The organism is Anaeromyxobacter oryzae (genome assembly GCF_023169945.1).
Taxonomy (GTDB): domain Bacteria; phylum Myxococcota; class Myxococcia; order Myxococcales; family Anaeromyxobacteraceae; genus Anaeromyxobacter; species Anaeromyxobacter oryzae.
In genome coordinates this window covers 3,566,537-4,020,595 of record NZ_AP025591.1, presented here as the reverse complement: position 1 = coordinate 4,020,595, position 454,059 = coordinate 3,566,537, and the positions used below count along the sequence as shown (strand labels likewise).

At 73.7% G+C, this 454,059-nt stretch carries 399 protein-coding genes, 4 tRNA genes and 2 pseudogenes (2 of these 405 only partly in view); 203 read left to right on the top strand and 202 right to left on the bottom strand.

What is annotated here, in order from left to right; genetic code table 11:
• The 3 genes in view from nrfD (AMOR_RS17545) to AMOR_RS17535 are tightly spaced (at most 29 nt apart) and all read left to right on the top strand, a layout consistent with a single transcriptional unit that may run on beyond the window.
• A protein-coding gene (gene nrfD, locus AMOR_RS17545) for an NrfD/PsrC family molybdoenzyme membrane anchor subunit (protein WP_248352886.1) crosses the window boundary here: on the top strand, positions 1 to 539 show its 3' portion. 640 nt of this gene lie to the left of the window's left edge; 539 of the gene's 1,179 nt are visible here — the last part of the coding sequence; the start codon falls outside the window, past its left edge; it ends in the stop codon at positions 537 to 539.
• Complete coding sequence (gene moaA, locus AMOR_RS17540; protein WP_248352885.1) at positions 523 to 1,542, top strand: GTP 3',8-cyclase MoaA; 1,020 nt, start codon at positions 523 to 525, stop codon at positions 1,540 to 1,542. Before nrfD (AMOR_RS17545) ends, moaA begins: the two co-directional genes overlap by 17 nt.
• A 29-nt stretch (positions 1,543 to 1,571) precedes the next feature.
• The gene (locus AMOR_RS17535) at positions 1,572 to 2,963 is read left to right on the top strand and encodes an OFA family MFS transporter (RefSeq protein ID WP_248352884.1); all 1,392 of its coding nucleotides are present in this window, start codon (positions 1,572 to 1,574) and stop codon (positions 2,961 to 2,963) included.
• Between the two features lie 77 nt (positions 2,964 to 3,040).
• Here the strand turns inward: AMOR_RS17535 and AMOR_RS17530 are convergent, their stop codons facing one another.
• Positions 3,041 to 4,528 carry a glutamate synthase subunit beta gene (locus AMOR_RS17530; protein WP_248352882.1) on the bottom strand — a complete coding sequence of 496 codons (1,488 nt, stop codon included), beginning with the start codon at positions 4,526 to 4,528 and terminating at the stop codon, positions 3,041 to 3,043.
• A gap of 82 nt (positions 4,529 to 4,610) precedes the next feature.
• The gene (gltB, locus tag AMOR_RS17525) at positions 4,611 to 9,221 is read right to left on the bottom strand and encodes a glutamate synthase large subunit (RefSeq protein ID WP_248352880.1); all 4,611 of its coding nucleotides are present in this window, start codon (positions 9,219 to 9,221) and stop codon (positions 4,611 to 4,613) included.
• 328 nt (positions 9,222 to 9,549) lie between these two features.
• On the opposite strand from gltB, the gene AMOR_RS17520 reads away from it, so the two are divergent.
• The gene (locus tag AMOR_RS17520) at positions 9,550 to 10,611 is read left to right on the top strand and encodes an ATP-dependent DNA ligase (protein ID WP_248352878.1); all 1,062 of its coding nucleotides are present in this window, start codon (positions 9,550 to 9,552) and stop codon (positions 10,609 to 10,611) included.
• A gap of 8 nt (positions 10,612 to 10,619) precedes the next feature.
• Here the strand turns inward: AMOR_RS17520 and AMOR_RS17515 are convergent, their stop codons facing one another.
• Positions 10,620 to 11,288 (bottom strand): hypothetical protein, encoded by a 669-nt coding sequence (locus AMOR_RS17515; RefSeq protein ID WP_248352876.1) that lies wholly within the window; start codon positions 11,286 to 11,288, stop codon positions 10,620 to 10,622.
• A gap of 322 nt (positions 11,289 to 11,610) precedes the next feature.
• Here AMOR_RS17515 and AMOR_RS17510 point away from each other — a divergent pair, with 322 nt between their 5' ends.
• Complete coding sequence (locus tag AMOR_RS17510) at positions 11,611 to 12,999, top strand: cytochrome c biogenesis protein ResB (protein ID WP_248352874.1); 1,389 nt, start codon at positions 11,611 to 11,613, stop codon at positions 12,997 to 12,999.
• Positions 13,000 to 13,013: 14 nt separating this feature from the next.
• Positions 13,014 to 13,871 (top strand): c-type cytochrome biogenesis protein CcsB, encoded by an 858-nt coding sequence (gene ccsB / locus AMOR_RS17505; protein ID WP_248352872.1) that lies wholly within the window; start codon positions 13,014 to 13,016, stop codon positions 13,869 to 13,871.
• A 125-nt stretch (positions 13,872 to 13,996) separates the two neighbouring features.
• Here ccsB and AMOR_RS17500 read toward each other — a convergent pair whose 3' ends face one another.
• Entirely contained in the window at positions 13,997 to 15,400 is a 1,404-nt protein-coding gene (locus AMOR_RS17500; protein WP_248352871.1) for a sigma-54-dependent transcriptional regulator, read from the bottom strand.
• Between the two features lie 269 nt (positions 15,401 to 15,669).
• On the opposite strand from AMOR_RS17500, the gene AMOR_RS17495 reads away from it, so the two are divergent.
• The gene (locus AMOR_RS17495) at positions 15,670 to 16,206 is read left to right on the top strand and encodes an O-acetyl-ADP-ribose deacetylase (RefSeq protein ID WP_248362546.1); all 537 of its coding nucleotides are present in this window, start codon (positions 15,670 to 15,672) and stop codon (positions 16,204 to 16,206) included.
• A gap of 4 nt (positions 16,207 to 16,210) precedes the next feature.
• On the opposite strand, the gene AMOR_RS17490 is transcribed toward AMOR_RS17495, so the two are convergent.
• The 16 genes from AMOR_RS17490 to AMOR_RS17415 form a co-directional block, all read right to left on the bottom strand.
• On the bottom strand, positions 16,211 to 19,348 hold the full coding sequence (locus AMOR_RS17490) for an FAD-binding and (Fe-S)-binding domain-containing protein (protein ID WP_248352870.1): 3,138 nt from the start codon (positions 19,346 to 19,348) through the stop codon (positions 16,211 to 16,213).
• 106 nt (positions 19,349 to 19,454) lie between these two features.
• A complete protein-coding gene (locus AMOR_RS17485; RefSeq protein WP_248352869.1) occupies positions 19,455 to 20,552 on the bottom strand; it encodes an enolase C-terminal domain-like protein in 1,098 nt (365 codons plus the stop codon).
• 3 nt (positions 20,553 to 20,555) lie between these two features.
• Positions 20,556 to 22,334 (bottom strand): thiamine pyrophosphate-requiring protein, encoded by a 1,779-nt coding sequence (locus tag AMOR_RS17480; protein WP_248352868.1) that lies wholly within the window; start codon positions 22,332 to 22,334, stop codon positions 20,556 to 20,558.
• Positions 22,331 to 22,714, bottom strand: coding sequence for a sensory rhodopsin transducer (locus AMOR_RS17475; protein WP_248352867.1), 384 nt, complete (start codon positions 22,712 to 22,714; stop codon positions 22,331 to 22,333). Before AMOR_RS17475 ends, AMOR_RS17480 begins: the two co-directional genes overlap by 4 nt.
• 703 nt (positions 22,715 to 23,417) lie before the next feature.
• Positions 23,418 to 23,816 carry a cytochrome C oxidase subunit IV family protein gene (locus AMOR_RS17470; RefSeq protein ID WP_248352866.1) on the bottom strand — a complete coding sequence of 133 codons (399 nt, stop codon included), beginning with the start codon at positions 23,814 to 23,816 and terminating at the stop codon, positions 23,418 to 23,420.
• 15 nt (positions 23,817 to 23,831) lie between these two features.
• Positions 23,832 to 24,461 carry a cytochrome c oxidase subunit 3 family protein gene (locus AMOR_RS17465; protein WP_248352865.1) on the bottom strand — a complete coding sequence of 210 codons (630 nt, stop codon included), beginning with the start codon at positions 24,459 to 24,461 and terminating at the stop codon, positions 23,832 to 23,834.
• On the bottom strand, positions 24,451 to 26,121 hold the full coding sequence (locus AMOR_RS17460) for a cbb3-type cytochrome c oxidase subunit I (RefSeq protein ID WP_248352864.1): 1,671 nt from the start codon (positions 26,119 to 26,121) through the stop codon (positions 24,451 to 24,453). The genes AMOR_RS17465 and AMOR_RS17460 overlap by 11 nt, the downstream gene beginning before the upstream one ends.
• On the bottom strand, positions 26,090 to 27,151 hold the full coding sequence (gene coxB, locus AMOR_RS17455) for a cytochrome c oxidase subunit II (protein ID WP_248352863.1): 1,062 nt from the start codon (positions 27,149 to 27,151) through the stop codon (positions 26,090 to 26,092). The genes AMOR_RS17460 and coxB overlap by 32 nt, the downstream gene beginning before the upstream one ends.
• Entirely contained in the window at positions 27,148 to 27,996 is an 849-nt protein-coding gene (locus tag AMOR_RS17450) for an SCO family protein (protein WP_248352862.1), read from the bottom strand. Before AMOR_RS17450 ends, coxB begins: the two co-directional genes overlap by 4 nt.
• On the bottom strand, positions 27,993 to 28,421 hold the full coding sequence (locus AMOR_RS17445; RefSeq protein WP_248352861.1) for a hypothetical protein: 429 nt from the start codon (positions 28,419 to 28,421) through the stop codon (positions 27,993 to 27,995). The genes AMOR_RS17450 and AMOR_RS17445 overlap by 4 nt, the downstream gene beginning before the upstream one ends.
• Entirely contained in the window at positions 28,418 to 29,599 is a 1,182-nt protein-coding gene (locus tag AMOR_RS17440) for a hypothetical protein (RefSeq protein WP_248352860.1), read from the bottom strand. Before AMOR_RS17440 ends, AMOR_RS17445 begins: the two co-directional genes overlap by 4 nt.
• On the bottom strand, positions 29,596 to 30,162 hold the full coding sequence (locus AMOR_RS17435; protein WP_248352859.1) for a c-type cytochrome: 567 nt from the start codon (positions 30,160 to 30,162) through the stop codon (positions 29,596 to 29,598). The genes AMOR_RS17440 and AMOR_RS17435 overlap by 4 nt, the downstream gene beginning before the upstream one ends.
• A complete protein-coding gene (locus AMOR_RS17430; RefSeq protein WP_248352858.1) occupies positions 30,159 to 30,692 on the bottom strand; it encodes a DUF3341 domain-containing protein in 534 nt (177 codons plus the stop codon). Before AMOR_RS17430 ends, AMOR_RS17435 begins: the two co-directional genes overlap by 4 nt.
• On the bottom strand, positions 30,689 to 32,119 hold the full coding sequence (gene nrfD, locus AMOR_RS17425) for an NrfD/PsrC family molybdoenzyme membrane anchor subunit (protein WP_248352857.1): 1,431 nt from the start codon (positions 32,117 to 32,119) through the stop codon (positions 30,689 to 30,691). The genes AMOR_RS17430 and nrfD (AMOR_RS17425) overlap by 4 nt, the downstream gene beginning before the upstream one ends.
• Positions 32,116 to 35,070: a TAT-variant-translocated molybdopterin oxidoreductase gene (locus AMOR_RS17420; RefSeq protein ID WP_248352856.1), complete on the bottom strand. Its 2,955-nt coding sequence runs from the start codon at positions 35,068 to 35,070 to the stop codon at positions 32,116 to 32,118. The genes nrfD (AMOR_RS17425) and AMOR_RS17420 overlap by 4 nt, the downstream gene beginning before the upstream one ends.
• Positions 35,058 to 35,711: a cytochrome c3 family protein gene (locus tag AMOR_RS17415; RefSeq protein WP_248352855.1), complete on the bottom strand. Its 654-nt coding sequence runs from the start codon at positions 35,709 to 35,711 to the stop codon at positions 35,058 to 35,060. The genes AMOR_RS17420 and AMOR_RS17415 overlap by 13 nt, the downstream gene beginning before the upstream one ends.
• A 461-nt stretch (positions 35,712 to 36,172) precedes the next feature.
• Between AMOR_RS17415 and AMOR_RS17410 the strand changes: the two genes are divergently transcribed.
• Positions 36,173 to 36,976, top strand: coding sequence for a hypothetical protein (locus AMOR_RS17410; RefSeq protein WP_248352854.1), 804 nt, complete (start codon positions 36,173 to 36,175; stop codon positions 36,974 to 36,976).
• Between the two features lie 66 nt (positions 36,977 to 37,042).
• Here AMOR_RS17410 and AMOR_RS17405 read toward each other — a convergent pair whose 3' ends face one another.
• On the bottom strand, positions 37,043 to 38,257 hold the full coding sequence (locus AMOR_RS17405; RefSeq protein WP_248352852.1) for a glutathione-independent formaldehyde dehydrogenase: 1,215 nt from the start codon (positions 38,255 to 38,257) through the stop codon (positions 37,043 to 37,045).
• Positions 38,258 to 38,436: 179 nt separating this feature from the next.
• Here AMOR_RS17405 and aat point away from each other — a divergent pair, with 179 nt between their 5' ends.
• Entirely contained in the window at positions 38,437 to 39,135 is a 699-nt protein-coding gene (gene aat, locus AMOR_RS17400) for a leucyl/phenylalanyl-tRNA--protein transferase (RefSeq protein WP_248352850.1), read from the top strand.
• 10 nt (positions 39,136 to 39,145) lie between these two features.
• On the opposite strand, the gene AMOR_RS17395 is transcribed toward aat, so the two are convergent.
• On the bottom strand, positions 39,146 to 41,104 hold the full coding sequence (locus tag AMOR_RS17395) for a S9 family peptidase (protein ID WP_248352848.1): 1,959 nt from the start codon (positions 41,102 to 41,104) through the stop codon (positions 39,146 to 39,148).
• A 139-nt stretch (positions 41,105 to 41,243) separates the two neighbouring features.
• Here AMOR_RS17395 and AMOR_RS17390 point away from each other — a divergent pair, with 139 nt between their 5' ends.
• Both AMOR_RS17390 and clpA read left to right on the top strand, forming a co-directional pair.
• Entirely contained in the window at positions 41,244 to 41,570 is a 327-nt protein-coding gene (locus AMOR_RS17390; protein ID WP_248352846.1) for an ATP-dependent Clp protease adaptor ClpS, read from the top strand.
• A 2-nt stretch (positions 41,571 to 41,572) separates the two neighbouring features.
• Positions 41,573 to 43,879 (top strand): ATP-dependent Clp protease ATP-binding subunit ClpA, encoded by a 2,307-nt coding sequence (gene clpA / locus AMOR_RS17385; RefSeq protein WP_248352844.1) that lies wholly within the window; start codon positions 41,573 to 41,575, stop codon positions 43,877 to 43,879.
• A gap of 81 nt (positions 43,880 to 43,960) precedes the next feature.
• Here the strand turns inward: clpA and AMOR_RS17380 are convergent, their stop codons facing one another.
• Both AMOR_RS17380 and AMOR_RS17375 read right to left on the bottom strand, forming a co-directional pair.
• The gene (locus AMOR_RS17380) at positions 43,961 to 44,845 is read right to left on the bottom strand and encodes a hypothetical protein (RefSeq protein ID WP_248352841.1); all 885 of its coding nucleotides are present in this window, start codon (positions 44,843 to 44,845) and stop codon (positions 43,961 to 43,963) included.
• 174 nt (positions 44,846 to 45,019) lie between these two features.
• Positions 45,020 to 45,457, bottom strand: coding sequence for an Hsp20/alpha crystallin family protein (locus AMOR_RS17375; RefSeq protein ID WP_248352839.1), 438 nt, complete (start codon positions 45,455 to 45,457; stop codon positions 45,020 to 45,022).
• A gap of 303 nt (positions 45,458 to 45,760) precedes the next feature.
• On the opposite strand from AMOR_RS17375, the gene hrpB reads away from it, so the two are divergent.
• The 4 genes from hrpB (at position 45,761) to AMOR_RS17355 (ending at position 51,450) form a co-directional block, all read left to right on the top strand.
• On the top strand, positions 45,761 to 48,370 hold the full coding sequence (gene hrpB / locus AMOR_RS17370; protein WP_248352837.1) for an ATP-dependent helicase HrpB: 2,610 nt from the start codon (positions 45,761 to 45,763) through the stop codon (positions 48,368 to 48,370).
• Positions 48,371 to 48,455: 85 nt separating this feature from the next.
• Positions 48,456 to 49,517, top strand: coding sequence for a non-homologous end-joining DNA ligase (gene ligD / locus AMOR_RS17365; protein ID WP_248352835.1), 1,062 nt, complete (start codon positions 48,456 to 48,458; stop codon positions 49,515 to 49,517).
• Between the two features lie 191 nt (positions 49,518 to 49,708).
• Positions 49,709 to 50,683 carry a non-homologous end-joining DNA ligase gene (gene ligD, locus AMOR_RS17360; RefSeq protein ID WP_248352834.1) on the top strand — a complete coding sequence of 325 codons (975 nt, stop codon included), beginning with the start codon at positions 49,709 to 49,711 and terminating at the stop codon, positions 50,681 to 50,683.
• The gene (locus AMOR_RS17355; protein ID WP_248352833.1) at positions 50,680 to 51,450 is read left to right on the top strand and encodes a DUF72 domain-containing protein; all 771 of its coding nucleotides are present in this window, start codon (positions 50,680 to 50,682) and stop codon (positions 51,448 to 51,450) included. Before ligD (AMOR_RS17360) ends, AMOR_RS17355 begins: the two co-directional genes overlap by 4 nt.
• A 19-nt stretch (positions 51,451 to 51,469) precedes the next feature.
• Here the strand turns inward: AMOR_RS17355 and AMOR_RS17350 are convergent, their stop codons facing one another.
• Genes AMOR_RS17350 through AMOR_RS17340 form a run of 3 tightly spaced genes read right to left on the bottom strand, consistent with a single transcriptional unit; the run spans position 51,470 to position 56,285 of the window.
• The gene (locus tag AMOR_RS17350) at positions 51,470 to 52,102 is read right to left on the bottom strand and encodes a class I SAM-dependent methyltransferase (protein WP_248352832.1); all 633 of its coding nucleotides are present in this window, start codon (positions 52,100 to 52,102) and stop codon (positions 51,470 to 51,472) included.
• Positions 52,099 to 53,442: a 2-oxoglutarate dehydrogenase complex dihydrolipoyllysine-residue succinyltransferase gene (gene odhB, locus AMOR_RS17345; RefSeq protein ID WP_248352831.1), complete on the bottom strand. Its 1,344-nt coding sequence runs from the start codon at positions 53,440 to 53,442 to the stop codon at positions 52,099 to 52,101. Before odhB ends, AMOR_RS17350 begins: the two co-directional genes overlap by 4 nt.
• 8 nt (positions 53,443 to 53,450) lie before the next feature.
• A complete protein-coding gene (locus AMOR_RS17340; protein ID WP_248352830.1) occupies positions 53,451 to 56,285 on the bottom strand; it encodes a 2-oxoglutarate dehydrogenase E1 component in 2,835 nt (944 codons plus the stop codon).
• Between the two features lie 59 nt (positions 56,286 to 56,344).
• Between AMOR_RS17340 and AMOR_RS17335 the strand changes: the two genes are divergently transcribed.
• Both AMOR_RS17335 and AMOR_RS17330 read left to right on the top strand, forming a co-directional pair.
• Positions 56,345 to 57,505: a N5-glutamine methyltransferase family protein gene (locus tag AMOR_RS17335; RefSeq protein WP_248352829.1), complete on the top strand. Its 1,161-nt coding sequence runs from the start codon at positions 56,345 to 56,347 to the stop codon at positions 57,503 to 57,505.
• A 633-nt stretch (positions 57,506 to 58,138) separates the two neighbouring features.
• Complete coding sequence (locus AMOR_RS17330; RefSeq protein WP_248352828.1) at positions 58,139 to 59,206, top strand: HNH endonuclease; 1,068 nt, start codon at positions 58,139 to 58,141, stop codon at positions 59,204 to 59,206.
• A 178-nt stretch (positions 59,207 to 59,384) separates the two neighbouring features.
• Here the strand turns inward: AMOR_RS17330 and AMOR_RS17325 are convergent, their stop codons facing one another.
• Positions 59,385 to 60,569 (bottom strand): Acg family FMN-binding oxidoreductase, encoded by a 1,185-nt coding sequence (locus AMOR_RS17325; protein ID WP_248352826.1) that lies wholly within the window; start codon positions 60,567 to 60,569, stop codon positions 59,385 to 59,387.
• Positions 60,570 to 60,677: 108 nt separating this feature from the next.
• Here AMOR_RS17325 and AMOR_RS17320 point away from each other — a divergent pair, with 108 nt between their 5' ends.
• A complete protein-coding gene (locus AMOR_RS17320) occupies positions 60,678 to 61,979 on the top strand; it encodes a hemolysin family protein (protein ID WP_248352824.1) in 1,302 nt (433 codons plus the stop codon).
• Between the two features lie 5 nt (positions 61,980 to 61,984).
• Positions 61,985 to 62,656 (top strand): phosphatase PAP2 family protein, encoded by a 672-nt coding sequence (locus AMOR_RS17315; protein WP_248352822.1) that lies wholly within the window; start codon positions 61,985 to 61,987, stop codon positions 62,654 to 62,656.
• Positions 62,657 to 62,663: 7 nt separating this feature from the next.
• Here AMOR_RS17315 and AMOR_RS17310 read toward each other — a convergent pair whose 3' ends face one another.
• From AMOR_RS17310 to AMOR_RS17285, 6 genes are all read right to left on the bottom strand, one after another.
• Positions 62,664 to 63,683 (bottom strand): NAD-dependent epimerase/dehydratase family protein, encoded by a 1,020-nt coding sequence (locus AMOR_RS17310; protein WP_248352820.1) that lies wholly within the window; start codon positions 63,681 to 63,683, stop codon positions 62,664 to 62,666.
• A gap of 50 nt (positions 63,684 to 63,733) precedes the next feature.
• Entirely contained in the window at positions 63,734 to 64,114 is a 381-nt protein-coding gene (locus tag AMOR_RS17305; protein WP_248352818.1) for a response regulator, read from the bottom strand.
• A 124-nt stretch (positions 64,115 to 64,238) separates the two neighbouring features.
• Positions 64,239 to 64,883, bottom strand: a complete 645-nt coding sequence (locus tag AMOR_RS17300) for a zinc ribbon domain-containing protein (protein WP_248352816.1) — start codon at positions 64,881 to 64,883, stop codon at positions 64,239 to 64,241.
• A gap of 150 nt (positions 64,884 to 65,033) precedes the next feature.
• On the bottom strand, positions 65,034 to 66,965 hold the full coding sequence (locus AMOR_RS17295; protein ID WP_248352815.1) for a J domain-containing protein: 1,932 nt from the start codon (positions 66,963 to 66,965) through the stop codon (positions 65,034 to 65,036).
• Between the two features lie 13 nt (positions 66,966 to 66,978).
• On the bottom strand, positions 66,979 to 67,794 hold the full coding sequence (locus AMOR_RS17290) for a prolipoprotein diacylglyceryl transferase (RefSeq protein ID WP_248352814.1): 816 nt from the start codon (positions 67,792 to 67,794) through the stop codon (positions 66,979 to 66,981).
• Between the two features lie 63 nt (positions 67,795 to 67,857).
• Positions 67,858 to 68,511 (bottom strand): hypothetical protein, encoded by a 654-nt coding sequence (locus AMOR_RS17285; RefSeq protein WP_248352813.1) that lies wholly within the window; start codon positions 68,509 to 68,511, stop codon positions 67,858 to 67,860.
• A gap of 157 nt (positions 68,512 to 68,668) precedes the next feature.
• Here AMOR_RS17285 and AMOR_RS17280 point away from each other — a divergent pair, with 157 nt between their 5' ends.
• Together AMOR_RS17280 and AMOR_RS17275 are read left to right on the top strand one after the other, a co-directional pair.
• Complete coding sequence (locus AMOR_RS17280) at positions 68,669 to 70,477, top strand: DUF294 nucleotidyltransferase-like domain-containing protein (protein ID WP_248352812.1); 1,809 nt, start codon at positions 68,669 to 68,671, stop codon at positions 70,475 to 70,477.
• A gap of 145 nt (positions 70,478 to 70,622) precedes the next feature.
• Positions 70,623 to 70,904, top strand: coding sequence for a hypothetical protein (locus AMOR_RS17275; protein ID WP_248352811.1), 282 nt, complete (start codon positions 70,623 to 70,625; stop codon positions 70,902 to 70,904).
• Positions 70,905 to 70,912: 8 nt separating this feature from the next.
• Here AMOR_RS17275 and AMOR_RS17270 read toward each other — a convergent pair whose 3' ends face one another.
• The gene (locus tag AMOR_RS17270) at positions 70,913 to 71,716 is read right to left on the bottom strand and encodes an EAL domain-containing protein (RefSeq protein WP_248352810.1); all 804 of its coding nucleotides are present in this window, start codon (positions 71,714 to 71,716) and stop codon (positions 70,913 to 70,915) included.
• A gap of 152 nt (positions 71,717 to 71,868) precedes the next feature.
• Between AMOR_RS17270 and AMOR_RS17265 the strand changes: the two genes are divergently transcribed.
• A complete protein-coding gene (locus AMOR_RS17265; protein ID WP_248352809.1) occupies positions 71,869 to 72,531 on the top strand; it encodes a 3'-5' exonuclease in 663 nt (220 codons plus the stop codon).
• Positions 72,532 to 72,546: 15 nt separating this feature from the next.
• Here the strand turns inward: AMOR_RS17265 and AMOR_RS17260 are convergent, their stop codons facing one another.
• The 6 genes from AMOR_RS17260 to AMOR_RS17235 form a co-directional block, all read right to left on the bottom strand.
• Positions 72,547 to 72,684 carry a hypothetical protein gene (locus AMOR_RS17260; RefSeq protein ID WP_248352807.1) on the bottom strand — a complete coding sequence of 46 codons (138 nt, stop codon included), beginning with the start codon at positions 72,682 to 72,684 and terminating at the stop codon, positions 72,547 to 72,549.
• 94 nt (positions 72,685 to 72,778) lie between these two features.
• The gene (locus AMOR_RS17255) at positions 72,779 to 73,768 is read right to left on the bottom strand and encodes an aldo/keto reductase (RefSeq protein ID WP_248352806.1); all 990 of its coding nucleotides are present in this window, start codon (positions 73,766 to 73,768) and stop codon (positions 72,779 to 72,781) included.
• 116 nt (positions 73,769 to 73,884) lie between these two features.
• Positions 73,885 to 74,424 carry a hypothetical protein gene (locus AMOR_RS17250; RefSeq protein WP_248352805.1) on the bottom strand — a complete coding sequence of 180 codons (540 nt, stop codon included), beginning with the start codon at positions 74,422 to 74,424 and terminating at the stop codon, positions 73,885 to 73,887.
• Between the two features lie 128 nt (positions 74,425 to 74,552).
• Positions 74,553 to 75,116 carry a DUF3501 family protein gene (locus AMOR_RS17245; protein WP_248352804.1) on the bottom strand — a complete coding sequence of 188 codons (564 nt, stop codon included), beginning with the start codon at positions 75,114 to 75,116 and terminating at the stop codon, positions 74,553 to 74,555.
• Entirely contained in the window at positions 75,113 to 76,495 is a 1,383-nt protein-coding gene (locus tag AMOR_RS17240; RefSeq protein ID WP_248352803.1) for a heterodisulfide reductase-related iron-sulfur binding cluster, read from the bottom strand. The genes AMOR_RS17245 and AMOR_RS17240 overlap by 4 nt, the downstream gene beginning before the upstream one ends.
• Before the next feature lie 101 nt (positions 76,496 to 76,596).
• Positions 76,597 to 77,016 carry a rubrerythrin family protein gene (locus AMOR_RS17235; RefSeq protein WP_248352802.1) on the bottom strand — a complete coding sequence of 140 codons (420 nt, stop codon included), beginning with the start codon at positions 77,014 to 77,016 and terminating at the stop codon, positions 76,597 to 76,599.
• A gap of 269 nt (positions 77,017 to 77,285) precedes the next feature.
• On the opposite strand from AMOR_RS17235, the gene AMOR_RS17230 reads away from it, so the two are divergent.
• Positions 77,286 to 77,555, top strand: a complete 270-nt coding sequence (locus AMOR_RS17230) for a hypothetical protein (RefSeq protein ID WP_248352801.1) — start codon at positions 77,286 to 77,288, stop codon at positions 77,553 to 77,555.
• On the opposite strand, the gene AMOR_RS17225 is transcribed toward AMOR_RS17230, so the two are convergent.
• The gene (locus tag AMOR_RS17225; RefSeq protein ID WP_248352800.1) at positions 77,556 to 78,197 is read right to left on the bottom strand and encodes a diacylglycerol kinase; all 642 of its coding nucleotides are present in this window, start codon (positions 78,195 to 78,197) and stop codon (positions 77,556 to 77,558) included. It abuts the gene before it with no gap.
• Positions 78,198 to 78,233: 36 nt separating this feature from the next.
• Positions 78,234 to 79,217: a dihydroorotate dehydrogenase-like protein gene (locus AMOR_RS17220; protein WP_248352799.1), complete on the bottom strand. Its 984-nt coding sequence runs from the start codon at positions 79,215 to 79,217 to the stop codon at positions 78,234 to 78,236.
• Between the two features lie 175 nt (positions 79,218 to 79,392).
• Here AMOR_RS17220 and AMOR_RS17215 point away from each other — a divergent pair, with 175 nt between their 5' ends.
• Positions 79,393 to 79,956: an SRPBCC family protein gene (locus AMOR_RS17215; RefSeq protein ID WP_248352798.1), complete on the top strand. Its 564-nt coding sequence runs from the start codon at positions 79,393 to 79,395 to the stop codon at positions 79,954 to 79,956.
• Here AMOR_RS17215 and AMOR_RS17210 read toward each other — a convergent pair.
• A complete protein-coding gene (locus AMOR_RS17210) occupies positions 79,871 to 80,335 on the bottom strand; it encodes a universal stress protein (RefSeq protein ID WP_248352797.1) in 465 nt (154 codons plus the stop codon). The genes AMOR_RS17215 and AMOR_RS17210 overlap by 86 nt on opposite strands.
• Positions 80,336 to 80,656: 321 nt before the next feature.
• On the opposite strand from AMOR_RS17210, the gene AMOR_RS17205 reads away from it, so the two are divergent.
• Positions 80,657 to 81,754 carry a 4Fe-4S binding protein gene (locus AMOR_RS17205; RefSeq protein ID WP_248352796.1) on the top strand — a complete coding sequence of 366 codons (1,098 nt, stop codon included), beginning with the start codon at positions 80,657 to 80,659 and terminating at the stop codon, positions 81,752 to 81,754.
• A gap of 21 nt (positions 81,755 to 81,775) precedes the next feature.
• Here the strand turns inward: AMOR_RS17205 and AMOR_RS17200 are convergent, their stop codons facing one another.
• Positions 81,776 to 82,624: a S1/P1 nuclease gene (locus AMOR_RS17200; protein WP_248352795.1), complete on the bottom strand. Its 849-nt coding sequence runs from the start codon at positions 82,622 to 82,624 to the stop codon at positions 81,776 to 81,778.
• A 92-nt stretch (positions 82,625 to 82,716) separates the two neighbouring features.
• Here AMOR_RS17200 and AMOR_RS17195 point away from each other — a divergent pair, with 92 nt between their 5' ends.
• Positions 82,717 to 83,664, top strand: coding sequence for an alpha/beta fold hydrolase (locus AMOR_RS17195; RefSeq protein ID WP_248352794.1), 948 nt, complete (start codon positions 82,717 to 82,719; stop codon positions 83,662 to 83,664).
• Here the strand turns inward: AMOR_RS17195 and AMOR_RS17190 are convergent.
• From AMOR_RS17190 to AMOR_RS17160, 7 genes are all read right to left on the bottom strand, one after another.
• The gene (locus AMOR_RS17190) at positions 83,613 to 83,906 is read right to left on the bottom strand and encodes an STAS domain-containing protein (protein ID WP_248352793.1); all 294 of its coding nucleotides are present in this window, start codon (positions 83,904 to 83,906) and stop codon (positions 83,613 to 83,615) included. The two genes, AMOR_RS17195 and AMOR_RS17190, sit on opposite strands and share 52 nt — an antisense overlap.
• A 257-nt stretch (positions 83,907 to 84,163) precedes the next feature.
• Positions 84,164 to 84,442: an STAS domain-containing protein gene (locus AMOR_RS17185; RefSeq protein ID WP_248352791.1), complete on the bottom strand. Its 279-nt coding sequence runs from the start codon at positions 84,440 to 84,442 to the stop codon at positions 84,164 to 84,166.
• A gap of 112 nt (positions 84,443 to 84,554) precedes the next feature.
• Positions 84,555 to 85,487 (bottom strand): thiamine pyrophosphate-dependent enzyme, encoded by a 933-nt coding sequence (locus AMOR_RS17180; protein WP_248352789.1) that lies wholly within the window; start codon positions 85,485 to 85,487, stop codon positions 84,555 to 84,557.
• Positions 85,472 to 86,623 carry a transketolase C-terminal domain-containing protein gene (locus AMOR_RS17175; protein WP_248352788.1) on the bottom strand — a complete coding sequence of 384 codons (1,152 nt, stop codon included), beginning with the start codon at positions 86,621 to 86,623 and terminating at the stop codon, positions 85,472 to 85,474. Before AMOR_RS17175 ends, AMOR_RS17180 begins: the two co-directional genes overlap by 16 nt.
• A complete protein-coding gene (locus AMOR_RS17170; protein ID WP_248352787.1) occupies positions 86,624 to 88,318 on the bottom strand; it encodes an FAD-dependent oxidoreductase in 1,695 nt (564 codons plus the stop codon). It abuts the gene before it with no gap.
• A complete protein-coding gene (locus AMOR_RS17165) occupies positions 88,315 to 88,908 on the bottom strand; it encodes a 2-oxoacid:acceptor oxidoreductase family protein (RefSeq protein WP_248352786.1) in 594 nt (197 codons plus the stop codon). The genes AMOR_RS17170 and AMOR_RS17165 overlap by 4 nt, the downstream gene beginning before the upstream one ends.
• A gap of 101 nt (positions 88,909 to 89,009) precedes the next feature.
• Entirely contained in the window at positions 89,010 to 90,455 is a 1,446-nt protein-coding gene (locus AMOR_RS17160) for an MFS transporter (RefSeq protein ID WP_248352785.1), read from the bottom strand.
• Between the two features lie 272 nt (positions 90,456 to 90,727).
• Here AMOR_RS17160 and AMOR_RS17155 point away from each other — a divergent pair, with 272 nt between their 5' ends.
• From AMOR_RS17155 to AMOR_RS17135, 5 genes are all read left to right on the top strand, one after another.
• The gene (locus tag AMOR_RS17155) at positions 90,728 to 91,216 is read left to right on the top strand and encodes a MarR family winged helix-turn-helix transcriptional regulator (RefSeq protein ID WP_248352784.1); all 489 of its coding nucleotides are present in this window, start codon (positions 90,728 to 90,730) and stop codon (positions 91,214 to 91,216) included.
• A 75-nt stretch (positions 91,217 to 91,291) separates the two neighbouring features.
• Positions 91,292 to 92,056, top strand: coding sequence for a 5'/3'-nucleotidase SurE (surE, locus tag AMOR_RS17150; protein WP_248352783.1), 765 nt, complete (start codon positions 91,292 to 91,294; stop codon positions 92,054 to 92,056).
• Entirely contained in the window at positions 92,053 to 92,889 is an 837-nt protein-coding gene (locus tag AMOR_RS17145; protein ID WP_248352782.1) for a LysM peptidoglycan-binding domain-containing M23 family metallopeptidase, read from the top strand. The genes surE and AMOR_RS17145 overlap by 4 nt, the downstream gene beginning before the upstream one ends.
• 46 nt (positions 92,890 to 92,935) lie before the next feature.
• Positions 92,936 to 93,454: an adenine phosphoribosyltransferase gene (locus AMOR_RS17140; RefSeq protein ID WP_248352781.1), complete on the top strand. Its 519-nt coding sequence runs from the start codon at positions 92,936 to 92,938 to the stop codon at positions 93,452 to 93,454.
• Positions 93,455 to 93,918: 464 nt separating this feature from the next.
• Complete coding sequence (locus tag AMOR_RS17135) at positions 93,919 to 94,779, top strand: HNH endonuclease (RefSeq protein WP_248352780.1); 861 nt, start codon at positions 93,919 to 93,921, stop codon at positions 94,777 to 94,779.
• Positions 94,780 to 95,126: 347 nt separating this feature from the next.
• On the opposite strand, the gene AMOR_RS17130 is transcribed toward AMOR_RS17135, so the two are convergent.
• Positions 95,127 to 98,789, bottom strand: coding sequence for an MYXO-CTERM sorting domain-containing protein (locus AMOR_RS17130; protein ID WP_248352779.1), 3,663 nt, complete (start codon positions 98,787 to 98,789; stop codon positions 95,127 to 95,129).
• Positions 98,790 to 98,931: 142 nt separating this feature from the next.
• Between AMOR_RS17130 and AMOR_RS17125 the strand changes: the two genes are divergently transcribed.
• From AMOR_RS17125 to AMOR_RS17110, 4 genes are read left to right on the top strand one after another with little or no spacing between them, the layout of a single operon-like run.
• Positions 98,932 to 99,774: an MBL fold metallo-hydrolase gene (locus AMOR_RS17125; RefSeq protein WP_248352778.1), complete on the top strand. Its 843-nt coding sequence runs from the start codon at positions 98,932 to 98,934 to the stop codon at positions 99,772 to 99,774.
• A gap of 39 nt (positions 99,775 to 99,813) precedes the next feature.
• On the top strand, positions 99,814 to 101,058 hold the full coding sequence (locus AMOR_RS17120; protein WP_248352777.1) for a glycosyltransferase: 1,245 nt from the start codon (positions 99,814 to 99,816) through the stop codon (positions 101,056 to 101,058).
• Between the two features lie 27 nt (positions 101,059 to 101,085).
• Complete coding sequence (locus AMOR_RS17115) at positions 101,086 to 101,793, top strand: ferredoxin reductase domain-containing protein (protein ID WP_248352776.1); 708 nt, start codon at positions 101,086 to 101,088, stop codon at positions 101,791 to 101,793.
• Between the two features lie 16 nt (positions 101,794 to 101,809).
• Positions 101,810 to 103,027: an AI-2E family transporter gene (locus AMOR_RS17110; RefSeq protein ID WP_248352774.1), complete on the top strand. Its 1,218-nt coding sequence runs from the start codon at positions 101,810 to 101,812 to the stop codon at positions 103,025 to 103,027.
• Here the strand turns inward: AMOR_RS17110 and AMOR_RS17105 are convergent.
• Together AMOR_RS17105 and AMOR_RS17100 are read right to left on the bottom strand one after the other, a co-directional pair.
• Positions 103,024 to 103,437 (bottom strand): acyl-CoA thioesterase, encoded by a 414-nt coding sequence (locus AMOR_RS17105; protein WP_248352772.1) that lies wholly within the window; start codon positions 103,435 to 103,437, stop codon positions 103,024 to 103,026. The two genes, AMOR_RS17110 and AMOR_RS17105, sit on opposite strands and share 4 nt — an antisense overlap.
• A gap of 8 nt (positions 103,438 to 103,445) precedes the next feature.
• On the bottom strand, positions 103,446 to 103,694 hold the full coding sequence (locus AMOR_RS17100; RefSeq protein ID WP_248352770.1) for an Lrp/AsnC ligand binding domain-containing protein: 249 nt from the start codon (positions 103,692 to 103,694) through the stop codon (positions 103,446 to 103,448).
• A gap of 214 nt (positions 103,695 to 103,908) precedes the next feature.
• Between AMOR_RS17100 and AMOR_RS17095 the strand changes: the two genes are divergently transcribed.
• Genes AMOR_RS17095 through AMOR_RS17085 form a run of 3 tightly spaced genes read left to right on the top strand, consistent with a single transcriptional unit; the run spans position 103,909 to position 107,452 of the window.
• Positions 103,909 to 104,463: a CBS domain-containing protein gene (locus AMOR_RS17095; protein WP_248352768.1), complete on the top strand. Its 555-nt coding sequence runs from the start codon at positions 103,909 to 103,911 to the stop codon at positions 104,461 to 104,463.
• A 57-nt stretch (positions 104,464 to 104,520) separates the two neighbouring features.
• Positions 104,521 to 106,179: an outer membrane protein assembly factor BamB family protein gene (locus AMOR_RS17090; protein WP_248352766.1), complete on the top strand. Its 1,659-nt coding sequence runs from the start codon at positions 104,521 to 104,523 to the stop codon at positions 106,177 to 106,179.
• Positions 106,180 to 106,219: 40 nt separating this feature from the next.
• Positions 106,220 to 107,452, top strand: a complete 1,233-nt coding sequence (locus AMOR_RS17085; protein WP_248352765.1) for a BamA/TamA family outer membrane protein — start codon at positions 106,220 to 106,222, stop codon at positions 107,450 to 107,452.
• Positions 107,453 to 107,534: 82 nt separating this feature from the next.
• Here AMOR_RS17085 and AMOR_RS17080 read toward each other — a convergent pair whose 3' ends face one another.
• The gene (locus AMOR_RS17080; RefSeq protein WP_248352764.1) at positions 107,535 to 108,677 is read right to left on the bottom strand and encodes a hypothetical protein; all 1,143 of its coding nucleotides are present in this window, start codon (positions 108,675 to 108,677) and stop codon (positions 107,535 to 107,537) included.
• 379 nt (positions 108,678 to 109,056) lie between these two features.
• Positions 109,057 to 111,903 carry a preprotein translocase subunit SecA gene (secA, locus tag AMOR_RS17075; RefSeq protein WP_248352763.1) on the bottom strand — a complete coding sequence of 949 codons (2,847 nt, stop codon included), beginning with the start codon at positions 111,901 to 111,903 and terminating at the stop codon, positions 109,057 to 109,059.
• Between the two features lie 267 nt (positions 111,904 to 112,170).
• Between secA and AMOR_RS17070 the strand changes: the two genes are divergently transcribed.
• A complete protein-coding gene (locus AMOR_RS17070; RefSeq protein WP_248352762.1) occupies positions 112,171 to 112,851 on the top strand; it encodes a CHAP domain-containing protein in 681 nt (226 codons plus the stop codon).
• 12 nt (positions 112,852 to 112,863) lie between these two features.
• On the opposite strand, the gene AMOR_RS17065 is transcribed toward AMOR_RS17070, so the two are convergent.
• The 5 genes from AMOR_RS17065 to AMOR_RS17045 all read right to left on the bottom strand — a co-directional run bounded on the left by AMOR_RS17065 (position 112,864) and on the right by AMOR_RS17045 (position 119,117).
• Positions 112,864 to 114,069, bottom strand: a complete 1,206-nt coding sequence (locus AMOR_RS17065; protein ID WP_248352761.1) for a CapA family protein — start codon at positions 114,067 to 114,069, stop codon at positions 112,864 to 112,866.
• Positions 114,070 to 114,122: 53 nt separating this feature from the next.
• A complete protein-coding gene (locus AMOR_RS17060) occupies positions 114,123 to 115,040 on the bottom strand; it encodes a M23 family metallopeptidase (RefSeq protein ID WP_248352760.1) in 918 nt (305 codons plus the stop codon).
• A 267-nt stretch (positions 115,041 to 115,307) separates the two neighbouring features.
• A complete protein-coding gene (locus AMOR_RS17055; protein ID WP_248352758.1) occupies positions 115,308 to 116,096 on the bottom strand; it encodes a Stp1/IreP family PP2C-type Ser/Thr phosphatase in 789 nt (262 codons plus the stop codon).
• A gap of 93 nt (positions 116,097 to 116,189) precedes the next feature.
• On the bottom strand, positions 116,190 to 118,010 hold the full coding sequence (gene recN, locus AMOR_RS17050) for a DNA repair protein RecN (protein WP_248352757.1): 1,821 nt from the start codon (positions 118,008 to 118,010) through the stop codon (positions 116,190 to 116,192).
• Positions 118,011 to 118,277: 267 nt separating this feature from the next.
• Positions 118,278 to 119,117: an NAD(+)/NADH kinase gene (locus AMOR_RS17045; protein ID WP_248352756.1), complete on the bottom strand. Its 840-nt coding sequence runs from the start codon at positions 119,115 to 119,117 to the stop codon at positions 118,278 to 118,280.
• Between the two features lie 26 nt (positions 119,118 to 119,143).
• Between AMOR_RS17045 and AMOR_RS17040 the strand changes: the two genes are divergently transcribed.
• Positions 119,144 to 120,454, top strand: coding sequence for a replication-associated recombination protein A (locus AMOR_RS17040; RefSeq protein ID WP_248352755.1), 1,311 nt, complete (start codon positions 119,144 to 119,146; stop codon positions 120,452 to 120,454).
• A gap of 7 nt (positions 120,455 to 120,461) precedes the next feature.
• On the opposite strand, the gene AMOR_RS17035 is transcribed toward AMOR_RS17040, so the two are convergent.
• Positions 120,462 to 120,719 (bottom strand): hypothetical protein, encoded by a 258-nt coding sequence (locus tag AMOR_RS17035; RefSeq protein ID WP_248352754.1) that lies wholly within the window; start codon positions 120,717 to 120,719, stop codon positions 120,462 to 120,464.
• Positions 120,720 to 120,802: 83 nt separating this feature from the next.
• Entirely contained in the window at positions 120,803 to 121,408 is a 606-nt protein-coding gene (locus AMOR_RS17030; RefSeq protein WP_248352753.1) for a YiiX/YebB-like N1pC/P60 family cysteine hydrolase, read from the bottom strand.
• A gap of 180 nt (positions 121,409 to 121,588) precedes the next feature.
• Between AMOR_RS17030 and AMOR_RS17025 the strand changes: the two genes are divergently transcribed.
• The gene (locus AMOR_RS17025; RefSeq protein ID WP_248352752.1) at positions 121,589 to 122,233 is read left to right on the top strand and encodes a YqiA/YcfP family alpha/beta fold hydrolase; all 645 of its coding nucleotides are present in this window, start codon (positions 121,589 to 121,591) and stop codon (positions 122,231 to 122,233) included.
• A 40-nt stretch (positions 122,234 to 122,273) separates the two neighbouring features.
• Here AMOR_RS17025 and AMOR_RS17020 read toward each other — a convergent pair whose 3' ends face one another.
• The gene (locus tag AMOR_RS17020; RefSeq protein WP_248352750.1) at positions 122,274 to 122,972 is read right to left on the bottom strand and encodes a hypothetical protein; all 699 of its coding nucleotides are present in this window, start codon (positions 122,970 to 122,972) and stop codon (positions 122,274 to 122,276) included.
• Positions 122,973 to 123,048: 76 nt separating this feature from the next.
• Between AMOR_RS17020 and priA the strand changes: the two genes are divergently transcribed.
• The 4 genes from priA to def all read left to right on the top strand — a co-directional run bounded on the left by priA (position 123,049) and on the right by def (position 129,676).
• Entirely contained in the window at positions 123,049 to 125,265 is a 2,217-nt protein-coding gene (gene priA, locus AMOR_RS17015; protein ID WP_248352748.1) for a replication restart helicase PriA, read from the top strand.
• Positions 125,266 to 125,349: 84 nt separating this feature from the next.
• Positions 125,350 to 126,084 (top strand): hypothetical protein, encoded by a 735-nt coding sequence (locus AMOR_RS17010; protein WP_248352746.1) that lies wholly within the window; start codon positions 125,350 to 125,352, stop codon positions 126,082 to 126,084.
• 95 nt (positions 126,085 to 126,179) lie between these two features.
• A complete protein-coding gene (locus tag AMOR_RS17005; protein WP_248352744.1) occupies positions 126,180 to 129,053 on the top strand; it encodes a response regulator in 2,874 nt (957 codons plus the stop codon).
• A gap of 74 nt (positions 129,054 to 129,127) precedes the next feature.
• Entirely contained in the window at positions 129,128 to 129,676 is a 549-nt protein-coding gene (gene def, locus AMOR_RS17000; protein ID WP_248352743.1) for a peptide deformylase, read from the top strand.
• A 79-nt stretch (positions 129,677 to 129,755) separates the two neighbouring features.
• Here def and AMOR_RS16995 read toward each other — a convergent pair whose 3' ends face one another.
• Positions 129,756 to 130,403, bottom strand: a complete 648-nt coding sequence (locus AMOR_RS16995) for an acetate uptake transporter (protein WP_248352742.1) — start codon at positions 130,401 to 130,403, stop codon at positions 129,756 to 129,758.
• A 565-nt stretch (positions 130,404 to 130,968) separates the two neighbouring features.
• Between AMOR_RS16995 and AMOR_RS16990 the strand changes: the two genes are divergently transcribed.
• On the top strand, positions 130,969 to 131,727 hold the full coding sequence (locus tag AMOR_RS16990; protein WP_248352741.1) for an acyl-CoA thioesterase: 759 nt from the start codon (positions 130,969 to 130,971) through the stop codon (positions 131,725 to 131,727).
• Between the two features lie 6 nt (positions 131,728 to 131,733).
• On the opposite strand, the gene AMOR_RS16985 is transcribed toward AMOR_RS16990, so the two are convergent.
• From AMOR_RS16985 to hisD, 14 genes and pseudogenes are all read right to left on the bottom strand, one after another.
• Positions 131,734 to 132,495 carry a ribonuclease HI family protein gene (locus tag AMOR_RS16985; protein ID WP_248352740.1) on the bottom strand — a complete coding sequence of 254 codons (762 nt, stop codon included), beginning with the start codon at positions 132,493 to 132,495 and terminating at the stop codon, positions 131,734 to 131,736.
• A gap of 3 nt (positions 132,496 to 132,498) precedes the next feature.
• Positions 132,499 to 133,242, bottom strand: coding sequence for a zinc ribbon domain-containing protein (locus AMOR_RS16980; RefSeq protein ID WP_248352739.1), 744 nt, complete (start codon positions 133,240 to 133,242; stop codon positions 132,499 to 132,501).
• A 21-nt stretch (positions 133,243 to 133,263) separates the two neighbouring features.
• Positions 133,264 to 133,336 (bottom strand) — tRNA-Ile (locus AMOR_RS16975).
• Positions 133,337 to 133,401: 65 nt separating this feature from the next.
• Positions 133,402 to 135,696, bottom strand: coding sequence for an RNA polymerase sigma factor RpoD (rpoD, locus tag AMOR_RS16970; protein ID WP_248352738.1), 2,295 nt, complete (start codon positions 135,694 to 135,696; stop codon positions 133,402 to 133,404).
• A gap of 110 nt (positions 135,697 to 135,806) precedes the next feature.
• Positions 135,807 to 137,621, bottom strand: a complete 1,815-nt coding sequence (dnaG, locus tag AMOR_RS16965; RefSeq protein WP_248352737.1) for a DNA primase — start codon at positions 137,619 to 137,621, stop codon at positions 135,807 to 135,809.
• Positions 137,622 to 137,777: 156 nt separating this feature from the next.
• Complete coding sequence (locus AMOR_RS16960; protein ID WP_248352736.1) at positions 137,778 to 138,227, bottom strand: GatB/YqeY domain-containing protein; 450 nt, start codon at positions 138,225 to 138,227, stop codon at positions 137,778 to 137,780.
• A 32-nt stretch (positions 138,228 to 138,259) separates the two neighbouring features.
• Complete coding sequence (rpsU, locus tag AMOR_RS16955) at positions 138,260 to 138,454, bottom strand: 30S ribosomal protein S21 (protein WP_012524821.1); 195 nt, start codon at positions 138,452 to 138,454, stop codon at positions 138,260 to 138,262.
• A gap of 127 nt (positions 138,455 to 138,581) precedes the next feature.
• The gene (gene hisE / locus AMOR_RS16950) at positions 138,582 to 138,914 is read right to left on the bottom strand and encodes a phosphoribosyl-ATP diphosphatase (protein ID WP_248352735.1); all 333 of its coding nucleotides are present in this window, start codon (positions 138,912 to 138,914) and stop codon (positions 138,582 to 138,584) included.
• 44 nt (positions 138,915 to 138,958) lie between these two features.
• Positions 138,959 to 139,249: pseudogene (gene hisI, locus AMOR_RS16945) on the bottom strand (phosphoribosyl-AMP cyclohydrolase); the annotation flags it as partial.
• Positions 139,246 to 140,010, bottom strand: a complete 765-nt coding sequence (gene hisF / locus AMOR_RS16940; protein ID WP_248352734.1) for an imidazole glycerol phosphate synthase subunit HisF — start codon at positions 140,008 to 140,010, stop codon at positions 139,246 to 139,248. The pseudogene hisI and the gene hisF, both read right to left, overlap by 4 nt.
• A 29-nt stretch (positions 140,011 to 140,039) precedes the next feature.
• Positions 140,040 to 140,756, bottom strand: a complete 717-nt coding sequence (gene hisA / locus AMOR_RS16935) for a 1-(5-phosphoribosyl)-5-[(5-phosphoribosylamino)methylideneamino]imidazole-4-carboxamide isomerase (protein WP_248362544.1) — start codon at positions 140,754 to 140,756, stop codon at positions 140,040 to 140,042.
• Between the two features lie 18 nt (positions 140,757 to 140,774).
• The gene (gene hisH, locus AMOR_RS16930) at positions 140,775 to 141,392 is read right to left on the bottom strand and encodes an imidazole glycerol phosphate synthase subunit HisH (RefSeq protein ID WP_248352733.1); all 618 of its coding nucleotides are present in this window, start codon (positions 141,390 to 141,392) and stop codon (positions 140,775 to 140,777) included.
• Positions 141,392 to 142,015, bottom strand: coding sequence for an imidazoleglycerol-phosphate dehydratase HisB (gene hisB / locus AMOR_RS16925; protein ID WP_248352732.1), 624 nt, complete (start codon positions 142,013 to 142,015; stop codon positions 141,392 to 141,394). The genes hisH and hisB overlap by 1 nt, the downstream gene beginning before the upstream one ends.
• A complete protein-coding gene (gene hisD / locus AMOR_RS16920; protein WP_248352731.1) occupies positions 142,012 to 143,421 on the bottom strand; it encodes a histidinol dehydrogenase in 1,410 nt (469 codons plus the stop codon). The genes hisB and hisD overlap by 4 nt, the downstream gene beginning before the upstream one ends.
• A gap of 357 nt (positions 143,422 to 143,778) precedes the next feature.
• Between hisD and AMOR_RS16915 the strand changes: the two genes are divergently transcribed.
• Together AMOR_RS16915 and AMOR_RS16910 are read left to right on the top strand one after the other, a co-directional pair.
• Positions 143,779 to 144,366 carry a helix-turn-helix transcriptional regulator gene (locus tag AMOR_RS16915; protein ID WP_248352730.1) on the top strand — a complete coding sequence of 196 codons (588 nt, stop codon included), beginning with the start codon at positions 143,779 to 143,781 and terminating at the stop codon, positions 144,364 to 144,366.
• Between the two features lie 196 nt (positions 144,367 to 144,562).
• On the top strand, positions 144,563 to 145,678 hold the full coding sequence (locus AMOR_RS16910) for a VIT1/CCC1 transporter family protein (RefSeq protein ID WP_248352729.1): 1,116 nt from the start codon (positions 144,563 to 144,565) through the stop codon (positions 145,676 to 145,678).
• Here AMOR_RS16910 and AMOR_RS16905 read toward each other — a convergent pair.
• Positions 145,639 to 147,018 carry a cytochrome P450 gene (locus AMOR_RS16905; RefSeq protein ID WP_248352728.1) on the bottom strand — a complete coding sequence of 460 codons (1,380 nt, stop codon included), beginning with the start codon at positions 147,016 to 147,018 and terminating at the stop codon, positions 145,639 to 145,641. The genes AMOR_RS16910 and AMOR_RS16905 overlap by 40 nt on opposite strands.
• Positions 147,019 to 147,066: 48 nt before the next feature.
• The gene (locus AMOR_RS16900) at positions 147,067 to 148,386 is read right to left on the bottom strand and encodes a flavohemoglobin expression-modulating QEGLA motif protein (RefSeq protein WP_248352727.1); all 1,320 of its coding nucleotides are present in this window, start codon (positions 148,384 to 148,386) and stop codon (positions 147,067 to 147,069) included.
• 138 nt (positions 148,387 to 148,524) lie between these two features.
• Between AMOR_RS16900 and AMOR_RS16895 the strand changes: the two genes are divergently transcribed.
• From AMOR_RS16895 to AMOR_RS16845, 11 genes are all read left to right on the top strand, one after another.
• Positions 148,525 to 148,941, top strand: coding sequence for a hypothetical protein (locus tag AMOR_RS16895; RefSeq protein ID WP_248352726.1), 417 nt, complete (start codon positions 148,525 to 148,527; stop codon positions 148,939 to 148,941).
• A gap of 11 nt (positions 148,942 to 148,952) precedes the next feature.
• Positions 148,953 to 149,300 (top strand): hypothetical protein, encoded by a 348-nt coding sequence (locus AMOR_RS16890; protein ID WP_248352725.1) that lies wholly within the window; start codon positions 148,953 to 148,955, stop codon positions 149,298 to 149,300.
• 9 nt (positions 149,301 to 149,309) lie between these two features.
• On the top strand, positions 149,310 to 150,026 hold the full coding sequence (locus AMOR_RS16885; RefSeq protein WP_248352724.1) for a secretion protein: 717 nt from the start codon (positions 149,310 to 149,312) through the stop codon (positions 150,024 to 150,026).
• The gene (locus AMOR_RS16880) at positions 150,023 to 150,340 is read left to right on the top strand and encodes a hypothetical protein (RefSeq protein WP_248352723.1); all 318 of its coding nucleotides are present in this window, start codon (positions 150,023 to 150,025) and stop codon (positions 150,338 to 150,340) included. The genes AMOR_RS16885 and AMOR_RS16880 overlap by 4 nt, the downstream gene beginning before the upstream one ends.
• Positions 150,341 to 150,464: 124 nt before the next feature.
• Positions 150,465 to 151,445 carry a FliM/FliN family flagellar motor switch protein gene (locus AMOR_RS16875; protein WP_248352722.1) on the top strand — a complete coding sequence of 327 codons (981 nt, stop codon included), beginning with the start codon at positions 150,465 to 150,467 and terminating at the stop codon, positions 151,443 to 151,445.
• On the top strand, positions 151,442 to 151,801 hold the full coding sequence (locus AMOR_RS16870) for a flagellar biosynthetic protein FliO (protein ID WP_248352721.1): 360 nt from the start codon (positions 151,442 to 151,444) through the stop codon (positions 151,799 to 151,801). The genes AMOR_RS16875 and AMOR_RS16870 overlap by 4 nt, the downstream gene beginning before the upstream one ends.
• Positions 151,798 to 152,475 (top strand): type III secretion system export apparatus subunit SctR, encoded by a 678-nt coding sequence (gene sctR, locus AMOR_RS16865; protein WP_248352720.1) that lies wholly within the window; start codon positions 151,798 to 151,800, stop codon positions 152,473 to 152,475. Before AMOR_RS16870 ends, sctR begins: the two co-directional genes overlap by 4 nt.
• 3 nt (positions 152,476 to 152,478) lie before the next feature.
• On the top strand, positions 152,479 to 152,745 hold the full coding sequence (gene sctS, locus AMOR_RS16860; RefSeq protein ID WP_248352719.1) for a type III secretion system export apparatus subunit SctS: 267 nt from the start codon (positions 152,479 to 152,481) through the stop codon (positions 152,743 to 152,745).
• Positions 152,742 to 153,503 (top strand): flagellar biosynthetic protein FliR, encoded by a 762-nt coding sequence (locus AMOR_RS16855; RefSeq protein WP_248352718.1) that lies wholly within the window; start codon positions 152,742 to 152,744, stop codon positions 153,501 to 153,503. The genes sctS and AMOR_RS16855 overlap by 4 nt, the downstream gene beginning before the upstream one ends.
• Positions 153,500 to 154,534 carry an EscU/YscU/HrcU family type III secretion system export apparatus switch protein gene (locus AMOR_RS16850; protein ID WP_248352717.1) on the top strand — a complete coding sequence of 345 codons (1,035 nt, stop codon included), beginning with the start codon at positions 153,500 to 153,502 and terminating at the stop codon, positions 154,532 to 154,534. Before AMOR_RS16855 ends, AMOR_RS16850 begins: the two co-directional genes overlap by 4 nt.
• A complete protein-coding gene (locus AMOR_RS16845; RefSeq protein ID WP_248352716.1) occupies positions 154,531 to 156,654 on the top strand; it encodes a flagellar biosynthesis protein FlhA in 2,124 nt (707 codons plus the stop codon). The genes AMOR_RS16850 and AMOR_RS16845 overlap by 4 nt, the downstream gene beginning before the upstream one ends.
• Here the strand turns inward: AMOR_RS16845 and AMOR_RS16840 are convergent.
• From AMOR_RS16840 to AMOR_RS16805, 8 genes are all read right to left on the bottom strand, one after another.
• Positions 156,651 to 157,013 carry an HU family DNA-binding protein gene (locus tag AMOR_RS16840; protein ID WP_248352715.1) on the bottom strand — a complete coding sequence of 121 codons (363 nt, stop codon included), beginning with the start codon at positions 157,011 to 157,013 and terminating at the stop codon, positions 156,651 to 156,653. The two genes, AMOR_RS16845 and AMOR_RS16840, sit on opposite strands and share 4 nt — an antisense overlap.
• A 146-nt stretch (positions 157,014 to 157,159) precedes the next feature.
• Positions 157,160 to 158,479: a YhjD/YihY/BrkB family envelope integrity protein gene (locus AMOR_RS16835; RefSeq protein ID WP_248352714.1), complete on the bottom strand. Its 1,320-nt coding sequence runs from the start codon at positions 158,477 to 158,479 to the stop codon at positions 157,160 to 157,162.
• A gap of 14 nt (positions 158,480 to 158,493) precedes the next feature.
• Entirely contained in the window at positions 158,494 to 160,908 is a 2,415-nt protein-coding gene (locus AMOR_RS16830) for an Rne/Rng family ribonuclease (RefSeq protein WP_248352713.1), read from the bottom strand.
• Between the two features lie 186 nt (positions 160,909 to 161,094).
• Positions 161,095 to 163,779, bottom strand: a complete 2,685-nt coding sequence (locus AMOR_RS16825) for a TIGR03960 family B12-binding radical SAM protein (protein ID WP_248352712.1) — start codon at positions 163,777 to 163,779, stop codon at positions 161,095 to 161,097.
• 168 nt (positions 163,780 to 163,947) lie between these two features.
• Positions 163,948 to 164,226, bottom strand: coding sequence for an acylphosphatase (locus AMOR_RS16820; protein ID WP_248352711.1), 279 nt, complete (start codon positions 164,224 to 164,226; stop codon positions 163,948 to 163,950).
• An 80-nt stretch (positions 164,227 to 164,306) separates the two neighbouring features.
• Positions 164,307 to 166,370, bottom strand: coding sequence for an NAD-dependent DNA ligase LigA (gene ligA, locus AMOR_RS16815; RefSeq protein ID WP_248352710.1), 2,064 nt, complete (start codon positions 166,368 to 166,370; stop codon positions 164,307 to 164,309).
• 48 nt (positions 166,371 to 166,418) lie between these two features.
• Complete coding sequence (locus AMOR_RS29735) at positions 166,419 to 166,961, bottom strand: type IV pilin protein (protein ID WP_318653813.1); 543 nt, start codon at positions 166,959 to 166,961, stop codon at positions 166,419 to 166,421.
• On the bottom strand, positions 166,958 to 168,811 hold the full coding sequence (locus AMOR_RS16805) for a hypothetical protein (protein ID WP_248352709.1): 1,854 nt from the start codon (positions 168,809 to 168,811) through the stop codon (positions 166,958 to 166,960). The genes AMOR_RS29735 and AMOR_RS16805 overlap by 4 nt, the downstream gene beginning before the upstream one ends.
• Before the next feature lie 249 nt (positions 168,812 to 169,060).
• On the opposite strand from AMOR_RS16805, the gene rho reads away from it, so the two are divergent.
• The 16 genes from rho to gspN all read left to right on the top strand — a co-directional run bounded on the left by rho (position 169,061) and on the right by gspN (position 186,759).
• The gene (gene rho, locus AMOR_RS16800) at positions 169,061 to 170,380 is read left to right on the top strand and encodes a transcription termination factor Rho (protein WP_248352708.1); all 1,320 of its coding nucleotides are present in this window, start codon (positions 169,061 to 169,063) and stop codon (positions 170,378 to 170,380) included.
• 178 nt (positions 170,381 to 170,558) lie between these two features.
• Positions 170,559 to 170,933: a 50S ribosomal protein L31 gene (rpmE, locus tag AMOR_RS16795; RefSeq protein WP_248352707.1), complete on the top strand. Its 375-nt coding sequence runs from the start codon at positions 170,559 to 170,561 to the stop codon at positions 170,931 to 170,933.
• Positions 170,934 to 171,034: 101 nt separating this feature from the next.
• Positions 171,035 to 171,226, top strand: coding sequence for a hypothetical protein (locus AMOR_RS16790; protein WP_248352706.1), 192 nt, complete (start codon positions 171,035 to 171,037; stop codon positions 171,224 to 171,226).
• A gap of 54 nt (positions 171,227 to 171,280) precedes the next feature.
• Positions 171,281 to 172,699, top strand: a complete 1,419-nt coding sequence (locus tag AMOR_RS16785; RefSeq protein ID WP_248352705.1) for a sigma-54-dependent transcriptional regulator — start codon at positions 171,281 to 171,283, stop codon at positions 172,697 to 172,699.
• A gap of 196 nt (positions 172,700 to 172,895) precedes the next feature.
• Positions 172,896 to 173,903 carry a type II secretion system protein GspC gene (gspC, locus tag AMOR_RS16780; protein ID WP_248352704.1) on the top strand — a complete coding sequence of 336 codons (1,008 nt, stop codon included), beginning with the start codon at positions 172,896 to 172,898 and terminating at the stop codon, positions 173,901 to 173,903.
• Between the two features lie 22 nt (positions 173,904 to 173,925).
• Entirely contained in the window at positions 173,926 to 176,583 is a 2,658-nt protein-coding gene (gene gspD / locus AMOR_RS16775) for a type II secretion system secretin GspD (protein WP_248352703.1), read from the top strand.
• A 40-nt stretch (positions 176,584 to 176,623) separates the two neighbouring features.
• Positions 176,624 to 178,441 carry a type II secretion system ATPase GspE gene (gene gspE, locus AMOR_RS16770; protein ID WP_248352702.1) on the top strand — a complete coding sequence of 606 codons (1,818 nt, stop codon included), beginning with the start codon at positions 176,624 to 176,626 and terminating at the stop codon, positions 178,439 to 178,441.
• Positions 178,442 to 178,503: 62 nt separating this feature from the next.
• Positions 178,504 to 179,733, top strand: a complete 1,230-nt coding sequence (gene gspF, locus AMOR_RS16765) for a type II secretion system inner membrane protein GspF (protein WP_248352701.1) — start codon at positions 178,504 to 178,506, stop codon at positions 179,731 to 179,733.
• Between the two features lie 2 nt (positions 179,734 to 179,735).
• Entirely contained in the window at positions 179,736 to 180,158 is a 423-nt protein-coding gene (gene gspG / locus AMOR_RS16760; protein ID WP_248352700.1) for a type II secretion system major pseudopilin GspG, read from the top strand.
• Positions 180,159 to 180,167: 9 nt separating this feature from the next.
• Positions 180,168 to 180,788: a pilus assembly FimT family protein gene (locus tag AMOR_RS16755; protein WP_248362542.1), complete on the top strand. Its 621-nt coding sequence runs from the start codon at positions 180,168 to 180,170 to the stop codon at positions 180,786 to 180,788.
• Complete coding sequence (locus AMOR_RS16750; protein WP_248352699.1) at positions 180,785 to 181,393, top strand: type IV pilus modification PilV family protein; 609 nt, start codon at positions 180,785 to 180,787, stop codon at positions 181,391 to 181,393. Before AMOR_RS16755 ends, AMOR_RS16750 begins: the two co-directional genes overlap by 4 nt.
• Entirely contained in the window at positions 181,390 to 182,064 is a 675-nt protein-coding gene (locus tag AMOR_RS16745; RefSeq protein ID WP_248352698.1) for a type II secretion system protein GspJ, read from the top strand. Before AMOR_RS16750 ends, AMOR_RS16745 begins: the two co-directional genes overlap by 4 nt.
• A complete protein-coding gene (locus tag AMOR_RS16740; RefSeq protein WP_248352697.1) occupies positions 182,064 to 183,614 on the top strand; it encodes a type II secretion system protein GspK in 1,551 nt (516 codons plus the stop codon). The genes AMOR_RS16745 and AMOR_RS16740 overlap by 1 nt, the downstream gene beginning before the upstream one ends.
• A gap of 2 nt (positions 183,615 to 183,616) precedes the next feature.
• Positions 183,617 to 185,251: a pilus assembly protein PilM gene (gene pilM, locus AMOR_RS16735; protein WP_248352696.1), complete on the top strand. Its 1,635-nt coding sequence runs from the start codon at positions 183,617 to 183,619 to the stop codon at positions 185,249 to 185,251.
• Positions 185,252 to 185,809, top strand: coding sequence for a type II secretion system protein GspM (gene gspM, locus AMOR_RS16730; protein WP_248352695.1), 558 nt, complete (start codon positions 185,252 to 185,254; stop codon positions 185,807 to 185,809). It abuts the gene before it with no gap.
• A gap of 14 nt (positions 185,810 to 185,823) precedes the next feature.
• On the top strand, positions 185,824 to 186,759 hold the full coding sequence (gspN, locus tag AMOR_RS16725; protein WP_248352694.1) for a type II secretion system protein GspN: 936 nt from the start codon (positions 185,824 to 185,826) through the stop codon (positions 186,757 to 186,759).
• A 3-nt stretch (positions 186,760 to 186,762) separates the two neighbouring features.
• Here the strand turns inward: gspN and AMOR_RS16720 are convergent, their stop codons facing one another.
• Positions 186,763 to 187,782 carry an alpha/beta fold hydrolase gene (locus AMOR_RS16720; protein ID WP_248352693.1) on the bottom strand — a complete coding sequence of 340 codons (1,020 nt, stop codon included), beginning with the start codon at positions 187,780 to 187,782 and terminating at the stop codon, positions 186,763 to 186,765.
• Positions 187,783 to 187,786: 4 nt separating this feature from the next.
• The gene (locus AMOR_RS16715; protein ID WP_248352692.1) at positions 187,787 to 190,264 is read right to left on the bottom strand and encodes a methyl-accepting chemotaxis protein; all 2,478 of its coding nucleotides are present in this window, start codon (positions 190,262 to 190,264) and stop codon (positions 187,787 to 187,789) included.
• Between the two features lie 199 nt (positions 190,265 to 190,463).
• Here AMOR_RS16715 and smc point away from each other — a divergent pair, with 199 nt between their 5' ends.
• The 4 genes from smc to AMOR_RS16695 all read left to right on the top strand — a co-directional run bounded on the left by smc (position 190,464) and on the right by AMOR_RS16695 (position 196,906).
• Positions 190,464 to 194,063 carry a chromosome segregation protein SMC gene (gene smc / locus AMOR_RS16710; RefSeq protein ID WP_248352691.1) on the top strand — a complete coding sequence of 1,200 codons (3,600 nt, stop codon included), beginning with the start codon at positions 190,464 to 190,466 and terminating at the stop codon, positions 194,061 to 194,063.
• A gap of 101 nt (positions 194,064 to 194,164) precedes the next feature.
• The gene (gene ftsY, locus AMOR_RS16705) at positions 194,165 to 195,601 is read left to right on the top strand and encodes a signal recognition particle-docking protein FtsY (RefSeq protein WP_248352690.1); all 1,437 of its coding nucleotides are present in this window, start codon (positions 194,165 to 194,167) and stop codon (positions 195,599 to 195,601) included.
• The gene (locus AMOR_RS16700; RefSeq protein ID WP_248352689.1) at positions 195,598 to 196,311 is read left to right on the top strand and encodes an HAD family hydrolase; all 714 of its coding nucleotides are present in this window, start codon (positions 195,598 to 195,600) and stop codon (positions 196,309 to 196,311) included. Before ftsY ends, AMOR_RS16700 begins: the two co-directional genes overlap by 4 nt.
• Before the next feature lie 61 nt (positions 196,312 to 196,372).
• Complete coding sequence (locus tag AMOR_RS16695) at positions 196,373 to 196,906, top strand: GNAT family N-acetyltransferase (RefSeq protein ID WP_248352688.1); 534 nt, start codon at positions 196,373 to 196,375, stop codon at positions 196,904 to 196,906.
• A gap of 123 nt (positions 196,907 to 197,029) precedes the next feature.
• Here the strand turns inward: AMOR_RS16695 and AMOR_RS16690 are convergent, their stop codons facing one another.
• The 8 genes from AMOR_RS16690 to AMOR_RS16655 all read right to left on the bottom strand — a co-directional run bounded on the left by AMOR_RS16690 (position 197,030) and on the right by AMOR_RS16655 (position 205,260).
• Positions 197,030 to 198,538, bottom strand: coding sequence for a cellulose synthase family protein (locus AMOR_RS16690; protein WP_248352687.1), 1,509 nt, complete (start codon positions 198,536 to 198,538; stop codon positions 197,030 to 197,032).
• A gap of 308 nt (positions 198,539 to 198,846) precedes the next feature.
• Positions 198,847 to 200,154: a S41 family peptidase gene (locus AMOR_RS16685; RefSeq protein ID WP_248352686.1), complete on the bottom strand. Its 1,308-nt coding sequence runs from the start codon at positions 200,152 to 200,154 to the stop codon at positions 198,847 to 198,849.
• Between the two features lie 50 nt (positions 200,155 to 200,204).
• Entirely contained in the window at positions 200,205 to 201,314 is a 1,110-nt protein-coding gene (locus AMOR_RS16680; protein WP_248352685.1) for a murein hydrolase activator EnvC family protein, read from the bottom strand.
• A gap of 9 nt (positions 201,315 to 201,323) precedes the next feature.
• Positions 201,324 to 202,214 (bottom strand): cell division protein FtsX, encoded by an 891-nt coding sequence (locus AMOR_RS16675; RefSeq protein ID WP_248352684.1) that lies wholly within the window; start codon positions 202,212 to 202,214, stop codon positions 201,324 to 201,326.
• A gap of 2 nt (positions 202,215 to 202,216) precedes the next feature.
• Positions 202,217 to 202,903, bottom strand: coding sequence for a cell division ATP-binding protein FtsE (gene ftsE, locus AMOR_RS16670; RefSeq protein WP_248352683.1), 687 nt, complete (start codon positions 202,901 to 202,903; stop codon positions 202,217 to 202,219).
• 35 nt (positions 202,904 to 202,938) lie between these two features.
• A complete protein-coding gene (locus AMOR_RS16665) occupies positions 202,939 to 203,484 on the bottom strand; it encodes a hypothetical protein (protein ID WP_248352682.1) in 546 nt (181 codons plus the stop codon).
• Positions 203,485 to 203,592: 108 nt separating this feature from the next.
• Positions 203,593 to 204,372 (bottom strand): glutamate racemase, encoded by a 780-nt coding sequence (murI, locus tag AMOR_RS16660; protein ID WP_248352681.1) that lies wholly within the window; start codon positions 204,370 to 204,372, stop codon positions 203,593 to 203,595.
• A gap of 114 nt (positions 204,373 to 204,486) precedes the next feature.
• A complete protein-coding gene (locus tag AMOR_RS16655; protein ID WP_248352680.1) occupies positions 204,487 to 205,260 on the bottom strand; it encodes a hypothetical protein in 774 nt (257 codons plus the stop codon).
• Between the two features lie 313 nt (positions 205,261 to 205,573).
• On the opposite strand from AMOR_RS16655, the gene AMOR_RS16650 reads away from it, so the two are divergent.
• From AMOR_RS16650 to AMOR_RS16615, 8 genes are all read left to right on the top strand, one after another.
• Positions 205,574 to 206,326, top strand: a complete 753-nt coding sequence (locus tag AMOR_RS16650) for a MotA/TolQ/ExbB proton channel family protein (protein WP_248352679.1) — start codon at positions 205,574 to 205,576, stop codon at positions 206,324 to 206,326.
• Between the two features lie 15 nt (positions 206,327 to 206,341).
• Entirely contained in the window at positions 206,342 to 206,800 is a 459-nt protein-coding gene (tolR, locus tag AMOR_RS16645) for a protein TolR (protein WP_248362540.1), read from the top strand.
• Positions 206,797 to 207,606, top strand: a complete 810-nt coding sequence (locus tag AMOR_RS16640; RefSeq protein ID WP_248352678.1) for a TonB C-terminal domain-containing protein — start codon at positions 206,797 to 206,799, stop codon at positions 207,604 to 207,606. The genes tolR and AMOR_RS16640 overlap by 4 nt, the downstream gene beginning before the upstream one ends.
• 21 nt (positions 207,607 to 207,627) lie before the next feature.
• Positions 207,628 to 208,929: a protein TolB gene (locus tag AMOR_RS16635; RefSeq protein WP_248352677.1), complete on the top strand. Its 1,302-nt coding sequence runs from the start codon at positions 207,628 to 207,630 to the stop codon at positions 208,927 to 208,929.
• Positions 208,930 to 208,975: 46 nt separating this feature from the next.
• On the top strand, positions 208,976 to 209,899 hold the full coding sequence (locus AMOR_RS16630; RefSeq protein WP_248352676.1) for a Ppx/GppA phosphatase family protein: 924 nt from the start codon (positions 208,976 to 208,978) through the stop codon (positions 209,897 to 209,899).
• Positions 209,900 to 209,996: 97 nt separating this feature from the next.
• Entirely contained in the window at positions 209,997 to 210,539 is a 543-nt protein-coding gene (locus AMOR_RS16625; protein WP_248352675.1) for a class I SAM-dependent methyltransferase, read from the top strand.
• A 16-nt stretch (positions 210,540 to 210,555) separates the two neighbouring features.
• Positions 210,556 to 211,209 carry an HAD-IB family phosphatase gene (locus AMOR_RS16620; protein WP_248352674.1) on the top strand — a complete coding sequence of 218 codons (654 nt, stop codon included), beginning with the start codon at positions 210,556 to 210,558 and terminating at the stop codon, positions 211,207 to 211,209.
• Between the two features lie 301 nt (positions 211,210 to 211,510).
• Positions 211,511 to 212,977 (top strand): FAD-binding oxidoreductase, encoded by a 1,467-nt coding sequence (locus AMOR_RS16615; RefSeq protein ID WP_248352673.1) that lies wholly within the window; start codon positions 211,511 to 211,513, stop codon positions 212,975 to 212,977.
• A gap of 236 nt (positions 212,978 to 213,213) precedes the next feature.
• Here the strand turns inward: AMOR_RS16615 and AMOR_RS16610 are convergent, their stop codons facing one another.
• From AMOR_RS16610 to AMOR_RS16500, 23 genes are all read right to left on the bottom strand, one after another.
• The gene (locus AMOR_RS16610) at positions 213,214 to 216,303 is read right to left on the bottom strand and encodes an outer membrane protein assembly factor (protein ID WP_248352672.1); all 3,090 of its coding nucleotides are present in this window, start codon (positions 216,301 to 216,303) and stop codon (positions 213,214 to 213,216) included.
• On the bottom strand, positions 216,288 to 220,208 hold the full coding sequence (locus tag AMOR_RS16605) for a translocation/assembly module TamB domain-containing protein (RefSeq protein WP_248352671.1): 3,921 nt from the start codon (positions 220,206 to 220,208) through the stop codon (positions 216,288 to 216,290). Before AMOR_RS16605 ends, AMOR_RS16610 begins: the two co-directional genes overlap by 16 nt.
• A 115-nt stretch (positions 220,209 to 220,323) precedes the next feature.
• Positions 220,324 to 221,253 carry an ExeA family protein gene (locus AMOR_RS16600; protein WP_248352670.1) on the bottom strand — a complete coding sequence of 310 codons (930 nt, stop codon included), beginning with the start codon at positions 221,251 to 221,253 and terminating at the stop codon, positions 220,324 to 220,326.
• A gap of 15 nt (positions 221,254 to 221,268) precedes the next feature.
• Entirely contained in the window at positions 221,269 to 223,950 is a 2,682-nt protein-coding gene (locus AMOR_RS16595) for a tetratricopeptide repeat protein (RefSeq protein ID WP_248352669.1), read from the bottom strand.
• A gap of 232 nt (positions 223,951 to 224,182) precedes the next feature.
• Positions 224,183 to 225,565: an acetyl-CoA carboxylase biotin carboxylase subunit gene (gene accC, locus AMOR_RS16590; RefSeq protein ID WP_248352668.1), complete on the bottom strand. Its 1,383-nt coding sequence runs from the start codon at positions 225,563 to 225,565 to the stop codon at positions 224,183 to 224,185.
• A gap of 22 nt (positions 225,566 to 225,587) precedes the next feature.
• Complete coding sequence (gene accB, locus AMOR_RS16585) at positions 225,588 to 226,160, bottom strand: acetyl-CoA carboxylase biotin carboxyl carrier protein (protein ID WP_248352667.1); 573 nt, start codon at positions 226,158 to 226,160, stop codon at positions 225,588 to 225,590.
• Positions 226,161 to 226,217: 57 nt separating this feature from the next.
• The gene (gene efp / locus AMOR_RS16580) at positions 226,218 to 226,790 is read right to left on the bottom strand and encodes an elongation factor P (protein ID WP_248352666.1); all 573 of its coding nucleotides are present in this window, start codon (positions 226,788 to 226,790) and stop codon (positions 226,218 to 226,220) included.
• A gap of 103 nt (positions 226,791 to 226,893) precedes the next feature.
• A complete protein-coding gene (locus AMOR_RS16575) occupies positions 226,894 to 227,253 on the bottom strand; it encodes a roadblock/LC7 domain-containing protein (protein ID WP_248352665.1) in 360 nt (119 codons plus the stop codon).
• Positions 227,254 to 227,382: 129 nt separating this feature from the next.
• The gene (locus AMOR_RS16570; RefSeq protein WP_248352664.1) at positions 227,383 to 228,054 is read right to left on the bottom strand and encodes a hypothetical protein; all 672 of its coding nucleotides are present in this window, start codon (positions 228,052 to 228,054) and stop codon (positions 227,383 to 227,385) included.
• Between the two features lie 9 nt (positions 228,055 to 228,063).
• Positions 228,064 to 230,796, bottom strand: coding sequence for a type IV pilus secretin family protein (gene pilQ / locus AMOR_RS16565; protein ID WP_248352663.1), 2,733 nt, complete (start codon positions 230,794 to 230,796; stop codon positions 228,064 to 228,066).
• Positions 230,797 to 230,801: 5 nt separating this feature from the next.
• Positions 230,802 to 231,326 carry a pilus assembly protein PilP gene (locus AMOR_RS16560; protein ID WP_248352662.1) on the bottom strand — a complete coding sequence of 175 codons (525 nt, stop codon included), beginning with the start codon at positions 231,324 to 231,326 and terminating at the stop codon, positions 230,802 to 230,804.
• 12 nt (positions 231,327 to 231,338) lie between these two features.
• Positions 231,339 to 231,956 (bottom strand): type IV pilus inner membrane component PilO, encoded by a 618-nt coding sequence (pilO, locus tag AMOR_RS16555; RefSeq protein WP_248352661.1) that lies wholly within the window; start codon positions 231,954 to 231,956, stop codon positions 231,339 to 231,341.
• Between the two features lie 2 nt (positions 231,957 to 231,958).
• Positions 231,959 to 232,558 (bottom strand): PilN domain-containing protein, encoded by a 600-nt coding sequence (locus AMOR_RS16550; RefSeq protein WP_248352660.1) that lies wholly within the window; start codon positions 232,556 to 232,558, stop codon positions 231,959 to 231,961.
• A 2-nt stretch (positions 232,559 to 232,560) separates the two neighbouring features.
• Entirely contained in the window at positions 232,561 to 233,619 is a 1,059-nt protein-coding gene (gene pilM, locus AMOR_RS16545) for a type IV pilus assembly protein PilM (RefSeq protein WP_248352659.1), read from the bottom strand.
• A 108-nt stretch (positions 233,620 to 233,727) separates the two neighbouring features.
• Entirely contained in the window at positions 233,728 to 233,991 is a 264-nt protein-coding gene (locus AMOR_RS16540; protein ID WP_248352658.1) for a helix-turn-helix transcriptional regulator, read from the bottom strand.
• A gap of 177 nt (positions 233,992 to 234,168) precedes the next feature.
• Entirely contained in the window at positions 234,169 to 235,500 is a 1,332-nt protein-coding gene (locus AMOR_RS16535; protein WP_248362538.1) for a sigma-54-dependent transcriptional regulator, read from the bottom strand.
• Between the two features lie 52 nt (positions 235,501 to 235,552).
• Positions 235,553 to 236,698, bottom strand: a complete 1,146-nt coding sequence (locus tag AMOR_RS16530) for a sensor histidine kinase (protein ID WP_248352657.1) — start codon at positions 236,696 to 236,698, stop codon at positions 235,553 to 235,555.
• Positions 236,695 to 237,630: a prepilin peptidase gene (locus AMOR_RS16525; RefSeq protein ID WP_248352656.1), complete on the bottom strand. Its 936-nt coding sequence runs from the start codon at positions 237,628 to 237,630 to the stop codon at positions 236,695 to 236,697. The genes AMOR_RS16530 and AMOR_RS16525 overlap by 4 nt, the downstream gene beginning before the upstream one ends.
• Positions 237,631 to 237,739: 109 nt before the next feature.
• Positions 237,740 to 240,097: a YfhO family protein gene (locus tag AMOR_RS16520; protein WP_248352655.1), complete on the bottom strand. Its 2,358-nt coding sequence runs from the start codon at positions 240,095 to 240,097 to the stop codon at positions 237,740 to 237,742.
• On the bottom strand, positions 240,090 to 241,070 hold the full coding sequence (locus AMOR_RS16515) for an ABC transporter ATP-binding protein (protein ID WP_248352654.1): 981 nt from the start codon (positions 241,068 to 241,070) through the stop codon (positions 240,090 to 240,092). The genes AMOR_RS16520 and AMOR_RS16515 overlap by 8 nt, the downstream gene beginning before the upstream one ends.
• 2 nt (positions 241,071 to 241,072) lie before the next feature.
• Positions 241,073 to 241,849, bottom strand: a complete 777-nt coding sequence (locus AMOR_RS16510; protein ID WP_248352653.1) for an ABC transporter permease — start codon at positions 241,847 to 241,849, stop codon at positions 241,073 to 241,075.
• Positions 241,850 to 241,851: 2 nt separating this feature from the next.
• Positions 241,852 to 242,727, bottom strand: coding sequence for a hypothetical protein (locus tag AMOR_RS16505; RefSeq protein ID WP_248352652.1), 876 nt, complete (start codon positions 242,725 to 242,727; stop codon positions 241,852 to 241,854).
• A gap of 87 nt (positions 242,728 to 242,814) precedes the next feature.
• Positions 242,815 to 243,450 (bottom strand): type IV pilin protein, encoded by a 636-nt coding sequence (locus AMOR_RS16500; protein ID WP_248352651.1) that lies wholly within the window; start codon positions 243,448 to 243,450, stop codon positions 242,815 to 242,817.
• A 306-nt stretch (positions 243,451 to 243,756) separates the two neighbouring features.
• Here AMOR_RS16500 and AMOR_RS16495 point away from each other — a divergent pair, with 306 nt between their 5' ends.
• From AMOR_RS16495 to AMOR_RS16445, 11 genes are all read left to right on the top strand, one after another.
• Positions 243,757 to 246,096: a hypothetical protein gene (locus AMOR_RS16495; protein WP_248352650.1), complete on the top strand. Its 2,340-nt coding sequence runs from the start codon at positions 243,757 to 243,759 to the stop codon at positions 246,094 to 246,096.
• Positions 246,093 to 248,552: a YfhO family protein gene (locus tag AMOR_RS16490; protein WP_248352649.1), complete on the top strand. Its 2,460-nt coding sequence runs from the start codon at positions 246,093 to 246,095 to the stop codon at positions 248,550 to 248,552. The genes AMOR_RS16495 and AMOR_RS16490 overlap by 4 nt, the downstream gene beginning before the upstream one ends.
• Entirely contained in the window at positions 248,545 to 250,443 is a 1,899-nt protein-coding gene (locus AMOR_RS16485; RefSeq protein WP_248352648.1) for a glycosyltransferase family 39 protein, read from the top strand. Before AMOR_RS16490 ends, AMOR_RS16485 begins: the two co-directional genes overlap by 8 nt.
• On the top strand, positions 250,440 to 251,042 hold the full coding sequence (locus AMOR_RS16480) for a class I SAM-dependent methyltransferase (protein WP_248352647.1): 603 nt from the start codon (positions 250,440 to 250,442) through the stop codon (positions 251,040 to 251,042). The genes AMOR_RS16485 and AMOR_RS16480 overlap by 4 nt, the downstream gene beginning before the upstream one ends.
• A gap of 8 nt (positions 251,043 to 251,050) precedes the next feature.
• Positions 251,051 to 252,073, top strand: coding sequence for a glycosyltransferase family 2 protein (locus AMOR_RS16475; RefSeq protein WP_248352646.1), 1,023 nt, complete (start codon positions 251,051 to 251,053; stop codon positions 252,071 to 252,073).
• On the top strand, positions 252,070 to 252,843 hold the full coding sequence (locus tag AMOR_RS16470; protein ID WP_248352645.1) for a class I SAM-dependent methyltransferase: 774 nt from the start codon (positions 252,070 to 252,072) through the stop codon (positions 252,841 to 252,843). The genes AMOR_RS16475 and AMOR_RS16470 overlap by 4 nt, the downstream gene beginning before the upstream one ends.
• A gap of 183 nt (positions 252,844 to 253,026) precedes the next feature.
• Positions 253,027 to 253,716, top strand: coding sequence for a pilus assembly FimT family protein (locus AMOR_RS16465; protein WP_248352644.1), 690 nt, complete (start codon positions 253,027 to 253,029; stop codon positions 253,714 to 253,716).
• Between the two features lie 11 nt (positions 253,717 to 253,727).
• Positions 253,728 to 254,177 (top strand): type IV pilus modification PilV family protein, encoded by a 450-nt coding sequence (locus AMOR_RS16460; protein ID WP_248352643.1) that lies wholly within the window; start codon positions 253,728 to 253,730, stop codon positions 254,175 to 254,177.
• Positions 254,174 to 255,337, top strand: a complete 1,164-nt coding sequence (locus AMOR_RS16455; RefSeq protein WP_248352642.1) for a prepilin-type N-terminal cleavage/methylation domain-containing protein — start codon at positions 254,174 to 254,176, stop codon at positions 255,335 to 255,337. The genes AMOR_RS16460 and AMOR_RS16455 overlap by 4 nt, the downstream gene beginning before the upstream one ends.
• A gap of 5 nt (positions 255,338 to 255,342) precedes the next feature.
• Positions 255,343 to 255,849: a hypothetical protein gene (locus AMOR_RS16450; RefSeq protein WP_248352641.1), complete on the top strand. Its 507-nt coding sequence runs from the start codon at positions 255,343 to 255,345 to the stop codon at positions 255,847 to 255,849.
• 15 nt (positions 255,850 to 255,864) lie between these two features.
• Positions 255,865 to 260,865, top strand: coding sequence for a pilus assembly protein (locus AMOR_RS16445; RefSeq protein WP_248352640.1), 5,001 nt, complete (start codon positions 255,865 to 255,867; stop codon positions 260,863 to 260,865).
• Positions 260,866 to 260,916: 51 nt separating this feature from the next.
• Here AMOR_RS16445 and AMOR_RS16440 read toward each other — a convergent pair whose 3' ends face one another.
• The 18 genes from AMOR_RS16440 to AMOR_RS16355 form a co-directional block, all read right to left on the bottom strand.
• Entirely contained in the window at positions 260,917 to 262,287 is a 1,371-nt protein-coding gene (locus AMOR_RS16440; RefSeq protein WP_248352639.1) for a sigma-54-dependent transcriptional regulator, read from the bottom strand.
• Positions 262,288 to 262,296: 9 nt separating this feature from the next.
• Positions 262,297 to 263,943: a two-component system sensor histidine kinase NtrB gene (locus tag AMOR_RS16435; protein ID WP_248352638.1), complete on the bottom strand. Its 1,647-nt coding sequence runs from the start codon at positions 263,941 to 263,943 to the stop codon at positions 262,297 to 262,299.
• Positions 263,944 to 263,948: 5 nt separating this feature from the next.
• The gene (locus AMOR_RS16430; protein ID WP_248352637.1) at positions 263,949 to 265,202 is read right to left on the bottom strand and encodes a type II secretion system F family protein; all 1,254 of its coding nucleotides are present in this window, start codon (positions 265,200 to 265,202) and stop codon (positions 263,949 to 263,951) included.
• 76 nt (positions 265,203 to 265,278) lie between these two features.
• A complete protein-coding gene (locus AMOR_RS16425) occupies positions 265,279 to 266,376 on the bottom strand; it encodes a type IV pilus twitching motility protein PilT (RefSeq protein WP_248352636.1) in 1,098 nt (365 codons plus the stop codon).
• A gap of 27 nt (positions 266,377 to 266,403) precedes the next feature.
• Positions 266,404 to 268,110, bottom strand: a complete 1,707-nt coding sequence (pilB, locus tag AMOR_RS16420; RefSeq protein WP_248352635.1) for a type IV-A pilus assembly ATPase PilB — start codon at positions 268,108 to 268,110, stop codon at positions 266,404 to 266,406.
• 203 nt (positions 268,111 to 268,313) lie between these two features.
• On the bottom strand, positions 268,314 to 269,276 hold the full coding sequence (gene ribF / locus AMOR_RS16415; protein WP_248352634.1) for a riboflavin biosynthesis protein RibF: 963 nt from the start codon (positions 269,274 to 269,276) through the stop codon (positions 268,314 to 268,316).
• Between the two features lie 74 nt (positions 269,277 to 269,350).
• The gene (locus tag AMOR_RS16410) at positions 269,351 to 269,758 is read right to left on the bottom strand and encodes a cytidine deaminase (protein ID WP_248352633.1); all 408 of its coding nucleotides are present in this window, start codon (positions 269,756 to 269,758) and stop codon (positions 269,351 to 269,353) included.
• Positions 269,755 to 270,144: a PilZ domain-containing protein gene (locus AMOR_RS16405; protein ID WP_248352632.1), complete on the bottom strand. Its 390-nt coding sequence runs from the start codon at positions 270,142 to 270,144 to the stop codon at positions 269,755 to 269,757. Before AMOR_RS16405 ends, AMOR_RS16410 begins: the two co-directional genes overlap by 4 nt.
• A gap of 46 nt (positions 270,145 to 270,190) precedes the next feature.
• Positions 270,191 to 271,039, bottom strand: a complete 849-nt coding sequence (locus AMOR_RS16400; RefSeq protein WP_248352631.1) for a purine-nucleoside phosphorylase — start codon at positions 271,037 to 271,039, stop codon at positions 270,191 to 270,193.
• Complete coding sequence (locus AMOR_RS16395; RefSeq protein WP_248352630.1) at positions 271,036 to 272,343, bottom strand: thymidine phosphorylase; 1,308 nt, start codon at positions 272,341 to 272,343, stop codon at positions 271,036 to 271,038. Before AMOR_RS16395 ends, AMOR_RS16400 begins: the two co-directional genes overlap by 4 nt.
• Positions 272,344 to 272,439: 96 nt before the next feature.
• Positions 272,440 to 273,189, bottom strand: coding sequence for a YebC/PmpR family DNA-binding transcriptional regulator (locus AMOR_RS16390; protein ID WP_248352629.1), 750 nt, complete (start codon positions 273,187 to 273,189; stop codon positions 272,440 to 272,442).
• Positions 273,190 to 273,308: 119 nt separating this feature from the next.
• Positions 273,309 to 273,695 carry a response regulator gene (locus AMOR_RS16385; protein ID WP_248352628.1) on the bottom strand — a complete coding sequence of 129 codons (387 nt, stop codon included), beginning with the start codon at positions 273,693 to 273,695 and terminating at the stop codon, positions 273,309 to 273,311.
• A gap of 49 nt (positions 273,696 to 273,744) precedes the next feature.
• A complete protein-coding gene (locus AMOR_RS16380; RefSeq protein ID WP_248352627.1) occupies positions 273,745 to 275,274 on the bottom strand; it encodes a CheR family methyltransferase in 1,530 nt (509 codons plus the stop codon).
• A complete protein-coding gene (gene cheB, locus AMOR_RS16375) occupies positions 275,271 to 276,293 on the bottom strand; it encodes a chemotaxis-specific protein-glutamate methyltransferase CheB (protein ID WP_248352626.1) in 1,023 nt (340 codons plus the stop codon). Before cheB ends, AMOR_RS16380 begins: the two co-directional genes overlap by 4 nt.
• Positions 276,290 to 278,539: a hybrid sensor histidine kinase/response regulator gene (locus AMOR_RS16370; protein WP_248352625.1), complete on the bottom strand. Its 2,250-nt coding sequence runs from the start codon at positions 278,537 to 278,539 to the stop codon at positions 276,290 to 276,292. Before AMOR_RS16370 ends, cheB begins: the two co-directional genes overlap by 4 nt.
• Before the next feature lie 34 nt (positions 278,540 to 278,573).
• Complete coding sequence (locus AMOR_RS16365; RefSeq protein WP_248352624.1) at positions 278,574 to 279,824, bottom strand: methyl-accepting chemotaxis protein; 1,251 nt, start codon at positions 279,822 to 279,824, stop codon at positions 278,574 to 278,576.
• Positions 279,825 to 279,849: 25 nt separating this feature from the next.
• On the bottom strand, positions 279,850 to 280,242 hold the full coding sequence (locus AMOR_RS16360) for a chemotaxis protein CheW (RefSeq protein WP_248352623.1): 393 nt from the start codon (positions 280,240 to 280,242) through the stop codon (positions 279,850 to 279,852).
• Positions 280,239 to 280,748, bottom strand: a complete 510-nt coding sequence (locus tag AMOR_RS16355) for a chemotaxis protein CheW (protein WP_248352622.1) — start codon at positions 280,746 to 280,748, stop codon at positions 280,239 to 280,241. Before AMOR_RS16355 ends, AMOR_RS16360 begins: the two co-directional genes overlap by 4 nt.
• Positions 280,749 to 280,824: 76 nt before the next feature.
• On the opposite strand from AMOR_RS16355, the gene AMOR_RS16350 reads away from it, so the two are divergent.
• The gene (locus AMOR_RS16350) at positions 280,825 to 281,514 is read left to right on the top strand and encodes a response regulator (protein WP_248352621.1); all 690 of its coding nucleotides are present in this window, start codon (positions 280,825 to 280,827) and stop codon (positions 281,512 to 281,514) included.
• A gap of 229 nt (positions 281,515 to 281,743) precedes the next feature.
• Here the strand turns inward: AMOR_RS16350 and AMOR_RS16345 are convergent, their stop codons facing one another.
• The gene (locus tag AMOR_RS16345) at positions 281,744 to 282,694 is read right to left on the bottom strand and encodes a lamin tail domain-containing protein (RefSeq protein WP_248352620.1); all 951 of its coding nucleotides are present in this window, start codon (positions 282,692 to 282,694) and stop codon (positions 281,744 to 281,746) included.
• Positions 282,691 to 283,308, bottom strand: a complete 618-nt coding sequence (locus AMOR_RS16340; protein WP_248352619.1) for a hypothetical protein — start codon at positions 283,306 to 283,308, stop codon at positions 282,691 to 282,693. Before AMOR_RS16340 ends, AMOR_RS16345 begins: the two co-directional genes overlap by 4 nt.
• Positions 283,309 to 283,719: 411 nt before the next feature.
• Here AMOR_RS16340 and AMOR_RS16335 point away from each other — a divergent pair, with 411 nt between their 5' ends.
• The 8 genes from AMOR_RS16335 (at position 283,720) to AMOR_RS16300 (ending at position 291,680) form a co-directional block, all read left to right on the top strand.
• Complete coding sequence (locus tag AMOR_RS16335; RefSeq protein ID WP_248352618.1) at positions 283,720 to 284,091, top strand: response regulator; 372 nt, start codon at positions 283,720 to 283,722, stop codon at positions 284,089 to 284,091.
• Between the two features lie 13 nt (positions 284,092 to 284,104).
• Positions 284,105 to 284,950, top strand: a complete 846-nt coding sequence (locus AMOR_RS16330; RefSeq protein WP_248352617.1) for a GAF domain-containing protein — start codon at positions 284,105 to 284,107, stop codon at positions 284,948 to 284,950.
• 2 nt (positions 284,951 to 284,952) lie between these two features.
• On the top strand, positions 284,953 to 285,471 hold the full coding sequence (locus tag AMOR_RS16325; protein WP_404800901.1) for a chemotaxis protein CheD: 519 nt from the start codon (positions 284,953 to 284,955) through the stop codon (positions 285,469 to 285,471).
• Positions 285,472 to 285,479: 8 nt separating this feature from the next.
• Positions 285,480 to 287,156 (top strand): chemotaxis protein CheA, encoded by a 1,677-nt coding sequence (locus tag AMOR_RS16320; RefSeq protein WP_248352616.1) that lies wholly within the window; start codon positions 285,480 to 285,482, stop codon positions 287,154 to 287,156.
• A gap of 58 nt (positions 287,157 to 287,214) precedes the next feature.
• On the top strand, positions 287,215 to 287,772 hold the full coding sequence (locus AMOR_RS16315) for a chemotaxis protein CheW (RefSeq protein ID WP_248352615.1): 558 nt from the start codon (positions 287,215 to 287,217) through the stop codon (positions 287,770 to 287,772).
• A 21-nt stretch (positions 287,773 to 287,793) separates the two neighbouring features.
• Complete coding sequence (locus tag AMOR_RS16310) at positions 287,794 to 288,678, top strand: CheR family methyltransferase (RefSeq protein ID WP_248352614.1); 885 nt, start codon at positions 287,794 to 287,796, stop codon at positions 288,676 to 288,678.
• A 1-nt stretch (position 288,679) separates the two neighbouring features.
• Positions 288,680 to 289,729 (top strand): protein-glutamate methylesterase/protein-glutamine glutaminase, encoded by a 1,050-nt coding sequence (locus AMOR_RS16305; protein WP_248352613.1) that lies wholly within the window; start codon positions 288,680 to 288,682, stop codon positions 289,727 to 289,729.
• A gap of 259 nt (positions 289,730 to 289,988) precedes the next feature.
• Entirely contained in the window at positions 289,989 to 291,680 is a 1,692-nt protein-coding gene (locus tag AMOR_RS16300; protein ID WP_248352612.1) for a methyl-accepting chemotaxis protein, read from the top strand.
• Positions 291,681 to 291,734: 54 nt separating this feature from the next.
• On the opposite strand, the gene iscX is transcribed toward AMOR_RS16300, so the two are convergent.
• From iscX to AMOR_RS16265, 7 genes are all read right to left on the bottom strand, one after another.
• The gene (iscX, locus tag AMOR_RS16295; RefSeq protein ID WP_449658174.1) at positions 291,735 to 291,932 is read right to left on the bottom strand and encodes a Fe-S cluster assembly protein IscX; all 198 of its coding nucleotides are present in this window, start codon (positions 291,930 to 291,932) and stop codon (positions 291,735 to 291,737) included.
• Between the two features lie 2 nt (positions 291,933 to 291,934).
• A complete protein-coding gene (locus AMOR_RS16290) occupies positions 291,935 to 292,240 on the bottom strand; it encodes a 2Fe-2S iron-sulfur cluster-binding protein (protein WP_248352611.1) in 306 nt (101 codons plus the stop codon).
• A gap of 1 nt (position 292,241) precedes the next feature.
• Entirely contained in the window at positions 292,242 to 294,119 is a 1,878-nt protein-coding gene (hscA, locus tag AMOR_RS16285; RefSeq protein ID WP_248352610.1) for a Fe-S protein assembly chaperone HscA, read from the bottom strand.
• Positions 294,120 to 294,133: 14 nt separating this feature from the next.
• Positions 294,134 to 294,751 carry a Fe-S protein assembly co-chaperone HscB gene (hscB, locus tag AMOR_RS16280; RefSeq protein WP_248352609.1) on the bottom strand — a complete coding sequence of 206 codons (618 nt, stop codon included), beginning with the start codon at positions 294,749 to 294,751 and terminating at the stop codon, positions 294,134 to 294,136.
• Between the two features lie 87 nt (positions 294,752 to 294,838).
• Positions 294,839 to 295,171 carry a HesB/IscA family protein gene (locus tag AMOR_RS16275; protein WP_248352608.1) on the bottom strand — a complete coding sequence of 111 codons (333 nt, stop codon included), beginning with the start codon at positions 295,169 to 295,171 and terminating at the stop codon, positions 294,839 to 294,841.
• A gap of 12 nt (positions 295,172 to 295,183) precedes the next feature.
• Positions 295,184 to 295,645: a Fe-S cluster assembly scaffold IscU gene (gene iscU, locus AMOR_RS16270; RefSeq protein WP_248352607.1), complete on the bottom strand. Its 462-nt coding sequence runs from the start codon at positions 295,643 to 295,645 to the stop codon at positions 295,184 to 295,186.
• A gap of 57 nt (positions 295,646 to 295,702) precedes the next feature.
• Positions 295,703 to 296,917 carry an IscS subfamily cysteine desulfurase gene (locus tag AMOR_RS16265; protein ID WP_248352606.1) on the bottom strand — a complete coding sequence of 405 codons (1,215 nt, stop codon included), beginning with the start codon at positions 296,915 to 296,917 and terminating at the stop codon, positions 295,703 to 295,705.
• A 161-nt stretch (positions 296,918 to 297,078) separates the two neighbouring features.
• Between AMOR_RS16265 and AMOR_RS16260 the strand changes: the two genes are divergently transcribed.
• On the top strand, positions 297,079 to 298,497 hold the full coding sequence (locus tag AMOR_RS16260; protein WP_248352605.1) for a protein-disulfide reductase DsbD family protein: 1,419 nt from the start codon (positions 297,079 to 297,081) through the stop codon (positions 298,495 to 298,497).
• 9 nt (positions 298,498 to 298,506) lie between these two features.
• Here AMOR_RS16260 and AMOR_RS16255 read toward each other — a convergent pair whose 3' ends face one another.
• Positions 298,507 to 299,376, bottom strand: a complete 870-nt coding sequence (locus tag AMOR_RS16255; RefSeq protein WP_248352604.1) for a hypothetical protein — start codon at positions 299,374 to 299,376, stop codon at positions 298,507 to 298,509.
• Between the two features lie 117 nt (positions 299,377 to 299,493).
• Here AMOR_RS16255 and AMOR_RS16250 point away from each other — a divergent pair.
• The 5 genes from AMOR_RS16250 (at position 299,494) to AMOR_RS16230 (ending at position 304,238) form a co-directional block, all read left to right on the top strand.
• Positions 299,494 to 299,577, top strand: a tRNA-Leu gene (locus AMOR_RS16250).
• 120 nt (positions 299,578 to 299,697) lie between these two features.
• Complete coding sequence (gene argC, locus AMOR_RS16245; RefSeq protein ID WP_248352603.1) at positions 299,698 to 300,732, top strand: N-acetyl-gamma-glutamyl-phosphate reductase; 1,035 nt, start codon at positions 299,698 to 299,700, stop codon at positions 300,730 to 300,732.
• A gap of 5 nt (positions 300,733 to 300,737) precedes the next feature.
• Complete coding sequence (argJ, locus tag AMOR_RS16240) at positions 300,738 to 302,837, top strand: bifunctional glutamate N-acetyltransferase/amino-acid acetyltransferase ArgJ (protein ID WP_248352602.1); 2,100 nt, start codon at positions 300,738 to 300,740, stop codon at positions 302,835 to 302,837.
• A gap of 5 nt (positions 302,838 to 302,842) precedes the next feature.
• Positions 302,843 to 303,367 (top strand): arginine repressor, encoded by a 525-nt coding sequence (locus tag AMOR_RS16235; protein WP_248352601.1) that lies wholly within the window; start codon positions 302,843 to 302,845, stop codon positions 303,365 to 303,367.
• Positions 303,368 to 303,650: 283 nt separating this feature from the next.
• A complete protein-coding gene (locus AMOR_RS16230) occupies positions 303,651 to 304,238 on the top strand; it encodes an HNH endonuclease (protein ID WP_248352600.1) in 588 nt (195 codons plus the stop codon).
• A gap of 236 nt (positions 304,239 to 304,474) precedes the next feature.
• On the opposite strand, the gene AMOR_RS16225 is transcribed toward AMOR_RS16230, so the two are convergent.
• Entirely contained in the window at positions 304,475 to 305,689 is a 1,215-nt protein-coding gene (locus AMOR_RS16225) for a protoporphyrinogen/coproporphyrinogen oxidase (RefSeq protein WP_248352599.1), read from the bottom strand.
• Between the two features lie 178 nt (positions 305,690 to 305,867).
• Here AMOR_RS16225 and AMOR_RS16220 point away from each other — a divergent pair, with 178 nt between their 5' ends.
• Positions 305,868 to 306,749, top strand: a complete 882-nt coding sequence (locus AMOR_RS16220; protein WP_248352598.1) for an NAD(P)-dependent oxidoreductase — start codon at positions 305,868 to 305,870, stop codon at positions 306,747 to 306,749.
• Between the two features lie 64 nt (positions 306,750 to 306,813).
• Here the strand turns inward: AMOR_RS16220 and AMOR_RS16215 are convergent, their stop codons facing one another.
• The 3 genes from AMOR_RS16215 to AMOR_RS16205 form a co-directional block, all read right to left on the bottom strand.
• Positions 306,814 to 307,215 (bottom strand): response regulator, encoded by a 402-nt coding sequence (locus tag AMOR_RS16215; RefSeq protein WP_248352597.1) that lies wholly within the window; start codon positions 307,213 to 307,215, stop codon positions 306,814 to 306,816.
• A gap of 154 nt (positions 307,216 to 307,369) precedes the next feature.
• On the bottom strand, positions 307,370 to 308,473 hold the full coding sequence (locus AMOR_RS16210; RefSeq protein ID WP_248352596.1) for a helix-turn-helix transcriptional regulator: 1,104 nt from the start codon (positions 308,471 to 308,473) through the stop codon (positions 307,370 to 307,372).
• Entirely contained in the window at positions 308,470 to 309,477 is a 1,008-nt protein-coding gene (locus AMOR_RS16205) for a helix-turn-helix transcriptional regulator (RefSeq protein WP_248352595.1), read from the bottom strand. The genes AMOR_RS16210 and AMOR_RS16205 overlap by 4 nt, the downstream gene beginning before the upstream one ends.
• An 81-nt stretch (positions 309,478 to 309,558) precedes the next feature.
• Between AMOR_RS16205 and AMOR_RS16200 the strand changes: the two genes are divergently transcribed.
• Complete coding sequence (locus tag AMOR_RS16200; RefSeq protein ID WP_248352594.1) at positions 309,559 to 310,242, top strand: DUF1054 family protein; 684 nt, start codon at positions 309,559 to 309,561, stop codon at positions 310,240 to 310,242.
• 16 nt (positions 310,243 to 310,258) lie between these two features.
• Here the strand turns inward: AMOR_RS16200 and AMOR_RS16195 are convergent, their stop codons facing one another.
• On the bottom strand, positions 310,259 to 311,146 hold the full coding sequence (locus AMOR_RS16195) for a coiled-coil domain-containing protein (protein WP_248352593.1): 888 nt from the start codon (positions 311,144 to 311,146) through the stop codon (positions 310,259 to 310,261).
• A gap of 193 nt (positions 311,147 to 311,339) precedes the next feature.
• Between AMOR_RS16195 and AMOR_RS16190 the strand changes: the two genes are divergently transcribed.
• The 6 genes from AMOR_RS16190 (at position 311,340) to AMOR_RS16165 (ending at position 316,099) form a co-directional block, all read left to right on the top strand.
• A complete protein-coding gene (locus AMOR_RS16190; RefSeq protein ID WP_248352592.1) occupies positions 311,340 to 312,905 on the top strand; it encodes a sensor histidine kinase in 1,566 nt (521 codons plus the stop codon).
• Positions 312,902 to 314,311 (top strand): M16 family metallopeptidase, encoded by a 1,410-nt coding sequence (locus AMOR_RS16185; RefSeq protein ID WP_248352591.1) that lies wholly within the window; start codon positions 312,902 to 312,904, stop codon positions 314,309 to 314,311. Before AMOR_RS16190 ends, AMOR_RS16185 begins: the two co-directional genes overlap by 4 nt.
• A gap of 152 nt (positions 314,312 to 314,463) precedes the next feature.
• Positions 314,464 to 314,883: a bacteriohemerythrin gene (locus AMOR_RS16180; protein ID WP_248352590.1), complete on the top strand. Its 420-nt coding sequence runs from the start codon at positions 314,464 to 314,466 to the stop codon at positions 314,881 to 314,883.
• Positions 314,883 to 315,323, top strand: coding sequence for a bacteriohemerythrin (locus AMOR_RS16175; protein ID WP_248352589.1), 441 nt, complete (start codon positions 314,883 to 314,885; stop codon positions 315,321 to 315,323). Before AMOR_RS16180 ends, AMOR_RS16175 begins: the two co-directional genes overlap by 1 nt.
• Positions 315,324 to 315,368: 45 nt before the next feature.
• Positions 315,369 to 315,680 carry a hypothetical protein gene (locus AMOR_RS16170; protein WP_248352588.1) on the top strand — a complete coding sequence of 104 codons (312 nt, stop codon included), beginning with the start codon at positions 315,369 to 315,371 and terminating at the stop codon, positions 315,678 to 315,680.
• Positions 315,681 to 315,691: 11 nt separating this feature from the next.
• On the top strand, positions 315,692 to 316,099 hold the full coding sequence (locus tag AMOR_RS16165) for a bacteriohemerythrin (protein WP_248352587.1): 408 nt from the start codon (positions 315,692 to 315,694) through the stop codon (positions 316,097 to 316,099).
• A 5-nt stretch (positions 316,100 to 316,104) separates the two neighbouring features.
• Here the strand turns inward: AMOR_RS16165 and AMOR_RS16160 are convergent, their stop codons facing one another.
• From AMOR_RS16160 to dapF, 4 genes are all read right to left on the bottom strand, one after another.
• Positions 316,105 to 316,893 (bottom strand): PhzF family phenazine biosynthesis protein, encoded by a 789-nt coding sequence (locus AMOR_RS16160; protein WP_248352586.1) that lies wholly within the window; start codon positions 316,891 to 316,893, stop codon positions 316,105 to 316,107.
• 152 nt (positions 316,894 to 317,045) lie between these two features.
• Positions 317,046 to 318,503: a DUF4388 domain-containing protein gene (locus AMOR_RS16155; protein WP_248352585.1), complete on the bottom strand. Its 1,458-nt coding sequence runs from the start codon at positions 318,501 to 318,503 to the stop codon at positions 317,046 to 317,048.
• A gap of 13 nt (positions 318,504 to 318,516) precedes the next feature.
• Positions 318,517 to 320,382: a GGDEF domain-containing response regulator gene (locus tag AMOR_RS16150; protein WP_248352584.1), complete on the bottom strand. Its 1,866-nt coding sequence runs from the start codon at positions 320,380 to 320,382 to the stop codon at positions 318,517 to 318,519.
• Positions 320,383 to 321,183, bottom strand: a complete 801-nt coding sequence (gene dapF / locus AMOR_RS16145) for a diaminopimelate epimerase (RefSeq protein WP_248362534.1) — start codon at positions 321,181 to 321,183, stop codon at positions 320,383 to 320,385.
• A 143-nt stretch (positions 321,184 to 321,326) separates the two neighbouring features.
• Between dapF and AMOR_RS16140 the strand changes: the two genes are divergently transcribed.
• Both AMOR_RS16140 and argE read left to right on the top strand, forming a co-directional pair.
• Positions 321,327 to 322,718 carry a formimidoylglutamate deiminase gene (locus tag AMOR_RS16140; protein WP_248352583.1) on the top strand — a complete coding sequence of 464 codons (1,392 nt, stop codon included), beginning with the start codon at positions 321,327 to 321,329 and terminating at the stop codon, positions 322,716 to 322,718.
• Positions 322,719 to 322,760: 42 nt separating this feature from the next.
• Positions 322,761 to 323,873: an acetylornithine deacetylase gene (argE, locus tag AMOR_RS16135; protein ID WP_248352582.1), complete on the top strand. Its 1,113-nt coding sequence runs from the start codon at positions 322,761 to 322,763 to the stop codon at positions 323,871 to 323,873.
• Between the two features lie 173 nt (positions 323,874 to 324,046).
• On the opposite strand, the gene AMOR_RS16130 is transcribed toward argE, so the two are convergent.
• Positions 324,047 to 326,728: a helicase-related protein gene (locus tag AMOR_RS16130; protein ID WP_248352581.1), complete on the bottom strand. Its 2,682-nt coding sequence runs from the start codon at positions 326,726 to 326,728 to the stop codon at positions 324,047 to 324,049.
• A gap of 165 nt (positions 326,729 to 326,893) precedes the next feature.
• On the opposite strand from AMOR_RS16130, the gene AMOR_RS16125 reads away from it, so the two are divergent.
• A tRNA-Val gene (locus tag AMOR_RS16125) sits at positions 326,894 to 326,965 on the top strand.
• Positions 326,966 to 326,978: 13 nt separating this feature from the next.
• Positions 326,979 to 327,055 (top strand) — tRNA-Asp (locus AMOR_RS16120).
• A 389-nt stretch (positions 327,056 to 327,444) separates the two neighbouring features.
• Here the strand turns inward: AMOR_RS16120 and AMOR_RS16115 are convergent.
• A complete protein-coding gene (locus tag AMOR_RS16115) occupies positions 327,445 to 328,110 on the bottom strand; it encodes a dihydrofolate reductase family protein (RefSeq protein ID WP_248352580.1) in 666 nt (221 codons plus the stop codon).
• A 217-nt stretch (positions 328,111 to 328,327) separates the two neighbouring features.
• Entirely contained in the window at positions 328,328 to 328,534 is a 207-nt protein-coding gene (locus AMOR_RS16110; protein WP_248352579.1) for a hypothetical protein, read from the bottom strand.
• A 254-nt stretch (positions 328,535 to 328,788) separates the two neighbouring features.
• On the opposite strand from AMOR_RS16110, the gene AMOR_RS16105 reads away from it, so the two are divergent.
• The gene (locus AMOR_RS16105; RefSeq protein WP_248352578.1) at positions 328,789 to 330,345 is read left to right on the top strand and encodes an RtcB family protein; all 1,557 of its coding nucleotides are present in this window, start codon (positions 328,789 to 328,791) and stop codon (positions 330,343 to 330,345) included.
• 171 nt (positions 330,346 to 330,516) lie between these two features.
• On the opposite strand, the gene AMOR_RS16100 is transcribed toward AMOR_RS16105, so the two are convergent.
• Positions 330,517 to 332,016, bottom strand: a complete 1,500-nt coding sequence (locus AMOR_RS16100) for a type IV pilin protein (protein WP_248352577.1) — start codon at positions 332,014 to 332,016, stop codon at positions 330,517 to 330,519.
• A gap of 346 nt (positions 332,017 to 332,362) precedes the next feature.
• On the opposite strand from AMOR_RS16100, the gene AMOR_RS16095 reads away from it, so the two are divergent.
• Entirely contained in the window at positions 332,363 to 332,659 is a 297-nt protein-coding gene (locus AMOR_RS16095) for a hypothetical protein (protein ID WP_248352576.1), read from the top strand.
• Here the strand turns inward: AMOR_RS16095 and AMOR_RS16090 are convergent.
• A complete protein-coding gene (locus AMOR_RS16090; RefSeq protein WP_248352575.1) occupies positions 332,626 to 332,766 on the bottom strand; it encodes a hypothetical protein in 141 nt (46 codons plus the stop codon). The two genes, AMOR_RS16095 and AMOR_RS16090, sit on opposite strands and share 34 nt — an antisense overlap.
• A gap of 46 nt (positions 332,767 to 332,812) precedes the next feature.
• On the opposite strand from AMOR_RS16090, the gene AMOR_RS16085 reads away from it, so the two are divergent.
• The gene (locus tag AMOR_RS16085) at positions 332,813 to 333,256 is read left to right on the top strand and encodes a thioesterase domain-containing protein (RefSeq protein ID WP_248352574.1); all 444 of its coding nucleotides are present in this window, start codon (positions 332,813 to 332,815) and stop codon (positions 333,254 to 333,256) included.
• A 232-nt stretch (positions 333,257 to 333,488) separates the two neighbouring features.
• Here the strand turns inward: AMOR_RS16085 and AMOR_RS16080 are convergent, their stop codons facing one another.
• Positions 333,489 to 334,478 (bottom strand): alpha/beta hydrolase, encoded by a 990-nt coding sequence (locus tag AMOR_RS16080; protein ID WP_248352573.1) that lies wholly within the window; start codon positions 334,476 to 334,478, stop codon positions 333,489 to 333,491.
• A 401-nt stretch (positions 334,479 to 334,879) separates the two neighbouring features.
• Here AMOR_RS16080 and AMOR_RS16075 point away from each other — a divergent pair, with 401 nt between their 5' ends.
• Together AMOR_RS16075 and AMOR_RS16070 are read left to right on the top strand one after the other, a co-directional pair.
• Positions 334,880 to 335,290 carry a hypothetical protein gene (locus tag AMOR_RS16075; protein ID WP_248352572.1) on the top strand — a complete coding sequence of 137 codons (411 nt, stop codon included), beginning with the start codon at positions 334,880 to 334,882 and terminating at the stop codon, positions 335,288 to 335,290.
• A gap of 187 nt (positions 335,291 to 335,477) precedes the next feature.
• A complete protein-coding gene (locus tag AMOR_RS16070; RefSeq protein ID WP_248352571.1) occupies positions 335,478 to 335,873 on the top strand; it encodes a response regulator transcription factor in 396 nt (131 codons plus the stop codon).
• Here AMOR_RS16070 and AMOR_RS16065 read toward each other — a convergent pair whose 3' ends face one another.
• Both AMOR_RS16065 and AMOR_RS16060 read right to left on the bottom strand, forming a co-directional pair.
• The gene (locus AMOR_RS16065) at positions 335,874 to 337,088 is read right to left on the bottom strand and encodes a sigma-54-dependent transcriptional regulator (RefSeq protein ID WP_248352570.1); all 1,215 of its coding nucleotides are present in this window, start codon (positions 337,086 to 337,088) and stop codon (positions 335,874 to 335,876) included.
• Positions 337,085 to 337,255, bottom strand: a complete 171-nt coding sequence (locus AMOR_RS16060; RefSeq protein WP_248352569.1) for a response regulator — start codon at positions 337,253 to 337,255, stop codon at positions 337,085 to 337,087. Before AMOR_RS16060 ends, AMOR_RS16065 begins: the two co-directional genes overlap by 4 nt.
• A 476-nt stretch (positions 337,256 to 337,731) precedes the next feature.
• On the opposite strand from AMOR_RS16060, the gene copM reads away from it, so the two are divergent.
• The 4 genes from copM to AMOR_RS16040 all read left to right on the top strand — a co-directional run bounded on the left by copM (position 337,732) and on the right by AMOR_RS16040 (position 341,359).
• On the top strand, positions 337,732 to 338,130 hold the full coding sequence (gene copM / locus AMOR_RS16055) for a CopM family metallochaperone (RefSeq protein ID WP_248352568.1): 399 nt from the start codon (positions 337,732 to 337,734) through the stop codon (positions 338,128 to 338,130).
• Between the two features lies 1 nt (position 338,131).
• Positions 338,132 to 339,565 carry a YncE family protein gene (locus tag AMOR_RS16050; RefSeq protein ID WP_248352567.1) on the top strand — a complete coding sequence of 478 codons (1,434 nt, stop codon included), beginning with the start codon at positions 338,132 to 338,134 and terminating at the stop codon, positions 339,563 to 339,565.
• Between the two features lie 96 nt (positions 339,566 to 339,661).
• Positions 339,662 to 340,552: an MASE4 domain-containing protein gene (locus AMOR_RS16045; RefSeq protein ID WP_248352566.1), complete on the top strand. Its 891-nt coding sequence runs from the start codon at positions 339,662 to 339,664 to the stop codon at positions 340,550 to 340,552.
• Positions 340,553 to 340,624: 72 nt separating this feature from the next.
• The gene (locus AMOR_RS16040) at positions 340,625 to 341,359 is read left to right on the top strand and encodes a sensor histidine kinase (protein ID WP_248352565.1); all 735 of its coding nucleotides are present in this window, start codon (positions 340,625 to 340,627) and stop codon (positions 341,357 to 341,359) included.
• A 114-nt stretch (positions 341,360 to 341,473) separates the two neighbouring features.
• Here the strand turns inward: AMOR_RS16040 and AMOR_RS16035 are convergent, their stop codons facing one another.
• Positions 341,474 to 343,333 carry a M48 family metallopeptidase gene (locus AMOR_RS16035; protein ID WP_248352564.1) on the bottom strand — a complete coding sequence of 620 codons (1,860 nt, stop codon included), beginning with the start codon at positions 343,331 to 343,333 and terminating at the stop codon, positions 341,474 to 341,476.
• Between the two features lie 324 nt (positions 343,334 to 343,657).
• Between AMOR_RS16035 and AMOR_RS16030 the strand changes: the two genes are divergently transcribed.
• From AMOR_RS16030 to AMOR_RS16010, 5 genes are all read left to right on the top strand, one after another.
• A complete protein-coding gene (locus tag AMOR_RS16030; RefSeq protein ID WP_248352563.1) occupies positions 343,658 to 344,908 on the top strand; it encodes an HlyD family secretion protein in 1,251 nt (416 codons plus the stop codon).
• Positions 344,905 to 346,479: a DHA2 family efflux MFS transporter permease subunit gene (locus AMOR_RS16025; protein ID WP_248352562.1), complete on the top strand. Its 1,575-nt coding sequence runs from the start codon at positions 344,905 to 344,907 to the stop codon at positions 346,477 to 346,479. Before AMOR_RS16030 ends, AMOR_RS16025 begins: the two co-directional genes overlap by 4 nt.
• 176 nt (positions 346,480 to 346,655) lie before the next feature.
• Entirely contained in the window at positions 346,656 to 347,162 is a 507-nt protein-coding gene (locus AMOR_RS16020; protein WP_248352561.1) for a peroxiredoxin family protein, read from the top strand.
• Between the two features lie 18 nt (positions 347,163 to 347,180).
• On the top strand, positions 347,181 to 347,726 hold the full coding sequence (locus AMOR_RS16015) for an RNA polymerase sigma factor (protein ID WP_248352560.1): 546 nt from the start codon (positions 347,181 to 347,183) through the stop codon (positions 347,724 to 347,726).
• Between the two features lie 57 nt (positions 347,727 to 347,783).
• Complete coding sequence (locus AMOR_RS16010; RefSeq protein ID WP_248352559.1) at positions 347,784 to 348,662, top strand: DMT family transporter; 879 nt, start codon at positions 347,784 to 347,786, stop codon at positions 348,660 to 348,662.
• A gap of 4 nt (positions 348,663 to 348,666) precedes the next feature.
• Here the strand turns inward: AMOR_RS16010 and AMOR_RS16005 are convergent, their stop codons facing one another.
• The 3 genes from AMOR_RS16005 to AMOR_RS15995 form a co-directional block, all read right to left on the bottom strand.
• On the bottom strand, positions 348,667 to 350,364 hold the full coding sequence (locus tag AMOR_RS16005) for a methyl-accepting chemotaxis protein (RefSeq protein WP_248352558.1): 1,698 nt from the start codon (positions 350,362 to 350,364) through the stop codon (positions 348,667 to 348,669).
• Between the two features lie 337 nt (positions 350,365 to 350,701).
• Entirely contained in the window at positions 350,702 to 351,856 is a 1,155-nt protein-coding gene (locus AMOR_RS16000) for an MBL fold metallo-hydrolase (protein ID WP_248362531.1), read from the bottom strand.
• 24 nt (positions 351,857 to 351,880) lie between these two features.
• Complete coding sequence (locus AMOR_RS15995; RefSeq protein WP_248352557.1) at positions 351,881 to 352,708, bottom strand: oxidoreductase; 828 nt, start codon at positions 352,706 to 352,708, stop codon at positions 351,881 to 351,883.
• A 222-nt stretch (positions 352,709 to 352,930) separates the two neighbouring features.
• Between AMOR_RS15995 and AMOR_RS15990 the strand changes: the two genes are divergently transcribed.
• Positions 352,931 to 353,659, top strand: a complete 729-nt coding sequence (locus tag AMOR_RS15990; protein WP_248352556.1) for a TetR/AcrR family transcriptional regulator — start codon at positions 352,931 to 352,933, stop codon at positions 353,657 to 353,659.
• Here AMOR_RS15990 and AMOR_RS15985 read toward each other — a convergent pair.
• The 5 genes from AMOR_RS15985 to AMOR_RS15965 all read right to left on the bottom strand — a co-directional run bounded on the left by AMOR_RS15985 (position 353,656) and on the right by AMOR_RS15965 (position 359,453).
• On the bottom strand, positions 353,656 to 354,966 hold the full coding sequence (locus AMOR_RS15985; protein ID WP_248352555.1) for a porin: 1,311 nt from the start codon (positions 354,964 to 354,966) through the stop codon (positions 353,656 to 353,658). The genes AMOR_RS15990 and AMOR_RS15985 overlap by 4 nt on opposite strands.
• Before the next feature lie 148 nt (positions 354,967 to 355,114).
• Positions 355,115 to 356,617: a tripartite tricarboxylate transporter permease gene (locus AMOR_RS15980; RefSeq protein ID WP_248352554.1), complete on the bottom strand. Its 1,503-nt coding sequence runs from the start codon at positions 356,615 to 356,617 to the stop codon at positions 355,115 to 355,117.
• Between the two features lie 7 nt (positions 356,618 to 356,624).
• Positions 356,625 to 357,182: a tripartite tricarboxylate transporter TctB family protein gene (locus AMOR_RS15975; RefSeq protein WP_248352553.1), complete on the bottom strand. Its 558-nt coding sequence runs from the start codon at positions 357,180 to 357,182 to the stop codon at positions 356,625 to 356,627.
• A gap of 40 nt (positions 357,183 to 357,222) precedes the next feature.
• Positions 357,223 to 358,230 (bottom strand): Bug family tripartite tricarboxylate transporter substrate binding protein, encoded by a 1,008-nt coding sequence (locus AMOR_RS15970; protein WP_248352552.1) that lies wholly within the window; start codon positions 358,228 to 358,230, stop codon positions 357,223 to 357,225.
• Positions 358,231 to 358,349: 119 nt separating this feature from the next.
• Complete coding sequence (locus AMOR_RS15965) at positions 358,350 to 359,453, bottom strand: ABC transporter substrate-binding protein (RefSeq protein ID WP_248352551.1); 1,104 nt, start codon at positions 359,451 to 359,453, stop codon at positions 358,350 to 358,352.
• A 44-nt stretch (positions 359,454 to 359,497) separates the two neighbouring features.
• On the opposite strand from AMOR_RS15965, the gene AMOR_RS15960 reads away from it, so the two are divergent.
• From AMOR_RS15960 to AMOR_RS15945, 4 genes and pseudogenes are all read left to right on the top strand, one after another.
• The gene (locus tag AMOR_RS15960) at positions 359,498 to 360,163 is read left to right on the top strand and encodes a response regulator (RefSeq protein WP_248352550.1); all 666 of its coding nucleotides are present in this window, start codon (positions 359,498 to 359,500) and stop codon (positions 360,161 to 360,163) included.
• Positions 360,160 to 361,548, top strand: a complete 1,389-nt coding sequence (locus tag AMOR_RS15955; protein WP_248352549.1) for a sensor histidine kinase — start codon at positions 360,160 to 360,162, stop codon at positions 361,546 to 361,548. The genes AMOR_RS15960 and AMOR_RS15955 overlap by 4 nt, the downstream gene beginning before the upstream one ends.
• A gap of 99 nt (positions 361,549 to 361,647) precedes the next feature.
• A pseudogene (locus tag AMOR_RS29855) lies at positions 361,648 to 361,887 on the top strand (DUF475 domain-containing protein); the annotation flags it as partial.
• A 67-nt stretch (positions 361,888 to 361,954) separates the two neighbouring features.
• Positions 361,955 to 362,725, top strand: a complete 771-nt coding sequence (locus AMOR_RS15945) for a DUF475 domain-containing protein (RefSeq protein ID WP_256468134.1) — start codon at positions 361,955 to 361,957, stop codon at positions 362,723 to 362,725.
• Positions 362,726 to 363,185: 460 nt separating this feature from the next.
• Here the strand turns inward: AMOR_RS15945 and AMOR_RS29850 are convergent, their stop codons facing one another.
• Positions 363,186 to 363,686 (bottom strand): hypothetical protein, encoded by a 501-nt coding sequence (locus tag AMOR_RS29850; RefSeq protein ID WP_404800900.1) that lies wholly within the window; start codon positions 363,684 to 363,686, stop codon positions 363,186 to 363,188.
• A 51-nt stretch (positions 363,687 to 363,737) separates the two neighbouring features.
• Positions 363,738 to 364,214 carry a hypothetical protein gene (locus AMOR_RS29845; RefSeq protein ID WP_404800899.1) on the bottom strand — a complete coding sequence of 159 codons (477 nt, stop codon included), beginning with the start codon at positions 364,212 to 364,214 and terminating at the stop codon, positions 363,738 to 363,740.
• Positions 364,215 to 364,388: 174 nt separating this feature from the next.
• Between AMOR_RS29845 and AMOR_RS15935 the strand changes: the two genes are divergently transcribed.
• The 9 genes from AMOR_RS15935 (at position 364,389) to AMOR_RS15895 (ending at position 373,651) form a co-directional block, all read left to right on the top strand.
• Positions 364,389 to 364,838, top strand: a complete 450-nt coding sequence (locus AMOR_RS15935) for a hypothetical protein (RefSeq protein WP_248352547.1) — start codon at positions 364,389 to 364,391, stop codon at positions 364,836 to 364,838.
• Between the two features lie 3 nt (positions 364,839 to 364,841).
• Complete coding sequence (locus AMOR_RS15930; protein ID WP_248352546.1) at positions 364,842 to 365,363, top strand: hypothetical protein; 522 nt, start codon at positions 364,842 to 364,844, stop codon at positions 365,361 to 365,363.
• A gap of 172 nt (positions 365,364 to 365,535) precedes the next feature.
• Positions 365,536 to 365,952, top strand: coding sequence for a hypothetical protein (locus tag AMOR_RS15925; RefSeq protein ID WP_248352545.1), 417 nt, complete (start codon positions 365,536 to 365,538; stop codon positions 365,950 to 365,952).
• Positions 365,953 to 366,108: 156 nt separating this feature from the next.
• A complete protein-coding gene (locus tag AMOR_RS15920) occupies positions 366,109 to 366,651 on the top strand; it encodes a YgjV family protein (protein WP_248352544.1) in 543 nt (180 codons plus the stop codon).
• A gap of 121 nt (positions 366,652 to 366,772) precedes the next feature.
• Positions 366,773 to 367,561, top strand: a complete 789-nt coding sequence (locus AMOR_RS15915; RefSeq protein ID WP_248352543.1) for an oxidoreductase — start codon at positions 366,773 to 366,775, stop codon at positions 367,559 to 367,561.
• 19 nt (positions 367,562 to 367,580) lie between these two features.
• Positions 367,581 to 369,101 carry an MFS transporter gene (locus tag AMOR_RS15910; protein WP_248352542.1) on the top strand — a complete coding sequence of 507 codons (1,521 nt, stop codon included), beginning with the start codon at positions 367,581 to 367,583 and terminating at the stop codon, positions 369,099 to 369,101.
• A 125-nt stretch (positions 369,102 to 369,226) separates the two neighbouring features.
• Complete coding sequence (locus AMOR_RS15905; RefSeq protein ID WP_248352541.1) at positions 369,227 to 371,257, top strand: beta-propeller domain-containing protein; 2,031 nt, start codon at positions 369,227 to 369,229, stop codon at positions 371,255 to 371,257.
• Between the two features lie 63 nt (positions 371,258 to 371,320).
• On the top strand, positions 371,321 to 372,931 hold the full coding sequence (locus tag AMOR_RS15900; RefSeq protein ID WP_248352540.1) for a hybrid sensor histidine kinase/response regulator: 1,611 nt from the start codon (positions 371,321 to 371,323) through the stop codon (positions 372,929 to 372,931).
• Between the two features lie 102 nt (positions 372,932 to 373,033).
• On the top strand, positions 373,034 to 373,651 hold the full coding sequence (locus AMOR_RS15895) for a hypothetical protein (RefSeq protein ID WP_248352539.1): 618 nt from the start codon (positions 373,034 to 373,036) through the stop codon (positions 373,649 to 373,651).
• A 169-nt stretch (positions 373,652 to 373,820) separates the two neighbouring features.
• Here the strand turns inward: AMOR_RS15895 and AMOR_RS15890 are convergent, their stop codons facing one another.
• From AMOR_RS15890 to AMOR_RS15880, 3 genes are all read right to left on the bottom strand, one after another.
• Positions 373,821 to 374,312: an Hsp20/alpha crystallin family protein gene (locus AMOR_RS15890; RefSeq protein WP_248352538.1), complete on the bottom strand. Its 492-nt coding sequence runs from the start codon at positions 374,310 to 374,312 to the stop codon at positions 373,821 to 373,823.
• A gap of 268 nt (positions 374,313 to 374,580) precedes the next feature.
• Positions 374,581 to 375,108, bottom strand: coding sequence for a hypothetical protein (locus AMOR_RS15885; RefSeq protein WP_248352537.1), 528 nt, complete (start codon positions 375,106 to 375,108; stop codon positions 374,581 to 374,583).
• A 108-nt stretch (positions 375,109 to 375,216) separates the two neighbouring features.
• Positions 375,217 to 375,624, bottom strand: coding sequence for a substrate-binding domain-containing protein (locus AMOR_RS15880; protein WP_248352536.1), 408 nt, complete (start codon positions 375,622 to 375,624; stop codon positions 375,217 to 375,219).
• 32 nt (positions 375,625 to 375,656) lie between these two features.
• On the opposite strand from AMOR_RS15880, the gene modA reads away from it, so the two are divergent.
• The 4 genes from modA (at position 375,657) to AMOR_RS15860 (ending at position 379,435) form a co-directional block, all read left to right on the top strand.
• Positions 375,657 to 376,442: a molybdate ABC transporter substrate-binding protein gene (modA, locus tag AMOR_RS15875; RefSeq protein WP_248352535.1), complete on the top strand. Its 786-nt coding sequence runs from the start codon at positions 375,657 to 375,659 to the stop codon at positions 376,440 to 376,442.
• Positions 376,443 to 377,120, top strand: coding sequence for a molybdate ABC transporter permease subunit (gene modB / locus AMOR_RS15870; protein ID WP_248352534.1), 678 nt, complete (start codon positions 376,443 to 376,445; stop codon positions 377,118 to 377,120).
• Positions 377,105 to 378,193: an ABC transporter ATP-binding protein gene (locus tag AMOR_RS15865; RefSeq protein WP_248352533.1), complete on the top strand. Its 1,089-nt coding sequence runs from the start codon at positions 377,105 to 377,107 to the stop codon at positions 378,191 to 378,193. The genes modB and AMOR_RS15865 overlap by 16 nt, the downstream gene beginning before the upstream one ends.
• Positions 378,194 to 378,337: 144 nt before the next feature.
• Positions 378,338 to 379,435 (top strand): AI-2E family transporter, encoded by a 1,098-nt coding sequence (locus AMOR_RS15860; RefSeq protein ID WP_248352532.1) that lies wholly within the window; start codon positions 378,338 to 378,340, stop codon positions 379,433 to 379,435.
• Positions 379,436 to 379,462: 27 nt separating this feature from the next.
• On the opposite strand, the gene AMOR_RS15855 is transcribed toward AMOR_RS15860, so the two are convergent.
• Positions 379,463 to 380,341: a hypothetical protein gene (locus tag AMOR_RS15855; RefSeq protein ID WP_248352531.1), complete on the bottom strand. Its 879-nt coding sequence runs from the start codon at positions 380,339 to 380,341 to the stop codon at positions 379,463 to 379,465.
• Positions 380,342 to 380,777: 436 nt separating this feature from the next.
• Between AMOR_RS15855 and AMOR_RS15850 the strand changes: the two genes are divergently transcribed.
• From AMOR_RS15850 to AMOR_RS15820, 8 genes are all read left to right on the top strand, one after another.
• Positions 380,778 to 381,554, top strand: a complete 777-nt coding sequence (locus AMOR_RS15850; RefSeq protein WP_248352530.1) for a phosphatase PAP2 family protein — start codon at positions 380,778 to 380,780, stop codon at positions 381,552 to 381,554.
• Between the two features lie 232 nt (positions 381,555 to 381,786).
• Complete coding sequence (locus AMOR_RS29660; protein WP_256468074.1) at positions 381,787 to 381,921, top strand: hypothetical protein; 135 nt, start codon at positions 381,787 to 381,789, stop codon at positions 381,919 to 381,921.
• 16 nt (positions 381,922 to 381,937) lie between these two features.
• On the top strand, positions 381,938 to 382,027 hold the full coding sequence (gene kdpF, locus AMOR_RS15845; RefSeq protein WP_248352529.1) for a K(+)-transporting ATPase subunit F: 90 nt from the start codon (positions 381,938 to 381,940) through the stop codon (positions 382,025 to 382,027).
• A 9-nt stretch (positions 382,028 to 382,036) separates the two neighbouring features.
• Positions 382,037 to 383,758 carry a potassium-transporting ATPase subunit KdpA gene (kdpA, locus tag AMOR_RS15840; RefSeq protein ID WP_248352528.1) on the top strand — a complete coding sequence of 574 codons (1,722 nt, stop codon included), beginning with the start codon at positions 382,037 to 382,039 and terminating at the stop codon, positions 383,756 to 383,758.
• 2 nt (positions 383,759 to 383,760) lie between these two features.
• Positions 383,761 to 385,809 (top strand): potassium-transporting ATPase subunit KdpB, encoded by a 2,049-nt coding sequence (gene kdpB, locus AMOR_RS15835; protein WP_248352527.1) that lies wholly within the window; start codon positions 383,761 to 383,763, stop codon positions 385,807 to 385,809.
• A gap of 8 nt (positions 385,810 to 385,817) precedes the next feature.
• A complete protein-coding gene (kdpC, locus tag AMOR_RS15830) occupies positions 385,818 to 386,504 on the top strand; it encodes a potassium-transporting ATPase subunit KdpC (RefSeq protein ID WP_248352526.1) in 687 nt (228 codons plus the stop codon).
• 1 nt (position 386,505) lies between these two features.
• Complete coding sequence (locus AMOR_RS15825; protein WP_248352525.1) at positions 386,506 to 387,669, top strand: sensor protein KdpD; 1,164 nt, start codon at positions 386,506 to 386,508, stop codon at positions 387,667 to 387,669.
• A complete protein-coding gene (locus tag AMOR_RS15820) occupies positions 387,666 to 389,522 on the top strand; it encodes a sensor histidine kinase (protein ID WP_248352524.1) in 1,857 nt (618 codons plus the stop codon). Before AMOR_RS15825 ends, AMOR_RS15820 begins: the two co-directional genes overlap by 4 nt.
• Before the next feature lie 52 nt (positions 389,523 to 389,574).
• Here the strand turns inward: AMOR_RS15820 and AMOR_RS15815 are convergent, their stop codons facing one another.
• From AMOR_RS15815 to AMOR_RS15805, 3 genes are all read right to left on the bottom strand, one after another.
• Entirely contained in the window at positions 389,575 to 390,957 is a 1,383-nt protein-coding gene (locus tag AMOR_RS15815) for a sigma-54-dependent transcriptional regulator (protein ID WP_248352523.1), read from the bottom strand.
• An 8-nt stretch (positions 390,958 to 390,965) separates the two neighbouring features.
• On the bottom strand, positions 390,966 to 391,229 hold the full coding sequence (locus tag AMOR_RS15810) for a hypothetical protein (protein WP_248352522.1): 264 nt from the start codon (positions 391,227 to 391,229) through the stop codon (positions 390,966 to 390,968).
• Positions 391,230 to 391,349: 120 nt separating this feature from the next.
• Positions 391,350 to 393,398: an APC family permease gene (locus AMOR_RS15805; protein ID WP_248352521.1), complete on the bottom strand. Its 2,049-nt coding sequence runs from the start codon at positions 393,396 to 393,398 to the stop codon at positions 391,350 to 391,352.
• Between the two features lie 296 nt (positions 393,399 to 393,694).
• On the opposite strand from AMOR_RS15805, the gene AMOR_RS15800 reads away from it, so the two are divergent.
• The 5 genes from AMOR_RS15800 (at position 393,695) to AMOR_RS15780 (ending at position 398,557) form a co-directional block, all read left to right on the top strand.
• The gene (locus AMOR_RS15800; protein ID WP_248352520.1) at positions 393,695 to 396,277 is read left to right on the top strand and encodes a sensor histidine kinase; all 2,583 of its coding nucleotides are present in this window, start codon (positions 393,695 to 393,697) and stop codon (positions 396,275 to 396,277) included.
• Positions 396,274 to 396,975: a response regulator gene (locus tag AMOR_RS15795; RefSeq protein WP_248352519.1), complete on the top strand. Its 702-nt coding sequence runs from the start codon at positions 396,274 to 396,276 to the stop codon at positions 396,973 to 396,975. The genes AMOR_RS15800 and AMOR_RS15795 overlap by 4 nt, the downstream gene beginning before the upstream one ends.
• A gap of 40 nt (positions 396,976 to 397,015) precedes the next feature.
• A complete protein-coding gene (locus AMOR_RS15790; protein ID WP_248352518.1) occupies positions 397,016 to 397,645 on the top strand; it encodes an HAD family hydrolase in 630 nt (209 codons plus the stop codon).
• A gap of 10 nt (positions 397,646 to 397,655) precedes the next feature.
• Positions 397,656 to 397,997, top strand: coding sequence for a hypothetical protein (locus tag AMOR_RS15785; RefSeq protein ID WP_248352517.1), 342 nt, complete (start codon positions 397,656 to 397,658; stop codon positions 397,995 to 397,997).
• Between the two features lie 71 nt (positions 397,998 to 398,068).
• Positions 398,069 to 398,557 carry a DUF4442 domain-containing protein gene (locus AMOR_RS15780; protein WP_248352516.1) on the top strand — a complete coding sequence of 163 codons (489 nt, stop codon included), beginning with the start codon at positions 398,069 to 398,071 and terminating at the stop codon, positions 398,555 to 398,557.
• 9 nt (positions 398,558 to 398,566) lie between these two features.
• Here AMOR_RS15780 and AMOR_RS15775 read toward each other — a convergent pair whose 3' ends face one another.
• Positions 398,567 to 399,631: a glycosyltransferase gene (locus tag AMOR_RS15775; RefSeq protein WP_248352515.1), complete on the bottom strand. Its 1,065-nt coding sequence runs from the start codon at positions 399,629 to 399,631 to the stop codon at positions 398,567 to 398,569.
• Positions 399,628 to 400,398 (bottom strand): PIG-L deacetylase family protein, encoded by a 771-nt coding sequence (locus AMOR_RS15770; RefSeq protein WP_248352514.1) that lies wholly within the window; start codon positions 400,396 to 400,398, stop codon positions 399,628 to 399,630. The genes AMOR_RS15775 and AMOR_RS15770 overlap by 4 nt, the downstream gene beginning before the upstream one ends.
• A 171-nt stretch (positions 400,399 to 400,569) precedes the next feature.
• Between AMOR_RS15770 and AMOR_RS15765 the strand changes: the two genes are divergently transcribed.
• Together AMOR_RS15765 and AMOR_RS15760 are read left to right on the top strand one after the other, a co-directional pair.
• Entirely contained in the window at positions 400,570 to 401,706 is a 1,137-nt protein-coding gene (locus AMOR_RS15765; protein WP_248352513.1) for a PAS domain-containing sensor histidine kinase, read from the top strand.
• Positions 401,707 to 401,795: 89 nt separating this feature from the next.
• Positions 401,796 to 402,875: a vitamin K epoxide reductase family protein gene (locus AMOR_RS15760; protein ID WP_248352512.1), complete on the top strand. Its 1,080-nt coding sequence runs from the start codon at positions 401,796 to 401,798 to the stop codon at positions 402,873 to 402,875.
• A 5-nt stretch (positions 402,876 to 402,880) separates the two neighbouring features.
• Here AMOR_RS15760 and AMOR_RS15755 read toward each other — a convergent pair whose 3' ends face one another.
• The 4 genes from AMOR_RS15755 to AMOR_RS15740 all read right to left on the bottom strand — a co-directional run bounded on the left by AMOR_RS15755 (position 402,881) and on the right by AMOR_RS15740 (position 405,716).
• Positions 402,881 to 403,480, bottom strand: coding sequence for an alpha/beta fold hydrolase (locus AMOR_RS15755; protein ID WP_248352511.1), 600 nt, complete (start codon positions 403,478 to 403,480; stop codon positions 402,881 to 402,883).
• On the bottom strand, positions 403,477 to 404,331 hold the full coding sequence (locus tag AMOR_RS15750) for a PfkB family carbohydrate kinase (protein WP_248352510.1): 855 nt from the start codon (positions 404,329 to 404,331) through the stop codon (positions 403,477 to 403,479). Before AMOR_RS15750 ends, AMOR_RS15755 begins: the two co-directional genes overlap by 4 nt.
• The gene (locus tag AMOR_RS15745; protein ID WP_248352509.1) at positions 404,318 to 404,749 is read right to left on the bottom strand and encodes a bacteriohemerythrin; all 432 of its coding nucleotides are present in this window, start codon (positions 404,747 to 404,749) and stop codon (positions 404,318 to 404,320) included. Before AMOR_RS15745 ends, AMOR_RS15750 begins: the two co-directional genes overlap by 14 nt.
• Before the next feature lie 127 nt (positions 404,750 to 404,876).
• Entirely contained in the window at positions 404,877 to 405,716 is an 840-nt protein-coding gene (locus AMOR_RS15740; protein WP_248352508.1) for an NDR1/HIN1-like protein, read from the bottom strand.
• A gap of 337 nt (positions 405,717 to 406,053) precedes the next feature.
• Here AMOR_RS15740 and AMOR_RS15735 point away from each other — a divergent pair, with 337 nt between their 5' ends.
• Positions 406,054 to 406,728 carry a PrsW family glutamic-type intramembrane protease gene (locus AMOR_RS15735; protein WP_248352507.1) on the top strand — a complete coding sequence of 225 codons (675 nt, stop codon included), beginning with the start codon at positions 406,054 to 406,056 and terminating at the stop codon, positions 406,726 to 406,728.
• A gap of 17 nt (positions 406,729 to 406,745) precedes the next feature.
• Here the strand turns inward: AMOR_RS15735 and AMOR_RS15730 are convergent, their stop codons facing one another.
• Positions 406,746 to 407,558 carry a YwiC-like family protein gene (locus tag AMOR_RS15730; RefSeq protein ID WP_248352506.1) on the bottom strand — a complete coding sequence of 271 codons (813 nt, stop codon included), beginning with the start codon at positions 407,556 to 407,558 and terminating at the stop codon, positions 406,746 to 406,748.
• Positions 407,559 to 407,760: 202 nt separating this feature from the next.
• Between AMOR_RS15730 and AMOR_RS15725 the strand changes: the two genes are divergently transcribed.
• The 7 genes from AMOR_RS15725 to AMOR_RS15695 all read left to right on the top strand — a co-directional run bounded on the left by AMOR_RS15725 (position 407,761) and on the right by AMOR_RS15695 (position 418,337).
• Positions 407,761 to 408,330 (top strand): TMEM165/GDT1 family protein, encoded by a 570-nt coding sequence (locus AMOR_RS15725; protein ID WP_248352505.1) that lies wholly within the window; start codon positions 407,761 to 407,763, stop codon positions 408,328 to 408,330.
• Positions 408,331 to 408,421: 91 nt separating this feature from the next.
• On the top strand, positions 408,422 to 409,114 hold the full coding sequence (locus AMOR_RS15720; protein ID WP_248352504.1) for an MgtC/SapB family protein: 693 nt from the start codon (positions 408,422 to 408,424) through the stop codon (positions 409,112 to 409,114).
• A 72-nt stretch (positions 409,115 to 409,186) separates the two neighbouring features.
• Positions 409,187 to 413,410, top strand: coding sequence for a DUF3857 domain-containing protein (locus tag AMOR_RS15715; RefSeq protein ID WP_248352503.1), 4,224 nt, complete (start codon positions 409,187 to 409,189; stop codon positions 413,408 to 413,410).
• A 75-nt stretch (positions 413,411 to 413,485) separates the two neighbouring features.
• Positions 413,486 to 415,228 (top strand): ABC transporter permease, encoded by a 1,743-nt coding sequence (locus AMOR_RS15710; RefSeq protein WP_248352502.1) that lies wholly within the window; start codon positions 413,486 to 413,488, stop codon positions 415,226 to 415,228.
• 4 nt (positions 415,229 to 415,232) lie between these two features.
• Complete coding sequence (locus tag AMOR_RS15705) at positions 415,233 to 416,561, top strand: ABC transporter ATP-binding protein (protein ID WP_248352501.1); 1,329 nt, start codon at positions 415,233 to 415,235, stop codon at positions 416,559 to 416,561.
• 73 nt (positions 416,562 to 416,634) lie between these two features.
• Complete coding sequence (locus tag AMOR_RS15700) at positions 416,635 to 417,525, top strand: diacylglycerol/lipid kinase family protein (protein ID WP_248352500.1); 891 nt, start codon at positions 416,635 to 416,637, stop codon at positions 417,523 to 417,525.
• The gene (locus tag AMOR_RS15695) at positions 417,522 to 418,337 is read left to right on the top strand and encodes a metallophosphoesterase family protein (protein WP_248352499.1); all 816 of its coding nucleotides are present in this window, start codon (positions 417,522 to 417,524) and stop codon (positions 418,335 to 418,337) included. Before AMOR_RS15700 ends, AMOR_RS15695 begins: the two co-directional genes overlap by 4 nt.
• A 5-nt stretch (positions 418,338 to 418,342) precedes the next feature.
• Here the strand turns inward: AMOR_RS15695 and AMOR_RS15690 are convergent, their stop codons facing one another.
• On the bottom strand, positions 418,343 to 420,031 hold the full coding sequence (locus AMOR_RS15690; protein WP_248352498.1) for a dipeptidyl-peptidase 3 family protein: 1,689 nt from the start codon (positions 420,029 to 420,031) through the stop codon (positions 418,343 to 418,345).
• A 95-nt stretch (positions 420,032 to 420,126) separates the two neighbouring features.
• Between AMOR_RS15690 and AMOR_RS15685 the strand changes: the two genes are divergently transcribed.
• From AMOR_RS15685 to AMOR_RS15600, 18 genes are all read left to right on the top strand, one after another.
• Positions 420,127 to 421,422, top strand: coding sequence for a DNA recombination protein RmuC (locus AMOR_RS15685; protein WP_248352497.1), 1,296 nt, complete (start codon positions 420,127 to 420,129; stop codon positions 421,420 to 421,422).
• A gap of 32 nt (positions 421,423 to 421,454) precedes the next feature.
• On the top strand, positions 421,455 to 421,946 hold the full coding sequence (locus AMOR_RS15680; RefSeq protein WP_248352496.1) for a MarR family winged helix-turn-helix transcriptional regulator: 492 nt from the start codon (positions 421,455 to 421,457) through the stop codon (positions 421,944 to 421,946).
• A 143-nt stretch (positions 421,947 to 422,089) separates the two neighbouring features.
• Positions 422,090 to 423,430 carry an ABC transporter substrate-binding protein gene (locus tag AMOR_RS15675; protein ID WP_248352495.1) on the top strand — a complete coding sequence of 447 codons (1,341 nt, stop codon included), beginning with the start codon at positions 422,090 to 422,092 and terminating at the stop codon, positions 423,428 to 423,430.
• 24 nt (positions 423,431 to 423,454) lie between these two features.
• The gene (locus AMOR_RS15670; RefSeq protein ID WP_248352494.1) at positions 423,455 to 424,495 is read left to right on the top strand and encodes an ABC transporter ATP-binding protein; all 1,041 of its coding nucleotides are present in this window, start codon (positions 423,455 to 423,457) and stop codon (positions 424,493 to 424,495) included.
• Positions 424,492 to 425,418 carry a carbohydrate ABC transporter permease gene (locus AMOR_RS15665; RefSeq protein WP_248352493.1) on the top strand — a complete coding sequence of 309 codons (927 nt, stop codon included), beginning with the start codon at positions 424,492 to 424,494 and terminating at the stop codon, positions 425,416 to 425,418. The genes AMOR_RS15670 and AMOR_RS15665 overlap by 4 nt, the downstream gene beginning before the upstream one ends.
• A 10-nt stretch (positions 425,419 to 425,428) precedes the next feature.
• Positions 425,429 to 426,274, top strand: a complete 846-nt coding sequence (locus AMOR_RS15660) for a carbohydrate ABC transporter permease (RefSeq protein WP_248352492.1) — start codon at positions 425,429 to 425,431, stop codon at positions 426,272 to 426,274.
• A 469-nt stretch (positions 426,275 to 426,743) separates the two neighbouring features.
• On the top strand, positions 426,744 to 427,847 hold the full coding sequence (locus AMOR_RS15655; RefSeq protein ID WP_248352491.1) for a hydrogenase small subunit: 1,104 nt from the start codon (positions 426,744 to 426,746) through the stop codon (positions 427,845 to 427,847).
• 3 nt (positions 427,848 to 427,850) lie between these two features.
• On the top strand, positions 427,851 to 428,804 hold the full coding sequence (gene hybA, locus AMOR_RS15650) for a hydrogenase 2 operon protein HybA (protein ID WP_248352490.1): 954 nt from the start codon (positions 427,851 to 427,853) through the stop codon (positions 428,802 to 428,804).
• Entirely contained in the window at positions 428,805 to 430,052 is a 1,248-nt protein-coding gene (locus AMOR_RS15645; protein ID WP_248352489.1) for a polysulfide reductase NrfD family protein, read from the top strand.
• 18 nt (positions 430,053 to 430,070) lie between these two features.
• The gene (locus AMOR_RS15640; RefSeq protein ID WP_248352488.1) at positions 430,071 to 431,852 is read left to right on the top strand and encodes a nickel-dependent hydrogenase large subunit; all 1,782 of its coding nucleotides are present in this window, start codon (positions 430,071 to 430,073) and stop codon (positions 431,850 to 431,852) included.
• A gap of 86 nt (positions 431,853 to 431,938) precedes the next feature.
• Entirely contained in the window at positions 431,939 to 432,469 is a 531-nt protein-coding gene (locus tag AMOR_RS15635; protein WP_248352487.1) for a hydrogenase maturation protease, read from the top strand.
• Between the two features lie 313 nt (positions 432,470 to 432,782).
• A complete protein-coding gene (hypF, locus tag AMOR_RS15630; RefSeq protein WP_248352486.1) occupies positions 432,783 to 435,101 on the top strand; it encodes a carbamoyltransferase HypF in 2,319 nt (772 codons plus the stop codon).
• A gap of 22 nt (positions 435,102 to 435,123) precedes the next feature.
• Positions 435,124 to 435,414: a HypC/HybG/HupF family hydrogenase formation chaperone gene (locus AMOR_RS15625; protein ID WP_248352485.1), complete on the top strand. Its 291-nt coding sequence runs from the start codon at positions 435,124 to 435,126 to the stop codon at positions 435,412 to 435,414.
• Positions 435,415 to 435,425: 11 nt separating this feature from the next.
• Positions 435,426 to 436,562, top strand: a complete 1,137-nt coding sequence (hypD, locus tag AMOR_RS15620; protein WP_248352484.1) for a hydrogenase formation protein HypD — start codon at positions 435,426 to 435,428, stop codon at positions 436,560 to 436,562.
• Between the two features lie 8 nt (positions 436,563 to 436,570).
• Positions 436,571 to 437,593, top strand: coding sequence for a hydrogenase expression/formation protein HypE (hypE, locus tag AMOR_RS15615; protein WP_248352483.1), 1,023 nt, complete (start codon positions 436,571 to 436,573; stop codon positions 437,591 to 437,593).
• Between the two features lie 23 nt (positions 437,594 to 437,616).
• Positions 437,617 to 437,961: a hydrogenase maturation nickel metallochaperone HypA/HybF gene (locus tag AMOR_RS15610; RefSeq protein WP_248352482.1), complete on the top strand. Its 345-nt coding sequence runs from the start codon at positions 437,617 to 437,619 to the stop codon at positions 437,959 to 437,961.
• Positions 437,962 to 438,825, top strand: coding sequence for a hydrogenase nickel incorporation protein HypB (gene hypB, locus AMOR_RS15605; RefSeq protein WP_248352481.1), 864 nt, complete (start codon positions 437,962 to 437,964; stop codon positions 438,823 to 438,825).
• Positions 438,826 to 439,007: 182 nt separating this feature from the next.
• Positions 439,008 to 439,382 carry a response regulator gene (locus tag AMOR_RS15600; protein WP_248352480.1) on the top strand — a complete coding sequence of 125 codons (375 nt, stop codon included), beginning with the start codon at positions 439,008 to 439,010 and terminating at the stop codon, positions 439,380 to 439,382.
• Between the two features lie 37 nt (positions 439,383 to 439,419).
• On the opposite strand, the gene AMOR_RS15595 is transcribed toward AMOR_RS15600, so the two are convergent.
• The 3 genes from AMOR_RS15595 to AMOR_RS15585 form a co-directional block, all read right to left on the bottom strand.
• Entirely contained in the window at positions 439,420 to 440,331 is a 912-nt protein-coding gene (locus AMOR_RS15595; protein ID WP_248352479.1) for a MerR family transcriptional regulator, read from the bottom strand.
• A 393-nt stretch (positions 440,332 to 440,724) separates the two neighbouring features.
• Positions 440,725 to 442,002: a pyridoxal phosphate-dependent aminotransferase gene (locus tag AMOR_RS15590; protein WP_248352478.1), complete on the bottom strand. Its 1,278-nt coding sequence runs from the start codon at positions 442,000 to 442,002 to the stop codon at positions 440,725 to 440,727.
• A 101-nt stretch (positions 442,003 to 442,103) separates the two neighbouring features.
• Positions 442,104 to 443,312, bottom strand: a complete 1,209-nt coding sequence (locus AMOR_RS15585; protein WP_248352477.1) for a lactate racemase domain-containing protein — start codon at positions 443,310 to 443,312, stop codon at positions 442,104 to 442,106.
• A 144-nt stretch (positions 443,313 to 443,456) separates the two neighbouring features.
• Here AMOR_RS15585 and AMOR_RS15580 point away from each other — a divergent pair, with 144 nt between their 5' ends.
• Positions 443,457 to 444,812 (top strand): NAD(P)/FAD-dependent oxidoreductase, encoded by a 1,356-nt coding sequence (locus tag AMOR_RS15580; protein WP_248362529.1) that lies wholly within the window; start codon positions 443,457 to 443,459, stop codon positions 444,810 to 444,812.
• Between the two features lie 29 nt (positions 444,813 to 444,841).
• On the opposite strand, the gene AMOR_RS15575 is transcribed toward AMOR_RS15580, so the two are convergent.
• The 3 genes from AMOR_RS15575 to AMOR_RS15565 are packed head-to-tail and all read right to left on the bottom strand — an operon-like array spanning position 444,842 to position 447,310.
• Positions 444,842 to 445,573, bottom strand: a complete 732-nt coding sequence (locus tag AMOR_RS15575; protein ID WP_248352476.1) for a lysophospholipid acyltransferase family protein — start codon at positions 445,571 to 445,573, stop codon at positions 444,842 to 444,844.
• A 28-nt stretch (positions 445,574 to 445,601) separates the two neighbouring features.
• Positions 445,602 to 447,038, bottom strand: a complete 1,437-nt coding sequence (locus tag AMOR_RS15570) for an amidase (protein ID WP_248352475.1) — start codon at positions 447,036 to 447,038, stop codon at positions 445,602 to 445,604.
• Positions 447,039 to 447,040: 2 nt separating this feature from the next.
• Complete coding sequence (locus AMOR_RS15565) at positions 447,041 to 447,310, bottom strand: hypothetical protein (RefSeq protein WP_248352474.1); 270 nt, start codon at positions 447,308 to 447,310, stop codon at positions 447,041 to 447,043.
• Positions 447,311 to 447,466: 156 nt separating this feature from the next.
• Here AMOR_RS15565 and AMOR_RS15560 point away from each other — a divergent pair, with 156 nt between their 5' ends.
• The 3 genes from AMOR_RS15560 (at position 447,467) to AMOR_RS15550 (ending at position 449,333) form a co-directional block, all read left to right on the top strand.
• Positions 447,467 to 447,769 carry a putative quinol monooxygenase gene (locus AMOR_RS15560; protein ID WP_248352473.1) on the top strand — a complete coding sequence of 101 codons (303 nt, stop codon included), beginning with the start codon at positions 447,467 to 447,469 and terminating at the stop codon, positions 447,767 to 447,769.
• A 98-nt stretch (positions 447,770 to 447,867) separates the two neighbouring features.
• Positions 447,868 to 448,860, top strand: coding sequence for an Fpg/Nei family DNA glycosylase (locus tag AMOR_RS15555; protein WP_248352472.1), 993 nt, complete (start codon positions 447,868 to 447,870; stop codon positions 448,858 to 448,860).
• Complete coding sequence (locus AMOR_RS15550) at positions 448,857 to 449,333, top strand: C-GCAxxG-C-C family protein (protein ID WP_248352471.1); 477 nt, start codon at positions 448,857 to 448,859, stop codon at positions 449,331 to 449,333. Before AMOR_RS15555 ends, AMOR_RS15550 begins: the two co-directional genes overlap by 4 nt.
• Here AMOR_RS15550 and AMOR_RS15545 read toward each other — a convergent pair.
• Positions 449,308 to 450,966, bottom strand: coding sequence for a N,N-dimethylformamidase beta subunit family domain-containing protein (locus tag AMOR_RS15545; protein ID WP_248352470.1), 1,659 nt, complete (start codon positions 450,964 to 450,966; stop codon positions 449,308 to 449,310). The genes AMOR_RS15550 and AMOR_RS15545 overlap by 26 nt on opposite strands.
• 432 nt (positions 450,967 to 451,398) lie before the next feature.
• On the opposite strand from AMOR_RS15545, the gene AMOR_RS29930 reads away from it, so the two are divergent.
• The gene (locus tag AMOR_RS29930; RefSeq protein WP_248352469.1) at positions 451,399 to 453,714 is read left to right on the top strand and encodes an NADP-dependent malic enzyme; all 2,316 of its coding nucleotides are present in this window, start codon (positions 451,399 to 451,401) and stop codon (positions 453,712 to 453,714) included.
• Between the two features lie 89 nt (positions 453,715 to 453,803).
• On the opposite strand, the gene AMOR_RS15535 is transcribed toward AMOR_RS29930, so the two are convergent.
• On the bottom strand, positions 453,804 to 454,059 hold the 3' portion of the coding sequence (locus AMOR_RS15535) for an SPW repeat domain-containing protein (protein WP_248352468.1). 89 nt of this gene lie beyond the right edge of the window; 256 of the gene's 345 nt are visible here — the last part of the coding sequence; its start codon lies beyond the right edge, outside the window; it ends in the stop codon at positions 453,804 to 453,806.

Here is a 454,059-nt window from a genome sequence, read left to right as displayed (position 1 = left end):
GGCAGCAGACCCGGAACACGCTCCCGGTGCTGTTCGCGTTCTCCGGCGCGGTCAGCGCCGGCGCGTTGATGGACCTCTGGCGGACGCCCGGCGCGGGCGGGGAGATGGCGCACCGGTTCGGGCTCGTCGCGAAGGGCGCCGAGCTGGCGCTCTCGAACGCGCTCCACCACGAGGCGCGGGTCGTGCCGCGCGTCGAGCGCGCCCTCCGCACCGGCCGCGGCGGCGCGCTCCTCACGGCGGCGCGCCTGCTGCTCGCCGGGTCCGCGATCCTCGACCTCCTGCCGGGACGGCGGGGGGGCGGCCTGCGCCGCACCGCGTCGGGCGCCCTCGCGCTCGCCGGCACCATCGCGATCCGCTTCGGGGTCGTCGCCGCGGGGCGTGCCTCCGCGCGGGATCCCCACGCGACGTTCGAGATGCAGCGCGCCGGGCGCGGCGCGGCCGAGCTCGCTACGAAGGAGGAGGCCGCCCCCTCGATGCCCGCCCTCCCCGGCATCGACGCGACCGGGAAGGAGGCCTCCCAGCATGGAGCCGCTCCGTGAGCTCGCGGCGCCGGCCAGCCGCTCGACGCCGGCGGCGACCCTGGCCGACGCCCAGGGTCGCCTCATCCGCTACCTCCGCATCTCCCTCACGGACCGGTGCAACTTCCGGTGCACGTACTGCTCCCCTGCGGAGCACGAGGCCCCCGACGGCCTGCTCTCGCGCGCGGAGCTCGCCCACCTCGTCCGGCTGTTCGCGGGGCTCGGAGTCCGCCGCATCCGGCTCACCGGCGGTGAACCCACCCTCCGCAAGGACGTGGTCGAGATCGTGGCCGACGCCGCCGCCACGCCCGGGATCGAGGACGTCGCGATCACCACGAACGGCCACCGGCTCGACGAGCTCGTCGCCCCGCTGGCGCGCGCCGGCCTCGGCGCGCTCAACGTCTCGCTCGACACGCTCGTGCCGGACCGGCTTCACGGCGTCTCCGGGAAGGCCGCGCGGCTCGAGCGCATCCTCGCCGGGATCGACGCGGCGGCCGGCCGCTTCCGCTCGCTCAAGCTCAACACGGTGGTCATGCGCGGCGTGAACGAGGACGAGCTCGGCGCGCTCGTGCGATACGCCTGGGATCGAGGAGCGCTCCCGCGGTTCATCGAGCAGATGCCGTTCGGCGGGGGGACGCCCGTCCCGCTCGCGGAGGTGCGGCGGCGGCTCGAGGCCGAGGGGTTCGCGCTCTCCCCGGATCCGTGGCGAGGCTGGGGACCGGCGCGGCACATGCGCGCCCGCGACGGCGACGGCCGCGAGGGGCTCGTCGGGTTCATCGGCGCGATGACGGAGAACTTCTGCGAGGACTGCAACCGCGCGCGCGTCGCCGCCGATGGTGGGTTCCAGGCCTGCCTGGGAGGGCAGGACCGCGTGAACCTGCGGGACCTGCTGCGCGCGGGGGCGGACGACGCCGAGATCGCGGCGTCGGTGCGAGGTGCGCTCGCGGCGAAGGCGCCGCGGCATCACATGGACGAGGCGGGGGCGAGGCTGGTACTGCTGCCGATGCGCGGCATCGGAGGGTAGCGGCTCCCTCCGCCCGAGGGGAGGGTGTCATGACGAAGAATCGCTGGGCCATCGCGGCGGCCGGGACCATCGCGATGGCGTGCCTCGGGACGGTCTACTCCTGGAGCCTGTTCACGCAGCCGCTCATCGCGGCGTTCGGCTGGTCCAACTCGACGACCACCTGGGCGTTCGCCCTCGCCATCTTCTTCCTCGGCGTCGGCGCGATCATCGGCGGGCGCTGGCAGGACCGGCGGGGCCCGAGGCCGGTGGCGATCACCGGCGTGGTGCTCTGGGGCATCGGCAACGTCCTCGCCGGCCTCGGCACGGCGAAGCTCGGCGCGCCCTGGATCTACGTGACCTACGGCGTGCTCGGCGGGCTCGGGCTCGGGCTCGGGTACGTGACGCCCGTCGCGGCGGTGACCAAGTGGTTCCCCGACAAGCGCGGCCTCGGGAGCGGCATGGTGGTGATGGGCTTCGGCCTCGGCGCGTTCATCTACAACAACGTCCTCAAGTCCGTGCCGGCGTTCGCGGCGGTGTCGAAGGAGGCCGGGCAGGTGATCGCCGCGCGCGCGGGCGGCGCGACGGGGATGCTCTCCGCGGGCTCGGTCTCGACGCTCATGTCCACCTTCATCTGGTCCGGCGTCATCTACGCCATCATCGGCGGGATCTGCGCCTCGCTGGTGCGGAACCCGGCCGCCGCGGCCGCGCCGCTGCCGGCCTCGGCGCCGGCGGTACCGGCGGCGGCCGCGTCCACGACCACCGCGGCCGGCACCGCGCGCCCGACCGGCACGCCCACCGCGGCCCGCGACTACCCGTCGTCCGAGGCGCTCCGGACGCCGCAGTTCTGGGCGCTCTGGGCCATGCTGTTCCTGAACGTCACCGCGGGCATCCTCTTCATCTCCAACGCCGTGCCGATCATGCGCGAGCTCACCGGCGCAGCGCCGGCGACGGCGCTCGCGGTGTACGGCTTCATCGCGCTGTTCAACGGCCTCGGGCGCTTCTTCTGGGGCGCGGTGTCCGACCGGATCGGCCGGAACCTCGCCTACGTGCTCATCTACGGCACCCAGGTCGTGATCTTCTTCGTGGTCGGAGGCGTGCACGCGCTGCCCGCCGTCGCGACCCTGTTCGCGATCGTGCTCCTCGACTACGGCGGCGGGTTCGGGACGATGCCGTCGTTCACCGCCGACTACTTCGGCACCAAGTACATGGGCGTGAACTACGGGTGGATCCTGCTCGCGTGGGGCGTCGGCGGCATCGTCGGGCCGATCTTCGTCGCCCGGGTGAAGGACGTGACCGGGTCGTTCTCCGGCGCGCTGCCCATCATCGCGATCATGCTGCTCGTCGCGATGATCCTGCCCATCGTGACGCGGCGGCCGGGGACGGCGCGCGACCGCGAGCACCGGTGGCGGCACCTCATGCCGCCGCGCCGGGTGCACGCGTAGCTCGGGGCCGGGCGGGAGAGGGCCGGCGGCGCACCGCGCCCCGCCGGCCCTCGACGCCGGAGCCGGCGGGCCGCGCCCTACGGCGGGAGGACGGTGTCGCCGTACGACAGGTACCGGTCGACCGCCTGGGCCGCCTGCCGGCCCTCGCGGATCGCCCAGACCACGAGCGACTGGCCGCGGGACATGTCGCCGGCGGCGAAGATGCCGGGGACGCTCGTCATCTTGGTCGCGTCGGTCCACACGTTGCCGCGATCGTCGAGCTTCACGCCGAGCTGCTGGACCATGGGCTTCTCGGGGCCGACGAAGCCCAGCGCGAGGAGCACGAGGTCCGCCGGGATGATCCGGTCCGTCCCCGGGATCTCCTTCGGGCCGAAGCGGCCGTCGGGGCCCTTCGCCCACTCGACCTCGACGATGTGCAGCTCCTTCACGCGCCCGCTCGCGTCCCCGAGGAAGCGCTTCGTCAGCGCGCAGAAGCGGCGCGGGTCCTGGCCGAAGAGGGCCTTCGCCTCTTCCTGGCCGTAGTCGGTCTTGAGGACCTTCGGCCACTGCGGCCACGGGTTGTCGGCGGCGCGCACGTCCGGCGGGCGGGCCAGGATCTCGAGCTGCACGACGCTCTTCGCGCCGTGGCGGATCGAGGTGCCCACGCAGTCGGTCCCGGTGTCGCCGCCGCCGATGACGACGACGTGCTTCCCCTTCGCGGAGATGTACGTCCCGTCCGCGTGGTTCGAGTCGAGGAGCGACTTCGTGTTCGCGTGGAGGAACTCCATCGCGAGGTGGATGCCCTGCAGGCTGCGGCCCTCGACCGGCAGGTCGCGCGCCTGCGTGGCCCCGCCGCAGAGGACGACCGCGTCGTAGTCCTTCGGGAGCCGGTCGGCCGGGACGTGCTTGCCGATCTCGGTCTCGGTGACGAACCGGACGCCCTCGTCCGCCATGAGCTTCACGCGGCGCTCGACGACCTTCTTGTCGAGCTTCATGTTCGGGATGCCGTACATGAGCAGCCCGCCGATGCGATCGGACCGCTCGAACACGGTGACCGCATGTCCCGCGCGGTTGAGCTGCTGCGCCGCCGCGAGTCCGGCCGGCCCCGACCCGACGATGGCGACCCGCTTCCCGGTGCGCACCGGGGGCGGCTGCGGCTTCACGAGCCCCTTCTCGAAGGCGCGGTCGATGATCTCCTGCTCGATGAGCTTGATCGTGACCGGCGGCTCGTTGATGCCGAGCGTGCAGCTCCCCTCGCACGGCGCCGGGCACACGCGCCCGGTGAACTCGGGGAAGTTGTTCGTCTTCGCGAGGCGGATGTACGCCTCCTCCCACTGGCCGCGGTAGACGAGGTCGTTCCACTCCGGGATGAGGTTGTTCACCGGGCAGCCCGACGCCATGCCGGCGATGAGCTTCCCCGTGTGGCAGAACGGGATCCCGCAGTCCATGCAGCGGGCGCCCTGCTGGCGGAGGCTCTCCTCCGTGTACGGAGGGTGATCCTCGCCCCAGTCCTTGATGCGCTCCAGCGGAGACCGCTCGTGCTTCGGCTCCCGCGGGTACTCCATGAATCCGGTCGGCTTTCCCATATTTCCCGATTGCCCTGAGCCCTTCGACTTCGGGCCCGCTTCGCGTGCCCTACGCTCAGGGCAGGCGGAGTCGAAGAATGTCCTAGTTGCCGCCCACGCGGGCCTCGTCGTGCGCGTTCTCCTCGAACGCGGCCAGCTCCGCCTCCTCCGGCGAGAGCCCCTTCTCGCGCATCCGCGCCTGGGCCTCCAGCACGCGGCGGTAGTCGTGCGGGACGACGCGCACGAGCTTCGCCGCCGTGCCGCTCCAGTCGGAGAGCAGCTTGCGCGCGTACGTGCTCTCGGTGAGCGTCGCGTGCTGCTCCACGAGGGCGCGGACGTCGGCGAGCTCCGCCGGATCCTCGAGCTTCGAGAGGCCGACCATCTGCTTGTTGCAGCGGGTCGCGAACTGGCCGTCGCCGTCGAGCACGTAGGCGATGCCGCCCGACATGCCCGCCGCGAAGTTCCGGCCCGCCGGGCCGAGCACCACGACCTTGCCGCCGGTCATGTACTCGCACCCGTGATCGCCGACACCCTCCACGACGGCGGTCACGCCGGAGTTCCGGACCGCGAACCGCTCGCCGGCGAGGCCGCGGATGAAGACCTGGCCGCCCGTGGCGCCGTACAGCGCCACGTTGCCGACGATCATGTTGTCCTCGGGGACGTACGTCGCCTCGCGCGGCGGGAAGACCACGATGCGGCCGCCGGAGAGCCCCTTGCCGCAGTAGTCGTTCGAGTCGCCCTCGAGGACGAGGGTCATGCCCCGGGGGACGAACGCGCCGAACGACTGGCCCGCCGAGCCCCTGAAGTGGAACTGGATGGTGTCGTCCGGGAGGCCGGCGGGGCCGTAACGCCGCGTCACCTCCGAGCCGGTCATCGTGCCGACGACGCGGTTCGTGTTCCGGATCGGGAGCGTCGCGCGGACCGGCTTCTTCTGCTCGAGCGCCGGCTTCGCGAGGTCGAGCAGCACCGTGGCGTCCAGCGTCTTGTCGATCCCGTGGTCCTGCGGGATCTGGCAGGTCCGGCCGTAGTGCTTCGGCACCGTGGGCTTGAACAGGATCCGGCTGAAGTCGAGGTTCCGGGCCTTCCAGTGGTCGACGGCCCGGCGCATCTCGATCCGCTCGGACCGGCCCACCATCTCGTCGATGGTCCGGTACCCTAGCTCGGCCATGTACTCGCGGACCTCCTGCGCGATGAAGCGCATGAAGTTCACGACATGGGCGGGGTCGCCCATGAACTTGGCGCGGAGCTTCGGGTCCTGCGTCGCGACGCCCACCGGGCAGGTGTTGAGGTGGCAGGCGCGCATCATGATGCAGCCGAGCACGACGAGCGGCGCGGTGGCGAAGCCGAACTCCTCGGCGCCGAGGAGCGCGCCGATCACGACGTCGCGGCCGGTCTTCAGCTGGCCGTCCACCTCGACGACGATGCGCGAGCGCAGGTCGTTCATCACGAGCACCTGGTGCGTCTCGGCGAGGCCGAGCTCCCAGGGGATGCCCGCGTGCTTGATGGAGGTGAGCGGCGAGGCGCCCGTGCCGCCGTCGTGGCCGGAGATGAGCACCACGTCGGCGTGGGCCTTGGCGACCCCGGCGGCGATGGTGCCGACGCCGACCTCGGCCACGAGCTTCACGCTGATGCGCGCGCGGTGGTTCGCGTTCTTGAGGTCGTGGATGAGCTGCGCGAGGTCCTCGATCGAGTAGATGTCGTGGTGCGGGGGCGGCGAGATGAGGCCCACGCCCGGCGTCGAGTGCCGGACCTTCGCGATCCAGGGATAGACCTTCGAGCCGGGGAGCTGGCCGCCCTCGCCCGGCTTCGCGCCCTGGGCCATCTTGATCTGCAGCTCGCGGGCGTTGACGAGGTACTGGCTCGTCACGCCGAAGCGGCCCGACGCGACCTGCTTGATCGCCGAGTTCTTCGAGTCGCCGTTCGGGAGCGGCTCGTAGCGCGACGGATCCTCGCCGCCCTCGCCGGTGTTCGACTTGCCGCCGATGCGGTTCATCGCGACGGCGAGCGCCTCGTGGGCCTCCTTCGAGATCGAGCCGTAGCTCATCGCGCCGGTCTTGAAGCGGCGCATGATCGAGTCGACCGGCTCCACCTCGTCGACCGGCACCGGCTTCGCGCCAGGGAGCAGATCCATGAGGCCGCGCAGCGTCGCCAGGTCCTTCGACTGGTTGTCGACGAGGGCGGTGTACTCCTTGAACAGCTTGTAGTCGCCGGTCCGGCAGGCGAACTGCAGCTTGTGGATCGTCTCGGGGTTGAAGAGGTGGTGCTCGCCGCCGGCGCGGTACTTGTACTGGCCGCCCGCGGGCAGGCTCGTGTGGTAGATGGGCCGCTTCGGCGGGAAGCCGCGCTCGTTGCGGAGCCGGGCCTCCTTCGCGACCACGTCGATGCCGACGCCGCCGACGCGGGTCGCGGTCCAGGTGAAGTACTCGTCGATGAAGTCCTGGTTCAGGCCGATGGCCTCGAACACCTGGGCGCCGTGGTAGCTCTGGATCGTGCTGATCCCCATCTTGGAGATCACCTTCACGATGCCCTTGTTCACGGCCTTCACGTACTTCTTCTCGGCCTCGTAGGCGGGGCCGGGGATGAGGCCCTGCTTCACCTGATCGTGGATGGTCTCGAAGGCGAGGTAGGGGTTCACCGCCGACGCGCCGTAGCCGACGAGGAGCGCGAAGTGGTGCACCTCGCGCGGCTCGCCGGACTCGAGGACGAGGCCGATGCGCGTGCGCGTCCCCTCGCGGATGAGGTGGTGGTGCACCGCGGAGACGGCGAGGAGCGACGGGATCGGCGCGTCGTCCGCGTCGTGGCCGCGATCGGAGAGGATGATGATGTTCGCGCCCTCGGCGATGGACTCCGAGACCTTCCAGCGCACGTCCTCGAGCGCCTTGCGGAGGGCGGCGCCGCCGCCGCTCGCCTTGAACAGGATCGGGAGGGTGACCGCCCTGAGCCCCTTCGCGGCGAGCCCGCCGTCGAGGGCCCGGATCTTCTCGAGCTCCTCGTTCCGGACGACCGGCGTCGGGAGCGCGAGCTGGCGGGCGGACTCCGGCGTCGGCTCGAGGAGGTTGCCCTCCGGGCCGACGGCGGTCTCCACCGCCATGATGATCTCCTCGCGGATCGCGTCGACCGGCGGGTTCGTCACCTGCGCGAAGAGCTGCTTGAAGTAGCCGAACAGCGGCTGCGGCTTGTCGGAGAGGACCGCGAGCGGCGTGTCGGTGCCCATGGAGCCGATCGGCTCGGTGCCGTCGCTCGCCATGGGCGTGATGAGCATCTTCACGTCCTCGGCGGTGTAGCCGAAGACCTCCTGCCGCCGGAGCACCGTCTCGTGGTCCGGCTCGATGACCCGGGCCGGCTTCGGCAGCTCGTCGAGCCGCACGGTGTACTGCGAGACCCACTCCGCGTACGGCTGCTCCTTCGCGATCCGCTCCTTGAGCTCGTCGTCGGAGACGATCCGCTGCTCCTCCGTGTCGACGAGGAAGATCCGGCCGGGCTGGAGCCGCCCCTTCCTCAGGATCCTCTCGGGCGGGATGTCGAGGACGCCGACCTCCGACGCCATCACGACGAGGTCGTCCTTCGTCACGTAGTAGCGCGACGGGCGGAGCCCGTTCCGGTCGAGGACCGCGCCGACGCGGACGCCGTCGGTGAACGCGATGGACGCGGGGCCGTCCCACGGCTCCATGACGCACGAGTGGAACTCGTAGAACGCGCGCTTCGTCGGGCTCATCGTCTCGTGCCGGTTCCACGGCTCCGGCACCATCATCATCATGGCGTGCGGCAGCTCGCGGCCCGAGAGCGTGAGGATCTCGAGCACGTTGTCGAACATCGCCGAGTCGGAGCCCTCGGTGTCGACGACGGTGAGGATCTTCTGGAGGTCCGCGCCGAACAGCTTGGACTTCATCATCGACTGGCGCGCGTGCATCCAGTTGATGTTGCCCCGCAGCGTGTTGATCTCGCCGTTGTGGGAGATGTAGCGGTACGGGTGGGCGCGCGACCAGGACGGGAAGGTGTTGGTCGAGAAGCGCGAGTGCACCATCGCGAGGCCCGACACGACCGCCGGCTGGGCGAGGTCGAGGTAGAACTCGCGGAGCTGCCCCGCGTTCAGCATGCCCTTGTAGACGATGGTCTTCCAGGAGAGCGACGGGACGTAGAAGTGCGTCCGGCCCGGGATCGCCGAGCGGGACACCTTCTTCTCGACGCCGCGCCGGACGACGTACAGCTTGCGCTCGAAGGCGGCCTCGTCGGCGATGCCCGCGCCGCGCCCCACGAAGATCTGGCGGATGACCGGCTGGCTCGCCTTCGCCGTCGGGCCGAGGGCGCCGTTGTCGGTGGGGACGTCGCGCCACCCGAGGACGTGCTGGCCCTCCGCGCGGACGACCTCCTCGAAAGCGCGCAGGCACGCGTCGCGGCCGGCGGGGTTCGGCGGGAGGAACACCATGCCGGCGGCGTACGCGCCGGGCGCGGGGAGGCTCACGCCGGCCTTCTTCATCTCGGCGGCGAGGAACGCGTGCGGCGTCTGGAAGAGGATGCCCGCGCCGTCGCCCGTGTTCTTCTCGGCGCCGACCGCGCCGCGGTGCTCGAGGTTCACGAGCACCTCGAGCGCCTGCTCCACGATGTCGTGGGTCGCGCGGCCCTTGATGTCGACCACGAAGCCGAACCCGCAGGCGTCCTTCTCGTTCTGGGGATCGTACAGGCCCTGCCGCGGGGGATAGCCGGTCTCGCTCATTTCACCTTCGTCCTTCGGGAGAAGCAGTGCCCGGCCGCGCGCGAGGTCCGCGCCCGACCGATGCCATCGAGGGATGTTCGGGATGATTCACCCAGCGTTCCGCGGTACCGCCTCGGCCGGCACCGCGGGCGCCGCGTCCGGACCGCGGACGCGCGCACCACTCGTCTTCGAACATGGAAGGGTCAGTTTCCCCGACGCGATGCCCCATCGTCAAGCCCCGGTCCCTGCATCGTTTTTGGGCGAGGTGCCCGTTTTTCAGGCACGTCGCCCCGCCTCGCGGTTGCGGCGCCCCGCTCCGGGCGACAACGTCGATCCGGGAGGTTCGTCCGTGGAGTGGCCACCGCTCGAGTTGCCGATCCGGCCGCCGTACCCGCCCATGGAGGCGAAGCTCGCGGATGGGCTGCCCGCCGGCGAGGCATGGCAGTTCGAGCCGAAGTGGGACGGGTTCCGGTGTCTCCTCTTCAGGGACCGCGCGCAGGTCGCGCTCCAGTCGAAGGCCGGGCAGCCGCTCGGCCGGTACTTCCCCGAGCTCGTCGAGGCCGCCCGGGCGCTCCCGTTCGACCGGGTGGTGCTCGACGGCGAGATCCTGATCCCGTCGGAGGGCGGGTCCTCCTTCAACGCGCTCCTGCAGCGGATCCACCCGGCGGAGTCGCGCATCCGCCGCCTGGCGGCCGAGACGCCGGCGCGGCTCGTCCTGTTTGACGTCCTCGTCGATCCCGCGGGGCGCGACCTCACCGGCCGTCCCCTCGAGGAGCGGCGCGCCGCGCTCGAGGCGATCGCGCCCCGGCTGCCGACGTCGCTCGTCCTCTCGCCGGCGAGCCGCGTGCGCGCCGACGCGGAGGCCTGGCTCCGGGGCGCCCTCGGCACGGACGGCGTCGTCGCGAAGCCGCTCGGCCACCCGTACCGCTCCGGCGAGCGGGACATGGTGAAGGTGAAGCGGGAGGAGACGCTCGACGCCGTGGTGGGCGGGTTCCGGCGCGGGAAGGACGGCGGCGCGCCGGCCTCGCTCCTCCTCGGCCTCTTCGACGACGGCGGGCTGCTGCAGTACGTCGGCCACTCGACGCTCGGGCGCCGCGAGCGCGCCGTGTTCGCGCAGCTCCTCGAGCCGCTCGCCGAGCCGGAGGGCGACGCCGCGCGGCGGACCGGGCTCGGCTTCACCGGCGACGCACCGGGCGGCCCGTCGCGGTGGGCGCGCGATCGCTCGACCGAGTGGATCCCGGTGGCGCCCGTCGTGGTCGTCGAGGTGGCGTACCGGCACGCGTCGGAGGGCCGGCTCCGCCACGGCGCGCGGCTCGTCCGGCTCCGGCCCGACAAGGCGCCCGCGCAGTGCACGCTCGACGCCCTCGACCGCCGCGGCGGGGAGGCCGTGGCGGCCCCTCACGCTCCGTGAGCGTCGCGTCAGCGCCGCGCCCGGCCGGCGCCCCGGCGCGCCTTCGCCTGCACCGGCTGCATGAGCATCCCGCGCTCGTTCTCGTCCGCCGGGTAGCGTGCCGCGACGCGCGGCGTGGCGCCATCGAGCGTCTGGGCGCCCGCCCCCCGGAACAGCACCTCGATGCTGTTGGTCCCCGCAGGCAGGTCCTTCCCGAGGACGAACGCGGTCCCCGCCTCGCTCGGGACGACCGTCGCGAGGACCTTCGGGGCCCCGCTCGTCCCGCGCGCGGCGACCACGTATTCCTGCCCGCCGGGAGGCGCGACGAGGCCGTAGAGGTACACCTTCACGGCCTTCTCGCCGGGGTTCGCGATCGCGACCCCGCTCTCCGTCGCTTCGGGCGCGACGCCGTAGAAGACGCCGGTCGCCTGGCCGGCTGACTTGAGGATTCCCTCGTCGGCGCGGGCCTCGACGAGGAGCTTGTCCCGCTCGTCGATCGCCTTCTGAAGCTCCTTGCCCTGGGTGGCCGCCCGCTCGGCCTCCGCGCGGTAGCTGTCGGCCCGGGACACGGCGCTGAACGCCCAGACCGCGCCGCCGATGACGAGCGCGAGGATCGGGATGACGAGGAGCCAGACCTTCCTGTCGGAGGTCTCGCGATCGAGGACGCTGCCGAAGTTCACGGTTCGATCGTCTGCCATGCTCCAAAGGTAAGGACCCGTCGTCGCGGTTGAGGGCGTCCTCCTCGGCCGGGCAGACGCCGGCGCGACGCCCGCGCGCGAGCTGCGCGACCTTGCCGCAGGGCGCCCGGGAAGGGGCCCGCCAGCCGATTCGTTGTCGTGATGCGCCCGGATCGAGCCGACCCCAATCGTCCGAGCGCACTGTTTGCGTCGATCGTGGACCCCTCCGCTTTTCCTGCGGGCTTCCGGGGCGCTGGAGCACCGGATTGTCACAGATCACGCCAGGTTGCACCCCGGCCGCGGGGCACGCGGCTTGCTCGGCGGGGCGGTCACGGAGGTCATCGTGAATTCGAACGTGTCATCCCCCCGGACGGCGAGCGAGGCACCTGCGGCCCGCTCCGTCGCCGCTCACGAGGTGAAGGTCACCGCCGTGCTCGTGACCGGAGCCGTCCTCGTGGGCCTGCTGCTCCAGGTCTTCGTCCCGCCCGGCCCGCTCACGCTCGTCGCGGCGAGCGTGCTGGCGGGCGCCGTCGTGCTCGTCCTCTCGTTCGTGGTGCCGGGCCGGATCCGCGAGACGATCTCGGGGTTCCGCTTCACCTCCACGCTCCTGGTCGTGCTCGCGGTGATGGCGATCGGCGGGACCCTCATCCTCCAGGGGAAGCCCGCGGAGGAGTACGCGGCCCGGTACGGCGGGTTCGGGACGGCCATCGTCGCCCTCCGCCTCGACGACATCTTCCACGGCCTGCCCTTCGCGCTCGTGATGGCGCTCTTCGGCGCGGCGGTGATCTCCTCGGCGACGCTCCGCTGGCCCGTGAAGGCGCGGAACGCCGGCTTCTTCGTCTGCCACGTCGGCCTCATCACCTCGCTCGTCGGCGCGGGCGCGTCGACGCTGCTCGCGCGGCGCGGGATGGTCTGGCTGCCCGAGCGCGGGGAGTCCGCGAACGCGGTCGTCATCGAGAAGGGCCGTGACGCCGGGAAGCCGGCGCCGCTCGGGTTCGACATCCGCCTCGACCAGTTCGACCTCGACCGGTACGGCTCCGAGTACCGGATCGGCTTCTACTCGGCGGAGCCGGACGTCGACCAGCAGGGCCGCGCGGTGATGGCGACCCGCCTCAAGACCAGCTTCGACGCGTGCTCGGACGGGCTCAAGTGCGAGAAGCCGGACACGGCCCGCCACGTGCTGCCCGGCGGGGACACCTTCCGCGTGAAGGCCTGGTATCCGGACTACGCGCGCGTCGCGCGGCCGGAGGGGATCACGCACGGTACGCTCTCGAACCAGTGGCGGAACCCGGCCGCGCTCGTCGAGTGGACCGCCGGCGGCCGGACGCGCGAGGAGCTGGTGTTCGCGTCGCGCCCGCAGTGGCTCGTGGTGCAGCCGGAGCAGTCCGCGCTCATGTTCGAGAAGCGGCAGGAGGAGGCGAAGGCCTTCACCTCGCACGTGACGGTCACGCAGGGTGGCGAGATGCGCTCCGGCATCGTCACCGTGAACGCGCCGCTCACCGTCTTCGGCTGGACCTTCTACCAGAACTCGTACCAGCCGCCCGAGAAGGCCGGCCGCTACTACACCGGCCTCGAGGCGGTGCACGACCCCGGCGTGCCGTGGGTGTTCACCGGCTTCTTCCTCATCTGCGTCGGAGTCGCCTACATGTTCTACGTCGAGCCGCGGCTCAAGGGCCGCAAGTCCGCCCCCACCGCCGCGCCGTCGGACGCCGCCGCCGCCAGGGCCGCCTAGGAGACCCGAGACCCATGCTCCAGTACGTCCTCGCCGAGCACCCGTTCTTCGTCGCCACCGGCGCGCTGTACGCGGCCGCGATGGCCTTCTACGCGGCCGCCTGGAAGTCCACCAAGGAGCTCGTCGCGCGCGCCGGCACGGCGCTCCTCTGCGCGGCCCTCGTCCTGAACCTCGGCCTGATCGTGCAGCGCTGGATCGAGGCGGATCGCGCGCCGTTCAAGTCGTTGTTCGAGTCGCTGGTGTTCTTCGCCTTCAACATCGGCGTCGTCTACCTCGCCTTCGAGAAGCTCTACAAGACGCGGGTCCTCGGCGTCCTGGCGATGCTCCTCTCGTTCGGCGTCATCGCGTACTCGCTGTCGAAGTGGGACGCCGAGATCGTGAAGCTGCCGCCCGCGCTCCAGTCCGCCTGGTTCGTGCCGCACGTGATGGTCTACTTCGTGGGGTACGCCGCGGTGGCGCTCGCGTCGCTCCTCTCCGTCGTGCAGATCGTGAGCGAGCGGAAGGGCTACGGGGGGAAGATCCCGGGCCTCCACGCCGGCACGATCCTCACCGGCCAGGAGCTGGACCTCGAGAAGATGACGTACGAGCTCGTCCGCTTCGGGTTCGTGCTCCTCACCATCGGCCTCCTCGTCGGGTCGGTCTGGGCGAAGAGCGCCTGGGGCGACTTCTGGGTGTGGGATCCGAAGGAGAACTGGTCGCTCGTGACGTGGCTCGTCTACGGTGCGTACCTGCACCTCCGCCGCGTCCGCGGCTGGCGCGGCGAGCGCGCGGCGTGGCTCTGCCTCCTCGGGTTCTCGGTCGTGATGTTCACGTACCTCGGCATGAAGATGCTGCCCACCGCCGAGGCGAGCAACCACGTGTACTCCGGGTAGACGCGTTCCAGGGAGCGCGCGGACCGCAGCCCGCGCCTCCGAGCCGCCTGGCCGACGGGGCCGGGCGGCTTTTTTTCTTTCCTCGGGGCGGGAGCCGCGGCGCGAGACGGGCGCCGCGGCGTCGGCTACTTCGCCTGCAGCTCGCGGAACGCCTCGTCGATCGAGGCGCGGCGGCGGCCGGACACGCCGCTCCGGTACTCCTTCAGCCGGTACTGGATCTTCCGGACCGACACGCCGAGGATCTCCGCCGCGCGCGCCGTCGAGCCGTTGCACTGCTCGAGGGTGCGGAGGATCGCCTCGCGCTCGATCTCGAAGAGGGTGGCACCGGGGATGAGCGCGGACGCACCGCTCTCCTCGGGCCTCCCGCCGTAGAGGACCGGCGACAGGTCCTCGCCGGCGATCTCCTTGCCGTGCGCGGCGGCGACGGCCCGCTCCACCACGTTCGCCAGCTCGCGGACGTTCCCCGGCCAGTCGTAGGCGAACAGGGCGGAGAGAGCGCCCGGCGTGACGCCCACGAGCTCCTTCCCCTGCTCGCGCCCGAACGTCTCGATGAAGTGGTTCACGAGCGCGGGGATGTCGCCCTTCCGCTCGCGCAGCGGCGGGAGCGGGATCGAGACGACGTTCAGGCGGTAGTAGAGGTCGTCGCGGAACCGCCCCGCGCGGACCTCCTCCGCGAGATCGCGCTGGGCGCCGGCGACGACGCGGACGTCGACCTTGATCGTCTCCGCGCCGCCGAGGCGCTCGAGCTCGCCCTGCTGAAGGACGCGGAGGAGCTTGACCTGGAGCGCCAGCGGCAGGCGGCCGACCTCGTCGAGGTAGAGCGTTCCGCCGTCCGCCTGCTCGAGGCGGCCCTCGTGGCGCTCGTCGGCGTCGGCGAACGCGCCGCGCTCGTGGCCGAACAGCTCGGAGTCGAGCAGCACCTCGGACAGCGCGGCGCAGTTCACGCGGACGAAGGGGCGGTCGCGGCGGGGGGAGGACTCGTGCAGCGCCTGCGCGACGTGCTCCTTCCCGGTGCCCGCCTCGCCGATGACGAGGACCGTGGCCTTCGTCGGCGCGACGCGCCGGACGACCTCCATCACCTGCTGCAGCTCGGCGGCGGACCCGACGAGCGCGACGCGCGCGCGGGCCTGCTCGCGGAGCTTCGCCCGATCGCGCCGGAGGCGGCGCTTCTCGAGGGCTTTCTCGAGCACCACGTACGCCTGCGCCGGATCGAGGGGTCGCACGAGGAAGCTCTCGGCGCCGGCGCGGAGCGCGGCGACGGCGGCGTCGATCTCGGCGGGCGGCGTCGAGACGACGACCGCCGCGTCGGAGCCGAGCTCCTTGAGGCGCGCGAGCAGCATGGGACCGCTGCAGTCCGGCAGCGTCGCGTCGGCGAGGACGGCGCCCGGGCCGAAGCTCGGGACGAGGGCGAGGGCGCTCTCGGCACTCACCGCCTCGACCGCGTCGAAGCCGCGCTCGCACAGGGCGGCCCGGAGGGCGGCACCGTCGAGTGGGTTGCCGTCGATGACGAGGATGCGTTCGCGCTTCATTGGACCCCATGCGGGCATAGCAAGCGCCATACCTGGGTTAAGCGCGTGTTTGCGTGCACGAATTGCGCTCGGGTGAGGCGGCGATCCGGGCCGATCGGGGCCGCCCGAGAACAACCCCCGGTTTCGTGACGTATTTCCGGGTCCTCCGGCACCGCGGACGCGGAGGCCGCCGCGGAGGCCTTGCGGGGCCCGCATTCCGTGCGGCTGCGCGCCGGAGCCGCGGCTCGCGCGCGTTGACCGGGAGGCGGGCAGCGAATATGGACGCCGCCATGGAGCGGACCTGGCTCGGCGCCCGGATCGAGCTCGTCGTGGGCGACATCACGCGGCTCGCCGTGGACGCGATCGTGAACGCGGCGAACGCCTCGCTGCTCGGCGGCGGCGGGGTCGACGGCGCCATCCACCGCGCCGCCGGGCCGGAGCTCCTCGCCGAGTGCCGTACGCTCGGCGGCGCGCGGACCGGAGAGGTGAAGGCCACCGGCGGCCACCGCCTGCCGGCGCGCCACGTGTTCCACGCCGTCGGGCCGGTGTGGCGGGGCGGGAGCGGCGGGGAGGACGCCCTCCTCGCGTCGTGCTACCGCGAGGCGATGCGGCTGGCCGCCGAGCGCGGCGTCGTGAGCATCGCGTTCCCCTCGATCTCGACCGGCATCTACGGCTTCCCGATCGAGCGCGCGGCGCCGATCGCCGTGCGCGAGGTGCGGCGCGCGCTGGAGGCGCCGACGACCGTCACGCGCGCGGTGTTCTGCTGCTTCTCCGCGCCGGACCGGGCGGTGTACGAGCGCGCGCTCGACGCCGTCGCCGGCCCGTAGGGTCTCACCACCGCGCGCGGCGCCGGGCGAGCGCGCCGCCGAGGAACGCGAGCGCGGCGAGGCCCGCCGCGGCGCGCGCGACGGTGAGACCGATGGAGCGCGGGCGCCGCCGGCGCGCCCACGCCCCGGGATCCGCGACCGGCGCGGGCTCCTGCGCGAGCCGCAGCGCCTCCGCGAGGTGGAGCGCACGCCGTCCGGTGCCCTGCTCGATCTGCGTCCGGCACGAGAACCCGTCGGCGAGGAGCAGCTCGGTCGGCGGCGCGCGGCGGACGGCCGGGAGCAGCGCGCGCTCGCCGCAGGCGACCGAGACCTCGTGCCGGTCGCCGGCCTCGAAGCCGAACGAGCCCGCCATCCCGCAGCACCCCTCCTCCGGCCGTTCCACCTCGAGGCCGAGCCGGGAGAGCACGCGCTGCTCGGCGTCCTCCCCGAGCACCGCGTGGTGGTGGCAGTGGAGCTGGAGGAGCGCCTTCCGGTCGAGGCGCCCCACCGGGAACCCCGGATCGGAGTCGACGAGCTCGGAGAGGACCTCGACCTGGCGCGACACCGCGATGGCCCGCGGATCGTCGGGGAAGAGCTGCAGGGCCTCGTCGCGGAAGACCGCGGCGCACGACGGCTCGAGGAAGAGGATGGGCCGCCCGGCCATCGCTGCCGGGTAGAGCGCGTCGAGGCTCCGGTCGAGCATGCGCCGCGCACGGTCGAGCATGCCGTAGTCGTAGAGCGGGCGGCCGCAGCAGAGCCGGCGCCGGGGCAGCTCGACCGCCCAGCCGGCGCGCTCGAGGACCTCGACCGCGGCGGTGCCGACCTCCGGGTGGAAGAAGTCGGTGAACGTGTCGGCGAAGAGGACCGCGCGGCGGTCCTCCGGGACCCTCGCGGAGGGCGTGGGGCCGCGCGCCGCGAACCAGCGGCGGAGCGTGATCGGCGCGAACCGGGGGATCCGTCGCGCGGGGGCCATGCCGGCGGCGGCCTTCGCGAGCGCCGAGAGGCCGGGCGTCGCGCCGACCGCGTTCACGAGCCCGGGGACGAGCGCCGCGAGCCGCGCCCACCACATGACGAGGCCGAACGCGTACGCGGACCGCGGCCGGAGCTTCCCCTCGTACCGATGGGCGAGGAACTCCGCCTTGTACGTCGCCATGTCCACGTTCATCGGGCAGTCGCTCTTGCACCCCTTGCACGACAGGCAGAGGTGGAGCGCGTCCTCGACCTCGCGCGCCTGCCACCCGCCCTTCACCGGGTCGCCCACGAGCATCTCGTGGAGCATCCGGGCCCGGCCGCGCGTCGAGTGCGTCTCCTCGTGCGTCGCGCGGTAGCTCGGGCACATCACGCCACCGGACTCGCGGCGGCACTCGCCGACGCCGACGCAGCGGAGCGCCGCGCGCCCGAACGACCCCGAGTCGTCGGGGTAGCGGAACCACGTGCGCGGCCGGACCTCGTGGAAGCCGGGTCCGAGCCGGAGGTTCACGTCGTTCGGGTAGGGGTCGACCACCTTCCCCGGGTTCATCTTCCACGCGGGGTCCCAGATGCGCTTGTAGCTGCGGAACGCCTCGACGAGCTCTGGCCCGAACATCCGGACGAGCAGCTCGCCGCGGGACTGGCCGTCGCCGTGCTCGCCCGAGAGCGAGCCGCCGAAGGAGACGACCAGGTCCGCCGCGTCCATCGTGAAGTGGTGGTACTTCTCGACCCCGGCGCGCGTCGCGAGGTCGAAGGTGATGCGCGTGTGGATGCAGCCCTGGCCGAAGTGGCCGTAGAGCGCGCCCTGGTACCCGTACTTCTCGTAGAGCGCGTGGAGCTTGCGGAGGTAGGGGCCGACCTTGTCCGGCGGCACCGCCGAGTCCTCCCAGCCCTCCCACGTGTCGCGCTCGCCGGGGACGCGCGCGCTCGCGCCGAGGCCGGCCTCGCGGATCTTCCAGACCACCCGCTCCTCGTCGCGATCCTCGTAGAGCTTCATCTGCGGCGCGCCCGAGCCGCGCCCGAGCCCGTCCATCGCCTTCCGCGCGTTCGCGACGGCGTCGTCGCGGTCCGCCCCGCCGAACTCGACGAGGAGCCAGCCCTTCCCGCCGGGGAGCAGGTGCAGCCGCTCCTCGTGGAGGTGCTTCCGCTTCATGTCCTCGACGAGCATCTCGTCCATCGCCTCGAGCCCGATGGGGCCGAACCGGCGGACCTCGGGGACGTGGTCGGCGGCGGCGTAGATGTCCGGGTAGCCGAGGACGACGAGGGCGCGGCCGGGCGGGCTCTCGACGAGCCTCACCTCGGCCTCGAGGATCACGACCAGGGTCCCCTCCGAGCCGACCAGGCCCCGGGCGACCTGGAAGCCGTTCTCCGGCAGCAGGTTGTCGAGGTTGTAGCCCGAGACGCGGCGCGGGATGTGCGGGTAGCGGGCGCGGATCAGGTCTGCATACCGGTCGCGCAGGTCGGCGCAGGCGCGGAGGATCCCGCCGAGGCGGCCGCCCTGCCGCTCCGCCGCGGCGAGCGCGGCGGCGTCGGTGGGGCCGACCCACGCGTCCAGGCCGTCGTAGGTCAGGATCCGGAGCCGCTCCACGTTGTCCGCCGTCCGCCCGGCCATCATCGAGTGCACGCCGCAGCTGTCGTTCCCGAGCATGCCGCCGAGCGTGTTGTGGTTGTGCGTGGCAGGATCGGGGCCGAAGGTGAGGTGGAACCGCTCGGCGGCGTCGCGGAGCGTGTCGAGGACGATGCCGGGCTCGATCCGGGCGACGCGCCGGTGCGGGTCGAGGGCGCGGATCGCGCGGAGGTGCTTCGAGAAGTCGATCACCACCGCGACGTTGCAGCACTCGCCGGCGAGGCTCGTCCCGCCGCCGCGCGAGAGGACCGGGGCGCCGTGGCGCCGGCAGATCGCCACCGCCGCGATCACGTCCTCGACGGATCGCGGAACGACCACGCCGATGGGGACCTGGCGGTAGTTGGACGCGTCGGTGGCGTAGAGCGCGCGTCCCTCGGAGTCGAAGCGGACCTCCGCGTCGGTCTCGCGCGCGAGGTCGGCGGCGAGGGCGCGGGCGGCCTCCGCCGGGAACGGCCGGTCGGAGCCGTACGGGATCTCCTCGGCGCGGACGCGGCGCGAGGGCATCGCGGACGGGCCGATGCCCGGGACGGTGAAGCGATCCTGGCCCTGCGCTCCCGGCACCTGCATCTCGGCCCCCTCCCTCTTCGACGCCCGACCCGAACGCGAACCCGCATCCCGTCCCCGTGGCCCGGAACCCGCGTCCCCTGGCCCCGTCACCCCGAACCGCCCGCCGTCACGCCACCCGGTACCGCTCCGCCTCCGACCGCTTCAGCTCGAGCCCGAAGCCCGGCCGGTCCCGCTGCGGCGCGAGCAGCCCGTCCCGCGGCTCCGGCGCGCCCTCGAGCAGCATCCGCTCGATCCGCACGTGGTCGTGGAACCACTCCGCGTGCAGCGCGGTCTCCGCCGCGGAGAGCGGCGCGGCGTGCAGCGCCGGGGCGCAGTGCGACGAGAGCGGGATCGCGAACGCCGCCGCCACCGCCGCGGCCGCGAGGAACCCGGTGACGCCGCCGCAGCGGGTCATGTCCGCCTGGAGCACGTCCACCGCGCCCGCCTCGAGCATGCGCCGGAAGTACTGCGCGTCGTGGCCGTACTCGCCGGCGGCGACGTCCATCCCGGGCGGCGCCCGATCGCGGATGAGCCGCAGGCCGGCGAGATCGTCCGAGGAGACCGGCTCCTCGAGCCAGGTGACGCCCTCGCCCGCGAAGATCCCGGCGAGCGCGAGCGCCTGCTTCCGCGAGTAGGCGCCGTTCGCGTCGACGAACAGCCCCGCGCTCCCGATCGCCGCGCGCGCCGCGCGGACGCGCGCGGGATCCGCGCGCGCGTCGCGGCCGACCTTCATCTTCACGGCCCGGAGCCCCTGCGAGGCCCACCCGCCGAGCTGCTCCTGCAGCTCCGCCTCCGTGTAGGAGCAGAACCCGCCGCTCCCGTACACGGGCACCGCCGCGTGGGCGCGCCCGAGCAGCACCGCGAGCGGCTGCCGGAGGAGCTTCGCCTTCAGATCCCAGAGCGCCGCGTCGACGGCGGAGAGCGCCATGCCCCCCGCGCCGGGCCCGCCGACGTTCCGGATCGCGCGCCGCATCGCGCGGTGGGCGGCGGGCGGGTCGAGCGCGTCCGCGCCCCGGACCGCCGCGGCGAGGACGCCGGTCGCGATGCCGGTGACGCTCGCGTCGGCGTAGGTGTAGCCGAAGCCGCGCGCCCCCCCGCCCTCGACCTCCACGGCGACGAGCGTCGTCGAGTCCCAGGCGATCGTCCCGTCCGACTCGGGCCGATCCGTCGGGACGCGGTACGCCGCCGCGGACAGCGCCTCCACGCTCGCGACCGCTCGCGCCACCGCTCACCTCCTGTGCGGCAGGTACGACTCGATCGCGTCGCGCCAGGAGTCGACGATCATGGCGCCGCGGTCCGGATCGCCCTTCAGGATCGAGGAGACGTAGCCCTTCGCCTGCTCGACGGTGATGTGCGGCGGCAGCGGCGGCACGTTCGGATCGGTCCGCGCCTGGACCAGGCAGGGCCGGTCCGCCGAGAGCGCCTTGTCCCACGCCGGCCCGATGTCCTCCGGCCGATCGATGCGGGCCGCAGTGAGCCCGAGCGACTCCGCGAACGCCGCGTAGTCCACCGCGGGGAGGTCCTGCGAGGCCTCGAGCTTCGCGTCGCCGGACATGACCCGCTGCTCCCAGGTGACCTGGTTCAGGTCCTTGTTCTCGAGGACGAGGACCACGAGCCGCGGGTTCTTCCACTCCCGCCAGTACTTCGAGATCGTGATGAGCTCCGCCATCCCGTTCATCTGCATCGCGCCGTCGCCGGCGAGGGCGATCACGACGCGATCGGGGAAGGCGAACTTCGCCGAGATGGCGTACGGCACCGCCGGCCCCATCGTCGCGAGGTTGCCCGACAGCGAGGCCATCATGCCCTCGCGCAGCTTCACGTCGCGGGCGTACCAGTTCGCGCTCGATCCGGAGTCCGCCGAGAGGATGCAGCGGTCCGGCAGCCGCGGCGAGAGCTCCCAGAAGACGCGCTGCGGGTTCACGGGGTTCGCCGGGTTCATCGCGCGGGCCTCGAGCACCTTCCACCAGCGGCGCACCTCGCTCTCGAGCTTCTCCCGCCAGCTCGTGTCCTCGCGCGGCCGGAGCAGGGGCAAGAGCGCCCGGAGCGTCTCCGCCGAGTCGCCGACGAGGTTCACCTCCATCGGGTAGCGGATCGACAGCATCTTCCCGTCGAGGTCGATCTGGACGCCGCGGGCCTGCCCCTCCTTCGGCAGGAACTCGGGGTACGGGAACGACGAGCCGACCATGAGGAGCGTGTCGCAGTCCTTCATCAGGGTCCACGACGGCTTCGTGCCGAGGAGGCCGATGGCTCCCGTGACGTACGGCACGTCGTCCGGCAGGACCTGCTTCCCGAGGAGCGCCTTCGCGACGCCCGCGCCGAGCTTCTCGGCGACGGCGCGCACCTCGGGCCCGGCGGCGCGCGCCCCGGCCCCGACGAGCATCGCGACGCGCTTCCCCGCGTTCAGCACGTCCGCGGCGCGGCGAAGGTCCTTCTCCGCCGGGACGACCCGCGGCGCGGCCCAGCCCATCCCGCTGTGCACCGTCGCGTGCGCGTGCTTCGGCGCCTCGTAGTCGCCCTCCTGCAGGTCGTTCGGAACGATCACGCAGGTCACGGTCCGCTCGGCGAGCGCGATCCGGAACGCGCGGTCGACGAGGTGCCGCGCCTGCGACGGGACCATCATCGTCTGGACGTACTCGCGGGCGACGTCCTTGAAGAGCGACTGGAGGTCGACCTCCTGCTGGTAGCTGCCGCCCATGGCGGCGCGCGCGGACTGGCCGACGATCGCCACCACCGGCTGGTGGTCCATGCGCGCGTCGTAGAGGCCGTTCAGGAGGTGGATCGCGCCCGGGCCCGACGTCGCCATGCAGACGCCGGGCTGGCCCGTGAACTTCGCGTGGGCGCAGGCCATGAACGCCGCCATCTCCTCGTGGCGGACCTGCACGAAGTCGAGCTCCTTCACGTGGTGGAAGGCGCCCATGATCCCGTTGATGCCGTCGCCGGGATACCCGTAGACGCGGTTCACGCCCCACGCCAGCAGCCTCCGCAGGATGTACTCGCCGACCGTCATGCGCCCTCCCCCGCCGCCGAGAAGGCCAGCGTCGTCATGAGCGAGATCTCGGCGTCGCGCGCGTCGAGTCGCGTGTGCTGGATCACCACCGGGACGTCGGACCGGATCACGCTCGCGAACTCCACGCCGCGCGGCACGGGCTCCGGGTCCTCGAGGTCGTCGAACCGCAGGTGCAGCGTGCGGCGCGCCGGCACCGTCACGTGGTACGGGCCGGCGGGATCGCGATCCCTGAAGAAGATCTCGAATTCGAGGTGCGCGTCGGCGTCGCCGGCGTTCAGCACGCAGGCGGCCTCGTGGCTCTCGAGCGCGCGGCCGCGCTTGCCAGCGCGCGGCGGGAGCCAGCCCTCCGGGATGGCCCAGGTCCGATGTCCGATGGTCAAGAGGTGCCTCCCCCGCCCGCGGCGGCGCGATGCGCGCGCGGGCTCCAGGGGGATGGTATGGACGCCAAGGACCATCCGCGAGGGGCGCGCGGCTGAGGGCCTCCGTGTCGCGGGGAGCGGCGCGCGCCCGCCGGGCGGGCTGGTCGGTTCATCTCGGGGTCCGAGGTTCCGTACTGGAGGCGACGCGCATGCGAGCACGTCCCGAATGCTTCGTGCCTCCATCCGTCAGCGGCCCGATCGCCCACTGGAGCGGAGACGGCCGGGACGGGCCTTCGCGCCGGAGCGCAGGGACCGGGCGTTTCGTACGGACTGGACCGCAGTACTTCAGCCGGCCTGTCACGGATCGTGACAGCCGCCGAGCGGCGTCGCACACGCCGCCGCCGGAGCTGCCGTCGCGGCTGGCACGAGCGGACGTGCGCCGGCCCCGCGCGCAAGGACCCGTCCGATCATCTGCACCGCCAAAGTCCCGCGTCCCGAGCACCGCCGTGAAGGACCGGCCCGGCCCACGGAGCGGTCCGCCCGCTCACGGGCGACGGTCGCGGGATCAGGCGGATGAGACGCCCGGCGAGAGCATGACTCGAGCCCCCTCACCCCGGCCCTCTCCCCCGGTGGGGGAGAGGGAGGGATGCCGCCCGTACGAGAGAGGACGAGCGGGACCGCGCCGCCCGCGCGGAGCGCCGCCGAGCGCGGCCCGGCGAGACGATCAGCGCAGCTGATCCGGCGCCGGATCCCGGTCCGCGCCGCCCGCGGGCAGCGCGCCCACCGAGCCAGGCGGGTTCGCGAGCGGGAACCGGGTGGCGTTGTCGAGCACGGTGAGCCCGACGAGCAGCGCCACGAACACCAGCGAGGTCACGAACACGAGGCGGTTCGCGCCCTGCTGATCCCAGAGGTGCATGAAGAACAGCACCACCATCGCGCCCTTCGCGGTGGCGATGAGGAGCGCGACGGTGATGTGCCAGCCGCCGGGCAGGTGCACCCTCGACGCCCAGTACGTCACCATCGTCAGGACGAGGAGCGCGATCCAGATGACGGCGTACCGGCCGGCGTGGGTGTGGCTCTCGGCCTCCTGCTCGCGGTGGGCGATCGATCCGTTCTCGGCCATGGCGTCCGGTCGCTCCTAGATGAGGTAGATGAGCGGGAAGACGAAGATCCAGATGAGATCCACGAGGTGCCAGTAGAGCCCCGCCAGCTCCACCGGCGTGTGGTACTCCGCGGTGAACTTCCCCCGCCAGGAGAGCACGCCCACGATGGCGAGGACGGTCATCCCGATGATCACGTGGATGCCGTGCAGGCCGGTGATGAGGAAGTACAGGGAGAAGTAGATCGTGGCGCCGGGGCCCTGGACGCCCTCGAACGTGTAGTACCGGCCCGGGAGCTGGCCCTCCTGGAAGTGGTGCGTGTACTCGAGCGCCTTGAAGCCGAGGAACACGAGCGCGAGCGCGACCGACGCGGCGAAGAAGAGCGCGGTCCGCTTGCCGTTCCCCTTCGTCGCCTCGTTCAGCCCCATCGCCACGGTGAACGAGCTCGTGACGAGGACGAGCGTGTTCACGAGGCCGATCCAGGTCTCGATCGAGCGCGACGCCTGGGCGAAGGTGTCCTGGTACAGGAACCGGTAGACGCCGTACGCGGCGAACAGGGCCGTGAAGAGCAGCACCTCGGTGGCGAGGAACAGCCACATCCCCAGGCGCGCCGCGTGGGTCTGCTTGTCGAGGTTCTCGAAGTGATGCGCGAGCGGGCTAGCTTGCATGTCTCGGCTCGGGGTGGACGTGGCCCGGCGCCTCCTCGGGCTCGTCGTAGTTGTGCGGGCCGTGGCTGAACACCGGCGTGGTCTCCCAGTTCTCGGGCGGCGGCGGCGACGGGACCATCCACTCGAACCCGCGCGAGTGCCACGGGTTCTGGCCGGCGACCGGCCCCCACTTCAGCGACACGAGCATGTAGACGAGGATGAGCAGCAGGCCGAACGCGAGCACGGACGCGCCGGCCGTGGACGCGACGTTCAGCGCCCAGAAGCGCTCCGGGTAGGAGAAGTAGCGCCGCGGCATCCCCTCGTTCCCGAGGAGGAACTGCGGGATGAAGGTGAAGTTGAACCCGAGGATCACGAGCGTCGCGCCGACGAGGCCCCAGCCCTCCGGGTAGGAGCGCCCGGTGATCTTCGGGAACCAGTAGTGGAGCGCGGCGAGGAACGCCATGATCACGCTCCCCACCATGATGAAGTGGAAGTGGGCGACGACGAAGTACGTGTCCTGCCAGTGGACGTCGAGGGACACCGTCGCGAGCGCGACGCCGGTCATCCCGCCGAAGACCAGGAAGAAGAGGAAGCCGACGAAGTAGGCGAAGGGCGTCTTGAACGAGATGGAGCCCTTGTACATCGTGGCCGTCCAGTTGAAGACCTTGATGGCCGTGAAGATCCCCACGAACATCGAGAGGACGCCGAAGATGCCGGCGTCGAAGGCCGACTGGCCCGACGTGAAGAGGTGGTGGCCCCAGGTGAAGAAGCCGACGAAGGCGATCCCGAGGGACGAGTAGGCGACCGCGTTGTAGCCGAAGATGTTCTTCCGGGAGAACGCGCAGACGACCTCGGAGATCACCGCCATCCCCGGGAGCACCATGATGTAGACGGCAGGGTGCGAGTAGAACCAGAAGAAGTGCTGGAAGAGCACCGGGTCGCCGCCGCGCGCCGGATCGAAGATCCCCCAGCCGAACGCGTTCTCCACCGCGACGAGCAGGAGCGTCATCCCGAGCACCGGCGTCGCGAGGACCTGGATGACGGAGGTCGCGTAGATCGACCAGATGAAGAGCGGCATCCGCGTCCAGGTCATGCCCGGGGCGCGGAGCGTGTGCGTCGTGACGATGAAGTTCAGCCCGGTGAGGATCGACGAGAACCCGATGATGAACACGCCGAGGAGGATCGGGACGATCCGCGTCACCGTCTGGGTGGAGTACGGCGTGTAGAAGGTCCAGCCCGTGTCCGCGCCGCCGTGGATCATCCCCCAGAGCGCGAGCACTGCGCCGAGCAGGTAGACGTAGAAGGAGAGCAGGTTCAGCTTCGGGAAGGCGACGTCCTTCGCGCCGAGCATGATCGGCAGGAGGAAGTTCCCGAAGCCGCTCGGGATCGCCGGGATCATGAACAGGAACACCATCACCACCCCGTGCAGGGTGAAGAGGCGGTTATAGGTCATCGCGTCCACGATCGTGGGGCCGGGCGTGAGCAGCTCCAGCCGGATGAGCATGGCGAAGAGGCCGCCGACCGCGAAGAACACGGTCGTGGCGATCATGAACATCACGCCGATCCGCTTGTGGTCCTGCGTGACCAGCCAGGACCTGAGGCCGGTCGCGGGCGAGTTCAGGTAGTTCCGCGGGTTGTACGCGGGCACGTCACTTCGCGTCGGTGCGCTGGACGGATTCATAGACCGGTGGCTCGGACGGGCCGGACGGGCCGGCCGACGTCCTCAGGGACTTGATGTACTCGACGACGGCCGCGGCCTCGGGCGGTGCGAGCTTGCCCTGGAACGTCGGCATCACGTTCTGGTAGCCCGCGACGATGTCGGCCGCGGGATCCATCATCGACTTCGTGAGGTAGCCCTCGTCGGCGACGATGGTGCGGCCGTCCTTCAGCTTCTCCCTGCGCAGGTACAGGTTGAGCCACGTCGGGCCGATGTGCTGCGAGCCGTCGACCGAGTGGCACTTCAGGCACCCCTGCTCGGCCGCGACCTTCTGCCCCTCGTCGACGATGTTCGAGGCGGTCATGACGGGCTCGCCGCGAGCGGGCGCCGCGTCCTGGGCGCGCGCGAGCCCCTTGCGCTGATCGGCGATCCACCCATCGAACTCCTCGGCGGGCATCACGACGAGCTCGCCGAGCATGGCGGAGTGGCCGATCCCGCAGAACTCCGCGCAGAAGATCTCGTAGCGGCCGGGGCGATCGGCGTTGAACCACGTCTGCGTGTACCGCCCCGGCAGCGCGTCCTGCTTCACGCGGAGCGCCGGGACGAAGAACGAGTGGATCACGTCGCGCGAGGTGATGAGGAGGCGGACCGGCCGGCCCGCGGGGACGCGCAGCGTGTCGACCGCGTTCGGTCCGCCCGGGTACGCGAACTTCCACATCCACTTCTTCCCCTGGACGTAGACGTCCATCGCGTCCTTGGGCGGCGTCTGGAGGCTCGCGAACTGCGGGAAGCCGATGGCGAACCAGAGGAGGAAGAAGGAGAGCGGGACGCCGATGAAGAGGACCTCGTGGATCGCCCGCGGCGTCACGTGCGGCGTCACGTCGGTGTCGGAGCGGCGGCGGTAGCGAACGAAGAAGTACAGCGCGGTCCCGAACACGCCGACCGACGCCACCATCGTCGTGAGGATCACGAAGAAGTGCAGGTGGTCGACGTTCCGCGCGTAGCCGCTCGCCTGCTCGGGGAGGAACAGGATCCTGCGCATCAGCTCGTTCATGGCGCGTGCCTCGCCTTCCCGCGCCGCTCCCGCCAGACGAGGCCGCCGATGAGGCCCGACAGGCCGAGCAGCACCGCGAGCGCACCCGCCCGCATGATGCCGATCGCGTACGGCTCGTACTTCCGCGAGGCGGGGTCGTAGCGGTAGCAGGTGAGGAGGAAGCGATCGAAGCTCGTGCCGACCTTGCCGCCGGCGGCCTCGACGACGGACAGCCGGAACTCCTTCGACGGGTACTCGATGCCGTAGAGGTAGCGGGAGACCTTCCCGTCCGGAGTAAGGACGAGGACGGCGGCCATGTGCGCCCACTCGCCCGTGCGGTCGTCCTTCTTGTAGTAGAAGCCGACCGCGTCCGCGACGGCGCGCGATGCCTGCCCGGTGCCCACGAGGAACGGCCACTCCGCGCCGGAGTCCTGCCTGCCGAGGGACTGGAGGTACCCGCGGCGGCGCTCGGCGGCCATCGCCGGCTTCTCGTCCGGGTCGAACGAGATCGTCACGGCATCGTAGTCCTTGCCGAGCACGAGGCCGTTCTCGCGCATGGTCTTCGCGAGGCCGGACAGGATGAGCCCGCAGAGCATCGGGCAGTCGTAGTAGACGAGCGTGAGGATCACGGGCCGGTTCCCGGCGAAGGCCTTCCTGAGCGTGAAGGTGCGGCCGCGCCAGTCGGTGAAGGTCGTGTCGAGCGGCACCGGCGCGGCGAGCTTCTCCTCGATCCGGACCTCCTCGAGGCCCATCGGCTGCGCCTGGATCGGCGGCGCGTTCGCGGACCGGTCGGTCCGGTACTGGGCGCGCGCGGGCGCGGCCGCAGCGAGGGCCGCGAGCGCGAGGGCGGCGGCGGGGCGGATCACGGCTGGCCTCCCGGCGAGGCGCCGGCCGCGGGGGCACCCTGCGGACGGACGCCCTGGGCGACGAGGTCCATCGCCTGCTGGATCGGGACGTGGACCACGCCCGCGCCGCGGTCGACCCAGCCGTAGGAGCCGAGCCGCTCGAGACGGCGGGCCCGGTCGCGCTCGCCCCGGAGCGGGTACCCGTTGAAGAGCTGCTGCTCGACCATGCCGATCTTCGAGTCTCCGATCTCGGGCGGGATCGCGATGGGGCCGCGCTCGACCAGGCGCCCGTGCATGAACGCGGAGGTGGCGACGGACGCGAGGAAGAAGAGGAGGAGCGCGGCGACGCCGACGCCGATGACGGCGGGCGTGGAGATCCGGTCCTCCTCGGACCGGACCCCGTGGTCCTCGTGCCCGGAGGCCGGGCGCTCGGTCTCGGTGGTCATTGCGGCTGGTACCTCAGCGAGTCCTCGAGGTAGGGATCGCGGACCGGGATCGCCAGCGTCCCGCGCATCCGCAGCACGGCCATCGCGACGGTCACGCCGCCCACGCCCACGAACGCGGTCAGATCCCAGAGCGTGAAGCGGGGCCCGCGCTCGTGGACGTGCGGCATGATCAGCCAGTAGAGGTCGACCCAGTGCACCACGAGCAGGCCGGCGGAGACCCACGCCAGCCGGCGCGGGTTCCGGGTCACCGCCCGCTGGAGCAGCGTGAAGAACGGGACCACGAAGTGGAACAGGGCGAGGAACACGCCGACCCAGAGCCACCCCCCGTTGATCCGGAGGATGTACCAGGGCACCTCGTCCGGGATGTTCGCGATCCAGATCAGCATGAACTGCGAGAACGCGACGTAGGCCCAGAACGCGACGAACGCGAGCGTGTACTTCCCGAGGGAGTGGAAGTGGTCGAGGTTCAGGTACGCGCCGAACTGGTTCGGATCTTCACGCGTGGCGAACGCCGCGATGTTCGTCACCGCGAACGCGCCCATGAAGCTGCCCGCCCACCAGTAGACGCCGAAGATCGTCGAGTAGAACCGCGGATCGATCGACATGATCCAGTCGAACGCCGCGAAGGTCATGGTGAGGCCGAGGAGCGGGAGCGCGCCGGCGCCGAGGCGCCGCTGCCACCTCGTGAGGGTGACGCCGCCCGCCGCGTCCTGCCGGAGCGACCACGCACGGAGGAAGTGCGCGACGACGATCCACGAGACGAAGTAGAAGGCCGCGCGGACGAGGAAGAAGGAGACGTTCAGGTACTTCGTCTTGTGCTCGACCGCCTTGCGCAGCTCGCCCTCGAGCGCGCCGGGATCCACCCACGGGAAGAGCTGATGGCGCCCGAGGAGGATCGGGATGAACAGGACGATGAAGAGCGGGATCACCCCCGGCACGTTCTCGAGGAACCGCCGCAGCACCACCGCCCACTTCGCGCTCGACGCGTGGAAGGCCCCGAGCAGGATGAGCGCGCCGAGCGCGAGCCCGAGCCAGTAGACGAACGCGACGAGGTAGGCGTAGAGCGCGCGGCGCGCGTCGAACGCGCCGCCGATCGCGGTGAGGACCAGCCCCGCGACGCCGACGGCGGCGGACGTCGTGAGGAGGCGCCGGCCGCCCTGGTACGGGCTCAGGTTCATCGCCCCTCCTTCTCGAGGCGCTGGCGCGCCTCCTGCGGCACCTGCTCGACGGTGGCGTGCTGGCTGAGCTGCAGGGCGCGCACGTAGGCGACGACGGCCCAGCGGTCCTGGACCGTGAGGTGCGCGTACGACGGCATGAGGCCGAAGCCCTGGGAGATCACCTGGAAGATGTAGCCGTCGGGCCGGTCGCGGTAGAGGTGGAGCGACGGCGGCCGGCGGAGCGACATGTTGAGCGCGACCTGGCTCTCGCCGTCGCCGAGCACGCCGTGGCAGATGGCGCAGTTCGTGTCGAAGCGCAGGCGGCCCCGGGCGAGCAGCGCGGCGTCGATCTTCACGGGCATGACGGCGAGCGGCTTCCCGTCCGGGCCGCGGCCCGTCGCGACCGCCGGCTCGAGCGGCGGGCCGTACGGGACCGTCCCGGGCGGCGGGTGCATCATCGCGAGCCCGTCCGCGGTGAAGCGGCTCTCCTGGTACGCCTTGTACTTCTGCTGCCGCTGCATCGGGTCGAGCCGCGGGCAGGCGGTCAGCGCGAGGAGCGCGACGAGCGCGAGGCGGCGCGTCATGTCTCCGCCTCCTCCGGCACGATGGACACCTGGGTCGCGCCGAGGCGGCGCAGCTCGGTGGCGGTCGCCTCCGCGTCCTTCCACTCCACCTCGGCGGAGAGCCAGAGTCCGTCGATGGTCGCGGAGCGGAACGCCTCGACCTCGAACGCAGGGTGATGGACGCGCGGGAAGCCGAAGTACACCGCGAGGAGCCCGATGAAGATCGAGAGGGCGGCGAACAGCACGCCGAGCTCGAAGGTGACCGGGATGAACGCGGGCGCGCTGTGCGGCGGGCGGTTCCCGACGTTGAGGGGCCAGTCGTAGCCGACCGTGTACCACTGCAGCAGGTACCCCGAGGCGGCGCCCGCCACGCCGAAGACGAGGACCATGAGCGGCACGGTGGACTTGCGGAGCCCGAGCGCCTCCTCGGCCCCGTTCAGCGGGTACGGCGAGTGGAGATCGAGCCGCGCCCCGCCGCGCGCGCGCAGGCTCCGGGCGGCGTCGAGGAGCGCCGCCTGCTCCGCGAACTCTCCGAGGACGAGGGTCTTCATGACGACCGCTCCACGTCGGCGTGCGCCTCGCGCTCCCGGGCGTGATCCGCGTGCTCGAGCTCGTGCTTGAGCTCCTTCACCTCCGAGATCGGGATCGCCGGGATGAAGCGCAGGAAGAGCATGAACAGGACGCCGAAGGTCGACATCGAGCCGAAGAGCAGGCCCCAGTCGACCCAGGTCGGCGTGTAGTTCGCCCACGAGCCCGGGATGAAGTCGCGCGTGAGCGAGACCGCGATGATGACGAACCGCTCCGCCCACATCCCGATGTTCACGAGGATCGAGACGAGGAACAGGACCATGATGTTGCGGCGGAAGCGCGGCACCCAGAACACCTGCGGGGCGACGACGTTGCAGAACATCTGGACGGCGAAGATGAGCTTGTAGTCGCCCACCGCCCGGTTCCAGAAGGCGAACCACTCGTCGGGGTTCCCCGAGTACCAGGCGATGAACCACTCCATCGCGTAGCCGTACGAGACCATCAGCCCCGTCGCGAGGATCACCTTCGCCATGTTGTCGAGGTGACGGATGGTGACGACGTGGTCGAACTTGAAGACCTTCCTCGCCGGGACCATCAGCGTCACCACCATGGCGAAGCCGCTGAAGATCGCGCCGGCGACGAAGTAAGGCGGGAAGATCGTGGTGTGCCAGCCCGGGAGCTGGGAGATCGCGAAGTCGAATGAGACGATGGTGTGGACGGAGACGACGAGCGGGGTGGAGAGGCCCGCCAGGAGCAGGTAGCCGATGCGCCAGTGCTGCCAGTGCCGGGCCGACCCGCGCCAGCCGAAGGACATGATCCCGTAGATGCGCCGCTGGGTCGTGTTCTTCGCGGAGTCACGGAGGCTGGCGAGGTCCGGGATGAGGCCGAGGTACCAGAAGAGGAACGACACCGTGGCGTAGGTCGAGATGGCGAACACGTCCCACGGCAGCGCGCTCTTGAAGTTCGGCCAGATCAGGTTCGTGGACGGATACGGGATGAGCCACCAGAAGAGCCACGGCCGGCCGAGGTGGATGATCGGGTACATGCCCGCCATCGCCACCGCGAAGAGCGTCATCGCCTCGGCGAAGCGGTTGATCGACGTCCGCCACTTCTGCTGGAAGAGGAGGAGGATCGCGCTGATGAGCGTCCCGGCGTGGCCGATGCCGATCCACCAGACGAAGTTGGTGATGTCGAAGGCCCACGCGACGGGGATGTTGTTGCCCCACACGCCGATGCCGACGAACACCGTGAGCGTGAGGGAGAGGAGCCAGAACCCCATCCCCGCGAGGAGGAGCAGGAAGAGGAGCACCCAGCCCTTCTTCACCGGACCGAGCACCGGCTCGAGGAGGCTCTCCGTCAGGGCGCGATCGTCGGGCCGACCGACCAGCACGGGCGTCGGCTCGAGGGGATCGACGGCGCGGGTCTCGATGGTCTCTCTTGCCGTGCTCATGCGAGGTCGGGGTTCGGGTTGCGCAGCTGGACGAGGTAGGCCGTGCGCGGGCGCGTGCCGAGCTCGTGCAGGAGGTCGTAGCGGCGCTCGTCGGCGTGCCGCTTCGAGACGGCGGAGCTCGGATCGTTCAGGTTGCCGAAGACGATGGCCTCGGTCGGGCACGCCTGCTGGCACGCGCTCTGGACCTCGTCGCCGCCGATCTTCCGGCCGGCGGAGCGCGCGGTGATCCGCGCGCGCTCGATCCGCTGCACGCAGTAGGTGCACTTCTCCATGACGCCGCGCGCGCGGACGGTGACGTCCGGGTTCTGCAGCATCCTGAGCGTCGCCGGCATGTCGCCGTGCCAGTCGAGCCAGTTGAACCGGCGGACCTTGTACGGACAGTTGTTGGAGCAGTACCGGGTCCCGACGCACCGGTTGTAGACCATCTCGTTCAGGCCCTCGTCGCCGTGGACCGTCGCGTTCACGGGGCAGACGTACTCGCAGGGCGCCGCCTCGCAGTGCACGCAGGCGAGGGGCTGCGAGACGGTCTGCGGATCCTCGGTCGGGCCCTCGAAGTACCGGTCCACCCGGAGCCAGTGCATCTCGCGGCTCCGGAGCACCTGCGTCTTCCCCACCACCGGGATGTTGTTCTCCGCCTGGCACGCGATCGTGCACGCGCCGCAGCCGATGCAGCGCGAGAGGTCGATGGCCATGCCCCACCGGTAGTCCTGGTGCGTGTAGTCGATCGGCGTCTGGATCGTCGGCTGCGGCCCGCGGTGCTCGTCGAGCTCGGCCTTCTCGTGGGCGAATCGCGGCGCGTCGTACGAGAGGGCGATGGCCCGGCCCATCATCTGGAAGTGCTCCTGCGTGGTCGCGAGCTTGTACGTGTCGCCGGTCCTCCGGACCTCGAGCCCGGTCGCGAACCACGGCGCGTCCACCGTGCGGAGCAGGTACGCGTCGAAGCCGGTGCCGTTCCCCACCGCGCCGGTCACCGTCTGGCCCCACCCGAGCGGCAGCGTCACCGCCTCGTCCGCGTGGCCGGGCATCACGAGCGCCGCCGCGGAGACCTTCCGCCCCCGGAACGAGAGCTCCACCACGTCCCCGGAGGTGATGCCGAGCCGCGTCGCCGTCGCCTGCGAGAAGTGCGCCGCGTTGTCCCAGACCTGCTTCGTGATCGGATCCGGGAACTCCTGCAGCCAGGCGTTCTCGAGGTGGCGCCCGTCGAGCACCTTGTACGAAGGGGTGAACGAGACCTCGAGGCCGCCCGCCGGGACGGCGACCGCGCGCACCGCCTCCGCCACCCGGCCCGCCTCGGGCGCGGGCGCCTCGGCGGCGCTCGCGGTCCCGGAGACGACCCCCGCGGCGAGCCAGCCGTCCCACTTCCCGTCGAACCCCTGCGCCCCCGCCCGCGCCACCCAGCCGTCGCGCACGATCCGCCACGCGCCCCTGTCGCCCTCGTCGAGGAACGCCGCGAGCAGCTCGACCTCGGTGATGCTCGGGAAGAGCGGCTGGATGAGCGGCTGCACGATGGAGACGGTGCCGTCGCGCGCGCGCAGGTCGCCCCAGGATTCGAGGTAGTGGCTCGCCGCGAGCCGCCAGCCGGCCGCACGCACCGTCTCGTCGTCGCGGTAGGCGAGGACGATCGAGTCCTTCACCTTCGGGAAGAGCTCGCGGAGGCGGAGGTCGGCGGGGGCGGTGTGGAGCGGGTTCCAGGCGGTGACGACGACGGTGTCGACCTGCCCGGCCTGGATCTCCTTCGCGAGCGCGGCGAGGCGCGCCGGGCCGGCGTCCGGATCGAGCAGGGCGGTGGGCCGGTAGCCGACGGTCCGGCCGGCGTTGCCGAGCGCCGCGTTCATCACCGCGGCGATGGCGTGCACCGCGGGCGGCTGCCGCGCGCCTGCGGCGACGAGCGACCGCCCCCGCGCCCGCGCGAGGTCCGCCGCGACCGCGGCGGCCGCCTTCGCCGACGGACCCTGCGCCGGCGCGCCGAGCGGCGCGAGCGCGCCGACGCCGTGCTTGCTCGCGAGCTCGGCGCAGACCGCGCGCGCGAACCCGAGCACGTCCGACGAGCGCATCCGGAGCCGGTGATCCGCCATGCCGCCGGTGACCGTGAAGCGCGACTCGGCCACGTAGAGCCGGTTCATCCGCTCGCCGGTGCGGCGATCCGCGAACTCCCGCGCCTGCCGGAGCGGCTCGCCGTCCACCGCGAGGAGGTCCGACTCGAGGGAGAGGATGACGTCGGCCTCCACGAGGGAGAGCGACACGTCGAGGGGGCGGCCGAAGGCGAGCTGCGCGCCCGCCCGCGCGGCGTCGTCGCCGACGGGCGCCCACGCGTCGAACCGGGCGTTCGGAAACCGCTGCAGGATCCGGCGGCGCAGGTCCGCGAGCGTGGGCGAGGTGGTCGGCTCCACGAGGAAGCGGAGCCGCGCGCCGCCGTCCTTCTCGTGGCCCCGGGCGAGCGCCGAGAGCTCCTGCAGGAGCGGGACGAGGCCGAGCGAGCGCGTCCCGCGCCGGAAGCCCTCGAGGCGCGCGGGATCGTACAGGTCGAGGATGCTCGCCTGGGTGATCGCGTCGGTGCCGCCGCGGTTCGCGGGGTGCTCGCGGTTCCCGTCGATCTTGGTGGGGCGACCCTCCCAGCTCGTCACGACGAGCCCCAGCGCGTAACCGCCCCGGCTGATCGCGGTCGCGTACGCGTTCGGCACGCTCGGGACGACCGAGGCGGGCGGCTTCACGTACGAGACGACCTTCTCGCGCGGTGGCTTGCACGCGGCGACGCCGGCGAGGGCCGCGGAGGCCCCGAGGAGCTGGAGGAAGCTCCGCCGCCCGAAGCCCTCCGGCACCTCCGCGGCGCCCTCCGGGAACTCTCCCGGCGCGAGCTCCACGTCGCCGTCCGCCTGCTCGACGCTGCGCCACCGGCGCGCGTCGACGCCCGAGCTCCGCTGTCCGTAGATGGGAAGCCTTAGCGATGGCATGTGTAGCAGCTCGTCCGCGGTTGGACGTCGTACTTCTTCGCCAGCTCCTTGCCGTAGGCGATGGGATCGCCGGGCGGCGGCTTCCACGTCATGTTCGTCACCTCGTCCGGAGGCCGGAGGCGCGGGTACGGGTTGCGGTGACACTCGAGGCACCATCCCATCGTGAGCGGCTGCACCTGCTCGATCGCGGCCATGGTGTCGACGCGCCCGTGGCACTCGACGCAGCCGACGCCCTTGTTCACGTGGATGGAGTGGTTGAAGTAGACGAAGTCCGGGAGCTTGTGGACGCGGACCCAGGGCAGCGGCTTGTTCGCGAACCAGCTCGCCCGGACGAGATCGAGCAGCGGGCTCTTGTTCCACACCTGCGAGTGGCAGTTCAGGCAGAGCTCGGTGGGCGGGATGCCAGCGGACGGCGCGCGGTCCACGGTCGTGTGGCAGTAGCGGCAGTCGATCAGGTCGTCCTGCACGTGGTGACGGTGATCGAACTGGATCGGCTGGGCGACCTGGACCTGCTGCCCGGTGCCGTAGGGCGTCCGCCAGTAGAGCATCGCGCCGCCGACCGACCCGGCGGCGCCGGCGATCAGGAGGACGAGTACGAGGCGGAAGACGGCGTTCGATCTCGGCGAGAAGAGCGCGCTCATCGGTGGCGCGCGCAACCCCGAGGCAGACTTCCCTCCTGCTCCACGGTCCGGGGCCCGCGCTGGGGCGTAAACTGTTGGGCAACGCGGCGCGGCGGAAGGTCTCTGAAGGGTCAGGCTCGCGATTCGCGCCCGGCCCGACCATCCGGCCCGTCCACCTCGAGCGGTCCCGCGCCGTCCGCCGGAGGCGCGGGAGCCGCCCGCGCGCCATTCTACCGACGGTGTAGTCCACCGGATGGTGTGCCGCGATCCGGAAGGCGCGGAGGTCGCGCGGGGCGCCCCTCCTGGCTGCCGCACCTTCCGTGAACCTCGCCTCCCCGCGTTCCGCGGAGTCCGCGCGCTCCGCTCGTCCACCGGCCGCCGGGCGAGGCGCCGAGCGTCCCGGGCGAGAGGCCGACGCCAGACCACCCTTTGGCCCGCGCCCCTCGCGAGCACCACCTTTTGGTCGGAGGGGAACCAACCCAATGAACAAGCACGCGCTCTTCCTCGTTGCCGCCCTCGCGCCGCTCGCTGCGCTCGGCCAGGCACCGCAGGCCTATCCGTATCCCCCGCAGCAGCAGCCACAGGCGCAGCCGCAGCCACCCCAGCAGCAACCCCAGCCGCCACAGCAGCCGCAGCAACCGCAGCAACCGCAACAGCCGCCCCAGCAGCAGCCGGCGCAGCAGCCGCAGTACGAGCCGCAGGGCACCGGCTCGTCGGCCGCGGGGGCCGCCCCGTCCCCGGCGCCCTCCTCGGCGTCCGCACCCTCGTCGGGCACGGCGCCTTCGTCCTCTTCGTCGTCCACCTCCGGCCAGACCGGCGGTGGCGCCGCCTCGCAGCAGGTCGTGGTGAACCCGCCGCAAGGCGCGCCGGGGCAGCCGCCGCCCTCCTCGACGACGGTGGTGAACCCGCCGCCCCCCGCGACCGGGAGCGGCGGCGGCGGCGTGTACGAGCGCGAGCAGCCGCGGCGGAACCCCCTCGCGACCGTGCTCACGGACACGGCCTACGGCGGCGCGGCCGGGCTCCTCGTCGGCGGCGGCGTCGCCCTCGTGAACCAGGGAGGCGACTGGGGGAAGGACCTCATGGTCGGCGCCGGGATCGGCATCATCGTCGGCGCGACCGTCGGCGTCGTGCACGCGGCCGTCGAGACGCGGAGCGCGGAGCGCGCGCCGCAGTACGGCGCCCTCCCCTCGCCGCGGGCCCGCCTCGCCCTCGACGGCGAGGGGAGCACGGCCCGCGACCCGGTGATCCAGCGGGCTCCGCTCGTCGCGTGGGGCGGGAGGTTCTGACCCCGGAGCGCGCGAAGCGCCCGGCCCCGGCGCGAGAACGCTGCGGACCGGGCGCTCCTCCGTTGCTCAGTGCGCCGCCGAGGGCTGCCCCATCGCGGGCTTGATGAGGACCTTCGTGTACCCCGGCTCGCGCCGGTCGAACTTCGCGTACGCGTCGGGCGCCTCCGAGAGCGGGATCCGCCGGGACACGATGAAGCTCGGCTTCGCCCGGCCGGCGATGATGAGGTCGCGCAGCGCGAGGCTGTAGCTCTTCACCGGCGTCTGCCCCATGCCGACCCGGATCCCCTTCTCCCAGAGGGCGCCCCACGGCAGCCGGTACTCGCCCTGCTTCGCGGCCTTGTCCTTGCCGCCGGGATCCTCGGGGAGGAAGACGCCGATGATCCCCAGCGCGCCGGTGGGGTTCACGATCTCCGCGAGCTGCTCGGTCACCGAGGTCGGCTGCTCCTTCGAGGGGTCCTCGAAGTCCTTGGCCTGGTAGCCCACCGCGTCGATGCCGCACATGACCCCGGCCATCTTCTCCTCGCCCTTGCGCATCGCCCCCCGCACGAGCGGGTTCTTGAGGCGCAGGTCCCGGATCTGCTGCGCGGGCGGGCCCTTGCGGAAGTCGACCGCGACCGCGCCGATCTTCTGGGCGCGCTCGAGCCGCTCCGGGACGGCATCCACGACGTACACCTCGGCCGCGCCCCGCAGCATGGAGCTGTAGGCCGCGAGCAGGCCGACCGGGCCGGCGCCGAAGATCGCGACCGTCGAGCCCGGCTGGACGTTCGCCATCTCCGCGGCGTGGTAGCCGGTCGGGAAGATGTCGGAGAGCAGCAGGAAGTCGTCCTCGAGCTCGTCGCCCGGCTTCCCCGGCAGCTTGATGCAGTTGGCCTCGCCCCAGGGTACGCGGAGCAGCTCGGCCTGCCCGCCGCGGTACGGGCCCATGCCGACGTAGCCGTACGCGGCGCCCGCCGCCTCGTCGTTCGTCACGAGGCACGCGTTCGTGTAGCCGCGCGAGCAGTTGAAGCAGGTGCCGCAGCAGACGTTGAAGGGCAACACCACGCGGTCGCCCTTCCGGAGCTGCTGCACGGCGCTGCCCACCTCCTCGATGACGCCCATGTTCTCGTGGCCCAGCACGACGCCGGGCTCGGCCGACGTGCGCCCCTCGTACATGTGCAGGTCGCTCCCGCAGATCCCCGCGGTGCTGATCCGCACGAGGACGTCGGTCGCGCTCTCGATCCTCGGATCCTCGACCTGATCGACGGACACCTTCCCCGGCCCCTTCCACACCACCGCTCTCATGTCGCCTCCGTTCAGGGAAAGCGGAAACGTCGACACCGCGGCGGCGCACGGCAGCGGACGGCGCGCGGGGCGAGCCGGACCGGGGCGGACCGCCGGCCGCCCGCCGCGCGAGGCCGTCCCGCGCCGTCCGGGAGCGGTCCGGGTTGTGCTCCGGCCGTCCGCCGGTATGCTCCCCTCCAGTGCCGATCTACCGCCTGCCCCGCGAGCCCGTGTTCCCCGATCCCGCGCACGCGGAGCCCGATGGGCTCCTCGCCGTGGGCGGGGACCTCTCGCCGGAGCGGCTGCTCACCGCCTACGCCGAGGGGATCTTCCCCTGGTTCAGCGAGGGCACGCCGATCCTGTGGTGGTCTCCGGATCCGCGCCTCGTGCTCGACCCGCCCGCGCTCCACGTCCCGCGCTCGCTCGCGCGCACGATCCGGCGCGGCGCCTACCGGGTGACCGCCGACGCGGCGTTCGGCGACGTGATCCGCCGGTGCGCCGGACAGGAGCGGCCGGGGCAAGACGGCACGTGGATCACCGACGAGATGGTCGCGGCGTACGAGCGCCTCCACGCGCTCGGGTTCGCCCACTCCTTCGAGGCCTGGGAAGGCGAGGCGCTCGCGGGCGGCCTCTACGGAGTGTCGCTCGGCGCGGCGTTCTTCGGCGAGTCCATGTTCGCGGACCGGCCGGACGCCTCGAAGGTCGCGTTCGTCCGCGGCGTCGAGTGGCTCCGGGGGTGGGCCGTCCAGCTGGTCGACTGCCAGGTCCGGACCGAGCACCTCGTCCGCTTCGGCGCACGGGAGATCCCGCGCGCCCAGTTCCTCGCGCGGCTCGAGGCGGCGCTCGCGGCGCCGACGTGGCGCGGGCGGTGGGACCTCGACGCGACGGCGCCCCCGTAGGGCGCCTCGCTCACCGCACCGGAGCCGGCTCCGCGGTCTCGCGGAGCATCCTCTCGAGGAACAGGATCGTGACCGCCGTCGCCACGTCCCGGTTCTCCTTCTTCTGGAACCCGTGACCCTCGTCGAGGGCGAGGAGGTACCAGACCTCCTTCCCGTTCGCCCGGACGGCCTTCACGATCTGCTCGGCCTCGGACTGCGGGACGCGCGGATCGTTCCTGCCCTGGATGACGAGCAGCGGCGCCCGGAGGAGGTCCGCGTGGTTCAGGGGCGAGATGCGCTCCTGCACCGCCCGGACCTCCGGGATCCGCTCGTCGCCGTACTCGGCGCGGCGGAGATCGCGGCGGTACGCCTGGGTCGACTCGAGGAACGTCGGGAGCGAGCTGATGCCGACGACGTCCACGCCGGCGCGGATCCGCGCCGGCTGGAAGACGAGCGAGGCGAGCACCATGTACCCACCGTACGACCCGCCCCAGGACGCGACGCGCCCGGCGTCGAGCCGCGGATCCTTCCCGATGAAGTCCAGGGTCGCGCCGATGTCGGCGAGCGACGCCTCGCGCTTCACGCCGTCGTCGGCGGCGAGGTACGCCTTCCCGTAGCCGTCCGAGCCGCGCACGTTCGGCTGGAGCACGGCGAACCCGAGCTCGGTGACGAGGTACTGCACGGTGGGCTTCAGCACCGGGCGGTTCTGCCCCTCGGGCCCGCCGTGCCAGTCGATGATCACCGGCCGGCGCGCGCCCCCGGGCGGCCGGTACAGGAACGCCGGCACCGTGATCCCGTCCGTCGACGGGTACCGGACCAGCTCGGGCGCGACGAAGGTCGCGGGATCGAGGCCGCCCACCTCGGAGCGCGTCCACCGCTCCGCCTTCCCGGTGCGGAGGCTCACCACGTACGCGTCCTCGGGCGCGGTGGCGGTCATCACCGACAGCGCGAGCAGGTCCTTCCGGCCCCGCGGGAACACGAGGCGCGTCACCTCGCCGGCCGGGATCTCGATGCGGCGCGGCGGGGCGCCGGGCCCGTCCGCCACGTACAGGCGCGAGTACCCGTCCTCGTTCACCGTGAAGGCGAGCCGCCCGTCGGGCGCCAGCTCGAGCGCCTCGACGTCCCACGCGCCCGCCGGGAAGGGCGCACCCCGCGGGCCATCGCGGACGGGGAAGGAGCGCAGCTTCACCCAGTCCCCGCTCCCGAGGTCGGACGCGACGAGCACGCTCGCGCCGTCCGGCGCGAACGCGGCGCCGCGGATCCCGGCGTGCTCGAGGAGGCGCCGCGGCGGGCCCGAGGTGCCGATGGAACCGTCCTCCCCGAGCGTCACCAGGATGAGGTCCGCGTCCGCGATCGACCGGAACTGCAGGACGAGGAGGTGCAGCCCGTCCCGCGAGAACGCGACCGGGGTGAACGTCCCGCTGCCCTCGACGACGCGCGCCTGCCGCCGGGTCGTGGTGGACGCGACGTAGACGTCGGAGTCCTTCCCGTTCCGGTCCGTGCCGGCCCACGCGAGGTGCCGCCCGGTCGGCGAGACGACCAGCGCCTCGTGCCGGCTCTTCCCGTCGGTGAGCAGCGCCGACCGGCCGGTTCGCCGGTCGAGGCGGTAGAGCTGGTAGAACTCGCCGCCGCCCTTGTCCTGCAGGTAGTACACCGTCCGCGGGTCGCCGGCCGCGAACCGCGCCTCGAGCACCGGCTCGTCGCCGAACGTGATCTGCTCGCGCATCCCCAGCGGCCGCGTCACGACGTGCAGCTGGCTCGTGTTGCCGAAGCGGGTCCGGACGAGGAGCGCGCTGCCGTCGTCCGCGACGTCCATGAGGCTCGCCGCGCGGACGTTCTGGTACTGGTTCAGCCGCGCCGCGAGCTCGGGCGGAACGGGCGGGACTCCGAGCTGCAGCAGGTTCGGCCGGCCGGGGACGGGAGCGACGTCGAGGGTCGACGCGGGGGTCTCGGCGGCGAGGGCGAGCGCGAGCAGGAGGGCGGTCGTCATCCACGCATCTTACCGGGGCGCCGCGCGACGGCGCGGTGCGCCGTCTCGTGGGCGGGGTGCGCCCCGCCGGGGACCGCGCCCGTCGACCGGGCCGGCGCTCGCCGCCGCCCGTCCGCGGGTCCGTTACAATGACCGCACCATGGCCGAGCGCGCCCGTCCCGGGGACGGCACCGACGTCGTCGTCCCCAAGACGAAGACCGAGAAGGAGACGAAGCGGCCCCCGCTCTACAGGGTTCTGCTGCACAACGACGACTACACCACCCAGGAGTTCGTCGACTGGGTGCTGATCACGGTCTTCAACCACGACGCGGAGTCCGCGCACCGCATCATGCTGCACGTTCACATGCACGGCGTCGGCGTCGCGGGTATCTATCCCTACGAGATCGCGGAGACGAAGGCGAAGAAGACCACGGAGCTGGCGCGCGAGGCGGAGTACCCGCTCCTCGTGACGATCGAGCCGGAGTAGCGATGGTGACCGTTTCGAAGGAGCTTCAGCAGACCCTGCAGGCGGCCGTGGGCGAGGCCCGCCGGCGGCGACACGAGTACGTCACGCTGGAGCACCTGCTCCACGCGATGACGAAGGACAAGGTCGCCTCCGAGGTCCTCCTCGCGTGCGGCGCCGACCTGAAGCTGCTCGAGAAGGAGCTCGAGGACTACCTGGACCGGACCCTCGAGTCCGTGTCGGGGTCCCAGGATCCGGAGCAGACGGCCGCGTTCCAGCGCGTGCTGCAGCGGGCCGCCTGGCACGTCCAGGGCTCGGGCCGCACCGAGCTGAACGCCGGCGACGTCCTCGTGGCCATCACGCGCGAGCGCGGCTCGCACGCGGTCTACCTCCTCGAGAAGCAGGGTGTCCGGCGGCTCGACATCCTCCAGTACATCTCCCACGGGATCGGCAAGGACGGTGGTGGAGGCGATGGCGCGGACGGCGAGGGCGGCGGCGAGGAGAACGAGGAGGGCGGGCCGAGGCCGGTGAAGGACCCGTTCCGGACGTTCACCGTGAACCTGGTGGAGCGCGCGGCGCAGGGGCTCATCGACCCTCTCATCGGCCGCGAGAACGAGATCGAGCGGACCATCCAGGTGCTCTGCCGTCGCCGGAAGAACAACCCGGTGTTCGTCGGCGAGCCGGGCGTCGGCAAGACCGCGATCGTGGAGGGCCTCGCCCTCCGGATCCACCAGAAGCGCGTGCCGGAGATCCTCGCGAAGGCCGCGATCTACTCGCTCGACATGGGCGCGCTGCTCGCCGGCACCAAGTTCCGCGGCGAGTTCGAGCAGCGGCTCAAGGGCGTCATCGCCGGCGTGAAGAAGACGCCGCACGCGATCCTGTTCATCGACGAGATCCACACCATCGTCGGCGCCGGCGCGACCACCGGCTCCTCGATGGACGCCTCGAACCTCCTGAAGCCCGCGCTCGCCTCGGGCGAGCTGCGCTGCATCGGCTCCACGACGTTCCACGACTACAAGCAGACGTTCGAGCGCGACCACGCGCTCGCCCGCCGGTTCCAGAAGATCGAGGTCGTCGAGCCCTCGGTCGAGGACACGGTCAAGATCCTGAAGGGCCTGAAGAGGGTCTACGAGGAGCACCACGGCGTCGAGTACACGCCCCGCGCCCTGCGCGCCGCGGCGGAGCTCTCCGCGAAGCACATCAACGACCGGCAGCTCCCGGACAAGGCGATCGACGTCCTCGACGAGGCCGGCGCCCGCGACCGGATGCGCGAGGACGTGAAGCGGAAGCACCGCATCACCGCCCGCGACGTGGAGCGGGTCGTGGCGAAGATCGCCAAGATCCCCGAGCGGACCGTCTCCGCGGACGACCAGGCGCAGCTCGCGAACCTCGAGCCCGAGCTCAAGAAGGTGATCTACGGGCAGGAGAAGGCCATCGAGGCGATCTCGTCGGCCATCAAGCTCTCCCGCTCCGGCCTCGGCTCGCCCGAGAAGCCCATCGGCAACTTCCTCTTCTCCGGCCCCACCGGCGTCGGGAAGACCGAGCTCGCGAAGCAGCTCGCGCGCATCCTCGGCGTCGAGTTCCTCCGCTTCGACATGACGGAGTACCAGGAGAAGCACACCGTCTCGCGCCTCATCGGCGCGCCCCCGGGCTACGTGGGCTTCGACCAGGGCGGGCTCCTCACCGACGCGATCCGCAAGACGCCGTACGCGGTCCTCCTCCTCGACGAGATCGAGAAGGCCCACCCGGACATCTACAACCTGCTGCTCCAGGTGATGGACCACGCGACGCTCACCGACAACAACGGCCGCAAGGCGGACTTCCGGCACGTCGTCCTCATCATGACGACCAACGCCGGCGCCCAGGACCTCTCGGCCCGCCGCGTCGGCTTCGGCCAGGACATGTCGGATCCGGGGAACGCGCGGAACGCCATCGAGCGGACCTTCAGCCCCGAGTTCCGCAACCGGCTCGATGCCTGGGTGGCCTTCGACTCGCTGCCGACCGAGGTGATCCTCAAGGTCGTCGACAAGATGGTGAAGGAGCTCGAGGGCCAGCTCGCGGAGAAGAAGGTGAAGATCGAGCTCGCGCCCGAGGGCCGGCAGTGGCTCGCCGAGCACGGGTTCGACCGGAAGATGGGCGCGCGCCCGATGGCGCGGCTCATCCAGAACGAGGTGAAGAAGCCGCTCGCGGAGAAGATCCTCTTCGGCGAGCTGCACTCCGGCGGCACGGTCCGCCTCGAGGTGGATCCCGGCGGCGAGAAGCTGCGCCTCGTGGTGACGGCCGTCGCGCCGCCGCCGCCGCCGCCGGCGAGGAAGGTCCCGGAGCCGGCGTAGGGAGCGGGCGACTTCGACGACGACGCGAAGGAAGAGGCCCCGAGCGTCCCTGGACGCCCGGGGCCTCTCCGTTCACGGCCGTTACCGGCCGACGACCTTCCGCAGCGCCCCCTCGATCGAGTCCGGCGCGCAGCGGATGTTCATGAAGCTGTGGCTGCCCATCATCGAGAGGTCCGGGAAGTTCACGGCGATCCGGAACTTCGCGTGCAGCGCGAGCACCTGCCCCTTCGACACCACGAGCTCGTACGGCAGGTGCCCCGTGGAGCGGAGCGGCTTGAAGTCGATCTCGCGCATCACGCTGCCGTCGCCGCCGCAGCCGTCGGAGAGGGCGACGCCGAAGACGCTCTCGTCCGCGCCGGGCAGGTCGATCCGGTAGACCTTGCGCGTGCCGCCCCTCCCCGCCGCGAGGCCGGCCTCCACCGCCGCGATCGCGTCCGCCTGCGACGCGAACGCGCCGAGCTTCCAGGGCTCGTCGAAGTACGGCATCCCGAGCGTGTAGTGGTACCCGCGGAGGTCCTTCGCGGTGCGGCCGTCGCCCGGCCCGAACTCCTCGAGGCGTCCGAGGGCGGACCCGAGCGCGGCGGCGACGGGCGAGAGATCCGCCTTCATGCGGTAGGCGGCCGCCATGTAGACGGGGTTCGTGTACGCGACCTGCACCTCGTCCGACACCTTCGTCACGGAGACGCGCTGGGCGGCGCCGTACCCGCCGAACCGGTTCTGCGCCGCAGCCGCGCGGAGGTCGGCGCTCGTCACCGCGAGCACCACGGCGCCGTCGTAGGGCGCGTACTCCCCGACCAGCTCGAACCCCGCGGCGGAGAGCTTCGCCTTCACCGCGGCGGCGGCGGCCGGCACCTCGCCGGCGCCGCGCGAGGCGAGCACGAACGGCTTGAGGCGTGGCGCGTCCGCGGCGGTCGCCGCCCCGGCGGCCGCGACGAGCGCGGCCGCACAGATGGATCTCCAGGTCATGGTGCCCTCCGAGCGTGTGTGCTCGGCGGCTTGGAGCCCGTCCGCGGTCACTCGGTTCGGGGAGAGGCCGCGGCGTGACGCCGCAGAGGGCCACGCGCGCTCTCCGTGAACGCGGCGGAGCCCCCGAGCGTCGCTCGACGCCCGGGGGCCCGTTCCCTCCGGTGCACGCTCGCCCTACTTCACCTGCACCGAGATCGTCCGCGGCTTCGCCTCCTCGCGCTTCGGCAGCTCCACCGTGAGCACGCCGCCCTCGTAGCGCGCCTCGACGCGCGAGCCGTCCACGGTCTTCGGCAGCCGGAAGGAGCGGAAGAAGGTCCCGAAGCTCCGCTCGCTCCGGTGCACCGTCTCGCCGCCCGCGAGCACGGGCTGCTTCCGCTCGGCCTGGACGCTGAGCGTGTCGTTCTCGATGTCGATCTTCAGCGCGGCCGGCTCGAGCCCGGGCAGATCCAGCACCACGCGGTACCCCGCCTCGGTCTCGAGGACGTCGGCGGCGGGTGCGAGGCCGTAGCTCCACGCCCCGGCCGCGGGCCGGGCGAGGCCGTTCACGAGCCGGTCCACCTCGGCGGTGAGCGCGGCGAATCCACCGTTCCTGTCGTTCCACAGCGTCGTCATGGTCGTCTCCTGTTCCGCGCGGGCGCGTGCGCCCGGCGGTTGGTCCTGGTGAGTGTTCGAGTCCCCGGGGCGCGGCGGGTCGGGGGTCGGTGCCGCGCCGCGTCCGTGCTCTCCACGTAAGGCTCGGGGCAGGGCTGTCAAGCGGCCCTCGGATGGGCACGGGCACGGGTTGCGGCCCACGGGCCACGGGACGCGGGAGGCGGGCACGGAGAGGCCGGGTACGTTCACGGGCACGGGTTCGGGCACGAGCCCCGGGGGCGGTTGTGTCGCCTCCAGGTCTCCGCCCGGGTTAGAACGCCGTCCGTGCCGCTTCAGCTCCCCATCGACGAGGTGCTCCCGGACATCGTGGCCGCCGCCCGCGCCGGGCCGGCCGTCGTCGTCGAGGCGCCCCCCGGCGCGGGGAAGACGACGCGCGTCCCGGTCGCCCTGCACGCGGCGGGGCTCGCCGGCCGCGGCGAGGTCGTGGTGCTCGAGCCGCGCCGGCTGGCGGCGCGGATGGCGGCGCGGCGCGTCGCGGAGGAGCTCGGGGAGCGCCCCGGCGAGACCGTCGGGTACCAGGTCCGGTTCGACGAGGTGGCGGGGCCGCGGACGAGGATCCGGTACGTGACGGAGGGGCTGCTCACGCGGCGGCTCCTCTCCGAGCCCACCCTGCCCGGCGTCGGCGCGGTGGTCCTCGACGAGTTCCACGAGCGGCACCTCCAGGGCGATCTCGCCCTCGCGTTCCTCCGGCGGCTCCAGCGCACGGCGCGCCCCGATCTGAAGCTCGTCGCGATGTCCGCGACCCTCGACGCCGCGCCGGTGGCGCGCTTCCTCGGGGCGGCCTCCGTCCGCTCGGAGGGGCGACGGTTCGACGTCGCCGTCGAGTACCTGTCGCCGGAGGAGGCCGCCCGTCCGGACGTGCGGCTCGACGGGCTGGTCGCGCGCGCCGTGCGCCGGCTGCACCGCGAGGGGATCGACGGCGACGTCCTGGTGTTCCTGCCCGGCGCCGCGGAGATCCGGTGGGCGCGCGAGGCGCTCGGCGCCTGGGCGGCGGAGGCGGGCGTCGACGTGCTCCCGCTGCACGGCGATCTCCCGGCCGAGGAGCAGGACCGCGCCGTGCGGCCCGGCCCGCGCCGCAAGGTGATCCTCTCGACGAACGTCGCCGAGACCTCCGTCACGATCGAGGGAGTCGTCGCGGTGGTGGACTCGGGCCTCGCGCGCGTGGCGTCGCACTCGCCCTGGTCCGGCCTGCCCACGCTCGAGGTGAAGAAGGTGAGCCGCGCGTCGGCCGCGCAGCGCGCCGGACGCGCGGGCCGGACGCGGCCCGGGCGCGCGCTCCGCCTCTACACGCGCCACGACCACGACGCCCGCCCCGAGTTCGACGTCCCAGAGGTCCTCCGCGAGGACCTCTCGGAGACCCTGCTCGCGCTCGCGGGCCTCGGCGCCGGCGAGGGGTTCGAGTGGTTCGAGCCGCCGCCGCCGCCGGCGCTCGAGGCCGCGCGCACGCTGCTCCTCCGCCTCGGCGCGGTCGGTCCCGGCGGCGCGCTCACCGCGACGGGCCGCCGGATGCTCGGGCTGCCCCTCCACCCGCGCCTCGCGCGCCTCGTCGTCGAGGCTGCGGATCGCGGTGCGCCGGAGGAGGGCGCCCTGCTCGCGGCGCTCCTCGGCGAGCGCGACCTCCGCGACCGCCGCGCGCTCGAGGGCGCGGCGCTGCCGCCCACGGGCCCGTCGGACCTGCTCGAGCTCGCGCACGCCTTCGAGGAGGCCGCGCGCGCCCGCTTCGATCCCGACCGGCTCCGGCGGATGGGCGTGAACCCGGGCGCGGCGCAGGCGGTCGAGCGGAGCCGGCGGCAGCTCGCGCGGCTCGCGCGCGCTCATCCCGTTCGCCCCGAGCGCGGCGCCCGCGCAGCGGGCGCGGAGTCGACCGGCGCGGACCCGGACGACGCCCTCCTCGCCGCGACGCTCGCCGCCTACCCGGACCGCGTCGGCCGGCGCCGCGCGCCCGGATCCGACGAGATCGTCCTCGTGGGCGGGGGCAGCGCCCGGCTCGATCCCGCGAGCGTCGTCCGGGAGGCGCCGCTGCTCGTCGCCGTCGACGCCGAGGAGCGCCGCGGGGATCGCCGCGCGCCGGGCGCCGGGCGCGGCGCCGAGGTGCGGGTCCGGATCGCGAGCGCGGTGACGCAGGAGCTGCTCCTCGACCTCGTCCCCGGCGCGCTCCGGTACGAGGATGCCGTCTCCTGGAACGCCGCCGCGGAGCGGGTCGAGGCGACGGAGCGGCTCCTCTACGAGGACCTCGTCCTCGAGGAGACGCGCGCGCAGCGGCCGGATCCGGAGCGGGTCGCGGCGCGCCTCGCGGAGGAGGCCCTCGCCGCCGGCGCGCGCGCCTTCGCGCCCGAGGGCGCCCTCGACCGGCTCCTCGCACGGATCGCGTTCGCGGCGGAGCACGCGCCCGAGACCGGGCTCGCACCGCCCGGAGAGCCCGAGCTCCAGGCGGCGCTCCGGGACGCGGCCCAGGGGCGCCGGAGCTTCGGGGAGCTCCGCGAGGCCGACCTGCCGGCCGCGCTCCTCGGCCGGCTCGAGCCGCGGGCGCGCGCCGCCCTCGAGCGGCTCGCCCCGGAGCGGCTCGTGCTCCCCGGAGGGCGGAGCGCGCGCGTCCAGTACGAGCCTGGCAAGCCGCCCTGGATCGAGAGCCGGCTGCAGGACTTCTTCGGCATGGCCCAGGGGCCGGCGATCGCCGGCGGTCGTGTGCCGGTCGTGCTGCACCTGCTCGCGCCGAACCAGCGCGCGGTGCAGGTGACGACGGACCTCGCGGGCTTCTGGGACCGGCACTACCCGGCGCTCCGCCGCGAGCTGTCCAGGCGCTACCCCCGGCACGCCTGGCCGGAGGACCCGCGCACCGCGCAGCCGCCGGCGCCGCGCCCGCGCCGCGCCTGAGCGGCCGCACCCGGGAGCGGCTGCCCACCCGGCGGCCCGCCACCCGGGGTTGCGCACACCCCGCGTACGTGCCGACCGTTCGGGCGTGGCCCCCCGCGCGCCCGCCCCGGCCTATCGCGCCCAGCTCGCGACGCTCGTCGCGGAGCCGCCGGCGGGTGATGGCTGGGTCCACGAGGTGAAGTACGACGGGTACCGCATCGGCGCCGCGCTCGAGCGCGGGCGCGCGACGCTGTGGAGCCGCCGGGGAAAGGACTGGACCGCGCAGTTCCCGGAGGTCGCGCGCGCCGTGGAGGCGCTGCCCGCGCGCCGCGCCCTCCTCGACGGCGAGGTCGCGGCGGTGCTGCCCGACGGCCGGACGAGCTTCCAGGCGCTGCAGAACGCGTTCTCGGGCGGCCGGCGCAGCCTCGTCTACTTCGTCTTCGACCTGCTCCACCTCGACGGCGAGGAGCTCTCCGGGCGCCCGCTCCTCGAGCGGAAGGCCGCGCTCGAGCGGCTCCTCGGGGAGGGGCGCGGGCTCGTCCGATACGCGCCGCACGTGACCGCGGACGGCGCGGCGACCCTCCGCGAGGCGTGCCGCCTCGGGCTCGAGGGGATCGTCTCGAAGCGCGCCGACGCGCCGTACCGGCCCGGGCGGAACACGGTCTGGGTGAAGGCCAAGTGCGTCGCGCGGCAGGAGCTCGTCATCGGGGGCTTCACGGATCCGGAGGGCGCGGCGCGCGAGGGGATCGGTGCGCTCCTCGTCGGCGCCTACGAGGGCCGCGCGCTCCGGTTCGCCGGCAAGGTCGGGACCGGCTTCACGAACGAGGGCGCCCGGGCGCTGCGCGCCCGGCTCGAGAAGCTCGAGCAGCCGGACCCGCCGTTCACGCCCGAGCCGCGGGGGTGGCTCGGACGGAACGCGCACTGGGTGAAGCCGGTGCTCGTCGGGGAGGTCTCGTTCACGGAGTGGACGAAGGACGGCAAGATCCGGCACCCGTCGTTCCAGGGGCTCCGCGACGACAAGCGCGCGGAGGAGGTCGTGCGGGAGCGGGCCACGAGCGCCGACGCCCCCCCTCACCCCGGCCCTCTCCCCCCGCTCGCGCGGGGGGAGAGGGAGGACCTCGGTCGACCGCGAACGCCACCTCGGCCCGGAAGGCGAAGACCACCTTGAGTGAACGTCTCCCGGGAGAGGGAGGACCTCGGTCGAGCGCGGCTTCGACCGCGAAGCCGAAGGCCACCTCGAGTGAACGTCTCCCCGAACAGGGAGGACCTCGGTCGACCGCGAGCGCGACCTCGACCCGGAAGGCGAAGACCACCTCGAGTGAACGTCTCCCCTCTCCCCCCCCGGGGGAGAGGGACAGGGTGAGGGGGCCGGCCCGCCCCCGCTCCTCCACCGAGCCGGCGATCGAGATCGGCGGCGTCCGCATCACGCACCCGGACCGCGTGATGTTTCCCGACCCCGGCCTCACGAAGGCCGACGTCGCGCGCTACTACGCCGAGGTCGCGCCGGCGATGCTCCCGCACCTCGCCGGCCGGCCGCTCACGCTCTACCACTGCCCCGAGGGCCTCCTGGGCGAGTGCCGCTTCATGAAGCACTCGAAGCAGTGGGCGCCCGCCGCGGTCCGGCGCGTCGCGATCCGCGAGAAGACCAAGACCGGCGAGTACCTCGTCGTCGACACGGCCGAGGCGCTCCTGTCCCTCGTCCAGATGGACGTGCTCGAGCTGCACACGTGGAACTCGACGACGGATCGCCTGGAGGAGCCGGACCGGATCGTGCTCGACCTCGATCCCGGCCCGGAGGTGCCCTTCTCCGCGGTCGTCACGGCGGCCCGGCTCGTCCGCGAGGCGCTCCGCACGCTCGGGCTCGGCGCGTTCGTGAAGACGACCGGCGGCGCCGGCCTGCACGTCGTCGCCCCGCTCGTCCCCGCGGCGCGCTGGCAGGACTGCCTCGCCTTCGCGCGCGGGCTCGCCGGGCTCCTCGTCCAGCACGATCCGCGGACCTTCACGGCGTCGTTCGCGCGGACCGGGCGCGAGCGGAAGATCCTCGTCGACTACCTCCGGAACAACCGGACCAACACGTCGGTCGCGGCGTTCGCGGTGCGGGCGAGGCCGGGCGCGCCGGTCTCCGTGCCGCTCGCCTGGGACGAGCTCTCCCCGCGCCTCCGCCCCGATCGCTTCACGGTCCGCACCGTCCCGCGCCGCCTCGCGCGGCTCGGCGCCGATCCGTGGGGCGCCTACCGCCACGAGGCGCGGCCGCTCGCGAAGGCGCTCCGCGACGCGGTGGCGTCCGGGGCGCCCGCGCCGGGACGCGCCGCGTCGGACGGGGTCTCGCCGTGACCGCCGCGCGCCTGCGCATCGGCACGAGCGGCTATCTCTACCGCCACTGGCGCGGCGTCCTCTACCCGCCCCGCTTCCCGCAGCGGAACTGGCTGCCGCTCTACGCCCGCTTCTTCGACACCGTCGAGATGAACGCGACCTTCTACCGGCTGCCGTCGCCGGACGCGGTCGCGCGCTGGCACGACATCGTGCCCGCCGGGTTCGTCTTCGCGGTGAAGGGCTCGCGCTACCTCACGCACATGAAGCGGCTCCTCGACGCGGGCGAGGGAATCCGCCGGTTCTACCACCCGGTCGTCCACCTCCGGGAGAAGCTCGGCCCGACGCTCTGGCAGCTCCCGCCGCACATGAAGCCGGATCTGGAGCGGCTCGACCACTTCCTCTCCCGCCTGCCGCCGGGGCGCCACGCCTTCGAGTTCCGCGATCCGGCCTGGTACGCGGACGCGATCTGCGACGTGCTCGACGGGCACGGGGCGGCGTTCTGCGAGCACGACGCCGTGACGCGGTCCCCGCCGCGGCTCACCGGCGGCTGGCGCTACCTCCGGTTCCACGGCACGACCGGCCGGTACTCGGGCCGCTACGGCGCGGAGGGGCTCCGGCCCTACGCCGAGGACCTCCTCGCGTGGGCGCGGCGCCGCCGCGACGCGTACGTCTACTTCAACAACGACCTCGGCGGCCACGCGGTCCACGACGCGCTCACGCTCCTCGCGCTCGTGGGCGAGGAGCGACCGGCGCCGGACGCGGGCGAGCGCGCGGCGCGCGCGCAGTAGTCCCGGCCGGGCCGCGCGCTCACCGCTTCACGGCGACGAGCCGGAGCCCGGCCGCGCGGATCACCCCCGCGCGCACGAGCCGCCGCTCCTCGCAGAGCAGCGCCGCGACCGCGCTCGCCGCGCCCGGACCATCCCGAGGCGTGCCCGAGATCCGCGCCGCGACCCGGCGATACAGCGCGGGCACCTCGCGCGAGTCGATGAGGTCGAAGCGCGCCGCGACGAACCCGCGGATCTCGACGCCAGCGTGCCCGACGGTGCCCGCGCGGCGGGGGTCGAGGTCCTCGACGAGCAGGATCGCGCCGTCGTCGAGGAGCCGCCACGCGGACCGGAGCATCGCGTCGAGCGATGGCGCCATGCGGAGGACCCCGGTGAGCGCCACGACCGCGAACGGCCCGCCGCGGACGTCCTCGATCCCGCCGGTCACGACGTCGAGCCCGCGCGCCCGGGCGACCGCCGCGGCGGCGGGATCCTCCTCCACGCCCGACACCACCACGCCGTTCCAGGCGAGCCGTGCGAGGACCTCGCCGTCGCCGCAGCCGACCTGGAGCAGATGCGAGGTCCGCGCCGCCCAGCGGCGCAGGAACACCCGCGTCGCGCCCGAGGGAACGTCGGCGGCGGAGCGCACGAGGCGCGGCGGCAGGGGGACGCTCACACCTCGAGCAGGATGCGCTCCGGGTCCTCGATGCACTCCTTCACCTTCACGAGGAAGCTCACGGCCTCGCGGCCGTCCACGAGCCGGTGGTCGTAGGAGAGCGCGACGTACATCATGGGCCGGACGGCGATCTGGTCGCCCTCGCCGACCACGGCGCGCTTCTCGATCTTGTGCAGCCCGAGGATGCCGGACTGCGGCGGGTTCAGGATGGGCGTCGAGAGGAGCGACCCATAGATGCCGCCGTTCGAGATGGTGAAGGTCCCGCCGGCGAGGTCGTCCATCGTGATGCGGTTCTCCTTCGCCTTCTTCGCGAGCTCGCCGATGGCCTTCTCGACCTGGGCGAACGAGAGCGCGTCGGCGTCGCGCACCACCGGCACGACGAGCCCCTTGCCGCCGCCGACCGCCACGCCGATGTCGTAGTGGTCCTTGTAGACGACGGCGTCGCCGCGGATCTCCGCGTTCACGCCTGGAAAAGCGCGCAGCCCCTCGACCGCCGCCTTCACGAAGAAGGACATGAACCCGAGCTTCACGCCATGGCGCGCGAGGAAGCTCTCGCCGTGCTTCTCCCGCAGCGCGAGCACGCGCGACATGTCGACCTCGTTGAAGGTCGTGAGGATCGCCGCCGTGTGCTGCGCCTCGACGAGCCGGCGCGCGACGGTCTTCCTGAGCGGCGTCATCGGGACGACGCGCTCCCGCGCCGCCGCGCCGTCCTTCCCGGGGGCCTGCACCGGGGCCGGAGCCGGCGGCGCGGACGGCGCCGGCGCGCGTGCCTCCAGCGCCCGGACGACGTCCTCCTTCCGGATCTGCCCGCCGGGACCGCTCCCGGCCACGACGCCCTCGGCGACGCCGGCCTCCGCCATGAGGCGCCGCGCCGACGGCGGCGCCCGGCGCGGCGCGGGTGCGTTCGCCGCGGCCGCGCCCGGCGCCTCCAGCGGCACCGCGGCGGGACGGCCGCCGGCGCCCGCGCGGACGCCGTTCGCGCCCCCGAGGCCCTGGGTCGCGCGCGGGTCGCGCGCCGCGGTGGCGGCGTCGTCCCGCCCCGCCGGCCGGACGCCGCCCGGGAGCGGCCCGGAGCCGAACGGCGACGCGGCGTCCTGGGACGAGGCGGCGTCGAGCTCGGCGATCACCTCGCCCACCGCGACCGTGTCCCCGCTCGCCTTCAGCACCTTCCGGAGAACGCCGGCCGCGGGCGCCGGGACGGCGACGGTGGCCTTCTCGCTCTCGACCTCCACGAGCGGCTCGTCGAGCTGGACCGGCTCGCCCTCCTTCTTGAGCCACGCGCCGATCGTCGCCTGCGTCACCGACTCGCCGAGGGACGGGACCTTGAGCTGGATGGACATGGGGTTCGCTACCGCTCCTGGGCGGCCGCGCGCGTCTCCGCGCGCTGGGTGCGGGGCATGGGCTCGCCGAGCGCCTGCCGGACGAGCTGCTCCTGCTCGAGCTTGTGGCGCGTCATGGAGCCCACCGCGGGGCTCGCCGAGGGCGGCCGCGAGACGAGCTCGAGGGGCCGGGGCAGCCGCGGCGAGAGGTGCAGGTCGACGTAGTCCCACGCGCCCATGTTCGCGGGCTCCTCCTGGGCCCACACGATCTCCACGCCGGGCCGGAACCTCGCGACGGCGTCGCGGATCGCCTCGTGGTGGACCGGGTACAGCTCCTCGACCCGGACCAGCGCGACGTGGCGCGCCGTCGACGCCTCCCGTGCCGCGACCAGGTCGTAGTAGACCTTGCCCGAGCACAGGACGACCCGCGTGATCTCTCCCGGGTCCTCGACCGGATCCGCGATCACGGGCTGGAAGCCGCCCTGTGCCAGCTCCTCGATGGACGAGACCGCGCGGGGGTGCCGGAGCAGGCTCTTCGGCGACATCACCACGAGCGGCTTTCGCCACGGCGACACGACCTGCCGCCGGAGCGCGTGGAAGTACTGCGCGGGCGTGGTGAGGTTCACGACGCGCCAGTTGTCGTCCACCGACAGCTCGAGGAACCGCTCGAGCCGCGCCGACGAGTGCTCCGGCCCCTGCCCCTCCATCCCGTGCGGCAGGAGCAGGACCAGGCCGGAGAGCCGGTTCCACTTCGCCTCGCCGGACGCGAGGAACTGGTCCAGGATCACCTGCGCCGCGTTCACGAAGTCGCCGAACTGGGCCTCCCAGATCGTGAGCGCCTCCGGCATCTCCAGGCTGTAGCCGTACTCGTACCCGAGCGCGGCCGCCTCGGAGAGGAGGCTGTCGCGGACCTCGACGGTGCCCTGGCCCTCGCGCAGGTGCGCGAGCGGCGTGTAGGGGACGCCCGTCGAGTAGTCGAAGAGCACCGCGTGGCGGTGGCTGAACGTGCCGCGCCGGACGTCCTGGCCGACGAGCCGGATCCGGGTCCCGTCGAGCGCGAGCGTCGCGATCGCGAGCGCCTCGCCCATGCCCCAGTCGAGCGGGCGCGCCCCGCGCCCCATCTCCGCGCGCGCCTCGAGCACCTTCTGGAGCTTGGGATGCACCGCGAAGCCCTGCGGCACCTGGGTGACCGCCTCCGCCGCGTGGCGGACGACGTCGAGCTTCACCGCGGTCCGCGGCTCCTCGCGAGGGTCGAGGAGGCCGCCGCGGTACCGCTTCCAGAACCCGGTCATCGCCTGCGCGCCCGCCTGCACCGCGAGCTTCGCGGACGCCTGGTACGCCGCCTCGAGGCGGCGCCGGTAGCCGGTCGCCATCGCCTCGACCTCGGCCGGGGTCGCCGTGCCCTCCTTCACGAGCTGCTCGGCGTACTCGGCGCGCAGCGTCGGCTTCCGCGCGATCGTCCGGTACATGACCGGCTGCGTGAACGACGGCTCGTCGCCCTCGTTGTGCCCGTGCCGGCGGTAGCCCCAGAGATCGATCACCACGTCGTGGTGGAAGCGCATCCGGAAGTCGACCGCGAGCAGCACGGCCTGCGCCACCGCCTCGATGTCCTCCCCGTTCACGTGGATGAGCGGGATCTGGAGCATCCGCGCCGGCCCGGTGGCGTACGTCGTCGAGCGCGCGTCGCGCGGCGCGGTCGTGAACCCGACCTGGTTGTTCACGATGACGTGGATCGTCCCGCCGACCGCGTAGCCCTCGAGCTGCGACATGTTCAGGATCTCGGCGACGATCCCCTGCCCCGCGAACGCCGCGTCGCCGTGGACCAGCACCGGCAGCGACCGGAGCCTGTCGAAGTCCTGGTAGCGGTCCTGCTTCGCCCGGACGCGGCCCTGCACGACGGGGTCGATCCACTCGAGGTGGCTCGGGTTGAAGGACAGCGAGAGGTGGACGAGGACGCCGTCCGGCGTCTCCCGATCGCTGGAGTAGCCGAGGTGGTACTTCACGTCGCCGCCGGCGGCGTTGATGATCGCGTTGTCGCGGAACTCGGCGAAGATCTGCTCGAGCGGCTTGCCGACGATGTTCGCGAGGACGTTGAGCCGGCCGCGGTGCGCCATCCCGATGACGACGTTCCGCACGCCGTGCCCGGTCGCGCGATCGACGAGGAACTCGAGGAGCGCGAGGAAGCCCTCGGCGCCCTCGACGCTGAAGCGCTTCGCGCCGAGGAACCGCGTCCCGAGGAACTGCTCGAGGCTCTCGGCCTGGAGGATCTTCTCGAGGAGGAGCTTCTTCACGCCCGGCGCGAGCGGGAGCCGGTTCCTGGTCCGCTCCATCCGCGCCTCGAGCCAGCCGCGCAGGTCCTGGTCGTGGATGTGGGCGAGCTCGACGCCGAGCGTCCGGCAGTAAGTCTCCTCGAGGCGCGAGACGAGATCGCGGAGCGTCCGATCTCCGCGCCCCTCCGGATCGGAGGAGGGCCGGTCGAGGTCGGACGGCGAGAGGCCGAACTGCTCGAGCGTGAACGGCTCGGCGGGACGGACCAGGCCGAGCGGGTCGAGCCGCGCCCGGAGGTGACCGTACTCACGGTATGCCTGGACCAGCCGGTCGACCTTCGCCTGGAACGCCGCGTCCGGTCCCGCGCCGGCGGACGGGCCCGCCGCCGTCAGGGCGGCGTGTCCGTTCGCGCGCCGCGGCTCGAACGCCTCGGGCGGCGGAGCGGCGCCGGGCGCCGGCGGGAGGTTCTCGAAGTAGGCGCGCCACGGGGCGTCGACGGCGCTGGGATCGCGCAGCCACGCGTAGTAGAGGTTCTCGACGAAGGACAAGTTGGTCGGGCTCGGTGGCGTCGCGAGCGGGTCCGTCTGCGCAGGCATGGCGGCGTTTACTTAATCGCGGGACCGCCCCGCCGGCCCTCGAACCGCACGGAAAGCCGATGCCGGACCCCACCGACACGCCCCCCGAACCGAGCCCGCCCCGGGTCTCGTGGCGAGACGCCGCGGGCGAGCACGTCGCGCACTGGGTGTCACCGGGCGCGTCGCCGCCGAGGCGGATCGGCGTCGCGGACGACCGCACCCGCGCCGCCGAGGCGTTCGCGCGGGTGCGCCGTGGCGAGGCGCTCGTCTACGCCGGCGACTACCAGAACGCCCGCCAGCTGCTCGCCGCCATGGCGCGGCGGATCGCGCCGCGGGCCCCTCGCGCGGCGGATCCCGCGGGGCTCTTCCGGGCGGAGCGCGAGACGGTGCGCCTCGAGCACGAGATCCTCGGCCGCCTGCTCGTCCCGCTCGGGGAAGGCTGGACGGTCGGGCTGCGCCGCGCGCCGGACGTTCGCGTGGCCTGCGAGGAGGCGCTCGGCGCGCCCCCGGGCGGGGACGCGGTCCTCCCGCTGCGCGACCTCCTCGGAATCGTCGGCGCTCACGAGTGGCGACGCCGCGGCCTCCCGATCCCGGCGCTCGGCGGGGACCGGATCCACCCGCACTACGGCGTGTACGCGCCGATCCGCGGCGAGTACGTGGACCTCGTGGCCGCCGCGGCCCGCGAGTGGCCCGTCGCGGGGAAGCGCGCGCTCGACGTCGGCACCGGCACCGGCGTGCTCGCGATCGTCCTCGCCCGCGCCGGGGCGCGGGTCACCGCGACGGACCTCGAGCCACGCGCCGTCGCGTGCGCGCGCGAGAACGTCGACCGCCTCGGCGTCGCCGACCGCGTCGAGGTCGTCCGGGCGGATCTCTTCCCGCCCGCCGCCGTCGCGGAGCTGGTGGTCTCGAACCCGCCGTGGGTGCCGGCGGCCGCGCACGGACCGCTGGATCGCGCCGTGTACGATCCGGGCGGCGCCTTCCTCGAGCGGCTCGTGCTCGGCATCCCGGAGCGGCTCGCGCCGGGCGGCGAGGCGTGGCTCGTCCTGTCCGATCTGGCCGAGCGGCTCGGGCTCCGGGAGCCGGATCACGTCGAGCGGCTCACGGCGCGGGCCGGGCTCGCGATCGCCGCGATGCGCGAGGCGCGCCCGACGCATCCGCGCGCGCGGGACGCCTCGGATCCGCTGCACGAGGCGCGGTCCCGCGAGGTGACGCGGCTCTTCCGGTTGATGCTGGTGAAGTGAGAGCGAGAGGGGCCCTGCGCAGCAGGGCCTGACGATTCATCACATGTCTCCCACATGTCTCCGCGAGGGTCGGCAATCGTCGTCGTGGGGATGATGCGTGACCGATGGGTGAGCGGGGAAGGGGCTGAGAAGACGGGGACGGCCGGGGCGGGGCCGCGTGGACGGGACGTCGCGGTGGGGATCGGCCCACAAGAAGCCTGTGTTGTGGCGCCAGCGATCCGGAGCTCAGCTGAGCCGAGCCGCGGGGCGCGCGGGAGCGTCCACGCGGGAACGGGCTTCGATGTTCGAACGATGCGACGAGGGTCCGTGTGTGCCGAGCCGTGGGCCGGCGAGCAGCAGTTCGCCAGATGAACCACTCTCAGTGAATTACGATCCGCACGGCCGCCGGCGCAGCGCGGATCAGTTTCGGTCGCACCCAACAGGAACGCCACGCCACGCTTGACGCCCGGGCGGCGAAAGCCGCCGCTCGCGCTCGGGCTCACGCGAGAACGGCGCTGCTGGAGCGCTGGCTCGCCGGCGTGCTGCGCTGGAAGTTGCCGAGGGGTGCGCGTGACGCCCCTCCGCGTTCGCTCGTCAGCGGGTCCTTCCCGGGCGTTCCAGGAGGCCTCGAAAACCCGTGCGAGAGTGCTCTTCATGGACACCGCACGCGCACTCTCCGCGAACCTCGCCTCCCTCCTCCGGCGCGAGCACTCCGCCCTCGGCGCGTTCCTCGTGGCGCTCGCTGACTTCGACCGGCGCAGGGCGTGGATGACGCTCGGGCACGCCTCGCTGTTCGCGTACCTCCACCGCGAGCTTCGGCTCTCCAAGGCGGCGGCCCAGTACCGCAAGGTCGCGGCGGAGCTGATCCAAGAGGTGCCCGCGGTGGGCGACGCGCTCGGCGAGGGTCGGCTCTGCCTGACCTCCATCGTCGAGGCCGCCCGGGTGGTCACCGCGCAGAACTGGGAGACCGTGCTGCCCCGGTTCTTCGGGCTCTCCCGGCGAGAGGCGATGGAGGTCGTCGCGGAGCTCCAGCCGCATCCCGCGCCGCCGACCCGGACCATCGTCTCTCCGGTGCGGACCGCGCCCTCCGAGGTCGCCGCCGGCCCCGCCTTCGCACGCCCGGCCCTTCCGCTCGAGGTCGGGCCGGCGGGGAACTGCACACCTGGTTCGTCAAGCGAACTCACTGATCGTGAAGTCAACACTTCTGCCCGCACGCACAGGCCCGCCGAGGTCGTTCCTCTCACCGCGGACCTGCGCCGGTTCCACCTCACCGTCTCCGATCGCTTCCTCGAGAAGCTCCAGGCGGCGAGGGATGCGCTCGCCCACGCACGCCCGGGAGCGACGGAGGAGGAGCTCCTCGAGGCCGGCCTCGACCTCCTCCTCGAGGAGGCCGCGAAGCGGAAGGGCCTCGTCGCGAAGCCACGGAAGACCCCGCGGCCGGCGAAGGCCGATCACATCCCGGCGCACGTGAAGCGGGCGGTGATGGAGCGGGACGGCGGCCGCTGCCAGTTCCGGCTCCCCTCCGGCGAGATCTGCGGCTCCACGCACCAGCTGGAATTCGATCACATCGAGCCGGTCGCGCTCGGCGGCGCGTCGACCGTCGACAACGTCCGGATCGCCTGCAGGCGGCACAACATCATCTCGGCGCGGAGGGTGTTCGGGGACGGCTGGATGGATCGGTACGCTCCGGGCAAGGCCGCGCTCCCGGCCGAGACCGGCTGAAGTCCTCCGTCGCTCCCGGACGCGGACGTGGCCCTGCGAGAACGGCGCCCCCGCCGCTCCTCCATGCGCGGGGACGTCGCGCGTGCCCGCGAACGCGGGCACGCGACGTCACGGGCCCCGCGCAGCAGGAGTTGGGCCCCCACGGCTCTGCCGGCGGGCCGGGGCGGTACGCCCCCGCTCAATGAACGGTGCTCGGCACCGCCGCCTCGACGCTCGTCGCCGGCCTGGGCTGCGCGACGACCGGCTCGCGGCGCGCGAGCGGCGCCGGCCGCCGCGACCGCACCTCGAGCCGCCGGAGGACCTCCTCGACGGGCCGCCGCGGCGTCGGCCTCACCTGCAGCCCGTAGCCGAGCCGGAGCATGATCTGCGGGACGCCGCTCTCGCCCAGGACGTCGCGGAGCCGGCTCCGCAGCTCGGGCAGCTCGATGGGCTGGTTCAGGTACGACGCGTAGAGGCCCGCCGCGGTCGCGCGCAGCAGGACGCGCTGGAGCGCCTCGCCCGCGGCGATCCACTCCTCCTTGCCGTCGCGCGGCGTCGAGAGCACGAGGAGCGCGCGCGTGCCGAGCGCGCGCTGTCGATCGCGCTCCGCCTCGGCGCGGGCCGGGTTCGCGAAGCGGAGCAGCAGCGGGTGGAGGATCGCCGCCGCGTCGCTCCGGCCGCTGGCGTAGCCGGGCATCCCGTCGAGGCGCGTCGTGTCGTTGGCGCGGCTCCACGCGGCGTACTCGGCGCGGAAGCGGGCGCTGTCCCACTGGCGGTGGTCGCCCTCCGCGACGAGCTCGGCGATCGCGCGGCGCTGGCTCTGCTCCACCGGACGCAGCCACACGCCCTCGCGGCGCGCCTCGCGGAGGAGCTGGGTCACGAGGCCATCCGGCGGCTCGCGGCCGTCGAGCGGGAGCCGGTTCGTGCGGCGGTGCGGGATCGCCTGGAACAGCTCCTCGAGCTCCGGCGTGAACGCGCGGCGCTCCTCGAGCCGGATCCGCGCCAGCAGGCCGTCGCGCCGGTGCTCGCGGAGCACCTCGACGGACGTCGCGTGGCCGAAGTGCGCCGCCGCGAGCTGCAGGTTCACCATCGCCGCGCCGCACGCCATCGTGAGCTCGCGGCCGTCCGGATCCGCGGCGGGGAGCGCGCGCGAGGCGTCGGCGTACACGCGCACCTCGTCGCCCTCGATCTCGAAGGTCCAGGGCTGCGCGTTGTGGCGCGAGGGTGCCAGGATCGCCCACGACAGCAGGAAGCGCAGGCGCTCGGCCGGGCCGCCCCACACCGGGAAGCTGCGCTCGAAGGCCGCCGGTAGACCGGTCGTGTCCACGATCATGTCCCGCCCCCGCGCGTGCGCCGCGAATGGTCCCGGCGTCTGGAGAGGCATTGAGGTAAACCTCCCGGCGGGCGATGACGAGTCCCCGCCCGTGAAGAGCCCCGCGGAGGAGGCGCCCTGACCGAAGCCGCGAAAGAGCTGATCATCGTCCTGGCGCTGGTGCTTGCGAACGGCGTCTTCTCCGGCGCGGAGATCGCCATCATCGCGGTGCGCAAGACGCGCCTCGCCCAGCTCGTGGAGGACGGCCGCGCGTCCGCGCGCGCGGTGAAGCGCCTCAGGGACCAGCCGGAGCGGTTCCTCGCGACGGTGCAGATCGGGATCACGGTGGTCGGGGCGACCGCCGCCGCGTTCGGCGGCGCCGCACTGTCGAACCAGGTCGCGCCGTGGGTCGCGCGCGTCCCGCTGCTGGCCCCGTACGCCGGGCAGATCGCCTTCGCCCTCGTGGTCGCTCTCGTCTCGTACCTCTCGCTCGTGCTGGGGGAGCTCGTCCCGAAGTCCATCGCGCTCCGCGCGCCGGAGCGGTACGCGCTGCTGCTCGGGCGCGCGCTCCTCGGCCTCTCGTTCGTCGCGCGGCCGATCGTGTGGCTGCTCACCGCGTCGTCGAACGTCCTCCTCCGTCCCCTCGGCGACCGGACGACCTTCACCGAGGCGCGCCTCTCCGCCGAGGAGCTCGAGCAGCTCGTCGACGAGGCGGGCAAGGTGGGAGCGCTCGACGCCCCGACGGCGGAGATCACCTCCCGCGCGCTGGCGTTCCGGGAGCTGACCGCCGCGGACGTGATGGTGCCGCGGAGCCGCATCGCCGCGCTCCCGCGCGATGCGGCGCCGGAGGACCTGAAGCGGCTGCTCCTCGAGGAGGGGCGGTCGCGCATGCCGGTGTACGACGGCACGCTCGACAACATCGTCGGCTACGTCATGGCGAAGGACCTCGCCGCGATGGCCTGGGAGAAGGAGCTCATCGTGCTCGCGGACCTGGTCCGCCCGGTGCACTTCGTGCCGGAGAGCGCGAAGGCGGTCCACGTGCTGAAGGATCTGCAGCGGCGCCGCACGCAGATCGCGGTCGTCGTCGACGAGCACGGCGGGGTCGCGGGCCTGCTCACGCTCGAGGATCTCGTCGAGGAGCTGGTCGGGGACATCGTCGGCGAGCAGGAGGAGACGGAGGCGCTGTTCCACCGCGAGCCGGGCGGCGCGGCGCTCGTGCGCGGAGACGCGCCGATCCGCGAGGTGAACCGCGCGCTGGAGCTCTCGCTGCCGGAGGGCGACGGGTACTCGACGGTGGCGGGCCTCTGCATCGCGCTCGCCGGCGCGGTGCCGGAGCGCGGGACGCGGCTCCGGACGGAGGACGCCGAGATCGAGATCGTCGACGCGTCGCCGCGCGTGGTCCGGCTCGTGCGGATCCGCGTGCCGCCGCAGGTGGCGGTCGAGGCGAGCGGAGGCGACGGCGCCACGCGCGAGGCGGACTAGCAGCGATGGTCCGCGGCGTCGTCGACGCGGTACGCGGCCGGCCGGCGTTCTACCTCGCCGCCGCGCTCGGGCTCGCGTGCCTCGCGGTCTTCGTCGCCATCGCGCGAGAGCTCGGACCGCTCTCGCCGCTCGACGCGGCGGTGGTCCGGGCGGTCGCGGCGCACCGGAGCGCGACGCTGACCGCGGCCGCCCTCGACGTGACCGCGCTCGGCTCCGGCATCGTCCTCGCGCTCTTCACGGGACTGCTCGCGCTCGCCCTCCGCCGCCTCGGACACCCGCGGAGCGCGCTCCTGCTCGTCGTCGCCGCGCTCGGGGCGATGGCCTTCACCTCCGCGCTCAAGAGCGCGTTCGAGCGGACGCGGCCGAGCGCCGTGCCGCGCCTCGTGCAGGTGGGCGGCTACTCCTTCCCGAGCGGGCACTCGCTCGCGAGCGCCGCCATCTACGGCACGGCCGCCGTCCTCGTGGCGGTGCTCGCGCGGCGGCGGGCCGACCGCGTCCTGATCGCGCTCCTCGCGGCGGCGCTCCTCGCGGCGATCGGCGCGTCCCGCGTGTACCTCGGCGTCCATTACCCGAGCGACGTCCTCGGCGGCTACTCCGCCGGCCTCGCCTGGGCGTTCGCGCTCCTCGCCGCCGCCGCCTTCACCCGCCGCGCGGCGGGCGCCGGCGACGGCCCCTGATCACCGGTCACCCGCCCCCGGCCACCGCCCGGAGCGCCGCGGTCTCGGCCCGCAGCCGGCCGGTCTCGACGGCCCAGCGGAGCGTGTCCGTCACCATGTCCTCGAACGGGCGGATCCTGTACCCGAGCTCGCGCTCCGCCCGGGCCGACGAGACGAACGTGTACAGCGCGCTCGCCCGGACGAGGTCCCGCGTCATCCCCGTCCTGCGGCGGTACACGCGAGCGGCGGTCTCCTGCAGCCACGCGAACCCGAGCGCGACCGGCACCGGCACGCGCCGCGGCGGCGGCACCCCGGCGACGGCGCAGGCGCGCCGCATCATCTCCGTCATCGTCAGGTTGTGGCCCCCGAGGATGTAGATCTCCCCGGCGCGCCCGCGCTCGAGCGCCGCGACGTGACCCGCCGCGACGTCCCGCACGTCGCAGAACGACACGCCGCCCTCGACGTACGCCGGGATCCGCCGGCGCGCGAGCGCCACGAGGATCGACGCCGACGACGAGTGGACGTCGCCCGGGCCGAGCACGTACGAGGGTCGCACGACGACCACCGGGAGCCCGCGCGCGGCGAGCGCGAGCGCGGTCCGCTCGCCGCGGAGCTTCGAGACGAAGTACGGGAGCCCGAGCGCCTCGGCGTTCCCCGGCGTCGCCTCGTCCGCGACCTTCGGCGCGCGGGTCCCGCCGAGCACCGAGGTGGACGACGTCAGCACGGCCCGCGACACGCCGGCGTCGAGCGCCGCGCCGAGCACCGTCTCGACCGCGCGCACGTTCACCGCCTCGAGGACGTCCTCCATCCCGGGCGCGAACCCCACCACGCCGGCGGTGTGGACGACGCCCTCGCAGCCCCGGAGCGCCGCGCCGATCGCCGCCGGATCGTCGAGCTCGCCGCGGGCGACCTCCGCGCCGGCCGCCTCGAGGCTGGCGGTGTCGCTGGTCGCGCGGGCGTACAGCCGGACGGCGTGGCCGCGGGAGAGGAGCTCGCGAACGACGGCGCCGCCGACGAGGCCGGTACCGCCGGTGACGAGGACGCGCATGCCGATCCTGTACCGCGCCTAGCGGCCGCGGGCCAGCCGCGGCGGGACCCTCAGGCGCCGACGGAGACCGCGTGACGCTCGATCGCGTCGAGCAGATCGTTCAGCTCGAACGGCTTGGAGAGGTACCCGTTCGCCGGAGGGATCGGCATCCCGGTCGACGGCATCGCCGCGGTCATGAGCACCACCGGGACGTCCCGGAGGCCGGGGTCCCCCCGCAGCTCGGCGATGAACTGCGCGCCGTTCATCACCGGCATCACGAGATCGAGCACGATGAGGTTCGGCCGCCGGGGCTCGCTCCGGAGCCACCGGAGCCCCTCGACGCCGTTCGCGGCGGGCTTCACGGCGTAACCCTCGGAGGCGAGGCACTCCGCGACGCTGTCGCGGATCCCGGGGTCGTCCTCGATGAGCAGGATGGTTCGGCTCGTGGTCACGGGGTGCCTTGGCCCCGTGTTCTACAGACCCCGGTGGGAGCGGCGCAATCCCCCTGGTCACTCCGCCGCGCGCCCCGCCGGGAGGGTCCCGGATCGTGACGTCGGCCGGCTCAGGTCGCCCGGCTCAGATCGTCACGACGCTCGGCGCGTCGAACATCGGCGCCAGCGCGCCCCCGATGGGCGGGTGCCCGGGCGGAAGGCGGCCACCGCCCCCGATGGGCGGGTGCCCTGGGGGAAGGCGGTCCTCGCCGCCGATCGGCGGGTGCCCCGGCGGCAACCGCTCCGCGCCGTCGCCGATCGGCGGATGCCCGGGCGGCAGCGACGGAACGGCGCCGGCGTGCGCCTCACCCGTCGCGCCGTCACAGCCGTAGTCGGAGCGCATGCCGCCGACGAGCGCGTCGAGATGGTCGATGGCCCCGGGCTCGCCCGCCTCGAGCGCGCTCCGGTACGCCGCCGCGACCTCCGGGTCCGCGAGCAGCTTCGCCGAGGTCATGTTCTCGCAGACGTACTCCGGCGTGAGGCACGCCTTCTTCATCGCGACGTGCCAGTCGAGCCAGCTCCGCGGCGCGCAGGCGTCGGAGGCGCGCCACCGCGCGACGGCGGGCAGGGCCACGAGCGCCACGGCGGCGAGCGTCGCGGCCGCCGCGACGAGGCGGACCGCTCTCGACGGGCGGCGAGGCCCCGTCTCGCCGGTTCCGGCGACTCCGCAGTGCGGGCAGACGGACGCGCCCTCCTCGATCGGCGTCGCGCACAGGGAACAGGGCTTCATGGGACCTCCGCGGCGGAATGCGTCCGCCTCCGGGATCCAACCTAAACGCGACCATGTATCGGCGCCGCGCCGCACGGCTGCCCGGAAGAGGCCCTGCCGCCCGGACGAGAGCAGGCGGCCCGGACCGCGAAAGCCCCGGCGGGGCGCGACCTACGGCCGGAAGCGTCGCTCGATCCGGGCGCGGAGGAGCTCGAGCAGCTCCTCCGCGGTGCTGCCTGCCCCGGGCTCGAGCGCGAGCGCGAGCCGGCCCTTCCCGGCGAGGCGCGCGCCGTCGGCGAGCGCGCCGCCCGCGGCCGTGACCCGGACCGCCTCCGGCGCGACCGCGACGTCGTAAGGGGCGAGGTACAGGTCGGCGAAGCGCCGGCGCAGGCGCGCCACGGTGAGGCCCTCGGCCTCCGCGGGCAGCATCTGGAACCCGAGCGTGGTGCCGGCGAGCGAAGCCGTCACCTCGGCGACGAGCCCGAGGCGGAGCGCGTGGGGCGCCAGGGCCTCGAGCCCGTCCACCTCGCCGTAGCTCCAGTAGCTCCGCAGGATCGCGCCGCAGCCCGCGCAGGCGAGGCCGTGCAGCGTGTCGAGCCCGCGCGTGCGATGGAGGTGGAGCGCCGGCGCCTCGGCGCCGCACGCGGCGCACCTCTCCTCGGGACCGAGCGCCGCGAGGACCTGCCGCGCGATGGCGGCGACGGGCGCCGCGTCGAGCGCGAGGCGCACGCCGGCCGCCAGCTCCGCGGTGGCGAGCTGCGGTCCGGCGAGCACCGCGTCGCCGTCCGCGCGCGCTCCGAGCGCGAGGTGGCGCGGGAGCCGTGACAGGGCGCGGGCGAGCTCGGGCGCGCCGGGCCACGGCGAGCGGATCCGGTCCCAGCGCGCCGCCCACCCCGCCGCCGTCGCGAGCGCGTCCGGCGGGCGCCCGCCCGCGTCCTCCGCGAGGAACGCGAGGCAGGTGAGGGCCACGTCCCACGGCGCGGCGCGGGCCTGATCCTCGAGCGTCCGCGCGAGGGCGCGGGCGTCCGCGGTCGCGCGGCGCCGGTCGAGCCGAGCCGCGCTCCGCCGCACGAGCTCGCTCTCGGCGAGCGGATCGAAGACCCGCCGCGCGCCCGTCGGTCCCCGACGCTCCATCTGGCCCATCGCCGTCCTCCTCGCGCGCGCGATCGCGCGCGCCGCTGCCGTGACGCGATCCAGCCGCGCGAGCGCGTCGGCGAGCGCCGCGGCGGCCTCCTCCTCGACCTCTGCCCGCGTCTCGGCCGCGAGGTCGCCGCCGTCGGCGGCGCGCCGCTCCGCCTCGACGCGGAGCCGGTGCGTGTCGCTCCGGACGAGCCGCTCGCGCTCGCGCCGGAGCGACGCCGCGATCCGCGCCAGCGTCGCGATCCGCCGCTCGAGGTGGAGGAGCCGCTCCGCGTCGCCGAGCTCGCCCGGCGGCTCGCCCGCGCCGACCCGCTCCGCCATCACCTCGAGGGCGGTCCGGTCGCCGCGTGCGTACGCGGCGTTGACTCGCGCCATCAGCTCCGAGAGCCGCGCCGCCTCTCCCCCGTCCCGGGCGAGGTCCGGGTGCAGCACGCGCGCGAGCCGGCGGTAGAGCCGCTTCAGGACGAGGGCGTCCGCCTCGAGCTCCGGCGGCCCGTCCTCGCCGGCGTCGCCGCTCGCCGTCCCCTCCTCCGCGCCCTCCGCGCCGGGCTCGCCGGCGGCCGGGTCCCACCCGGGCGGCGTCTCCCGCGCCGCGGCGCGGGCCGCCGCCCGCCGCCCTTTCGCGCGCCGCCGTCCCGCGCTCGCGCCCGGCTCCGCGATCGTGCCCGCCCCGATCGCCTCGGCGAGCGCGAGGAGCGCCTCCTCGAGGCGCCGCAGCCTTCCGACGAGCCGCTCGGCCGCGGCGAGCTCGGCGAAGGCCGCGCCCACACCGTGCTCCCAGCTCCGGCCGAAGGCCGCGAGCGCGCCCGAGAGCGCCTCGACGTCGGCGTCGAGCGAGGTCACCTCCGCGACGACGGCGCGGAGGCGCGCCTCCGCGTCGGCGATCGAGGCGGCGGGGCCGGCGGGCTCCCCGCCGCGCGCGAGGGCGGTTGAGCGGGCGAGCGCGCGGTCGTCCGGGGGCATCCCCCGAGTTCTATCACCCCGCCGCGCTGGCGGCAGAGCGCCGGCCGGGCGAGGCGGCGGCCGGCGGCCGGTTGCGCAGGAGCCCGCGGACGCCGCCCGCGACGAGGAGGAAGCAGAACCACTGCGCGAACGTGAGCCCCCACTGGCGCCCGTCGGCGTAGGGCACCTCGCCCGGCCGCGCGCGGAGGAAGTCGAGGAGGAACCGCGTCACGCCGTACAGGAGCGCGAGGAGCGCGAGGAGCCGTCCCCGGAGCACGCCGCGCCGGTGGAGGGTCCAGAGGAGCGCGCCCATGGCGAACAGGAAGATCGCCTCGTAGAAACCGAGGTCGTGGCGCGGCCCGCCGCCGTCGTTCCAGTTCACCGCGAGGAAGAAGCTGGAGTGGATGCCGGGGTGGTCGTGCACCGTGAAGCAGCCCACCCGCGCGATCCCCCAGCCCGGCGCGATGCCGAGCGCGAACGCGTCGGAGTAGTCGGCGAAGCGGACCTTCTTCCGCGTGAACCAGACCACCGCCGCGAGGATGCCGCCGAGGAGGCCGCCCATCGACGACAGCCCTTCCCAGAACTTCAGGATCCGGAGGGGCTCCTGGAGCTCCTCGCGGTGGTAGAAGAGCAGGTGCACGAGGTGTCCGAAGAGGACGCCCGTCAGCACGCCCGCCACCGAGAAGTCGAGGATGACCTGCGGGTCCTTCCCGAGCTCCCGGGCGCCCTTCGCCGCGAGCTGGACCGCGACGAGGATCCCGATCGCGGAGAGGATCCCGAACGACTGCACCGTGAAGGGGCCGAGGCTGAAGCTCGGCAGCTCGAACCAGGGGATGACGGCGAGAGGCATCGGCCGGTCTTTACCGCTCGTCCCCGCTGCCGTCCACGGCTTTCCGGCCGGCGCCCGTGGACCTCAGAGCTCGATGCCCATCCCACCCACGACCCCGTAGGTGGACCCGCCGACGTCGTAGGTGTTCCGCTGCGTGGTCGTCCCCGAGACGTTCACGGTGACCTGCTTCTGGACGAGGTCCCAGCGCGCGAACGGCGCCGCGGAGAGGACGAGGCGCGCCGGGCCGAACGGGACGCGGAAGGCCAGGGTCGGCCGGACGCCGACGTACGGCAGCCACACCGACTTCGCCTGCGACGGGTCGAGGTCCTGCGACAGGCCGATGTTCGAGATGCGGTGGCCGCCGAGCTCGCCGAGGAGGTCGAGCCGGAGCCAGTCCGTGAGGTTCAGCGCGACGCCCACCAGCGGCGTCACCACGGCGCTGTCCGACCGCGACCTCAGGAGCGCGCCCTCGTAGAGGCCGCCGAGGTCGAGCCAGCCGAGCCGCAGGACCGCCGCGCCGCCGTACGCGTCGAAGTCGCCCTGCAGGAGGTCTCGCCCGTCCTGGCTCTGCACGGAGGAGACGCCGTGCGCGAGGCCGAGCACGTCGTAGCGGGACACACCGCCCCACACGGTGAGCGTGAGCGACCAGGGCGAGTTCGGCGAGACGTCCGCCCGGGCGGGCGTCGCCAGGGCGAGCGCGCCGGCGGCGGCGAGGACGGCGACGAGGCGCGTGCGCATTCGGCCACTCCTGTCTTCGTTCGACGACGGCCTGCGGCCTTCTTACCCCGGACGGACGGGCGTACGGAACATCCAGGGCGAATCCTCGCAAGAAGCGGGCCTGCGCGGCGGAGCCGCGGCGCCTCGCCGGCGGTCGTCTGCTATCCTCCCCCGCACCATGGCCGCCCTCGACCCGGTCGCGTTCGTCCGCGCGACGTCGCCGTTCGACGCGCTCACGCCGGCGGCGTTCCAGGAGGCCGCGAAGGCCCTCGAGATCGTCTTCTACGCCGCGGGGACGAGGCTCCTCACCCGCGGAGGGATGCCCTCGGAGCACCTCTACGTGATCCGCAAGGGCGCGGTCCGGCTCGAGCGCGACGCCCAGACGCTGCAGGTGCTCGAGGAGGGCGAGATCTTCGGCTTCACCTCCCTCATCTCCGGGAAGGCGACCATCGACGTCACCGTCGAGGAGGACCTCCTCGCGTACCGCCTCCCGCGGAAGCAGTTCCAGGCGCTCCTCGGCGACGCCGCGTTCGCCGGCCACTTCGCGTCGGGGCTCGCGGAGCGCCTCAAGAACTCCCTCGAGCGATCGCAGGTCGCGAGCTTCCAGCCCGACCTCGCCGTGCCCGTGTCGTCGCTGGTCCGCGGCCCGGCGGTGCGGATCGGCCAGGACGCGACCGTCGGCGACGCGGCGCGCCTCATGTCCGAGAAGGCGGTCGGATCCGTGATCGTCGACTCCGAGCCGGCCGGCATCGTCACCGACCGCGACTTCCGCGAGCGCGTGCTCGCCTCCGGCCGCGGCCCCGACACGCGCGTCGTCGACGTCATGACCGCGCCGCTGCGCACCGTGCCCGCGGAGATGCCCGTCTACGAGGCGTGGCGCATCCTGCTCGACTCCGGGATGCATCACCTGCCCGTCGTGCGCGGGGCGGACATCGTGGGCGTCGTCTCCGCGACCGACCTCCTCAAGTGCACCGCCGCCGGCCCGGTCGCGGTGATGAAGCGCGTCGAGCGGCTCCAGGGGCGCGACGCGCTCCCGGGCTACGGCCGGAAGGTCTCGGAGATGGCGTCGGCGCTGTTCGCCGGCGGGCTCGAGCCGATCGTGATCGGCGGGTTCGTGGCGCGCCTCAACGACACGCTGCTCGGCCGGATCCTGAAGTGGGCGGAGGCCGACCTCGGCCCGCCACCCACGCCCTACGCGTGGATGGTGTTCGGCTCCGAGGGGCGCATGGAGCAGACGCTCCTCACGGATCAGGACAACGCGCTCGTGTGGGGCGACGACACCGAGGAGGCGCGCACCTACTTCGGCGCGCTCGCGGAGAAGGTGAACGCGGACCTCCAGGCGGCCGGGTTCCCCCGCTGCCCGGGCGGGTACATGGCGGTGAACTGGAAGGCGCCGCTCGTCGAGTGGGAGGACCGGTTCCGCGGCTGGCTCGATCGCCCCACGCCGCAGGCGCTCCTCGAGGCGTCGATCCTCTTCGACTTCCGCGCCGCGCACGGCGCGCTCGACCTCGCGCCGCTCGACAAGGTCGTCCAGCGGGCGCGCGGCGCGCGCACCTTCCTCGCCGCGATGGCGAAGAGCGCGCTCACGTTCCAGCCGCCCGGGACGCTGATGCTCCGGCTCCGCGGCGACTCGAACCGCTTCGACCTGAAGCTCAAGGGCATCAGCCCCATCGTCTTCCTGGCGCGCGTCTACGGCATCGAGTCCGGCGCCCGATCGTCGAACACGCTCGAGCGGCTCGCCGCCGCGTTCCAGAGCGGGCTCATCGCGAAGGACACCTGCGAGACCCTGTCCGAGGCGTACCGGTACCTCCTGCGGCTGCGCCTCCGCGAGCAGATCCGGATGATCTCCGAGGGGCGCCCGCCCACGAACGTCGTGTCGCTGTCGGATCTGTCGTCCATCGAGCGGAGCCGCCTGCGCGACACGTTCCGCGCGATCGAGGTCTGGCAGGAGCGGGCCTCGTACCACTACCGCACCGACCTGTTCTGACCGCGCTCCCGTCGGGTGACCTCGGGGGATTTCTGTCTCCGGGTCGTGCGATGGCTGCGCCGCGGGCCGCGCTCTAGATTCCCGGCGACTGCGGGAGTACCTGACCGGCCCCGCCGGGCATGGTTCGCTCCTCCGAGGGACGCGCGTGACGAGCTGCAGCACGATCTGCGAGGCACAGGCGGCGGCGACGATCCAGCTCGCCGCGATCGCGCGCGAGCACGGCGAGGGCTCCGGGCTGCTCGCGCACTGCGAGGAGATGTGGCGGCGGCTCGAGGCGGAGGCGCTCGTGTCGGTGCGCCACGGCGACCTCGAGAACGCGCTCGCGATCCTGCGGCGCGGCGTGCAGGTGCTCGCGGACGCCGGCGAGGCCGCGCGCAACGAGGAGCTGCCGGTGGACGACCTCGCGCTGCTGCTCCGCGCGGTCTGACGCGAGCGCTACCGTCCGGCGAGGCGCATCCGGTCCCGGAAGAGATAGCCCTGCACGAGGTCGAACCCGAGATCGCGCGCGACCACGAACTCCGCCGTGGTCTCGACGCCCTCGAGCACGGTGTGCGCTCCCGTCTCGCGCGCCATGCGCGTCAGCGCCACGACGAGCGCGCGGCAGCGCGGGTGACGGAGCCGCGGGAGCAGCGTCCGGTCGAACTTGATCACCTGCACCTCGGACAGCGCGTCGAACGAGAGCAGGCCGCCGGCCGCGCCCACGTCGTCGAGCGCGACCGGAAGGCGGCGGCGCCGCAGCGCGCCGATCATGTCGAGGGAGCGGTACGCGTCCCCGCAGGCGAGCGCCTCCGTCACCTCGACGACGATCCTCGACCGCGCCGACGCGAACAGGGCGAGGAACGGGTTCCGGTCGGCGTCGCCCGCGCGCGCCCAGCAGTCGGGATCGAGGTTCACGAAGAGCGCCGACCGGGGCGCGTGCTCCACCTGGTGCAGCTTGACCGTGAGCTCCGCGCGGAGCAGCAGCGCCGGATCGGCGTGCAGCAGGGAGAACACGGGCGCCGGAGCGATCGCGCGGCCGTCCCTGCGGCGGAACCGCGCGAGCGCCTCGAACGCCACGGTGCGTCCGTTCCGGGTCTGGACGATGGGCTCGTAGGCCGAGGCGAACCGGCCCTCGTCGAGCACCGACCGCACCTCTCCGAGGTCCACTCGGCGCGGCGCCCGCTCGCCATCCCCTGCGGTGACGTCGAGCGGCGCCGGTCGCGCGCCCTCGCGGGGGGCGATCGACAGGTGCGAGTTCACGCCCCTCACGCTCTCAGGCCGGAACTCAGAAGTCACTCGCATTCTTGCGCGTCACGCGCACCCCCGTCGTGGGGGCACGGGACCCGGGGGCGACCCGGCGGGGCGTACCGGCGGTCCGATATCGCCGCGGGCGATATCGACCCTGCGATCGGATGCGCCGATCGCCCGCCCTGCCGCCGTCCCGCGCCGCGGCGACCGTGCTAGGAAGGGTCGTGCTCTGGCCCTCGCCGCCCTGGGACGAGGTCGTCTACTGGGCGCTCGACCTCGAGACCGGCGGACTCGACCCGCGCACCGACGCGATCCTCGCGGTCGGCATGATCCCGGTGCGCGCCGGCGGGGTCCGGCTCGGGGAGACGTTCGCCTCGCTCGTCCGCCCGGAGGGCGCGGACCACATCGATCCCGGCTCGATCCGCGCGCACCAGCTCGTCCCCGGTGACGTGTCCGGCGCGCCGGGGCTCGCCGAGGTGATCGAGCGCATCCACGCGCGCATCACCGAGGGCGCGCTGCTCGTCCACCAGGCGGCCCTCGACGTCGCGTTCCTGAAGCGCGCGTACAAGCGCGTCGGCCGCCGCTGGCCGGATCCGCCGATCGTCGACACGGTGGCGCTGCTCCTCAAGGTCGCGAAGCGGGCGCGCCTCATCCACCCCGACGCGCCCGACCAGGAGCCGGACCTGAACCTGCTCGCCGCGCGGCGTAAGCTCGGGCTCCCGGACTACGGGCAGCACGACGCGCTCACCGACGCCATCGCCACCGCCGAGCTGTTCCTCGCGCTGCGCCGGCGGCTCGGCGCGAAGACGCTCCGCGACGTCGCGTGATCCTCGCGGGGGCGGCTACCGCCCGAGCAGCGCGAGGAGGAGCACGGCGAGCGCGATCACGACCGGCGTCCAGCCATCCCACGGGCCGAGGATGGGATCGCGACGGGTCATCGCGATCACCTGGGCGCGGGGCAGCCTCGGGGCGTGGCGCATCTGTCGGACCTCCAAGAAGGCGGCACCGGCCGCCCTGATGCTGACCTAACGGCCGGGCGGGCGCACGGCAATCCCCGTCGCCAGGGGACTCGGGTCACGCCGAATCGGGCGGGGCCATGAACTCCGGGCCCACCGGGTCCGTGACGTGCTCGCGCACGATCTGGTCCACGCGCGCCCGGGCCGCGTCGTCGAGGCGCCACCCGAACACGCGCGGAACCGGGTCGAGCTGCGACGGCCGCCGCGCACCCCAGAGCGCCACCGACACGCCGGGCTGGTCCAGCAACCACCGGACGGCGAGCTCGAGCACGGTGCGCCCGAACCGGTCGCGCGCGAGCGCGTCGAGCGCGGCGACCGCGGCGAGGTACTGGGCGAAGCGCGGCGGCCGGAACTTGGGATCGCCGCGCCGCAAGTCGTCGCCCTGGAACGTCGTGCCGGGCGCCATCCGCCCGGAGAGGAGGCCGCGGCAGAGGGCGCCGTAGGCGAGCGTCGCGATCCCCTCCTTCCGGCAGTACGGGAGGAGCTCGGCGTCGATACCGCGCTCGAAGAGGTTGTACGGGGGCTGGACGGTCGCGACCGGCGCCGTGGCCCGGAACCGCTCGACCTGCGCCGCCGTGAAGTTCGACACGCCGATGGCGCGGATCTTCCCCGCACGCGCGAGGCCCTCGAGCGCGCGCCCGGTCTCGTCGAGCGGCACCCCCGCGTCGGGCCAGTGGACCTGGTACAGGTCGATGACGTCCACCCGGAGCCGCCGCAGCGAGTCCTCCACCTCGCGCGCGATCCGCGCCGGCGACGCGTCCCGCCGGAGCGCGCCGCGCGTCCAGTCGAGGCCGCACTTCGTCGCGACGAGCACGCGGTCCCGTCGCCCGGATGCCGCGAGCGCCTCGCCGACGAGCTCCTCTGCGCGCCCGAAGCCGTACACCGGCGCCGTGTCGACGAGGTTCACGCCGAGGTCGAGCGCCGCGTGGATGGTCCGGATCGCGTCCGCGGCGTCGGTGCCGCCCCACAGCCACCCGCCGATCGCCCACGTGCCGAGGGCGACGCGAGAGGCGGGGAACGGCAGGCCGGGCATCGAGACGTACTCCATGGCGCCTCCGGGCGCGGGGTCACGCGGAGCCGGGGACATACGGCCAACGGCGGCGCGCCGTGGCGCCGAGATGGGGCGACCGCGGCGGGCGATACGCCGGGCGGGCGGCCGTGCGATCAGGCGGGAGCGCGGAGCGCGCCCGGGGCGGGGGTCGCGAGCGGCGCGACGGCGCCGGACCGGTCCTCCGCGACCGCGATCACCGAGGCGGCGTTCACGAGCACCGCGCCGAGCGGCTCGGTCCGCCCACCGAGCCCGGGCACCATCCGGCAGCTCCGGAGCGTGATGAAGCCGTCCTGGTGCGCGAGGAAGTCGCTCGTGCGGACGCCCGGGAGCAGCGCGACGCTGCCGTGCAGCGCGACGCGCTCGAGGTAGCACGTCACCTCGCGGAGCTTCGCGTTCGGGAGCTCCGCGAGCAGCAGCGCCTCGACGGGAACCTGCGGGACGACCACCTGGGCGACCGCCGAGCGGAGCGCGAGGAATGGCCTCGGCGGACCGCCGCCGAGGACCACGTCGGTGAGGGCGAGGAACGCGCGCGGGTTGGAGAGGTGATCGTCGAACGCGTGGCGCTGCGGGACGTGGAAGGTCCCCTCGAGCCACCGCGCGCCACACAGGACCGCCGCGCGGACCGCACGTTGCGGCGGATGATACCCGGCCATCGCTCCCCCTCCGGCCTCGGCGCAAGGAGCGCCCCCGACCGTCTTGCGCCCATTGTGGGCGAAGCGCAGTGCAGGTGGGAGTCCTTCGAGCGCGGGATGAACCGCCGGGTGAGACCGCCGAGCGCGCGCTATCCAGGTTCCTGCGCGAGGTCCTGCGCCAGCGCGTCGCGCTGCTCGGCGTCGAGCTCCGTGCGCCCCTCGAGCCCGGGCAGGTCGACGCCGACTGCGACGGGCGGCGTGCCGCGGACGTCGAACTTGAGGTACTGGACCGACGAGAGCCGGTCGTCCCCGACCTGTCGTGGATCGAACCGCGGTCGGATGCGCTCGCCGCCCGGCAGCTCGAGGTAGAGGTGGGACGGCAGCGCGGTCCAGGCGCGCAGCTTGGCGTCCCGCTGCTCCGGCTCCGGGATCTCGATGAGGAGGGACACCCCGAGCTCGCCCTGCCCGCCGAGCAGCTCGTTGTACGTCTCGAGCTCGTGGCGGATGTCCTCCTCCTTCGCCATGTGCTCGGCCCGCATCATCTCCTGGATCTGGTAGCGGATCGTCGCGGTGTTCTCGAACAGGAACGTGAGCACGCCCGCGACGTGCACCCGCCGCCTGCGCTTCGCCTCGAGGATGGCCGTGCGGATCTCGGCGCGCGATCGCTCGTACATCGCGAGCTCGAGGAGCTCCTCCCGCCGCACCGGCCTCATGACTCACCTCCGTCACCGCGCGCACCGGGTGGGCCGCGGCGCGCCTCGAAGCCCTCGCCGCGGTACGCGCGCGCGAGGAGCGTCACCGGGTGGAGCGGCTTCTTCCCCGCGTGCTGCTCGAACTGGAGCGCCGCGAGCGGGCAGTCGGTGACCCAGACCTCCGCCTCGGCGGCCTTCATCCCGGCGAAGGCCTTCGCGCCGACCCGCTGCGACGGCTCGAAGCCCTCCACCGTCATCGCGTAAGTCCCGTCGTGGCCGCAGCACTCCATCACCGTGCCGCTCACGGTGACGCCCGGGAGCTTGCGCGCGAGATCGCGGCCCTTGAAGCCGATCCCCTGCGCCCGGAGGTGGCACGGTGCGTGGTACGCCACCCTCCCGCCGGGCGGCGTGGACTTGAAGTCGGTCTGGAAGCGCGGCTCGTTGCGGATCGACCAGAGGAACTCGGAGACGTCCATCACCGCCGCCGCGAGCTTCTCCGCGCGCGGGCGGTCTGCGGGCTCGACGAGGTGCGGCCACTCGCGGCGCATCATCATCGAGCAGGTCGGGTTCACCACGAGCACCTTCGCCCCGCGCTCCACGTACGGCCCGAGGAGGTCGAGGTCCTTCCGCGCCCAGGCGCGGAGCGACTCGAGGTCGCCCGCCTCCCAGGCCGGCATGCCGCAGCAGGCGAGCCCCTTCACGACGGACACGTCGACCCCGTTCTTCCGGAGCACGAACAGCGCGTCCCTCCCGAGCTCCGGCTCGTTGTGCTGCACGAAGCAGGTCTGGAACAGGACCGCCTCGCCGCCCGGCTCGGCCTTCACGTATCCGTGCTCCTCCGCCCACACGTCGAACGCGCGCGGCGCGAAGGCGGGCAGCAGCTTGTCCCGGTGAATCCCGACCGTCTTCTCCATGAGGACGCGCAGCGGGCGCGTCCGGTTCGCGACGTTCGCGAGCCCCAGGGAGAGGCGGGCCATCTTGCCGGCGCGGTCGGGATCGTTGAGCACGCGCTGCCGGAGGCTCCGCGGCTTCCCCTTCTGGCGGACGCCCCGGTACCGGTGCACGAGCTTGGGGAAGTCGAGCTGGAACTCGTGCCCGTCGCGCGGGGTGTACGGGCACTGCACCTCGCAGAGCTTGCACTGGAAGCACGTGTCGAGGACGTCGTTCACCTCGCCCGGCGAGAGCTTCAGGACGTCGCCGTCGTGCTTCTGGTCGATGAGGGCGAACAGGCTCGGGAACGTGTCGCAGTACTTGAAGCACATCCGGCAGCCGTGACAGATCTCGAACGCGCGCCTCACCTCGCCGTCGAGCGCCGCGGGGTCCCAGTACCTCGCCTCCGAGGGATCGTAGGAGAGGCCGGGGGTCGGCTGGTACGAGATCCGCTTCTCTGGCGTGCTCATGGTGGAAGTCTCCCGCGGCGAGCGCGGATCCGGTGACGAGAAACCCGGCGCACCCCCTGAGAGGGAGCGCGCCGGGTCACGGATGGTCGATCGGCGGGCCGCTAGCTGATCGACTTCAGCATCTTGTCGAAGCGGCCGGCGTGGGACTTCTCGGCCTTGGCCAGCGTCTCGAACCAGTCGGCGACCTCGGCGAACCCCTCCTCGCGCGCGGTCTTCGCCATGCCCGGGTACATGTCGGTGTACTCGTGCGTCTCGCCGGCGATCGCCGCCTTGAGGTTCGTGCTGCTGTCGCCGATGGGGAGGCCGGTGGCGGGGTCGCCGACGGCCTTCAGGAAGTCGAGGTGCCCGTGCGCGTGGCCCGTCTCGCCCTCGGCGGTCTCGCGGAAGTTCGCGGCGACCTCGGGGTAGCCCTCCACGTCGGCGACCTTGGCGAAGTACAGGTACCGGCGGTTCGCCTGCGACTCCCCGGCGAACGCGTCCTTCAGGTTCTTCTCGGTCTTGCTTCCCTTGAGCTGGGCCATCGATCTTCCTCCGTGGTTTCGAGTCTGAGTGAGCCCCTCGGCGCGAGCCTCCGGCGGCGGACGCTCGTTCAGCACGCGCCCGCGCCCTCGTTTCGCCCGGGGTCGTCTGCTCGCGCGGTGCCAGATTCGTAGCCGCGGACGATCGCGTTTCATCGCCCCGCATGGGGCTGCGGCGCGGTGCGTCGAGGATCGTCCCTGCGAGGCGGCGGCGGCCGGGACGCGCGGTGCGGGAGCCCGTGCGTGTGCGCAACCTCCGAGGAGGAGGCGCCATGGATCCCATGGAGCGGCAGCGGCAGCGCGAGCTCGCGATCCGCCGCGAGCAGGAGCTCAAGGACCTCGAGACGGAGAGCGATCACCGCGAGCGGCCGCTGGAGGGGCTCTCGTCCGCGCCCACGAGCTGGACGCAGGAGCAGGACGACCGCGCCGCCGAGACGGTGCACGCCGGCGACGAGGCCGCGTCCGAGGCGCTCTCGCGCGAGCAGGTCCCTCCGCCGCCCGCCGACCGGACGCTGCCGGAGCGCGGAGAGGACGAGCGCTAGCTACCGTCCGCGCCGGCGGGCCGCGTCTGCGCCGAGCGCGAGGAGGAGCGCCGCCGCGAGCACGCCCGCCGGCGCCTCCGCCGCCCGCGCCACCGGCACGAGCCCGGCGACGCCTCCCACCGCGAGCGCGACGTCGATCACGCGGCCCCGCCGTCCCGGCGATGGCAGCGCCCCCGTCGCAGCGGCGACGCCGAGGGCGGCGGCGGCCGGGACCACCAGCGCGCCGCCCCGTGCCCGCAGCGCCGGGAGCGCCGGGAGCCCGATGGCGAGCAGGGCGACCGCCGTGCCCGCCGCGAACGCGAGCACCGCGCCCGCCGCCGCGTCCTTCGCGATCCGCGCCCGCTCGTCGACCCCGGGCGCGGCGAGATCCACCACCGCCTCGAGCGCGGAGTTCGCCGCCTCGGCGGCGATCACCGCGGCGGCACAGAGCAGCAGGAGCGCGCGCTCCACCGGCGCGAGCGGTGCGACCGCGGCGAAGCAGGACACCAGGACGCCCGCGGCGAGCTGGACGCGGAGGTTCCGCTCCCGGAGCGCCGTCTCGGCGAGCCCGGTCCAAGCCCACGCGAAGCTGCGCAGGATCCCGTGCGCGCCCTTCGGCGGTGGTGCCCCGGGTGGGCGGGCGTGGGGCGCGGGCTCGGGCATCGGTGGATCCTGCCACGGCGGCCCGCGGCCGCGGGGTCAGATGTTCTGCGAGAGGATGAGGTGAACGTACTGGGCGCGCTCGAAGGCCCCCGGGTCCTGCAGCTCGCGCTGCGAGAGCGTGCCGCGGATGGCGTCGAGCGTCGTCCCCTTCCGATCGAGCCAGTCCTCGACGCCCGCCAGGATCTTGCCCATGTGCGGGATGCCGTTCTTCACGAGCGTCGAGGCGACCTGGACGACCTGGGCGCCGGCGAGGATCTGCTTCAGCACGCCCGGCGCGTCGTAGACGCCCGTCGAGGCGGCGAGGTGCGCCCTCACGCGCCCGTGCAGGATCCCGATCCAGCGGAGCGACACGAGCATCTCGGCGGGCGTCGAGAGCGTCATCGACGGCACCGCCGCCATCTTCTCGAGCGAGATGTCCGGCTGCAGGAAGCGGTTGAAGAGCACCACCGCGTTCACCCCGAGCGCGTCGAGCCGCGCCGCGAAGTGGGCGAGGGACGTGAAGTAGGGCGAGAGCTTCACCGCGATCGGCACGTGCACGGCGTCGCGGACCGCCTCGACGATGTCGAGGTACCGCTGCTCGATCTCCGCGCTCGACACCCGCGGATCGGCCTCGACGGCGTACAGGTTCACCTCGATGGCGTCCGCCCCGGCCTGCTCGATCTCCCGCGCGTACTCGGTCCAGCTGCCCGGGGCGCAGCAGTTGAGGCTCGCGATCACCGGGACCTCGAGCGCGCGCTTCGCGCGCTCGACGAGCGAGAGGTACTCGTGCGGCCCGACCCGCTGCGGCGGGAAGTAGGTGCGCGCCTCCGGGTTCGACTCCGCCCCGCGAGCGAGCTCCTCCTCGAGCGCGGTCGACGCCGCCTCGATCAGCTCCTCGAACAGCGACCGGAGCACGACCGCGCCGGCCCCGTGGCCCTCCGCCATCTCGAGGTTCTCCACCCGGTTCGAGAACGCCGAGCTCGCGAGGACGAGGGGGCTCGGGAGCGCGAGCCCCATGTACTCGGTGACCAGTTCGGCCATCTCGACGTCCTCCCTTGGGCACGACCGGCGCCTCGGCGTGAATAGCGCCCGGCCCGGAGGGATGCCAAACATTCCTTTGGCGTTCGGTGGACGAGCGGTGCGGCGGCGCCGTGCGGATGCGCGCGCCCCGCGCCGCGGTTACTCGGACCGCGACCGCACGTCGGGAGGAGCCAACATGACCCGTCCTCACGTCCTCGAGCGGACGCAGCTCGTCGCCCGCCCCCGCGCCGAGGTGTTCGCGTTCTTCGCGGACGCGCACAACCTCGAGGCGATCACGCCGCGCTTCCTGCGGTTCCGGATCACGACCCCCGGCGAGATCGCGATGATCCCCGGCGGGCTGATCGACTACCGGCTGTCGCTCTTCGGCGTGCCCTTCCGCTGGCGCACCCGCATCGCCGTCGTGGAGCCGGGCGTCCGGTTCGTGGACGTGCAGCTCCGCGGGCCGTACCGGCGCTGGGAGCACACGCACCGCTTCGAGGACGCGCCCGGCGGCGGGACGCTCGTCCACGATCGCGTCGAGTACGAGCTGCCGCTCGGGCCGCTCGGAGCCGTCGCGCACGCCGTGTTCGTGTCGCGCGCGCTCGGGAGGATCTTCGACTTCCGGCGCGAGCGGATCGCCGCGCTGCTCGCGCCAGCAGGACGCGGTCTCCCGATCAGCGGCGCGCGTGGCCCTCGGGGTGGACGGTCAGCACCGGGCACCCCGCGCGGCGGACGACGCGCTCCGCGATGGAGCCCATGAGCGCGTGCTCGAGGCCGGTCCGGCCGTGCGTCCCCACGACGACGAGCCCCACGCCCTGCTCCTTCGCGAAGGCGACGATCTCCGCCGCAGGCTCGCCGATCGCCTTCGCGGTCGTGACGCGGGAGATCCCGAGCTTCTCGGCGTCGGCGCGCCACTCCTGGAGGTGCCGCTCGGCCTGGTCCGCGAGCTCCTGCATCATCTTCGGGCTCGCGACGATCGAGCCGTCCGGGAAGGTGTACCCGGGGATCGGGTACGCGTGCAGGAGCACGAGCTCGGCGCCGAAGCGGCGCGCGAGGTCGCCCGCGACCTCCATCGCGGCGCGAGAGGCGTCGGAGAAGTCGATGGGGCAGCAGATCTTCTTCCAGTCCGCGGTGAGCATCGTCCTCGCCTCCGCCGGAGCAGGGGCTCCGGGCGAGGGGATCCTAACGCCCCGCGCGACAGCGTGGAGGTCACGCCCGGACGCGGCCTGCGCGCCCGCGCGCAGGCCGCGACCGCGGGGCACGCCGTGGCGCCCGGGACCCGATCGCGCCGCAACCGTCCGGGACCGCTCGCGGCCACGCGATCGCGCGCTCGCCGGCCACCCCGGCCGCCCCGACCCGGGCGGTGGGCGCGGCGGCGGCGCTGTGGGTGTCCAGCCGATTGTGGCGGAAACGCGTCCCGGGTTAAGGTGCGCCGCGCCGAGGGGGAGAGGATCGAGGCCTTGAGCACGCAGCACGACGCGCCCGCACCGCACTCGAAGACGCCTTCCGCCTCGCCCTCGCCGCTCGCGATCCTGCCGGACGCGCCGGCGCGCGCCGAGAAGTGGCGGAACCCGTACCGCGCCCTCCCCCGGGTCCGCTGGGTCGTGCAGCTCGCGTACGTCGCGTTCCTCCTCCTCGTCGCCTGGCAGTTCGTCCGCTTCCACGACGCCGTCCTCGGCGACGGGCCGATCTCCGTCGCTCGCCCGCCGGCGGTGGAGGCGTTCCTGCCCATCGCGGCGCTCGTCGCGGCGAAGCGCTTCTTCCTCACCCGCTACTGGGACGTGGTCCACCCCGCGGGCCTCACGATCTTCCTCGCGGCGATCGCGACCGCGTTCGTCGCGCGGAAGGCGTTCTGCTCCTGGGTCTGCCCGGTCGGCACGATCTCGCGGGCGCTGGAGTGGCTCGGCCGGAAGACGCTCTGGCGCCGCCGCTGGCCGGCGGTGCCGCGGTGGCTCGACCTGCCGCTCTCCGCGGTGAAGTACCTCCTGCTCGCGTTCTTCCTCTGGACGGTCGTCGTCATGATGCCGCTCGAGGCCATCGAGGGCTTCATGCAGGCGCCGTACAACCTCGCGGCGGACGCGAAGATGCTCGAGCTGTTCGCGCACCCGTCCGCGACGATGGCGGCGGTGCTCGGCGGGCTCGTGGCGCTGTCGCTCGTCGTGAAGCACGCCTGGTGCCGCTGGCTCTGCCCCTACGGCGCGCTGCTCGGCCTCGCGAGCTTCCTCTCGCCGGTCTCCGTCCGCCGCGATCCCGACGCCTGCAACGACTGCCGCGCCTGCACCCGCGCCTGCCCGAACGAGATCCAGGTGCACGCGAAGCTCCGCGTGCTCTCGACGGAGTGCACCGGCTGCATGTCGTGCGTCGCCGCGTGCAGCACGCCGGACTGCCTGGGCGTCACGCGGAAGGGCGCGCGGGCCTGGTCGCCCTGGCTCGTGCCCGCCGCGACCCTCGCGGTGATGCTCGGCTTCTGGGCGGTCGCTCGCGCGACCGGCTTCTGGGAGGCGAGCGTGCCGCCGGAGGTGTACCGCGTCGCGTACCGGATCCTCGGGATCGGGTAGGCACGGGGTCGAGCCGGCCGCCTACCGCGCCGCGCGGACGTGGGCCTCGCGCTCCGCAGAGATCCGATCCAGCACCGCCGCGAGCCGCACCCCGGCCGCCTCGAGCCGCGCCTCGACCCGCGCCCGCTGCTCCCGGGCGTAGCCGCGCGGGAGCGTCACGATCGCGCCCGGGCGCGGCTCGATCCCGAGCTCCCCGTACAGCGCGCGCGCGAGCGCCGCCGACTCGTCCGCCCAGGCCGCCGGCGCGAGCGTCGCGGTCCACGCCGCGGCGTCGGCCGGACGGATCCGCGCGCCGAGCGCGAGCGCGATCTCGCGTGGCGTGCGGCTCCCGAGGAGCGGTGCGACGACCTCGGCGTCCCAGACGTGGTGGAACGTGACCGGGTGGCGGCGGTGCGCGAAGCGGACCTCGAGCTCGTTCCCGCCCCGATCGCGTCCGTCGCCGGCGTGGAGCGGCTGGTGGGCGTCGGCGACGAGGTGCACGAGCCACCGGAGCGCGTCCGCCCGGTCGAGGTCGGTCGTGCCGTCCCGGAGCCTCGCGGCGCTCCGCTCGATCGCCGCGACGACGCAGTCGCCCCGCGGGCAGTCGCGCGCCGGCTCGTACCCGGCGGCCGCGAACGGCACGTTGACGTAGTGCCACGGCCGCGTCGCGCGGTCCCCCTGCTCGTCCGCCCAGGCCGCGACGTCGGCGAGGCGGCGGTCGCCGAGGACGTCGCGCACGAGCCGGCGCGCCGCCGGCGAGAGGCGCGCCTCGGCGACGTGCGCGACGATGCGGTGCCCGGGCTCGGACCACGCTCCCGCGCGGCCTGGGGCGGCGAGGGCGAGGGCGACGGCGGCGAGCGGTGCGGCGAGGCGGCGGGCGGAGCGGGGCACGAAAGCGAGCGTAACCCGGAGGGCGGACGCGCGCGCGGGGCTGCGACCCGGAGGTGCTCGCGGACGGGCCGGTCCCGCGTTAACCGCCGTTCATGGACCGCCTCACCCTCGCCGCCAACGGCATCTCCTTCGCCGCGCTCGCGGACGGCCCGCCGGACGGGCCGCTCTTGCTCCTCCTGCATGGCTTCCCGGAGCTCGCTCGCTCCTGGCGGCACCAGCTCCCGGCGCTCGCCTCCGCGGGTTTCCGCGCCGTCGCCCCGGATCTGCGCGGTTACGGTGAGAGCGACCTCTCGGGCCCCTACGATCTCGAGACGCTGAGCGCCGACGTCGCCGGGCTCGTGCGCGCGCTCGGGCGGCGCCGCGCCGTCGTCGTGGGGCACGACTGGGGCGGCGCGATGGCCTGGGCGACGGCGGTGCTCCGGCCCGAGGTCGTGGAGCGGCTGGTCGTCCTGAGCTGCCCGTACCCGGCGGTGTTCGCCGCGGAGGTGGTCCGGAACCCGCGCCAGCTCCTGCGGTCCGCGTACATGCTCTTCTTCCAGCTCCCGGTCCTGCCGGACTGGACGCTCGCGCGGCGCGGCGCCGCCGCGGTCGCCCGGGCCCTCCGCGGTGGCTCCGCGATCCGGTCCGCCTGGCCGCGCGAGGAGCTGGACCGCTACCGCGCGGCGTTCCTGCGGCCCGGCGCGGCGTCCGCGGCGCTCGGCTACTACCGGGCGGCGTTCCGCAGTCCACGCGTGCTCGGGCGAGAGGGCCGCGCGCACCCCATCGCCGTCCCGACCCTCGTCGTGTGGGGCGTCCGGGACCGCTTCCTCGGGGTGGAGATGATCGCGCGCGACCGGATGGCGCCGTTCTTCGCGCCCGGGAACGCGCCCTCGATCGTCCTCGTCGACGAGGCCGGGCACTTCGTGCAGAACGAGGCGCCGGACCGCGTGAACGCGGCGCTGCTCGGGTGGCTCGCGCCGGTGCCGGGCCGCGCCGGGGACGGCGGCGATCAGGCGCGCGCGCGCGCGGGCTCGCCGAGCCCGGGCGTGATCCCGAGATAGCGCAGCAGGCGGACGTGGTGCTCGCGGAGGCCCTGCACGGTGACGCGCGCGCCGCACGCGGCGAGCGCCCGCCCGAGGACCATCACCGCGAAGTCGTCGAAGGCGCGCACGTGTGACAGGTCGACACGGACGTCGCCGTCCGACGCCGGATCCGCGAGGAGCTCCGCGAGCCGGTCGGCGGCGGAGGCGTCCAGCACGCCGTCGAGCCGGATGAGGCGCGGCGTGGTCTTCGTTTCCTGCATGTCTCGAACCCCCCGGTGGCTGGCAAGGCGTCCGCGCGGAAGCGGAGGAGAACGCCAGCGCGCTGCACTCTGCCGCACCGCCGCGCGCGGCAAAAACCCCGTCGGCGGCAATCGGAGTGGAGGCGACCGCCTGCGGGAGACCCCAACCGGCCGACCCGCTCTCGTCGTCCCGATGACGGTTCGCCCCGAGCTCGTCGAACGGCGCTCGGCCGTGGCCGCTCGTGGTTCGACGGGCTCACCAAGAGCGGCTTCGGCGATCAGGCGCGGGCGCCGTCGCCGTCGCCGAGCCCGAGGTAGCGGAGCAGCCGGACGTGGTGCTGGCGGAGTCCCTGGATGGTGACGTGACCACGGGCGGACAGCGTGCGCCCGAGCATCATCACCGCGAAGTCGTCGAAGGCGCGGACGTGCGAGAGATCGATCGCGACGTCCGCGTCGGGCGTGCCGTCCGCGAGCGCGCGCGCGAGCCGATCGGCCGCGGATGCATCGAGCACCCCGTCCACCCGGATGATGCGCCGGGCGCCGCTCGTTGCGTTCATGTCGGTGAATCCCCCGTTCCGGAGCGCCGTCGCGGCGCTCTCGAGAACGGGCGCACCATGCCACGAGGTCGGGGGACGCGATAGACCCCGAAGCGGTGACTGCGGCCGACGACTACCGCGCGCGCTCGGCGCTCGCGCGGAACCGCTGCGCGAGGAGCGCCGCGTCGTCGTCCACGACGCGCTGGATCTCGGCCACCTTCTCGGGTGGAAGCTGGCCGAAGCGGCCCTGGAGACGCAGGTACTCGGCGACCGGACGCCGCGGCGGGCGGACCGTCTCGCGCCACGCCGCGCCGTCCTCGACCTCGTACAGCGGGAAGAGCCCCGTCTCGACGGCGAGGCGCGCGGCGGTGAGGGTGTGGCGCTCCTCCATCTTCCACCCGGGCGGACAGGGGGAGAGCGCGTGCAGCATCCGGAAGCCCCGCGTCCGGACCGCGCGCGTCATCTTGGCCACGAGGTCCTCGTGGAAGCCCGGCGAGACGGTGGCGAAGTACGGGATCCGGTGCGCGGCCATGATGCCGTCGAGATCCTTCTTGCGCCCCTGCTTGCCGGCGGCGGTGTTGGACGTCCACGCGAGCGCCGGCGTCGCGCCGGAGCGCTGGATGCCGGTGTTCATGTACGCCTCGTTGTCGTAGCAGACGTACAGGATGTCCTCGTTCCGCTCGGCGCACGCCGACATCGACTGGAGGCCGATGTCGAAGGTGCCGCCGTCGCCGGCCCACGCCACGACGAGGACGTCGTCGATGCCGCGCGCGCGGAGGCCGGCCTTCACGCCCGCGGCGGTGACGGCCGCCGTCGCGAACGCGCAGTGGACGACGTTCACGCCCGAGGACGAGTAAGGGAACGGCCCGTCGATCACGGCGTAGCAGCAGGCCGGGATGCACAGGACCGTGCGCGGTCCGGCGATCTGCAGGAACGTGCGCATCAGGATGGGCGCCGCGCAGCCGGGGCACGCGAGGTGCCCGGGCTGGACCTGGTCCTCGCCGCGCGCAATCCAGCGCGGCTCGGCGGCGGGCCGGCCGGGCCGGCGGATCAGTCCATCAGCCACGTACCCTCCGCCGCGATCGGGTCCTGCTCCGCTCGCGCGATCGCCTCCTCGATGCGGGCCGGCGTGATGTCGCGCCCCCCCATCCCGGCGATGTACCCGTGGACCGCGGGCGCCCCGGGGACGCCGTGGAGCGCGGCGCGCAGCTCCTGGCAGAAGATCCCCGACGCGCCGTAGGAGCAGTTCCGGTCGAGCACCACGACGCGCCGCGCGCCGGCGACCGCCTCGCGCAGCGCCGCGGCGGGGAACGGCCGGAACGCGCGGAGCTTCACGAGACCGGTCCTCCGCCCCTGCGCCCGGGCCGAGTCCACGGCCGCGCGCGCGGTGCCCGCGACCGTCCCCGTGGCGAGCACGATCTCGTCGGCGCCGGCGCAGCGGTACGTCTCGAGCACGCCGCAGCCGCGCCCGAACCGGCGCTGCCACTCCGCGGCGAGCGCCTCGATCTCGCGGAGCGCCGCGTGGTGGTCGTCGGCGAGCTGCCGGCGCATCCGCTCGTACTCCGCCGGCTGCGCGAGCCCGCCGACCGCCTTCGGGCGTCCGGGGTCGATCTGCCAGGGCGCGGTCCATGGCGGGATGAGGCCGGCGAGCTCGGAGGCATCCGGGATCGAGACGGGCTCGGCCGTGTGGGACAGGAAGAAGGCGTCGGCGACCACCATGACGGGGATCGACACCTTCGGCGCGAGCGCGAAGGCCTGCACGACCGCGTCGAACAGCTCCTGCGCGTGCTCGCAGTAGAGCTGGATCCAGCCGGTGTCGCGCTGCGAGAGGGAGTCGTTCTGGTCGGACCAGATCGACCAGGGCGGCGCCATCGCCCGGTTCACGTCGACGAGCACGATGGGGAGCCGCGCGCCCGCGGACCAGTGGACGAGCTCGTGCATCAGCGCGAGCCCCTGCCCGCTCGTCGCCGTGAAGGCGCGGGCGCCGGCGTGCGCCGCGCCGATGCAGGCGGCGAGGGCGGAGTGCTCGGACTCCACCGGCACGTACTCGGCCTTGCAGATCCCCTTCTGCACGAGGGAAGCGATGTGCTCGATGATCGTCGTCTGCGGCGTGATCGGGTACGCGGCGACGACCTCCGCGCCCGCGCGCGCCACCGCCCACGCCACCGCCTCGTTGCCCGTCGCGAGCCGCGCCTCCGCCATCTACCGGACCTCCACTTCAGCGAGGGTCACCACGCCGCGCGGACACTCCTCCGCGCAGATGCCGCATCCCTTGCAGCGCTCGGCGTCCGCCGCGTAGCCGCCGGGGGCGCCCCGGACGACGGCGCGGTCGGGGCAGACGAGGTAGCACACGTCGCAGCCGGTGCAGCTGCCGCAGGACAGGCAGCGGGCGGCCTCGGCCCGGGCCGCGTCCGGATCGAAGCCGAAGCGCACCTCGCCGCCGCCGAGCCGCATCGGCGCGTTTGCGCGGCCGCGGCGGCGCGGAGGGGCGGGCGTGACGTGGTGCGCGCGGATCCGGTCCGGCCCGACCACCTCCGGCGAGGCCCCGCGCGCCTCGAGCGCCGGAGGCGCGCGGCGGATGCCCGCGAGCGCCTCGAGGAGCGCGTCGGCGGCCCGCAGTCCGGAGGCGAGCGCGTGCGCGACGGTGCCGCCGCCCGGGAGGCAGTCGCCGGCGGCGAAGAGGCGCGGCACGGCGGTCCGGTGCTCCGGCGCGGCGACGGAGCCGCCGCGGACCACCTCCTCCGGCAGCCCTGCGGGATCGAGCTCCTCGCCCGCGGCGACCACCACGAGATCCGCCGGCATCACGAAGTCGCCGCCGGGGATCCGCTCCGGGCGCGGCCGGCCGCTCGCGTCGCGGACGCCCGGCCGGGCGCGCGCGAGGTTCAGCCACCGCGCGCGACCGCTGCGGACGACCACCTCCACCGGGAGCGCCCAGGTCTCGAGGTGGACGCCCTCCTCGAGGGCCTCCTCGATCTCGTCGGGGATCGCCGGCATGTCCTCGCGGCCGCGGCGGTACGCGACCGTCACCTTCCGGCCGAGCCGGAGCAGCGTCCGCGCGCAGTCGAGCGCGGTGTTCCCGCCGCCCACCACGACCACCTCCTGGCCGGGCGGGACGGGCGCGCCGCGGTGGACCGCGTCGAGGAGCGCGAGGCCGTCCACCACGCCCGCGGCGTCGGCGCCGGGGACCCCGAGCGGCCGCGGCAGGTGGCGCCCGATCGCGACGAGCACGGCGTCGTGCGACTCGAGGAGCGCGTCCATCCCGCCCTCGGCGAGGGCGAAGCCGCCCTCGAAGCGGACGCCGGCGGCGAGGATCCGCGCGATCTCCCCCTTCAGCACGCCGCGCGGCAGGCGGTACGGCGGGATGCCGGTGACGAGCAGCCCTCCCGGGCGCGCCTCGCGGGCGAGGAGGCGGACGTCCGCGCCGGCGAGCGCGAGCCGGTGCGCCGCGGCGAGCCCCGCGGGCCCGGCCCCGACCACCGCCACCCGGAGCGCGAGGCGCCCTTCCGGCCGGGGAGCGACGCCCTCGGTCACGAGCGCGTCGCCGAGGGCGCGCTCGACCCCGGACACGTCCACGGCACCGTCGAGCGCCGCGCGGTTGCAGGCGCGCGCGCACGGGTGCGGGCAGACGCGGCCGGTGGTGGCCGGCATCGGGTTCACGGAGAGCAGCAGCTGGGCGGCGTCGCGGAGCCGGCCCTGCGCCGCGAGCCGGAGCTGATCCGGCAGGTCCTGGCCGAGCGGGCACGCCGCGACGCAGGGGGCGGTCCGATCCTGGAACCGCGGCTCGCGCGAGCGCCACGCGCCGGTCCGGTTCCAGGCGGTCGAGGCGAGGCTCATGGCGACCGGCGGGATCCGGCCGCCGAGATCGACGCGGCCGTCCGGCAGGCGCTTCACGCTCATGTCGGCTCCCCGGGCAGGTCGCCCGCGACGCGCTCGAACGCCTCGGCGGCGGCGGCGACGTTCTCGTCCGGCGCGGTCGGGACCGCCTCGCGGATCGCGGCGAGGAGCGCATCGAGCCCGACGAGGCCGGTGGCGCGGGCGAACGCGCCCGCCATCGGGCTGTTCACGATGGGCATCGCGCCCGACCCGAGCCGGCGCGCGCGGGCGATGCGCGTGGCGTCGAGCGAGGCGATGCGCCAGCCGCCCGGGACCGCCACCGCCGACGGCGCGAGCGGCGTGTTCGCGACCAGCACGCCGCCGGAGGGCGGCGGCAGCTCCACACGGTCGAGCAGCGCCGGGTCGAGGACGAGCACGTGGTCGGGGCGCTCCACCCTGCAGCGGAGGTGGATGGGCTCGGAGGCGATCCGCAGGAAGGCGGTGACGGGCGCTCCGCGCCGCTCGACGCCGAACTCCGGGAACGCCTGGACGCTGCGGCCCTCCAGCATCGCCGCGCGCGCGAGCATGAGGGACGCGACCACCGTCCCCTGCCCGCCGCGGCCATGGAGGCGGACCTCCGTGAGGCCGCGCACGCTCGCCCGTCTCTCCGACATCCGACCCGTCTACCCGACCCGTGTCACCGCACCGTCATGAGCGGCCCACCGGGACGCGGTCTCATCCTCGTCGGCGGCGTTTGCGGCGGGCACGCCGGCGCCTAAGCCGCCCGGCGCACGCGCTCCGCGAGCCGCCCGAGCGTCGCGTCCTGCGCGGCGCGGTGCAGGTCGCGGAGCGATCCCGCGCCCTGCTCCGCGATGCGGAGCGCGAGGAACGCGCTCGCGAGCCGGCCCGCCGCGGAGGCGACGAACAGCAGCTCGAGCCCGTGGCCTGCGGGTCGCCCGAGCGTCGCGATCGCGCGCGGGAGCGCCGGCGAGAGGAGGCCGCCGCCGGCCGCGGCGAGCGCGTACGCGAGCCCGCCGACCATCGCGAACGCGGCGAGGTAGAAGGGCCGGTCGCGGCGCGGCCCGACCGAGAGCGGCAGGGCGAAGGACGCGAGGCCGTGCCCGCCCCACGCGATCCCCCCGATCACCGCGTCGATCGCGATGGGCCAGAGGCGGCCGGGGCCGGTCGCGAGCCAGAGGAGCGGCAGCCCCGAGACCGCGAACGAGCACGCGGCGAGCACCGGCCGCGCGCCGAACCGATCGACGGCGCGACCCCACGCGGGCGCCGCGATCATGCGCAGCACCGCCGTGGCCGCGGCGTGCATCGCCGCGACGGTGAAGCCGGCCGCGAGGTTGTGGAGCAGGTGGAACGTGAAGAAGCCGCCCGCGACGCCCACCGACGCGTTCCAGGCGAGCTGGTACTCGAGGAGGCCGCGCGCCGCCGGATCGCGGGCGGGGCGGAGCGCCGCCGCGATGGTCGGGCGATCGCACGGGGCGCCGCCGGGATCGTGCTGGCGCGCCATGAGGACCGTCGTGAGCGCGCCGAAGAGGCAGGCGACGAGCGCGAGCGCGGCGAGCCCGGCGCCGGTCGCGCCCCGGCGGCCGGCGGCGTCGAGGAGCCGGGCGGCGCCGACCCCCGCGAGCGTCCCGCCGAGCGTGCAGATCGCGGTGCGCCGCCCGAAGTAGCGGCCGCGGAGGCCGTGGGGGACGACCTCGCCCATCCACGCGGTCCAGGCGTTGTTCCCCACCACGCCCAGCGCGGCGGAGGTGGCGGCGACGGCGAGGAGGGCGCCCCGCGCCCCCGCCGGCCCGAGCGGCAGGACCGGGAGGACGGCGAGGGGGAGCAGCGCCTGGCGCGAGATCGCGACCGACACGATCGCGACCCGCCGGCGCCCGAGGGTGGAGGTCATCCAGGCCGCCGGCAGCTGCACGAGCTGGGCGAGCTGGGGGAGCGCGCCGACCAGCGCGACCTCGACGGGGCTGGCGCCGAGGTGGAGGGCCCAGCCCGTGAGCGCGGTGGCGCCGGCGCACGCGCCGACGATCTCCGCGCCGACGCCCTCGGCCGTCGAGAGCCGCAGGGTCTCGCGGACGCGGCTGCTCGGGCCCGCCCGGCGGCGCGTGCCGCGCAGCGGCGCGGCGGCGAGGAGCCCGGCGGCGGGCGCCGCGGCGAGGGTGGCGATTCCGGAGAGGAGAGCGGCGAGGAGGCGGGCGAGGAGCGGCACGGGTCGCGGTCGCGCCCCCCTCAGAGCGCTCGCGCAGTCTGGCACGTCGGGGCCCACGCCGTCAGCCGGCGGCCCGGCGGGCGGCCCGCGCACCCTGGGAGCGTCCGACCGACATCGGGCGACACCCGCGGACGATGTGGGCAGGCCGGATGCACCGCGTGGCCACCGCGGCGCGCACGCACGGTGAGTCCGAGTCTCAGCCGCGGAAACTGCGGCAGAATGTCCCTCCCGGAAAGGTAGCAAAACACAAATTTCTGAGGTCCAATGAAGGGATGCCGCGCCCATTGCACGCCGTCGCCGCCGCCCAGACCGCAGCCGAGCCGGACCGGAACCTCGGCCCGGTCCTCGAGTTCATGCGGACGCTCTGGTCCCTCGATCACGCCCTGCAGTCCGCGTCGAAGCGGATGGAGTCGCGCGTCGGGGTCACCGGCCCGCAGCGGCTCGTCATCCGGATCGTGGGGCGGAACCCCGGCATCTCCGCGGGCGCGGTCTCGGACATCCTCCACCTGCACCCGAGCACGCTCACCGGCGTGCTGAAGCGCCTCGAGACGCGCGGCATGGTCGAGCGGCGCGCCGATCCCGCCGACGCGCGGCGGGCGCTGCTGCACCTCACGGCGCGCGGCCGCGAGATCGACGACGTCCGCGCCGGCACGGTGGAGATCGCGGTGCGCCGCGCCCTCGGCCGGCTCCCGCCACGCACCGTCACGGCCGCGCGCACGCTCGCGGAGGCGCTCGTCTCGGAGCTCGAGCGGCTCGACTGAAGCACGGCCGCGGGCGTCGCGGGACGGCCCGCCCGCGCCTGGCGGGCGAGGGCCGCCGTTGGTAGATTCACGCCCGTGCGCGTCCTGCTCTCGAACGACGACGGGGTTCACGCGGCGGGCCTGCGCGCGCTCGCGGCCGCGTTCGAGGGGGACGAGGTCTGGGTCGTCGCGCCGGACCGCGAGCAGTCCGCGTCGTCCCACGCCATCTCGCTGCACCGCCCGCTCCGGATGATCGAGGTCGCGCCGCGCTGGTACGCGGTGGACGGCACGCCGACGGACGCGGTGTACATGGGCCTCAACCTGGTGCTCCGGCAGGCGCAGCCGGACGTCGTGGTGTCCGGCGTGAACCACGGGCCGAACCTCGGCAACGACGTCCTGTACTCCGGCACCGTCGCCGCCGCGATGGAGGCCGCGCTGCTCGGCGTGAACGCCGTCGCCGTGTCGCTGGCGGCCCCGCCGCCGCACGACTTCGCGGAGGCGGCCCGCTTCGCCGCGGCGCTCGCGCGCCAGATGATCGCGTCGGCGCCGCCCGCGCCGATGCTGCTCAACGTGAACGTCCCGCCGGGCCCGGTCCGCGGCTACCGGTTCACGCGCCTCGGCCGGCGGACGTACGGGAACGAGGTCGTCGAGAAGACCGACCCGCGCGGCCGGAAGTACTACTGGATCGGCGGCGAGGGCGGCGCGCGCAACGAGGACATCCCGGGGTCGGACTGCAACACCGCGCAGCTCGAGGGGCTCGTCGCCGTCACGCCGCTGCACCTCGACTCGACGCACGACCCGATGCTGCAGCAGCTCCGGAGCTGGACGGTGCCGGGGTTCACGAAGGAGCCGGCCCCGTGAACCGCCCCGCGGCGGCGATCGCCGCGGCCCTCCTCGTCCTCGCCTGCGCGCCGGTCGCTCCGCTCCGCCCGGCCTCGCGCGTCCTCCCCATCCCGCTCTCCCCGGATCCCGGTCACGACGAGCCCGCCCTGGTCGGCGTCGTGCACGTCGTGCAACGCGGCGAGACCGTCTGGCGCATCGCGCGCGCGTACGGCATCGATCCGCGTGACCTCATGGAGACGAACGGCATCGCCGATCCGCGAGCCGTCGCGGCGGGCGCGGAGCTGTTCGTGCCCGGCGCGGCGGGCGTGGTGACCGTGCCGCCCGCGGACGCCGCCACGGCGACGGCCCGCGCGACCGCCACGCCGCCGCCCTCGATCGCCGCGGCCCTCGACGCCGCCGCCGACCGGGGCGGTCCTCCGGCCGATCCGCCCGCCGATCCGCCTCCGGGGCCGGGGCGGTCCGCCGCCTCGCCGCCGCGCGCGCACGCTCCGCTCGCGTGGCCGCTCCGCGGCGTCCTCTACGGCCGGTTCGGCGTCCGCGCGGGGCAGCGCCACGACGGCATCGACATCGCGGCGCCCGAGGGGACCGCCGTCGGCGCGGCCGCGGACGGCACCGTCATCTACGCGGGCGAGCAGGCCGGCTACGGCGAGATCGTGATCCTCCGCCACGACGACGGGATCGTCACGCTGTACGCGCACGCGTCCGAGGTGCTCGTGAAGGACGGCGCCCGCGTGCGCCGCGGGCAGCCCATCGCCCGGGTCGGGCAGACCGGCCGGACGACCGGCCCCCACCTCCACTTCGAGGTCCGGCAGGGGACGCGGCCCCGCAACCCCCTGCTCTTCCTGCCGTGAGCGCCGCGCCGACCGGCCGCGGATCCCGTGCTAAGGTACGCGGGCCATGATGGATGCCGTCCGCGCCCGGATCCGCGACGTCCCCGACTTCCCGCAGAAGGGGATCGTCTTCAAGGACATCACGCCCGCTCTCTCCGATCCGGCGATCTTCCGCGAGGTCATCGACGCGTTCATCGCGCGCTGGAAGGGCGAGCGGATCCACAAGATCGTCGGGATCGAGTCGCGCGGGTTCCTCTTCGCCGCGCCGCTCGCGTACGCGCTCGGCGCGGGCCTCACCGTGGCCCGCAAGCCCGGCAAGCTCCCCTGGCAGACCATCCGCGAGGTCTACGCGCTCGAGTACGGCGAGAACGCGCTGGAGCTGCACGTCGACGCGGTGGGTCCCGGCGAGCGCGTCCTCGTGGTCGACGACGTGCTCGCGACGGGCGGCACCGCGGACGCGGTGGGCCGGCTCGTCGCGCGCCAGGGGGCGGAGCTCGTGTCCTTCTCGTTCCTCGTCGAGCTCTCGTTCCTCCATGGCGCGCGACGGCTCGGGCCGGAGCGCGTGCACTCCCTCATCACGTATTGAGCGGGTGCTGCGCCCCTCATGATTCATCACGAGCCGAACGAGAACCGGCGCCTTGCGCCCGGCCGGTCTTGATCGGTGAAAGTGAAGGAGGGCTGAGAAGGGGCCGGCCGAGGCGGGTCCGCGGTGGGGAAACGTCGACCGCGTGGATCGGCTACCAAGAAGCCTGCGTCGCAATGACGGCGAGCTCCCGGCGCGAGACGCGGATGCGGGCGCGTTCGAGGGAACCCAACGGATCGCGTCGCGCAATTGACACGTCTCCGGCGCACTCGCGGATCGCGCGTCGCGCCCGCGCGAGAGCGCCGCTCTCGCAGCGCTCCACGCCGCGCGGAGCGACGCGAGCGGCGTCCGAACCCCGGCGCGACGCAGCGCGCTGATTCTCGCGCCAGCGCTCGAGCTTCTCCGAGCTGGTCGAGCCGCTCGAGGACGGCAAGCTGTGCCTCTCCACCGTCGGCGAGCTCGCCCAGGTGCTCACGCCGGAGAACCGGGACCAGGTGATCCCCCGGTTCCTCCACCTCTCGAAGCAGGAGGCGCGGGCGGTCGTCGCGGAGCTGAAGCCGGCGGAGCGTCCTCCGCGCCGGGAGGTCGTGACGACCGTTCGCGTCGCGGCCGCGGCGCGACCAGTGCGCGACCCCGAACCCGCCGCAGCGCTCGAACTCGGCGCGCCGGCGACCGCCTGCGTCATTGCGCCCGGTTCGCCGGCAGAACTCGCCGATGCCAAAGTGGCCACACGGACCGTGAATGGCCCGATTTCCCGGACGACGCCGCCGACCTTCGAGCCGCTCACCGCCGACCTCCGCCGGATGCACCTCACCGTCACGAAGCGGTTCGAGGCGAAGGTTGCCGACGCCAGGGACGCGCTCTCCCACTCGCATCCGGGGGCGAGCACCGAGGAGATCCTCGAGGTCGCGCTCGACCTCCTCCTCGACCGGGCCAAGAAGCGGAAGGGCCTGGTCGAGAAGCCGCGGCGCGAGAAGCGGCCGTCGAGACCGGACCACATCCCGGCGGAGGTGAAGCGGGCGGTGTGGGTGCGGGACGGCGGCTGCTGTCGGTGGGCTCTCGAGAACGGCGGCGTCTGCGGCTCGCGCCACCGTCTCCAGTACGATCACATCCAGCCGAAGGCGCTCGGCGGGAAGTCGACGATCGAGAACGTTCGCCTCCTCTGCGCTCGGCACAACTTGCTCGCCGCACGGAAAATCTTCGGCGATGCATGGATGGACAGGTACGCGCCGGCCCGGAAGGCCACCGCGGCGACGGGACGCCGCGACGCCGGCTCGGCGGGTGCGCGCTCCGAAGTTCCCGCCGCGGCCCTGACCGGGCCGACGTGACCGTCGGGCGCGGCGGAGCGCCTCCCGAAGCCTCCGGCTGGCCGGACCCCATCGCCGCCGTCGCGACGCAGGCTTCTTGGTGGCCGATCCCCGCGGCGACGTCTCGCCCCTGCGGCCACGCCCCGGCCGTCCCCCTTCTTCTAGAGCCCTTCCCCGCTCGCCAACACAGACGCGGCGTCCCTGCGGCGACGGTCGCGGTGGTCCGAGATGTGATGAATCGTCAGGGCTGCGCCCCCACCCCCGCTGCGCGGGCCCTGCGCCGTGCTCGCCGCTTCGCGGCTGCGCGCGGCTGCCCCGCGGAGAGGGGCTGCGCCCCTCCCCCGCTGCGCGGGGCCCCCACCCGCCGTTCACGAATCACGCTCGGCCGCCCAGGCCCTCCGCCGGCGGCGCGGGGCGAGCGCCGCCGCGGCGAGCGCGAGGAGCGCGAGCGCAGTGCCGGCGCCCGCGCCGCCCGTGCGGCACCCGCAGCCGGAGCTGCCGGCGTCGATCTTGAACGCCACCGCGGCGGAGGCCGCCGACGGCGCGCCGTTCACGGTCTGGATCGCGCGGGCGGTGCGATCGCCGCCGGGCAGGTCCGCCGCCGGGACGAGCGCGAACGTGCCGTCTGCGCCGGCTTCCACCGGGCCGAGCGTCGCGCCGTCCACGTCCACCGTGACGCTCGCGCCGGGCGTCGCCAGGCCCGCGAAGGTCGGGCGCGCGTCCTTCAGCACCGCGCCGGCAGCGGGCGCGGTCAGCGTCGGCGGCGGGGGCGGCACGTCCAGGCTCGCCGTCGACGTCGCGATCGGCGCGTCGGCGCAGGAGAGCAGCCACTCCGCCGTGACGGCGTAGCGGCCGATGCCCCCGAACCCGGCGGCCGCCACCGCGAGCGCGTCGTCGGCCGTCTTGCCCGCGGGGACGTCGAGGCCGACCCGCATCCGCGTCGGTCCGACGCCCGCGCCGAAGGCGCCGGAAGGCGCCATCTCCCGGCCGGCGGGATCCCTCACCGTCCAGCGGAGCCGCGTGGCGCGGAGCGTCGCCTGCGTGGCGCGGTTCTCGACCCGGGCCGCGGCGTGGAACGGGTTCCCGCCGACGTACGGGGGCCCGTCCGGCGACACCGTCACGTTGCCGTCGCGCTCGACCTGCAGCGAGAGCGTCTCGACGATGACGGGCGCACCGCCGCGGGTGTCCACGAGCGCGACGGTCCACGCCGTGGCGTCGGCCGCGAGCGGCAGCGTGTCCGTGGCGGAGCCGTCGCCGCCGACCGCCCACGCGTCGACGCTGCGGGACGGGACCGTGCTCGCCGTCGGCGTCACGGTCCCGGCGTACCACCGGAGGGCGTAGCCCGTCGCGCCGGGGACGAGCCCCTCGGCGCGGACGGTGGCCGGCTCGCACGGCGCGAAGCGCGCCGCGGGGACGGTGCACGCCGCGTCGGCGCAGGCGGTGAGCACGCCGACCTGGGCCTCCGCGAGCTTGGTCGCGCTCGCGCCACCGCTCGTCGCGACCGCCTCGGCGTGGATCCGCGCGCCCGTCGCGAGCGGAGTCCCGATGGGCGAGGTGGCGGAGAGCGCCACCACGACGTTCGCCCGCCCGCCGAACGGCGGGATCGCGGCGAGCGACTGCACCACCCGCCCGTCGCGCGGATCGCCGTCGCCGTCCGGATCCGTGTAGACCACCGCGGGCGCGAGGTCGCGCGCGGGCGTCGCGGTGAGCTGCACCGCGAGGGCGACGTCCGCCGGAGCCGAGCCGTTGTTCTGCACCACGCCGCGGAAGAGCGCCCGTCCGCCGCTCGGGACGACGCGCCCGCGTCCCGCGGCGAACGTGTCGTCCGGGCCGAAGGTGATCGCCGGGGAGACCCGCACCACGTCCACCGCGGAGACCAGGCCGGCGCCGGCGCCGGCGGTCACCGTGACGGTGCAGGTCGAGCCGATCGCGGCGTCCGCCGGGACGCGGACGGTGACGAAGAACGGCACGGTCGTCCCATACGTCGCGAGCCCGAGGTCGGGCTTGCCGTCGCCGTCCTCGTCGTGCGCGACGGTCTCGAAGACGCCGTCGCCGGTCGTGTCCACCGCGATCACCTCACCCGGTGCGCCGCCCGCGTCGCGCGCGAGCTCCACGCGCGGCGCGCACCCGGACGCCAAGACGGCGAGCGGGACCACCTCGCCGCCGAGCTTCCAGGTCGAGAGCCCGTGCCCGAACGGCACCGGGACGCCCGCGACCGCGGCGCGCTCGAGGGCGGCGGGCTCGAGCTTCGGGCCGCCACGGCAGGCCTGGCCGGCGGTGTCGCACACCGGCGTCGCGCCGCCGCAGTCCGCGTCGGCGAGGCACCCCACGCACGTGCGCGGCGATCCGGGGGCGCAGCGCGGGGCGGACGCGCTGCAGTCGAGGTCGGTGGCGCAGGCGTCCACCGTGAAGCCCGGCGGGCCCGCGGGCGCGACCGAGATCGCGGTCGCCGCCGCCGCGCCGTGCTCCCCGGCGGCGCGGATCGTGGCGAGGTTCACGATCTGCCCCGCCACCGCCGGGTCCACCCTCACCCGGAACACGACGCGCGCCCACTCCGCGGCGGTCGCCGGCGCGACGACGGCCGCGCCGAGCGCGCCGCCCTGCGTCGCGGACGCGCCCCGGCCGACGCGCGCGGTGACGGTGCGGGAGGCGGCATCGTACTCGGCGACGTCGTCGCCGGCCGCGTCGGTGCTCGGCGCGAGCTCGGGCGCGCCGGTCCAGGCGGTCTGGATCGAGCCGGCGACGAACGTGACGCCGGGCGGGAGCGGGTCGACGATCACCGTCCCGACCGCGGCGTCGTTGCCGGCGTTCGTGGCGGTGAGGCGGTACTCGATGACGTCGCCGGGGAGGACGGCGCCGTCGCCGTCGAGGTCGCGCCAGGTCTTCTCCAGGTGGCCCCCGAAGTCCGGGTGGAGCGTCGTGATGGACGTGATCACGGCGCCGAGCGCGAAGGTGTCGTCGCTCGTGGTGAGCGTCGCCGAGGCGCTCGTGTCACCGCCCCGCACGCTCGCCGTGACGTCCACCACGTCGAGATCGAGGCCCGCCATCGAGTCCGCAGCGCCCGTCAGGCGCGGGAGGTCGCCGGCGTTCGACCACCACGGGGGCAGGGCCGGATCGGCGCTCGACACCGGGAGCCCGAGGTAGGTCCGCGTGCCGTTGAAGAAGTTGATCGCCGGGTTGCTCGCGTCGGAGAGCGCCGCCCCGTTGAAGAGGAGGGAGTCGCCGTCGGTGCGCTGGTCGCCCTCGTACACGACGACGCCGAGCTTCGCGTCGAACGCCGCGTCGGGGACCCGGAACCCGGAGATCGAGACGTCCGCGGTCTGCGCGTACTTCGTCACGAGCTCGAACCCGTCGAAGAGCGTGAGGCTCCGCAGCGGCTCCGAGACGTCCTCGTAGAAGACGACGAGCGCCCATGCGGCGTACGGGTGCTCGCTGTCCAGGTTCGCGATCTCCGGCGCCGTGATGCCCGAGACCTGGTAGTCGCCCTCCGCCCAGGCCGACACGAGCGCGGTCACCTCCGCCGTGCCCTGGTAGTACAGCGCGCCGTTCGCGGCCGTCGCGCTCGACAGCCGGTCCGCCGCGAGCACGGTGGCGGAGCCGGCGACGCCCGGCCGCTCGAGCGTGATCTCGGGTCCGACGGTCCAGGGATTGGGCGCGAGCGCGCCCCAGTAGATGCGGGCGTACTTGATCGTGGCGCCGGGCGGCAGCCGGAGCCGGGCCGAGGAGCGCGCCTGCGCCGGCGTGATGGAGACGTCCGCGAACGCGGCGCCCGGCGCGTCGCCGGACGCGCTGGCGTTCGATCGCCAGTAGACGTCGGACGCGGTGTCCTCCGTGGCCGTGCCGCACGCCCCGACGGCGCCGACGAGCGGCGCGGGGACCGCGGGGTTGCAGTCGTACCCGAGCGTGTTCCCGATGAGGGCGAAGTCTCCGTTCACTTCCAGCTGCACCCGAAGGCGAGGGGCGGCGGCGGCGGGCAGCGCGGCGAGCGCCACGAGCGCGACGACCGCGACGACGGCGCGGCGACAGGACATGGTTGGTTCCCCCGAAGGATCTCCGCGCGACTCTAGCGACCTCTTCGAGCGACGGGACACGCCCCGCTGGGTAGACGGACAGTGACGCCCGAGCCGCCCCCGAGATCGTGCCGCGAGCGGGGGCGGCAGCTATGATCGCCGGGTGACCGCAGACGTCGCCGCTCCCTTGCGCTCCCTCAAGTTCCTCGGCACCGCGGGTGCCCGGTTCGCGGTTTCGACACAGACGCGGCACTCCGGCGGGGTGGTCTGGAGGCTCGGCGGCGCGACGATCTGGATCGATCCCGGTCCCGGCGCGCTCGTCCGCGCCCTCTCGTCACGCCCCAAGATCGACCCGTCCCGCGTCGACGCGCTGGTGCTCACGCACCGCCACCTCGACCACTCGGGCGATGCGACGGCCGTCGTGGAGGCGATGAGCCGCGGGGGCTTCGCGCCGCGCGGCACGCTCGCTGCCCCGCGCGATGCGCTCGAGACGGAGCCGGTGGTGTTCCGCTACGCCCAGGCGTTCGTCGCCCGGAAGTGTCTGCTCACGGAGGGCGGCCGGCACGAGCTCGCTCCGGGCGTGGTGCTCGAGACCCCCCTCGCCCACGACCATGGGGTGGAGACGTACGGGTACCGGCTCGCCGTGGACGGGCTCACGGTGGGGCACGTCATCGACACGTACTGGATGGATGCCCTGCCCGACGCGTACGCCGGGGTCGATCTCCTGCTCGTCAACACCACCCGCGCGCGCGGCCGCGACCGGCGCTACCTTCACCTCGGCGCCGACGACGCCGAGGCGCTCGTCGCGACGATCCGGCCTCGGATCGCCATCCTCACGCACTTCGGGATGCAGCTCCCGCCGCAGAAGGCGCAGGCCGCGGCGCAGGCGATCTCGTCGCGCACCGGCGTGCCGACGGTCGCCGCGCGCGACGGCTGGCTGCTCGACCTCGATCGGCTGCCGGAGCGGCCTCGCCCCGGCGAGGCGGCGGGTCCGGGCGCGCGGTAGGAGCGGGCACGCGCGCGCGGGCCGCGGTAGAACGGGCCGGTGATCGCCGCCGCCTCCCTCGTCGTCGCCGCGCTCGCCTTCGCGGGCTGGGCGCGCCTCGCGCTCGCCGGGCTGCGCACCGAGCGCGCCGTCGCCTTCCTCGACGCCGTCGCGCCGGCGGCGGAGGTCCCGTCTCTCTCCGTCGTCGTCCCGTGCCGCGACGAGGCCCGGGGCGTCGAGCGGGCGATCCGCTCGCTCCTCGCGCAGGACCTGCCCGCGCTCGAGGTCGTCGCGGTCGACGACCGGTCGACCGACGGCACCGGCGCCATCCTCGACGCCATCGCGCGCGACGACCGGCGGCTCTCGGTCGTGCACGTCGCCACCCTCCCCGACGGCTGGCTCGGGAAGAACCACGCGTGCGCGGCGGGGGTGCGCGTCGCCCGCGGCGAGTGGCTCCTCTTCACCGACGGCGACGTCGTGTTCGCGCCGGACGCGCTCCGCCGCGCGCTCGCGTTCGCCGCGCGGCACGGCCTCGGGCACGTCGCGGCGGCTCCGCGCTTCGTCGCGCCGGGCCTCCTCGAGCGGGCCTTCGTCACGGCGTTCGCCGCGTTCGCGGCGGCCGCGTTCCGCGCCTGGGAGCTGCCTCGCGCAGGCACCCGCGCCTTCGCCGGCGTGGGCGCGTTCAACCTCGTCTCCCGGGACGCGTACCTCCGCGCCGGCGGTCACGCGCGCCTCGCGCTCGAGGTGGTCGACGACGTGAAGCTCGGGCTCCTGCTCCGCCGGAGCGGCGTGCCCCAGGGGATCGTGAACGGCGGCGGCCGCGTGCAGGTTAGGTGGCAGCATGGGTTCCGGGCGTCGATGGTGGGCCTCGTGAAGAACGCGTTCGCCGCCGCCGAGTACCGCGTCGGGTTCACGCTCCTCGCCGCCGCCTGGATCGGCTTCCTCGGCGCCGCGCCGGTGGCGCTCGCCGTCGCCGCGCCGCACCCCGCCGCCCGCGCGCTCGCCGTGGGCGCGCTCGTCCTCGCCGCGATCGTCCACGGCGGGACCGCCCGGCGGACCGCCGCCGGGAGCGGCGCGGAGGGGCTCCTCATGCCCGCGTGCGCCGTGCTGCTGGGCGCCGTCCTCCTCGCGAGCGCGGCGGCCGCCGGCGCGCGCGGCGGCGTCGTCTGGCGCGGGACGTTCTACCCGCTCGCCCGGCTCCGGGCGGGATCCCTCCGCGCCCGCGATCTCCTCGCGCGCGACGCCGCGGGCTGGCCCGGCCCCCGCGCGGAGCCGGAGCCGCCGGAGCGACGCGCCGCACCCTGAGACCGGTTCCGTTATAGCCTGCGGACGATGCTCGGACCGACCGTCTACACGCCCGCGCGCGTCCTCGCTGCGTGGGACGAGACCGCCGCCTTCCGCGGCCTCCGCCTCGCGCTCCCGCCCGAGGCCGCGTGCGCCCACGTGCGACCGGGACAGGTGGTGAAGATCCGGACCGGCGAGGGGGAGGGCTTCTTCGCCCTCGCGAGCGCGCCCGAGCCCGACGGCACCGCCGAGCTGCTCGTGAAGCGGGGCGGCCGGATCGCGGACGCGATCATCGCGAGCGCCGCGCCCGGGACGACGCTCGACGTGACGGCGCCGTTCGGCAATGGGTTCCCGTTCGAGGAGGCGATCGGGAAGGACGTCCTCCTGTTCGCGGCCGGCTCCGGGATCGCGCCGCTCCGGGCGCTCGTCCAGCACGTGATCTCGCACCGGGAGGACTTCCGGCGCGTCACGCTCTTCTACGGCCAGCGCCACGGCGCCGAGTTCGCGTACCAGCGCGAGCAGGTGCGCTGGGAGCGCGGCGGCATCCGGGTCGTGCTGTGCCCGTCGCGGGCCGACGACGCCTGGACCGGGGTGCGCGGGCGCGTGCAGGAGGTCGCGCGGTCGCTCGCCTTCGGCGGTGCCGAGCCGGAGGAGACGGTCGCGTTCGCCTCCGGCATGAAGGCGATGGTGGAGGACGTCCGCCGGGTGCTCGGGGGAGCGGGCATCCCTCCAGGGCGCGTGCACGCCAACTTCTGAGGGAGACCGACGCCCCATGGCGACCGACAACCACGCCCGAAGCTTCATCGTCCTCCTGCTCGTCGTCGCCACGGCGCTGACGGGGCTCATCATCACGCCGTTCTGGGCGGCGCTCTTCCTGGCGGCCGTGGTGGCGGCCTCGCTCCGACCGTGGATGGAGTGGCTCGCCCGGCGCCTCGGCGGCCGTCGCCAGCTCGCGGCGACGCTCCTCACCCTCGGCGTCCTCCTCGCCGTGGTGCTCCCGGTCGCGGCGTTCGGCGCGCTCGTGGTGAACCAGGTGCTGAACGGCGTCCAGTGGTTGCGCGACGCGCTCCAGAGCGAGGGGATCGCGGGGCTCATGGCGCGGCTCCCCGGGCCGATCGAGCACCTCGTGCGCCGCGCGCTCGCGGCGCTCCCGGAGTCCCAGGCGCAGATCCAGCAGCTCGCGGGGGCGCAGGGCGGCCAGGCGGCCGCGGCAGTGGGCGGGTTCCTCGCCGCGTCCGCGGGCGCGGTGTTCCAGGCCGCGATGATGCTCATCAGCCTGTTCTTCTTCCTCGTGGACGGCCGCCGCCTCATCGACTGGCTCGACGGGCGCGTCCCGCTCCGCCCCGGCCAGTTCCGCGAGCTCGTCGACGACTTCCGCCGGACCAGCGTCTCGGTCCTCGTCGCGACGATCGCGACGGCGGGGATCCAGACGGTGACGGGCCTCGTCGGCTACCTCATCGCCCGGGCGCCGAACCCCATCTTCCTCACCTTCGCGACGTTCATCGTCGCCCTCGTCCCGGCGGTGGGCGGCGCCGCGATGGTCGTCGTCGTCGGCCTCATCATGCTCGCGACCGGGCACTTGCTCGCGGGCATCTTCCTGCTCGTGTGGGGCCTCGGCGTCGTGTCGGTCGTCGACAACGTCGCCCGCCCGTTCCTGCTCAAGGGCGGGATGGAGCTGAACGGCGGCGTCGTGTTCTTCGCGCTGCTCGGTGGGCTCGCGGTGTTCGGCGGGATCGGCCTCGTGATCGGGCCGCTCGTCGTCACGTTCCTACTCTCGACGTTGAAGATGTACCGCCGCGAGTTCGGCGCGCCCGGGTCGGGCGGCGTGGGAACGACCGCACGCGGCGTGGCGAGGGGCGTCGACCCGGACGCCGCGGCGGCGACGGCGCCCGTGCCCGCGGGGGGCGAGGGGGCCGCGGGGGGGCCGCTCGCGTCGCGCCAGGCGCCGAGCGCGCCCGCGAAGCCGGGTCGAGCCGCCCTCGACCGCTAGGTCCGGTGCCGCTCGAACGCGGCCCGGACGTTCTCCGGGATCTCCGTCTTCTTCCAGCCCGGCACCTCGATGCAGGCGAGCACGATCGTGGAGCGCGCCGCCGGGTCGCGCTCGCCGGGCCGGTACACCTCGTAGATGAGCGTGACCGAGTGGCTGCTCACCTTCGTGACGCCGACCTGGATGGTGACGAGATCCCCGTGCTGCAGGGGCGTCTGGAAGTCGGTCTCGATGTGCACCACCGGGAACGCGACCTTCAGCTGCTCGGGGACGTCCCAGATCTGCATCCCGACCTCGCGCGTGAAGAAGTCCTCGAGCGCGCGGTGGAAGAAGTCGTAGAAGCGGGGGAAGTAGACGATCCCCGTCCGGTCGACGTCGGGGTGGCGGACGGGCTGCTGGATCCGGAACGCCATGGCTCCTCCTACGCGGTCGGCTTGAAGGCGCGAAACGCGAGGAGCGTCTCGGTGTCGCGCACGCCGGGCACCTTCTGGACGAGGTCGGGGATGAGATCGCCGAACGCCTCGTAAGTCGGGGCGTACAGCTTCACGAGCAGGTCCCACGCGCCGGTCACGGAGTGCACCTCGGACACGCCCTCGATCTCCATGAGCGCGTTCGCCACCTCCTCGAGCCGGCCCAGGTGGCACTTCACCAGCACGAACGCCGCCTTCATTCGGTCTCTCCTCCCTGGTCCGTTTCTTACCATCTCGCCGGGGCCGCCGCGCGCCGGCCTGTCGCCCGCCGTGGCTCCGGACGACGAGGACGAGATCAAAGGGCTCGGGAACTTGCGCGCGTCACCCCGGGCGGGGCGTTGCCGCCCTCCGCACCGGACAGGACCATCGACTCGTTTCCCACCGTTCTATCACCGGGCGAACGAGGAGAGAGCCATGGTCGTCGCGAAGGACGCCGAGGAGCTCGAGGCGCTGGAGGGTGACGAGGGCGAGCCGAGGGTGGGCCGCGGACGCGACGTCGGGCGCGAGATCCTCGAGACGGCCATCGCGGAGGTGAAGCGGACGTCGGCGGTCGTGGTCGCGCCGGACGTGCCGGTCGCGAAGGTGATCACGCTCATGCAGAAGAAGAAGGTCTCCGCCGTCGTGGTGGTCGAGAAGAAGCGGACGAAGCGGGTCGTCGGCATCTTCACCGAGCGCGACCTCGTGAACCGCGCGCTCCCGGTGAAGGGCTGGGCGAAGGCGCCGGTCTCGAAGTTCATGACGCCGGACCCCGAGACGCTCCGGCCGAGGGACAGCGTGGCTTACGCGCTCAACAAGATGAGCGTCGGCCGGTTCCGCCACGTGCCGCTCGTCGACGACGCCGGCAAGGCCGCGGGGATGATCTCGATCCGCGACATCGCGGACCTTATCGTGGAGCTCTGCCCGGAGGAGATCCTGAACCTGCCGCCCGAGCCGCAGCTCGCGGTCCACCCGACGCCGGACGGCGACTGAGGCTCGACCGGGTTCGCGGATTTCGGCGATCGGCCCTGGCCGGGGTAACCTCGACCGGTGAAGCGGCCGCTCGTGCTCTCGCTGGTGCTCGCCTGCGCATCCCCGCGACTGCACCCGAGCGCGAACCCGCTCGCCGCGCCCGCGCCCCCGCCCGCCGTTCCCGTGGACCCGGGCCCGACACCCGCGACCGCGATCCCGATCCCGACCCCGATCCCGACCCGCCCCGGCCGCCCCGCGCCGATCACCACCGCCGGCAACGCCGCCTCCCTCGCCTCCATCCGCTCCGAGTTCTTCCTCGGCACGGGCGACCTCCCGCCAGCGCCGGCGCTCCGTCCCCAGGTATTCCCGGAGCGCTACACCGAGGTGGATGGCGTCCTCACCTTCCGCGGCGGCCCGACCCGCAGCGGCGGCGCGACGGGCACCCGGCACCTCGCGGAGCGCCGGCTCGAGGTCGCCTGGCGCTTCAAGACGAGCGCGGGCGGGCCGCACTGGGGCGGCGGCGCCGGCTGGACCGGCGAGCCGGTGGTCGTCCGCTGGCCCGACGTGGTGCGCCATTCGATGCCGGCGCTCGGGACCCGGCGCGCGGACGGCAACCTCGTCGAGGTGATCCAGGGCTCGCTCGATGGCAACGTCTACTTCCTCGACCTCCGCACCGGGAAGCCCACCCGGCCGCCGATCCGGACCGGGAACCCGATCAAGGGGAGCGTCTCGCTCGACGCGCGTGGCTGGCCGCTGCTCTTCGTCGGCCAGGGCATCCCCGCCGCGCGGCCCATCGGGCTGCGCGTGTACTCCCTCGTCTCCGGCGAGGAGGTCTTCTTCCTCGCCGGCCGCGACCCCGCCGCGCGGCGGCACTGGGGCGCGTTCGACAGCTCGGGGCTGCTGAACCGCGAGACGGACACCTACCTCGTCGGTGGCGAGAACGGGATCGTCTACCTGCTCGAGCTGCACACCGACTTCGACCCGATCGCGCTGAGCATCAAGGTCGCGCCGCGCGTCGTCCGCTACAGGTTCCGCGACCCTCGGACCGTCCGGGAGGGGATCGAGAGCTCGCTCGCGGTGTACCGGAACCTCGTCTTCCTCGCCGACAACTCGGGGACGATCCAGGCGCTCGACCTCGCCACGTTCCGGCCGGCGTGGGTCTTCGAGGCGGGCGACGACACCGACGCGAGCCTCGTCCTCGACGAGGAGCCGGGCGGCCCGGTGCTGTACACCGCCTCCGAGGTCGACGAGCAGGGCGAGACCGGGTTCGCGCGGCTGCGGAAGCTCGACGCGCTCACCGGCGCGGTGCGCTGGGAGAAGGACGTCGCGTGCCGGGCCGACCACACGAGCGCGCACCCGACGGACGCTGGCGTGTTCGCGACGCCGGTGGTCGGGCGCGACGACCTCGCGGACCGGGTCGTGTTCACGCTGTCGCGGTGCCCGGAGCGCGGGACGGTGCTCGCGCTCGCGAAGGCGGACGGCCGGGAGCTGTGGCGGCGCGGGCTCCGGACCGACGCGTGGTCCTCCCCGACCGCCGTGCGTGACCGGGAGACCGGCAAGACGTGGCTCCTGCAGGCGGACCGGAGCGGACGGCTCCTCCTCCTCGACGCCGCCGACGGCGCCGTCGCGTTCACGCTGCCGCTCGACGGCACCGTGGAGGCTTCACCCGCCGTCTACGACGACATCGCGGTCGTCGGCACGCGCGCGGGGACCATCTACGGCGTGCGGCTGCGGTGACGCTGCGACCCGACGGCCGCGGTGCTAAGTTCCGGGCCGCGTGACCGCGCTCGCCGTCCTCCTCGCCGCCCTCCTCGCGGCGGATTCCCCCGGCGGCGCCGCCGCGCCGTCCACCGCCGCGCCGCCGGCTGCCCCCGCGACCTCCGCGGACGCGCCCGCGCACGGCGGCGCGCAGACCCCGGCGAGCGGCGACGAACCGGCCGCCCCCGCCGGCCCGGCGCCCACCCCGGAGACGCCCGCCCACCCCGCCGCGGCGGCGGCGGTCGAGGCCACGATGCACCAGCGTACGAGCTGGTTCGCCCTCCCGGTGCTGTTCTGGCTGCCGGAGACCCGCCTCGGCTTCGGCGCGACCGGCGGCCTGCACTTCCACCTTCGGGACACGACGCGGCCGTCGAGCGTGTTCGCGGCCGCGGTCTACACGCTCGAGAAGCAGGGCTCGATCGACGTCGCCGCCGACGTGTACACGCCCGGCGGCGCGCTCGTGTCCGGTCGCGCCCGGGCGGTCCACTTCCCGGACATCTTCTACGGGATCGGCCCAAACACGCAGACCTCGCAGCGCGAGACCTTCACCCGGCGCTACGTCGAGGCGGTCGCCACCGTGGAGCTGCCGATCCCGCGCGTGCCCGGCCTCCGCGCCGGGCCCCGCCTCGATCTCCGCGCCGAGGAGGTCACGGACGCGCAGCCCGGCGGCGTGATCGCGTCCGGCACGCTCCCGGGCTCGAACGGCTACTCCGCCGCGGGCGTCGGCGGGAGCGTCACCTGGGACACGCGCGACAACGCGTTCTGGTCCACGCGCGGCACCTTCGCCGAGGCCTGGTACGTCTACTCGCCGCAGGCGTTCGGGAAGCACGAGCCGTTCGGCCGCGGCGTCCTCGAGTGGCGCCGCTTCTTCCCGCTCGGCGGCGGCCGCGTCCTCGGCCTCCAGGCCTACGGCGAGGGCGCCCACGGCACGCCGCCGTTCACGCTGCTGCCCAAGATCGGGTCGACCCGGTTCCTCCGCGGGATCCGCGAGGGGCGGTACCGCGACCGGCTCGACTGGGCGACGCAGGCGGAGCTCCGCGTCCCGGTGCGCGGTCGCTTCTCGGCGGTCGCGTTCGCCGGGATCGGCGATGTCGCGCCCTCGCTGAGCGCCCTCACGCTCTCCCACCCCAAGGCCGCCGGGGGCGTCGGGCTGCGGTTCCGGCTCACCGACGCCGGCGCGAACATCCGGGTCGACTGCGCGATCGACGGCGCCGGCCCGGAGGTATACGTGCTCGTGCTCGAGGCCTTCTGATCTCGTCGGGGGCTACGCCCCGCCCCCCACCCCGCGAACCTCGCGCGACCCTGCGAACGCCGCGCCTCGACCGCCGCGCTGCTCAGCCCAGCGGCCGGTAGAGCTTGCAGAGGAGCTCCGTCCCGATCGCCGAGACGAAGAGCCGCTCCTTGCGATCCGAGAGCAGCGCCTGCGTCCACGTCGTGACGCCGCCGTCGGCGACGGGCAGCATGCCGGCGGGGCCGTGGAAGCGGATCCGGAGCGCGAGGCCGCGGTAGTAGCCGAGGCCCTCGAGGCGGGAGAGATCGAGGCGGAGGACGACCGCTGGGTACGCGGCCGCGATCACCGGGAAGACGCGCTCGCGGACGCGGTCGAGCCGGAGCGCGACCTCCTCCGGGAGCTGCGCGTGCGCCGCGCCGAGGGCGGCGCGCGGATCGTCCACCACCGACGGCAGCTCGACGCCGCGCTCCGCGAGCACCGCGTCCGCGGCGCCGACGCGGTGGGCCGCCGCCACCGAGCGGATCTCGTCCTCGTCCACGCCCTGGGCCCGGAGGAGCGCGGAGATGGCCTCGAGATCCGAGATCTCCACCTCGATCCGGCGGAACCGGAAGCCCTGGCGCTGGAGGGTCGACGCGAGCCGGAGCCAGACGAGGACGTGATCGGTGAGCGCGTCGGTCTCGAACCGGTGCTCGCCCACGTCACGGCCCGCGGTCACGAGAGAGAAGAGCCGGAAGTGGGGCGTGAAGCCTGGCGCGTCCACCGGCTGCAGCCGGAGCAGCCGCGCGCTCGCGCAGAGCCGGAGCGGCGGTCCGCGCCGGGCCTCGCGGTCGCGCCGGCGGAGCGCCGCCTCGAGCGCGAGCGGGACGGTCGGATCCCCGAGGACCTCGGCGCCCCGCAGCGCGCCGAGCACGTTGTTCGGGTGAACCCCCGCGAGCGCGGCGCACGCGCCCAGGGGCGCCACCGGCGCGAGGTCGCGCGCCTCGAACCCGGCAGCCGCGCCGAACGCGGCGGCGTCGAAGCGGTTCAGGAGGCGCGCGTCCGCCGAGGACGGCTGGTGCACGGCGCGCTCCGCGGCGTGGAGCAGGTCGGCAGGAGAGACGCGCGCGGCGCGCGCGCGGAACACCTCGAGCAGCAGCGACGAGAGCGCGCTCCCCTCGAGCGCGGTGAGGGTGTCGACCAGCTCCGGCGCGCCCGCGGAGCGCGCGACCGAGGCCGCGATCCGGGCAGTCCGATCGGTGCGGGCCATGAAGGGGGTGATAGCGCGATCGGAGCGAGGGAGCCCCTCTGCGCTGCGCCGCGCCCCGGGCGGGAGGGGTGACAGGGGCACGGGGCACGGAGAACGGGATCGGAAACGGTAACGGTAAGGGTAACGGCGTGCGAGAGCGTCGCTCGCGTCCCGCCCGTTGCCGTTACCGTTTCCGTCACCGTTACCGCTCAGTCGTTCCCGCCTCCCGTGTCCCGCTTCCCGTGGCCCCTGGCCCGTGGCCCCTCACCCGTTCCCGACGACCCGACGACCCGACGACCCGACGGCCCGACGACCCGACGACTCCCCCCCCCCGAAAACACGACGGCCCCCGCACCGAAGCACGGAGGCCGCCCTCGACCTGAGCCAGCGGCGAGCGGCCCTACGCGCTCACCTCGTTCGCCCCGTGGCACTTCTTGTACTTCTTGCCGGAGCCGCACGGGCACGGATCGTTCCGGCCGACCTTCGGCTGCGTGCGGACCACCGTCTCCTGCTTGGCCCGCGGCTTCTCCTGCTCGCCGTCGGCGCCCGCGCCGGCGTCGGCGTGGCTCTCGGTGATCCGCTGCATCGCCCGGCGCTGCATCGCGAGCCGCTTCGCCTCGATCTCCTCCGCGGTCTCCTGGCGCACGATCTGGAGCCGGAGCAGGTTGCCGATGACCGCGCTCTTCACGCGCCAGGTCATCTGCACGAACATCTCGTAGCCTTCCTTCTTGTACTCCTGCTTCGGGTCCTTCTGGCCGTAGCCGCGGAGCCCGATGCCCTGGCGCAGGTGGTCCATCGAGAGCAGGTGGTCCTTCCACTGCTGGTCGATGGCCTGCAGGTACAGGTACTGCTCCCAGCGCCGGAGCACCGGGATGCCGTCGGGGTCCTTCCCGAGCTCCTCCTCCTTCGCGCGGTAGGCCTTCTCGACGACGTTGAAGACCTGCTCCTCGATGACCTGGCGCGCCTCGGCGGCCTTGCTCGAGGCGGGCTGCGCGAACTTCATCTCGATGCCGAACTGGTCCTTCACCATGGCGGCGAGGCCGTCGAGGTTCCAGTCCGCCATCCGGTTCGGGCAGCTCGCGCCGACCATGTCGATGACGAGGTCCTCGAGGAGGTCGAGCACGTTCTCGCGCGCGTCGTCCCAGGTGAAGACCTGCTCCTTGCGCGTCTTCTTCTTCGTCTTCGGGTCCTCGTCGTACTCGACGACCGGAACGCCCGCGCCGAAGCCGAGCACCATCCGCCGCAGCCGGTAGATCGACCGGCGCTGCTGGTTCATCACGTCGTCGTACTCGAGGAGGTTCTTCCGGATGTCGAAGTTGTGCGCCTCGACCTTCTTCTGCGCGCCCTCGATCGCCTTCGTGAGCCAGGGGTGCTCGATCTGCTCCCCGTCCTTCATCCCCATCCGGCTCATGAGCCCCTGGATCCGCTCGGATCCGAAGATGCGCATGAGCTCGTCCTCGAGGGACAGGTAGAAGAGCGACGAGCCCGGATCGCCCTGGCGGCCGGCGCGGCCGCGGAGCTGGTTGTCGATGCGCCGCGACTCGTGGCGCTCGGTGCCGACGATGTGGAGGCCGCCGAGCCCGACCACCTGCTCGTGCTCCGCCGCGGTCTGCGCCCTGAGCTCCGCGGTGCGGGCCTCGAGGCGCTGCGCCCACTCCTCCTTCCGCGCGAGGAACGCGGCCTCCTCCTCGCCCTCCATCGGCGCGTCGGGCTCGGGGCCGACCTCGTGCTTCGCCATCATCTCGGGGTTGCCGCCGAGGATGATGTCGGTGCCGCGGCCCGCCATGTTGGTGGAGATCGTCACCGCGCCCTTGCGGCCGGCCTGCGCGACGATCTCCGCCTCGCGCTGGTGGTGCTTCGCGTTGAGGACGTTGTGCGGGATGCCGCGCCGCTTGAGGAGCGAGGAGACCACCTCGCTCTTCGCGACCGACACGGTGCCGACGAGCACCGGCTGGCCCTTCTGGTTCCGGGCCCCGATCTCGTCGCAGATGGCGTTGAACTTCTCGCCCTCGGTCTTGTAGACGACGTCCTCGGAGTCCTGGCGGACGTTCTTCCGGTTCGTCGGCACCACGACGACGTCGATGTTGTAGGTCTTCGCGAACTCCTCCGCCTCGGTGTCCGCGGTGCCGGTCATGCCCGCGAGCTTCGAGTACATCCGGAAGTAGTTCTGGAAGGAGATCGTCGCGAGGGTCTGGTTCTCGTTCTCGATCTTGACGCCTTCCTTCGCCTCGACCGCCTGGTGGAGGCCGTCGGACCAGCGCCGGCCCGGCATGAGCCGGCCGGTGAACTCGTCGACGATGATGACCTCGCCCTCCTTCACCACGTAGTCCACTTCGTTCCGGTAGAGGTGGTGCGCGCGGAGGGCCTGCTCGACGTGGTGGAGGGTCTCGATCTCCTCGGGCGCGTACAGGTTCCCGACCGAGAGCTTCTTCTCCATCTTCTCGACGCCGGAGTCGGTCATCACGATGGTCCGGCTCTTCTCGTCGACGGTGAAGTCGACGTCGCGGATCATCGAGGGGATGACCTGGTTCACCTTGTAGTAGAGGTCCGAGGACTCGTCCGACGGGCCGGAGATGATGAGCGGGGTGCGGGCCTCGTCGATGAGGATCGAGTCCACCTCGTCGACGATGGCGAAGTTCAGCTCGCCCTGGACGTAGTCCTGGAGCCGGAACTTCATGTTGTCGCGGAGGTAGTCGAACCCGAACTCGTTGTTCTGCCCGTAGGTGATGTCCGACCCGTAGGCCTCCTGCCGCTCGCGGTCGGTGAGGCCGTGCACGATGACGCCGGTCGAGAGGCCGCAGTAGCGGTAGAGCCGGCCCATCCACTCGGAGTCGCGCCGGGCGAGGTAGTCGTTCACGGTGACGACGTGGACGCCGCGGCCGGAGAGGGCGTTCAGGACGCAGGGCAGCGTCGCGACGAGCGTCTTGCCCTCGCCGGTCTTCATCTCCGCGATCTTCCCGGAGTGGAGGACCGCGCCGCCGATGAGCTGCACGTCGAAGTGGCGCATCCCGAGGGCGCGCACGCCCGCCTCGCGGACGAGGGCGAACGCCTCGGGCATCAGCTCGTCGAGGCTCCGGCCCTTCTGCACCTGGGCCTTCCACTCCGCCGTGAGGCGCGGGAAGTCCTCGGGCTTGAGCGCCTTCATCCTGGGCTCGAGCTCCGCGACCCGGGCGACGAGCGGACGGATCTTCTTCAGCTCGCGCTCGTTCTTGGTCCCGAGGACCTTCTTCATCACGTAGTTGAACATGTTTTCTGCTCGAATCTCCGGTTCGCGGACCCAGGGGGTGCGGGGCCCGCGCGGCGGCCCCGTCAGACGAGAACAGGCGCCCGGCCGGACGCGTTCCGCCAGCGCAGCGCCTTCGATGTGGGCTGCGGCCCCCGGGACCCTGGGCTCCGGAGGGCCGCCGAGGCTACCTGCTTAGGTAACTCCGCGCCAGACGAAATCAAATGGGAGCACCTTCGCACACTTGGGCTCCGACTGGACAGGCGGGGCCCCTCTTCTAGAGTGACGTCCGTGGCGCGTCTCCTGCCGCTCGGTGTCCTCCTCGTCCTCGCCCTCTCCGGCTGCGCCGGGGCCGCCCGCAGCTTGCGGCCGGGCGACGAGGACCTGCTCTCCGAGCGGCTGGCCGCCCGCGCCGGCACCCTCCTCGGGACGGCCCGCCCGTTCGTCGTGAACGGATCCCGCTTCAACGCGGACTGCATCGGCTACGTCGAGGCGGTGTACGAGGCGGAGGGGATCCCGCTCCGCACCCTGATGCAGCGCACCTCCCCCCGGGAGACGTCCGGGGTCGCCGCCGCATTCAGGGCGATCGAGGCCCACGGCGTCCTGTTCGGCGGCGGCGGCGAGTGGCCGCGCCCGGGCGATCTCGTCTTCTTCCACGACACCTGGGATCGGGACCGGAATGGCCGCGCCGACGACGGGCTCACGCACGTCGGGATCGTCGAGTCCGTCGAGCGCGGCACGGTCACGTTCCTCCACCTCGGCGGCCGCGGCGTCGCGCGCGGCCGCCTCAACCTCGATCACCCGGACGACGCGCACGGCCCCGACGGCGCGGAGCTGAACACGCCGCTCCGCGTGAAGACCCGCGCGACGCGGCCGGAGATCCCGCTGCTCGCGGCGCAGCTGTTCGCGGGGTACGGGCGCATCGAGCTCGCGCGGCTTCCGCCGGAGCTCCTCCGGGACCGGGGCCGCTGACCGGCTGCCGGTTCACGCGCCCGGCGCCGCCGCGGGCGCGGCCGGGGGCGGAGGCGCGAGGGTCCCGTCGTCCGAGATCTCGACGGCCGCGGCGCCGAAGTCCTCGCGCGAGAGCTGGCGGGCGATGGGGATCACGGTCCCGGCCGGATCGAGGCGCGGACCGCCGGGCCTCTCCTGTCGCGCGGGGTGCAGGCGGCCGCCGAGGAAGGTGCCGTCGCGCGCCAGCCGCGCCTCGAGCACGGCCGTGAGGCCGTTGGGGCCGTTCAGGTTCATCCCGCCGTAGGTCGCGAAGTTCCCGAGGGAGTAGACGATGAGCCGCCCGCGGTAGACCTCGAGCCCGCGGACGACGTGCGGCCCGTGGCCGAGCACGAGGGCCGCACCGGCGTCCACGACCGCGTGGGTGAAGGCGCGGAGATCGCCGCGGCTCTCCCCGTAGAACGTCTCGACCCCCGCCGGCACGTGCTGGTAGTCCGCGCCCTCCGCGCCGCCGTGCATGGAGACGACCACGAGGTCCGCCTCCTTCGCGAGCGCCTGGACGAGCGCGACCGCGCCCGGGATGTCGGTGAGGTCGTTGGTGCCCGCCGAGACCGAGAAGGCCACGACCGCGATCCGCGTCCCGCGCACCTCGAGCCGGGCCACCTCGCCGGGCGCGCCGGAGTAGCGGATCCCGACCCGGTCGAGCGCCTCGCGCGTGGAGCGGCGCCCGTCGTCGCCGAAGTCGCCCATGTGGTTGTTGGCGAGGCTCACCACGTCGAACCCCGCCGCCTGCAGGAGCTCGCCGTAGCGGGTCGGGACGCGGAAGGCGTAGCAGCGGCCGCTCTTCGAGCCCTTGCACTTCTCGCTCGTGCCGCCGTCGAGGAGCGGGCCCTCGAGGTTCCCGAAGGTCACGTCCGCCGCGGCGAGGATCGGCGTCACCTCGACGAGGAGCGCGCGGCCGTCGTCGGGCGGCAGCTGTCCGCCCGTCTCGTCCGGGAAGGTCGAGCCGAGCATCACGTCGCCTACCGCGGCGAAGGTGACGGGGAGGGCGGGGACGGGCGTGGGCCTGGGTTCCGGCCGCGCCACGGGCGCGCCCTCCGCCGCGGGCGCGTTCGCGTCCCCGCTCCGGACCGCCCCCGTGCTCCGCGCGCCGTCCGTGCCCTCGCCCGCGCGGCCGCCGGTCGCGTGCGCACACCCGGCCGCGAGCGCGGCGAGGAGGAGGAGCGTCGTCGTCTTCGTCACGGGGATCGAGTCGCGCGCCCGCGCGCCCGCGTCAAGCTCGACGCGGAGCGGCGCTACTCGAGGATGAACTTCCGCGGGTTCTCGGGGATTCCGTTCACGCGCACCTCGTAGTGCAGGTGCGGCCCCGTCGAGCGGCCGGTGTTGCCGACGGCGGCCACCTTGTCGCCGCGCCGGATCCGGTCGCCGAGGTGGACGAAGATCTCCGAGAGGTGGCCGTAACGCGTCTTCACGCCGTAGCCGTGGTCGATGACGAGCACGTTGCCGTACCCGGACTCGACCCCGGCGAAGACGACGGTCCCGTCCGACGGCGAGTACACCGGCTGGCCGTGCGGCGTGGCGATGTCGAGGCCCTGGTGCATCCGGCGCTCGGCGGTGTACGGGTCGATGCGCGTGCCGAAGTCGGAGGTGACCCACCCGCGCGTCGGCCAGATGGACGGCGTCGAGGCGAGGAGCGAGCGCTGGTCGTCGAAGTACTCCTGCAGCTCGCGGAGGCTCTGCTCCTGGCGGGACGCCTCGGTCTCGAGCGAGGTGAGCTTCCCGGGCAGCGCGGAGAGGTTCCCCTCGGCCGCGGGTGCGGGGCCCGGGATCGTCGGCTCGGTCTCGGGGGTGCCCACCGGCCCGATGGCGAGGTTCCGCTCGGGATCCTGGAGCTGGGTGACCGCCGTCCGGAGCTTGGCGTCGAACCGCTCGACGCGATCGAGGGTGGCCGAGATGTGCGCCACCTTCTCCTGCACGAGGAGGATCTGCGAGCGGAGCTGTGCGTTCTCCTCCTTCAGGACGGCGTTCTCGGAGGACGCTCCGAGGAGGGAGAAGTAGTGGCCGGTGGTGATGAGACCGATGAGCAGGACGCCGCCCACCGCGTACGCGGTGTTCTGGAGCCACTTCCGCGGCAGCCGGAACTTCCGGACGGCCTGCGAGTGGTCGCTGACCACGATGACGGTGAAGACCTGGCTCTTGGGCGGTACGGCCATTCCGTCGATCGCTCCGAGCTTCACCGTTCCGTCGCGCGCTCGTGAAGCTAGCGACGCCGGACGCGGGGTGAGAACGCCAGTCCCGGATACACGGGACGCGCTGAGATCCAGACGGGTAGCAGAGGGCCTACTTGGCTGTCAAGAAAGGGATTTACCCACGTATCCCCTCCCAGGAGGGCGCCCGGCGCGTCGCCGCCGACGCCAGCGAGGCGATCGAGCGCGAGAAAAGGCGTCTGGGGGCGCTCACGGCGGGCGCGGCAGGGTGGCTCAGGCTGCGACGGGAGGCCGCGCGCGGATCACGATGACCGTGATGTTGTCGTCGCCGCCGCGCGCGTTCGCGAGGGCGATGAGGCGGGCCGGCGCATCGTCGACGGGGGTCTCCTCGACGACCTGGAGGATCTCGGGGTCTTCCACAAGATTCGAGAGTCCGTCGCAGCAGATCACGAGCGCGTCGTCCTGCTGCAGCTCGATTCCCATGAGGTCGACCTGCACCTGACGCTCGAACCCGACCGAGCGCGTGATGATGTTCTTGAACCGGCTGTGCCTCGCCTCCTCGGCGCTGATCGCCCCCGCCTTGAGCTGCTCGTTGACGAGGGAGTGATCCTCCGAGACCTGGTAGATCCGACCGTCCCGGACGAGGTAGCAGCGGGAGTCCCCGACGTGCGCGACGAACGCGGCGGATCCCTCGAGCAGCGCGGCCGTGACGGTCGTGCCCATGCCGGCGAGCTCGGGCTCCGCCTGCGCGGTCTGGAAGATCCGGGCACAGGCCGCCTCCACGGCCTCGCGAAGGACGTCCGGAAGCGGGCTGTCCTCGACCCCGGCCCCGGCGCCGAACAGCTCCGGCTCACGCTCCCGGGCGTCCCGGACGGTGTCGCGGATGGTCTCGACGGCCAGCCGGGAGGCGGTGCCCCCGCCCGCGTGGCCGCCCATGCCGTCGGCGACGACGAACAGGTTCAGGTCGGCGTCGACGAGGTACGCGTCCTCGTTGTGATCGCGCCGCTGCCCGACGTCCGTCTGGCCGCTCGCTGCGATCGTGAGGGCTTGCGTGGCCGCCACAGGAAAAGCGTAACCTCGCGAACCACCTAGGGTCAACGCAGGGTTTCGGCCCCAGAAGTTGCCCACCGCACGCGCGGGGCGCAGCGGGTGCCGTCAGCCCGCCTTGAGCCGCCGCGCTGCGGCGCGTCCCGGCGCCGCCCGCCGTCCGTTGTCGGCGGAGAGCGGCGGACGCCGTGCGGCCTCGATGAGCGCCGCCGCGTGCTCGAGCGCGGAGGCGGTCACGGTCACGCCCGCCATCATCCGCGCGACCTCCTGGCGCCGGTCCTCCTCGCGATCGAGGAGCGCGACCGACGTGTGCGTCCGGCCGCCGGCGACCTTCTTCTCGACCCGGTGGTGCCGGTCCGCGAACACGGCGACCTGCGGCAGGTGGGTGATGCAGATGACCTGCCGCCCCCGGGACACGTCGGCGAGCACGCGCCCCATCGCCTCCGCCACCGCGCCGCCGATCCCCGCATCCACCTCGTCGAACACGTAAGTCGACACCGGATCGCGGCGCGCGAGGGTCCGCTTCACGGCGAGCAGGATCCGCGACAGCTCACCGCCCGACGCGATCCGCGCGAGCGGCCGCGGCGGCTCGCCCGGGTTCGGCGAGATGAGGATCTCGGCCCGCTCGGCCCCTCCCGGCGCGAGGACCTTCCCTCCGAACTCGATCCCGCTCTCCGGCGGCAGGAGCGCGACCTCCAGCCGGCACCGGCCCATGGCGAGGCCGGCGAGCTCGCGGCGGACGGACTCGGCGAACCCGCGCGCGGCCTCCTCGCGGGCCCGGCTGAGCGCGCCCGCGAGCCGGACGGCGTCCTTCCCCCGCGCCTCGATCTCTCCGGACAGGTCCTTCAGCCGGTCGCCGCCGCCGGCGAGGCGCGCGAGCTCGGCCACCATCTCCGCGCGCCGGGCGATCGCGGCCTCGAGCGAGCCGCCGTGCTTCCGCGCGAGCGCCTTCAGGTGCTCGTGGCGGTCCTCGACCTCGGCCAGCCGCTCGGGATCGCCGCCCACGGCCTCCGCGTACCGCCCGAGCTCGCGGCCGGCCTCCTCGAGCTCGACCGCCGCCGACCGAAGCAGCCCGAGCGGCGCCTCGAGGCGCCGGTCGAGCAGCGTCGCCTCGGCGAGCGCGCGCGCCGCCTGCCCCACCCGCTCGGACGCGCTGCCCTCCTCACCGTACGCGAGGGCCTCGGCGGACCGCGCCGCCTCCCGCAGCTTCTCGGCGGACGCGAGCACGCGGCGCTCCGCCTCGAGCGCCTCGAGCTCGCCGGGGCGCGGGTCCACGGCCGCGAGCTCCTTCAGCTGGAACCCGAGGTAATCCGCCCGCCGCGCCCGCTCGCCCTCGTCCGCGGCGAGCGCGTCTCGCTCACGGACGAGGGCGGCGAGCGCCGCGTGGGCGGCGCGGTACCGGAGGAGCGGTTCCGCGTCGCCCGGTTCGGGATCGTCCGGCCCGCCGTCGCCTCGCGCCTGGCGCAGCGCGAACGCGTCGAGCAGGTCGAGGTGGGTCGCCGGGTCGAGGAGCGAGACGTGCTCGTGCTGGCCGGAGATGTCCACGACGCCGCGGAGCGCGGTCTCGAGCATCGACACCGTGCAGAGCGCGCCGTTCACGAACGCACGGCCCCGGCCGCCGCGCGCGGCGACGCGCCGGACGAGCAGCTCGGCCGTGTCCCCCGCGGGAGGCGCCACGCCGGCGGCCTCGAGCCGGCCGAACACCGGGTGGGCCGCGGGCAGCTCGAAGAGCGCCTCCACCACCGCCTCGTCGGCGCCTTCGCGCAGGACCTCGGCCGTCATGCGACCGCCGAGGACGAGGTGCAGCGCGTTCACCAGGATCGACTTTCCGGCGCCGGTCTCACCGGTGAGGACGTTCAGCCCCTGGCCGAACCGGACCTCGACCGCGTCGACGACCGCCAAGCCGGAGATGCGCAGGGTCGTGAGCATGGAGGGGATGATCCATGGGACCCTGACACTGCGCAAATTTTCAGTAGCGCATCCGTTCAGACATGACGGGTCCTCCGGGCTCCGTCACCCGTTACCGTTACCGTTACCGTTGCCGGCTTCTCCGTTGCCGTGACCCGAGTCCCGTGTCCCCTGGCCCGTTCCCCGTTCCCCGTTTCGGGCCACGGGCCACGGGCCACGGGAGGCGGGTCACGGGAACGGGTTCGGGGACGGTAACGGCAACGGTAACGGGAACGGGGCCTTCGGCGCCTAGCGCTCACCCCACCGCAGCTTCGCGCGGAGGATGCCGAAGAAGTCGATCTGCGGGTTCCGGACGAGCAGGACGCGGTTGTACGACTGCTTCACCTGCACGCGATCGCCGCGCTCGAGCTTCATCCCCTTCTGGCCGTCGAGCGTCAGGTACACCTCGCTGTCGTTCACGAGGAGGATCTCGATGTTCTCGTCGTCCGGCACCACGAGCGGCCGCTGCGTGAGCGTGTGCGGGCAGATGGGCGCGACGATCACGCCGCGCATCGTCGGGAAGACGATGGGGCCGTTCGCGGCGAGGGCGTACGCGGTGGAGCCGGTGGGCGTCGCGACGATGATGCCGTCGGCCTTGAACGTCGTGACGTAGTTGCCGGAGCAGCGCGTGTCGAGCTCGACCATGCGCGAGAGCGCGCCCTTCGCCATCACCACGTCGTTCAGCACCTCCGTGTCGAGGAGACGCTCCGGGCTCCCGCCCCGGTGCAGGTGCACCCGGAGCTTCATCCGCTCGGAGAGCGTCGCGCGGCCGGTGAGGACGCTCTCGAGGGTCTGGTACATGCTGGACTGCGGGACCTCGGTCATGAACCCGAGGCTCCCCATGTTCACCCCGAGGATGGGCACCGGGCGGCCGTCGAGCACGGAGGCGGCGTGGATGAGGGTGCCGTCGCCTCCGAGGACCACCACGAGCTCGGAGGTCTTCGCGATCTCGGCCTCGTCGTGCGTGACCTCGACGCCCTTCGACCGCAGGAACTGGGCGACGTAGAGCGCGGTCTCCGAGGCCTCGGCGCTCGTCACCTTGTGTACGATCCCGACGCGGCGGGGCACGGGGCACGGATGACCGTCCATGGCGTGCCATTATATGACCACATCGCATGGACCTCTTCGACCGCGCCGCGCAGGAGGACCCTTCCGGCAAGCCGCTCGCCGAGCGGATGCGCCCCCGTCGCCTGGAGGACTTCGCCGGGCAGGACCACGTCCTCGGCCCCGGCACCGCGCTCCGCCGCGCCATCGAGGCGGACCAGGTGCCCTCGCTCATCCTCTGGGGACCGCCCGGGACCGGGAAGACCACCCTCGCCCGGATCGTCGCCCAGCGCACCGGGGCCGAGTACGTCCCGTTCAGCGCCGTGCTCGGCGGGGTGAAGGAGATCCGGGAGATCGTCGCCGCGGCGCGCGATCGGCGGAAGCTCCACCGCAAGCGCACCATCCTCTTCGTGGACGAGATCCACCGCTTCACGAAGGCGCAGCAGGACGCGTTCCTGCCCCACGTGGAGGACGGGACGATCGTCCTCATCGGCGCCACGACGGAGAACCCGTCCTTCGAGGTGAACGCCGCGCTCCTCTCGCGCTGCCGCGTCGTGACGCTCCGCGCGCTCACCGAGGACGAGCTCGGCGCGCTCGTGGATCGCGCGGTCGCGTCGAAGGACGGGCTCGCGGGGGAGCTCCAGCTCTCGCCGGAGGCCCGCGAGGCGATCGCACGTCACAGCTTCGGCGACGCGCGGCGCGCGCTGAACGCCCTCGAGGTGTCGGCCGCCGCGGTGAGGCTCGCCGGGCGCGCCACCATCGAGCGCGCCGACGCCGAGGAGGCGCTCCAGGCGAGGACGATCCTCTACGACAAGGCCGGCGAGGAGCACTACAACGTCGTCTCCGCGTTCATCAAGTCGATGCGCGGCTCGGATCCGGACGCGGCCGTCTACTACATGGTCCGGATGCTCGAGGCGGGCGAGGACCCGCGCTTCGTGCTGCGCCGGATGGTGATCTTCGCGTCCGAGGACGTGGGGAACGCCGATCCGCAGGCGCTGCAGATCGCGATCGCGGCGCTGCAGGCGGTGGAGCTCGTCGGGCTGCCGGAGGGCGTGCTGCCGATGAGCCAGGCCGCCATCTACCTCGCGCTCGCGCCCAAGTCGAACACCGCGATCACCGCGTACGGGAACGCCCGCCGTCTCGTGCGCGAGCGCGGGCCGCTGCCCGTGCCGCTCAAGCTCCGCAACGCACCCACCAAGCTCATGGAAGGGCTCGGCTACGGCGGCGGGTACAGGTACCCGCACAACTTCGAGGGCCACTACGTGGCCGAGCAGTACCTGCCGGACGCGATCCGCGCCGAGGAGATCGTGAAGCTCTCCGCGAACGGGCTCGAGGGCACGCTCGCGGAGCGGCTCCGCGCGCTGCGAGAGAAGAAGGACTGAGCCGCGTTCAAGCCCGGGCGAGGTCGCGCGGCGCGTCCTCGCGAAGGATGACGGCGGCGGCGCGCTCGAGCGCCGCGGTGCCGCGGACGAGGCCCCGGATGCCGGCGCGCACGTCGGCCGCGATCGGCGCGTCCTTCGGCTCCGGCAGGAGCTGCCAGGCCTCGAGGTAGCTCTCGAGCGCCATCGCGCGCTCGCCGTCCGCCGCGAGGGCGGCGCCGTCGCGGCAGAGCCGCCGCACCGCGGATTCCAGACGTTGATCCATCATGAGGTCCCCCCAGACCATCCTTGCAGCGTAGCTCCGGTGGCGTGCCCCGCGCGAGCCCCGCGCCGGGTGTCGCGCGCGCGATGTCAGGGAAACGCGTACACCGGCGACAGCGCCGGATCGGCCGCGATGGACGCGGGCGTGACGAGCCGCAGGTCCCACGGCACCCGGCCTCCGTAGCGCGCGGCGATCGCGCGGTCGAGGCCGCCGACGCGCAGGTCGCGGAGGCGCTGCATCCGGCCGAGCGCGCGTCCCGTGCCGCGGAGATACGCCTTCGCGACCAGCTCCGAGCAGTAGAGCCGGTCGTCACCCCACTCGAACCGGACGTCGTACGGCCGCCCCATCAGGCCACGCGCCACCGCCGCGGCGCGAGCGCGTGCCGGGGCGGGGAGCCCGCGCGCCCGGAGCACGAGGACGCGCCCCGCCTCGCCGCGCGCGCGCCACGCCGTCCATGGCGTCCGCGAGACGTGCGCGATCGCCTCGATCACGTGCGGCCCGTCCGGCCCGACGTCGACGATCCCGACGTGCGACCACGGGCTGCCCGTCGCCTCCCGGATCGCACGCGACTGCGACGACCGCGAGGTCTGGAGGACGACGTCCCCGGCCTCGAGCGACGGCTCCGCCCCGCGTGTCCCCGCGGACACGGCGAGGGCGAGGGCGACGGTACACGTCCGGGCGAGCGAGGCGGTCATGGGCGGCTCCGATCGGAGGCGTCGGGGACGAGAGGCGTTCGCGGTGCCCCTGTCGAAGCGCGGCCGGGCGCAGCGCGGTCGGGGCGTCGACAGGCTCGGGGTGAACGGGTGGCGGCGGCGGGCATCGAGCGATCCCGAAGCACGCGGCGTGCCGCCGGCCCGCGGGTTAACCTCCGGGGCGTGCTCCTCTACCTCCACGGCTTCGCCTCCGGACCGTCCTCCAAGAAGGCGCAGGCGCTCGCGGCGCGCTTCGCGGCCATCGGCGTGCACCTCGAGATCCCGGATCTCACCCCGGGCGAGAACGGGTTCGAGGCGTCGTCGCCGTCGTCCATGCTCGCGGTGGCGGAGCGTCTCCTGGCCGCAGCGGCTCCGCCCCACGCCATCATCGGCAGCTCGCTCGGCGGCTACCTCGCCGCGGTGGCCGCCGCGCGCGATCCTTCCATCGAGCGGCTCGTGCTGATGGCGCCGGCGGTGCGGCTCTTCGAGCGGTGGGATCGCCGGCTCACCGACGGAGAGCGCGAGCAGTGGAGGGCGCGCGGGCTCGAGGTCGAGCACTTCGCGTCGGGGCGCCGGCGCCGCCTCGGATGGCAATTCCACGAGGACGCCCGCGGCTGGCCTGCGTTCCCCGAGGTCCGCGTGCCGACCCTCTGCATCGCGGGGCGTCGCGACGACACCGTGCCGTTCGACGACGTCGCCGAGTTCGTCGCGCGCACGCCGACGGCGCGGCTCGTGCCCGTCGACGACGGGCACGAGCTCGTGGCCTCGCTCGACGTGATCTTCGCGGAGGCGCGCGCGTTCCTGGCCCCGTTCACCGGCGTGCGCTAGCCGCTCCGCAGCGCCGGCCGCGAGGCCCGAGGCCCGCTCGTCACCCGCCCTTGTGCGCGTGCGCCTTCGGCAGGAGCGACGGGTCCGCCTTCGCGCCATGGCACCGCTTGCAGAACGCGACGCCCGGCATCACGAGGCCCGCAGCGGCCGCCCTCGCCGGGTCGCGCATCACGCTCGCGTTCCAGTAGTCGGCGCCGTTCCCGTGGCAGCCCTCGCAGTCGAGCCCCTTCGCGGCGTGCGGGGAGGCGGACCACGAATCGACCTCGACGCGGTGGCACATCTTGCACTTCTGCGGGCCGACCTTGGCGTGCGCGGCCTCGGCGGCGGGCGGCGCCGCGGGAGCGGTCTCGGCCGGCCTCGACGGCGCGGGCGCCGGCGGCGTCGTCTCCGCGGGCTTCGGCGCCGCGGTGGTCGCCGGAGCGGCCGCCGGCGCCGCGGGCGCGGGCTTCGCCGGGGCGGGCTTCGCCTCGGAGGGCTTCGCCGGCGTGGCCTGCGCCGGGGCCTGGGCTGGCTTCGTCTCGGCCGGCTTCGCCTCGGCGGGCGTCGGCTGCGCCGGCTTCGGCTCGGCGGGCGGGGCCTCCGGCGGCTTCGGCTCGGGTGCGGGCGTCGGCGCCGCGGCGGGCGCGGGCGGCGGAGGCGCCGCGGGCTGCGGCGTGGCGGAGGGCGGTTGCTTCTCGCCGCACGCGAGCACGGCGGCGACGCCGACCGCGATGACGAGGCGACGGAGATCGAGGGTCACGGTGTCCTCCCGGAGAGTGGCGCGCGAGTGTAGCCGAACGGCGGCCCGCGTGGCCCTCCGCTGCTACACTCCTCGCGTGCTCGTCGAGGTCGCCGTCGCCGCCGCCGTCCGCGGCCGGTTCACCTACCGCGTCCCATCCGCGCTCGCGCCCGGGGTCTCCCTCGGCCAGCGGGTGGCCGTGCCGTTCGGGAAGAGCCGGAGGGCGACCGGCTACGTCGTCGGCTTCCCGGCGTCGGCGCCGGACGGCATCGAGCTCCGCGACGTGGTCGAGGTGCTCGATCCGTTCCCGCCCTTCACGCCGGAGCTCGTCGAGCTGCTCCGCTGGGCGGAGGAGTACTACCTCGTGCCGCCCGGCGAGCTGCTCCGCGCCGCGCTCCCGCCCGGCCTGAACGCGCGCCGCGGCGAGGCCGGGCCCGCGCGGCGCGGCGTCGAGTACGCGGCGCCGGCGGAGGCCGCGGCCGGGGCCGCCGCGGACCCGAAGGCGCTCGCGCGGGCGCCTGCGCAGCGCGCCGTCCTCGAGTACCTCCTCGCGCGCGGCCGCATCCCCGTGGAGGAGCTCCGCGCCGCGTTCCCGAAGGGCCGCCCCGCGGTCGCCGCGCTCGCCCGGCGCGGCCTCGTCCGGCTCGAGACCGAGACGCCCGTCGCGCGGGGCGCCCTCCTCCCCGCGTCCGCCGCGGCGCCCGTCCTCACGCCGGCGCAGGCCGCAGCGCTCGTCGAGCTCGACGCCGCGGCCGGGACGTTCCAGCCCTTCCTCCTCCACGGCGTCACCGGCTCGGGCAAGACCGAGGTCTACCTCCAGGCCATCGCGCGCGCCCGCGGCGCGGGCAAGGGCGCGCTCGTCCTCGTGCCCGAGATCGCCCTCACCCCCCAGCTCGCCGGCCGCTTCCGCGCGCGGTTCGGGGACGACGTCGCGCTCATGCACTCCGGCCTCTCCGACGCCGAGCGGCACGCGGAGTGGCTGCGGCTCCGCCGCGGCGACGCGCGGATCTGCGTCGGCGTCCGGAGCGCGATCTTCGCGCCGGTGCAGGACCTCGCCATCATCGTGGTCGACGAGGAGCACGATCCGTCCTTCAAGCAGGAGGACGGCCCGCCCTACCACGCGCGCGATCTCGCCGTCGTCCGCGCGAAGCGCGAGGACGCGGTGCTCGTGCTGGGCTCCGCGACGCCGTCGCTCGAGACGCTCGAGAACGCGCGCGCCGGGCGGTACCGCAAGCTCGAGCTCCCCGCGCGCGTCGACGACCGCCCCCTCCCGGAGGTCGAGCTCGTCGATCTCGGGCGGCTCCGCCGCGGGGGCGTGGCGAAGCTCCCCGGGCTGCTCGCGCCGCAGCTGTCCGAGGCCATCGCGCGCACGCTCGAGGCGTCGCAGCAGGTCATCCTCTTCCTGAACCGGCGCGGGTACGAGACGCTGGTCGTCTGCGAGGTCTGCGGGGCGGAGGCCCAGTGCACCGAGTGCGCCGTGTCCCTCACGCACCACGCGCGGCGCGGGATCCTGCTCTGCCACTACTGCGGCCGGACGGAGCGGATGGACGCGCGCTGCCCCGCGTGCGGCGGGGTCCGGTACGGCGTCGGGGTCGGGACCGAGCAGGTGGAGGCGGCGGTCCGGGAGCTCTTCCCGGCGGCGCGCGTCGCGCGGCTCGACCGCGACGTCGTGACCTCCGCCGACGACACCGCCGCCGTGCTCGCCCGGTTCGCGCGACGCGAGCTCGACGTGCTCGTCGGGACGCAGATGGTGACGAAGGGGCACGACTTCCCCGGCGTGACCCTCGTCGGCGTGGTGCTCGCCGACACCGCCCTCGCGCTCCCGGACTTCCGCGCCGCGGAGCGGACGTTCCAGCTGCTCACGCAGGTCGCGGGCCGCGCCGGCCGCGGGGCCGAGGGCGGGCGCGTGGTCGTGCAGACCTTCAACCCGCGGACGCCCGCGATCGCCCTCGCGGCGCGGCACGACTACGCCGCCTTCGCGGCGGGCGAGCTCGATCGCCGGCGGACCGTCGGATACCCCCCCTTCACGCGCATGATGGCCGCCCGCGTCGAGGGCTCGGAGGACGGCGCCCGCCGCTCCGCGGAGGCGCTCGCGCACGCCGCGCGCCCGGCGCTCGGGGGCGAGGTGGCCATGCTCGGGCCCGCCCCCGCCGCCATCGAGCGGATCCGCGGCCGCCACCGGTGGCACCTGCTCTTCCGCGCGGACGGGCCGAAGGCGCTCTTCCGCGTGCACGCCGCGCTGGCACGCGTCGCGGTGCGCCCCCCCGGCGGCGCGGCCATCCGGTTCGACATGGATCCGTACTCGATGATGTGACGAACCCCGCGCGGGCGTCCCGGTCGCGTCGCCGCTGGCCGCGCCCGGGCGCGGAGGATCGCGCCGTGCCATGATCGACCCCGCATGCTCGATCGGCTCGGAGACGTCGACTGGCCCCGCCTCCGCCACGCGTTCGGGCCGGCGCGCGACGTCCCCGGGCTGCTGCGCGCGATCGCGGCCGGCGACGCCACCGCCCGGCGGGCCGCGCTCGAAGCGCTCCACGAGACGATCTGGCACCAGGGAACCGTCTACGAGGCGACCGCCGCGGCCGTCCCGTTCCTGCTCGAGCTCGCCGCCCGCCCCGGCGCCCCGGACCGTGATGCCGTGACGGTGCTCCTCGGGCTCGTGGCGCAGGGCCAGTCGTACCACGCGGTGCACGCGCCCTCGCGGCGGGACGAGGTGGCGCGCGAGCTCGGGTGGGTCCGCGCAGCCCGCGCCGCGGTGCGGGAAGGGGTCGCCGCCGCCGTCGCGCTGCTCCGCGATCCCGACGCGGCGGTGCGAAGGGCCGCGGCGTACCTCCTCTCCTGCCTCCCCGAGGACGTCGAGCGGAGCCGGCCCGCGCTGCGGGACGCGCTCGCGAGCGCCGGCGACGCGACGGAGCGCGCGGCGGCCGGCCTCGCGCTCGCGATCCTCGGAGAGCTCGCGACGGACGCGTTCGACCCCGGCGCCCGCGCCGCGCTCCCGGCCGCCCGGCTCCGCGCGCTCGCGGCGGCGACCGCGGGCGGCGCCTTCCCGCCGGAGAGCGCCCGGGAGGTGCTCCTCGAGCTCTCGACGGACGGCCTGGATCCGGAGCTGCTCGACGACCTCGGCGCGCCGTGAGGCGCCGGCCGGAACCGCGGTATCGGGTAGGCGAAGAACCGACGTACGGTCGCCCGCTTGGTCACCCGGCGTGCGGCGATCCATAATCGCGCCGCGTGGCGCGCATCCTCCTCGTCGACGACGACATCGCAGAGATCTCCGCCGTGAAGCGCGTGCTCACGCGGGTCGGGCACGTCCCGGCGCTCGCGACGAACGCGTCCGACGCGCTCGCGTCCATCGAGGCCGCGCGGCCCGAGCTCGTGGTCCTCTCGACCACCTGCGACGGCGGCGGCGCGCTCGAGCTCGCGCGCCAGCTCGACGAGGAGTACGCCGGGCTCCCGATGGTGCTGCTCGGCGAGGCGCCGCGCGCGCCGGCCCGGGCCCGTCGCGTGCCGCGGCCGGTGGATCCGGCGCAGCTCCAGGACGAGGTGGCGGCGCTGCTCTCGACCGCGGCGACGGCGCCCGCTCCGGCGACGGTGCCCGCTCCGGCGAGGGCAGCCGCTCCGGCCAGGACGGCCACCGCGGTGCCGGCCGCCAGGACCGCCCCGCCGCCCGCCACCTCTCCCTCCGCCTCGTCGGTCGCGGCCGGGGCCCGCGCGCCGGCCCGGACCGCGAACGGTGCCCCCTCGCCGTCCCGGACCGCGAACGGCGCCCCCCCGCCGGCCTCCGCGGCGGAGCCGCCCGCCGCCGCTGCACGTCGGGCCGCCGCAGAGGCGCTCCGGGCCCGCGCCGAGGAGCTCCGCCGCCGCCCGGCAACCGCCGCGGACGGCGCCGCCGGGGCCGAGCGCGTCACGGTCGCGACGCCGCCGCCCTCCCGGGCGCCCGCGCAGGATGCGCCGGCGCCGCAGCCGCCGCCCGCCGCGGTGCCCGCGTCCGCGCTCGAGCTCGAGGACGATGGGCTCGAGGCGGTGCTGCGGCGAGCGGAGGAGGCGGAGCGGGCGAAGCTCGCGGAAGACGAGCGCGCCCGGGCCGAGGCGCGTCGCCGCGAGGAGGACGCCCGGCGCGTCGCCGAGGCGGAGGCGGCCCGCGAGCTGGAGGAGATGGCGGCGCGCGAGGCGGAGGCCGAGTCCGCCCGGGAGCGGGAGGCGCAGGCGGCGCAGGAGGCCGCGGCGCGGGTCGCGGACGCGGAGGCGCGCGCGCGGCGCGAAGCGGACGCGCAGGCGGCACGGGCGCGCCGGGACGCGGAGGAGCGGGCGCAGGCCGAGGCCGCCGCGCGCGCCGACGCGGCGGAGCGCCAGCGCCTCGCCGACGAGGCCCGCCGCGCCCGGGACGCGGAGGAGAAGGCCGCCGCCGAGGCCGAGGCGCGCCGCCGCGCGGAGGAGGAGCTGGCGCGCGTCCGCGAGCAGCTCGATGCCGAGCGGCGCAGCGCCGAGGAGCGGATCGCGTCCCTGAAGGAACGCGCCGCCGCGGACGAGGAGGCCGCGGACGAGCTGCGGCGGTTCGAGGAGGAGGAGGCGCGCCGGAAGGCCGCCCTGGAGGCGCGCGCACACGAGGAGGAGGAGGAGAAGCTCCGTCAGGCCATCGAGAGCGCGCGCGCCGAGATGGAGGCGCTCCGGCGTCGCAGCGAGGAGGAGGCCCGGCGCCGCGCCGAGGCCGAGGCCGAGCTGCGCCGCGTGGAGGACGAGGCCCGGCGCCGCGCCGAGGCCGACGCGGAGCTGCGCCGGGTCGGGGAGGAGGCGCGTCGCCGCGCCGAGCTCGCCGCGCTCCGCACGCCGCCCCATGCCGCCTCGCCCCTCGCGACGTTCGCGGACCCGCCGTTCGCGCCGTTCGAGTACGCGGCCCCGGAGCCCCCGTCGGCTGCGGCGCTGCCGCTCGACCCGGCCGAGGAGGTCGCGCGCCGCCGCGTGGCGGCGCTCCGCGGGGCCACGCTCCCGCCCGCGGCGCAGGCCCCGGCGCCGTGGACCGAGCCCGTCCTCGAGCCCGCGCCCGCTCCGGAGCCCGCGCCTGCCGCCGCGCCCCTCCCGGCTCCGCCCCCGGAGCTGCGAGGCGGAACGCTCGCCGACCTGCCCGCGCCGCGCGTCCTCGCGCTCGCCGCGCGCGCGAGGCTCCAGGGCCGCCTCGACTTCCAGGGGGAGTGGGCCCGGTCGCTGTGGTTCGAGGACGGTCGCGTGGTCGGCGCCTCCAGCGCCGACCCCGCCGAGCGGGTCGAGGAGGTCGCGCTCCGGCTCGGCCTCGTGACCCGCGACCAGCACCGGCAGATCGCGCGCGCGGCGGCGTCGCTCGCCACGCGACGCGCCGCCGTGCTCCTCCTCGAGCGCGGGTTCCTGAAGCCGACCGAGCTCTCCGGGCTCGTGCGCCGTCGGACGGAGGAGGTCGTCTTCGGCGTCTTCGCCGACGCGGGCGCGCGCTTCGCCTGGGCGGCGCACGAGGTCCCCGCCGACGAGCGGACGGCGCTCGAGCGCGGCGCGCTCGCCCTCGCGGTCGAGGGCGTCCGGCGGCGGTGGCTGGCGGCGCGGGTGGACGCCCTGCTCGGCGGCCCCGGCACCCTCCTCGCCCCCGTCTCCGGCGGCCCCGCGGCGGCCGAGCTCGGGCTCTCCCCGGAGGAGCGGCGCGCCGTCGCGCTCGCGGACGGCCTCCGCACGGCGGACGAGATCGTCCTCGCGAGCCCGCTCGACGCGCTCACGACCCGGCAGCTCCTCGCGGCGCTCGTGCTCGTCGGCGCGCTCGGCGTGCGCGTCCTCCAGGCGGGGCGCCCCCAGGCGGAGCGCGCGCAGGCCATCGACCTCGCCCGCGTGAGGGAGAAGCTCGACCAGGCGCGGCGCGCCGACTACTTCACCGTGCTGGGGGTCGGCCGGCTCTGCACCCCGCACGAGGTGCGGGAGGCCTCCGATCGCCTGCTCGCCGAGCTCGACCCGCGCCGCTACGACGGTGCGCGCGACGACACCCTGCCCGCGACGCTCGCGGAGATCCACGCGGTGGTGAAGGACGCCCGCGACGTGCTCGCCGACGATCGCCTGCGCGAGGAGTACCTGCGCGGTCTCGGCGACTAGGGCGCCGGCGGGGGCGGCGCCGTGCGCGCCCGGGGCTTCCCCGTTACATTCCGGATCCGGTAGAAGGTGCTCGAATGGTTCGTGAAATCGTCATCTGGCCAGACCCCATCCTGAAGGAGATCGCCAAGCCCGTGGACCGGGTGGACGACTCCATCCGGCGCCTCCTCGACGACATGGCGGAGACCATGTACGCCGCCGACGGCGTCGGGCTCGCCGCCCCGCAGATCGCGGAGCTGAAGCGGGTCGTGGTCATCGACACGTCGCCGCGGCAGGAGGGGCAGAAGCTCGTCCACCTCGTGAACCCGCAGATCGTCCGGCTCGAGGGGAAGACCAGCTACACCGAGGGCTGCCTCTCCATCCCCGGCGAGGCGGAGGACGTGGAGCGCGCCGCGAAGGTGTGGGTGCGGGCGCTCGACTACCACGGCAAGGCGTTCGAGATCGAGGCGGACGGGCTGCTCGCGATCGCGCTGCAGCACGAGACCGACCACCTGGACGGCACGCTCTTCGTGGATCACCTCTCGAGCCTGAAGCGCGAGATCATCCGGAAGCGGATGAAGCGCCTCAAGGCCGACCGCGCCGCCGACCAGATCCGCCACGCGGAGAAGCACGAGAGCGCGCTGTAGCGACCACCGCTCACGCGTCGCCGCAAATGCGAACGGCCCGGCCAGACTGGCCGGGCCGTCGTGCTTCTGCGCGGCGTTCCTAGAACTCGCCGAGCGGGAGCAGCTTCCGCCCGTAGACCTCGTTCAGGATCTGGGCGGCGCCGATGTACATGGCGCCGAGGCCGCAGGCGATGCCCTCGTAGCCCGCGATCTTCGTGATCGCATGGTTGCCGGTCGCGTCGCCGACGCCGAGGAGCATGAAGAGGATCACGAGCGAGAAGAACACCAGCATGATCGCCCGGTTCATCTTGAAGGTCGCGATGAAGAGCACGACCGAGAAGAGCCCCCAGATGAACAGGTAGGCCGCCATCGCGTTCTTGTCCGACGCGTCGACGATGCCGAACCGCGGCATCAGGATGAGCGCGACGAGGGAGATCCAGAAGAAGCCGTAGGACGTGAACGCGACCATCCCGAAGGTGTTCTTCTTCTTCCACTCCATGACGCCGGCGATGATCTGGGCGATGCCGCCGTAGAAGAGGCCCATCGCCAGGATCATGCTGCCGATCCCGATGATGCCGGCGTTGTGGAGGTTGAGGAGCACGGTCGTGAGGCCGAAGCCCATCAGCCCGAGCGGTGCCGGGTTCGCGGTCGTGTCCTTGATGACGGTCTCGGCCAGCGCGGCGGCGCGGTGCAGCTCGACGGGCGCGACCTCGTGGATCGTGGCCTCGGCGGTTCTGGTCTGGTTCACGGGGAAAGCCCTCCGATCGAAGAGTGGAGGCGCTCATGTAGCACGAATTGCGCGCCCATTGAACGCGTACCGTCAATGATTGCGCAATCGGGGTGACCCTCGTCAAACGTCATCGTCGCCATCGGTCGATCATCTCGCCGCGGCGCACCGAGTGCGCGCAGGCCCTGCGGACGGCGGTCCCGGGCGAGAAGGTTTCGCGCATGCGGTGCGCCGCGCGGCCGGGTGCCCGCCGGAGCGCTGCGCGCAGCCGCGCGGCCACCTAGAGTTTTCGCATGCACCCCGCCGAGACCTCCTGCGAGCACCTGCTGCCGCTCTCCCGCGACGAGGCGCTCCGGCGCCGTTTCCTGGTGGTGAAGGACCGGATCCCGGGGAACCTCCGCTTCGGCGTGCTCCTCGAGGTGCTCGACCTCCTCGCCGCGGAGACGGCCGTCGCTCACGCGCTCCGCACGGTCCCGGGCGCGCGCGTCGTCACGGCCGCGTCGACGAGATCCTCGTCCGCCACGTCCTCGACGCCGAGCGCGACCTCCGCTGCCGCGCGCGGCTCAACCACGTCGGGAAGAGCTCGATGGAGGTCGGGATCCGCGTGGACGATCCCGCGACCGACGACCACCTCGCGTCCTGCTACTTCACGATGGTGGCGCGCGACGGCGACGGGCCGGAGGCGCGGAGCGTGCCCGTCGCCCCGCTCGTGCCCGCCGACGACCTCGATCGCGAGCGCGCGGTCCGGGCGGTCGCGCGCCGGGAGGCGTACCGGGCGCACGCGGCGAGCGCGTTCGAGCCGCCGCGGCGGGACGAGTTCGACCTGCTCGCGCGGCTCCACCGTGCGCAGGACGAGCGCGGGTTCCAGGGGCTCCGCGCCCGCGAGCTGATGGCGGAGAGCTGGGAGCGGACCTACCCGGAGCAGGAGAACGCGTCCCGGATCATCTTCGGCGGGTACATCATGCGGCGCGCCTACGAGCTCTCCTCCATCTGCGCCGAGCGGATCGCGACCCACCGCCCGCTCGTCGCCGCGGCGAACCGCATCAACTTCTTCCACCCCGTCTCGATCGGCGACAAGCTCCACTTCACGAGCCGCGTCGTCTACACCGAGGGGGCGGCGATCTGCGTCGAGACCGCCATCGAGCGCGTGAGCCGCGACCGGACGGCGCGCGCGCTCTCGAACTCCTGCCTCTTCACGTTCGTGAACGTGGACGCGGACCTCGCGCATCGCGCGGTCCCCGAGGTGCACCCGTCGGACTGGGCGGAGGACGCCCGCTATCTGGGCGCGCGGCGGAACCTCGCGGCGCTGCGGCGCCGGAGCGGCGCCGCGGGCCTGGTCGGGTGACGGCGCCTACAGCCGCTCGTCGATCGCCCGGTTCGACATCGCGTCCGCCTGCCCGTTCTCCTCCCGCGGGATGTGGCGGACCTGGATCCAGGAGAAGCCCTTGAGCAGCACCTGCACCTCGTCGTGCAGCGGCCGGAGGTGCTCCGCCTTCACCGCGTAGTCGCCGTTCAGCTGCTTCACGAGGAGCTCCGAGTCCGAGAGGACCTCGAGCTCGCGGATGCCCATCGCCTTGGCGCGCTTCAGGCCGAGGATGAGCCCCATGTACTCGGCCACGTTGTTCGTGGACTCCCCGAGGAACTTGCCGACCTTCGCGACGATGTGGCCGTCGGGGTTGATGATCACCGCGCCTGCGCCGGCCGGGCCGGGGTTTCCGCGCGCGGCGCCGTCGGTGTAGAGCCGCGTCCGCTTGGCGACCTCCGCCGCCACGGCGGCCTCCTCCGCGGCCCGCTCGGCGGCCTCCTCGGCGGCGCGCTGCTTCTTCCGGCGGTCGCGCTCGGCCTTGGAGAGGTCCATCGCCTCGTCGAGCTCGGCGGCCGACCGCTGCGCCGCCTTCTCCACGTCGGTCTGCTTGCGAACCTTGATGCCCTTCGAGCCGGCGCCCGGCGCGGGCTCCTTCGCCTTCTCGAGCTCCTCGATCCGATCGGCGGCGGCGTCGATGAGCTTCCCGAGCGTGTCCCGGTCGTACCCCGGGTACCGCGCGCGCGTCCGAGGGAGGTCCTCGTTCGCGGCGATGAAGCGGAGCAGCTCCGCCAGGACGGCCCGGGCCACGGCCTAGGCCGTCGACGCGGCGGGAGGGTTCACCGCCTCGGAGGAGTAGATGATCCGGTGGCAGTTCGGGCAGGTCTCGATCGAGTTCGCCCGCTGCAGGGTGATGGCGAGCTGCGGGGGGATGTTGCGGTGGCACCCGCGGCAGGTCATCCCGACGACCGGCGCCACGGCGATGCCCGCCCGGCGCTTCTTGATGTTCTCGTACTTCGCGAGCAGGGCGGGGTCGACGGCCTTGGCGGCCTCGGCGCGCCGCGCGTCGAGCGCCCGGAGTCGCTCCTCCGCCTTCGCGCGCGCCTCGTCGAGCGCCTTCGCGTCCGTCTGCGCGCCCTCCTCGCGCTCGGCGAGGGCCTCGCCCTTCGCGTCGAGCGCCTTCTGGATGTCGCCCGCCTGGGCGGTGAGGTCGCGCACCTGCTCGGACTGCGTGTCGTTCGCCTTCTTGGCGATGTCGATCTCGCGGGAGAGCGCCGCGTACTCGCGCGGCGTCTTGATCTCGCCGAGGCGGCCCTCCCACTTCTTCACCTTGTCGCGCTCCATCGCGAGGAGGGACTCGAGCTGGCGTCGCTCTCGCTCGTTGCCCTCCATCCGGGCCTTCTCCTCGTCGTACGCGCGGCGCGCGTCGAGGACGCGCCCGTCGATCTCGGCGCGCTTCCCGGGCACCGCCTCGAGCTCCGCCTTGACCTCGTTGGTCTCGAGATCGATCTGCTGCAGCTCCTCCAGCGCCTTCAGCTTCTCACGCAGCGACGACAAGTCTGTCTCTCCTCGTGACGATGGGCCCACCAGGATTCGAACCTGGATCGCATCGGTTATGAGCCGAGCGCTCTGACCGTTGAGCTATGGGCCCGGTCCGGCCCTGGGGGGCTCCCTGTATCATAATCCCCGCCGGCTGGGAGCCCTCCGCTCGTTCCACTAGTTCTCGACGAAGCTCTTCAGGCGCTTCGACCGGGACGGGTGCCGCAGCTTCCGGAGCGCCTTCGCCTCGATCTGGCGGATGCGCTCGCGGGTGACCTCGAAGTCCTGCCCGACCTCCTCGAGCGTGTGATCGCTCTTCTCGCCGATGCCGAAGCGCATCCGGAGGACCTTCTCCTCGCGCGGCGTGAGGGTGGCGAGCACCTTCCGCGTCTGCTCGGCCAGGTTCATGTTGATCACCGCGTCGGACGGGCTGACGAGCGACTTGTCCTCGATGAAGTCCCCGAGGTGGCTGTCCTCCTCCTCGCCGATGGGCGTCTCGAGCGAGATCGGCTCCTTCGCGATCTTGAGGACCTTGCGGACCTTGTCGAGCGGGAGCTCCATCTTCTCGGCGATCTCCTCCGGCGTCGGCTCGCGGCCGAGCTCCTGCACGAGGTAGCGGCTCGTCCGGATGAGCTTGTTGATCGTCTCGATCATGTGGACCGGGATGCGGATGGTCCGCGCCTGATCGGCGATCGCCCGGGTGATCGCCTGCCGGATCCACCAGGTCGCGTACGTCGAGAACTTGTAGCCGCGCTTGTACTCGAACTTGTCCACGGCCTTCATGAGGCCGATGTTGCCCTCCTGGATGAGGTCCAGGAACTGCAGGCCGCGGTTCGTGTACTTCTTCGCGATGGAGACCACGAGGCGCAGGTTCGCCTCGACGAGCTCGGTCTTCGCCCGCTCGGCCTTCCGCTCCCCGTCGCTGATCATCCGGTAGGTGCGGCGCAGCTCGTCGACCGGGACCTCCGCCTCCTCCTGCACCCGCAGGATCTTGCGGCCCGCGGTGCGGACGCTGCGGTCGAGCTCCTCCACGTCCTCGAGCGAGGAGCGCAGCTTCTTCGCGAGCTTGCGGCGCTCGGCCTCGTCCTCGCGCGTCTCGCGGAGGAGGCGGCGGAGCTCCTTCACCGGCACGCCCGTGCGGCGCTCGCAGTCGTACAGCTCGCGCTCCGCCTCCTCGACGCGCTTGATGAAGCTCTTCAGCTTCAGGACGATCCGGTCGATCTGCTTCTTGTTGAGCTGGATCGCCTCGAGGTTCTCCATCATCTCCGCCTCGATGGCGCGGATCTCGTTCTTCAGCTCCTTGCGCTTCACCTCGGAGAGCTTCTTCCCGCCGAGCGTCTCGCGCACCTTCGCGACGTCGCGCTCGAGCTTGCGGATCCGGTCGATGTGCGTGAGCACGTTCTCGACCTTCCGCTCCTCCTCCTTCGGGATCTTCGGCTTCTCCGGCTCGGCGCCCTCGGCGACCGGGACCTCGCCCTCGACCGCGGCCTCGACCTCGGCGCCCGCCTCGACCTCGGCGGTCTCCTCGACCTCCTCCTCGACCTCCTCCTCGTTCTCCGAGGGCTGCTCCTCGCCGGCGTCCTTGATGATCTCGCGGACGCGGATCTTGCCCTTCCGGAGCCGCTCGCCGAGATCGAGGATCTCGCGGATGGCGATCGACGACGAGAGGACGGCGGCGAGGACCTCCTTCTCACCCTCCTCGATCCGCTTCGCGATCTCGACCTCGCCCTCGCGCGTCAGGAGGGAGACCGACCCCATCTTGCGCAGGTACATGCGCACCGGGTCGTTCGACTTGCCGTAGCCGGCGTCGTCCTCCTCCTCCTTCTCCTCGGCCTTCTCGGCCTCCTTCTCCTCCGGCTCCGGCGGCTTGTCCGGGAGCTTCATCTTCTTCTCGGCGCCGTCCACGACCTCGATGTCGTGCTCGCCGAACATCGACATCACGTCGTCGATCTGGTCCGAGCCGATGTCGGACGGGAGCGCGTCGTTCACCTCGTCGTAGGTGACGAAGCCCTTCTCGCGGCCGCGCTCCATGAGCGCCTTCATCCCGGGGCGCTCGGTGATGTCGGACATGTCGTCCTGCGGGAGGTCCTCGTCGACGTCGTCGCCCTCCTCGACCTCGGCCTCCTCGACCTCGGCCTCGGACTCGCCCTCGGCCTCCGTCGCCTCGACGGGCGGCGGCGCGCCGCGGCGCAGCTTCACCGGCTTCGCGCCCTTCTCGGGCACGGGCTCGGCGGCCGCCGCGTGGGCGCCCTTCTTCTTCTCGGGCTTCTCCGCCGCGACCTTCTCGGTGCGCTCCACCTTCTCGGCGCGGGCGTCCTTGCCCTTGCGGACGGCGGGCGCCTTCGCGCGGACCACCTCGGCCGCCTTCTTCGCCTTCGCGCCGCGCTCATCCTTCCGCGGCGCGGGCCTCGCCTTCGCCTTCCCGGCGGGCTTCTTCGTAGGCTTCTTCGCGGCGTGGGCCTTCGTGGTCATCTTCCTCGTCTCCTTCGACGACGGCTCGGCTGCTCGGTGGTGCTCGTTCTTAACGCTTCCCGGCCGGACGAGCCCGGACAACTGATTGAGAATGCTCCGGAGCTTGCCTTTCATCCGGGCCGCTCCAGGGACCGCAAACGCTTCTCCAGGTCCGACCGCCGCCGCGCCGCGACCTGCGCGGCGACCGCGAGGTCCTCGGGCACCGGGGCGCCCCGCTTCGCGATCTCGGCGAGGAGCCGGTCCTGCTCCCCCCGTACGGCCTCGATCGTCGCCTTCACGGCCGCCTTCCGGAGCTCCCGCTCCGCCTCCTCCGGCTTCGGCCGCGCCGGGCCGGTGAGGGCCCGGATCCGGCGGGTCGCGGCCTCGTCCGCCCCCGCCGCCGCGAGGCGCGCGAGCGCCTCGTCGACCGCGACCGGCCCCCGGCACAGCTCGCGTGCAAGCTCCGCGAGCGGCCCCGGCGGGAGCAGCCGCGGGAGGCCCTCCTCGTCGGCGACCGGCCCCAGCTCGGGGTGGGCCGCGAGGATCCCGAGCGCGTCCGCAGCCGGGCCGGGGAGGAGCAGCCTCATCCGCGCATCGCCTCCCCCGACCGGCCGGGCCGGGCGCGGGGCAGGACCCGGCCGGGCGACGGCCGGCTCCGGGCGCGGTGGTGGGTGGGGCTTCTCGCCCGACAGCTCGGCGTGGAGCGCCGCCGGATCGAGATCGAGCCGCTTCGCGATGGCGTCCTCGAAGACGGAACGCGCGAGACCCTCCGGCATCATCCGCACGAATGGCGACAGCTCGCGAACGGCGGCGAGCTTCTGCTCGAGCGCCGCCTCGCGCGGCCGACCGGCGCAGGTCCGGTCGATCGCCCGGTCGATGAGGAAGGCCGACAGGGGCGCCGCCTTCGCGAGGAGCGCCTCGACGCCCGCTCGCCCGTGTGCGCGCGCGTAGTCGTCGGGGTCGGTCTTGCCGGCGTCGGAGGGCAGCACGGCCACCTTGCCCGCGAGGCCGGCGGGGAAGAGCGCCTGTGCGGCCTTGGCGGGCGCGGCGAGACCCGCGGCGTCGCCGTCGAACAGGATCGTCACCTCGCGGCAGTCGCACCGGCCCAGGAGCTCCACGTGCTCCGGCGTGAGCGCGGTGCCGCACACGGCGACCGCGTTCGTGATGCCCGCCTGGTGCAGCCCGATCACGTCGAAGTAGCCCTCGACGAGCAGCGCCTGGCGCGTCTTGCGGATCGTCTCGCGGGCGAGGTCGAGGCCGTACAGGACCCGGGACTTCTTGTAGAGGGGCGTCTCGGGCGTGTTGAGGTACTTCGCGCCCTTCTCGTCGCCGAGCGCGCGCCCGCCGAAGCCGATGACCTGCCCGTCCATGCCGGCGATGGGGAACATGAGGCGGTTGCGGAAGCGGTCGTACGTGCCGCCGTCCTTCTCCCTCTCGATGACGAGGCCGGCCTTCTTCAGGGCCTCGAGCCCGATCCCCTTCTCCGCGAGCCGCCGCGGGAGGTCGTTCCACGCATCCGCCGCCACCCCGAGCCGGAACCTCCGGATCGAGTCCTCCGAGACACCGCGGCCCGCGAGGTAGGCGCGGGCCGGATCACCGAAGCGGCTCCCGAGGCGCGCCGCGAAGTAGCGCGCCCCGGCGTCGTTCGCGGAGTGGATCTCGTTCCGCTCCTTGCGTCGCGCCCGCTGCTCCGCCGAGTCCTCCTCGGCCGCCTCCGGGATCTCGACGCCCACCTCGAGCGCCAGCGCCCTCACCACCTCGGGAAACTCCTTCCCCTCGAGCTTCTGCAGGAACGTGAAGACGTCCCCGTGCTCCCCGCAGCCGTAGCACTTGAAGTGCTTGTCCTCCGGGTACACGTGGAAGCTCGGCGTCTTCTCGCCGTGGAAGACGCAGTTGCCCTTCCACGTCCGGCCCGATCTCTTGAGCTCCATGTGGCGACCGATCACGGCCACCACGTCGACGCGCGCACGGATCTCGTCGATGAGCGCGTCCGGGATCAGGGACTCCCACCGCCTTTCGATCGCAGCGGGGGGAACCGAGACAACGGCTCCCCCCAAGAACCACGTGCTCGCTGCGCGCCGCCTCGTCCGGCGGCTCCTCGCCTACTTGCCGGTCAGCCGCGCCTTCACCATGTCCGCGACGGCCTTCCCCTCCGCCCGGCCCTGCACCTCCGGCAGGAGCGCCTTCATCACCGCGCCCATGTCCTTCGGTCCCTTCGCGTTCGTCTGCGCGATCGCAGCGTCGACCTTCGCCCGGAGCTCGTCCTCGGTGAGCTGCTGCGGCAGCCACGCCTGGAGGATCTTGATCTCCGCCTCCTCCTTGTCGGCGAGGTCCTGCCGGTTCCCGGCCTTGTACTGCTCGACCGAGTCCCGGCGGCGCTTGATCTCGGAGCCGATGACGCCCAGCACGCCCGCGTCGTCGAGCGGCTTCATGAGCTCGATCTCGCGATACTTGACGGCGCTCTTGAGCATGCGGACGACGCTGAGCTTCAGCGCGTCCTTGTCGCGCATGGCGGCCTTGAGGTCCTGATCCAGCTGTTCCTTGAGCGCCATGGTCGGTCCGGGTGAGGGCGGGCGGCGGCGGGCTAGAAGCCCTTCCGCATCTTCTTGAGCGCGCGCTTCTTGGCGGCGAGGGCCTTCTTCTTGCGCTTCACGCTGGGCTTCTCGTAGTGCTCGCGCTTGCGGATCTCCGAGAGGATGCCCGCCTTCTCGCACTGCTTCTTGAAGCGCTTCATGGCGTTCTCGAAGGACTCGCCATCCTTGACGCGCACTCCGGTCATTCGTTTTCCTCGTTCCCTGCAGTTGTGTTGAGGCTCTCGCCTTGGAAAGCGAAGGAGCCGGGCGCGACGGGCGCCCGGCTCTTTCACGCGGCTGAGGGGCGGCTATTACGTGAAAACCCCACCGACGTCAAGGGTTTCCGGGCTTCGGGACGTGGGGCTGCCCGTGGCGGTGCTCGAGGACGGCATAGACCTCGGTGGGCGTCACGTCCGCGGACGCGAGCAGCACGAGCAGGTGGTAGAGGAGATCGGCCGCCTCGTGGGCGAGGTGATCCTTCGTATCCTTGCCGTCCGAGAGGGCCTGGTGGGCCTCGTTCACCTCGTACGCTTCCTCGATGATCTTCCGCCGGATCCGCGGCGGGGCGTCGAGGAGCTTGCGGGTGTAGCTGCCCTGGGCCGCGACGTCCGCCTTGCGGGACTCGATCGTCGCCCAGAGCTTCGCGAGGAATCGCTCGTCTGCCATCGGAACTCCTGCCTTTCGGAGAAACAGCTGCGGGTCCCGGTATGGCACGCGGGACCGGTCTGGCGCACGACGTAGAGCACGGCGTCTCCGTCGCAGTCGAGCGCGATCGCGCGGAGCTCCTGGACGTGCCCGCTCGTGTCCCCCTTCCGCCAGAGGGACTTGCGGCTACGGGACCAGTAGGTCGCCCGTCCGCCCTCCGCGCTCGCGACGAGCGCCTCGCGGTTCGCCCAGGCGAGCATGAGGACGGTGCCGTCCTCCTCCTGGGCCACGACCGGGACGAGGCCACGGTCGTCGAACTGGATGCGGTCGAGGAGCTTCTTCACCGCGGTCTTCATGGCCGGACGTGGATCCCCTTCGCGCGGAGGTAGGCCTTCGCCTCCTGCACGGTGTGCTTGCCGTCGTGGAAGATCGACGCCGCGAGCGCGGCGTCGGCGAAGCGCAGCCCCTCGGCGAGGTGCTCGAGCGTGCCGACGCCCCCCGAGGCGATGACCGGGATCGTCACCGACGCGCAGACCTTCTCCAGGAGCTCGAGATCGTACCCCGCCTGCGTGCCGTCGCGGTCCATCGAGGTGAGCAGGATCTCGCCCGCGCCGCGATCCGCCACCTCGCGGACCCACGCGAGCCCCTCGACGCCGGTCGGCTTCGACCCGCCGGCGACGTGGACCTCCCACTCCTGCGGTCCGCTCCCCCTCGGGCGGCGCTTCACGTCGATCGCCACGACGAGCGCCTGGGCGCCGGCGATCCGCGAGAGGCGGTCGACGAGCGAGGGATCCTTCACCGCCGACGAGTTCACGCTCACCTTGTCGGCGCCCGCGTGGAGCAGGGTCACGAAGTCGTCCTCGCTCCGGACGCCGCCGCCGACGGTGAGCGGCGCGAACACGCGCGCGGCGGTGCGGGTCACGAGGTCCACGAGCGTGCCGCGGTTCTCCTGCGTCGCGGCGATGTCGAGGTAGGTCACCTCGTCGGCGCCCTGGGCGTCGTACCGCGCGGCGGCCTCGACCGGATCGCCGGCGTCCCGCAGGTTCTGGAAGTTGATCCCCTTCACGACGCGGCCGTTCTTCACGTCGAGGCAGGGGATGATGCGCTTCGCCGGCATTCGAGGGCTCGCTCCTGTTCCGGGCCGATCTAGGCCTTCGCCGCCGCGATGGCGTCGCGGAGGGAGATCCGGCCCTCGTACAGCGCCTTTCCGACGATGACGCCGGCGACGCCCGCCACCTTGCACGCCTCGACGTCCGCGAGGCTCGCGACCCCGCCCGACGCCACCACCTCGACGCCCGCCTCGGCCTGGATCCGCGCCGCGCCCGCCGCGTCCACGCCCGAGAACATCCCGTCGCGGCCGACGTCGGTGTACTCGACGAGCGACACGCCGGCCGCCTTCACCCGGCGCGCGACCTCCACCGCCGCGAGGCCGGTGCCCTCGAGCCACCCGGCGATCTTCACCTCGCCGTTCCGCGCGTCGATCCCGCAGCGCACCCGGCCCGGGAACCGCCGGCACGCCTCCTCGACGAGCCCGAGCCGCTCCACCGCAGCCGTGCCGAGGACGACGTACTTCACGCCGAGCGCGAGCACCTTCTCGAGGTCGCCGATCGATCGGAGCCCGCCGCCCAGCTCGACCTCGATCCCGGGCACCTCGCAGATCGCGCGCACCGCGTCGAGGTTCACCGGCCAGCCCGCCTTCGCGCCCTCGAGATCGACGACGTGGAGGAGCGTCGCGCCGGCGCGGGCGAACTCCTCGGCCTTGTGGGCAGGCCGCGACGCGTAGACCTTCTTCGTCGCGTAGTCGCCCTTCTCGAGGCGGACCACCTCGCCGCCGATGAGGTCGATGGCCGGGATGACGAGCATGCTCACGGGGAGACCTCGCTAGATCGAGACGAACCGCTCGAGGAGCGCGAGCCCGACCTTCTGGCTCTTCTCGGGGTGGAACTGGACCGCGAAGAGGTTGTCCTTCGCGAGCGCCGCGCAGTAGTCGCGGCCGTGGGTGGTGAGGAGCGCGGCGCCGGGCGCGTCGGCGGGCGCCGCGTAGGAGTGGGCGAAGTAGACGTACTGCCCGTCCATCGGGGCGAAGAGCGCCGCGTCCCGCTTCACGAGCCGGACGGGCGACCACCCGATGTTCGGGAGCTTCACCCCGGCCGGCAGCCGGGCGATCGTCCCCGGCAGGACGCCGAGCCCGCGCGCCCCGCCGGCCTCCTCGCCGCGCTCGAAGAGGATCTGGAGGCCGACGCAGATGCCGAGCACCGGCGTGCCCTTGCGGATGGCCTCGAGGAGCGCGTCCGCGACGCCGCTCCGCCGCATCGCCTCCGCGCACTCCGGCATGGAGCCCTGCCCCGGCACGACGACGCGGTCGGCGCTCCGGACCTCGGCGGGATCGTGCGTCACGACGACCTTCGCGCCGACCTCGCGGAGCGCGTTCTCCACGGAGCGGAGGTTCCCGGCGCCGTAGTCGACCAGGGCGACCGTCCCGGCGGGCTTCGCGGACACTAGAGCAGCCCCTTCGTGCTGGGGAGGCCCGTTCCCTCGCGAGAGGTCGCGGCGCGGAGCGCGCGGGCCGTCGCCTTGAAGATCGCCTCGACCACGTGGTGGAGGTTCCGGCCGTAGCGGACGTTCACGTGCAGGCAGATCCGGGCGTGGTTCACGAGCGCCTGGAGGAAGTCCTGGGTGAGGTCCACGTCGTAGGCGCCGATGAACCTCTTCCCGGACGGGAGCTTCGCGTTGAAGGTGAGGTGCGGGCGCCCGGAGAGATCGACGACCGCCTCGACGAGCGCCTCGTCGAGCGGGACGACGGCGTGGCCGTACCGGGCGAGGCCCGCCTTGTCGGCGGTGGCCTGCTTCAGCGCCTCCCCGATCCCGATCCCCACGTCCTCGACGGTGTGGTGCGCATCGACCTCGAGGTCGCCCTTCGCCCGCACCGTGAGCGCCATGCCGCCGTGGCGCGAGATCTGGTCGAGCATGTGGTCGAAGAACGGGAGGCCGGTCGAGATGGAGGCCTCGCCCGGCTCGAGGCGGAGCGCCACCTCAACCTGGGTCTCCTTCGTCTTCCGCGCGACCTCGCCGCGCCTCGCGGCCGGCTTCGCCGCGGGCTTCACCAGCGCCGCCTTCCTCATCGCGATCCCTTCCGGCCCGGACGTCCGCGCAGCGGCCGCCGCGGCGGGGGGCGCCGCGCAGCGCGCGCCGGCCGGGCCGCCTTCCGCCGCCGCACGGGCGCCGCCTTCTCGACGCGGACCGCCACGGCGCGCCAGTGCCCCTCGAGCCCCTCGGCCCGCGCGAGCGCCTTCACGGCGGGCGCCACCGCGGCGAGCGCCGCCGGCGTGAACTCGAGCACGCTCATGCGGCGCCGGAACGTCGCCACCGAGAGCGGCGACGCGAACCGCGCGGTCCCCGCCGTCGGCAACACGTGCGACGGGCCCGCGAGGTAGTCGCCGACCGCCTCCGGCGTGCTCGTGCCGACGAACACGGCGCCCGCCCGCGAGAGCTTCGGGACGAGCCGCGCCGCGTTCCTCGCGTGGAGCGCGAGGTGCTCGGGCGCGAACTCGTCCGCGAGCCGGACCGCCTCGGCGAGATCGGCCGCGACGACGACGGCGCCGCGCTCCTGGATCGAGCGCGAGGCGATCTCCCGCCGCGGGAGGTCCGCGAGCTGCCGCTCCACCTCGGCGAGCGCCGCGTCCGCGAGGCGCACCGACGGGGTGACGAGCACGGACACCGCCCGGACGTCGTGCTCGGCCTGGGCGAGGAGGTCGGAGGCGACCTCCGCCGCGTCCGCCGCCACGTCCGCGAGGACGAGGATCTCGCTCGGCCCGGCGATCATGTCGATGTCGACCCGCCCGAACACGAGCCGCTTCGCGGCGGCGACATAGGCGTTCCCCGGGCCGCAGATCTTGTCGACGGCCGGGATGGTGCCGGTCCCGTACGCCAGCGCCGCGACGGCCTGTGCCCCGCCGACCCGGAACAGCTTCCCCACGCCGGCGACGTGGCACGCCGCGAGCGTCCAGGCGTCCATCTCCCCGGTGCCCTTCACGCCGGGGGAGCAGACGAAGATCTCGCGGACGCCGGCGACCTTGGCCGGGATGGCGGTCATGAGGACCGACGACGGGTACCGGGCGGTGCCGCCGGGCACGTACAGCCCGACGCGCGCGAGCGGCCGGACGACCTGCGCCAGCGTCGCGCCCGCGGCATCACGCCGCGGCTTCACCTCGGAGTCGGTCTCCCGGGCGTGGAAGTCCGTGACGCGCTTCGCCGCGAGCGTGAGCGCCCTTCGCCCCTCGGCGGGAAGGCCCCGGAACGCGGCCCGGAAGTCGTCCGGACCGAGCGCGACGCCCGCCGCCGTGCCCGGGTCCCAGCCGTCGAACCGGCGGGTGTACTCGAGGAGCGCGACGTCCCCCCGGGCGCGGACGTCCTCCACGATCCGCTGGGCGGCCTCGCGGACGGGAGCCTCGTCCTCGTCCGAGCCACGGGCGCAGACCCTCTCCCACGCGGCGCGGAAGGAGGGGTCCTTGGTCTGGAGCTTCTGCACGGCGGTTCTCCTCGGAGAACCCTGTCTTATAGACGACTTCGGCCCGCGGGGCGACCTCGACCTGGCCCGCCCGGGAGCGCAGCCCGCCGGGCTTGCCCGCGCGCTGCGCACTTCGTCGCACTCGCGACCTCGCGAGTCACGAAACGATGCGGCGCCGTTCCACGGATTGCGGTCCGACGCGCACGGCGGGCGATACCCGCCGTCCAGAACTCCTGGAGAACGTCCGTGGGCGAGAATGTGACACCGGAGAGCCGTGCCAGGACCGCGGGACGAGCGCTCGAACCCTTTCAGGGTACGGTAGCGCTGGGAGCGGCGCCGCTCGACTTGACCGTGTGTGCGCGCCGCGGGGAGCCAGGGATGAAGCCGAAGACCACGCGTCGATCGCGGGGCCACGGGACCGGGGATCGCGAGGATCCGCCGCCAGAGCTCGTCGATCCGATCGTCGCCGAGCCGCGACCGCTGCCGCCGGAGGTGACGCGGATCGCGCCCGCCGCCCTGCAGGCGGCGCTCGCCGCGATCCCTTCCCCGGCGTTCCTCGTGCGTGTCCCCGCGGCGATCGCGTGCGCGAACGCGCGCGGCGAGGCGCTCCTCGCCACCGAGCGCGACCGGGTCCAAGCGGCGCTGCGCCACCCGCCGAACCCCGGGCAGCGCGGGGTCCGGCGCTTCACCTTGGACGGCGTCAACGAGTGGTACGTGGCCGTCTTCTCCGACCTCGCCGGCGACGCGCGCGCCCGGCTGCCGGGCGTCGCTCGGCGCTGGAGCCTCACGCCCCGGCAGAGCGCGGTCCTGCTCCTCGTCGCGGAGGGCGCGTCGAACCGCGCCGTCGCCGAGCGGCTCGAGTGCTCGGAGAAGACCGTCGAGCTGCACGTCTCCGCGCTGCTCGCGAAGACGCGCTCGACGAGCCGCTCGCAGCTCGTCGCGAGCTTCTGGACCGAGCCGGCGTGACGAAAGCGCAGCCCGTACCAGACAGCCACGTCGTTCCCGTTCCCGTGCCCGTGAACGTACCCGAGCCTCTCCGTGCCCGTGACCCGCGTCCCGTGGCCCGTGGGCCCTGATCCGTCCCCGATCCCGACCCGACCCGACCCCGGGACCCCCACCCTCCCGCGCTGCCGCCGCGACCTCGCCCTGCTACATTCCGCGCATGGATCCGCGGACCGACCTCTGGCTCCAGAACCTCGTGGACGAGCGCGACGGCGCCGCGCTGTACGAGGGGCTCGCCCGCTACGAGCGCGATCCCGAGAAGGCCCGGAGCTTCCGCGAGCTCGGGGAGGCGGAGCGGCGCCACGCGGGGATCTGGGAGCGGAAGCTCGAGAAGGCCGGCGTCTCGCTGCCGCCGGACCGCCCGAGCTCGCGCGTCCGCGCCCTCGTCTGGCTCGCGCGGCGGCTCGGGTCGGCCGCCGTCGTGCCGATGGTCCTCGAGACCGAGGCCGGCGACGCGGACAAGTACGAGGAGCAGGGCGGCGAGGCGGTCGCGATCGCCCAGGAGGAGCGCGCGCACCGGCAGGTCCTGGTCGGCCTGAAGGGGAGCGATCCCGACGGCGCCCGCGCGCTCATCGCCCAGCGCGAGCGCTGGCATCGCGGCGGCGGCCGCGCGGGCTCGATCCGCGCGGCGATCTTCGGGATGAACGACGGCCTCCTCTCCAACCTGTCGCTCATCCTCGGCGTCGCGGGAGCCGGCGTCGCTCCGCAGACGGTGGTCGTGACGGGGTTCGCGGGCCTCCTCGCCGGCGCCTTCTCGATGGCGGCGGGCGAGTACACGTCGGTCGCGAGCCAGCGCGACCTCCTCGCGCGCCAGATCGCGATGGAGAAGCGCGAGATCTCCGAGGCGCCGGAGGAGGAGGCCGCGGAGCTCGCCCTCATCTTCAAGCAGAAGGGGCTCTCCACCGAGCAGGCGAGCCGGACGGCGGCGGAGATCCTGAAGAACCCGGACAGCGCCCTCGACACGCTCGTCCGCGAGGAGCTCGGGCTCGACCCCGAGGACCTCGGCTCGCCCATGGGCGCGGCGGTGTCCTCGTTCCTCATGTTCTCGGTCGGCGCCCTCGTCCCGGTGATCCCGTTCCTGCTCGCGTCGGGCTCGCCGGCCGTCCTCGCGAGCACGCTCCTCGCGTTCTTCGTGCTCGCGACGGTGGGCGGCGTGGTCGGCTTCCTGTCCGGCACGAGCGTGTGGCGCTCGTCGCTGCGGATGGTCGGCCTCGCGGCGCTCGCCGCCGGCGTGACCTACGCCGTGGGCCGGCTGTTCGGGGCCGCCGTCGGCTGAGCGGGGCGCCGGAGCTCGACGCGGACGGGCACGCCGCCCCCCGGCCGGAGGGTGATCCGCGGCAGCGGCACGGGCGGCACCGGCGCGAGCGGGACGAGCCGGACGCGCGACGCGATCGCGGCGAGCGCGAGGACGCCCTCGGTCCAGGCGAAGCCCTCGCCGATGCAGATCCGCGGACCGGCGCCGAACGGGAAGTACGCGAGGCGCGGGAGACCGGCGCGGCGCTCCGGGAGCCAGCGATCCGGGTCGAACCGGTCCGGCTCCGGATAGAGGCCCGGATCGCGGTGGATCACCCATTGCGGAAGCATCGCGGTCGCGCGCGCCGGGAGCACGAACCCGCCGAGCGGCACGTCGGCGATCGCCTGGCGCGCGAGCGTCCACGCGGGCGGGTAGAGCCGCATCCCCTCCGTCAGCACCCGGCGCGCGTACGGGAGCCGGTCCACGTCGGCCGGCGCGGGCGGGCGGCCGCCGAGCACGGCGTCGACCTCCGCCTCGAGCCTGGCGCGCGCGCCGGGGTTCCGCCCGAGGAGGTCGATGGTCCAGGCGAGAGCGTCTCCGGTGGTCTCGTGGCCGGCGAGGAAGATCGTCATCGCCTCGTCGCGCAGCTCGAGGTCCGAGAGCGCGCCGCCCCCCTCGGCGTCCCGCGCGGCGAGGAGGCGGCCGAGCAGGTCGTCGCCGCCGCCGCCCGCCGCGCGGCGCGCCGCGATCATGCGGTACAGGATCGCGTCCAGCGTCCGCCGCGCCCGGTGGACCCGCACCGTGCTCGGCACCGGCAGGCGATCGAGGAGCGGCGCGAACGGGATGCGCGACATCCGGAAGCTCTCGACGGCGTCGTCGAGCGCCCGCGCGATCGCCGGGATCTCCGCCTCGACGTCCGCGCCGAACAGCGCCTCCGCCACGATCTCGAGGGCGAGCGCGGCCATCTCGCGGTGCGCGTCGATGGCGTCGCCGTCTCGCCAGCGCGCGACCCTCGCCGCCGCGCGACGGGCCATGACCGCCGCCGCGCCGGCGATCCGGTCCGGGTGGAAGGCCGGCTGGGCGAGACGGCGGTGACGGCGCCACGTCTCGCCGTGCGCGGTGAGGAGCCCGTCCCCGAGCATGACCCGCGCCATCTCGAGGCCGCGATCCTTCCGGAACCGCTCCGGCGAGACGACCAGCACCTCGCGGACGAGGTCCGGGTCGGAGAGGACGAAGACGTGGCGCGGACCGATCCGGAAGTGCGCGACCGGCCCGTACGTTCGCGCGAGGCGCTCCAGGAACCCGAGCGGATCGCGGCCGAACGCGCGCCAGCTGCCGCCGGGGCGGAGCGTGCGCGGGCCGGGCGGCAGCGCGGGCGTCACGCGGCGGATGTAGCCGGGCGGCGGCCGCCGCGCCTGCGGCGCCGCGCGTCACTCCCCGAGGTCGCCCTCGTCCCCCGCAGGCCGCGGCGCCAGCTCCTCCTCCAGCTCCGCCGACTCGCGCAGGCGCCCCACGAGCGTCCCCGTCGCGCCGCCGCCGCGCCGGCGGGCGTAGTACCGCGAGACCGAAGGCAGGGAGAACCGGTTCATCGTCACGCTGTGGGTGCACATCGCGTTCAGCCGGTCGATGTCGATGAACCACTCCGGGAGGTACACCGGCCCGACGCAGAGCCCCTCGTCCACGAGGTCCCGGACGAGCTCCGCGTCGTCGACGCTCATCTTGCCGGCGAGGAACGCCCGCACGAGCTCCACGTCGCGCTGCTCGAGGGCGGCGCGCAGGAAGTTGAACGTCCGGCAGTAGCCGCGCTGGTAGGCGGCGTCCTTCGTGAACGGCGCCCCGCCCTCGAGGAGGCCGCCCCGGAACACGCGCTCGCTCATGAGCGCCGCCTTCTCCGGCGGGAACCGCGCGAGCAGGTAGCGGTACACCTCGAGGAAGTCCGCGCCGCGCGCCGCCATGTCGATGGCGATCGTGCGCTCCCCGAGCTCGATGTAGCGCTCGTCGGTGATGTAGCCGGTGAGGAACTCGGCGACGATCCCGCCGCCCTCCTGCGACTCGGTGTGGCGGGGGAGCCCGACGCCGAGCACGGTGAGGACCGGCTGCCGGTACCCGTTCAGCGACGTGAGGACGTGCCAGAGCCCCTCGTGGTGGGCCATGGCGGAGACCTGGCGCTCCGAGAAGCGGGCGCCCTTCCTGAGGGTGATGCCGGTCGCGCCGGCGGCAGCGTTGGCGGTGAGGCGGGTCCGGACGAGCACCTGCACGTGGCCGCCGAGGAGCGGCGCACAGATCTCGGCGATCCGGCTCGCCGCGTCCTCCGCCGAGAAGACCTGCTCCTCGTCCCGCGCGCGCGGCCGCGAGGCCCACATCCGGGCGATGCCGAGGTTGTCCACGTTGTGATCGGGGAACCGATCGCGAGGATCGCCGTAGACGCGCCGCGACAGCTCGTAGAAGCGCCGGCTGCCGCGGGCTGCGAGGAGCTGCGCGAGGAGGATGAACTCGTCGCACTTCTGGCGGAGCAGGTCCTCGACGGGGTTCCGGCCGCGGATCCGCCGCCGGAGCTCGCGCAGCTCCTTCACCTTCGCTTCCGTGTCGAAGCCGAGCGCCGGGTACTCGGGGCGCGGCAGCTCGCGCGCCCCGTGCCGGAAGAACCGAGCGTGGACCTCGGGCGCCCAGTTGATCGCCCGGAGGACGCGGATCGGCCGCTGCGCGTGGACGATGGCGTCGGAGAGACGGCGGAGGTACTCGCGCGGCACCGCGGGAAGGTAACACACGGTCCGCCCGGCGGACCGGCGCGGGCGGGCGGCGGCCCGCGCGCACGCCGCGGGCCTCGAGATCGCGCCTTTCGGGACGGGCACGCGCGTTGCTCCTGTCCGTGGCCAAGGAGAAACGCCATGAACCGAATCGAGTCGATCCACGTCGCCCCGACGAGCGAGCGCCACGCCGAGCCCGGTCGTTTCCAGTCCGCCCTCCGCGGTGCCGCCTCCGGGCTCGCCCGCGGCGTCGCCGCCACCGTCGAGCTCGCGGCACCCTACGTTCCGGGCGGGACGGTGCTCTCGGCCGCCGTCCGCGGCGCGGTCGCGGGAGCGGACGGCACTGGCGCGGCCGCCGGCAGCACCCCCGGGTCCAGCGCGCCGGACGACGTCCTCGGCGCGACCCGCCAGCTGCAGGAGGAGGCCCGGACCTACAACCTCCAGTACCTGCAGCTGCAGGAGAACATGCAGCGGGAGAGCCGCGAGTTCACCGCGCTCTCGAACGTGATGAAGGTGAAGCACGACAGCGCGAAGTCCGCGATCCAGAACATCCACTAGGAGCCGCGACGATGCCCATCGCCCCCGCCGCCGCCGTCGCGCGGGCCGCGCCGCCGCCTGCGCTCGCACCCGAGCCCCGCCCGTTCGGCGCCGTCCTCGAGGCGCGCGGTCCGCTCCGGCCGCCCGCCCCGCCACCGCCTCGTCCCGCGGTGCCCCCCGCCCTGGCCGCGGTCGAGCGCGCGCAGGCTCGCCTCGACGCCGTGCTCGCGGCGGCGCGCTCCGGCCGAACGTTCACCGCCCAGGAGCTGCTCGGGCTCCAGGCGGAGGCGTACCGCACGGCCCAGACCGTCGACCTCGCGGCGAAGCTGGTGGAGCAGGGCGCCCAGAGCGTCAAGCAGGCCGTGAACACGCAGCTCTGAGGAGGATCGATGCGTCTCCCGATCTGGCTCGCCCTCGCGGTCGCCCTCGGCGGCTGCGGTCGAGAGGAGCTGTTCCACCGCCTCGACGAGGGCCAGGCCAACGAGGTCCTCGTCGCGCTCGACGAGGGCGGCATCGCGGCGCGCAAGGAGCGAGAGGACGGGGCCGAGGGCGCGTGGACGGTCTCGGTCGCATCGAGCGACGCCGCGCCGGCCCAGCGGCTCCTGGCCGCGCGCGACCTGCCGCGGGCGCGGCCGCCGGGCTTCGGCGAGGTGTTCTCCAAGGCCTCCATGGTCCCGACGCCCGTCGAGGAGCACGCGATGTACCTGCACGCGCTCGCGGGCGAGCTGGCGCGCAGCGTCGAGGCGATCGACGGGGTCGTGGGCGCGCGCGTCCACCTCGGCCTGCCGCAGCCCGATCCGCTCCGGCCCGGCGAGCGGGTCGCCCCTCGCGCGGCGGTGCTCGTCCGCTGCCGGCCCGCGTCGTGTGGCGCGGTCCGTGCGCTCGACGCGGGCATCCGCTCGCTCGTCGCGGGCGCCGCCGACGGGCTCGCGCCGGACGCGGTCGCCGTCGTGGTCTCGGAGGCGGTGGAGGCGCCCGCGCCCCGCGCCGAGGCGCGACGCCGCTCGCCGGCGCTCCTCGCGATCGCGGCGCTCGCCGCGCTCGCGGCGACCGGGCTCGGGGGCGCGGGGCTCTGGATCCGCCTGCGCCGGGGCACCGCGACGTGACCGCGGAGGATCGGCGGCTCGTCGCGCTCGCGGCGGCCCTCCTCCCGGACCGAGCGCGGCGGCTTCTCGCGCGCGCCCCGGCGCCGTCCCTGGCCGACGAGGGCGCCCGCCTCGCGGCCCTCGCCCGCCGGGACCGGCTCGCGGCCCTCGCGGCGTCCCTCTCCGGAACGGCCGGGCCCGCGCGGGCCCCCGCGTCCGCGGCCGCGGAGCGCGGCGCCGTCGCCGAGCTGCTCCGGCGCGTCGCCCGCGGGGAGGTCCCGCCAGGCCCGGCGCCGGCGCTGGTGCGGCTCTGCCGGGAGCGGCTCCTCCAGTGACCGGCGGTCGCGCCGCGCACCCCCGCGGCCGCCGCCGCGCCCCGCCCGCGGCCCGCTCGAACGCCAACCCCGCGGGATCGCTCGGCGCGGCCGGACGGCACGCGGCGTGGAGAGCACGAGCGCCATGCCACTTCCGTTCGAGCTCCCCGCCCTCTCCCGGGGCCACGCCGAGCTGACCGCAGCCGCGCGTGCGACCGGCGCGGAGGTGGCGCGTGCGGCGGCCGCCGAGCTCGCGGCGGTCCTCGGCGCTCCCGTCATGGTGAGCGCACGCACCGTGCCCGGCCCTGCCGCTCCCCGCGCCCTCGTCGCGCGCCTCGCCCTGGACCTGGCCGCGCTCCCCGCGCCCGCGGTGCTGGAGGTCGATTCGGCCCTCGCGGTCGCGGTCGTGAACCGTCTCGCGGGCGGAGACGGCGCGCCGGAGCCCGCGGCGGTGCTCACGCCGGTCGAGGCGAGCGCGGTCGAGCTGCTCGCGCTGGCGGCGCTGGAAGGCGCGTGCGCCGCCCCCGCCGTCGACGCGCTGCTGGCGCCGCGGCTCGCCCGCGGCGTCCGCGAGCCCGCCGGCGCCCTCGCCATCGAGCTCGACGTGGACGCGGGCGGGGCCCGCGGCCACGCCCGCCTCCTCGTCCCGCCGGCCGCCCTGCGCGCCCTGGCGGGGGCCCCCGACCCGGCCGCGTCCCCCGTCTCGCTCCCCGTCTCGTTCCGGCGCGGCACGGCCGCGCTCGGGCCGGGCGACCTCGACGCCCTCGCGCCCGGAGACGTGGTCGTCGTCGACGAAGCCGCGACGGGGACGGCGTCGCTCGTGCTGCCGGGCGGCGCGCGCGCGACGGGCCGGCTCGAGGACGACGGCACCTTTCACGTGGAGGAGACGACGATGACAGGACGGATGGCGGAGCTCCCGGTGACGCTCGAGATCGAGCTCGCGCGCGTGGAGCTGACCCTCGGCGAGCTCGCCCGACTCGAGCCCGGCGCTGCGCTGCCCCTCGCGCTGGACCGGCGCGGGCTCGTGACCCTGCGCGCGGGCGACCGCGCCGTCGCGCGCGGCGAGCTGGTGGACGTGGAGGGCTCGGTCGGCGTGCGGATCCTCTCGGTGGAGGGCGCGCCGTGATCGCCGCCCTCGCCGCCCGCCTCGCCCGCCTCCCCGCCGGCCGGGGAGCCCTGGTGGTCGCCGGGGCCGCCGCGGGTTGCCTCCTCGTGTCGGCACCCGGCTCGCTCGCGTCGGCGGCGGCGCGGGCCGCGCTCGTCGTCGCCGCGCTCGGCGCGGCCGCGGCGCTCTCGAGGCGGCGCCCGCGCCTCGCGCTCGCCCCCGAGCTGGCCGTCGTCGCCCGCGCCGCCCTCGGGAAGGAGACCGGCGTCGCGCTGGTCGACGTCCAGGGGCGGCGCCTCGTCGTCGGCTTCGGGCCGGATGGCGTGTCGGTCCTGGACGCGCCCGCCCCTCCCGTCCGCGCGGAGGACCGACCGTGATCGCCGTCGCCCTCCTGCCGGCCCCCGGCCCCGTCGCCGAGCGCCCGGCCGAGATGCTGGTGCTCCTGGCCGCGCTCGCGCTCGTCCCCGTCGCGCTCGTGATGCTCACGTCGTTCCTCAAGATCGCGGTCGTTCTCTCCATCGCGCGGTCGGCCCTCGGCGCGCCCCAGGTCCCGCCGAACACCGTGGTGACGGGGCTCGCGCTCGTCCTCACGCTCCTCGTGATGGCGCCGGTCGCGGAGCGCGCGGCGGAGCGGATCCGGGCCGCGCCGCCGGAGCAGGGCGTCGCCGGCAGCCTCGCCGCCGCGTCGCGCGGCCTCGGGCCCCTGAAGGAATTCCTGGCGCGGTTCGCGCGGTCGGACGACCGCGCCGCGTTCCTCGACGTCGCCGCTCGCCTCCGCGCGGGGGCCGGGCCCGCGCCGGCCGACGACGATCTCGCCGTCCTCGCCCCGGCGTTCGTGGTCTCCGAGCTCCGCCGGGCGTTCACCATCGGCTTCCTCGTGTTCGTGCCGTTCCTCGTCGTGGACCTGGTGGTCTCGAACGTGCTGCTCGCGCTCGGGCTCACGCAGCTGTCTCCGACCTCGGTCGCCCTCCCCTTCAAGCTCCTCCTCTTCGTCGCGGTGGACGGGTGGAAGCTCCTCGCCCGCGCCCTCGCGCTCTCGTACGCGGGCTAGCCCATGGACCCCGTCCTCCTGCACCTCGGCCGCGAGGCCCTGCTCCTCGTGCTCCTGGTCTCCGCGCCGCCGCTCGGCGCCGCGCTGGCGGTCGGCCTCGTCACGGGCGTGCTCCAGGCGGCGACGCAGATCCAGGAGCAGAGCGTCGGCGTGGTCCCGCGCCTCGTCGCGGTGATCGGCGCGCTCGCGATCGCCGCGCCCTGGATCGGCGCGCGCGTCGTCCGGTTCGCCGCCGCGTGCCTCGAGCTCGTACCGAGGATCGCGTCATGATCACCCCGCTCGTCGACCTGGCGCTCCTCGCCTCCGCCCTCCTCCACGCGCTGCGCCTCGTCCCGGTGGCGCTCGCCTCGCCGTTCCTCGGCGGTCCCCTCGCGCCTCCCGTCGTCCGGGTCGCCCTCGCCGGCGGCCTCGGCCTCGCCGCCGCCGCGCTCCGCGGCGCGCCGCCGGCTCCGCCCGACGCGCTCGCGCTCGCCGCCGCCGGGGCCCGGGAGCTCACCCTCGGCGCCGCCCTGGCGGTGCTCGCCGCGGTCCCCGTCGAGGCCGCCCGCGCGGCGGGCCGGCTCGCGGACACGTTCCGCGGGGCGACGCTCGCCGAGCTGCACGTCGCCCCCATCCGGCAGCGCGAGAGCGCGTCGGGCGACCTGCTCGCGCAGTGGGTGGTCGTCCTCGCCGCGTGGGCAGGCGGCGACCGCCTCGTGGTCTCGGGCCTCCTCGGCGGGTTCGCCGCGCTGCCCGCGGGCGCACCGTTCGCGCCGGACGCCGCGCGCGAGCTCGTCCTCTCCGCGTCGTCCGCGCTGCTCTCGACGGCGCTCGCGGTCGCCGCGCCCGCGGCCGCCGGCGTGCTCGCCGCCGACCTCGCGCTCGCGCTCGTCGCCCGGGTGGCGCCGCAGCTCGGCGCCGTCAACGCCGCCCAGCCCGCGCGCGCGGCGCTCGGCCTCCTCGCCCTCGCCGCCGGGGCGAGCGCGGCGGCCGGGCGCCTCGTCGCGCTCGTGGCGCTGCCGGCGCGGCTGCCGGGAGCGCTCCCGTGAGCGGCAACCGCACGGAGGAGCCCACCCCGAGGCGGCTCCGGGAGGCGCGACGCCGCGGCGACGTCGGCGGGAGCCGCGAGCTCACCGGCGCGGCTGCGCTCGCCGGCGGCCTCCTCGCGCTCGCCGCCGCCGGTCCGGCGATCGCGAGCGGGCTCGCCGCGCGCCTGCGCGGCGCGCTCGCGGGAGCGGTGTCCGGCGGCGCCGATCCCGGCGCGGCCCTCCGCGACGCCGCGCTCGCGGTCCTCGCGCTCTCGCTCCCCGCCTGCGCCGGCGCGCTCGCCGCGGCGACCCTCGCCGGCGGACTCCAGTCCGGATGGAACCTCTCGCTCGAGGCGCTCCGCCCCCGCCTCGACCGCATCGACCCGGCCCGCGGCCTCCGGCGGCTCTTCTCCGGCGCGCAGCTCGCGGCGGCCGGGCTCGGGGTCGTGAAGGCCGCGGCGCTCGGCGCGGTCGCGTGGAGCTGGGCGAGGACCGCCTGGCCGTCGCTCGCGGCCCTGCCCCGCCTCGACGCGCCCGTGCTCTGGCGGATCCTCCCGCTCCTCGGCGGGCTCGGCGCGCGGCTCGCCGCGGCGGCGGCGCTGCTCGGCCTCGCGGACCTCGCGCTCGCGCGCCGCCGCCACCGGCGCGGTCTGCGGATGACGCGCGAGGAGGTCCGCCGCGAGCACCGCGACGACGAGGGCGACCCCACCCACCGCGCCGAGCGGCGGCGGAGGCACCGCGCGCTGCTCGACGCGGGGCCGGTGTCGCGCGCGACCGTCGTCGTCGTGAACCCGACGCACGTCGCGGTGGCGCTCCGGCACGACCGCGCCGTGGACGACGCCCCCCACGTCGTCGCGAAGGGGACCGGGCGCGAGGCGGCCCGGATCCGCTCCGCCGCTCGACGCGCGGGCGTCCCCATCGTCCGCGACGTCGCGCTCGCCCGCGCCCTGCACCGCCTCGCCGAGGTCGGGGACGAGATCCCCGAGGAGCTGTACGAGGCGGCCGCGGTGGTCCTCGCGCACCTGTACGGCCTCGAGGAGGTCCCGACGTGAAGATCGACGTGAACGCCGACGCGCTCCACCCGCTCCTCGCCCGCCTCCGCGGCGCCGGCGACGCGGTCTTCGCGCTCGCGGTGCTGGGCGTCGTGCTCTTGCTCGTGACCCCGCTCCCGCCGGCGCTGCTCGACGCTCTGCTGGCGCTGAACCTCGCGACGGCGGCGACGATCCTGGTCGTGACGCTCTTCGCGCGCGAGGCGCTGCGCTTCGCCAGCTTCCCGACGCTGCTCCTCCTCACCACGCTGTTTCGCCTCGCGCTGAACGTCAGCTCGACGCGCCTCGTGCTCTCGCGGGGCGACGCCGGACGGGTCATCGAGGCGTTCGGCCGCGTCGTCGTGCAGGGCGACTACGTGGTGGGCGCGGTGGTCTTCGCGATCCTCACCCTCGTCCAGCTGCTCGTGGTCGCGAAGGGCGCCGAGCGCGTCGCCGAGGTGGCCGCCCGCTTCACCCTCGACGCGATGCCCGGCAAGCAGATGGCGATCGACGCCGACCTTCGCGCCGGCGCCATCGAGCAGGGCGAGGCGCGCCGCCGCCGCCGGGCCCTCGAGCGGGAGAGCCAGCTCTACGGCGCGATGGATGGCGCGCTCAAGTTCGTGAAGGGGGACGCCATCGCCGGGATCGCCATCGTCCTCGTGAACGTCACCGGCGGCCTCGTCGCCGGCGTGCTGCGCGGGATGGACGCCGGCCAGGCCGCGCGGCGGTACGCGCTGCTCGCCATCGGCGACGGGCTCGTCTCGCAGATCCCGGCGCTGCTCGTCGCGGTGTCCGCGGGCGTCGCCGTGACGCGCGTCGCGGCGGAGGAGGAGGGCGCGAGCCTCCCCGCCGAGATCGGTCGCCAGCTCCTCGCGCACCCTGCCGCGCTCGGCGCGGTCGCGGCGCTGCTCGGCGGCCTCGCGCTCGCGCCCGGCCTCCCGGCGGCGCCGTTCCTGCTGCTCGCGGCGGCGGCGGGCGGGACCGCGCATCGACTGTCGCGGCAGCGGGCGCCGCGCGCGGCCGCCGCCGGCGTCGACGCGCCCGCCGCGACGCCGGCTGCCTCCGACGATCCGCTCGCGCCCGCGGCGCCCCTCGTCATCGAGCTCGCCGACGACCTCTTCGCGAGCGCGCGCCAGGGCGGGTTCGTGACGGAAGGGCTGGCCGGCCTCCGCGACGCGCTCTGGCGCGATCTCGGCATCCGGCTGCCGGGGGTCGCGGTCCGCCCGATGGCGAGCGCACCGGGGACGTGGCGCGTGCTCGTGGACGAGGTCCCGGCGGGCGGCGGCCGCGCGCCCGCGGCCGAGGCGGTGGTGCTCGCCTCCGCGGACGAGCTCGCCCTCGTCGGGATCGCGAGCGTCCCCGAGGCCGATCCCGTCACCGGGCGGAAGCTGTGCCTGATCGCGGCGGCCGACGCGGCCCGCGCCGCGGCGCTCGCTCCGGTGCGAGGCCCGCTCGATCGCGTGCTCGCAGGGACCGCGGGCGCGCTGGCGCGGAGCGCGGCGGAGCTGGTCGGGGTCCAGGAGGTGCAGGTGCTGCTGGACGGCCTCGAGCCCGCGGCGCCCGCGCTGGTCCGCGAGGTGACGCGTCAGCTCCCGGCGCCGCTCCTCGCGGAGGTGCTGCGGCGCCTCGTCCAGGAGGGCGTGTCGATCCGGCCGCTGCGCACGATCCTCGAGGCGCTCCTCGAGGCAGGCGGTGCCGCGCGAGGGGCGAGCGCGCTGGCCGAGGCCGCGCGACGCGCCCTGCGGCGGCACCTCGCCCGGGTCCACGCCGGCGATGGCCCTCTCGCCGTGCTGCTGCTCGACCCCTCGGCCGAGCAGACGCTTCGCGAGGCGCTCAGCGGCGAGGCGCTCGCGCTCGACCCCGACGTGGGGACCGCGCTGCTCGACGCAGTCGGCGCGGAGCTGGACGGGTGCTCGGACGCGCCGGTCCTCCTCGTGAGCCCGGACGTGCGGAGGCCCTTGCGCGGGCTGGTCGCGGCGCGATGGCCGCACGTCGCGGTCCTGACTTACGAGGAGCTTCCGCCAGAGCTCGCGGTCCGCCCGCTCGGGCGGATCGCGATCGCGAAGGGGTGCGGAGAAGGCGAGGTGCCCCGCGGCGTCGAGCGCGACGCGCGTGAAGTCGCGAGGTTAGCGGCGCGCAGCTAGGCGCCGGCGGCGACCGGCGGCGTGCCCTGCGGCGTTCCCTGATCCTCGCCACCGCCGCCGGTGGGCTGCCGCGTGAGCAATTCCGGCCGGTTCACGCGGTCGCGCAACTCCTTGCCGGTGCGGAACAGGATCCCGCGCTTCGGCTTCACCGGAATCACCTCTCCGGTCTTGGGGTTGCGGCCCTGGTAACCGTCGTAGTGCTTCACGTGGAAGGCGCCGAGACCACGGATCTCGATGTTCTCGCCCTTGCAGAGCGCATCCTTCATCGAGTCGAAGATCGTCTCGATCGTGGCCTCCGCCTGCTTCTGGGTCACACCGCGCTTCACGACGAGGATGTTGATGAGGTCCGACTTCAGCATCGGCGCTCCGAGATCGCTTGCGGCCCCCGCCCGTCCTGGCGAGCCGATCGAGATGGGGAGAGCCTAGCCGAAGGCTCCGAAATCAGCAAGGGTTCCACGGGCATGCGTACTCCGACCCACGGCGGAGGTGGGCGAAGTGCCGCGGATCAGCGCGAGGCGACCGGGCGGGGGCCTGCCTGATCGCCCTCTGGGGCGGGTCCGCCGTCGCTGGACGGGGGCCGCTCGGCGGCCCGATCCCGGTCGCAGAGCGCCCGATAGGTGACCGCGGCGAGCTCGCTCGCGGCGCGATCCTCGATTCCCTTGACGATTCCGGCGAGTACGCCCGCGCCGGACGCGAGGACGGGGTCCCGGCCCGCTACCGCACGCCGCACGTCCAGAAGGGTGATCTTCTCGAGGGTGCGCGAGGGCACGAGGCCACCATCCGCGAGCGCGATGACGAGCCCCTGCTGCCGCAGGGCGGAGAGGGCCTCCCCGGCCTGCTCGGCCGTGGCGCGCAGCCGGCCCGCAACCTCCCCCGAGTCGGGCGCGACCCTCTCCTCGTCGTAAGCGCGCGCGATCATGAGGAGCGCCTGGCCGGCGAGGATCTCGCGGGTCGCGCGGGAGCCGCCGTCCATGGACCCGATCAGCGACGAGGCATACTGGACGACGTACGCGAGCCGCGCCCCGAAGAGCAGGATCGTCCAGGAGACGAAGAGCCAGAAGAGGAAGATCGGCACGGCCGCCACGGAGCCGTAGATGGCGTGATACCGGAAGATCCTCGCGACGGCGAACGTGTAGCCGAACTTCGCGAGCTCCCACGCCACGCCCGCGACGAGGCCTCCGGCGGCGGCGGCCGAGAGCCGCACCCGCGTGTTCGGGACGATCTGGAAGAGGACCGCGAAGAACGTGCAGGTGAGGAGCGTGCTCGCGAGGACGGCGAGCGCCTGCACGCCGGTGTTCGCGAAGAAGCTGCGCGTGGCGGCGCCGAGCGTCACCGAGGCCGCGAGGAGGAGCGGCCCGAGCGTGAGGCCGACCCAGTAGATCACGGCCTGCTGGGAGATCGAGCGGCGGCGCTTGATGCCCCACACGTCGTTCACCGCGCGCTCGACGTTCGAGAAGAGCGTGACCGCGGACCAGACGAGGATCGCGCCGCCGACCAGCCCGGCGCTCGTGGCGTGCGCGTTCCGGATGAAGCGCTCGAGGTATGGGCCGATGGTCGCCTGGGCGCCGACGGCCAGGTTCTCGAACAGGAACTCGTGGACGCGCTCCGCGATCCGCTCCGTGCCGGTGAAGGCCTGGACGACGGAGAACGCCACGACGAGCGCCGGAACGAGCGCGAAGAGCGAGATGTAGGTGAGCGCCATCGCCCGGAGGCGGACGCTCTCGCCCTCGATGACGTGGAGCGCGACCTTCACCGCGCCGGTCGCGGTCCGCAGCCAGCGCTCCACGCGCGTGGCGTCGACGCGATGCTGGCGCTCCCCCTTCACGGCGCCTCCGTCGCTCAGGCCTTCTCGCCGCCGCTCGCGGGCGCGGGGGCCGGCGCGGCGGCCGCCGCCGCGGGCTCCTCGGTCCGGCCGCGGTCGCGGTCCCCGCGATCGCCGCCGCCGCGCTCGCCGCCCCTCTCCCCGCGCCGGTCGCGGTCGCGATCCCGGCCGCGCCGGTCGCGGTCACGCCCGCCGCCACCACCGCCGCCGCCGCCCTGCTCGCCGCGCTCCTGGCGCCCGTAGATGTCGAACTGCTCCTGGTGGTAGCCGTTCTGCGCCTTCACCTGGATGGTCTTGTTGAAGCGATCCATCAGGTACCGGAGCTCTTCCCGCTCCGCGCCCTGGAGGATGCGCGCGACCTCGGCGTGGCAGTTCACGACGATCGACGGCTCGGGGAAGTGCGGCGCCTCGCGGCGGATCTCCCGGAAGATCTCGTACGCGACGGTGATCTTGGACTTCACGTGCCCCTTGCCGTCGCAGTAGCTGCAGGGCTCCATCATCATGCGCGTGACCGACTCGCGCACGCGCTTGCGCGTCATCTCGACGAGGCCGAGCTCGGAGATCTTGAGGACGTTGGTCTTCGCCTTGTCCCGTCCCAGCGCGTCCTGCAAGGCCTTGAAGACCTTCTCGCGGTTCTGGGACTTATCCATGTCGATGAAGTCGATGATGATGATGCCGCCGATGTTGCGCAGCCGGAGCTGGTAGACGATCTCCTTCGCCGCCTCGACGTTGATCTTGGTGATCGTCTCCTCGAGGTTCTTCTTCCCGACGTAGCGGCCCGAGTTGACGTCGATGGCGGTGAGCGCCTCGGCCTGATCGATGATGATGTAGCCGCCGCTCTTCAGCCAGACCTTCCGCTGGCTCGCGCGCTTCAGCTCCTGCTCGATGCCGTACGCGTCGAAGATCGGGTCCTGGCCGGAGTAGTACTCGATCGAGTTCTCGAGGTGCGGCGCCTGCTCCCGCACGAAGCGGAGGATCCGCTCGTACTCGTCGCGGTCGTCGATGACGAGCTTGCCGACGTCGGCGGTGAAGAGGTCGCGCGTCGCGCGGAGGATGAGGTCGAGGTCGCCGTGGAGCAGCGCGGGGGCGGAGACCTTGTCCTTCGTCCGGATGATCTCGTTCCACACCTGGATGAGGAACCGGATGTCCGCCTCGAGCTTCCCGGCCTCGACGTTCTCCGCGACGGTGCGGACGATGAAGCCGGTGCCCTCCGGGCGCATCCGGTCCACGATCTCGCGGAGGCGGCGGCGCTCGGAGTCCTTCTCGATCCGGCGCGAGATGCCGATGTGATCGACGGTCGGCATGAAGACGAGGTGCCGCCCCGGGAGCGAGATGTGGCTCGTGATGCGCGCGCCCTTGGTCCCGATCGGATCCTTCGCGACCTGGACGATGACCTCCTGGCCCTCCTTGAGGAGGTCCTGGATGTTCTTCGGCTCCTTCGAGCGCTTCTCGTCGCGGTGGCCGTTGCGGTTGTTGCGGTCGCCGCGCTCGCGGCCTTCCTTCCCCTCGCGGCCTTCCTTGCCCTCGCGTCCTTCCTTGCCCTCGCGTCCTTCCTTGCCCTCGCGACCTTCGCGCTCGTTGCGACCCTCGCGCCCGTCGCGGCGGCCGCGCTCGTCGCGGCGCCGGCCCTCGCGATCCCCGCGCTCACGGTCGCGATCGCCGCGCGCCTCGCGCGCGGACTCGCGGCCGGGGGCCTGGATCCGGTCCTTCTCCGGCGCGGCTTCGGCCGACGGCGCCGGCACGCTCGCCTCGGCGGCGGGCTCGACCGGTGCGGCGGCGACGGCGCCCTCGGTCGCGGGCTGCGCGACCTCGGCGCCGGCCTCCGGCGCGACCGGCTCGTCGGCGAGCGGCGGGACCGGCAGCCCCGGGATCGCGGGGACCGGCGCCATGCCCACGGCCTGCGTGAGCGGGATGGGCGTGAGGGGCGGCAGCGGCAGCTCGGCCGCGCCCTGCGTCTCACCCGCGGGCGCCTCGGGCGTCTCGGACGGCGGCGCTGCAACGGCCACGGCGGACGCGCCCTCGACGGGAGCCGGGGTGAGCGCCGCGCCCTCCGCCGCGGCGGGCGGGAGCGCCGGCGGCTCGGCGGCGACGTCATGCGCGCGCGCCTCCGCCTGCTCGGCCTCCTCCTCCGTCGGGACCTCGGGCACCTCGGCGCGGTGCTCACCCTCGGTGAGCTCGAACTCCTCCGAGAAGTCCGGGTCGCCGTAGACGTCGCCGACGTACAGGAACGCCGCCTTCTCGAGGCCGATGTCCACGAAGGCCGCCTGCATGCCGGGGAGCACCCGGACCACGCGGCCCTTGTAGATGTTGCCGACGATCCCCTGCTCGCGCTTTCGCTCGAGGTAGTACTCGTGGATCGTGCCGTTCTCGACCAGGGCCACGCGCGTCTCCGCGCCGGCCGCGTTGATCACCAGGATGCTGTTGCCTGCCATGGGTCACCTCTCTCGCCCCGGCGAGGCGCGGGGAGAGCGAGGCCCCAACCTGCGGGCCACGATCGCGTGCGACCCGGTGGTGCCGGGCGCCTGGGATCGGCTGTCGAGCTCACGCTCAAAGCTTCGCGTCTCCTCGCGCCCGGCGGCCGCGTCGTTCTCGCGGCACCAGCGGGGCGCGTCGTTCGTTCAGGCGTCGAGGTAGCGAGGCGCGCGGGGCTGGCCGCCGGGGCTCTGCCCGTTCCTCGCGAAGCTCACGCCTTCCTTCAGAACCTTCACTCCCTGGGGCGGGAGGCCCTCGCCGAAGATGGCCGCCAGCACCTCGGCTGGCTTGGCGCTTCCCGATGGATCCGCCCTCAAGCTGAACGCGACCGACCCCGGACCTTCCACGGCGAGGTGGGTCACGATTTCCTTCAAGTCTATCTCCCTTTCCTTCCTCACCGCGACCTTCTGGTTGCGGCCGCGGTGACGGCTCTTCGGGGGGGCCGCCCGGGTGACGAGCGCCCGGGTCGACGCCCGGAACGCGTCCACCCGCTCGGCCAGTGTCGCCTCGCTCCAGGTTTCGCCTGAGAATTCCACACGGTAATGCACGGCGCGCTGCGCCTCGGAGATGGACAGGGCCTGCGGGTCGAGCAGGACCGCCTCCTCCGCCCTGAGCCCCTCCGGGAGCTCCGGCACGAGCCGGGCCAGGACCTCGGCCGGGTCGGCGGGACCGACGAGCTCCAGGTCGAGGTACTCGCAGACGCTCTCGACGCCGACCGGGAGGGCCGGCCCGAACGAGACCCGCGGCTTCGGGTGGAAGCCCTGCGAGTACGCGACCGGCAGCCCCGCCCGGCGGATCGCCCGGAGCAGCGCGTGCATGGTCTCGAGGTGCGACAGCGCCACGAGCCGCCCGAGCTTGGTGTAGCGGACGCGGACGAACGTCCGGGTCGGCGGCTCCGGCGGGCGCGGGGGCGGCGGCGGCTCCGGCACGTAGTCCTTCGCGTCGTAGGTCCGGTTCTTCACGACGTCGTAGTCGCACGCGCCGCAGACGGTGCACGGGGCGAGCACGCAGTCGACGACCTCGGCGAGGTTCCGCGCGGCGGCGAGCTGCTTCTGGAGGTAGGCCTTCGTGACGCCGCAGTCGATCCGGTCCCACGGGAGGACCTCGTCGAGGCGGCGGCGGCGATGGGCGAACCAGTCGAGGCCGACGCCGTGCTCGCGCTCGCAGGCCTCGAACGCCGCGATCCAGCGGTCCTCGTCGAACCACTCCGTCCAGCCGTCGAGCCGCTGCCCCATGCGATAGGCGGCGAGCACGGCGGTGCCGACGCGCCGGTCGCCGAGCGCGAGCGCGCCCTCGATGGACGACTGCCGCGAGTCGTGCGGCTTGAACTGGATCGCGCCGTTCCGGCCGCCGAGGGCGGCGGTGATGAGCCCCTGCCGGCGCCGGGTCTCTTCGGGCGGGATCATCGGCTCCCACTGGAACGGCGTGAACGGCTTCGGGACGAAGGTCGACGCGCCGAGATGGATCGCCGCCGAGCCCTGACCCTTCGGGAGCGCGCGCCTCGCGGCCGCGAGGCTCTTCTTCGCGAGCTCCGCGATCGCGACGACGTCCTCGTCGCGCTCCTCGGGGAGGCCGATCATGAAGTAGAGCTTCAGGAGCGACCAGCCGTTCGAGAAGATCGACCCGACGGCGCGGAGCAGGTCCTCCTCGCGGTTCCCCTTGTTGATGACGGCGCGCATCCGCTCGGTCGCCGCCTCGGGCGCGAGCGTGAACCCCGTCTTCCGGATCCGCGCGATCTTCTTCGCGAGCGCGTCGCTCATCGTCTCCGTGCGGAGCGAAGGCAGGCTCATGGCGATCTTCTCGCCCTCCCAGCGCGCGAGGAAGTCGTCGAGGAGCCCGTTCAGCGGGGCGTAGTCGCCCGACGAGAGCGAGAGGAGCCCGACCTCCTCGTACCCGGACGCCTTCAGGCCGAGCTCGGCGAGGTGGAGCACCTGCTTCGGATCCCGCTGCCGCGTCGGCCGGGTGATCATGCCGACCTGGCAGAAGCGGCAGCCGCGGGTGCACCCGCGCTGGAGCTCGATGGGCAGGCGATCGTGGATCGTCTGCATGAACGGCACGAGCGGCCGCGTGTACGCCGTGGTGGGGAGCGCGTTCAGATCGGGCATCACCCGGCGCTCGACCTTCTCGTAGCCGGGGAGGAGCGGCTCGATCCGCGCGAGCGTGCGGGTCGCCGGGTCGTACACCGGCCGGAAGAGGGACGGCACGTAGACGCCCGGGATCCGCGCGAGCCGCTCGAGGAGCTCCCGCCGCGACGCCCCGCCCCGCCGGAAGCCGCTCGACGCCACCGCGTCCGAGATCTCGAGCGCGACCTCCTCGCCCTCGCCGACCGCGAAGCAGTCGAAGAAGTCCGCGACCGGCTCGGGGTTGTACGCGCACGGCCCGCCGCCGACGACGAGCGGGTCGTGATCGCCGCGGTCCCGGGCGAGGAGCGGGATCCCGGCGAGGTCCAGCATCGCGAGCGCGCTCGTGTACGCGAGCTCGAACTGGAGCGTGATCCCGAGCACGTCGAAGTCGCGGACGGCCGCGCGCGACTCGAGGGTGAAGAGCGGCAGCCCGCGCTCCCGGAGCATGCCCTCCATGTCCGGCCAGGGCAGGAACACCCGCTCGCACGCGACGTCGGGCCGGTCGTTCAAGAGGTGGTAGAGGAGCCGAAACCCGAGGTTCGACATCCCGACCTCGTACGTGTCGGGGAACGCCAGGGCGAAGCGGACCCGGACCGCTCGGAGGTCCTTCACGATCGCGCCGAACTCGGCGCCCACGTACCGGGAGGGCTTCTGGGCGCGCAGGACGAGGGCGTCGAGCGCGGACGCAGCAGGGAGCTCTGTCTTCATGGCCTCGCCGGGCCGCGGGTTCGAGCCGCGTGTCGCCCGCCGCTGTTCGTAACCACCGGATCCCGGAACGGAAACCGGCAGGGCCGGCGGGTGTACCACACCGCCTCACGCCGTCACAAGGCACGGGTGGAGGGTCCCGCCGATCCGGGGCCGACTCGCCAGGACGCGCTACCAGCGGATGGCGAACGGCGCCAGATCGCCCGCGTGCGCGACCCACGTGACGGTCACGTCGTCCACCTGCGCGGCGGGCGGGCCGCGGCGGCACCAGGCGACGAGCGCCTCCACGGCGGCGCGCTCGCCCTCCGCCTCGGCCTCGACCCGCCCGTCCGCGAGGTTCTTGACCCAGCCGTGGAGCCGGAGCCGGCGCGCCTCGTCGACGGTCGCCGCCCGAAAGGCGACCCCCTGCACGAGGCCGGAGACGACGATGCGGGCGCGGACGCGGTCCATGCCGCTCTGTTGCCCCGTTCACCGCCGGTCGTCAAGCGCGGCGGCGGCGCCCGGCCGGGCATCACCCCGCGCCGCGACACTCACCCGCGCAGGAGCCTCGCGAACTCCTCCTCGCCGACGACGCGGACCCCGAGCTCGGTCGCCTTCTTGAGCTTCGACCCCGCGTCCTCGCCGGCGACGACGAGGTCCGTCTTCCGCGACACGGAGCCGGACACCTTCCCGCCGCGCCGCTCGATCTCCGCCTTCGCGTCGTCGCGGCTCATCGAGGCGAGCGTGCCGGTGAGCACGACCGTCTTCCCCGCGAACGGCCCGCGGGCCTCGACCTGCTCCGGCGCGGGGTGGACGCCGGCCGCGAGGAGGCGCTCGACGACCCGGCGGTTCTGCGGCTCCCCGGTCCAGGCGCGGATCTCGCGCGCGGTCTCCGGGCCCACGTCGCGCACCGCGAGCAGCTCCTCCTCGCTCGCGTCCATGAAGCGCTCCACGGCGCCGAAGTGGCGGGCGAGGGTCGCCGCCGTCGCCTCGCCGACCTGCGGGATCCCGAGGGCGTGGAGCAGCCGCCGGAGCGTCGTGTCCTTCGAGCGGGCGAGGGCGTCCACGATGTTCTGCGCGCTCTTCTCCGGCAGCTCCGGCGCCTTCTCGCCCGGCTCGAGCTTCCGCGGGCGGCTGAACGCCCGCTGCCACGCCTCGAACGGCACGTCGTACAGATCCGCCACGTCGTGCACGAGCCGCTGCTCGACGAGAAACGCCGCGGTCCTCTCGCCGATCCCCTCGACGTCCATGGCGCGCCGCGACGCGAAGTGCATGAGCCGGCCGACGAGCTGGGCGGGGCACGCCGCGCCCGTGCAGCGCCACACCTTCTCCCCCTCCTCGCGCACCACCTTCGCGCCGCAGACCGGGCACGCCTCCGGGAACCGGAACTCCCGCTCCGCGCCGGTCCGGCGCTCGGGGAGGACCTTCACGACCTCGGGGATCACCTCGCCCGCGCGCCGCATCAGCACCCAGTCGCCGATCCGGACGTCCTTGCGGCGGAGCTCGTCCTCGTTGTGCAGCGTCGCGTTCGTCACCGTCGCGCCGGAGAGCTGCACCGGGTTCACCACCGCGACGGGGGTGAGCACGCCCGTCCGGCCCACCGACGCGAAGATGTCGACGACCTGGGTCGCCTCCTCCTGCGGCGGGTACTTGTAGGCCGCGGCCCACCGCGGGAACTTCGAGGCCGCGCCGAGGCGGCGGCGCCAGTCGAGGTCGTCCACCTTCACGACGATGCCGTCGGTGTCGTACGGCAGGCCGAAGCGGACCTCAGCCATCCGGTCGCGGTACGCCTTCACCTCGGCGATCCCGAGGCAGAGCCGGTTCTCCGGGTTCGTCTCGAAGCCGAGCGCGGCGAGCTCCTGGAGCTTCTGCCAGTGCGTCTTCCAGCGCCCGTCCTCGGGGACGAGCGCCTCGTAGGCGATGAAGGAGAGCGGGCGCCGCGCCGTGATCCGCCAGTCGAGCTGCCGGAGCGACCCCGCCGCGGCGTTCCGCGGGTTCGCGAACGGCTCGCCGCCGGCGCGGAGGAGCTGGCGGTTCATCGCCTCGAAGTGCGCCTTCTGCAGCAGGACCTCGCCGCGGACCTCGAGCCGCCGCGGCGCACCCGCGGCGAGGCGGTGCGGGATCCCGCGGTTCGCGCCGAGGCCGCCGATGGTCCGGAGGTTCGGGGTGACGTCCTCGCCCGTCGTGCCGTCGCCCCGCGTCGACCCGACCGCGAGCGCGCCGTCCTCGTAGACGAGCTCGACCGCGAGGCCGTCGAGCTTCGGCTCGACGACGTAGCGGACGGGCTCCTCGGGCGGGAGGCCGAGGTTCTTGTGGACGCGCGCGTCGAGCTCGTCGAGCTCCTCGTCGGTGCCGATGTTCCCGAGCGAGAGCATCGGCTCGCGGTGCCGGATCCTGGCGAACCGCTCCGAGGGTGCACCGCCCACGCGCTGGGTGGGCGAGTCGGGGGTGACGAGCTCCGGGTGCTCGGCCTCGAGCCCCTGGAGGTCCTTCATCAGCCGGTCGTACTCGGCGTCGGAGAGGACCGGACGGTCGAGGACGTAGTAGGCGTGATCCGCCTCGCGGATCCGGTCGCGCAGCGCGCGGGCACGCTCGGCGGGGGGTCGGGCCGGCATGCGCGCGAGGATGGCGTCGGGGCCGGCCCTCCGCAATCGGAAAAGCGGTCAGAAGGTGTCGGTGTCCTCCGCGCCGGGTTCGGGGTCCTCGCTGAACAGGCGGTACATGCCGCCGTCGCGGTGGTAGGTCATCGTCTTGATGCTCGGGACGTTGTCGCCGTCGAGATCGCCGGTGGCGGTGATGATGAGGTCCGCGGGCTTGTTGCCGGCCGGCTCATGCGTCACGAAGGAGTAGGAGTAGTACGTCGCGCCCATGATCTCCTCGCTGGAGCGGAACACGTCGGCCCAGCCGGTGTCGCGCCAGTTCGGGACCCGCTTCACCACGTCCAGCGTCGGCGGCTGGGGGCCGCCCGTCAGCTCCACCCCGTCCTTGTCCAGCAACGAACCGTGCTGGACGTAGTAGTCGCTCACGGCCTTGTGGATCCGCAGCATCAGCTCCGACCGTTCGGCGGTCTTCGAACGGAGGGTGAGCCGCTGGAACGTGGGGATCGCGACCGACGACAGGATGCTGATGATCGCCACGACGATCATGAGCTCGATGAGCGTGAAGCCCCGGCTGGCGGGACGACGGTGAAGCCTTCGAATGGTCATGGCTGCCTCCCAGGCGCGGGACGCGGGCGAAGCTCGAGGCTTCCGCCCGCGAGCTCCCGCACCTGATATCCCTCGGCCTCCTTCGCCGCCTTGAATCGCTCCACCTGGCCACGATCCGGCACGATTCCGCGAAGAGGCATGAGGAGCTGGGTGGTGGTCCCCGGCCCGCCGACGGTCAGCACCATTCCGTCCGGTGCCCCCGGGATGGTCTTGAGGCGCGCGACCGCCCGCTGGTGACTGGCGTAGCGGTAGCCGTGGTACCCGCCCGCGGCGACGAGCGCCAGCACGAGCATGATCCAGACTCCGTAGCGCCGGGGCTGCGTGTCCCGGGTGGCGGACACGCTGAGCACGCGCGTCTGCGCGGCCCGCGCGGACGGCCGCGGCGCTTCCTGCGCCACTGGGGCCGCCGGCGCGATCCGCTGCGCCGCCTCCGAGAAGTCGATCGCCTCCTTCACGAGCGCGTTCCGCACCGCCTCGAGCGAGGGGTGCAGCGCCTCCGGGGCGGTCCCGGCGAGCGCGGCGACCGCGGACAGCAGCGCGTCGATCTCCCCGAGGAACGCGTGCACCGCGCCCGCGTCGACGCGGCTCCCCCGCGGCGGCACGCTGGCGAGCGCCGCGCCGACTCGCACGCGCATCACCGCAGCACGCCGGATCGCCTCCGCGTCCACGGGCGGACGGCCGCCCGCGAGGATCTCGCGCTCGAGGTCGGAGAGCGCCGACGCGACGTGGGCGGCGACGGCACCGAGCCCCGCGACCTCCGCGCCGCCCGTGAGCGCCGCGACCAGGGCAGCCTCCGCCTCGGCCGAGCCCGGCGCGCTCGCGGGCCAGTCGGCGCCCGCCGCCGCCCCGGACGCTGGCGGCGGGGCGTAGAGGACGGGGGCGGAGGGCTCGATCGCCGCGATGGCCTCGTCCACCTCGACGTCGACCGGCCCGTCGGAGAGGAAGGGGTCGTCGCCCGGCACGCCGTCGAACAGGGCGGCGGTGTCCGGCGAGGTCCGCTCCGCTGCGCCGGCGTGGCGCCCCGTGGCAGGTGCTGGCGCCGGAGGCTGCGCAGCGGGCGCCGCAGGCGGAGGCGCAGGGGCGGCGGGCGGCACCGGGGCGGGGATGGCGGCGGCCCTGGGAGCGGGCTGCGGTGCGACCGGCACGGCCTTCGCGGCGGCGGGCGGCGCTGCCGCCGGTGGCCTCGCGCCCGCGGTCGCTGCGGCGGACACCCCCTGCGCGGCCGCCGGCCTCGCCGGACCGGCCGCGGCGGGCACCGCGGGCCGCGGCGCGCTCGCGGCGGGCGTCGGGGCCTTCTGCGGCGCTGCGGGCTTCGCCGCAGGCGCGGCCGGCGCAGCGGCGGGACGCGCCGAGGCCGCGGGCGCAGCGGCGGCCTTCGCCGCGGTGGGGGCGGGCGCGGGACGCCCGGCGGCTGCGGTCGGAGCCGCAGGCTTCGGCGCCGCCGCAGCGGGAGCCGCCCCGGCCGGAGCCGGCGCCGCGGCGCGAGGCGCCGGCGCGACCGAGATCTGCCGCTCGACCGCGACGAGCACCGCGTCCGGCCGGCCGTCCCAGCGCGCCGTCTCGATCCCGAGCGCGCGGAGCGACGGCTCCGCGGCGGCGTGCACCTCCGGGACCCCCGCGACGATCCTGAGCCCGCCCGCCCGCACGAGCTGCTCGATTCCCGGGCGCGACGCGTCGCCGACGTACTCGATGACGACGAGCCCGCCCGGCCCGCCGCAGAGCGCGAGCGCCTGCCCGGCGTCCGCCGCGATCCGCGGACGCACGCCGACCCGCGCAGTCAGGGGCGCCAGCAGGGCGACCGCGAAGTTCTTCGTGCCCGCGACGACGGCATCGGTCGGTGGATTCGTCATGGTGTGCTGGCGCCGCCTCCCGCGACGTTCACGCCATGTTACCCCGTCGGAGCATCCATCCCCGAGGGTCCTCTCCACCCGCGTTCATGGCACAACGACGGGCACACCCGGGGCGGATGTGTGCCGTTGACACCTCGGAATCGACCGCTTACGTTTGCCCCCTCTCCTCGGCCTCTTCCCGAGTCCGTCCGCAGGTTCCTGCCGGTCACGCCCGCCCCCCGGGCGACCTCGTTTCCAGAGAGTCCCGACATGCCCGCCGCCGCACCGACACCCGCGCCCGCCTCGTCGAGCCTCACGGAGCTGAAGCACATGAAGGTGGCCGAGCTCGCGCGCATGGCGCGGGAGCTCAACGTCGAGGCCGCCGGCGCGATGAAGAAGCAGGACCTCATCTTCGCGATCCTGCAGGCGCAGTCGAAGGCGGCGGAGGCGGCGAAGGAGGAGATGGAGGTCGGCGGCGAGGGCACGCTCGAGGTCCTCCCCGACGGTTTCGGGTTCCTCCGCAGCCCGGACTTCTCGTACCTGCCCGGCCCCGACGACATCTACGTCTCGCCGTCGCAGATCCGCAGGTTCAACCTCCGCACCGGCGACACCGTCCGCGGCACCGTCCGGCAGCCGAAGGAGGGCGAGCGGTACTTCGCGCTCCTCAAGGTCGACTCGATCAACGGCCAGCCGCCCGAGGAGAACCAGGCGAAGGTCCTCTTCGACAACCTCACGCCGCTCTACCCCACCGAGCGCCTCACCCTCGAGCACGACCCCGCCGAGATGACGACGCGCGTGGTGGACCTCTTCTCGCCGATCGGGAAGGGCCAGCGCTGCCTCATCGTGTCGCCGCCGCGCGCCGGCAAGACGGTCCTGCTCCAGAACATCGCGCACGCGGTCACGACCAATCACCCCGAGTGCACCCTCATCGTGCTGCTCATCGACGAGCGGCCCGAGGAGGTCACCGACATGGAGCGGACGGTGAAGGGCGAGGTGGTCGCCTCGACCTTCGACGAGCCCGCGACGCGCCACGTGCAGGTGGCGGAGATGGTGATCGAGAAGGCGCGGCGCCTCGTCGAGCACAAGAAGGACGTGGTGATCCTGCTCGACTCGATCACCCGCCTCGCCCGCGCCTACAACTCGACGGTGCCCCCGTCCGGCAAGATCCTCTCGGGCGGCGTCGACTCGAACGCGCTCCACAAGCCGAAGCGCTTCTTCGGCGCGGCGCGCAACATCGAGGAGGGCGGCTCGCTCACGATCATCGGCACCGCGCTGGTCGACACCGGCAGCCGCATGGACGAGGTCATCTTCGAGGAGTTCAAGGGCACCGGGAACTCCGAGATCGTGCTCGACCGCAAGCTGATGGAGAAGCGCATCTTCCCGTGCATGGACATCGGGAAGAGCGGCACGCGCAAGGAGGAGCTGCTCCTCCCCGCCGACTGGCTGTCGAAGATCTACATCCTCCGCCAGACGATCCTGAACGGGCTCGACAACGTCGAGGCGATGAAGTTCATCCTCGACAAGTTCCGCCAGGTGAAGAACCACGACGAGTTCTTCGCGATGATGGTGGGCGGCGGCGGGAAGAAGTAGGCGGGCCGAGGACCCCTCGGGCGGCACGGCGCGGTCTTCAAGCCCCTCGGGGCGGCCGCCGGGGCCCGCCCGCCGCCGTCCTTGACCTATCCCCGCGATCCGATTAGATCCCGCGACTCCCATCAACGGGGCCCGGACCATCGCCGACCTACGCGATGCAAGCGGCCCAGAGGCGAACATGAAGGAAGCCATCCACCCCGACTACAAGCCGGCCAAGGTCGTCTGCGCCTGCGGGAACGTCATCGAGACCCGCTCGGTGCGCGGCGACTTCCACATCGAGATCTGCGCCGCCTGCCACCCGTTCTTCACCGGCAAGCAGAAGATCATGGACACCGCCGGCCGCATCGAGAAGTTCAAGACGCGCTACGCCGCGACGCCGGCGAAGGCCGAGGCCGCCGCGAAGGCCGCTCCGGCCGCCGCGCCGAAGAAGGCCGCCGCCGAGGCTCCGAAGGAGAACCGCGCCGCGAAGCGCGCCAAGGCCGGCAAGTCGAAGGCGAAGCCCGAGGCCGCGCCGGCCGAGGCCGCCGCGCCCGCCGAGGCCAAGCCGGAGTAGAAGATCCCGCACCCGCGCGGATGGAGAGCGGCGCCCTGCCCGGGCGCCGTTCGCTTTTTCGGCCCCTTGTCATCCCCCGGCCGGTGGTCTACTGACGGCCCATGTCCGCGCTGGAGCCGCGGCCGCGCCCGTCGAGGCGCGGCCTCACCGAGTACCTGCTCCTCGTCGGGTTCCTCGTGCTCGCCTGCGCGGGCGCCGTCGCGCTCTTCGGGGACGAGATCCGCGCCGCCTTCGGCGTGCGGCCGCTGCCGGGCGCGACCGCGAACCGCGGTCCGGGCGCCCCCGCGCGCTGACCGCCGCGAGCAGCACGGCCGGCGCGCGGTGCGCCGCCGGTGTATCCTCCCGGCGTGAGCCCGCTCGTCCTCATCGTCGACGACGAGAGCCCGAACCTCGAGTCGCTCGGGAAGATCTTCGAGCGCGAGGGCTGGCGCGTCGCGCTCGCGTCGTCCGGCCCCGCGGCGCTCGACGTGCTCCGCCGCGAGCCGGTCGCGGTCGTCGTCACCGACCTCATGATGCCCGGGATGAGCGGCGAGGAGCTGCTCCGCGCCGTGAAGACGCTCTCGCCGGAGACCGAGGTCGTGCTCATGACCGCGTACGGGACGGTCGAGACCGCGGTCTCCGCGATGAAGGAGGGCGCGTACGACTTCATCACGAAGCCGGTGAAGCGCCACGCCATCGTGAAGTCCGTCCGGCAGGCGCTGGAGAAGGTGTCGCTCGTGGCGGAGAACCGCGCGCTGCGCGCCCGCCTCGCCGAGCTCGCCCCGGCGGGAGAGGGCCCGCTCATCGGCGACGCGCCCGCGTTCCGCGCCGTGCTCGACACCCTGAGACAGGCGGCGCCGACCTCCGCGACGGTGCTCCTCACCGGCGAGAGCGGCACCGGCAAGGAGCTCGCGGCGCGGCTCGTCCACGATCTCTCGCCGCGCGCCGCCGGGCCGTTCGTGCCGATCAACTGCGCGGCGATCCCGGAGAGCCTCCTCGAGTCCGAGCTCTTCGGCCACGAGAAGGGCGCCTTCACGGGCGCGGTCGCGCGCAAGGAGGGGCGCTTCGAGCGCGCCGCGCGCGGGACCCTGTTCCTCGACGAGGTGGGCGAGATGTCGCCCACCGTCCAGGTGAAGCTGCTCCGCTTCCTGCAGGACGGCGTGCTCGAGCGCGTCGGCGGGACGGAGCCGGTGCGGGTGGACGTCCGGATCGTCGCGGCGACGAACAAGGACCTCGCCGCGGAGGTGAAGGCGGGGCGGTTCCGCGAGGACCTCTTCTACCGGCTCGACGTCGTCTCCGTCCGGCTGCCGCCGCTCCGGGAGCGGCGCGAGGACGTGGCCCTCCTCGCGCACGCGTTCCTCCGGCGCTTCACCGGGAAGCACGGGAAGGCCGGCGTCGCGGGGTTCACGCCCGCGGCGCTCGCCGCGCTCGAGCGGTACGGCTGGCCCGGGAACGTCCGCGAGCTGCAGCACGCGGTCGAGCGCGGCGTCATCCTCACGCGCGGTGAATCCGTCGACGCGGGCGATCTCCCCGAGGCGATCCGCGCCGCCGCGCCGGCGCCCGGCGCCACGCCCGCCGCCGCGGGCCCACCCGCGCTGTCGGTCCCGCTCGGCACGCCCATGGAGGAGATCGAGCGGCTCGTGATCCGCGAGACGCTCCGCCAGACGAGGGGCGACAAGAACCTCGCCGCGCAGATCCTCGGGATCGCCCCACGGACGATCTACCGGAAGCTCGACCGCGACGAGGAGGGCCGGCTCGTCGAGCGGCCGCCCGACGGCGGCGAGTAGCCGCCGGCGCCTGCCAATTTGGCGTCCCGCCGGTACCGTCGCGGGCGCGATTGCCAGAATGTCAGCTAAGCCGGCCCGCCGCCCGGCCGGGTGCCCGCAGGCCCGGGATTTCGCCCTGTTCGCGGGGGGTTCAACGAGCAGCCCGGTCCACCTCTGTGGCACGTCGGTTGCTCACTCCCCGGCCCGGGCGCCCCTCATGCTCGACCTCTTCTTCCGCAAGTACGCCTGGACCGCGAACCTCGCGCTCATCTTCGCGGCCGCATGGCTGTCGGCCAAGACCGTGAACACGCTCGTCGGCGCGGTGATCCGGCCGAGGCCGGCGGTGGACCTGAACCTCGCGTCGGTCCCCCCGCCGCGCCCGGCGCTGCCGGCGGCGATCGACGAGGCGAAGCTGTTCCACCTGATCGGCCAGGAGCCGCCCAAGGTCGCCACCGGCCCGGAGGACAGCGGTGTTCCGCCGGCGCCGCAGAACTGCCAGGACCCGCGCGCCGCGCCCACGAAGTCGTCGCTCCGCCTTCAGCTCGTCGCGACGGTGATCGCCGAGCGGCCGCGGTTCTCGCTCGCGAGCATCGCCGACCCGTCGACCCGCCAGACGATGGTGGTGGGCGTCGGCGATCAGGTCGCGCCGGGCGCGGAGCTCCTCGCCGTCGAGCGCGTGAAGGACGACAACGACGCGACCGGCAACGCGTTCAAGGTGGTCGCCGTGGTCTGCAACGGCGGCACGAAGGAGTACCTCGACTATGAGGGCGGCACCGGGATGGGCGGGGGCGAGGCGCTGGCGTCCGCCGGCAACATCGGCCGCGCGCCGGTCCCGGCGCCGGGCGCGCCCGCGATGCCCCCGCCGGGCGGGGGGATGGAGGGCATCCGCGCGACCGGCAAGAACCAGTACGACATCGATCGCGGCGTGATCGAGCGGACGCTCGGCGATCTCAACACCATCGCGACGCAGGCCCGGATCGTCCCCTCGTTCAAGAACGGCGTCGCGAACGGATTCAAGCTCTTCTCGATCCAGCCCGGCTCGCTCTACTCCTCGATCGGCATCGAGAACGGCGACGTCATCCAGCGCATCAACGGCTACGAGATCAACTCGCCGGAGAAGGCGCTCGAGCTGTACCAGAAGCTCCGCGAGGCGGGCCACGTGACGATCGAGGTGGAGCGCCAGGGTCAGGTCGTCAAGAAGGAGTACAACATCACCGGGCCGTAGGTCCGGTGGCCGAAGGGACGCCATGAAGACGCTCCTCGCCGCCTTCCTCCTCGCTCCGGCCATCGCGCTCGCGCAGGTGCCGCTGCGGCCTCCGGGCCCGCAGCCTCAGCCTCAGCCGCAGCGTCCGATGGTCCGGCCGACGACGCCGGTCGCGCCGCCCCAGGGCGGCGCGCCGACGTCTCCGACCGCGCCCGGCGCGCGCCCCGGCGGCGCGGCCCCGGCGACGCAGCGCCCGGCGACCCAGCCCGGCGAGGGCACCGTCCGCGCGACCGATCAGAAGTGCGTCCCGCTCCAGGGGCGCTTCATGCTGACGTTCAACAAGGCGGACATCGTCGACGTGCTCGAGCAGGCGAGCCGGTGGACGTGCCGGAACTTCGTCTACACGGAGGACGTGGCGCGCGGGAAGATCACGCTCCTCTCGAAGACGCCGGTCACCGCCGACGAGGCCTACGCAGCGTTCCTCGCCGCGCTCAACGCGAACAACATCGCGGTGTACGCCACCGGCCGGTACTACAAGCTCATCCGCAACGCGGACGCCAAGAAGAACCCGATCCCGACCTACACGGGGGCCGACGCGGGCACGCCCGCGAACGAGCAGCCGCTCACGAAGATCATCAAGCTGCAGTACGCCGACGCCGACCAGCTCCGCGGGATCCTCGGCAACTTCATCTCGCCGCAAGGCGCGGACATCCAGTCGATCCCGCCCGACACGCTCGTCATCACCGACATCGGCCTGAACCTCCGCCGCCTCGAGAAGATCATCGACGCGGTCGACAAGGCCGGCGCCGGCGACATGGTCCGCATCGTCCAGATCCGCTACGCCTCGGCGAAGGACATCGCGGACAAGCTGAACCAGATCTTCCAGGCGCAGGGGGGCGCCCCGGGCCGGAAGACCCGCGCGATGCTCTCGGCGCCGGGCGCCGCGCCGGGGCCCGTGCGCCCGGGCCCGGTCGTCACGCCGGCCCCCGCTCCCGGCGGCGGCCCGGTCGAGGTCTCCGTCTCGAAGATCCTGCCCGACGACCGCACCAACAAGCTCGTCATCATCGCCGACGACAAGAGCTTCCAGCGGATCATGGATCTCATCGAGCAGCTCGACGTCCCGACGAGCGCCGACGGCGGGATCCACGTCGTCTTCCTGAAGAACGCGAACGCCGAGGACCTCGCGCAGACGCTCTCGAACCTGGCGCAGGGCCAGGCGAAGAAGCCCGGCGCCCCGGGCGCCGCCCCCGGCGCGATGCGGCCCGGCGTCGTGCCCGGCCAGCCCGCACCGGCCGCGCCCGCGGCGCCCGGCGTCGAGACCGCCGAGCTCTTCGCGGGCGAGGTGAAGATCACCGCGGACAAGACACAGAACGCGCTCCTCATCCAGGCGAGCGGCTCGGACTTCGCCTCCATCCAGCGCCTCATCGACAAGCTCGACCGGCCGCGGCGGCAGGTGTTCGTCGAGGCGGTGATCATGGAGGTGAACCTCCGCGACCAGCTGCACTTCGGCGTCGGCGCTCACGCCGCGACCACCTTCAAGTACAAGGGCGAGAACGGCGTCCTCCCCATCGCCTCCGAGCCGGGCAGCGTGTCGTCGCTGAACCTCAGCAACGTCGTCTCCCTCGGCGGGTTCCTCACCGGGTTCGTCGGCCCGGTCTCCGCCGAGCTCAAGGACCTCGGTCTCAACCTCCCCTCGATCGGCGTCCTGGTGCAGGCGCTCCAGTCGAACTCGGACGTGAACGTCCTCTCGACGCCGCACATCGTGGCGACGGACAACGAGGACTCCGAGATCACCGTCGGCCAGAACGTGCCGTTCCAGGCCGGGTTCGCGCCGCAGGGGCTCTCGAACCTCCTCTCCGGCGGCACGACGACGGCGGGGACGCAGACCGCGGTCGGCAGCGCGCTCGGTCTCGGCGGCCTGTCGTCGCTCTACGCGCCGATCCAGCGCCAGAACGTGGAGCTCCGCCTCAAGATCAAGCCGCAGATCAACGAGGGCGGGAACGTCCGGCTCACCATCGAGGAGCAGACGGAGGAGATCGCCAGCTCCGATCCCCAGCTCGGCCCCACCACCGCCAAGCGCAGCGTGAAGACGCAGATCGTCGCGAAGGACCAGAGCACGATCGTGCTCGGCGGCATGTACCAGGAGCGCAACCTCAAGAGCGTCAGCAAGATCCCGTTCCTCGGGAGCCTGCCCGTGATCGGCTGGCTGTTCCGGGACACCACGACCACCAAGCAGAAGACCAACCTGCTCCTCTTCCTCACGCCGTACATCATCCGTGACGAGAGCGACTACCGGCGCATCTACGAGAAGAAGCGCAAGGAGCAGCAGGAGTTCATGGAGCAGTTCTACGGGCGCCAGTCCGGCTTCCAGGTGGACGTCGACTTCTCGCGCAAGGCGGGGCCGTACTCGCGCCTCCACCGCGGCGTCGAGGAGGAGTCGCGCAAGCTCGAGAACGGTGGGCGCGGGCTCCCGGGCGAGGGCGTGACGACGCCGCCGGGCGCGCCGCGCCCGGGCGAGGCGCCCGCGGGGCAGCCGCCGCTCTCGCCGCGGCCGCCGGCCTCCCCCGCGCCGGACGAGGGGACGCCCGTCGATCGCCTCGAGGTCCAGCCGGACGTGCCGGAGCCCGGGACGCCGCCGCCGGCCCGGCCGCCCGCGGAGCCGCAGCCGCAGCCGCCCGGGGCGCAGCAGCCGACGCAGTAGGGATGACCGGGCGCCGCCCGGCCGTTCCACGGAATCAACCATGGCGAACGACGCGCAGACCGAGATCCTCCCCCTGACGCCCGAGGCGCCGCCGCCGCGCGAGCGGACGGCCGCCGTCGCGAACGCGCCGGCGTGGCTCTGCGGGCGCCCCCTCGGCGAGATCCTCGTCGAGACGGTGAAGCTCGCGCCCGGCCGGGTCGAGGAGGCGCTCGCGCTCCAGAAAGGCGAGCACGCGGGCGCGCGCCTCGGCGAGATCCTCGTCCGGATGAAGGCGGCGACGGAGGAGGACGTCCTCCGCGCGCTGGCGATCCAGCTCGACCTCCCGTTCGTGGACCGGATCGACGTCGAGGCCATCCCGGCGGAGCTCGCGGCGAAGGTGCCGATCCACTTCGCCCGGCAGGCGCGGGTGCTCCCCCTCGGCCTGCAGGGCGACGTGGTGCGGGTCTCGGTGGTGGACCCGCTCGACACCGCGGCGCAGGACTCGCTCTCGATGCTCCTCGGCGCGCCCGTCGCGCCGGAGGTGACGCCGGCGCAGGTCGTGGTCGACGCGATCAACGCGCTGTACGATCGCGCCGCGGACGAGCACGAGAAGCTCATGGAGGACCTCGAGACCGAGGACCTCGAGAGCGTCGCCCACGAGCTGGAGGAGCCGACCGACCTCCTCGACGCCGACGACGAGGCGCCGATCATCCGGCTCGTGAACTCGCTCATGTTCCGCGCCGTGAAGGAGCGGGCGAGCGACATCCACATCAACCCCGAGGAGAAGGACATCTCGGTGCGGTACCGGGTCGACGGCGTGCTCCGCGAGGTGATCCGCCCTCCGAAGCGCTTCCAGGCGTCGATCGCGAGCCGCATCAAGATCATGGGCGGCCTCAACATCGCCGAGAAGCGGCTCCCGCAGGACGGTCGCATCCGCATCAAGATCGCGGGCAAGGACGTGGACATCCGCCTCTCGACGGTGCCGACGGCGCACGGCGAGCGGATCGTGATGCGCCTCCTCGACAAGTCGAACGTGGTCCTCGACCTGGGCACGCTCGGCTTCGAGGACTGGCAGCGGAAGATCATGGACGGGCTCATCACCCGGTCCCACGGCATCGTCCTCGTCACCGGCCCGACCGGCTCCGGCAAGACGACGACGCTGTACGGCGCGCTCGCGCAGATCAACTCGCCCGACCTGAACATCCTCACCATCGAGGACCCGGTGGAGATCCCGCTCAGGGGCGTGGGCCAGGTCCAGGTGAACCCGAAGATCGACCTCACCTTCGCGAGCGGCCTCCGGTCGTTCCTCCGCCAGGACCCGGACGTGATCATGGTCGGCGAGATCCGCGACCTCGAGACCGCCGAGATCGCGATCCAGGCGTCGCTCACCGGCCACCTCGTGCTCTCCACCGTCCACACGAACGACGCCGCCGGCGCGATCACGCGCCTCGTCGACATGGGCGTGCAGCCGTTCCTCGTCGCCTCGTCGCTCGTGGGCGTGCTCGCCCAGCGGCTCGTCCGCGTGCTGTGCCCGGACTGCAAGAAGCCGTACGTCCCGACGAAGGAGGAGCGCGAGACCATCGGGCTCACCGACGCGATCCTGAAGAAGGCCGGAAACCCCAGCCACATCTACAAGGCGGTGGGGTGCCCGTCCTGCGGCGGGAACGGCTACCAGGGCCGAACCGGCATCTACGAGCTCATGCTCGTCGACGACGACGTCCGCCCGCTCATCCTCAAGTCCGTCGACGCGACGACCATCAAGCGCGCCGCCGTCGAGCGCGGGATGGTCACGCTCATGGAGCACGGCGCCTACAAGGTCGCGCGCGGGATCACCACCGCGGCCGAGGTGCTCTCCGTCACCGCCGAGGACATCCGATGACGGCGGCCCTTCGACTCCGCGCCCGCTCCGCGGGCGCTACGCTCACGGTGGTCGGAGACTAGATGCCGGTCTTCGAGTACAAGGCGCTCGCCTCGAACGGGAAGGCGGTCACGGGGCTCCGCGAGGCGGACTCCCCGAAGACCCTGCGGGCGACGCTCCGCCGCGAGGGCGTCTTCCTGACCGAGGTGCTCGGGCAGCAGCAGCAGAAGGCCCAGGCCTCCCGCGACGTGAACGTGAAGCGCTGGGTCCTCGGGCGCGTCTCCGCCCAGGAGCTCGCCATCGCGACGCGCCAGCTCGCGGTGCTCGTCGGCGCCGGCATCCCGCTCGTCGACGCGCTCACCGCCCTCGTCGATCAGGTCGAGCACGAGAAGCTGAAGCGGATCCTCGGGGACGTGAAGCAGCGGGTGAACGAGGGCTCCTCGCTCGCCGACGCGCTCGGGATGCACCCGAAGGTCTTCGGCGACCTCTTCGTGAACATGATCCGCGCCGGCGAGCACTCCGGCGCGCTCGAGATCGTCCTCGTCCGCCTCGCCGAGTTCACCGAGAGCCAGGCGCGGCTCCGCTCCAAGATCGCCGGCACGATGGCGTACCCGGTGGCGATGATGGTCATCGGGACCGTCATCATGGGGATCCTCTTCACGGTGGTGGTCCCGAAGATCACCCGGATCTTCGAGAGCACCAACGTCGCGCTCCCCTGGTACACGAAGGCGCTCATCGCGATGTCCGGCTTCGCGGCGAGCTACTGGTGGGCGATCCTCCTCGGCGCCGCCGGCGCAGCGTACTGGTTCCTCCGCTGGAAGCGGACGCCGGCGGGCCGCGCACGGTGGGACCGGTTCGTGCTGCGCACGCCGGTGTTCGGGCCGCTCACGCGCCAGATCGCCATCGGCCGCTTCGCGCGCACGCTCTCGACGCTGCTCAAGAGCGGCGTCCCGCTCCTCACGGCGATGGACATCGTGAAGAACGTCCTCGGCAACTCGCGGCTCGCGGAGGTCGTCGAGCAGTCGCGCGACTCGATCCGCGAGGGCGAGTCCATCGCCGCGCCGCTGAAGCGCTCCGGGGAGTTCCCGCCGCTGGTGTTCCACATGGTCTCCATCGGCGAGCGATCCGGCGCGCTCGAGGAGATGCTCGCGAACGTCGCGAGCGCCTACGAGAGCCAGGTCGAGACCACCATCGGCGCGCTCACCTCGCTGCTCGAGCCCTTCATGATCGTGATGATGGGCGCCGTCGTCGGATTCATCGTCTTCTCCGTCCTGATGCCGATCCTCCAGATCAACAACCTCGCAGGAGGCTAGCCGTGAAGTCCCGCTCGCTCCGCCGCGCCGCCGCGCGCGGCATGACGCTCATCGAGATCATGGTCGTGCTGGTGATCATCGGGCTCATCGCCTCGGTCGTCGCCGTCAACGTCATCAGCCAGCAGAACCGCGCCCAGCGCGAGAAGGCGAAGACCGACGTCCAGAACATCGCGAACCAGGGCGTCGACGCGTTCCGCGTCGCCAAGGGCCGGTACCCGACGACGGAGGAGGGCCTGAAGGTCCTCATCCAGGAGGGCTTCCTGCGTCCGAACAACGACAAGGGCCAGCTCGTCGACCCGTGGCAGCACGAGTACATCTACGTGTACCCGGGCCAGGTCCACCAGGACTCCTACGACGTGAAGAGCTTCGGCCCGGACGGCCAGCCCGGCGGCGACGGCGACAACGCCGACATCGTGAACTACTAGGGAGGACCTCTGCGGCGGGTCGGCGGCCAGCGTCTCCGGGGGTTCACCCTCGTCGAGCTCCTCATCGTCATGGCGGTGATCGCGCTCCTCGCGACGCTCGCCGTCCCGGCGGTCGAGGCGATCACGGGGGCGAACGCCCGGAAGGCGGCGGGCGAGCTGGCCGGCTCGATGCGCGCGCTGTTCGACACCGCCGCCCTCCGTCACGCCACCTGCCGCATGGCGCTCGACCTCGACAAGCGCGCCTACTGGGCGGAGTGCGCCCCCGGCCGCGCCGGCATCTCCGCGAACCCGGATCGCGAGCCGGACGACCGCACGCTCGAGGAGCGGTTCCCCGGAGAGAAGGACGCCGACGTCCGGCGCATCCTCGCCAAGAGCGCCTTCGGCCAGTTCCAGGACCGGCTCGTGCAGAAGCGGGAGCTGCCCGGCACGACCGGGTTCGGGCCGGTGCACGTGGAGGGCCGCCGCGACGCGATCGAGTCCGGCACCGCGTACGTCTACTTCTTCGGCGGGGGCCAGGCGCAGCGCGCGTACGTGCCCGTGGTGGACGGCAAGAACCTCTACACGATCGTGCTCGAGCCCTTCACCGGGCGCGCGCGCGTCGTCTCGGGCAAGGTGGAGGTGCGCGAGTGACGCGCCGCGCCTGCGCCCGCGGCCGCGGCTTCACGCTCCTCGAGGTGATGGTCGCGCTCGCGATCCTCGCCGCGGGGCTCCTCGCCGTCTCCGAGCTCGTGGGCGGCGCGCTCCGGAACGGGATGCGGGCGATGCACCTCGAGACCGCGACCCTGCTCGCGCGCGCGAAGCTCGCCGAGGTCGAGGACGGGTTCGAGCGGAAGGGCTTCCGCGACTTCGACCAGGAGGACGAGGGGACGTTCGAGAAGGAGGGCCACCCCGAGGTGCGCTGGAAGGTGCACGCGGTGAAGCCGCAGGTGGACCTCGGCCCCGAGCGGATCCTGCAGATGCTCGGCGGCGCGTCGGACCTCGCGACGCTGCTCGGCAAGCAGGCCGGCGGCGACCAGGGCGCGGCGTCGGGCGGCGGCCCGACGACCCTGAACACCGACCCCCGCCAGACCCTGATGGCGGCGACCCTGAACCAGCAGCTCACCGTCATCGGCGAGCAGATCAAGAAGAGCGTGCGGGAGGTCCGGCTCACCGTGAGCTGGCCGGAGGGCAAGACCGACGGCACGTTCACGGTCGTCACCCACCTCGTGGTGCTGAGCCCGAAGGAGAACCCGTGACGGGGCGCCGCGACGCCGCCGCGCGTGGCTTCTCGCTCGTCGAGGTGATGATCGCGGTGGCGATCACCGCCCTCATCGGCGGCATGACCATCGGCACGTTCCGCCAGGTGGATCGCGCGCGCGAGATCTCGCGGGAGCAGGGCGACCGCTACGCCGCCGCGCGCCTCGCGCTCTCCCGGCTCGCGCACGAGACCTCGATGGCGTTCCTGTCCGAGCACTACGACCAGAACTCGCCGAACCGGCTGCGGGAGTCGCCGACGTTGTTCAAGGGGCGCGAGGACACCCTGCTCTTCACCACGATGGCGCACGAGCGGCTCGTCCAGGACGCCAAGGAGTCGGATCAGTCGGTCGTCGAGTACACGGTGGAGGCGGATCCGGACCACGCCGGCGAGCAAGCCCTCTTCCGCCGCGAGAAGGCGCACCTCGACGAGGAGCCGGACCGCGGCGGGCGGAAGGACCTCGTCGCCGACCACGTGCAGTCGCTCCGGTTCCAGTACTGGGACGACAAGCGGAAGGACTGGTCGCGCGAGTGGTCGACGCGGTCCGTCGACCACGCGAAGGAGCTGCCGAGCCGCGTCCGGTTCGAGCTCGAGCTGAAGCTCGCGGACGGCCGGACCGAGAAGTTCGTCACGGAGGCGCGGATCGCGATCACGCGGCCGCTGGACTTCTGATGGCGCGAACGGTCCACACGCGGCGCGGCGGGCGCCGGGGCGAGCGCGGGGCGGCACTGCTCGTGGTGATGGTCGCGGTCGCGATCCTGACCGCGCTCGCGGTGGACGTCGCCTACGACAACCGCGTCCGCCTCCAGATCGCCGGGAACGGCCGCGACGCGCTCCGCGCCGAGGCGCTCGCGAAGAGCGCGGTGAACCTGTCGCGGCTCGTCCTCTCGTTCCAGGCGCAGCTCGACCAGTCCGCCCAGCAGCTCTCGCAGGTGACCAGCGCACTCCAGGGCCAGCCGGCCACGCCGGCGCCGGGGCAGCCGCGGGCCCCCGGCCAGCCGGCGTCGGCGGGCGCAGCCACCGGCGCGGCGGGCGATGCGGCGGGCCAGGGCGTCCCGCGCGTGCAGATCTGGAGCGTCATCCCGGTGAACTCGGGCCTCGTGCAGGCGCTGTTCGGCGGCGGTGGCGGCGGCGCGGGCGGCGGCGCCGCCGCGGCAAGGTCCGGGCCCTCGACCACCGCGCCCGTGCCGGCGGACGGGCGACCGTCCATCGCGGAGAGCGGCGCGAAGGCGACGGCGTCCTTCGGCGACTTCGACGGCGCCTTCGAGGCGAAGCTCGAGGACGAGGGCACCAAGGTGAACCTCCAGTTCGACACGCCCTACCTCCAGACCGGCCTGCTCGGGTCGCAGGTCGAGGCGTACCTGCGGCTCGTCTGCGACGCCCGGTGGGACGCGATCTTCGACCGGGAGGACGCGAACGGGCAGCGCGTGAGCCGCCAGGAGCTCGCGGTGTACCTCCGCGACTGGGCCGACGACGACGCGATGTCGTCGGCTCTCGCGGCGAGCTTCCCCGGGGGCGGCAACTGCAACTTCGTCCTGCAGCCGAGCCCGTTCGAGAAGGGGTTCAGCGACGAGAACTCCGCGTACGACCGCGGCCCCGAGCGCTACCGCGCAAAGAACGCGCGCCTCGACTCGCTCGACGAGCTGTACCTCGTGGCGGGCGTGTCGGACGCGTTCATGGCCGCCTTCGGCGACGCCGTGACGGTCTACCTGCCGAAGGACGCAGGCCTGAACGTGAACTCCAACCGCCCGGAGGACGAGCTGCGCGTCGCCCGGATGATGGTGGAGCTGCCGTCCATGGCGCTGCTCGCAGACACGACGTTCCCCGAGAAGCTGCACAAGGCGCTCAATGCCGTCCGCATGGGCGGGCTCCTCACGATCTCGCCCGCGCAGTTCGCCGCGGTGCTCCAGGGACTCGGCGCGCAGGTGAAGGCGGAGGTCCTTCGACCGGGGACGTCGCAGAAGAGCGCGTTCACGGATCGGTCCGTCACCTTCCGGATCCACGCCCTCGGCACGGTCGGCGACGTGGAGAAGCGGATCGACGCCGTGGTGATGCTCGACACGCAGCAGACCCCGCAGCTCCAGCAGCCGCAGCAGACCCCACCGGCCCAGCAGGTCCAGCAGGCGGTCCAGCAGGTCCAGCAGCAGCTCCAGCAGAGCGCGGACGCGCAGGCGGGGAAGCCGTTCGTCGGTCAGCGGCTCATCCACTGGCGGGAGGAGTAGAGATGGCTCAGCAGATCCTCGGCCTCGATCTCGGCGCGCACGCCGTCAAGGCCGTCCTCCTCGAGAGCACGTACCGGAGCTGGGTCGTCCTCGACACCGCCCGCGCCGAGGTCGCGCCCGCGGCCCCCGGCGGCGAGGGCCCGCCGCTGCTCGAGCGGCAGGCGGCCGCGCTCCAGGCGCTCCTCGCCGAGCGCGGCTGGCGCGTCGACGCCGCGGTCGCGGCCTTCCCCGGGTCGGCGGTCGCGTCCCACGTCGTCACCCTCCCCTTCACCGATCCGCGGCGGATCGAGCAGACGGTGGCGTTCGAGGTCGAGGGGCAGATCCCGTTCGAGCTCGACACCGTCGCGTGGGACTGGCAGCCGCTCGGCGCGCGCGACGGGAAGACGGACCTCCTCGTCGGCGTCGTCCGGAAGGACGAGCTCGCGGCGCTGCTCGCCGCGCTCGCGCCGGCGGGCGTGGACCCGCGGGCCGTCGTCCCCGCGGGCGTCGCCTACGCGGCGCTGCTGGCGGCCGGCGCGGCCGGGGACCCGCCCGCGCCCGCGGCGGACGGCACCGTCCCGGCCGAGGTGTTCGTGGACGTCGGTGCCGAGCGCACCAGCATCTGCGTCGCGCAGGCGGGGACGTGCGAGGCGGCGCGGACGTTCGCGTTCGGCGCGGCGGGCCTCGCCCGCGCGGTCGCCCGCGAGACCGGGCGCTCCGAGGGGGAGGCGGCGGCGGCGATCGCGGCGGTGACCGGCCCCGAGGGCACGCCCGCCGCGGACGCCCTCGACCCCCACGCGCAGGACGCGCTCCGGCGCGCCCTCGCCCAGCTCGTGCGCGAGCTCCGCGCCACCCTGCGCTCCTGGCACGCCCGCGTCGGCCCGCGGCCCGCCGGCCGGCTCGTGCTCGCCGGCGAGATCGCGCGGCTGCCGCTCCTCGCCGAGCTGCTCGCGCCGGAGGTCGAGGGCCCGGTGGCGGCGCTGGCGCTCTCCGGGCCCGCCGGCGACAAGCTCGCCCCCGCCGACGCGCCGGGCCTCGCGCTCGCGCTCGCCCTCGCCCTGCGGGCCCACCAGGGCGCCCGCGCCCCGCGCCTCAACCTGCGGCGGGGCTCGCTCGCCTTCACGCGCGACTTCGAGCACCTCAAGGGCAAGGTCGCGCGCCTCGGGGCGTACGCCGCCCTCGTCGTGCTCCTCGCCATCGCGGGCGCAGGCGTGAAGGTGTTCGCGCTCTCGCGGCAGGAGGGGGCGCTCGATCGCGCGCTCTGCGACGCCGAGCAGAAGATCATCGGGAAGTGCTACGAGGACTTCGGCCAGGCGCAGGCGATCCTGCGCGGCCGGAGCGGCACGGGCGCCTCGCTGCCGAAGGTGTCGGCGGTGGACCTGTTCGCAGAGCTCGCCGATCGCGTCCCCGCGTCCGTCCCCCTCCGCTTCGACCGCATCGAGATCACCCGGGACAAGCTCCACCTCGAGGGGACCACCGACGCGGCCGAGAACGTGGACCGCATCGTCGGCGCCCTGAAGGCGTCCCGGTGCTTCGGCGACGCCCGCTCGGGGAGCGCCCGGAAGCGGGCGACGGACGGCAAGTTCGAGTTCTCCGTGGACTCGGGGCTCACCTGCCTCGAGTCGGGCCCGCGCGACGCCGCGGGCGGGAGGGGATAGATGGAAACGCTCCGGAGGCTCCGCGCGGATCTCGAGGCGTGGCTCGCGAAGCTCTCGCCGCGCGAGCGCGTCCTCGTCACCGCCGCGTCGGTCGCGGTCACGGTGTTCGTCGTCTGGCTCGTCTCGTTCCGCATCAGCGCGGGGATCTCGGCGCGCGAGTCGCGCATCGAGGAGAAGACGCGCGTGATCTCGCAGGTCAGCAAGCTCGCCGAGGGCTATCGCCGCCGCCAGGCCGAGCGGCAGGCGATCGAGGCGCGCCTCAAGGGCCCGCCCGTCCAGCTCATGAGCCACATCTCGCAGACGGGCGCGTCGCTCCAGGTCGAGGTCACGGACCTGCGGCCCTCCAGCGCGCCGAGCGAGCTCGAGGGGATGCGCGAGGAGGCCGTCGAGGTCAACGTCGCCCGCATCGACCTCGGCCGCCTCGCCCGGCTCATGCAGGCGCTCGAGCGCGGCCCCGGCGTCGTGAAGGTCCGGCGCGTGCGGGTCACGACGAGGTCGGACGACCCCGCGCTCGTCGACGCCACGCTCGTCGTCTCCACGTACCAGCTCAAGGCGTAGCGGGTGACCGGCCCATGAAGATCGACTGGAAGTTCTGGAAGGCCCGGGACTGGAACGTCTGGAAGCCCCGCCTCCTCTACGGCGCGTTCGCCGTCGCCGCGTTCGCGCTCGCGCTCCGCTGGACGTTCCCCGGCGAGGCGGTGAAGGAGCGGCTCATCATGGAGGCCGGCGCGCGGGGCTGGCAGGTCGACATGGCCGACGTCGGGCCGGCCGGCGTGCTCGGCGTACGCGCAGAAGGCGTCCGGCTGGAGGACTCCACCGGCCTCAAGATCTCGCTCGACGCGCTCGGCGCGTCGCTGAAGGTCCTCCCGCTCCTGACCGGAAAGCGCGTGCTGGCGTTCGACGCCCGCGTGTTCCAGGGCACGATCGAGGGCACCGCGGACCTCTCCGGGGACGCCCGCGCCGTCGTCGCGCGCGTGGACGGCGTCGATCTCGCCCAGGCGCCTCCGCTCAAGGCGGCGACGGGCGTGGATCTCACCGGCAAGCTCGGCGGCACGGTCGACGTCGTCGTCCCGGCCGGCCCGAACGACAAGCCCACCGGCCGGATCGACCTCGCGGTCGCGGGCGCCGGCGTGTCGGGAGGGAAGCTCCCCCTCCCCGGCATGGACGCCGCGCTGCCGCTCCAGAAGATCGCGCTCGGCGCGATCACGCTCAAGGTGAAGCTCGACGGCGGGAAGGCGATCGCGGAGAAGCTCGAGGCGAAGGGCGGCGACGCGGAGCTCTCCGCGGACGGCCTCTCCCTGCAGGTCGCCGGCCAGCCGCGGCTCGAGTACGCCCCGCTCTTCGGGAAGGCGAAGATCCGGCTGCAGCCGGCGTTCTGGTCGCGGAGCGGGATGTCGCAGTACCAGTCGCTCGCGGAGATGGCGAAGGGGCCCGACGGCGCCTACAGCCTGCAGGTGTTCGGGAGCCTCGGCCACCCCCGCGTCGCCGTCGCGCCGAACGCGCAGTAGCGGCTACGCGGAGGCCACGTCCGGCTTCGGTCCGGTGACGCGCGGCGCGGGCGGCCGCGCCCTCGCCCGGGCCCGGCCCCGCGGCTTCACCATGTGGCGCCGCCGCAGGCGCGGCAGCTCGAGCAGGATCTCGGCGGTCCGGCGCGGGCACTCGAGCTGCGGGCAGTGCCCGCAGTCCGGCACCGGGTGGTAGCGGACGCGCGGCAGCTTCTCGAGGAAGAACGACCGGCAGCCCTCCGGGATGAAGCGGTCGTTCTCCCCCCAGATCAGCACGGACGGGCACTCGACCCGGGCGAGCTCCTCCTCGGAGAGGAAGTCCTCCGCCTCGAGCGTCGCGACGAGCTGCAGGACGGAAGGCGCGCGCATCATCCGCCGGATGTCGCCCTTGACGAAGCGGGCCCCGAACGGCGGGTGGTGGAACACCCTCGTCACGAGCTGCTGCGCGGCGTCCGCCTCCTCCCCGGCGAGGATCCGGCCGAAGTCGGTCCAGTCCTCGGCGTTGAGCGCGGGGCCGCCGGGGTTCAGGAGGGCGATCCCTCGTGCCAGGTCGGGCCGGCGCGCCGCGAGCTTCGCGGCGATCCAGCCTCCCATCGAGTTCCCGGCGAGGTAGGCGCCGCCGGGCGCGATCCGCTCGACGAACGCCTCCGCGGCGTCGAGCAGCTCCCCGAAGCGGAGGAAGGACTTCCCGCTGGGCGGCTGCGACCACCCGTAGCCCGGCAGGTCCGGCACCACGACGCGGTACCCCTCGCGCAGGGGCGGGATGACGGCGTGGAAGGAGGAGGCCGAGGCGCCGAGCCCGTGGAGCAGGATCAGCGTCGGCGGGGGCCGGCGCAGAGCGGGAGCCGCCGCGGGCCCCCGCTGCCAGGGCAGGCGCGGGATCGACAGCGCCCGCTCGCGCGCCGCGTCCTCGAGCGGAGCGAACTCCGCGTACCAGACGCGGGAGCCCGTGACGGTCGTCTCGCGGAGGGCCGCGCCGGCGCGGCGCCACTGCAAGGCCAGGAGATGCTGGAGGAGCTGCAGCACGCTCCTAAACCTTGAACCTCCCCACGCGTTCCGCCAATGCCTTCGCGCGACCGCCGAGCCGCTCGGCGACGCCGGACAGGCCCTCGACCGCGGTGTCGTGCTGGCCCGCCGACTCGGAGAGCGCCTGGAGCGCGTCGCGGACCCGGCGGGTCGCCGCGTTGTGGCTCTCCACCGCACGGGTGATCTCGGTGATCATCCGCTCCAGGCGGGAGAGGCTCTCGAGCTGCCGCTTGCCCACGCCGGACTGCTCCTCCAGCGCCCGCGCGACCTGATCCGCCATCGTGCTGGCGCTCCGCGAGACCGAGTTCACGGCGGCGACGCTCCGCCCGACGAGCTGGACCGCCTGCGCCGCCGCGCGGGTCCCGCTCGTCACCGACTCGACGAGCTGCGAGATCTCGCGCGAGGACACGACGTGCGCGTCGACGGCGGCGCGGATCGCCGCCGCCGTCTCGCGGCCCTGGCCGGTCGAGCGCCGGATGCGCTCGAGCGCCTCGAGCGAGTTCCGCGCGAGCTGAACGCCCTCCCCCGCCAGCCCGTCGCCGCGATCGATGAGGGCCGCGGTGCCCTCCACGTCCTCGCGCACTGCGTGGATGATGTCGCCGATGGACTTCGTCGAGCGGGCGATCTGGGCGGCGAGCTCGCGGATCTGATCCGCGACGACCGCGAACGCCTTGCCGTGCTCGCCCGCCTGCGCCGCGATGATGGACGCGTTCAGCGAGAGCAGGTTCGTCCGGCCCGCCACCTCGGCGATGAAGTCGACCACCTGGTCGATGTCGTCGGAGCGCCGCCCGAGGACGGTGATCCGCCGGTGCGCGTCGGACACCGCCTGGCGGAGCGTCTCGATCCCGTGCACGGTCTCCTCGACCACGCCGCCGGCGCGCTCCGCGAGCTCCGCCACGTTCGCGGCGGTCGCCTCGCTCTCTCCGGCGGCCTGCTCCAGCGCGGAGACCGAGGCGCGCACCGAGGCGAGCGAGCCGCCCGCGTGACCGGCGAGCCCCTCGAGCTCGACCAGCGTCCCCTCGGCCTCCCGGCCCGCCATCCCGAGCTGGGCGACGTCGGCCCCGGCGGAGGACATCGCGTGCTCGAGCTCGGAGCCCTCGCGGCGCACCTCGTCGAGCGCGCTCGCCATGTCGCTCACCGCCGCGGTCGTGGCGGACACGTACTCGGAGAGCCCGCCCACGCGCCGCGAGACGAGCGCTACCGACCCCTCCATCGCCTCCACCGCCGCCTGCACCGCGACGACGCCGGCGCGCTGGTCGAGGGCGCCGCGGCGGACGCGGTCGCCGATCGCGGTCGTCTCGCGCGCCCCGACCGACACGCTCTCCGTCGCGCCCTGCACGTCGACGACGAGCCCCTTGAGGCCCTCGGCCATCCGGCGGAAGTCGGAGGCGAGCTGGCCCATCTCGTCACGCGAGATCGTCGGCGGGCTCGCGGTGAGATCCCCCGACGCGATCCGATCGGCGGCGCGGCCGAGCGTTCGGAACGGCAGCGTGATCGCGCGCGCGGCGACCCAGGCGAGCAGCGCGGCGACGCCGTACACGGCGACGACCGTGCCGAGCTGCGCGGACCAGAACGCGCGGCGGCGATCCCAGAGCGGCTCCTCCGGGAGCCACGAGACGACCGTCCCGCCGGCGGGGGTGTGGCGCGAGACGAGCCACCCGTCCGCGAGGCGCCGCTCGCCGTCCAGCGCGGCCGCCGCGTCCTGGAACGGCAGCCGCCCGGCCCCGAACCGCGTCACGATCGCGCCGGAGGGCCCGAGCAGCGCCGACGGCGCGGCCGTGACGAGCCACACGTGCTCGGCGATCTGGGGATCGGTGCGTGAGCCCATGGCGGCGATCGCGCTCGCCTGCGCGCGCTGCGCCGCCAGGACGTACTCGCGGTCCATGTCGGCGCGGTAGCGGACGTACCCGGTCGCGGCGAACAGGAGGACGCCGATCGTGTTGAGCCCGAAGCCGAGGACCAGGATCTTTCCCCGGACGGTGCCCTGCCCGGCGACGTCCGCGTCGCCGCCGAGCTGCTCGCACGCGTCGGCGGCGGCGGATGCGGCGCGGGAGTACGCGAGCATGGCGGCCAGGATCGTGCTCGCGACCCCGACCGCCGCGCCGGCGGCAGCGAGGTCCGCCGGGAGGCCGCGGTCGCGCAGGAGCGCGACCATGCCGAGCGTCGTCGCCGTCCCGGCGGCGAGGACCGCGGCCGCGGTCCACGGCGGCAGCCGGTGCCCGGCGGCGGCGGCCAGGGCCGCGCGGTCCGGCGCGAGCGCGGCGCCGCGCGCGAGGGCGCGACGGAGCGGGCGCGACGCGATCCACATCGCCGCGCCGACCGCGAGGCACTCGAGCGGCACGGCGCCCAGGAACGCCAGCCGGAGCGTGTCCCTCTCGCTGGGCGAGAGCGGGAACACGGTAACCGCCACCCACCAGGCCAGGACGGAGCCGATCACGACGGTGAGCGCGACCTCGCGCAGCAGCTTCCACGTGAAGCGCATGGGGGCGCCGAGTGTAGCGCGACGGCCCGCGCGGGGCCCTCCCCAGGACCGCCCTACACGCCACGTCATGCAATGCCGCGAATCCCCATGGGAAATCGGGCGGATGCGTGGCGCGGGCTGTCAAGAAACTGGAAAACGCCCCATTGATCAAGGGCTTCGGCTTGAACTCGCCCATGGGGTCGTGATATCGCCTCGACCCATGCGCATCCGCCGCCTGGACATCGTCGGCTTCAAGTCCTTCATGGACAAGACGGTCGTCGCCTTCGACGAGGGCGTCACGGGCGTCGTCGGCCCGAACGGCTGCGGCAAGTCCAACGTCGCCGACTCGATCCGCTGGGTCCTCGGCGAGCAGTCCGCGCGCCACCTGCGCGGCCGCTCGATGGAGGACGTGATCTTCAACGGGTCCGAGTCGAAGCCGCCGCTCTCGATGGCGGAGGTGATGCTCACCTTCGTGAACGATCGCCCGAGCGAGCTGCCCCCGGCGTACCAGGGCTTCGGCGAGATCACCGTCGGCCGCCGGCTCTTCCGCACGGGAGAGTCCGAGTACCTCGTGAACGGGGTGCAGGCGCGGCTCATGGACGTGAACGACATCTTCTTCGGCTCGGGCGTCGGCCGGACCGCCTACTCGATCATCGAGCAGGGCCGCATCGGCCAGATCGTTTCCGCCCGGCCCGAGGACCGCCGCGCCATCATCGAGGAGGCGGCGGGCATCACGAAGTACAAGAAGCGCCGCGAGGCCGCCGAGCGGAAGATGGAGGCGACGCAGGCGAACCTGATGCGGGTCGCGGACATCGTCCAGGAGCTCGGCAAGCAGCTCGAGTCCCTGAACCGCCAGGCGCGCAAGGCCGAGAAGTACAAGGCCCTCCGGGCGCGGATCCGCGAGCTCGACCTCCGCGCCGCCGCGATCCGGTACCTCGAGCTCACCGCGACGCGCCGGGCCGCCGAGGAGCGCCACGCCGCGCTCAAGGCCGAGGAGGTCGAGCTGTCCGCCCGCCTCGCCGAGCTCGACGGGCTGCTCGAGGCGGACCGCGCGCTCACCGCCGAGAGCGAGGCCCGCCTCGGCGAGCTCACGTCGAAGGAGCACGAGCTCGAGAGCGCGGCGCGCGTGTCGGAGGTCTCCGTCGAGGCCGCCGCCCGCGAGCTCGAGCAGATCGCGGAGCGCACCCGCGCCCAGGCCGCCGAGGTGGAGGGGCTGAAGGCGCAGGCGGAGGCGCTCGCGGAGGAGCGCGAGGCGCTGCTCCGGCAGCGCGACGACCTGCAGTCGCTCGTCACGTCGGACGAGGGCCGCCTCGGCGAGGCCGAGGTGGCGCTCCGCGAGGCGGGCCGGGAGCAGGGCGCGCTGCAGTCCGAGGCGGACCGCGCCCGCGCCGCCGCCGCGACGGCGGTCTCCGAGGCGATGTCGCACAAGAGCCAGCTCGCGCACGTGGAGCGACAGCGGCAGGACCTCCGGCTCCGTCTCGACCGGAACCGCACCGAGGCCGACGCGCTCGCGCAGCGCGCCGGGGAGCTCGACACCGCGCGGTCGCGGTACGTCGAGACGCTCGGCCAGACCCGGCAGCTCAAGCTCCGGCTCGACGAGCAGCGCGGCGCGCAGGAGGACCTGCTCGAGCGCACGCGGGCCGAGTTCATCCAGAACGAGGCGAAGCTCATCACGCTGCGCGAGGAGCTCGCCGAGAAGCGCTCGCGCCTGCAGAGCCTCCTCGAGATCGTCCGGAACTACGAGGGCTACGGGCGCGGCGTCCGGAGCCTCATGACCCGCGCCGGGCAGGGCGAGGGGCGCGACCGCGGGATCTTCGGGCTCGTGGCGGACGTCGTCTCCGCGCCGGCGGACTACGAGAACGCCGTCGAGGCGGTGCTCGGCGAGCGCCTCCAGTACGTCATCGTCGAGAGCCACTCGCAGGGCGTCGAGGCCATCGACTACCTCAAGACCGCCGCCGAGGGGCGCGCGTCGCTCATCCCCATGGCCCGACTCCGCGAGGCGGAGGCCGGCGCCGGCGCCGAGCTGGACCGGAGCCACCCGGGCGTCGTCGCGCGCTGCCTCGACGTGGTGCGCTTCGATCCGTCGTACGAGAAGGTGGTCCGCTTCCTCCTCGGCGACGCGCTCATCGTGCGCGACCTCCCGTCCGCGCTCGAGATCTGGCAGCAGACCGGCGAGAAGCGCACGCTCGTGACGCTCGACGGCGAGGTGCTCGACCCGTACGGCGTCGTCACGGGCGGCCCGCTCGAGGGCGAGGGGCACGGCGCGCTGCAGCGCCGCCGCGAGGTGCAGGAGCTCGAGGAGACCGTCCGCGCGTTCGAGGCGGAGTTCTCGCTCGCGCAGGAGCGGCACCGCACCCTCCAGGCCCGGCTGCTCCAGCTCGAGGCGGCGCTGAAGAGCCTAGACAAGGACGGCCGCGAGAAGGAGCTCGCGCTCCTCGACCAGGAGAAGGACCTCGCGCGCGTCGGGGAGGAGCTCGTGCGCGTGGGCGACCGGATGGGCGCGCTCGACGCCGAGCGGTCGCAGCTCGAGGAGACGCTCGCGTCCCTCGCCCGCGAGGAGGAGGAGCACCGCATCGCCGCCGCGACCGCCGAGGCGGAGCAGGCGCGGTGCGAGGAGCGGGCCCGCGACGCGATGGCCCGGCTCGAGCTGACCCGCGTGCGGGGCGACGTGCTCACCGCGGAGCTGATGAACCTCAAGGTGAAGGTCGCCGCGGACGCGGAGCGGCGCGAGGGCATCGGCTCCGCGCTGAAGCGCATCGACGACGCGCGCCGCGAGGTGGACGAGCGCCGGGGCCGGCTCTTCGCGGCCCTCTCGGAGGCGAACGCTCGCGCCGGGGAGCTGCGCGGCCGCCTCGAGGGGACTCGCGTCGACCTCGATCGCCTCGGCGAGGATCTCGCGGGGGTGCGGGGCGAGCTCGCGCGCGCGCGCGAGGCGCACGAGGCGATCGCGACCGGCTCGCGCGCCCGCGAGGCCGAGGGCCGCGAGCTGCGCGCCCGCGGCGAGGGCGTGCGGGAGGCTTCCGCGGAGGCGGCGCTCACCGTCCGCGAGCAGGCGCTCGAGCTGGCGCACCTCGAGGAGCAGACGCGCGACCGGTGCCAGGCCGAGCTCAAGTGGGAGGTGGCGCGCTTCCACCTCGAGAAGCCGCCCGGGGACGAGGAGCGCCAGGAGCTCGACGACCTCAAGGCCCAGGCCGAGCGGATGGGCGCCATCAACCTCACCGCCATCGAGGAGTACGACGAGCTCAAGAAGCGGCACGAGTTCATGAGCGAGCAGAAGGGCGATCTCGAGCGCTCCATGGCGGACCTCAAGGCCGCGATCGTGAAGATCAACCGCGCGAGCCGGGAGCGCTTCCAGGAGACGTTCGACCGCGTGAACGAGAAGTTCCAGGCGGTCTTCCCGCGCCTGTTCAACGGCGGCCGCGCCGGCCTCGTCCTCACCACCCCCGAGGGGGACGGCGAGCACGGCGTCGAGATCTTCGCGCAGCCGCCCGGCAAGAAGCTCCAGAGCGTCAACCTGCTCTCCGGCGGCGAGAAGGCGCTCACCGCCGTGTCGCTCATCTTCGCCATCTTCCTCATCAAGCCGACGCCGTTCTGCCTCCTGGACGAGGTCGACGCCCCGCTCGACGACGCCAACGTCGGCCGCTACAACGAGATGGTGAAGGAGATGAGCAAGAACTCGCAGTTCATCCTCATCACCCACAACAAGCGGACCATGGAGATGGTCGACACGCTCTACGGGGTGACGATGGAGGAGCCGGGCGTCTCGAAGCTCGTCTCGGTCCGCCTCTCCGAGCGGGCGCGCGAGGCCGCCGCGGCGTAGGCCGGCGGCGAGCCGCCGCCCCAACCCATTCGTTGACCGCCGGCGCTGGGAGCCCTATACCCTCGGGCTCCCAGCGCTTTTTTCGCGCCTCGGAGCCCTCCGTGATCCCGCTCGCCCTGACCACGAACGACGCCATCGCCGTGGCGATCGTCGCCGCCCTCCTGCTGCTCCTCCTCGTCGCCGCGGTCCGGCTCGCGCGGAAGCGGCGCGGCCCGCCCGGCCCGCCCGCGCCGCAGGCCGAGATCGAGCGCGAGCTCGAGGGCGCGGAGCTGCCGCCCGCGCCGCCCGCGGAGGACCTCGCGCGCGGCGCGACCGAGGAGGACGCTGCGGAGGCGCTCCGGCGCGCGCGCCGCGAGAAGGCGCCGGCCGTGCCGCAGGTCCCGCCGGGCGCGACGCCCGAGGAGGCCCGCGGCGCGCGCGAGGCCGACGAGGCCCGCAAGAAGGAGGAGTACCGCCGCAAGAAGGAGGCGGAGCGGCTCGACCGCGAGCGGCGCGCCCGCGAGCGCGAGGAGGCGGAGCAGCGGGCGCGCGAGGAGGCCGCGCAGGCGGCCCGCGAGGCGGAGGAGGCGCGGCGCCGCGCCGAGGAGGAGGAGCGCCGGAAGGCGCAGGCCGAGGCGGGCCGGACGCTCGCGGCGGGGCTCGAGAAGACCCGCGGCGGCTTCATGGCGCGCATCAACGCGCTCTTCTCCGGCGGCAAGCTCGTCGACGACGCCGTGCTCGCGGATCTGGAGGAGGTCCTCTTCACGGCCGACATCGGCGTGAAGACCGCGACGCGCCTCATCGAGTCGGCGCGGGAAAAGGTCCGGAAGAAGGAGCTCTCCGATCCCGAGAAGCTGAAGCGCGCGCTGCGCGACGAGATCGCCCGGATCCTGGCGCTCGACGGCGTGGCCGACGGCGCCGGCGCGCCGATCCAGGTCGGCGAGGCGCGGCCCTGGGTGATCATGGTGGTCGGCGTGAACGGGTCGGGGAAGACCACCACCGTCGGGAAGCTCGCCTCGAAGCTGCAGGCCGCCGGCCACAAGGTGCTGCTCGGCGCCGGCGACACCTTCCGGGCCGCCGCCGGGGAGCAGCTCGAGATCTGGGCGGAGCGCGTCGGCGCGCCCATCGTCCGCGGCAAGGAGGGCGGCGACCCCGCGGCCGTCTGCTTCGAGGCCGTCCAGAAGGGGGCGCAGGACGGGGTCGACGTCGTGCTCTGCGACACCGCCGGCCGCCTCCACACGAAGACGCCGCTCATGGAGGAGCTGAAGAAGGTGAAGCGCGTCATCGGGAAGGCGGCCGCGGGCGCGCCGCACGAGGTCCTCCTCGTCCTCGACGCGACCAACGGCCAGAACGCCATCGCCCAGGCGCGGCAGTTCAACGAGGCCCTCGGCGTGACGGGGATCGCCCTGACCAAGCTCGACGGCACCGCGAAGGGCGGCGTCGTCATCGGGATCTGCGACGAGCTCAGGATCCCGGTACGCTACGTGGGCGTGGGCGAGACGGTCGCGGACCTGAAGCCGTTCGCCCCCCGCGAGTTCGTCGAGGCGCTCTTCGAGTGACGACCCCGTTCCAGGTGTACCTGCTCGACGTCGACGGCACGCTCGTGCACTGCGGCGGTGCGGGACGGCGCTCGCTCGAGCGGTCGCTCGCCGATCACTGCGGCCCGTTCGACGGCGCGCTCGCGGGACTCCACCTCGACGGGATGACCGACCGCCTGATCGTCCGCGAGGCGCTCGGGCTGCTGGGGTATCCGTTCAGCGACGAGCGGTGCGACGACGTCCTCGCGCGCTACCTCGTCCACCTCGAGGGCGAGATCGCCGCCCCCGGGTACGAGGTGCTGCCCGGGGTCGTGGAAGCGCTCGAGGCGCTCCGCGCCCGCGCCGCGGCGTACGGGCTCTGCACGGGCAACGTCGTCGGCGGCGCACGGGTGAAGCTCGCCCGCGGCGGCCTCGATGGCTACTTCGACTGGGGCCCGAGGGCCATTGCCGGGTTCGCGTCCGACGGCGAGGCGCGGGAGCGGATCGTCCTCGCCGCCCTCCGCCGCGCCTCGGCGCGCCTCGGCCGCTCCCTCGACCCGCGCGAGGCGCTCGTCGTCGGCGACACCCCTCGCGACGTGGACGCCGCCCACCTCGCGGGCTGCCCGGTGCTCGGCGTCGCCACCGGCCGGTACGCCGCCGCCGCCCTCCGCGCCGCCGGCGCGGACTTCGTCGTGCCGACGCTGGCGGACCCGGAGGCGCGGCGTCTCCTCGGAGCCCCTCCCCCGCCTTGACCGGCTGCGCCGCGCCGGGCTATGGCTCCATTTCCGACACCCGACCACAAGGGGCAGGCCGATGACGACCGCGCGCGCGAGGCAGGGTTCCGGCTCCGGGCAGGACCTGCCGTCCCTGGACGGCCCGCGGCTCCGCGCGATCCCGGCGGGCCGGGAGCACGTCCAGCAGATCCAGTCCTGCTTCCTCGGCGCCCCCGACTACTTCGCCCGGACCGAGGGCGGCCCGCCGGGCGCCCACGCCGCCGAGCAGCTCGTGTCCGAGGCCGAGGCGGACGACACGCGCCGGGTCTACGCGCTCGTCCCGCACACCGGCGGGCCCGCGGTCGGCGTGCTCGACCTGTACCTTCATCATCCCGAGCCCGGGACGGCGCACATCGGCCTGCTCCTGTTCCGCGAGGCGTGCCAGGGGCTCGGCTACGGCAAGGAGACCACCGCCGCGCTCGAGCACGCGCTGGTACGGGCGGGGTTCTCGACGCTGCGGCTGTCGATCGGAGACGAGAACCCGGGCGCGAAGGCGTTCTGGGAGCGCCTCGGGTTCGCCGAGGTGGGCCGGCTCGAGCGCGGCGTCGGCATCTACGAGAAGCGGCTGGAGTGAGAGGGTCGCGAGCGCTCGCGCGTCTCGAGGCGACCCCTTCGAAGCCGGAAAAGAGGACCGCCGCGCCCGGAGCTCCGGACGCGGCGGCAGTCGAGTCGGTGACGCCGGGGGCCGGGGGCCCGACTACTCGGTCGGGGTCGGCGCCGGGGCGAGCACCCGGACCCACCGGATGACGCGACCGCGGAGGCCCTCGTAGAGGCTCGCGAGGCCGACGTAGCCGAAGCCGACCTGGAAGAGCACGAGGAACGGCAGCGAGTAGTAGACCTCGCGCTCGATGAGGTACAGCACGCCATACGTCATGTAGGCGGCGAGCCCGAGCTCGACGATCGGCTGGAAGGTGACGGCCGCCTTGTAGCGCTTCTTCGCCACGGACTCGCCCGCGCCCTTCACGCCGTGCTTCGGCGTGCGCGTGAACGCGGTCTCGTAGCCCATGAGCGCCTCGACGACGGCGCGTGCCTGGTTGACCGAGAGGCCGATCCCGAGCGCCATGACGAGGGGCAGGTACTTGATCTGCTCCCAGGTGGTCCGGCCCTGCTCGCGCTGGCTCGCGGCGTAGAACGCGACGACGCTGAAGGTCGCCGCCGCGAAGAACGGGATGTCGAGGAAGAGCACCTCGTACCAGCCGTGCGAGACTCGCACGACCACCGTGATCGGCAGCAGGATCGCGAGCGGGATCATGAGCAGGTAGGCGAGGTTCGCGGTGAGGTGCATCACCGCCTCGTGCTTCACCTCGCGCGGGAGGTCCGACTTGAGCAGCCGCGGCAGCAGCTTGAGCGCGGTCTGGATCGAGCCCTTCGCCCAGCGGTGCTGCTGGCTCTTGAACGCGTTCATCTCCACCGGCACCTCCGCCGGCGTGACGATGTTCGGGAGGTAGACGAAGCGCCAGCCGGCGAGCTGCGCGCGGTACGAGAGATCGAGGTCCTCGGTCAGCGTGTCGTGCTGCCAGCCGCCGCCGGCCTCGATCGCCGCCCGCCGCCAGATGCCGGCGGTGCCGTTGAAGTTGAAGAAGCGGCCGGAGCGGTTGCGGGCGGTGTGCTCGATGACGAAGTGGCCATCGAGGAGGATCGCCTGCGCCTGGGTGAGGATGGAGTACGCGCGGTTCAGGTGGCCCCAGCGCGCCTGCACCATCCCGACGCCCGGGTCGGTGAAGAAGTGCACGGTGCGGTGGAGGTAGTCCGGCTCCGGGATGAAGTCCGCGTCGAACACGGCGACGAACTCGCCCTTCGCGATCTTGAGGCCGTTCTCCAGCGCGCCGGCCTTGAAGCCCTTCCGGTCGGTCCGGTGGACGTAGACGATGTCGAGGCCCAGCGCGCGGTGCCGCTCGACGCAGGCGCGGGCGATGCCCTGGGTCTCGTCGGTCGAGTCGTCGAGGACCTGCACCTCGAGGAGGTCGCGCGGGTACTCGATCCGCGCCACGGCGTCGATGAGCCGCTCGGTGACGTAGAGCTCGTTGAAGATGGGGAGCTGGATCGTGACGCGCGGGAGCGTGTCGAACCGGCTCTTCGGCGTCGGCAGCCGGAACTTGTGCCGGTAGTACAGGTACGCCATCGCGTAGCGATGCGCGCCGAAGACCGACAGGACCGCGAGCAGCAGGGCGTACCCGACGACGACCGAAAGCTCGAGAGGGCTCATCTTTGTGTGTATGTGCGCCTTGGCGGGCGCCTCCGGAGAGGGCCCGGCATCGCAATCCATGGGCCACGGCCCCACCCGTCCGAGGCCGGTCGAAATCGCGCGGACTGTAGCAGCCCGGTCCGCGAAGTCAATTGGCCAAAACCTGCGGACCCGCTGGCAAAAGTGCGCGCTGGCGCGACCGAGGCATCACGGACGGAGAAGGTCCGTGACGCGCACGCCTTGCACGCGAGGCGAGCACCCCTGCTCGGGAACCGCGACACGCCTGCCAGGGTCCGCTCGGAGGGGCGAGGATCGCCCGGGAGGGCGGGTCACTCGCCCTTCGCGGTCACGCCGCGCGGCTTCGGCTCGGACGACGCCCGGATGATGTCCGCCGCGCGCAGGTAGTCCAGGGCGGTCTTGAGCTGGAAGTCGGCGGTCGGTGCGGCCGCGGCCGTGGACGCCGGGACCACGTCGTTCTTGAGGTGTCCCTTGAGATCGCGCTCGGCCACGAGGACGTCCTCGGGCCGGGCCGGCAGCGCGACGTCGGCCACGACGACGTCCGGCGTGATCCCGAGCTCCTGGATCGACCGCTTCCGCGGCGTGTAGTAGCGCGCCACGGTGAGCTTCAGCCCCGAGCCATCGCCGAGCTCGACGATGGTCTGGACGGATCCCTTCCCGAACGTCTGCGTCCCCATGATCACCGCCCGGCCGTTGTCCTGGAGCGCACCCGCGACGATCTCGCTCGCGCTCGCGGTCCCCCGGTTCACGAGGACGATGATCGGGTACGGAGGCTCGGTCCCCTTCTCGTGCGCGCGCCAGACCTCGACGTTGCGCTTGCCCCGGCCCTCGGTGGAGACGACGGTGCCGCCGGCGAGGAACACGTCGGAGACCGACACCGCCTCGTCGACCAGGCCGCCGGGGTTGTTGCGGAGATCGAGCACGAGGCCGCGGATCTCGCCGCGAAGCGCCGCGCGGCCGTCCGCGAGGGCCTTCTCGAGGCCGCGCCCGGTCCGCTCCTGGAAGGACTTGAGCCGAACGTAGAGGTACCGGCGATCGGCGTCGAGCACCCGCGAGTCGACGCTCTGCGTCCGGACGCGATCCCGCACCAGCGTGAGCTTCTGCGGCGACGCGAAGCCGTCGCGCATGATCTCGAGGACGCAGCGGGTCCCGGCGGGCCCCTTCATCCGGCGGGTCACCTCGTCGACGCCGAGGTCCTTCGTCGGCGCGCCGTCGACGGTCACGATGCGATCGCCCGGCCTGATGCCGGCGCGCTCGCCCGGGGAATCCGCGACGGGCGACACCACCGTCACCTCGCCGCTCGCGCGCGTCACCTCGATGCCGAGGCCGTCGAACTCGCCCGTCGTCTCGTCGCGGAGCTGCGCGTACACGTCCGGGCGCATGAACTGGGAGTGCGGATCGAGCTGCGCCATCATGCCGTCGATGGCGCCGTAGACGAGATCCTTCTCGGCCACGTCCTCCACGTACGAGTTCTCGATGTGCGAGAGGACGTCCGCGAAGACGTCGAGCGGCCGGTACGCCGAGGCGTCGGGCTTCCGCGCGGCGGCGGCGACGTGATCCGTGACGAGCCCGGCGAAGAAGGCGAGCCCGATGGCGGCTGCGACGGCGATCCGCTTCATGGAGGGGATTGTAGCCGATCCACCTTCAGGCCCCGCCGGGCGTGCCCGGGTCACCGCGCCGCGGAGAGCCACTGCGCGGGATCGACGGGCCTCCCGCGCTCCCGGATCTCGAAGTAGAGGTAGGGCCCCTTGAGCGACCCCGAGTCGCCGACGGTCCCGAGTACCGCGCCGGCCTCGACGTCCTCCCCCATCGCGGTCTGCATGCTCGCGAGGTGCGCGACCAGCGTGTGGTAACCGTCGCCGTGATCCACGATCACGATGTTCCCGTAGCCCTTGAACCACCCCGCGTGGACCACCCTTCCCGGGGCGATGGCGCGGACGGGCGCCCCGGCGGGCGCGGCGATGTCGACGCCGTTCTGCACCGTGATGGTGTTGAACTTCGGATTCACCACCTTGCCGAACCCGACCGAGATCGTGCCCGCGGCCGGGAGCGGGAGCCTCCCCCGGTGAGTGGCGAACCCGCTGGGGGCGGCGCCGGCCCGCGCCGGGGGGAGCGTCGCGACGAACTCCGCGAGCTTCCTGGACTGCTGCGACGCCTCCGCGGCGGCGCGCTCGTGGAAGCCGCGCGCGCTCCGCAGCGCCGCGAGCAGGGTCTCCCGCTCCTCGCGCCGCGCCGCGGCCTGCTCGCGCCGCTCCGTGGCCTCCTCCGCGAGCGTCGCGAGCCGCACCGCCTCGTGCTGGCGCGCCGCGCGGGCGCGCTCGCGGTCCTGCTTCGCGGCCTGCGCCTCGCCGAGGAGCGCGAGATCGCGCGAGAGGATCCGGTCCATGAGGTACCGCCGCTTCACGAGGTCGGCGAGCGAGCGGCTCGCGAGGAGGATCTGCAGCTCGCCGGTCCGCCCGAGCCGGGCGCGCGCCTCGAGCCGCGGCCGGAGCGCCGCGAGCCGGGCCTGCATCCGCGCCTGCGCCGCCGCCTCGTCCTGCCGCGCCCGCTCCAGGCTCGCCGCGGCCGCGGCCCGGGCGGCCTCGGCCTGGCGCCACCCGGCGACGGCCTCCGCGAGGGCGGTCTCGGACTCCGCGAGGGTGTCCAGCACCGAGCGCTCCTGCTGCGCGAGCATCCGGACCGCGGTCTCCTCGGCCCTGCGGCGCGCCTCGAGCGCGTCGAGCTGCGCCCGCGCGCCGGGCGCGGCGAGGGCGAGCGCGAGGACGGCCGGAGCGAGCATCGGGGCGCCTCAGGCCGAGATTCTTCGGAGCGTGCGCGCGACGGAGAGCGCGCTCCCGACGAGGCCGACGAGCGCGCCACCCGCGAGCAGCGTCGCGAGGAGCGCGGGTGGGAGGGTGTCCCGGAGCGTGAGCGCGTCCGCGACCCGCACCGCCGCCCGGAGCCGCGGGACGACCGTCGCGTGCACGGCCAGGAGCGCGCCGATGGCGAGCCCCGCCCCGAGCAGCCCCTGGACGAGCCCCTCGATGAGGAACGGCGCGGAGACGAAGCCGTCCGTCGCACCCACGAGCTTCATGATCTCGATCTCGTCACGGCGCGCGAACACCGCGAGCCGGAGCGTGTTCGAGACGAGCACGGCGGTGGCCAGGGCGAGCGCCGAGAACAGCACGACCGAGGCCGTCTTCGCCCGCGCCACGAACCGCTCCAGCGACTCGAGCCAGGTGTTCCCGTAGTCCACGTCCGCCGCTCCGGGCAGCGCGCGGAGCCGGGCCGCGAGCGCCCGCGCCTCGGCGAGCGAGATGCCGGGCGCCGCGACCTCCACCGCGTCCGGCAGCGCCCCGGGCCCGACGCCCTCGAGCACCTTCGCCTCGTCCCCGAGATCCGCCGCGAGCGTCCGGAGCGCCTCGGCGGCGGGCACCGCCCGCACCCGTCGCCCCGGCGCCGCGGCGGCCGCCGCCGCCCGGAGCGCCCCGAGGTCGGTGCCGGGGGCGAGGTACACCGAGATCTGGACCTCGCCGGCCCAGGACGCGAGGAGCCGCTCCGCGCCGCCGAGCGCCGCCGCGAACAGCCCCGTCGCGAAGACCGCGACGAAGATGGTCGCGGTGCCCACCAGGGCGACGTACGGGCCGCGCGCCATCGCCTGCAGGGCGCGGCGGGTGAAGTAGATCGGGCGGAGCGCCATCGCTACGCCCCCGCCGCCCGCCGGACCGAGTCGCCGTCGGAGAGGAGCCGCCCGCGGTCGAGCACGACGACGCGTCGCTTGTAGCGCTCGAGGAGCGACCGGTCGTGGGTCGCGACCACCACGGTCGTCCCGCGGGCGTTCGCGGAGTTGAGCAGCTCCATCACCTCGAGCGTCCGCTCGGCGTCGAGGTTGCCGGTCGGCTCGTCCGCGAGGAGGAGCGCCGGGTCGGGGGCGAGCGCGCGCGCGACGGCGACGCGCTGCTGCTCGCCGCCCGAGAGCGAGGGCGGGAACTTGTCGGCGCGGTGCTCGAGCCCGACCGAGCGGAGCAGCGCCTTCACCCGGCGCCGGATCTCCTTCGCCGCGAGCGCTTGCACCTCGAGGGGCAGCGCGACGTTCTCCGCCACGGTGCGCTGGGGCAGGAGCTTGAAGTCCTGGAAGACGACGCCGATGTTGCGGCGCAGGTACGGGACGGCGCCCGCGCGGATCTTCGCCACGTTCTTGCCGAAGAGCAGGAGCTGGCCGCTGGTCGCGGGCTCGTCGCAGAAGACGAGCTTGAGCAGCGTGGACTTCCCGGCGCCGGACGCGCCGGTGAGGAAGACGAACTCGCCCTTGTCGATCTCGAGCGACACGTCCTGGAGCGCCGGGCCGTCCCCCGGATACTCCTTGGTGACGTGGAAGAGCTGGATCACGGAGGGTGCGCGCTCGCGTCCGCGGCTCCGCCGACCTACTTCCGCTCGCCGAGGTCCTCGGCGAGGTACGACAGGATCACCTCGTCGAGGCTCTTCTCGCTGATGAGGTCCTCGCCGAAGAGCGTCTCCGCGCCGTCGTTGCGAAGGACCGGCGCGGGCTGCTGGCGCGCCGCGAGGACCTCTGGCGGCAGGGCCGGCGCCTCGCGCTTCGCGGGCAGGTGCACCCCCTGCTGGAGCTGGACGGCGCGGCCGTCGGCGTGGATCTGGCCGGGCTGGAACGACTGCGCCTGCTGCGCGTTCATCGCGTCGATGTCGTCGTAGACGCCGTTGATGAGGTTGCGCAGCATCTCCTTGTGCTGCTCCTCCATCAGCTCGCGCACGACCTGGGCGAGGTTCTCCGCGCCGACGATGTCGGCGTACGACGTCTTCTTCGACGCGAGGATGTTCCCCCCGACGAAGAGGTGCGTGATGATGTGGGGGTTCTCCAGGCCCGAGTCCTCGGTCTGGATGTGGTACATCTTCCCCTTGTGCTTGATGTTGTGGTTGAACCCCACAACCATCTTCTTGGGATCGCCCGCCATCCGGCCGACTGTACCGCCGCGACCGTCCCCCAGCAAGCGCACGGGCCGTCGAAATCCCCTCTCCGTCCGCCCAGCTAGCTCGGCTGGCTGGAGCGCGGGACGCCCCGCTCAGACATCCACGTGCTCGGCGCTCGTGACGGCGCGGCCGAGGAACCGGCCCGCGACGGCGAGGAACTTCTCCGGCACGTCGGTGACGAGGAAGTCGTGGCGTCCGGCGCCCCCCGGCGCGTCGCCGAGCCGCTCGCGCACCTCGGCCGCGATGGCCTCGGCGCTGTCGACCAGCACGACGCCCGGGACCTCGAGCGCGATCGCCGCCTTGAGCAGGGGGTAGTGCGTGCAGCCGAGGACGAGGGTGTCGATGCCGGCGCCGCGGAGGGGCGCGAGGTAGCGAGCGACGACGCCGCGGACGATCGCGTCGCCGGGATCCGTCCAGCCCTCCTCGGCGAGCGGCACGAACAGCGGGCAGGCGCGCGCGATCACCTCGGCCCCCTCTCGCGCGCGCCGGATCGCGGACTGGTACGCGCCGGAGGACACGGTCCCCTGCGTGCCGATGACGCCGATCCGACCGGTGCGCGACGCCCGGGCGGCGACCCGCGCGCCCGGCTCGACGACCCCGAGCACCGGCACCGCAAGCTCGGCCCGGAGCGCCGGGAGCGCGACCGCGGAAGCCGTGTTGCAGGCGACGACGAGGAAGTCGATCCCGCGGCGCGCGAGGACGCGCGCGTTCCGGAGCGAGTACTGCGTGACGGTCTCCGCGGACTTCGTGCCGTACGGCACGCGGGCGGTGTCGCCGAGGTAGATGGTGTCCGCGGAGGGGAGCGCGTCGAGGATCGCGCGGTGGACCGTCAGCCCGCCGACGCCGGAGTCGAAGATGCCGATGCGTGACACGGCGCGGAGTCTACTCCCGTCGGGGCTCGCGCGCTCGCCGAGCCGCGCGGAGGAAAGGCGAGAGGGCGCGGCCCCGATGGCCCGCGCCCTCCCCGGGAACCACGCGACGCTGCCCTACGGCTTCGCCGTCACCGCCGTCGCCGTCGTCGCCAGCGCCTTCGCGCGGCCCGTGCCCGCCGGCGCCGCGGCCGCCGGGCAGAACGTGTTCCCGTCGACGAGCGCGACCGCGAGGACCGACTCGGTGGCGGCGTTCACGGAGAACGAGGTCGCGGTGCAGTTCGTCGCCGTCGGGACGTACGCGCCGGCCGACGGCACGACCTCCTCGACACGCTGGAGCGTGAACGGGCCGACCGGCATCGGGAAGGAGATGGGCGTGCCGCAGACGTAGGCCGTCGTGTTCGCCGTCTCGTCGGCGACGGCGGCGACCGTGTTCGCGATCTGGTCGAACATCGAGAACCAGATGTACGAGCCGCCGGCCGTGCAGACGTTCGTCGGCGTGAAGGTGTAGTCGAGCGTCACGGTCCCCTCCGCGGGGCGAGAGTTGACGAACTGCTCGCCGCACCCGCTGCCGCTCACCGTCGGCTCGTCGCGGAGCAGGATCGTCTTCGCGGGGTCGAGCCCCTCGACGGTGAAGCGGTGCGACCCGCTCGGCACGTCGAGGACGCTGACGCCGCCCTGCGTGCAATCGAACTCCCCCACGGGCGCGTCGTCCATGAACACGTCGACGAACCGCACCCCTGCGGCGGAACACGAAGTGGTCTCCACCCCGTTCGCGAGCAGGAACGACGGCCAGCCGACGGAGACCGTGCGGGAGTTGCACGTATCGTTCGTGACGATGCAGCCCGTCCCGAGGACGGAAGCGGCGAGGAGCAGCGCGAGGCGTCTCATTGGGATTCTCCTCCAGCAGGTTCCGGCCCTTCGGGGCCCAGGCACCGTCCAGTTGAGCAACGCACGTGCCACGGGGGTTGGACGGCGAAACGGGGAGAATTATGCATTGCCGGCAGGCTTCCCGGTGCCGGCCCGGCACGATCCGTGGCGACTCCTCACACCCAGCGGGTGGGAAGATGTGAGCCGCGCCTCCCGGGAGAGATTTCGTCGCCCCGGGCGTTTTGTTCGCGAACCCCCGTCTCCGCGCCGAGAATGGCCGGGTGGGGGCCGCGCCCACCCGCGCGCCCCGTGCTAGAGGTGACCGATCCCTGCCATGACGACCGTCCCATCGCTCCTCCCCCTCCTCGCCTCTCGCCCGCCGCTCGCCGCCGCGGGCGGTGACGGGCTCGACTACCTCGAGATCGCCCGTCACTCCGGGCCGGTCGGCATCGGCGTCCTCCTGCTGCTCCTCAGCGCGTCGGCGGTGTCGTGGGCCATCATCGTGAAGAAGTGGCTCCAGATCCGGCGCGCGCAGGACGAGTCGGTGAAGTTCCTCGAGACGTTCTGGCAGTCGAAGCGCCTCGACGCGATCTACCAGGCCGCCGAGTCGCTCGTCGGCTCGCCCCTCAGCCACGTCTTCCGCGCCGGCTACGTCGAGCTCTCGAAGGTGACGGCCGGGAAGAAGGAGAACGGCGAGCCGCGCGGCATGTCCGACGAGCTCGGCGGCATCGAGAACGTCGAGCGCGCCCTCAAGCGCGCCGCCGCGTCGGAGGTGACCGCGCTCGAGCGGCAGGTGCCGTTCCTCGGCACGACCGCGAGCGCCGCGCCGTTCGTCGGGCTCTTCGGCACGGTCTGGGGCATCATGTCCGCGTTCCACGACATCTACCGCATGGGCAACGCGAACCTCGCGACGGTGGCCCGCCCGATCAGCGAGGCGCTCATCGCGACCGCCGTCGGCCTCTTCGCCGCGATCCCGGCGGTGGTGGCGTACAACTTCTTCGTCTCGAAGATCCGCGTGCTCGACAGCGAGATGACCAACTTCTCGAACGACTTCCTCAACATCGTCCGGCGGCACTTCTTCAGCTAGGAGCGAGCCGTGGCGATGTCCTCGGGCGGCGGAGGCCGCCAGACCCTCACCGAGATCAACGTCACGCCGCTCGTCGACGTGATGCTCGTGCTGCTCATCATCTTCATGGTCACCGCGCCGCTCATCCAGCAGGGCGTCGAGGTGAACCTGCCGGACGCGCGCGCGAAGCCCGTGGACGCGGAGGAGCAGAAGCTCGTCCTCTCGATCAAGCGCGACAAGACGCTGTGGCTCGGCTCGACGGAGGACGCGGCGCAGATCCCCTACGACCTGCTCGAGGACAAGCTCCGCGCGAATCCCCGGGCGCAGAAGGACCACGAGCTGTACCTCATGGCCGACAAGGGGCTGCCCTACGGGTTCGTCGTCGACGTGATGGCGACGGTGCAGCGCGCGGGGATCGTGAACGTCGGGATGATCACGAACCCCGCGCCCGAGCACGTGCGCGCGGCGCCGGAGAAGGAGGCGCGGCGTCGATGACGATCCCGGTGGCGACGGCGCTCGGGCGGCGCGACCGCTCCTGGCCGGCGATCCTCGCGTCCGCCACCGTTCACGCGGCGGTCATCGCGTGGGCGCTCACCGCCGCCTCGCGGCCGGAGCTCACGCTGGACCAGAAGCCGATCGTCGCGAAGCTCGTGCGGCTCGGGCAGAAGCGGCCGGACGAGCTGCTGCCGCGCAAGTCCTCGACGGCGCCGCCGCCCGCTCCCGCCGCGCCGACGCCGCCCGCTCCCGCGCCCGCCGCCGCCCCCGCCCCCGCCGCGCCCGCTCCCGTGGCGCCCGCCGCCAAGCCGGCGCCGGCGTCGCGGCCTGCGCTCGCCGCGAAGCCGCCGCCCCCCGCCCCGCCCGCGCACGCCTCCGGTTCCACGGCGCGCGGGAGCGGCGCGTCCGTCGCGTCGATCCTCGCGGGCGCGCGCCGGGCGCAGGAGCACGATCAGGAGCAGTGGGGCTCGCCCGACGGCGATCCGATGGGCGACGCCGATCAGGCCGCGGAGGGCGACCGGTACCTCGCGCAGGTCGTGCAGGCGCTCCGCCAGAACTACTCCGTGCCGGAGATGCTCTCGGACCGCGACCGGATGAGCCTCGAGGCGAAGGTCGTGCTCTACATCGAGTCGGACGGCCGCGTGGCGCGCTGGAACGTCGAGGCCCCGAGCGGCAACGGCCTCTTCGACGGCGCGCTCGAGCGGACCCTCTCGCGGACGCGCCGCGTCCCGCCCCCGCCGGAGGGCAGCCGCGACCAGTACCGCCGCGGCATCCTCGTCATCTTCACCCCGCGCACCCTCGGGTAGCCGACCCCCGGAGCCCCCGCCATGCCCGCCCGCCCGCTCGCGCTCGCCGCGCTCCTCCTCGCCGCCCTGCCCGCCCTCGCGGAGGACCGGCCGACCATCATCGTCGGGTCTCCCGAGTTCCGGCCGCTGCCGGTCGCGGTCGTGGACTTCTCGGGCGAGGGCGACGCCCGCGCCGCCGCCGCCGAGGCGACGTCGGTCGTCCGGGCCGACCTCGCCCTGTCGGGCCTGTTCGACGTCCTCGATCCGCGCGGCTTCCTCGCCGATCCGTCCGAGGGCTACGCCGCGACGTCCATCAAGTTCGCGCGCTGGGCGGACGTCGGCGCGGACGGGCTCGTGAAGGCGCGCCTCTCCCGGACCCCGGCGGACGTGGAGGGGGAGCTGCACCTCTACGAGGTCCGCGCCGGCCGCGAGGTGCTCGTGAAGACGCTGAAGGTGTCCGCCGCCGAGCCGCGGCGACTCGCGCACCGCATGGCCGACGAGATCGTCCGCTACTACACGCGCGAGCCGGGCGTGTTCGCCTCCCAGATCGCGGCGATCCGCAAGCGCCCCGGGATCTACGAGCTCGTCCTGTTCGACGTGGACGGCGGCTCGCCGCGGGTGGTGCTCACCGAGCGGAAGGCGCTCATGAGCCCGACCTGGCGGCCCGACGGCAACGAGCTCCTCGTGACGAGCTACCGGACCGGGCGCCCGGAGATCTGGGCGTACCGGCTCGCGGACCGGTCGTTCCGCCCGGTCGGCGGCATCGCGAACGCGATGGGCGCGGTGTACTCGCCGGACGGGAGCCGCATCGCCTTCACGGTGACGAAGGATGGCAACACGCACGTGTGGGTGATGAACGCCGACGGCACCGGGGCACGCCAGCTCACGAAGGAGCGGTGCATCGACGTCACCCCGACCTGGTCGCCGGACGGCCGCCGCATCGCGTTCTCCTCGGATCGCGCCGGCAGCTCCCAGATCTACGTGATGAGCGCGGACGGCAGCGACCTCCGGCGGGTCACCTTCCAGGGCAACTACAACCAGACGCCGCAGTGGAGCCCGCGCGGCGATCAGATCGCGTTCACGGCGCGGGACGAGCGGCTCGTCTTCGACGTCTTCTCCATCGCGCCCGCCACGGGCACCGTGACGCGCCTGACCCAGGACCAGGGCCGCACGAACGAGGAGCCCTCGTGGGCGCCGAACGGGCGGCTGCTGGTGTTCCGGACCGATCGCGCCGGCAGCTGGCAGCTCGTGGTCTCGGACCCGAAGGGCGATCGGCAGACGGTCATCGCCGGCGCGAAGGGCGCCGAGCTCGCCGGCGCGGCGTGGGGCCCGACGCAGGATTAGAGACTCTCCCCGCGGCGGCGTCCCCGCGCGCGGCGACGGAGGCCGGGTGTCCAAGAACCGCTACGCGGCGATCGACGTCGGCACCAACACCGTCCTGCTCCTCGTCGCGGAGCGGCGCGGCGGCGGGCTCGCGCCGGTCCTCGAGCGCGCGGAGATCACCCGCCTCGGCCGCGGGGTGGACCGGACCGGCCGGCTCGATCCCGCGGCGATCCAGGGCACGGTGGACGTCGTCGCCGCCTACGCAGCGGAGGCTCGCGGCCTCGGCGCCGAGATCCTCGCGTGCGTCGCGACGAGCGCCGCGCGGGACGCCGCGAACGGCGCCGACTTCTTCGCGGCCGCGCGCGAGCGGGCCGGCCTCTCGCCCGAGATCATCTCCGGCGACGAGGAGGCGCGCCTCGTCTACGGGAGCGCGTTCCGCGACTTCGGCGCCGGCGGGCCGCTCGCGGTCCTCGACGTCGGCGGCGGCTCCACCGAGTTCATCGTGGGCGAGGGGCCCGCTCCCCGCGCGCGCACGAGCCTGCAGGTCGGGGCGGTGCGGCTGACGGAGCGGCACGTCACGACGGATCCCATCGCCGCGGTGGAGTGGGCCCGCGTCCGCGCCGCCGCCCGGGACGCGCTCGCGCCGCTCGCGGGGCTCGCGGCGGGGGCGGGCGCGACGCTCGTCGGCGTGGCCGGCACGGTCACCACGCTGTGCGCGGTGGCCCAGGCGCTCCCGGCCTACGACGCGGAGAAGGTGCACGGCGCGGTGATGGCGCGCGCGGACGTCGAGGCGCTCCTCGCCCGCCTCGCGGCGCTGCCGGTCGCCGCGCGCGCCGCGCTGCCGGGAATGGAGCCGAAGCGCGCCGACGTCATCCTGGCCGGCGGCGCGATCGTCGCCGAGGCCATGGCGCTCGCCGGCTTCGACCGGCTCACCGTGTCCGACCGCGGCGTCCGCTGGGGGCTGCTCTACGATCGCCTCCCTCCGGGATAGCGCCGCCCGGGCCTACGCCCGGTTCGCGTTCGGCCCGGCCGCCGCGATCTACGCGTTCGTCACCGACAACGAGGCGTGGCGCCGCGACTGCCGGGAGATGGCGGCGCTCGTACCGGGCCCGCGGGTGCTCGACCTCGGCGTCGGCCCGGGCACGAGCGCCCTCGAGATGGCGCGCGCGGAGCGCGGGCGGTGGCACCTCGGGCTCGACGTGTCCGGCGACATGCTCCGCCGCGCGGCGGCCCGGGCGCGGAGCGGCGGCGTCCCGCTGGCGCTCGTCCGGGGGGACGCCCTCGCGCTCCCCGTCCGCGACGCCGTCTTCGACGGCGTCACGGGCCACAGCTTCCTGTACCTCCTCCCGGATCCTGCCTCGGCGCTCGCCGAGCTCCGCGGCGCGCTCCGGCCGGGCGGCCGCGTCGCGTTCCTCGAGCCGCGCGCGGTCCCGGCGCCGCTCCGCGCCGCGCTCCGCGGCGGGGCCCGCTTCGGCGTCTCGATGCTGCTCTGGCGCGGCATGTCCCGGCTCCACCGGCGCTTCGGCGAGGCGGAGCTCGTGGCGCTCCTCGACGGCAGCGGCTTCCGTGCGGCGCGCGCCTGGCCGGTGCTGGCCGGGTTCGGCGTGATGGCGACCGCAGAGCGCCCGTAGTACATGATCCCTCCCCATGCCCGCGCCCTGGGCCATCGTGTGCGACTTCGACGGCACCGCGCTCACCGAGGACCTCGGCGACGAGGTCGCGTACCGCTTCGTCGGAGTGGAGCACTACCGCGCCCAGGCGGCGCGCTACCACGCCGGCGAGCTCGACTTCGGCCGGCTCCTCGTCGCGATCTTCGGCGGCATCCGCGCCACCCGCGACGAGATCGCCGCGTTCGCGCTCGGCCGGTTCGCGTGGCGACCGGGGTTCGAGGCGTTCGTCGCGGCGTCGCGCGACGCGGGCCGCCCCTTCCTCGTCGTCTCCGCCGGGCTCGACGTCTACATCGAGCCGGTGCTGGATCGCCTGCCGCCACCGCTCCGCACCCACGTCGAGCTCCGCGCGAACCACGCGAGCTGCGCCCCGGAGGGGCTCACCGTCGCCTTCCACGGCGAGGACTGCGGCTACTGCGGCTTCTGCAAGGGAAGCGTCGTCCGGGAGCTCCAGGCCGCCGGGCACCGCGTCGTGCTCTGCGGCGACGGAACCGGCGACCGGCACGCGGCGGACGCCGCCGATCACGTGTTCGCGCGGAGGGGCTCGTCACTCGTGAAGTACTGCGGCGAGCGCGGCCTCCCGCACGACGTCTTCGAGACGTTCTTCGAGGTCATGGCGCGCTTCCCGCGGTAGGCGAGGGCTACCCGGCCGGAAAAGTATTTGTTCCGCGCGATTCCCGCGGGTTCGCCCCCTTCGCGGGAGCGCCGCCCTTCGCCGGCCGGTGGCCCGCGGGATCGGCGTCCGACCGGACGGCCACGCCGACCGGCGGAGGCCTGCCCGTGGACATCTTGGGCTCCCCCGCGCCACGGGAGCGAAACGGCCTTGTCCGCTCGCCGGCGCGCCGCCATTCCTTGCGCGCGTTGCGGGCCGGCGTCGACCTCGGAGCGATGCGGAGCGCGTCGCCGGCGCGTGCTCGCGGACCGGAGGAGAGACCATGAGCCAGAGAGAGATCTCGTCGGAGACGAAGCTCCCGCCCCAGGCCACGGGGGGGACCGCGAAGCGCACCAGCCGGGAGAGCGGATTGCCTCCGGAGGCGCTGGAGGCGCTGCGCGGCCAGGTGCGGGGGGCGCTCTGCCTGCCGGGCGAGCCCGGGTACGAGGCGGCGCGCACGCTCTGGAACGCGATGATCGATCGGCACCCCGCCGCCGTCGTCCGCGCGGCCGGCGCGGCGGACGTGATCCGCGCGGTCAGCGTGGCGAGCCGTCACGGGATCGACCTGGCCGTGCGGGGCGGCGGCCACAACGTGGCGGGGAACGCCTCCTGCGACGGCGGCCTCATGATCGATCTCACGCCGATGAAGTCGGTGCGGGTCGATCCCGCGGCCCGGACGGCGCGCGTCGAGCCCGGGGTGACGCTCGGCGAGCTCGATCTCGAGACCCAGGCGTTCGGGCTCGCGACGCCGACCGGCATCAACTCGACGACGGGCGTGGCCGGGCTCACCCTCGGCGGCGGCTTCGGCTGGCTGAGCCGCAGGTACGGCCTCACGGTGGACAACCTGCTCTCCGCCGACGTGGTGACCGCGGACGGCGCGCTGATCCACGCGAGCGAGCAGGAGAACCCGGACCTGTTCTGGGCGCTGCGCGGCGGAGGCGGCAACTTCGGCGTGGTGACCTCCTTCGAGTTCCGGCTGCACCCGGTCGGCCCCGAGGTGCTCGCGGGGCTCGTGGTCCATCCGCTCTCGAGGGCGCGGGAGGTGCTGCAGGGCTACCGCGAGATCGTCGCCCGCGCGCCGGACGAGCTCGCGTGCTGGGGCGTGCTGCGGAAGGCACCCCCGCTGCCGTTCCTCGCGCCGGAGGTCCACGGGACCGAGATCCTCGCCCTCGCCATCTGCTGGGCAGGAGAGCTCGAGGCGGGTCGGCAGGCGGTCGAGCCGCTGCGGAAGCTCGGGACGCCCATCGGCGAGCACCTCGGCCCCGCTCCCTTCGTCGCCTGGCAGACGGCGTTCGACGCGCTGCTCACGCCGGGCGCCCGGAACTACTGGAAGTCGCACGACCTGCGGACGCTCTCCGACGGCGCGATCGACGTCCTCCTCGATCACGCCGGCAAGCTGCCCTCGCCCGAGTGCGAGCTGTTCCTCGGACAGCTCGGCGGGGCGGTGAACCGCGTCCCCGCCACCGCGACGGCCTACCCGCACCGGGACGTCGAGTTCGTGGTGAACGCGCACGGGCGCTGGCGTGAACCGGCGGACGACGCGCGCTGCATCGCCTGGGCGCGCTCGCTGTTCGACGCGCTCGCCCCGCACGCCACCGGCGGCGTGTACGTGAACTTCATGCCGGAGGACGAGACGGCGCGCATCCAGGGCGCCTACGGCCCGAACTACGGCCGGCTCGCGCAGCTCAAGGCGAAGTACGACCCGGAGAACCTGTTCCGGCTGAACCAGAACATCCGGCCGGCGTCCTGAGCCGCTGGGTCTTCACAGGCGCCCGCGCCCCGTGGCCGTGCCCGTACACGTGCCCGGCCTCTCCGTGACCGCCTCCCGATTCCCGTGGCCCGTGGCCCGTGAGACGTGCCCGCCAGCGCTCGCACTGCGGGGCACGGGAACGGCCCAGGGGCCACGGGAGGCGGGTCACGGGCACGGGTTCGGGCACGCTCACGGGCACGGCCACGGGTTACGGGGCGGTACCGATGGCGTGACGTCTAGAACAATCCAATGGTGAAGTGCGGCGCGAACATCCGCTCGTTGATGCTGTGATCCGGCGTGACGTTGAACCCGAAGTCCAGCGCCGCGGGCCCGACCGGCGTCACGAACCGGAGCCCGAGCCCGGCGTTCGCCCGGAGCGCGAGCAGGTCGACGGCGTTCGGGTTCAGCCACACGTTCCCGACGTCGACGAAGAAGCCCGCCTCCACCGACGGCGTGAGCGACAGGCGCACCTCGCTCTTGACCAGCACGAACGCCTCGCCGCCCTCCGACACGGGCAGCTGCCCCGCCGCGATGCGGCGGCCCTGGTCCGTGCAGCCCACGCCGGTGACCGACGTCGCGCACGCCCGGGCCGCCGCGGAGAGATCCGCGCGGACGTCCTCGGGGATCATCTCCTCCTCGGCGTAGCCGCGCATCGTGGACGCGCCGCCGAGGAAGAAGCGGCGCGGGATGATCGTCCGCGAGCCGTCGTCGAGCGGGAAGACCCGGCCGCCGCGGAGGGACAGCGCGAGGACGCTGGCGCGGCCGATGGGCAGGTAGCCGGAGGCCGTCCCGGAGAGCTTCACCATGTTGGTGTGGATGTCCGAGCCGGGGAGCAGGCCCAGCGCCACCCGGTCTCCGCCGCTCCCGAGCGAGTGCCCGTACTCGAACGCGCCCGCGGCGAACCAGCCCCGGTGCGGGTGGGCGGCGTTGTCGCGGTAGTCGAGCGTGAACGACGGCCGGATGACCTGGAGGGTCGTGACGCCCTCGTCGAACCGCAGCCGCTCGATGTCCGCCTGCGTGAGCTGGCCGGAGAAGGACGTCCTCCGGATGTCGTCCACCTCGAGCTCGTACTGGAGCGAGAAGCCGACGCGCGACGTGAGGCCGACGTCCAGGCCGGAGACGGCGCTCCGGCGGCGGAGGTCGTACGCACGGCGGTGGAGGATCTCGCCGATGGCGTCCGCGCGCGCGCTCGCCTGGAACGGGAGGAGCTCGAGCCGGCTCCAGCGCAGGCCGACGTCGGCGCGCCCCTCGATGCGCTCGCCGAAGTCCTTGCCCGCGACGTTCGGGCCGAAGCCCGCGACGTCCACGAGGTAGTTCACCTTCCCGCGCGCGGCGAGCTCGATGGCCCGGCCGAGCACGTTCGGCCGGGTGTACTCGAGCTCCGCGCGTGGCCCGTTCGCGATCGAGTACCCGAGCCCCTGCGTGAGCGTCGCGTACGGCCGCTCGGCCACCTCCACCGCGAGGTCCTTCACGGGCTGCGGCGAGTCCGCGTCCTGGAGCCGGAGGTTCACCGATCGGAAGATCCCGAGGCGCAGGAGCGACGCCTGGCTCCGCGCGACGGCCTCGGGGTCGTAGACCCGCCCCTCGTCCACGTCGATGGCGCTCCGGACCAGCTCGCCGCGGGTGCGGCGGTTCCCGAGGACCACGATGCGGCCGATCCGGACCTGCGGCCCCTCGTCGACGACGAAGCGGACCGCAGCGACGTGGCGCTCCCGGTCGAGCTCCTCCCGCGCCTCGACGCGCGCGTAGTAGTAGCCGCGCGAGAGGTACAGGCGGAGGATGGCGACGCGCGTCTCCTCGACGCGGTCGAACGCGAGCGGCTCGCCGGGGGCGAGCCGGGACTCCTTCGCGAGGAGCGGCACCGACACCGCCGCGTTCCCCTCGAACGAGATCGACTCCACGCGCGTGAGCGGCCCCTCGCGGAACCGCACGGTGGCGTCGGCGATCCGGCGCGCGCCGTCCAGCGTGACGGAGCCGCCGAGGTAGACCGCCTCCAGGAACCCCTCGGCGCGGTAGGCGCCCACGACCCGCTCCGCGGCGCGGTCCCACGCGGCCTCGTCCCATCGGGCGCGGGGCGCGAGGGGCGGCGGCGACGACGGCGGCGCGGTGACGCCCGGGATCGACGCGAGGAGCGCCCGGGCCGCGTCGTCCTCGCCGCCCGATGCCTCGCCCTCGTCGGCCTCGAGCAGCGCGAAGAGGCGGTCCCGGATCGCGGCGGGCTCCCGCGCCGAGACCCCCTCGACCACGACGGACCCGAGCCGGTACGGGAGCCCCTCGTGGACGTGGAGCACGACGAGCAGGTCCGCGCCGAGCCGCCGCTCCTCGGCCTCGACGCGCGCGGCGGCGTACCCGCGGGCCCGGTAGTACGCGCGGAGTCGGTCCACCGCCGCGTCGATCGCGGGCGCGTCGACGGGCTGGTCCTCCTCGAGCCCGAGCTGCCGCTCCAGGACGGCCGCGGGGATCACCTCGTTCCCCCGGTAGACGAACGCGATCCGCGGCCCGGCGGCCGCCGGGATCTCGACGTCCGCCGTCGCGCCCTCGACCGCGATCACCGGCGTCCCGACGCGCGCGCGCCGGTAGCCCGCGTGGTGCAGCGCGGCGCGCAGCGCCCGCACGTCGTCCGCGAGCACGTCCTCGTCCAGGATCTCGCCGGGCCGCGTGCGCAGCCGATCGGCGAACGCCGCGGCGGGATCGCCGCGCTCGCCCGCGCGGACGGTCCGCACGCGCGTCGGGGATCCGGTCCGGACCGCGAGGTCGACGGCCACGCGCGCGTCCCCGCTCACCCGCGTCTCGACCACGGCGCCGTGGAAGCCGTGCCGTCCGAGGAGCGCCCGCACCCGCGCGACCGCCTCCTCGAGCGCGACGTCGTCGAAGGAATCGCCCGGATCGAGGCGCGCGGCGCCACGCAGCGCCTCCTCGTCGGGGCCGCCCCGATCCTTCCGGATCACGACCCGCTCGACGCGCCGGATCGGCAGCGCCTCGACGCCGAGGCGCACCCACGTGCCTCTGGCGCCCGCGGGCGGGTCCGCCGGGAGCTCCCGGACGACGACGCTGCGGTACCGGCCGGTGAGGTACAGCCGCTGGACCGTGAGCCGGAGCGCGGCGATGGAGAGCGGCTCGCCGACGACGACGGCGACCAGCTGCGCCGCGCCCTCCCGCGGCTCGCCCTCGGGGAGGTGCAGATCGACCGCGGCGACTCGCGCCGGCGCCCCGCCGGCCCGGGCCGCGGCCGGGAGCGCGAGCGCCGCCGCCACCGCGACGGCCACGGCGCGGGTCCTGCGACACGTGTACGCGCCGGACGCGCGCCGGCTCACCGATCCGTCCATTCCCACCGCAGCTTCAGGTCGACGCCGTGATCCCCGGTCGAGACGTCCGGGTTGTCGTTCTCCCACTGGTACTGCACCGCCGTGTGCTGCCCGAGCCGGAGCTCCGCCTGCGCCTTGCGGCCCCGCGCGCCGCCGAGCGGCGCCTGCAGCAGGAGCCGGAGGCGATCGCGCAGGAGCCACGATTCGAACTCGGCGCGCGGCTCCACCTGCCCCGTCTCCTCGGAGTACGCGCTCGTGATCCGCATCGAGAGGTCGCGGATCGGGCCGCCGCGCGGGAGGAACCGGCGCACCTGCTCGTCGAGCCCGGAAGCGGAGAAGAGCGCCTGCGCGGCGGCGGCCGTCGCGACCCCGCCCACCCCGGTCCCGGCGGCGGCGTCGCGGCGCGTGAACCCGAGCGACAGGAGCGTCACGATGTCCGGCTGCGGGAGCGCGGGGACGCTCGTGAGGCTCACGTCCGGCCGCGACAGCGAGCCGGAGACGGTCATCAGGACCTCGTAGTCGCGCACCTGCGACTGTCCGTGGACGTCGAGCGCGATCTCGACGCCGTGCCGGTCGGTGAACTCGAGCACGGCGTGCGTGAGGATGAACTCGTTCCCGCGGAACACGAGCCGGCTGCCCTCGCCCATCGCGAGGCTCCCCGCCACCCCCGGCGCCGCCAGGGTCCCGGTGACGGTCAGCGCGCCGCCGAGCGAGCCCCGGACGAGGTCGTTCTCCACGCGCGCGTCGCCGTCCACCGCGAGCTGGAGGTCGAGCTGCAGCCACTCGCCGGACTTGTCGTAGGAACGGGGCGGCGGGGGCGGGCGGCGCCGCAGCTCGAGCAGGCTGCCCTCCAGATCCACGTCGGCCGTGTAGCGCGCGCGGACCACGTGCAGGCGGCCGGTGAGGAGCGCGGACTCGGGGGTGCCGTCCACCTCCACGCGGCCGCGGAGCGTCACCGGGAGCCACGCCGGCACCGCGACCGGCACGTCGGCGAGCTCCGCCTCGACGCGCATGCGGGTCGGCGCGAACCGCGCGAGCTCGACCTCGCCGCCGAGCCGCACGCTGCCGCCGTTCACGTCCCCGGTGAGGCCGTCGAACAGGACCCGGTTCTGCGAGAAGGCGAGGTCGCCGCGGACGCCGGAGAACGAGACCGCCGCGCCGCGCACCTGGAACCCCGCGTCCGAGACCCGGCCGGACCCGACGAGCACGGGCTCCTCGATGGTCCCGCCGACGTGGGCCTCGACCGCGAGCTGGCCGTGGGCGCGGCGGAGCGCGGGGACGAGCGCGCCGAGGAGGCGCAGGTCCACGCCCCCGGACGCGGCGACGTCGAGGCGGCCGCCGGGGCCGTGCGAGCCCGCGACGGTGAGCTCCGTGTTCATCCCCCGGACCGTCAGCGGCGCCAGCGAGAGCCGTCCCGCAGCGTACGAGAGCGACGCCGGCGTGGCCGCCTCGACGCGGAGATCCGCGTAGGAGGCCTGCAGCCGGTCGAGGGTCGCGGCGCCGCGGCCCTGGGCCGGATCGTCCAGCGCGCCCTCGAGCGTCGCCACGCCGTGGACGCGCGCGTGCAGCCCCGCCGGCGCGCCGCCGGGGACGAGGCGCGCGGCGTCCTCGAGGGCCAGGTCCGCGCGCGCCCGGAACGGCCGCGCCCCCTCGAGGCGCACCTCGCCGGAGAAGTCGATCCCGTCCGCGCTGCCGGTCACCACGAGCTGCCGCTCGACGAGCGTGCCGCCCGCCTGGACCGTCCCGAGGGGCACGCCGTCGAGCGCCACCGCGTCGCCGTTCGCGGCGAACCGCACGTCGGGGTGCTCGTACGCGCCGCCGAGCACGGCCCTGCCGCTCGCCGAGCCCTCCCACGTCCCGGGGAGCTGCAGATCCGCGATCGGCACGCCGGAGAAGGAGACGTCGAGCTTCCACGGGAACGGCGGCGCGACGCCCCAGCGCCCCTCCATGCGCGCGATACCCGTGCCGCGCCGGAGCTCGCCGCGATCGAGGCGGATCGTCTCACCGGCGAGGATCTTCCCCGCCGCGCGGCCGGACTCGTACCGGCGGCCGACGAGGGCCCCGGCCCCGAGCCTCGCGTCGAAGTCCGCGTCGAGCGCGTCCGCGCGACCGCTGCCGGTCCCGACGAGCTCCACGTCGCCGTCCACGACGTCGCGCAGGCCGCGGGTCCTCGGCAGCCAGTCGCGCACGGCGTCCAGGAGATCGCGGATCCGCCCCTGCACCTCGAGGCGCGAGGAGACGATCCGCGTCGGGTACCGGGAGAGGTCGACGAGGGCCTCGGCCCGGTAGCGCGACGCGCCGAGCGCGCCTTCCGCGCCGCGGAAGTGGAGGAGGAAGTCGTCGTAGGTGAAGTCGGTGGCGACGGCGCCGAGGTCGATCTCGAGGAAGTGGAAGCCCTCGAGCCGCGCCCGGCCGGTGACGTGTGGGTTGCCGTAGGGCGCCGCGCCGATCGCCGCCTCGACCGTGCCCCGGCCGCTCCAGGGGATCGTCGCGAGCCGCCCGAGCGCGGAGAAGTCCACGTCACCGCGGCAGCGCACGGAGAACCCGCGCGCCGCGTCGAACCACGCGACGCCGTCCGCCTCGACCGTCCCCCGCCCGACCGTCAGCCGCGCGCCGTCGATGAACAGGCCCGCGCGGTCGACGCGCAGCCCGGTCTCGAGCCGCCCCTTCGCGAACGCCAGGATCCCGGGGTCTCCCGCGCCGACCGCCCAGGACCGCGTGAGCGCCTTGAACCCGCGCACGTCGCCGGAGAACGATCCCACGAGCTGCGGCGGCGAGAGCGTGCCGGCGATCCGTCCCTTGCCGTCGAGCCTGGCGGTGATCCAGGGCCCGGTGACGCCGAGCCGGTCCAGCACCTCGGCGAGGTCCACGCCCGCCGAGTCCACCTCCGCGTCGATGCGCAGGCCGCGCCCGAGCTTGACCGTGCCGTGGGCCACCGCCGTGCCGCCCTGGGCGGCGATCGCCAGGCGGTCGACCACGAGCGCGTCCGGCGCGAGCCGCACCTGCGCCTCGAGGTCGCCCGGGATCCAGCGCTCGACGCGCACGCCGTGCGTCCGGACGGTCGCGGTCACCGCGGGCGCGCCCGGGGCGCCGGTCACGCGCGCCTCGACGGACGCCGTGCCCACCACCGTCGAGGGCACGCCTGCGAGCGCGAGCAGGGCCGCGAGCGGCCCCTCCGCCCGGGCGGTGACGTCGAGGCGCGGCGCGCAGAGGTCGCGCACGCGGCCGTGCACCGAGAGGCGCGCGCCCTCGACCTCCGCCGCGGCCGAGGACACGTCGAGCTCCGAGAGGTCGAGCGCGAGCTCGGCGTCGCCCTCGACGCGCGCGGCCGCGAAGCGCCGCCCGGCCGCCGTGACCCGGACCGGCCCCGTCTCGACGGCCACCCGCGCGCGGCGCGCCGGCGCGGCGAGGGCGCGGAGGGTGCGCGCGGGCGGCCTCGAGCGGACCTCGAGCCGCTCCACCTCGACGCGCCGGCCGCCCGGCAAGGACAGGTCGAGCGCGCCGTCCTCGACGTCGAGCTGGCGGACCTCGAACCGGGACAGGAACGGCGGCGGGCAGGGCCCGCCGGCGCCCGCGCCCCCCGGGATCGTCACCGCGAGCCGCGGACGCACGAGGGCCACGCGCTCGAGGTGCAGCTGGCGCCCCAGCGCCTGGACCGGCGCGAGGCGCGCCGAGAGCGCATCCGCGGAGAAGACCGGCGCGCCCGGCGGCCCGAGCGCGACCCGCTCGGCCTCGACCTCGAACGCGAGCGGGTCGACGCGGCAGGACGCGAACGAGAGGGCGAGGCCGGTCGCGGCCTCCACGCGCGCGGCGGCGAGGCCGCAGATCCGCTCGCCGGCCCAGCGCGTGCGCAGGATCGCCAGCGTCACGACCACGAGGGTCGCGACGAGCGCGAGGAACGCGAGGGCGAGGGTCCGCTTCTTCAAGTCGATCCGGCTCCGCCCGGATTGTCTCCCGCGCGTCGCGCCGCGCCAAGATCGCGGCGTTCAGCTCGCGGTGTGGGATGGAGCGCGCCTTCGGGCGACGCCCTGGGCGCGCCGCCTACTTCGCGCCGAGCGACTCGAGGTACCGGTCGATCTCCGCGAGATCGATGCGCGTCCGCTCGGCCGGGCGGCCCGCCGGGCCGGGGCGCTCCGCGGGCGGCGGCGCCTTCTCGGCGGGCTCGATCCCGAGATCCCGCGCGACGCGGTCCACGAGGCGATCGTCGACCTCGCGGGCGCGGGCGACGAAGCCCTCGAACAGCGCGTTGTCGCAGAGCGTGTTGATGACGCGCGGCGTGCCGCGGGTGTGCTCGTGGACCCGGGCGATGGCGGCGGGCGTGAACGGGACGCGGGCCGCGCCCGCCAGGCGGAGGCGGTGGCGCACGTAGGCCTCGGTGGCCTCCGCGCTCAGCGGCTCGAGCCGGTACTTGAGCGCGACGCGCTGCGCGAGCGGCGGATCGAGGCGCAGGTTGTCCTCGATCTCCGGCAGGCCGAAGAAGACGAAGGAGAGGAGCTTCCGCTCGGGCACCTCGAGGTTCAGGAGCCCCCGGAACTCCTCCATGATCTCCCGGGTGGCGAGCATCTGGGCCTCGTCGATGAGGACGACGGCCTTCTTGCCCGACTCGTAGATCCGGACGAGCCGCTGGTACAGCTGCGCGAGGAGCGCGAGCTTCTCCTCGGCCGGGCTCTCGACGCCGAGCTGGAGCGCGATGCGCCGGAGCAGCCAGCTCGCCGTGATGCCGGAGTGGACGATGACGAGGAGCGCGGCCTCGTACTCGTCCTCGGGGAGGCTGTCGAGCATCCGGCGCGCCAGCGTGGTCTTGCCCGCGCCGATGTCGCCGACCAGCACCGCGAGGCCCTTCATGTTCGAGACCGCGTGCGTGAGGCGCATCAGCGCCTGCGCGTGCTGGGCGGACGAGTAGTAGAACCGCGACACCGGCGCGTTCGAGAAGGGCTCCTGCGACAGCTCGTAGAATTCGAGGTAGGTCACGCGCGTCCTGCGATCCTAGAGGTACCCGATGTTCTTCTTCGGTCCGACGACGGGGCGCGCCGCGGGCGTGGCGGCGGGCGCGGCGGTGGGGCGGGGCGCGGTCCCGTTCGCGCGCGCCGCGGGCCGCGGCTCCGCGTCGGCAGGCGGCCGCCCCGGGCCGCCCCCGAGCGCCGACACGCGGCTCGCGACGTCCCGGAAGCCCGGCTCGATCCGGTTCACCTTCTGCAGATAGTGGAGCGCCACCTCGCGTTCGCCGGCGGCCTCGTACGCGGAGCCGAGCTCGTAGTGGACGGCCTTCACCGCCTCCTTCGAGAGCCACTCGGAGCCGAGCGCGCGCCGGTAGGCCCGGATGGCCTCCTTCGCGGCCCCCTTCTGCATCTGGCAGAGGCCGATCATCGACAGGCAATCGACCTCCTTCTTGCGGTCGTTGCCCTTGAGCGCGACCTCGAACTCGTGCACCGCGTCGTCGAGGAGGCCCATCTCCTTGTAGGCGATGCCGAGGTCGTAGTGCGTCGCCGTGTCCTCGAGCTTCACCGTCTGCTCGACGCCCTTCTTGAACTGGTTGAAGACGTCCTCGACCGAGTACTGGAACTCGTCCTCGAGGGGCGGCGCCGCGGGTGCGCCCCCGAGCTCCTCCTCCAGCTCCCGCGCGATGTCGAAGCCTTCGTCGACCGCCGGCGCGGCCGCCGCGGGGCGCGGCCCTGGCCGAGGCGCTGCCGCGGGCGGGGGCGGGCGGGCCGCGGCGGCGCGCCGCTCCACGTCGGCGAGCTTCTCCTCGACCCCGCGGTGGCCCGGGTAGAACGTGAGGAGGTTCGTGAGCGCGTCGCGCGCTTCCTGGAGGAGCCCCTGCTCGAGGAAGAAGTCCGTCTCCTCGAGCTCGTCCGAGAGATCCGCCTCCTCGTCGTCCGCGGCGGCGACGGGCGCCGGGACGGCGGCGGGCGGCGGCGGCGCGAGCACCGACCCCCGGGGCGGCGCGGGCGCGCGAGGCGCGGGCGGCGGCGGCGCGGCGCGAACGGGCGCGGGCGGCGGCGCCGGCTCGTCCACCACCTCCTCCGCCTCCGCCGAGGCGAGCGCGGCGGCCTCGGCGAGCGCATCACCGGCCGCGGCGAGGTCCGGCTCCGCCTCCGCGGCGTACTCGGGCTCCTCCACCTCGAGCGCGACACCCTCGTCCGGCGGCGGCAGCGCGGGCTCGTCCTCGACGACCTCGTCGCCCTCCGCACCCGCCGCGGCGAGCGCCAGGGCGTCGTCGTCGATGGGCTCGGCGACCTCGGCGGCGGCGTCCGGCTCGAGGTCGACGTCCTGCAGCTCGACTCCGTCCTGGACGTCCGCCACCTCCGCGGCGTCGGCGGGCTCGAGCTCGACCTCCTCGGTTCCGCCCGCGGCCGCGCTCAGCTCGGCGAGGTCGGGGTGCCCCGGGTCGATGGACCTGAGGCGCACGACCGCGTCCCGCGCCAGATCGTGCTCGCCGCTCGCGAGGAGCGCACGCACCAGCGCCGCGCCCGCCTCTCCGGCGTCCGCGGGCCGGCGCGCAGCGACGTGGATGTCCCGCACCCGCTCGAGCGCGGCGGCGGACTGCGGGGCGATCGCGAGGACCTTCCGCAGGTGGTCGAGCGCCTTGTCGTGCAGCCCGTACTTCACGTAGACGTCGGTCTCCGTGAGCAGCTTCGAGATCGCTTCCGGCGCGGCAGACGCGGGGACGGGCGGCGCCGGGCGCGCGCCGGGCGGCGGCCCCGGGGGCGGCGCGCGCGGCGCTGCCGCCGCGGGCGCGGGCGCGGCCGCCGGCGGCGGCGTCGGCGCGGCGCGCGCGGTCCCGAGCACGGCCGCGGCGTCCTCGTCGTCGGGCGCGAGCTCGAGCACCTTCCGCCAGGTGCTCCTCGCGTCGGCGGCGCGGCCCAGCTCCTCGTGGACGTGCGCGAGCTCCTTGTAGACGGAGATCGTCTTCGTCGTCTGGCCGAGGTCCCGGAACGCCTGCGCCAGCAGCTGCAGCGTGTCGACGTCCTTCGGGTTCGCCTTGAAGCAGAGCTGGAGCTTCGCGAGCGCGCGCTTCGTGTCGCCCTTCGCGAGGTAGATGTTCGCGAGCTCGCGGGTGAGGCCGTGATCGTCCGGCTGCAGCACGGCGATCCGCTCCGCCACCTTGAGGAACTCGTCGGCGCGGCTGTGCTTCTTCAGATAGTCGGCCGCGCGGCGGAAGCACTCGAGGGCGGGGCCGGGCTGGTTCGAGCGCGCGTACAGCTCGCCGAGCTTGATCGACGAGGCGATGTTCTCCGGGTCGAGCTGCACCATCCGCTCGAGCACGTCCGTGAGCTTCGCGCCGTCGCCCGCCTTCTCGTGGGCGGTCGCCATGAACTGGAGCTGGCTCATGGCGTCGGAGAGGAGCCCGAGCTGCTGGTACAGGCCGGCGAGCCGCTCGTTGACCCGGAGGTCTTCCGGATCGAGCTTCACGATCTGCTTGTAGACGGCGACGGCCTTGAGGAAGAAGCCCTGCTCGGCGTAGGTCTCGGCGACGCGCTGGAACGCGTCCGCGGCGAGCTTGTCGTCCCGCTTCTTCTGGTACAGCTCGCCGATCTTGAGGAGGATCCGGACGTCCTTCGGGTCCTCGGCGGTGATCTTCTGGTAGGCCGCGATCGCCTTGTCGAGCGCCCCCTTCTGAACGAGCTTGGTCGCCTCGGCGATGATCTTGTTCTTGTCGACAGCCATCGGGCCGGGCGCGCTCGCGAAGGGGGGGTCCGCGCCTGCGGCGGCGCGCGCGGGCGGGCGCGCACCGGCGCCGACGCGGGCCCAGGGGCGTCCGCGAGCGTAACGAAAGGGGGCGGGTCGGTCAAGCTGCCAGCCCCGCGAACTGACGCGGGATTTCCGGTTTCGCGGGGTGGGTGTCCGGGCGCGCCGCGTGCCGCACCGGAGCGCGACACGACGGCGCAGGCCGCGGACGCTACCCCGCCGCGACCTTGGAGGCCGGGGCCTCCTCCGGCGCGGGCGGGTTCAGGATCTGCTCGACGATCCGGGTGTCGTACTGGCCCTGCGCGAACGCCGGGAACGCGAGGACGCGCTTGTGGAAGGGGATGTTCGTCTTGATCCCCTCGATCACGTACTCGTTCAGCGCCCGCATGGCGCGGCGCAGCGCGATCTCGCGGTTCGCGCCGGTGACGACGAGCTTGGCGACGAGCGAGTCGTAGTAGGGCTGCACCTTGTACTGCTCGTACGCCATCGTGTCGACGCGGACGCCGTAGCCGCCCGGCTGGTGGTAGCCGGTGATGCGCCCCGGCGACGGCGCGAACGTGACCGGATCCTCGGCGTTCACCCGGCACTCGATGGAGTGCGCGAGCGGCTTCACCGAGTCCTGCGTCCGCTCGAGCTTCTCGCCGGCCGCGAGGCGGATCTGCTCCCGCAGGAGGTCGAGGCCGTAGACCTGCTCCGTCACGGGGTGCTCGACCTGGATGCGGGTGTTCATCTCCATGAAGTAGTAGCGGCCGTGCTCGTCCATCAGGAACTCGATGGTCCCGACGTTGTTGTAGCCGACCTTCCTCATGGCCTGGAGCGCCACCTCGCCCATCTCGCGCCGGAGCTCGGGCGTGACGGCGGGGCTCGGCGACTCCTCGATGAGCTTCTGGTGCCGGCGCTGGACGGAGCACTCGCGCTCGCCGAGGTGGATGATGTTCCCGTGCTCGTCCGCCACCATCTGCAGCTCGATGTGGCGCGGCATCTCGACGTAGCGCTCGAGGTACATCGAGCCGTCGCCGAACGCGGCGAGCGCCTCGTTGGACGCGGTCTCGAAGAGCGCGCGGATCTGGCTCCGGTCGCGGCAGATCTTCATGCCGCGCCCGCCGCCGCCCGCGGCGGCCTTGAGGATCACCGGGTAGCCGACCTGCTCCGCGATCCGCTCCGCCTCCTCCGCGTCCTTCAGCTTGCCGCGGGCGCCGGGGAGGAGCGGCAGGCCCGCCTTCTCCATGGCCTCGCGGGCGGCCACCTTGTTGCCCATCAGCTGGATCATCTCCGGCCGCGGGCCGATCCAGTGCAGGTTCATCTGCTTCACCATCGTGGCGAACTCGGCGTTCTCGGAGAGGAAGCCGTAGCCCGGGTGAAGCGCGTCGGCGCCGGTGATGTCCGCGGCGGCGAGGAGCGCGCGCGGGTTCAGGTAGCTCTGCTTCGACTGCGGCGGCCCGATGCAGATGGCCTCGTCGGCGAAGCGGACGTGGAGCGACTCGGCGTCGGCGGTGGAGTGGACCGCCACCGTGGCGATGCCGAGCTCCTTGCACGCGCGGAGGACACGGAGGGCGATCTCGCCCCGGTTGGCGATGAGGACCTTCTTGAACATGGGCGGCCTTTCCGCGGTGGGCCTAGCCCGGGACGATGCGGAAGAGCGGCTCGCCGAACTCCACGGGCGTCGCGTTCTGGACGAGGATCTCGGCGACCGTGCCGTCCACCTCGGCCTCGATCTCGTTCATGAGCTTCATCGCCTCGACGATGCAGAGCGTCTGGCCCTTCTTCACCTTCACGCCGACGTCCACGAAGGGCGCCGAGTCCGGCGACGGGGCCCGGTAGAACGTCCCGACGAACGGCGAGTTCACGAGCACGCCGGGCTTGTCGGCGGCCTTCGCCTCGGCCTTCGGCGCACCGGCGGCGGGCGCCGACGCGGCGGACGGGACGGGCGCGAGCGCGGCGGGCACCGGCGCGGCGACGGGGGCGGCGTGGAAGAGCGGCGCGGGCGCGGCGACGACGGCGTTGCCGCGGCGGATGACGACCTTCTCGGCGCCCTTCTGCCACGCGATGTGCGTGACGTCGCTCTTCTCCACGAGGGAGACGAGCTTCTTCACGTCCTCGAAGGAGAAGCCGCCGCCAGCCGGGGCGGGCTCGGGGGTGCGCTCGGGTGCGCGCTCAGGCTGCTGCTGCTTCAGCGGACGGGTCGCCATCGGGGTTCTACTCCTGTCTGTCGGGAAGGCTGGATCGGACGGAGGGGGCTCGCGAGCTTATCCCGCGACGCGGGTGAGGTACTCGCCCGAGCGGGTGTCGATGCGGAGCGTGTCGCCCTCGTTGATGAAGAGCGGCACGTTGACCACGTAGCCCGTCTCGAGGGTGGCGGGCTTCGTCGCACCGGAGACGGTGTCCCCGCGGACGCCGGGGTCGCACGTGACGACCTTCAGGTCCATGGAGTTCGGGAGCGTCACGCCGATCGCCTTCCCGTTGAAGAACAGGATGTGCGTCGTCGTGTTCTCCTTGATGAAGTTCTTCGCGTCTCCCATCTGCTCGGCGGTGAGGAACGTCTGCTCGTAGTTCTTGTTGTCCATGAAGTTGTAGTGGTCGCCCTCGCGGTAGAGGTACTGCATCTCCTTCTCCTCGATGTCGGGCTTGCCCACCACGTCACCGGACTTGAACGTCTTGTCGATCGTGCGGCCGGTGATGAGGTTCTTGATGCGCGTCCGCACGAAGGCCGAGCCCTTGCCCGGCTTCACGTGCTGGAACTCGATGACCTCCCAGGGCTCCTTCTCGATCTCGATCTTGAGCCCGCGGCGGAACGCCGAGGTGTCCAGGGTGTCTGCCATGTCTCGCTGCTCCTTCGAATCCGTTCAGGATGGGTAAACACGGTTCCTCGCCGGGGCCGTGCCACCTCGGGCGACGAGGGGGCTGCCCGGGCGATCGCCCGCGCTAGAGCTCCGACCGTAGCTTGGGGGCGGTCACGCGCAGCAGGTACCGGGCCTTCCCGAAGTTGCCCTCGGGCGTGAGCGCCACCGCCATGAAGTACTCGGGGGTGACGAGCCGGGCCACGGTGACCAGCCGCTCCGTCGAGATCGACAGCTCCGCGACGCCGCCGGCCTCGTGCGCCTCCGCCGCCTCGCGGGCCGTGCGGAAGAGGCTCGAGTACTCGACGAGGAGGTTCTTCACGTCGATGCCGCCGCCGTCCGTGACGTGCGTGTCGACCTCGATGCCGTCCACGCCCATGAGCGTGCAGGCGACCGCGCCGTCACAGCTCCGGCAGACGTCCTGCAAATGCTCGCGAAAGCCCATGGTCGAGTGCCTCCGCAGCGTGAAAAGCGCCGTGTTTTCGGGCTCGGACGCGCGGAGTCGGGCCCGTTCTAGCCTGCCGCCGCGCCTCGGGTCAAGGTTTCGGGACGAACGCGCCGCGTCAACCGAGGGTCAGGGCGTGACGCACCCGTCGATGCGAGACGGCGCCTGCCCCGGAGCGTCGGGCGGGCAGGAGAGCGCCAGCTCGGCGGACGTGCAGACGACCGGGAGGCAGCCCTTGCAGACGTGGACCGGGATCTCGTACTCGGCGGTCTCGAAGGTCGTCTGGTCGGCGTACATGCCCTTGAGCCGCGTCCGCGCGACGAGGTCCACGTACTTCGGGCTGGTCGGCGTCGAGGTCGGGACCTGGGGCACGAGCGCGGCGCCGAGGTCGGCGGTGATGGGCTGGATCAACACGGTCGAGGTGCCTGCGGTGGGAACGGTCACCGCGATGCGGCCGGTCGTGCCCGGCGCCGAGAACGTCCCGACGGTGCCGGGCGCCGGGACGGCGACCACGTCGTACCGGGTGTCGAACTCCTGGACGTACGCCACCGCGGTGTCCACCGCTGGATTCACCGGCTTCGATCGCTGGTTGTTCACCTGGACGACGAGCCAGAGGTGATCCTGCTGGGCGACGTCGAGGATGACGTCGCTGAGGAGCCCGGCGTCGCAGGTCGCAGCGAACGTGCAGCCGTCGCTGGGTATCGAGCAGGTCTGGAAGATCTGCACCGAGCCCATGTTGTCGACACAGCCAGCGGCGCCGAGCGAGAGGGCCGCGAGGATGGGCGCGAGTCTCGTCTTCATTGAAGGCTCCTACTTGCCGGCGGCGACGGTCGCCGGGCGGTTCAGGATCCGCGGGGTGATGAAGATGAGGAGCTCGGTGTGGTCGTCCTGCTCGCTCGTCGTGCGGAAGAAGTAGCCGAGGATGGGGAGCTTGCCGAGGAACGGGACCTCGCTCACGTGGCTCGACGTCTGGCGGGTGTAGATGCCGCCGATGACCGTGGTCTCGCCGTCCTTCACGAGGACCTCGGTCTCCGCCTCGCGCTTCGAGATCGAGGGCTGCCCGTTGGCGCCGGTGAGCTGCGGGTTCGGCGCGTTGTTGGTCGCCTTGATCTTGAGGAGGATCGAGCCGTCCTGCGAGACGTGCGGCGTCACCTTGAGCTCGAGCTTCGCCTCGATGAACGTCGTGTTCACGCCCGACGCCGACACCTGCGAGAACGGGATCGAGATGCCCTGCCCGATCGTCGCCTCCTTGTTGTCGATGGTGGCGATCTTCGGCGCGGAGATCGTCTTCACGACGCCGGAGTTCTCGAGCGCCGAGAGGCGCAGGTTCAGGTTGAAAGCGCCGCCGGCGCTCCCGAACACGAGGCCGATGCCGCCGCCGGAGCCCTGGCCGATGGCGGCCGGGAGGTTGATCGCGTAGTTGGGCGTGCCGGAGGTGCCGCCGTTCGGCTCCTGTCCCGCGGCGCCGGTCGCGGCCGCGTTGTAGGGGAACGTGGCGCCGGTCGGGTTCCCGTTGGCCTGGAGGAAGGAGGCGTTGCCGCCCCACTGGACGCCGATCGCCTTGTTGAAGTTGCTCGAGGCCTCGATGATGCGGCTCTCGATGAGCACCTGGGGCGTCTCGGTGTCGAGGTTGCGCACGAGCTGCTCCGCGCGGATGAGGTTCTCCTCGACGTCCTTCACGATGAGCACGTTCGTGCGATCGTCGGTGGAGAGGGTGCCGCGCTCGGAGAGGATCTCCTTCACCCGGGCCGAGACGTCGGCGGCGCGGGCGAAGTTCACCGGGATGATGCGCACCTTGAGCGGGACGAGCGGGATGAGCTCCTTCGCGGCGTCGATCCGGGCCTTCTGCTCCTTCGCGATGTCCTCGAACCTCGCGATCCGGATGACGTTCCCCATCTCCTCCTTGCCGAGCCCCTTCGAGCGCAGCACGAGGTCGAGGGCCTGATCCCAGGGGACGTTCCGCAGCGACACCGTGACCTTGCCGCTCACGTCGTCGGCGACGACGATGTTCTTCTTCGAGACGTCCGCGATGAGCCGGAGGAGGTTGCGGATCTCGATGTCGTGGAAGTCGAGGGTGATGCGACGCCCGCTGTAGCCCTTCGCCTGGGGAGCGCCCGAGAGCGCGTAGCCGGGCGCCTCGGCCGCGAACCCGGCCGCCTGGGCCTCGCTCGCCTCGACCTTCGGCGCCACCTCGCCGTCGGAGAGCGTCCACGCGAGGCCGTCCTTCGTCTCGACGATCCGGTCGGTCGCCTTCCCGCGCAGGGTCGCGACGATGCGCACCTGGCCCGTGCCCGGCTGGTTGAACGACGAGACCATCATGACCGGGCCCTTGAAGGCGGTCGTGTCGAGGCTGCGCTCGAGGGCCTTCGGGAGCTCGGCGGCGTCGAGCGTGAGCACGACGGTGCGGGGATCGGGGCGCGCGATCACGAACGGCGCCTTGCCGGCGATCTCGATCCGGGCCTGGCCGGCGTCGCTCGTGAAGCGGACGTCGCCGATGCGGGCCCGGACGGCCCGGCCGCGCGGCGCGTCCTCGGGGGGGCGGGCGGCGGAGCGCTCCGCCCGGGCGGCGGGCTTCGGCTCGGGCGCGGCGGGCGAGGCCGCGGGGGCGGCCGCGACGACCGCCTCGGCGCGGGCCGCCGCCGGGGCGGCGGGCGCGGAGCGCGGGGCGGCCTTCGTGGCGCGGCCGCCGGAGACGACGGCGACGCCACCGGCGACGCGCTGGATCTCGTACGCGGGGAGTGCGCCGGCCGCGTCGAGGACGACGCGGACCTTCCCCGCGTCCTTCCCGAACCGGACCTGGCTGAACGCGCCGGAGAGCGGGATCGTGCCGCGGGGCGCGCGCGTCACGCCGTGGAGGTCGAGGGCGAGGCGGGCCGGGTCGCGGAGCTCGATGATCTCGATGCGGGCGACGTCGCCGTCCGTCGCGAGGAGCACGCGATCGTCGCCCGGACGGACGGCGGTCACCGCGTGCGCGGGGGTGCGCGCGGCCGCCTCGTCGACGCGACGCGCGACGACGTGGTCGTCGGTGCCCGGCGCGGGCGCCGGGGCAGCCTCGGCCGGGGCCGCGTTCGGCGCGACGGAAGCTTTGGCCTCCGCGACCGGCGCAGGCGGGGTGGGCGCGGCCGCAGGCGCTGCGGCGGCGGCGTCCGCGCCGAGCACGCGGACGACCACCGCGTCGCCGCGCGGCGTCACCTCGTACCGGCGTGGGCCATCGAGGGCGACGATCACGCGGCCAACGGCGCTCCGCTCGTCCTTGTACTGCGCGGTCGAGACGGAGACGACGCCGCCCTTCCCGACCGCGACCGGGGACGCGACCGCGGACACATCCGCGCCGGCGAGGTCGACGACGAGGCGCGGCGGGTCCTGCAGCTTGAAGACCGAGTACGACGGCGGCCGCGAGCCCTGGATCGCGAGCTCGAGGGCACCGTCCTTCTCGGCCGCGTCGATGGCGCGGATGGCGTTCGCATCGGCGGCGGCGGCCGCGGTGGCGAGCGCGCCCCAGAGGAGCAGACCGGCGGAGGAGGACATGAGGCGGGATTTCATGGGAGCTACTCCTCGATGTTGAGCGCCGCCTGCTTCGGGAGGCGGAGCACGGTCTGCGTGGAGTCACGGGTACCGTCGGCGCGGATCACCCACTCGGCGACGACGACGCCGTCGCTTCGAACCGCGGAGACGATCCCGCCGTTCTTCCCGATGCAGGCGCCGCGACGCAGGCTGTAGCCGACGCCGTTCGGCGCCTCGACCATCGCGACGGGATCCTCGAGCCCGGTCACCACGGCGACGAGCTTCAGCTGCTCGATCTCGAACCGCCCGAGCGGGGTGGCGCAGCGCGTCTCGCGCTCGCGCTTCTCGCCGCTGAGCTCCGACAGGAACGAGCGGAAGGGGTCGCGCTTGCCGGCGGAGGAGTACACCCACTCGGCCTCGACGGGCTTCTTCGGAGCATCGCTTGCGGCGGCCGCCGCGGCGGGCGCGGCGACCGGGGCGGCCGCGGCCGGGCGCGGCACGGGCTTCGTGCCGCACGCCGCGAGGGCGGTGGCGAGCGCGATCAGGACGAGAGCTCGACGGGGGGCCATGGTGTCCTCGCGCTACTTCTTCTTCGCCGCTCCCGCGGCCTTCGGATCGAGGAACATGAACGTCGTCGCCGTGAACCTGCCGTTCACGACGACGCGGCCGTTCACGTCCTTCGGGGTCTGGAGCTCGATCCCGCTCACGTTCACGATGCGGCGGAGCCGCCCGAGCGAGTCGAAGAAGGTGGCGATCTCGTGGAAGTTGCCGTCGACCTCCATCTGAATCGGGAGCCTCGCGTAGAAGTCCTGCGGCTCCTGCGCCCTCGGCTCGATGCTCAGGATCTCGAGCCCGGCCTTCTGCGCCCGATCCTGGAACAGCTCGAGGATGTCCTCGATCTTCTTCTGCTCCGGGAGCTCCGCGAGGGCCTCGTTCAGCTTCTGCTCGAGCACCTCGCGCTCGCGGCGGAAGCGGTTCAGGTCGTTCGCGATGCCGGTCTTGTAGGTGAGGTCCGCCGAGAGCCGCTTCTGCTCGGCGTCGGTCCTCGCGATCTTCTTCTCGACGTCCGAGATGGAGGGGCCGAGGGTGAGCGACACGGTGAAGTAGTTGAGCGCAGTGAGGAGCACGACGGCGCCGGCGACCACGGCCACCTTCACGCCGAGCGCGGCCTTCGCGATCTGGTCGAGGAGCTTCTCCATGGCTAACCCTTGACCTTCCGCGCGTCCGCCGCGCCCGGACCACCGTCCCCCGCGGGAGCTCCGGAGTACCGCGCGGACGCGGTGATCGTGAAGTCGACGACCCGGAACGCGCCGTCCGACCTCGCGCTGGTCTTCTTCAGCTCGACGTCGCCGAAGTACTTCGACGCGAGGAGGTTCTCCATGAACTGCGACACGTCGTAGTTGCTCGACGCGGTGCCATCGAACGTCACGCGGCCGTCCTTCTCCTGCATGGACCTGAGCCAGAGCCGCTTCGGCGTGATCTGCGCGAGCTCGTCCAGCATCTTCACGGGGCCGGTGCGCCCGTTCTTGAGCTTTTCGAGGACGTCGAGCTTCTTCTGGAGCTCCTCCTGCTGCGTCTTGAGGCTGTTCACCTCGCCGATGATCGCGTCGAGCCGGGCGACGTCGGCGCGCGTCTTCGCGACGTTCGCCTCCTTCTTCTTGAGCTCGTCGGCGCGGTTCGCCGTCCACATGACGTTCCCGACGACGCCCGCGAGGAGCAGCACCGCGAAGAGCACCAGCTGCTGCTTGCCGGCTTCCTTCTTCTTCGAGACCCGTACCGGGAGGAGGTTGATCCGGACCATGGCTACTTGTCCCCGGGACGGCGGAGGGCGAGCCCGACGGACACGGCGGCGGCGGGCGCGGCCGCCAGGATCACCGCCGCATCGAACTTCTTGTTGTCGATCTCGATGTTCTTGAACGGGTTCAGCACCTCGACCGGCACTCCGGCTCGCTGCTCGAGCACCTTGAAGAGCGCGGGGATCCGCGCGGTGCCGCCGGACAGGTAGACGCGGCTCATCGCGCTGCCCGGCGCCGTCGACGCGTAGAAGTCGAGCGACCGCTGGATCTCGCCGCCCATCTGCTCGGCGACCCCCTGGATGACCCGCTCCACCTCCTGCGGGACGACCGCGTCCGACTCGCCCTGCCCGCCCACCTTCAGCGCGTCCGCCTCGTCGTAGGAGATGTTGAGCTGCTTCTGGATCTCCTCCGTGAAGGCGTTGCCGCCCATGGTGATGTCGCGGGTGAACGTCGTGACGCCGCGCGAGACGATGTTGATGTTCGAGACTGCGGCGCCCACGTTGATGAGCACCACGGTCTCCTCGACGTTCGCGTCGTAGTTCGCCTCGTACGCGTTCTGGACCGCGAACGCGTCGACGTCCACCACGGTCGCGGTGAGGCCCGCCTCCGCGCACACCGAGGTGTAGTCGTTGATCATGTCCTTCTTGGCGGCGACCAGGAGGACGTCCATCTGGCCCGCTGCGTCCCCGTCCGGCGTGAGGATCTGCGTGTCGATGTTCACGTCCTTCACGTCGAAGGGGATGTACTGCTCCGCCTCCCACTGGATCGACTCGTCGAGCTCCTCCTGCGTCATGCGCGGGAGGGAGATCTTCTTGATGATGACGGAGTGCCCGCGGACGCCGATGGCGACGTCCTTGGCCTTGAGCTTCTGCTGCGCCACGACCTCCTGGATCGCCTGGACGATGGCGGAGGAGTTCATGAGCGCGCCGTCGACGATCGCCTCGGGCGGCAGGGGCGCCGCCCCGAACGCCTGGAGCGCGTACCCGCCTCGCTTCTCCTTCAGCTGGACGAGCTTCACGCTGGAGGAGCCGATGTCGAGGCCTACGGCGAGCCTGCTCTTCGCCATGGCGCTCCCTTCACGTCCGACACGGGCGCGCGCGCCCGTGCGGTGGTTCGAGCCGGTCCGCGATGTTGCGGGAATAAACGAGGCTCATTGTAGCCGAGCGTCCGGAGTTCACGAAATGCGCCCTCCGGTGCGCGCGGCGCCGAACACCTTGCGTCGATCCGAGGGCGTGAGCCCGAGCGCGATGATGATCTTCCTCTTCGTGTCGACGCGGCACTCGAACCCGCTCTCGATGCGCGAGACGGTCAGCGGGGAGATCCCCGCCTTCCGCGCGAGCTCGGCCTTCGTGAGCAGCTGCTCCTCGCGGAGCCGCTGCACGTTGTTGGGCGCGCGGCGTGGCTTGCTCGCCTGTGTCCTGAGCGGTCGGCCAGACATGCGGTGCCACGCTAAGCGATCGCACTCGAAGGGATCAAGAAACCGACCGGCGTCGATATCGGCCTTTGTGGGAGACGGAGCTATCGACGAGCGGAAATGATGCGTAATTATAGCTCGTACGCGCAGTGAGACCGTCGCGTGGACGCGGGACACACCGGCGGGCGGGCGCGGAGCGCGCTAGCCCAGGCCGTAGTCCTTGATCTTGTAGAGGAGCGCCCGGTACGAGAGGTCGAGCAGCTCCGCGGCGCGGGTGCGGTTCCCGCCGGTCCGCTCCAGCGCCGCGCGGATGAGCTGCTCCTCGACCGCGCGGATCGCGCGCTTCACGGAGAGCGAGCCCTCCGGCACCGCCACGGCGGGCGCGCCGCGGGCGGGCGCGGCGCGGACGGTGTCCGGCAGGTCCTCCTCGCGGATCACCGGACCGTCGGCGAGCACCACGGCGCGCTCCAGCGCGTGCTCGAGCTCGCGGACGTTCCCCGGCCAGCGGTGCGCGAGGAGCGCGTCGCGCGCCTCGGGCGAGAGCGCGAGCCCCGGCAGCTCCGGGCGGAGCCGGGCATGGCGCGCGAGGAAGTGGCCGGCGAGGGCGGGGATGTCGTCCCGCCGCTCCCGGAGCGGCGGCAGCCGCACCGCCACGACGTTGAGGCGCCAGTAGAGGTCCTCGCGAAACTGCGCCGCGGCGACCGCGCGCGCGAGGTCCCGCGCCGTCGCGGCGACCACGCGGACGTCCACCTTCCGCGCCCGGACGTCGCCGACCGGCCGGACCTCCTCCTCCTGCAGGAAGCGGAGGAGCTTCACCTGCAACCCGAGCGGCAGCTCGCCGATCTCGTCGAGGAACAGCGTCCCGCCGTCCGCCTCGGCCGCGAGCCCCTTCTTGTCCCGGCGCGCGTCGGTGAAGGCGCCCTTCACGTGGCCGAACAGCTCGGATTCGAGGAGATCCGCGGGGATGGCGCCGCAGTTCACGGCGACGAAGGGCATGCTCGCGCGCGGCGAGAGCTCGTGGAGCGCCCGCGCGACGAGCTCCTTCCCGGTCCCGGACTCGCCCTCGAGGAGTACCGTGGTCTTCTGCGGGGCGACCTTGCGGACCTGCCGCAGCGCCGATTCCATCGCCTCGGACGTCCCGACGATCGCGTCCGGCCGGTAGGCCGCCGCGAGCTCGCCGCGAAGCCGGCGGTTCTCGCGCGCGAGCCGCTCCCGCTCCTCGGCCTTCCGGAGCAGCAGCACGACCTCGTCCGGCTTGAACGGCTTCGCGAGGTAGTCGTAGGCCCCCGCCTTCATCGCATCGATGGCGGCGTCGTGCGCGCCGTACGCGCTCATCACGACGACCAGCAGGTCCGGCGCGATCCGCTGGAGCTCCCGGACCAGCGCGAGCCCGCCGATGCCCGGCATCCGGACGTCGGTGAGGACGAGATCGTGGTCGCGTGAGGCGATCTCCCTCAGCGCGTCCTCCGCCGTCGAGACCGCGCGCGTCTCGTAGCCGCGATCCTTGAGGATCAGCGACAGGAGGTGACGCATGGACGCGTCGTCATCCACGATGAGGACGTTGCGGAGCACCGGAACGCGGACTCTAGCACGCTCCCGCTGCGGGCCCGCTCGTGCCTCCGCGGGCGGCCTCCGCCGCGGGCAGCCGGATGCGGAACACCGCGCCCCCGTCGCCGGCCTCGGCCGTGATCGATCCGCCGAGCGCCTCGAGGATGCCGTGGCACACCGCGAGGCCGAGGCCGGTCCCCTGCCCCGGCGGCTTCGTGGTGAAGAACGGATCGAAGATCCGCTGCAGGTCCGCGGGCGCGATGCCCGGGCCGCGATCCGCGACGGCGATCTCCACCGCCGTGCCGTCGCGCCGCGCCGTGACCCGCACCTCGCCCGCTCCGCCCATGGCGTCGCCCGCGTTGAGGAGCACGTTCAGGAGGACCTGCGCGAGCCGTCGCGGGTCGGCGCGGACCGGCGGCAGGTCCGGCGGCAGCGCCACGGAGACCTCGACGGACCGGAACCGCGGCTGCACCTCGGCGAGGCGGAGCGCGCCGTCGAGCGCGGCACCGACGGAGACGGGGACGAGGGCGGGCGGCGCCGGGCGGGCGAAGTCGAGCAGGTCGCGGACGATCGCGTCGATGCGCCGCGTCTCCGCCCCGATCCGGACCAGGAGGTCCGCGACGTCGGCGGCCGGCGCGCCCGCCTCCAGGCGCGCCCGCGCGATCTCCGCGAACCCGCCGATCGCGCCGAGCGGATTCCCGACCTCGTGGGCGACGCCCGCCGCGAGCCGACCCACCGCGGCGAGCCGCTCGGACCGGACCAGCTCCTCGCGGGCGACGGCGAGGTCCAGGTTCGCGCGCTCGAGCTCCACGACCTGCGCGGCGACCCGCGCCCGTTCCGCGACGAGCGCAGCGGCGGTCCGCTCGAAGGCGAGCGCAGCGCGGGAGAGCCCCGCCGCCCCCTCCTCGCCGGGGAGCCCGAGCGGCGGGAGCTCCGCGGCCTCGCCGATCCGGCGCGCGGCGGCGAGGAGCCGGCGCAGCGGCGCCCCGAAGGAGCGGGCCAGGATCGCGGCGGTCACGCCGAAGGTCCCCACCGCGCCCGCGCCGACGAGCGCGGCGAACCTCCGGCCGTCGACGGCGTGCGCGACCGCGAACGGCATCCCGATGGCGAGGAGCAGCGCCGCCGTGGCCGCGGCGATGGCGCCGGCCTGGAGGAGCACGAGCAGCCGGATCCGGGCACTCACAGGAAGGGCCGGAGCATCGGGATGGCGCGCGCGAGCGGCGCCGCGAGGTACAGCCACTCGATCGCCGCGGCGGCCAGGAACGGGCCGAACGGGATCGCGTGGCGCGGAGGGATCCACGCGTCCTCGGCGTCCTCGGGCAGCGCGGCGGTGAGATTCGGCGCAGGTGCCGGTTCCGCGGACGTGGTGGCCGGCTCGGCGGAGGAGGGGTCGGCGGTCGGCGCCCGGCCCGCTCCGTCCGGGCCCGGCTGCCCCCGCCCGAGCAGGAGCAGGGCGATCCCGAACACCGCCCCCTGCGTCGACGCGAGGAGCACGACCGGCAGGAGCCCGCGCGCCCCGAGCCACGCGCCGATGCCGCCGAGCAGCCACACGTCGCCGTAGCCGAGCGCCTCCTTCCGGAGCACCTTCTCTCCGACGAGCGCGACCGTCGCGAAGCTCGCGACGCCGAGCGCGACGCCGAGGGCGGAGGACTCCGGGGTCCGCGCGGCGGCGAGGCCGTACGCGCTCGCCGCCTGTCCCACCACGATGAGCGGCCAGGTGATCGCGTGCGGAAGCAGCCAGGTGTCGAGGTCGATGAAGGCGAGGGCGACGAGCGCGTCGACGAGGGCCAGCTCGGCGAGCGCGGCGCCCGTGGCGCCGTGGCGCTCGAACGCGAGGAGCGCAACCACCGCCCCGATGGCCTCGACGAGCGGGTAGCGCCAGGAGATCGGCGCCTGGCAGGCGCGGCACCGGCCTCGCAGCAGCAGCCACGAGAGGACGGGCACGTTGTCGTACCAGCGGATGCCGGTGCCGCACCGGGGGCACCGCGACGGCGGATGAACGACGGACAGCCCCTCAGGCACCCGCGCGATGACGACGTTCAGGAACGAGCCGAGCACCGCGCCGACGAGCAGCACCCAGGCGGCGACGAGGGAACGGGGGAGTTGCTCGATCACGGCGCGCTCGTGCCTCCGGACCCCGCGCCGCGGCCCTGCCCCCGGCGATCGGGTCCGGACTCGAAGACGTACCACAGCCCCGGCGCGGGCGGGGGAGACGCGCACGTGGTCACGGCGCGGGCGCTTCCGGCCCGGCGGACGACGCGCGCCGTCGCCACCCGCGGCGGAGCGCGAGCGCGGACAGCACGAGCGTCGCCGCGGCGGCGAGCGCTGCGCCGGCCCTCAGCCACGGCGTCCTGTAGCGGAGCTCGACGGTGTGATCTCCGGCGGGCACCCAGATGCCGCGGGCCAGATAGTTCACGGCGACGATCCCGGAGGACAGCCCGTCCACGGTCGCGCTCCACCCGTCGGTGTTCGCGTCGTTCACGACGAGGAGCGCGGGCGCGTCGGCGCGTGCCGTCACGACGAGCCGCTCCCCCTCGTCGGCGACGAGCCGGGCCTCGCCCACGGGCGGCCGGTAGCCGGCGGGGACGGGACCCTCGACCACCGAGCGTCCGCTGGCCGAGGCGCCCGGAGCGAGGACGAACTCGAGCGCGCCGGCCTCGTCCGCGCCGTCGAGCGGCCCCGCGAGCGCGATCCGCGGGCGCGCGGGCTGGCGGACGACGTAGGCGGGCAGCGCGGGGTCCGCGAGCGTCGCCTCTCCCCCAGCAGGGATCCCCGCTTGCGTGGCGAGGGCGGCCGAGCCCGGGACCACCACCGCCCCGAAGCCCCAGAGCGCCGCAGGCGCCGCGACGGTCGTCGGATCGGTCCGGGACCGGAACCGGATGAGGCGCGCGGGGAGCATGCCGGTGTACGCGTCGAGGTTCCCGATGCGGAGCGCCACGTTCGACGCGGCGCCCGCGGTCCGCGCGAGCCAGCGCCACCCGGCCTCGAACTGGCGGAGCTCCGGCCAGCGCTCCGGCGCGATCCGGAACGGCGTCACGACTCGCGGCAAGCCCGGCTCGGCGCGCAGGCGCTCGGCGATGGGCGAAGGCTCCGAGACGATCCCGGGCGGCGCGAGGACGTAGGCCCGGACGTTCGCGGCGCCGAGATCGAGCGCCAGCACCGCGACGAGCGCGGCGGCGCCCAGCCGCGCCAGCCGGCCGCGCGCGATGAGCAGCGCCACCGCGGCGAGCAGGCCGAGGGAGATCGCCGCTGCCCCCGCCCCCTCGCGCACGTTCGCGACCAGCGCCTCGGCGAGGCGCGTCCGGTCCCCGAGCTGCACCCACCGTGCGAGGGCGCCCGGGGCGAGGGCAGCGGCCGCCCACGCGCCGCCGAGCAGCGCGCCCGACGCCCCGACCGCGATCGCGAGGCGGCGGCCCTCCCGAGGGTTCGCGAGCAGCCGGTCGACGCCGGCGCCCGCCGCCGCCGCGGGGAGCAGCGTCACCCAGGCGACGAGCTTCTCCCAGAACCGGAAGCTCGACAGGATTGGCAGGCTGCGCGCCAGCTGGCCGAAGCCGGCGTTCGGCCCGAGCGCCATCCAGGCGATCACGAGAGCGAGGAGCGCGAGTCGCCGCGCCCCGCGGTCGCGCAGCGCGCCGAACGCCGCGAGCGACACCGCCGCCGCGCCGGCGTAGATCGAGACCACCCACGGAATGGTGGTGTACGCGTTCCCGGCGTACGCGTGGAAGACGCCCGCGTACAGGTTCCCCGGCGTCGAGCTGCGGAACAGGTCCGGGACGACGAGCTCCAGCAGCCGGAGCGGGTGGAGGTTCCAGCGCGCGTACTCGCCGGCCGCGAACGCCGCGGCCCGCGACGAGTGCGGGATCCAGGCGAGGATCGGAAGGACGACCGGCGCGGCCCCGAGCACGGCCACCAGCACGACGAGCGCCGCGCGGACGCCGCGCCGGGCCGGCGGCCCTTCCACGATCAGCAGCGCCTGCGCCGATGCCAGCGCGACCGCGAGGGCCCAGCCCATCGGGTCGCCGCCGGCGGCCGTCAGGAACGACGCACCGGTCACCGCGAGGAGCCACCCGGGGCCGCCCGCGGACGCGGCGGCGTGGGCGGCGGCGAGCAGCCAGGGGGCCGCCGCGAGCGTCGTGAGGTAGGTGAGGTTGTCCGTCGACGACACCACGAAGCCGGAGAGCATGAAGGCGAGCCCCGCCGCTGCGGCGCCCGCCGGGGTCCGCCCGAGCTGGCGCGCCCACGCCGCCGCGCCGAGCCCGGCGCCGAGCACCGACAGCAGCACCCACGCCTTGAAGGCGGCCTCGAACGGCGCGACGAGGAACAGCGCGTTCAGGGGATGGAGCGGCGCGTCCACGCCGCCCGCCACCACCGGCACGCCCATGCCGGCGTAGGGGTTCCACTCTGGGAGGTGGCCGCGGCGCAGCTCCTCCGCGATCCAGCGCTTCACCGGATGATGCATCCGCCCGGCGTCCCGATACAGGAACTGCCCGTCCCCGAGGAGCGCCGGCGCGAAGAAGATGGCCCAGGCCGCCGCGAGCGCCGCCGCGACGGCGACCCCTCCGCGCCGCGCCTCGCTAGCCAACCGCCCTCCGCCCCCCGGCCGCGAGCGCGTCCCTGGCGGGCGCCCCGCTCGCGCGGGCGAGGCGCACGAAGGTCTCCTCGAGCGTCTCGCGCTGCGGCTGCAGCGCGAGGAGCCGCCCGCCGCGGCCGAGCGTCAGCGCCGCGCCGGCGCTGGCCGCCTCGATGGACGGGAACGTGAACGCGTGGCCCTCCGGGACCGGGCCGCCGGCCGCCGCGAGCGCGCGCACCTCCGCGGCCGCGGCCTCGTCGAGCCCCGCGCAGCGCAGCTCCACGGAGCGGACGCTGCCGTCGAGCAGCGCCTGCAGCGGGCCCTCGCGCACGAGCTGGCCGTGCAGCAGCATGCCGACGCGGTCGCAGATCGTCTCGACGTCCGAGAGGATGTGCGTCGAGAAGAAGATCGTCTTCCCCTGCCGCGCGAGCTCCACGACGAGGTCCCGAACCTCCTTGCGCCCGATGGGATCGAGGCCGCTCATCGGCTCGTCGAGGACGAGCAGCGGCGGATCGTGGACGAGCGCCTGCGCGAGCCCGAGCCGCTGCACCATCCCCTTCGAGAACTTCCGGACGGTGAGGTCGCGCGCGCCGGAGAGCCCCACCCGCTCGAGCAGCGCCTCGGCGCGGCGATCCAGCTCCGCCCCCGAGAGCCCGGAGAGCCGCCCCAGGTAGCGCAGCACCTCGAGCGGACGCATGAAGTCGTGGAAGCTCGGGTTCTCCGGGAGGTACCCCACGGCGAGCCGCGCCCTCGGGTCGTCGACGGGACGGCCGAAGAGCGTGGCGCAGCCGGCCGAGGGCCGGACGAGCCCGACGAGGATCTTGATCGTGGTCGACTTCCCGGCGCCGTTCGGGCCGACGAAGCCGTAGATGCTCCCCGGCGCGACGGACAGATCGAGGCGGGTGAGCGCCTGGACCTTCCGCGCGCGGAACCCGAGGCGGTAGGTCTTCGAGAGGCCCTGCGCGGCGATGGCGAGGTCGGGCATGGTCAGCGGATGTCGCGGCGGGTGAAGAGGACGGTGGCGAGGAGGACGAGCGTGCCCGCGTAGCAGACGCCGTAGGCGCCCCGCGCCAGCACCGAGCCGAGCGCCACCGGATCGCCGTACGTGACGCTCTCCTTCAGGTCGAGCAGTGACATGTTGGGAAGGAGGACGTCGAGCACGCGCACGATGGGCTTCAGCTCCACCTGCCTCGCCGCGAGCCAGAAGCTCCGCACCTCCCCGAAGAGCCAGCCGGCGCCCACCAGGGCGAGCGTGTAGATGCTCGCGAGCGTCGCGGTGGTGAACGTCGAGAAGAGGACCGCGAACGCGCCGCAGATCGCGAGCTGCACCGCGACGAGGACGAACGTCGAGACGTACGAGCGATCGAGGGACGCGGCCGTCCCACGGTTCAGGACGAGCACGGCGGCGGTCGCGAGCGCCATGAGGGCGACGTTGAGCGCGAGCGTCGCCACGAGCCCGAGGTACTTGCCGACCACGAACCCGGCGCGCGAGACCGGCCGCGCCAGCACCGGGTAGCAGGTGCGCCGGTCGATCTCGCGGGTGACGAGCCCGACGCCGAGGAAGACGGCGATGAGCGTGCCGAACACCTGGGTCGCGGAGGTGCCGATGTTCGCGATGATGCGGTACTGCTCGCCGAGCGTGAGCCGCGAGATCGTGAGGGAGCCGATCACGAGCAGGACCGCGAAGACGAGCAGATTGTGCAGGAGCCGCTCGCGGAGCGCCTCGCGGACGGTCGTTGCGGCGATGGCCAGCGTCTTGCCCATGTTCACTCCTGGCGCGTGATGCGGAGGGGCGCCCGTGGACCCAGGACCGAGCTCTGCACCGCTCCGCTCGCCGGGTCGTACACGAACCGTCCACCGGAGGGCTCCGCGGGGAGCGCGGGGAGCTCCGCGGGCACGAGCTCGGCGAGGCGCGCGGGGAGGCGCCCGGTCCGGGAGCGGTGCGCGGAGATCGCGCGCTCGAGCGTGGCGAGCGCCTGGAACGTCTGGATCCGCGTCCGGCGCTGCGCGAGCTCGTCCTTCAGCTCCGGCGTGTTCGTCTCGGAGAGCGCCTGGTCGAGGAAGGAGATCGCCGCCACGTACTCGTCGTCGGTGTTCGCGAGGGCGGACAGGTTCGCGGCGAGGAGGGCGAGGTGAGGGCGCTTGCCGATCTCGGCGGCGCGGCGCGCGTACTCGGCGGCCTCGGCGTACCGCTGCTCGAAGAGGAACTTGTTGGTCGCGTACACGAGCGGGAGCGACCAGCGGTCGGGAAGGTTGCGCATCCCCTTCTCGAGGATGCGGTCCGCCTCGTCGTACCGGTGCGCGAGCCCGGCGAGGTTCGAGCCCGTCACCTGGTAGGCGTAGCCGAAGCGCGGGTCCAGGTCGGTGACGATCTCCGCGAGCGGGTAGAGCGCGTCCCACCGCGGCACCTTCGCCATCACCGTCTCCCCGACGTACTGCACCGCCTGCAGCCAGTAGAGGTCGGCGAGGAGGAGCCGCTGCCCGCAGGCCACCGTCCGCAGCGTGGTTCCCCTCGGCAGCCAGGCCGGGTCCCGCACCTTCCCGGCCGTGGACGCCTCGGGCTCGAGCGTCCGCCGGGCGGCGGTGGTGAGGACGAAGGCGGTGAGCGCGAGGGCGGCGAGCGGCGCGCGGCGATGCAGCATCGGCCGGGGAGGATACCGTCGGACGGGGAAAAAGGCGAAGGGCGCCGCGTCGCCGCGGCGCCCTCCGTGTGTCGCGTGACAGCGGGACTAGAAGACGTCCGGGCTGGTGAGCGTGCAGGGCGTCGCGTAGACGGTGTTGCCCGCGCCGTCGAGGCAGCTGCCGAGCGACCCCGGGAAGGCGGTCTTCACGTTGCCGGGCAGGGTCGCGCTCGTCACGCCGTCGAGCGCCATCTTCACGAGCGTGACCTCGCCGGGCGTCCCGTCGCCGTCGATGTCGGCGGCCGCGCCCACGCTGTAGCAGATGCCGGCGTTGGTGGCGGCGGCGATCGTGGTGGCGCACTTGGCCGTGCTCACCTGGTAGTTGAAGTACGTCGCGCCCTCGACCTGCCAGTCGATGGCGGAGGCGAGCGCGAGCTCCCCCGTGGCCCAGGCGATCTTCGACGTGCCGACGGTGCCGGCCGGCATCGCCGTAGAGCCGAGGTTGTGGTACGAGCCCGGCGAGTAGGCGCCGTCGACCTTGCCGCCGACGACGACCTTCCGCTCACCCTGGCGCAGCGCCTCCTCGGCCTTCCGGAGCCCCTCGACGTTCGTCGAGGCCTCGGAGAACTTGGAGCGCAGCTGGTACTTCACGAAGTTCGGGATCGCGATCGCCGCGAGGATGCCGATGATCGCGACGACGATCATGAGCTCGATGAGGGTGAAGCCCTTGGCCAGCTTCTTCATGGTGTTGCCTCCGTGAGAGCCGGGTGCGCTCGGATAGCGGCGGCCGGCGTTGCTTCCTGGCGGTTCGGTGGTGCGCGCCGGGTCGAGGCGCCATCCAGCATGGGGAGTGCCAACAGGGGATCGCGTAAGCACCCTGATCGACGACTGTAGGCCGACCCCCCACCTGCCGCGCAGCGTCCGACCGGGTTAGCGCCGGTGACGTTTTTCGTCACCCCGCGAGTCGGATGCCGGCGCGCCGGCCTTTGACAACGGCGCGCTCCGCACCCGATCATCGCGCCGCGCCGCCACGACCGGCCGCAATCACACGTGGACCAGGCCGCCGCCCAAAACCCTTCAGCTCCACGCGAGGACGCGGGCCGGCCCGAAGCGCGCGCGCGCACGCTCGATCGCGGGAGCGACCCCGCCGGGCGCGTCCCTGAGCCGCCCGCCGGCGCAGCCGACGCGCGCCGCGCGCGGCTCGCGTTCCTCGTCGCCGGCGGCGCGATCCTGCTCGCGGCACTGCTCGCCCGGCTCGCCGGCGCGGGTCAGGCGTTCGCGGGCGGCGAGCTCGTCACCCTCGACGGCGACTCCCTCTACCACCTCCGCCGGATGCGGCTCATCGCGGACGCGTTCCCCCGCGTCCCGTGGCTCGACCCGCTGATCGCGTGGCCCGACGGCGCGCCCATCCCCTGGGCCGCCGGGTTCGACCTGCTCGGCGCCGTCCTGATCCTGCTCGGGCGCGCCGCCGGAGGTCCGGCCGGCGGGGATCTCTGGGTCGCGGCGCTCTGCCCGGTGCTCGGAGCGCTCGTGGTGGCCGCCACGATGGAGCTCGTCCACGCGCTCCGGCCAGGCGCGCCGGGCCGACGCGGGGCCGCGCTCGCCGCGGGGATCCTCGCCGCCGCCATCCCCCAGGGCCTCGACGCCTCGCGGTACGGCCGCATCGATCACCACGTCGCGGAGGCCCTCTCGATGGTCCTCCTGGCGCGGTGGGCGATCGCCGCGCTCCCGCCCCGGCCGGAGCGAGGTCGGCGCGCCCGCCTCGCGTACGAGATCGGCGGCGCGGTCCTCTCCGCCGGCGCGGTGGCCGTCTTCACGGGTTCGCCCCTCTACGTCGCGATCGTGCTCCCGATCCTCGTCGGCGCGACGCTCGCGGCGCCCAGGCCGCCCGTCCTCGGGAGCGGCGGACCGGGCCTGCTCGCCGGTGCGGCGCTCGCCGCGCTCGCCTCGGCGCCGGCGGTCGCCGCCCACGGCCGCGCCCTCGCGTTCGGCTTCCCCTCGTTCCTGCAACCGCTCCTCCTCTGCGCCGCCGGGGCGACGATCGTCGGCGCTGCGCTCCTCTCCGGGCTCGTCGTCCCGGGACGCGGGCGCCTCGCCGGCGTCCTCGGTGTCTCCGCCGCCGTCGCGGCGCTCGCCGCGCTCGTCGTCCCTGGTGGCGCGGCCCAGGCGCTGGCGGGCGTGCGCGAGTGGCTCCTGGAGGCCGACCCGTGGCTGCGGACCATCCAGGAGTTCCAGCCTCTCCTCCGTGATCGCGCGGGACCGCTCGCGAGCGTGAACGGGTTCCTCGGCGCGACGGGCGTCGTCGCGCCTCTGCTGCTGCCGCTCGCCGTCCTCGGCGCGAGGCCCGCAGGCCGGGCGCGAGCGGCCGGCTTCCTGTGGGTCGTCGCGGCGCTCGCTGCGCTCACGGTGCACCAATCGCGGTTCGGGCGCGTCTTCTCACCGTTCCTCGCCGCATCCGCCGCGCTCGGCCTCGCCGGCCTCGCCGGGCTCGTCGCACGGTGCGGGTCGGGCGTGCGGCGGGTGGCGGGCGTCGCGCCCGTCGCGGTCGCCCTCGCAGTGGCGCTCCTGGATCCGCGGGTGCGCGGCGCCCTGGGAACCGCCGACGACGCACCTGACGCGGCCGTCGAGGCGGCGCTCGATCTGCGCACGCGGGATCCGGGGCCGGCGCCCGGCATCGTCGCACCCTGGGACCTGGGCAACGCGTTCCTGGTGGTGGCCGGGCGTCCCGTGGTCTCGACCGGCTTCGGTCCTTATCCGGATCCGGTCGCGTACTGGGAAGGCGTGAAGGCGTACACCGTCGAAGAGGCCGAGCTCCTGCCATGGCTCCGGGGCCGTCGCATCGGCTGGGTCGCGGCGGGTGCGGCGAACCTCTTCGGCCGAGTCGGCGGCGAGGACGCGCACATCCCCTTCGCCGGCGGCGGCTTCTCGTCGCGGTGGCTCCAGGAGGTCCGATCGGCGCCGCTCCTCATCGCTGGCTCGGGCGTGCCAGCGCTGGGGGTCAGACACTTCGCCCACCTCCTTCCCATCTTCGCCTCGAGCCGGACCGTCGTCGGGATGGACGGTCCGCTTCCGGTCCTCTGGACGTATGAGGTCGTCGCGGGCGCGAGCCTCCGCGGCCGCGCTGCACCGGGCGGGCGCGTGACCCTCGAGATCCCGCTGATCGAGCACCGGCGCCCGCACACGTGGCGCGGCTTCGTCGACGCGGACGCAGGCGGCCACTGGACGATGACGGTGCCGCTGCCGACGGACCTCGCCACGCCGACGATCACCACAGCGCCGGGCGTGCTGCGCGTCGCCGGCGCGCCGCCGACGCCGGTGCGGATCGCGGAGGATGCGGTCCGTGCCGGCGCGACGCTGGAGCTCGCAACGCCTGGCGCGGAGCCCCGATGACCTCCCGTTCGAGGGCGCAGGCCGACGCGAAGCTCGCCGCGCGGAGCGCGAGCGGGACCGCGCGCCGGCACGTCGCGATCCTCGTCGCGGGCATCGCGCTGTTCCTCTCGCCCGCGTGGCTCGGAGGCGGCCTCCTCCTCGCCCGTGACGGCGGCCGCATGCACGCGCCCGTGAAGCGGTTCCTCGCGTCGGAGCTCGCGGGCGGGCACCTTCCGGAGTGGAACCCCTATCTCGGGCTCGGGATGCCGGTCGTCGGCGCAGCGGTGGACGCCGTCCAGCACCCGTTCACGCTGCTGCTGCTGGTGCTGCCGGCGGAGTGGGCGCTCACGGCCTGGGTGCTGCTCTCCGTCGTCGCGGCCGCGCTGGGCGCCTCGTGGTGGGCGCGCGTGCTCGGCGCGAGCCGTGCCGCCGGACTCGTGGCCGGCTTCGGTTTCGCGCTGGCCGGCCCGATCGTCAGCGCGACGGACAACGTCACCTATCTCACCGCCGTGGCCACGCTTCCGGCCTTCTTCGCAGCGGCGCATCTCTGGATCGCGCGAGGCGGACCGGCCCGGCTCGCAGCGCTCGCGGGGCTCTCGTACCTGCTCGCGGCGGCGGGCGACGCGCAGAGCTGGGGGTTCGCCGCCCTCGCGCTGCCGGTCCTGGCGGTGGGGCTCGGGGAGGGCGACGGCGCGGGCCGGCGGCTCCTCCGCGGCGTCGCGGCGGCCGCGGTGGCGACCGTCGCGGCCGCGCCCGTGCTGCTACCGCTCGCGCTCTGGCTCCCCCACTCGTCGCGGGCCGGCGCGATCGACGCCGTCGCCCGGCAGCGCTGGAGCCTCGCCCCCGTGCGCCTGCTCGAGATCGCCGTCCCGCACCTCCTCCGGGCTCCGCCGGGCGCGAAGATCTGGCCGCTCCATGTCGCCCTCGCCGACTCGAGCTCGCTCGCGCCGTGGGCCGTCTCGGTCTATCTCGGTGCGACGGCGCTCGTCCTCGCCGCGTTCGCGGCGCTTCGCGATCGGCGTGCGCGCCTGCTCCTGGCCGCCGTCGGGCTGGTGTGCTGGATGGCGCTCGGCGATCATGCCGGGTTCGGAGGGATCGCCGCGGCACTCCCGATCCTCCGCGGCCTCCGCTACTGGGAGAAGATGGCGCCCTGGGCGGCGCTGTTCCTCGCCCAGGCGGCCGCCCTCGCGGTGGACCGGCTCGACGGCGACGCCCTCGCCGCCCGGCGCCTTGCGGCCGCGAGCGCCGGCGTCGCCGCCCTCGCCCTCGCCGGCGCTCTGCTCGCGGGCGCGCTCCCGACCCACCTGCCGCCGGACCTCGCGCGGGATCTGGCGGACAACCTGAGAGACGGGTTCCTCCACGCCGCCGCCTTCTCCGGCGCCCTCGCGGCCGCCATCGCCGTGTCGGCGCGGCGGGGCCGCTCGGCGATGGCCGCGGGCGTCGTCGCGGTGGTCGCGCTGGACCTCGCGGCGGCGAACGTCGGAGCGTACGAGCTGCATTCGCCCGCGGTGGCCGTGTCGCCGGGGCCGCTCGCGGCGTACCTGCGCGCCCGGCCCGGGATCGAGCGGGTCGTCACGCCGTTCGAGCCGCTCGTCGATCGCCCGGGGCTCACGGCCGACGAGTCGAGCAACCTCCTCGGCGCGCGGACGCTCGCGTCCGCCTGGAACGTCGGCGAGCGGGTCGGCAACTTCGACACCTACACGGGCGCGGCGCCGGCGCGCGCCGACGAGATCGAGCGGCGGCTCTCGCCCGACCGACTGCTTCCCGTCGTCGGGCTCTGGGGCGTCGCGCACGTGGTGGTGCCCGGCCGCGCCGACCAGGCGGAGAAGCTCGGGCTGCGGCCGCCGATCCAGATCGAGGCGGAGGATCCCACCGCGCCGGCGTGGCTCGTCGCGGTCCCCCACCGGCCTCGCGCGTACCTGGCGAGCCGCGTCCGCGAGGCGAGCGCCGACGAGGCGCGCGCCTTCGCCCTGGACCCTGCGTCGGCCGCGAGCGATCTCACCGTCGTCGAGGGAGTCGGCCGCGCCGTGCCCGGCGGGAGCGGCGGAGAGGTGGTCCTCGAGGTGGAGACGAGCACGAGCGTGCGGCTGGCGGTCCGGACCGCGACCCCGGCGCTGCTCGTGCTGAACGACGCGTGGGCGCCCGGGTGGACCGCCCTCGTCGACGGGGCGCCGGTCGCCGTACTGCGCGCCAACTACCTCGTCCGCTCGGTCGAGGTGCCCGCCGGCCTCCACCGCGTGATCTTCCGCTACCGCACCCCCGGGCTCCTCGCCGGCTGGCTCGTCGCCGCCGCGGGCGGGCTCGCGCTGGTCGCGTGGCATGCACGCCGGCGCTTGCGTTCGCAGCGAGGAGGGGACCCTGGACGCGCCGGCGGTCCGCGTGGTCCAATCCGCCCTGGCGACGGGCCCTCGGCGTCGACGGATCCGGTCCCGGATCCCGCCGACGACCGCTCTGCTGCCCGGGTGAACCGTGCCTGACGCAACCCCTTCGACGCCCGACCTCGCCCCCGCTGCGCTCGAGACGTGGCTCCGGCTCCACCCCCGCCGCGTCACGGGCGCCCTCGCCGGCGCCGCGATCTTCGTCCGTCTCATCCTCTGTCTCCAGGCGGCTGCGACGCCGCTGACCCGGATCGACACGCTCGTCGCCGAGTCCGACAACCACTTCTTCGACGAGTGGGGACGCCAGATCGCCGGCGGCGACTGGCTCCAGCGCGCGCCGCTGCACCCGACGACCCGCTGGATGCGGCAGGTCGCCGACCAGGCCCTGGCGCGCGATCCAGAGCTGCCGGTGAAGCTGGGCCTCGCCCCGGACGCCGGCTACGACCGGCCGGCGATGGAGGTGAGGCTCTGGGAGCGATGGCTGGGCGGCGCGACCTTCTTCCAGGAGCCCGCCTACGCGTACCTCGTCGGCCTCACGTACGGGCTCTTCGGGGCGAACGTCTGGCACGTCTTCCTCCTGCAGCTCGCGCTCGGCGTCTGCGGGGTGCTGCTCGTCCACGAGCTCGCGCGGCGGCTCTTCTCGGAGACCGCCGCCGCCGCCGCCGGCGTGCTCGCCCTGCTCGCGCCGATCCCCCTCCTGTACGAGATCACGCTGCTGCGGGACTCGCTCGTCGCGGTCCTCACCGTCGCACTCGCCCTCGCCATGCACTGGGCCCCCGGCGGCAGGCGCGTCCGGTGGTTGATCCTGGGCCTTGCGTTCGGCGGGGCCACGCTGGTGAAGCAGTCCTTCCTCTTCTTCCCGATGCTCATGGCGGCGTGGCGGCTCGCGACGGTGCGGGCGCCGCTGCGCGAGAGGCTCGCCGCGGCGGGGCTCGTCACCGCCGGCCTCGGAATCGCGCTCCTCCCCGCCGTCCTCCGCAACGTCGCGGTGGGCGTCCCGGCGCTCGCGCTGAACGGCTCTGCCGCCGGGATGCTCGCGATGTTCCACACCGCGAGCGCCTCTCCGATCGCGCTGACCGTCCCGCCGGAGTTCAGCCGCGTGCTGGTCGCCGCCGACGGACGCCCGCTCGCCTCGTTCGTCGAAGCGGCGCGGACACATCCGAGCCCGTGGGGATTCGTGGCGCTCAACCTGAGGAAGCTCCTCTACGTCTGGCACGGCTACGAGGCGGGGAACAACGTCGACGTTCACCTCTTCAAGCTCGGGGCGCCGCTGCTCGCCGCGCTGCCGGCGACGTTCGTCGTGCTCGTCCCGCTCGCGGGCGTCGGGCTCGCGTCGCGCGGCGCCGCCCGGGCGTGGCCGCTCCTCGTCGCGATCGCGGCGAGCATCCCCACCATGCTCCTCGCGGCGGTCCTGTCCCGCTACCGCGCGGCCGTCGCGATCGCGCTCCTCCCCCTGGCGGGAGCGGGGCTCGTGCGGGCGTCGGGCTGGATCGCGGCGCGCCGCTGGCGGCCGGTGGCGTGGGCGGCCGCCGTGTCCGCGCTCTACCTCGCGTGGGCCACGAGGAGCCTTCCGGGAAAGGCGCCCGCGGAGGAGGGCGCGGTCTACGCCTCCGACGGCCTCCGCTGGCTCGACCGCGGCGAGCCCGCGTACGCGGCGCTGCACCTCGAGGAGTCGCTGCGGCTCGTTCCGCACGTTCCCCAGGTCGAGGCCCTGCTCGGGCGTGCCCTGCTCGACGCCGGCGACGCCCCGGGAGCGATCACGCACCTCGACGCGGCAGCGCGCTCGCTCGACTCGCCCCGCTTCCGCGAGCTCCACGCCGTGGCGCTCGCCGCGGTCGGGCGTCGCGACGAGGCGCTCGCCAGCGCGCGGGCGGCGCTCCGGGCCGACCCCGATCGCGCGGCAGCGCGCGCGCTGCTCGAGGCGCCCGAGGGCGGCGCCCGATCGACCTCCCTGGATGTCGGCGCGCTCGACGCGGGGGGGTCGCGGTGAGCCTCGCGGAGAAGCTGCTCGAGCGGACGCTCGTGTACCGCCTGTGGCAGGCGCCGTTCGCGGCCGACAAGTTCGCACCGGTCGTCGCGCACAACGATCTGGCGACGGTCCGGCGCGTGCTCGACGTCGGGTGCGGCCCCGGCACCAACACCGCGTTCTTTCCGCACGCGGAGTACGTCGGGATCGACATCAACCCGAGGTACGTCGCGTGGGCGCGGCGCCGCCACGGGCGGGAGTTCGTCGTCGCGGACATCTGCACCCACGAGTTCCCGGCGGATCACGGGTTCGACTTCGTGCTCGTGAACAGCTTCCTGCACCACGTGAACGACGACGAAGCGCGGCGGATCCTCGCCGCCGTGGCGAGGACCCTCGCGCCGGGCGGAGCGGCCCACGTCCTCGACCTGGTGCTCCCGGAGGGGCGGTCGGCGGCGCGGTGGCTCGCGACGCACGACCGCGGGAAGTTCGCGCGGTCGCTCGCGCGCTGGCGGGAGCTGTTCGCGGAGGTCTTCGAGATCGACGCCCTGCAACCGTACCCGCTGGGCGTCTTCGGCGTACCGCTCTGGAACATGATCTACTGCAAAGGACGGGCGAAGAGATGAGCCGTGCCGTGCACACCGTTTCCGTGCAGTCGCCCCACCCCGGCGCGGCCCGCGAGCAGCCGCGCACCCTCGAGGTCGTGATCCCCGTCTACAACGAGGCGGAGGTGATCGACCTGCTCCTCGAGCGGCTCGCCGGCGCGCTCTCGCCCGACAAGCTCGGTCCGCTCGGGATCACGCGCGCCCGCCTGCTCTTCGTGGACGACGGGAGCACCGACGAGACCGCCGAGCTCCTCGCGGAGCGCATCGCCTCGGGGCTGGACGCGCGCCTCGTCCGGTTCTCGCGAAACTTCGGGCACCAGAGCGCCGTCTGCGCGGGCCTCGACCGGGCGGAGGGCGACGTCGTCGTCATCATGGACGCGGACCTCCAGGATCCCCCGGAGCTCCTCGTCCCGATGCTCGAGCGCTGGAGGGCCGGCGCCGACGTCGTGTTCGCGCGCCGCCGCCGGCGCCGCGGCAACGTGCTGAAGCGGCTCGGATACTGGGGCTTCTACCGGATGGTCGCGTTCCTCTCCGACATCCGCCTGCCGCTCGACACCGGCGACTTCGGCGCCATGGACCGACGCGTGGTGCTCGCGCTCCGGAGCCTCCCGGAGCGCCTCCGCTTCCCGCGAGGGCTCCGCGCCTGGGTCGGGTTCCGCCAGGAGGCGGTCGAGTTCGACCGCCCCGAGCGACAGGCCGGCACCACCAAGTACGCCTGGTCGAAGCTCTACCGCCTGGCGACGGACGGGATCGCCGCGATGAGCACGCGGCCGCTCCAGGCCGCCCAGATCGGCAGCTTCTTCTTCGGCCTGCTCACGCTCGGGTTCCTCGGGATGCTCGTGACCGGCTACCTGACCCGGCCGTCGTCCATCCCGACGCCGTTCCTGCTCGCCTACGTCCTCATCGCCACCGGGAACGCCGTCCAGTCCTTCTGCCTCTACATCCTCGGCGCCTACGTGGGGCGGACCTACCTCGAGGTGAAGGCGAGGCCGCCGTACCTGGTCATGGAGGTGGTGGAGCGTCCGCCCGACGTCGAGGGCTCGCCGTCGTGAGCGCCGTCGAGGTGCTCTCCCCCGTCCGGCCGCTGGACTTCCCGGACGAGTGGTACGACGCGAGCGACGCCTCGCATTTCTGGTTCGAGTGGCGGCTCGCGGTGCTCCGGCGCGTGCTCGCCGACGCGGGCGCAGCGACGGCGGCGCAGCTCGCGGCGCTCGACGTCGGGTGCGGGTCCGGGATCCTGGCATCCCAGCTCGAGGGCGTGACGTCCTGGGCCGTCGACGGCACGGACCTCAACATGGCCGCGCTGGAGCGATGCCGCGCCCGGCGCGGTCGGACCCTGTACTACGACGTCACCGACGAGCGTCCCGAGCTGCTCGGTCGCTACGACGCGGTCGTGCTGTTCGACGTCCTCGAGCACCTCGCGGATCCGCGGGCGCTGGTTCGCTCCGTGCTTCGCCACCTGCGGCCTGGCGGCATGCTCGTCGTGAACGTCCCCGCCCTCCCCGCGCTCACGAGCGCGTACGATCGCGCCGCCGGCCACCTGCGCCGGTACACCGTGGAGAGCCTCGCGGGCGAGCTCGACGGCCTCGGCCTCGAGCGGCGCGTGATCCGGTACTGGGGGCTCTCGCTCGTCCCGCTGCTCGTGGCGCGGAAGGCGCTCCTCGCGCGCGGCGGCCCGAGGACCATCGACCGCGGCTTCCGTCCCCCGCTGCCCGGCGCGAACGCCGCGCTCCTCGCGCTCATGCGCCTCGAGACCGGCGTGCTCCGCGCGCCGCCACTTGGAACGTCCGTGATGTACGCCGGGGTGAAGGGCGCGGGGTAGCGCGTTTCGCCCTCGACCCGCGGCCATGAACGACCGCTCGCACATGAAAACGTTGCAGACCCGGCAAACCGCTGCAGGTGGGGGGACGGGCGCCGATGTGGGCGCGTCCCGGAAACCCGCGGGGTTGCGCCCGCGCCGGGCTGCCCCACAAGTTGCATGTCCGCTGCTCTCGGGAGGCCAGCCGTGCCGATACGCCGGACCCGCGGGTTCACGCTGCTCGAGCTGATGATCGTCCTCTCGATCGTGGCGATCCTCGCCGCGCTCGCGGCGACGGCCCTGACGCGCGATCGCCCCCGCGCGACGCTCCAGACCCTCGCGTCCGACGTGCAGGCCCTCCTCCGGAACGCCCGGCAGAACGCGCTCGCGACCGGCCGGCCGACGATCGTGATGGTGTTCCCGAACTTCGCGAACCCGCTCGGCGGCGTGGGGCGCGTGATCCTCCTCGAGGATCCGGCCGGCACGTTCTTCCAGGCCGCGGCCGCGACCAACTTCGGCGCCTACGACCCCGCCACCGCCCGCATCGGCGTCGGCGACGAGATCCTGCTCTCGATCGACTTTCCCCGGAACGTCCGCGTGGGGCCCGGGACGGGCATGGGCGCGACCGCGGTGCTCGCGGCGCCGTACGGGCGCGTGAACGTCCAGAAGGCGTGCAGCTTCTGCAACGCCGTCGGTGACGGGCGCGGCGCCGTCCGCTTCGACTCCCGCGGGCGAGCCGCCTTCTACAGCGGGAACGGCGCGCCGCTCGACGTATGGGGCGCGAGCTTCTCGCTCGCGAACCTGGATGCATCCAATGCGCAGGTGACTCCGGGCGTTCGCACCTTCGTCGTCACCTCGACGACCGGCGGCGTCCGGTCCTTCATCGCCGGCGGGTAGGAGGGCTCTCGATGACCACGCGACGGCGCGGCCAGCGCGGCACGACGCTCCTCGAGGCGATGATCGCCATGGTGGTGCTCCTCTGCGGAGCGCTGGGCGTCATCGGCATCAACAACCTCGGGCTCCGGCTGAACGACAGCGCGCGGAAGATGACGCGCGCGACGGCGATCGCCCAGGACCTCGTGGACAACATCGCGCTCTGGCCGTGGGGCGACGCGCGGCTCACCACCGGGGCGCACGCCGAGGTGGACCTCACCGCGGGGGGCGCGGTGTTCCCCGGCGTTCCCCTCGCCGAGCTCCAGGACGGCAACGACTTCCAGCGCAGCTGGACCGCCACCTACGTCGACGATGCCGACGGCGACGGCACCTTCGACGCGGTGCGCGTCGCCGTGACCGTCCAGTGGTCGACGGGGAGCCTCACCGTGTACACCACGAAGCTCAACCCCGCGGAGCTCCGGTGACCGCACCCCGCCCGACGCGCGGCTTCACGCTGCTCGAGCTCGCCGTGTCCCTCCTCCTCGTGGCGATCCTGGTCGCGGGCGCCGTGTCGCTCCTGTCGTCGCAGCGCCGCGCGCTCACCACGACGTCGGGCGACCGCGCGATGCAGGAGACCGTCCGGACCGCCCTCGACGACCTCGGCGCGAACCTGCGTCGCGCGGGCTTCGGCATCGACCCCGCGCTCGCGTTCGACTTCACGACGTACCAGTGCGCGGCCCCGGTCACCTGCCGGGACAGCATCGCCGGCCCGGACGAGATCGTCTTCTACGCGCGCGACCCGCTGTTCAAGGCGACGATCTCGGCGACGCCTTCGGCGACGCAGCTCACGATCGCGGGTGGCCTCCAGGCGCCGCTCTACCGCGGGCAGATCCTGCAGATCATGTGCGGCGCGGGCTCCGACGTCGCGTACGTGACGGTCGGCTCTAAGGTCGCCGCGAACTGGACCCCGCCGGCCGCCGCGCCCGCGAGCACCGCCATCCCGCTCCTCGCGGCGACCGGGGCGTTCCCGCAGCAGAACGCGAAGCTCACGAGCGGCTGCTTCTCGACGGGCTGGAGCGCCGCGCGCGTCTACCGCCTCGACCGCTTCCGCTACGCGGTCCTGCCGTACGCGGACGCGGACCTGAACGGCGTCGACCGGCCCTACCTGATGCTCGACCGCGGGCTCCTGGACGACGACGGCACCTCCCGGATCGAGCCGGTCGTCGCGGACGTCGAGGACCTGCAGCTCGAGTACGTGTTCGTGAACCCGACCACCGGGGTGGCCCGCGCGGTGGGCGGCGTGAGCGGCACCGGGCTGTCGAACGGAGCGGCGAGCATCGACCTCGCCGCCACGCCGCCGACCTACGACTCCGCGCGGGACGACGCGACCCGGCTCACGAACAGCCCCGCGAACATCCGCGCCGTCCGGGTGAGCGTCATCGCCCGCCTGCCGTCCCAGGATCTCTACCGCGGGCGCGTCGGCGGGAACGAGCTCGTCCAGCTCGTCGCCTCGCAAGGGCCGGCGATGCCGGCCGCCGGCAACCGCCCGATCGTCGCGGCGCCGAACAACTTCGCTCGCATCAAGATCCAGACCACCGAGGCGCTCCGCAACATGGACGTCCGCGCGCCGTTCTTCGACCAGTGAGCGCCATGACCCGAAGACACCCCAGAGGCCCCCTCGCGGCGTCGCAGCGCGGCAGCGGCATCCTGCTCGCGATCGTCGTCGTCCTCGTCGTGAGCGTCATCGCCGTCGGGATCGTGCGCTACACGTCGCGCGAGCTCGCGGGCGCGACCGCGAGCAAGCAGGCGACCGCGCTGGTGGCGTGCGCCGAGGCGGGGCGCGGGCTCCTGCTCTCCCAGTTCCGGTCGGTGGGGATCGCGCCGACGCAGCTCACCGCGATGAACATCCCGCTCGACGCCGACAAGTACACGAACGCCGTCGGCGGCCACATCGACTCGTCGAACGTGCAGGTCGAGCAGGTCACGATGCTGCCGCTCGGGACGTTCGGCTCGGAGCGCAAGAACACGCGCGACATCACCAACATCGCGAACCCGGCGCTGGGCCAGCTCGGCGGGAAGCCGTACCGCCTGATGGTCCACTGCAGCGATCACGGCCGCCAGCTCGAGGTCGAGTTCGGCGTGCGGTTCGGCCTCTAGGGAGGGCGCGGCGCCATGGCCAAGAAGATCCTCCGCAAGAAGGTGCTCCTCGCGCTCGCGGCCGCGATCGCGCTGCCCCTCGCGGTGCTGGCGACGACCGGCATCTCCATCCCGCCGGCGAGCTCGGCGAGCTGCTGCAACCTCGCCTCCGCGTACACCTCGAGCCTCTTCCCCGGCGGCGACGGCGACGAGGGGTTCTTCGGCCTGCCCATCGGCGCGCCCTCGAACGCCATGCTCGTGCTCGACAACTCGGGGTCGATGCTGGAGCTGCCGAACGCGCTCCAGTTCACGACCGCGACCGAGCCCACCTCCGGCACCGGCCTCTGCTCCGGGACGTCGCTCGACGCCTACTCCCGGACCGACAACGACGAGGCGATCGACACCACGCCGCCGTACGACAACGGCACCGCGAACACCTTCGTCGTGGACAGCCCGCCCTGGAGCCTCGCGAAGTGCTCGACGAGCGGGAACAGCTGCCTCTTCGCGCCGGCGCGCTACTACCGCGCGGCGTACGACACGAGCGGCCTCGTGAGCTCGAGCCAGTGGTCCGACGACAGCGCGACGTCCTATTCGTCCGGGACGAGCAGCGGGAAGATCTGCGACGGCGCGCCGGGCAACTGCCAGACCTGCCTCGACACCTCCGGCTACTACGTGTTCCGGGACATCTTCGGGCGCCACGTCTACTTCCGCGGCAGCTTCCTCAACCGGAACCCACCGAAGTACGTGGTCGCGCGCAAGGTCGTGAAGGACCTCGTCGCGATCGATCTCTCCAACCCCGACACGACCACCAGCGTCCGCTTCGGCCTGACCGTCTTCACGCCGGGCTCGTACTCCGGCACGAAGAACGGCCTCGACGCGAACGACGGCGGCACGCTCGTCGTGCCGCTCGGCCCGAACTGCGATCAGGCGGTGGTCGGGTTCCAGCCGGCGAACGCGGCCGCCCAGGAGGCCTATCGCGTCGCGCGACAGGCGATCGTCGACGCCGTGAACAACACCTCCAAGGTCTCGTTCTCGAGCTGGACGCCGCTCGGCGAGACGCTGTTCAACGTCGGGCAGTACTACTCGGACACGCGCGGCACCACCGGGTGGCCCACCACGGGCGCGACGGGCCCGGTGTACGACTACGCCTTCGGGACGCAGTGGACGCGCTCGGGGTTCTACGAGACGGCGGCGGGAACCGCGAGCGCGCCATGGGTCTCGAGCGGCCGGCAGGCCTCGGTCTGCTGGGCGTGCCAGCAGAGCTCCGCCATCGTCATCACCGACGGCGAGCCGACCTACGACTCGAACCTGCCGAAGAGCCCCGCGCCGTCGAGCCACACTACGGGGCCGACGCCGGGGGTCGCGGACAGCAACGCGAACCAGGATTTCAGGTCCTGGAGCTGGCCGAACCTGACCGTCCCCTGCCCCGACGGCGACACCGGCTGCAGCGGCTACATCCTGCAGAAGGTGGCGTACTTCCTCGCGCACAGCGATCTCCGCCCCGACCTGTCGAATGCGCGACAGACGCAGACCGTCAACACGTACACGGTGAGCTTCGGCATCCAGCCGACCGACCTCGGGAACAGGCGCGCGCTGGCGCTCCTCCAGAAGACGGCGGAGCTGGGCGGCGGGGCCTTCTACAACACGTCGTCCGGCGACGAGCTCGCCTCCGCGCTCTACAACGTGGTGAACGACACCGTCGCGCGGTCGACCTCGTTCAGCGTCTCGAACACGAACACCCTCCAGACCGGCAACAACAACCAGCTCTTCCTCGCGCGCTTCCGGCGCCTCCCCCAGACGTTCTGGGAGGGGCACCTGTTCCGGTTCCGCGTCTTCAACGAGTTCGTGCAGGGGTGTGACGCCAAGAAGCCGGACGCCGCGCAGGCCGACGCCGTCTGCAAGCTCGAGAGCGGCGCGACGAAGACGCTCAAGGCGAACCTGAACCACGACGTCGATCCGAGCGGCAACGCGATCTGCGACGGCCTCTTCATCCTCGACCGCGACTGCGATCCCGTCGCCGAGGACCAGGACGGCAACTTCATGAAGGCGGTGCTCGACACGACGACGAACACGTTCGTCGCCGGCACGACCCCCGCGGTGCCGTACTGGGACGCCGGCGAGAACCTCTCGTACCAGGTGTTCCCCACGAACCATCCGGACCCGACCAAGGCCGGCAAGACCAACACGGCGTACCGCAGCGCCGACGCGGGCGCGTCGAACAAGCGCGTCATCTGGACCGTGCTCGACGTGGACGGCGACGGCCACTTCACCGCGGCCGACGGGAAGGTCGAGTTCACGGCCGACAACGCCGCCGCGATCGCGCCGCTCCTCGAGCTGAACGGGACGCGCACCGTCGGCACCGAGCAGGTGAACGTCTGCCTGGACATCCTGCAGCGCACCGGGATGTGCGGTCCCGATCCCCTCCCCGCCTGCCCGGTACCGAACGCGAGCAACCAGGTCGGCAGCGCGGACCTCGCGAAGTGCGCCGCGCAGGTCATCAACTACGTCCGCGGGTGGGACGTCATGGACGAGGACAACGATGGGTGCGCGGGCCCCGGCAACCCGAGCAACGACGCGAGCTGTCCCGGCGCGACGCTGCGCGGCGACGGCAGCTGGCGCGGCGGCCAGGACGGCGAGGAGCGCGTCCGCGGGACGTTCACGGACTCGACCGGCGCGAGCGTCGACTGGGATGGGCGCCAGGTGGACGAGTTCTGGAAGCTCGGCGACATCTTCCACTCGTCGCCGGTGATGGTGCGCCCGCCGGTGACCGAGATGCTCTGCGACCTCGCGCTCGATAACCAGTGCGTGTCGACGATCCACAGCCCGAAGGGCTTCTCGACCACCATCCAGACGCCGGCCGACTACGACGTCAACGGGAACGGCACCATCGAGGTCGGCGAGGACGCGTACGAGGGCTGGCGACGGTCGCAGGCGAGCCGGCGCCAGATCGTCCTCGTCGGCGCGAACGACGGCATGCTGCACGCGTTCGACGCCGGCGTCGTGGACACGAGCGTCCCGGCGGACGCGCTCGGCACCCGGTCCTACACCGTCGGCGACGGTTCCGAGCTCTGGGCGTTCATCCCGCCCGACCTCCTGCCGAAGCTGAAGCTCATGCTGACCGACCACCAGTACTTCGTGGACGGCAACACGATGGTCCGCGACGTGTGGGTCGACGTGAACAAGGACGGCAAGAAGCAGCCGACCGAGTTCCGCACGATGGCGGTCATGTCCGAGCGCGCGGGCGGCATCCAGTACGTCGCGCTCGACCTCACCGATCCCGTGAACCCGGTGTTCCGGTGGACGTTCCCGGACAACTGCACGATCGACCAGAACGTGATGGCCCAGAGCTGGTCGGGGTTCGCGCCCCGCCCGCCGCCCATCGGTCCGGTGAAGCTCCAGGTCCCGACCGGCGGAACGCAGGACCCGATGAAGCGCGGGTTCGAGGAGCGCTGGATCGTGATGCTGAACGGGGGCTACGACCCGACCCTGACGCGCGGCCGCGGCGTGTGGATGGCCGACGTCTGGACAGGTCAGATGATCTGGCGGTTCACCGACGACGACATGAAGGCGCTGAACGGCGCCAACGCGAACATGTGGTCGGTCCCGGCGGCGGTCGGCCTCCTCGACGTCGGGAACGCGGACCAGCCCATCCTGGACGGCGACGGCTTCTTCGACACCGCCACCTGGGGCGACATGGGCGGCCAGCTGTTCGTCGCCCGGTTCCAGGACCCCGGCGTGAAGGACGCGACGACGCAGCGGATGGGGAACTGGTACGCCGCGCGCGCCTTCGAGGAGCAGCGCCAGACGACGGATTCGCAGTTCTTCTCCGGCCGGAGCGAGTTCTACCAGATGACGGCCAACGTCGTGGACCTCGACACCGGGTACGTGCGCTCGTACCTGGGGAGCGGCAGCCGCGAGCACCTGCTGCAGGTCGGGGCCTCGTGCGGCCCCGGCAACATCCTCGGGTGCTGCCAGGCCGGGTGCAACGCCGAGATGTTCACGAAGTTCAACTACGGCGGCTGCAACGTCGTGAACCACGTGAAGTGCTCGAACGGCAAGATGGTCCAGGACCGGACCGACCAGAACAGCACCTGCGCCCAGAGCTTCGCCTGCGGCAAGCTCGAGGCGAACGTCCAGCTCCACCTCCAGTGCGGCTCGGCCGGCAACCCGCCGGACATCATCGCCCACCTGCTCTGCGACTCGAGCGGCACCTGCACGGCGCGCGACCAGGTGAAGGACGGGAAGCCCGTCCGCGTCGACAAGCTCACGCAGCCGAACTGGTACAACCGGTTCTACGGCATCTGGGCGTACGGGGGCCGCGACCGGATCTTCTCGACCGCCGCCCAGGCGCAGGATCTCGACCTGAACCGCTTCACGGACATCCCGTACGCGAAGGTCTGCAAGGGCCCCGGCGACAAGAGCTGCCAGATCATCAACACGACCTACGCGACCGTGAACGCCGCGGGCGGCGTGACGTGCGGCGGCGCCGGCCCGACCCCGTGCCAGGCCACGGGCTACGATCCGGGCTGGTTCTACGAGTACGGCCGCGTCTGCCCGTCGGGCGTCTGCGAGGACACCCCGCCGTGGCTCGACGAGAAGACCGCCTCGGGCGCGACGGTCCTCGCCGGCTGCGTGGACTGGAACACCTTCCGGCCGCGCGGCTCGTCGGCCACCGGCACGGACCCCTGCGTCAGCGCGAACCTGTCCTCCGCCCGGAACTACACGTACCTGACCGACTTCATCGCGGGCACGGCGACGCCCCGGTGCGGGTTCGGGTACAAGGACTCGTCCGGCAACAGCTACATGGTCCGGGCGCGCTCGCGCTCCACCATCGCGCCGCCGCCCGATCCGACGCAGCTCGTGGCCATCGGCATGGACGGCGAGGTGAAGTACCTCGCGGCGCAGATCGAGCCGGGCGGCACGCCCACCACGGCGGCCCTCGGCGAGAAGCGGGAGCTGCTGCAGCCCGCCTACTGGCTCGAGGTGAACCGCGAGCTCCACGTGTGCCGCCACGTGGACCAGACGCAGTGCCGGTGAGGTGAGCGGTCGTCGTGCTGCAGGCCCTCGGGCTCCGAGGCTGCGCCTCGCCTACTCCCCGCCGATGCCGTACTTGGCGAGGCGGTAGCGCAGCGACCGGAAGGTGAGGCTGAGGAGGCGCGCCGCCTCCGTCTTCACGCCGCCGGTCCGCTCGAGGGCCTGCTCCAGCAGCGCGCGCTCGATGGCGTCGAGGTGCCCCTGCAGGTCGAGCCCGACCTCGGGGAGCGCGGACGCCTCCGCGGGCGCCGCCGCCGGCCTGCCGCGCAGGTTCGGCGGGAGCGCCGAGAGATCGATCACGTCGCCGGTGGTGAGGGTCACCGCGCGCTCCACGACGTTCGCGAGCTCGCGGACGTTGCCCGGCCAGGCGTGGCCGAGCAGCGCGCGCTCCGCCTCCGGCGAGAGCCGCGGGTGCGGTCGGCCCTGCTCCGCCGCGAACCGGCCGAGGAAGTGCTCGAGGAACAGCGGGACGTCCTCGCGCCGGTCGCGGAGCGGCGGCATCCGGATCTGGATCACGTTGAGCCGGTAGAAGAGGTCCTCGCGGAACCGGCCCGCCTGCACCTCGGCGCCCAGCTCGCGGTTCGTCGCGGCGACGATCCGCGCGGCGACGGGCAGGTCGCGGGACCCGCCCACCCGGCGGATGCGCCGCTCCTGGAGCGCCCGGAGCAGCTTCACCTGCACGGGCGGTGGCAGCTCGCCCACCTCGTCCAGGAACAGCGTGCCCGAGCCGGCGACCTCGAACAGGCCCGCCCGCGTCTCCGTGGCGCCGGTGAACGCGCCGCGCTCGTGGCCGAACAGCTCGGACTCGATGAGCCCCTCCGGGATGGCGCCGCAGTTGATCGCGACGAAGGGCTGCTCGCGGCGGCCGCCGTGGAGGTGGATGGCGCGGGCCACGACCTCCTTGCCGGTCCCGCTCTCGCCCGTGACGAGGATGGTGGTGCGCGCCGGGGCCACCTTCTCCACGAGCTCGCGGACCTCGACGATCGCGGGCGACCTGCCGAGGAGCGCATCCTCCCTCGGCGCGCGGACCGTCCGGCGCAGCACCCGGTTCTCCGCGACGAGGGCGCGGTGCTCGAGCGCCTTCGCCACGACCAGCCGGAGCTCCTCGACCTTGAAGGGCTTCAGCACGTAGTCGTACGCGCCGAGCTTCATCGCCTGGATGGCGTTCTCGGTGGTGGCGAACGCGGTCACCATCACCACCTCGGTGGACGGCGCCTGCTCCTTCACCGCGCGGAGCACGTCGATGCCCGAGTCGCGCCCGAGCCGCAGATCGGTGATCACGAGGTCCAGGTCGCCCTGCGCGACGCGCGCGAGCGCGCCCGAGGCGTCCGCGGCGGTCGCGACCTCGTGCCCCTCCTTCCTGAGGAGGATGTCGAGGAACTCCCGCATCGAGAGCTCGTCGTCGACGACGAGGATCGAGGCCATGACGCGATCCTACCCCGCCGCCCGGGCGTCCGCGTCGGCGGCGTCGGCGGGCGCGGGGAAGTGGACGACGAACCGGGCGCCGCCGGCGGCCGCCCCCTCCAGGGCGACGCTGCCGCCGTGCGCGTCCACGATCCGCTGGACCGTCGCGAGGCCGAGGCCCGTGCCGTCCTGCTTCGTCGTGAAGAACGGGAGGAAGATCCGGTCGCGGTCGGCCGGGTCGACGCCGGGCCCGTCGTCCTCGACCGCGACGAACGTGCCGATCGCGTCGAAGCCGCACGCGACGCGCACGCGGCCCCGCGCCGGCGGGGGATGCCGATCTCCGGCCGCGTGCGCGGCGTTCAGCACGAGGTTCAGCACGATCTGCCGGAGCTGGTCGGGATCGCAGTGCGCCGGCGCCGGGGCGAGCGCCCGCTCGACGTCCACGGGCGCGAGCGCGGGGTCGTTCGCGAGCACGTCCAGGGTCTCGTCGACGACCGGCGCGAGATCGCAGCGGACCCGGCGCGGCGGCGCCGGCCGCGCGAACGCGAGGAACTGCGTCACGAGCTCGCCGAGGCGGCCCGACTCCCGGAGCGCGATCTCCATGAGCCGCCGGTCCTCCCCCGCGAGGCCCGGCGCCTGGCGCAGGAGCTCGAGCGCGCCCATCATCGAGGCGAGCGGGTTGCGAAGCTCGTGGGCGAGCCCGGCGGCGACGCCGCCGAGATCCGCGAGCCGCTCGCTCCGCGCCACCTTCTCCTCCATCGCCCGGAGCTGCGTCAGGTCCTGGAAGATGAGGGCCTTCCCCACGGCGGCGCCGTCGCGCCCGATGAGCTGAAAGCTCGAATAGCCGAGCCGGAGCGACTCGGCGCCGCCGATCAGGTGGTCCAGCTCGCCGCGCGCGACGTCCGCCGGGATCGTGGCGAGCCAGCCGGTCGCCGGCCGCCCCACGACGTCCGTCGCGAGGACGCCGAGCATGTGCTCGCCGGCGCGGTTCAGGAACGTGACCCTGCCGGCGCGATCGAGCGTGACGAGCCCGCTCGTGACCGACTGCACGATGGCCTCGTGCAGCGCGGTGATCTCCGCGAGGTCGCTCTCGCGCGCCGCGAGCCGCTCGCCCGTCCGGCGCAGCTGCTCGGCGAGGTAGGACGCGAGCACCGCCGTGACGACGAAGGCGCTGCCGTGCACGAAGAGCAGCCCCACGGGCACGGCCCGGTGACCGTGATGAGGGAGGAGCGCGACGACGAGGTGCGCGCCGAGGGCGACCGCGAGGGCCGTCAGCGCGCCGCGGCGGTAGAGGAGGATCGCGCCGTTCACGATCCCGAGCGAGTACATGAAGACGAAGACGCTCTCGGCCCCGCCGGTGAGGGCGACCACCGCCGCGGCGATCCCCACGTCGAGCGCCAGCTGCCCGTACGCGAGCGGGACGAGGAGTCGCCGCGCGCGGAGCGCCAGCGCGAACGCCACCGACACCGCGTACGTCGCGATGACGAGCGTGTAGAGCGGGGCGGTCGCCTCGAGGTCGGGGGCGGACTCCCACCCCACCGCCGCGGTCCCACCGAGCAGGACGGTGATGGAGACCACCCGGAAGAAGGTGATCCACACGAGCTTGCGGTGGAGCCCGCGGGCCCGGTCGTCCAGGCCCTCCGCTGCGGCGTCCCCGGCCGCGTCGACCGGGCGCATCGCCGCTACTTCACCGTTCCGGCCATCGAGAAGATGGGCAGGTACATGGCGATCATGAAGAAGCCGACGGTGCCGCCGAGGAACACCATCATGAGCGGCTCGATCATCGAGGTGAGCGCGGCGACCGCGACGTCGACCTCGTCGTCGTAGAAGTCGGCGATCTTGTTGAGCATGGCGTCCATCGCGCCGGTCGCCTCGCCGACCCCGATCATCTGGACGACCATCGGCGGGAAGACACCCGTCTCGGCGAGCGGCCCGGCGATGTTCTTGCCCTCGGAGATCTTGGCGCGGACGTACAGGATCCCCTTCTCGACGGTCTTGTTGCCCGCGGCCTTTGCGACGATCTCGAGGGCGTCGAGGATCGGGACGCCGGACGAGAGCATCGTGCCGAGGGTGCGCGTGAAGCGCGCCACCGCGACCTTCTTCGCGAGCGGCCCGAACAGCGGCGCCTTCAGCACGGTGTCGTGCCAGATCTCCTGGCCGCGGCCCTTCTTCACCGCCTGCTTGAACGCCACGAACGCTGCGGTGGGAATCCCCAGGAACAGGTACCACTGCGACCGGAAGCCGTACGAGACGTTGATGAGGAACTGGGTCGGCGCCGGGAGGGAACCGCCCATGTCCTTGAACATCTTCTCGAACGTGGGCACCACGAACGCGATGAGGACGACGACCACGCCGATGGCGATCGTGAGCACGATGGCCGGGTAGACCATCGCGCCCTTCACGCGCCGCTTGAGCTTGTCGTTCTTCTCGATGTACGCGCCGAGGCGCTGAAGGATCGTGTCGAGGATGCCGCCGATCTCGCCGGCGCGCACGAGCTGCACGAAGAGCTCGTCGAACGCCTTCGGGTGCTCGGCGAGGGCGTCCGCGAAGGTGGAGCCCGCCTCGACCTTCGACTTCACGGTGAGGAGGATCTTGCGGAACGCCACGTTGTCCGCCTGGTTCCCGATGATGTCCAGGGCCTGCACGAGCGGGAGGCCCGCGTCGATCATGACCGAGAACTGGCGGGTGAAGACGAGGATGTCCTTCGTCGAGACGCCGCCGCCGAAGGAGAGCGAGAGCTCCTTCGGCTTCTTCTTCACCTTGGTCGGCTCGATGCCCATCTGGCGCAGGCGCGCCTCGACGGCACCCGGATCCTGCGCCTCCATCTCGCCGGAGCGGACGTCACCCTGCTTCGTCTTGCCGGACCACCTCCAGACCGCCGCCTTCTCGGCGGCGGCGGTCCTGGTCTTCACGTTCGCGGCTACGGCCTGGGCCATTCCGTTCCTCGCGATGGGAAACCCGCGTCGATCCTAGCTCAAGGGCGTCCGGGGGTCGAATCGCCGCCCGCCGCCGTCACCGGGCCGCTGCGGGCGGCGGGCGCATCCCGCCACCGTTCGAGAGCAGGTTCTTGAGCTCGTCCGGATCGGAGGAGCGCCCCATCGCCTCCTCGAGCGTGATGAGCCGCTTCGCGAACGCCGCCGCGAGGCTCTGGTTGAACGTCTGCATCCCGAACTTCGTCTGGCCGACCTGCATCTGCGAGTAGACCTGGTGGACCTTGTCCTCGCGGATGAGGTTCCGGATCGCCGGGTTCGGCACCATCACCTCGATGATGAGGACGCGCCCCGGCCCGCCCGCCTTCGGGAGCAGGTTCTGGGTGAGCACGCCCTCGAGCACGAACGAGAGCTGCGCGCGGACCTGCGGCTGCTGGTACGGGGGGAACACGTCGAGGATGCGGTTGATGGTCTGGACGGCGGAGTTCGTGTGCAGCGTCGCGAACGCGAGGTGACCGGTCTCGGAGATGACGAGGGCCGCCTCGACGGTCTCGAGGTCGCGCATCTCGCCGACGAGCACGACGTCGGGATCCTGCCGGAGGATGTACTTGAGCGCCTTCTTGAACGACGCCGTGTCCGCCCCCACCTCGCGCTGGTTCACGACGCAGTTCTTGTGGGGGTGGAGGTACTCGATCGGATCCTCGATCGTGATGATGTGCTCGTGGCGCTCGGTGTTGATCTTGTCGATCATCGACGCGAGCGTGGTGGACTTCCCGGAGCCGGTCGGGCCCGTGACGAGGACCAGCCCGCGGGGCTTCTTCGCGAGATCGGCCACGATGGGGGGGAGCCCCAGCTCGGCGAAGGTGAGGATCTTGAACGGGATGGTGCGGAACGCGCCGGCGACCGCGCCGCGCTGCATGAAGACGTTCGCGCGGAACCGCGACAGCCCCTTCACGCCGAACGACAGGTCGAGCTCGTTCTCCTCCTCGAACTTGTGCTTCTGGGCGTCGGTGAGGATCGAGTAGCAGAGCTGCTTCGTGTCCACCGGGGACATCGGCGGCGTCTTGAGCGGGACGAGCTTTCCGTCGATCCGGAGCTGCGGCGGCGAGCCGGTCGTGACGTGGAGGTCGGAGGCCCCCTTCTCGACCATCGCCTTGAGGAGCTGGTGCAGGTTCGCCACGGGATCTCCGGTCCTCGGGTTCGACGCCTAGAACTTGTCCGGCGCGGTGTTGCCGACGGCCTCGGCGAGGGTGGTCACGCCGAGCTTCACCTTCCGGAGCGCGCTCATCCGGAGGGTCTGGAACCCGAGCCGGATCGCCTCCTGCTTGAGCTCCGCCGCCGAGCAGCCCTGGATGACCAGCTCCTTCAGCGGATCCCAGAGCGGCATCACCTCGTAGACGGCGACGCGGCCCTTGTAGCCGCGGTCGTTGCAGGTCTTGCAGCCGCCCGGCTCGAACACCTGGAACGTGCCGATCTCCTCGGCGGTGAACCCCGCGTCGAGCAGCGCCTGGTCCTCGACCTGCGCCGGCTTCTTGCACTCCTGGCACAGGCGGCGGCAGAGCCGCTGCGCGACGATGGCGTTGAGCGACGCGGTGACGAGGAAGGGCTCGATGCCCATGTTGAGGAGGCGCGAGACGGTGCCCGGCGCGTCGTTGGTGTGGAGGGTCGAGAGCACGAGGTGGCCGGTGAGGGCGGCCTTCACGCCGATCTCCGCGGTCTCGAAGTCGCGGATCTCGCCGACCATGATGATGTCGGGGTCCTGGCGGAGGAAGCTGCGGAGGGCGGCCGCGAAGTTCAGGCCGATGTCCTCGTGCATCTGGACCTGGTTGATCCCGAAGAAGTTGAACTCCACCGGGTCCTCGGCGGTGGAGATGTTCCACGCCACCTCGTTCAGCTTGGAGAGCGCCGAGTAGAGCGTCGTGGTCTTGCCGGAGCCCGTCGGGCCGGTGACGAGGACCATGCCGTAGGGCCGGTCGATCGCCTCCATGAAGTCCTTCAGCTGCCCCTCGTCGAAGCCCAGCTTCGTCATGTCGAGCTGGAGGTTCGACTTGTCGAGGAGCCGCATGCAGACCTTCTCGCCGAAGAGCGTCGGGCAGATGGACACGCGGAAGTCCATCTCCTTGCCCTTGCCGAGCTTCAGCTTGATGCGGCCGTCCTGCGGCAGCCGGCGCTCGGAGATGTCGAGCTCCGACATGATCTTGATGCGCGAGATGATGGCGTTCCGGAGCTTCATCGGCGGCTTCATGACCTCGTACAGCACGCCGTCGATGCGGAACCGGACGCGGAAGTCCTTCTCGTAGGGCTCGACGTGGATGTCGGACGCGCCCTTCTTGATCGCGTCGAGGAGGATGAGGTTCACGAGCTTGACGACCGGCGCCTCCTCGGCGCTCTTCTCGAGATCGACGACGTTCGTGTCGTCGCCCTCGGACTCGATGATCGCGACCTCGGAGTCGTCGAACCCCTGCATCACCTCGTCGAGGTCGGGCCCCTTCTCCGCGTAGTAACGCTCGATCGCGTCCCGGATGGCCTGCTCGGACGCGACGACGACCTCGACGTTGTAGCCGGTGAGGAACTTCAGGTCGTCGATGGCGAAGATGTTCGACGGATCGCTCATCGCCACGATGAGCGACGAGCCGGCCCGGTTCACCGGGACGACCTGGTGCTTCTCGGCGGCCGCCTTCGGGACGAGCTTCACGACGTCCGGATCGACGTCGAAGTCCTTGAGGGAGATCGCAGGGACGCCGTACTGCTTCGAGAGGAAGTTCGTGAGGTCGCTCTCGGCGATGGAGCCCTGCTTCACGAGCAGCGAGCCGATGCGTCCGCCGGTCTTGCGCTGCTCCTCCTGGGCCTTCTGGAGCTGCTGCAGGGAGATGAGGTTCTCCCGCACCAGGAGTTCGCCGAGCCGTCCGGACATGAGTGTTTCCCCTCGTCGAGCTGCGGAACAAAGCGACGGCGCGGACGCGCCCGCGGAGCCCATCGACCCTAGCAGCCGGATCGCGAGGGGGTCAAGGAAGGGACCGCCCGGAAGTGCCGGATCTCGCTACCGGAAATGCCGCTCCACGCCTACATCGGAGACAGCCGTCGCCGCTCGCCCGGACCTCGCTCGCGGTGAAGACGCTACCCCGCGCGAAGGCGCTCGCGCGCCGCCGCGACGTCCCGGGCGATCTGGGCGCGGAGCGCCTCGATGGAAGGGAACCGCCGCTCGTCCCGCAGGCGCGCGAGGAACGCGAGCCGGATGGGCGTGCCGTAGAGGTCGCGGCCGTCGAAGTCGAGGAGGTGCGCCTCGGCGACGACGCCCGCGCCGGCCTCCACCGTGGGCTTCACGCCGACGTTGCACACGCCACCGTGGACGGTGCCACCCTCGAGGCCGCGCGGCCCCGCCCTGCCGCCGAGGGTCGCGCGGACCACGTATACGCCGTTCGCCGGGAGCAGCGACGCCGTCTCGACGTTCGCCGTGGCGAACCCGAACCCGCGTCCCCGCCCCGCCCCGCGTGCGACCACGCCATCGACGTCGTACGGGCGCGTGAGCAGCAGCGCGGCGGCCTCGACGTTCCCCTCGAGGAGGAACTCGCGGATCTTCGTCGACGACACGACGAGGCCGTCGGCGGTCACCGGATCGACGACGTGCAGCGAGATCCGGTGCCGCTCGAGCAGCGGCCGGAGCGCGTCGACCCGGGCCCGCTCGCGCCCGGCCGTGAAGTCGTGGCCCACGACGACGTCGGCGACGCCGAGCCGGCCTGCGAGGTCCCGGGCCACGAACTCCGCCGCGGAGGTCGCGGCGTAGCCGCGGTCGAAAGGCTGCACGACCACCGCGTCCACCCCGGACGCGGCGAGCAGCTCCAGCTTCCGGGGCAGCGGGGTCACGAGCGGCGGCGCGAGCTGCGGGCGCAGCACGCGGACGGGGTGCGGCTCGAAGGTGAAGACCCCCGCGTGCGAGATGCGCGACGCGGCCCAGGCGCGCGCCGTCTCGAGCAGCTTCTGGTGCCCGAGGTGGACCCCGTCGAAGTTGCCGATCGCGACCGCGCCGCCGCGGAGCGCGCCGGCGGCGTGGGCCTCGTCCAGGGAGCGGTAGACCTCCATCGCCCGCCGTTCATAGGGCCGCACGGGGCCCGCGTCAATCGCGCGGGCGCGATCGCCGCGGGCGGCGGCGCTCGTCAGAGGAAGCGCCGCCCGAAGGCGCTCGGGAGGAGCGCCCCGAGCGTCGTCTCGACGCGCGCGCCGCGCGCGCCGACGAGCAGCACGGGGAGGTCCGGGCCGGCGAACTCCGCGAGCGTCTGGAGGCACATCCCGCACGGCGGCGTCGGCGGCGTGGTGCCGCTCGCGACGGCGACGGCCTCGAGTCTCCTCGCTCCGGCCGCGACGGCGCCCGCCACCGCGACCCGCTCCGCGCACACCGTGAGCCCGTAGCTCGCGTTCTCCACGTTGCACCCGGAGTGGATCGAGCCGCCCGCGCGCACCGCCGCCCCGACGCGGAAGCGCGAGTACGGCGCGTACGCCCGGCCGCGCGCGGCGCGGGCGGCCGCGGCGAGCGCGGCCGAGCCCTGGTCGCGGGAGCGCCTCATCGCTGCTGGAGGAACCGCGCGACCGCGAGCTCCGCGTCGAGCGGGATCTCCACGAACCGGAGGTGCGCGCCGAACCGCGGCCCCTCGCGCGTGACGCGGAGCACCTCGCACACGGCGCGGACCTCCTCCGGCACGTGGGGCAGGAGGAAGCGCACCTCGAGGCGGCTGCCGACCGGCGGGTGGAGGCCTTCGAAGAAGACGCCTCCCAGCGACAGGTTCCCCGTGTGCGGCTCGAAGGAGCCGCCCAGGGCGGGCTCCCGCACGAGGAGGCTCAGCGGTACCCGCTGGCTGTCGCGTCGGTCCGCCTCCGCGTCGCGCGCGGCCTGCGGCTCCTCGGCGATCGCGCGCGCCGTCGCCGCGAGCCGCCCCTCGCTCCGATCACCCATGGACCACCTCCGCAGCCGAGAGGCTAGCAGCGCGCGCGCCAACCTTTCAACCGGCAGCCCGAGCGAGGAATGCCGTGACGAGGGCGCCGAGCCGATCGCGCGCACGCTCCGCGACGAGCCCGACCTCCGCGTGGGACAGCCGGTGACGGGTGAGCCCCGCCGCGTGGTTCGTCACGACCGAGAGCCCTGCGACGGGCACGCCCATGTGACGCGCCGCGATGACCTCCGGGACGGTCGACATGCCGACGAGATCCGCGCCCATCGCGCGCAGCATCCGGATCTCCGCCGGCGTCTCGTAGGAGGGGCCGAGCAGGCAGGCGTACACGCCCGCGGGGAGCGGCAGGCCGATGGCCGCCGCCGCCTCGTCGAGGAGGGCCGCGAGGCGCGCGTCGTACGGCGCGCTCATGTCCGGGAACCGCGGCCCGAGCCGGTCGTCGTTCTCGCCGACGAGCGGGCTCACGCCGGAGAGGTTCAGGTGATCCGCGATCCGGACGATCTCGCCGGGCGCGTACGCCGGGTTCACGCCGCCCGACGCGTTGGTGACGAGGAGCGCGCGGATCCCCAGCCCGCAGAGCACGCGCGCCCCGAAGGCGACGTCCTCGGCGGACCAGCCCTCGTACGCGTGGACCCGCCCCTGCATGGCGATGACGGGCACCCGCGCGCCGTCGGCGGCCAGCTCGCCGACGACGAGCCGCCCCGGGTGGCCCGCGACGCGGGCCAGCGGGAACCCCGGGATCTGCTCGTACGGGATGACGGTCGCCCCCTCGAGGCGATCCGCGAACCCGGACAGGCCAGAGCCGAGGATGACCCCCGCCGCGGGGGAGAGGTCCGTCTGCCCGCGCACCCACGCGAGCGCGTACGAGAGCCGGGTCCAGAGGTCGGCGCGTCGGGTCATGCCATCCGCTCCAGGACGAGGGGCCGCGCCGGCGGCGGCGTGGCCTCGATCCGGTAGGCCCGCGCGACCCGCGCCGCGATCGCCTCGCGGGGCTCGCTGCGCGGGCCGTGGTGCACGAGACAGAGCGGCTCGCCCGCCGAGACGCGGTCCCCGAGCTTCTTCTCCACGACGAGGCCGACCGCGGGGTCCACGGCGTCCTCGACGCGCGCGCGCCCGGCGCCCAGCGCGACGGCGGCGAGGCCGATGGCCTGCGTGTCGATCGCGGCGACGAAGCCGGATGCGGGCGCCGGCACCGGGTACGTCCCAGCCGCGCGCGGGAGCCGCGCGGGGTCGCGGAGCGCCGCGACGTCGCCGCCCTGCGCCGCGACGATCTGCTCGAGCTTCGCGAGGCCGCGCCCGTCGGCGATGGCCCGCTCGACGGCGACGCGCGCCGCGGCGAGGTCCTTTGCCACGCCTGCGAGGAGCAGCATCTCGGCCGTGAGCTCGATCGTGAGCGCCCGGAGATCGGCCGGGCCGCCGCCGCGGAGCAGCTCGATCGTCTCCACGACCTCCAGCGCGTTCCCGACCGCCCGGCCGAGCGGCTCGTCCATGCGCGTGAGGAGCGCCGTCACCCTCTTCCCCATGCCGCGCCCGATGGCCGCGAGCGTCCGCGCCAGCGCCCGCGCGTCGTCGAGCGACTTCATGAACGCGCCCGAGCCGACCTTCACGTCGAGCACGAGCCCGTCGATCCCCTCCGCGAGCTTCTTCGACATGATCGACCCCGCGATGAGCGGGATCGACTCGACCGTCGCGGTCACGTCGCGCAGCGCGTAAAGCTTCTTGTCGGCGGGCGCGAGCCGCGCCGTCTGCCCGACGAGGCACGCGCCGACGTCGCGCACCAGCGCACGGAACCGCTCGACCGGCAGGTCCACGCGGAACCCGGGGATCGCCTCGAGCTTGTCGAGCGTGCCGCCGGTGTGGCCGAGACCGCGGCCGGAGATCATCGGCACCTTCACGCCGCAGGCGGCCGCGAGCGGGGCGAGGGCGAGGGACACCTTGTCCCCCACGCCCCCCGTCGAGTGCTTGTCGATCTTCGCGCCGGGGACGTCGGAGAGGTCGAGGACGTCGCCGGAGCGGAGCATCGCGTCGGTGAGGGCCCGGACCTCCGCGTCCTCCATCCCGCGGAAGAACACCGCCATGCAGAAGGCGGCCATCTGGTAGTCGGGGATCTCGCCGCGGGTGAACCCGTCGACGAGCGCGGCGACGTCGGCGGGCGGGATGGCCCGCCCGTCCCGCTTCGCTTGAATGATTTCGTACGCGCGCATCAGGCGGCCGTCCGCCCTGAGCGTAGCGACCGCAGGGCGCGGAGTCGAAGGGTCTCGTAGGCGCGCATCGTCCTCCGGGGGACTGGAGGGAGGATCCTACGCCAGCTGCTCCATGAGCTTGTCGTCGATCTCGAAGTTCGCGTGGACGTGCTGGACGTCGTCGAGGTCCTCGAGGGCGTCGACGAGCTTCAGCATCTGCCGGGCCTTGTCGGGATCCTGCAGCTTCACGGTGTCCTTCGCGACGAAGGTCAGCCGGCGCGCGCCGAGCGCGAACTTCCGCGCCTCGAGCGCGGCCGCGACGGCGTGGAGGTCGTTCGGGTGGGTCCGGACCTCGAACCCGTCCGCTCCCTGCGACACGACGTCCTCGGCGCCGCCCTCGATCGCCGCCTCCATCACCTGATCCTCGGTGGGGCCGGGCTTCACCTCGACGACTCCCCGCCGCTCGAAGTTCCAGGCGACCGCCCCCTCGGCCGCCAGGTTGCCGCCGCCCTTCGCGAACGAGGAGCGGACATCGCCCGCGGTGCGGTTCCGGTTGTCGGTGAGGCACTCCACGATCATCGCCACGCCGCCAGGCCCGTAGCCCTCGTAGACCGCCTCCTCGTAGGAGATGCCCTCGAGCTCGCCCGTGCCCTTCTTGATGGCGCGCGTGATGTTGTCGGCGGGCATGTTCGCCTCCTTCGCCAGGTCGATGGCGGCGCGGAGGCGGGCGTTGCCGGCGGGATCGCCGCCGCCCATCCGGGCGGAGACGGTGATCTCCTTGATGAGCTTCGTGAAGAGGTTGCCCTTGGCCGCGCCCTGGGCCTCCTTCTTCCGCTTGATCTTGCTCCAACGGTTGTGGCCGGACATGGGCGGCTCCTCGGGGCGACGGAGCGCGGGGCGGCAGCCGCGGGCTCCCGAGCGGGAGGTAGCACGCGGAACCCGGGTTCTTCAAGGATTCCGCGGGGTGGCGCGCCCCGCGCCGGCGCTCACCAGATGATCGAGTCGACGAGCTCGTCCACCATGTCCGAGAGCCTGTCGATGCCGTGGGACTTCGAGAGGAAGCCGTCCGCGCCGGCCTGCTCGGCGATGGGCGCGAGCTCCTCGTCGGTCTTCGAGCTGAAGAGGATGATCGGGATCTTCTCGGTGTGGAAGTCCTGCTTCAGCACCCGGACGATGTCCTTCCCGGAGATGTCCGGCATCATGAGGTCGGTGAGGATGACCTCGGGCTGGAACTGGTCGAGCTGGGCCTGGAACTCGAGCAGGTTCGAGGCGACCGCGACGCGGTAGCCGCGATCCTCGAGGACGGCCTTCTCCATCTCGAGCGTGATCGCCGAGTCGTCGAGGAGGAGGATGCGCTTCTTCTCGGGCGCCATGTCCGTGAGTCCCTTGTCCGCTCCCGACCGCCGGGTCGTCCGCGCCGCCCTACAGCGCCGCGAGGGCGTACTCCGCCGCGCGGGCGAACGCGCTCCCGTCCTCCGGGATGTCGGGATAGTAACCCAGAAAGGCCTGCCGCTTGCCTGCGGGCCGACGCCGGTACGCCTCGAGCGCGTTGCGGTACGACAGCCGCGCGCGCGCCACGTCGCGCTGCGCCTCGCGGCAACGGCCCTGGTAATAGTGCGCGAGCGTGAGATCGGGATCGAGGAAGAGCGCCCGCGACAGCTCGAGCGCCGCCTCCTCGGCGTCGCCCGCCGAGAGCAGGTGGATGCCGTAGAACAGGTGCGCCTCCGCGCTGAGCGGCTCGAGCGCGAGGGCGGCGACGTAGCTCTCCCGGGCCCGGTCCGGCTGGCGGAGGATGCCGTACAGGTTCGCGAGGGTGAGCCGGACGGAGAGGTCCTCGCCCCCCTTCTCGAGCTGCCGCTCGAGGAGCTCGCGCGCGGCGCCGAACCGCCCGTCGGCGAAGAGGGCGACGGCGCCGTCGAGGTACTCCTGCGGGGCGAGCGGGGGCGCGGGCGCCGGCGTGCCCGGGTAGGCCTGTGGCGGCAGCGGCACCGGCGTGTGCGCCCGCTCGGGCGCCGCGAACGTCACGTGCCGCACCGCCGGCGGCTGCACCGGCATCGGCACGAGGTGGGGCCGCGCGGGGACCGCGGGGAGCGGCGCCGGCGCGCCGAGCCGGCCGGACGTCTCCGGGCGCCGGTACAGGAACGCGCCGGCCACCTCCGTGAGCTCGAACCCCTCGAACAGCCGGAAGAGCGACTCCGAGTAGCCGAGGAACAGGTACCCGCCGGGCGCGAGGGCGTTGTGGAACTGCGTCAGCACGCCCTGCGTGGTCGGCGTGTCGAAGTAGATGATGACGTTCCGGCAGAAGATGATGTCCCAGCCGCCGTCGGCCGGGCGCGGGAAGATCGACGAGACGAGGTTGTGGGGCCGGATCGCCGCGATGAGCCGGCGGAGCCCGGCGCGCACGTGGAAGCGGTCGCCATCGCGATCGAAGTGGCGCGACAGGAACGGCTCGGGGATCTCGCGGACGCGCCGCGGGTCGTAGGTCCCGCGCGCGGCGTGGACGACGGCCTCCGGGTTCAGGTCCGTGGCCAGGATCTCGACGTCCTCCGGCCCGGCGCCCGCCTCGGCGGCGGTCATCGCGATCGAGTACGGCTCCTCCCCGGTCGCGCACCCCGCCGACCAGATCGCGAGCTTGCGGCCGCCGCCCTTCGCGCGGGAGACGAGCCCGGGCAGGATCGCCTCGAGCGCGCGGAACTGGCGCTCGTCGCGGAAGAAGCTGGTCTTCCCGACGGTGACGAGCGGCAGGAGGCGCCGGAGCTCCTCGTCGCCGCCGGGTTCCGACCGGAGCAGCGCGAGGTACGAGGCGGCGTCGTCGATCTCCGGCAGCTCGTCGAGCCGGGCGGTGACGGCGATCCGGAGCGCCGCGTGCCCGTCCTTGCGGATGTGCAGCCCCACCCGCTCCTTGAGGAGCGCCGCGAGGTCGAGGAGGTGCTCGGGCAGGATCGGCTTCACCGCGTCAGCTCCACGAGCAGCCTCGGGATGTCGTCGATGGGGAGGACCCGCTCCGCCGCCCCGAGCTCGATGGCCGCCTTCGGCATGCCGAACACGGCGCTCGTCGCCTCGTCCTGCGCGACCGTGACGCCGCCCGCGTCGCGGATCGCCTTGAGCCCCTCCGCCCCGTCGCGGCCCATCCCGGTGAGCAGCACGCCGCAGCACCGCGCGCCGTAGGCCCGGGCCGCGGAGAGGAAGAGCGGAGTGACGGAGGGCTTGAACGTGTCGACCGGCGGCGCGTCGGAGAGGTGCGCGATCCCCTCGCTCACGACCAGGTGGTGCCCCGTCGGCGCGACGACGACGCGCCCGGGCCGGAGCACCTCTCCGTGCCGCGCCTCGCGGACGTCGAGCCGGCACTCGGTGGCGAGCCAGCTCGCGAGCCCCTCCGTGAACCCGTCCGCGATGTGCTGCACCACCGCGATGGGAGCCGGGAAGTCGGCGGGGAGGCCGCGGAGCAGCGTCGCGAGCGCCCGCGGGCCGCCGAGCGACGCGCCGATGGCGACGAGGTCGGCCCGCCCGGCGGCGCGCGGGGCCGGCGCGCGCCGCTCCCGGAGCCCCCGCAGGTGCCGGATCACCTTCACGCCGGCGAGGAGCCGGAGGCGCGAGCGCAGCAGCGCGCCGTACTCCGCGAGGTTCGTCGTCGCCTGGGGCTTCTCGAGGATGTCGAGCGCGCCGAGCGAGAGCGCGCGGAAGCCCACCGCCTCGGTGGGGTTCGCGGTGAGCACGAGGATCGGGGTGGGCGTGTCCGCCATGATCCGCGCGATGCCCGAGAACCCGTCGGTGTCGGGCATGTTGATGTCCATCGTGATGACGTCGGGCCGCAGCGTCCGGGCGAGCGTCGCGGCCGCCCCGCCGTCCGCCGCGACCGCCACCACCTCGAAGCCCGGCTCCACCGCGATGACGCTCGAGAGCACCTCGCGGAAGAGCTCCGAGTCGTCCGCCACCAGCACGCGGACGGCCCGGTCGTGCGGCAGCGTCATCCGCCCACCCCGCACAGCCGCTCGAGGGTCCCGGCGAGGTTCTCGGCCTCGAGCTCACCCTTCACCATGTACGCGTCGGCGCCGGCGTCCACGCCGCGGCGCCGCTCCTCGGGCGCGGACAGCGACGACATGATCACGATGGGCAGCTTCACGAACCGCGGGGTGGACTTCACGCGGCGGGTGAGATCGATGCCGTCGAGGACGGGCATCTGCACGTCCGAGACGAGCAGGTGGTACTGCCCGCTCTGCAGCTTCTGCCAGCCGTCCTCGCCGTCGACCGCCTCGTCCACCTCGTGCCCGAGGGATCGGAGGAGCGCGGCCTCCGCCTCGCGCGCGATGGCGCTGTCGTCCACGAGCAGGATCCGCAGGCGGCGGCGATCGCGGCCGCGGCTCACCGCAGGCGACGCGAGCCGGCGCGCGGCGGCGACGATGTCCGGCGTCGAGAGCAGGAGCGCCACGCGCCCGTCCTCGAGCGCGGCCGCGCCCGTGACGAAGCGCATCCCCTTCAGGAACTGGCCCGGCGCCTTCACGGCGACCTCGCGCTCCCCGAAGAGCCCGTCGACGACCACTGCGGCGCCCTCGGAGCCGTGGGAGACGTAGGCCACCATCGGCCGCTGCGAGCGCGGCCCGCCGTTCAGCGACAGGAGCGGCCCGAGGGCGACCACCGGCATGAGCCGCCCCCGGTACCGGACCGCCCGGATGCCGGCGACCTCGGTGATCTCCTTCGGATCGAGCCGCCCCACGCTGTCCACGTCCACCGCCGGGATCCCGTAGACGTCGTCGTCGATCCGGACGAGGAGGACCTTCATCAGCGAGAGCGACTGCGGCATCCGCAGCGTGAACTTCGCCCCCTTGCCCGGCTCCGACTCGACCGTGACGGACCCGCCGAGCGAGGTGACGCGCTTGCGGACCACGTCGAGGCCGACGCCGCGCCCGCTCGTCTCGCCCGCCTGCTCTCGGGTCGAGAACCCGGGCATGAAGATGAGGTCGAGCGCGGCCCGGGCGGAGAGGCTCGCGGCCTGCTGCTCGCCGATGATCCCCTTGCGCAGCGCCGCCGCCCGCACCGCGATCGGGCTGACGCCGCGGCCGTCGTCCTCGACCGTCACGGCCAGCAGGTCGCCGTCGGTCCGGGCGGAGATCACGACGCGGCCGGCGCGGGGCTTGCCCGCCCCGAGCCGGTCGGCGGGCGCCTCGATGCCGTGGTCGACGCAGTTGCGGACGAGGTGCACGAGCGGGTCGTTGAGCGAGAGGAGGATCGCCTTGTCGACGCCGGTCTCGGCGCCCTTCACCACGCACTCGACCTCCTTCCCCTGCTCCTTCGCCATGTCGCGGACGGCGCGGGGGAAGCCGGCGAGCACGCCGGAGAGCGGGATGAGCCGCGCCGCGCCGATGCGCTCGGCGAGGACGCCGAACTGCGCGTGGGAGGTCGAGGCCGCCTCGGTCTGGTGGCGCGCGAAGCGGAAGGTGTCCGAGCGGAGCAGGTGGACGTCGCCCTCGATCTGCTCGACGAGGCGCGCGTTCCGCGGATCCCGCACGCGCTCGGCGAGCGCGATCACCCGGTCGGACAGGCGGGCCCACCGCGCGAAGAGGCCGTTCAGGTCCCTGGAGCGCCGGATCGCGCGCGCCCCCTCGACGAGCACGTCGCCGGCGAGCGCCGCGATCTCGTCGAGCCGGTCGACGTCGACGCGGATCGAGGCCGCGGGCCGATCGCCGCGCAGCTCCGCCTTCGGCGCCTCGTCGTGGTGCCCGGCGGGGGCGACCGCCTTCAGGCCCGCGGACGTCTGCGTCGGCTGCTCGGGGCGCGGCGCCGGGGCCGGGGCGGCCGCGGCGGGCTTCTCCGCGGGAGGCGCCGCCGGGGCGGGCGCGCCGCCGACGAGCGCGCGGAGCCGCTCCGCGAGGATCCGGGCCGCGTCGCCGCCGTCCACCGGCGCGTCGAGCATCGGCACGATCGCGTCGCACGCCTTGAGGAGCGCGTCCACCGCGTCGCCCGCGGAAGGGCCTTCCTCGGGGACGCCCTTCAGCAGCTCCTCCGCGGCGTGGACCACGGAGGAGATGCCGACGAAGCCCATCATCCGGGCCTCGCCCTTCAGCGTGTGCAGCTCGCGCGCGAGCTCCTCGCGCACGTCCTTCGTCGCGGCCCCGCGCTCCACCTCGAGGAGCGCGCCCGAGATCTTCTCCACGCGGTCCGCGGTGGTCTCGCGGAAGCGGGGGAGGAGCTTCTGGCGGATCTCTTCGGAGATGCCCATGGGCGCGCGCGGCGACGGAGCGGGTCGTCCTTCGCTAGTCGACCTTGAAGCGCTTCACGAGCTCGGCGAGGCGCTCGGCGAGCTTGGTCAGCTCGGCGGCGGCCCCGGTGGCCTGCTTCGAGCCGGTCTGCGCCTGGCGCGTGACCTCCTCGATCTCGGACATCGACTGGACCACCTGCTCGGTCGCGGTCCGCTGCTGCTGCGTGGCGAGGTGGATCACGCGGGCCGCGTCGCTGGTCTCCTGGATCCCGGTGAGGATGCCGGTGACGCTCGTCATCGCGTGGCCGCCGAGCTTCTCGCCCTCGCCGGCCATCTTCTTGTTGCCGTCCGACGCCTCCTTGGCGGCGTGGGTGGCCTCGCGGATCTCGGTGATGAGGTTCTTGATCTCCTTCGTCGACTCCATGACGTTCTCGGCGAGGCGGCGCATCTCGGCCGCGACGATGGAGAACCCGCGGCCCGCCTCGCCGGCCTTCGCGCCCTCGAGGGCGGCGTTCAGCGCGAGGAGGTCGGAGCGGTCCGCGATCTCGTCGATCACCTCGACGACGGTGCCGATCCGCTCGACGCGCTTCGAGAGCTTCGCGATGGCGTCGTCCACCTCGACGGCGTTGTGGCGGACCTTCTCCATCGAGCCCATGAACGCCTTGATGGCGCCCTCGCCCTGCCGCGCGCCGGTGAGCGTCTGCTCGGCGATGGCCGCCACCATCTGCGCGTTCTCGGCGATCTGGTGGGAGGCGCCCTTCAGCTCCTCCATCGTCGCGGTGGTCTCGTGGATGGCCGAGGCCTGCGCGCTCGTGGACGACTCGTTCTGCGTCGCCGCGGCGAGCACCTCCGCCGAGGACGTCGAGAGCTGGAGCGCCGCCTCGCGGATCTCCGTCACGAACTTCTTCAGCGTCTCCATCACCTGGCCGATGCCGGCGATGAGCGGCGTGAGCGCCTGGTCGGTGACGCCGAGCCGGAGGGTGCCGGAGAGATCGCCCTGGATGACGAGCCGGATCATCGCCTCGATCGCCTCGTCGACGCCCGCGGTGACGACCTCGACGCGCCCCCGCGCGTCCTTGGTCTCGGCGATGACGTGATCGACCGCGGCGTTCGCGGCCTGGGCGACCGCGCGCAGCGCGGGGTCGGCGATCGTCGCGGGGTCGAGCCGGCCGTCGTACCGGCCGTCCGCCACCTCGCGGAGGTACGCCGCGAGGCGCTCGGCGTCGGAGATCCCCGCCGGCGCCTTCTTGCCGTTCTTCGGGGCGCGCGCGGCGGGCTTCTTCTGCGTCTTGACGTCGAGGGGCATGGGGTCGCCTCTGGTTCCTTGGGAGCTAGACACGTGCGGCGGCGCCGGCCTGCTCGCGCACGAGGGTGGGGAGATCGACGAGGAGCATCGGCGCCTCGTCCACGATGACGAAGCCGGTGACCGCGCCCGAGCCGATGCACGCGGCGGCGAACGCCGGCAGCGGGTGGACGTCACCCTCCGGCACGCTGCGGACGCCGATCACCTGGTCCACGACCAGCGTCCGCTCGACGTCCGCGGCGTCGCCCGCGACGACGATCCCGCGCTCGCGGCCCCAGGGCATCCCGAGCGGCGTCTCGACGACGAGGTCGCCCGCCGCGACCTCCCGCACCGAGCCGATGCGGATCGCGTCGTGCACCACCGCGGCGAATACGCGGGCACCGACCTGGAACATGAGGATCTCGCTGGTCGGCTCCGTCACGCGGCGCCGCCCCCGGCGGGCACGGCCCGCGCACGCGCCGTCTCGACGAGGCGCGGCAGGTCGAGGATCGCCACCGCGCCGCCGCGATCGCGCCCGACCGCCGAGAGGAACTCCGCTACGCCGGAGGACTCCGCGGGCGGCGCCTCGAGGGCCCGGCGCGGGATCGAGACGAGGCCCTCGACCGACTCGCTCACCACGGCGACCTTCCACGGGCCGCAGTGCACGATCGCCGCGCGGGTGCTCGCGCGGATGGGGACGGCGGTGTGGCCGACGAGCTGGCCGATGTCGAGCACCGGCAGCACCTCGCCACGGTGCGTGAACACGCCCGGCAGGAACGCTGGCGCGGCGGGCAGGCGCGTGAGCGGTCCGAGCCGCACGACCTCGGTGACGAGCGGCGCCTCGAACGCATAGCGGCCGCCCAGCAGGCGCAGGCAGAAGAACCAGGCTTCGGGGTTCTTCTGCCCGGCCGCGTCGCTCGACTCGGTTGCGGGCTTCGGATCGGCCATCCGGCGCGGGATTATCAGCGAGGCCGGGACGCAGGGGCAAGTCGGTGCTATTTTCTGGCGCCAGAGGTACGACGACTTGAAGGTCCTCATCTGCTGCGACAGCGAGCTCGTGCTCCAGATGACCGGCATGGCGCTGGAGGCCGCCGGCCACCAGGTCCTGCTGGAGCGGGAGCCTCACGCCCTCGTGCCGGAGGTCGCCGGCGCCGCCGCGCTCCTCGTCGACGCGGGCCGCGCCAAGCAGGCCCCGGCGCTGCTGCGCGATCGCGGCTTCACCGGGCGAGCGCTGCTGGTGGGCGAAGGTGCGCAGGAGGAGCTCGCCCGGGCCGCCGCCGAGCTGAAGCTCGACGGCGCGGTCTCCGCCCCCGGGAGCGAGGACTTCCCGAAGCGCTTCACCGCGGCGGTCGAGGGCCGTCGCCGCGTGCTCATCGTCGACGACTCCGAGATCGTGGCGCGGCTGCTCCAGGAGGAGCTCGAGGCGAAGGGCTTCGAGATCCAGTACGCGCCCGACGCGGAGAAGGCGACCTCGATCATCTTGAAGCGTCAGACCCGGCCCGACCTGATCCTCCTCGACATCAACATGCCGAAGGTGGACGGCGGCCAGTTCTGCCGGTTCGTGAAGAAGAACGAGATGTTCAAGTCCATCAAGGTCCTCTTCTGCTCCGGTGAGGAGAAGGAGAAGGTCCAGCGCCTGGTGCAGGAGTGCGGCGCGGACGGCTTCATCTCGAAGGACGAGCTGCTCGGGAAGTGGATCGTCGACAACACCTGAGCGCGAAGCGTCCCGTGCGCCGTGGCCGTGCCCGTACACGTGCCCGGCATCTCCGTTCCCGTCACCCGACTCCCGTGGCCCGTGGCCCGTTCCCGTGAAGCGTCTGGCGTGCCCGACGCGGAGAGGGGTTCGGGGCACGGGTGATCGGGAGGACGGCCCGCGGGCCACGGGAAGCGGTTCACGGGCACGGGGTCGGGCACGTGTACGGGCACGTTTACGGTGTACGGAGCTACAACATCCCCGGGCTCCCCTCCCCCTCCGCGCAGACCAGGTTCTCCGCGACGTCCGGCCCCTCGGGATCGACCCGCACCGCCGCCGCCGGGCAGCGCGGCGCGATCCCGCCCGCGCCGAAGCTCGACGCGATCGCTCCGGCGGGATCGACGAGCAGCACCTCCGGCGCGTGGTCGTTCGCGAGGCCGCCGGCGAGCGCGGTCGTCCCGCAGGTCGCGAGGGCCGTGCCGGCCGGGAGCGCGTAGCGGCCGTCGTACGCGCCGCCGACGACGAGCGCGACGCCGCCGGACGGCACCGGATCCGCGGGCGGGACGACGGCGCAGCTCGCGAGCGCGCCGGTCGCCGTGCGCTTCGCGAGCCGGTACCCCGCGAGCTCGAGCGGGCCGGGGCCGAGGTTCGCGACCTCGACGTACTCGCCCCCGGCCTCCGGCGTCGCGGCGTCCGCGCGCACCTCGGTGAGCACGGGCCGCGGCGGCGGGCCAGGGAGCGCCCCGGTCTCGAACGTCGACACGGTGGCGCGCCGGCGCCCCTCCGCGTCGAGCACGGGACGCCCGTCGGCGGCGAGCGCGCGCGACGAGAGCACGAGCGCGTACGCGGTGTGCGCGCGCAGCGGGGCGCGCGGCCGGAGCGCCGCGCGGAGGCCGCCGTCCTCCAGCGTCGCGTCGACCGGCACCGCCGCCGCGAGCGCGCCGGCGCCAGCCTCCGACTCGACCGCGGAGAGCGCGTCGGCGGCGGCCGCCGCCGGCGCGAGCACGAGGCGCGCGGCGTCGAGGAGGCCCTCGGCGCCGACGGGCGCGCTGAAGGTCACGGCGACGCCGGGCTGCTCCGGCGGTACGCCCGGGCCCGTGGGCACCACCGCCACGACACGGGCGTACGGCGCGGGCTCGGGCGCGCCGCACGCGGACCCGCACGCGACGGCGATCGCGACGCTCGCGCCGGCCGCCCTCATCGCCCGCCCTCCCGCGGCGCCCCGGTGAGCGCGTCGAGCTCCGCCCCGAGCCGCGCGATCTCGAGCTCGGCCTGCGCCCGCGCGAGCGGATCCTCCGGCGGCGCGAGGAGCAGGGCGACGCGGAGCCGGCGCCGCTCGAAGTAGATCACCGTCGCCCGCTGCACGGCCTCCGTCGCGCGCCGCGCCCGCGCGGCGGCTGCGGTCGCCGCCGCGATCTCGCCGCGGTGGGCGACCAGATCCGCGAGCGTCCAGGTCGCCCGCACCAGGACGGTGGTGCCAGGGGTGAGCCGCAGGTAGTCCACCTCGCCCGCGCTCTGCAGGCCGACCGTGCGGTTCGACTGCTCGTCGTGCCGGACCTCGGCGGTGATCCGCGGCAGCAGCGCCGAGAGGCGGGCGCGCCCGGGCCACCCGTCCAGCTCCGCCGCGCCGCGGAGCGCCTCGCGCGCGGCGGCGGCCTGGACCGAGGCGACGTCGGGATCTCCGGCGGCGGCGACCGCGAGCGCACGGAGGGCTACGCGGTCGGCCGGCTGCGGCGGGGGCTCCGGGGGGTGGGTCGGCGTGGACGGGGCCGGCGCGGCGAGCACCGCGGCGACGAGGAGCGCGGGGACGGTCATGCGCACGCGCGGGAGCAGCGGGCGCGCCACCGGGACCCGTCCCGATTCCGCGCGGTTGCGTCGGCTCGCGGGTCGCGGCGCGCCCGGCCGGCCCGCGCGCCGGCCGCGCGACACGCGGCGCGGCTCGTGCCGGGGGGGCGCGACCCCCGGGGCGCGACGGACCCACCGCCCGGCGCGCGCCCGGCACGCACGCCGCGGGGCGCGAGCACGCCGGTGGGCATACGAAGAGTGAGAACGGCCGCCGTCTCCGGCGGTCCGGGGTGCCGTCCACGCCCGGATCCCGGGCGAAAACCGTGACCGGGTCACCAGCCCCCGGCCGCCGACCTGCACCCACATCGCCCGTCCGCCGCCGGACGCCCCGACTGGTGCTTCGCTTGCAGAAGCGGCCTCCGCACCGGCGGAGGGAAAACGATGGACCGGAAGAAGATCCTGCTCGTCGACGACTCGAGCACCGTGCTGCTCATGGAGCGGATGATCCTCTCCAAGAGCGCCTACGACGTCGTGACGGCCAAGGACGGGCTGGAGGGGGTCGAGAAGGCCCTCGCCGAGCGCCCCGACCTCATCCTGATGGACGTCGTGATGCCGCGGATGGACGGCTTCGAGGCCTGCCGGAAGCTGCGCGAGGCGGAGGAGACCGCGTCGATCCCGGTCATCATGGTCACGACGCGCGGCGAGCTCGCGAGCGTCGAGACCGGGTACGCGAGCGGCTGCAACGACTACGTGACGAAGCCCATCAACGGCCTCGAGCTGCTCGCCAAGGTGCGCAGCTGCCTCGGCCAGTAGCCCCGGAGGAGCCATGGCCTCGGATCCCCGCGCGCCGGCCTCGGCGGAGCCCACCTCCGCCGAGAAGCCCGGCCGCGATCTCCAGAAGGTGAACGAGCGGCTCCGCGAGCTGGTCGCGTCGCTTCGGACGGAGAAGGATCGGCTGAGCGAGTCCCGCGCCGTCGCGGCGGCCACGCCGGTCCCGGCGACGATGCCCGCCGCCGCCGCCCCGGACCCCGCAGCCGTCGATCTCGAGAAGAAGCGGCTCCTGGCGGAGCTCGCCCTCGCCCGCGAGGCGGTGGACCACGCGACGGCCGAGCGCGAACGGCTCCGCGAGCGGCTCGCCGAGATCGAGGCGGAGAACCAGCGCATCTGCGACGAGTACGTCCAGGTCGAGGAGAAGAGCGCGGAGGTCGCGCAGCTGTTCGTCGCGCTGGACCGCCTCCACGGAGCCGTCTCCCGCGCGGACGTCCTCACCGCCCTCCAGGAGATCGTCATCAACCTGATCGGGACGGAGGAGTTCGCCGTGTTCGAGGTCCGCGGCGACCGGCTCGTGGTCGTCCGCTCGTTCGGCGTCGACCCGGAGCCCATCCGCGAGATCGCGCTCGGCGCCGGCGCGATCGGCCGCGCGGCGGCGACGGGCACGCTGTACGTCGCGGGCCGCGAGGGCAAGCCCGCGCCCGAGGACCGCGACCTCACCGCCGTCGTCCCGCTGAAGGTGGACGGCCGCGTGCACGGCGCCGTCGCGATCTTCCGCCTGCTCGGGCACAAGCCCGTGCTCGGCGACTCGGACCAGGCCGTGTTCGATCTGCTCTCGACCCACGCGGGGATCGCGCTGCACCTGCGCGCGGGCGACGAGCGGACGGCGGCCGCGGGGTAGGCGTGGCGCGACCGCCCGTCACCGCAGCGGACCGCGCGTCCGGGCCGGCCCTCATCGGCGCGCCGGACAGCGGCGATCGCGCGCAGATCTACCTGCACGCGGGCCAGCTCGCGGTCGCGGCGCGCCCGACGGCGGTCACGACGATCCTCGGCTCGTGCGTGTCGGTCTGCCTGTACGATCCGGTGGCGAAGGTCGGCGGCGTGAACCACTTCCTGCTGCCGCTCCACGTCGAGCGGGAGCGGTCGCCGCGCTTCGGGACGGTGGCCGTCCCGCAGCTCGTCGAGGAGGTCGTCCGCGCCGGCGCGTCGCGCGGCGCGCTCGTCGCGAAGGTGTTCGGCGGCGCGAGCGTCATCGGCGCGTTCCGCACCTCGCGGAACCTCGGCGAGGAGAACGCGGTGCTCGCGCTCCGCCTCCTCGAGGAGGCCCGGATCCCGGTGCTCGACCGGGACGTGGGCGGCACCAAGGGCCGGAAGCTCATCTTCCACGTGGACGACGGGACCGCCTGGGTCCGGCAGCTGTAGGAGGGTCGATGGACGAGTTCGAGATCGATCGGGAAGCCCTGCTCGCGACCTTCCTCGCCGAGGCCGAGGAGATCCTCGCGCGGATGGAGCAGACGCTGGTCCGCCTCGAGCGGGCGCCCGGCGACGAGGCGCTGCTGAACGCGCTCTTCCGCGACGCCCACACGATCAAGGGATCGTCCTCGCTCGTCGCCTTCGACGTCGTCCGCGACGTGGCGCACGACCTGGAGGACGTCCTCGAGCGGCTCCGGAAGAAGACGCTCGGCGTGACGGACGTGCTGGTCACGCTCCTGCTCCGCTCCGTCGACGTGCTCCGGGACGCGCTGTCGGAGGCCGCCGGCGGCGCCACCGCGCCGTCGGCCGCCATCGCCGCGTTCCGGGCGGAGCTCGCCTCCGCCGCCGGCGCGGCCGGCGCCGCGCCCGGGACGGCCGCCGACGCCCCGGATCGCCCCGCGCAGGCCTCCGGCGCGGACGGCGCGGACCCCGCGCTGCACCCGCTCGCGTCCTCCCGCACGCTGCGCGTCGACGTCTCGAAGCTCGACCGGATGCTGAACCTCTCCGGCGAGATCGCCATCGCGCGCGGGCGCCTCACCGAGATGCTCGAGCGGCGCGCGAACGTCACGCTGGACGACGTGCTGTCGGCGCACCGCGAGGCGGACCGGCTCTACCTGGACCTGCAGGAGCTCATCATGAAGGCCCGGATGGTGCCGATCGGGCCGACGTTCCACCAGCACGTCCGGACCGTCCGCGACCTCGCGACGGCGCAGGGCAAGCAGGCGCGCCTCGTGGTCGAGGGCGAGGACGTCGAGGTGGACACCGCCGTCATCGAGCACATCCGCGATCCGCTGATGCACATGGTCCGCAATGCGCTCGACCACGGCATCGAGTCGCCCGGGGCGCGCCGCGCCGCGGGCAAGGATCCCGAGGGGACGCTCGTGCTCCGCGCGTACCACGAGGCGGGCAGCATGGTGATCCAGGTGATCGACGACGGGGCCGGGCTCGACCGCCGGCGCATCGCGGAGAAGGCGGTCGCGCAGGGGCACGCGAGCGACCCCGGCCGCGTCACCGACGAGGACGTGGCGCGGCTCGTGTTCGAGCCGGGCTTCTCCACCGCCGAGGCGGTGACCGACCTCTCCGGGCGCGGCGTCGGCATGGACGTCGTGCGCCGCAACGTCGAGGCGCTCCGCGGCTCGGTGGGCATCGAGAGCGCGCCCGGCCGGGGCGCCGCGATCACGATCCGCGTGCCGCTCACGCTCGCGATCATCCAGGGGTTCCGCGTCGGCGTCGGGGGCGAGACGTACATCCTGCCGCTCGACGCCGTCGTGGAGTGCCTCGAGCTGCCGCTGGAGGAGACCGCCGCGGCGACGCCCTGGGGCGTCATCAACGTCCGCGGCAAGCCCCTGCCGTACCTGCGGCTCCGCGATCACTTCCACGTCGGCGGAGAGCGGTCCCGCCGCGAGAACGTCGTCATCGTCCAGCACGGGACGCAGGCCGCGGGCGTCGCGGTCGACGAGCTGCACGGCGAGAGCTCGACGGTGATCAAGCCGCTCGGCGGCCTGTTCAAGGGCATCCCCGGGGTGGCGGGGTCGTCCATCCTCGGGAACGGCCGCGTGGCGCTCATCCTCGACGTGGCGGGGCTCCTCAGGGAGACCTTGAAGCGGTACGCGGCGCAGGCCGCGGCGGCGTAGACCGAACCGAACACCCCGCGGGCGCCCGTGAACGGCGCGCCGGGGACGGAGGAAGCACATGGCGCAGAACGCGAACGACACCGACCGCGCGCAGCACCTCTCCTTCAGCCTCGCCGGCTGCGAGTACGGCGTCGGCATCCTGAAGGTGAAGGAGATCCTGCAGTACGAGGAGATCACCCGCGTGCCCTCCACCCCGCGCTCGGTGCGGGGCGTCATCAACCTGCGCGGCGCCGTGGTCCCGGTGATCGACCTCGCGGCCAAGTTCGGGCTCCCGGAGACCGCGGTCACCCGCCTCACCTGCATCCTCATCGTCGAGGCGGTGCTCGACGGCCAGCCGACGGTGATCGGCGTGATGGCCGACGCGGTCCGCGAGGTCATCGAGCTCGGGCCGGACGACGTCGAGCCCCCGCCCACCTTCGGTACGCAGGTCCGGGTCGACTACCTGCTCGGCATGGGGAAGGTCGGGAAGCGGTTCGTGCTGCTGCTCGACATCGACCGCGTGATCTCCGCCGACGAGAAGGAGTTCGCCGCGGCGGTGAAGGAGGGCCTCCCCGCCGAGGTGCCGGCCGCCGCGGCCGTTCCTGCGCCGGCGCCGGAGACTGCGCCCGCGGCGTAGCCGCGCGCGACGGACGCACGGGTGGCTGCGCGGGTGGAGCGGGGAACGCTGCAGGTCGGTTCCGGCGTCCTCTCCGCCGTGAGCGATCGCGACTTCGCGCGGTTCCAGCGGCTCATCAACGACGAGGCGGGCATCTGGCTCGCCCCGGTGAAGAAGGCGCTCCTCGTGGGCCGCCTGGCCCGGCGGCTGCGGGAGCTCGGCCTCGACTCGTACGGTGGGTACTTCGACCTCGTCGTCGCGAACGAGGCCGAGCGGATCCGCATGCTCGACGCGATCTGCACGAACGAGACGCACTTCTTCCGCGAGCCGCGCCACTTCGAGTTCCTGTGCGATCGCGTGCTGCCCGCGTGGCGCGAGGAGGCCGAGGCGGGCCGGCGGCCGCGGCGGCTGCGGGTGTGGAGCGCCGCGTGCTCGACCGGGGAGGAGCCGTACACGATCGCGATGACGCTCCTCTCGGCGCTGCAGGGCTGGGACCTGCAGATCCTCGCGACGGATCTCTCGACGAAGGTCCTCGCGCGGGCGGAGGCGGCGGTCTGGCCGCTCGAGAAGTCGCGCGAGATCCCCGACCCGTACCTCAAGGCGTACATGCTGAAGGGCTACGGCGGCCAGGAGGGGCTCATGAAGGCGGGGCCGGAGATCCGGGGCCTCGTCAGGTTCTCGCGCCTGAACCTCACGCACGACAACCCCGGCCTCGGCCAGTTCGATCTCGTCTTCTGCCGCAACGTGCTCATCTACTTCGACAAGGAGACGAAGGGGAAGGTCGTGGACCGGCTCCTCGATCGGCTCCTGCCGCACGGGTACCTGTTCCTCGGTCACGCCGAGAGCCTCGGCGGGTTCACCAACCGCGCGAAGGCGCTCCTGCCGACCGTGTACGCCCTCGCGCCGGCCGCGAAGCCGGACCGGTGACATGCCCCCCCGTATCCTCGTGATCGACGACTCCGCGGTGGTCCGGACCGCGCTCGCGCAGATCCTCGGGCGCGTCGGGATGCTCGTCGAGACGGCGGGCGATCCGATCATCGCGATGGACAAGATGCGCCGGCAGCGGCCGGACGCGATCGTGCTCGACATCGAGATGCCGCGGATGGACGGGCTCACCTTCCTGCAGAAGCTGATGCGGGAGGATCCGATCCCGGTCGTCGTGTGCTCCGGGCTGGCCGGCCCCGGCACCGAGGTGGCGCTCTCCGCGCTCGAGGAGGGCGCGGTCGACATCGTGACGAAGCCGCGCCTCGGGGTGAAGGGGTTCCTGGAGGACTCGGCGCAGCGGCTCGTCCACGTCGTCCGCGCCGCGGTCCAGGCCCGGGTCCGCGCGCGCGCGCCGGTGGCGGCCGCCCGGAAGCTCTCCGCCGACGCGGTGCTCCCGCCGAAGCGGCCCCCGGTCATCCGCGACACGACGCACAAGGTCGCCGTCGTCGGCGCCTCGACGGGCGGGACCGAGGCGCTCCGGGCGCTCCTCGAGGCGATGCCGCCGGACGCGCCGGGGATCGCCATCGTCCAGCACATGCCCGAGGTCTTCACGGAGCAGTTCGCGCGGCGCCTCGACGCGAGCTGCCGGATCGAGGTGAAGGAGGCGCGGCCGAACGACCGGCTCGCCCCGGGCCGGGCGCTCATCGCGCCGGGGAACCACCACCTCGTCGTCCGCCGCTCCGGCGCGCTCTACTTCGTGGACGTCGTCGATGGCCCTCCCGTGTCGCTCCACCGCCCGAGCGTGAACGTGCTCTTCCGCTCCGCGGCGCAGGCCGCCGGCCCGAACGCCGTCGGCGTGATCCTCACCGGCATGGGCGACGACGGCGCCGACGGGCTCGTCGAGCTCAAGGCGGCCGGGGCCCACACCATCGCGCAGGACGAGGCCACCTCGGTCGTGTTCGGGATGCCGAAGGAGGCGATCGCGCGGGGCGGCGTGCACGAGATCCTGCCGCTGCCGCGGATCGCCCATGCCATCCTCAAGTGGACGGTCTGACGGTGGCCGCCGCGGTACCTGGATGGGTGCTGTTTCCCACTCCAGGGTGACATCGCCCTCACCCGTTCGTAGCAGGCAGGTTTTCTCATCGTAGTCTCAGAAGCGTCGTAACAGGTCCACGGATCACGGCTTTTCACGGGTCGAGGGATGCACCCGGAGTAGATCTGGACCCGGCCCCGGGGTTGCACCGACGGCGCGTCAAGCCGGCTGCGCTTCGACCTGCACGCAACGTGCGGCAGCGCGCCGCGGGGACACCAGGATGAAGAACCTGTCGATCGGGATCCGCCTCTCGCTCGCGTTCGTGCTCATGCTCGCCATCACCGGCGCGGTCGCCGCGGCGGGGTACTGGGGGCTCGCGCGCGTGTCGACCACCACGCTCGACATGCTCGCAGGGGACGCGCGCACGGCCGCGGTCGCCGACGACGGGCGCTCGTCGGTGCTCGAGCTGCGCCGGTCCGAGAAGGACGTGCTCCTCAACATCGGCGACGCGGAGAAGCAGGCCGGGTACGAGCGCGCCTGGTCGAAGAGCGCGGACCGGCTCCGGACCGACCTCGCGGACCTCTCGAAGCTCGCGGACGACGCGGAGGACCGGCAGGCCATCGAGACGGCCCGGCGCGAGCTCGAGGCGTACGCGACGGGGTTCGCCGGGGTCTCGACCGGCGCCCGGACGGGCCGGTTCGCGTCGCCGCAGGAGGGCAACGCGGCGATGGCGCCGGTGAAGGACTCGATCCGCGCCCTCGAGGTCGCCCTCGACCAGCTCTCGGAGGCGCACCAGAAGAAGATGGCGGAGGCCGGGACCGTGGTCTCCGCCGCCGCCGCCGACGCCCGCTCGACGATGCTCCTCATCCTCCTCGCCGGCGTCGCGCTCGGCGCCGTGGTGAGCGTGTCCATCACCCGCTCGATCACGAACCCCCTCGCCGGCGTGCTCCGCGTCGTGGAGCGCGTCGCGGAGGGCGACCTCCGCGAGCTGCCGACGGTGGACCGCACGGACGAGACGGGGCGGCTCCAGGCGGCGATGCGGACGATGGCGGAGAAGCTCGCCCAGATCATCGGCGAGGTCCGGAGCGGCGCCGAGGCGCTCACCGGCGCGTCGCAGCAGGTCTCGGCGACGGCGCAGGCCCTCTCGCAGGGCACCGGCGAGCAGGCCGCGAGCGTCGAGGAGACCACCTCCTCGCTCGAGGAGATGACCGCGTCGATCACGCAGAACGCCGACAACTCGCGGCAGACGGAGCGGATGGCGAGCGAGGGCGCCCGGAACGCACAGGAGAGCGGGCGGGCCGTCACCGAGACGGTGGGCGCGATGAAGGCGATCGCCGAGAAGATCGGGATCATCGAGGAGATCGCGTACCAGACGAACCTCCTCGCCCTGAACGCCGCGATCGAGGCGGCGCGCGCGGGCGAGCACGGCAAGGGGTTCGCGGTGGTGGCGACCGAGGTCCGCAAGCTCGCCGAGCGCGCGCAGAAGGCGGCGGGCGAGATCGGCGGCCTCGCCGCCTCGTCGGTGCAGGTCGCGGAGCGCTCGGGCGCGCTCATCACCGAGCTGGTTCCGGCGATCCAGAAGACGGCCGAGCTCGTCCAGGAGGTGGCCGCGGCGAGCCAGGAGCAGTCGGCCGGGGTCTCGCAGGTCTCGAAGGCGATGGGCGTCGTCGATCAGGTGACGCAGCGGAACGCGTCCGCCGCCGAGGAGCTCTCGTCGACCGCCGAGGAGATGTCCTCGCAGGCGGAGGCGCTCCAGCAGCTCATGGCGTTCTTCCAGGTGGCGCACCTCGGCCCGGTCCGCGCGCACGCGCCCGCGCCGCGTCCCGCGCTCGCCGCCCCGGCCGCCCACGCGATCTCGCACGCGGCGCCGCATCCGGCGCCCCGCGCTGCCCAGGCGGCGGACGCGGCGGCGCTCCCCGCGCCGCGCCGGAACGGCGCGACGCACGGCGACTCGGGCTTCAAGCGGTTCTAGGGCGCGAGGGGCGGGACCGGGGCCCTGCGCCGTGGGCGCGGGGCCCCTCCTCGTTCAGTCCTCGACCTCGTCCAGCCAGGCCATCTGGATGGCCTCGAGGACCTTCTCGTTCGACTTCGCGGGATCGTCGGAGAAGCCGGGGAGCTCGCACACCCAGCGGTGCAGGTCGGTGAAGCGCACCGAGAGCGGCGCGACGCCGGGGTGGCGCTCGGCGAGCTCGATGGCGATCTCCCGGACGTCGGTCCACTTCATGGTCAGCTCGCGATGCGGTTGTGGGGGATCCGGACCACCACGTCGCCGGTCGACACGCACGCCTGGCAGCCGAGCCGCGACGTGGGCGCGAGGCCGGCCGCCTCGTTCAGCTTGTCGTCCTCGCGGTCCTCGAGCTCCGAGAGCGAGTCGAGCCCCTCCTCCACCCAGACGTGGCAGGTCGTGCACGCGCAGACGCCGCCGCAGTTGCTCGGCAGGTCCACGTCCGCAGCCTCGGCGGCGTCCAGGATCGACGTTCCGGCGGGCACCTCGACGGTCTTCCCGTCGGGCACGAAGGTCACGCGCGGCATCTCAGGTATTCTCGTTCGTGTCGAGGTCGATGTCCTTCGACCCGGTGGCGGGAGGGTGGTCCGAGAACTCCTCGACGCGGTGCCCGGCCATCGCCTTCGCGATGTGCTTGTTCATCCGGCGCTCGGCGAACTCCTTGGTCGCGGCGTCGACGGACTCGATCCACGCCTTCACCGCGAGGAAGTCGTGGCCGGCCATCGCGTCGCGGAGCCCGCGCATCTTCTCCTCGATGGCGGCGCGTTCCGTCGGCGCGAGGAGCTCGCCGTCCATCTGGAACGCGGTCTCGAGCGAGGACACGATCCGGTCGCCCTCGACGCGCCACTCGCGGAGGAACCGCTCCGAGACGTCCTCCTCGGCGTGCTCGATGCTCTCGACCAGCATCTGCTCGACCTCGTCCTCGGTGAGGCCGTACGTCGGCTTCACCTGGATCCGCTGCTCGAGTCCGGTGGTGAGCTCGCGCGCCGAGACCTGGAGGATCCCGTCGGCGTCCACGGCGTAGGAGATCTCCACGCGCGCGATGCCGGCCGGCATCGGCGGGATCCCCTTCAGCGTGAACCGCGCGAGGGAGCGGCAGTCGCGGGCGAGCTCGCGCTCGCCCTGGACCACGTGGATCACCATGCCGGTCTGGCCGTCGGCGTAGGTGGTGAAGCCCTGCGTGGCGGACGCCGGGATGGTGGAGTTCCGCAGGATGATCTTCTCGACGACGCCGCCCATCATCTCGACGCCGAGCGAGAGCGGGATCACGTCGAGGAGGAGCACGTCCTCGCGGCCGCCCCGATCGAGCGCGTCCGCCTGGACCGCCGCGCCGAGCGCGACCACGGTGTCCGGGTCGAGGTCGGTGAGCGGCTCCTGCCCGAACATCTTCCGCACGTGACGGCGCACGAGCGGGGTCCGCGTCGCGCCGCCCACGAGCACCACGCCGTCGACCCGCGGGACGCCCGCGTCGCGGAGCGCGTCGTGGCACGGCCCGCTGGTGCGCTCGACGACGGGCTGGATGAGCGCCTCGAGCTCGGCGCGGGTGAGCCGGGCCGCGAGGCGGTAGCCCTCCGGCAGCTCCACCTCGGCCTCCACGAGGTCCTCGTAGGTGAGCGCCTCCCGGATCTTCTGCGCGGCCGCGACCGCGCCGCGGAGCACCGCCGGCGAGGGCGTCTCCACGCGCGGCGTGAGCCCCTCCGCGAGGAGCTTCCGCGCGACCACGCGGTCGAAGTCGTCGCCGCCGAGGTGGGTGTCGCCGCCGGTCGAGAGCACCTCGAAGATGCCGTTGTCGAGGCGGAGGATCGAGACGTCGAAGGTGCCGCCGCCGAGGTCGTACACCGCGAACGTGCCCTGGGCCCGCTTGTCGAGGCCGTACGCCAGCGCCGCGGCGGTCGGCTCGTTGAGGAGCCGGAGCACGTCGAGGCCCGCGAGCCGGCCGGCGTCCTTGGTGGCCTGGCGCTGGGCGTCGTCGAAGTAGGCGGGGACGGTGATGACGCAGCCGCCCGGCGCGTCTCGGAGTCCGTCCGCCGCGCGCCGGCGCAGGACCCGGAGGATCTCCGCGGAGACCTCGATGGGCGTGACCGCCCGCGCGTCGCCGCCGACGTGCAGCTTCACGACGGCGCCGGACTCGTCGAAGCGATAGATGCCGCGGTCCTCCGGCCGGATGTCGCCGGGCCCGCGACCCATGAACCGCTTCACCGACAGGATCGTGTCGACCGGCCGCTCCGGGGCACGCCGCTTGGCGGCGGCGCCCACCTCGACGCCGCCGTCGGGCCCGTAGAAGACGGCGGAGGGGAGGAGCGGGCGGCCCTCGTCGACGGGCAACACCTGGGGACGGTTCCGCTCGTCGACGTAGGCGACGAGCGAGTTCGTCGTCCCGAGATCGATCCCGATGGCGCGGGGCATGGGTCCTCTTCTTACTACAGATGAAGAGAGGCGCCGGCCCGTTGCGCGTCGGCGACGATGTTGTCGTAGTACCGCGCCCGCGAGAGCCGCCGGGCGATGTCGATGACGAGCTCCGAGAACCAGTGCTCGTCCTCGAAGCAGCGGGAGACCTCCGACTCGAGCGCCGCCAGCCGCTCGCGCGCCTGCTCGGCGATCCGGGCGAGCGCCGCGGCGTCGCCGTCGGCCTGGGCGAGCGCCATCGCCTCGCGCCACTCGAGCTGCTCCTCGAGGAACTCGGGGTCCGCGAAGGTCTTGCCCTCCGCGAAGACGTCGGTGCCGGCGAGCTTCAGGAGGTACGCCGCCCGGAGCCGCCAGTCCTTGAGGTAGCGGAAGGCGTCGTTGAGGCGCGTCGCGCGCTCGAGGGAGAGGCGGCGCTCGCGCGACTCGGCCTTGGCGAAGCGATCGGGGTGGAGGGTGCGGGACAGGTCGCGGAAGCGCTTCTCGACCTCGCGCTGGTCGACGGCGAACTGGCGAGGGAGGCCGAGCAGGGAGAAATAGTCCTCCGTCCGGCCGACGGGCTGGATCTTGCGGCAGCTGGGGCAGAAGGGCGTGGGCTCCTCCTCCAGCGTCTTGCAGCTCCAGCAGTGCAGCACCGCGGTCCTCCCCCGGCTCCGGAAAGACCGTTCCCGCCCGGCCGCGCGCCGCGCGGTCGACGGGCCGGAACGCCGGACGTCACCTTCTCAGATCGTGAACGACTCCCCGCACCCGCACGCGCTCTTCACGTTCGGGTTCCGGAACACGAACCCCGTCTGCATGAGCGTCTGCTGCCAGTCGATCACGGTGCCGGCGAGGAAGATCGCGCTCTTCGGATCCACGAACACGCGCGCGCCGTCGCGCTCGATGACCTGGTCGAGCTTCGCCGGCCTGTCCGCCCAGTCGATGAAGTACGACAGGCCCGAGCAGCCGCCGCCCTTCACGCCGAGGCGAAGCCCGCCGTCCGGCGTCTTCTTCTCCTCGGTCAGCTTCTTGATCCGGACCGCCGCCTTCTCGCTGATCTCGATCACCGTGGCCATGCCGCGCCTCCGCTAGATCCCGGACTTGAGGACGCCCTTCTCGAGCAGCGCCGCCCGGTCGCCCTGGACGGTGTTCGGCTTCACGGAGGGGTTCTGGCCGTGCTTCTTCTGCCAGTCCGAGACCGCCGCCTTGATGGCGTCCTCGGCGAGCACGGAGCAGTGGATCTTCACCGGCGGCAGGTTCAGCTCGTTCGCCACGTCGGTGTTCTTGATCGTGAGCGCCTCCTCGACCGTCTTGCCCTTCACCCACTCGGTCACGAGCGAGGAGGACGCGATCGCGGAGCCGCAGCCGAACGTCTTGAACTTGGCGTCCTCGATGACGCCCTGATCGTTCACCCGGATCTGCAGCTTCATCACGTCGCCGCATGCCGGCGCCCCGACGAGCCCCGTCCCGACCTCCGGATCGTTCTTGTCGAGCGATCCGACGTTGCGCGGGTTCTCGTAGTGATCGATCAGCTTCTCGGAGTACGCCATCTCGGTTCCTTTTCTCGTTGCCCCTCCCCCTTCGACCCGGGACCGCTCGAACCGGTTCTAGTGGGGATTCGCCCATTCGATCTGGGTCAGATCGACGCCTTCCTTGACCATCTCGTAGAGCGGCGACATCTCGCGCAGCTTCTTCACCTTCTCGGCGACGAGGCGCACAACGTACTCCACCTCCTCCGCGGTGGTGAAGCGCCCGAGCCCGAAGCGGATCGACGAGTGGGCGAGGTCTTCGGTCACCCCCATCGCGCGCAGGACGTAGGACGGCTCGAGCGACGCGCTCGTGCACGCCGAGCCGGACGAGACCGCCACGTCCTTCACCGCCATCATCAGCGCCTCGCCCTCGACGTACGCGAAGCTCACGTTCAGGTTGCCCGGGAGGCGGTGCTCGAGGCTGCCGTTCAGCGTCACGAGATCGAGCTCCTTCTCGATCCCCTTCCGCAGCTTCTCCCGCAGGGCCAGCACGCGCGCCGCCTCCGCCTCGCGCTCGGCGGTGGCGAGGGCGCAGGCCATCCCGAACCCGACGATGCCCGGCACGTTGAGGGTCCCCGAGCGGAAGCCGCGCTCGTGTCCGCCGCCGTCCATCTCCGCGACGAGGCGGACCCGGGGCTTGCGGCGGACGTACAGCGCGCCGACGCCCTTCGGGCCGTACATCTTGTGCGCGGACATCGACGCGAGGTCGACGTTCATCGCTTCCACGTCGAACGGGATCTTGCCGATCGACTGCACCGCGTCGCAGTGGAAGACCACGCCCGCGGCGCGGGTGATCGCGCCGATCTCGGCGATCGGGTGGACCACCCCGGTCTCGTTGTTCGCGTGCATGATCGAGACGAGGATCGTGTCCGGGCGGAGCGCCGCCTTCACCCTGGCGGGATCGACGCGCCCGTCCCGCTCGACGTCGAGGAAGGTGATCTCGAACCCCTGCCGCTCGAGGGCGTGCATCGAGTCGAGGACGGCCTTGTGCTCGGTCTTGCAGGTGACGAGGTGCTTGCCCTTCGAGTGGTAGAAGTGCGCCGCGCCCTTGATCGCGAGGTTGTCGGACTCGGTCGCGCCGCTCGTCCAGACGATCTCCTTCGGGGAGGCGCCGATCAGGCGCGCGACCTCCTCGCGGGCCGCCTCGACCGCCTCCTCCGCCTTCCACCCGAACGCATGGCTCTTCGAGGCGGCGTTGCCGAAGTCGGTCGTGAAGAACGGCAGCATGGCCTCGAGCACGCGCGGATCCAATGGGGTCGTGGCGTGGTAGTCCATGTAGATGGGAATCTTCATCGCGCCCGGAGCCTCTTACGGGAAGCGGGGACCTTGCCCCACGGAGCCAAACATGGACGGCGAGGGTCGAGTATAAGGAAAACGGTCACCCGGTCAAGCGCCCCCATTTAGCAAATGTCGGCGCCGACAGGACTTTTTTTGAGCAGCAGCAAGCCTTGAAAATGCGCACCGCCATCCGTTTGTTCCTCGCCGCCGCCGCGTTCGCCGCCGTCGCCTGGATACCCGACCGGATCGGGCTGGGGCCCACCGGAAGTGGGAGCGATCTGGGCCTCGGTGGCCTGCTCGGGCAGGGGTCGATCCTCGCGTTCGCGGCCGCCTTCGCGGGCGGCGTCGCGACCAGCCTCACCCCCTGCGTCTACCCGCTCATCCCGATCACCGTCTCGATGTTCGGCGCCCGGAGGGCCAGCAGCCGCGCCGAGGCGATGACGCTCTCGGCCCTCTACGTCCTCGGCATCGCCGTCATGTACTCCGCCCTCGGCGTCGGGGCGGCGGCGACCGGGAAGGCGTTCGGGACCGTCATGCAGAACCCCTGGGTGATGGGGCTCGTCGCGGTCGTCCTCGGCGCCATGGCGGCCTCGATGTTCGGCGCCTTCGACCTCCAGCTCCCGTCCGCGCTGCAGCTCCGCCTGAACCGGGTCGGCGGCGCCGGCCGCGCGGGCGCGTTCGGCATGGGGCTCGTCTCCGGGATCATCGCCGCGCCCTGCACCGGCCCGGTCCTCGCGGCGGCGCTGACGTTCATCGCCGCGAAGGGCTCCGTCGTCTTCGGCGTCGGCATCATGTTCACCTACGCCCTCGGGATGGGGCTCCTCTTCTTCCTCATCGGCGCATTCTCCATCGCGCTGCCGAAGAGCGGGCCGTGGATGGAGACGGTGAAGTCCGTCTTCGGCGTCGCGCTCCTCGCCGCCGCGCTCATCTTCGTGAAGGGCGCGTTCCCGGCGAGCGGGCGGCTCTTCTCGGCGGCGCACGCGGCGGCGTACCTCGCGGCGAGCGCCGCGGCCATCGGCGTCCTCCTCGGCGCGCTCCAGGGCAGCTTCCACGGCATGGCCGCCGAGCGGCTCGCGAAGGGGCTCGGCGTCGTCCTGCTCGTCGGCGGGATCGTCTACGCCGCGGGCGCGTCCGGCGCGCGCGAGGCGCGGGCGCGGAGCACGTTCGCGTGGCTGCACTCTTACGACGCGGCGATCGCGAAGGCGAAGGCCGAGGGCCGCCCGGTGATCATCGACTTCTGGGCGGACTGGTGCGTCGCCTGCAAGGAGCTCGACAAGATCGCCTGGTCGCAGGCGCCGGTGAAGGAGGCCGCGTCCCGGTTCGTCGCCGTGAAGCTCGACGGGACCGACGCGGACGACGCGTTCACCGCTCTCGCCGAGCGGTACGGCGTCGTCGGGATGCCGACGGTGGTGTTCCTCGACCACCGGGGCCGCGAGGTGCCGGACCGGGTGGTCGGCGCGGTCGGCGCCGACGAGATGCTGCAGCGGCTCCGGACCGTGGACGGCGCGTGCGAGAAGCTCGCCGCGCTGCCCGACGCGCCGCCGGTCGATCGCCAGCCAGGCGCGATCCCGGTCGCGTGCGCCGTGCGCTGGTGAGGCGCGCCGCTAGAACACGCGGTAGCCGCCCACGATCAGGAAGGTGAGCTCCGCCCGGCCGTCCGAGAGCGGGGCGTCGCCGGCGCCGGCGCGGTAGCCGAGGCCGATGCGCGCGCCGAGCGTGTACTGGTCGTAGAGCGGGGCCTCGTACGCGAGCGAGATGCGCGGGATGAAGAGGAGCCCGGAGCCGTTGCGCAGCGTGACGGTGACCGGCGCCTCGCCGATGATGGAGAGGATGCCGCTGCCGGCGTGCTGCGAGAGCGAGAGGCCCGGCGCGATCTCGAAGCCGCGGTCCTTGTGGTTGCCGGCGTGCATCCAGGTCCCGCCGAAGTCCGCGTACCAGGCGACGCCCAGGCGGGCGCCCATCGCGAACGGGCCCGCCGGCCCGAGGGGACGGCGGTAGAACGCGCCGAGGCGAAGCTCGGCGTAGGCGTAGTCGAGGTCGGCGTACCCGCCGAGATCGTCCTGCTTCGTGATCCCCTGCGCGTACATGAAGGACAGCTTCGACCAGCCGGCCTGCGCGAGGATGGCGGAGCGACCCTCGAGCGGCTCCGCGGAGAGGAGCGAGAGCTGCGGCGGGCCGACGGGGATGGTCCGCGGCGGCGGGAGGTTCTCGGCCGGGGCGGCGGGCGGCTGCGGCTGCGCGGCGGGCGGCGGCGGCTCGGCGCCAGGCGGCGGCTGGGGCGGCGCCTGCTCCGCCTCGCGCGCCGGCGCCGTGGCGCCGGTGGGCGCGGGCGGCTTGGTGCGGCTCGGGAGCGGCGGGTTCACCTGCTGCGGGGGCTCCGCCTGCGTGAGGCGGGGATCGTCGGCGAGCTTGCCGTCGCCCGTCGCGGCCTGGGTGGCGAGGAAGAGGTGGAGCGCGGCGAGGGTCGAGAGCATCGGGGGAGCCTCCGGGGCGCGGATTGTAGCCTCGCCGCCCCGCGGTGCCGAGGAAGTTGGACGCGCCGGTCCGGTGTTGACACCCCGAGCCCCCAAGGCTAATGAGGAGGCCCCTTCGCCCAGGTGGCGGAACTGGTAGACGCACCAGATTCAGGGTCTGGCGGCCTCAAAACCGTGGAGGTTCGAATCCTCTCCTGGGCACTCGGACGGGCTGGCGGGTCAACCGCCGGCCCGTCTCCTTTTCGGGGGCCCGCCGCCGCGCGCCGGTCTCCCGCTCCCCCGTATTGACATTTCCGCCGGTCTGCATATTTATGCAGGCCCATGCATGTTCATTCAGCCGCGATCGTCGGCGCCTCGGGCTACGCCGGCCTCGAGCTGACCCGCCTCCTCGCCCGCCACCCCCGCGTCCGGATCACGGCGCTGTACTCGGATCGCTGGAGCGGGGAGAAGGCGTCGGCGCGGCTCCCGCTCGACGGCCCCGCCGGCGAGCTCGCGTACCTGTCGCTCGCCGAGGCGGAGGGCGCCGGCGCCGAGATCGTCTTCCTCGCGACGCCCGCGGAGGTGTCGGCCGCGCTCGCGCCGAAGCTCCTCGCGAAGGGCGCGCGGGTCGTGGATCTGTCCGGCGCCTTCCGGCTGGCCGACGCCCGCGCGTACCCGCCCTGGTACGGCTTCGAGCACCCTGCGCCGGCGCTCCTCGCCGAGGCGCGCTACGGCCTGCCCGAGCTCGCGCGCGAGGCGCTCCACGGCGCGACGCTCGTCACGAACCCCGGCTGCTACGCGACGGCGATCGCCCTCGCCCTCGCGCCGCTGCTCCGGAGCGGGCTCGTCCGCGCGGACGGCGTCGCCGTCACCGGGATGAGCGGCGTCTCCGGCGCCGGCCGGAAGGCCGCGGAGGACTACAGCTTCGTCGAGGTGTCCGAGGACGTCCGCGCGTACCGCCTCGGGAAGCACCAGCACGTGCCGGAGATCGAGCAGACGGTCGCGCGGTACGCCGGCGCCTGCGGCCCGATCTCCTTCACGCCGGTGCTCGTCCCGATCCGCCGCGGGATTCTCGCGACGGCGACGCTGCGCCTCGACGGAAAGGCGAGCGCGGCCGATCTCGCCGCCGCGCTCCAGGCCGCGTACGCCTCCGAGCCGTTCGTCCGGGCGCTCCCGGCCGACCGCGTGATGGTGAAGGACGTCGTGCACACGAACCGCTGCCACGTGGGCGTCGCCGTGGACGCGCGGGCCGGCGCGGCGGTGGCCGTCTCGGCCATCGACAACCTCGTGAAGGGCGCCGCCGGGCAGGCGGTGCAGGCGATGAACGCCGCGATGGGCTGGCCGGAGACGGCCGGGCTCGATCTGCTGGGAGGCTAGACGCCGTGAAGATCCCGAAGGGCTTCCGGTTCGGCGGCGTCCACTGCGGGCTCAAGCCGAGCCGGCGCGACCTCGCTCTCGTCGTCTCCGACCACCCCGCGGCGGCGGCGGGCGTGTTCACGATCAACAAGGCCGCGGCGGCGCCGGTGCTCGACGCGCGCTCGCGGGTCCCGGCCGAGGGGATGCGCGCGATCCTCGCGAACTCCGGGAACGCGAACGCGCTCACCGGCCCCGCCGGCCTCGACGACGTCGCCGTGATCCGGAGCGCCGTCGCCGACGCGCTCGGCGTGCAGAAGCGCGCGGTGCTCACCGCCTCGACCGGCGTCATCGGCGCGCGGCTCCCGGCGATGAAGATCGTCACGGCGCTGCCCGCGCTCGCGGAGCAGCTCGGGGATCACCCCGATCTCGCCGCCGAGGCGATCATGACCACCGACACCCGCCCGAAGATGGCGGCGCGGGAGGTCACGCTCGGCGGGAAGACCGCGGTCGTCTCGGCCATCTGCAAGGGCTCGGGGATGCTCGCGCCGCAGCTCGCGACGACGATCTGCCTCGTCGTGACCGACGCCGCGATCTCTCCGCGCGCCCTGCAGGACGCGCTCGCCCGGTCGGTGCAGAAGACGCTCAACATGGTGACGGTGGACGGCGAGATGTCGACGAACGACACCGTCTACGCGCTCGCGAACGGGCTCGCCGGGAACCCCCGCATCCACGATCCGGGCGCCGACCTCGACCGGCTCGAGACCGCCATCACCGACCTGCTCGGCGAGATGGCGCGCGCCATGGCCGCCGACGGCGAGGGCGCGACCAAGATGGTCGAGGTGGTGGTCTCGGGCGCGCCCACCGACGAGGCGGCCCGCGACTGCGCTCGCTCCGTCGCCTCGTCGCCGCTCGTGAAGGCGGCGCTGTTCGGCGCCGATCCGAACTGGGGCCGGATCCTCGCCACGGTCGGGGCGCGGGCCGGCGCGGCCGGGTACGCCATCGACCCGTTCAAGGCGAGGGTGACGCTCCAGGGCGTCGTCGTGTTCGCGGGCGGCGCGCCGGTGGAGCTCGATCGCGAGGCCCTCCGCGTCCGGATGCGGGAGAGCCGCGTCGACGTGGCGGTCGAGCTCGCGGACGGCGCGGCGCGGGCGGTGTCGTGGGGCTGCGATCTCTCCTACGATTACGTGAAGATCAACGCCGACTACACGTCGATGATCGTCCAGCGCCCCGACGGCCAGGTCGCGAAGGACGATCGCGTGGCGAACTACAGCCCCGCCTTCAAGCGGTCGCTCCTCGTGGAGGCGCTCAAGTACATCGCCGCCTTCTCCGGGGAGATCGCCGTCATCAAGTACGGCGGCGCGGCGATGGTGAAGGACAGCCTCAAGGAGGCGTTCGCGGAGGACGTCACCCTCCTCAAGAAGGTCGGGCTGAAGCCGGTGGTGGTGCACGGCGGCGCGCCCGAGATCACGAAGACCCTCGAGAAGCTCGGCGAGCGCAGCGAGTTCGTGGACGGGATGCGCATCACCGACGCCCAGAGCCTCCCGGTCGTCGAGATGGTGCTCTCGGGGAAGGTGAACCAGGAGCTCGTGGCGCTCCTCAACGCGCGGAACGCCGGCGCGGTGGGCCTCTCGGGCAAGGACGGGAAGCTGGTCCGCGCGCGGAAGGTCGCGCACGCCTCCGGCGTCGACCTCGGCTACGTCGGCGAGGTCGTCGAGGTGAACCGGAAATTCCTCGAGATGCTCCTCGACGGCGGCTACGTGCCCGTCATCTCGCCCATCGGGCTCGCCGACGACGGGACCGGGCTCTCCATCAACGCCGACGCCGTCGCGTCGGCGGTCGCGGTCGCGCTCGGCGCCCGGAAGCTCATCTACCTGACCGACGTGCCCGGCATCCTCGAGTCCTCCCCGGACGGCGAGCTGGTCCGCCAGCAGACCGCCCCGGACCTCGTCCGCCGCCTCGAGACGGGCGCGATCACCGGCGGCATGAAGTGGAAGGCGCACGCGATCCTCGCGGCGCTCCAGGGCGGCGTCGACCGCGTCCACGTCCTCGACGGCCGCCAGCCGCACACCGTCATCGCGGAGCTGTTCACCGACCGGGGCGTCGGCTCGCTCGTGACCCTCGCGTGATCGCCATGACGACCGCCGACCGCCGCCGCGACGCCGTCGCCCGCATCATCCGGTCCCGCCGGATCGGGACGCAGGAGGAGCTCCTCGAGGCGCTCGCGGAGGCGGGCTTCCACGCCACGCAGGCCACCCTGTCCCGCGATCTCGCGCGGCTCGCGGCCCGGCGCGTGTCGCGGCCCGAGGGCGGGACGGTGTACGAGCTCGGCGACGGCGACGGAGACGGCTCCGGCGCGCCGGGGCCGCGCGGTCCCGCTGGGCTCGAGGCGCTCCGCGGGCTCGTCTCGTCCATCGCCGCGAACGCGTCCATGGTCGTCGTGCGGACGCCGCCCGGGAGCGCCCCGGCCATCGCGCGCGCCATCGACCTCGCCCAGCTCCCCGAGGTGCTCGGCACCATCGCCGGGGACGACACGATCTTCGTCGCCCCCGCCGGCGAGCTCCGGCCGCGCCGGCTCGCGTCGCGCCTCGCCGAGCTGCTCGGCGCGACCGCCGCGCTCGGCGACGGCGCGAGGCCCGCGGCGCCGCGCCAGGGCTAATCAGGGTGTGATTCGACAGCGCGGCGAAGCCGCGCCAGGGCCCCGCTGCGCTGGGTGGGGCCGGCGATCGAAAGACGCGCCCGCTGCGCGGACGCTATGGGCTCCGCCGCCGGGGCGGGGGCGCCGGGAGGTCGTGACGACCGTTCGCGTCGCGGCCGCGGCGCGACCAGTCCGCGACCCGGAACCCGCAGCAGCGCTCGCGCTCGGCGTTCCGGCGACCGCCCGCGTCATTGCGCCCGGTTCGCCGGCAGAACTCGTCGATGCCAGAGTGGCCGCACGGACCGTGAACGCCCAGATTTCCCGGAAGGCGCCGACCTTCGAGCCGCTCACCGCCGACCTCCGCCGGATGCACCTCACCGTCACGAAGCGGTTCGAGGCGAAGGTCGCCGCGGCGAAGGAGGCCCTCTCGCACTCGCACCCGGGGGCGAGCACCGAGGTGATCCTCGAGGCCGCGCTCGATCTCCTGCTCGACCGGGCCAAGAAGCGGAAGGGCCTGGTCGAGAAGCCGCGGCGCGAGAAGCGGCCGTCGAGACCGGACCACATCCCGGCGGAGGTGAAGCGGGCGGTGTGGGTGCGGGACGGCGGCTGCTGTCGGTGGGCTCTCGAGAACGGCGGCGTCTGCGGCTCGCGCCAACGTCTCCAGTACGACCACATCCAGCCGAAGGCGCTCGGCGGGAAGCCGACGATCGAGAACGTTCGCCTCCTCTGCGCTCGGCACAACTTGCTCGCCGCACGGAAAATCTTCGGCGATGCATGGATGGACAGGTACGCGCCGGCCTCCAAGGCCACCGCGGCGACGGGTCGCCGCGACGGCGGCTCGGCGGGTGCGCGCTCCGAAGTTCCCGCCGCGGCCCTGACCGGGCCGACGTGACCGTCGGGCGCGGCGGAGCGCCTCCCGAAGCCTCCGGCTGGCCGGACCCCATCGCCGCCGTCGCGACGCAGGCTTCTTGGTGGCCGATCCCCGCGGCGACGTCTCGCCCCTGCGGCCACGCCCCGGCCGTCCCCCTCTTCTAGAGCCCCTTCCCCGCTCGCCAACACAGACGAGCGTCCCTGCGGCGACGGTCGCGGCGGTCCGCGATGTGATGAATCGTCAGGGCGCAGCCCCCGCTACGACGAATTCACCCGCCGCCACTCGTCGTTCGAGCGCAGGACGCAGTCCTCGATGGCGAGGCCGGCGAAGTAGTTCCCCGTCAGCGCGAGCTTCCCGCCCGCGAGGCACCGGTCGATCTCGGCGACGATCTCGCCGTGCCCGAGCGCCGGAGACGGCAGGAGCGTCCGCCGCTCGACGAGCTCGCCGAGCTCCGCCTCCGGGATCCGGAGCACCTCCGACACGCGCCGCAGCCGGTCCGCGCGCGGCACGGCCGCCTTGAAGTGGAAGGCGAACGCGCGGAACCGCGGATCCGGGAACGGATCGCGCGTCACCGCCGAGAAGAACAGGTCGTCGACCGGGACCAGGAACGCGCACTCCGGCATCCAGCACCGCTCCCGGGGCAGCACGACGCCGACGCTCTCCACCTGGACGGTCCCGACCCGCGAGACGGCGGTCGACAGCTCGTGGAAGTCGTCGCGCAGGAGCGCCGACGCCTGATCCGGCGGCGCGGCGACGGCGACGACGGGCGCCGTGAGCGTGCGACCGTCGGCGGTGGTCACCGCGTACTCGCCGCCCGCGCGCGAGACCCGCGTCGCGGCCGCGCCGGTCTCGACCTCGACGCCCTGCGAGCGCGCGGCGGCGTCGCAGACCAGCTGGAGGCCGCCGTCGAACCCGAAGCTCTTCACGAACTCCTCGCGGCGAGGCCGCTTCTTGAACAGGGAGCCCGGCCCCTCGAGCGGGAAGCCGTCGGCCTTCTGCGAGGGGACGGCGGCGAAGAACGGCGAGATCACCCGGTCGTAGTTCCGGCGCCCGACGAGCTTCGAGTAGTACGAGTAGACGGTCTCGCCGTCCTTCTTGCGGAAGATGCCGGCCGGGAAGCTGAGCGCGGCCTCGAGCCAGTTGAGCTGGAGCAGGACCTTCGGCGGCGTGAGCCACCGGTAGTCGCCGTCGCGGAGGAGTCCGAAGCGCCCGCGCGCGGGACCGCGCTGGATGATCTTGCCCGCGACGCCCGCGCCGACGGCGATGTCGAGGAACGCGCCGTAGCTGTTGTAGACGGAGTGCGCGCCCATCTCGAACCAGTACCCGTCCGGCCGGCGGTGCGAGTGCAGGCACCCGCCGATCCGCGCGTCCCGCTCGAGCACCCGGACCTTCTTGCCCGCCTGCCCCGCCTTCCACGCGAAGGCGAGGCCGCTGATCCCACCTCCCACCACGATGACGTCTGCCGTTGCCATTTCCTCTCCGTGCTCCGCTGAGCCCGCCCGCGCGGGGCGGACGCGAGCGTCGCAGAGAACCGCCCGTCGCGCCAGCGGTTCGCGTGCTCGCGGACGCTCCCGCCGGGCCCCGTTGCGGCGGGCGGCCGCGGCCTTTGGGACGTTGGCCGGGCGACGACCTTTGGTTTAGAAGAGGCGCATGCGCATGCGGATCGGATTCGTCGGCCTCGGGACCATGGGTGAGCCCATCGCCAACAATCTGCGGAAGGCCGGGCACGACATCACGGTCTGGAACCGCACGCCGTCCCGGGCGGAGCACATCGTGTCGAAGGGCGGCAAGCTCGCCCGGACGCCGAGGGAGTGCGCCGCCGGCAAGGACCTCGTGTTCACGTGCCTCGCCGACGAGAAGGCGCTGGACGCGGTGCTGGACGGCCCCGAGGGCGTGCTCGCCGGCCTCACCGAGGGCGACGTCCTCGTCGATCTCTCCACCGCGGGCGTCCGCGCCGCGAAGGTCGCGTCGGAGAAGGTGTCGAAGCGTGGCGCGCGCTTCCTCGCGTGCCCGATCCTCGGATCGAAGAGCGCGGCCGAGCAGGCGCAGATCGTCCTCGTCGCCGGCGGCCCCGGGCCGGCCCGCGAGCGGGCGCGGCCGGCGCTGCACGCGATCTCGGCGCGGCTGTTCGAGGTCGACGAGCCGGAGAAGGCCGCGCTCATGAAGCTCGTCGTGAACGCGGTCGGCGGCGCGATGCTCACCGCGTTCGGCGAGGCGGTCGCGCTCGGCGCCGCGGGCGGCCTCGAGCCCTGGCGCATCGTGGAGGTGCTCCAGGCCTCGTCCTTCCACTCGCCGCTCTACCTCATGAAGGGCGAGCTCATCGAGAAGAAGGACTACGCGCCGCGGTTCAAGATCTCGCTCGCCGAGAAGGACCAGCGCCTCGCCCAGGAGGCCGCCGCCGAGCTCGGCGCCAAGGTCCCGATCAACGAGGCGGTGCGCCGGATGTTCGCCGCCGCGGTCGAGGCCGGCCGGGGCGAGAAGGACGTCGCCGCCGTCGCCGACCTGTGCCTGGAGTGGGCGAAGAAGGAGTAGGCGCGCAGGGACCGTTCGCGGTGAGCCCGTCGAAGGCGACGGGCTCGGGCGAACGGACGGTGGCTCAGCGCTGCGCCGCCGCCGCGCGCGTCACGGCGATCCCGGCGATCACCTGGTTCACCATCCGGATCAGGTCGTCGAGGTGGAACGGCTTCTTCACGTAGCCCGCCACCGGCCCGATCCGCTCCACCTCGGGCGCGACCTCGTCCGCAGGGGACGCCGAGACGAACAGGACCGCCGGGCACGCGTCGCCGAGCGACGCGCGGAGCTCGCGGAAGAGCGTCGCGCCGTCCATCCGCGGCATCCGGTAGTCCACGAGCGCGAGGTCGTGCGGCTGCCGGCGCGCGATCGCGAGCGCCTCGACGGGATCCGACGTCGACACGGTCGCGTGGCCCATCCGCCGGAGCGCCATCTCGAGCGCGCGGCGCACGATGTCGGTGTCGTCCACGATCAAGACGCGAGCCACGTCAGCCTCCGGCGCCCCCGCCCCCACACCTGCGCCGATCGTGCCGGAGAAAAACCGAGGAAAGCCGCGTCCGCGTCCCGTGAGCACGGGACCCCGGGGTCAGGGACACCGGGTCGCCGGCATCTCACCCGCCCGCGCGTCCAGGACGAAGAGGCTACGCGTAGCGGGCGAGCGCCCGCCGGACGGCATCCACGTAGTGCCGCCGCGCCGACGGCGGCGCGATCACCTCGGCGTCGCCGCCGAGCGAGAGCGCGAAGCGGGTCGCCCACGCGTCGTCGGCGCCGCGGATCTCCACCACCGCGCCGCCGTTCTCGGCGCGCTTGACGAGGGTGATGCCCGGGCGCGAGAGCGCCCACGGCGCCGCCTGCGGGCCGAGGCGCAGCCGGACGGGCTCTCCGAGCGGCTCCGAGAAGAGCCGCGCGCGCGCGAGCTCGGCCTCCGACGGAGGCTCGAACCGGTCCGCCAGCGCGGCGCACTCGCGGATCCGGTCGAGCCGGAACGCGAGCGCCTTCTCGCGCACCGTGTCGTGGCCGTACAGGTACCAGTGGCCGAAGCGCTGGGCGAGCGTGTACGGGTGGACCACGCGCTCGGTCTCCGCGTCGCGCGAGGCGGAGTGGTAGGCGAGCTTCACCGCGCGGCGGTCCGCGATGGCGCGCTGCAGCTTCCCGAGCACCGAGTCGCGCGCGGGCGGCGCGCCGGCGTAGATCCGGCCCACGAGCTCGTCGAAGCTCGCGCGCCGGTCCCGCGGCACGGAGTCCCGGAGCGCCTTGACGGCGCGCTCGCGCCCCTCTCCGCCGAGCGCCTGGGCGGCGGCGGCCAGCGCCGCGGCCTCGCTCTCCGTGAACCGCGGCGGGCGCGAGAAGCTCTGGTGCAGCGCGACGTACACCCGGTCGCCCTCGACGTAGAGGTCGAGGAAGTCGTCCGGCGCGAACGGCGGCGAGCCGACGCCGAGCAGGAAGTCGAGGTCCTCGAGCAGCTCCTTCTCGGTGCAGCCGCAGCGGCGCGCGAGGTCCTTCACCGGGATGCCGGGGTGGCGGACCGCGTACGGGACGAGGAACAGCACGCGGCGGAGGCGCTCGCGCGGATCCGCCTTGGCGGCGGCCCGGTGCGACGGGCGTGCCGATGCCTCCGGGGCGGCGGCGTCCGGCCCTGGCGCGGCGGCCGGCTTCGGCGCCGCGGCGCGCGCCGTCCGGGCCCGGCGGGGCGTCGTGCCGGCGGCGGCACGCGGCCGGCGCGGGCCGCTGCGCGCCGCGCTCACGCGAGCCCCCGCGCGAGCGACGCGAGCACCTCGCGCGCCCGCTCGCGCAGCGCCTTCGGCGCGAGGATCTCGGCGCGCTCGCCGAGCGCGAGGACGTGGCGGAGCAGCCCCTCCTGGTTGGTCGCGTCGACCTCGACCAGCGCGGCGCCGCCCTCGTCCTTCGTCCGCGCGCGCGGCCCGAACGACGCGAGCACCTCCGCCGGGATCGGCGGCTCGAGCCGCACGCGGCAGCGGACCGGCGCGTGCACGCCGTACTCCCAGGCCTCCCGCGTCGCGTAGGCGGCGATCGAGAAGTCCTTGCGCGGCTCGAAGTCCGGCGTCCGCGGCGCGGCGGCGTTCATCGAGAGCGACTCGATGCGCGAGAGGTGGAACGTCCGGATGTCCTTCCGCAGGTGGCAGTGGCCGGCGAGGAACCAGGCCCCGCCCTTCTGGAAGAGGCCGTAGGGATCGACGTCGCGCTCGGTGCGCTCGCGCCGCTCGGCGCCGAGGTAGGCGAGGTGCACCCGCTTCTTCGCGGCGATGGCGCGGGACAGCTCCTCGACCCACTGCGCCACCTCGGGCCGGGCCTCGCCCGCGTCCTCCGTGAGCCGCCGCGCGGCGAGCGCCGCCGACTCGGAGGCCCCCGGCGCGCGCGCGGCGAAGGACAGCTTCGACAGCGCGTGGGCGAGGTCGCGCCCGTACGGGAACGCGCCGCTCGCGAGCGCCGCCGAGCCGGCCACGTACAGGAGCGCGAGGTCTTCCGGCGGGAGCTTCAGGTCGGGCAGGTAGAACTCGTCGCGGTCGATGAGGTAGCCGGCGGGGAGATCCTCGTCCCCCGCCACGTAGCGGATCGGGATGCCGAGCTCGAGCAGATCGGCCTTGTCCCGCTCGAACTTGCGGATCGCGGCCTCGCCCGTACCGCCGTAGTCGTCGGGGAACTGCTCCTGGATCTCCCGCCAGGAGACGGGCTCGGCCGCCTTGAGGAGGAGCGCCGCGACGTCGAGCAGCCGCTGATCCTTCTGCATCGCCGCGGAAACCTGGCAGAGCCTGGCCGGCCCGTCAACGTGTGATAAGATGACGTCCCCTGGCAAGCGCGGGAGCGTTCGATGGCAGGGCTCGGGTTCGGCCCCACCGACTTCGCGCTGTTCGAGATCGACGACCCGGACGGCCGGGCCGACGCGCTCGAGGCCACGCTCCAGCCGAAGCTCCTCTCCATCGGTGCGCAGTGCCTCTCCGGCCTCTCGCGCGTCGCCGGCAAGGAGCTGTTCGCGCACCCTGGCAAGCTCCCGCGCCGCAAGGGCGTCGCGCCCGAGGAGCTGCTCGTCGCGTTCGCCGACAGCGCCAAGGGTTACCGCGGCCTCCCGTTCCTCGGCGTCGTCCTGACCCGCGATCACCTGCACGCGCGGGTGGGCGTTCGCGGGGATTCGCCCCGGCGCGCCGCGATGCAGCGCGCGCTCTCGCGCGAGGCGGCGAACCTCGCCAAGAAGGGGAAGCCCTTCCGCAAGCTCCGCCACTTCGCGGGCTGGAACTTCGAGGAGCTCCCGGAGCTCGCGCCGGCGCACTCGGCCGCGTTCTGGCTCGAGCTCGGGGACGAGCTCGCCCCCGGGAAAGCCGGCCTCGACGTCGGGATCGCCTGGACGCGCGAGGAGGCGCGGAGCATCTCGCTCGGCGACCTCCTCGGCGTGTTCCGGGATCTCTCGCCGCTCTACAAGGTGCTCGCGAACGCGCCCGAGGATGCGGGCGCGGCGCCGGGCGCACCCGTCGCACCCGGCGTGCCGGGCGCGACGTAGCTGGCGTCGCGCGCGGCTAGGCCGCGCTCGTCCCCTCCGTCTCGGCGGCGCCCTCGGCCTGCCCCTCGCCCTCGCCCTCAGGCGCCGCCGGCGCGGTCTGCTTCTCGGCGCGCGCGGCCTCCTTCTCGGTCAGGCGGCGCTCCTCGCGGGCGGCCTGGCGGACCGCCTCGACGAGCTCCTCGTGATCGCGGCGGAGCGCGTCGTGGCGACGGCGGAGCTCGGCGTACCGATCCGCGGCGAGCTCGAGCTCGCCCTTCTGGACGATGTAGACGCGCTTCTCGGTCTCGAGGCGGCCCCGCGCGTTCTTGAGGCTCTGCTCCAGCTCGGCGACCCGCTTGCGGAGCTCGGTCGCCTTGGCCTCCGCCTTGTCGGCGCGCTCCTTCTCCGCGTGGAGCTTCCCGTCGTCGACGGGCGCCGGGGCGGGCGCGGCGACCGGCGCGGGGGGGGCGGCCACGGGCGCGGGGGCCTCGGCCTGCGCGGCGCGGGCCGCCTCGACGCGCTTCGCCGCCGCGGCAGCCTTCTCGAGGTCCTTCTCGAGGCCGCGGGCGCGCGCCGCCTGGTGCTCCGCCTCCGCGCGGGCCTCGGCGAGGCGCGCCGCGAGCTTGTCGATCTCCTCCCGGAGCGCCTGCGCGCCGCCGAGGCGCTTCGCCGCCTCCTGCTGCTCGAAGGCCTTCTTCTTCGACTTCTCGAGATCCGCGCGGAGCCCGCCGGCCTCCTCCGCCTTCTTCTTCGCCTCGGCGCGAGCCTCCGCCGCGGCCTTCCTCGCGGCGTCCACCTCCGCGGCGAGCTTCGCCTCCGCGCCCTGGCGCTCCGCGAGGGCGGCCTTCGCGGTGCGGGCGGAGAGGAAGAAGGCGATGGCTGCGAGGACGCCGACGAGCGCGACGACGACGAAGATGCCGGGCATGGAGGGACTCCGGGAAGGGACCACGACGGGAAAGGTCCACCATTCACTACCGCAGGCGCCCGCATCTGGGAAGGACGGCAGGGCGGTGCGGCGGTGCGGCCGAGCGCCCGCCTTGGCGCCCCCGCGCCGTGCCGGTTAGGAACGTTCCCGCCGAGGCCAGACGCCGGATGGCGGTAGGATCGGCGGCTCCTCCATGCGCCGGGTCGCGACCAAGATCTTCCTCGCCTTCGCCGTGGCGCTCGCCGCGTTCGGCGCCGTGGCCGCGTTCGGGGTCGCGCGGCTGCACGATCTCCGGCGGGATCTCCGGCTCCTCAGCGCCGGGTACCTCCCCCTCACCCGGATCGCCGCCCAGCTCGACGTAAAGGACTGGGTGGCGTCGCGCGCGCTCGAGGCGCGCGCGCTCGATCCTGCCGCGCGGCGGGTCTACCTGCCGGTCGCCCGCGCCCACTTCCCCGCGCTCGTCCGGGAGAAGATCGAGGAGGGCCGGCGCGTGGCGCAGGTGGCGCGGGCCGACGCGCGCGGCGACGAGGCCCGGTTCCTCGGGGACGTCCTCGCGCGGCTCGACACGCTCGCGACCCGCTGGGCCGAGTACGATCGCGAGGCGCGCGGCCTCCTCGACGCGCTCGAGGCCGGAGAGGGGCAAGACCCGCGCACGGCGCCGGCGTTCGAGGCGCGGGCGCAGGCGGTCCGGCAGCTCGAGAAGGGCCTCTCGCTCGACGTGAAGCTCCTGCAGGTCGCCCTCGAGAGCCAGATCTCGGACCGCGTCCACGCGACGGAGCAGGCCGAGTCGGACACGGTGCTCCTCGTGGTGATCTACTCGTTCCTCGCCCTCGCGGTCGGGGTGGGCGCGGCGGCGATCTCGCAGCGGCTGCTCGCGCCGATCCAGCGCCTCACCGAGGGCGTGAAGGCGGTCGCGGCGGGGGACCTGTCGCGCAAGGTCGAGGTCCGGAGCCGCGACGAGATCGGCCTCCTCGCCCGCGAGTTCAACGCGATGGCGACGTCGCTCGACCGGCAGCGCGCGGAGCTGCGCCGGGCGGAGCGGCTCGCGGCGGTGGGCCGGATCTCGGCGCAGATCACCCACGAGATCCGCAACCCGCTGAACGCCATCGGGCTCAACACCGAGCTGCTCGCCGAGGAGATCGAGGCGCTCCCCTCCCCGCCCAAGGAGGCAGTCGCGCTCGTCGCCGCGATCTCCCGCGAGGTGGATCGCCTGAACGGCGTCGCGGAGGAGTACCTCCGCTTCGCGCGCCTCCCCAAGCCGGCGCTCGGCCGGCAGGACCTGAACGAGATCCTCGGCGGCCTGCTCGACTTCCTGTCTCCCGAGCTCGCGGCAGCCCGGGTGGAGGTCGAGCGGAAGCTGGCCCCCGACCTCCCACCCATCCGCGCCGACGAGAACCAGCTCCGCGCCGTGTTCCTGAACCTGCTGCGCAACAGCCGCGAGGCGATGCCGCGGGGCGGCAGGATCACCGTCGCGACGCGGGCGTTCGGAGGCGCGGTGGAGGTCACGGTCCGGGACACCGGCGGGGGGATCCCCCCAGGTGACCTTACGCGCATCTTCGAGCCGTTCTACTCGACCAAGGAGCGGGGCACCGGTCTGGGCCTCGCGTTCACGCAACAAGTGGTAGAGGAGCACGGCGGTTCGATCCGGTGCGACAGCGTAGTGGGCGAGGGTACGACCTTCACCCTGAGGTTCCCGGCGGCGCGCGAGGAGCAGGCGGCGGCGGCAGAGACGGCGAACGAGGGAGGAGCGGCGGGATGAGGCGGCCGAGGCGCGAAGTGCGCGCGAAGGAGAAGGCGGGACCGGCGCAGCGCGGGTTCCGGGTGGCGGCGCCGCGTGCACGCCCCGTGGCGCGGCCGCACCGCGCCCCGGACTGGGGCGAGGTCGATCGCACCGTCCTCGGGAACGGCCTGCGCGTGCTGACGGCGCGCGCCCCCGGGCTGCACTCCGCGATGATCGCGCTCTACGTGCGCGCCGGCTCGCGCCACGAGAGCCCGGAGCGGAACGGCGTCTCGCACTTCCTCGAGCACCTCTTCTTCCGCGGCTCCGTCGGGTTCCCCGACACGGTGGCGATGAACGCGGCGGTGGAGGCGGCGGGCGGAAGCCTCAACGGCATCACCGCCCGGGACCACGGCTGCTACTACACGCCGATCCACCCGGACGACGTCGGCGTCGGCCTCGAGGTGCTCGGGGACCTCATCCGCCGGCCGCTCCTCAAGGAGATGGACGTCGAGCGCGAGGTGATCCTCGAGGAGATCCTCGACGAGGTGGACGCGGACGGCCGCGACATCGACCCCGACAACCTCTCGAAGCGGATCGTCTTCGGCGAGCACCCGCTCGCGCTCAAGATCGCCGGCACGCCTGAGATCGTCCGCCGGCTCACGCCGCGCGACGTGCGCGCGCACCACGCCCGCTTCTACACCGGCGCGAACCTCGTCCTGGCCGTCGCGGGACCGGTGCGGCCGGACGAGGTGGCGGCGCTCGCGGACCGGCACCTCGGGAAGCTGCCGCGCGGGAAGGAGAGCGTGGACCGCCCGGCGCCGCTCTGGCCGGACGGCCCGCAGCTCGAGGTCGTCGGGCACGACGACGCGCAGGCGGAGTTCTCGCTGTCGTTCCCCTGCCCACCGGAGCGCCACCCCGACTACCCCGTCCACCTCTGCATCCGCCGGATCCTCGACGACGGGCTCTCCTCGCGGCTGCCGTTCGAGATCGTCGAGCGCCGGGGCCTCGCGTACTCGCTCCACGCCGGCATCGACACCTTCGCCGACTCGGGCATGACCGTCATCGACGGCGCGTGCGCGCCACGGAAGCTGCCGCGCGTCATCGAGGAGGTCCTCCGCGTGCTCGGCACGCTCGCCGAGCGGCCGGTCCCCGACGAGGAGCTGCTCCGCGTCCAGCGGCGCCACCGGATGACGCTCGCCTTCTCGCTCGACTCCGCCGCGGACCTCGCGGGGTGGTACGGCGCGGGCGAGGTGCTCTCCGCGCCCGAGGGGTTCGAGGAGCGCTGTCGCCGCGTCGAGCGCGTCACCCCCGACGACCTCGTCCGGGTGGCGCGGGAGACCTTCCGCCGCAGGAACACCGTCGCGGTGGTGGTCGGCCCTGCCCGCCGCCGGGAGCGCGCCGCCATCGAGCGCATCGTGAGCGGCACCTCGGTCCTGCCGGCCTGAGCCCTTCCGCGCCGGGGTACACGATCCGTCTCGTCCCGGATGGGCCGGGAGCGTCTCGGCGCTGATCTGCGTCACGCCGTGACGTGCCGCGCCATCCGCACGCCCCTACCATGGCCTCATGGGCCCGTCCGGGTCCGGACCGGAGGGGTCCGATGGCGCTGCGGTGGACCAGCGAGCTCTCGGTGGGGGTGCCGGAGATCGACGTACAGCACGAGGAGCTGTTCGAGCGCGTCGACGCGCTCGAGTCCGCGATCCTCCGGCGCGACCGCGCCGCCGCCGTGCGGGTGCTGCGCTTCCTGCTCGAGTACGTGAGGCTGCACTTCGCCGCGGAGGAGGCGCTGATGGCCGCGTTCGCCTATCCGGCGCGTGCGGCGCACGAGGCGGAGCACGCCGGGTTCGCGCGCACCATCGAGGATCTCGCCCGCGTCCTCGACGCAGAGGGCGCCACCGCCGCGCTCGTCCACCGGATGGAGCGGGAGGTCTCGAGCTGGCTGCGCGACCACGTCTTCTCGACGGACCTCGCCCTGGGGTGGTACGTCCGGGAGCGCCGGGGGGCGGAGGTCATGCGCTGATGGCGATCACCTGGGATCCTTCGCTCGCCATCGGCGTCGACGAGATCGACCGGCAGCACGTCGAGCTGTTCGATCGGCTCGACCGCCTCCTCGAGGCGGCGCGCGCCGGGAAGACCGCCGACGAGGTCGGGCGGCTGCTCGGCTTCCTCGGGGAGTACGTCGTGGAGCACTTCGGGGCAGAGGAGGCGCTCATGCGCGCCCGCGGCTACCCCGGCCTCGCCGAGCATCGGGCCGAGCACGAGCGGTTCGTCGCGGAGTTCTCGGCGCTCCTCCAGGAGTACCTGGCCGACGGCGCGACGCTCCTCCTCGTCGTGCGGGTCAACGCGCGCGTGACCGCCTGGCTCCGCGAGCACATCTACCGGACCGACAAGGCGGTCGGCGCCTTCCTCGCAGGGGCGCCAGGCGTGCACCCGCTCGCGACGTCGCCGCGCGCGCGGTGATCGGGTGGCCCAGGTGACGACGCCGGTGTTACGCTCCTCCGCTCCATGGCGGACTTCGTCATGCGCGCCGTCGAGCGCCTCCGCGACGACCCGGGCTTCAGCCGGAACCGGTACTTCCTCGCGCTCTCCTCGCCGGAAGGCCGGCGGGCGCTCCGGATCCACCGGCACCTCCGCTCGCTCGAGCGCGACCTCTCGGCCGGCGCCGCCGCATCGGTCGCCCGCGAGGCGGAGCGCGTCCGGCTGACGCTCCGCGGCAAGCGCGGGTCGCGGACCGCCTGGCTCAGCCGCGCCGAGTTCCGGATCCTCTGCGCGAGCCCCGCCGTCCAGGCGGCGCTCGGCGACGACGCGCGCCCGTGAGCGGGCTTCCGATGACGATCGAGTTCGACCCCGTCCTCCTCACCGGCGACCCGTCCATCGACGCGCAGCACCGGGAGCTCTTCGCGCGCATCGGCGCCCTCCTCGAGGCGTCGCACGAGCGGCGGAGCCGGGACGAGGTGCGGCGGATGCTCGACTTCCTCGGGGACTACGTGGTGTCCCACTTCGGCGCCGAGGAGCGCGTCATGGAGGACGCGGGCTACCCCGGCCTCGAGGCCCACCGCGGCGAGCACCGCCGCTTCGTGCAGGAGTTCGGCGCCCTTCGCGAGGAGTACCAGGTCGAGGGACCGGGCCCGCTGTTCGTCATCCGGGTCCAGAATCGCGTCACGGCCTGGCTGCGCGAGCACATCTACCGGAACGATCGCGCGCTCGGTGCCTGGCTCCGCAACCGGCCGCGGTAGCGGCGCTACACCTCGATCGTCCCGGACAGGTACTCCGCCGTCCGGCCGGCGATCTCGACGGCGTCCGCGCGATCCTCGAGCGAGAGCCGGCCGCCGCGCCTCGAGACCTGGAGCGCCTCGAGCCGCGCCTTGCCGAGCCGGGCCGCCCAGTACGGCACCAGGGTGCAGTGCGCGGAGCCGGTGACCGGGTCCTCGGGGATCCCCGCCTGCGGGGCGAAGTAGCGGGACACGAAGTCGATGCCGGGGGTCGTCGCCGGCGCGGTCACGATGATCCCGTGCCCGGGGAGCGTCGCGACGGCGTCGAGGTCCGGCCGGAGCGACCGCACCTCGTCCTCGGTCCGCAGCACCGCCATCCAGTCGCGCGAGAGCAGCGCCTCCTCCGGCGCGCGGCCCACCGCGCGCGCGACCGCGTCCGGCACCGGGGCGGAGCGGCCGGGGCGCCGCGGGAACGTCATGGCGAGGAGCCCGCCGTCGCGGCGCGCGACCGCGAGCGGGCCGCTCTGGGAGCGGAAGGTGACGGTGCTCCGGCCGGGCTCCAGGTGCCGGAAGACGACGTGCGCCGAGGCGAGCGTCGCGTGGCCGCACAGGTCGACCTCCAGCGCGGGCGTGAACCAGCGGATCGCCCAGCCGTCGCCCTCGCGGACCAGGAAGGCGGTCTCCGCGAGGTTGTTCTCGCTCGCGATGGCGAGGAGGGTCGCGTCGGGGAGCCAGGCCTCGAGCGGGCAGACCGCGGCGGGGTTGCCGGCGAAGACGCGGTCGGTGAAGGCGTCGACCTGCCAGAGGGGGATGCGCATGGAGGTGAGCTTTACCGCGATCGCTGGCCGGGTGCAGCGGCGGACCGCGTGCGTCGCGAGCCGTGCGATCTTCCGTTCGTGGTGAGCCCGTCGAGCCACGGACGGGCGCGGCGGGCCCATCGACAGGCTCGGGGGCGAACGGAGTGGCCGTCTCAGTACGTCTGCCTGGCCCCGGCGCCCGCCAGCAGCGCCCGCAGCCCCTCCGCCGCGTCGCTCCCGCCGAAGACGAAGCCGCCGGGCGCGTCCCGCAGTGCCGACGGCACCGACGCCTCCGACGGGCCGCACACCACCACCGGCAGGCGGAGGACCTTCGCGAGCTCCGCGAGGAGCTGGCCCGCGTCGTCGGCCGGCAGGAGCACGAGCGCGCCCACCGCGCCGGACGCGAACGGCCGCCAGAGCGGCCGCTGCGCGCGCTCGCCGGGCAGCTCCGCGAGGTCGACGCGGACGCCGTCGCCGAGCGTGAGCCGGCCGAGCGTGCCGAAGCCGCTGGGCGGCGACGCCTCCGGCCGGAAGCCCGGCACGGTGAGGAACCGGGCGAGCGCGGCGCGGCGCGCGAGCGGGCCGCCGCCGGCGACCACGATCTTCCCGACCGTCTGCGGCCCGGAGGAGCGGCCGCGCGCGATGCGCGCGCGGAGGGCGTGCAGCTCGTGCGCCGCGAGCAGCTCGCCCTGCGGCTCGGGCGCGAGGCCGGCCCGGCGGCGGGCGTACCCCTTCTCGAGGAGCGCGAGGGCGGCGCGCATCGCCTCGAGGTCGGACGCGCGGCAGCGGTCCACCACGTCCTGGAAGCTCCGCGGCCCGTCGAGGAGCGCGACGACCTCCTCGGTCACCGGGTGGAGGCCGGCCGGGATCTCCGTCGGGTGGACGGCGAGCTCGAGCGCGTCGGTCGGCTGCGGGAGCTGCGGCAGGAGCCGGGCGACCTCGTCCGCCTGGCGGAGCCCCTCGAGGACGAGCTCCTCGACCTTCCGCGTGATCCGCTCGGCGCCGACGTCCTGGCCCGGCACGAAGGCGAACTGACCCTCGCGCCGCGTGAGGAGCCGGAACAGCGCCTTCTCGCCGACCGCCGCGCCGAGCGTCGCGTCCACGACGCGCCCGTCGCGGAGCGCGATCTCCGCGCGCTCGCCCTCGCGCTCCACCGTGAGCCGGCCGCTCTTCCGGTTCACCGCGAGGATCTGGAGCAGGTCCACGAGCGGAATCTGGGCGAGGTTGCCCTCGATCTCGCGGCCGTCGCCGCCCGACACCGCGCGCGAGGCGTCGACGCGCCGGAAGACCTGCTCGATCCGCGCGAGCACCTCGTCCTGGTTGAAGGGCTTGCGGAGGTAGGTGCCGAGCCGGGCGCGATCCGGGTCCACCGCGTCGCCGGTGAGCACCACCGGGATGCGCTCGGTCCGCGGGTTCGTCCGGAGGATCCGCACGAAGGTGCGCGCGTCCAGGAGCGGGCAGCGCTCGTCGAAGAGGACGAGGTCCGGGAAGCGCAGGATCGCGATCTGCAGCGCGCGGGAGCCGTCGCGCGCGGCGTGGACCTGGTACCCGCGCTGGCGCAGGGCCGGCGCGAGGGCGCGGACGATGGCCGGGTCGGGATCGGCGACGAGGATCTTCCGGACGGGGGGCATGTCGGCTCGAGGGCTAGAGCGGCTGCAGGTCGTAGAGCGCCTGGAGCTTCGAGACGAGGGCGTCGACGAGGGGGACGTCGGAGGTGTGGAAGGTGCGGCCGGCGCCGGAGAGGAGGCCGTACGCCGAGTGCTCCGACATGAAGAGGAGGAACTCCTGGCCGGCGAAGCGCTTGTCGCCGTCGAGGTACACCTCGGTGACGAGCGGGTGCGGCGGCGCGTCGGGCTCGGCGCCGCGCGGGCCGAGCAGGTAGACCCGGACGGTGCTGTCGCCCGCGCGCGCGGCGGGGTCGCCGGGCGGCAGCGCGCCGCGGACCGGCGCCGTCGCGAGGCCGCCCTTCACGCCCACGTAGAGGAGGCCGCGCGCCCGGGGATCCCGGGCGATCTCGCGGGCCGCCTCCCGCTGCGCCGCGGCGAAGAACTCGGCGTCGGCCTCGAGCCGCGCGGAGGGCGAGCTGTCCGGGAGGCGGGCCGAGTCGGAGAGGAGGAGATCGGCGAGCTCCCAGAACGCGTTCGGGTCGAGGTCGTCCAGGTGGAGCCGCCGGAGCAGCGACCCGCGCTGCTCCTGGACCCGGGCGCGCGCCCAGTGGAGCAGCTCGTCGAAGTCCTCCCCGTCCTTCGGGAAGGTGGCGGCGCCCATCGACAGGAGCACCGGCGTCTTCTCCTCGACGTTCCGGATCGACTCCTCCTTGCGCACCTCGTCCGCGGCGCGGCGGAGGAACATGAGGGCCCCGAAGTAGTCCGTCTCCGGGAGGAGCACGTAGTACTCGCTCTCGGAGACCTTCGCGAGGATGTCGGCGTCGCGCGCGGCGCGGGACGTCGCGGCGACGAGATCGCGGACGACGCGGCGGTACAGCTCGCGGCCCGCCTCCTTCCGGAGCTGCTCGGCGTTGTCGATCGAGAGGAGCACGAGGGAGAAGGCGCGGCCGTAGCGGCGGGCCTTGTAGAACTCCTTCCCGGCGTAGTCGACGAAGTAGGCGAGGTTGTAGGCGCCGGTCTCCCGGTCCCGGAGGCCCACGCGCTCGAGCGCCTGGAACCGGCGCGCGTTCTTCACGGCGATGGCGGCGAAGTCGGCGACGGTGAGCGCGGTCGCGTGCTCGTCCTTGCCGAACTGGCCCCGGGCGCGGTCGGAGAGGAGCGCGAGGCCGACGGGCTCGTCGTCGGCGACGAGCGGCACGCAGAAGGCCTCGCCGGCGGGCGCGAACGGCGGCCGGAACGGCGCGCCGCCGCGGAGCGCCTCGGCCCACGCGGGCTCGCGCGGATCGATCCGCGGAGGCAGGGCCGCCCGATCCACGAGCCCGCGGTATCCGCGGAGCTGGAGCTGCCCCTTCTCGTCGGCGACCCAGAGCGCCGCGCCCTGCGCGTCCGTCACGCGGGACAGGATCGAGAGCGCGAGGTCGACGATCCGCTCCCCGTCGAGGGACGCCAGGATCTGGAGCCCCTGCCGGTAGAGCGCCTGCGCCTTCGCGAACTCGAGGTTCTCGGTGAGGAGCTGCGAGTGCTCCCGGCGGAGCGACACGCGCCCGAGCACGCGGTCCGCCACGCGGAGCAGCTCGTCGGTCTCGACCGGCTTCGTGAGGAAGTCGGAGCAGCCCGCCTTCATCGCCTGGACGGCGAGCCGGACGTCCTCGTGGCCGGTGATCGCGATCGCCTCGAGGTCCGGGTCCCGGCGCTTCGCCTCGCGGACGAGGGCGATGCCGTCGAGGCCCGGCATCACCACGTCGGTGAGGAGCAGGTCGAACTGCTCCTCCGCGAGCCGCTGCAGCGCCTCCTCGCCGGAGGACGCCGCGCGCGTCGCGTGGCCCGCGCCGGCGAGCAGGTCCCTGAAGAGATCCTGGAAGAACTTCTCGTCGTCGACGACGAGGATCCGGCCGGTCGCCATCTAGAGGTCCGCCTCTCCCGCGAAGACCCGCTCCGCGGGGCCGCGCATCGTGACGCCGACGAGATCCGGGGCGACCGTGACGAGCAGCGTGCCGCCCGGGAGCCGCACCGGGACCGGCGCGCCGGCGCGGACCTTCCCGCGCGAGGCCGAGGCGACCGCCGCGGCGCACGCGCCGGTCCCGCAGGCGTCGGTGAGCCCGGCGCCGCGCTCCCAGACGACGAGGTCGATGCCGTCCGGCCCCGGCCGGGCGAACCCGACGTTCACGCCGCCGTCCACCAGCCGCTCGATGCGCGGCCCGAGGGATCGGGCGCGCTCCCGCGCCGGCTCCTCGAACAGGACGGCGTGCGGGTTGCCCATCGAGACGCGGACGGACCGGTGCACCTCGCCGTCGACGTCGAAGTCCTGGTCGCCGAGGAGGCGCGCCGGACCCATCTCGACCGAGACCGCCTCGACGGCCCCGCCCGCGCCGCGGTGGACGGTGCAGGTCTTCGGGCCGGAGTCGGTGTCGATGACGAGGGTCGGGCCCGCGACTCCGCGGTGATCGACGAGGTGGCGGGCGAGGCAGCGGATCGCGTTCCCGCACATGGCCGCGACCGAGCCGTCGGAGTTGTAGATGTGCATGAACGCCACGGCGCCGGGCGTCCGGGGAGGGAGGATCGTGACCAGGCCGTCGGCGCCGATCCCGCGGCGGCGATCGCAGATCCGGCGCGCGCGATCCGCGTCCACGAGTGGCCCCTCCACGACGACGAAGTCGTTCCCGAGCCCGTGGTACTTCACGAAGGAGAGCGGCACGCGGCGCATCATAGCGCGGCGGGCAGGCGGGTTCGACCTCCGGGCTCTTCACCTCTGCGCGGGTCGTGGGAGCCCGCGGCGCGCCCGGCCGCGGCAGGCGAGCGTTCGACGGCGCGCTGGCGTCCGGGGCGGCGCGAGGGTAAAGCACCGACGTGCCGACGCTCCGCGCCTACGTCCCCGATCAGCTCCTCGCCGGCGGCGCCTTCCACGGGCGCGAGGCGCTCGTCGTCCGCGACGGCCTCGTCGACCGGATCGGCCAGCCGCCCCCCGGCGCGGAGCTCGTCCCGCTCCCGGGGCGGATGCTCGTTCCCGGCCTCGTCTCGGCGCACGGACACGCGTTCCAGCGCGCCGTCCGCGGGCGCGCGGAGCGCCGCGCCGCCGGCAGCTTCTGGGGCTGGCGCTCCGCGATGTACGCAGCCGCGCGCCGGCTCGATCCCGACGCGCTCGAGAAGGTGGCGCGCTTCGCGTTCTTCGAGCTCGCGCGCGCGGGCGTGACCTGCGCGGGCGAGTTCCACTACCTCCACCGCGATCCGGACGGCCGGCCCTACCCGGATCCCGACGAGCTGGCGCTCCGGGTGGTCCGCGCCGCACGGACGGTCGGCCTCCGGATCGTCCTCCTCCGCGCCGCGTACGGCCGCGCGGGCGCCGGCGCGTCGCCGGATCCCGCGCAGGCGCGCTTCCTCGAGGAGTCCCCCGCCGTCGCGCTCGCCGCCGTCGACCGGCTCCGCGGAGCGCTGGCAGGCGATCCGCTCGCCACCGTCGGCCTCGCCCCGCACTCGGTGCGCGCGTGCCCGCCGGACTGGATCGGCGCCCTCGCGGAGGCGGCGCGCGCGCGGGACATCCCGCTCCACGTCCACGCCGCGGAGCAGCCCGCCGAGGTCGCCGCCTGCCGCGCCGAGCACGGCCGCTCCCCGGTGGGCCTCCTCGCCTCGGTCGGCGCGCTCGGCCCGACCACCACGCTCGTGCACGCGATCCACGTCGACGACGCCGACGTCGCGGTGATCGGCTCCGCCGGCGCGACCGTCTGCGCGTGCCCGCTCACCGAGCGGAACCTCGGCGACGGCGTCGTCCCCGCCGACCGGCTCCTCGCCGCGGGCGCACGCCTCGCCCTCGGCGTGGACTCGCACGCCGAGGTGGATCCGCTCGGCGAGGCGCGCGCGCTCGAGGGGCACCTCCGGCTCGTCCGCGGCGCGCGGGCGGTGCTCGACGATCCGCCCGGCGCCCTACCGGCGCGGCTCCTCGACGCGGCGACGGCCGGCGGCATGGCGTCGCTCGGGATCCCCGGCGGGCGCCTCGACCCCGGCGACCCGGCGGACTTCGTGCTCGTGGACCTGGACGACCCGTCGCTCGCGGGCGCGGAGGCGTCGCCCGACGCGCTCCTCGCGACGCTCGTGCTCGGGACCTCGCCCGGGGCGGTGAAGAGCACCTTCGTCGGCGGCGAGCCGATCGTCGAGGACGGCTGGACCACGCCGGGGCGCCCCACCGGCGCGGAGCTGCTCGCGGACTTCCGCGAGGTGATGGCGGAGCTGTGGGGCCGAGGATAGAGAAAACGGGCGACGCGCCGCGGGCCGTCGTAGGCTCCGGCCATGGACCTCGTACCCCTCCTCCAGGCGCTCGTCGCGATCGACTCGACCTCGACGCGCTCGAACGCGCCCGTGCTCGACCTGCTCGAGCGCGAGGCGCGCACGGCCGGGTTCGAGACGCGCCGCATGGGCTGGACCGACGCCTTCGGCGTCGCGAAGGGGAACCTGGTCTGCCGGCGCGGGCCGGACGTGCCGGGCGGCCTCGCGCTGGTGGGCCACACCGACTGCGTCCCGTTCGACCCCGACTGGAAGGACGCGCTCCGGGGCGAGGTGCGCGACGGCCGGGTGGTGGGGCGCGGCGCGGCGGACACGAAGGGCTTCCTCGCCGCCGCCCTCGCCGCGGCCGCGCGCGTCCGCGATCACGGCGGGCCGCTCACCATCCTCTTCACCGCGGACGAGGAGGTCGGCTGCCTCGGGGCGAAGCAGCTCCTCGCCGAGGGTCGGATCCACCCGCGCCACGCCATCGTCGGCGAGCCGACGAGCCTCACGCCGGTCCGGGCGCACAAGGGCTACTGCGCCGTCGAGGTCGAGCTGGACGGCGTCGAGGGCCACAGCGCCTACCCGGAGGTGGGGGCCTCGGCGATCCACGGGTTCGGCCGGCTCTGGCCGGAGATCGAGCGGATCGGCGAGGAGCTGCGGCGGGAGACCGACGCCGCGTTCGCGCCGCCGTACACGACGTGGAACGTGGGCGTGATCCAGGGCGGCAAGGCGCGGAACATCATCGCCGGCGCGTGCCGCTTCACCTACGAGTGGCGGCCGCTCCCCGGGCAGGACCCGCGCCGCGCGCTCCGGCTCGTCGAGGACGCCTGCGCCCGCCTCGCCGCGGCGAGCGGCGGCAGGCTCTCGGTGAAGGTGGCGCCGCTCCGGACCGACGCCGCCGCGGTGACGCCGCCCGAGGCGGAGGTGGTGCGCTTCCTCGAGGCGGAGAGCGGGAACCGCTCGACGACCGTGCCGTTCGGCACCGAGCTGCCGGAGGTGATCGGGATGGGCGCGGAGGCCTGTGTCTTCGGCCCGGGCGACATCCGCGTCGCGCACCGGACCGGGGAGTACGTCGAGGTCTCCGAGCTGGAGAAGGCCGCAGCGATCCTGGAACGGGCGATCCTGCGGTTCGCGTGATCGACGGCCATCCACGGCTGTCCCGTTCGCCCTGAGCGTAGCGGCGCGAAGCGCCGCGGAGTCGAAGGGCGCGCCGCGTGCTTCGACTCCGCGCCCGCTGCGCGGGCGCTACGCTCAGCACGAACGGTTCAGAGTCGATGCCGCGAGCAGGCTCGCGCGAGCGTGCGGGCTCTCTACGGCACCACCACCGTCGCCGCGTCCAGATCCATCCGCACGCGGTCGATCGCCTTCGCCACGACCTCCCGGTGCTGCCGCAGGACGCCCAGGGCGCCCTCGATCCGCTCCTTCGGCGCGCCGCCCTGGAAGGCGGCCTCGACGAGGCGCTCCTCCTCCGCGTCGGCGTGGGCGAGGAGGATCGCGAGCGCCTCCTCCTTCCGGCGCGCGAGGATCTGCTGCGCCTCTCGCTCCGCCGCGGCGCGCGCGGCGGCGAGGACGTTCGCCGGGGCCGGGCCGATCTTCGCGTCCTGCACCTCGTCGATCTCGTCCTCGAGCCGCTGGGCGCCGCCGGGCACGTGCCGGTTCCCCACGTCCAGATCGACGAGCACCGCGATGGGAGAGAGGTCGAGGTAGCGCGAGGCCTGGCGGGACGCGACCCGCGCGCCCGGCGCGACGTCGGCGGCGGTGGCGAGGCGCGGCTCGAACCGGGCGTACATCCCGCCCCGGCGCGGCGCCCACTCCCGCTTCAAGGACGCGGTCCGGCCCGCGTCGCCGTCGCGGACCAGCCCGACGAGCGCCTCGACGAGCTTGTGCCCCGTCGCGAACCAGTTCAGCTCGTCGCGCGCGACGGCGGTCTCGCGCCAGAAGCTGCCGAGGAAGGTCTCGGGCTCCTCGGGCATCTCCATGCCCGGCAGCGCCTCGATGCGCATCCCCGCGCCGATGGTGAACGCGACCTCGAACGGGTGGACGTTCTGGTCCGTGTCCACCTCCATCCCGATCCGGTGGCCGACGTCCGTCGCGACCTCCTCGAGCTCCTCCTCGAGCCAGCGCGACAGCGTGACGAGCGCCTCCTCGATGGCGGGCAGGGCCACCTCTCCCGCGCCGTCGATCCCCTCCGGCGGGTCCTCGCCCATCCGCTCGAACGCGCCGCGAACGAGCCGCGCCAGCTCGGGGAGGGACGCCGACCGGATGTCGAGGAGCGGGTCGCCCTCGTGCTGCGCCTTGCGCGCCGCGGCGACGCGCGCGGCGAGGTCCTGCCGGAACGCCTCGCGGGTGCGCTCGGTGCGCTTCCGGCGGAGCGCGTCCAGCTCGTCGGGCAGCGACGCCAGCACGGCGTCGAGGCCGCCCACGGGCTCGTCGAAGATGCCGATCTCCTTCTGGTACAGGTCGGCGAGGAACGTCTCCTCCCCCGGCTCCACCGGGACGTGGATCTCGACCGGCTGCGTCTGGCCGAGCCGGTCGAGGCGGCCGATCCGCTGCTCGAGCACGAGCGGCGACTCGGGGAGATCCGCGCAGACGAGGTGGTGGGCGAACTGGAAGTTGCGGCCCTCGCCGCCGGACTCGCCGGAGAGGAGGACCATCGGCCCCTCCGGATCCCGGAAGCGGGCGACGATCCGGTCGCGCGCCTCGAGCGAAGGCGCGTCGTCGTAGAGGAGCGCCTCGAGGCCCGCCTCGGCGACGCCGGCCTGCAGCGCCCGGAGCGCGTCGAGGTCGTGCCCGAAGACGAGCACCTTGTCGCCGCCCTTCGCGAGCCGCGCGCAGAGCTCCGCGAGCGCCCGCGGCTTCCCGCCCGCGGCGACGTCGGTGCGCCGGAGCACGCGCGAGGTGAACGCGCCGACCTTCACGCGGCGGTTGCGGATCAGCCGGGAGGAGAGCCCGTACCGATCGGAGAGGTGGGCGAGGACGGCGTTGCGGTCGAGCGCGGGCGGGGCGCGGGAGAAGACCGGATCGTCCGGCGCGAGCTCGCGCAGCCGCGCGGCGGCGGCGGCGAGATCGCCGCCCTGGAGCAGCTCGCGCGCCACCTGCGCGTACGCCTCGTGCTGCTCGAGGCGGACGAGGAAGTCGTCGATGGACGTCGAGGGCACCGGCTCGACGAGCGAGAGGAGGCGGAAGTACTCGCGGGGGTCGAGGCGGACCGGCGTCGCGGTGAGGAGGAGGACCCCGAACGAGGCCCGGCAGATCGGGGCGACGACCGCGTGGAGCGCGTCGTCCGCGAGGTGGTGCGCCTCGTCGACGACGACGAGATCGAGCGGGAGGTCCGCGGCGGCCTCGGCCAGCTCCGGGACCTCGCGGAGCAGCTCGAAGGAGACGATGGCGTGGGGCGAGCGCGCCAGCGCCGCCTCGATCCCGCCGAGCGACTCGATCCGCTCCGGGGTGAGGAGCGTGAAGAGCGCGTTGAACTTGTGGAACAGCTCGGCGAGCCACTGGAACGCGAGGTGCTCGGGGACGGCGACGAGGACCCGCTCGGCGAGGCCGAGCTGGCGGAGCCCCGCGAAGACGAGGCCCGCCTCGACGGTCTTCCCGAGGCCGACCTCGTCCGCGAGGACGAACCGCGGCATCCGGTCGGAGAGGATCCGTCCGGCGGCGCCGACCTGGTGCGGCAGCACGTGGACGCGGGAGGAGAGCAGCGCGCCGAGCGAGTCGGCGCGGCGGAGGGCCTCGAGCCGGAGCACGCGGGTGCGCAGCGCGAACGCGGTCGCGGGCGCCGCCTGGCCGGCGGCGAGGGTCTCGATCGGGCCCGCGGCCACCTGCTCGATCGGGGTGTCCTTCGGAACCTCGGTCAGGGCCGGATCCCGGCCGGAGACGACCGTGATCCCCTCCCGTCCGGCGAACCGGACCGCGAGGCGCCGCCCCTCGTCCGCGATCTGGACGATCACCCCGACGCCCCACGCGCGCTGGGCGCGGTGGACGACCTTCATTCCGGTTTTCCAGGCCATCGCGCGCCCCTTACCATCGGCACCCACCGCGGTCCAGCAACTCCAGTTCCTTTCGCGGGACGGGCGCTTGGGCCACGCCCGGGCGGGCGAGAAGGCCCGTTGACATGCGGGGCAGGCCAAGCTAGAAACCCCACGCTTTCGCGCCTTGGGCGGATAGCTCAGGGGTAGAGCGTCGCCCTTACAAGGCGAGGGTCACAGGTTCGAAGCCTGTTCCGCCCACTCAAGTTGACTTGGGGTGTTAGTTAAGCTGGTTATAACGCCGGCCTGTCACGCCGGAGGACAGGGGTTCGAGTCCCCTACACCCCGCCAGTAAACGAGGCCGGGACTTCACGGGAAACCGGTGGGGTCCCGGCCTTCGTGTTTCTGGAGTCGGGTGGCTGTATCACCGGTGAACCAAGTTCGCCGGAAGCCCCCGTTTCGAGCGGAATCGCCTGCGCCACTCCCCCCTCTCCCCCCGCGGAGCGGGGGGAGAGGGACGGGGTGAGGGGGGCCGCCCGCGCCGCGAGCCAGTCCAGCCCGAACCGCAGCCGGTTCACCTCGCTCGCCATGAAGTCGGGAAGAGGTGGCCGTACCGCCGCTCCGTGATCTGCGGCGAGACCCTCGAGGCGCGGATCGGGTGGCGCTCGAGCCCGATCAGCGGCCGGTGTTCGCGGCCTCTTCGGATCCGAGTGCCCGAGCAGAGTAGACGCTGCCCATGGCTACTTCGCCAGCACGACGTGGGTGGCCTGGCTGGTCGATACGTGCTCCGTGCACTTGTAGCCGAGGCTCACCGTGTCGATGCCGGCCAGGAGGTGCTCGCCCCGGCCGAGGAGCACGGGGGAGATCGCGAGGTGGATCTCGTCGATGAGGCCGGCGGCGAGGTACTGGCGAACGGTGGCAGTTCCACCGCCCAGTCGGACGTCCTTGCCCCGAGCCGCCTCCTTCGCGCGCTCCAGCGCGGCATGGATGCCATCGGTCACGAAGTGGAAGGTCGTCCCGCCCTCCATCGTGAGCGGTGCACGAGCGTGGTGCGTGAGCACGAAGACGGGCACGTGGTAGGGCGGGTTGTTGCCCCACCATCCCTTCCAGCCGTCGTCGGGCCAGGGACCGCGCGACGGCGCGAACATGTTGCGGCCCATGATCCAGGCGCCGAGGTTGTCGAAGCTGCGCGCGGCGAAGTCGTCGTCGACGTCCTCTCGGGCGACCTTGTCACCGATCAGCGACCCGGCGAAGTCGCCGTGCATCTTCTGGAACGTCTTCGTGCCGAGCACCCACTGGTGCAGCGCCATCCCTCCGACGCCCATCGGATTCTCCAGCGCCTGGTCGGGACCGGCGCCGTAGCCGTCGATCGAGATGCTGAATGCGTTGACCCGAAGCCGCGACATGAGCGTGACCCCTTTCGGCCTGCATCGCCGCCGTTCGCTTCTCCTAGCGGCGGCTCCCACCGCCGTCCAGGATGGCTGCCATCCCGCCCCGCTCGCCCCGAGCGTAGCGCCCGCGAAGCGGGCGCGGAGTCGAGGGGCGCTCCTCCGTCTCGGCGCTCCCCTCCCCCGCCCACCCGAAGACAACCTGCTCCGCGCGCGTCTCGGCCATGTTCCGCTCCTACTTCCCCCGCTTCCCGCCGGCGGCGGAGGCCGCCTTCTCGAACCCCGGACCCTTCTCCAGGACCTCGTGGTACCGGCGCATCAGGACGCGGGTGATGTACTTGCGCCGGTCGAGCCCCATCGCCTCCGCGTCCGCCTCGAGCTGCTCGACCACGATGTCCGGGAGCGCGTACCAGCCGAAGAGGTCGTGGGCGACCGTCACCATGAACTCAGACGCTTGATCCGGTTCGGTGGACGCCAGCTTGAGGGGTGACAGAATCACTGAGCGTTGACACCGCCAGCTTGAGGTCTTGACGCCGTTCTTGCCGAAGCGCATGTTGCGCCCCGCCACGGCTGCTGTCGGTCGGGTCCCCCCGGCCGATTCCGTGACTCCCACCAAGCTCAGTTCGACCTCGACGCGGGTCGCACCCTCCACGTGTGCGCCCCCGCGGCCGCGGAGCTGGGCCAGGAGCAGCAGCCGTGTCTTCCATCCAGCACCTGGCAGCGGTGCGCCGGCTCGACGGCGCCCGGTCTACCATCCAGAACCCGCAGGGCGTGCCTTGCACCCTGCTCGCCCGCGAGGACGTCGCGGTCGAGGCCGAGGCCATCGAGCAGCTTCTTCAGCTGCTCGCGCTGCAGGACACGCTCGACGACCTCTGGCGCCGCGAGCGCGCCGGCTCGTCTGCGCCGTTCTTCGGCGATGCCCCCGGGCGGATCGCGCAGGTGGTGCTCACGCCCGACTTCCACCGAGGCGCGAGCATCCCCGTGGGCACGGTCATCGACGCGCGCGGGTTCGTGATCCCTGCCGCCGTGGGCAGCGACGTCTGCTGCGGCATGCGCCTCCTGGCAACCGACCTCCGGGCCGAGGAGCTGGTCCCGGTGCGCGCCCGCCTCGAGCAGCGCCTGCGCGCCATCTTCTTCGAGGGCCAGCGCGACATCCCGCTCTCGCCCAGGCAGCGCGAGGCCATCCTGCGCGAGGGGCTTCCCGGGCTTCACGCCACCCGCACCGACAACAGCGCGCTCGGGATCTGGCGCCGCTACGACGCGCGAGCCCAGGAAACCGATCTCTCGCGCGTGCACGCGGGCGGTGGGTTCCCGACCGACGGCGTGGGCCCGTTCGCCGACTACATCCGCGCCTCGGGCGCCCGCGACGGACGCGACCCGCAGATCGGGTCGGTGGGTGGCGGGAACCACTTCGTCGAGGTCCAGGCCGTGGAGGCCACCCCGCTCGGAGCCACGGCGCACGACTGGGGGCTCGCCCGCGAGCGCGTCGTCATCATGTGCCACAGCGGCTCAGTCGGGCTCGGGCACACCGTCGGTGCATCGTTCCGCGAGGCTGCGCGCCGGCTCCACCCCGCGGGCGCGCCGCACCCGGCACACGGGTTCCACGTCCTGCCCGTCCGCGGGCCGCACGCCGCCGAGGGCCACCGCTACCTCGCGGCGATGCGCGCCGCCGCCAACTTCGCCTTCGCCAACCGGCTGTTTCTCGGGCTCATGGCGCTTCGCGCCCTGTCGGACGCGGTGGGGCGCGAGGTCCACGGCCAGCTCGTCGGCGATGCCCCGCACAACCTCGTCTGGGCGCTCGACGAGGAGCGCTTCCTGCATAGGAAGGGCGCGTGCCCGGCGCCCGGGTCGAGCCCGGAGAACCAGGGCCCCTTCCGCTACACTGGGCACCCGGTGATCGTGCCCGGCTCGATGGGCGACGCGAGTCACGTGCTGGCGGGGCTGGGCAACGATGCCCTGCTCGCAAGTGCCAGCCATGGCGCGGGTCGAAGCCTGTCGCGCGGGGCGGCGAGCCACGTGGACGAAGCCGCTGCGGCGAGGGCGCTCTCCCCACTTCGCGTCGTCACTCCCATCGACCCCAACTCGCCGCGGCTCCGAGGACGACCAGACATCCTGGCCGCCTACCGGGCGCGCCTCAAGGAGGAGGCGCCCTACGCTTGCAAGCCGGTGACGCCCGCGATCCAGACGCTGGAGGAAGCCGGGGTCGCGGCGCCCGTGGCGCGCCTGAGGCCGCTCGTGACTGTGAAGGGGTGACGCGACGGCATCGCGACCGGGCTCGACCGGGAAGGCAGCCGTCGAATTCCAGTCCCATACCATCCACCGTGAGTCAACTGTCACGCCAGGCCAGGGGTTCGAGTCCCCTCCACGCCGCTAGTAGACGAGCCCCCGGAACCGCGAGGTCCCGGGGGTTTCGTGTTTCCGGCATCACTGACAGGCGCTGCGATGATTGGATGCGTCACCAGGCGCGTCGATGAGCCAGACGTCCATCTTGCCGTCGTCCATGAGGTTCGCCGCCGCGCACAGCGCGGGTGCCTTCGATCCGCCGCTGACGCTCTGCAGCGCCTCCTCGCACGCCTTCGCGGCGTCCGGCTTCGCGGGCGGCGCGCACCCGCTGCGCATGCACACCGTGTAGCGCCCCCCCGGTGCGGGCCGGTAGTCGGCCTGCTGGAGGCTGGCGGGGTATCGACCGTCCTTCGTGCGGTGGGCCTTCACGGCGTCCCGCGCGGCTTGCACCGCTGCCTGGCCCTCCGACGCCTTGGCGCGGCACTGGTACTTGACGAAGTTCGGGATGGCGATCGCCGAGAGGATGCCGATGGTGGCCACCGTCGTCATGCCCTGGTCGAGCCGCGCGACGCGGCGGACCTGCGCCTCGGGGATCGTGAGCTCGGCGGTGACGGTGTTCCCGGTGCGCGCGACCTGGATCGAGTTCCGGAGCGCGGCCCACTCGCCGCGCGGATCGACCAGCCGCTCCACCGTGGCACCGGCCACCGCGGCCTTCATCCGGTCTGGCGCCTCGGGATCCCTGGCGACCGAGCCCTTCACCTCCTCGAGCGCCGACGCCATCACGCGCCGGCTCTTCTCCCGCTGCACGTCCGCCCGCTGGAGGACCGCCTCGAGCTGCTTCTCGAGCTGCGCAGCCGCCGCCGGATCCTCCGACTCGATCCTTGCGCCGACCCGCAGCGCCGCCTGCCCCTCGATCGTGAGCTCCACGCGGCCCAGCTTCGGCGCGCGCGCGAGCACGCGCAGCACCGGCCCAGGCTCCCGCGGCGCCGAGACGGCGGGCGCGGTCGCGAGGGCGGAGAGCGCTTCGGGAGTTCCGAGCGCGTAGAAGCCGGGGCCGGGATGGATGCACACCTGGAACGGCAGCTCCGGGTTCGCCTCCCTCGCGAGGCACACGTGACCCAGCTCCGACTTGACGACCTCGCGGCCGGCGACGGCGCGGACCGCCGCGCCCAGCGCCTGGAGCATCTCCCGATTCTCCTTCTCGCCCTCCCTCACCGCGACGAGGACGAGCGCGCTGTCCGCGCGCTTGTCGGGGTGCTCGGGGTCCACCTGCACGACGACGCCGAGCCGCTGCACGTGGGGCGCGACGGCCCACTCCCGGGTCAGCGCCAGCAGCACGGCCGACCGCGCCAGGACGGCGGCGGCCGGGTCGTCCTTCATCTCGGCGGCCACCGCGGGGAGGAGCGCCACCGCGAGATCGAGGAGCAGATCGCCGTCCTTTGCCTGGTCCTCGCTCGGACGAAATCCGAGCTCTCTCATCTTCTCGGCGTCGATGACCAGCGACCCACCCACGCCGTCCACCTGAGCGTGGGAAAACGCCGCTGCTGCCTGGGGCGAGATCGGCCTGGTCGAGTAACGCGTCGCGCAGGACACGGTCAGCACCGAGAACGCCACCGCGAGGAACCGCCGGTTGGTGAACATGTGTATGCCCCTCCTCGAGATGGAGCACAGTAGCGGTACGCATAGTCCCCCGTCCCAACGAATCCGAGCGATCGCCGCCATGCACGAAAAGTCAACCGTTTCCGGGCGGGGCGGATACGGGCGCCGTCCTCGTCCGGAGGCCGAGCTGGCCGACGTCCACGGCGTCTATTCGAGTCGCTCGCCGACGGCTCGTCTCCGCGCCGAGCCCGCCCGCTCGCGGTCCTCGCCAACCAGGTCTCCGCTGGGGTGTCCAGTCAATGACGGTGATGCGCTGGCAAGTTCTTCATATGAACTCGGACGCCCTCGCGTCGCCTCGCGTCTTCGCCGATGCTTCCGGGAGGACTTCATGGACGAGCTCTCCGTTCCCCTCCTCTCTCGGATGATCTCGACCGACTTCGCGCGTACCTCGGGCCGCGCGCTCTCGGATGAGACGCTCACGCTCCTGGCGCTCCGCATCGAGACGGGAATCCGCACCGCGCTGAACCAGCAGCGCGACGCATTCGTCGCGCGATGCGACGCACGCTGCGAGCTCTGGACCCGCACCGAGCAGCGAGCGGACGCTCCGGGGAACCTGCGCGCCGAAGCTCGCGCCCGCGCGAACGAGGCTGCCTACCTCCGCGACGCCCTGCGATCCTCGAGCTGATGCTCGCAAGGAAGCGCCGCCTCCTCGAACGGGTTCAGCGCGAACTCATGCGCCTGGACCTGGCGCTTGAACTGCTCGTCGAAGAACTCGATGCTTCGGTTCGACATGGTGTCCGTCGATCCATATCAGATTGAACCTGGAGCGCCCGAACCGATGACCGCCGACGAGATCACCGCCTACGTCCACGAGCACATCCCGATCACCCGGAGCCTCGGGGTGCGAGTGGAGCACTACGACGGACAGTCCGTCCGGCTCGCGGCGCTGCTCAGGCCGAACCTGAACCACCGCGCGACGGCGTTCGGCGGGAGCCTCTCCTCCGTGGCGATCCTGTCCGGCTGGGTACTGCTCCACCTCCAGCTCCGCGAGCACGGCATCGCGAACCGGCTCGTGATCCAGCGGAGCGCCCTCGACTTCGAGGCGCCCGTGGACGGGGACTTCACCGCGGCGTGCACGCTTCCGCCCGCTCCGGCATGGAGCCGCTTCCTGTCGACTCTCGCGCGCCACAGCAGCGCCCGCGTGACCGTGACGTCCACGCTCGAGTGCGCCTCCGGCGTCGGCGGGCGGCACCTGGGGACCTACGTGGCGGTGCGGAGCTGAGGGTGGCGGCCCGGGGTGGCGGGCCGCCTCGGCGTCTCACAGCGCCTGACGCCGTGGCAGCGGAGCGGCGGCCATCGCATCCTCCTCCCGGGGCTTCCGACCGGGAGGAACGATGGCCGCCACGCCTCCGCCTAGTGCGCAGTGGCCTGGGCCGCCTCTGCCGGCGACCGAGGGGCCTTGTGGAAGATCTCGGCTCCATCCCTGGTCGTGATCGTGTTCATGGCCTCTGCTCCTACCGCTTCAGTGCGTTGCTGATCGCTTCGCTCGCCTGCTCCAGCGCCGACTGCACGGCGGGTACGTCGTGGATGGCGTTGAGGAGCACGAAGTCGTGGATCATCCCGTTGTAGCGGGTCGCGGTCACGGCGACGCCCGCGTCCTTGAGCTTGCGCGCGTACGCCTCCCCTTCGTCGCGGAGCGGATCGTTCTCCGCGGTGATCACGAGCGCCGGGGGCAACGACTCGAGCTCCTTCCTGCTCGCCCGGAGCGGCGACACGTAGGGAGCGCTTCGCGTCTTGTCGTCGGGCGCGTAGAGGTCCCACCCGTACTTCATGAACGCACGCGACAGGAATCGGCCGGTCCCATACTCCTCGTATGAGGCGGTGTCGACGCTGGCGTCGGTGGCGGGGATCATGAGCACCTGGTAGGCGATCTTCGGGCCCTTCCGATCCTTCGCCATGAGCGTCAGCGCTGCGGTCATGTCTCCACCGACCGAGTTGCCCGCGATCGCGATGCGGCTGCCGTCCGCGCCGAGCTCACCGGCGTGTGCCGCCACCCACTTCAGCGCCGCGTAGCTCTCCTCCAGCTGCGTCGGATACCTCGCCGCGGGGAGCGGCGAGTACTCCACGAAGACGCCGACCTGGCCCGAGCCGACGACCAGATCACGCAGCAACCGCTGGTGGTTCTCGAAGTTGCCGACGATCCAGACGCCGCCGTGGATGAAGAGCAGGACCCCCGGCGTGCCCGTCACTGGCTGCGGCGTCATCACGTACAGCTTCACGGTTCGTCCATCCTGCGCGATGGTCCGCTCCGTGATGGACACGCCCGACATGTCCACCGGCGTCTTCTGCTGCAGCGCCGTCAGGATCTCCTGCGGCTTCGGCTGGGGCAGCTTCCAGAACGGGCTGCTGTCCTTGTTGAGATCGACGAGGAACGACCGCACCTGTGGGTCGATCCGAGGGTCCGTCGCCGCATCCGGCGCCTGAGCCGCCATTGCCTGGGTCATCACGCTTCCTCCGATCATCAAGGTCGCCCAGCTACTGAACCATCCCATGTCGAGTCCTCTCCGGGTCCTGCCGCTTCCGCCCACTGCTTCTCACCGACGTCCTCATGCTCCACTCCTCGTCTGGTTCCGTTGGCCCGGTGCCATGACGGCCTCCGAGCATCGCGACGGAGATGCAGGCGATGCGCCAGACCGTTCGCGGACGGCGTTGCGCGCCTTTGCGCGCCCCACGACGCGATCAGGACGAAGCGGTGTGCCTGGGATCGATCCGCGCCTGATCTGCTTCCAGCAGGAGCACGAACCGCAAGGCGCACGATCACGCCTCGCCCGCGCCGGCACGAGCGGTGCAACCGCCTCGCTCACTCACGATGCGCGACTGCATCGCACGGAAAGGAAGGAACGAGATGTCGAAGCTCGCCGCACTCGCAGCGCTCACGATCACGCTCGCCGCCGGACGAGCGCTCGCGGAGGACCCGCCGTATGCCGGCTCGCAGGACGACGCGTCGTATCCGATCGACGCGCGGCGCTCCGCCTGGGCGGCCAGCGGCGGCGCCGGATCCTTCGAGGCGGGCACGCCGTCGGACGACACGGCGTACCCAACTCCCGCTCCCGGCGCCGCGGGGCGCGCCTCTGCGTACTCCGCGGCCCCGCGCCGGACGTTCGTGCCGGGGACTCCCTCCGACGATACGACGTACCCGGCGACCACTCCCGCGGCGGCGTCGAGCCCGGTGCAGCCCGGCCCGGTGCAGCCCGGGATGATGGCCGGGAGCCCCGCCGCGTCTCCCGCGCGCTCGGGCACCGCCGCGAGTCCCTGATCCGTTTCGCACGCTCCCGCTCACGCGAGGGTGGGGGAGCGTCCAGGCGAACGCGGCGCCGGTCGCACGCCGAGGCGCGCTTCCCGAACGGGACGCGAGCCGTCAGGCGACCGCGGACGAACGTATGATTGCCGGGCGCACGATCGCGTGCCATCGGCGACCGGACGATGCAGCATGCGCTCAGAGCATGGAGAAACGCGTCGTGGCCAGCCCATCGCGGATCGCAATCGTGGACGACGACCCATCGCTGCGCGAAGCGGTGAAGGGCCTGCTGCGATCGGCAGGGTTCCACGCCGAGACGTTCGCCTCGGCGGAGGACGCGTTGAGCTCCGGCCGGTTGTCCGGCGCGGACTGCCTCGTGCTGGACATCCGCATGCCTGGGATGAGCGGGTTCGAGCTCCAGGAGCGCCTGTTCGCCTCGGGGGCCCTGGTCCCGATCGTCTTCGTGACCGCCCACGGCGACGAGCACACGCGGAGGCGCGCGCTGGAGCGCGGTGCAGTGGATTGCCTCCGCAAGCCGTTCAGCGACGACGCGCTGCTGGACGCTATCGCGAGGGCCATGGGCACGGCCGCCCCCGCGTGATCAGCGCGGCTCCTCACCGCTGAGCGGTCCATACTTCCTGAGCCGCCCCAGGAGCGCCCCGCGGCTCATGCCGAGGCGTCGCGCGGCCTCGGACTGGTTGCCGCCCACGGCGATCAGCGTCCGGCGGATGAGCTGACGCTCCACCGCCTCGACGTGCTCGGTCAGGTTCAGCGGCTCGTCGGGGCCGGGGATCGGCGCCGCTCCGGCGTCACCGGTCGCGCTCGGCTCGCGCGGCAGCCAGCTCTCGTCCATCGAGATGTCCTCGCTGGCGCGGATGATCGCCCATCGCTCGATCACGTTCTGCAGCTCCCGGACGTTGCCCGGCCACGCGTACTCCTGGAGGATGCGCATCGTGCTCTCGTCGACCGTCCGGAGCTCCGTCCCCGGTGCCCCCGCGTGGCGCCGGAGGAGATGCTCCACCAGGAGGGGAATGTCCTCCCTGCGCTCGCGCAGCGGCGGGACGTGAAGGGGGAACACGTTCAGCCGGTAGTACAGGTCGGCGCGGAACTTCCCGGCGGACATGGCGGCGCCGAGGTCGCGATTGGTCGCGGCGATGACGCGCACGTCCACCCGGATGGTCTTGTTGCCGCCCACGCGCTCGAGCTCCCGCTCCTGCAGCACGCGCAGGAGGGCGATCTGCGTCTCGAGCGGCAGCTCGCCGATCTCGTCCAAGAAGATCGTCCCGCCGTCCGCGAGCTCGAACCGTCCGACGCGCTGCTGCACGGCTCCGGTGAACGAGCCCTTCTCGTGCCCGAACAGCTCCGAGGCGATCAGCGACGGCTGGATGGCGCCGCAGTTGACGCTCACGAGCGGACGGGTCGAGCGTCGCGACCGTGAGTGGATCGCTCGCGCGACCAGCTCCTTTCCCGTGCCCGTCTCGCCGAGGATGAGCACGCTGGAGTCCGTGGGCGCCACGAGCGCGATGCGGTTCAGCAAGGCCTTGATCGCCGGGCTCGAGCCGACGAGCTCGGGCCCCGCGAGCGCGCCGGTCCGCCTCTGCGGCGACGTCACGTGCCGCGCCACCGCTTGCCGGACCGCGGCGAGCAGCGCCTCCTCGTCGAAGGGCTTCGTGAAGAAGTCGAGGGCGCCGGACTTCATCGCCCGCACGGACATCGGGACGTCCCCGTATCCCGTCAAGAAAATGATCGGGATCGGGACGTTCGCCTTCGCGAGCTCCTGCTGCAGGTCGAGGCCACTCAGCCCCGGCAGCCTCACGTCGAGGATGAGACAGCCGGCAGCTCGGTCCGCGACCTGGCGAGGAACTCGCTCGCGGACGCGAACGTCTCGACCCGCAGGCCCGCCGACGCGATCAAGGACGCCAGCGACTCCCGCATCGAGGCGTCGTCGTCCACGACGTAGACAGGCGCGTGGAGCTCGGTCATGCGGCACCTCCGTGCGCCCGGTCGCAGGGCCCGGATCGGCGTTGCGCGCGAGATCGGGGGACCTGGTCACCAGGCCATCGCCGTCGATATCGACGCGCGGTGCGAGGAGGTCCATCACATCTAGGCTCAGGACCCGTCAGGCGCGCCGGACGGCTGGTCCCTCGGCCCCGCCTTCTCCGCGCGAGTGTGCGACCGGCCCTGGCTCGCCGTCCCGACCGACCCCGCGCGCGCCGGTGACGATGATCGGACTCGATCGGAAGCGATCAGCCGATCGGGACGACGCGTCGAGTCGCTCGCGGGGTTCTCCACTCCTGCCGTTACCTCCGGCCCCTGGTGCCGTAATTGCTACTGACCTCCACCGGCGTGGGCATACGCGCCGCATCGCGCGGCCCGATGATGCCCACGGTGAGGAGTGCGTCGTGAAGACCCCGTCTCTCGTCCGCTGGCGCGCGGCTCTCTCGTACGCGTCGCCGCGCGTGCTGGCGCTCGTTGCCGCGGCGGCGGCGCTCGCGTTTGCACCGAACGCCGCCGCGCCCCACGATGGCCACGCCCGCTCCGGATGCGACGGCTTCCAGGCGGCCATGGAAGCCGCCATGGCCCGTATGCACTCGGGGATGGACCTCCCGTTCAGCGGCGATGCCGACCGTGACTTCGCCCGCATGATGATCCCGCATCATCAGGGCGCCATCGACATGGCGATCGCCGAGCTGCGCCATGGCAAGGACGAGCGCCTGAGGCGCCTCGCCCAGGAGATCATCGTCGAGCAGCAGCAGGAGATCGCCGTCATGCACCTCGCGCTCGGCGACGCCGTCTCCGCGGGGAGCCCCTCCCCGACCCAGATCGCCCCCGCCGGCGAGACCAGCAAGGAGCCGTGACATGCCCCGCATGCTTGCGTCGTTCTTCGCGCTCGTCGCCCTGGCCGGTCCTGCATGGGCCGGTCAGGTGCCCGGCGCCGCGTCGGCCACCGACGTGCCGGTCAGCTCCCGCGATCGCGTCTACGCGGCGGAGCAGTTCTCCAACACCGTCTCGGTGATCGATCCGGCGTCCAACAAGCTCCTCGGCGTGATCCGGCTGGGCGACTCCCAGCCCGGGAACCTCTCGCCCCTCTACCGCGGCCAGGTGCTCGTGCATGGCCTGGGGTTCGCGCCGGATCACCGGACGATCGCCGTGGTCTCGATCGCGTCCAACTCCGTGAGCTTCATCGATACCGCCACGAACGCGGTGAAGCACGTCACGTACGTCGGCCGCTCCCCCCACGAGGCCTTCTTCACCCCGGACGGCAAGGAGGTCTGGGTGACGGTCCGCGGCGAGGACTACGTCGCCGTGCTCGACGGCAGCACGTACGCCGAGAAGCGGCGCATCCAGCTCGCCAATGGACCGGGCATGACCATCTTCTCGCCGGACGGCAGGTACGGCTACGTCTGCTCGAGCTTCACGCCCGAGACGGCCGTCGTGTCCGTGCGCGATCACGAGATCGTCGGCAAGGTGAAGCAGGAGTCGCCCTTCTGCCCCAACATCGCGGCCACGCCCGAGGGAGATCAGGTGTGGCTGACGCTGAAGGACGTCGGCAAGACGATGGTGTTCTCGGGGCGGCCGCCGTTCGAGGTGCTGAAGGTGCTCGACACGGGCCCGATCACGAACCACGTCAACATCGTTCGGAATGCCCGGGGCCGGTTCGCCTACGTCACCGTGGGCGGGCTCAACACGGTCGTCGTCTTCCGCACCGACACCTTCGAGCGTGTGGCTCGGATCCCAGTGGGCGATCTGCCCCACGGCCTGTGGCCGTCCGGCGACGGCACGCGCCTCTACGTCGGTATCGAGAACGGCGACACCGTGACGGCGATCGACACGCTCGAGAACAAGGTCGTCGCGACCATCCCCATCGGCCAGGCGGCGCAGGCCCTCGTCTATGTCCCGAACGCCGTTCCGCAGGGTGAAGGAACCGCCAACCTTCAGTCGCTGGGCACGGCGGGACGTGCCGCGCACCTCGTGCTCGGACCGCCAGGCGGGAAGCAGGCGACCAGCGTCTCGCTCTTCGACCAGGGTCTCACGCAAGTGCTGCAGGCGGCCGTGACCGACCTGGAGCCGAAGAAGCCCTACGTCCTGGCGCTCTCGTCGGACGCGGCGGGCGGCGGGCCGCTGGAGACGCTCGCGGCGTTCACGACAAACCCCGCGGGAGCCGCGATCGTCAACGCCGTCGGGCCGATTCGCCAGATCGCCCAGGGGGACGGCCCCACGCCGAGGCGCCATCTCGTCATCGCCAGCGGAACGCCCGAGAACGTCGGTGCCGTCGTGCAGCGTCAGCGGTGATCGGAGCGCCTCGGCTCCGTCTCGCTGCGCCGCCTCGACTTCGATCCGCTCACTCGACCGACTCGTGCCGACGCGGCGTCTTCGTTAGGTGTCCCGGTGGAGACGGCCGGGCCTGAAGGGGGCGCCGCCATGGACCTAATCTCGTCGGAACCTCCTGCGAGCGCCGCACCCGCGCGCCAGGAGTTCATCCTCTCGCGCCTTCCGGCGAGCCGCGCAAACAAGCGCGCGGCGCTCGTGATGGTGTTCGTCCTCGTCCTCGCGTTTCTCGTGGTGGCCGGCCCCCTCTCGACGATGAAGCTGTCGCGCGTGGATGCCTTCATCCCGATGTACGCGGCTGCGATGTTCGTCAACGATGCGATCACGGCGATCCTGCTCTTCGCGCAGTATTCGATCCTGCGTTCGCGCTCGCTCCTCGCCATCGCGTCGGGATACCTCTTCACGGCCCTGATGCTGGTTCCGTGGACGTTGACGTTTCCGGGCGTATTCGCTCCGCGCGGCCTGCTCGGCGCCGGACTCCAGTCCACGGCCTGGGTTTACCTGTTGTGGCATGGCGGCTTCGCGACGTTCGTCATCGCCTACGCCCTGCTGAAGGACGACCACGCGGTGGCGCGGCTACGACGGACGTCCCCGCGTTCGGCGATCCTCGCGAGCGTCGCCATGACCATCTTCCTCGTGGGGCTCGCGACGACCCTGGTGACCGCAGGCGACCGTTTCCTGCCGCGGATCATGGCGGATACGATCCGTCTCGACTTTCGCTGGAACTATGGGGCGGCGTCCGTCGCGCTCTCGAGCGTCGTCGCGCTCGTCGTGCTGTGGGTGCGAAGGCGCTCGGTGCTCGACCTGTGCCTCATGGTCGTGATGTGCGCGGTCATCATCGAGGTCACGTTGATCTCGTTCCCCGTTCCGGCACGCTTCAGCATCGGCTGGTACAGCGGCCGGATCTTCGGGGTGCTGTCCGGAAGCCTCGTCCTCTTCGTGCTCCTGTAAGAGATCACGGCCCTGTACGCGCAGCTGCTCCGGGCCGTCCTGGCGCAGCGACGCGAGCGCGAAGCACGGCTCATGACCGGTGATGCAGTCTCTGCTTCGATTGCGCACGAGCTCAAGCAGCCGTTGTCGGCCATGGTGACGAACGCCGCGGCCGGTCTCCGCTGGATATCGCGACCGGCGCCCGAGCTGCAGGAGGCCACGGAGGCCCTCGAGCGGATCGTCGCGGATGGGCACCGCGCACGAGAGCTGATCGACAGCATCCGGGCGATGTTCCAGAAGGAGTCCGCCGACAAGGCGCTCCTCAACCTGAACGACGTCATCTGGGAAGCCCTCGCGCTCCTGCGGGGCGAGCTTCAGAGCCACGGCGTGACCGTTCGCACGGAGCTGAGCGAAGCTCTGCCGCCGGTGAGAGGCGACCACGTCCAGCTCCAGCAGGTGCTCGTCAACCTGGTGACGAACGCGATCGAGTCCATGGCCACGAGGCGTGGAGCGCGGTCCCTGTGTCTCGGCTCCAGCGTCGATGCCTCCGGCGTGACCGTCGCGGTCGCAGACAATGGGAAGGGACTCGAGCCGACCGAGTACGAGCGGGTCTTCGACCCCCTGTTCACGACGAAGCCGCACGGCATGGGAATGGGCCTCGCGATCTGTCGCTCGATCATCGAGGGCCACGAAGGCCGGCTCTGGGCATCGGCCAACGAACCTCGCGGCGCGGTGTTCCGCTTCACCTTGCCCGCGAGCGCCGGAGGGTTGCCGAGGGACGCGAATCGTACAGTTGGCGTGACTGGCTCCAGTGCCTGGCCGACCTAGCTGGCGCCCCTCACGGCGTCTCCCCCGACCGCGCGCCACCTGCACTGATCGTCAACCACTCAGCTCAAGCCTGCACAGAGCGCCAAACCTCCGCTGACCGTCGACGGCGATCAACTAGACGATCCTCTCGCCCACCTTCCGGAGCTTCTTGATCATCGGTCGCGCGCCCGCGCCGTCGACCATCACGAAGACGCGCGCGAGGCCGAGGACGTCGGCCAGCTCCTGCGCGAGCTTCGCCTGCGCGCCGCTGCTCTCGAGCCGGTACCACGCGCCCCTGCGGGTGACGCCCACGACGTAGACGCGCGCCCGCTCCGGGAAGTGGACGAGCTTCTTCCGGGCGAGCCACGCCTTCTTCACGCGCGGGTGACCGCGCAGCGCCGCAGCGAACTTCTCGACGTCCTCTCGCCCCAGCCCGTGCGGCTCCACCAGGTCGCCGGCCCGCACCTGCGCGCGCTCCGCCTCGGCGACCGCCTCGGCCGCCTCGATGGACCGCACCCGCTCGATCCACGGGGCCGCGTCGGCGGTCCGGCCCTCGGCGAGGTGGTAGCCGGCGATGAGCTGAGCCGCGGGGAGCGTCGCCCCCTCGTCGAGGGCCATCGCGCGGTCGAGGTGCGGGAGGCCGGCGGCGTCCTGCCGGCGCAGGAGCAGCCGTCCCAGCTGGAACCGGGCGAGGGCGTGGTCCGGGTGCCGCGCCGCCGACTCGAGCGCGAGCGGCAGCGCCTCGGCCGAGCCGTGCATCCGCTCGACCAGGGCGACGCGCTCGCACGCCTCGTCCACGTCCAGCGGCGCTGCCCCGGCCCTCGCGTCCAGCTCGGCGAGCCGGCCCGCGTCCCTCTTCCCGTCCTGGTGCGCGCGCTCCCAGGCCTCCGCCACGCTGGCCCGCCAGCGGGACTCGAGCTCGGTCTGGACGCGGCGCTGGCAGGGACCGAGGAAGGCGGACGCGGCGCTCCGACGCGGCGCCGGCGGGACGCGCGGCTCCTGGCCCAGCGCCTCGAGCCGCTCGGCGAGCGAGGGGTGCGTGTCGCCCGCGGTCGCGCGGGCCTTGAGCGCGCGCGCCAGCGCCTGCGGCGCCTCTTCGTCGGTACCCGCGGCGCGCAGCGTCTCCTCCATCCATGCGAGGTGTCCCTCGGGCGCCGCGGGCTCGAACGCCGGCCGCCGCCGGAGAGCCGGGTCGTAGCGCTCCTCGAGGGCCCAACCCGCGAGCGCGCTCGCCACCAGCGCGTCGGCCGCGGTGCGCGCATCGGTCGCCGCCGCACTGAACCGGTCGGCCTCCCGCTCCTGCTGGCGCGCCAGCGCGAAGCTCGCCGCCTGGAACCACGGTCCGTACCAGTCGAGGAAGGCGCGGAAGACACCGGTGAGCCGGCTGTTCCGCGCCGCGAGCGCCTCGACGGCCTGCCGCAGCGTGGCGCGCACGCGGTGGACGCGGGCGCCCATCCGGCCGTGCCGCCCCGAGAGGTGGCCCAGCTCGTGAGCCAGCACGGCGCGGAAGGTGTCCGGCCCGAGCGCGAGGAGGAGAGGCATTCCGACGAGGACGTCGTTGTGGGGCCAGCCCAGGATCCCCAGCCGCGGCGTCTGGGCCATCGCGGCGTTGAGCCGATCATCGACGAGCAACCGGTGGATGCGCGGCAGATTCCCAAGCCGCCGCAGCCGGTCCAGCTCGGCCCAAGCCGCCGGCGCGTCCTCGCGCGAGAGCGCGATCCCCTCGGGCCGCTCGAACCTAACCCACGTCGCCTTGAGGAGCGACCAGGCGAGGATCGCGAGCGGGATCCCGAGCTTGAGGAGCGCCGCGTTGGGCCGCGCAGCCATGCCGACGACGAGGAGGGCGAGGAGCCCGCCGGCGAGCAGCAGCCAGAACGCGACGAAGCCGAGGCCGGCCGCGCCGAGGAGGCCGAGGGTCCAGCGATAGAGGCGGGGACGGGCGCGGGAGAATCGCTCGAACCGCGCCGCGATCTCCTCGAAGCGTGCGGGGGTCATGGCCGGCCGATGCTAGCAACCGGCGCACGGCGGGCGAATGACCGGCGGCAAGCGTGGTCCATGGGCGGCGGAGTCCGACAGGCTTCGGATCCCGACCGCCTGATCCCCTCCGCAGTCGCGACGTGCGCGCTCACGAATCGGTTCAGACCACCTCCAGAGAGACCTGAAAACCCATTTGCGGGGCGAGAGAGCTTGCCTGCCTGCGCGAGCAGGAAGGATCGCCAGGATCGCGCAGCGTGCTCAGCTCCTGCGCAGCGACGCTGCGCGCGCAGCCCGTGCAGCGGCCGGATCCAGCGGGCACGCTCCTTGAAATCGCAGCGCGGGATGGATCCCGAGAGAGCCTCCATCCACCCCGTCCCTGCGAGCGAGCCGCCGGTCAGCGAGGGCCTCCTGGAACAGGAGCGCGTGGCGGCGGGGACAGGACCTGCCGCCGCCGATCGGCCCGGCGACGGCCGCAAGCGCCGCTTGCGCCTGCGCCTCGGCGCAGGCGCCCTCGTGGTCGCGCTCGGCGCGATGGGGTGGTGGCTGCACGCCCGCCACTACGAGGACACCGACGACGCGCAGGTGGACGGGAACATCAGCGCGGTGAGCCCGCGGGTGTCCGGCACCGTCAAGGCCGTCCGCGTCGTCGACAACCAGCGGGTGAAGGCCGGCGACGTGCTCGTCGAGCTCGACGCGACGGATCTCGAGGTGGCGCTCGCGGAGGCCCGGGCCGCCGTCGCGCAGGCCGAGGCGCAGGTCTCGGCGGAGAACCCGAACGTTCCGATCGCCCTGACGAGCAACCTCGCGGCGGTCGAGAGCGCCGACGCGGACGTGCAGGCGGCGCGCACCGAGCTCGACGGGGCGGCAGCGGACGTGGACCAGGCAGTGGCGAACGACCGGCTGGCGCAGGTCGAGCTCCGCCGCGCGAAGGTGCTCGTGTCGGGGGACAGCATCGCCCGATCGGAGCTCGATCAGCGCTCCGCGGCCGCGGAGGTGTCCCGGGCCACCGTCGTCGCCGCGCGCAAGCGGCTCGCGGGGAGGAGGGCGAAGCTCGACGCCGCGCTCGCACACCAGCGCGAGGTCCGGCAGAACGCGCCGCGCACGGTGGGGGCGCGCGAGGCGACCGTGGAGGTCCGGCGCGCGAATCTGGAGCTGGCGCGGGCGCGCCTCGAGGAGGCGCGGCTGAACCTGAGCTACGCGAGGATCGTCGCGCCGGCCGACGGCATCATCGGCAAGAAGTCGGTGAACGTCGGCGACCGCGTGCAGCCGGGCCAGCAGCTCATGGCCCTAACGCAGACCGCCGAGCTCTGGGTCACCGCGAACTTCCGGGAGACGCAGATCGAGAGCATGCGGATCGGCCAGCCGGCGAGCCTGCGGGTCGACGCGCTCTCGCGTGACTTCGAGGGCGAGGTCGAGAGCTTCGCCGGAGCGACCGGCTCGCGCTACAGCCTCCTCCCCCCCGAGAACGCGAGCGGGAACTACGTGAAGGTGGTGCAGCGCGTGCCGGTGCGGATCCGTCTCCGGGCGGGCCAGCCCGGCCTCGAGCGGCTGCGGCCGGGCATGTCGGTCGAGCCCGAGGTGAGGGTGCGATGACGAGCCCGCCGGAGGAGGTCGGCTTCACGGGCGGCCACAACCCCTGGGTGGTGGTGTTCACGGTGTCGATGGCGACGTTCATGGAGGTGCTCGACACCGCCATCGCCAACGTCTCGCTGCCGCACATCGCCGGGAGCCTGTCGGTCAGCCAGGACGAGAGCACCTGGGTCCTCACCTCCTACCTCGTCTCGAACGCCATCGTGCTGCCCATCAGCGGCTGGCTCGCCACCCGGATCGGGCGCAAGCGCTTCTACATGAGCTGCGTGGCCTTCTTCACGCTGAGCTCGCTCCTGTGCGGCCTCGCCCCGAGCCTCGGGTGGCTGGTGATCTTCCGGATCCTGCAGGGCGTGGGCGGCGGAGGCCTCGCGCCCAGCGAGCAGGCGATCCTCGCGGACACCTTCCCGCCCCGGCAGCGCGGGATGGCCTTCGCCATCTACGGCATGGCGGTGGTGCTCGCCCCCGCCATCGGGCCGACGCTCGGCGGCTACATCACCGACCACTTCAGCTGGCGATGGGTCTTCTTCATCAACGTCCCGGTCGGCATCCTCTCGCTCGTGCTCTCGAGGCGGGTGGTGGTGGATCCGCCGCGGCTCCTCGAGGCGAGGAGGACGGTCGGCCGGATCGACTACGTCGGCCTCGGCCTGATCGCGCTCGGCCTGGGGGCGCTGGAGTTCGTCCTCGACCGCGGCCAGGAGCTCGACTGGTTCGCGGCCCCCGTCATCGTCGCGTTCTCCGTCCTCGCCGCCGTCGCGCTGGCGTCGTTCGTCGCCTGGGAGTGGCGGCAGGAGCACCCGGTCGTCGACGTGCGCCTCTTCGCCAGCAGGAGCTTCGCCGTCGCGAACCTGATGATGCTGGTCCTCGGGATCACCCTCTACGGCACCACCGTGCTCCTGCCGCAGTACGTCCAGGTCTGGATGGGCTGGAGCGCCCAGCAGGCCGGCACCGTGCTCTCGCCGGGCGCGTTCGTCCTGGTGCTGCTCATGCCCATCGTGGGCCGCCTCGTGTCGCGGTACGACGCCCGCTGGCTCATCGCGGGTGGCTTCGCCGTGCTCTCGCTGGCGCTCTTCCACATGGCGCACACCCTCTACCCCGGGATCGACCTCTCCACCGCGATCTGGCTGCGCGTCTACCAGATCGTGGGGCTCGCCTTCCTCTTCGTCCCCATCAACACCGTCGTCTACGCCGGCGTCCCGCCGGCGAAGAACAACGCCGTCTCCGGCATCGTGAACCTCTCCCGCAACATGGGCGGCGACATCGGCATCGCGCTCGTCACCACGCTCATCGCGCGGCGAGCGCAGGTGCACCAGGCGAGCCTCGCCACGAACCTCGACGCCGGCAGCCAGCCGCTCATGGCGAGGGTCGCCGGCCTCACCCAGGCGCTCCAGCACGCCGGGAGCACGTCCGTGGAGGCCGCCCGGCGGGCCTACGGCGTCGTGTTCCGGCAGCTCACGCAGCAGGCGCAGACGCTCGCCTACCTCGACGTCCTCTTCGTCTTCGCCTGCTTCGCCGCGGCCATGGTGCCCCTGGTGTTCCTGACCCGGCGGGGCGCGGGCGCGGCGCCGGCGCACTGACCGGACGCGGCCCAGGGGCACGACGCGCCAGGCTGGTTCACCTCCATGCAGGCCATGGAGCGACCGGCGCGTCGCCTGCCTCGGCTCGCTCGCCGCTCGCCCTCGACAGGCCACCCTGTAATCGGGGCGCGGCTCGCGACCTCTCTCCTCGAGCAGCGCCTCAGGGAGACCTCCACATGGCACGCAAGGCGAACGCACCTCTTCTCGACGCAGGGGACCCCTTCCCGGCGCTCGAGCTGACCCTCACCGACGGGAGACGTCTCACCCTGCCCGCCGACCTCTCCCGGCCCTACAACGTCGTCCTCGTCAATCGGGGCGCGTGGTGCCCTTACTGCGTGGCGCAGCTCGAAGCCTTCCAGGCCGGCCTGGTGAAGCTCGCCCAGGAAGGCATCGGCGTCATCAGCCTCTCCACCGACCGCCGCGACCAGGCGTCGGCCGTCGTGGCCGAACACCGGCTCGAGTTCCCGGTCGCCTACGGCGCGTCGGTCGACACGGTCGCCGAGACGCTGGGCGTGTACTACGACCCTCATCCGACGCACACGGCGCCGCACCTTCAGTCGGCGGGCTTCGTGCTCGATCCGAGGGGCAGGGTGCTGCTCGCCGTCTACAGCTCGGGCGCGATCGGGCGGCTCGTGTGGCAGGACGTGCTCGGCTTCGTCAAGTACGTCAAGTCGCACTCTTGAACGTGGGGGACTCGTGACATGCCGACCAACTTCGTGGGCTGGATCTCGACGCTCGCGCGCACGCACGCGCGGTCGCTCGCCACCGTGGCGGTGCGCGAGGGCCTGACGCGCATCGATGCGATCGACGCGGTACAGGAGGCGTTCTCGACGCTGCTCACGCTGCCGCAAGCGCGCGAGCTCTCGCTGGACGACGAGGGCGCGGCGCGGCTCATGGCAGTGCTGGTGCGCAACGCCGCTCGCAACATTCGCCGGCGACGTCACCGCTCGCGGGCGCACGAGCCCCTCGATGGCGCGATGGAGCTCCCCGCCGACGCCCCGAGCGTCGACGCCTTGCTCGCCGCCGCAGAGGAGCACGTCGGCCTGCTCGGGTGCGTCAGTCAGCTCGCCGAGATCCAGCGGCTGGTGGTCACGTTGCGCGTCCTGGATGAGCTGAGCCCGGACGAGGTCGCGCGCGCCCTCGGGCTGACGGCGGGCCACATCGGCGTGCTGCTCCACCGGGCCAAGCGCGCCCTCGTCGACTGCATGGAGCGGGGCCGGGCGGAAGGCGCCTCCGATCCCGGGTAGCCGATGCTCGAACGCCCGGCGCTCGTGACTCCGGAACACGCGGGCAGGATGGCCGCCATGCCCAGAGATCGACTCATCGGGCTCTCGTGCGCCGTGCTGTCGGTCCTCCTCTTCTCGAGCTTCACGCTCGTTTCCCGCCTCGGGCTCTCGTCCTCGCTGACGTTGCCGGACCTCGCCGCCCTCCGGTTCGGGATCGGCGGCACCGTGCTCCTGCCGGTGCTGCTTCGACGCGACCTGCGAGGCGTGGCCTGGCGCGATGCGGCGGCGCTGGCCCTCTTCGGAGGGCTCGGCTTCGCGCTCCTCGCGTATGCCGGCTTCGCCCTCGCCCCGGCCGCGCACGGCGCCGTCCTCCTGCACGGCACGCTGCCGCTGTTCACGTACGCCATCCTGAGCGCGACCGCGCGGCGACGAGGCCCCCGTCATCGGACGGCCGGCATCGTCCTCATCGCCATGGGCGTCGCGCTCATGGCGTACGACAGCCTGGCCGTCGCCAGCGCGCGGCAGCTCCTGGGCGATGGCTTCCTCCTGCTCGCGTCGCTGTTCTGGTCGGCCTACGGCGTGCTGTCGCGTCGCCGGGGCCTGCCACCCGCCACCGGGGCCGCGATCGTCGCGGTGCTCTCCTCGTGCGCCTTCCTTCCGGTCTACGCGCTGTGGCCCGGCAAGGCGCTTCTCGTCGTGGGCACGCGGGAGCTGCTGCTGCAGGCCATCGTGCAAGGCGTGCTGATCGGAGCCGTGTCGATCTTCGTCTACACGCGCGCCGTGGCCGCGCTGGGGCCCGCGGCGACCGCGCTCTTCGCCGCGGCGGTTCCCTGCGTCACGACGGTCGCCGCGATACCGTTGCTCTCGGAGCACCCGAGCACCGTCGCCCTTGCCGGCGTCGGGGTCGTCACCCTCGGAATGATCGTGGCGGCGCGCCTGCCCAGGGGCGAGCGCTGAAGCCTCAGAACGCCCGGAACTCCCCGTCCGCGGTGCCGTTCGCGCGCCGCCTTCCAGTGCCCGCGGGCAGCTCCTTCACGACGGCCGCCGGCCTCCCCGCGGCCGGGAGCGGCGCTGCCGCGAAGGGCCGCGGCGCAGCCCCACCGCCCGACCCCGCGACCTGGAAGAACCCGATCACCGCCTGCAGGGCCTCCACCTGCGCGGACATCTGCTCCGCGGTCGAGCTGAGCTCCTCGGCGGCACCGGCGTTCCGCTGCGTCACGTCGTCGACGGCGCTCATCGCCTTCGAGACCTGGGCCACGCCCGTCGACTGCTCGCGCGACGCCGCCGATACCTCCTGCACGAGATCGGCGGTCTTCCGGATCGACGGCACCAGCTCGACGAGGAGCTTCCCCGACCGCTCCGCCACCTGCATCGACGAGCCTGCCAGCTCGCCGATCTCCTTCGCGGAGCGCTGCGCGCGCTCCGCCAGCTTGCGGACCTCCGTCGCGACCACCGCGAAACCCTTCCCGTGCTCGCCGGCGCGGGCCGCCTCGATGGCTGCGTTCAGGGCGAGCAGGTTCGTCTGGTAGGCGATCTCCTCGACGATCGAGATCCGCTCGGCGATCGACCGCATCGCGCCCACCGACTGTGCCACGGCGTTCCCGCTCTCCTCCGCGGTGCGAGCCGCCTGCGCGGCGATGCCCTCGGTCTGCTGCGAGTTCGCCGCGTTCTGGGTGATCGACGCGTTCATCTCCTCGAGCGAGGCGGTCGTCTCCTCCACGCTCGCCGCCTGCTGGCCCGTACCCTGCGACAGCGCCTGGGCCGTGGCGGCCACCTGCACTGCCGCGGCGCGGAGCGAGTCTCCGCCGCTGCGCACGTCTCCGATCACCTGGCTCAGCCGCTCCACCATGTCCCGCATCGCCGCCTGGAGCTTGCCGGCCTCGTCACCCCGCGTCACCTGCACCCGCTCGCGGAGGTCGCCCTGCGCGACCTTCTCGGCGAGCGCGATCGCCTCGTGGAGGGGCTTGAGGATGGAGCCGCGCAGCAGGACCGCCGCCAGCGCCGCCAGCACGGTGCCCGCGATGGCGACGGCGAGGACGAGCGCGAGGGTGCGATCGGCGTCGGCCCGCGCGTCCGACTGGGCGCTCGCGACCTGCCGGGCGACGTGCTCCTGGAGCGCGAGCACCGGGTTCTCGACGGGCTGGACGAGGGTCGCGGCGCGCCGGCCGACCGCGTCGGCGTGCTCCGCGGCCGCGCGGACCGCGGGGTCGTCGGCGGCGAGCCCGGACTCGAGCAGCCGATCCCACTCCCGGTGCGCGTCCGCCAGCTCCAGCGCCGCCGTCTTCCACGCGCGCCAGGGCTCGGCGATCTGGCCGTGCAGGTCGCGCAGCGCCGGATCGAGCGGCAGCGCCTCGAACGCCGCCCGGCCCTCGTCCACCTTGGCGACGCCCTGTGCGATGTGATTCAGGAAGATCCCGCGGAGCGCCTTGCTCACGCCCGGGATCTTCACGCCGTTCATGCCGCGGGCGACCTGGCCGGTGCCCTCGATCGTCCGCGAGATCGCTCGCTGCGTCGCGAACTGCACCTGCGCGACGTCGTCGAGCCGCGCGACGACGCGCCGGACCCCCGCGTACGCGACGGCTCCGATCGCGATCAGCGCGACCACCATCGTCGCGGAGGAGAGGAGCAGCTTGCTTCCGATGGTGGTCCGCGCGTTCATGGGAGCCTCCTGGGGCGACCTCCGGCGCGAAGCATGATCCATTCCGCCGCACTCTCTGGAGCCACGACGCGCGGCGCCACGCAGGAGCCGGGCGAGATCTCCCGGCATTCCGCGCTCGCCGGCGCCTCCGAGGCGGGCGCGCCGCTCCGGCCCCCGCGCTGCGCTCGCCACCCGGGGGTCGTCCCGCACCCGAGCACACGATCACACGGTCATGGCTTTGGTCAGGCGAGCGCGGGACAACGCGCCGCCCGGCGGCACGAGCGTCTGCGGACATGCCGGAACTCTACTTGGGGTCCGGACCACGAGGGTCGGGGCTTCCCCACCACGCCCGTGACCTTCACGGCGTCGTCGCGTCCACGCCGACGCGGACAGGACCCATCCGCGTGGCAACGATCGGATCCACCTCCGCCGTTCTCCATGGCACGTCCGGCCACCAGCGCGTGAGCGGTGGCAGGGCGGCCGGCTCGATGCTCTGGCCCGGCCTCGGAACGGTCACCGTCACTCCCGCCTTCTCGGCCGCGACCAGGACCCGCTCCGCAGGCTCGGTCCAGCCATGGTAGGCGAGGTTGAAGAGCCCCCAGTGAACCGGCAGAAGCACCTCCGCCCGCACCATCTGGCTCGCGAGCACGGCCTGCTCCGGTCCCAGGTGCCAGTCCGGCCAGGCGCGGCCGTAGGCGCCCACCTCGATCATGGCCACGTCGAATGGGCCGAGGCGCGCGCCGATGTCGGCGAGGCCGGGGAAGAGCCCGGTATCGCCGGAGTAGTAGACGCGATGAGCCGGAGCGAGGAGGGCGAAGCCCGCCCAGAGCGTCCCGTTCCGCCCCGAGAACAGCGAGCGGCCCGAGGCGTGGCGCGCCGGCGTGGCGACGATCTCGAGATCGCCGAGCCTCGTGCGCTCCCACCAGTCGAGCTCGATGACGTTCGCTGCAGGCACGCCCCAGCGCTCGAGGTGTGCGCCCACGCCGAGCGGCACGACGAACGTGGTCTTCCAGCCCTTCATGGCCTGGAGGGTGCGCATGTCGAGGTGGTCGAAGTGGTCGTGCGAGATGACCACGGCGTCGATGGCCGGAACCTGCTCGAGCGGCAGGACCGGGGAGTGGAAGCGGTGTGGCCCCACCCAGGAGAACGGAGAAGCCCGCTCGCCCCAGACCGGGTCGACGAGCACACGGCGGCCGTCCAGCTCGACGAGCAGCGTGGAGTGTCCGAGCCAGGTGACGCGCAGCCCGGTCGCCGGCGGTCTCTGGAAGCTGCTCGCGTCCAGCGGCGCGGTGGGCACCGGGCCGCCCGGCCTCCGGTGCTCGCTCGCGCCGGCGAGGTCGCGCACCGCGCGCCACACGTCGTTCTGGAGCGGCTGCGGGTTCTCGAACCGCCCGTCCCTCCACTGCAGCGAGCGCTCCATGCGGGAGCGCCGCGCGCCGCCGGGCTTCGCGCCGAACGCGGAGCTGCCCGCGACGGCGCACGTCGTGACGGTGAGTGTCACCAGGCCTCCCATCCAGTATCGACCGCGCATCGCAGCTCAGGAGGGGAGCATGCGCATGACCCGCCGCAGGACGCCGTCGTAGGCCCGGTCCGGGAGGAGCGCGCGGGCGAGCAGGATCGGACGGGCGCCGGCACCGACCGCGTAGCGGGTGCGCGGCCGGCGCGCGGCGAGCGCGCGCACCACGGTGTCGGCCACCACGCGCGGCGGCGAGCCGGGGATCCCGGACGGCTTCAGCCCGTTCGCGACGCCCCGCGCCAGCTCCCGATACGCGCCCTCGCCCGAGGTCGCGAGGAGGGAGTCGCGGGCGATGCCGCCCCACTCGGTGGCGATGGCGCCCGGCTCGATGATGACGACGTGGATGCCGAAGGGTTCCACCTCCATCCGCAGCACATCCGACCAACCCTCGAGGGCGTGCTTCGTGGCGTGATACCAGCCGCCCATCGGCGTGAAGACCTTCCCGCCGATCGAGCTGACGTTGAAGACGTGGCCTCTGCCCTGCTTCCGCATCGCCGGCAGGACGAGCTGGGTCATGCGCGCCAGCCCGAAGAGGTTCACCTCGAACTGCCTGCGCGCCTCGGCGAGCGGAACGTCCTCGATGGCGCCGTAGGAACCGTAGCCGGCGTTGTTCACCAGCACGTCGAGCCGTCCCTCCTTCTCCAGGACCGTCGAGACGCAGGCCTCGATGGAGCGCTCGTCGGTGAGGTCGAGCGGGAGGGCCACGCCGCCACGCTCCGCGATCTGCGCCATGCGGTCGACGCGGCGTGCCGCTCCGTAGGCTCCGTAGCCGCGGTCGAGGAGCGCGAGCGCCACCTCGGTGCCGATGCCGGAGGATGCGCCAGTCACGAGTGCCACCTTGCGGGTCATGGTCGATCCCTCCCTGGGCCGGGGGCGATTCCGGATTGAGTACCGATGGTCTCTTATTAGGAGACCATCGGTTCTCTGTCAAGCGACGCCCCGCTCCGGGACGGCGCGAGGAGCAACCCTCAGCGGCTCCGTGGCCGACGAGGAGCCTCGCTTGTCACGGGACCATCGGTCCCATATGATCTGCGTCACGCCGTGGCGTCTCCGTCGCGGCGGAGCGCGCCGATGCCACGATTCCAGCGAGCCCGGAAGCCCGAGGAGAAGGAGGTCCGCCGCCGCGCCATCCTGCAGGCGGCTCGCGACCTGGCGCGGGAGGTCGGTCCCATCGAGATGGGGCTGAACGAGCTGGGGCGCCGGTCCGGCGTCTCCAAGCCCAACATCTACCGGTACTTCGAGAGCCGCGAGGAGATCCTGTTCCGGCTCTACTCCGCCGAGATCTCCGAGGTGGTCGGGGCCCTCGAGGCGCGGCTCCGCGCGGGACTCGACCTCCCCGCGGTCGCCGCCATCGTGGCGCAGGAGCACCTCTCCCGTCCTCTCCTCTGCCAGCTCGCCGGCATGGTGGCGGCCATCCTCGAGCACAACATGTCGGCCGACACGATCGCCTCGGTGAAGACCGAGCTGATCTCGATGCTCCCCCGGGCGGCTGCAGCGCTGCGCCGGTCGCTTCCGTGGCTGTCCGACGCCGACGCGGTGTTCGCGGTGCAGGCGATCGAGCTGCAGCTCGCCGCGCTCTGGCCGTCGGCCAACCCGTCGCGCGCCGCGCGCGAGGTGCTCTCCCGCCCGGAGTTCGCGTCCATGTGTACGGACGCGGGGCGCGACTTCCCGCGCTTCATCGAGGTCTTGCTGGCCGGGCTGCGGGCGAGTGACTCAGTCACCGGACCCCCGAGCCGACCCGTGGCGGCTCGGGGGTCCGGTCCTCGCGCGCCGCCGGCACGCAGCGCGCGCAGGATCTAGAACAGGAACCGCGCGCCCACGCTGATGCCCTCCGGGTTCGCACCGTTCTTCACGGAGAAGCCCTTCGAGGCGAAGCGGTAGGCGGCGTTCCTGTCGTTCACGATCGTCGTGTAGAACGCGTAGAGGTTGAAGTCCTTCGCCGGGTAGAACTGGTAGCCGGCCGTGTAGTAGTACGCGCCCGTGTCCTTGTTGCTGGCGAGGGCGTTGCCCTTCGCGTCTTGCGCGAGACCGAACGACGCGAGGAGCTGGTGCTGGTCCCCGCCGAGCCCCTGCGTGAGACCGATGAAGTAGGCGTCGCGGCGGAGCTCGAGGCCGGCGTCGTTCTTGGCGTCGATCCGCTCGAAGACGACGCCGAGCTCGGTGTGCGTCACGTCGAGCGAGAAGCCCGCGCCGGCGCGGAGCGCGCGATCCTTTCCCGGCCCACCCAGGAGCGACCCGCCGCACTGAGCGGCGGCCTGGCTGTCCACGCCGATGCAGTCCTTGCGCTCCTCCCAGGCCACGGACAGGTAGATCGGGCCCTCGTACGTGGCCGCGGCGGAGAGGACGTGCGGGTTGAGCGTGGCGGTGCGGCTCTCGTTCCCGACGTAGCCGACCTTGGCGCTCAGGCCGTAGAAGGTGGGCGTCCAGTACTGGACCCCGTTCCCGAGCCGCGCGTCGAAGTAGTTGTCCGAGGTGTCGGCCGCCGACGTGATCTGGCCGAGGATGTTCTGGTAGCTGCCGATCCCGGTGATGTCCTGCGGGTCGAGACGCGAGGTGCTCCGCTTGTAGGGCGAGTCCCAGCGGCCGACCATCAGCTGGCCGAGGGGCGATTTGAGGCCGACGCCGGTGTTGCGGCCGCTGTCGAATGGCGAGTGCGCCGTGACGCCGTCGAGGGCGAACTGCGTCTCGAGCTGGGCGAAGCCCTTGAAGCCAGCGCCGAGGTCGAGGTCCGCCGCGAAGCGCAGGTACGAGGCGAAGTTCGTCACCCGGTTGCGCTGGGTGACGTCGGACGCGGCGCCCGCCGTCGCGCCCGTGGCGGAGACGCGCTCGTAGCCGCCCCAGAACCGGCCGCCGAGCGACACGGTCGCCTTCTTGCCGATGCGCACCACGTTCGGCGTGGAGGCCTTGGGCTTCACGTCCGCGCCCGGCACCCCCGGCTCGGCCTGCGGCGGCGCCGGGACCGGCTGGGCGGTGGGCGCGGGCGGCGCGCTCGCGGGCGGCGGCGCGTTCGCGGGCGGGGCGAGCGGGGGCGGGGCGGGCTGGGTTTCCTGGGCTCGCGCCGCGAGGGCCAGGAGTGCCGCGGTGATCGCTGCGAGGGTGCGGATCATGGGGCTCCTTGTTTGCCGCCGGCGTGAAATGGGTCCGGCGGAGGGTGTGGCGGCCGAGCCGCGAACGGCGGGAGCGCGGCTCGGCCGACTCTCGTGCGCATCGTGCGACGGTGATCCTTTCGCGCGCCTTTCGCGCGAAGGGCGAGCTTCAGGCGAGCGCCGCCTGCAGCTCCTTCCCCCGGCGGAAGCGCGACAGGATCGAGGGCAGCGCGAGGAAGAGGACCGTCCCGAGGAGGAGCGAGAGCGAGATCGGCTTCGTGAAGAAGATCCCGTGGCTCCCCCGCGAGATGATGAGCGACTGGCGGTAGGCCGACTCCATCCGGCCGCCCAGGATCAGCCCGAGGATGAGCGGCTCGATGGGCCACCCGTGGCGGCGCATGTAGTAGCCGAGGAGGCCCGCGGCGCCCGTCAGCAGGAGATCCACGTCGCTCCCGGAGAGCGACCAGACGCCGACGGCGGAGATGACGAGCACGATCGGCATCAGGAAGCGGGCGGGCACCGCCATGACCTTCGCGAACAGGTTCACGAGGGGCCAGTTGAGGAACAGCAGGATCGCGTTCCCCACGTACATGCTCGCGATGAGCGCCCACAGCATCGCGCCGTGCTTCTCGAACATGAGCGGGCCGGGCGTGATGTCGAGCATCATGAGCGCGCCGAGCATCACCGCGGTGGCGCCGCCGCCCGGGATGCCGAGCGTGAGGAGCGGGATCAGCGATGCGCCGCTCGCGGCGTTGTTGGCCGACTCGGGGTTCGCGACGCCGCGGATGTCCCCCGTCCCGAGCTTCTCGGGGTTCTTCGCCAGGCGCTTCTCGAGGTTGTACGCCAGGAAGGTCGAGAGGGTCGCGCCGGCGCCGGGGAGCATCCCGACGAGGAACCCGAAGAACGTCCCGCGGCAGATCGACGGCAGGCTGTACTTGAACTCCTCCCAGTTGACCCACACGCGCCCGGACTTGACGAGCTCGGTCCGCGTCCCGGCCCAGACCTCCCTCGCGGTCATGACGATCTCGGAGAGCGCGAAGATGCCGATGGCGACGACGACGAAGTCCACGCCGTCCTGGAGGAATGGGTTGCCGAACGTGAAGCGCGGCGCCCCGGACACGAGGTCGATCCCCACCGTCGCGATCATGAGGCCGAGCGCGGTGGTGACGATCGCCTTCCCGACGTTGCCGCCGGTGAGGCTCGCCACCGTCGCGAGGCCGAACAGCATCAGCGAGAAGAACTCCGGCGGCCCGAACTTCAGCGCGAGCGACGCGATGGGCTGGCCCACGACGGTGAGGACCAGGACGGCGAAGGTGCCCGCGATGAAGGAGCCGATGGCGGCGATGGCGAGCGCGGGCCCGGCGCGCCCCTGCAGCGCCATCTTGTGACCGTCGAGGGTCGTGACGACGGACGCCGACTCGCCCGGGATGTTCACCAGGATCGACGTCGTCGAGCCGCCGTACATGGACCCGTAGTAGACGGACGTCAGCATGATCATCGCGCTGACCGGGGACATGGTGAAGACGAGCGGGATGAGGATCGCGATCGTCGCGGTGGGGCCGAGCCCGGGGAGGACGCCGATGAGCGTCCCGACGAGGCTGCCGACGAGCGCGATGGCGAGGTTCAGCGGCTGCAGCGCGACCGCGAAGCCGTTCAGGAGGTGCTGGAGCATGGGGTCCTCACTTCACCAGTCGTTCGAGGAGGCCGAGCGGGAGCCGGACGCCGAGGCCCTTGCCGAAGCCGAGGTACAGGACGGCGGTCGTCGCGAGCGCGATCCCGATCCCGACCGGCCACCGCCGCTCGCCGAGCAGCGCGAAGAGCGCCACGAGGGAGACGGCGGTCGCGATCGGGAAGCCCACCGCGGGCATGAGGGCGAGGTAGGCGAGGACCACCGCCCACATGGCGTAGAAGCGCCCGTGCGTGGCGAACAGCCCGCCGACCGTCGGGGCGGGAGCCGGCCGCGTCGGCTCCGCGTCCACGGCCGGGGCGGGCGCCGGCGGCACGGGCTCCGCCTCCTCGACGGCCGCGAGCCGTCCACCGCCGGTGACGAGCCGCCAGAACCCGGCCGCCGCGAACACGAGGCCCACGAGCGTCGGGAAGGCGGTCGGGCCGGGCACGCCCGGCATCTGGAACAGGGACGGGATCCGCTGCGTCTCCACCAGGTAACCGAGCGCGACCAGGCAGATCACGAGTCCCTCGACGCGCGCGCGCGTCACGACCTTCATTGCGCTCACCATCGTTGCCTCCACGTGGCGGTTCGCCGGGCCCGGCGGCCGATCACTTCTGGAACCCGAGCTCCTTGAGGAGCGCCTCGTAGCGGGCCTGCTCGTCCTTCACGAACTGCTTGAACTCGTCGCCGTAGCGCTGCGTCGGCTCCCAGGCGAGCTTCTCGCGCTCCGCGTTCCACTCCGGCGTCGAGGTCATCTTCTGGAGGGCGCGGGACCAGAACGCGACCGCCTCCGGGGAGGCGCCGGGGGCCATGTAGACGCCGCGCCAGATCGGGAAGCTCACCTTGACGCCCTGCTCGTAGGTCGTCGGCAGGTCCTTGAACTTGCTGGAGCGCTTGTCGCTCATCAGCCCGAGGCAGCGGATCTTCCCGGCCTCGAGCTGGGGCGCGGCCTCGGCGAGATCGATGGCGGCGGCGTCCGCGTGCCCGCCGAGCAGCGCGGTGATGGCCTCGCCGCCGCCCTGGAACGGCACGTACACCAGCTTGGTCGGGTCGACGCCGACGGCCTTCGCGAGGAGGGCGAGCTTGATGTGGTCGAGGCTTCCCGGGGCGGAGCCGCCCGCGAACGACACGGAGGACGGGTTCGCCCTCAGCGCCGCGACGAGATCGCCAAGCGTCTTGAGCTTCGAGTCGGCGTTCACGAAGAACCCGCCATACTCGGCGGCGATCTGGGCGAGCGGGATGACGTCGCCGTAGCCGTGGGGCGTCCGCTTCATCGCCATCGTGAAGGTGAGGGAGTTCGAGGCGGCGACGATGACTCCGCCGTCGCCCTTGCGCTTCGCGATGACGTTCGCGATGGCGACCGCGCCGCTGCCGCCCGGCATGTTCGTCACGTACATCGGGGTCTTGATGGCGCCGGTCTTCTGCAGCACGCCCGACGTGACGCGGCAGATGGTGTCCCATCCGCCGCCCGGGTTCGCAGGGGCGATGCACTCGGCCTTGTCCGGCTCCCAGGCGCGGGCCGGCGAGGCGCCCGCCGCGAGGGCGAGCGCCGCGGCGGCGGCGAGCGGCAGGCGAGCGCGGTACGTCGGGAAGAGGTCCTTCGAGAGGCGACGCATGGTCGGTTCCTTTCGCGCGAGGGACTTCGTGCAGCGACGCGCGAGAGGCTACGACCCCGATCCTTTCGCCGCGCTTTCGTCGCGCCGCGAGGCGGAGCCCCGGTCCGGACCTGCCGACCTCAGGGTGCGACGGCGGCGGCGCGCCAGCGGCGCAGGAACTCGAGCTGCTTGAGCCGATCCACGTGGACGAGCAGCGACGGGCCGACGTGGATCGGCTTCAGCCGCGCCCCGAGCGTGCGGGCCAGGGCGGCGGCGGTGGCCTCACCCTCGACGTCGGTCCGGATCGAGAAGAGGGAGCAGCGGTTCGCGAGGACGTCCTGGCCGCGCGCAGAGAGCAGGTAGTCGAGGAAGACCTTCGCGGCGTTCGGGTGCTGCGCAGTCCTCGGGATGAGAGCGATGCGCGACGTCGCGAGGACGTAGTCGCTGGGGTACACCAGCGCGAGCCGCGGCGCGGTCCGCCGCGCGCCGAGCACGTATGATCCGTTCACGTTCACGGCGAGCAGGTCCCGGCCCGAGAGGACGCCGTCGATCATGGCGCCCGACGTTTCGACGAGCGTGATCCCGGCGCGGCGGTACGCGCGGAGGGTGCCCTCGAAGCCGGGATCGAGGCGGCTGTCCTGGGTGAGCAGGAGGTACCCGAACGCGCTGCGCTCCGGGTCGTACGTCGCGACCCGGCCCCGCCACCGCGGCGGCTCCGCGTCGAGGAGCCTCACGAGATCGGCGTGCGAGCGCGGGACCTCCGCCGCCGGGAGCCGCGCCGCGTCGTACGCGAAGACGATCGGCTCGAGGGTCGTCGCGAACGCCTCGTTCCTCCACACCGCCCACGCCGGGAGGTTGACGGTCTCCGGGCTCTCGTAGGCCATCGCGAAACCGTCGTTCGCGAGCTGGATCTGGAGGTCCATCGCGGAGCTCCAGAGGACGTCGCCGACGCCGCGGCGCGCGGCGGCCTCCGCGAGCGCCCGGCCGTGGATCTCGCGGGCGGGGATGTCGTGGTACTCGACGGTGATCGCGGGGTGCAGCTCCGCGAAGTCCGCCAGCAGCGGGGTGACCAGCGATCGATCGGTGGCGGAGTAGACGACCACCCTCCCCTCGCGGTGGGCCGCGACGATCACCCGCGCCGCGGTCCTCGGCTGCTCTGGCGGCGCGGCCCGGACGTGGGCGGCGGCGAGCAGCGCGACGAGCGCGGCGGCGGCGCGGGGCGCGGGACCGATCCGGCGGATCATTTCGGCGTATGATGCCACGCGGACACAGCGCCCGGCCACGCGGCATGCGCCTCCTCGTCGTCGAAGACAACGTCGCCCTGAGCCATGCGATCGCGGACGCCCTCCGCGCGAAGGGCTATGCCGTGGACCGCGTGGAGTCCGGCGACGACGCCGACACCGCGCTCCGGACGCAGCCGTATGACCTGGTGATCCTGGACCTGTGCCTGCCCGACCTCGACGGCCTCGAGGTGCTGCGGCGGCTGCGGGCGCGCAAGTCCCGGGTACCGGTCCTCGTCCTCACCTCGCGCGACGCCCTGGAGGATCGCGTGCAGGGGCTGAACCTCGGCGCGGACGACTACCTCGGAAAGCCGTTCGCGCTCGCCGAGCTCGAGGCCCGCGCCGGGGCGCTGATCCGCCGCGGCGTGGGCGGAGAGGCGGCCGTCATCGTGCACGGCCGGCTCGCGCTCGACACGGCCGCGCGCGTCGCGCGCATCGACGGCGAGGCCGTGGATCTGCCCCGGCGCGAGCTGAACCTGCTCGAGGTGTTGCTCGTGCACCGCGGCCGCGTGGTCGCGAAGCAGGCGCTGCTGGAGAAGCTGTTCGACGGCGACGAGGAGCCGGGCCTGAACGCCGTCGAGATCTACGTCCACCGCCTCAGGAAGAAGCTCGAGCCCGCCGGAGTGCGCGTCCGGACCGTGCGCGGGCTGGGATACCTGCTGGAGAATCCGTGACCGGCCGGTCGCTCCGGTCCCAGCTCCTCCTCTGGCTGCTCATCCCGCTCGGCGCCCTGTGGGCGGTCGACGCCGCGTGGACGTTCTTCACCGTCCGTTCCATCGTGAACGCAGCGTACGATCGCTCGCTCTACGCGTCGGTGCTGGCGATCTCGGAGCGCGTGACGCTCTCCGAAAACGCCACGCCCGTCGTGGACATCCCGCCGGTCGCCCTGGAGGTGCTCGACACCGCGACGCAGGAGCGGATCTTCTATCGAGTCGGGTACCGGATCGGCGACGGCCGGGAGGTCTTCCTGACCGGGTACCCGGATCTCCCCGCGCCGCCGAGCGCGGCGCCCGGCGGCGCGCCGGTCTACTACGACGGCGAGTACCGAAACGAGCCGGTCCGCATCTCGGCGCTCGAGACGCGGTACCCGACCAACCCTCCCGTCGTCGTACGCGCGCAGGTGGCCGAGACGGTCGGCGGGCGCGGGAGCCGCACCCAGGACCTCGTCCTGCGCGAGCTCCTCACGCAGATGACGCTCATCCTGCTCGCGACCGGGATCACGGGGTTCGGCGTCTGGCGCGGGCTCCGGCCCCTCCGGCACGTGAGCCGGGATGTCTCCAGCCGCTCGGCCTCCGATCTGACGCCGGTGGCTCCCCAGGACGTGCCGGACGAGGTGTCGCCGCTCGTCTTCGCGGTGAACGAGCTGATGAGCCGCCTCCGCAGCACCCTCGAGGCGCAGCGGAGATTCATCGCGGACGCCTCGCACCAGCTGCGCACCCCGCTCGCCGTGATCCAGGCGAAGGCCGAGCTCGTGCTGCGCGAGGAGGATCCCACCGCGCTCGTGAGGGCGGCGGCCGACCTCTACGAGCACTCGAAGGCCACGACACACCTCGCGACGCAGCTCCTCTCCCTCGCGCGCACCGACCCGGAGCAGGCCGGCCAGCCCCGCGTCCTCGACCTGCACGAGCTCGCGGGCGAGGCGTGCGCCGCGCTCGTGCCGGACGCGTTCGCGCGCGGGGTGGACCTCGGGTTCGACGGCGACGGGCCGGCGCGCATCCTGGGGCGCGACGTCCTCCTCCGGGAGGCGCTCGTGAACCTCGTGCAGAACGTGATCCGGCACGGCGCGCGCCCGGGGAACGCCACGGTGAGCGTCGCCGCGACCGAGCGGGGCGAGATCGTCCTCGCGGTGGAGGACGACGGCCCGGGGATCCCGGAGGCCGAGCGCAGGCGGGTGCTGGAGCGCTTCTACCGGATCCCCGGCACGCGGGAGAGCGGCGCCGGCCTCGGGCTGGCGATCGTGAGCCAGATCGCGGAGGCGCACGGCGCGACCCTCCACCTGCTCGACGGCGCGGGAGGGCGGGGCCTGCGCGTCGAGCTGCGCTTCCCGCCGGCCGCGTGAAAGCGTCCCGACAGGATCGCGCGTGCATCGTGCCGGCATCGGGCGCCTCGGGCCCGGTGGGCCTCCCCGAGGATCGCGGCTTCTCGCGGAGAGGATCGCATGCGCGGCACCCTCGGGTACTTCAGGAACTCGCTCGTCTTCACGGCCGCGGGGCTCGCCGTCGCCGCGCTCGTGGGCTGGTACTACCACCGGACCGCGGCCGGCGTGGCGGGCACCCTCTTCATCGTGGCCGTGCTCGGCGTCCTCGAGACCTCGCTGTCGTTCGACAACGCGGTGGTGAACGCGACCGTGCTGCGGGACATGTCGCCGGTCTGGCGGAGGCGGTTCCTCACCTGGGGCATCGCCATCGCGGTGTTCGGGATGCGGATCCTGTTCCCGCTCGCTGTCGTGAGCGCGGCGGGCGCGGATCGGGCCGGTCGAAGCGCTCCGGCTCGCCGCGCTCCGGCCCGCGGAGTACGCGCGGATCCTCGCGAGCGCCCACGCGATGCTCGGCGCCTTCGGGGGCGCGTTCCTGGGAATGGTCTGCCTCCGGTACTTCTTCGACGCGGAGAAGGACGTCCACTGGATCGGCGTGGTGGAGCGCCGGCTCGCGCGGCTCGGCAAGACCGAGGCGATCGACCTCGGCCTCGTGCTGATCACGCTCCTGATCGTCTCGCGGCTCCTCCCCGCTCACCACGGCCCGGCGTTCCTCGCGGCCGGCGCCCTCGGGCTCGTCACCTTCATCGCCGTCGACGCCATCGGGGCGGCGATGGAGGTCTCCCCGGAGCACATGCACGACGTGCATCGGGCGAGCGCGGCGAGCTTCCTCTACCTCGAGGTCCTCGACGCGAGCTTCAGCTTCGACGGCGTCATCGGCGCCTTCGCCCTCACGAACAACCTCTTCGTGATCGCCGTCGGCCTCGGCATCGGCGCGATGTTCGTGCGGAGCCTCACGGTGATGCTCGTCGAGCGCGGCACGCTCGAGTCGTTCCGCTACCTCGAGCACGGCGCCTTCTGGGCGATCGGCGCGCTCGCGACCCTGATGGTGGCGGGAACCCTGGTGGACGTCCCCGAGGCGGTGACCGGGCTCGTCGGTGCGCTGCTCATCGGGCTCTCGGTCTGGTCCTCCGTCCGGGACCGCGCGCGAAAAAGCGCCGAGCGCGAAGGCGCGCCGGCCGCGCCGGTCCAGCCGCAGTGACGGCGGCACCGCCGGTGTCGCGAGCGCTGGCGTGTCCGAAAACCCGTTGCTACGACCGACCTCGCCCCTGTAGCGTGGCCGTTCACATGCGGTCCGGGCGCCGTGGAGCGGAGGTCCGCTCCCATTGCCCACTGGCAGAGGGGGATCGACGCATGCGGCGAGCTTGGACGCTGGGCGTGGCGATGGGCCTGGGCGCGGTCGTGGCGTGTGGCGGGTCGTCCACGCCGAGCACGACGGTCACGGGATCGCGCCTCGTCACTTACTGGAAGGACGACGGATCGGTGGTCGCCCAGCCGCCCCCGGATCTCGCCCAGACCGCGGTGTCCGCGCTGGTGCAGGAGGGCGCTGGCTGGCGCGAGGCGCCCGGCACGATCGCGGCCGACGGCACCTTCACCATCCCCGACGTGGGGACCGGGAATTACACGCTGCGCGTCGTGCTGCCGAACACCCCGCCGCGCTACTACCCGGAGTCGTCGCGGCACATCGATCTCGGGACGGATCTGGTCGGGCGTCCGACGCGGCCCCTCGCGACCCAGAGCACGCTCGTCACGTTCTCGCTGTCGAACCTCGAGCCCTGGGCGACCGGCGACGGGCTGACGCTGATCTCGACCGGCGCCCGCCTCAACACGAGCGTCCCGGCTGCCCCGATCGCAGGCGCGACCTCGGTCGAGTACGCCCTGGACTTCCTGAACCGCCCGCTCCCGGAGGCCGGCGACCAGGGCTGGGTGCTGCAGACCACGCACCTCGTGGCCGGCCCGCGCGCGGTGCCCTGCACGGCGGTCGTCCGCAGCGCGGCGGTCGCCACGAGCGCGTCGCTGCCGGACGGCGGCTCCGTCACCCTGCCGCTCGCGCTCTCGACAGCGCCGCAGGCCACGGTGACGGCCGACGTCCGGCGATCGCAGTTCGCCGCGCTCCTCCCGGAGCTCGCGCCCGGCGGGACCGCCACGATCAGCGCCTTCAACGTCGCCGTCCGCGCGGTGCCCCGCGACTTCTCGGTGTACTACGCCCCCTTCTACGCCTCGCTGCTCACCGCCAGCCTGCCGGCGGGCACGGACGACGTCGACCTGGGCACCGTCTCGTACGCCCGGCCGTTCCCGACGTGGTTCACCGAGGTCCGGGCGGTGGAGTGGCTGGTCACGATGCAGATCCCCGCCGCGCTCGGCGCCTCGGCCGGGTCGATCACCTTCCAGGCGAGCCGCATCGAGCGGCTCGCCGGCGCGCCGTCGGTCATCGTGCCCACGCTCGGCCCGGCGCGGCAGCCGCGCATCGCCGGCCTCGACGCGCTCCAGGCGCAGGCGGGCGTGGGGCTCACGCCGACGCTCTCCTGGTCGCGCCCGGCGCTCGGCGCGGCGAGCCGGTACAGCGTCACCGTCTGGGAGCTCGGGGGCAGCGTGCCCGTCTCGCGAGGCTCGCTCGTGGTGACGGGGACCTCGGTCGTCCTGCCACCGGCGCTCCTCGAGCCGGGCAAGGTGTACTTCGCCGGGATCACGGCCGTGTCGGAGCCGGGCTGGGACCCGGCGGCGCCGTATCGCTACGCCGCTCCCCGGGAGCTGGTCCCGTTCGTCACCGCGCCGTTCAGCCCGTGAGGCGAACGAACCGGGCCGCGCGTCGTACTATCCTCGCAGTGGCCGATCGCCTCGACCGCCCGACAAGGAGCCGCCTCGTGACCTCGAACCCCGCCCTCGCGCTCGCCGTCCTCCTCGCCGCCTCGTCCGCCGCCGCCGCCCGGGCCGGAGAGGACGCGGCGGCTCCCGCCGCTCGCCCGGTCGCGCGCGATCTGGACGCCGCCGACCGCCTCGCGAAGTGCTCCGCCGCGTACGTGACGCAGTACCGGATCATGGAGGCGGCCGGGAAGAAGCTGGACAAGCTCGCCGCAGCGTCGGAGCGGTTCTACGACGCGGCGATCGCCCGGTCCGACGAGAACCACACGAAGGCGCGGTTCACGGTGCACTACAAGGCGTACCTCGCGCTGAACGCCGAGGTCACGAAGGCGGCGAAGGCCACGCCGGAGGATGCGCCGGCGGCCGCCGCGAAGTTCACCGCCACGCTGAACGCGGACTTCGACGCGTGCGACGCGCTCGAGAAGAAGCTCGAGCCGGCGCGCAAGGACTGAGCCATGTTCCGGTCGATGATCTTCGCCGCGGCGACGATCCTCGTCGTCGCCGGCACCGTCGCGCGCGCCGAGGACCGGTCGCCGGTCGAGCCGCTCGGCGCGCTCGTGGGCACATGGGACGCGGAGGGCGGCGGCACGCCCGGGCAGGGCGCCGGGACCGTCGCGTTCACGCGGGAGGTCGGCGGCCACGCCGTCGTTCGCCGGAACGCCGTCACGTACCCGGCGACGGATGGGCGGCCTGCCTCGACCCACGAGGACCTCCTCGTCCTCCACGCCGAGGGCACCGCGCTGAAGGGCCTCTACGTCGACGGGGAGGGCCACGTCATCCACTACGCCGCCGCGCCGGGGGCGGCGCCGGGCACGCTGGTCCTCCTGAGCGAGCCTGGCCCCGGGCCGCGGTTCCGGCTCACGCACGACTGGCGGACGGCGGGGGAGCTCCGGATCGTCTTCGAGATCGCGCCACCCGGCTCCCAGAGGTTCAAGGTGTACGCGGAGGGGCGCGCGACGCGGCGGCGCGGTCCCTGACCCGGCCACGGCTCGACGAAGCACCTCCGCCGCGCAGCGCTACCGCAGGCCCCGGCAGGCGAGGTGCGCGACGCGCGGCCTCCCTCCGCTCGTGGGTCACTCTCTTCCCGCGAGCAGGTTGCGGCGCGCGTCGCTCCCGGACACAAGACTCGCCGGAACAGGAGGGCTCGACATGCGGGACCATGCGCGGAGCCTCGTGCGGCTCGGGATGACCTTGTTCCTGGTCGGCCTCCTGACGGGGCTCGCGATCCAGCCGATGGTCAACCCGCGGGCGGGGCTGGCCGCCCATCTCGAGGGCGTGCTGAACGGGATCTTCGTCATCGTGGTCGGGCTGGCCTGGAAGGAGCTCGGCCTCGGGGAGCGGGCCGCGCGCATCACCTTCGCGCTGCTCGTGTTCGGGACCTGGGCGAACTGGGCCACCACCACCGCCATCGGGATCCTCGGCACCTCGAAGGCGACCCCGATCGCCGGCGCCGGGCACTCCGGGACGCCGCTCGCCGAGAACGCGGTGCTCGCGATGCTGGCGCTCGTGACGGTGGCGATGGTGGCGGCCTGCGGAACCATGGCGTTCCGGCTGTGGCGGCGGTGACGCGGGCGGGACTTTTCCGGGCACGCCGTGCGTTGCGAAGGAGGCGACGCGGTGGCAGCATCGCCCGCGCCCGGATCCCCGCGGCGACGAACGGCCGGCGGGCAGGAAGCCCCCGGGCCTCCGCCGCGGGGCGATCCGCTCCAGGAGCTTCACGAAATGCACCCGTTCTCCCCGGCCCAGCTGGTCGGGTACCTCGCCCTCGTCCTCGGTGTCACCGCCTTCCTCCAGCGCGACGACCGCCGGCTGAAGCTCCTGGTGTCGGCCGAGTCGTTCGTCTACGTCGTGCACTTCGCGCTCCTCGGCCGCCCGCCCGCGGCGTCGAGCGCGGCGGTGTCAGCGGTGCGGACGCTGGTCGCGGTGCGGTACCGGTCGGCGTGGCTCGCCGTGGCGAGCGTCGCCGTCAACGCGGTGCTCGCCCTCGCGCTCTCGACGCACGGCGCCGGGTGGCTCCCGGTGATCGGGTCCTGCCTGGGAGCCGTCGCGGTCTTCACGCTCGAGGGCGTCCCGATGCGGCTCGTCCTGCTCACGAGCACCGCGATGTGGCTCGCGAACAACGTCGTGAGCCGCTCCGTCGGCGGCACGATCCTCGAGTCGCTCATCGCGGCCACGAGCATCTCGACGATCATCCGCATGACCCTCGCGCCGGACGCGGTGAACGGCGAAGGCGCGACTTCGAAGCCCGAAGGCGTCGCCCTGTAGCGAGCGCTCTCCCCCCGGTCTCCCGATCGACGTTCCCGCACCCGGGCACGCCCCCGGAAGACGTGCCGCCGTCCATGGCGCCGCCTTAGACCAGGGCTCACTCTCGAGCCTGGAGCGCGCGATGGATCTGCACCTGTCCGGGAAGGTCGCGGTGGTCACCGGCGCGAGCAAGGGCATCGGGCTCGCGATCACGCAAGCGCTCGCGAGCGAGGGCGTGTCCGTCGCCGCCGGTGCGCGCCGCGCGACGGGCGAGCTCTCGGAGCTCGCCGCCGCCTCGAAGGTCCACCCCGTCGCGGTGGATCTGAGCACGCCGGACGGCCCCGCGCGGCTCGTGGACGAGGCGGTCTCCACCTTCGGCGGCCTGGACATCCTCGTGAACAACGCGGGCGCGGTCCGTCCCCGGCTCGGCGGGTTCGCGTCGATCACCGAGGAGGACTGGGCCACGACGATGGCGATCAACTTCTTCGCCGCCGTCCGCACCACGCGGGCCGCGCTGCCCCACCTCCTCCGCCGCGGAGCGGCCACCATCGTCACGGTGAGCTCCGTGAACGCGTTCCTGCCCGACCCACTCGTCCTCGACTACTGCGCCGCCAAGGCCGCGCTGACGAACTTCTTCAAGTCGCTCTCCAAGGAGGTCGGCCCCCGCGGCATTCGCGTGAACACGGTCAGCCCCGGCCCCGTCTCGACCGCCCTGTGGCTCGGCGACGAGGGCGTGGCCGCGACCGTCGCCCGGGCGAGCGGCGGCGAGGCCGACACGGTCGCGAAGCAGGCCGCCAGCGGCTCCGTGACCGGCCGGTTCACCCGGCCGCAGGAGGTCGCCGATCTCGTCGTGCTGCTCGCGAGCGACCGCGCCGGCAACGTGACCGGCTCCGACTTCGTGATCGACGGCGGGCTCGTCACGACGCTGTGAGCGGCCGGGGCGGGAGCCGATGATGCCAGCCCGGCCGCCGCCGGTGCTCGTGCGCTACGGGCAGCCCGCCGGCCGGTGGGTGCTGCTCGCGACCGTGCTCGGCTCCGGGCTCGCGTTCGTCGACGGCACGGTCGTCAACGTCGCGCTGCCGCGGATCGGCACGAGCCTCGACGCGAACGCGGCCGAGCTCCAGTGGACGGTGAACGGCTACACGCTGAGCGTCGCGTCGCTCATCCTGCTCGGCGGGTCGCTCGGCGATCGGTACGGACGTCGCCGGGTCTTCGTGGTCGGCGTCGCCTGGTTCGCCGCGGCGTCGCTCCTGTGCGGGCTCGCGCCCGACGTCGACGTGCTCGTCGCCGCGCGCGTGCTGCAGGGCGTCGGGGGCGCCCTGCTCACGCCGGGCGCCCTGGCGATCCTCGAGGCGTCGTTCGAGCCGCAGGATCGGGCGAGGGCGATCGGGGCCTGGTCCGGGCTGGGCGGCATCGCCGGCGCGGCCGGGCCGTTCCTCGGCGGCTGGCTCGTCCAGGTCGCGACGTGGCGCCTCGTCTTCCTCGTCAACGTCCCGCTCGCGGCGGTGGTCGTCGCGGTCGCGCTCCGGCACGTGCCGGAGACGCGGAACCCCGCCGCGACACGCCGGCTCGACCTCGCGGGCGTCGTCACCGGCGCGACCGGCCTCGCCGGGCTCACGTACGGGTTCACCGCGTGGCCGGCCCTCGGCCCGACCGCTCCGGAGGTCCTCCTCGCGCTCGGGCTCGGCCTCCTCGGGATCGCCGGGTTCGTGCTCGCCGAGCGGCGCTCGGCGAACCCGATGCTCCCGCTCGAGGTGTTCGCGTCGCGCGCGTTCGTGGCCGCGAACCTGGTCACGTTCGCGGTCTACGCCGCGCTCGGCGGCGTGTTCTTCCTCGTCGGCCTCGAGCTGCAGATCGTCGCCGGCTTCTCTCCCCTCGAGGCCGGGGCCGCCCTGCTCCCGGTCACCGCGGTGATGCTCCTGCTCTCGGCGCGCGCGGGCGCCCTCGCGCAGCGCGTCGGCCCGCGGCTGCCGATGACGGCGGGGCCGCTCGTCTGCGCGGGCGGGCTGCTGCTCCTCGCCCGCGTCGGCGCGCACGCCTCTTATCTGCGCACCGTCTTCCCCGGCGTGACGACGCTCGGGCTCGGCCTCTCCCTCACCGTCGCGCCGCTCACCGCCACCGCGCTCGGCTCCCTCGACGATCGGCACGCCGGGATCGCGAGCGGCGTCAACAACGCCGTCGCCCGGGCGGCCGGCCTGCTCGCGGTGGCGGTCCTGCCCCTCGCCGCCGGCCTCGGCTCCGCCCGCCTGACCGACCCCGCCGCCCTCGCGCCCACCTTCCGGGTCGCGATGGTCCTCTGCGCGGGCCTCCTGCTCGCCGGCTCCGCGATCGCATTCGCGAGCCTACCTGCCGGAGCCGCCGGCGCGGCGACCCCATCCGCGCCGCTCCCCGGAAGCCCCGTCCGCTTTCACTGCGCCATCGGCGGACCACCGCTGCAGCCCCGACGACCGCGCCCGCCCCGGGAAGCCTGACGGAAGTGGCGCGCCATCCGGGCGCACCCGTCCCGGAGCATCCCCGAGCCCCCGGTGTTGCACGATCCAGGCGGTCGCGGTCCTATGTCTCGAGGCGGACACGACCAACGCCTCGAGGAGTCCCGATGCCGACCCGATTCGTCCTCGCCGTCCTCGTCCTCGCCCTCGCCGCCTGCACCGAGAAGGGCCACGGCGTCACGCCGCTGCCGAGGACGACGGCCATCGACGCGCACCCGGTCCTCGCCCGGTTCACCTCCTGCCCGGAGCTCGAGAAGACGATCGAGGACGGCCTCGTGCTCCAGATGCGGAGCATCCTCGAGCAGTCGCGCGTCGGGTTCTACCCGGGCGGGCCGCTCGGCGCGGGCGGCCCCGCCGCCGCCCCGGCGCCCACGGCGGGGCCGTCGTCCTACACGACGACGAACTCCCAGGTCGAAGGCGTGGGCGAGGCGGACTTCGTCCAGAACGACGGGACGCGAATCGCCGCGCTCGCGGACAAGAAGCTCCACCTCGCGCGGAGCTGGCCGCCCGAGGCGCTCGCGGTGACCGCCTCCCTCGAGATCGAGGGCTGGCCCCACGATCTCTTCCTCGCCGGCGATCGCGTCGTCGTCTTCAGCGCGGTGTACGTCCCGCGCGCGCTCGAGGGCGAGCACCTGGCCTGCCCCCTCGCGCCGGGCGGCGGCGCCACGGCGGTCGGCGGCGACTTCACGTGCGGTTACTGGTCCCACGACGTCGTGAAGATCACGACCGTCGACGTCTCCGACCTCGCGGCGCCCCGGGTCACCTCCGAGGTGTACCTGCCCGGCAGCTACGTCTCCGCGCGCAGGATCGCCGACCGCGTCCGGCTCGTGCTCTCCGACACGCTGCCCTTCCCCGACGGCGTGTCGTTCTGGCCGGCGATCTCGCCCGGCGCCAGCCCGTCGGAGCGGGACGCGGCCTTCGCGGAACTCGCCGCGAAGAACGAGGCGCTCATCCGCGCCCGCACGCTCGACGACTGGCTCCGCCGCGGCACCGTGAAGCGCCCCGGCGCCGCGGACGTCGATCTCGGATACGCCTGCACCGACTTCGCGCAGGGCTCGGGGCCGGTCCGTCCCGGTATCCTGACCGTCGCCACCTTCGACGTCCCGTCGTCCTCGCTCGTGAGCCGCACCTCCGTGCTGGCCGAGCCCGGCGTCGTCTACGCCTCCGCGTCCACGCTCTACGTCGCGGCGCAGCACTGGTGGTGGTGGCCCGAGCCGGGGCAGCGCGACGCGACGTACCTGCACGCGTTCGACCTCACGGATCCGGACCGCGCCGGATACGTCGGCTCCGGCGTGGTGGACGGATCCGTCCGCGACCAGTACGCGCTCGACGAGCACGAAGGTGCGCTGCGCGTCGCGACGACCGTCTCCGCGCGCGTCGACGACGGCACGCAGTGGGGGCGCGTCGAGACCGCCGGCCGCGTCTCGGTGCTCGCGCCCGAGGCGGGATCCCTGAAGCTCGTCGGCGAGACGCCGGCCTTCGGCGCGAACGAGCGCCTCTTCGGGACGCGCTTCGCCGGGACGCGCGGGTTCGTCATCACCGCGCGCCAGATCGATCCGCTCTTCACCTTCGACCTGTCCGACCCCGCCGCGCCGGCGCTCGTCGGCGAGCTGGAGATGCCTGGCTTCATCTCCTACCTGCACCCGATCTCGGACACTCACCTCCTGGGCGTCGGCATGGAGGTCGCCGCAGGCGGTGGGCCGAGCCAGGTGAAGGTCGCGCTCCTCGACGTCACCGATCTCGCCCACCCCGCCGCGGTCTCCACGGTGCTCGTCGGCGAGGGCTGGTCGTGGTCCGAGGCGCTGTGGGACGCGAAGGCGTTCACGTGGCTCGGCGCCCGCAGCCTGCTCGCCATCCCGTTCGCGGACTGGAGCTCCACGGAGCTCACCTCGGACCTGCGCCTCTTCCAGGTCGATCCGTCGACCGGGATCACGCCGGCAGGCCGGCTCTCGATGGCCGACGTCTACGTGTCCGCCTCCGGCCCGGGGTGGAGCTGGAGCTGGTCGCCCTACGTGCGGCGCAGCATCCTCGCGGACGACTGGGTGTACGCGGTGAGCGACGCCGGCATCCGGTCCGCGAAGGTGTCGGACCTGCCGGCGTGGCTCGCGACCGTCGAGTTCCCGCCGTACCAGTACTGACGGCCGCCACGCTCGGCCTTCGCCCTCACCGCCTCCTCGCACGGCCGCTCGTCGAGGCGGCTCGTGGTTGCCGCCGGCGAGGTAGACGAGAAGATTCACCGGGTGATCCACGACGGGCCGAGCATGGAGGGGCAGCAGGCCGAGCCCGGGCTGCAGCTGCACGAAGAGCTGCCGGCCGCTCAGGTCGAGGCGGGCCTCCGGCGGTGCACCGAGCTCTTCGACTTCGCGCCGATCGGCTACCTCGCGATCGACGCCGGGGGGGCCATCCGCGACGCGAACCTCGCCGCCGCGCGGCTGCTCGGGACGGAGCGTGCCGGGCTCCCGGGGCAACGCTTCGCCGCGTTCCTCTCCGCGCCCGACGCAGCCGCGTTCGACCGGTTCCTCGAGGACGTGCTCGGGCCCGCCGGAACCGAACCCGGCTGTGCCTGCACGCTCGAGCTCGTCCGGGAGTCTCGCGACGCGGCGCACGTCCGGTTGACGGCCACGCCTCTCGGCGGCACCTCGCCGCTCGCCCTGGTCGCCGCGGAGGACGTCACCGCGCAGAAGCGCGCCGAGGACGCGCTCCACGAGGAGACCCGGCGGAAGGACGAGTTCCTGGGGGCGCTGTCGCACGAGCTCCGCAACCCGCTCGCTCCCATCCGGAACGGCCTCACCTTGCTGGCCCGAGCGCCCGCCGGCGGAGAGCAGGCGCGCAAGGCGCTCGCGATCATCGACCGGCAGGTCGAGCACCTCGCCCGGATCGTCGACGGCCTCATGGACGTGACGCGGATCGCCCGGGGCAAGGTGAGCCTGAATCGGGAGCGCGTCGAGCTCGGCGACCTCGTCCGGCGCACGCTGGAAGACCACCGCGCGACCTTCGAGGCGAGCGGGATCGCCCTGGAGAGCCGGCTGCCCCGCGACCGGTGCTGGGTGGACGTCGACGCGACGCGGGTCGCGCAGGCGCTCGGGAACCTGCTCGGGAACGCGGCGAAGTTCTCCGTCCATGGCGGCCGCGTCGACGTGGTCGTCCAGCGCGACGGCCAGGCCGCCGCCGTCAGCGTGCGCGACACCGGGGTGGGCGTCGCGCACGAGCTCCGCGAGCGCCTGTTCGAGCCGTTCAGCCAGGGGCCGCAGCCGCTCGACCGGACGCGGGGCGGGCTCGGGCTCGGCCTCGCCACCGCGAAGGGCCTCGTCGAGCTCCACGGCGGGACCGTCTCGATGCACAGCGAGGGACCCGGGCACGGCGCCGAGTTCACCATCCGGCTCCCGACCGTGGACCCGCCCACGGGCTCGCTCGGCGAGCACGTGCCCGGCCCGCCGCACCGCCGCCGCGTGCTCGTCATCGACGACAACGAGGACGGCGCCAGCACGCTCAAGGAAGTCCTCGAGCTGAGCGGACACGAGGTTCGCGTCGCCGTCGACGGTCCGTCCGGGATCGCGCTGGCCCACGCGTTCGATCCGGACGTCGTCCTCTGCGACATCGGGCTCCCGGGGATGGACGGGTACGACGTCGCGCGCGCGCTCCGGGCCGACGACACGACCCGGCGCGCCTACCTCATCGCGCTGAGCGGTTACGCGCTCCCGGACGATCTCCGCCGCGCGCGGGATGCCGGATTCGACCGGCACCAGGCGAAGCCGCCGACGATCGAGAGCCTGGATCGGCTCCTCGAGGAGAGCCCCTTCCCCCATGGGTAGCGCCGCACCCTCCAGCGAGGACCCGGGCGCTCGGCGTCGCGGAGCCGAGCGAGCGCGCCGACGTTCCGGGCGCCGGAGCGGGTGGTGTATTTTCGCGGTCCGGTGACGTCACCTGCCGAACCTCCCGAGCTCCTGCCGCGCGTCGGCGCGTACCTCGCGCGGCTGCCCTCGGGCGTCGCATCGCATCCGGAGTGCGTCGCGAGGGCGTCGCTCCTCCGGGTCTCGCTCTCGGAACGACCGCTCGCGCGCGAGCACGTCGACGCCCTTCCCGCCCCGGTGCGGCAGCTCGTGGCATGTCCTCCCCTCGACGCGGAGTGGGTCTCGGACGTGCACCTCGTGTGCGTGCTGTTCGCGATCGCGGACGCACACGGGATGAGCGACGAGGGCTACCTGTCCTGGATCGGCGAGCTGAACGCGCGGATGTTCAGGACGACGTTCCGGCACCTCATGACCGTCGCCTCCCCTGAGCAGCTCGTCGATCAGGTGGCGGAGCGCTGGGGCGTGTTCCACCGCGGCAGCTCGCTCGCCGTCACGCGGCAGGGCCCCGGGAACGCGCTCGTCCACCTCGCGTTCCCGCCGCGCCTCTTCCACGGCCTCGCGGTCCGCCAGTTCGCTCCCGTGTGGCAGGCGGCGCTGCAGATCGCGGATCCGACGAGCCGGGTCGACCTCGTCGCGAGCGATGACGTGACCGCCCGGTTCGCCGCTCGCTGGCGCGCCTAGGTCGCCCGGTCAGGACCTCAGGACGCCGGAACGCCGCCCGCGTCGCCGATGCGCTCCTCGAGGCACGAGCTCCGGGCACCACGCCTCACGACCCGTGCGCGTGCGCTCCAGCGAGCACGACGAGGCCGGGCGACGGCGAGGGTGCCGCCCGCCCGGCCGCGCAGGCAGGTCACGCCTTCGCCTTCTCGCCGGCCTTCAGCTCGGCCTTCAGCTCGATCTTCTTCGGCTTCACCTCGGGCCTCTTCGGGATGCTCACGGTGAGGACGCCGTTCTTCAGCTCGGCCTCGGCGTGCTCCGCGTCGACACCCTCCGGCAGCGTGAACGACCGCGTGAAGCTGCCGTAGCTGCGCTCGTACGCGTAGTACCGCTCACCCTCCTCCTTCTTCTCCTCCTCGCGCTTGCCGGTCACCATGAGGCGCGCCCCAGTGAGCGAGATCTCGAGGTCCGGCTCGCGAACGCCGGGCAGATCCGCCTTGAAGACGTACGCGTCCTTGGTCTCCTTCACCTCGAACGAGGGCACGAACGCGAGCTCGTGCCGGCCGAGCATTCCGAGCTCCCGGAACGGCTCCCAGCGCATCACGTCGCGCATCAGCTCGAAGGGATCGAAGAAGCGCGACGGCTCCATCGATCCGGATTCCGTCCTGCGAATCAGGTTCGCCATGATCGCTCCTTTCCGTGCCCACGACAGACACTGCGCGACACGCGCGGGGTCGCGCCGCGGCACCCAGCGGAGCCGGCGGTCTCGCGATCGCGGGGAAGACAGAACCCTCCGCGACGCGGGCCGGGTTCCATCCGTGCAGTAACGCGTCCCTGCGCCTCGTCAAGCACGCGCGGGGGCGACGCGAACGGGCGCGCCATGAGCGCGCAACAGCGCACGCAGGCGCGCGGGCCGGCTCGACGGTCGTCCGCCGGCCCGCGCTGCGGGCGGCTCAGCGCGCGCCGGCCTCGACCGCGTCCGCGACCGCGTTCGCCCACGAGGGCGTCGCGCCCGCCGCGAGCATGACCGTGGTGCGGGTCCCGACGAGCCGGGCGGTGTAGCTGAACTTCTGCCCGCAGCCGCTCATCGTGCCGCTCGCGTCGAGGGTCAGCGTGCCGGAGCTCAGGCTCCCCGTGCCGCGGTCGTAGGTCACCGTCACGGCGCTGCAGCCGGTCACCGACATCGGCGGGCAGGCCCGCGGGTCCAGCCGGAACGTGGACGCGCTCGTGACGATTGCGGTGACCGACGACAGGTCGGTGCAGAAGTCGCCGAGCTCGAGCCGGTTCGCGGCGGGCGAGGTGATGGTCTGGAGGACCGTCGACGTGCTGCTGGTCCCGTCTGCCGTGATCGTGAACGGACCGGTCCAGGTCCCGGTGAAGTTCGAGGCGTAGTCCTGGTCGAGGACGGGGTCTCCGCCGCTCTTCCCCCCCGAGCACGCGAGCAGCGCGGTGAGCCCGAGCCCGACGAACAGTCTCTTCATGTCGTTCCCCCGAAGGCCGTGATGGCCCGTCAGGGGAGCATGGACCGGACGTGAACACGCTTACATGACGCACGTCACGAACGGAGGTGCGACATTTTGTACGGACGGTCACGCGTCGTAGCGGATGTCGCCGGCGCCGGCCGGAGCGTAGCCGGGGATGGCGCCCATCTCGCCGCGGAATGCCGCGCCCTGCGCCACCTCGCAGAGCCGGACGAGCCGCGCGTCCCCGTGATCCCGCGCCTTCACGATGAGGCCGCACGCCTCCGTCGCGAGCGGCGTGAACGAGAGCCCGGCGCGCTCGCCCCACGCCCGGGAGCCGAGGCTGACGTCGGCGCGGCCCGCGGCGACCGCGCAGGCCACGTCGAGGTGCGGGTCGAGGAGCAGCGCGCGGCGGTGGATCCGCTCCGGAGCGAGCCGCTCGCGGCGCAGGGCCGCGTCGAGGTGGGCACGCGGGGTGGCCGCGGCGCGAGCCGCAGCCGGGCGAGGTCCTCCGCCGGAGGTATAAAGTCGTGGCATATCGTTGCCTGTTGCGACCCCAGGGAGACCCGATGTCCCGCGTCCGCCTCCGCCTCGCCGTAGCCTGCGCCGTGCTCCCGGTCCTGACCGCGGCGCCCACGCGCGCGGAGGGGCCCCGCCGGACGGTGGCCGTCGCCGCGGCCGCGAACCTCAAGCCCGCGATGGACGCCCTCACGCGCGCGTTCGAGGCAGGTCACCCGGGCGTCACCGTCGCGGTGACCACCGGCGCGTCCGGCACGTTCGTGGCGCAGCTCCGGAGCGGCGCGCCGTTCGACGTGTTCTTCTCGGCGGACCGGGACTACCCGCGGCGCGTCGTCGAGCAGGGGCTCGCGACCGCGGAGGGCGAGGTCGTCTACGCCGTCGGCGCGCTCGTCGTCTGGACTGCGCCCGGGTCGAGCGTGGACGTCGGCCGCCGCGGGCTGGCCGCGCTCGCCGATCCGTCGGTGAAGCACGTCGCGATCGCCAACCCGGCGGTCGCCCCGTACGGCCGCGCCGCCGAGACGGCGCTGCGTGCGGCGGGCGTCCTCGACGCCGTGCGGGACCGGCTCGTCTTCGGCCAGAACGTGTCGCAGGCGGCGCAGTTCGCCGAGAGCGGCGCGGCGGACGCTGCGCTCATCCCGCTCTCGCTCGCGTCGTCGCCGCCGCTCGCGCGCGGCACGATCCACCCGGTCCCGCCGTCCTCGTACCCGCCGCTCGAGCAGTCGGTCGTGATCCTGAAGGCGGCCCGCGAGCCCGCGCTCGCGCGGGCGTTCGTCGCGTTCGTCACCGGACCGGAGGGGCGGGCGATCCTCGCGCGTTCCGGTTACGGGGTCCCGTAGATGATCGACCGGGCCGCCCTGGCGCTCAGCCTCGAGCTCGCGACGCTCACGACCCTCGCGCTCCTCGCGCTCGGGCTCCCAGTCGCCCACGCCCTCGCGACCTCGCGGTGGCGCTTCAGGTTCCTGCTCGAGGCGGTCGTCGCGCTCCCGCTCGTCCTGCCGCCGACGGTGCTCGGCTACTACCTCCTGCAGGGCCTCGGCCCGCACAGCCCGCTCGGCCGCGCCTACGAGGCCGTGCTCGGACGCAGGTTCCCCTTCTCGTTCGAGGGCCTCCTCGTCGCCTCGGTCCTCTACAGCTTCCCCTTCGCGGTGCAGCCCTTCGCCGCCGCGCTCGCGGCCGTCGACCCGCGGCTCGTCGAGGCGTCCCACGCCCTCGGCGCCTCGCGCCTCCGCACGTTCGTGCGCGTGATGGTCCCGCTCGCGTGGCCGGGCATCCTCTCCGGCGCGGTGCTCGCCTTCGCGCACACGATGGGCGAGTTCGGGGTGGTGCTCATGGTCGGCGGCAACCTCGCCGGGAGGACCCGGACGCTGTCCATCGCCCTGTTCGATCACGTCGAGGCCCTAGAGTACGACGCGGCGAACCGCACCGCCGCGCTCCTCCTCGCCCTCTCCTTCGCGGTGCTGGTCGTGGTCTACGGCCTGCAGCGCCGCCCGGCCTCCGCATGGACCGCGCGCTGAGCTTCGCCGTCGAGCGGCGGTTCCGCGGCGGCCCCGCCGTGTCCGCGCGCGCCGACCTGCCCCTCGCGGGCGGCCTCGTGACGGTGCTCTTCGGCCCGTCCGGCTCGGGCAAGACGACCGTGCTCCGCGCGCTCGCCGGCCTCGACCGGCCCGACGCGGGCCACGTCCGGTTCGACGGCGAGACCTGGTTCGACTCCGGGCGGCGCACCTTCGTCCCGCCGCAGCGGCGGCGCGTCGGGCTCCTCTTCCAGGAGCCGGCGCTGTTCCCGCACCTCTCGGTGGCGGCGAACGTCGCGTACGGGCTCCACCGCGAGCCGCGTGCCGGCCGCGACGCGCGCGTGGCGGCGGTGTCGGAGCGGGTCGGGATCGCCGACCTCCTGCGGCGCCGCCCGGGCGAGCTGTCCGGCGGCCAGCGCCAGCGAGTCGCCCTGGCGCGCGCGCTCGCGCCGTCGCCGCGGCTGCTCCTCCTCGACGAGCCGCTCTCCGCGCTCGACGCCCCGGCGCGGGCGGCGCTCCGCGGTGAGCTGCGCCGCACCCTCGAGGCGTCCGGGGTCCCGGCGGTCGTCGTCACGCACGATCGCGTCGAGGCGCTCGCGCTCGGCGACCGGATGATCGTCCTCGTGGACGGCACGGTCCGCCAGGTCGGCGCCGTGCAGGAGGTGTTCAGCGCGCCGGCGAGCGTCGCGGTCGCGCAGGTCGTCGGGACCGAGAACGTGATCGCGGTCCGGCTCGCGCGCCGGGTCGACGGCCTCGCCGTCGTGCGCGCCGGCACGGTCGAGCTCGTGGGCCTGGATCCCGGCGACCTCTCCGGCGACGCCTGGGCGTGCTTCCGGGCGGAGGAGATCGTGCTCGAGGAGGCGCCCGGCGCGCCGACCTCCGCGCAGAACCTCCTCCCCGGCGTGGTGACCCACCGCGTCGACGAGGGGCCCCTCGTGCGCGTGTCGCTCGACTGCGGCGTCGCGCTGGTCGCGCTCGTGACGCGGCCGGGCGCGGAGCGGCTGCGGCTCGCCCCGGGCCGGCCCGTCGCGGCGCTCGTGAAGGCCCCGTCGGTGCGGCTCGTCCCGCGGGGCTAGGCGCCCTCCCGGCGCGGCCGGGCGGCACGCCCCGTCACGACATCACGCGGGCGCGGCGCGCCGCTTAGCGGATCGGGGCAGCGCGAGGGCACCCGCGGCCGGGCTTCTCCGCCGCGCGCGCCCCGATCGCGACGGACTGAGCGCATGGCCGGCACCCCGAACACCGAGCGGGCCCGCGCGGCGGCGATCGCCGCGGCGGCCGCGCTGCTCGTGTTCGCCGCGGGGCTCGTGGCCTGGCGCTCGGCGCCGCTGCTCGCGCTCCTCCTCGTGGCGCTGCTCTTCGCCGTGCCGCTCAGGCGCGCCGTCGCCTGGCTCGAGCGCGCCGGCCTCCCGCGCGTGGCGGCGGCGCCGCTCGTCATCCTGGCCGCGCTCGCGGCGATGACGGCGATCGGGTTCGCGGTGCTTCGCCCCGCCGCGCTGCAGGGCGCCGACCTCGTCGCGGCCATCCCCTCGCTCGTCGACGCGCTCCGGCGCTCCGCCCGCACCGCCGCCGCCTTGGAGTGGCTCGGCGGCGACGCGGCCCTCGCACGCCTGCGCGAGAGCCTCCCCTCGCTCGCCGGCGGCGCCCTCGGGGGCGCGGCGTCGGCGGCGAGCGGCGTCGCCGGGTTCGTCGGGGAGGCCGCGACGGTCCTCGCCGCCGCCATCCTCTTCGTCGCGATCCGCGAGTCGCCGCTCGACGCCGCGGCGCGGCTCGCGCCCGCGTCGCACCGGGCGCGCTGGATCTCCGTCGCGGACCGGCTGGAGGAGCGGCTCGCGGGCTACCTCACCGGGCTCGCCGCGATCGTGGCGCTCCGGGCGGCCGCGTCCGTCGCCGCCCTCGCGCTCCTCGGGATCCCGTTCTTCCTGCCGCTCGCGCTCCTCGCCGCGGCGACGGTGCTCGTCCCCTACCTCGGCGCGGTGGTCCGCTTCGCGGTGCTCGTCGCGGTGGCGCTCGCCGCCGGCGGCTTCGGGGTCGCCGGCGCGACGCTCGCGTTCCTGCTCCTGTACGACGTGGTCGAGAACGCCGTCCTGTCGCCGCTCGTCTACCGCCGGACGATGGACCTCTCCCCGCTCGAGCAGTTCCTCGCGGTGCTCTTGCTCGGGTACCACGGCGGCGCCGCCGGGGCGGTGCTCGCGCTTCCGCTCGCGGCGGCGGTCCACACCGTGGTCACCGAGGCGCGCCGGGCGCCAGCCGCGCGGCCGCTCCCGGCGGAGCCGCCGCAGTCGGCGTCCGGTCCGGGCGCCGGCACGCGCGCGAGGTGAGCGCCGCGCGGCCGCCGCCCGCCCGCATCACGGGAAGAGGGTGAGCCGGACACCACCCTGGATCGTGGTGTGGATCCCTCCGCCGGTGGACGTCTGCATCCCGGACGCGTCCTCGAGGTGCATGAACTCGCCCCAGGCGACGGAGGCGTACAGCCCGACGCCGATCACCGCGTTCGAGCGGAAGTCGACGCCGCCCGCGAGCCTGAAGTACTCGCGGCCGGTGTACTGGACCAGGTCCGAGCCGCCGTTCGTCGTGATCGACGCGAACTCCCAGCCGGTGCCGATGGACAGCCACTTGGCGGCCGGCGACGCGGGCTCCCACGTGTGCCGGAGCTGGAGCCCGATCCGGCCGGCGACGCCGGAGCAGTCGAGCCCCTGCGCCGCGCAGGCGTCGCGGACCGGGCCCGCGGGATCACCGGCGCCGACGTCCATGTAGACGCCGAGCCCGATCGCGGGAGTGAGGCGGAGGCCGCCGTCGAGCGAGAAGTGGAGCTGCGGCTCGAAGTCGTCGCCCATCGCGACGCCGTGGCGCGCCTCGCCGCCGAAGAACGTCGCGCCGACCCCGATCGAGCCCCAGAGCGGCACGAACGGCGGGTTCTCGCGCCGGCCATAGGCCGGCGCCGGCTGGTACGGCGGGGGCTGCGGCGGGGGGGCGTAGACCGGGGGCGGCGCGTAGGGAGGGGGGCGCGGCGGCTGGTACGGCGGCGGCGCCGCAGTCGTCGGGCGCGGCGGCGCGGTGCGCCGGCGCGACACCGAACCGTCCGCGTACTCGATGCGCGCGATCTCCTCGCGCGCGTAGCGCCGGACGGTCCCGTCGAGGAGGCGGATCGTGACGTCGTGGCGCGGCGTCTCCTCGAGGACCGTGCCGCGCACGCGGCCGCCATTCAGGAAGACGACCGTGTCCACCGGCGCCGGTGCCTCCGGACCCGCGGGGCGGGCGGTGCCTGCCTCGTCGCGCGGCGTCGGGGGCGGCGGCGCCTGCACCGGGGGCGGTTGCGCCTGGGCCGGCGACGTCTCCCAGGACGGCGGGGCCGGGGCCGGCGCGGCGGCGCCAGGGTCTGGGGTCTGCCCTGCGAGAAGGGCGGCGAATACAGCGGCGAGCATCGTGCCTCCGTGGCTTGGCGAGCGGCCTTCCTTGCCTCGATCGGCTCGATAGCGAATAGCGTGCCGCGCGAGAATCCCGCGTCACTCCAGCGTTTCTTGCGTCGGCGCTGCCCGCCGAGGGGCCCACCTGTGGCACCGGATTCACGCCTCCGGCCACCCCGGCGCACGCTCGCGCCTCGCGAGACGCGGCCCTCGGCAGGCAGGTGTGTGACCTCGCCCCGCGCGCCAGGTTGACGTGATGATCCCGACGGCCGCGCTCCTCGTCGGCGCCCTCGCCCTGGCCCCTCCCGCCCCCGGCGCCCCCGACCCCGCGCCCGATCCCGTCATCTACACGCTCCACCCGGCGGTCGACGGGACGGTCCTCGCCCTCTCCGCGCTGACGATCGCCGTCCCCTCCCTCTTCGCGAGCGAGCTCATCCACGAGCGCTGCCCCTGCGATCCGTCGAGCGTGAACGCCTTCGACCGGCACGCGATCGGGAACCACTCGCACGCCGCGGACGTGACGAGCGATCTCACGGTCGCGCTCGCCATGGCGGGGCCGCCGGTGGTCGAGCTCGTCGCCGTCCACGGGTCGCGCGCGATCGCGACCGACCTCGTCGTCTTCGGCGAGGTCCTCCTCGTGAACGGCGCGCTCGTCGAGATCGCGAAGTACACCGTCCAGCGGCCGCTCCCGCTCACCTACGCGGGCGACCCCGCCCTCGTGTCCTCTCCGGGAGGCTACCGCTCCTTCTACTCCGGCCACACCTCCACCGCGTTCGCGGCGCTGTCCGCCGGCGCGTTCACGCTGGGTCAGCGGCGCGGCGAGCGCGGCTGGCCGTGGCTCGTCGTCGCCGGCGTCGGCGCGAGCGTCGGGGTCGAGCGCGTCCTCGGCGGCCGCCACTTCCCGACGGACGTGATGGTCGGCGCCGTGATGGGGACGCTCGTCGGCGTCGGCGTCCCCTGGCTGCACCTCGCGGCGCGGCCGGTCGCGCTCGTGCCGTCGCGGCGGGGCCTCGGCGTCGCGGTCGCGTTCTGAGGCGTCCTCGGCCGCGCGCCGCCGACGCGCTGCGGGCGGCCCTCGCTCGCTAGCCACGTCCTCGGCGGGAGCAGGCGCCATGGCCTTTTGCACGACCGGCCTCGCGTCCCGCGTGCGAGACGCACGGCACGGCCGCGGTGGGTCTCGGGCGATCCGCCGCGCCGTGGGGCCGACCTCGCGTGGCACCTCAGGTGCAGAGCTCCGGACGAGAGCGCGGAGCGGCGCGTGTCCCGTGTCGAGCGCCCGCCCACGCCGCGCCCCTTCCGAATGCCGCGAGGCCCAGATGCTCGATGCCCTCTTCGTCCTCCTCTCCGTCGCCTTCTTCGCGGGCGCGCTCGCCTACGTGGCGGGCTGCGACCGTCTGTGAACCAGCCGGAGCGACCATGACCTTCGAGTACGCCCTCGGCATCGCGCTCTCCATCCTCCTCACCCTCTACCTCGGGTACGCGCTCGTCCGCCCGGAGCGCTTCTAGGGGATCGCCATGACCGAGAACGGCTGGCTCCAGATCATCCTCTTCTTCGCCGTCGTCCTCGCGCTGACGAAGCCGCTCGGGCTCTACATGTTCCGGGTCTTCGAGGGTGAGCGGCAGCCGCTGCCGCGGATCTTCGGCCCCATCGAGCGTCTCCTGTACCGGCTCTGCGGCGTCGATCCAAAGCGGGAGCAGGGCTGGAAGGGCTACACCGCGTCGATGCTGGTGTTCAGCCTGCTCGGCGTGCTCGTCACGTACGGCCTCCAGCGGCTCCAGCACGTGCTGCCGCTCAACCCGCAGACGCTCGGGCCCGTCGCGCCGGATCTCGCCTTCAACACCGCCGTCAGCTTCACGACCAACACGAACTGGCAGAACTACGGCGGCGAGTCCACGATGAGCTACCTCACGCAGATGGCGGGGCTCGCGTGGCACAACTTCACGTCCGCCGCCGTCGGCATCGGGATCGCGCTGGCGCTCGCGCGCGGCCTCACGCGCCGCCCCGGCCCGACCGGCCCCAGGACGCTGGGCAGCTTCTGGGTCGACCTCATCCGCGCCATCGTCTACGTGCTCCTGCCGATCTCGCTGATCGGCGCGCTCTTGCTCGTCGCGACCGGCGTCCCGCAGACGCTCTCGGCCTACCGCGAGGTCACGACGCTCGAGGGGCTGAAGCAGGTGATCGCGCTCGGTCCGGTCGCCTCGCAGGAGGTGATCAAGGAGCTGGGCACGAACGGCGGCGGCTTCTTCAACGCGAACAGCGCGCATCCGTTCGAGAACCCGACGCCGCTCGCGAATTTCGTCGAGCTCCTGCTCATCTTCTCGATCTCCGCCGGCATCACCTACACCTACGGGATGATGGCCCGCGACACGCGCCAGGGCTGGGCGATCTTCGCCGCCATGGCGGTCCTGTTCTTCGCCGGCGTCGGCGTCGCCTACAAGTACGAGGCCGGCCCGAACCCCGCCCTCGCGGGCCTCGCCGTGGATCACGCCCACGGCAACATGGAGGGAAAGGAGGTCCGCTTCGGCGTCGCGAACAGCGCGCTGTTCGCGACCGTCACCACCGACACCTCCTGCGGCGCCGTCAACTCGATGCACGACAGCTTCACCCCGCTCGGCGGCCTCGTGCCGCTCGTGAACATCCAGCTCGGCGAGGTGATCTTCGGCGGCGTTGGGGCGGGCCTCTACGCGATGCTGGTGATGGTCGTGCTCACCGTCTTCATCGCGGGGCTCATGGTGGGCCGCACGCCCGAGTACCTCGGCAAGAAGATCGAGGCGAAGGAGATGAAGCTCGCGATGCTCTACGTGCTCGTCTTCCCGCTCGTCATCCTCGTGCTCGGCGCCTGGGCGTCCGTCACGCCGTACGGCAAGGCGGCGCTCGCCAACGGCGGCCCGCACGGCCTCTCCGAGATCCTGTACGCGTTCTCGAGCCAGGCCGGGAACAACGGCTCCGCGTTCGCCGGTCTCTCCGGGAACACGAGGTTCTACGACGTGGCCGGCGGCATGGACATGCTCATCGGCCGCTTCCTCATGATCATCCCGGCGCTCGCCATCGCGGGCTCCATGATCGGGAAGAAGACCGTCGCGGCGGGCCCCGGCACGTTCCCCACGAACGGCCCGACCTTCACCGTGCTGCTCATCTCCGTCGTCCTCATCGTCGGCGCGCTCACCTTCTTCCCGGCGCTGTCGCTCGGCCCCATCGTCGAGCACTTCGCCGCGCTCCACGGGAAGCTCTTCTAGCCATGGCCACGCACGCGAAGCAGCCCTCGCTCTTCGATCCCTCGATCCTGCGCCCCGCGCTGCGGGACAGCCTGCGGAAGCTCGACCCGCGCCACGTGGTGAAGAACCCGGTCATGTTCGTCGTCGAGGTGGGGAGCGTCCTCACGACGCTCCTCTGGCTCCGCGACCGGATCTTCCATCCCGCCGCCCGCGCCCCGGGCTGGTTCACCCTCTCGGTCTCGCTGTGGCTCTGGTTCACGGTGGTCTTCGCGAACTTCGCCGAGGCGATCGCGGAGGGCCGCGGCAAGGCCCAGGCCGACACGCTCCGCCGGATGCGCAAGGAGACGCACGCGCGGCGGCTCGTGAACGGACGCGAGGAGCTCGTGGAGGCCTCGAAGCTCCGCAAGGGCGATCGCGTCGTCGTCGAGGCCGGGCAGATGATCCCCGGCGACGGCGAGATCGAGGAGGGCGTCGCCTCGGTCGACGAGTCGGCGATCACCGGCGAGTCGGCGCCGGTCATCCGCGAGTCGGGCGGGGATCGCTCGGCGGTCACGGGCGGCACGAAGGTGCTGTCCGATCGGATCGTCGTGCGCATCACCGCCGATCCGGGCGAGTCCTTCCTCGACCGCATGATCGCGCTCGTCGAGGGCGCGGCGCGCCAGAAGACGCCGAACGAGATCGCGCTCCACATCCTCCTCGTCGGCCTGACCATCATCTTCCTGTTCGCGTGCGTGACGCTCGTGCCGCTCGCGGTCTACTCGGGGATCGACCTCAGCGCGACCGCGGTCGTGGCCCTCCTCGTCTGCCTCATCCCCACGACCATCGGCGGGCTCCTCTCCGCGATCGGCATCGCCGGGATGGATCGGCTCCTCCGCAAGAACGTGCTCGCGATGAGCGGCCGCGCCGTGGAGGCGGCAGGCGACGTGGACACGCTGCTGCTCGACAAGACCGGCACGATCACGCTCGGCAACCGCATGGCCACCGAGTTCCTCCCCGCGCCGGACGTGCGCGCCGAGGACCTCGCCGACGCGGCGCAGCTCGCGAGCCTCGCCGACGAGACGCCGGAGGGGCGATCCATCGTGGTGCTCGCGAAGGAGAAGTACGGGCTGCGCGGCCGGACCGTCGACCACGGCGAGCACGTGTTCATCCCGTTCAGCGCCCAGACGCGCATGAGCGGCTGCGACATCGGCGAGCGTGCCGTGCGCAAGGGCGCGGTGGACGCCATCGTGAAGCACGTGCAGGCGCTCGGCGGCCGGGTTCCGGAGGAGCTGCACCAGGTCTCGCACCGGATCGGCGATACCGGCGGGACCCCGCTCGCGGTGTGCGACGGCCCGCGCGTCCTCGGCGTCGTCCACCTGAAGGACGTCGTGAAGGGCGGGATCCAGGAGCGCTTCGCCCGGTTCCGGGCGATGGGCATCCGCACGGTGATGATCACGGGCGACAACCCGCGCACCGCCGCGGCGATCGCGCGCGAGGCGGGCGTGGACGACTTCCTCGCCGAGGCGACCCCCGAGACGAAGATGCGCCTCATCAAGGAGGAGCAGGCGAAGGGGAAGCTCGTCGCCATGACCGGCGACGGCACGAACGACGCCCCCGCGCTCGCCCAGGCCGACGTCGGCGTGGCCATGAACACCGGCACGCAGGCGGCGAAGGAGGCCGGCAACATGGTCGACCTCGACTCGAACCCGACGAAGCTCCTCGAGGTGGTCGAGGTCGGCAAGCAGCTCCTCATGACCCGCGGCACGCTCACGACGTTCTCCATCGCGAACGACGTGGCGAAGTACTTCGCGATCCTCCCGGCGCTGTTCGTGGTCGTCTACCCGGAGATGGCGCCGCTCAACGTGATGCACCTCGCCTCGCCCTTCAGCGCGATCCTCTCCGCGGTCATCTTCAACGCCATCATCATCATCCTGCTCATCCCGCTCTCGCTCCGGGGCGTCCGCTACCGCCCGCTCGGCGCGGCGGCGGTGCTGCGCCGGTCGCTCCTCGTCTACGGGGTGGGCGGCGTGATCGCGCCGTTCGCGGGGATCAAGCTGATCGACCTCGGCCTCGCCGCGGTCGGGCTCGTATAGGAGGCACCATGGAGCGCAGCAGCGTCATCCGAGACGTGAGCGTCGCGACCCGCGGGACGCCGCCCCCGCCGGCCGAGCTCGCCCCGGCGGGCTGGATCGCCGGGGCGATCGGCCCGGCCGTGCGGGCGACCGTGGTGACCCTGGTCCTCACCGGGCTCGCCTACCCGCTCGTCGTGACCGCGTTCGCGCGGGTGCTCTTCCCGTGGCGCGCCGGCGGCAGCCTGGTGAGCGACGACTCCGGCCGGGTGGTCGGCTCCGAGCTCATCGCGCAGGGCTTCGCGGGCGCGGCCTACTTCCAGCCGCGGCCCTCCGCCGCCGGTGACAAGGGCTGGGACGCGGCCGCGTCGTCCGGCTCGAACCTCGGGCCCACCTCGCGCAAGCTGCGGGAGCGAGCCGTCGCGGACCAGGCCCGGCTCGCGCGGGAGAACCCCGAGGCGCCGGGCCCGGTGCCGGTCGAGCTCGTGACGGCGTCCGGGAGCGGCCTCGATCCGCACCTCTCCCCCGCCGCCGCGCTCTGGCAGGCCCCGCGCGTGGCGCGGGCGCGCGGCGTGTCGCTCGAGCGCGTCCGCGCCCTCCTGCACGAGATGGAGGAGGGCCGCGACTTCGGAATCCTCGGCGAGCCGCGGGTGAACGTGCTCATGCTGAACCTGGCCCTGGACCGGCGCTTCGGCGCGCCCGGGGGGAGATCGCCCTAGCGTGCCCGGCACGACCACCGCCCGGCGCCCGAGCGCCCAGGACTTCCTCGAGCTGGTCGAGCGCGGCCGGCGCGGGCGGCTCAAGCTCTACATCGGGTTCGCCGCGGGCGTGGGGAAGACCTGGCGCATGCTGGAGGAGGCGCATGCGCTCCGCGCGCGCGGCATCGACGTCGTGGGCGCCTTCATCGAGACGCACGGCCGGGCGGACACGGCGGCGCTCGTGCGCGACCTCGAGGTGATCCCTCGCCGCAAGGTGGAGTACCGCGGCGTGGTCGTGGAGGAGATGGACCTCGACGCGGTGCTGGCGCGGCGGCCGTACGTCGCCATCGTCGACGAGATCCCGCACACGAACGTCCCGGGCTCGAAGAACCGCAAGCGCTACCAGGACGTGCTCGACCTGCTCGCCGCCGGGATCAACGTCATCGGCGCCCTCAACATCCAGCACCTCGACTCGCTCAACGACCTCATCCTGCGGAACACGGGCGTCCGCGTCCGCGAGACCGTTCCGGACGCGTTCCTCGAGGAGGCGGACCAGGTGGTGAACCTCGACCTCGCCGTCGAGGACCTCGTGGAGCGGCTCCGGTCCGGCAAGATCTACCCCGCCGAGAAGATCCCCTGGGCCCTCGAGCACTTCTTCCGCGGTCCGAACCTCTCCACGCTCCGCGAGCTCAGCCTGCGGGAGGTCGCCGAGAGCCTGGACCGATCGGCGACCGCGGCGGCCCGCCTGGGCGAGGCGGCCACGTCGACGCGGGGTCGCGTCATGGTCGCCCTCTCGTCCAATCCGCCCCGCGCGCTCGCGCTCCTCCGGCGCGGGTCGCGCATGGCCGGGCGCCTCAACACCGACTGGTACGTGGTCTACGTCGAGACGCCCGAGGAGACCCCGGAGCGCATCGACGCCGAGGCGCAGCGCCACCTCCTCGCGAACATCGAGAAGGCCCGCGAGCTCGGGGCGCAGGTGGTCCGCCTCAAGAGCACGGATCCCGCCGCCGCGCTCCTCGACTTCGCGCGGTCGCACCGGGTGAGCGACCTCATCGTCGGGAGGACCGAGCTGCCCCCCTGGTGGCGCCGGCTGCTCCGCCGGTCCGTGCTCCAGCGGCTCGTCGACGAGGGGAGCGGGCTCGACCTCCACATCGTGTCGTTCGAGGACGAGGAGGGAAGGCCGTGACGCTCCGGTCGAAGCTGCTCGCCGCGCAGGCGCCGCTCGCGGCGGTGCTGGTGGTGATCGGGTTCGCGACGCTGAAGACGCTCACCGCCCTCGGCTCCGGGCCGGCGCTCATCCTGAAGGACAACTACCGGAGCGTCCTCGCCATGGAGCGGATCCTGGCCGCGCTGGACATGGTCCAGGACGTGGTCCTGGCGCGCGCGGCCGGTCGCCCCGCCGACGCGCGCGTGGAGGAGGAGAGCCTCGGGCGCGTCGAGGCGGAGCTCGCCGTCCAGGAGCACAACGTCACCGAGCCCGGCGAGGACGCCGCGACGGGGCTCCTGCGCCGGCGCTGGACCGCGTACCGCGCCGCGCTCGAGCCCTCCGGGCAGCCCGGCCCGGGCGCGCCGCTCGCCCGCTGGTTCGAGACGCTCGCCCCGCTGGCGGTGGGCGTCCGCGACGCCGCAGGCGAGATCCTGGCGCTGAACCAGGACGCGATGGCGCGGAAGAGCGACGGGGCGCGCCGGGCCGCGGAGCGGAACGTCACGGCGGTCGTCGGCGCGACGCTCGGCGCGCTCGCGCTCGGGCTCGTGTCCTCGCTCGCGCTCACCGCGCGCCTCCTCCGACCGCTCGGGAACCTCTCCCAGACGGTCCGCCGGCTCGGGGAGGGCGACCTCGAGGCGCGCGCGCGGGTGGAGGGCAAGGATGAGATCGCCGCGCTCGCGCTGGAGTTCAACGCGATGGCGGACCGGCTCGCCGAGTACCGGAGGAGCTCGCTCGGCGAGCTGCTCCAGGCGCAGCAGGCGTCGCAGGCGGCCATCGACAGCCTCCCGGACCCGGTGCTGGTGCTGGATCCGGCGGGCGCGATCCTGAACCTGAACGCGGCGGCCGAGTCCACGCTGCGCCTCTCCGGCGAGGGCGGGGCGCGGACGATCGGCGCGCTCGAGCCGGACCTCCGCGCGGTGGTGGATCGCGTGCGCCACCACGTGCTGGCGGGCCGCGGCCCGTACGTGCCGCGCGGGTTCGAGGAGGCGGTCCGGGTGGAGTCGCCGGACGGCGACCGCCACCTCCTTCCCCGCGCGACCCCGCTGTACTCGGAGGAGGGCGGCGTCGCCGGCGTGACCATCGTCCTGCAGGACGTCACGCGGCTGATGCGCTTCGACGAGCTCAAGAACGACCTCGTCGCAACGGTCGCGCACGAGTTCCGGACGCCGCTCACCTCGCTCCGGATGGCGATCCACCTCACCGCCGAGGAGGCGGTCGGGCCGCTCACGCCGAAGCAGGTCGAGCTGATGCAGGCGGCGCGGGAGGACTGCGAGCGGCTGCAGGGGATCGTGGACGACCTCCTCGACCTCTCCCGGATCCAGTCGGGCCGGATGGCGCTCCAGGTCGACCGCGTCGACGCCGGCGCGCTCCTCGCCGGCGCCGCCACGGCGCTCCGCGGCGCCGCCGAGGCCGCCGGGCTCGAGCTGGCCGTCTCGGCGCCGGAGCCGCCCGTCGAGGTCCGGGCTGATCCCGAGCGCGCCGGCATCGTGCTCTCGAACCTGCTCGCGAACGCCGTCCGCCACACGCCCCGCGGCGGCAGGGTCGAGCTGAGCGCACGGCTCGCCGGCGAGGGCGCGGTCCGCTTCGAGGTGCGGGACACGGGCGAGGGGATCGCCCGGGAGCACCTCGAGCGCGTGTTCGACAAGTTCTACCGCGTCCCCGGGTCGCGCTCGGGCGGGGTCGGGCTCGGGCTCTACATCTCGCGGGAGATCGTGCACGCGCACGGCGGCGAGATGGGCGCGGAGAGCGTGCCCGGGCGTGGCAGCACGTTCTGGTTCACGCTCGGCCTCGCGTCGGAGCACGCCGGCGGCGGCGTGAAGGCCACCGCCTGACCCAGGAAGGGCGCGCCGGAGGAGAGCCGCCCCAGCCGCCCGGGCGGCGACGTCACCGCCCCCACCGCCGCCGCTTGCGCCATAGGGTGGAGAGGTCGAGGTCCAGGACCCGGGCCGCGTCTTCGAGAGTCGCCGCGCGGGCGAGCACGCGCAGGACGTGCTCGCGCTCGATCTCCTCCGCGGTGAAGTCGCCGCCCAGCACCGGCGTGGTCGGCTGGGCGGCGATCCGCTCGGGGAAGTTCTCCGGCTCGAGCACCTGGCCCGGGCTCAGGATGAGCGCCCGCTCGATGGCGTTGCGCAGCTCGCGGACGTTACCCGGCCACGAGTACGCGGCGAGCACCTTCCCGGCGGCCGCGGACAGCTCGGGCGGCGGCCGCCGCGCCTGGCGGGCGAAGAAGGCGATGAACCGGCGCGCGAGGGGCAGGACGTCCTCGGGGCGATCGCGCAGCGCCGGTACCGTCACCTCGACCACGTTCAGGCGGAAGAGGAGGTCCTCGCGAAAGCGCCCCGCCCTCACCTCCGCCTCGAGATCGCGGTTCGTCGCGGCGACGATCCGCACGTCGGCGGTGCGGGTGCGGTTCTCGCCGACGCGCTCGAACCGCTTCTCCTGGAGGAAGCGGAGCAGCTTGGCCTGGAGGGTCGGCGAGATCTCCCCGATCTCGTCGAGGAACACCGTCCCGCCCTCCGCCGCCTCCACCCGGCCTTCCTGATCCTTCACCGCGCCGGTGAACGCGCCGCGCGCGTGCCCGAACAGCTCGCTCGCGAGGAGCTCCTCGGACAGCGTCGGGCAGTTCACGACGACGAACGGCCGCTCCCGGCGCGGGCTCCGGCCGTGGAGGAGGCGCGCCAGCACCCCCTTCCCCGTACCGTTCTCCCCGCGGAGCAGCACGGCGACGTCGTGCGCGGCGGCGCGCTCGATCACCTCGAGCGCGGCGTGCATCCGGGGCGAGCCGGTGGCGAGCGAGACCTCCGGCTCCGCCTCGCCCAGCCGCGTCTCCAGATCCAGCAGGCGGCGCTCGAGCGCACGGCGCTCGCGAGTGCGCTCGACGAGGTGCCCGATCTGCGCAGGCGTGAACGGCTTCGGCAGGTAGTCCCGGGCGCCCCGCCGCATCGCCTCGACCGCCGTGTCCACCGTCGCGTAGGCGGTGATGACGACGAAGTCCAGGCCCGGACGCTCTCCGAGCATCCGCGGGAGGAGGTCGAGGCCGCTCTCCTGGCCGAGGCGCAGATCGCAGAAGGCGAGGTCGAACGCCTCGAGGCGGAGCGCCTCCAGCGCCGCCGCGCCGTTCGCGGCCTGCGCCACGTGACATCCGAGCCCCTCGAGGCACAGCGCCAGCGTGGTCCGGATGTTGCGCTCGTCGTCGATCACGAGGACGCGGAGCGGCACCGGCGCGACCTCCGGCGTCGCCTCGCCGGCAGCGACCGCAGGACGCATCGGCGGCCTCAGCGCTCCGCGCGGTGCGCGCGCCGGAGGAGCCCGACGGCGTAACGGACGAGCTCGCGCCCCGAGAGGACCACCATCGCCGCCGCGAGCCCCAGCTCCCGGGAATCCCACGCATGCCGCCACGCGTAGCCGAACAGCGGAACGAGCCCGACCACGAACAGGGTGACCGTGAGGGCGTCGAGCGGGAGCCGCGCCTGGCGCACGACGCGCGGGGCGACCTCCTCGTGTCCGACCACCTCGACGCTGTGGACCATCTCGCGCATGGCAACCCTCGGTCCATGCTCTACCGGTGCGGCCGTCAAGACGGTGTCAGGGTCCGGTCCCCCGCCATCAAGCTGGCGTCCAGCCCCTCCGGCCCGGACGGACGGGGCGGGAGGCGGGCCTCAGGCGGCCTCCCCGAGCACCCGGACGGGGAGGACCATCGCGTTGAGCCCGTCGAACTGGAGCCGGCGCTGGAGCTGGTAGGCCGTCTCGTTGTGGAGCACCCGCTGGAACCAGCGCTCCCGCTCGAAGACGAGCTTCCCGGCGAAGAACACCGCGCGCGGGAACTCGCGTGCGATCTCCCCGCAGAGCCGCTGCGCGACGTCGACCGCCTCGGTGCCGACGTCCATGCGGTAGTCGGCGGCGAGCCTCAGGCGGTGGGCCAGCTCGACGTACTGCTCGAGCCCGGTCTGGGTCCGGAGGCGGACGCGGTCCACCTCCTCGATGCCCTTCATCGCCGCGGAGTCGATCACGCCCACCGACACGAAGACGAAGTTCCGGAAGTGGCCGGGGAAGGTGCGCTGCACGGTGAGCAGCTGGTGGACGCCGAGCCCGCCGTAGCCGCCCACGAGCAGCACCGCGGTGGGGGCCTTCGGATCGACCACCGGCCGGGGCCCGCCGGGGTGAGCCGGGAGCGCGTCCATCACGGCGTCGAGCCGCTTCAGGTTCGCCTGCACGTTCCGGTAGTGCCGGCGGATGACGAAGCAGAGCCCGATCACCACCCCGGTCACGACGAGGGTCACCCAGCCGCCCTGCCCGCCCTTCTCGTAGACGGTCCCGGCCAGGATCGCGACGCAGAGCGCGAACGCGATCCCGTGGGTGCCGAGCCCGCGCCGCCGGCCCGCGGACCGCTCCCGCCACCAGTAGCGCAGCATCGCGAGCTGCGAGAGCGAGAAGGTCACGAAGACGTTGATCGAGTACATCGTCACGAGGTGCGTGATGTCGCCGCGCGTGTAGAAGAGCGTCGCGAGCGACGCGCCGCCCATGAGCACGACGCCGTTCTGCATCGTGAGCCGGTCCGAGAGCTGGCTGAACCGGTGCGGCAGCCAGGAGTCGGTCGCCATGTTGGCCATCACGCGGGGCCCGTCGATGAACCCGGCCTGCGCCGCGACGACGAGGAGGGCGCCCTCGGCGAGGAGCGTCACGACGACGAAGGCGTGGCCGACGGGGACGCCGCCCACCGTGAAGCCGTTCGCGAACCGCTCGGCGAGGACGGCGTTCATTGTCTTGCCCTCCTCGGGCGCGGCCCGGAACAGGAGGTAGCAGACGAGGATGCCCGCCGCGGTGAGCGCGAGCGACAGCGCCATGTACGTCATCGTCCGGCGCGCCGTCTGGACCTTCGGCTCGCGCATGATCTGGATGCCGTTCGAGACGGCCTCGATGCCGGTGTACGTGCCCGCGCCCATCGAGTACGCGCGCACGAACACCGCGAAGAGCCCGGCGGCCCCGAGCTCCGCCAGCCCCGCCCGGAAGCCGTGGGAGACCTCGCCCGCGACGCGCGGCACCTCGCCGGCGTGGGCGCCGATCCCGCCGATGATCAGGATCGCGTGGGTGACGAGGAAGAGGCCGAAGATCGGGGCGAGGAACGTCACCGACTCCTTCACGCCGCGGAGGTTCAGCAGGAGCAGGAGGCCGATGGCCGCCGCCTCGAGGGTGAGCTTCCACGGGGCGAGCGCGGGCGGCAGGAAGCTGAAGATCGCGTCGCCGCAGCTCGCGATGGACACCGAGATGGTGAGGACGTAGTCGACGAGCAGCGCGGACCCCGACACCACGCCGGCGCGGGAGCCGAGCAGCTCCGTCGCGACGACGTAGCCGCCGCCGCCGAACGGGAACCGCTTGATGATCTGCGAGTAGGCGACCGAGATGACGAGGACCGTGATCCCGGTGGCGAGGGCGAGGGCGACGGCGAGGTAGCCGTGATGCCCGAGCGCCCGGAACGCCTCGTCGGGACCGTAGGCCGAGGAGGAGAGGCCGTCGGCGCCGAGCCCCACCCACGCGAGGAGCGCGACGAGCGAGATCGCGTGGTGGGTCTGCGGATCCTGCACGTTCCGTGGCGCGCCGAGCAGCAGGTGGCGCAGCCGCCCGCCGCGACCCGGCGCTGGCGTCGCGGTCGGGGCGGGGGTCGGTGAGGGGGTCGGGGTCGGGTTCGCGTTCGGGGCAGCCGGGGGCACGCCCGGAGCTTCGCGTGTGCCACCTCAGCCGGGCGTCAAGAAGGGCGGGCGGCGCATCAAGACGGCATCAAGACGAGGGCCCACGCGGGACGCACCCCGCGCGCACCGCGGATCGACGCGTTCCGCTTGACCGAGCGCGGGCCCGGTGCGTGAGTTGACCCATGGACGAGCCCGGGACCCGCAGGCGCGATCCCGCCACGCCGCCGGACGCGCCGGCGAGCGGGCCACCTCGCGACGGGGCACCGGGCGCGAGAGCTCCCGGACGGCTGAGGATCTACCTCGGCTACGCACCCGGGGTGGGCACCACCACGCGCCTCCTCGAGACCGCGCGCGCCCTCGCGATGGAGCGCGCCGACGTCGTCGTGGGCGCCGTCGAGACGCACGGGCGCTACGACCTCGCCGGCCTGCTGCTCGGGCTCGACGTGCTGCCCGGACCGCCGCGCCCACCGGGCCAGGCGCGGCAGCTCGAGGAGCTCGACCTCGACGCCGCCCTCGCGCGCCGCCCCGCCGTGCTGCTCGTCGACGATCTCGCCCACTCCAACGCGCCCTCGGCGCGGCACGAGCAGCGATGGCAGGACGTGCGCGAGCTGCTCGACGCCGGCGTCGAGGTCCACGCGACGCTCGGCGTCTACCAGCTCGAGAGCCTGAGGGACGTGGTGCGCGCCATCACGGGCGTGGCGGTGCGCGACGCGGTGCCCGACTCCTTCTTCGAGGCGGCGGACGAGGTCGAGCTGGTGGACGTCTCCCCCGACACCCTCCTCGGGCGGCTGCGCGAGGGGAGGATCGCGGCCTCGGAGCTCGATCCGCACACGCCCGAGCGGTTCTTCCGGCGCGCGAGCCTGGTCGCGCTCCGGGAGCTTGCGCTGCGCAGGGTGGCGGAGCACGTGGACGCGGAGGTCGTGGCGGGGCGGCGCGAGGAGGGCGCCGCGGTGGCCTGGCCGACCGCCGAGCGCGTCCTCGTGTGCGTGGGACCCGCGCCGGAGTCGGAGCGCATCGTCCGGGCGGCGCGCCGCATCGCCGCCGGGCTGCGCGCGCCGTGGTCCGCCGCCTGGGTGGACGTCTCGGGCCGGACGCCGCTCCAGGAGGCCGACCGCGCCCGGGTCGAGGAGCACCTCCAGCTCGCGCGGTCGCTCGGCGCCGAGGTGGTGCGCCTCTCCGGCGCGAGCGTGGCGGAGGAGATCCTCGCCTGGGCGCGCGCCCGGAACGTCACCCGGATCGTGCTCGGGAAGCCGCGGCACCCCCGCTGGCGCGACCTCCTGCGCGGGTCGCTCGTGGACGAGGTGATCCGCGGGAGCGCCGACATCGAGGTGAACGTCGTGTCGGGCGAGAGCACCCCGCGCCCAGCCGCCGTGCGGGAGCCGGGGCGAGCCGCGGGCGGCCTCGAGTACCTCCGGGCGGCCGTCACCGTCGGACTCGCGGCGGCCATCGCCAGCGCGGCGCGCGCGGTCCTCTCGGTCCCGGACGTCGAGATGCTCTTCCTGCTCGCCGTGACCGTCGTCGCGGTGACGTCCGGCCGCGGACCGTCGCTCCTCGCGTCGGCGCTTTCGGTCGTGGCGTACGACTTCTTCTTCGTCCCGCCCGCGCTCACCCTCGGCGTGGCCGACGCCCGGTACCTGCTCACCTTCGCGATGATGTTCGGCGTGGGAGCGGTCATCTCGACGCTGACGCTCCGGCTCCGCGAGCAGGAGCGGGCGGCCGTCGAGCGCGAGCGGCGGACCTCGGCGCTGTACGCCGTCAGCCGGCAGCTCGGCTCGGCCATCGACGCGGCCGGGGTCGGCGAGGTCTGCGCCCGCGCCGCCGCGGAGGTCCTGGGCGGCCCCGCCGTGCTCCTCGAGCGGCGGCGCGACGGGGCGCTCGTCCCGCTCGCCGCCGCGCCGGCGGACGCGTCGCTCACGCCGGCCGAGGCGGCCGTCGCGCGCTGGACGATGGAGCACGGCGGGATCGCCGGCCGCGGCACCGGGACGTGGCGCCGGGAGGCGGTGGTCTGCGCGCCGATACGGATCTCCGCGGAGGTGCTCGGCGTGCTCGCGGTGCGGGCGGGCGGCACCGAGGGCCTCCGCGCGGATCAGCGGGAGTTCCTGGAGGCGCTCTGCCGTCAGGGCGCCTTCGCGCTCGAGCGGGTCCGGCTCGCCGACGACGTCCGGCAGGCGGCGCTGCGCGCCAGGACCGAGGAGCTGCGGAGCGGGCTCCTCTCCGCGGTGTCGCACGACCTCCGGACGCCGCTCGCCGCGATCACCGGGGCCGCCACGACGCTCCGGGACGACCCGAACCTGGACGGGGCGACCCGCCGCGAGCTGCTCGACACGGTCTGCGAGGAGGCGGAGCGGCTCGAGCGGCTGGTGTCGAACCTGCTCCACATGACGCGGCTCGAGTCCGGCGCGGTCAGCCCGAGGCGGGAGTGGGTCCCGCTCGTCGAGGTCCTCGGGGTGGCGCTCTCGCGCCTCGAGCGGCGCCTCGCCGGTCGCCCGGTCCGGGTCGCGGTTCCGGACGACCTCCCGCTCCTCTCCGTCGACCCCGTGCTGCTCGAGCTGCTGCTGGTGAACCTGCTCGAGAACGCCGCGAAGTACACGCCGGCGGGCTCGGAGATCGACGTGGGCGCCGCGCGCGAGGGCGGGGCGGTGGTCGTGGAGGTCGCCGACCGCGGCCCCGGCATCCCGCGGGGCGAGGAGGAGCGCGTGTTCGAGCGGTTCCGGCGGGGGTCGCACCCCGGCATTGCGGGGGTCGGGCTGGGGCTGCCCATCGCGCGCGCCATCGCCCAGGCCCACGGCGGGCGGCTCGTGGCGTCGGGCCGCGCCGGAGGCGGCGCGGTGTTCCGGCTGACGCTGCCGCTCGGCGCGGAGCCGCCCGGCGGCGCGCCGGGCGAGGAGGCGCCCACGTGACGGACCCCGGCCCGCTGGTGCTGCTCGTCGAGGACGAGCCGGCGGTGCGCCGGTTCCTGCGCGCCGCCGTGACGGCCCACGGCTACCGCCTGCTCGAGGCGGGGACCGTGCGCGAGGCCCGGCAGCTCGCGACGAGCCACGTGCCCGACCTCTATCTGCTCGATCTCGGGCTCCCGGACGGCGACGGGATCGAGCTCACCCGCGCGCTGCGCGAGTGGACGCGCGCGCCCATCATCGTGCTCTCCGCGCGCGGGCGCGAGGAGGACAAGGTGGACGCGCTGGACGCCGGCGCGGACGACTACGTGACGAAGCCGTTCGGCGCGAACGAGCTGCTCGCCCGCATGCGGGTCGCGCTGCGGCACGCGCAGGCGAGCCCGAAGGAGCCGACGCTGATCGAGGCCGGGCCGCTCCGGGTGGATCTCGAGCGGCGGGCCGTGACCGTGAGCGGGAGCGAGGTCCACCTCACGCCCATCGAGTACAAGCTCCTCGTCCTGCTGGCGCGGAACGCGGGCAAGGTGCTCACCCACCGGCAGATCCTCTCGCAGGTCTGGGGGCCGAACGTCACCCAGAGCCACTACGTGCGCGTGCACATGGCCGAGCTGCGGAAGAAGATCGAGCCGGATCCGGCCCGGCCGACGCTGATCCTGACGGAGCTCGGCGTCGGGTACCGGCTCCGCGAGGCCGGCGACGGCGCATGAGCGGTGGGCCCCCCGCCGGCGCGCCCGCTAGGATGGACGCATGACCTCCCCCACCCGTGCCGACGCCTGGGCGCTCCTCTGCGAGCACACGAAGACGCAGCCGCTCCGGCGGCATGCGCTCGCCGTCGAGGCCTCGATGCGGGCGCTGGCGCGCCGCGCGGGCGTGACCGGCGGCGAGCTCGAGACGTGGGGGATCATCGGCCTGGTGCACGACTTCGACTACGAGCGGTTCCCGACGGAGGCGGAGCACCCCGCCCAGGGCATGGCGATCCTCCGCGCCCGGGGCTGGCCGGAGGCCATCGTGAAGGCGGTCGCCGGCCACGCGTTCCACACCGGGGTGCCGCGCGAGACGCCGATGGAGAAGGCGATCCTCGCCGCGGACGAGCTGACCGGGTTCGTGGGCGCCTGCGCGCTCGTGCGGCCGTCCCGGAGCGTGGCGGACCTCCCGCCCGAGTCGGTCGTGAAGAAGATGAAGGACAAGGCGTTCGCGCGGTCCGTCGACCGGGAGTACATCCGCCGCGGCGCCGAGGAGGTCGGCATGGCGCTCCCGGACCTCGTCGCGCTCGTCATCGCGTCGCAGCGCCCGATCGCGGGCGTGCTCGGGATCGGCGGCGCCCCCGCCCCGGACCTCCCCGACCTGCCGGTGCCGCCGCCGCCCCCCGCGACCTAGGAACAGCCTCATGCCCATTCTCGTCGCCGTCCGCGATCTCGTCTTCCGGTCGAAGATCCACGCCACCGCCGAGCGGCTCGGCGTCGCGATCCAGCTCGCGCCGCGCGGCGCGCCGCTCGCCGACGCGGCCCGCGCCCTCGGGCCCGGCACGGTGATCGTCGACCTCGGCGAGCCCGGCATCCTCGACCAGATCCGGGCCGCGAAGGCCGCCGCGGGGGCGGGCCTCCACGTCGTCGGCTTCCTCGGCCACCTGGAGACGGACCTCGCCCGGGCGGCGACCGAGGCCGGCGTGGACCAGGTGCTCTCGCGCGGGCAGTTCGTGCAGCGGCTGGACGCCCTCCTCCAGGGCTGAACGCCGGGCCGGCGCCCTGCGCGTCCCGATCCGGTGCGGCGGCGCCCGCGCGCTCCCGCTACGCCCGGAGCATGTCGCCGCTCCAGAGGCTCGCCGCCCGCATCGGCCCGCGCCGGTTCCTCGCGCTGCTCCGGCTGTACCCTCCGTATCTCGGAGCGGGCGTGCGGGTCCGCGAGGTCGCCCCCGACATCTCGCGCGTCACCGTCGAGATGCGGCTCGCCGCGTGGAACCGGAACTTCGTGGGGACGCACTTCGGCGGGTCGCTCTACTCCATGTGCGACCCCTTCTTCATGCTCATGCTGATGACGCAGCTCGGCCGGGAGTACGTCGTGTGGGACAAGGCCGCGGCGATCGAGTTCCTCCGCCCCGGGCGCGGCACGGTCTCGGCGGTCTTCGAGCTCCCCTCCGCGCGGGTGGACGAGATCCGGCGCGCCGCGGATGCGGGCGAGAAGGTGCTCCCCGCGTTCGAGGTGACCGTCGTCGACGACGAGGGCCGGGCGGTGGCGCGCGTCGCCAAGACCCTGTACGTGCGGCGCGCGGAGGCGAAGCGCGCGGCCTGACCCCGGCGGTCACGCGCTCCGCGCCGGAGCTACCCGCGCGCTCCGTTCCCGGGCGCGCCGCCGCACGCGCGCGTAGACGTCGAGGTAGCGCACCACCATCCGCCGCGCGTCGAAGCGGCGCTCGGCGGCGCGGCGGCAGTCCGCCGCCCGGAGCCGGCCCGCACCGCGGATCGCCTCCGCGAGCGCCTCGACGCCGTCCGCGAGGAGCCCGGTCCGCCCGTCCTCGACGATCTCCGGGAGCGCGCCCGCCGGCCGGGCCACGACCGGCGTGCCGGAGGCGAGCGCCTCCATCGCGACGAGGCTCGACGTCTCCGGCGCGAGGCTCGCCGCGACGAGGCAGCGGGCGGCCGCGAGGAGCCGCGCCTTCTGGTCGGGGCCGACGGCCCCCACGAACCGCCGCTCGCGATCGAGCCGCGGCCGGACCTCCTCCTCGAAGTAGCGCTGGTGCGCCTCGTAGGGGAACACCGCGCCGGCGAGCACGAGCGGGAGGCCGGCGCGCCGCGCGGCGTCGAGCGCGAGGTGGATCCCCTTCTCGGGACAGATGCGCGCGAGCACGAGGACGAAGCCTTCCCGCGCCGGCGCGGGGCGGAACAGGTCGAGGTCGACGCCGTTCGGCACGACCGCCGTCAGAGGCGCGCCCGGCGGCATCGCGGCCGCCTGCGTCTCGGACACGCACACGAGGGCGACGTCCCCGCGGCGGAGCGCGCGGGCGGGGTACCACTGCGGCGGCAGGTGGAGCGTGGCGACGGTCACCGGGCGATCGTCGGGGAGCGTCTCGCCGAAGTCGAGCCCGTGCGCGTGCACCACGTCGTAGCGATCGGCGGCGACGGCGCGGGCGATCGCCGCGCGGTGCGCGAGCCGCTGCCGCTCGCGCGCCGGGCCGTCGATCCGCTCCGGCACCGGCGCGGACGGCACGACCCGCGCGGCGGCGCGGGACCCGGCGGGCGCGACGACGGTCGAGCCATGGCCGCGCCGGACGAGGCCGCGGTCCACGAGCCCGAGCACCTGCTCGGCGCCGCCCGGCGCGCCGGGGCCGGCGGGCGCGAGCGCGTACGACACGTGCAGCACGTTCACAGCTCCGCCTCCGCGACGCCGAGGCGCCCGAGCGCGTCCTGCGCGCGCGCCGCGAACCGGTCCCACGAAGCCCAGCCCATCGCCTCGTAGAGCAGCGGTCGCGGGTGAGGGGGCGCGCCGAGGGACACCGCGGCCGCGGCGCGCCACCGCTCGTCGCCGACGGGGAACGCGGCGAGCACCGCGCGCTGGCTCGCGTGGCAGGCGATCATCCGCGCCTTCGCGGCGCGCGCGGCCGGGTCGAGCGGGCGGATCGCGCCGGCCTCGCCGCCCGGGAGGAACGCGCCGCTCTCGAGGGCGCCGTCGCGCAGGTGGTACGACGTCATCTCGAGGACGCGCGGCGCCGGCCCGCCCCCGCGCGCGACGACGGCCCGGGCGGCGCGCGCCGCGAGCGCGGCGGCGTCGTGATCCGGGTGTCCGCCCTCGAGCGGGTGCACGACGAGTACCTGGGGCGCGAGCGCGCGCAGGATCGCCGCCAGCTCGCGGGCGAGCGGCGCGAGCGAGCGGTCCGCCTCCTGGTCGATCGCCCCGAGCGCGATCCGGTCGGCGGCCCGGAGGCCGGCGACCGCGAGGGCGGCCCGCGCCTCGTCGGCCCGGAGCCGCGCGTACGCCTCACGATCCGTGACCCCCTCGGGCCAGAGCCGCGGGTCGCGCGGCGCTCCGTCGGTCACGTGCACGACCGCGGCGCGACCCGCGGAGAGCAGCCACCCGGCGGCGCCCACCACCTCGTCGTCGGGATGGGCCGCGATCACCGCGATCGTCGTCGACACACGGGCAACTTACCTTTCCCGCCGCGCTCCGGCCCGGCCGCGGCCCCGGGCCGACGACGGGCGAGCGAGGCCTCGCCGGCCGGCGGCGCGGCCCGCGAGCGGCGCGCGCCCGCCGGGCGGTGCCCTCGCGGAGTGCTTGCGCGAGCGACGATGATGCGGGATGGGTTCCGGGTGACCGACGGCTCCGAGGGTCCCGGCGCCGGCAACGCCGGATCGGGGGACCGCGATCTCTTCCGCATCCTCGTCGAGGGCGTGAAGGAATACGCGATCTTCATGCTCGACCCGACCGGCGTCGTGGTGAGCTGGAACGCCGGCGCGGAGCGGATCAAGGGCTACCGCGCCGAGGAGATCATCGGGCGGCACTTCTCGGTGTTCTATCCGCGGGAGGACGCGGCCTCGGGGAAGCCCGACCTCGAGCTCCGCGAGGCCGCCGCGCACGGCAGCTACGAGGAGGAGGGCTGGCGCGTCCGGAAGGACGGCTCCCGTTTCCTCGCGAGCGTCGTCCTGACGGCGCTGCGCGACGCCTCCGGCGAGCTCACCGGGTTCGCGAAGGTCACCCGTGACCTGACCGAGAAGCGGCGTGGAGAGGAGGCCCGCCGCGGCCTCGTGCGGGCGCGCGAGGCCGTCCGCACGCGCGACGACTTCCTCGCGATCGCGTCGCACGAGCTCCGGACCCCGCTCACCTCGCTGCAGCTCCTCGTCCAGAGCCTCGCCCGGGGGCTGCAGCCGGGCCAGCCCGTCACGCCCACCGTCGTGCAGCGCCTCGGAAACCTCGAGAAGCTCGTGGCACGGCTCGCCGGCCTCGTGAACGGTCTCCTGGACGTCACCGCGATGGCGTCGGGCCAGCTCGCGCTCGAGCGCTCGTCCTTCGACCTCGCCGCCCTCGTGGCGGAGCTCGTCGACAGGCTCGCGCCGGAGGTGGAGCGGCAGGGCGGGACGGTGGTCCTGCAGGCCGCCTCGGCGGTGCCCGGCCGCTGGGACCGCCGCCGCCTCGCGGACGCCATCGGCGCGGTCCTCTCCAACGCCGCGAAGTACGCGGGCGCCGATCGCATCGTCGTCGACGTCTCCGTGCACGACGAGCTCGCGGTCGTCTCCATCGACGACCAGGGGCCGGGGATCTCCGCGGAGGACCAGGCCCGGGTCTTCGAGCGGTTCGAGCGCGCGGTGCCGGTCGTGCACTACGGCGGCTTCGGGCTGGGCCTCTGGAGCGCCCGGCAGATCGTCACCGCGCACGGGGGCGAGATCGGGATCCGCAGCGCCCCCGGCCAGGGCTCCTGTTTCCAGCTGCGCCTCCCGCGCGACGGATGACGGCGCGCCCAACGATGCGCGGGACGGCGGGCGCGGACTCGGCTACGATCGCAACCACCGCACCCGTGACGCCGCGAGAACGCCCCTCCATGACCCAGAAGGTCGAATCCGCCGTGCCCCGCTCCCGGGCGCTCGAGACCGCCATCCTCGTCCTCGCCGCGCTCGGGTTCGCGATCGCCGTGTACCTCGTGCTCGCGCACGCGGGGATCGGCGGCCACCTCTGCCAGGCGCTCGAGAGCGAGCGGGTGAGCTGCGACAAGGTCGCCGCCAGCGAATGGTCGATCCTCGCCGGCGTCCCGCTCGCCGCGTGGGGCGCGCTCGCGTACGCCGCCGCGTTCGGGCTCGCGTACGCCGCCCGCCAGAGCGACGCGGCGGCGGGCCTCGGCCTGCTCGTCGTGCTCGCCGGCGCGATGAGCGCCTTCGCGGTGTTCCTGGCGTACGTGTCCGAGGTCGTGATCGGGGCGCTGTGCCCGTTCTGCGCCCTGTCCTGGATGGTCTCCTTCGCGATCCTCGGCTGCTCCCTCGCGCTCGCGCGGCGCGCGGGTGGCGTGGGCGCCGCGATCCGCTCGGACCTCCAGGCGGCGCGGCGCCGCCCGGTCGCGTGGCTCCCGTTCCCGCTCGCCCTCGCGATCGTGGCCGCGGGGCTCCTCGTCGCCTACCGGAGCAGGACCGTCGCGGCGGTGACGGGCCCCCTGACCGTCCTGGAGTTCAGCGACTACGAGTGCCCCTACTGCGCGCGCGTGCACGCCACCGACAAGCAGCTCGTCCAGCAGAACCCGCAGCTCCGGCTCGAGCGTCGCCACTTCCCGCTCGACGAGGCGTGCAACCCGAAGATCAAGCGGCCCTTCCACGTCGGCTCGTGCGAGCTCGCGCGCGCCGCGCTCTGCGCGGACGCACAGGGCAAGTTCGCCGCGATGGACGACGCGCTGTTCGGCAACCAGCAGGCGAAGCTCCCGGTCGAGTCGCTCGCGAGCCAGGTCGGGCTCGACCTGCCGCGGTTCAAGGCGTGCCTCGACTCCCCGGACACGGCGACGCGGCTCCGCGAGGACATCGACCAGGGCATCGCGCTCGGCGTCCGCGCCACGCCGAGCTACGCCGTGAACGGCAAGCTCTACGAGGGGGACCTCGCGAAGCTGCTCGCGGACGCGGCGAAGGCGAAGGGGCCCTAGGGGGTTCACTCTCCGCGCACGTGCTCGGCGACGAACGCGAGGATCGCCGCGGCGGCGCGTGTATCGACGCCGTCCTGCGTGTCGCCGGCCGCCTCGAGCGCGCGCACGCCGACGACGAGCGAGTGGTCGCCGCCCTCCACGACGTGGAGCGCCGATGGCGCCGCCATCCGGCGGCGGACGTCCTCGAGGCGGTCGAGCGGACAGAGCCGGTCCCGCGCGCCCTGGACGAACAGGATCGGCGTCCGCAGCGCGAGCAGGACCTCGTCCCGGACCTGGCCGCGCTGGCCGACGAGCGGGTACCCGAGGCAGACCAGGGCGGCCACGCGCTCCTCGAGCGCGACGTGGCATCCCACGCGGCCGCCCATCGACTTGCCCGCGAGGACGGCGGAGCGCGGCGACGGCCCGCGCGCCGCCGCGAGCGCCGCGCGGTGGGCGGCGACGAGGACCGGGAGCCGGTCAGGGCTCCGCCGGCCTGCCTTCACGTACGGATAATCGAGCCGGACGACCTCGCCGGCCGCCCCGAGGCGCTCCGCCCAGCGCGACATCCAGGGCGAGGAGGAGGGCGCGCCCGCGCCGGGCGCGAACAGGACGAGCGGGCGGGTCACGGCGGCGCGAGGGGCTCCTGGGCCTCGCGCGGGTCGGTGCCGCGGAGCACGGCCGCGCCGTGGCGGCCGGCGCGCGCGCACGCGTCCGGGAGCGGGAGGCCGGCCGCGAGGTAGTAGACGAGGGCGCCCGCGAAGCTGTCGCCCGCGCCGTACGCGGCGCCGCCCGCGCGGCCGGGGTCGGGCGGCGCCGGGAACCGGACCGTCCCCCCGGCGGTCTCGATGCGGCCGCCCTGCGACCCCTCGGTGAGCACGACCGCGCCCGGCGCCACGGGGTAATCGGCGAGCGCGCTCGCCTCGCGCGGATCGACGGCGCTCCCCACCACCACGTCGGCGCGGACGCCGGAGCGGATCAGCGCCGGCCGGCGGCGCGCGGTGAGGACGAGGAGGCGCGCGGCGCGGGCGGCGCGGAGCGCGTCCGGATCCTGCGCGGTGAAGTAGGCGGCGTCGCAGGCGCCGAGCAGGTCCCAGGGCAGCGGGTCCGCGGCGCGGGGGTGGAGGGGCTCGCCGACGACCACGATGGTCCGCTCGCCGTCGGGCGTGACCATCACGACGTCCCGCGTGTGCCGCTCCGCGCGCCGCGCGGCGTGGATCCGCGCGCCGCTCGCCGCGAGCGCGGCCTCGACGTCCCGCGCCGCCTCGTCGTCGCCGAGCGCGGTGAACAGGTGGACCTCCGCCGGTCCGCGCGCGAGCTGCCAGAACGCGACGCCGCCGCCGCCGCCCGGGAACCAGCGCGGCGCCTCGAGGTGGGCGATCTCCCCGGGCCGCGGCACCGCCGGGACCCGGCCGAGCGTGATGTGCTCGACGTGCCCGATGACGGCGATCCGGAGCGGTGGGGCGCTACCGGGCGACATTCCGCCGGGGCGGCTCCGGCCGCTGCGAGAGCACGTGCTCCGCGAGGCGCGCGTCCGCGCCGGCCATGTGGCCCGCGAGCCCGGCCTTCAGCTCGACCGCGAACGCGAGCGCGAGATCCTGCTCCTCTCGCACGAGCGCGCCATCGATCTCCCGCATGGCCTGGAGGAGCGCCCGGTGCTCGGAGGCGTGGCCGTCGAGCCCGCCGTACCGGCTCACGTCCATCAGCATCTCCTCGCTGCCGAAGTGCACCTCGCTGTAGCGCTGCAGCTGCTCCGAGAGGCGCCGCGCCATCCATGGCCTCGCCCGCTCGATCGCGTCGATGAGGGCGGTGACGAGCGCGATCTGCAGGTGGTGCTCGTGATCCATCGCCTCGTGCCCGAGGTCCAGCTTCTGGTTCCAGGCGTGCGCCTCGATCATGGCCCAGCTCCCCTTCGACGGCAGCGCCCGGTGACCGGGCCGCTCGCCGCGACGAGGGAGTCGTTCCGCCGCGCCCCGCACATGGCAAGGCCCTCGCGGGTGCTCGCGAGCGCGCGCCGGGGAACCGTCAGCGCGAGAGCAGCGCGCCCCGCACGTCGAGTCCGACCTCGAGCGCGCCGTATCCGGCGCGGCCCGACAGGACGATGTCCGTGCGGCCGCGCACCGCGCCCGAGAGCACCCCCGCGGCGGCGCCGACGGTGGAGAACCGGACCGGAACGACGATCGTGGCCTGGCCGTTCGGCGGCACGGCGTCGAGCGACCACTTCGCGGCCTGGGCCACCGGCACGCCCGAGACGGACAGATCGTAGGCGAGGCGGCCGGTCGGGAGCGGGAACGGGTTCGGGTTCGTCACGTCGACGCGGAGCTCCACCACGGTCTGGAGGAGGTTCCTCTCGCGCAGCACGGCGTCGTGCAGCGCGACCGCGGGGAGGCGCGGCAGGACCACGCTCCCCTCCTGCGCCCACGGCAGCTCGAGGGCGCCGCGATCGTCACGCACCCACGCCGCGCCGTGCACGGTGAACGGCAGCGCCTCCTGCGTCGCGAGCACCCCGAGGAAGCCCGGGACGTCGGCCCAGCGGAGGCGGACCGGCACCGTCACCGGGACCGTGCCGCCGGCGGGGAGCACGAGCTCGCTCGCCGCCTGCCCCGCGCCGACGCGGGCGCCGAGCGCGTCGATCGCCCACGTGAACCGGAGGAGCGGGACCGCGAACGGGTTCGGGTTCTCGATCCGGCCGGAGACCGCGAGCGCGACGCCGAACGCGTCCACCGCCTGCGGCAGGACCGCCTCGGCGCGGAAGACCGGCGGCTCGATCGCGCGCGGCGGCGGCGGGGGGACGGAGCGGGCGCCGCCGCAGCCGGCGGCGGCGGCGACGAGGGCGACGAGGGCGGCGGTACGGACCGTGCGCATGCGCAAACCTCCGGCGGCGGGGCTCCAGGGGGACAGCGGGACTGACCGTTGTATTCACGCCGCGCGCGCGGCGGATAGGGCCGCGGTCGGCCGAGGTGCGCCCGGCGCTCACACGACGAGGCGGGAGGGCCTCGCGCGCGCCGCGGGACGCCGTTCGTGGTGAGCCTGTCGCGCCGCGAACGGGCGCGGCGCAACGCCCTTTCCCCGAGCCTGTCGAACGGTCAGGGTAACCGCGCCGCTCGCGCCCGCGCAGCCCCGCGCCGGTCCGGGTCAACGTGACCAGAGCACCGTCGAGGCACTCCCACATCCACCTTCCCTGTCCCCAGCTTCACTCGGGATGGGCTCCTTCGACGTCGCCCTCGTGGCCCTCTGCGTCGTTTCCGGCGCCGGGTGGGCGGCGCTCGGCGCGTGGCGCTCGCCAGAAGGGACTCCCCGCGCGGCGGTGCGCGCCCTCCTCGCCGGCGCCGCCGCGTTCGGGATCGCCCTCGGCGCGTACGAGGTCCTCCGCCTCACCGGCGTCGAGATCACCTGGGACGGGCTCCTCGGTGGCGGACGGAACGCGGTGGTGCTCGCGGTCGTCATCGGCCTCGTCGAGGAGGGCGGGAAGCTCGTCGGGATCGCGCTCGCCGTGGATCGGGCGGATCGTCCGGGCGCGGTGATGCGGTCCACGCTCGGCGTCGCCGCGGGGTTCGCCGCGCTCGAGGCGATGATCGCGCTGCGCGGAGTGGCCGCGCCCGCCGCGGTCGTGCGCGCGCTGCTCGCACCTGCCGCCCACGCGCTCCTCGCCGCGCCGCTCGGGTTCGCCGTGTGGGGCGCGGCAAGGAGCCCGCGCCGCGGCGCGCTCCTCGTCGTCGCCGGCCTCGTGACCGCCGCCGGGCTCCACGCCGCCGCGGACCTCTCGCTCGCGCTGCCGCGGTTCGGGCGCATCGGGTACGCGCTCGCGCTCCTCGCCCCCGTCGTCGCGCTCCAGGTGCATGGCCGCCGGCTCGTCGCCGGGCCCGCCGTCCGCTAGAGCCCCGGAGCGGCGCGCTATCGCAGCCCGGCGACCAGGATGACCAGCGTCACCGCCGAGGATCCCACGAGGGCCCAGCCCAGCTCGCGCAGCCGCCTCGGCGAGAACCGCACGAGGCAGATCACGATGGAGAAGAGCGCGGTCGGCAGCGTGGCGAGGGCGAGCGCGACCGGCAGCCCCGCCCACGACAGCGCGCCCGCCGCGGCGGCGAGCAGCGCCGCGATCACCGCGTGCCGGCGGCCGGGATCCGCGGCGCCCTTCGAGCGGACGCGCACGAGGATCACCTGTACCGCGAGCGTCGCCGCCGCGAAGGCGAGGATCCAGGCGAGCAGCGCCGCGAGCGCCGCCGCCGGAGCTGCGCCGCCGGCGAGCGCGACGGCCCAGCCCGCCGACGCGAGCGCGGCGGCGACGACGATCTCGCCGATCGCCGTCTTCTCCTGCCGGCGGCGGACGAGCACGGCGACGGCGGCGGCGAGCGCGGCGGGGAGCACGAGAGCGAGGCGCGCCGCAGGAGGCGCCAGCAGGACGCCGCCGAGGCCGGTCGCCGCGGCGAGGCCCCCGAGCCCGAGCAGCCACCGGACCGCGCGCGCGCCGTCCTCCGCCCTCGCCCGCCGCCCGCGCTGGCCGAGCGCGACGAGGAGCGGCTCGTGCGCGATGAACGCGAGCACCACGGCGGCGGTGAGGAGCGTCGCGGCCGCGGTGGGGCGGCCGATGGCGAGGGCGGTGAGGAGGGGCATCGCGAGCTGGCCCCACGCGCCGTGCTCGTGCGGCAGCAGGGAGCGGCGTCGGGGCTTCGCGGTCTCGGTCGGGAAGGTCGTCTCGGTGAGCATGCGCTGCGGCTCTTTCTAGCAAGGGCGCGGCCAGCGCGAGCGACCCGCGTTTCCTGGGCATTTCGCGGCGGTCCGGCCGGCCCCACCCAATCCTCGGTGCCCGGGGCACGAAATGCCGGTGCTCCGTCCCGCGCGGACGTGCGGTTTGACGGCCGCCGCCCCGTCCGGTATCCGTTCGCCCCCTCGCCCGCCAGGGAGCTCCATGGAAGCGATAATCAGCTCGTTCCTGCTCGTCGCCGCGAGCGAGATGGGCGACAAGACCCAGCTCCTCGCGTTCTCCCTCGCGACCCGCTTCCGTCGGCCCTGGCCCATCCTCGGCGGCATCCTCGTCGCGACGCTCGCGAACCACGCGCTCGCGTCCTCGGTCGGGGCATGGGTCTCCGCCCGCGTCCCGCCACAGATCCTCGCCGGCGTCCTCGCCGCGACCTTCATCGGGTTCGGCCTGTGGACGCTCCGGCCGGACACCCTCGACGAGGCCGAGCGGACGGACCGCTTCGGCCCGTTCCTCACCACCGTCGTCCTCTTCTTCCTCGCGGAGATGGGCGACAAGACGCAGCTCGCGACGGTCGCGCTCGCCGCGCGCTTCGGGTCCGTCGTGCTGGTGACCACCGGCACCACGCTCGGCATGCTCGCGTCGGACGGGCTCGCGGTGTTCCTCGGGGAGAAGCTCGCGGCGCGCGTCGGCTCGAAGGGGATCCGCTGGGCGGCGGCGGCGCTCTTCTTCGCGTTCGGGCTCGTGTCCCTCTGGGCGGCGATCCGCGGCGGAACGTAGCACCCCCGAGCGGGCCAGGTGCCCGAAGCGGGGAGGCAACCGATCGTAGGGGGGCCGGTGGGTCGTGCGCGCCGGCGCGGAGGCGATGCCCTTGGGCGGCGGCACCCGCATCGAGATCCTCGCGCACCTCGGCGCAGCGCTGCTCGCCGGGGCCGCCATCGGGATCGAGCGGAGCTGGCACGGACGGCCGGCGGGCTTCCGGACGCACGCGCTCGTCTGCGTCGCGTCGAGCCTGCTCATGCTCCTCACCCTGTACCAGCGGCGCTGGTTCCCGTCCGTCGGCGACAGCGTCCGGATCGATCCGACGCGCATGGCGCAGGGGATCATGACCGGCATCGGCTTCCTGGGCGCCGGCGTGATCTTCAAGGAGGGGCTCACCGTCCGCGGCCTCACGACCGCCGCGTCGATCTGGATCACCTCCGCGATCGGCGTCCTCATGGGGAGCGGGCTCTACTTCCCCGCGTTCTCGGCGACGGTGATCACGCTCGGCGTCCTCTCCGCGTTCCGCGCCATCGAGAACCGGCTCCCCGCCGCGCAGTTCGCGCACCACCGCCTGCGGTTCGACCGCGGCGAGGTGCTGCCGGAGGAGACGGTCCGGGCGCTGCTCGCGCGCCACGACTTCAAGGTCTCCGGCGTCTCGTACCGGCTCGTCGACGAGGGCCGCACCTTCGAGTACCGGATGACGATCCGGACCCGCGACCCGCGGAACTTCACCCGGCTCGCGGCGTCGCTCCAGGCGCTCGCCTCGGTGCGCGAGTTCCACATCTCGCCCGCGGGGGACTGAGGCGCCTCGCGGCTGGCGCGCGGGGCGGGTCTCCTCCACAATGGGAGCCCTCCCGCGCCCGAGCCCACGCCCATGACCACGCGCCTCCCCCTCGCGATCGCCGCCGCGGCGCTCGCCCTCGCCGTCGCCCCGACGCGCGCCGCCGATCCGTGGGATGGGCCGGCGCTCTCGGCCGACCCGGCGGCGCTCCTCGACGCTGCGAACGCCCTCGCGCCGGCGAAGGGCGCGGGCGTCGACGTGCTGCTCGAGGCCGCGGACTACGTCTACGACGCGCGCGGCGCCGCGACCGTCACGCACCGCCTCGTGTACCGGCCGCTCACGCCGGACGCCGCCCGCGCCTGGGCCCGCGTCGAGCGGAGCTGGGCGCCGTGGCACCAGGCGCGCCCCGAGCTCCGGGCGCGCGTCGTGACCGCGAAGGGCGAGGTGCACGTGCTCGACCCGGCGACGCTCACCGAGCGCGGCGCGGGCGAGGACGGCGAGACCTTCACCGATCGGCGCGTCGTCGCCGGGCCCCTGCCCGGGGTGCGCGTGGGCTCGATCGTCGAGATCGTCACGGTGCTGCGCGACGAGGCGCCCGCGTTCGAGGGCGGCGTCTCGACCCGCTTCTACCTCGCGCAGCCCACGCCGGTGCGCCACGTCCGCGTGACCGTGGCGGCGCCCGCCACGCTGCCGCTCCGGTGGGTCGCGCGCGGCGACGGCGTGAAGCCCGTCGAGTCCACGAAGGACGGCGTCCGGACCGTCACGGCGGAGCGCCGCGACGTCGCCGCGCTCCCGCCGGGCGAGCCCAACGCGCCACGCGACGTGCCGCTCGCGCCGAACCTCGCCTTCGGCTGGGGCCGGTCCTGGCAGGACGTGGCCGAGCGCTACGGCGCGGCCTGGGAGCGGCAGCTCCAGAGCGCCGACCTGTCCGCCGAGGTCCGCGCTGCGCTCGGCGAGGGGAAGCCGGACCGCGCCGACGTCGTTCGCCGGATCGTCGCCTGGGTGCACGCGAACGTCCGGTACACCGGGCTCGAGCTGGGGCAGGCGGCCCTCGTGCCGGCCCGGCCCGCCGAGACGCTCCGCCGCCGCTACGGCGACTGCAAGGATCTGTCGCTGCTCGTCGTCGGGCTGCTCCGCGCCGCGGGGCTCGACGCCCGGCTCGCGCTCGTGCGCGCGGACTGGCAGGAGCTCCTCCCCGAGCTGCCCGGCGTCTCGCAGTTCGACCACGCGATCGTCCGCGTCGAGGGCGCGCCGCCGGTCTGGATCGACGCGACCGATCCCTGGACGCCGCCCGGGCGGCTCCCGGCGCCCATCGAGGGCCGGCTCGCGCTCGTCACGGGGAAGGGCGTGAAGGACCTCGTCCGGACGCCCGAGAGCGGCCCCGCCGAGAACCGCGCGCGGACCGTCCGCGAGGTCCACCTCGCCGAGCTCGGGAAGGGCCGGATCGTCGAGACGCGCGAGCTCCGCGGCGCCTTCGCCGCGGCGGAGCGCGCGGCGCGCGACCGGGTCCCCGCGGATCGCCGCGAGGAGCTCGCCGCCCGCTACGCGAAGGACGTGTTCGGGGCCGAGGAGCTCGTGTCGTCCGCGGTGGACGACCTCGAGGACGTCTCGCGGCCGCTGCGCGTGCGCGTCGAGGCGAGCGGCGCCGACGTCGCGCAGACCGAGGACGACGAGGCGGAGGTGCCGGTCGCGCCGGACCAGGTCTTCGACGGCCTCCCGTCCGCGGTCATCGGCGAGCGCGGCACGGCCGGCGCGAAGGCGCACGACCCGCCGGCGCGGAGGAGCGACCTGTTCCTCCCGGTCCCGTACCAGTGGGAGATCGTGTACCGGCTCATCCCGCCGGACGGGTTCCGCGCCCCGCCGCTGCCGGCCGGCAGCGAGGAGCGGTTCGGGCCCGCGCGCCTCTCGCAGGCCTACGCGCTCGAGCCGGACGGCTCCGTCACCGTCACCTTCCGCTTCGACACGGGCGCCCGCCGGCTCGCGCCGGCCGACGCCGACGCGCTCGGGCGGCGGGCGCGGGCCATCATCGCCGAGCGGAGCCCCCGGATCCGCTTCGAGCGGATCGGGGCGGCGCTGCTCGCGGCCGGGAAGGTGCCGGAGGCGCTCGCGGAGATGCACCGGCTCGGCGCGCTCCACCCGGCGGAGGCGCTCCATCACCTCCACCTCGCGCTCGCGCTGCTGCAGCTCGGGTTCCGCGACGCGGCGGTCGCGGAGGCCCGCGCGGCCGTCGCGCTCGAGCCGAAGCGGGCCTGGGCGCACCGGGTGCTCGGCTTCGCGCTCGAGCACGACGCCATCGGCCGGTTCCACGGGCCCGGCTTCGACCACTCCGGCGCGGTGGCCGCCTACCGCGCCGCGAAGGCGCTCGACCCGGAGCACGCCGGCGGCCGCGCCGTGCTCGCCGAGCTGCTCGCGCACGCGCCGGACGGCGAGCGCCACGGGCGCGGCGCGCGGCTCGACGAGGCGATCGCCGAGTACCAGGCGATCCGGGTGGACCTCGACGAGAAGGGCTACGGCGACGGCCACCTCGCCGCGCTCCTCGCGGCGGGGCGCTTCGCCGACGCCGAGGCGCTGGCGCGCGACCTTCCGCGCGACAAGGACCGCGACGCGGCGCTGCTCGCCGCCATCGCGGCCCAGCGCGGGGTCCAGGCGGCCGAGGAGGAGGCGCGCAGCCTCGGCGAGGGCCGCCGCGACGCGCTCCGGGACGCCTCCCGCCAGCTCGTCCGCGTCCGCCGGTACGGGCCGGCGACCGGCCTCGCCGCCGCCGCGGCGCAGGGCGCGCCGAACGCCGCCGAGATCCGCCAGCAGGCGGAGACGTTCGAGGGCATCGTGCCGTGGGAGACGCTGAAGGACCGGGGGACGGACGTCGAGCGCCTCGTCCGGCGCGTCTTCGTCGTGTCCCTCACGTCGCCCGAGCCGGACAAGGCGCTCGCGCCGCTGCTCGCGCGCGCGCGCCTGCCCGCCGAGCTCGTCCCGGTGCTCGAGGGCGGGGTCCGCGTGCCCGTCCACAGCTTCCGGCGCGTGCTCCACGGCGCCTCCGTCGACGTCTTCCTCGATCTCACCCTCTCGAAGCTCGAGCTGCTCCAGGACGGCGATCCCGCGACGGGGCTCCGGGTCCGGCTCCGCTTCCCGAGCTCGGCGGGGGAGAACCCCCCGGCGCTGTTCCTGGTGCGGGAGGGCAAGGAGCTGAAGGTCCTCGCCACCGACTCGGCCTGGCCGATCCTGGGCGAGGAGGCGCTCCGGCGCGTGACCGAGGGCGATCTCGCAGGCGCGCGGCGCTGGCTCGAGTGGGCTCGCGAGGTGTTGCCGGGGGCGCCGGGCGACCCGGCGTCGCCCGCCGGGATGCTCGCGGCGCTCTGGCACCCCGGCGCGGCGTCGACCGCCGCCGAGGCGAGGCGCGCCGCCGCCGCGATCCGGGCGTGGGCCGATCCGGCGGGCCGCGCCGCGCTCGTCCTCGACGCCGAGCGCGCCGCCGCCCGGGACCCCGCCGAGCGGCGCGCCCTCGGGTTCGCGCTCGCGCAGTCGTACCGGAGCGCGAAGAGGTGGGCGGACCTCCTCTCGGTCGGAGACGGCCTCCTCACCGACGATCCCGCCTCGGGCGACGCCATCGCCGTGAAGGTCTTCGCCCTCGAGAAGCTCGGTCGCCGCGCCGACCTCGACGCCCTCGCCGCCACGGCGCTGGACCGCCTGCCCGGCGATCCCGACGTCCTCGGCACGCTCGGCAGCGCGTACACCCAGCTCGGCGACGTCCCCGCCGCGGCCCGGATCTGGCGGCGCGCCATCGACGCCGGCCGCGCGACCCCGGTCATCTACAACAACGCCGCGTGGCTCGAGCTGTACCGCCCCGAGCCCGCGAAGGAGATGCTCGAATGGGCGCGGCGCGCCACCTCCGGCGAGCGCGACCGGAACCACGCCGGCCTGAACACGCTCGCCGCCATCCTCGCCTCCCTCGGCCGGGCGGGCGAGGCGCGCCAGGTGCTGCTCGAGTCGCTCGACGCCGACGGCGGCGCCGCGCCGGGCCCGTCGGACTGGTTCGTGTTCGGCCGGATCGCGGAGGGCTTCGGCCTCCTCGACGTCGCGCGCGACGCCTACGCGCGCGTCGCGCCGGAGCCGGAGGACCCGACCTCCGCCGAGGTGCTCGCGAAGCGCCGCCTCGCCGCGCTCGGCCCGGCGCCCGCGCCGGCGGTCCCGCCCGGGCCGGCGGCGGCGCCCGTGCCCGCCACCGACAAGGCCGCTCCCGGGAAGAAGCCGCCGCGCGAGAAGGACCCGCCGCGCAGGCCGAAGAAGGCGCCCGCGCCCGGCCCGGGCGCGCCCGCCTAGCCCGCGTCGCCGGCGCCGCGTTCGCGCCGGGCGGTTCCGCTTGACGCCTCCTTTCCCCGGCGCGACAAGACCCCGGTGACCACGCTCTGGCTCCGCGCCTGGGGTGACGCGACCGCGTTCCTCCGCCGCTCGACGCGGCGCTTCGGCGCCGCCGACGTCGCGGTGCTCGCCGCGGTCGGCGGCATCGCGTTCGCGGTGAGCCGCGTCGCCGCCGACTTCACCGGGGTCCTCCGCCCGCAGGTCGAGATCGACCTCTCGCCCCGCGCCCTGCCCGGCTACGCGCTCCTCTCGCTGTCGCGGGGGATCGCCGCGTACCTCCTCTCCCTCTTCTTCACCCTCGGCTACGGCTACTGGGCCGCGAAGGATCGGCGCGCCGAGCGGATCCTCATCCCGCTGCTCGACGTCCTGCAGAGCGTGCCGGTCCTCGGGTTCATGCCCGGGCTCGTCCTCGCCCTCGTCGCGCTGTTCCCGCGATCCAACGCGGGGCTCGAGCTCGCCGCGATCGTGATGATCTTCACCGGCCAGGCCTGGAACATGACGTTCAGCTTCTACCGGTCGGTCCGATCGGTGCCGGCGGACCAGCTCGAGGTCGCGCGCACCTACCGGTTCTCCTGGACGGAGCGGTTCCGCTGGGTGGAGCTGCCCGCGAGCGTCATCGGGCTCGTCTGGAACTCGATGATGTCGATGGCCGGCGGGTGGTTCTTCCTGATGGTGAGCGAGGCGTTCGTCCTCGGCGACAAGGACTTCCGGCTCCCCGGCCTCGGCTCGTACATGTCCGTCGCCGTGGCGCGCGGGGACGGTCCCGCGATGGCCTGGGCCGTCCTCGCCATGACGCTCATGATCGTGGCCCTCGACCAGCTCCTCTGGAGGCCGGTCGTGGTCTGGTCGCAGAAGTTCCGGCAGGAGGACGCCGGGCAGGCGGAGGCGGCGGAGTCGTGGTTCCTCGAGGTGCTGCGGCGCTCTCGCCTCCTCGCGGCGGGCGGCGCCCTGGTGGATCGCGCAGGCGCCGCGCTGCGCCGCCGGTCCCGCCCGGCCGTCCCCGCGGCGCGCGTCGCGGCGCCGGGCGCCGCGGCGCAGGCCCTCGCCGTCGCGCTCCTCGTCCTCCTCGTGGCGGGCCTCGGGGCGGCCGCCGTCCAGCTCGTGCTGCTCGTGCGCGCCGTCCCCGGCCGCGAGTGGGCGATGACCGTCGCCGCCGCCCTCGCGACGCTCGGGCGCGTCCTCGCGTCGACCGCGCTCGGCACGCTCTGGGCGCTCCCTGCCGGGCTCGCCATCGGCCTCTCCCCGCGGCTGTCGCGCCTGCTCCAGCCGGTGGTGCAGGTGGTCGCGAGCTTCCCCGCGCCGATGCTCTTCCCGGCCGCCATCGCGGTCCTCGCGAAGCTCGGCGTGGGCCTCGGGGCGGGGAGCGTCGTCCTGATGCTCCTCGGGACGCAGTGGTACATCCTCTTCAACGTGGTGGCCGGCGCGATGGCCGTCCCCGCCGACCTCAGGGAGGCGGCGCGGAGCTACCGGATCGGCGGGCTCGCGCTCTTCCGGCGGCTGCTCTTCCCGTCGGTGCTGCCGTACCTCGTCACCGGCTGGGTGACCGCGGCGGGCGGCGCCTGGAACGCGTCGATCGTGTCGGAGTACGTCACGACGCAGCACCGGACGCTCTCCACGTTCGGCCTGGGCGCGCGGGTCTCGGCCGCCGCGGAGCACGCCGACTTCCCGCTGCTCGCCGCGAGCGTCGTCGTCATGTCCGTCGTCGTGGTCCTCTTCAACCGGCTCGTCTGGCGCCCGGTCTCCGATCTGGCCGAGCGCCGCTACGCCGTCGCGCGGTGACGCCATGGCCAACCCCGCCTCCGCCCCCGCCGCCATCCCCGTCTCGCCGCTCTGCGAGATGCAGGGCGTCTCCCACTGGTTCCAGCTCCCCTCCGGGCAGCGCCTCGAGGTGCTCGAGGACGTGTCGCTCGCGGTGAACCCCGGCGAGGTGGTGGCGCTGCTCGGCCCGTCCGGCTGCGGCAAGTCCACCATCCTCCGCATCCTCGCCGGCCTCATCACGCCGACGCGCGGCCAGGTGCGGTACCGGGGCGCCGCGCTCGACGGCCTCGCGCCCGGCGTCGCCATCGTCTTCCAGAGCTTCGCCTTGTTCCCCTGGATGTCCGTCGCGGAGAACGTGCGGGCGGTCCTCACCGCGGCGCGCCTCCCGGAGGAGGAGGTGGCCGCGCGCGCCGCCGACGCCATCCGGATGGTCGGCCTCTCCGGCTTCGAGGAGGCCTACCCGCGGGAGCTGTCCGGCGGGATGAAGCAGCGGGTCGGCATGGCGCGGGCCCTCTCGCTCCGGCCGGAGGTGCTCTTCATGGACGAGCCCTTCAGCCAGGTGGACGCGCTCACCGCCGAGGCGCTCCGCGCCGAGGTGCTCGACATCTGGGCGGAGCGCGAGTCCAACCCGTCGTCGATCCTCCTCGTCTCGCACGACATCAAGGAGGTGGCCTTCATGGCCGACCGGATCGTCGTGCTCGGCGCGAATCCGGGCCGCGTCCGGACCATCGTCTCGAACACGCTGCCGCGGCCGCGAGACTACCGCTCGCCGGAGGTGCTCGCGCTCGTGGACCGCCTCCACGACCTCATCACCGGGCACGAGCTGCCCGACGTCCCCGCCGCCGCGGCGGCCGCGACCGAGGTGCTGCCGCAGGCGGGGGCCAACGAGATCGTCGGCCTCATCGAGTGGCTCGCCGCCCGCGGCGGCCGCGAGGACGTGTTCCGGATCGCCGCCGAGACCAACCGCGAGTTCGGTCACCTCCTCACGATCGTGAAGGCGGCCGAGATGCTCGATCTCGTCGACACGCCGAAGCGGCTCGCCGTGCTCACGCCGGAGGGGCGCGCCTTCGCCGCCGCCGACCCCGACGGGCGGAAGGCCCACTTCCGGAAGAAGCTCCTCGAGCTGCGGATCTTCTCGGACGTCCGCGACGCGCTCCTCGAGGAGCCGTCACACCGCCTCGACCGGGACTTCGTGCTCGAGACGATCGTGCTGCGCATGCCCGCCGAGGACTACGAGCGCGTGTTCGCCGTCTGGGTGGGCTGGGCGCGCTACGCCGACCTGTTCGCCTACGACGAGGACGACGGGACGGTGACGCTGCAGGAGGCGACCGCGCCCGCGCAGACGCCCGCGTAGCGGGCCTCCTCCCGGACGGGCCGCCCGCCGCCGCGGGTCCTGCGCGGCGCGCGCGCCCCGTGTAGACGATGGCGTGCCGTCTGGGAGGATGACCGTCGTCGTGAACGCGAAGGCCGGGTCGGGGAGCGGCCCGGCGGCGATCTCGGCCGCGCTCCGCGCGGCGGGTGTCGACGGCGAGGTCCTCGCGGTCCGCGGCGATCGCCTCGGGGCGACGGCGCGGGACGCCGCCGGGGCCGGCGCGGCCGCGGTCGTCGCGGCGGGCGGAGACGGGACCGTGTCGGCCGTCGCGGGCGCGCTCGCCGGGACGGCGACGCCGCTCGGCGTCCTCCCGCTCGGCACCTTCAACCACTTCGCGCGGGACCTGGGGCTGCCGCTCGAGCTCGAGGAGGCCGCGCGCGTCCTCGCCCGGGGCGCGGTCCGGGAGGTCGACGTCGCCGAGGTGAACGGGCGCGTGTTCGTGAACAACTCGTCCGTCGGCCTCTACCCGCTCGCGGTCCGCGACCGGGAGCGGCGGCGAGTCCTGCCGAAGGCGGTCGCCATGGCGCTCGCCGTGGCGCGCACCCTCGCCCGGCTCCCGGTGTTCCACCTCCGGCTCCGGGTGGGCGGCGTCGCGCTGCCCCGGCCCACCCCCGTCCTCTTCGTCGGCAACAACCTCTACGACCTGGACCTGTTCGCGCCGCAGCGGCGCGCCGCGCTCGACGGCGGCGCGCTCTCGGTCTTCGTGGTGCGCCACGCGACGCGCGCCGGCCTGGCCGGGATGGCCCTCCGCGCCGCGGTCGGTCGCCTCGACACCGCCCGGGACCTCGAGGCGCTCGCCGTGCCGGAGCTCGTGGTGGACGCGCGCCGGGGCCGGCTGCTCGTGTCCGCCGACGGCGAGGTGTTCCGGGCGGCGACGCCCCTCGTCTACCGCGCCCGCCCGCGGGCGCTCCGGGTCCTCGCGCCGCCGCCGGGGAGCGCGCCGTGAGGATCGTCGCCCACCTCTCCGACCTGCACTTCGGCAAGGAGGATCCGCCGGTGGTCCGGGCGCTCGCGGCGGACCTCGCCGCGGTGCGGCCGGCGCTCGTCATCGTGAGCGGCGACCTCACCCAGCGCGCGCGCCCGCGCGAGTTCCTGGCCGCCCGCGCCTTCCTCGCCGCGCTCCCCGCGCCGGCGCTGGTCGTGCCGGGGAACCACGACGTGCCGCTCTTCCAGGTGATCCGGCGGTTCGTCTCGCCGCTCGGGCGCTGGCGGCGGTACCTCGGTCCCGAGACCGAGCCGGTCTTCCTCGACGACGAGCTCGTCGTCGTCGGGGTCTCGACGGCGCGCTCGAACGTCTGGAAGGAGGGCCGCATCAACGAGGCGCAGATCTCGCGCGCCCTCGAGGCGTACCGGGCCGCCCCGGGTCGCGTGAAGGTCCTCGTCGCGCATCACCCCTTCGCGCCGCCCGCCGGGGCGCTCCGCGCGCGCGTGGCGGGCCGCTCGCCGGCGGCGCTCCAGGCGCTCGAGGCCGAGGGGCTCGACCTCGTCCTCACGGGCCACCTGCACCACGGGCACGCCGGCGACGTACGCGACACGGTCCACGCGCTCGCGCAGTCCGTCCTCACCGTCCACGCGTCGACCGCCACGTCCGTCCGGCGCCGCGACGAGCCGAACGCGTACAACGTCCTCGCGCTCTCGCCGGGCCGGATCCGGCTCGAGGTCCGGGCGTTCGAGGGCGGGGGGTTCCGGCCGTCGGGACGGGTCGCCTTCGCACGGGGCCCGGGGGGATGGGAGCGGGGGGATGCTTCCGCTCCGTGAAGCCTTCACCGCGGCGACAGCTGGTCCGCCGTCACGAACCGCGGGGCGATGTCCACCGGCACGCGCGCGAGCCTGTCGAGGACGCGCTTCACCTCCGGCCGGATCACGCCGAGCCGCTCGAGGAGCACCTTCGCGGCGGCGTGGTCGCCCTTGCCCTCGACCGTCATGAGCTCGCGGGTGAGCGACGCGACCGCCTCCTTCATCTTCGGCCCGTCGATCGCGAACGTCCCGTCCTTGCGCTCCGTGATCGCGCCCGCGTCGAGGAACCAGTTGATCTGGAGCGCCATCCCCTTCCCGTGCGCCTCGTTGAGCCCGAAGCGGATCGAGCGGAACGCGCCGGCGAGGAACGTGGGGTAGAGCGTCCGCTCCATGCGCCGGTCGAGCTTGCCCTCGTCGAGGAGCTTCTGGAGCGCGAAGAGCCCGCCCACGTCGGCCTTCGCCTCCTCGATGGCGCTGTACGTCTCCGCGATGGCGGCCCGCACCGTCGTGGAGGCGCCGTCCGGGAGCTTGACCTCGTGCGGCCCGAGCCCGTGCACGAGCTCGTGCATGAGGATGTGCGTGAAGAACGGGTCGAACGCGACGTTCGCCCGGTCCGCCGGCGAGAGCGCGACCTTCGCGATCGGGACGAGGACCTTCTCGAACTTCGCCTCCTGCACGTTCTTCAGCATCACCCGCTTCGACCCCATGGTCCGGGTGATGTACTCGTCGTTCGGGAGGTTGTACGCGGCGGTCTGGATGCCCTTCGCGGCGTCGCCCGCGGCGAAGACCTCGTTCACCACCCGGATCGGCGCGAGCGCCCCGAGCTTCGGGTTCTTGAGGCTCGCGTCGATCGGGAGCGCGTCCTCGATCCCCTGCAGCTCCGCGGCGAACCGGGCGAGCTTCGCGGTCTCGGCGTCGTCCCGCACGCCGACGAACGCCTCGAACGCGGCCTTCGCGTTGAACCACTCGTCCTCGTACACCTCGTACGGCCCGACCGTCGGCTCGACCGCGGAGTCGAGCCGCATCCACGCCGCGTCGGACTCGCGGTAGGCGTTCCCGAGGAACGCCGCCGCCCGCGCCTCGAGGAACGTCCGGAGTGTCGCGTCGCGCGTGAGCCCCGCCGCCTCGCGGAGCAGCTCCGCCGCGCGCGAGAGCTCGCCCTGGTACTCGAGGCTGTAGGGGACGATCGCGAGCTTCCCGTCCGGGCGCCGGCGGATGAGGGTGAAGAACCCCGTCGCGGCGTCCTTCTCGTCCGGCGGGAGCGTCGCCACCCACCGCTCCACCTCGTCCTTGGTCGCCCCCGCCGGGTAGAAGTTCCCCGCCTTGGGCTTCTCCGGGACGCCCGGGACGAACGCGCGGTCACCCTCGAGGCGGTCCCACGGGCCCTTGTTGCGGAGGAAGTACGTCACGCGCGCGCGGCCGAGCGGCGTCGAGTCCTCGAGCAGCTCGAGCAGCAGCGCGTCGTTGCCGCTCCAGACCTGGCGCAGGAAGAGCGCGTCCATGATCCGGGCCGCCTCGACGACCTTCGCCAGCGCCGCCCGCTCCGGCGCGGGCAGCCCCGAAAGGTCCACCTTCACGTCGACCGGGGCGTACCGGGCCTCCGCCTGACGGAGGGCGGCGGCGGCGGGGAACGCCTGCGGAGGCGGCGGCGCGGCGAGGGCGGGGGCGGCGGCGAGCGCGGCAGCGAGGGCGAGCGAGCGAAGGACGGGGCGCATGGGGTCTCCTGTCGGCGGGTGCTTTTTACCGCGGAGCGGGGCGGAGGAGCGGGGAAACGGGGTGCGGGGTCGGACCCGTCCGCTACGCTCCGCCCATGGACCCGCTCCTCGCCCTCGCCGCCGGACTGGCCGTGGGCGGCGCCGCCGGCCTCGCGCTCTGGGCCGGTGCGGCTCGCCGCGCCGCGGCGGCGGAGGCGCTCCTCGAGGCGGAGCGCCGCCACGCGGACGCGCGGCTCGCCGCCGAGCGCGCCCGCGCCGCCGAGCAGCTCGCGCTCGTCGAGGACGCGCGCGCGCGGCTCACGGATGCCTTCAAGGCGCTCTCGGCCGACGCGCTCCGGGAGTCGAGCGCGTCGTTCCTCGCGCTCGCGCGGGCGAGCCTGGAGCGGTACCAGGAGGGCGCCCGGGGCGAGCTCGAGCAGCGGGAGCGCGCGGTCGCGGCGCTCGTGGCGCCGGTGAAGGACGGCCTCGCGAAGCTGGACGGCGAGCTGCGCGCGCTCGAGCGGGCCCGCGAGGGCGCGTACGGGGCGCTGGTGGAGCAGCTCCGGTCCCTCGCCGAGGCGCAGGGGCAGGTGAGGGCGGAGGCGGCGAGCCTCGTCCGGGCGCTCCGGGCACCGCACGTGCGCGGCCGCTGGGGCGAGCTGCAGCTCCGCCGCGTCGTCGAGCTCGCCGGGATGGTCGCGCACTGCGACTTCCGGGAGCAGCAGAGCGCCGAGTCCGAGGCCGGCCGGCTCCGGCCGGATCTCGTGGTGAGCCTGCCCGGCGGCCGGAACGTCGTGGTGGACGCGAAGGCGCCGCTCGCGGCCTACCTCGAGGCGGTGGAGGCGAAGGACGACCAGGTCCGGGCCGCTCGCCACGCCGACCACGCGCGCCAGCTCAGGGATCACGTCGCGGCGCTCTCCCGGAAGGCGTACTGGGAGCAGTTCCAGCCCGCGCCCGAGTTCGTGGTCCTCTTCCTCCCGGGGGAGAGCTTCTACGCCGCCGCCCTCGAGGCGGATCCGTCGCTGCTCGAGGCCGGCGCCGAGCGGCGCGTGCTCGTCGCGACGCCCACCACCCTCATCGCGCTGCTCAAGGCCGTCGCCTACGGGTGGCAGAAGGAGGCGGCGCAGGAGAACGCCGAGGCGGTCGCCGCGGTGGGGCGCGACCTGCACAAGCGGCTCGGGGACCTCGGCGAGCACCTGGCCCGGCTGGGCCGGAGCCTCGCGCACACCGTCGAGGCGTACAACCGTACGGTCGGTTCCGCCGAGGCGAGGCTCGTCCCGGCGGCGCGGCGCCTCTCCGCGCTGGGCGCTGCGCCGGATGGCGCCGACCCGATCACGCTCGCGGCCGTGGAGGCGCTCCCCCGCCCGGTACTCGCGCCGGAGCTGGTGGACGGCGGCGGGGCCGGGGGTTGACTTCGGCCGTTCATGGGATTCTTCTCACCGACGTGCAGCGCCCCGAATCCTCCCTCGGACTCCTCATCATCGCGGCCCGGCACGCGATCCGGCACGCGATCTGCGCGCGCGCCCGGAAGCTCCGGCTGACGACCCAGCAGTTCTGGGGCGTGTACTGCCTGCGGCAGGTGCCGGGGCTCACGCCCGGCGAGCTCGGCCAGTGGATGCTCCTCGACGCGCCCGCCGCGTCGAGGCTGGTCGCGGATCTCTCCAAGCGGAAGCTGATCGACGTGCGCCCGGACCGGGACGACCGGCGCCGCATGCGCCTGTTCCTCTCCGACAAGGGCGAGCAGGTCGGGCAGCGCGCGCAGGTGATCGTCGACGAGTACCATCAGTCGATCGCGCGGGGCATCACCGAGGACGAGCTGCGCGCCCTTCGGGCCGGGCTCACGAAGGTGGTCGACAACCTCTCCGGCTTCGACGAAGACCCGGCGGACGTCGCCGCGACGCGTCGCTCCGAGCGGGTGGCGCGCACCGGCTCGTAGCGCACCGCCAGTCAAAGCCCCTCTCCCCCTCCCGCTTACCCGCCGGGGGTTGTGACCCGCGCGGCCCGTGACCGCCGTCCACGGTCGGTTACTCGATCGGTCCCAACCCTTGCTTCGCGCGCCCGAGGCGCGGGAGGACGGTCATGGCGAACCGGAAGCGTGGCTTCACCCGCAGGCAATTCGTGAAGGCCGCCGGGATCGGCGCGCTCGCCGCGGCGGGGAGCGCGGCAGGGCTCGCGCCGGGGCGAGCGCGCGCGCAGGAGAAGACCCTCAAGATCATCCAGTGGAGCCACTTCGTCCCGGCCTACGACAAGTGGTTCGACGGCGTCTTCTGCAAGCAGTGGGGCGAGAAGCACGGCACCCGCGTCGTCGTCGACCACATCTCGATCGGCGAGATCAACGCCCGCGCCGCCGCGGAGGTCTCCGCGCGGAGGGGCCACGATCTGTTCATGTTCCTCTCGCCGCCCGCGGCGTACGAGCAGCAGACGATCGACCACACCGAGATCTACCAGCAGGTCGAGAAGCGCTGGGGCAAGCCCATCGACCTCGGCCACAAGTCCACCTTCAACCCGCGGACGAAGAAGTACTTCGCGTTCTCGGACAGCTACGTCCCGGACCCCGGCAACTACCGCCAGGACCTCTGGTCGCAGGTCGGGTTCCCCAAGGGTCCCGACACCTGGGACGACCTGCGCAAGGGCGCGAAGGCCATCAAGGACAAGTTCGGGAACCCCTGCGGCATCGGCCTCTCGCAGGAGCTCGACACGAACATGGCGATGCGCGCGCTGCTCTGGTCGTTCGGCGGCGCGGAGCAGGACGAGAACGGACGCGTCGTCATCAACTCGCCGCACACGATCGAAGCGCTCAAGTTCATGCGCGCGCTGCAGAAGGAGTCGCAGACGAACGAGGTCTTCACCTGGGACCCATCGTCCAACAACCGCGGCATCCTCGCCGGGAAGCTCTCCTACGTCGCGAACGCGATCTCGGTGACCCGCACCGCCGAGAAGGACAACCCGGAGATGTCGCAGAAGATCCAGATCGTGCCGGCGCCGAAGGGCCCGGTCCGGCGCATCGCCGCCGAGCACGTGATGGACTGCTACGTCGTCTGGAAGTTCGCCGAGAACGTCGAGGGCGCGAAGCAGTTCCTCGTCGACTACATGGACGCGTTCGGCGACGCCTTCAAGGCGAGCGAGTTCTACAACTTCCCGTGCTTCCCGAAGACGGTCCCGAACCTCAAGGAGCAGATCGCGAACGACCCGAAGGCGAAGCCGCCGGACAAGTACAAGGTGCTCGGCGACGTCCTCGACTGGGCGACGAACGTCGGCTACCCGGGGTACGCCAGCGCCGCCATCGACGAGGTGTTCAACACCTTCGTCCTCCCGACGATGTTCGCGAAGGTCGCCCGCGACGAGCTCAAGCCCGAGGACGCCGCCCGGGCCGCCGAGAAGGAGATCAAGCGGATCTTCGAGAAGTGGAGCAAGGCGTAGCGATCGAGGCGCCCGAGGGTCCCCTTGGCGGTCGTCGAGACGCGCAAGCTGACGAAGGTGTTCGGGAAGGCGGAGGCCGGCGCGGTGAACGCGGTCGACCTCGTGACGCGCGACGGCGAGTTCCTCGTCTTCCTCGGCCCCTCCGGCTCCGGGAAGTCGACCCTCCTCCGCATGATCGCCGGGCTCGAGGAGCCCACCGCCGGCGACGTGCTCATCGGCGGCAAGGTGGTGACGCGCCTCCCGCCCCGGGCGCGCGGCATCGCCATGGTGTTCCAGAGCTACGCGCTCTACCCGCACCTCTCCGTCCAGCGGAACATCGGCTTCCCGCTCAAGGCGCACGGGGTTCCGAAGGAGAAGCGGCTCGAGCGGGTCCGGTGGGCCGCTGACCTGCTCGGGATCGGGCACCTGCTGGAGCGGCGCCCGCGGGAGCTGTCCGGCGGCGAGCGCCAGCGCGTCGCCCTCGCGCGCGCGCTCGTCCGCGAGCCGACCGTGTTCCTCCTCGACGAGCCGCTCTCGAACCTCGACGCGAAGCTTCGCGCGTCCGCGCGCGAGGAGCTGACGCAGTTCCACAAGCGCGTCGGCACGACGACCATCTACGTCACCCACGACCAGGTCGAGGCGATGGCGATGGGCAACCGCATCGTCGTGCTCGACAAGGGGATCGTCCGCCAGATCGGCACGCCGCGGGAGGTCTACGACGAGCCGGCCGACACCTTCGTCGCCACCTTCCTCGGCTCCCCCCCCATGAACCTCCTCGAGGACGGCGGGCTCGTCGCGGGCTTCCGGCCGGAGAGCCTGCTCCCCGCCGCGATGGTGCCGGCGCCCGCCGCGCCGGTCCGGTTCCGCGTGACGCTGCTCGAGTACCTCGGCTCGGAGCGGATCCTCCACGGGGTCATCGAGGGCGGCCGGTTCGCCGGCCGCAAGGCCGTGTCCCGGATCGCGGCGGCGTCGAGCGGCGCGCTCGCCGAGGGGACGGTGCACGACTTCGCGGTGCCCGAGCGCGAGCTCAAGTTCTTCGACGAGGCGGGGAAGCGGACCGCCGCGCGGGTGCTCGAGTGGCGGTGAGCCAGGCCGAGCTCGCGCGGGAGGTGCCGCGGCGGCGTCGCGGACCTTCCGGCGCGACCTGGCTCGGGATCGCGCTCTTCTCGCCCGCCCTCGTCTACATCCTCGCGCTGGTCGGGCTGCCGCTCGCGCTCGCCTTCCTCTACAGCGTGGGCAACGTGACGGTCGGGTCGGTGGGCTACCGCTTCGTCGGCCTCGACAACTTCCGGAGCGTGCTCGAGAGCCCCGCGTTCCGCCGCGCGCTCCTGAACTCGTTCGTGTTCACCATCGCGACGCAGGTCATCGTCATCGTCTGCGCGAACGCGCTGGCCCTCGCGCTGCGCGAGCGCTTCCGCGGACGCGCGCTGGTGCGGTTCCTCATCCTGCTCCCGTGGGTCGCCCCGATCAGCGTCGGCGCCATCGGGTGGAAGTGGATCCTCGACTCGATCTACTCGGTGGTGAGCTGGGTCCTCGCCCGCCTCCACCTCGTGAACATGTTCGACCCGCCGATGTGGCTCGGCGAGCCGGGCCTCGCCATGGCGTCGGTCATCGCCGTGCACGCCTGGCGCATGATCCCGTTCTCGACGGTGATCCTCCTCGCGGGCCTCTCCTCGATCCCGAAGGACATCCCCGAGGCCGCGGCGGTGGACGGCGCCGGGTTCTGGCGCACGCACCTCGAGATCACGCTCCCGATGATGCGCCCCATCATCAACGTCGCGGTCCTGTTCGGGGTCGTCTTCACCTTCACCGACATGACCGTCGTCTACATCCTCACCCGGGGTGGCCCGTACGACACGACCCAGGTCCTGCCGTCGCTCGCGTTCTTCACGGGCGTCCTCGGCTCGGACCTCGCGGAGGGCGCCGCCATCTCGGTGTTCCTCGTGCCCATCCTCGTCGCGGTGGCCGTGCTGATGCTCCGGCTCGCGCACCGCGCCGAGATCACCTGAAGGAGCGGGCGTGGACGGACCGCGAAAGTCGCTCGGCACCCGGATCGGCCGCTGGGCCATCGTGATCGGGTTCGCGACGCTGCTCGCGTTCCCCTTCTACTGGATGGGGATCACGACCTTCAAGCAGACGAGCGACCTCTTCAACGTCGAGCACGACCCGTTCGTCTTCAACGCGCCCCCGACGCTCGATCACCTCCGGTACCTCTTCGAGGAGACCCTGTTCCTCCGCTGGTTCTGGAACACGACCGTCGCCGGCGCTGCGGTCGTCGCGATCACGCTCCTCCTGGCGGTGCCCGCGGCGTGGGCCCTCGCGCGCCTCACGGGGCGCTGGGGCCAGCAGCTCGGCATCGGGATCTTCCTCACGTACCTCGTCCCGCCCACGCTGCTCTTCATCCCGATGTCGCGCGTGGTCGGCTTCCTCGGCCTCCAGGACACGCTCTGGGCGATCATCGTCACCTACCCCACCTTCACCGTCCCGTTCTCGATCTGGCTCCTCATGGGGTTCTTCAAGGCGATCCCGCGCGACCTCGAGGACGCGGCGCTCGTGGACGGTCTCACCCGGCTCGGCGCGTTCGTGAAGCTGGTGATCCCGATCTCGCTGTCGGGGATCCTGACGGTCGTGATCTTCTCCTTCACGCTCGTGACCCAGGAGTTCGTGTACGCGCTGACGTTCATCTCGTCGGCGGAGCACCAGACCATCGGCGTCGGCATCCCGATCTTCCTCGTCCGGGGGGACGTCTACTACTGGGGGTCGCTCATGGCGGCCTGCCTCATCGCCAGCCTGCCCACCGCGGTGGTCTACAACTTCTTCCTCGATCGCTTCATCGCCGGCTTCACCGTCGGCGCGGTGAAGTGATCGGGCGTGCGGGGGACGGCCGCGCCGGCGGCCGCCCGGACCTTCACCACTCGTGATTTTCGGGGGCCGAGGGGCCGGGGCATCGCCCGGACCATCGGTACGTCCCGCTCTCGCCCGCGCGCGCTCCGAGGAGGCGGCCGACCGGGGCGCGGCATTTTTTTGACCGGGAGGGGCGCGCAAAATTTGTATTGGACCGTTCGAGTCAATGTTGCCCAGCGGAGTCCACGAAGGCCATTTGTCGGGGTCCCTCGTCGTGCCAGTCCGGCTTTCCGTTGACGGGTATCAATTCTGGACCCATCCACGCGGTGCGCAAATGACGCACAGTGACCGTTTGCCTCCCTATCCGAGCGCAAATCATGCGTTCGTCGAAAACGGAAAACCTCCGGGAATTTTGCCAGGTTGCAATTGCGGACTGGAGCGGTAGGCTCCGCGCCACCTGGAGGACTGAATGGACAATATGGGCTCCCCGATGATTGCCGAGCCGGAGGCCAAGGGCGTCTCCCGCCGTGACTTCATCAAGGTTTGCAGCGTCGCCGCGGCCGCCGTCGGCCTCCCCGCGTGGGCGGGCGAGAAGATGGCGGAGAACGTCGGCAAGAAGAAGCCGTCGGTCGTGTGGCTGCACTTCCAGGAGTGCACCGGGTGCACCGAGTCGCTCCTGCGGACCAGCCATCCGGACGTCGGCTCGCTGATCCTCGACCTCGTCTCGGTCGACTACCACGAGACCCTCTTCGCCGCGGCCGGCAAGCAGATCGAGGCCGCGCTCGACGACGCGAAGAAGGCCGGCGGGTACGTCCTCGTGGTCGAGGGCGCGATCCCGAAGAAGGAGGACGGGATCTACTGCATCGTCGGCGGCAAGAAGGCCACCGACTCCCTCGTCGAGTGCGCCGAGAAGGCCGCCGCCATCATCTGCATCGGCTCGTGCTCCTCCTGGGGCGGCGTGCCGTCGGCGGCGCCGAACCCGACCGAGGCGGTGGGCGCGCCGGAGATCCTGAAGGCGAAGGGGATCAACAAGCCGGTCATCACGCTCCCCGGCTGCCCGGCGAACCCGTACAACCTGCTCGGCACGGTCCTCCAGTTCGCGACGTTCGGGACGCTCCCCGCGCTCGACGAGAAGGGCCGCCCGAAGTTCGCCTACGCCCGCGTCATCCACGAGGACTGCCCGCGCCGGCCGCACTTCGACGCCGGCCGCTTCGCGCAGGTCTTCGGCGACGAGGGCCACCGCAACGGCTGGTGCCTCTACAAGCTCGGCTGCAAGGGCCCGCAGACGCACGCCAACTGCTCGCTCCTCGACTTCTGCGAGGTCCCGGGCGCGTGGCCGGTCGGCATCGGCCACCCCTGCGTCGGCTGCACGGAGCAGGGGATCGTCTTCAACAAGTCGATCTACGAGAACCTCCCCATCGAGAAGCCGACCGCCCCGATGGCGTACCCGGCCATCCACCCCGAGCACGGCGTCGTCGGGTCGAGCCCGGTCGCGGTGGGCCTCGGCGGAGCGGTGATCGGCGCGCTCGTCGGCGCGGGCTACGTGGCGTCCAAGAAGATCGCCGAGTCCGACAAGGGCGAGAAGAAGGAGTAGCCGATGCGCATCTCACGACGAGACCTGCTCAAGGGAGCGGCCGTTGCGGGAGCGTCCACCGTCCTCGTCGGCTCGGCGGAGGCTCGCGAAGCGGTCGAGCCCCGTCCCGACGCGGTGGGGATGCTCTTCGACGCGACGAAGTGCGTCGGGTGCCGCGCCTGCCAGACGGCGTGCAAGCGCGCCAATGAGCTGCCGGAGGACCGCGTCGCCGGCCCGACCGGTGGCGAGTACGACGCGCCCTCCGACCTGAACTCGAGCACCAAGAACATCATCAAGGCGTTCGAGGGCGGCGGGCAGCCCACGTACATGAAGCAGCAGTGCATGCACTGCGTCGATCCGTCCTGCGTGTCCGTCTGCATGATGGGCGCCCTCCACAAGGAGGGCGAGGGCAAGCGGGACATGGGCGGCGAGAAGAAGGGCACCGGCATCGTCATCTACGACAAGGGCCTGTGCGTCGGCTGCCGCTACTGCCAGATCGGCTGCGCCTTCAACGTCCCGAAGTTCGAGTGGTACGCGGCGCTGCCGCTCATCGTGAAGTGCGAGCTGTGCCGGCACCGCCGCGACCCGAAGAAGGACGGGCCGCTCGCGGTGGCGAACCCGGCCTGCTGCGAGGTCTGCCCGCGCGAGGCCGTCGTCTACGGCAAGCGCGAGGAGCTGCTCGCCGAGGCGAAGCGGCGCGTCGCCGCCGACCCCAAGAAGTACAACGCCCACATCTACGGCGAGAAGGACGGCGGCGGCACGCAGGTGCTGTACCTCGCCCCTGCGGACGTCGCGTTCAAGCAGCTCGGGCTGCCGGAGCTCGGCGAGGAGTCGCAGGCGCACTTCTCCGAGAGCGTCTCGCACGCGCCGTACCTCCACGGCGTGACGCCCATCGCGCTCTACGCGGCGATGGCGTTCGTCATCAAGCGCAACAAGTCGAAGGAAGAGGCCGGCGAGCACGGCGAGGAGGGCAAGTAGATGAGCGCCCACGGACACCCGAAGGCGATCGGCGGGCGGATGCTCGACCCGCTGATGAAGGTCCTCCTCGTCCTCTTCGGCATCTCGGCAGCCGTGATGGGGTACCGGTTCCTCACCGGCATCGGCCCGGTGTCGAACATGACCGACGGCTTCACCTGGGGCATCTGGGAGCCGGTGAACGTCGTCGTCTTCACCGGCATCGGCGCCGGCGCGTACGCCGTCGGCCTCCTCTGCTACCTGCTCAACAAGGGCAAGTACCACGGCCTCGTCCGGCCGGCGGTGCTGGTCGGCGCGATCAGCTACACCCTCGGCGCGAGCTCGATCGTCGTCGCCCTGGGCCGGTACTGGAACGCGTACTGGCTGGCGTGGCTGCCGTACTGGAACCTCGGCTCGGCGCTGCTCGAGGTCGCGGTCTGCGTCCTCAGCTACGTGATGGTGCTCTGGGTCGAGGTGCTGCCGGCGGTCTTCGACGGCGCCGCGCAGAGCAAGTCGCCCACCTGGAGCGCCTTCGGCAAGAAGTGGGGCGCGCGGCTCGCGCTCGCGATGCCGTTCATCATCGCCCTCGCGATCCTGCTCCCCTCGATGCACCAGAGCTCCCTCGGCGGGCTGATGCTCATCGCCGGGCCGAAGATCCACCCGCTCTGGCACACCGCGCTCCTCCCCACGCTGTTCCTCGTGTCCTGCCTGTCCATGGGGTTCGGGGCGGTCGTGATCCTCGTGAACCTCCTGCGGCTCTCGTGGGACGCGAAGGCAGATCAGCGGCTCTTCGCCGACATGTCGCGGGTGAACGCCGGGCTGCTGTTCTTCTACGTCGCGCTCCGCCTCGGCGACATCGCGCTCCACGGGAAGCTCCGCTTCCTCGGCGCGAACTTCCCGACGTTCCTGTTCGCGTGCGAGCTGGCGCTCTTCCTCGCGCCGGCGATCATGTTCATCTCGCCCGCCGTGCAGCAGAACCGGGGCCGCCTCTTCGGGGCCGCGCTGCTCGCGGTCGCCGCCGGCGCCGCCTACCGCGTCGACTCGTACATGACGATGTACCGCCCGGCGGGCTGGACCGACGGAGTCGCGAACCCTTCCGGCTGGAACTACTGGCCGTCGCTGGGCGAGCTCTCCGTCACGATCGGCATGGCCGCGATCGGCGTCGCGATCTTCATCTTCATCTCCCGCAAGTTCCCCGTCGTGGTCGTCCAGGACGCCCGCACGCACTCCAACCTCGGCGCCGGCCCCGTGAAGGCCGTCGCCAGCCGCTAGTCAGAGAGGTGAACGTCAATGGGTAAGCTCATCACCATCGACCCGGTGACCCGCATCGAGGGTCACCTCCGAATCGATGTCGAGGTGGACGGCGGCGCGGTCCGGAACGCCTGGTCGTCCGGCACGATGTGGCGCGGCATCGAGACGATCCTCCAGGGCCGCGATCCGCGGGACGCCTGGGTGTTCACCCAGCGCATCTGCGGCGTGTGCACGACCGTGCACGCGATCGCCTCGGTCCGCTCCGTCGAGAACGCGCTCGGGCTCGAGATCCCGCTGAACGCGCAGCTCATCCGCAACATCATCATCAGCGCCCACGCGCTGCACGATCACATCGTGCACTTCTACCACCTGTCGGCGCTCGACTGGGTGGACGTGACCAGCGCGCTCAGGGCGGATCCGGTCGCGGCGTCGCAGCTCGCCGAGAAGATCTCGACCTGGCCCGGCAACTCGAAGCACGAGCTCGCGGCGGTGAAGGCGAAGCTCGAGGCCTTCGTGAAGGCCGGCCAGATGGGCATCTTCCAGAACGGCTACTGGGGCCACCCGGCGATGAAGCTCCCGCCGGAGGTGAACCTCCTCGCCGTCGCCCACTACCTCCAGGCGCTCGACGTGCAGCGCAAGGCGAACCAGGTGGTGGCGATCCTCGGCTCGAAGACGCCGAACATCCAGAACCTCGCGGTGGGCGGCGTCGCGAACGCCATCAACCTCGACAGCCCCGCCACCCTCAACATGGAGAAGCTGTACCAGGTGAAGACGCTGCTCGACGAGGTGACCGCCTTCGTCCAGCAGGTCTACCTGCCGGACGTCGCGGCCGTCGCGGGCTTCTATCCGGACTGGTTCCGCTACGGCTCGGGCGTCACGAACTACCTCGCGGTGCCGGATCTCCCGTCCGACGTGAAGATGTCCCGGTTCGCCCTGCCGGGCGGCGTGATCTGGAACGGCGAGCTCAAGGTCGCGCACGACATCAAGTCGTGGAACGACGATTACCTCCGCCAGAACGTCACCGAGTCCATCGCGCACGCGCACTACGACGGCACGTGGGCGAAGGGCCCGTGGGAAGAGGAGACCGTCCCGAAGTTCGCCGGTGAGTGGAAGGCCGAGACGCCCGCGCCCGAGCGGTACACCTGGGTGAAGGCGCCCCGCCTCGAGGGCAAGCCGGTGCAGGTCGGCCCGCTCGCCCAGGTCCTGGTCGGCTTCATCCAGGGCCACGAGCTCACCACGCGCTGGGTGAAGGCCGCCCTCGCCGCGGTGAAGGCGATCCACAACGTCGACCTCCCGCCCACCGCGCTGCACTCGACGCTCGGCCGCCACGCGGCCCGCGCGGTCCGCTGCGCGATGCTCGCCGAGCAGGCGCAGGAGCAGTGGAAGGCGCTGGTCGCGAACATCGGCAAGGGCGACGTCGCGATCTTCACCGATCCGATGGGCAAGGACCCGCACGACCCGAAGGGCCGCACCTTCCTCCAGCGCATCAAGGAGGATCAGGGCGGCATCGCGAAGGGCGTCGGGTTCCACGAGGCGCCGCGCGGCACGCTCTCGCACTGGTCGGTCATCGAGACCGACGGCAAGAGCATGAAGCTCAAGAACTACCAGGCGGTCGTGCCGTCCACCTGGAACGCCGGTCCCCGCGACGCGAAGGATCAGAAGGGCCCCTACGAGGCGTCGCTCGTCGGGAACCCCATCGCCGACCCGAAGCTCCCGCTCGAGGCGCTCCGGACCATCCACTCGTTCGATCCCTGCCTCGCCTGCGCGATCCACACCGTGGACGCGGAGGGCGAGGAGATCGCGCGCGTGAAGGTGCTGTAGCCGGCGCGGGAAGGCGTAACATCGGATCCCGTCCCTGGAGCCCTCGGGGACGGGATTCTCGTTTCTGGACGGAAGGAGCCCCCGGCTTGTCTCGCATCGCGGTCATCGGCATCGGCAACGTGCTCACCGGGGACGACGGCGTGGGCCCCACCATCGTCCGCGTGCTGGACGCTGGGTACGACCTCGGCCCCGACGTCGAGGTGATCGCCGCGGGCACGCCCGGGCTCGACCTCACCGCGTACATGGCGGACGTGGAGGCGATCGTCATCGTCGACGCGGTGAAGGCGCGCGGCGCGCCCGGCGACCTCCGCACGTACGACAAGGAGGAGCTCATGAAGAAGTCGCCGGTGCTCGCCATGAGCCCGCACGAGCCCGGCGTGCGAGAGGCGCTCCTCAACGCGGACTTCATGGGCGTCGCGCCGAGGACGTTCCGGCTCGTGGGCGTGATCCCGGAGTCGGTCGAGCTCGGCTGCGCGCTCTCGGCGGCGGTCGAGGCCGCCGTCCCGCGGGCGCTCGCGCAGGTGCTCGACGAGCTCCGCGCGCTCGGCGTCGCGCCGCGCGAGCGGGTCCCGCCGCGCGCGCCGGATCTGTGGTGGACGAGGAAGCCCGAGGCGTGAGCGGCGCGACGCCCCGAAAAGACGAAGCCCCGGTGAAAGGGACACCGGGGCTCCGTGGATCGGTCAGTCCGTCGAGGAGTCTGAATCTCGTGGACGGTTGGGACTCTAACCGGTCGGCGTGGGGTCGCCACCCCCACACCCCGGTGACGTCGGTTCAGGTGGGTTCTCCCTGCCGCAGCGCTTCCCCCCGGGGAGGAAACGGGCAGTGCCGCGCGTTTCACGGACGGGCATCGGAGCTCGAGGGCCCCCGTCACATCCCGCTGCCCTCGACCGCCAGGCTCCTCCGGACAGCCGCGGCGCTCCGCGGCCGCACATGACGAGAGACACGAGAGACTCCGGTCCGGCGCGGACCGGCGGCGAGGGCCGCCGGATCGCGGTCACCGGCGCCGTGCAGGGCGTCGGGTTCCGGCCGTTCGTCTACCGGCTGGCGCACGAGACCGGCGTCACCGGCCGGGTGCGAAACGACGCCGCGGGCGTCACGATCGAGGCGTTCGGCCCCGCCGCCGCGCTCGACCTGTTCGCCGAGCGGCTCGTCCGCGACCGGCCGCCCGCCTCCGCGATCGACGCGATCGTCGCCGAGCCCATCCCGCACGAGCCCGCGACGCGCTTCGAGATCGTCGAGAGCGGCGGCGCGGCCGAGCGGCGCGTCGCGATCCCACCCGACCTCGCGACGTGCCCGGACTGCCTGCGCGAGCTCCGCGATCCCGCCGACCGCCGGTACCGCTACCCCTTCACGAACTGCACGAACTGCGGCCCGCGCTTCACGATCGCCGAGGGGGCGCCGTACGACCGGCCCGCGACGACGATGTCCGGGTTCACCATGTGCCCGGCGTGCGCCCGCGAGTACCGGGATCCGCTGGATCGCCGGTTCCACGCCCAGCCGAACGCGTGCCCCGCGTGCGGGCCGCGCGTCGAGGTGCGCGACCGGGCCGGCGCCCGGGTCGAGGTCGCGGACCCCGTCGGACACGTCGCGGCCGCGCTCCGCGCCGGCGCGATCGCCGCCGTGAAGGGTATCGGCGGCTATCACCTCGCCTGCGACGCCACCTCGGAGGATGTCGTCGCGACGCTCCGCGCGCGGAAGCGGCGCGAGGAGAAGCCGCTCGCGGTGATGGTCGCGGATCTCGACGCGGCGCGCGCGCTCGCGGACGTGCCCGCGGCGGAGGCGGCGCTCCTCCTCTCGGTGGAGCGGCCCATCGTCCTCTGCCGGCGGCGCGCGGGCGCGCCGCTCGCGGCCGGGATCGCCCCGGACAGCCCGCTCGTCGGGGTGATGCTCGCCTACGCGCCGCTGCACCACCTCCTCCTCGCCGACGCCGGGCGCCCGCTCGTCATGACGAGCGCGAACCTCTCCGACGAGCCGATCGCGTTCGAGGACGGGGACGCGCTGCGGCGGCTCGGCGACATCGCCGACCTGTTCCTGGTGCACGACCGTCCGATCGCCGCGCGCTGCGACGACTCGGTCGCCCGCACCGTGGCGGGGCGACCGCTCGTGATGCGCCGGTCCCGCGGGTTCGTGCCGCGGCCGGTGAAGGTCGCGCGCCGCTTCGTCCGACCGGTGCTCGCCGCCGGCGCGCAGCTCAAGAACGCCTTCTGCCTGGCGCGCGGCGACGAGGCGGCGCTCGGCCCGCACGTCGGCGACCTCGACGGCCTCGAGACGTACGCCGCCTACGAGCGCGCCGTCGCGCGGCTCGAGGCGTTCCTGGCGCTGCGGCCCGAGCTCGTCGCCTGCGACCTGCACCCGCTGTATCTGTCGACGCGCTACGCCCGGGAGCGCTCGGCCGCGCTCGGGGCGCCCCTCGTCGAGGTGCAGCACCACCACGCGCACGCGGCGGCGGCGATGGCGGAGCACGGGCTCGACGGACCGGTGCTCGCCCTCGCCTGGGACGGGACCGGGCTCGGGACGGACGGCGCGGCGTGGGGCGGCGAGCTGCTCCTCGCCGAGCACGCACGGTTCGAGCGGCTCGCCACGTTCCGGCCCCTGCGGCTCGCCGGCGGCGACAAGGCCATCCGGGATCCGTGGCGGATCGCCCTCGCTGCGATCCGCGACGCGCTCGGCGACGAGGCGCCGCTGGACCGACTCCCGCTCCTCGCCGGCGTCGAGCCGCGGGAGCGCGAGCTGGTGGACCGGCTGCTCGCGGCGGGCCTGAACGCGCCGCCCGCGCACGGGGTCGGCCGCGCCTTCGACGCCGCCGGGGCCCTCGTCCTCGGGCGCGCCCGGGCGCGCTACGAGGGGCAGGTGGCGCTCGCGCTCGACAACGCGGCGCACGGACACGACGGCCCGCCCTACCCGTTCGACGTCCAGGCCGGCACGCCGGAGCAGGTCGACCTGCGCGCGACCTGGCGGGCGCTCGTGGCGGACGTCGTGGAGGGCGTCGCCCCCGGCGTCGTCGCGGCACGGTTCCACGCGACCCTCTCGCGCGCCGGGGCCGAGCTGGTCCGGCGCGCCGCCCGGACGACCGGGCGCCTGCCCGTCGTGCTGACGGGCGGCTGCTTCCAGAACGCCCGGCTGGCCGAGGGTATCCTCGGCGAGCTTTCGGGGGAATTCGCGGTATATCAGCACGGCCAGGTCCCGCCCGGGGACGGGGGGATCGCGCTCGGCCAGGCGCTCGTCGCGGATGCGGTGGCGCGTACGTAGCAGGGGGAGACGGAGAGCAAGCATGTGTCTCGGGGTGCCAGGCAAGGTGGTCGCGATCGACGGCCTCAGCGCGACGGTGGACTTCTTCGGCGTCAGGAAGGAGCTGCGGCTCGACATCGTCGACGAGCCGGTCCAGGTCGGTGACTACGTCCTGAACCACGTCGGCTTCGCGATCCGGCGGATCCCGCCGGACGAGGTCCAGGAGACGCTCGCCCTGTTCGACCAGATCCTCGACGTCACCGGCGCCAAGGAGGACCTCATGGCGGCGGACGTCCGGGGCGAGATCGCGGCGGCGCAGGACAAGAAGTCCTGACGGAGCGGACGATGGCCGAGAAGGATCTGTTCCAGGAGCTCAAGTTCCGGGACCCCGCCCGCGCGCGCGCGCTCGCGGCGGCCCTCCAGCACAACGTGGACGCGATCGGCCGCGAGGTCTCGGTCATGCACGTGTGTGGCAGCCACGAGCAGGCGATCGCGCGATTCGGGCTCCGGGCGGTGCTGCCGGCGGGCCTGAACCTCATCATGGGGCCGGGCTGCCCCGTGTGCGTGACGGACGGGCCGGAGGTGGACGAGGCGGTCGCCCTGGCGATGCAGGGGGTCCGCGTCTGCACGTACGGGGACATGCTGCGCCTCCGCGGCACGGCGAAGAGCCTCGCCGACGCGCACGCCGACGGCGGGAAGGTCGAGGTGGTCTACTCGGTCGCGCAGGCCATCGAGCTCGCCCAGAAGAGCCCGGGCGAGGAGGTGGTCTTCTTCGCGAGCGGGTTCGAGACCACGGCGGTCGCCACCGCGGCCGTCGCGCTCGCGCGACCACCCCCGAACTTCTCGATCCTGTCCGTCCACAAGTACGTCCCGGCGGCGATGGAGATCGTGGCCGAGTCGAAGGAGACGAACATCGAGGGGTACGTCGCGGCGGGGCACGCCGCGATCATCACCGGCTGGGAGATCTTCGAGCCCTTCGCCCGGCGCACCGGCGCGCCGGTGGTGGTCGCCGGGTTCGAGCCGCTCGACATCCTCGCGGCCCTCGTGAAGCTCACCGAGCTCATGAAGGAGAAGCGGGCCGAGGTCGCGAACGTCTACCCGCGCTGCGTGACGAAGGAGGGGAACAGGGCGGCGCAGGCCTCGCTCTGGAAGGTGTTCCGCACGACGACCGGCAAGTGGCGCGGCATCGCCGAGGTCCCGGGCGGCAACCTCGACCTCACCCCGGCCTTCGCCCACGTGGACGCCCGGAGGCGCTTCGCCATCGACACGCGCCCGGTGCGCGACGAGGGCGCCGAGGAGGAGGCGAAGGGCTGCATCTGCGGCTCGATCATGCTCGGCCTCGCGACGCCGAACGACTGCGCGCTCTTCGGGAAGACGTGCGTCCCGGAGTCGCCGGTCGGCGCGTGCATGGTCTCGTCCGAGGGACAGTGCCGGATCTGGCACACGTACGGCGGCGTCCCCGACCTCCGGAAGGTCGGGTAGGAGAGGGCATGGAGAAGCCGGCCCAGAAGATCGGCCTGAAGCACGGATCCGGCGGGCGCGCGATGCGCCAGCTCATCGAGGACGTGTTCCTCACCCTCGCCTCCCCGGTGGACGGGATCGGCCTCGCCGCCCTCGACGACGGCGCGGCCCTCCGGATCGGCGACCGCTGGCTCGTCGTCACCACCGACTCGCACGTCGTCCACCCGATCTTCTTCCCGGGCGGCGACATCGGCCGGATCAGCGTCTCCGGCACGGTGAACGACCTCGCGATGATGGGCGCCACCGAGCCGCTCGGGCTCACCTGCGCGGTGATCCTCGAGGAGGGCTTCCCCCGCGCCGACCTCGAGCGGGTGGTCGCCTCGATGCGCGAGACGGCGAAGGAGGCCGGCGCGCCCGTCGTGACCGGCGACACCAAGGTGATGGGCAAGGGCCAGGTCGACGGGATCGTCCTCAACACGACCGGGGTCGCGCTCGCGGACCGCGTCGTGACCGACGCCGGCCTTCGCGCCGGCGACGTCCTCATCGTCACCGGCTCGATCGGCGATCACGGGATGGCGGTCATGGCGCGACGGCACGACCTCCGCCTCGAGGGCGACCTCCGGTCGGACGTGGCGCCCATCAACGGCCTCGTCCGCGCCGCGCTCGCCGCGGGCGGCGAGGACGTGGTCGCGATGAAGGATCCGACCCGCGGCGGCGTGGCGGGCGTGCTCCACGAGATGGCGGCGAAGGGGAACGTGGGCATCGTGGTGGACGAGCCCGCGCTGCCGGTGAACGACGAGGTCCGCGCCGCGGGCGAGATGATCGGCATCGATCCGCTGCTCGTGGCGAACGAGGGCAAGGCCGTCATCGGCGTCCGCGCGCGCTCCGCCGAGAAGGTCCTCGCCGCGCTCCGCGCGCACCCGCAGGGTGCCCGCGCCGCGATCATCGCGCGCGCGATCGGCGAGCGTCCCGGCGCGGTGATCCTCGACACCGGCTTCGGCAAGCGCATGCTGGCGGAGCCCGAGGGCGAGCTGCTCCCGCGGATCTGCTAGCCACGTCCCGGACGGAAGGAACGATGCACGAGTACTCACTGGTGGAGGCGCTGGTCACGCGGGTCGAGCAGGAGGCCCGCAGGCGCGGCGCCCTGCGGATCCACGCGCTCTCGGTCCGGGTCGGCGAGCTGGCCGGCGTGGACCCGGAGCTGTTCCGGACCGCGTACGAGACGTTCCGCGAGGGCACGCTCTGCGCCGGCGTGCCGCTCACCCTGAAGCAGGTGGCCGCGAGCTGGTCCTGCCCGAAGTGCAGGATCCCGATGGCGCGCGGCGCGATCCTGCGCTGCCCGGCGTGCGACTCGCCCGCCCGGCTCGACGAGGGCTCCGACGCCCTCACCCTCGACGGCATCGAGATGGAGGTACCCTAGATGTGCACGACCTGCGGCTGCGGTGACACCGAGCTCGTCCCGGTGGAGCTGCACGAGAAGATCCTCGCCGGCAACGACCGCGCCGCCCGCCACAACCGGGAGCACTTCATCGAGGCGGGCGTGCTCGCGCTCAACATCATGGGCTCCCCGGGCGCCGGAAAGACCGGCGTGCTCGAGGCGACGGCGCGCGCGGCGGCCGCGAAGGGCTGGCGGCTCGGCGCGGTCTCGGCCGACCTCGCCACCGACAACGACGCGCGCCGGCTCGAGAAGGCCGGCATCCCCTCCCGCGCGATCACGACCGGCCAGGCCTGTCACCTCGACGCCGAGCTCGTCCATCGCTCCCTCCACGACTTCCCCTGGCGCGACACCGACGTGTTCTTCATCGAGAACGTCGGGAACCTGGTCTGCCCCGCGATCTACGATCTCGGACAGGCGGCGAACGTCGTGGTGCTCTCGGTCACCGAGGGCGAGGACAAGCCGCTCAAGTACCCGGTCATGTTCAAGGCCGCGGACCTCGTGCTCGTCACGAAGGTCGACCTCGTTCCGCACCTCGAGGTGGACCTCGCCAAGATCCACGACGCGATCGCGCGCGTGATGCCGACGGCGAAGGTGATCGAGGTCTCCGCCCGGACGGGCCAGGGGCTGGACCGCTGGATCGCGTGGCTCGAGGAGCTGCGAGCGCCCCTCGCGCGGGCCGACGCCGGCGCGCTCGCCGGCCATTCGCACGCGGCGGGGGACGTCCAGCTCCGCCTCGACCACGTCCACGAGCACGCCCACTCCGGCCAGAAGCACAGCCATGTCCACCGGCACGGCCACGGGCACGATCACGGGCCGGGCGGCGGGGACCACGACCACGAGCACTGAGGTCCAGCCGCGGATGGCGCGGGTGCTGGCGCCTCCGGCCGGGGCGCCTCTCCGCGAGGCTCCGCGCGCGAGCCCCCCTTCGTGGTCGTGGCACCATCTGGCGGGGGAGCGCATCTCGGGACCGGGGAGCGGCGTGCCACGCGAGAAGCGGTGGTCCGCTGGCTCCAGGGGCCGGGGCTGACTTGAACGGGGCATCGCACCGCGTGCTGGTGGTCGAGGGCGACGACTCGCTCCGCCAGCTCTTCGCGACGCTGCTCCGTCACCTCGACGTCGTCCCGGTCTCCGCGGACGATGCGGAGACCGCGGTCGCGGCGCTCCGCCAGGAGGCGCCGCCGGACGTGGTGCTCCTCGACACGCGGTTGCCGGCGACGGACCGGGCCGCGGTGCTGTCGGCGATCCGGAGCGACCCGGAGCTCGAGCACGTGCCGATCGTGACGATGGGGACGGGCACGAACGCGCCGCCCGCCGTCGTCGCGCACCTCGTGATGCCCTTCCGCCTGGCCGAGTTCACGACGATCCTGCTCGCGCTGCTGTACCCCGAGTCGGCCGGCGCCTGAGCGCTCCGCGGCCGTCGCGGCGAGAGGAGCGGACCGGTCACCGGCGCAGGCGCGCCAGCGCCTTCTCGAAGGCGTCGAAGTCCTCCAGGGCCGTGACGCGGCCAGCGCTCGCCGCGCGCGCCTCGTCGGCACCGGCGCCCCCCACCCACAGCTCCACGCCCTGCGGCAGGTCCCCGGCGATCTCCGCGATCGCCGCGGCGCCGCCGGGCGCGCTCCCGGATCCGGTGTACCCGAGGACCACGGCCCGCGGCTGCAGCCGCCGGGCCGCCGCGACGATCTCGGCCGATGGCAGGCTCGGCCCGAGGTAGAGCACGCCGACACCCGCGCCGGACGCGACCAGCGCGGCGGCGAGCGTGCCGAGCTCGTGCTGCTCGCCGCTGGGCGTCGCGAGGACGAGGCGTGGCGCGCTCTCCGGGATCGCGTGCAGGCGCGCGAGCGCGCCGATGAGGCTCCGCAGCTCCGCGGAGACGAGGTGCTCCTGGGCGACCGAGAGCTTCCCGTCGTGCCACGCCTCGCCGACGAGGTGCAGGAACGGCAGCGCGACCTCGCGCGCGAGGGCCCGCGCCGGCAGGATCGCGGCGAGCCGTGAGAGCTCGCGGCGGAGCGCCGTCGCGTCGAACCGGTCGACCGCGTCCTGCAGCCTCGACAGGTCCACGGGCGCCGCGGTGAAGAGACCGGCGTCCGCCGCAGTGCCCGCCCGCACGAGGAGCGCCTCCAGATCGTCGCTCGAGAGCCCCGCGACGCGTCCGATGGCGTGCCCGCGCTCCACCGCCTCCCGCAGCAGCTTCAGCCGGGCGACGTCCGCCTCCGAGTACAGGCGCCCGCGATCGTCGCGCTCCGGGTCGACGACGCGGTACCGCCGCTCCCACGCGCGGAGGGTGTCCACCGAGATGCCCGTCAGCTTCGAGACCGCCCGGATGGGGTACCGGAGCGGTTTCGTCGTCCCCATTCGCAGCCCCTCCCGCTTCGGGTTGCGCGGTCATTGTCCGGTGTTTATCTAGGCTATGTCTAGGTTCGAAGCACGGGATCCGACGACCGAGAAGTCGAGATCGGGCGTGCTGCCGCGGGATCAGCCCCGCGGAGAGAAAGACCGGACGGCGGGCGCAGGGACGACACCGGGAGCCGCCCCGGAGGGACACCCCGGGTGGCGGGCGGGGCGGCGAGACAACGGTCGGAGACGATCCGCCGGCCGCGACGGTCGCGGGGGCCCGGGGTCGAGAGACCCCGGGCTCTCGTTTTGACGGGGCGCGCCAGGTGTTCTCATCGGGGCGCGCCGCCTCCGCCGCTGCGCGGATTTCCCCCTCCCTGCTAGCGGGTCAGTCTCGGGTGCGCGCCGAGCGCGTCAGTGCTGCTCTCCGATCATCTCCGCGAGGCGGCCGAAGGCCTTCTCGAGCGTCTCGATCGACGGTCCGAACGAGAACCGCACGTAGGACTTGAAGCGCGAGGCGTGGCGGGCGCGGCGCTTGCCGGGGTTCACGTCGAAGAACTCGCCCGGGACGACGATCACCTTCCGCTTGAGCGCCTCGCGGAAGAAGCCCATCCCGTCGTTGAGGGGCGGCGGCAGGTGAGCGACGTTGCCCCAGACGTAGAAGGTTCCGTCCGGAGCGCGGTCGAACCGGACGCCCATCCCCTCGAGCGCCTGGAGCGTGCGGCGGCGCTTGTCCCCGAACGTCCGGTGGATCGCCTCGGTCTCGGCGCGCACGTGCCCGTCGGCGAGGAGCGGGATCGCCGCGCGCTGCAGCGGCTTCGAGCCCCCGCCGTCGAGGAACGAGCCCGCGCTCGCGACCGCGTCGACGACCTGGCGCGGCGCGACCGTCCAGGTCACGCGCCAGCCCGGGTACCGCCAGTTCTTGGTGAGCCCGTCGAAGATCACCACCGGATCGCGGTCGACGTCCTCGACGTACCGCGCGGCGCTCTCGACCGGCAGCCGGCCCGGGATGCCGGTCCAGACGAAGTGCGAGTAGAACTCGTCCATGAGCAGCGCGCAGTCGAGATCGCGCGACAGCTCCACCCAGCGCGCGAGCTCGTCGCCCTGCACCAGCTTGCCGGTGGGGTTGCACGGGTTCGACGCGAGGATCGCCGACAGGCCGCGGCCGGTCACCTCGCGGCGCAGATCGTCCGCCGTGAACGCGTACCCGCGATCGCCCTCGAGCAGGATGGGGATCGGCGTGAACGTGCGGAACAGGTCGAGCAGCTCCTCGTACGCCGTGTAGTCGGGGAGGAAGTGCCCGAGGTTCACGTGCCCGAGGCTCGCCGCCGCACGCGTGAGGGACGTGCGGCCGCCGCCGGAAATCGAGACGTTCTCGGCCCTGTACTGGCTCGGGAGGCCCTTGCGGTAGAGCCGGTTGTAGAGCCCGGCCACCTCCTCGCGCAGCTCCCAGAGCCCCGCGACCGGCGCGTACTCCTGATCGTCCACGTGCACGGGGACGGTGTGCACGCGGTCGGGTGCGCCGGGGAGCGGCCCGGTCTCGGGCTGCCCCTGACCGAGGTTGCACCACTCGGGATCCTGCATCGAGAACCCGAGCTTGGTGGCCTCCGTCGTGGCGTAGATGACGCCGGTGCGAGGGACCTGACGGAAAGAGGACAGCTTGCCGTTCGGAGTGGTGTGGTCGTCGGACACGGGACCGCGAGGTTAGCACCGGCGCGGGCGGGCCGCGACCGCGGGACCCCCGCTCGCCTCCCCGGTGGCGCGCGCGAGCGGGCACCGCGTCGAAGGGCGGCTCAGCCGGCCCGCGCCGGCACGAGATCGCCCGCGTCCGGGAGCACCAGCACGTCCGGCGCGGGCTTCCCGACGATCTCCCGCGCGCTCGCCAGCGCCGCCTCGAGCGACGGTGCGTACGTCGCGTACGTCTGCCGGACGGTCGCCTCCGGCATCCCGGAGACGAGGAAGAGCGTGTAGCGCTCCGGCAGGAACCGGCGCACGCCGAGCTGGAAGATCCCCTCGTTCACCGTCTGCAGCGGCCCGGTGCCCTCCGGGCACTCGGCGCAGACGATGACGACGCCGCCGTCCTTCAGCAGGATCCCGGCGGGCGGAACGAGCTTCGAGGCCTGGTAGAGGCTGCCCGACACCGGCAGCGGGGCCGACACCACGACCACGTCCGCGGGCGGCGCGGAGACCGCGCAGTACGGGCGGGCCATGCGCACGCCCTCGCGGTGCGCGAGCACGAGGTCGCCGGCGACGGCGCCGAGGATCACCCCGCCCGCCTCGACGACGTTCAGGAGGTACGTGTCGCGCCCGATGCGGCGCACGCCCTCCTCCAGGTCCTCGCGGCACGGGTTCGCGTCGGCGCGCCCGAGGCTCGAGGCCGGATCCTTCTTGAGGAGGTGGTTCTTCCGGATGTCGTCGTTGTGGCCGAGCCCCGGGAAGATGCCCTTCGCGCCGCCGCCCCAGCCGGCGAAGTAGTGCGGCTTCACCCGGCCCGTGCTGACGACGAGGTCGGCCTCCGCCACGCACCGGTTCACCCGCAGGCGCGTTCCGCGGCTCGTCACGCCCATGTCCACCATCGACGTCTCGTCGCGCGCGTCGTGGTTCACGACGCGGTGGCGGCGGAGCACCTCGGGCGGCAGCCCGAGACGGTCGAGCGGCGCGGGTCCGTGCGTGCCGTTCGCGATGGCGAGCGTCACGTGGTCGTCCGGCACGGCCGCGAGCGCGCGCCGGGCGGCGGCGTACAGCTCGGCGCGCGGCTCCTCGCGCGACGCGTCCGAGACGATCACCACCACGCGCGTCCGTGCGCTCGCGACCTCGGCGAGCGGCCGGGCGCCGACCGGGTGGGCGAGCGCGTCGTCGAGCGCGGCGCGGAGATCCCGCACCGGCGGCGCGGGCGGGGCCGCGAGCACGCGGGCGGCGACGCCCGAGGGGAAGGGAAGCGGGCGTGAGCCGTAGCCGAGCACCAGCTCTTCCCTGGGGGGTCCGTCGCTGCTTCGCGTCACGCTGACCAATATACCAGGGCCGCGCGGCCGGGCCCGCGCGGCAGGGGGCGGCACATGCGGTGGCGACGGCTGGGGACGGTCGCGGCGGGCGTGACGACGGGGCTGGCCGCGTCGGCGCTCGCGCGGCACGCGCGACGGCGGCGGATGAGCGAGGCGCTCCGGTCGGAGTGGCTGCCGCACGTGGTGATCGTCGGCGGCGGGTTCGGGGGCCTCCAGGCGGCGCGCGCGCTCGAGGGCGCCCCGGTCCGCGTCACGCTCGTGGACCGGCGCAACCACCACCTCTTCCAGCCGCTCCTCTACCAGGTCGCGACCGCCGCCCTGAACCCGGCCGACATCTCCGCCCCGATCCGCCACGTGCTCCGGGACCAGCTGAACGCCGAGGTCGTCCTCGGCGAGGTCCTGGCCGTGGAGCCCGAGGCGCGGCGCCTCCGGCTCGCCGACGGCGTCCTCCCCTACGACTTCCTCGTCCTCGCCACCGGCGCCACCCACTCGTACTTCGGCCGCGACGACTGGGCGCCGCTCGCGCCGGGGCTCAAGACCGTCGAGGACGCGCTCGAGATCCGGCGCCGGATCCTCCTCGCGTTCGAGCGCGCCGAGCGCGAGCCCGATCCCGCCGCGCGCGAGGCGCTCCTCACCTTCGTCGTGGTGGGCGCCGGGCCGACCGGCGTCGAGCTCGCGGGCGCGCTCTCCGAGATCGCGCGCCACGCGCTCACCGCCGACTTCCGCCACATCGCCCCGGAGAGCGCGCGGGTGATCCTCCTCGAGGCGGTCCCGACCGTGCTGCCACCCTACCCGCCCCGGCTCCAGGCCGCGGCGCGGAGGCAGCTCGAGCGGCTCGGCGTCGAGGTCCGGACCGGCGCGAAGGTGACGAGCATCGACGAGGAGGGCGTGACGGTCGGCGACGAGCGGATCGAGGCGCGCACCGTCCTCTGGGGCGCGGGCGTCGCCGCCTCGCCGCTCGCGCGGAGCCTCGGCGCGCCGCTCGACCGCGCCGGCCGCGTCCAGGTGCTTCCGGATCTCACCGTGCCGGGCCACCCGGAGATCGCGGTGGTCGGCGATCTCGCCGCCGCGAGGAACGCGGACGGGTCACCCGTCCCGGGCGTCGCGCCCGCGGCGATCCAGGAGGGGCGCCACGCGGCCGAGAACGTCGTCCGGACGCTCGCCGGCGCGCCGCGCCGCCCCTTCCGCTACCGCGACAAGGGCTCCCTCGCGACGATCGGGCGCGCCGCCGCCGTCGCGAACGTCCGCGGCCTGCAGTTCTCGGGGCTGGCGGCCTGGCTCGCCTGGCTGCTCGTCCACATCTTCTTCCTCATCGGGTTCCGCAACCGCGTCGCCGTGCTGCTCCAGTGGGCCTGGTCGTACGTGACGTTCTCGCGCGGCGCGCGACTCATCACCGACACCGCCGAGCAGTGGCGGTTCATCGCCGACCGGCGGGCGAGCGCGCCGCCGGACGTGGCCGCGGGGCACGCCGCCGCGGCGGAGCGGCCCGCGGCGCCGTGAGCGCACCGCTCCGGCGGCGGGAGTCGCCGCTAGGGCGGGGGGAGCGTCGGCAGCGTCGCCGCGATCCGCTCGCGGACCGCGTCGCGGAGCTTCGTCGCGTCCTCGGGGCGCGCGCCCTCGATGGCGACCGGTTCGAGGATCTTCGCCGTCGCCCGGCACGGGCGGACCCACGGGCCGCCCTTGGGCATCCCGTGCGCGGTGCCCGACACGGCGATGGGCAGCACCGGCACGCCCGCCTCGATGGCGAGCCGGAACGCGCCCGACTTGAACGGCAGCATCGTCCCCTTCGTCGAGCGCGTGCCCTCGGGGAACATCATCACGCTCATGCCGCGCGCGAGGTACGCCTTCGCCCTGGCGAGCGCCTCGCCGCCGCTCTCCGGATCGCCGCGGCGAACCGCGATGTCGCCGGTCATCCGGAGCATCCAGCCGATCCACGGAATCTTGAACAGCTCCTCCTTCGCCACCCACTTCATCTCCTTCCGGATGTGCGAGAGCAGGAGGATGTCGAGCATCGACTGGTGGTTCGCGACCACGACGTACGGCCCCTTCCCCGGCCAGCGCCCGTCGACGGTGAGGCGCCAGGGCGGGAAGGTCTTCGTGATGAGCACGCCGACGATGCGCAGGAAGCGCCCGGCGACCACCCGGTTCCGGTCGAACGGCGCCGTCACGGCGAGCAGGAGCGCCTGCACGGGCAGCGCCACGAGCAGCAGCAGGACGACGAGGACGTAGCCGACGGCGGCGACGGGGACGTACGATCTCACGGCGGCTCCGGAGCGTGCACGCGCCGCGTCACCGCGCGGTCACGGCGGCGGTCGCGGCCGCGAGGGGCGGGCGCGCGAGGTGGTGGGGGGTCCTGGCCTGGAAGCTCGCGGCGGCGGAGAGGAGGCGGGCCTCCTCGAGCGGGGGCGCGACGAGCTGCATCGACACCGGGAGCCCGCCGACGAAGCCCATCGGCAGCGCGACCGCGGGCAGCCCCGCGAGGTTGCCGCCGGCGCCGATGGGGTCGGGGAACGAGAACATCTCGTCGAAGACCTCCTGCACCCTCGGGGGCGGGTACGGGAGGTTCGGGGCGAGCACCAGATCGTGGCGGGCGAAGAAGGCCGCGAGCGCCCGCTGCATCTCGCCGCGGACGCGCATGGCCCGGACGTAGTCGGCGGAGCTCGCCGTCGGGACGTACTCGTCCGGCTTCTTCGTACGGTGCGAGCGGTCGGCGAGGAGCTTCGTCCGGCCGGTGCGGATGAGGTCCTCGAACGCGGTGGCGCCCTCGGCCTCGACGACGAGCCCCGCGACCGCGTCGAAGGGCAGCTCGGGGAGCGTCGCGGGCTCGAGGAGCGCGCCGGCGTCGCGCAGCACCTCCTGGGCGCGGGCGTAGGCGTCCGCTGCCCCCGCAGCCACCGGCGGCTTCGCGGGGAAGCCGAGCACCGCGACGCGGAGCCCCTTCGCGATCTCCGGCCGGACGCGGTCGAGCCCCGGCGGCGGCGGGATCGAGGACGGGTCCTTGGGATCCGCGCCGGCGAGGGCCGCGAGCACGATCGCGCAGTCCTCGGCGGACCGCGCGATGGGCCCGAGCTTGTCCATCGTGTACGAGAGCGCCATCGCACCGTACCGGGAGAGGACGCCGTAGGTGGGCCGGAGGCCGGTCGTGCCGCAGAACGCGGACGGGCAGGTGATGGACCCCCAGGTCTCGGAGCCGATGGCGAACGTGACGAGCCCGGCCGCGACCGCGGACGCCGAGCCCGACGACGATCCGCCCGCCCAGCGCGAGAGATCCCACGGCGTCCGGCACGGCCCGTTCAGCGCCGCCTCGCCGGTGTGGTAGCCGAGCCCGCCGGCGAGCTCGATCATCGAGAGCTTCCCGAGCAGCACCGCGCCCGCCTCGGCGAGGCGCGCGGCGACGGTCGCGTCGCGGTCGGGCACGCGATCCGCGTACGGCGCGGCGCCGAAGGTGGTCCGGATGCCCTTCGTGTCCACGAGGTCCTTCAGGCCGTAGGGGATCCCGTGCAGCGGGCCGCGCCAGCGCCCCTGGGCGATCTCCGCCTCCGCGGCCTTCGCGTCGGCGCGGGCGCGGTCCGCGGTGACCGTCACGAAGCAGCTCAGCCTCGGCGCGAGCTCGGCGATGCGGGCGAGGTACGCCTCGGTGAGCTCCACCGGCGAGAGCTCGCGGGCGCGGATCCGCTGCGAGAGGGTAGCTACGCCGGCGAAGAGGACGTCCGGGCCGAGGGCCATGATCACTCCCGGCTGCGCGCGGCGAGCGCGCGGAAGACGAAGGCCGGCTCGACGTCGAGCGCGAGCGGCACGGCCCGCACCGCAGCGAGCGCCTCCTGGGCGGCGCCCGCCTCGCTGCCCGGCGCGGCCGCGGCCTCCTTCCTGGGCGCGCCGGCGGACGCGCTGCCGCCCCTGCCCGTCGCGCATGCGGCCGCGGTGGCGGCGGGCGCGAGGGCGAGTGCGCGGAGGAACGACCGGCGGGGGGTTCCAGGCGGGCGGAGGGCGTGGGACATGACGCTCGGTCTATCACGGCGGCCGCGGGGGCGAGTGCTCCGCGTGGCTCGCCCGAGGTGCCCCCCGGAGGGTCCGCCGGCCATCGCGCCCTCGGCTTGCGCGACCGGGCGCCGCCCCTTACCCGAGAGCCGCTGCCTTCTCGAAAGGAGCCGGTCATGGTCACGGAAGCGCTGTACGTCCGCCTCGAGGCGAAGCCCGGCAAGGAGCAGGAGGTCGAGACGTTCCTCAAGGGCGCGCTCCCCGCCGTCGAGGCCGAGCCGCGCACCGAGGCGTGGTTCGCGGTCCGCCTCGGTCCTTCCTCCTTCGCGATCTTCGACGCGTTCCCGGACGAGTCCGGGCGGCAGGCGCACCTCGCGGGACGCGTCGCGGCGGCGCTCCTGGCGAAGGCGCCCGACCTGCTCGCGCGGCCGCCGGACATCGGCAAGGCGGACGTGCTCGCCGCGAAGCTCCCGCACTGAAGAGGGGGCGGCGCCGGCGCGCGGCGCGGGGCGACCGCCGGTCGCGGGGGGTACGCCCACCCGCGACACGCCGTCGCCCGCTCGTTAAGCTCTCTCCCGTGCCCGAGCTGCCCGACATCGAGGTCTACCGCGAGGCGCTCGCGGCGCGCGTCCTGGGGCAGCCGCTCGAGCGCGTCCGGCTCGGGAACCCCTTCCTGCTCCGGTCCGCGGACCCGCCGCTCTCCGCGGCGGAGGGGCGCCGGGTCGTCGCGGTGCGGCGGCTCGGGAAGCGGCTCGTCCTCGCGCTGGAGGACGACCTGTTCGTCTCGCTGCACCTCATGATCGCGGGGCGGCTGCACTGGAAGGAGCGGGGCGCGAAGCTGCCGGGCCGGGTCGGGCTCGCGGCGTTCGACTTCCCCGCGGGCTCGCTCGTCCTCACCGAGGCGGGCTCGAAGCGCCGCGCCGCGCTCCACCTCGTCCGCGGCGAGGCCGCGCTCGCGCTGCTCGACCGGGGAGGCCTCGAGCCGCTCGGCGCCGACCCCGGTGCCTTCGCCGCGGCGCTCCGGAGGGAGAACCACACCCTGAAGCGCGCCCTGACCGATCCCGGCCTCTTCTCGGGGATCGGGAACGCGTACTCGGACGAGATCCTCCACCGCGCCCGGCTCTCACCGGTGAAGCTCACCTCCCGCCTCGACGACGAGGAGGTCGCGCGCCTCCACGCGGCCACGCAGGAGGTGCTCCGCGAGTGGACCGACCGGCTGCGGGCGGAGGCCGCCGGCGAGTTCCCGGAGGGCGTCACCGCGTTCCGCCCGGAGATGGCGGTGCACGGGAAGCACCGCGCGCCGTGCCCGGCGTGCGGGACCGCGGTGCAGCGCATCGTCCGCGCCGAGAACGAGGTGAACTACTGTCCGCGCTGCCAGACCGGCGGGCAGATCCTGTCGGACCGGTCGCTCGCGCGCCTCCTCAAGGAGGACTGGCCGCGGACCATCGACGAGCTCGAGCGGAACCCGGCGCTCGGCGTGCGGGTGCCGCCGCCCGCCTCCCCGACGCCGCCGCCGCGCCGCAGGCCGTCCGCGCCGGGCGGATCACCCGGACCAGCGAGGAGAGGATGAACGAGGACGTCGTCCGCGCGATCCGAGAGAAGGCGCGCGTGCTGTACGAGGGCAAGGTGACGCCGCACCGGAGCTGCGGGATCGCCATCGCCGAGACCTTCGGCCGCGAGCCCGGGCCGTACCAGGCGCTCCGCAGGGGCGGCATCACCGGCGAGGGCCAGTGCGGCGCGATCGTCGCGGGGGGCCTCGTGCTCGGAGAGATCTTCGGCGACCCGGATCCCACCGGGGCGGTGACCCCGCTCCTCCGCGAGGCGATGATGCGCTACCGCGCCGCGATCGCCGCACGTCTCCCGACGGGCGGCGCCCGCTCGGAGATCTGCAACGACCTCGTGGCCCGGTTCCCGGTCTTCCAGTCGGAGGAGCGGGCGTCGTTCTGCACCGGGCTCGCCGCGACGGTCGCCGAGATCGTCGCCGGGATCGTCCTCGAGCTCGGGGGCACGGTCGAGGTCACGCCGATCCCGCCGTCGCGCTGACGCGTCGCCGCCGCGCCCGGACCACCGCCTCCGCGATCGCGAGCGCCGCGAGCCCACCGAGCGCGCCGTCGCCGCCGCTCGCGCAGCCGCCGGACCGCGGCGCGGCCGCCGCGACGGTGCCGCCCGCTGGCGGCGGGCTCGCGGGCGGCGGGCTCGCGGGCGGTGGGCTCGGCGGCGCGGGCGGCGCGGGCGGGGTCGCGGGCGGCGGCGCGGCGACCTGCGACGGCGCGAGCCCCGCGCGGCGGAACACGTTGTCCATCATTCGCTGCACCCGCGCGTCCGCGACGCCCGGCCGCGAGAGCCCCCACGAGAAGTCGTTCGAGCCGGTGGCGAACACGAACGCACCCGACGGGCGCACGTGCACCGCCGCCTCCTGCGTGCCCGGCGTCCCGTCCGCGAGGAGGTAAGGCGAGCGCGCGACGACCTCGAGGCCCGGCGGCGTCAGGCCGTTGTCGGCGACCCGGTCGATCTCGTAGCCGACGATCGCGGGGATCGCGTCGCCGTCCGCGAGGCCCGTCCCCTCGTACAGCCAGCTCCCGGCGTCCCGGACCACCCAGGCGGCCGCGGGGACGGAGGCGTCGTTCCACCCTGCGTACATGACGCCCACGAGGGCGTTCTCCGGCCAGCTCACCTGGGGATCCCGGAACGCGACGGTGACGAGGGGCGTGCCCCGGAGCGGGTCCTGGGCGGAGAGCGACTTGTAGCAGACCTGCGTGCGCCGGAGCCGGGTCGGATCGCTCCGCGACGGCTCGAGGCGGATCTGCCAGTACACGGCGTTCGACCCGAGGAACGCCGCATTCACGCCCAGCGCGAGGGCCGCCTCGAGGTGCTCGCGCGCCGCGCGCGTCCAGTACTCGTCGTGGCCGACCGAGAGGAACAGCCGCTGGCCGTCGAGCAGGCCGGCGTCGCGGTCGAGGTCGAGGTCGGTCGCGTAGACGAGATCGTAACCGCGAGACTCCGCCCAGCGGACGAGGTCGTGCTCGAACCGGAAGTACTGGCCCGCGCCGTTCCCCTCCGCGAAGGGGCGGTCGTACGAGATCTCCGGCGCGAAGCCGCCGTAGGCGCTCCGGCCTCCCCACCGGTTGTAGGCCTGGTACGTCGTGAACGACGCCTGCACGACGGCCGCGCCGCGGTGACCGTCGCCGCGCAGCACGAAGATGGCGTAGCTCTGCGGACCGTCGTCGCGCGTGAGCACGAGCAGGTGGACGCCGCTCGTCCAGCCCGGATCCGTGCTCACGGTGAACGTGACGGGCCACGCGCACGCGACGAGGCCGGTGTCCGGCGCGGCGGCAGGCGTGGGCTGCGACCCGACGGCGATGGGCCCGCCGCTCGCGACGCGGCGGCCCTCGGCGCCGCCGTACCAGCCCATCCGGTAGAGCGCCCAGCCGATGGTGTGAGCGCCGTCGGCGCGCGCGTGCACGTGGACGGTCTCGCCCGGCGCGACGCTCGGCTCATCGAGGTAGGCCTCGAGCTGCCCCGCCGCCGCGGGCTGCGCGAGCTTCCACCCCGCGTCTCCGGGGCGGGCGTTCTCGATCGCGATGGGGGTCGCGCCGTCCGCGCGGGCGCCGCCCGCCGCCCCCGCGCCGATCGCGAGCGCCAGCCCGGCCAGGGCCCGGATCACACCCACCGCCATCCCGCCCCCTCGCGCGCTCGCGCCGGCGCCCCGTGCGCCTGCGGGAAGGAAGGCGCGCCGCGACGCCGGGAGAAGGCTCCGGGTGGATCCGGGACACGCGCGGGCCCGCGATGGCTCGGCCCGGGCGTTCACCACCAGTCCCGGGCGGGTCGCGGGCTGCGTCGTGCGCTGCGCACCGGCGCGAGCGAGGCGACGCACCGCCGGCTGCCCGCCTCTCGCGATCCGCCGGCGCAACACCTCGGAAAGTGGCTTTTCGCGGAGGAGATCGAGACGCAGCGCATCAATCCGAGGACGCGGCTGCGACGTCCGGCCTGCTCCATTTTGCAAGAGTCGTGCCCCGGACCGGTCGAACCCTTGACACCGGAGAAACACGGGTGTTTTCTCCCGGTTTCCCACACGCCCGCGAAGGTTCAATCCACCGCGAGGAGAAGCATGGCCACCGACTTCACGCCGCCCAAGAATCCGCCCTCATCCCCCGTTGCCAAGAAGAAGATCCGCCGGGAGGACGCGCTCGCGTACCACTCGTCCGGCCGGAAGGGGAAGATCGAGGTCGTCCCCACGAAGCCCTGCGCCACCGCGCGTGACCTCGCGCTCGCGTACAGCCCCGGCGTCGCCGAGCCGTGCCTCGAGATCGCGAAGGATCCGGACCTCTCGTACCAATACACCGCGCGTGGAAACCTGGTCGCGGTCGTCTCGAACGGCACCGCGGTGCTCGGCCTCGGCGACATCGGGCCGGCCGCCGGCAAGCCGGTGATGGAGGGCAAGGGCGTCCTCTTCAAGAAGTTCGCCGACATCGACGTCTTCGACATCAACATCGATGCGAAGGAGATCGAGAAGGTCTGCACCGTCGTGAAGGCGCTCGAGCCGACGTTCGGCGGCATCAACCTCGAGGACATCAAGGCCCCCGAGTGCTTCATCATCGAGAGCCGCCTCAAGAAGGAGATGCAGATCCCGGTCTTCCACGACGACCAGCACGGGACCGCGATCATCTCCGGCGCGGCGCTGCTCAACGCGCTCGAGCTCGCCGGGAAGAAGATCGACGAGGTGAGGGTGGTGGTCTCGGGCGCCGGCGCGTCCGCCATCGCCTGCACCAAGTTCTACCTGGCGCTCGGCGTGCGTCGCGAGAACGTCACGATGGTCGACACCAAGGGCGTCATCTACAAGGGACGCACCGAGGGCATGAACGAGTGGAAGAGCGAGTTCGCCGCCGACACCAAGGCGCGCACGCTTGCCGAGGCGGCGAAGGGCGCCGACGTGCTCCTCGGCTGCTCGGTGAAGGGCATGTTCGATCAGGCGATGGTCAAGTCGATGGCGAAGGACCCCATCGTCTTCGCGCTCGCGAACCCCGACCCGGAGATCAGCTACCCCGACGCGAAGGAGGCCCGCGCGGACGTCATCATGGCGACGGGGCGGTCCGACTACCCGAACCAGGTGAACAACGTCCTCGGGTTCCCGTACATCTTCCGTGGCGCGCTCGACGTCCGCGCGAAGCAGATCACCGAGGAGATGAAGATGGCGGCGGCGCGCGCCCTCGCCGCCCTCGCCAAGGAGGACGTCCCGGACTCGGTCTCCCGCGCCTACGCCGGCGAGAAGTTCCGGTTCGGCCGTGAGTACATCATCCCGAAGCCCCTCGATCCGCGCGTGCTCCTCGCGGTCGCGCCCGCGGTCGCCCAGGCCGCGATGGACGGCGGCGTCGCCCGCGTGAAGCTCGACATGGGCGAGTACAAGGACCGGCTCCGCAAGATGCAGAGCCGCTCGCACCAGGTGATGGGCTCGATCTTCACGAAGGCGAAGAAGAAGCTCGCGAAGATCGTCTTCCCCGAGGGCCACCACCCGAAGATCCAGCAGGCGGCCGAGATCCTCCGCGAGGAGGCGATCTGCGAGCCGGTGCTCCTCGGCCCGGTGGACGCGATCCGGCGCTCCATCGCCGACCAGCGCCTCGACGACCTCGACGGCGTCACCATCATCGACCCGATGGAGAGCCCGGACTTCACGAAGTACGTCTCGCGGTTCTGGGAGCTCCGCCAGCGGCGCGGCATCACCTTCGAGGAGGCGCGCAAGCGCATGCGGACCCGCAACTACTTCGGGTCCGTCATGGTGAAGGAGGGCGCGGTGGACGGGCTCGTCACCGGGCTCACCACGGGGTACGCGGAGGCCATCCGCGCGCCGCTCGAGATCATCAAGACCCGCACCGGCCGGCGCGCCGGCGGCGTCTACATCGTGGTCACGAAGCACGACTTCAAGTTCTTCGCGGACTGCACCGTCACCATCGACCCGAACGCCGAGGAGCTCGCCGAGATCGCCATCACCACGAGCGACCTCGCCCGCTACTTCGAGGTGACGCCGCGGGTGGCGATGCTCTCGTACTCGACCTTCGGCTCCGCCGGCGGTGACAGCCCGCGGAAGATGCGGGAGGCGACCGAGCTCGTTCGCCAGCGCCGGCCCGACCTCGAGATCGACGGCGAGATCCAGGTGGACATCGCGACGAGCGCCGAGGTCCGCGTGCCGGAGTTCCCGTTCTCGACCCTCAAGGAGGACGCGAACGTCTTCATCTTCCCGAACCTCGACTCCGCGAACATCGCCTACCAGATGCTCGAGCGCGTCGGCGGTGCGGAGGTGATCGGGCCGGTGCTCCTCGGCATGCACAAGCCGGTGAACGTGCTCCAGATGGGCTGCTCGGTGCAGGCGATCGTGAACCTCGCCGCGATCACCGCGCTCCGCGCGCAGGGCGATCAGTTCCTGTTCTAGACGGCCCGCGCGTCGTCTCCCGGGGCCCCGGTCGCTTCAGCGGCCGGGGCCTCGCTGCATTCGCGAGGGGCTGCGCCCCCCTCACCCGGTCAGGTGGTCGTTCGGACCGGCTGCCGGAAGCCCGGCTCGTTCTCGCCCGGCACGAGCGAGAGCAGGAACACGGCGATCGCCACGAGGGCGTTGTTCCACTGCGTCCCGAGGTTCGAGTGCGGGAGCGCCCACACCGCGATGAACGTCCAGATCGCGGCCGCCGTGTTCACCCACCGCGCCTGCGAGGCGCGCATGGCGATGAGCGCGAAGACCGCCACGACGACCCCCATGATCCAGGTGCTCGTCCGCTCCGGC

Bases quoted from the DNA above. Each gene is read 5' to 3' on its own strand.
- kdpF (WP_248352529.1), top strand. From the start codon at position 381,938: ATGACCTTCGAGTACGCCCTCGGCATCGCGCTCTCCATCCTCCTCACC.
- hybA (WP_248352490.1), top strand. From the start codon at position 427,851: ATGCGCATCTCACGACGAGACCTGCTCAAGGGAGCGGCCGTTGCGGGA.
- AMOR_RS15780 (WP_248352516.1), top strand. From the start codon at position 398,069: ATGTCGCCGCTCCAGAGGCTCGCCGCCCGCATCGGCCCGCGCCGGTTC.
- AMOR_RS15750 (WP_248352510.1), bottom strand. From the start codon at position 404,331: ATGTCGCCCGGTAGCGCCCCACCGCTCCGGATCGCCGTCATCGGGCAC.
- AMOR_RS16085 (WP_248352574.1), top strand. From the start codon at position 332,813: ATGACCGCCGACGAGATCACCGCCTACGTCCACGAGCACATCCCGATC.
- AMOR_RS15975 (WP_248352553.1), bottom strand. From the start codon at position 357,182: ATGGTGAGCGCAATGAAGGTCGTGACGCGCGCGCGCGTCGAGGGACTC.
- hypE (WP_248352483.1), top strand. From the start codon at position 436,571: ATGGAGAAGCCGGCCCAGAAGATCGGCCTGAAGCACGGATCCGGCGGG.
- AMOR_RS16830 (WP_248352713.1), bottom strand. From the start codon at position 160,908: ATGGCAGGCAACAGCATCCTGGTGATCAACGCGGCCGGCGCGGAGACG.
- AMOR_RS17375 (WP_248352839.1), bottom strand. From the start codon at position 45,457: ATGACGACGCTGTGGAACGACAGGAACGGTGGATTCGCCGCGCTCACC.
- AMOR_RS17315 (WP_248352822.1), top strand. From the start codon at position 61,985: ATGGTCCGCGGCGTCGTCGACGCGGTACGCGGCCGGCCGGCGTTCTAC.
- AMOR_RS17265 (WP_248352809.1), top strand. From the start codon at position 71,869: ATGCGCCGATCGCCCGCCCTGCCGCCGTCCCGCGCCGCGGCGACCGTG.
- AMOR_RS16060 (WP_248352569.1), bottom strand. From the start codon at position 337,255: ATGACCGAGCTCCACGCGCCTGTCTACGTCGTGGACGACGACGCCTCG.
- AMOR_RS16540 (WP_248352658.1), bottom strand. From the start codon at position 233,991: ATGTCTGGCCGACCGCTCAGGACACAGGCGAGCAAGCCACGCCGCGCG.
- AMOR_RS15965 (WP_248352551.1), bottom strand. From the start codon at position 359,453: ATGATCCGCCGGATCGGTCCCGCGCCCCGCGCCGCCGCCGCGCTCGTC.
- argE (WP_248352582.1), top strand. From the start codon at position 322,761: ATGGACCTCGTACCCCTCCTCCAGGCGCTCGTCGCGATCGACTCGACC.
- hisE (WP_248352735.1), bottom strand. From the start codon at position 138,914: ATGGCAGACGAGCGATTCCTCGCGAAGCTCTGGGCGACGATCGAGTCC.
- AMOR_RS17310 (WP_248352820.1), bottom strand. From the start codon at position 63,683: ATGCGCGTCCTCGTCACCGGCGGTACCGGCCTCGTCGGCGGCGCCGTC.
- pilO (WP_248352661.1), bottom strand. From the start codon at position 231,956: ATGGAGAAGCTCCTCGACCAGATCGCGAAGGCCGCGCTCGGCGTGAAG.
- coxB (WP_248352863.1), bottom strand. From the start codon at position 27,151: ATGAACGAGCTGATGCGCAGGATCCTGTTCCTCCCCGAGCAGGCGAGC.
- AMOR_RS16020 (WP_248352561.1), top strand. From the start codon at position 346,656: ATGGCACGCAAGGCGAACGCACCTCTTCTCGACGCAGGGGACCCCTTC.
- AMOR_RS16300 (WP_248352612.1), top strand. From the start codon at position 289,989: ATGAAGAACCTGTCGATCGGGATCCGCCTCTCGCTCGCGTTCGTGCTC.
- AMOR_RS17395 (WP_248352848.1), bottom strand. From the start codon at position 41,104: ATGACGACCGCCCTCCTGCTCGCGCTCGCCCTCGCCGCCGAGACCCCC.
- kdpC (WP_248352526.1), top strand. From the start codon at position 385,818: ATGGAGCGCAGCAGCGTCATCCGAGACGTGAGCGTCGCGACCCGCGGG.
- AMOR_RS17095 (WP_248352768.1), top strand. From the start codon at position 103,909: ATGGTCGTCGCGAAGGACGCCGAGGAGCTCGAGGCGCTGGAGGGTGAC.
- AMOR_RS15690 (WP_248352498.1), bottom strand. From the start codon at position 420,031: ATGCGCCCCGTCCTTCGCTCGCTCGCCCTCGCTGCCGCGCTCGCCGCC.
- AMOR_RS16265 (WP_248352606.1), bottom strand. From the start codon at position 296,917: ATGAAGATTCCCATCTACATGGACTACCACGCCACGACCCCATTGGAT.
- AMOR_RS29930 (WP_248352469.1), top strand. From the start codon at position 451,399: ATGGCCACCGACTTCACGCCGCCCAAGAATCCGCCCTCATCCCCCGTT.
- AMOR_RS15915 (WP_248352543.1), top strand. From the start codon at position 366,773: ATGGATCTGCACCTGTCCGGGAAGGTCGCGGTGGTCACCGGCGCGAGC.
- AMOR_RS16990 (WP_248352741.1), top strand. From the start codon at position 130,969: ATGGAGGTCGGGATCCGCGTGGACGATCCCGCGACCGACGACCACCTC.
- AMOR_RS16855 (WP_248352718.1), top strand. From the start codon at position 152,742: ATGATCACCCCGCTCGTCGACCTGGCGCTCCTCGCCTCCGCCCTCCTC.
- AMOR_RS15580 (WP_248362529.1), top strand. From the start codon at position 443,457: ATGAGCGAGGCGCTCCGGTCGGAGTGGCTGCCGCACGTGGTGATCGTC.
- AMOR_RS15570 (WP_248352475.1), bottom strand. From the start codon at position 447,038: ATGGCCCTCGGCCCGGACGTCCTCTTCGCCGGCGTAGCTACCCTCTCG.
- AMOR_RS17230 (WP_248352801.1), top strand. From the start codon at position 77,286: ATGGATCCCATGGAGCGGCAGCGGCAGCGCGAGCTCGCGATCCGCCGC.
- AMOR_RS16715 (WP_248352692.1), bottom strand. From the start codon at position 190,264: ATGCGCTTCACGTGGAAGCTGCTGCGCGAGGTCGCGCTCACCGTCGTG.
- AMOR_RS15785 (WP_248352517.1), top strand. From the start codon at position 397,656: ATGCCCATTCTCGTCGCCGTCCGCGATCTCGTCTTCCGGTCGAAGATC.
- efp (WP_248352666.1), bottom strand. From the start codon at position 226,790: ATGGCAGACACCCTGGACACCTCGGCGTTCCGCCGCGGGCTCAAGATC.
- AMOR_RS16410 (WP_248352633.1), bottom strand. From the start codon at position 269,758: ATGAGGCGCTCCCGCGACCAGGGCTCGGCCGCGCTCGCCGCGGCCGCC.
- AMOR_RS17100 (WP_248352770.1), bottom strand. From the start codon at position 103,694: ATGAAGGCGGCGTTCGTGCTGGTGAAGTGCCACCTGGGCCGGCTCGAG.
- AMOR_RS16090 (WP_248352575.1), bottom strand. From the start codon at position 332,766: ATGTCGAACCGAAGCATCGAGTTCTTCGACGAGCAGTTCAAGCGCCAG.
- AMOR_RS15925 (WP_248352545.1), top strand. From the start codon at position 365,536: ATGCGGGACCATGCGCGGAGCCTCGTGCGGCTCGGGATGACCTTGTTC.
- AMOR_RS16040 (WP_248352565.1), top strand. From the start codon at position 340,625: ATGACCGGTGATGCAGTCTCTGCTTCGATTGCGCACGAGCTCAAGCAG.
- AMOR_RS16355 (WP_248352622.1), bottom strand. From the start codon at position 280,748: ATGGCCGATCCGAAGCCCGCAACCGAGTCGAGCGACGCGGCCGGGCAG.
- AMOR_RS17060 (WP_248352760.1), bottom strand. From the start codon at position 115,040: ATGGCCGTACCGCCCAAGAGCCAGGTCTTCACCGTCATCGTGGTCAGC.
- AMOR_RS17515 (WP_248352876.1), bottom strand. From the start codon at position 11,288: ATGGCAGACGATCGAACCGTGAACTTCGGCAGCGTCCTCGATCGCGAG.
- gspF (WP_248352701.1), top strand. From the start codon at position 178,504: ATGCCGGTCTTCGAGTACAAGGCGCTCGCCTCGAACGGGAAGGCGGTC.
- odhB (WP_248352831.1), bottom strand. From the start codon at position 53,442: ATGTCCATCCAGCTCAAGGTCCCGTCCCTCGGCGAGTCGGTGACGCAG.
- AMOR_RS16685 (WP_248352686.1), bottom strand. From the start codon at position 200,154: ATGAAGCGGATCGCCGTCGCAGCCGCCATCGGGCTCGCCTTCTTCGCC.
- AMOR_RS16610 (WP_248352672.1), bottom strand. From the start codon at position 216,303: ATGGACGGATCGGTGAGCCGGCGCGCGTCCGGCGCGTACACGTGTCGC.
- AMOR_RS16340 (WP_248352619.1), bottom strand. From the start codon at position 283,308: ATGACCGTCCCCGCGCTCCTCGTCGCCGCGGTGCTCGCCGCGCCGGCC.
- AMOR_RS17260 (WP_248352807.1), bottom strand. From the start codon at position 72,684: ATGCGCCACGCCCCGAGGCTGCCCCGCGCCCAGGTGATCGCGATGACC.
- AMOR_RS16400 (WP_248352631.1), bottom strand. From the start codon at position 271,039: ATGACCCGACGCGCCGACCTCTGGACCCGGCTCTCGTACGCGCTCGCG.
- AMOR_RS16170 (WP_248352588.1), top strand. From the start codon at position 315,369: ATGGCGGACTTCGTCATGCGCGCCGTCGAGCGCCTCCGCGACGACCCG.
- AMOR_RS17110 (WP_248352774.1), top strand. From the start codon at position 101,810: ATGGCGACCGACAACCACGCCCGAAGCTTCATCGTCCTCCTGCTCGTC.
- AMOR_RS16690 (WP_248352687.1), bottom strand. From the start codon at position 198,538: ATGAGCCCTCTCGAGCTTTCGGTCGTCGTCGGGTACGCCCTGCTGCTC.
- AMOR_RS17195 (WP_248352794.1), top strand. From the start codon at position 82,717: ATGGACCGCCTCACCCTCGCCGCCAACGGCATCTCCTTCGCCGCGCTC.
- AMOR_RS15560 (WP_248352473.1), top strand. From the start codon at position 447,467: ATGGTCACGGAAGCGCTGTACGTCCGCCTCGAGGCGAAGCCCGGCAAG.
- AMOR_RS16190 (WP_248352592.1), top strand. From the start codon at position 311,340: ATGCGCCGGGTCGCGACCAAGATCTTCCTCGCCTTCGCCGTGGCGCTC.
- hypB (WP_248352481.1), top strand. From the start codon at position 437,962: ATGTGCACGACCTGCGGCTGCGGTGACACCGAGCTCGTCCCGGTGGAG.
- AMOR_RS15930 (WP_248352546.1), top strand. From the start codon at position 364,842: ATGTTCCGGTCGATGATCTTCGCCGCGGCGACGATCCTCGTCGTCGCC.
- AMOR_RS16330 (WP_248352617.1), top strand. From the start codon at position 284,105: ATGGCCTCGGATCCCCGCGCGCCGGCCTCGGCGGAGCCCACCTCCGCC.
- AMOR_RS16290 (WP_248352611.1), bottom strand. From the start codon at position 292,240: ATGCCGCGCGTGACCTTCGTGCCCGACGGGAAGACCGTCGAGGTGCCC.
- dapF (WP_248362534.1), bottom strand. From the start codon at position 321,183: ATGCGCCGCGTGCCGCTCTCCTTCGTGAAGTACCACGGGCTCGGGAAC.
- AMOR_RS16010 (WP_248352559.1), top strand. From the start codon at position 347,784: ATGCCCAGAGATCGACTCATCGGGCTCTCGTGCGCCGTGCTGTCGGTC.
- AMOR_RS16650 (WP_248352679.1), top strand. From the start codon at position 205,574: ATGACGACCGTCCCATCGCTCCTCCCCCTCCTCGCCTCTCGCCCGCCG.
- AMOR_RS16515 (WP_248352654.1), bottom strand. From the start codon at position 241,070: ATGCCCGACCTCGCCATCGCCGCGCAGGGCCTCTCGAAGACCTACCGC.
- AMOR_RS15850 (WP_248352530.1), top strand. From the start codon at position 380,778: ATGATCCCGACGGCCGCGCTCCTCGTCGGCGCCCTCGCCCTGGCCCCT.
- AMOR_RS17390 (WP_248352846.1), top strand. From the start codon at position 41,244: ATGGCCGAGCGCGCCCGTCCCGGGGACGGCACCGACGTCGTCGTCCCC.
- kdpB (WP_248352527.1), top strand. From the start codon at position 383,761: ATGGCCACGCACGCGAAGCAGCCCTCGCTCTTCGATCCCTCGATCCTG.
- AMOR_RS17080 (WP_248352764.1), bottom strand. From the start codon at position 108,677: ATGGCCCGCACCGATCGGACTGCCCGGATCGCGGCCTCGGTCGCGCGC.
- AMOR_RS17250 (WP_248352805.1), bottom strand. From the start codon at position 74,424: ATGGCCGGGTATCATCCGCCGCAACGTGCGGTCCGCGCGGCGGTCCTG.
- AMOR_RS17155 (WP_248352784.1), top strand. From the start codon at position 90,728: ATGCCGCGCCCATTGCACGCCGTCGCCGCCGCCCAGACCGCAGCCGAG.
- secA (WP_248352763.1), bottom strand. From the start codon at position 111,903: ATGTTCAACTACGTGATGAAGAAGGTCCTCGGGACCAAGAACGAGCGC.
- smc (WP_248352691.1), top strand. From the start codon at position 190,464: ATGCGCATCCGCCGCCTGGACATCGTCGGCTTCAAGTCCTTCATGGAC.
- AMOR_RS16155 (WP_248352585.1), bottom strand. From the start codon at position 318,503: ATGCCCCCCGTCCGGAAGATCCTCGTCGCCGATCCCGACCCGGCCATC.
- rpsU (WP_012524821.1), bottom strand. From the start codon at position 138,454: ATGACCGGAGTGCGCGTCAAGGATGGCGAGTCCTTCGAGAACGCCATG.
- AMOR_RS15685 (WP_248352497.1), top strand. From the start codon at position 420,127: ATGGACCCGCTCCTCGCCCTCGCCGCCGGACTGGCCGTGGGCGGCGCC.
- AMOR_RS15990 (WP_248352556.1), top strand. From the start codon at position 352,931: ATGCCACGATTCCAGCGAGCCCGGAAGCCCGAGGAGAAGGAGGTCCGC.
- AMOR_RS15550 (WP_248352471.1), top strand. From the start codon at position 448,857: ATGAACGAGGACGTCGTCCGCGCGATCCGAGAGAAGGCGCGCGTGCTG.
- AMOR_RS15910 (WP_248352542.1), top strand. From the start codon at position 367,581: ATGATGCCAGCCCGGCCGCCGCCGGTGCTCGTGCGCTACGGGCAGCCC.
- AMOR_RS17435 (WP_248352859.1), bottom strand. From the start codon at position 30,162: ATGACGCGCCGCCTCGCGCTCGTCGCGCTCCTCGCGCTGACCGCCTGC.
- AMOR_RS17330 (WP_248352828.1), top strand. From the start codon at position 58,139: ATGGACACCGCACGCGCACTCTCCGCGAACCTCGCCTCCCTCCTCCGG.
- nrfD (WP_248352857.1), bottom strand. From the start codon at position 32,119: ATGAGCACGGCAAGAGAGACCATCGAGACCCGCGCCGTCGATCCCCTC.
- AMOR_RS16395 (WP_248352630.1), bottom strand. From the start codon at position 272,343: ATGCGCGCGTACGAAATCATTCAAGCGAAGCGGGACGGGCGGGCCATC.
- AMOR_RS16175 (WP_248352589.1), top strand. From the start codon at position 314,883: ATGGCGATCACCTGGGATCCTTCGCTCGCCATCGGCGTCGACGAGATC.
- accB (WP_248352667.1), bottom strand. From the start codon at position 226,160: ATGGCGACCCGTCCGCTGAAGCAGCAGCAGCCTGAGCGCGCACCCGAG.
- AMOR_RS17535 (WP_248352884.1), top strand. From the start codon at position 1,572: ATGACGAAGAATCGCTGGGCCATCGCGGCGGCCGGGACCATCGCGATG.
- AMOR_RS16220 (WP_248352598.1), top strand. From the start codon at position 305,868: ATGCGCATGCGGATCGGATTCGTCGGCCTCGGGACCATGGGTGAGCCC.
- AMOR_RS16070 (WP_248352571.1), top strand. From the start codon at position 335,478: ATGGAGAAACGCGTCGTGGCCAGCCCATCGCGGATCGCAATCGTGGAC.
- ligA (WP_248352710.1), bottom strand. From the start codon at position 166,370: ATGCCGGCCCGACCCCCCGCCGAGCGTGCCCGCGCGCTGCGCGACCGG.
- AMOR_RS16655 (WP_248352680.1), bottom strand. From the start codon at position 205,260: ATGAGACGCCTCGCGCTGCTCCTCGCCGCTTCCGTCCTCGGGACGGGC.
- AMOR_RS16635 (WP_248352677.1), top strand. From the start codon at position 207,628: ATGCCCGCCCGCCCGCTCGCGCTCGCCGCGCTCCTCCTCGCCGCCCTG.
- AMOR_RS16225 (WP_248352599.1), bottom strand. From the start codon at position 305,689: ATGGCAACGGCAGACGTCATCGTGGTGGGAGGTGGGATCAGCGGCCTC.
- hscA (WP_248352610.1), bottom strand. From the start codon at position 294,119: ATGCCCCGCGCCATCGGGATCGATCTCGGGACGACGAACTCGCTCGTC.
- AMOR_RS15905 (WP_248352541.1), top strand. From the start codon at position 369,227: ATGCCGACCCGATTCGTCCTCGCCGTCCTCGTCCTCGCCCTCGCCGCC.
- AMOR_RS17325 (WP_248352826.1), bottom strand. From the start codon at position 60,569: ATGCCTCTCCAGACGCCGGGACCATTCGCGGCGCACGCGCGGGGGCGG.
- AMOR_RS15645 (WP_248352489.1), top strand. From the start codon at position 428,805: ATGAGCGCCCACGGACACCCGAAGGCGATCGGCGGGCGGATGCTCGAC.
- AMOR_RS16370 (WP_248352625.1), bottom strand. From the start codon at position 278,539: ATGGGCATCTCCGAAGAGATCCGCCAGAAGCTCCTCCCCCGCTTCCGC.
- AMOR_RS16505 (WP_248352652.1), bottom strand. From the start codon at position 242,727: ATGCTGCATCGCCGCGCGCCGCTCGCCGCCCTCGCGCTCACCGCCTTC.
- AMOR_RS16365 (WP_248352624.1), bottom strand. From the start codon at position 279,824: ATGCCCCTCGACGTCAAGACGCAGAAGAAGCCCGCCGCGCGCGCCCCG.
- AMOR_RS16160 (WP_248352586.1), bottom strand. From the start codon at position 316,893: ATGCGCATCCCCCTCTGGCAGGTCGACGCCTTCACCGACCGCGTCTTC.
- gltB (WP_248352880.1), bottom strand. From the start codon at position 9,221: ATGAGCGAGACCGGCTATCCCCCGCGGCAGGGCCTGTACGATCCCCAG.
- AMOR_RS15985 (WP_248352555.1), bottom strand. From the start codon at position 354,966: ATGATCCGCACCCTCGCAGCGATCACCGCGGCACTCCTGGCCCTCGCG.
- AMOR_RS16335 (WP_248352618.1), top strand. From the start codon at position 283,720: ATGGACCGGAAGAAGATCCTGCTCGTCGACGACTCGAGCACCGTGCTG.
- AMOR_RS15730 (WP_248352506.1), bottom strand. From the start codon at position 407,558: ATGCTCACCGAGACGACCTTCCCGACCGAGACCGCGAAGCCCCGACGC.
- AMOR_RS17225 (WP_248352800.1), bottom strand. From the start codon at position 78,197: ATGCCCGAGCCCGCGCCCCACGCCCGCCCACCCGGGGCACCACCGCCG.
- AMOR_RS15565 (WP_248352474.1), bottom strand. From the start codon at position 447,310: ATGTCCCACGCCCTCCGCCCGCCTGGAACCCCCCGCCGGTCGTTCCTC.
- pilQ (WP_248352663.1), bottom strand. From the start codon at position 230,796: ATGAAATCCCGCCTCATGTCCTCCTCCGCCGGTCTGCTCCTCTGGGGC.
- sctS (WP_248352719.1), top strand. From the start codon at position 152,479: ATGGACCCCGTCCTCCTGCACCTCGGCCGCGAGGCCCTGCTCCTCGTG.
- AMOR_RS16095 (WP_248352576.1), top strand. From the start codon at position 332,363: ATGGACGAGCTCTCCGTTCCCCTCCTCTCTCGGATGATCTCGACCGAC.
- recN (WP_248352757.1), bottom strand. From the start codon at position 118,010: ATGCTCACGACCCTGCGCATCTCCGGCTTGGCGGTCGTCGACGCGGTC.
- AMOR_RS15885 (WP_248352537.1), bottom strand. From the start codon at position 375,108: ATGAAGAGACTGTTCGTCGGGCTCGGGCTCACCGCGCTGCTCGCGTGC.
- AMOR_RS17010 (WP_248352746.1), top strand. From the start codon at position 125,350: ATGCTCGATCGGCTCGGAGACGTCGACTGGCCCCGCCTCCGCCACGCG.
- AMOR_RS17190 (WP_248352793.1), bottom strand. From the start codon at position 83,906: ATGCAGGAAACGAAGACCACGCCGCGCCTCATCCGGCTCGACGGCGTG.
- AMOR_RS17410 (WP_248352854.1), top strand. From the start codon at position 36,173: ATGAACAAGCACGCGCTCTTCCTCGTTGCCGCCCTCGCGCCGCTCGCT.
- AMOR_RS16840 (WP_248352715.1), bottom strand. From the start codon at position 157,013: ATGCTGAAGTCGGACCTCATCAACATCCTCGTCGTGAAGCGCGGTGTG.
- AMOR_RS16390 (WP_248352629.1), bottom strand. From the start codon at position 273,189: ATGTCCGGCCACAACCGTTGGAGCAAGATCAAGCGGAAGAAGGAGGCC.
- iscU (WP_248352607.1), bottom strand. From the start codon at position 295,645: ATGGCGTACTCCGAGAAGCTGATCGATCACTACGAGAACCCGCGCAAC.
- AMOR_RS16115 (WP_248352580.1), bottom strand. From the start codon at position 328,110: ATGTCGCGGCTTCGGGTCAACGCATTCAGCATCTCGATCGACGGCTAC.
- pilM (WP_248352696.1), top strand. From the start codon at position 183,617: ATGGCTCAGCAGATCCTCGGCCTCGATCTCGGCGCGCACGCCGTCAAG.
- AMOR_RS16430 (WP_248352637.1), bottom strand. From the start codon at position 265,202: ATGGCCCAGGCCGTAGCCGCGAACGTGAAGACCAGGACCGCCGCCGCC.
- AMOR_RS17300 (WP_248352816.1), bottom strand. From the start codon at position 64,883: ATGAAGCCCTGTTCCCTGTGCGCGACGCCGATCGAGGAGGGCGCGTCC.
- AMOR_RS16440 (WP_248352639.1), bottom strand. From the start codon at position 262,287: ATGGCCTCGATCCTCGTCGTCGACGACGAGCTCTCGATGCGGGAGTTC.
- AMOR_RS17170 (WP_248352787.1), bottom strand. From the start codon at position 88,318: ATGAGCGTGAAGCGCCTGCCGGACGGCCGCGTCGATCTCGGCGGCCGG.
- AMOR_RS15880 (WP_248352536.1), bottom strand. From the start codon at position 375,624: ATGCCACGACTTTATACCTCCGGCGGAGGACCTCGCCCGGCTGCGGCT.
- AMOR_RS16385 (WP_248352628.1), bottom strand. From the start codon at position 273,695: ATGGCGCCCGAGAAGAAGCGCATCCTCCTCCTCGACGACTCGGCGATC.
- gspC (WP_248352704.1), top strand. From the start codon at position 172,896: ATGCTCGACCTCTTCTTCCGCAAGTACGCCTGGACCGCGAACCTCGCG.
- AMOR_RS17255 (WP_248352806.1), bottom strand. From the start codon at position 73,768: ATGGAGTACGTCTCGATGCCCGGCCTGCCGTTCCCCGCCTCTCGCGTC.
- AMOR_RS16150 (WP_248352584.1), bottom strand. From the start codon at position 320,382: ATGGCGACCGGCCGGATCCTCGTCGTCGACGACGAGAAGTTCTTCCAG.
- AMOR_RS16620 (WP_248352674.1), top strand. From the start codon at position 210,556: ATGCCCGCGCCCTGGGCCATCGTGTGCGACTTCGACGGCACCGCGCTC.
- AMOR_RS17210 (WP_248352797.1), bottom strand. From the start codon at position 80,335: ATGCTCACCGCGGACTGGAAGAAGATCTGCTGCCCCATCGACTTCTCC.
- AMOR_RS17480 (WP_248352868.1), bottom strand. From the start codon at position 22,334: ATGACGGTCGGCGAGTACATCCTGCGGAGGCTGCTGGCGTGGGGCGTG.
- AMOR_RS16275 (WP_248352608.1), bottom strand. From the start codon at position 295,171: ATGGCCACGGTGATCGAGATCAGCGAGAAGGCGGCGGTCCGGATCAAG.
- AMOR_RS16460 (WP_248352643.1), top strand. From the start codon at position 253,728: ATGACCACGCGACGGCGCGGCCAGCGCGGCACGACGCTCCTCGAGGCG.
- AMOR_RS16675 (WP_248352684.1), bottom strand. From the start codon at position 202,214: ATGGCGCTCCGCCCGATCTACTTCACCCGCCGCGCCCTGCAGGCGATG.
- AMOR_RS16575 (WP_248352665.1), bottom strand. From the start codon at position 227,253: ATGGGCTTTCGCGAGCATTTGCAGGACGTCTGCCGGAGCTGTGACGGC.
- AMOR_RS17500 (WP_248352871.1), bottom strand. From the start codon at position 15,400: ATGAAGCGCGAACGCATCCTCGTCATCGACGGCAACCCACTCGACGGT.
- AMOR_RS17040 (WP_248352755.1), top strand. From the start codon at position 119,144: ATGGACCTCTTCGACCGCGCCGCGCAGGAGGACCCTTCCGGCAAGCCG.
- AMOR_RS16435 (WP_248352638.1), bottom strand. From the start codon at position 263,943: ATGCGCCCGGTCGACGCGGCCGGGGACGCCGCAGCGGAGGGCCTGGAC.
- AMOR_RS15740 (WP_248352508.1), bottom strand. From the start codon at position 405,716: ATGCGCACGGTCCGTACCGCCGCCCTCGTCGCCCTCGTCGCCGCCGCC.
- pilM (WP_248352659.1), bottom strand. From the start codon at position 233,619: ATGGCGAAGAGCAGGCTCGCCGTAGGCCTCGACATCGGCTCCTCCAGC.
- AMOR_RS16050 (WP_248352567.1), top strand. From the start codon at position 338,132: ATGCCCCGCATGCTTGCGTCGTTCTTCGCGCTCGTCGCCCTGGCCGGT.
- AMOR_RS15970 (WP_248352552.1), bottom strand. From the start codon at position 358,230: ATGCGTCGCCTCTCGAAGGACCTCTTCCCGACGTACCGCGCTCGCCTG.
- AMOR_RS17340 (WP_248352830.1), bottom strand. From the start codon at position 56,285: ATGCCTGCGCAGACGGACCCGCTCGCGACGCCACCGAGCCCGACCAAC.
- AMOR_RS17175 (WP_248352788.1), bottom strand. From the start codon at position 86,623: ATGGCGGAGGCGCGGCTCGCGACGGGCAACGAGGCGGTGGCGTGGGCG.
- accC (WP_248352668.1), bottom strand. From the start codon at position 225,565: ATGTTCAAGAAGGTCCTCATCGCCAACCGGGGCGAGATCGCCCTCCGT.
- AMOR_RS17280 (WP_248352812.1), top strand. From the start codon at position 68,669: ATGGCCGCCCTCGACCCGGTCGCGTTCGTCCGCGCGACGTCGCCGTTC.
- AMOR_RS15980 (WP_248352554.1), bottom strand. From the start codon at position 356,617: ATGCTCCAGCACCTCCTGAACGGCTTCGCGGTCGCGCTGCAGCCGCTG.
- AMOR_RS29735 (WP_318653813.1), bottom strand. From the start codon at position 166,961: ATGACCATTCGAAGGCTTCACCGTCGTCCCGCCAGCCGGGGCTTCACG.
- AMOR_RS17045 (WP_248352756.1), bottom strand. From the start codon at position 119,117: ATGGACGGTCATCCGTGCCCCGTGCCCCGCCGCGTCGGGATCGTACAC.
- AMOR_RS17430 (WP_248352858.1), bottom strand. From the start codon at position 30,692: ATGAAGACCCTCGTCCTCGGAGAGTTCGCGGAGCAGGCGGCGCTCCTC.
- AMOR_RS17235 (WP_248352802.1), bottom strand. From the start codon at position 77,016: ATGGCCCAGCTCAAGGGAAGCAAGACCGAGAAGAACCTGAAGGACGCG.
- AMOR_RS15610 (WP_248352482.1), top strand. From the start codon at position 437,617: ATGCACGAGTACTCACTGGTGGAGGCGCTGGTCACGCGGGTCGAGCAG.
- AMOR_RS16235 (WP_248352601.1), top strand. From the start codon at position 302,843: ATGACGACCGCCGACCGCCGCCGCGACGCCGTCGCCCGCATCATCCGG.
- AMOR_RS16130 (WP_248352581.1), bottom strand. From the start codon at position 326,728: ATGAAGGTCGTCCACCGCGCCCAGCGCGCGTGGGGCGTCGGGGTGATC.
- AMOR_RS16345 (WP_248352620.1), bottom strand. From the start codon at position 282,694: ATGAGGGCGGCCGGCGCGAGCGTCGCGATCGCCGTCGCGTGCGGGTCC.
- AMOR_RS16665 (WP_248352682.1), bottom strand. From the start codon at position 203,484: ATGGCGGGCGATCCCAAGAAGATGGTTGTGGGGTTCAACCACAACATC.
- gspE (WP_248352702.1), top strand. From the start codon at position 176,624: ATGGCGAACGACGCGCAGACCGAGATCCTCCCCCTGACGCCCGAGGCG.
- AMOR_RS16165 (WP_248352587.1), top strand. From the start codon at position 315,692: ATGACGATCGAGTTCGACCCCGTCCTCCTCACCGGCGACCCGTCCATC.
- AMOR_RS15545 (WP_248352470.1), bottom strand. From the start codon at position 450,966: ATGGCGGTGGGTGTGATCCGGGCCCTGGCCGGGCTGGCGCTCGCGATC.
- AMOR_RS17035 (WP_248352754.1), bottom strand. From the start codon at position 120,719: ATGATGGATCAACGTCTGGAATCCGCGGTGCGGCGGCTCTGCCGCGAC.
- AMOR_RS16825 (WP_248352712.1), bottom strand. From the start codon at position 163,779: ATGAAGACAGAGCTCCCTGCTGCGTCCGCGCTCGACGCCCTCGTCCTG.
- AMOR_RS16315 (WP_248352615.1), top strand. From the start codon at position 287,215: ATGGCGCAGAACGCGAACGACACCGACCGCGCGCAGCACCTCTCCTTC.
- AMOR_RS16100 (WP_248352577.1), bottom strand. From the start codon at position 332,016: ATGTTCACCAACCGGCGGTTCCTCGCGGTGGCGTTCTCGGTGCTGACC.
- AMOR_RS15640 (WP_248352488.1), top strand. From the start codon at position 430,071: ATGGGTAAGCTCATCACCATCGACCCGGTGACCCGCATCGAGGGTCAC.
- rho (WP_248352708.1), top strand. From the start codon at position 169,061: ATGCCCGCCGCCGCACCGACACCCGCGCCCGCCTCGTCGAGCCTCACG.
- cheB (WP_248352626.1), bottom strand. From the start codon at position 276,293: ATGACGCTGCCGCACGACCGGGCCGTCCGCGTGCTGGTGGCGGACGAC.
- ccsB (WP_248352872.1), top strand. From the start codon at position 13,014: ATGCTCCAGTACGTCCTCGCCGAGCACCCGTTCTTCGTCGCCACCGGC.
- AMOR_RS15865 (WP_248352533.1), top strand. From the start codon at position 377,105: ATGGACCGCGCGCTGAGCTTCGCCGTCGAGCGGCGGTTCCGCGGCGGC.
- AMOR_RS17440 (WP_248352860.1), bottom strand. From the start codon at position 29,599: ATGAACCTGAGCCCGTACCAGGGCGGCCGGCGCCTCCTCACGACGTCC.
- AMOR_RS16910 (WP_248352729.1), top strand. From the start codon at position 144,563: ATGGATCCGCGGACCGACCTCTGGCTCCAGAACCTCGTGGACGAGCGC.
- AMOR_RS16915 (WP_248352730.1), top strand. From the start codon at position 143,779: ATGAAGCCGAAGACCACGCGTCGATCGCGGGGCCACGGGACCGGGGAT.
- moaA (WP_248352885.1), top strand. From the start codon at position 523: ATGGAGCCGCTCCGTGAGCTCGCGGCGCCGGCCAGCCGCTCGACGCCG.
- AMOR_RS16025 (WP_248352562.1), top strand. From the start codon at position 344,905: ATGACGAGCCCGCCGGAGGAGGTCGGCTTCACGGGCGGCCACAACCCC.
- AMOR_RS16885 (WP_248352724.1), top strand. From the start codon at position 149,310: ATGCGTCTCCCGATCTGGCTCGCCCTCGCGGTCGCCCTCGGCGGCTGC.
- AMOR_RS16185 (WP_248352591.1), top strand. From the start codon at position 312,902: ATGAGGCGGCCGAGGCGCGAAGTGCGCGCGAAGGAGAAGGCGGGACCG.
- AMOR_RS16305 (WP_248352613.1), top strand. From the start codon at position 288,680: ATGCCCCCCCGTATCCTCGTGATCGACGACTCCGCGGTGGTCCGGACC.
- AMOR_RS16015 (WP_248352560.1), top strand. From the start codon at position 347,181: ATGCCGACCAACTTCGTGGGCTGGATCTCGACGCTCGCGCGCACGCAC.
- AMOR_RS17495 (WP_248362546.1), top strand. From the start codon at position 15,670: ATGGAGCGGACCTGGCTCGGCGCCCGGATCGAGCTCGTCGTGGGCGAC.
- AMOR_RS17420 (WP_248352856.1), bottom strand. From the start codon at position 35,070: ATGCCATCGCTAAGGCTTCCCATCTACGGACAGCGGAGCTCGGGCGTC.
- AMOR_RS16680 (WP_248352685.1), bottom strand. From the start codon at position 201,314: ATGCTCGCTCCGGCCGTCCTCGCGCTCGCCCTCGCCGCGCCCGGCGCG.
- AMOR_RS16695 (WP_248352688.1), top strand. From the start codon at position 196,373: ATGACGACCGCGCGCGCGAGGCAGGGTTCCGGCTCCGGGCAGGACCTG.
- AMOR_RS15860 (WP_248352532.1), top strand. From the start codon at position 378,338: ATGGCCGGCACCCCGAACACCGAGCGGGCCCGCGCGGCGGCGATCGCC.
- ribF (WP_248352634.1), bottom strand. From the start codon at position 269,276: ATGGAGGTCTACCGCTCCCTGGACGAGGCCCACGCCGCCGGCGCGCTC.
- hisB (WP_248352732.1), bottom strand. From the start codon at position 142,015: ATGAGGAAGGCGGCGCTGGTGAAGCCCGCGGCGAAGCCGGCCGCGAGG.
- rpmE (WP_248352707.1), top strand. From the start codon at position 170,559: ATGAAGGAAGCCATCCACCCCGACTACAAGCCGGCCAAGGTCGTCTGC.
- modB (WP_248352534.1), top strand. From the start codon at position 376,443: ATGATCGACCGGGCCGCCCTGGCGCTCAGCCTCGAGCTCGCGACGCTC.
- AMOR_RS17470 (WP_248352866.1), bottom strand. From the start codon at position 23,816: ATGGCCGAGAACGGATCGATCGCCCACCGCGAGCAGGAGGCCGAGAGC.
- AMOR_RS16320 (WP_248352616.1), top strand. From the start codon at position 285,480: ATGGACGAGTTCGAGATCGATCGGGAAGCCCTGCTCGCGACCTTCCTC.
- AMOR_RS15625 (WP_248352485.1), top strand. From the start codon at position 435,124: ATGTGTCTCGGGGTGCCAGGCAAGGTGGTCGCGATCGACGGCCTCAGC.
- AMOR_RS17490 (WP_248352870.1), bottom strand. From the start codon at position 19,348: ATGCAGGTGCCGGGAGCGCAGGGCCAGGATCGCTTCACCGTCCCGGGC.
- AMOR_RS15715 (WP_248352503.1), top strand. From the start codon at position 409,187: ATGACCACGCGCCTCCCCCTCGCGATCGCCGCCGCGGCGCTCGCCCTC.
- AMOR_RS15675 (WP_248352495.1), top strand. From the start codon at position 422,090: ATGGCGAACCGGAAGCGTGGCTTCACCCGCAGGCAATTCGTGAAGGCC.
- kdpA (WP_248352528.1), top strand. From the start codon at position 382,037: ATGACCGAGAACGGCTGGCTCCAGATCATCCTCTTCTTCGCCGTCGTC.
- AMOR_RS15815 (WP_248352523.1), bottom strand. From the start codon at position 390,957: ATGCGTCCTGCGGTCGCTGCCGGCGAGGCGACGCCGGAGGTCGCGCCG.
- AMOR_RS16110 (WP_248352579.1), bottom strand. From the start codon at position 328,534: ATGGTGACGGTCGCCCACGACCTCTTCGGCTGGTACGCGCTCCCGGAC.
- AMOR_RS17335 (WP_248352829.1), top strand. From the start codon at position 56,345: ATGCCGGACCCCACCGACACGCCCCCCGAACCGAGCCCGCCCCGGGTC.
- AMOR_RS16405 (WP_248352632.1), bottom strand. From the start codon at position 270,144: ATGGGTGATCGGAGCGAGGGGCGGCTCGCGGCGACGGCGCGCGCGATC.
- AMOR_RS16790 (WP_248352706.1), top strand. From the start codon at position 171,035: ATGTCCGCGCTGGAGCCGCGGCCGCGCCCGTCGAGGCGCGGCCTCACC.
- AMOR_RS16005 (WP_248352558.1), bottom strand. From the start codon at position 350,364: ATGAACGCGCGGACCACCATCGGAAGCAAGCTGCTCCTCTCCTCCGCG.
- AMOR_RS17445 (WP_248352861.1), bottom strand. From the start codon at position 28,421: ATGACCACCGAGACCGAGCGCCCGGCCTCCGGGCACGAGGACCACGGG.
- hypD (WP_248352484.1), top strand. From the start codon at position 435,426: ATGGCCGAGAAGGATCTGTTCCAGGAGCTCAAGTTCCGGGACCCCGCC.
- AMOR_RS15960 (WP_248352550.1), top strand. From the start codon at position 359,498: ATGCGCCTCCTCGTCGTCGAAGACAACGTCGCCCTGAGCCATGCGATC.
- AMOR_RS17415 (WP_248352855.1), bottom strand. From the start codon at position 35,711: ATGAGCGCGCTCTTCTCGCCGAGATCGAACGCCGTCTTCCGCCTCGTA.
- AMOR_RS15920 (WP_248352544.1), top strand. From the start codon at position 366,109: ATGCACCCGTTCTCCCCGGCCCAGCTGGTCGGGTACCTCGCCCTCGTC.
- AMOR_RS17130 (WP_248352779.1), bottom strand. From the start codon at position 98,789: ATGTCCTGTCGCCGCGCCGTCGTCGCGGTCGTCGCGCTCGTGGCGCTC.
- AMOR_RS17240 (WP_248352803.1), bottom strand. From the start codon at position 76,495: ATGAGCACGCCAGAGAAGCGGATCTCGTACCAGCCGACCCCCGGCCTC.
- AMOR_RS16895 (WP_248352726.1), top strand. From the start codon at position 148,525: ATGAACCGAATCGAGTCGATCCACGTCGCCCCGACGAGCGAGCGCCAC.
- AMOR_RS15890 (WP_248352538.1), bottom strand. From the start codon at position 374,312: ATGGCGAACCTGATTCGCAGGACGGAATCCGGATCGATGGAGCCGTCG.
- AMOR_RS16595 (WP_248352669.1), bottom strand. From the start codon at position 223,950: ATGGCTGTCGACAAGAACAAGATCATCGCCGAGGCGACCAAGCTCGTT.
- AMOR_RS16490 (WP_248352649.1), top strand. From the start codon at position 246,093: ATGACCTCCCGTTCGAGGGCGCAGGCCGACGCGAAGCTCGCCGCGCGG.
- AMOR_RS16535 (WP_248362538.1), bottom strand. From the start codon at position 235,500: ATGCGTCACCTCCTGTCGCTGATCCTCAAGGATCGCGGCTACGAGACG.
- AMOR_RS16820 (WP_248352711.1), bottom strand. From the start codon at position 164,226: ATGGACCGCGTCCGCGCCCGCATCGTCGTCTCCGGCCTCGTGCAGGGG.
- AMOR_RS16255 (WP_248352604.1), bottom strand. From the start codon at position 299,376: ATGCTCTCGACCCTCGCCGCGCTCCACCTCTTCCTCGCCACCCAGGCC.
- hisA (WP_248362544.1), bottom strand. From the start codon at position 140,756: ATGCTCGTCATCCCGGCCATCGACCTCATCGGCGGCGAGGTGGTCCGC.
- AMOR_RS16200 (WP_248352594.1), top strand. From the start codon at position 309,559: ATGGCAGGGCTCGGGTTCGGCCCCACCGACTTCGCGCTGTTCGAGATC.
- hisF (WP_248352734.1), bottom strand. From the start codon at position 140,010: ATGCCGGCGAAGCGCATCATCCCCTGCCTCGACGTGAAGAACGGCCGC.
- pilB (WP_248352635.1), bottom strand. From the start codon at position 268,110: ATGTCCGGACGGCTCGGCGAACTCCTGGTGCGGGAGAACCTCATCTCC.
- AMOR_RS15735 (WP_248352507.1), top strand. From the start codon at position 406,054: ATGGGCTCCTTCGACGTCGCCCTCGTGGCCCTCTGCGTCGTTTCCGGC.
- AMOR_RS15595 (WP_248352479.1), bottom strand. From the start codon at position 440,331: ATGGGGACGACGAAACCGCTCCGGTACCCCATCCGGGCGGTCTCGAAG.
- gspM (WP_248352695.1), top strand. From the start codon at position 185,252: ATGGAAACGCTCCGGAGGCTCCGCGCGGATCTCGAGGCGTGGCTCGCG.
- AMOR_RS17140 (WP_248352781.1), top strand. From the start codon at position 92,936: ATGATGGATGCCGTCCGCGCCCGGATCCGCGACGTCCCCGACTTCCCG.
- modA (WP_248352535.1), top strand. From the start codon at position 375,657: ATGTCCCGCGTCCGCCTCCGCCTCGCCGTAGCCTGCGCCGTGCTCCCG.
- AMOR_RS16180 (WP_248352590.1), top strand. From the start codon at position 314,464: ATGGCGCTGCGGTGGACCAGCGAGCTCTCGGTGGGGGTGCCGGAGATC.
- AMOR_RS16805 (WP_248352709.1), bottom strand. From the start codon at position 168,811: ATGACGAATCCACCGACCGATGCCGTCGTCGCGGGCACGAAGAACTTC.
- AMOR_RS15655 (WP_248352491.1), top strand. From the start codon at position 426,744: ATGATTGCCGAGCCGGAGGCCAAGGGCGTCTCCCGCCGTGACTTCATC.
- AMOR_RS16030 (WP_248352563.1), top strand. From the start codon at position 343,658: ATGGATCCCGAGAGAGCCTCCATCCACCCCGTCCCTGCGAGCGAGCCG.
- AMOR_RS16570 (WP_248352664.1), bottom strand. From the start codon at position 228,054: ATGAAGACGAGACTCGCGCCCATCCTCGCGGCCCTCTCGCTCGGCGCC.
- AMOR_RS16740 (WP_248352697.1), top strand. From the start codon at position 182,064: ATGGCGCGAACGGTCCACACGCGGCGCGGCGGGCGCCGGGGCGAGCGC.
- AMOR_RS16450 (WP_248352641.1), top strand. From the start codon at position 255,343: ATGACCCGAAGACACCCCAGAGGCCCCCTCGCGGCGTCGCAGCGCGGC.
- AMOR_RS17405 (WP_248352852.1), bottom strand. From the start codon at position 38,257: ATGAGAGCGGTGGTGTGGAAGGGGCCGGGGAAGGTGTCCGTCGATCAG.
- AMOR_RS15995 (WP_248352557.1), bottom strand. From the start codon at position 352,708: ATGACCCGCAAGGTGGCACTCGTGACTGGCGCATCCTCCGGCATCGGC.
- gspN (WP_248352694.1), top strand. From the start codon at position 185,824: ATGAAGATCGACTGGAAGTTCTGGAAGGCCCGGGACTGGAACGTCTGG.
- AMOR_RS16445 (WP_248352640.1), top strand. From the start codon at position 255,865: ATGGCCAAGAAGATCCTCCGCAAGAAGGTGCTCCTCGCGCTCGCGGCC.
- AMOR_RS15705 (WP_248352501.1), top strand. From the start codon at position 415,233: ATGGCCAACCCCGCCTCCGCCCCCGCCGCCATCCCCGTCTCGCCGCTC.
- AMOR_RS17295 (WP_248352815.1), bottom strand. From the start codon at position 66,965: ATGCCCCCGGACGACCGCGCGCTCGCCCGCTCAACCGCCCTCGCGCGC.
- argC (WP_248352603.1), top strand. From the start codon at position 299,698: ATGCATGTTCATTCAGCCGCGATCGTCGGCGCCTCGGGCTACGCCGGC.
- AMOR_RS17245 (WP_248352804.1), bottom strand. From the start codon at position 75,116: ATGAGGCCGGTGCGGCGGGAGGAGCTCCTCGAGCTCGCGATGTACGAG.
- AMOR_RS16625 (WP_248352675.1), top strand. From the start codon at position 209,997: ATGGCGGCGCTCGTACCGGGCCCGCGGGTGCTCGACCTCGGCGTCGGC.
- AMOR_RS15760 (WP_248352512.1), top strand. From the start codon at position 401,796: ATGACCCAGAAGGTCGAATCCGCCGTGCCCCGCTCCCGGGCGCTCGAG.
- AMOR_RS16550 (WP_248352660.1), bottom strand. From the start codon at position 232,558: ATGGTCCGGATCAACCTCCTCCCGGTACGGGTCTCGAAGAAGAAGGAA.
- AMOR_RS16510 (WP_248352653.1), bottom strand. From the start codon at position 241,849: ATGGGCAAGACGCTGGCCATCGCCGCAACGACCGTCCGCGAGGCGCTC.
- AMOR_RS17215 (WP_248352798.1), top strand. From the start codon at position 79,393: ATGACCCGTCCTCACGTCCTCGAGCGGACGCAGCTCGTCGCCCGCCCC.
- AMOR_RS16205 (WP_248352595.1), bottom strand. From the start codon at position 309,477: ATGCAGAAGGATCAGCGGCTGCTCGACGTCGCGGCGCTCCTCCTCAAG.
- AMOR_RS17030 (WP_248352753.1), bottom strand. From the start codon at position 121,408: ATGACCGCCTCGCTCGCCCGGACGTGTACCGTCGCCCTCGCCCTCGCC.
- AMOR_RS17165 (WP_248352786.1), bottom strand. From the start codon at position 88,908: ATGTCGGAGAGACGGGCGAGCGTGCGCGGCCTCACGGAGGTCCGCCTC.
- rpoD (WP_248352738.1), bottom strand. From the start codon at position 135,696: ATGACCACGAAGGCCCACGCCGCGAAGAAGCCTACGAAGAAGCCCGCC.
- tolR (WP_248362540.1), top strand. From the start codon at position 206,342: ATGTCCTCGGGCGGCGGAGGCCGCCAGACCCTCACCGAGATCAACGTC.
- AMOR_RS16890 (WP_248352725.1), top strand. From the start codon at position 148,953: ATGCCCATCGCCCCCGCCGCCGCCGTCGCGCGGGCCGCGCCGCCGCCT.
- AMOR_RS17115 (WP_248352776.1), top strand. From the start codon at position 101,086: ATGCTCGGACCGACCGTCTACACGCCCGCGCGCGTCCTCGCTGCGTGG.
- AMOR_RS17380 (WP_248352841.1), bottom strand. From the start codon at position 44,845: ATGACCTGGAGATCCATCTGTGCGGCCGCGCTCGTCGCGGCCGCCGGG.
- AMOR_RS17105 (WP_248352772.1), bottom strand. From the start codon at position 103,437: ATGGCGTTCCGGATCCAGCAGCCCGTCCGCCACCCCGACGTCGACCGG.
- def (WP_248352743.1), top strand. From the start codon at position 129,128: ATGGTTCGTGAAATCGTCATCTGGCCAGACCCCATCCTGAAGGAGATC.
- AMOR_RS16075 (WP_248352572.1), top strand. From the start codon at position 334,880: ATGTCGAAGCTCGCCGCACTCGCAGCGCTCACGATCACGCTCGCCGCC.
- AMOR_RS17185 (WP_248352791.1), bottom strand. From the start codon at position 84,442: ATGAACGCAACGAGCGGCGCCCGGCGCATCATCCGGGTGGACGGGGTG.
- AMOR_RS17290 (WP_248352814.1), bottom strand. From the start codon at position 67,794: ATGCCTCTCGCCGTCATCCCCTGGTTCGAGCTGCCGAGCTTCAGCCTC.
- hypF (WP_248352486.1), top strand. From the start codon at position 432,783: ATGACGAGAGACACGAGAGACTCCGGTCCGGCGCGGACCGGCGGCGAG.
- iscX (WP_449658174.1), bottom strand. From the start codon at position 291,932: ATGAAGTGGACCGACGTCCGGGAGATCGCCATCGAGCTCGCCGAGCGC.
- AMOR_RS15790 (WP_248352518.1), top strand. From the start codon at position 397,016: ATGACCTCCCCCACCCGTGCCGACGCCTGGGCGCTCCTCTGCGAGCAC.
- AMOR_RS17285 (WP_248352813.1), bottom strand. From the start codon at position 68,511: ATGCGCACGCGCCTCGTCGCCGTCCTCGCCGCCGCCGGCGCGCTCGCC.
- AMOR_RS16080 (WP_248352573.1), bottom strand. From the start codon at position 334,478: ATGACCCAGGCAATGGCGGCTCAGGCGCCGGATGCGGCGACGGACCCT.
- AMOR_RS16640 (WP_248352678.1), top strand. From the start codon at position 206,797: ATGACGATCCCGGTGGCGACGGCGCTCGGGCGGCGCGACCGCTCCTGG.
- AMOR_RS15725 (WP_248352505.1), top strand. From the start codon at position 407,761: ATGGAAGCGATAATCAGCTCGTTCCTGCTCGTCGCCGCGAGCGAGATG.
- AMOR_RS16035 (WP_248352564.1), bottom strand. From the start codon at position 343,333: ATGACCCCCGCACGCTTCGAGGAGATCGCGGCGCGGTTCGAGCGATTC.
- AMOR_RS16500 (WP_248352651.1), bottom strand. From the start codon at position 243,450: ATGAAGAAGCTGGCCAAGGGCTTCACCCTCATCGAGCTCATGATCGTC.
- AMOR_RS17530 (WP_248352882.1), bottom strand. From the start codon at position 4,528: ATGGGAAAGCCGACCGGATTCATGGAGTACCCGCGGGAGCCGAAGCAC.
- AMOR_RS16615 (WP_248352673.1), top strand. From the start codon at position 211,511: ATGAGCCAGAGAGAGATCTCGTCGGAGACGAAGCTCCCGCCCCAGGCC.
- AMOR_RS17465 (WP_248352865.1), bottom strand. From the start codon at position 24,461: ATGCAAGCTAGCCCGCTCGCGCATCACTTCGAGAACCTCGACAAGCAG.
- AMOR_RS16260 (WP_248352605.1), top strand. From the start codon at position 297,079: ATGCGCACCGCCATCCGTTTGTTCCTCGCCGCCGCCGCGTTCGCCGCC.
- AMOR_RS15810 (WP_248352522.1), bottom strand. From the start codon at position 391,229: ATGCGCGAGATGGTCCACAGCGTCGAGGTGGTCGGACACGAGGAGGTC.
- AMOR_RS17460 (WP_248352864.1), bottom strand. From the start codon at position 26,121: ATGAATCCGTCCAGCGCACCGACGCGAAGTGACGTGCCCGCGTACAAC.
- AMOR_RS15745 (WP_248352509.1), bottom strand. From the start codon at position 404,749: ATGATCGAGGCGCACGCCTGGAACCAGAAGCTGGACCTCGGGCACGAG.
- gspD (WP_248352703.1), top strand. From the start codon at position 173,926: ATGAAGACGCTCCTCGCCGCCTTCCTCCTCGCTCCGGCCATCGCGCTC.
- AMOR_RS16875 (WP_248352722.1), top strand. From the start codon at position 150,465: ATGCCACTTCCGTTCGAGCTCCCCGCCCTCTCCCGGGGCCACGCCGAG.
- AMOR_RS16960 (WP_248352736.1), bottom strand. From the start codon at position 138,227: ATGGCGCTCAAGGAACAGCTGGATCAGGACCTCAAGGCCGCCATGCGC.
- AMOR_RS16560 (WP_248352662.1), bottom strand. From the start codon at position 231,326: ATGGCCCCCCGTCGAGCTCTCGTCCTGATCGCGCTCGCCACCGCCCTC.
- AMOR_RS16195 (WP_248352593.1), bottom strand. From the start codon at position 311,146: ATGCCCGGCATCTTCGTCGTCGTCGCGCTCGTCGGCGTCCTCGCAGCC.
- AMOR_RS17220 (WP_248352799.1), bottom strand. From the start codon at position 79,217: ATGGCCGAACTGGTCACCGAGTACATGGGGCTCGCGCTCCCGAGCCCC.
- clpA (WP_248352844.1), top strand. From the start codon at position 41,573: ATGGTGACCGTTTCGAAGGAGCTTCAGCAGACCCTGCAGGCGGCCGTG.
- AMOR_RS16000 (WP_248362531.1), bottom strand. From the start codon at position 351,856: ATGGGAGGCCTGGTGACACTCACCGTCACGACGTGCGCCGTCGCGGGC.